This is a genomic window from [Bacillus] enclensis (assembly GCF_001456935.1).
Classification (GTDB): domain Bacteria; phylum Bacillota; class Bacilli; order Bacillales; family Bacillaceae_B; genus Rossellomorea; species Rossellomorea enclensis.
Map to the genome: position 1 here is coordinate 533,920 of NZ_KQ758482.1, position 461,373 is coordinate 995,292.

Genomic DNA, 461,373 nt, shown 5'->3' on the forward strand with positions numbered 1-461,373 from the left:
TCCCCCAGAGGAAGGAAGCCGCTGTGGGGCGTTGTTCACTGCCTCTACTTCTCCAGGGATTTCCCTCTTTTCAGGAGAAGTGCCCCTGCCTTCTTGATGCGAAGGTGTTCGTGGAGCGGTATTCTTCTTGACTTGAGAAAATTGGTCACTTTCCAAGAGAACGAAACTTGTTTCCTGCTGCTTTTGTAAGAGAACTTCTTTTTCTCTTTCAGGTTTCGCGGGTTCAACAATACGCTTCTTCTTAGTTAAGTTAGAAGCTAGCTCTCTTTTCTGCTTCGGTTCTGTTTGCTGAACCTTTCTTACGGACTTCTTTTTATCTGCTGCATTTACCGAAGACTTTGAAACGCGGACACCTTTCCTTTTATGGGTTTGAGGACCTGCAGATTTATCATTTTGAGGATTGTGCCCATTGGCCGGTGGTACGTTCTTTTCTTTTGCATCCTCATGTTTGGCCCTGCCCGGTTCTGGTTTTGGGACCTCTTTTTTCACACGCTTTCTCACCGGTTCAGGAACTTCAGGTACGGCTTTTGACCTTGGTTCGATCTTGGGATTTTTTTCATTTGCTTGCGTATGTACCTCAGTAACGCGGGCATTACCGGGCTCTGCCGCTGCCTCGTTTTTCCCTGCAAACGCATGAGCCGGAAGGAAAATAGCCGCCCCCAATACACCCATTAAAATACAATGTCTTATGTGCATGATTTCACCCCCTTTCAACTAGCAGAGTGGAAATACTTCCATAGACAACATTCGACATAATTAGTTCATTTTTGTCGCAATTCATAACATTAACAAAGAAAGGATTCTTTCCACCTATAAGAGAGAGATGGGGTGAGGTAAAAGGAAGGAAACAACGGCACCCTAAATGCTTCCTTCCTCCTAAACTATTGGTTGATAAGCTCCAACTTAAGGTTTTTTTTCATTTCTAGATGGATTGGATTGAATTTTTTCATCAAGCGGCTTAAAAAACGAAGAAAGTTTGTATTAAAAGCAGCCTGTAAATTCGGTTTGCATTTTCGAAAAGCGCAACACAAATAATGTAATATGGCTTTGATTCATATGGTTGAAAGCCTTCTAAAGAACTCCCGAGGTCTTATGGAACCCTAAGATCCCTGCCTGAATTGAATTCTGGAGATATGTGCTGATTTTGTTTAATGGAACTGAATTTTTTCTCGGATAATTAAAAATTAACAATAATTTCCATACCCTCCGCTCTTAGAGTAAGTGAGCCACGGTACCTGTCCCCATGGCTCACTCAGGAACCAAGCCACCCCAATTGAAAGACTGTAAAAATCGCCGTTACGATCATCACCATTTCGACCACCGTCAAAACGGCTTGCTTGGGATATTCACTGTGTTTCCACTCAAAATATGCCCTTACTAGATAGTCCAGTACGGCGAGCATAACTACCCCAATTAAGTATCGGAATATATAATGTTTATTGTCATAAATCATGAACCAGCTTAAACTGATGAGAGTAATTGCAGAAATTAACCTAATCCATTTGTCTATTTTGCGGTGCCGCTCATTTATAAGGTTATAGGAAAATACCTTTCTCTTCACTTTCTTAATATGAAAGACTTTTCTTATGAGGAATTTAACGCATGAATTTAAAATAAAAACGATGAACACAATCAGGCAAAATTTTATCCAAAACATAAATTCCCCTCTTCTCTTACACAATACTTAAATTTATCGGTTTCTTTCTCCGGCTCTTCCCTAAAATAGGACCGGTATGCCGGCTAGAAGTGATAGTCCGGTGATGATAATTGAAAAGAACCGTTCCAAAGAATTTTATTAGCAACCGGGTTTTATAAATAAAAATAATTGAACCTGCTAGTTAGACGGTTTGAACAGCTACTTTGTTTTAAAACAGGATGTTCCAATTGTTCATTTCTGGTAAACTATTCAAAACGGATGAATCAGGGGTGGAAAGAAATGAAAGTGGAATATTTCATAGGGATCGTCCCGCCAAAAGGATATAATGAAAGAATTGAGCAATTTCAACGTAAATGGATCAGCAAATCGGGTGTGGAACCCCATATAACACTGAAAGCACAAGGGGGTCTGACTCCCGACAAAGAATGGATAGAGAACGTGAAACGAATATGCGGAAATGTCAGCCCATTTCAAGTGTTCTTGGGTAAACCGAAGTATTTTGGCGATACTATTCTTTATTTGAGTGTGGATTCTGACGAATTACATATCCTCCATCAAAAAATAGTAAAAGGGATTTCACCATCAGATGAATTGATAAAGAGGTATTTTGAGCTCGATGACTTTGTTCCTCATTTGACCCTTGGGAAGGAGCAATATGGCGAAAATATTTCTACCCCACTGTCGAAAGATGTATTAAACGAAATGGAGAGAACAGCAATAGAGGAGTTGACACCCTATCCAGCTTTTAAAGTGGATTTTATAAGGGTGTATGAGCTGAACACGGAAAAAAGAAGGTATGAAATGTTCTTAGATATCCCTTTAAATGGATGAGTTCAAGGATGAAGAGGGAATGCCACCTGCGTGCAGCTGCTCCGGTTCAAATTAGAAACCAAGCAGCTGTGCCAACCCCCACAATGATCAGACCCGCCGTCCGCTTTTTAAAGTTCAGCATATACCCCAGCATAATCAGACAGATGGCAGCCCACTTGAAGTGAAAGAAGTCTCTGAGGCTTTCTGCAATATACCCAATCCAAGTAGAAAAAATAAGGAATAACAGTAAAACCGGAATCAGCAGATTGATGGCCGCCCAAAGATATTTCATTGTATATACCCCCATCTAGTTTGAAAATGAAACAAGCAATAATGTGATGATCAATGCCTGAGCACATGTGATTGCTAGATCATTTCTCCAAAGAGTCTTTCCGAAAGGACTTAAAAGACGGGCAATGATAAAACTGCATAACCAAATTGCTAAAAAGGTGATGATGAATCCCATTTAGCCCCTCCAATTTTTATAGGCTTTTGCCGTGTTATTCCACTTCCTCCACCTCAACCAGTTCAAGTGTCACATTGTCCCCGTCCTGTTCATCAAATGGCATAATATTCACCTGCCTGATGTAACCTTGCACGACATCGTCCAGAAATTCATTTCTGGACGGTAGGTCGATCCTCGTCATTCCTTTCAGATCTTCGATACTCTCTCCTTCTTTCACCAGCTTTTTCTGCATGGATTCTTCCGCCCTTTCCGGAGCAAAAAGGACATCAAGGCGGTATCGCTGCGGAAAATCCGGACGCTCCAGCTCGGTTGACTGGAACGAACCGTCAGCCTCCACCGACAAATAATCCTCCGAGATGATTTTCATATAAGGTTTGGTACGATAGGCTTTTATATCTTTCAAGGTGGCATCCTTAGGATATGCCAGCAGCCTGGTGTACACAATTGCTTCAGGTGGAAGATCCGTTTTCCCCTTCAAGAGGATATTTGTGGAATCAAGTGTGACGGACCCCTCGATTGAATAGGTAGGTTTCTCTTTTTTTTCAGAAGACTTATTTTCAGCCTCTTCTTTCTTTTCTTCAAGAACAGTTATTCCGTCTGTTGATTTGATCATCTCTCTGACACTGCTTTTATCTTTCGTAAAATCCAGCCGGCAGGCAGTCAGGAGAGTCGTCAACAATATACAGAAGACCATTGGAAGAAACTTTTTTTTCGGTACCATTAAGAACACCCGCTTTAATACTCATTATTCTAAAAATATTTACAACTTCGTTTAGTTATTGTAGCATTAAACATGAAAAAATTGTATTATTTTGTAATAATTTTGGAGGAGATTGCATGAAAAGGATTGTGGATACATCCTTTCATTTTTTTATTGTCATTTTAGGATTGTTCTTTCTGAGCGGAGTCGGTTCGCTGCTTGCTTATGATACTCAGCTTGTCCTTACAGTAGGCTACTATTTCGATCAGCTGTATCAGTCATTAACAGAAATCATGGACCCCGCTTCAATTTCAATCTATTTAGGGGATAACGAACGCTTATATTCACTGCCTGAAGTTTTTTTTAGTACATATGGTTATTCTTTCACGATTTTGATCAGTTCTTTTTTCCTGGCGATTATCATTTCTGTCTTGATCAGTTATTTTATGATGCTGCTGCCCCGGCGCTTATACAGGCTCTCGCAGAAATTTTTGAATGTGATGGATGCACTGCCTGAGGTATTCATCGTGGTGTCTTTTCAAATTATCATTATATGGTTATTTAAAAAATCGGGAATGCTGCTTTTCAATTTGTACGCGCTGCAAGATGAGAGAACCTATTTCCTGCCGATCATCTGTCTGACCGTTTTACCGGTTGTCTTCTTGATCAAGCAGTTTTTATTTCAGTTGAAGGAAGAAGAAAGCAAGCCCTATGTAGAGTTCTCGTATGCAAAAGGATTCAAAAAATCCTACACGGTGTGGTTCCATTTATTCCGGAATGTATGGATCCATTTCTTCCTTCACTTGAAACCGATCTTTCTTTTGATGCTTTCAAACTTATTTGTAATCGAGATCTTGTTTAAAATGAACGGTTTCATGATGGTGTTGTTCAGGGCATCAACGACTTCCGGAGCAGCGTTTTTCCTCGGGATGCTCATGATTTTTGTGCCCTTTTTCATTGTCTTTCAGACTGGCTCATATACACTGAATAAATGGTTGAAAGGTGGGGCGTCCCATGTCTAGGCAGCTTCTGAAAGAGTTATTCATACCTGTCCTGATCCCGTCGGCCTTGGTTGTCATCAGCTTCCTGATTCCTTTCTGGTATCCGGAATATGATGCCATTGTAAATTATTTAAAGAATGAACAGGGAAGGCTGATTGCCGCCCCGCCATTTACGCCTGAAGAAATGCCGCCGCTCGGAAGCGACAGGCTGGGAAGAAACTTCTTCTTGTTATTGCTGGCAGGTGCTAAATATACGATTTTTGCCGCTTTGTTCATCGCTTTATTGAGAATCATATTCGGTTTCATATTCGCCGTCTTCTATACGTTTGTCCCATCGTTCATCGGCAAGGTAGTCAGGGGTTTGGGGGAAGCTTTTCAATATATACCCCTTGCCATTGTCGTGTTCGCTATCCTGATTCCGCTGGAAGGTTCCTTTCAGCCGGGCTTTCTGCCGTCCGATGAGTACTTCTTTATCCAACTTTGCGTCATTGCTTTCATCGCTACTCCTTCTCTCGGGATCTATCTGGGAGAAGAAATGAAGCTTTTCTTAAATGAGGAATTCATCCAGGTATCAAGGACACTGGGGGCAGGCCGCTTTAATATCATGAAGAAGCATATGCTTCCTCAATTCTTGAGACATTCTATTGTCTTATTTTCAGAACAGGTCGCCCAGGCCCTTTCTCTGCTTATTCAGCTCGGGATCATGCTGATGGCTCTGGGAGGATTGAAGATTGCTGAATTCGCCTATTCTAATCTGGATCCGAGCAATCCGGTCTACTTTTCAGAAACCAACGAATGGGCGGCAACCATCGGAATGAATATTCAGCTCATTTTTTCAAACCCGCTGCTGGTCCTTGCTCCGCTTGCATTTTTCTCCCTTATCATTTTTTGCATGAATATCATCAGCTCCCAATTGAGGAGTATCTTGATTGAACATGAGGAACCCCTTAAAAAGACGAAGACAGTGAAAGTGAAGGAAAAGAATCAGGTGACTGCAGTATCTGAGGATTTGTTTACTATGAAACAGTGAGTTTATTGTAAAGCTGGAGATCTCAATGCAGATGTTCAGCTTTATTCTTTCAACCAACGTTTCTTTGGACACTCGACAACTTTCAATATAAAATAATTGCCCCCGCTCCCAACCATCATGAGAAGCATATTAATCATATGATTAAAGTCAAGCTCATTCACTCTTCCAATCTCCCCGCTGTCATCAATAAAAATATATCTCCAAGTGTTATATTCCGACGTGAAAAATGAAATGATCGACCCAAATAAAAAGCCTCCTAATATGGTCATCCACCCTTACTTCATTACATCACTCTCTTATAATAAAAAAAGAACTTATCCTGCTTCCCGATAAGCTCATCTTGTCCCCAGTCATTGATTGCCCCCATTAAACCAGCTTCCCGCCTTTACACGCTCTTCTTCTTGAATCTGTCTTTCATGTTCATTGCTCACTTCAAAAGAACTTTTCTGGTTCCTGCCTCTGATCAAAGCACTGACCACAGCAAACACGACGGATATCCCCAAAATCCACCACAGCATATAAATCACCTCCTTTATTGCATTCTATTCACAACTCTTTGCCTCTTGCAGACTTCCTTTCTGAATCGTTCAATTCAAGCGCGAGGTTTTCGGTCGAAACAGGTTTCTTTAAAACCTTCAAGATATCGAGTCTCAACTTCGAGATAATCCAATTGGCTCATCAATTCTATTTATTCTAAATAACTTTTTGAACCCCTCTCACTTCCAATTATTTCAAACACCAACCACTTACTCAAGAGAAATTTTTCAAAAAAAAGAACTTTTCCAGTGACGGATAAGCTCTTACACTAATTGTTTTTACCTCGTTACCAATCTTATTTTCCATCCAGTTTATTTATAACTTTTTGAGTGAACCGGACAATTTTGTCCACACTAAACCATATCTCTGTAAAGAAGGAGGAAAGTAATGAATATTGCAGAACTCGGCATCCGACTGATTCTTTCATTTTTGACACTGCTCTTCCTTACGCGGGTGATGGGCAGAAAAGAAATCTCCCAAATGACTTTCTTTAACTTTGTCTCGGCCATCGCATTGGGAACGCTGGGTGCATCTCTTGCTGTCGATTCCACCTTAAGCATTCGAAACGGGGTGCTTGCCTTGGCGGCTTGGACATTATTTACGTTGGTGACGGGGCTCATTGATTTAAAGTCTAAAGGAGTCCGCAAGGCAGTGGAAGGAAGCCCTAAAGTCGTGATCCGGCAAGGAAACATCATGGATCACGAGCTCAAGAAGTTAAGGCTGGATCTGGATGCATTGAATGAGCTGCTCCGTAAGAAAAATGTCTTTTCTATTAAAGATGTGGATTATGCCATCTTTGAAACGGACGGAACACTTTCAATTTTGAAAAAAGAAGCGAAACAGCCTTTAACCAAAGAAGACCGTATGAAAGCCACACCAGCAATTAAACAATATCCAATCCCGATCCCCATAATCGAAGATGGCCGCTACAATGAGAAACATCTTCAGCAATACAATATCAACAAGGAATGGGTCGACCAGCAGTTAGTCCAGAAGGGAATCCAGTCAAGTGCCAATGTCTTTTACGCAGAGCTGCAGACGGATGGAACCATCTTTATTGATAAGATGGATGGCCCGCAAGATGAAAGCCCCAGAGTTCACTGAGAACTTAGCCTTGGGGCTTTTTTCAATTTCCTTATCAGTTTCAAATAGTGTTCGATAAGATGCAATGACCACTACGATACCATATATAATCATGTATATTGTGAATTCCCCAAGAAGGCCTGTGATAACAAGGGATAGAAGAAAGACCGTCGAAATACTGATGATGATTACAACGGCAGCTATCGAATCAATCATGATATGCCATTGGATATCAGACAAGCTTTCGCCCTCCTTTCTCCCCTCAATACTTCCTGGCATAATAAACCATGTTCAAAAACACTACCGATATATACAGGGATGCCATCAAGAGCAATAAGTGATACGCAGAAAGCTGCAGGGGTCCCACATATGGATTAACAAACGCCATCAGAAGGATGATAAATCCCAGCATCCAGAAGTAACTGACGAAAACCCCGCGTTCCCTGATTTTCTGTGCTCGTTCATCTTTTGCTGCAAAGTGATCAGATAAGTAGGCCATGCAAAAGCTCATGATGGCAAGCGCCACTGTCATGATTCCTTCCGGAAACTTTCCGGAGGATATGTACGCACCGTTGACAAGGCAAGCATTCAATAGCATGATGATCCCCAGCACCAAAAATATCGGTTTATTGTTCTTCATTCGTTGTCCTCCTCATAAATAAAGATATCTTCAATGCTGCACTGGAATACACGTGCAACTTTAAAGGCAAGATTGATCGATGGGTTATACCGTTCCCTTTCCAGCGAGATAATGGTTTGCCTGGAAACATTCAGGCGGGCGGCCAACTGATCCTGTGTCATCCTTCTGTCAGCCCGAAGTTCTTTAATTTTATTTTTCATCCATTCACCTTCTTTTGTAAAGGTTACTTTACATTTATTAAATAAGTCAAGTTTACTTTACATACTTTCAAATTGCAGGTTATACCAATATGTATAAACGATGAGGTAGAAAGTGAATTTTGTCGATAAATCGGTACTTCGCTCATATATTGAAAATGTCGCTCTTAAATTTAATTTTTCGCTCTTAAAAATCTGAATTTCGCTCTTATATGAAAAATCCCACACATAAAAAACACGATACCCCTTTGCTTTGAAACTTCAGGGAGATTCCACCCCCGTATAGCATGCAGATTGCGGGAATCAACTTCTTTCATCAGGATGACAGAGTTTCATCGTAATTGAAAAAGGATCTCCACAATGGAAAATCCTTTTAGTACCGAATTTTATCGAAGATGAGTATGTGGATCATCAGATAATCCTTCTCTTGCAGTCCTTTCCTAAATTCTTTAGCTATTCAGCTTCTTAATCAGCTCAATGACTTCCTCATCGTTCCCTGGGTTAATATATACTTTTTCTGTATTGGATATGATCTTATCGGTATAATCCCTCATCGATCCTTCGATCTGCTGGGCACTCGGCCAATGCGAGGGAATATTGTATATGTTAATCGTGCCATCTCCATTTCCGTTGTATGTGACCGTTCCGTCAGCCATGATATCCCCACCCAGCATAATAACGTTTTCCGGATAGACGGCGCTGTCTTCATCATAAGGGTTTAAGGCTTCTCCAGCTGAAATATGTTGGATGTTTATTTTCGCTTCCTCTTTATTTCCAATCACCTGCAGCCAGACCCTGGCGTACTCTATTTCTTTAGCTGAGTAGTGGGACAGTGGGCTTTCTTCCTGACTTTTTGATTGGCTGTCCCCGTTCTCTGACGAAGATTCGGTATCGGATTCAGCAAGCTTAGTATCTTCCGATGAGTCGGCGCTTACAGATTCATCCCCGCTGTCTGACTGGAGAACTTCTTCCTCTGTTTCTTTACTGTCTTCGTTATCGGCATGCTGCCCGTCTGTTTTAGCTTCCTCACTGCACGCCATGAGCAGGATGGACAGGGATAATATAAAGAATGGAATTAGTAGTTTTTTCATTTTCACACCTCATTGTTTTTAAAAATTTTCTGCATTAAATATCCTATAAAGATTTACAAACAGCTTTTCGTAAATTCACCATATCATTCGGATTCCTGGCCCATTCTTTCATGAGGGCAGACTGCCTTTCCTTCAAGTCCAAAAATGGCTCCTCAATAAGTTCCACTACACTAAATCGATCATCAAACATGTACGAATCCCTTATTTTTCTGTAGCCGCCAAATCCAATATCGTCATTCATCGCCCACACGACTTTTTTGATATGCGAAAACAAGATGGCACCTGTACACATGGGGCAGGGCTCTACGGATGTATACATGGTCAATTTTCTTCGGTGAACTTTTGCCTGCAGAATCGCTTCCCCGGCATTCCGGATTGCATCTATCTCTGCATGGGCCGTCGCATCCTGCTGAGGGTGTACACGATTTCTGCCAGTCGCAATCAGATTGTTGTATTCATCGACAATCACCGCACCAATCGGATAGGTGTTCTCTTTCAGCGCCTGCTCCGCTTCGCTTAAAACCATTTCTAAAAAATATCTGTCGTTATCTTCCATGTAACTTTAAACCTCTCAATCTCTTAAACTTTGATAGCTTTGGGAATCCTAAATTCCACTTTTTACCTGATACCCATTATCCATCAAACCTGAATTTCCATCAACAGAAAATCACGCAAAAAAGGTTCCGATGGTGGGATACAATCGGAACCGTGGTCTCATAATGCTGACTTCTCATCAATTTGTGCTGAATTTTTTAATCTCATGCTGAAAAATATCAGTCTATGCTGACTCCAATCTCCTGTATGTTCTTCCGATGGCCGGCACCTCATCATTCTCCTACACACTCCATCACCGTATCCCCAAACGAACGTACATCCTCCAAATAATCATACCCCTCGGGTGAACCGAAACTATTAAACATCCTGACGGCAACGAGATCTTTCTCTGGGATGACGAGCACGGTTGCATTCGTGAAACCGAGAAGCTGATAGGAACCTTCCGGGACCAGTGGCCCTATCTCTGTCTTGTTGGCAGGCAGATCTTTAACGAACCATAGAAAGCCGTTTTGAGGGGCGTCTTTATGGAGAGTGGCAGGACTTTGAAGGGAAACGGCCATATCGATGATTTCCCGTGGGACGATTTGCTTCCCGTTTATTTTTCCTTTTTTCAAATGGAAGTATCCCCAGTACGCCAGCTCCCTGGTGGAGACGTACATGTTCATCTTGTCGCCTTCCGTGCTTTCGCTTGTCCGCCAGTCTTCGTCCCCTTCATAGCGCAGGATTACGTCAACGAGCCGCTCGTTTTTTTCAGCGTACCAATCTGATTCGCTTAATCCGAGCGGGGTGAAGACTGCTTCATGGAGGATTTCTGCAACAGAGTTGCCTGTTGTCACCTTCACAAGCCGGGTCAGGGCTTCGATTCCGATTTGTTTGTACGACCAGTCTGTGCCGGGCTCGAACTCGCGGTAAGTCTTCCCTTCTTCGGTTTTCAATCCATGCGTGTGCGTAAGCAGATGCCTGATCGTGACCGGTTTCCATGCAGGCTCATCCAGGTCAGGCAAATAGCAGATTACCTTATCATCAATATTCTTAATGTATCCATAATGCAGGGCATACGAGACGGCAAAACCGATATATGTTTTTCTAACTGAAGCGATGTGGAACTGTGTGTCCGCCTGGACCATCCTGGCATCATCGGCAGCCGACTGCCTGCCTAAGTATTGTTCAAAGACGACTTCATCCCCGTGGATGATGAAAGTGGAAGCCCCTGTACAAATCACTTTTTCAAAGGTACTTTCTACATGTGCTGCCACCGGGAGAAATGCGGTGCTGTTGTGCTGACGATGAAGTGTTATCATGGCTTCCAACTTGTGTGATACACCTTGATTTCCGGCCAAAGGGCTTTCCAATTTTTCTTGAGGATCCTTTCCTCATAAATGACAGCTCTTTGTTGTGTCTCGTTAAAATATGGAGTCGGCCTTACCTCCATATTGAGTACATCATCCAGTCCCCATGGGGCAGTCAGGATAAGATCTTGATTGCTGTCCAATTTTACACCGAGAGCAGTCGCTGTCTCAGGAAACTTTGATATCGCGTCTTCAGTGGACTCATAAGGTGAAATATCATTTACCACATGCATTCTTGCCTCATTTTTAACGGACCAGGGTACTTCAGGTAACATGTCGTGGAGTGCAGACTCCATTCTTTTTTCCGTTTCCTTTTCCAGGTTGCTTTCGTTAAAATAGATCACGTCAACATCGGGGGTCTCCGTTCTCTCTTTAAATCCGTGCAGTTCATCCCAGATCTTTGACCGGACAAATCCGGCGCATATCCACCAATCCGGCAGATGCAGGCTGCCCGCTGCATGCAGAATTCCCATCATCCTCTCATCATTTTGGATGAGGTTAATTATCTCTCTTTCTGTACTTATCAATTTCTCTTCCCCCTTCATTTACAGACGTTACATTAAAAATTCTGATTGAAGTATACTCATCCTCAGCCGATCGACGAATTCCCCATTCCTCAACCGGTCATGCCGCAGAATTCCTTCTTCTACATACCCCATTCGCAAATACGATTTTATCGCTTTCTCATTGTCCACTTCCACCCGAAGCCAGATTTTATTCAATCCCAGTTCATTGAATCCCCATTGGAGCATTTCTTTCATAGCAGCCAGACCATAGCCCTTCCCCCAATAGGCTTTATCACCAATTGCAATGCCCAATTCTGCGTGTTTGTTCAGGTGATCGATATGTTTCAAGTCGATCCAGCCTATGTGTGTGCCCTCTTCCGTGACGATGGCTTTTTGTTCATAGCCATTTGTTTTGTTTATGCACATGTTGATCCAGTTCCTGGTCTCTTCCATGCTGAATGGGGGATATTTTTCCGGCATGTTCAGGTGTTTGGTGACTTCTTTATCGAGGCACCACCGGTAGCGGTCTTCTGCGTCATCCATGGTTAACTCCCTTAGTTTCACTAACGGCAATTGGGTTGTTTTCATTCATTTCCCTCATTTATCATTGGAATTATTCAGCTGTGCGCCACTGGGACTCTCCCCATGACCCGTTTCAAATCTCCCTCTGGTACGCACGGTTTCAAATCCCAGACGTTCATATAAGCGGATGGCTCCAGGATTGTTTTGATTGACGTGCAGGGTGACCGAATTTATACCGTCTTGACGGCATTCTTCCAGGCATTTGCAGGTGAGTGAGGCAGCGATCCCTTTCCCCCGCCATTCCGGGATTACTCCGACTTGAATGATGTACGCTTTTGTGTTAGGAAATTCAGGGTCGGTATCCAGTGCAATAAATCCTGCTGCTTGGTTGTCGACAGCGGCAAGGTAGGACTGTGCTTTGAGGAAGGTAGGACTGGACGCAATCCACCCGACCCATTTATCCATTGACCACCCCGGAAATCCCGGCCGGTCCTTGAAAGACGCATCATATACTTCATAAAAGTCCGCCTTCGAAGTGGATGACCAACTTTGGAATCGTAAAGGTACAGACGTGTTGATTTGAGGAATTTCTTTTAGCTCATGCTCCATTACATATTCTTGAAAAATCAACTTGAATCCTTTTTCTTTATACTCCTGAATGATTTCTTCAGTAATATTTTCACATTTAATCGACGTCACGTTTTCCATTTTGCCCGACCTCCTAAAGGAATGCGCTAATTACCTGATTTTAAGTTATCTTATATCGCCAGTTTCCCTGCTGTTTGGGGCACGGGACCTGTCCCCGCGGCTCACTTATTAATTACGATCGAGAGCTTGTAGCTGACGAGATCACTCAGTTTTGTAAGGAATTCATCCAGTATTTCGTTGTTCTGAAATTTGCATTCGAGGAGATAGCAGCTTTCTCCGCTGACTTTATAATTGTTTATGACACATTCAGTGTTGTCCTTGACGAAAGACAGATATGGTTGATGATTTGCACTTCTCAAGAAGATTTGGAGAATGGCATGCACCGTATACCCCATCTTCTTCTGATTGATAGTGATGGTATAGCCCTCAATGATGCCGCTGTCCTCCAATTTTGCCACCCTGGCTGAGGCAGCGGGTGCGGTCAAGTGGACTTTACCGCCTAATTCTTTCATCGTGATCCGGCTGTTTTGGGACAATTCTTCAATAATTTTCAAATCCGTCTGATCAATCATCGGCCCAACTCCTTTCATTAATAAAGTAAAACGGGCAAAACACTTTCGTTCCATTATGTATTGCATTTGTGTTCTCATATAAAATATACATTGTACTAAGGATTTTATAAAGATAAGGAGCGAATGAGTGATGAAGTTACAACTAATTAGAAATGCAACCTTGATTGTTCATTATGCCGGAAGGAAATTCCTGATCGATCCATTCCTTGCTGAAAAGGGCAGCTACCCTCCTTTCCCGAATTCAGTTAGGCAGGATCAACAAAACCCATTGATCGGTCTGCCGGTTTCAAACGAGGAAATCGTAAAGGACATCGATGCTGTCATCGTGACACATCTGCATCCGGATCACTATGACGAAGCAGCCAAAGAAATCCTTCCTAAAGATATTAAAATGTTTGTTCAAAGTGAAGAAGACGCAAGCGCAGTGAAAAATGACGGTTTTCAACATGTAGAAGTACTGGGAGAGAACTCTTCATTCGATGATATTCAACTAACCAAAACAAAAGGCGAGCACGGCCGTGGTGAAATCCTGAAATTTGCCGGTCCGGTATGCGGTGTCGTCTTTAAACACACAGATGAAAAAATCCTTTATGTAGCAGGAGATACGGTCTGGTACGCCGGAGTCCGCGAAGAAATCGAGACCCACCAGCCTGATATCGTCGTGGTAAACGCCGGTGACAACCAATTCATTGAAGGCGGATCCCTCGTCATGGGGAAGCAGGATGTTCTTGAAACAGCAGAGGCTGCCCAAGACGCCACCATCATTGCGGTACACATGGAAGCAGTCAACCACTGGACACTATCAAGAAAAGAACTTAGAAAATTTGCAGAAGAAAAAGGAATTTCTTCGCATGTGATTGTGCCTGAGGATGGGGAGACTTTTACTTTCTGATTTTGAGCATTGCCAATACCGTGCTGAGGGACGGGCCTTTAAAAACAGACGGACTCAGCATGAGCCGTCTGTTTTTTGTTATTATTTTAAAAAATCATTGCTCAGATACATGGGCCTAACTGAATTTTTCGGTGTTCCTTACCTTAAGAAGCAAAATCGTCCCGCAGTCCAAACAGAAACAAGCATCGACTGGCGAGTTTTTCAGTACGGAATGCTTTCGAAACATGGCACCATAACCCTTAAATTCCCCGGCAGCATTTCTCCGGGACAGGCACTCTGGACAAGTTCTTGTCTCGTTCATATTTTTCCCCCTTTACAATTTGGATAAATGAAGCTGATAGGCTCTGTATGCCCTGGATAAGGCCGTCACAAGCGTTATGACCAAGACCGCAAAGAAGCTGATCAGCATGAAGGTACCTTGAAGGAATACACAGAGAAACATGATGATGCCCCCCCAGAACAGCGGGTATGCGAACGGTCTGAGTGTGATGTTCCAGATTTGTTGTGTTGAATTTTTTTGTGATGCGGGTTGGTCTATGGTGTTCAGTTGGAATCTAGGAAGGGTGTTGGCAGTGGTAATCAGGACCGTCCCCACGAGAACCGGAAGCAGCCTTAATAAGTCTAATTCTGTTCCGGAAGCCAGCAGAAGCAGCCCGATATGCAGGATCAATAAAATGAGAATGAGGGATACAAAGATGTAGTCCATTCCCTTCTTGAATCTTGAGAAAAAATCGCCCTGTTTTAAGAGAACCGGCATAGTGAAGAGCTGGATGGCAACCAACATCATTGTGGACGGGATCGCAAAAAGAATGACCTCTTCCGGTCCATAAGAAGAATCCATTGTTCCAATGCCATTAACGTAAAGATAGATACTTACCGCAAATGTTGAAACCGTCAAAAAACTGATAAAGAACTTACTGTTCATTCGTTCTCCCCCCTGGAATTAAATTGTACTACCCATTTCAAGACATCCTGAAAAACCGATGAATTCAACGAATAATACACAAATTGCCCCTTCTTGAACGCATACACCAATTCGGCATGTTTTAACACCGATAAATGCTGCGAGATCCCCGGTTTGCTGATGTCAAAATGCTCCGCAATCTCACCTGCTGTCAAATCCCCCTTCCGCAGAAGGTCCAGGATCTTTCTTCTATTCTCATCCGAAAGGGCCTTAAACAACTCGTTGATCGACAAGTCCGTCCCTCCTTTTTTATTATTTAAGTGTTTACTTAATTACTTAAATTATATATGTATGGAATGAAATGTCAATGATTATGTTAATGTTTTCCTAAAAAAGAGAACAGGCTTAAAAATCGGGTCAACGTACCTGTCCCCATGACCCGCTTTTTACTGTTTTTACGAAAAGCTGTGAAGTCGGCGGCAGGGACTGCTCACGGTCAAGGCTGACCAACGCGATTTCTCTGTATAATACAGGCACATCGTTTGGTTCGAGCTTTACCAATATCCCTTTTTTAATGAGTTGCGATACCATGGATTCCGTGAGCAATGCTGCTCCCATTTCTTGTCGGATGAAGTCCAATGCGGTAGCCGGCGGTAATTCAATTGAGTCGGTTCCGAAGTGTATATGCGTCTTCTGCAAATGTTTACTCTCTTCGCTCCAATCGGTCATGATGTATGGTTTGCCGCTAGCAAAAATATCTTCTATTCCGTAACCCTTCATTCCGGTTAATGGGTGACTGTGATGAGCGACGAAGACGAGGGTTTCTTTGATTGTATGCAGCTTCTTCAGGTCTTTATTAAAAAACGGAGATGTGATTAACCCCATTTTAACGAATCCATCATAAAGCATGTCGATGATTTGCTGGTTATGGCCTGTATGGATGGTCACATCGATGTCAGGAAAACGATGCTGCATCTCCATCAATATAGAGGTGAAAGGACCGGTTGTAAAAGTCGGGAGCGTCCCAATCGCGATCTCCCCCCTTGTCCCTTCTTTAATAGAAAGCGCCCTTTCTTTGCCTTTAATCAGGATTTCAAGTGCCTGTCTTGCATATGGAAGGAAACCCTTCCCTAACTCTGTCAGCACCATCCGTTTACCTGAACGGACAAAAAGATATCCGCCGACATCTTTCTCTAACTCTTTTATCCTCAGGCTGATTGTCGGCTGGGACACATCCAGATATCTCGAAGCCTTGCTGTATGACCCGAGCCTCGCTACAAGCTCGAATGCTTTTAACTGATTGATCTCCATTCCAACCACTCCATACTATAAAAATATTCAATAGTAACTATAACTTATATACGATTGTTTAATAGATATAAGAAAATTATAGTGTAAATACAGTAACTTTAGGAGGTATTTTTTTATGAATCTCAAAACAAGATTCCAGAACATCATTGATAACCAGTACGGACTGCCCACTGGACTGCTCGGACGTTTTATCGGGGAAAAGATGATTCGCCAGCATCAACCGGAAACTCTTTGGACCATACAAAATTTAAAGCTTCAGCAGAATGAACGTGTCCTGGAGGTCGGCTGCGGGGCAGGTTTTGCATTAAAACAGATCTCCTCGATGAATGGCGGTCACCATGTGATCGGGTTGGATCTGTCAGTAACCCTCATTCACTCCGCTGCGTTGCGCAACAAGAAAGCAATCAGGCAGCATCGGATAAAGTTAGTCCACGGCAGTGTCGATGAAATGCCTTTTTATGATGACCAATTTTCAGCAGTGTACAGCATCCATTCAGTTTATTTTTGGAAAGATCTATTCAGTTCTTTTGAAGAAATACACAGGGTGCTGAAGCCTGGAGGCAGAGTCATAATTACACTTTGTGACGGGAAAGACGGAGATGAATGGGCTTCGGTTAAACAAATGATTCATAGGGAACTGATCCCGGTGATGGAAAGTTTAAATTTTTCGGAGGTCGGAGTATTGGCCGGACCAGTTTCGCGGGGGTATCAGACGGTGGCTGTGATTGGGGTGAAGTGAGAATCTCCTTGAAAAGTTATGATAGTTTGACTGTTTTAATGTAAAAGAGAGAGGATTTCTATCAAAATTAATTCTTAAGTCAATTTTGCAGGGACATTATAATTAAGACTATGAATATACAAATAGTTATCGTGCAGATTGCGGGATAATTGCGCAGGAATCTGAATAATTAAGCCACTTCCCGGATAATTGCGCCGGAATTTAAATTATTGCGCCACTTTGGCTGATATTCGCGCCACTTGTCGAATAATCTTTGCGCGTGGAACTGACTTACCGGGTCCAGGCCCACGCTATATTATATGATGTAACATATCCAACTCAGAGTAGTTTGGAGTCTTCATTGCCGAGTCCTACTTTGCCGCCCACTTCTATCTTCTTCTTACTCCGCCCTCCCTATCCACTGCCGCCACAGCCTCAATTTCCACCAACTGTTGTTCATACCCCAGCACCGTAACACCCGATAAGGTGCTCGGGACATCGTGTTCGCCAAACTCTTCGCGAATCGCGCTCCAGGAAGCTACTAAATCTGAGCGGTCCGCTGAAGCAACCAGCACTCTCGTATAGACCACATCCTCCAAGGCTGCATCACTCTCTTTTAACACTTCCTTCAAATTCTCCACACACAATTTTGCCTGCTGTTCATATGTACTTGGATGTAGAACGTTCCCTTCCTTATCCAGGGGGCACGCCCCTGCCAAAAACAAAACATCTATCCCGGCAGGAATGCTGCTTGCATAGGCATAATCGACGGATGCCAAATTGCCGGAACGAATGAATGTTATTTTTTTCTCCATAGTATTTCCCCCTTGTTATCAGTCAACACGCTAAAATACCTGCCGCAATTCAATCTGACCTTCCCCTTCTCCCTGGGGATCCGGCATCCTCATCGCCCATTTGAGCGCTTCTTCCTTAGACTTCACATCAATCAGAATGAATCCGGCAATCAAGTCGTTTGATTCTTTAAAAGGTCCTTCCGTAAATACAGGCTTTTCATCAGGATCAGGATACGAAATGCGTATCCCATCTGAACTTGGGTGAAGTCCCTTAGCCATAATCCGAACCCCAGCTTCAACTAATTCTTCATTGTACTTCGTCATGGCATCCATCAGTTCCTGGCTCGGAAGGTTTCCGGCTTCAGAATTTTTCGAGGCTTTGACGATTAGCATAAACAGCATAATCTATCCTCCTTCTTTAACCTTATAAAATCCGGTATCTTTAAATCCTATCCTTTCAAATATTCTATAAAGCAGAAGGGTTTTCCTCTATATCCCTCTCGGTTAAAGGGTGATCTTCTTCCCCGCTGCAACATTTCCATCATATTTTCAAATTAAAAATGGTGCCAAGCCCCTCCCGTTCACAACGGGTACCTGACACCAATCCATCCTACTCTTCTTCAGCGTCTTTCAGATCGTATTCTTCATTCAGCACACTGAACTCATCAATCACATCGCCGTCTGATGTGCGGGTGATGAATGTGATGGTATCCTTATCCACCTTCGCACTCATATAGACTGCAATGTTTTCCATGTTGACGTATTCAAATTTCTCATCTGCCGCTGCATCGTAGTGCTTTCTACCGGTAGTGCCTGCAACGACATAGACGGTACCATTTTCATCCTCCTTGCCTTCTTTCAGTTTCTTAGTTCTGCCGTACGCATGATCGTGACCGGAGAAGACGATGTCGATTCCAAGTTCATCTGCTACCGGGGGCAGTTTTTCCTTCATGATTTCATTGCCGCCGAACGGATTAGTATAGTACGGAGGCTTATGGGTGACGAGTATTTTCCATGGTTTATCTGAACTCTTCATATCTTTTTTCAGCCATTCCAATTGTTGATCTAATACTTTATCGTCACTTGTAAATCCAAGCACGCTAATGTGCATGTTATGATAATCGACTGAATACGTACCGCCTTTGTCCGTATCCGGACCATTCGTCGGTGAGCCCAGGATGGCTTTTGCTGTACTGGCATCACTGTCTCCCATATATTCATGATTACCAAGGGCTGATACAAGATTAGTCGTACGGATATTATCGTATTGACTCATCACTCCCAATACATCATCCCATTGGGTGAATTTAGAAGATTCATCGACGAGGTCTCCGACATGGATCATAAATGCCGAATCCTGTCCGTTGATATTGGAAAGAATCTGGTCAAACAGGCTTAAGTCGGACGGTGATTGGGTGTCCCCCAATACCGAGAACTCAAATTGATTTTTTCTTTTCAGCGTAGTGAATTCCTGCATATCACTCCAGGTCTCCCCATTCCCGACCCGGTAAACGTAGGTCGTGTCCTGTTTCAGTTTCTTCAAAGTAACCTGATTCACGCGTGCGATGCCATTCTTGGTAATATCCAACTCCCCGGAGAATACTTGATTGCTCCATGATCCCTTTGCGGTGAGAAGGCCCTTATCACCTTTCTTGTCATAATCCTTTTTCCTTGCATATTGGATGACCGGTGTCTCGCCTTTTCCTAACGGGCTCGACATCCAGGTAAAGCTTTTCGATTTATATGGGTCATCGGTGGTCGGTGAAATAATATTTTTTATTTCATCCTCCTCCACTAAAGCCGGGTACGTCTGTGTTTCCATCTTGAATGAATATTTTCCGTCTTTCACTGAGAACAAGCTGATGTTTTTGATCTCATTTGTGAGCGAATCCACGAGGAGTGAACCGTCGTCATTTGTTTTCCCAAGAAGTTCATCGTTTCCTTCGATTGTCGCAAAAACTTCAGCTCCACTGACAGGTTTGCCTTCCTGATCCATTACCTGGATATGTGCAGGCTCTCCGATTAACAGTGGTTCCGCTTCGACTTTAAGCGCAGCCTCTACTTCCACACTGAGCGGTTTCATCGAATAGGTCGGGATGAATGTCTCTTCCCGAGGTTGAACATAGGTGGTTTCCCCCTCGATCAACTCCACATTCACTTTGCTGCCTTCTTTCGTGGATGCCGGCACCCTTATCGGAATAATGGCTGCTTCTTCTGTTCCGACGGTTTTCCCGCTGTTTTCGAGATGCAGGGTCAGGATACCCGTTTTATCATCATAGCTTGATGTGCTTCCAGCGAAGCCCGGTGAAAAGATGATGTCTTCCACTGTAAAATTCCGATCCACTTTCAATGACAAGGCAGATTCAGAGATTTCAGCTGGATTTGTTGCTTTCACAGCCAGTTCAAAGGTATCCCCTAAATATGCTTTCTCTTCAGCTTGATCGATTTCAATCTTTGGAGACCCAGTATTGACTGTAAAATATGCTGTTTTAACCGCCTGATTCCCAAATTTATCAGGCACCATCAGCGTGATTTGATGGGTACCATCCGCCCACCCTAATCCGCTGAGAGAGATTGAGCCATCCATATCATAGGAAAAGTGTCCCTTACGCTTGGAATACTCATTGCCGTCCACGTACAGTTTGATCTTTTCCCAATCGATACCCGTTTTGTAAGGATCGTCTTCATACTCACGGACGTCTGCTTTTATATTCACCGAGCTGGTGGTATATTCCTTGTCTTCCGCATTTATGGACTCAATGACCGGAGAATACAGGTCATCAACTTTTTCTCCGTACACCGCACGTATATTATCAATATAAAGAGACCCTTTCGTCATAGGTCCTGTGATGCCGGATTTCGTCGACATCATTCTGATAGCCTGGGTCCCGGAGATCTTGAATGGTCCTGTAAAGGATGCCGGGATCTCTGCCTCGATGTATTTCCATCCAACCCAGTCAATCCCGGGCTTCTCAGCGGTCAGATTAACGGATTGATTCTTGTTATTCCCATCCACAATCAGCATCCGGAGCCAGTACCCGTGTGCTTCCGGCGTTGCGTATACCCACATGCCGATGCTTTGCGGATCCCCTTCGATCTCGGTATTCACTCCCGGACCGGCGTAAACTCCGAGGGTCGTCCCTGTTTGGGCACCGGTGAAATCATAATCAAGCTTAAGTGACTGATCCCCAAATCGTACGGGTTCTGGATACTCCGCCAGGCTCAGGCTTCCTTTTTCTCCCCGGTTCGCTGTTGATGTCTTCCATGTACCTAAGTCCTCTTCGAAGTCAAAAAGCACCTGTGGAAGCATTCCTACAGAGATCTTCAACTCAGCTGTCAAATCTGTACCCTTCAGCCGGGCTGTGATGGTGCCGCTCACACTCTCATCCCCCGTATGGAGGACACCTTCCTCATCAATCGTGCCTAATCCTTCCGGTATGTCAAACTCAATGTCTTCCAACTTCCAATCGACTATCCGTTTTTCATATTTTGTTTGAAAACCTAACGGGATTTCACTGTTTCTGGCTGCCGTCAGTTCAGGGGAAGAGAAAGAAATTTCATCAGGAGCAGCAATCTCAATGATGCTTTTGCCTACCTCTTTTCCCTGATGGTTCAGCACTGCGTGAAATTGACCTGTTTTCCCATTGGATTGAAACACTCCATTTTCATCAATTGTCCCAAATGACGCATCAGATAATTCCCAAGTCAGATCAGCGACTGGAAGAGGGGCTGATGCCATGGACTTGTCCCTGCCTTTTGCACCGAAATCGATCGTAGATCCCGGAGTGAAGGATTGATCATAAGGGTAAACATATGCAGAGTCAAAGGTATGATCAGAAGGCTCTTCTGAGACGACAAGCCATGAGTTGGCTACACTTCTCTCCCCACGGTCGGGGGGCATATTATCAATCTCGAGATCGTCACCTCCAAGTGTACGGGTTGTAAAAGTGGATGAACCGCCGCCATCCAGGTTAAGGGCCGTCACCGCGCCCAAATCAATCATCAATTGTGCCAAATCAGGCATGGATATCCCGCTTGAATAAGGCTCCTGTCTGCCGTCGATTACGGTAAAGAACACACTTCCATCCGCTTTGATCCCAACAGCCGTGCGGGGTTCCCTATCCGCTCCCGTTTTAGGAGTCTGATAGACTTGACTGTCCTTTACGAGAATCGCATTTCCACCGAGGGCTTCTTGCAGCTGATCCTTGACCACATCATATTCTGCTGTACTTCCAATGACGGCTTCACCGGACTTTTTGATGCCAAAAAAACCCCACCCCTGTCGAAGTTGATCTTTTATCCCGACTCCATCTTTAAACAGAATCCCGTTGGGTTCGCCTGTCGCCATATTATAAAAATCGGCGTTCACGGCAGCCACCACCTTATGGTTTTCACCATCGGCGGCACTTGCCTGCTGCCTGACAGGCTGCAGACCATACTCCTCGCCGTCATCAGGGGTTCCCGCTTCAATCGATACACTCGGATTCTGAACATCAACTTCCACTACAAAACTCTCAATCTTCTTCCCGTCACTTCCTTCAAAACTGTAATGCTTCTCCTTAACACCAGGTGCGAGATCGGCCCGGTATTCATTGATCGGTGTATGTACCACGCTGGAATCTAAATCGAAATCACCCAGGGCCCCTGCAACATTGGGCAGAACCATGCTGCCGGCAACTGCAAATGACAGAACAACAGGTACTACCTTTTTCAAGCATCTTCTCATCCCTCAGCCTCCTATAGCCATTTCCATATTTTGATTGGATTCATCAATAAATGACATCTTTATCATAAAGGAAAAAAATTAATAGAATGTAATTTATTTGTAAAATTCTGAAAAAGAGGTAATAGGGCCTATCCGTAGGAATTTTAGACAATTTCTTAATGAATCTATTTATTTTGCAGGTAAAGATTCACCACTCAAAAACTGGGTATAGTTCTAACTATCTACTTTTATTAGAAAGGAATTTTTTCAATGAACCGCTGGTACTTCCCTTTCCTAATCGGCACCATCATCTTCGTAGTATTATCACTGATCGGCAAATTTGAAATGGCTTATATCGTTACGTATAGTGTTGGACTCACACTGGGTTTTTTCCTGATGTACTGGTTGAATAGGAAAAAGAGGCAAAATACAGATTAAAGAAAATCATCACAAAAAGGGACTGCCGCAGCAGGCAGTCCCCATTTCTTCTATTCCTTCACACGAAGTACCACATTATCAATCGTGATTTCGTGTGCACCTGCAAATTGCCCCATTAAGAATTTCAGCGATACTGTATCATTCGCGCCCATTACAAACTCAAAGGTGTAGTTTTCCATCTGCCCATCCAACGAAATCTGGTCGGAGAAATGACGATAGTAACCCGCATTCTCAAGAGTCACTTCCATAGTACGTACAACCGTCGAACGCGCATCAAACGACAATTCATAGGTCAGTCCCTGGCCGAGTTCCAGACCCGGCTGCTCCGCCAGAACACTCCAGGTTTCCTGCCCCGCGTTCTGAATATCGACATTTAACATTCCATTATCTCCGTTAACGGCTGCAATGGCATCATTATGGATATAATGACTCCACGATTCCAGACCTGCTGCAAAATCCCCATTCCTCACCGGCTCCAACTCTACGTCAATCGACGTCTTTACCAGCCTCACATTATCTACATACACATCGCCAATCGTACCGCCAAGCTTTAACAGCAGCTGACCAAACTCATCGCTCTCCCCCTCAGGCATCGTAAATGCGACCGTATGCGTTGACATCTCGCCGTTCAAACTGACTGGTATTGAATCCGAATAATTCACATTACCGTCTTCACTCACAAAACCGACCTCAATCGACCGGTCAGCTGAAGCACGAACATCGAACGTCAACTCATAATCCGCCCCTGCATCAAGCTGCAAGCCAGTCTGCCTCACCACGACATCACCGGCAGCCAAACCGCCGTCGGTGATCCCGACATGCAGCTCCCTTGCTTCTTCAGACACATCGGCCGTCGCCGCTGCAGGCTCATTCACCACAAGATCCCAATACTTCAATCGCGTCATATCACCTTGATCAAAAGTGCCGTTATAAATGTGGTTGCCGTCAGGAAGAGGTATTTTCGATGCCCCCTCGGGATCGACCGGCTCCACTTCCTCCAAGCGGACATTCCCTATCCATACCGGCGCATTCCCGTTCGCACCCATGTTGAACTCAAGTCTTGCCGCGATATCCGTAGCCTGGCGGTGTGTGAAGGTATACTCATACGACTGCACCTGATCCGTCAATTGGATCGTCTGCTCGCCCGAATAATTGGCGTACCCTCTTTCGGCCCCGCCCGACACTTTCGACATCATCGCACGATCCGTATTCGACTTCGCATCAAAGCTTACCTTATACGTGCCGCCTTCCGCCAGTGACACATTCTGAATCAATTGCAGCGCCCACAACGCATTTCCAGGATTCGAAACCGCTGTTTTGGCAAAAGAAACGCCGTCTGCCTCTTCCTTCGTGATTGTTCCGCTTCCCCCGAAGTCCGGAAGCGTTAAGAAATTCCAGTATGTCCCGTCCAGCGTTTCGCCGGACGCATCCACTACAGTAAATGGCTCCATATACCCTGCATCATAAATATAGTTTCCATCCTCAAGCGGGAACTTGGCCCCTTCAGGAAGCTCTTCCTTCACCTGTTCAGGCTCAACCGGATCCATATAATCCCTGCCCGTCAGCTCATACACACGGACATAATCCACTTCCATCTCACCCGGGAAAGGCGTCGTCCGGTCAGGATCTCCTCCATACCAGCCGCCAACCGCCAGATTCAGAATCACATAAAACTCCTGATCGAATGGCGCAGGGTACGCATACTTATCAGCCTGATTCGTCCCCTGGCTGAACCAGTCATTCAACGTCTGATAAAGCTGCCCGTCAACGTACCAGCGGATTTCACCAGGCTCCCATTCAATGGCATACGTATGATAGCCGGTCGTATCCTCACCCTCCGGAAAATGATACTCAGCCCCCGTATACGTGTTATTCGGGTACTCAGCTCCGTAATGAATCGTACCACCGATCTTGCTCGTTTCCCTGCCGGCCGATTCCATGATGTCGATTTCCCCGGAAGTCGGCCAATTACCATACACACTATCTTCAGGCATCATCCAAAATGCCGGCCAGAACCCCTGGCCTTCCGGAAGCTTCATCCTTGCCTCGAACTTCCCGTATTTTTTAGAAAACAAGCCCTTGGTCTTTAATTTGGCAGAAGAATAATCATATGAACCGAATTCATCTGTGATCGGTCTTCTTTCCTTCTTTGCCTTGATCACAAGATTTCCGTCGCGGATGAACGAATTTTCAGGGGAATCCGTGTAATATTCAAGCTCATTATTTCCCCACCCGGGAGAGATTCCCTTCCCGTTTTCATCCACAATCCAGTTCCCGATATCATACGTCCACTTCTCTGGATCGATTTCATTCGAAATGAATTCATCAGACCACACCAGCGTCCAGTCCGACTCAGTCGTACCGGCCTGATACACCGTGACCTGTCCAAGCTTTGACCCTTCCGAACGTACCTGATTCTGGACCTTCTCATCGATATAAACCTTCCCATCGACACGTACATTTTTCAACAAAACATTCCCCGTCTGAGCGCCGGCGGTTATGTGAAGATCACCATTGATCTTAACATCCTGGAGTGTTACATTTCCTTGATTAACAAGCGCATTCCCCTCTATGGTCTCGCTGGAATACACACCTGCCTTATGATAAAAGCCATACGCCTTATCATTGAACAGTTGAATCGCATCCAACAGCTTCAGCGGCTGACTGCCATCCTCACTAGAAAAAGGTTTGCTTCCCGGAAGCAAAAACTCGACAACCTCGAGGGCTTCTTTCTTTTTCACCGCCGAATTTGCATCCGCTCCTTCCCCAAACACTTCATCCCAGTATCCAAGCTCCTTCGCATACTTCAAGATACTCGCCTTATTTGAAGGCATTTCTTCCTTCCCATTGCCAACCAACCTATGAATAAGTGCCGCAAATTCCAGCCTGGACAACGCCTCATGAGGATCTTTCTTCAGTTTTCCTATCCCTTTGAAGATTCCTCGTTCCTCCCAGCGCTTCAACATGGCCTCATCCCCGCTGCCGACCGGCCCCTTTGCCCCCGCAGGCAGTACAACAGATAACGCCAGCCCCAACACAAGCATCACCATCACCACTTTGTTTCGCATTCCTTGTTTCCTCCCTTTGTTTGTATATGTGAAGAAGGGTTTAATTCCTTCTTAGCACCATCGCCCAATTACGAAACCGCTTTCGTTTTTTGTTATAAAAAGATTTCCCTCTGCAGCAGAACCTCAAGATGTGCATCACGGTCCAACAGCGAAACCGGTTTCGATTCAAACCAAAAGTGAAACGTCCCCTCTCACATAAAGAAAACGCTTTCTTAAATATGCCTATTCCTCTAGCTTTTTCTACACCCTTCCCTATATTTCCTTTTACAAACAACGAAACCCTACGAAATACCCACAAAAAATACGCAATAGAAGTCATGGGAGGAGCCATGGGGACAGGTACCGCGCCTAGAAAAATAAACCACCGTCGCTCACTTCTTAAGATTCATAACCAAAAACACCCCGGTAATGATAAACAGTAAATAAAAGATACCATCACTGATAACTGAACTACCGGCCATCACCCCAGCCAATACAACTAAAAACCCAGCCGTCCAGATAATCTTAGTTTTCCTGACCATCCGCTCACTGATCCCCTTGCTGAAACGCGGGTAATAAATTCCCAGAACAAGGAGCACGATAATCGTAAAAATGTTGAAAAGCTGCGTATAAGCGCCAAACAGCTGGACCCAGCTCACTGCAAAGTATAACAAAATAGTAAACAGGACAAATAAGAAGAGATTGTATCTTATCAAGCTGCTCATGATATCCCTCCTATGTGAATAACCTTCATTCCTTATTTAACTCCCGCAATTCCTTTAGGATTTCTGTATTCGACTTATGTACTTTCCTTAATAATCCTTCGATCGATAACAAAACAAGTAAAAAGATAACAATCGCATTCAGCATAAAAATTTCCATCTGCTCACCCCTGAATGACTTAGAAGTTTTATAGTATGGCGGCATATCCCCGGTCTATCCGTTATTGTCGAACTTCCACACTCCACCTTATAAGATAGGGAATACTCCCCTTTCTCGGTGCCTGTGTCCCAGTTCTCCTTAAACGTGACCACATACTTTTCGCTGCCGGTTTCTTTTACAAGGGTTTCTCTTTTACCCTTCTACCCAAACACCGATCACTACAGGGAATAATGATCGAGTTCCCTTCCCACCAGCATTTCGTTTACCAATACTTTATCATATTTCCAGAAGGTACCGGGCCGTAAAATCAAGAGCTTCTAGCAAGTTGCATTTCAATTTGCCCGCTCTAATCCCGACTTGACAGATAAGGTTTATAGGCATTATGATAATATAAACTTTACCCTGACCCTATATTTTCGAGAATTCTTTTCTTAGAGGAGGAAGGAAATGATGGCAAATCAAGCCTCACTCAATCAGAACAAAGGAATTTATCAAATGCTCAAAGACTCCATGGTGAAGGAAAAACAGGATTTAGAAACCCTTTCAACACCTCAACTGAAGGCCGTTTACAAACAGGAACGCTCCGCACAGCACCCGCACTCTGGTTATTCTTCGATTCGTTTTATGTCATAGATTAGATAAGAGCCGGTTTCTCACTCTATATGAGAAACCGGCTCTTTTCAACTATTTTAACCATCTCTTTTTTGGATTCCTACTCCTTATACACTTATACCTTGCTAGGTATTTTAGGCATTGAAAATAAGTTTTGATAATAAGTGTGGCATTTTTGATAATATAAACAAGCAGAGCACCAATAATACCCCCCTATGGTCGCCTGAACTCCCTGTTATTTTGGACTAACCTGATCAATTAATTCGATAACCCCTAAAACTTAGTGAAATTCGAGTAAAATATACAGCTCCCTTTTATCTTCAACACCAATTTAGAATGGGGCACGGTTCCTGTCCCCACGCCCCACTCACAATCCAGCCAATACAAGCCCAATTCATCAAATTACAACTTCCTAGTCAACGGAAATAACACACAATCCTTAATCGTATCGCTGTCCGTCAATACCATCAGCAAACGCTCAATGCCGAATCCCCATCCTGAGATGGGCGGCATCCCGTATTCCATGGCGGTCAGGTATTCCTCATCCATTTCCATCGCTTCTGAATCTCCATTGCTCTTAAGGATGGCTTGTTCCTCTAACCGTTTTCTTTGTTCAATTGGATCGACGAGTTCTGAATACGCATTGATGATTTCGGCCCCGTTCACGACCAGCTGGAATCGGTCGGTAAGGGCAGGGTCTTCGTCATTTGCCCTTGCAAGGGGTGAGAGATCGATTGGATGCTGGATCAGGAATGTGGGTTTGATCAGCTTTGGCCGGCATGTTTTTTTATAAAGCAAATCAATCAAATTTCCTCTTCCTAGAGAATGAATATCGTCATGTTCAAGCTCGATGTTTCTCCTGCGGGTCTCTAGAATCAATTCTTCTGAGGTTGGATAAAGGTTGATATCAATCCCTGTTTCCCGCTGAATCAACTCCCTGAAGGAAACAGCTTCCCACTGCTGGGAAAAATCAATCGCCTGGCTGTTTAAATGAATTGTGGTTGTTCCAAAAGTGTGTTCAAGTACATACAGCACCATCTCACGCATGAGTTTCATCGTGTCTTCATAGTTCCAGAAGGCTGCATATCCCTCGACCATCGTGAACTCTTGAAGATGCTGGGGACTGATTCCTTCATTCCGGAAACATTTTGCGAATTCAAATACTTTGGTAAAACCGCCTGTGATCAGCCTTTTCAAATATGTTTCCGGCGCGATCCGGAGGTTCAGATCTGTATCCAGGGCATTGTGATGAGTCCTGAATGGTTTTGCCAGCGCACCGGAGGAGGTATGCTGCAGGATTGGCGTTTCCACTTCAATGAAATCCTGATCTTCAAAAAATCGTCGAATAGCGCGGACCATCTTGCTTCTGGACAGCATGCGGCTTTGGGTTTCACTGGTCATCATCAGGTCCAGGTAACGCTGCCTGTAACGGACATCTATGTTGCTCAGCCCATGCCATTTATCCGGCAGACTCCTCAACGCTTTGCCGAGGAAAACATAATGCTCGATCCGCAGCGTTTTCTCTCCTGCCCCCGTGGTGTACATGCTTCCTTCCACACCGATAAAATCACCGATGTCCACCAAATTTTGAAAGTGTTCAAACGGACCCTCTCCCACTTCATCCTTCTTGAGTAGAAGCTGCAGACTGCCATGTATATTTGAGATTGTAATGAACACCAGTTTCTTGAAGTTCCTGATTCCCATGATTCTTCCCGCTGCTCTGACTCCTGTTATACCATCTTCAAGCCGAACTGCCTCTGCAAGTTTATGATTAATGGAAAACCTTTCCGGATATACATCTATTCCTTGCATTCTCATCGCTTGTGCCTTTTTCAGTCTGCCTTCTGTCTGCTCGATACTCATACCGTTCACTCCGTTCTTTGGTTTATTATCATATCGAATCTATTTAAAAACAAAAAAACTCCCACCCCCAAGATTCATCATCTTGAGGACGAGAGTATTATGCTCCGTGGTACCACCCCAGTTTATTGATATGTCGCCATACCAACCTCTTCGGGTACGTCAAAATATAAATAGTTGAGTATACCCTATCTCTGTAACGGGAGATCCCGTCGCAGTATCACCAGGGAAACCCTGGATCCGTGCGAAGCTCTGAGCCTTTTTTCATTAAGATCATTATTACTCCATCCCACCAACCGGAGCTCTCTGAAAATAACCGATCCCAACTACTCTTCTCTTCATAGCCGACAGTATTGAAAATTAAGAACATTTTATACTATGTAGTGATAGGAGTCAAGGTCCTCATCTCAAACGTCATTCATTTATCAATAGCAGATCGTGCATGCCTCTTTTCCGCCGCACTCAGGATAAATAGGATAGAAATAAATCCGACAATACCCTGAAAGGCGATCGTCATCCATTTATCCACCGGGATGAAAAGCAATACGATTGGACAAACAAAGATCATTGACAAGCCTATTGTAAAGGCAGCCTTTTCAGGAAGTTCTCTAATCTTATTTATCATTCGGACACCAGGCTTTCTCTCTAGCATCTAAATCACCGCATAACTTAAAAAATATACGTAATACCAAATGCCTGAAGCAATGAAAAACACCAGCAGCAAAAGCTCACCTGCCACTTTAAAATACTGCCTCACCCAGAATCCAAAGGTGAAAACAGTACAAAAAACTATCATTTTCACAATTAAATGATGAATTCCGGTTTCCTGTTGTGACGACCATTTCAGCGGTGAAACCAGTGGCTTAGAAAAGATCTCCAGTGTATTGGCCGTGCTCTTCACGCCACTTTCAAATCCATATGTATTGATCTTAAGGAGCAAATTACCCAATATAAAAAGAAATATAATACCAATCATCCAAAAAAGCAGATTCCCTGTTTGCAAGACTGATTTTTTAAGAGGACTCATGTCTGCCTTACTCGTTCTATTCAGAAGCATTGCCGTCGCCCCTTTAAAGTAAGCGGAAGGCAGCCCTGCCGCCTTCCGCTCCTCTGATATGTGTACCGCAAATCTTATTTGATGCAAGAAAAAGCAAGCACAACCGGAATCCTTTGCCTTCTCACAAATTCTTCTTCACTGCTGAAGTGTTCGAGCATTGGCGTCCCTTCACGCAAATCCTTGACGGTAAAACCGCATGACAACAGCGTCCGAAAATATTGCTCGATCGTCCGGTGATATTTGACCACCACTTGATCGATCCACGGTTCTTTTCTTTCCCCTTCAAGAAAATAATCGTCCACAATCCAGTTCCCGCGTTTGTCACCCGTTTTCTTGCTAACAAACGACGAAGTAGTGAGAGGGTGCTGCACGCTGAACACAAACCGCCCATTTTTCTTCAATGCTTTATGTATGTCTTGAAACAATGTTTCGATGGCCGGAACATAATGGATGGCAAAACGAGATGTGACGATATCGAAAGCTTCCTTCGGATAATGATATGATTCCATGGTCTCGCGGATGATGGTCCCATTTTTACCGGACATATTCAGCCTGGCTGCGGCCGCCATTTGTTCAGAACCCTCCACCCCGGTGTAGGAGGCAGCACCCTTATCCAATAATTCCTTGCCAAAAACGGCATCCCCGCATCCGAGGTCCAGGACTTCTTTATTTTGGACGTTGCTCAAAAGCTCATCGATGATCGGCCCCTCGATTGCATTATTAGGGCTGTCCTTCCGATCCCTTCGTTTCATATAGGTTGAAAAGAAATCTTCCTGATCATACGCACTTGAACCCCTGAATTCCATTTAGCGCAAATCCCCTTTCATCATCAAATAAATTCCTTTCGATAGTTTAACATATTTTTTGTAAAATAATAGAAATATTTTTCGGAAAAGAGCGTACGAAAAAGAGCCGGCCATTCGGGTGGGACAGCTCTTATGAAGCCTTGATCAATTAAACTGACTTTTATCTCTTTTCCCAGCGTTTTTTACATTAAATTCAACTTCTGCTGCTGCATTTACGGCGGCAAAGACCTTGCTGACCTCATGGAAATGAGATTGTGGACCTTGGAAATGATAAATCTTGTGATGAAGCTAGCCAACTTTGGCTCCACCCCGATACACGTGGCGACATTTGACGGCCGGGGATACTCCTTTTGCATTCCTCAGGAAGCCGCTCCACCAGAACCTCATTGCGTCCTGAATACTTCAATCACATGAAAGTACAGTACACCCACCGTTTGGAGCGGAACGGCTGTCTGCTTGGTAATAGGCGTCGTTTTTGTCCCTGTCTCCCGAACAAACTGGCAGTTATCGAGTAGCAGAATGCAAGATACACCACTGGGTATAGAGAGGATGGATATTATGTTTTTGAAAATATATTTCTTTTTTTGATAATAAATGGGTGGTTCTTGATAAGACTGCCATTTTTGATAATAAAAGACATTCAAGCCCCTATAATACCCCGGGTTACAACCCTACTTTTGTCCCTTCAAAGCAATTTTGACATTAAAATAGAATAATTGACTATAATCCAATTAAAAAGATGGTCAATTTTCGTTTGCGGACCCTTTTTTAACGTGGGTCACGGTACCTGTCCCCTCGACCCGTCCTGCTTCACTTTTAACCGCCATCTCACTGAAAGAATGAATGCACTCACGACCAGTGCAGGGAGGATCGAGAGTAGGATGAGGCGGCCAAGGTCTTCCCATTCCGAAAATCCTTGTTCCATGATGTCTTCTGAGTAAAAGAACACCACTGATAAAGGGATAAATAAGAAGGGGAACCTGGACCAAAAATATTGTTTATATTTATTGGACTTCGTTTGGCTCCATTTTCTGTTACTTTTCTCACTTTTCATTACGCCATACTTCCCCTTTGATTTAATGATCCCACTATCACACAAAATCCAATATCCTGATATCAACCATATCAAGATCGCCTATTTCTTCTTTTAAATCCCAAAGCCTTATTTCGGATGTTTCTTCATTCTCGATAAATGGCTGAATTTCTTCAATGACTGTTACATACACGGGATTGTATTTGACGTCCCCATTTTTAGTATTCTTCGATTTTAAAAGACCACTGAACTCCATGTCGGTTATCACTTGCCCCGTTTCTTCATAAAGTTCCCGCATGGCGCATTCCTTTGGGGTTTCAACCCCTTCCCTTCGTCCTGCCGGCAATTCCCACTGCTTACGCCATACGTTATAGCACATGAGAACTTTCCCCCCGTACTTCACTACTGCAAAAGAACCGGCAAGCGGTCTGTATGTACTCATTTCTTCTTCGTTGATGCGCAAAAAATCCATGAATTCGTAACCGTTGTTTTTGAGTTTATTCAATTGGTTTCCTCCATTTAAGTGAATGATCTTATATATGTATTCTTCAAAAAGGGATCATCCCCTTTATTTCACCATGCATGACTGCCGGCCAGCACTATATCCCCCTCTTCTGTAACTCGTTTGTAACTCCACTCCTTTAAGCTTCTACTATCAAGAGAAGGGAGTTGATTCATTTTTATGAAGGTTAAACGGTTGTGTTTGACGATGGTTGCTTTGATGCTAATAAGTGCATGTGTATTGTTTCCGGGTCCGGCGGCGGCAGCAGGTCAGTTTCTTGATGGTTCTTATGGCGCTAAGCCTTATAAGCTCTATGTTCCAAATGGGTATGATGCAAGCAGAAGTTATCCTTTGTATGTCATGCTTCATGGGTGCACTCAGGATGCGAATCAATTTGCCGCAGGCACGCGGATGAACACACTGGCCGATGAAAAAGGGTTTCTGGTCCTTTATCCGGAGCAAACGAGCAGCGCGAATTCAAATAAGTGCTGGAACTGGTTTGAATCCGCCCATCAGGCTCGTGGAAGCGGTGAGCCTGCTGTCATAGCGGGTATGGTGAACAAAGTTAAAAGTTCCTATTCAATCCAGGGAGATGAGGTTTATGCATCGGGGCTTTCAGCAGGTGCTGCGATGAGTGTCATCATGGGGGCCGCGTACCCTGATCTCTTTTCCGGCATTGGTGTCGGTGCCGGTCTGGAATATAAAGCTGCAACCAGTATGACAGGTGCCTTCACCGCGATGTCAAGCGGCGGGCCGAGTCCTGTGCAGCAGGGGAACCTTGCTTACCAGGCAATGAGCAGTCGGGCAAAGATTATGCCTGTCATTGTTTTTCATGGTACATCCGATTACACGGTCTATCCTGTAAACGGGAATCAGGTCATTTCGCAGTGGGCTGCCACCAATGATTTAGCAGAGAACGGAATAGCTGACGGCTGGATCGATGACCAACCCGAACGGACGGTTAACGCCGTTGTATCAGGAGGCAGAAGCTACAACGTCAGTGATTTCGAAGGCTTGGACAGACGTGTGTGGATGAGAAAAGTGACAATACAGGGTATGGGCCACGCCTGGTCCGGCGGGAGTTCACAGGGAAGCTACACCGATCCGCAAGGTCCGGATGCGAGCCGAATGATGTGGGAGTTTTTTGACTCCTTCACTGACAGAGGCGGTGGAGAAAATGACACAACTGCGCCGGTTACTTCGGCCTCTCCCGAAGGAGGCACGTATAACGCACCGGTCCAGGTCACACTTCAAACCAACGAAGAAGCTTCCACCTACTATACTACGGACGGATCAGATCCGACCATTCAATCTGCCTTATACACAGGACCGATCCAAATCACCGATGATACCATTCTCCGTTACTTCAGTCTTGACCCTTCAGGTAATTCAGAGACTATCAAACAGGAAATCTATGTGATCGATGAATCCTCCCCTCCAAGTGAAGGCGTCACGATTTCGTCCATTTCCGCAGAAGACGGTTTCGCCGGACAGTTAACAGCAGATAGCATAGGGACCGGGGACATCAAGGTCGGTGACAAGGGGATGTATAACACGGATACGTACAGAGGAATTCTGTCATTCGATACGAGCCAATTGGGACAGACCGCCATCCAATCGGCCACCATCCGCCTCTACATTAAGTCTGTTGCCGGCACGGTTTCATCTATTTCTGCCGATATAAAAAATGGAACCTTCGGGGCTGCCGGGATTGAGCAAAGCGATTACTCAGCACTTGCCAGTTTGGGTAACGCAGCTGTCTTCCAATCCCCTCCAGCATCCGGTTATATTGATCTCAAGCTGTCAGGTGCTTCTTTGACCCAAATCAATAAAAACGGAAAAACACAATTCAGATTGAAAGCGGTGACCACACCAGGATTTTCTCAAAATCAAATTGAATTTTATGGTGGAGGCAGCGGCGGTCAGTCCCCTATCTTTATCATAAATGATTAATCGGAAACGTTTCTAAACTCTTTATTAAAAAGAAAACGAACAACGGCGGGAAAGCCGGTGTTCGTTCTTCATATCTGAAGACATTTTTTGGTAAATTTTATGTTATTGTAATCATAGAGGATTCAATATAGAGCGAAGGGGATGTTTTGCAAAAACTTACTGGACATGAACCAAATCATGAAGAAAAAAGAGGTGACAAATGAACAACCCCTGGAACAAATTCATCTACAGACTCGGTTCTGGTTTATACGACCAGCTTTTCAATTCCGGGTTATTTCTTAAGGCACGCAAACAGATTTTCAGTGATGGGATATTTAAAGACGAGGGGCAGAAAATTCTTTTTGTAGGGGTTGGTACCGGCGCAGATTTGGAGTTGGTGGATATTGATAAATTTGATATCACGGCTATCGATTACTCAGAGGCGATGCTTCAGAAGGCACGGGAAAAATTCAACCATTCTACTATCGAATTTTTAAAGATGGATGCTCAAGATATGGCCTTTGCTGATGATCAATTTGATTTGGTGGTGGCAAGCCTGATCTTATCGGTTGTTCCTGATGAAAACCGGTGTTTCGGGGAAATCGTACGGGTCTTGAAACCGGATGGCAAAATTGTCATTTTTGATAAGTTCTCTCCAAAAGGGACCAAACTGCCCATCTATAAAAAGCTGCTTAGACCGGTAATTAGAGTGCTGGGCACGGACATTGGGAGGAATTTCGAAAAGCTGGTGGAACCTCACAAGGATTATGTGACAATATTGGAAGACCGCTCGATTCTTTTTAAAGACATGTACAGAAAAATAGTTTTGCTTAAATCATATTTATCAAAATAAACTCAGGGACATGCTCTCTGAGTTTTTTTCTGCTGGTCCACCATCGAGGTCATCCCCTGACATCTAAGATTTCTAATTTCCCATTATAATAGGAATACAAATTCTTATATAGAAAAAAATGTCGAATATGCCTAAAAAAATAATCTTTGTTAAAAGTAGGAGAAAAACAAAGAATCCTTCCTTCCATTTACGCAAAAGCGGAAACGGAAAATAGTAAATATTCTAAATTAACTTACTATTTCCATAATTTTCATTGTCTTATCAAGTTTATTTTACTAGAATTCAAATTAGCTGCCGGAGCTAAAAGAAATAGCTATTTCTCTATTACATTATAAAAAAGGGGAATTGTAATTATGTCGAAGAAAAAATTAGTCAGTTTAGCATTAGGAACATCCCTTGTATTCAGTGCATCCTTTACTGGAACAACATTCGCGCAATCATCTACGGATTCTATCACTTCCAATATGGACATCCATCAAAAACTTATAGATAAAAAAGGTCCGGACTTCCTATCCGGGAAGCTGTCAAAAGGTATTGTAAAGAACGAAAAAGATGTAAAGAAATTCATGAAGGCCAATAAAGAGTTGTTCAAGATCGATCCTCATTCCGAGCTTACCCTCATCGAAAAAACGACGGATGAGCTTGGATCCACCCACTATCGTTTTTCTCAAACGATCAAAGGGGTGCCAATCGACGGGGCAACCTTCATTATTCATACAAATAAAGAGAATGAAGTGACGGGTGCTACCGGGCAGCTATATGACAAAGCAGCCAAAAAGGTAACAAAGACCAAATCCTCCATTTCCAAAAATGCTGCGTCTGACCTTGCATGGAAACATATCAACCTATCAAAAAGCGATACGGTTGTGGATTATCAAAACGTGGCAGGACCTAAGAGCGACATCGAAAATACAACAGTGAAAAATGACCTGGTCATCCATGAGAAAGACGGCGAATTCAACCTTGCCTACAAAGTTCAACTTCAATTCATCAAGCCTTACGGTGCCAACTGGCAGATCTTCGTCGACGCTGAAGACGGCCGGATCCTCGAAGCAGTCAATGCAGTGAGCGATGCGGGAACAACCGGGTATGGATATGGTGTACTTGATGATTACAAATCATTGAACACTTATTATGAAAATGGCACTTATTATCTTTTTGACGTCACAAAACCAATGAACGGAGTCATTGAAACACTAACAGCGAATAACGGCTCCAGTCTTCCAGGTTACTATTCAGTAGACAGCAACAACGCCTGGACAGCCTATTCCCAATCTGCTGACGTAGATGCCCATGCCTACGCGGGTAAAGTGTATGACTATTATAAAAACACACATAACCGCAACAGCTTTGATAATAACGGGGCCACCATCCGCTCCACTGTCCACTACGGCAGCAACTACAACAATGCTTTCTGGAACGGTTCCCAAATGGTATACGGTGACGGCGACGGATCGACCTTCACTTCCCTGTCAGGAGCGTTGGACGTTGTCGCACATGAATTGACCCATGCCGTGACAGAACGTACTGCTGGTCTTCAGTATCAATATCAATCAGGGGCACTGAACGAATCGTTCTCGGATGTATTTGGATACTTCCTCGATCCTGGCGATTACTTGATGGGTGAAGATGTCTACACACCTGGCGTTTCAGGCGATGCCCTTCGCAGCCTGTCAAATCCGACTCAATATGGACAGCCGGCTCATATGAATGACTATGTCAATACATCTTCTGATAATGGCGGCGTTCATACGAACTCAGGTATCCCGAACAAAGCAGCCTACAACACGATCCAACGCATCGGTAAAGCAAAAGCCGAAAAGATCTACTACCGCGCATTGACGGTTTACTTAACGCCGACAAGCAACTTCAGCTACGCACGTGCCGCTCTTCTTCAATCAGCAGCGGACCTGTATGGAACCGGAAGCTCGACTTATAACTCTGTAAAAGCAGCATGGGATGCAGTTGGGGTATACTAATATTAAAAAGCTCCGGGGAATTCCCTGGAGCTTTCTTTGCTTGTAATTGGATAGGCCTCAGAGTCCCTTAACCATTTGTCTTATAGAACCGAGATGATAGGCGGAGTGGGCAATCGCTCCCAACAGCCCATTCGATGTCTGTTCATCCAAGGAGTCAAGTGAATCAACCTTTTTCAGCAATGTTGTGTATTCTTGTTGAAGTTCTTTTTTGAATCTTTCCCAGGTCATGTGATCAACGTCAGTGATTTTCCAGGATGCTCCCCAATCCTTCTCAGGCTCTTCCCCATTTAAATAGGAGTTCGCAACCCACAGGTAATAGCGGGTATGTTCCGTTTGGGCGGCGATTGTCGTTCCGTTAACAGAAATCGATGCTTCATCTGACGAAAGTTTCTCAAGCGTTCCGAATATACCGCTTCCAGGCTTAGATTCTGTGTACCAGCTTCCATTCTCACCAGGTCCCTCAAATGTTTCATTCAACAATGTTTCAACAGCTGCCAACATTGGATTGTTCATCTCTGTACCTCCTGAAATCGTATTTAACCACCAAAACTACTTTAGACGGTTATAGTGTAACCCGGTTGTTTCTAACTGTCAATATGTATTATGATGGTTACAGAAAAGGAGTTTTGAACATGTCAGAAACGAACCCTTATATGATGGTCGGAGAACGACTATGTATGGATTTCATCAATACCGTCAGTTGGCGGGAAAGTGCAGAAAAAAGGCGGGAATGGTTTACGGGTTATGCAGAATTGGTCGACTGGTGCATCCATGCCCGAGTCTTGAACGGACAACAAGCAAAAGCCCTTCTTTTAAAAGCGGAGGAAAAACCGGCTGAAGCCGGGGGTGTTTTGAAGCTGGCAGTTGAGATGCGGGAAGTGATGTATCGCATCTTCAAATCGATTGCGGAGGACACATCGCCGCTTGAGAAAGACCTGGACCGCTTCAATGAATTTGTGAGCAGCTTCTACCGAAAGCTTCAGGTAATCCATGAAAAGGATCAGTTCACAATGAAGTTCGATTACGCCGGGGATAACCTGGATATGATGCTCCCTCCAATCTTCCAGTCTGCCGTAGATTTACTCGTTTCGAAAGACCATCTTGAACGGGTGAAACAATGCGAGGGAGATCCATGTGGATGGTTATTCTTTGATACGAGCCGTAACCGGAGCCGCCGCTGGTGTTCCATGGCCGATTGCGGCAATCGTGCTAAAGCCAGGCGGTTTTATAAGAAGGAAAAGTGATTTGTTAGGTCGTGGGCGGCCTGGCTCCCACAGGTTGGGGCGCGTTGCTGCTGGGACTTGGGACAAATTAATTGGGGGGAAATGACCTCGATAAATAAATTCCCCCCTTTGTATTATTCACTGTGTATTCAAGTTTTTGATAATATAATACTATTTTTGATAATAAATGGTTTAGTTTTGATAATATATCCAAATTTTTGATAATAAGCTGGCCGGTTTTGATAATAGACACGGTCCATGACCAGATAATACCCCCTATAACACTACCAAACCCGTATAGTTAACAGCCAGAAAACCAACTTATGTTAAAAAACACCAAAACCTGCTAAATGGCTTCTTCTATCTCTCTAATAACCACCCATTTTCCATTCTCCAAGTTCCAATTTTCAATCGTAAATAATCGAGCCAGGACTTTTTCATCTCTTACTATCAATTGTTCATAAAATACGACTGCATTTCCTTCATCTCTCAGCCGGATCAATCGATTTTCAAACTTCTTTTCTGCACCCAAGAAATGAGTGACCGATTGTTTCATCCCGCTTATGGCTTCTTCTCTTGTAAAATAAAGTGGCTTTTCATTTCCACTCTTAAAAAATGCTACATAATAATCAGCTGCCATTCTTTCAATTGAGGTGGTGTCACCTGTACTCATGGCATTGGCCCAATCATTGATGAATTCATTATGCATTTTTGTAAAATCATCTAAGAGTTTCTCCATCATTCCCACCTCACTTTCAAATATAAAGATAATATAGAAAAATAGAGTATAAAACCAGAGCGATTTTATACCCTATTACTAATCCTATTTCACGGAATCCAGTTACCCGCAATCCATCAAGCCGATTCTTCAAACCTGACATTCAAAGGTGCATTCAACGTCCTCAATTTTGGATTCACCAGGAAGTAAATCGAGAACACAAGATACCCTGTTCCAGATATGCCCACCAGGAACATCCCTGAAGTCAGTTCACCAATCAATCCGCCCAGGAAGAAACCGAGGGGACTCAGCGAGCCCAGCAGCGATGAAATGAAGGCAAACCCGATGCCGACATGGTTTCTTGGCAAATTGACCTGAATCATCGTCTGTATATAGATGCTTAAGATGCCGATCCCCGCCCATGAGAAGGCGAAGAACAGATACGGCAGGAACCGGGCTTCCCTGACAGCGAAAGCCAGCAGCCAGAATATGCCTGCCCAGACGGCCACAAGGGGCAATATCCGGTTGAGCGGGATCTTTTCCACCTTGCTTGAAAGGACGGTCCCGGTGAGGGTGCCGACGGATATGGCGGTCAGCCAGAATCCATATTCTGCGGATGTATCCGAGATGAGCGGGAGCATGGCGAGTCCCATGGTCGCCACCAGATTCATCCCCATCACTCCGACCATGATGCTTAACAGCCTGCGCTTCGACTTGACGACCCCGAAACCCTCTATGAAATCTTCTTTGTACTGCCGGAAGAAACCTAATGTAGAGACTTCAGATTCCTTCTCAGATTTAGGTACCTTCAGATATACAAGGAATATTAGACCGGTCATCACCAGCAGAAAGCTGTTCGTAATATAAACGACACCAAGTCCGACGAATGCAATCAGAATGCCTGAAACCGCATCACAAATGATATCAAGAGTCTGATAGGAAAAAGAAAAGATGGCGTTCACCTTAGTCAGTTTTTCCTTTGGTGCAAGCCGCTCGATTAATGCACTTTCTGTGGGATATGTACTTTCTGATAAGGAAAGTGCCATGAACATCATCAGAAACAGTACTGGCAGCCAAAGGATGTTGGAGTAATAAAGGATCGAAATGACGCTTACCAGTGCCCCCTGCCCGAACATCGCTGCGTATAGAATGGTCTTTTTTGAAAAACGATCGATCACCGGTCCGTACAGGAATTGTATCGTGACCGGCAGGATCGCCACTGCACTGGTCAATCCAATCAGCAGCGGTGAAGCCGTCAATGATTTCACATACCAAATGGTCGCGATCATATAAAAACTGTCCGCAAAATTCGTTATGATTCTTCCAATCAATAAAATCGTCAACTGTCTATTCATATTTGATCCTCCCAGCATTTTACTAGACGTTATATGTACTAGTAAAAATCAAGGAGGCTTCCAAACACAGACAGCACTCTAATGATCGAATGGGTTGAGATAAATGATTTTAATCATGGTGTGTCTCCTTTCCTTGCTTTACGGGTGATTATATCATGACTATTCTGATAATTAAACCATAATCTTCCAAAATCATTCAATCCATATAAAAGAGCTCCCTGTCAAAAGACAAGGAGCCGTACTCTACTATTTTATTCCGTATCCTTCTTCCACTCATCCTCTTCAATCAACATCTTACCGGGCCATGTATACGCCATGATGCCGCCGTCCGCCTTGATGTCTTCTCCTGTCACATAGGCGCTGTCATCCGATGCCAGGAACAGTGCGACGGCGGCCATGTCGCGCGGACTGCCGAGGCGGCCCATCGGGGTGATCCATCTGTTGGCGTCCCTGAATTTCTGCCCCATCTCGTCCTGCTTGCTTCCGACGAGTTTATCAATAAGCGGGGTTTCGATCGTTCCTGGAGACAGGGAGTTGACCCGGATCCCGTGGCGTGCGTAATCGATTGCCATCGCTTTTGTGAAGTTGATGATGCCGCCTTTTGCTGCGTTATAACCAGAACGGTCAAGGTCGGCTGCATGACCGGACATCGAACCGTTGTTAATGATGCTTCCTCCGTTATCAAGCATAAGCGGGATCAGGTATTTACTGACGAGGAACGTGCCACGCAGGTCGACTGCAATGATTTTATCAAAGAGCTCGACCGGGTATTCATGGACCTTCCCGCCCTGTTCATCCACACCTGCATTGTTGAACAGCACATCGATCTTTCCGTACGTATCCTTCAAATACTCGGCAAACTTCTTCACACTCTCCTCGCTCGATACATCAAGGTGATAGGCTTCTGCCGTTCCGTCTTTAGATTTAATATCTTCAGCCGTCTTCCTCACCTGGAATTCATCCACATCCGCGCAGATGACCACAGCCCCTTCTTCAGCAAAAACATTGGCAGTGGCTTCCCCGATTCCGGTCGCAGCCCCTGTGATCACAGTGATTTTTTGATTGAGTCTTCCCATTTTAAAAGCCTCCTATATAGTTAAGTCATATAGAGGGTTTATCCTGGTTTGTGAAATACTAAACATAAAATCGTCGTTCAGACAGCAATTTATAGGAATGGAGCTGATCCTATACTGTTTTTCTTTCCACCATGAAAGTAACCACGGCAAACAATAGAAAGGCCAGCAGGAGCAAGGTCCCCCCTACTATAAAAAACACAGTGATGAGTGTTTCATTCAGTTGAAATGGATTCAGGTTGTACATCCACATTCCCAACGTCAATCCGAGAGCTCCTGCCATCCCGAAAATGCTGTGAACTGCCACCATCTTCTTATATTTCACCGTATATACCTTGTAGAAAATCCCCCATGCAAAAACGGAAAGCCAGCCGACCAGCAGTATGTGGGCATGAATCGGTTTGAGGGCGTAGTCCATCGCTCCGGCCATATGCGACCCCAAATACGTACCGATGATGCCAAATACAGCCGCAAATCGTATCAATCTCAAACTCCAAACTTGTTCCATTTTTTCTCCTCCATTATCCTTCTTTATATAGCAGGAAGGGTGATCGTGAAGATCGTTCCCGCCCCCGCTTTACTTTTTACATTGATCTTTCCTTGGTGCAGGTCAATGATCTGCTTTACTATAGAGAGACCAAGTCCGGTCCCTCCCTTCTTTCTCGCTGTATCCACACGGTAAAAGCGATCAAAGATCTGGTCCATTTCGTCTTGTGTCATTCCGATTCCGGTATCCTTAAACGTGATTACAAGTTCTTCCTCTTTCTCCTCCAAGCCGATCCAGATGCTGTCTCCTTGACCGCTGTACTTTATGGCATTGGTCATGAGGTTATCCCATACATTCGACATCAGTTCGGCATCGTATTTGAGAATACATGAACCAAGATTGTACGAGACATCGAGCTCTTTTTCCTCAATGAGCCATTGATACCTGCGGATCGCCTGCTTGATTTGTTCGTCCACCCGAACCTTTGAAATTTTCATTGGGTAGGCTTCTTGATCCAAAGACGTTATGATCAATAACTGTTTTGTTAAATGGGATAGCCGTTTTGATTCATCATCAATGATCCCGAGGTACTGATCGCTCTCTTCCTTGGTCACACCCGCCTTAATTAAATCTGCATATCCCTGTATATTCATCAGTGGTGATTGAAAATCATGGGACACATTGCTGATGAAGGATTTACGTGCTTCATCGTTATGCTGTAATTGCCGCTGCATGATGGTGAAGCTTTGTGCCAGCTGACCGATTTCATCCCTGCGGCTGATGTTCAACTCATATTTGAAATTCTCACGAGTCAATTCTTTTGTTGCTTCCGTCAACTGGGTAATGGGCTTGATCAAATGCTTCGCAAACCAAATCATGCCGATGATACTGAATATAGCAACGGCTAAAATGAACCACGCAAGGATCATGTGAATATCAGAGAATAGCAATTTGTTGTTGGGGCGCATGAACAAGGCATACTGCTCTCCATTGGAAGTAAAGGGTACACCGACCGTATTGCGTACATCATTAGAAAAGTGTCCCATCATGAAGGCCTGGCTCGAATCCTCACTCATGCCGTGATAGATTTTCCTTTCATCCATTACCTTTCGGGCTTCACCTGAAAGCTTTTTCTTTGCAAACTCCTCACCGAAAAATCGTTTGTCCCCATCCTCATTGATCACGAGCACTTGATAACCCAGTTTCCCGACTGATTCTAAATATGGAGTGAGGGCAGTCTGGTGGCCGTGCATCCCCTCTATGCTCGCAACGATCTCTTTAGCGATCCCGACGTTTTGATGATCGATCTTTTGCTTGGTGGAGTTCAGGTATATCCAATTGGTCAGAAACAAACCTATTATGACACTGATGCTAAGGATCAAGAGAGTCGCTGCGACAAATTTCCTGTACAGCGTCCTCATTCGATCACCTTTAGCTTATACCCGATCCCTCTGACCGTTTGGATCTCGACACCCGCCTCATATTTCTTTAGACGTTCACGGATCCGGTTAATATGTGTATTTAGGGTTTGTTCGCTTCCTTCATTATCGATTCCCCATATCTGTTCGATCAACAGAGCCCGGGGCGCAATCCGCTGCGCCCGCGATGCAAGAATACTCAGTAATTCAAATTCTTTCAATGGAAAGAGGATCGTCTCTTGACTGATCATCACTTCGAAGTTTTTGCGGTCAAGCACCAAATTCCCTGCCCTAATAACCGTTTCCATTGCCCGCTCCACCCTGCGCAAGACAACGGCAACACGGTATAACAGCTCTTTGACCTCAAAGGGCTTCACAATATAATCTTCCGAACCGGATAAAAAGCCCCGCTCCTTATCATCCAACTGCCCTTTAGCAGTCAAAAGGATGACGGGAATGTCATAAACATCCGATAAAATCCCGGTCAGTTCATATCCATCCATTCCGGGCATCATCACATCAACCACCGCTAAATCGACGGCCATCTTTTCAACGATTTCCAGAGCTTCCTCTGCATCATTCGCCTTCAGTGGTTGATATCCCTTCCGGCTTAAATGAATAGAGACTAGCTTTTGGATATTAACATCATCATCTACAACGAGAATTTTCATACTGACCTCCTATAAGCAAATACGCCGGTTAACCTTCGTATTTCTATTATCCCTTAGTATGAGAGGTTTGATGATCCTTTTCAAATGCCAAAATCACTGCAGGCAGCAGCACACCGCGAACCAGGAAAGTATCCATCAGGATCCCCACTGCCACCATAAAGCCGAAAACGAATAAATCAGCAATCGGCATCGTGGTCAAAGCTGCAAATGTGGCAGCCAGAATGATCCCTGCAGATGAGATGACGCCGCCAGTGTTCATCATCGCAATTTCAAGGCCTTTCCTGACACCGTGCGTTTTTCTTTCTTCCATAAAACGTGATACCAGGATGATGTTATAATCCACACCCAGGGCCACCAGGAAGATAAAGGCATAAACTGGGACGCGTGTACTGATGGCATCAAAACCGAACAACACATCAACAAGGAAAATCCCCAGTCCCAGCGCGGAGACATAAGAAAGCAAAATGGTTCCCACCATATATAAAGGTAATTTTATCGCACGGGTAAGGGCTACCAACAGACCCAGTATGAGTACCGTTTCAAGGATCACAATTGTCACGATATCCCTGTTATTCACGTTACTCTCATCCACAAGCTTGGCCGTGACGCCTGCATAATAAGCCTCTCCATCAACGGAAAGTTCACTGAGCATTTCAGGAGTTGAGCCCACAAGGTCTTCCATGAAGTCGATGGCATCTTTCGAATATGGATTCATAGATAAAGCGACACTGTATTTCACTGCCGTGTTATCCTCCGTTTGCCCTGACTTCCGGACAGATGCGATCTCATCCAGTCTCTCCCATTCGTTCTTGATTTCATCTGCTTTTTCAGGCGTTATAGCCTCATTGCTTTCAATGAGCAGCGTAGTTGGAGCAAGCTCCCCCTTATCAAACTGGAATTCTACAATTTCATACCCTGTCCGTGAAGGTAAATCCTCAGGGAATTTCTTCACGGTATCAAACTCAAACTCAATGTTCATCACATTTAGTGCAGTCACCACCAGGAAAATCCCCGTCAATCCGCCGCTGATCCAAGGTTTACTGACCACAAACCGGGCAACCGACTTCCAAAACGTGTGTTTCAACTCTTCTTCTCCGCCATATTTCGGTACCTTTGGCCAAAACGCCTTACGTCCGAATAAAGTGAATAACGCAGGAACAAGCGTAATCGATGCAAGCATAATGAAGAACATCGCCAGTCCGAAAACCGGAGCAAAGTTCTGATAATCACGGAATTCAGCAAAGAATAAAATCAGCATGGCCGCCATAACGGTTCCCCCTGCAAAAAACACAGGCTCCCCGGTGGCACGCATGGCATTCTTCATGGCAGTATATTTACTCTCCACCTGATAAAGCCCCTCGCGGTAACGCGAGAACACAAATAAGGAATAATCAATGACGGCAGCGAAGAGCAATATACTCATGATCGAAGTCGTCGAATTGTTTATTTCCAAGCCCGCAGCCCCCATCAGGGCCACACACTGATTCACCACCTGATAGACGATGATCGTTGCAAGAAGCGGGATGAATGCAAGCAGCGGTGAACGATAAATGACAATCAAAAGCACCAAAACAATCACAATCGTCGCAAGCAGTAAGACGACATCCGCCTGTTCAAATAGTTTTGTCGCATCCCCGGCGATCCCCGCTGGACCGGTGATGTAAAATTCCATGTCTGCAAAAGAATCCGCAGCCTTATTGCCGACTTCTGACGCCCTGTCATTGATTTCAGAATAGTCCTTGTTTCCAAGTCCTTTCTTAAGTTCCATTGGAACAATCACTGTTGAACCGTCTTCAGAAGTAAATCCTTCCAGCGCCTTCGGTGGAAGCTTACTGATATCAACAATGCGATCAATGCCCTTAATACCTTCATCCTCGATCGCTTCTAAAATCTTATTTACTTCACCTATCTTCACATCACCTGAATCATTGTGAAATACAAGGATCCCGGGAGTTCCCTGCTCATTCGGGAATGACTCTTCAATTTTATTGTCTGCGATAATGGACGCAGCGTCGTCAGGCAGTGATTGAAAATTACTCACTTTATAGTCACCAAGCCTCGGCCCAGCACTCAACCCGACCATCAGCACCAGCCAGGCAATGATCGTAATCCACATCCCCCGCTTCGTCGAAACCCAATCTGTTACGGGATAAAGCCATTTTTTCATTATGATGTTACCTCCTTCATATATGTCGATTCACATTATAAAACTGCAACATAAACTTAATATCAATTTTTGTTTACAGATGGCGTGGCGGCGGGCATACCGGTTCTTTCGATAGCCGGAGACAGGTAACCAGGTTCATTCAGTACCGTTGTACACCTGTCCCGGGAGTTATGTGATTATGCCGATCCTCTCTTGTCCGTCCGCAATGTGTGATTTTTTGGATTTTTTTGGTAAGTGGTGGAATTATTCACAAAATTGAAAGAATAATGTCGTTAATTCGAAGATTAATGATGGAAATTAAAAGATTATTGCCTGAATTTCGAAGATTAATAACCAAAATCGAAAGAATAACCAATTAATTTCCATTTATCAATGCATCAATCCCAATTTAAATCCATCAAAAGTCCTCTTATCAAACCGAAAACCCCAACTCGAGTGTATTCAAACTGAATTTTGCGGCAACGAGTGCCTCGTTAAGAAGATTTTCAAGGTCGGCACCGGTGAAACCAGGGAATTATCTACTCCCCAACGGCCATTAAAATCACTCTACAGGTGACTCCAAATATAACCATCTCTCTTATGCTATAGACCAACTTCCCCAAAATCTTTTGACCATAAAAAAAAGCCCAAACAAATTGGGCTTAAGATCAAGATAATGCATTTTTAATCGACCTGAATAGTTCAGCAATCGCATCCAATAATCCTTTAAAGAAATCGGATACTTTTTGACCAAAGCTTTCGTCATTCACAATATCTTTGATGGTCGTTTGAATATCCTTTGTCAGATCTTCAAGCTGCTGCTGGACGTTGTCGAAGTTGATATCCAGTGACCTGATTTTATCAAACAGATCAATCAACAGCTGACGGTCTTCAGGGCTGAGTTCGATATTCATCGTCTTCAGCTTCTCTTCCACGATTTGTTCCACTTCTTCTTTTGTTGCCGGATCCTGTTCCGCTATTTCCTTTTTTATTTCTGTCAGAAGTTCACTGACCTTTTCTTTATCAATCCCTGCATCCTTCGCTAATTCAGTTGCTACATTCAACTCCTCGTTCGCCACTTCCATGCGTACGGAATCAAGTTGTTCCCCGCTGACATCATATGCCTTATAAATACCAGTCAAAGCAGAGTGTCCGCTTACTTTTACGGGTGAAGCGACTTCGACATCTGCATTTTCAACACCAGCTGTCAATAATGCATTGGCATACATGGATTCGGTCACTTCTGTAATCTGATCCGGAGTCACAATCTCGACATTCAGACCCTGACCTTTTTCCTGCCTTGTAATTTTCGCAGAGGAGAACATACGGGCATTTCTATTTTCTCCCTCAATGTATTTCACAAGGTCATCCCCTGTTACAGTGAATTCCTCAACGTCGGTATTTTCATCGATTCCGAGTTCATCTTGCACGGTCTTTTTTTGCTGTTCCGATAGTGTCTCGCCATATACGACAATCGGCACCCCGAATTTTTCATTGATGCTCTCTTCTTGCTTATTGTTATCTGAAGCCATTGCAGGCTGTACGATTCCAATCACTAATAGAATAGCGAGTACAGAACTAATCAGCTTTTTCATCATTCATTCTCCTTTTTGATGCTTCAATGATTTTTGCTATTAATGCTCTCCATGAAACTTCACTCATTGTACAAGTACTTAACTAACTTTGCATCATCCTCTGGTCTTATTTTTCTACATTGTAATAGACGTTTAATATTGAAATAAGTTTCAGTTTTTTCTTTACGTTAAAGTTACCAATCCGTTACTACAGCAAAAAACGATGATGGATCGACCCTCATCGTTTTGTCATCTGCTATAGGATAATGGTATCTCTACTTCGACACAGGTACCATTTGTATCACTGCTGATCATTACTTTACCTGAATGATTCTCGATGATTTGTTTACTGACCATGATGCCGAGACCCGTCCCATCGCTTTTGGTCGTAAAAAAAGGTTCTCCGATTCTTCCGGCAATTTCTTCAGGAATGCCTTCCCCTTCGTCAGTGAACCTGATCACCGTGACAAGATCGGACTGCTCCACTTCAATCATTACTTTCCCGCCTGCAGGCATCGCCTCCATTGCATTTTTTATGAAATTTATGAAGACTTGTTTGATGCGGTTTTCATCACATATCACCTTGCACCGGCTGCAATTGAATACCGGATTTATTTCAATGTCTTTCATGATGGCATCTGTATTGAGCAGAGTGACAACCTGATTGACCAATTCAATCAGATTCACTTCTTTCATGTCAGAAACTTTCGGTTTGGCCAGGGCAAGTAATTCGTTCAGGATTGTTTCGATTCTGTTTATTTCAGAGGAAACCACTTCAAAATAATCTTTCTTCTCGGGTATATCGCTCTCCATCAGTTGGAGGAATCCCTTTATGGATGTAATCGGATTTCTGATTTCATGTGCAATCCCTGCAGCCAGCTGCCCGGCGACAGATAATTTCTCGGATTTCATCATCAGTTCCTGGGTTATTTTTTGTTCAGAAAGGTCCCGTACAATGATATGTATTGCTTTTTCATTATTAAAGAATGTGGGAATGGCTTTCATTTCAACCTCTGCAACCGAGCCGTCGAGACAGATCAATGTATAAGGATGAGGCAAAGCTGTTTCGCCTTGATTCAAGTTCGTCACTCGGTCTTTAAGTGATTCCCTTTCGTCCTCATGAACAAAGTCGAGTATGCTTTTATTCATGATCTCTGATTTACTCTCTGCATGCAGCAGCTTCATTCCGGTTTCATTGATATATTGACACACATCATTCTTTGTAATGATGACGGTGTCTGGGGAGAATTCAACAATCCGCCTGTATAGCTCGGCGTTATGCTCCAGGTTTCTCATATCCTGTTCTGAAGCGCTCATCCCCTGTTCTTGCAGCAGCCCTATTTTGCCCTGTGCTTCATCAGACACTGTACCCGATCCCTCCATTCATGAATTGGTTTAAATTTCCTCAGTAACTACATTGTAACGAAAAACTCATGATTTGTGTATTTTTTTAGCTCAATTCTGAAAACTTAATCAAAAAAAACACCTGTCCCTTCTGCAAGTGTAAGCATTACAGCGGGACAGGCATGCATCTTATAGAATGTCCAGCCAAATTTTAATGGCTGTACCCAGTATCAACAGGGCCAATATTGTTTGTAAAATCTTTGTATTCATCTTCTTACCTGCCATTGCCCCTAATGGAGAAGCGATCAAGCTTGCCACTACCATGATCAATGCAGGCACATAGTCTACCTGCCCTGTACTGATCTTGCCGACGGTTGAACCGATGGAAGAAATCAGCGTGATGGCAAGTGAGGATGCAATCGTCATTTTGGTAGGGATTTTAAGGACAACCAGCATGATCGGAACCAGCAGGAACGCTCCCGCAGCCCCTACAATCCCTGCACCGACCCCGACAATCAGGGACAATACGGCTGCCAGCCATTTATTGAACTTTACATCTTCAAACTTGATGTCATCGATCCCTTTTTTAGGGATGAACATCATGATGGCTGCTGCCAATGCCAGAATCCCATAGACAAGATTGATGCCATCTTCACTCATTGCCTTGGAACCGTATCCTCCGATGAAGCTCCCGATCAGGATGCTTACACCCATATAGGCGATAAGCGTCTTGTTCAAGTAGCCGCCTTTCCGGTAAGCCCATACGCCTCCGAGTGTGGCGAAGAATACCTGTACGGCACTGATGCCTGAAACTTCATGTGCTGAGAATGTCGCTACCCCCAGTAATGGCGGGATATACAGAAGCATGGGATATTTGATGATGCTTCCCCCGATTCCAACCATTCCTGAAATATAAGATCCAATAAAGCCGATTAAAAATATAGTAATGATAAATGCCAAATCCATTCGTCAGTTCCTCCTTTTCATGAGCTCTTTTGATTTATGATCATACAGCTTTGCGAAATGCATCATTTTAAATGGGAACCTTTTCAAGGTTCCCATTTAGTACTCAAGCTTTTAAGATTCGCTTAGCGGACTGCACAGCGGTTTGGACCGATTTCCATTTCACGCTGCTTCTCATCATCGGGAGTAATTTTACCCATGTTTGTTTCACGGATTTCCTGATATGCATTCGGTTGAGGAGGAAGGTTCTCGGAAACAAGCTTTCTGAACTCTTCTTCGTCTTCGATATTCAAACCGTGGTTCTTCGCAAAAAGAGTGCCCAGTTTTTCGCCGACCGTACCGTCCTCGTTCAATTCATCGATGATCATGAAGTGAGCAGGAAGTACTGTCAGTTCCATTGATAAGTTTTTATAACGTTTATAAAGACTTTCTCTCAAATCAGCAACCCAGTCCTCTGCTTTACCGGCAAGGTCCGGACGTCCAATACTGTCTACGAACAGGATATCCCCTGATAACAGATATTTCTCGTCAATGACGAAAGAAGTTGATCCGATTGTATGTCCAGGTGAATAGAGTGCATTGATATCGATTGTTGAGTTACCGATAGCCACTTTATTGCCATCTTCAAGCGCAGCATATTCAAACGTTACTTCCTCTGCATCTTTAGGAGGCAGCCAGTAAGTCGCATTCGTCGCTTCAGCGATTTTACGTCCGCCTGAGATGTGATCGGCATGCAGGTGAGTATCGAATACATTCGTGATTTCTGCATTCTTATCTTTTGCAAAATTGATGAAAATATCAGTCATGCGTGTAGCATCTACCACTGCGGCTTCACCATTAGAAACCACCATGTATGAAAGACAGCCTTTACCTAAACGGACGAATTGATACAGTTCGCCGCCATCAGTGAGATCGCCGACTTTTACAGGTTCAAGATGTTCACTCCATGCTTTCATTCCGCCTTCTAAATAAGAAACATCCAGTCCTTCGTCAGAAAGCATCTCTGCAACCATGACGGAAGACCCTTCTTTTGCACATACAACCAAAACATCTTTATCTTTCGGAAGTTTTTCTAAAATTTCTTCCACTCCATCAAGAAGATCGAAGTACGGGATGTTAAGATATTCAAAAGTATGCCCTTCGACTTTCCAATCTTCGAAAGCATCTACATTACGTACATCCAAGATAAACAATTCTTCGTTGTTCATTACTTTTTTAGCCACTTCTTTAGGACTCATTGCTTTAACTGCCATTGTTTCAACCTCCCAAAATTTTTATCATGCATTTATATCAATCAGTGTAATTGTCACTATCAATTATTCAACGTCTGATTCGACTTCCCCTGACCATTCGCTCATGCCTGGCACTACATTGATGACATTGGCAAAACCTTTGTCGGCAAGTAATTGTGCAGCCATGTCACTGCGGTTCCCTGTACGGCAAACAACATAAATGTTTTTGTCTTTCGCAAGTTCATCCGCTTTTGCTTCCAATTCACCAAGTGGAATCGATACTGCTCCTGGAATATGTTTGAACGCATATTCTGCTTTTTCACGAACATCCAGTACGAGCGTATTTTCGTCGTCGAGCTTTCCTGCTAAATCTTCATTATTCGTAACAGCTTCATGCTTGCGTTCCGCACTGTCTTCGCCGCTTGATTTACGAACGAAATGCTTTAGTACATCGCCTTCTTCAATCGTACCGAGATAGTCATGACCTGAACTCTTTGCCCATGCCTGCAGATCTGCTTTAGATCCTTTATCCGTTGCCTGGATTTCGATCACTTGGCCGGATTCAAGATCTTTCATCGCTTTCTTCGTTTTCACGATCGGCATCGGACATGCCAAACCCTTTGCATCTAGAACGAAATTTGCTTCAATAGTCATAAAAGAACCTCCAATTACCTCATAGGGTATATTTTATTTCAAAAAAAATTAGATAAAGAGATTTACGTTGCCGTTTTCAGCGTCTGCCAAATATGCAGCCACACCCGCATACTCTATTTCATCCATCAGTTCATCTTTATGAAGTCCCAATAGATCCATTGTCATCGTGCAGGCAACAAGCTTAACATCTTGCTCTTTTGCCATATCAATTAAATCTGGGAGAGGCATCGCATTATGCTTTTTCATAACACCTTTAATCATTTTCGGTCCCATTCCTGCAAAGTGCATATTGGATAATCCCAATTTATCGGCACCGCGCGGCATCATTTTGCCGAACATTTTTTCCATGAAACTTTTCTTCACTGGAACCATTTCTTCTTTTCTCAGTGCATTCAAGCCCCAGAAAGTATGGAAAATCGTTACCTCATGGTCGTATGCAGCAGCACCATTTGCGATGATGTATGCAGCCATCGCTTTATCATAATCTCCACTGAAGAGAATAATATTAGTTGATTTTGTCTCTGACATCTGTTTTCCTCCTTTAAAATACAAGAGGGGGTATGTTTCCCCTCAAAAAAATTTATCCTTTTTTAATCCAGAATGTGAATACATCATTTTCTTCTTTAGAATCTACAAGTTCATGTCCACCTGACTTAGCCCAAGCAGTCAAATCACTCTTTGCACCTTTATCAGTCGTTTGGACTTCAAGGATCTGTCCTGATTCAATTTCTTTAATTGCCTTTCTTGTTTTCACGATTGGCATCGGGCAAGCTAATCCTTTTGCGTCTAGTACTTTATCTGCGTTCATTCGTAATTCCTCCTAAATGTTTGTTTATATTTTATAACTTAAAATACCTATAAGGGTATGTTAAATGATATAAAAAAAGTTGTCAACACTTTTTATTTATCTGCTTTTCACTAACAGGTTCACTGCTTCTTTCACGAATTCATCCGTGTTTTCACCGGACTCTTGTGAATCTCTCACACATTCAACAAGGTTTAAACTTACAATCAAGCCGACGGAACGATCAAGAGCCGTTTTGGCTGCTGACAGCTGGGAAATCACATCTTTGCAATCTTCCCCCTGCTCCATCATTCGTAAAATTCCCCGGAGCTGCCCTTCAACACGTTTGATTCGATTTTTAACTTGAGAATTGTATTCCATGTAGACACCTCCCAGAAACACGCTTAGTTGTGATGTGTTCTTGCTACATTGACTATAATATACCCTATGGAGTATTTAGTCAAGTGGTTCGTGAAATTTTTTTTAGGTCTGCCTATTTGACCGGAATAACTATTATATAGAGTGTACTTCTAATGCCGCTTTTGATTTCCGTGCAGGACTTCGCTTTCAGCTTACGGCACTTACGCCTTCTGCCATTTCTCTCATTAGATCCTCCCGCGACTTGCTCCTCTATGTTGTGTTTTTCATGTATGCCTTGAATGTTTTAAAAGTATTCTCGGAGGTTTTAAGCATTTTTGAACCAGTAAACGGAATGGCATAGCTCGCCAATTAGGAATAATCAGCGTTTCGGCTCAATAAGCGCTATAATGCAGCCTGAGGAACGGGAGCGAATGAGGTAATCTTTTAATTTCGGCCGGTAATCTTTCGAAAATTGGGCTTTTTCTTTGAATTCAGGGCAATAATCTTCGAATTCTCCGGAATAATCTTTGAATTTCAGGAATTATTCCACCACTTACTAAAAATATCCAATAAAAAGAACAGAAACATAAGATAAATAGTGCATGAAGTCATAGAACGCATTCGCAGACGATTCAACTTTTACCTCACGCCCTGTTCAAAGCCCATTCACATTTCGGATGGGAGTCTGCGTCGAGCTCTACAATCAACCGCTGGGTCGAGTTAATATTCTTTTCTTCCTCTCAAATATAAAGCCGGATCTGATTCCTTAAAAGAAATCAAATCCGGCTTTACTTATATTGAATTGTTGCCCAAGTCCGGTTTGACTGACTGTTTGCATCCCCCGCTAATCATCCCCCCGGGGATACTTCTGCCCGCAGATGCCGGGCGAATGTTTTTAGGTGATCGGGGGTGCAGATGTCTTCTTCGAGTAGTGGGATTTGGTAGAGTTCTTGTTCTGTGAATTTGGTTTTCATGAGCTGCAGGTATTCCTTTTCCTGATCTTTTCTTTTTTGAAGGAATTCTCCGTCGGCTGTTTCCGGGAGGATTTTGTTGACGATGAGGCCCTGAATGTTCAGTTGAACTCTTTTCATTAATTCGATGGCTTTTTCTGTTTCAAGGATCGGAAGCCGCTCGGGGATCAGGACAAAGATGAATCCTGTCTTCGTCGGGTCAAGCAGGATGGAGCGGACCTGAGCGAATTTTTCCCTTCTTTTATGTAATGCATCAAATATAGGATCTTCCACCGGTTCGCCGTCATTCAGTAATTGGGAGTAGTTTTTATTTGTCTTCTTTCTTCTTTCAAGCATGCCGTCCATCCATACGCCCATCAACTCCGGAAGTGACAGGAGCCTGATTGTATGACCAGTGGGTGCCGTGTCAAAGATGATTTTATCAAAATGTTCCTTCTCCTCTAGGATGATCGATACCATCCTGTCGAATAAAGCTGCTTCCTCAGCACCTGGCGCCGAGGCAGCCATATCAATCTGCCGGTGGACCTCGTCAATCATCGACGACTTGATCATGCCCTTTAGGTTGCCCTTCACCCCTTTTATATAGGATCTAGTTTCCTGGTCGGGGTCAATTTCGAGTCCCCACAGATTGTCCCCCAGCTGCACTTTCTCCCCTCCGATATGTGTGTGGAAAATGTCCCCTAAATTGTGAGCGGGGTCTGTGGAAATGATCAGCGTCTTATCTCCGGATTGGGCAAACATCATTGCAAGTGCAGAAGCAGAGGTGGATTTACCGACTCCTCCTTTACCTCCTACAAACACGATAGATTGTTTTTCAATTGTATTCATTCTCTCCCCTCCTTTCGCTGTATCAGCAGCATCTTATTCCCTCAAGCGGGGAATGCTCCATTCCCATGCGTAAATGCCAGTCATGAAATTTTTCAAGCATGAATGGATAAAGTTCCAATGTGTAATAAAATACCGGATTCGGCAACCCGAGCATGTCAGAATATAAAAGTAAGAAAAACAAGTCGTCCTCATCTCTTAATTCCCTTGCGATTTCTGTCTTATGGGGGTGCCGGATGATTTCATCATATAAATGAATGAGGCGCTTGAATTTCTCAAGTATTGCGGCGTTCATCACTATGTCCCCTCCCCTCGAAATAATGGAAGGGACCTTTTTGGCACTCAAAAAGGTCCCTTTTTTCAGGCTGTGAACTGTGTTGGATCTTCCCCTTTTTTCGAAAGCGAAGAAGCGGCTGTGATCAAAATCCACAGAGTGAAAATCAAGATGATGCTTCCAAAGATGAATAGCAGCATATTCCCTTCCGTCTCACCTGCTCCCGACCATTCAAAGATCACTTGGTTGATCATGGCCCACAGTGTCATGAACATCAGGAACAGCATCGGGATCAAGGTCGCGATATAATTCCTTCCCTGTCTCTTGAGCCAGATGGTGATCAAGAGCAGGCTGATGCCTGCAAGCAATTGGTTGGATGTACCGAATAACGGCCATAGCAGATATCCGCCGGATCCGAACCCCTTAGGACCTTGTGGCAGAAGTGTTAGGGCTGCACTCGATACAACCGCAATCGTTGTCGCCACATGCGTTTTCGTCAATGGCATGACGTTATATTCCTCACCCAGTTCGGCGATGATATATCTCATCAACCGGACGGAAGAGTCCAGCGTCGTTGCAGCAAAGCTCACGATGATGACGGATACGATCGTGGCAGCTATATCAGCCGGGATTCCGAGACCTGCCGCCAATTGCCCTGCACCCTTGATAAATACGCCAAGTCCTGCTCCACTTGCAGCTGCAAACCCGCTGTATGTAGCTTTGAACTCTGCAATATTCGGGAAAAATGTTATACATGCGATGATTGCAATCAGTGCGAGTGCCCCTTCACCCACAGCTCCCAAATACCCGACAAACCTTGCTTCTGTTTCATTATTCAGCTGCTTGGATGAAGTACCTGACGATACAAGACCGTGGAATCCGGAAATCGCTCCGCACGCGATCGTGATGAATAGCAGCGGGAACCACGAAACGTCGGCAGAACTGTTCGTCATCGGTGCCGTAATCTTAGGATTTGAAAATAATAGACCCAAATACAATAACCCCAGGCCGACTACCAGTTGATGCGAATTGATATAATCCCTCGGCTGCAGCAGCTTCCAAACCGGAAGCGTCGAGGCAATATATACATATATCATCAGGATGATGATCCATGCAAAGAATGCCATACTGGTAGAGCTTAATCCAAATAAAGAAACAGCGCCTTCACCTCCGAAATACTGCACAAAATCGATCTGCAGGAATTCCACCCTGCTTGCCACGACAGCGGAAAGATACATGACTGCCAAAGCAACCAGCGACGGGAGAAGCATGCTTCCGCTCCGCTTATAAACCCTGTACCCTATCCAGACAGCCAGCGGTATTTGGATGAATACGGACAGCACACTTGCCGGGAAAGTAATGAATAAGTTCGCAATGACCCATGCAAAGACGGCATTTACCATCAATACGAGGATTAAAATAATGAATAAAAACAGAACCTTTGCCCGTTTTCCAATTAACTTGCTAGCCAGTGTCCCGACTGATTGTCCTTTGTTTCTCACAGAAAGGACGAGTGTGCCGAAATCATGAACTCCGGCAGCAAATACGGTACCGAGTATGACCCATAGAAACGCAGGCAGCCAGCCCCAATAAACCGCAATTGCCGGTCCGACAATCGGTGCAGCACCGGCTACAGATGTGAAGTGATGCCCCCACAGCACGAACTTATTTGTAGGAACGAAGTCAACCCCATCTTTATACTGATGTGCTGGTGTAACATAATCGGGATCCAATCGATAAATCCGTTCAGCAATCAGCTTAGAGTAATACTTATACCCTAATAAAAATACAATCCCCCCTATTAGTGCAAGCCAAATTCCTCCCATGATAATCCTCCTTCAACATGATATAGAGCAGGCAGTACATCCCATTCATTCAAGAAGGAAGTCTTGGTTGAAAATACAGAATTTTTAGAATGTAATGCTTACTACATTTTACATTGGCTTATCCCGGTTTTCAACGGTAAGTTACATGGTGCATAAGCTGATTGAAATGATCAGGAAATTCGTCATATGAAAAAAGAACCGGATATCCATCCGGTTCCATTCTTAACTAACGATGATACTGTCTTCATCCGTCGGGTCCACCGCCTGAGGGATATCCACGGTCGTCCTTAACAGCGTTTCGTTGGTGTCATCCGTTTTGGGATGACTGGTTTCAGTCGGGAACTGAAAAGGGATCGTTTTTTTCTCCCCCGCTTTGATTGTTCCGATATCATTCAGGATGACCGTATTCAGCTCCTTTTCATGATATGGGAAATCACTGTCCTCTTTATCTTCCTCATACTTGTGAAGGAGGACAAGCCTTACCTCATTGATCGGCTGGTCTGCATTCCCTCCTTCAAGAATGACTTCCCCGTGGATGGTGTCCCCTTGTTTGATTTCGCCTTTACTGACCACGGTATCTACTTTGACATGACCGATTCCGATACTTGATAGAAATTTATTTAACACGTTTTAACCACCTTTCTCCTGATTGTGAAGTTTTACGCACTTCTAAAATAAACAGACTTATACACATATATTGCTATCCCGATGCAGAAACTATCAATGAAACTTGATAGAAAGAAGGAATATGTATGAAAAAAATACTCATGACCCTTTTAACAGTATGTCTACTGAGCTTCGGCTTCAACGGATATGCAGCAGCTGAAGGACAGCCGGCCGCCCCGCAGAAAGTCAATCTGACAGATGACCAGAAGCAAGAATTGGACAAATTGCATCAGCAGTTATTCAACTCAAAGAAAGAACTGATCAATAAATATGTTGAATATGGTGTGTTCACGAAGGAACAAGGAGACATGATGCTCAAGAAGATGGAAGAACGCTACAAGAAACTCAAGGAAAACGGCTATATGATGAGATGGCACCATCACCAGGGAAAGAATCTTCATCCACAAAATCAGCAATAAGAAGCTGGCCGAATCCATTTCCCCTTGGTTCCGGTTCCGCGGGATTCCTCCCTGCAGGAACCGGCATCTTCATGAATGGTTACCGCGCTTTACAGAGATCTAAGAATCTCTGCGGCTTCCTCCACTTGTTCCATACTCACATCATAATGCGTCACAAACCTGACTGCATAAGGACCGAAACCGCCTATCAAAATCCCCTTGTCCCTCAGGATCTCCACAAACTCTGCCGAGGTGTTCCCTCTCTCTTTTACATCCGCTACGACAATATTCGTATCAACATCATTCATGATAGAGATTCCCTCACATGTTTCCAGAGCTTCTTTAAGGATGGCGGCTTTTTTATGGTCTTCTGACAACCGCCTCCTCATATTAGTCAAGGCAACCAAACCGGGTGCAGCAAGTATACCCGCCTGCCTTAAGCCCCCTCCAAGCCGCTTTCTCCACTTCCTTGCCCTTTGAATAAATGAAGAGTCGCCGGCAATGATCGAGCCGACCGGGGCCCCCAGTCCTTTCGACAGACAAATCTGCACCGTGTCACAATGGCGGGTGAATTCCTTCACATCTTTCCCTGCAGCAGCTGATGCATTAAATAACCTTGCCCCGTCTACGTGGAGGGGTATCGAATGCTTCCGTGCGACTGCATGAATTGCTTCCATATTTTCCGGCGAAACGATCGCACCGCCGGCCCGGTTGTGGGTATTCTCCAGACAGATCAGTCCTGTCTCGGGAAAATGCTGATCTTCATCCCGAATTGCATTTTCAACATCATCCGGGTCCATTGCCCCTTTTATGCCTGGAAGTGTTCTCGTCTGTACCCCCGCCAGAGCAGCAACTGCTCCTGATTCATAATAGAAAATATGCGAGTTCTCTTCGAGGATGATTTCATTTCCGGGACGTGTATGCGTCAGAACCGCGATTTGATTCCCCTGTGTGCCGCTCGTGACAAACAATGCTTTTTCCTTGCCGAGTACCCTTGCAGCTTCTTCTTCAAGCTTTAGGACCGTCGGATCTTCCCCATATACATCATCACCCACTTCCGCTTCGAATGCCGCAAGCCGCATTTCTTTAGTAGGTTTTGTGACTGTATCGCTCCGTAAATCAATCATGGTATGTATTCCCCCGCTTTTATTATGTATTGATGATAGTATAACAAAAAAGCGCGCGAGCCGTCAGTCCGGAATACATAACCTTACTAAAATGAAAATAATTCCATTTACCTATAAAAAATATAATTATAGGAATATTCATAACATTCGGTTCTTTATTGTGTTACTATTTTAATGGGTAGTGTAAAGACACTTCGAAGTCAACGTGTTTCTTCTATAATATAAGCACGCATTCGGCCCTAACATGATAAATAAGGAGTAAGAAGATGAATATCGGCTCTAAAATCCGCTTCCACAGACAAAAAAAGAACCTGACACAAGAAGAATTATCAAAGGGGATTATTTCGGTATCATATCTTTCAAAGCTCGAGAATAATCAAGTCTTCCCGTCTGAAGAGATCATTCAGTTGTTATGTGAACGCCTTGGCGTATCTTCCCTTCAGAACGATGAGCAGGAATTGAATAAACTGCTTGAGAAATGGAACCGCTCCCTCCTTTGGAAAGACCTAGAGGCAGCCGAATCATACCATGATGAAATAAAAAAACTGCTGAATGAAACGGATGACCTGACTCCGCAGCTTTTATATAAAATACTCTTTATTCGTTACCAATTGATCCATTCAGACCTTGAGAGTGTCCGCACGAACCTGGCCCGCATCCATAGTCATTATAAGGAATTAAACGATACACTGAGATTTTACTACCACAGATATAAAGGCAATTACTACTATGCAGTACAACAATATGACAAAGCCCTCACAGAATTGAAAGAGGCCGAAACCTACTATGTTCTGGGCAGTGTAACAAATGAAGAAGAACGGGCTGATCTCTATTATTTATTCAGCCTAGTCCTTACGAGATTGAATATGTACAGGCTTGCTATCTATTACGGGGAAAAATCATTGTCCATCTTCCAGGGGGTGTACTTTCAGCAAAGGTGTGCTGAAGTCCACTTGCTCCTGGGTATTTGTTATAGAAGGATCCGATACAGTGAAGAAGCCCTCAAACATTATGATTGGGCAAATTTCATAAGCAAATCAATCAACTACAACAGACTCACATCCATGGTGGAGCAGAATCTGGGCTACTTAAAGTCGGTCATGAATAAAAGCGAAGAAGCGATCCAGCATTATTTAAGAAGCATCGAGTTAAAGGAATCTGACGTGGAAGGAAAGCTCAATTCCATTTTGGCACTTGTAAAAGAATACTATAAACTTAACCGCTTCAATCAGGTACGCTACTGGCTTCCTAAGGGGCTCGCACTTTGCTCAAAGGACGTGTTCCCGGGTAAATATTATCAATTGTCGTATTATCAGTACGCATTGGATGATTTCCCGACAGGCTTTGAACACTTCATGAAGGAATATATCCTGCCCTACTTCAAAGAAAACGGTGAACAGCTTTTATATGCCGAGTATTCTAAATTCCTTGGTCAATATTATCAGGGAGTTAGGAGATATAAAAATGCAGCATTCCACTTAAAGGAATCCAATTCCATTTATGAAGAGATGCTGTCCTTATAGGGAGGTGAGAATGTGAAAAAAATGAAACAACTCGTTATCGCTGTAAGTCTGACCGCAATGGCGCTCGGTGGGGTGGTTGTGATCAATTCCCCAGAAGAAGATTTCCCGCCATACAGCGTGAAACAATAATCTTATAAACAGAAAGACTGGTTAGCCTATAACCAGTCTTTTCGTTTGTTTATTGCAAGTTGCGCGGCGGCTCTATTGTATGTGATTCCAATGCCACTTCCTTAAACAAGTCATTCCCTTCCTCTTTGTTCTTGCCATTAACGGGTGACTGCGGTATATACTGCTGTCCATTCAAGGAAAGGCTCCCGATCAATTGCCTAAGTGCAAAAACTTCTTGTTTCAAAAGATGTACATCATTATTAGTAGCCGGCCGGCTGCTTTCCTTAAGAATGAATCCCACTTGGCCGTTCGGTTCCAACGTTGCTTCTTGGACATCCGATAGCTTGCTGATCTGGTTCTGCCTCAGTTTCATTTCCAGCTGATCAACGGTAAGCCTGAGTTTTTTCAGGGTATCCGTTTGCAGTTCCCCGTCTTTTATCAGCACCTTCGACCTTCCTGTGATGAACTTTTCAATCCAATCTGCCTTGATTTGCATATATTCAATCACAACCAGGGAAACCACAAGGATCAACCCCACAAACAAAGTGGTCCATATACTCTCCCCTGCAATCGGCTGAACAAGCAGGGACCCGATCCCGATCATAATCACGACTTGGGCAAGGGACATCTGCGAAATAGACTTCCTGCCTGCAATCCGCAAAAGGAGTGTTCCTCCGAGAACTACTAGAATGGCCTTCCAAATTAAATGGATATCCAACATGATCACTTCCTTCATATAGATTTATCTTTTGAAATCATGCCGAAAATATCCATCAAATAAATAGAAATTTTCAGAACAAAGATATATAGTTAAAAAGGTAGATACCAAAGGGGGAATAAAACAATGAACACACGTTACAATGAAAATTTAGAGAGATACGCCGACCTCATCGTCAGAGTCGGCCTGAACATCCAGGAAGGACAGCAGGTACTTATTTCCGCGCCTGTCACTACATATGAATTCGTGCGCATGGTCACGAATAAAGCATACGAAGCCGGGGCACTCCATGTCATGACGGACTTCTACGATGAAGAATTGAAGAAAATCAGACTGGAAAAATCCAGTGAGGAAGGGTTGAAAGTATACCCTCATTGGAAGCAGAAGGGGTACATTGAGATGGCCGAGAACAATGTTGCACTCTTGAACCTCATCGCTCCTGACCCGTCCCTTCTCAAGGATGCCGATCCTGAGCGGGTAGCGTTACTCAATAAAGTGGGTGCAGAAGCATCCAAAGAGTTCTCGTCCTATATCGGCGGCGGAAAAATCAGCTGGCTGATTGCGGCCTATCCGACACGACAATGGGCTGAAAGTGTGTTCCCTGGCTTAGAAAGGGAAGATGCAGTCGAGAAGCTATGGGAAAATATCTTCTACACCACCCGGACGGACCGCGAAGAATCAGTGGACCGGTGGGAAAAGCATATTGGCGAACTGAATAAAAGAGCCCGCCTGCTGAATGAAGCTGGCTACCGCAAACTGCATTATAAAGGACCGGGGACCGATTTGACGATTGGATTCCACCAGCAGACGAAGTGGATCAGCGCCCAGTTCACGAATGACCGCGGGACTCCGTTTGTACCGAACCTGCCGACGGAAGAAGTATTCACGATCCCGGATAGAACGAGTGTGAATGGAATCGTTTCTTCAACGAAACCGCTCAATTATGCGGGTACATTAATCAAAGACTTCACGCTGACCTTCAAGGACGGGAAGGTAGTCGATTTCTCAGCGCAAGAGGGATATGAAACATTAAAAAATCTTCTGGTTGCGGACGAAGGTGCTTCATACCTCGGAGAAGTCGCGCTTGTCCCACATGACTCACCGATTTCAAACACGAACATCATCTTTAATAACACACTCTATGATGAAAATGCTTCATGCCACATCGCACTCGGACGTGCACTGTCCGTCTGCGTTGAAAATGGAAACAACCTGACTGAGGAAGAATTGAATGACGTCGGCTTCAACCAAAGCATGATCCACGTTGACTTCATGATCGGCTCCAATGAATTGAATATCGATGGAGAAAAAGCGGATGGCACCCTGGAGCCTATCTTTAGGAATGGAGATTGGGTGTAGATCATTGTTTATAGTCGCCGGATAATGTAAAAGTAAAAATGTAAACCCGAACATGATTCGAATTTTTTGTGTGAAATTCGGATTTGTTCGGGTTTTTTGTTAGTTTGAATGTTTTTATAAAGTGATTTTTGTGACGGTGAGGGGTTTTTTGGGTGGTAAATGGGTCGCGTGGTATACCCTAACAGGTGTTTGTAATCCATTTTGGGAATTTATGATCCTAGTCCGAGATTTACGATCCTATTTGAGGATTTACGATCCTAATTAGAAATATACGTTCCTAAATAAAAATTTATGATCCTAATTCCAAATATATGATCTCATGAGAATGATTCTAAATAACTCCCACTATCCCATGTAGACCTCTCTCCTTAATTAATTTCCATAAATTACATCCATTATGACAATAAAATTTCATTTATAACATTTTCAATACCCCTTCTATCGCTTACAATAATAATATAGGGATTAAAGGAGCGATACATTTGTCAACCTTCACGAATAAACATACATTGGTTTGGAGCGGGCTGATATTGGCCACTCTTTTCATCATATTCACGATATTTAAATCATCCAACGTACAATCAAGCGAAAAAGCTTTGACGGCAGTGGAGAAATATCCTACTGTGTTTGTACATGGCTACAAAGGGACCTATAATTCATTCAGAACGATGCTGGACCGCTTCGAACATCATCACGGCTGGGGAAAAAAGACACTGGAGATCTATGTGTCCGAGAACGGAAGCGTCTCCTATAAAGGTACCATTCCAAAAAACCCTTCCTCCCCTCCTCTGGTCCAGGTCATTTTCGAAGATAATCGGGCAGCACTCGACAAACAGGCAATATGGCTGGAAAATGCATTGAAGCTTATGCATCACAGCTTTCAGGTCGATAACATCAATCTAGTCGGTCATTCGATGGGCGGACTCGCTTCCACCAAATACCTGGAAAACGCCCGGGGTAAAGATTTTCTGCCTGCGACCCACAAGTTCATAACCATCGCCACCCCATTTGAAGGCGTGACGAAAGATTCTTATGATCAAATCAATACCGGGGCGGCCGTCATTGATTTAAAACCACAGTCCAGAGCGCTTAAACACCTATATCTCAATCGGCATATGATCGATCCGGGAATCAAGATCTTATCCATCGCAGGTTCCGGGGACGACGTCGTGAACGTACCAAGCGCACTTGGAAGTGAAAAACTGTTTGACCGAAATGAATTTTCATCCCAAGTTGTATACGACCCGACCATCTCACACAGCGGACTCCATGAAACCACAAAAGTCGACAGGCTCCTCGGTGATTTTTTATGGGGGAAATAGTCATTGTAAGAGACTGGGATAGAACTTTATTGACTAAATAAAACCCGAATAAATTGCTAAGAGGCGAATTCATTCGGGTTTTTAATTTTTCATGTACACTCTTAGATTTAGCTATTACCAGCGGTTGATTGGAGTGCAAGACGAAGTCTCCTAACAGAAAAGCGGAAGGGCTTTGCAAAGAGGCGTGTGGCATAAGACGAATCGGCCACGAAGGCGTTCTTTGCCTTCTTGGACGGTTTGGCTTATGACATTTGCCTCTAAGCCCTGCAGCTGGCCAATCACGCTATGCTTAAAATGGGTAGGAGGCTCCCCACCCGCCCGCGAAAAGCGAAGTGTTGCACGGAAATCATAAGCGTTATGGAGAGTCTTTACTTATATAGTTTATTTCCAGACTTTATTAATAACCCCGTCCCCCCCCTCTCACCTCTCAATCCCCGGTTGCGTAAAATCCCCAGAAGTTCTATACTACACAAGACTATAGTTAAGTAAGGATGAAGTGCATGACTGCTGAAATCATGATAAAACCCAACCCAAAATTCACAAAACAATTTCAAAAAGGATTTCCCCTTTTGAATAAGGATAATGTTCTGACGGACCTGAATGACCTTGAGGAAGGGACGATCCTTACTCTGACAGATTCCAAAAGGAACTTCATTTCAAGGGGATATTACGGTAAGCAAAATAAAGGACTCGGCTGGCTTGTCAGCTGGAAAGAGCAAGAAGCGATCGATGGGGCATTCTTCAATCGGAAGCTCCAAAATGCCGTAAATCAAAGGCTTCATTTTTTCTATGATGAAGACACGACTGCATTCCGGGTATTCAATAGTGAAGGGGACGGCTTCGGCGGTATTACCCTTGATTACTTCGAAGGATATTACCTGATCCAGTGGTACAGTAAAGGGGCCTACTCTTTTAAAGAAGATATCATCTCGGCCATTAAGAAACTTCCGAATTATAAAGGGCTTTACCAAAAAAAGCGCTTTTCAGTTGAAGGAAAGTATGTGGATGAAGATGATTTTGTTGACGGTGATCGTCCTTCCTTCCCTCTTCTTGTGAAGGAAAACGGCGTCCAGTTTGCCATCTACCTGAATGATGGTGCAATGGTTGGCGTGTTCCTCGATCAACGGGAAGTAAGAAAACGTATCCGGGATGAATACGCAGATGGTAAAAAAGTGCTTAATACTTTCTCATACACGGGGGCTTTTTCGGTATTCGCCGCCCTGGGAGGCGCTGCAGAAACTACAAGCGTCGACTTGGCAAACCGCAGCCTGAGTAAAACCATCGAACAATTCAGTATCAATGGAATAGACTACGAATCCGAGAATATCATCGTGGAAGATGTGTTTAAATATTTCAAATTCGCGGTAAAAAAAGAACTCTCCTTTGATATGGTCATCCTGGATCCGCCGAGCTTTGCCCGCTCTAAAAAACATACCTTCTCTGCTTCAAAAGATTATAAGGATCTTTTAAAAGAAGCCATTGCCATCACCAAAAAAAATGGTGTGATCGTGGCTTCAACGAATTGCAGCACGTTTGATATGAAAAAATTCAAGGGATTTATTGATAAAGCATTCAAGGAAACGGGCGGTTCTTACAAATTGCTGGAGGAATACTCCTTGCCTGAGGACTTCAAGACCATCAATCAATACAAGCAGGGCGACTATTTAAAAGTGGTATTCATCAAGAAATACTGAGTTTGAGGGAAGTTTCATTTGAAACTTCCTTTTCTTTTTCTATGTGGTTCTTTTCGTATACTTTGTTGCTATACCTGAACTTGGGTATTTTCGGGTTGTCCACCCGTCTCTTGTTGAAGCTTGAGTTCGAAAAGAGCACGTCCAAAGCTGTATTAAGGTTATAAACCTATATACAAAAAGAAATAATCTTTTAGAAAACAGCTTTAAATGAAAATTACGGGTCATGATGGGTAAACTTGTATACGACAATATGTTTTCTAAATGACACAGGAAATTTCCCGTAATTCAACAGAGGAAATAATGACAGAATAATCTGTCATTATTTCCTCGGAAACCGCAAGAAGCGACAAATGTTATGGGGCATTGTAGAAATCTATCGAATATGGGGTGTTAATGTTGAATAAAGCAATATTTCTGGATCGTGACGGGGTCATCAATGAAGTGAAAACAAAAAGAGTGAAGTTCGTGAACAAGCCGGAACAGTTTTATTTCCTCGAAGGTGTGAAAGAAGCAGTTACATTATTATCCGATGAAGGATATATGTTGTTTGTCGTGACGAATCAAGGCGGCGTCGGTCTTGGATACTTATCTCATGGGCATCTGGAGCAGATTCATGACTTTATGGTAGGAGAACTTGAAACGGCAGGCGGGAAGATTCATGAAGTTTCATGCTGCACCCATAAGCCCCATGAAGGCTGTGCATGCAGGAAACCTGAGCCGGGCATGATTTTGGATCTTGCTGAAAAATACGATCTGGACCTTGATTCCTCCTATATGATCGGCGACAGGGAACCTGACATCGAGGCCGGGCGTAAAGCCGGATGCAAGACCATTTTGATCTCCGGCTCCCCTTCCCCTCTCTATGGTGCCGATTACGTATTTCCCTCGTTAAAAGAAGCGGCTGACTTCATAATAGAGTGATGTGCTGTATCCCCTCTCTTTTCAGGGGATGCTTTTTTTTGCCACCGCAGCCTGAAATGCTTATCACACCGCACATTCCCTTCCTGTTTTATCGTTTACCTATTGGGGAATTCTATGATAGAGTACTATGGAATGATTTCTAAAAGGAGGGATACATTTGGAGCAGCATGAACTGTTGGAAATCGTTAAAAACGTATATCCATTTGATGTACTGACAGAAGATCAACTGCATTATATTATTTCAGGTTCAAAATATACAACCTTTAAAAAAGGGGAATTTCTCTTTCATGAAGATGAGACGGTAGAGGAACTGGATATTTATTTTCTTGTTTCCGGACTTGCGAAAAATGTCCTTCACCGTTCAAGCGGAAAACAATATTCATTGCGCTTCTACTACCCAGGTGATCTGATCGGGATCATGATCATGCTGACAAGCGGGGAAATGACGTTCTCTGTTCAGGCTATGGAAAATTGCAATGTCTTCCGGATTCAGAAAAGCAGGCTCCTCGATATCATGACGAGGAATAATGATTTTTCAAAAATCATCTTTGAAAGCATCGGAAACCGCATGAAGACGCTTTATGACGAAATCAAATCGAAATCCTCCGACCAGGATGATGAAAATATCACGCTTTTCCGGACCAAGGTACATAATCTGATGGACTCCCCTTCTTTCATTCATGAAGAGGACTCGATTCTAGAAGCTGCAAACGTGATGAAAGACAGGGATACATACGGGCTCGTCGTCGTGGATTCAGATAAAACCTTAAAAGGGATTCTCACGCAGAGGGAAATCCTCTCCTATATCACCGAACCCGACCGGCGGGAAAAAGTGAAAGACTGGATGAAGAGGAATCCTTTCTGGATCCGGGATGAATCCTTTGCTTATGAAGCACTCTCTTATTTTAAGCATGAAGAAGTAGATTTCGTTCCGATCATGCGGAATGATGCCGTTGTAGGTGTATTGACAAGTACCTCTTTCTTGAATATCCAGGATTCCAACTACCTGGATTTATCGTACCGCATCCAAAAAGCGGTTAAAAATGAAGACCTGGTTCAGCTTGCAACCGTTAAAAGTGAGACGTTCCAGCAATTCATCGGAGACCTCCTCCTCCAGGAAAGCCCCGGTTATGATGTATGTGAGGTAATCAGCAACTATAATGACCGCCTGCACAGGAAAATCATACAATTGACGGAGAAGGAGATGCGAGAAGAAGGATACGGACGCTCTCCGATCAATTACTGCTTCATCGTCATGGGAAGCCAGGGCCGGAGTGAGCAGGGATTCCACACCGACCAGGATAACGGAATCATCCTTGACGATTACAGCCATTTATCTGACACTAAAAGAGTGGATTCATACTTCCAGGCATTCACCGAAAAATTAAATCAAAAGCTTGATGCATGCGGATTCCCTGAATGCACAGGCGGAATCATGGCAAAGGAGCAAAAGTGGAAGCGGTCTTATACCGATTGGAAAAAAGCAATCGATGATTGGCTGCATGAAATTGACGCGCAGGAAGTGCAGAACACGACCATGTTCTATGATTTCCGTCCGATATATGGGGATTATTCAATTGCAGAGGAAATCCGCCGTTATCTTGCCGAAAAATCAAAACGTTCACTCAGCATGCAGCAGCTTTTGAGAAAAGACGCCCTACGCTTCAAGCTCCCTGTCGGACCACTTGGGAGGGTCAATCTTAAGCCGAAAAACCACTTATTCAACATTAAGAAATCCGGCCTCATGCAAATCGTCAACATGATTCGGATCCACTGCGTCAAATATGGGGTTAAAGAAGTGAATACCATCAAAAGGGTGAATGCACTGAAGAACATGCAGGCTTTCCACCCCAGGGATGCCGAAAATGTCAAATTGGCCATGCATATTCTGTTAACCCTGCGTACACGGCAGAATCTTAAAGAGTTAAAAGAAGGCAAACCGCTCAGCAATGATATTGATGTACGTGAATTATCAAAAGATGAACGGCAAAGATTGAAGGAAGCCATCCAGATTGCAAACCGATTACAGCAAGTGATGGAAATAAGCTTTAACAGAAATCGGGTGGTCTGATGAATGATATCGGAATTAATGTAGGCTTTCGGATCATAAAATATTATTTATGGCAGCAGTTCTTCTTCCGTGCCCAGTTACGGGAAGAAAAAGCACGGCCGTCTTACTACAAAATCTCCGAAACCTTAAAAGAATTTGAAAATGAAAAATTCACTTTCCAGAAGAAACACTTGAATGATTGCACGTTCACTATTTTCGACCTTGAGACGACAGGATTCTTTCCCGAAGTCGGGGATGAAATCATTTCAATCGGAGCCGTGAAGTTTTTCAATGGGTCTGTACAGGAAAAAGAAACCTTTTATAAAGTCATCGACCCGCTTCAAACGGTGTCCAGAGAAACCAAAAAATTCACGGGTCTGAGAAGGAAGGATTTCAAGCATGCTGTAAAATTCCCTGTCGGATTGAAGCAGTTCCTTGAATTCGCCAAGGGCACGATTTTGGTGGCCCATCCAGCCAGTTTTGATATCAATTTCCTCCAAAAGCGTGTGAATAAATGGGAACTCCCCTCGTTCTATCCCGAATACATCGATTCATTCGCGCTTGCAAATGCATTGATGCAGAGGAATGACTGTTATTTGGATGCTATGGTAGCGAAATTTGGAATTAGAAAAAGGACCCGCCACCATGCACTGAATGATGCCATCATGACAGCTGAATTATTTGAGGAACTGCTTAAGCTTTGCCATCAGCAAGGTGTGCATTCTGTTCAAGCATTGCATGAGTGTATTGATGGCCATGAATGAACTTTTTCAATTAACAAAAAAACTCCCCGAAGATTAATCGGGGAGTCCTGCTTTGTTATTATCGGATTTGACCTGTACCATGCATCATATATTTGATTGTTGTCAATGCAGGGAGACCCATTGGTCCTCTTGCATGCAATTTCTGTGTGGATATGCCGATTTCTGCACCGAAGCCCAATGCTCCTCCGTCAGTGAAACGGGTGGATGCATTATGATAGAGTGCTGCTGCATCGACAAGCGTCATGAACCTTTTAGCCGTTTCTTCATTTTCAGTCACGATCGCTTCTGAATGTTTTGTGCCATATTGTTCGATATGGTCAACTGCATCATCAAGATTTCCAACGACCTTCACTGCGATATCAAGGCTTAAATATTCGTTCGCCCAGTCTTCTTCACCAGCAGGCTTGGCACCGTCAATAGCAGCTGTTACTTTTTCATCTCCATGGATAGAAACATTATATCCAGCCAATTTTTCAGTTAATGCATCTTTGTGTTCATTGAACCATTCTTCATGAATGATGACTGTTTCAGCTGCATTACACACAGCGGGACGATCAGTCTTGGCGTTGATGAGGATGTTTAATGCCTTCTCCACATCAGCCTCTTTATCAATATAAATGTGGCAATTTCCTACGCCAGTCTCAAGCACTGGCACTGTCGCATTATTGACGACTGCATTGATAAGGGCACCGCCGCCGCGTGGAATCAACACATCGATATGCTCCTTCATGGTAAACAGTTCATTCGCTGCTTCACGGTCTGTCGTATTAATGAACTGGACCGCTTCTTTAGGGATGTCTGTCTGTTCCAATGCATCATGCATGACGTCTACAATCGCTTTGTTGGAAGTGATGGCATTCGAACCGCCTTTGAGTACGATTGCATTTCCTGATTTCAATGCAAGCCCTGTTGCATCCACTGTCACATTTGGACGGGCTTCATAAATCATACCGATCACACCCAGGGGTACGGTCACCTTTTGCACCTGAAGCTGGTTTTCAAGGGTCCAGTCTGAAACAACCTTGCCAGTCGGATCTTCCAGGTCAGCGACTTGTCTGAGTCCGTTAGCGAAATCTTCCACTCGTTCTTTCGTCAATGAAAGACGATCCATGAATGCTTCTTCGAATCCTTTTTCGCGTCCTCTTTGCAGATCTTTTTCGTTTTCATCCAGAATGGTCTGGTAGTTTGCATCCAGGTGATCGGCAAGTTTATGCAATGCTTTGTTTTTTTGTTCGGTTGTCAGTAAGCTTAGTGTTTTTGCAGCTTTTTTTGCCATCATTGCTTGTTTTTTTACATCAGTTTTTTCGATTGTTAAAGTCATCAAATGCCTCCTGTTATAGTTTAAAATACCATTTGTCTCTGTTTAAGCCTTCTTTAGACCGCTGTTGATTTCCGTGCAAGACTTCGCTTTCCGCGGGCGGATGGGGAGCCTCCTCGGCTTCGTTACCGGGGTCTCCCCTACTCCGCATTTCCCGCAGGAGTCTGCGACTTGCACTCCAATCAACCGCTGGTAAAGAACTGTTATAAAGTCAAAGAATCGTAAAAATCATGCTCAGGATTCACATACCTGAAAATCAATGTTTATTTAGCTTACACCCCAACCGGGATTGGTACTTCGATGTGGCAGACGAGGTGGTCGATTTCTACGGCGATTTGGTCGTCTTTGATTTCGGATGGGTTTTTGAGCTGGCCTGAACGGAAGTTGACCATTCCTAGTCCGATTTCTTCGTTGTTACTGTCAAGAATCCGAACGACTGCCCCTTTATCGAAGCGTCCTTTTACTGTATAGATATCGTTTATCGTCAGGCTTTCTTTTCTTTCAAGGATTCGGTCTTTCGCCTCTAAGTCAATGGTGATTTCACCTTCAGGACCTGAGTTGAATGCGATCCATTGCTTCTTGGAATCGAGATTCACTGCATCATCTGCAGATTCGAAATACGTACCTTTCGCTGTATGCTGCACAGCGTCATAGATGATGTTCGTATTTCCTGATTTACCAAGGAATGCAGGGATTCCGGATGCCATTGTAATTTTGAATGCATCAATTTTAGAACGCATGCCGCCGGTTCCAACCGAACTTCCCGGTTCTCCGGCCATATCTTCAATGTCCTCACTGATTTCAGTTACACTTTCCAGTAATTCAGCTTCAGGATTCTTGCGCGGATCGGAATCGTATAAACCGTCGATGTCGGACAGGATAATCAATTGATCAGCGTCAACCAATGCTGCGACTTTCGCTGAAAGCGTATCGTTGTCTCCGAACTTCAATCGATCTACTGTTACCGTATCATTTTCGTTTACAATCGGGATGATGCCTCGTTCAAGCAGCACATTGATTGTGTTGCGCGCATTATTATAGCGGTCTTCATCTGAAAAATCACTACGAGTAATCAGAATTTGAGAAGCAACGTATCCGTGTGAAATAAATAGATCAGAATATGCTTCAATCAATAAACCTTGCCCGATTGCGGCTGCAGCCTGCTTCTCAGGTAATGAGCTTGGGCGCGTAAGGCAGCCTAATTTCCTGTAACCGGCAGCCACTGCTCCTGAAGACACAAGTAATACTTCATGGCCGTCATCTTTCAGACGCACCACTTCGTCCACCAGGCGTTCGAGCTTCCTTCTGCTCATTTCTCCGTGAAGACTTGTCAAAGAACTGCTTCCAATCTTGATCACAATACGTTTCTGCTTGTTTTCTTGGGACATCCAATCACTCCTAGTAAAAAGGTCCGCCCCTCGTCCCTTCATTGTGATGAGGGACGGACTTGTATTTCTGTTAAGCTTCGTACATTTATATAAATGGTAATTTTATATTTGAGGTTTGGTTTTTGTCTTATTTTAGTTTGTCACGAGTTGACGGGACTGTAATTCAGAGCTAATTTCCTTCGATCTTTTTTCTGCTCCTTTTACAGCTTCTGAGATAGCTTTACCTCCGCCGAATTGTGCAAGTGCATCAAGGCCGGCAGCTGTTGTGCCATTAGGGGATGTTACGTTTTCTCTTAGTTGTGTTGGTGTTTCTTCTCTTTCCAGCATCATTTTGGCAGCCCCGAAAATGGTCTGTGCACCGATTTTCCGTGCCATTTGAGGATCAAGTCCGGCTTCTGCTCCTGTCTTTTCGATGTGTTCCATTAAATAATAGAAGTAAGCTGGTCCGCTTCCGGCAATCCCTGTGAAAATATCCATCTTACTTTCATCGATTACATACACTTCACCGATACTTGATAAAAGTTCTTTCGCATTCATCATATCTTCTTCTGAAGTGAATCTGCCGGCACTGATTGCTGTAGCAGACTCTTTAAGCATACTTGACGTATTCGGCATCACGCGGATGACAGATTGACCGCCGGGAAGCTGTTCTTCCATGTGTGATGTCGTGATTCCTGCCAGCACCGACATGATGACTGTATCGCTCTTGACGAGATGATTGATTGAATCCAGCGCTTTATCTATATCCTTTGGTTTCATTGCAAGGATGAGGATATCGATTTCGCTGAACGGAAGTTGATCCTTCAATAATGTGCGTACACCGTACTTTTCATTTATTTCCTGAAGTTTTTCTTTGTTGCTTCGGTTGGAGACAATGATTTGATCCTTAGCAATCTTTCCACTCTGTACCGTTCCGGAAATCATTGCTTCAGCCATATTACCTGCACCAAGAAAAGCGATTGTTTTATTTTTCAACAAAAATATCCACTCCGTTTCTTTCATTTAATAAGGTTGTTTTTCAGTTATGTTTTTATTTTTAATGTTATTTTTTGTTTTCAATGTTTGTTTTGTCCTGTGTTTTGTTCACAACGTTTATAATCGTAACACGCTGGTAAATGATATCAAGGCGATATCCGGAAGTAGTAAGGAATACGCCGAAAAAGAAAGTGGAAGCGTTGTCATTCCCATTTATGTGGTTCAAATGCCTTCTGAGAGCTTCAAATCACTAATAATCCCGTATAATCAGAATTATTGGATTTACAATTGGGGATTAAGCGGGGTTTTGAGGGGGTGAGTTGAAGGACTATAGCCGTTTGGTTGGGGAATCTTTTAATTTTGGCCTTTAATCTTCGAATTTTGACCGATAATCTTTTAATTTCGGCTGATAATCTTTCGAAACCGGCCAATAATCTTTTAATTTCAGCGATAATTCCGTCACTTGGAAAAATAAGTTAAAAACGACCTCAATATACATTAAGGAAGCGGCACACCACAATCAGGCCCGCCAATCACACCTCCACACCTCAATCAACGCCCAAGCACCCAATCATCACCCCACTCTCCTACAAAAAAATGCACATCAGACAAAATCGTCCGATGTGCATTCTTAACCATTTTTCAATTATTATTCCGTCACTTCATCGGAGCTCTTTCCATTCAGGAAATCCTTCAATGCCTGGATGTTTTGATCAAAGTCCAATTCGATGACTGAACCGACTCCCTCGTAGCTTCCAAAATCATAGGAGCCCTCGACCGGGATTGTCAGCTTGTCGATTTCATCCTTGTTACTTAACAAGACATCTTTGACCAGCGATATTTGATCGAGTTTGCTCATATTCGTCTGAATGTAAGGCTGGATGGAACCGGCAAGTTTCGGCAGCTTCGTGACACCGCCGACGCTGAGTACCTCTTCTTTAAGTGCGGTGATGACTTTTTGCTGTCTCTCAACCCGTCCAAAGTCACCTTCTGCATCATGACGGAATCTTGCGTATCCTAATAATTCTTTCCCGTGCAGCTTCTGCACCCCTGGCTGAAGCGAAACTCCGATGTTTTCAGACATCGCTTTCTCTACATCCATTTCAATCCCTTCAGGGGCAAGAATATCGACGGATTGTTCAAATCCTTTGAAGTCGACCATCATATAATACTGGATGTCGATATCAAAGTTATGCTTTATCGTTTTGCGCAGCAATTCAGGGCCTCCGAGATAGAACGCTGTGTTCAACTTATAATTCTGGTATCCCGGGATCTCCACATAAATATCACGCATAAATGAAACCAGTTTCGTTTCATTGGTTTTAGGATCGACTTGAGCGAGCATCATGGTATCTGTACGGGACTTCTCCTCGCCCCTGCTGTCAACGCCCAACAGCAATACATTTATCTTTCCGTTTTCGTCTTTAACACCATTGAATTTATAGTTCTTCATATTTTGTTCACCATCGGCCATTTGATAGCCTCTATAAAATTGAAACGCAGAATAACCCACTAAACAAAAAATGATCAATAATAGCACTAATATTATTTTTCTGCCTCTTTTTTTCTTCGTTTTCTTACGGTCGAGTCTTGATTCCATTGTTCCACCTTCTTTGTTAAATGAAATGGCAGCAAGCTATTGAAAGATTTTACTCTACATTCCCCGGTAACTCAATACTCAGGTTATGGAGCAGCATGCATGAATTACCAAAGGGACAAGAATATATAGTTCATACTACCATAACTGGCAGGATATATCTCTAAAATTTCGTGCTTCCAGCCTAGGATAAAATGGTCCCCGCCTTTTAGAAAGTCCGTTTAATTGGTCCTAAAAGGTATTACCCTTACAAAAAAAGATTAAACCACTGGCCACTAAAAAAGCCGGGCCCCTATCCTTAAATAGAGATCCAGCCCACAATTCGCACATTTTCATGATTTGCGCGATCTTTTCCTGTACGATTCAATAGCTTTCTTCGTCGTTTCGAATACGCCTTTTCCAATCAGCCGTCCAAGCGGTGTCACGCTTCCGGCAAAGGGGTAGGATGTCCCCTGGTGGGTCGATGCGATCAGGATGCTGTCCGTCGGTGTTCCCGTGGCAAGGGTTCCTGTTCGGTGGTCAACGACATTCTGCTCCTGCATCGCTTTTACTTTCGCTTCGGTGGAAATGACCAGCGCCTCGATAAAGGCTTCATCCGAAAGCCTGCCGTTAACGAAAACCCATGTATTGATCGTACCCGGCCTCAGCTCTTGGGGATACTCATGTACTGCAGTCACATCCACTGCATTTCCGACGCCTGCTGTCACGACGACAAAGATCGAATGTCCTTCCATCAAATACGAGTCATATGCCACATCTTCGAGATTCACCGCCGTCATCATTCCCACTGTAAAAGATGGATCGAGATCGTTTCCCACTAGAAAATTCATCATATCTTCTCTGTAATCGGTGCAATCATAATGTGGGGACACGTATCTGTTCACCGCATTTTTATACCATCCAAATCCGGATCCGGTCACGCCTGAAGACATACACTTCATATGGACTGGCGACCGATAGGTGATCATTTCAGGTGTAACATGCAAGAAAGCCTCCCCCGGCTGAGCTGCTTCCGCTGCCGGATTGTCTTCGGGAAGGATGACGATCTGCGGTTTGGCCACCTGTGGATGGGCTTGCTTATGTACTTCTGTAGCGTATACTTCCCTTATATGTTCTTCCTTTAATACTTCTTCCGGATGATCGACTATTTTCGTTTCACCCTTATTCAGCATGATGAGGCGGTCGCAATAAAGGCTTGCCAGGTTCAAATCATGGAAAATCGAGATTACGGTCAATCCCTGGTCTTTTGTTTGTTTTTTCAATAATTCCAGCAAATTCTTTTGATAGGAAAGATCCAAATGATTGGTCGGTTCATCGAGCAGGATGACTTTTGGTTCCTGTGCAAGCGCCTGTGCGAGATACACCCTTTGCTTCTCCCCTCCGGAAAGCTCGTCCAGCCTCCGGTCCTGAAGGGCTTCGACCCCGGTTTGCCTCAATGCCTGCTGAACGATTTCTTCATCTTGGGGGGAAACCGACTTAAATAACCCATTTTGATGAGGATAACGACCCAGCATGACCGTCTCCTTCACCCTGTAGGAAAAGGAGTGCGAGGTAATCTGGGGAAGCACGGCTACAAGTTTCGCCAGCTCCTTGGATGAATAATGATTCAACGGTTTCCCGTTCAATCGAATGGTCCCTGCAGTATAAGGAAGGATGCCCGACAAAGCCTTCAAAAGAGTCGTTTTCCCGCTGCCATTCGGCCCAAGGATACCGAAAAACTCACCTGTGCCTACATGAAAATCAATGTTTTCCACAACGGATGCATCCTCATACCCAACGGAAATCTGATGGACTTCAAGCATGTTATCCCCCCTTCTTCTTGATCAGAATATAAGCAAAAATCGGTGCCCCGATCAAAGCAGTGATCACTCCGATCGGCAATTCGGATGGACTGATGATCATTCGGGACACGAGATCGGCCACCACGAGGAATGCCCCGCCAATAATGATGGAGAGCGGCAGCACATGCGAATGATCGTATCCAATGATCCTCCTGATAAAGTGAGGGATCACCAGTCCGACAAATCCGATCGTCCCTGAAACGGCAACGGCCGCACCTGTCAATGTGCTTCCCGCAATCAGAATCAAGTATTTTCTCTTCTGAACGGAAATCCCTATATGACGGGCCTGTTCTTCACCGAAGCTCATCCCGTTCAATTCTTTTGCATTAAACATCAAAATCAACGTTCCCAGAATAAAAAATGGCAGGACAATAAAAATATAATCCCAGCCTCTCATTGATACACTGCCGAGCAGCCAGCCGATGATCTGCCTCAGCTCTTCCCCTGATAAAGCAATCATGAGGGAAATGACAGAGCCGAGAAATGAGCTGAAGATGATTCCTGTCAGTATGATCGTTTCCACCTTCATCGTTCGGTCGACCTTCCTTGCGAACGCCAATACGAGGAATACAGTGAACAATGATCCTATGATACTGAGTACAGGCAGCGTGAATAAACCGAGAAACGGAAGGCTTATATTAAAAAAGAGGGTGACGACCGCTCCCACCGATGCACCTGAAGACATTCCAAGGGTATACGGATCAGCGAGTGGATTCCGCAGCAGCCCTTGAAAGGAGGCCCCGGCAACAGCCAGCGAGCCTCCCACAAGTAAAGCTAGCAGTACACGCGGTAAACGAATGGAAAATACAATATTTGAATGCATGGGATCGACACCCCCAATAGGGACACCCGGCAGCCATTCGGCACTGATGATCTTGATGATATCTATGATCGGAACCTTTACAGTCCCTATTGATATCCCCGCTAAAAGCGCCAGGATGAGGATGGCCAGCGCAATCAGATAAACAACCCATATGTTATTCTTTGAAAATCTCCGGATAAACAGACTTGGCAATTTCCTCTACTCCTTCAACCAATCTCGGGCCGGTACGCGTAACGAGGTCCGTGTTGACATCATAAACCTGTTCGTTTTTCACTGCATTTACATCCTGCCAACCGTCTCGGCTCAATACTTGTTCATGATCACCGTAAGTCGTGATGATGACATCAGGATTTGCGGAAATGACTTCTTCCTGGTTCACTGCTATCCAGCCTTCCTGATCTTTCATGGCATTTTCCGCATTGATTAGTTCAAGCATTTCATTGATGAATGTATTATTCCCGGTAGAATAAATATCCGGTGCCGGTGCCACCTCTACATATACCTTCTTCTTCTCTTTGATTTCCCCGGCCTTTGATTTTAATTCATCAAGGTCTTTCTTCATGGAAGCAACCAGCTTATCCGCATCGCCTTTCGTTCTTGTCAATTTCCCGATGTTCTCAATGATGGTATATACTTCGTTGATTTTCTGTGTATCACGTACCACATAGACAGTGATCCCGGCGTCACGCAGTTGATCCAGTCCTTCTTTTGCGCTTACCGCCGTGGATTCATGCGCAAGCACCAGATCGGGATCCAGGCTGATGATTTTCTCCACATTGAATTCAATTCCGCCGATCTTCTCCTTCTCGGCCGCTTCCTCAGGGTAGTTATCAAAATCGGTCACCCCGACCACTTCTTCACCCAGTCCGAGTTCGAATAGTATTTCCGTATTACTCGGGATTAACGTAACAATTTTCTCCGGTCTTGATTCAAGCGTAATTTCAGCCCCTAAGGCGTCTTTTACCGAAACCGATTCTTCGGCAGCTTTCTCTTCGGTACCCTGTCCGCTGTTTTGATTACCAGGCTCGCTCCCGCAGGCAGCCGTAAATAACACAGACAGCATTAACATTAATAATAGACTGATTCTTTTCATTGTTCTCTCCTACTTTCTGTCATAATAAAAACCGCTTTCACTCTTTCCAAATAAAAAAACATCCCCGGCCGGTATGGGGATGCTGTGTAAAATGCATATAAAAAACAGGTTGAATCCAAGTATGCACGTTACACCTTCCTATCCGCGTAGTACCAGTGTCATTAAGATGTCAGGCAGGTCTCCTGGCTCATGGTCATTGCTTGCTGCACCTTCCCGTATTTTCATACAGTGGTTCCTGCAGTTTGCTCCCATTCACAGTGGCGGGACCGCGTTGGAATTGCACCAACTTCCCTTTTAAGAAGCGATGGAATATAATCTATTCCGCTTCACCCAAACATTCAACTATGTAATTTTCCGTTCAAATGAATTATACAGGAGCATCCCCGTCCGGTAAATATCTTTTTGCTTCACAGATGCATCTTTTTGATTGTCAAACCCTCATGCGAAGTGATAAAATTTGTTCAATCTTAACTTTCTTTACCACATTACAGCAGCAAAAAGCTGCGGGAGGTTCTTGGAATGACGAAAGAAATTCAACATGCCACGTTTGCCGGAGGATGTTTCTGGTGCATGGTTAAACCATTTGATGAATTACCCGGCATCATAGAAGTCGAATCGGGTTATTCAGGCGGCCATGTCGATAACCCTTCTTATGAAGACGTAAAAAAAGGGGATTCTGGACATTATGAAGTAGTCCAGATCACATTTGATCCTTCCTTATTTTCTTATCAGGAATTATTGGACCTTTATTGGCCGCAGATCGATCCGACAGACGATGGAGGACAGTTCCATGATCGCGGGAATCAGTATCGCACGGCTATCTTTTATCACAATGATAAACAAAAAGAAGAAGCCCAGGCTTCCAAACAGAAAATGGCCGAAAGCGGAAAATTCCAAAAGCCGATCGTCACAAAGATTCTTCCGGCCGCACCTTTTTATCGTGCCGAAGAATATCATCAAAAATTTTACAAGAAAAATCCTGATGAATATAAAAAGGACCGTGAAGTATCAGGCAGGGATGAATTCATCGACCGCCACTGGCAGCAATAATCCCGGATGACAAAACCCCCTTTCTCAAATACTAAGAAGGAAAGGGGGTTTTGCATGATGAAAAAAATCAATCGGACAAGGAACAGGTAGTAGGTTTTGAAGGTCCCGGCAAAGCTGTCAATTACTTCGATCCTTACCCGGATGAAGACAAAGTGAATTACAAAAATGCTGAACATGGCGAGGAAATAAAACAAAATGAATGATGATGTTTAGCCCGCGATGAATAGAATGATACCTTTTGTATAACTTAAGAATAAGGAACCGGGGAAATCCTCCACCAAGAAAAGCCATCAATCGCCAGATTTTCTCGGTTCTGCAACTATCTTTTCGTACTTGTTGTGCACTCCGTGGATATGGACGGTCTCCTTCAATGGAAATCTTCTCTGATAATATTGATTCAGTCTTTTATTGCTGTGCAGACAATCAAACCTTATCTTTTCATATCCATTTTCCTGACAGTAAGATTCAGCCCAATCTAAACAGATGTCACCCAATCCTTTCCCTCTCCACTCACGATCCACCACTAAGCGATGTAAATACATACACACGTCTTCATCTGCATCAGATCCCCACAACTCACAATCCCATTCATTCGGCGAATTTTCCAACGTCAAAGTTCCCACTGCCCTATTTTCTATAAGTAGTAAATAAGTTGAGCCCTTCTTAATCGAATCAGAGATTTCTTTAAGATTCCCCTCCATATCCGTCAAATAATAATCCCACTGCTGAAGACCTTTGGTTTTCAGCCATTTTGAGGCATCTTTAAGTAAGTATAAAACAGTATCAAGATCATCAAGTCCAGCCTTTTCTAATGTATAATCAAATGCATTTTCCATTAAATCCCTCCTCCACTCCATTCTAACATATAGATACTGGAGGAACGCATGCGTTAATTGCATATAAAAAAAGAAGGGCGGAACCAATCTCCGCTCTTCTTCAGTCTTTATTTTATTTTTTCAAGTACGTCCAGCCTTCTTCTTGATAAACCTTGTTTTCCTTCATCAGCTTTCCAATCGCCCGTTTAAAGGAAGCTTTGCTCATATTGAAGCGTTCCTTGATTTCATCCGGCTGGCTTTTGTCCCAGAACGGAATGGCGCCATTGCGCTGCTCAAGGTAAGAGAGGATCACTTCGGCATCATCTTGCATCTTTTCCTGTTTTAATGGAAGGAAAGAGGCATTCAGGTTTCCGTCATCCTTCACGTCGATGACTCTTCCCTCAACAAGCTCCCCGAGTCTCGGCTCTTGCTTCCGTTCATTTTCATGGACAAAACAGCGATATCCCTGCTCGGACAAAAAGAATGTACCCACTTTCAACAGTCGGTATACCCTCCCCTGTACTTTTGCATTCAGCATTTCCCTTGAAGCTCTTCTCGATACTTGTTCAATAATATTCTCTGTGGCAAGCTTCCCGTACAGACGGTCCTGCTTGTCGCGGTTCAATGACAAGAAAAGTTGATCGCCGGGTTCAGGCCACAGGGAAAGAAACTTTGGAAGGTCGTCTGCGGATACCAGAATATCCTTAGGCAGTCCGATATTAACGAACACTCCCAAGTCTTCCCGTTTATCCACTACTTCCGCCCATCCGTATGCTCCCACCTGTACTTTCGGGATGCGCATGGTCGACGTCAGTCTGACATCCTTGTCGTGATAAAGGAATACTTTGACAGTATCCCCTTCTTGAATTTCATCTGTGATTTCTGAATGATGGAGCAGCACGCGGTCCTCCTCATCATTGGTTAAAAAGAAGCCGTATGGGACTTCCTGGTCGACATATAGTTCTTCAACCGTTCCGGGTTTCAGCGAAGACATTATTCAGATTCCTCCCATTCATTTTGTAATAGCAACAATCCGCTCATTACACGTGTATTGAATTAATATATCTTTTTTTCTTCTATGTGTATAGTGTCTATTCTTCGCAAAAAGTAAAAAGTATATTTCGAAAATACCAACATTTACAGATCAATGATTCAACTTCCGGACCATCTCATCCGTCGGCAGCAGGAATGTCAGCATTCCGAGGAGCGGCAGGAAACTGCACAAAATCATGACGAACCTTATCGAATAAAGATCCGCTAATCCCCCGAAGAGAACAGCCCCTACTGCACCCATCCCGAATGCAAAGCCGACCGTGAGCCCTGAAACCATTCCGATCTTTTTAGGCAGCAGCTCCTGAGCATACACCACGATGACGCTGAAGCTTGAGGAAATGATGAATCCTATGCAGAAAATAACGGGAAAAACGACCTCAAGCGGCAGATACGGAAGCGCCAGTGTCAACGGTGCTGCGCCAAGCATCGAAAAGAAAATGATATTCCGTTTGCCGAATCTGTCAGCTAACGGGCCTCCAAGGAACGTACCGAGTACACCGGCAAACATGAAAGCGAAAATATAGGCCTGCGCCTTCTTGATGGATAACCCGTAATCTTCTATTAAATAAAATTGATAATAATTGGACAGACCTGCACCATACCAGGAACGGGCAAACACAAGGAATACGACCAGCACCATCGCCCATTTGATCTTGTTGTGAAGTGGCGACGGCTTGGAAGGAGTAACTTTCTTCGAGCGAATTTGAATGGATTCAGTCTCCTTTACCCGTTCAGAATACCATTTAGATACCCTTAATAAAACGAGAATCCCGAAAATCGCTGCAATCGAGAACCACAGTGCCCCTTTTTGTCCGAAAGGAACGAAGATAAAGGCTGTAATGATGGGTGCGAGTGACTGTCCCGTATTCCCGCCGACCTGATAAATCGATTGAGCAAGCCCTCTCCTCTGGCCGGCAGCCATATAGGCCACCCTCGAACCTTCAGGATGAAAGATCGCGGAACCAAAGCCGATGAACAACACAGAAAGGATGATCCACAAGAAATGCCCGGATAAAGCAAAGCCGACAAGCCCAATCAAACTGGAAAACATGCCTAATGGCAGTAAATAGGGTCTTGATTTCTTATCAGCATAATAACCAAATACAGGCTGCAGCAGTGAGGACGTCATATTCAAAGAGAACGCAATCCATCCGATTTGCGTATAGCTTAACTGAAGGGACTTCTCTATGATCGGGAACATGGCCGGTACGACCGCCTGCAAGGTATCATTGATAAAATGCCCCGAACTGATGGCAAATAAAATTCCGTATATCGTAGCATTTTGTTTATGTACTGATTTCAAGGCTGCCTGAGCCAAAGAATCTCCCCCTTTAATTATTTCGGTATGCTAAATAGTATACCGAATCGTTCAGACACTGACCACCTGAAAAATGACTAAAAAAGCCGCCGAGTCTCGACTCGACGGCTTTTTAGTCATTTTTACTGGCGGTCAGGGAATACTCTGCGGAATGTAGTGCTTAATTCTTCCCCAAGCCCTTTAATCGGTTTTCCATTTTGAAACTTATCGCCATATCCCTTCATTCGATCAACAAAATCAGGATTGGCTGATACGTAGACATTATCCAGTCCGGCATCTGCCTTTCTTACTTTTCCGGCAATCTTGTCTTCGAGGTTTTTACTGATGTTTCCTTTGTCACCATTCGTCAACGTGACTGCAACATACGCGTTGCGTGCCGTTGTGATGACATATGCTCTGTCCACATCTTTCAAGTCCGCTACATTGTTTGCAGCTTCTTTTGAAAGTGAGTAATCTTCATTTACTGTATTACCCATATTATTATCATTCACGTTCATGTAATCCCTTGGTCTGTTCTGGTCATATCCGACTCTTTCAAGAGCTCCATTGTCATAATTAGTGTTCATGCCCTGCTCGTTCATATTATCATTGTTGGTCCCGCAGCCTGCTGCCGCACCTGCGAACATGACACCCATTAACGTTAAGACGATGTATTTCTTCATGATGTTTCCTCCTTGAATTTTACTTTGAATCATCCCTCTTACTATTTCCCCAATCTCATTTCTTATACATTTTTCTCCCTTGTTTAAAGGGAAGTGATAATAGGGAATGATACAAGTAATCAATTTGGAGCAGAAAAAACTCAGCAAGGGGGAATGGATGTGGCGCAGGCGGCACTTTGGGGAGGAGTGGCAAGTTTATCGTTATTTCTGGGAGCCCTATTGGGGATCCATTTTAAAATTCCCAAGAAAATCACAGCCTTTATCATGGCTTTCGGAACTGGACTAATCATTGGATCAGCTACCTTCGATTTGCTTAGTGAAGCTGGCGGGAATGCCAATATCCTGCATATTACGATCATGTTCCTGGCAGGTGCGGCTGTTTTTACATTATTCGAATTATGGATCAATAAAAAAGGCGGCAGCCAGCGGAAACGTTCACAGAAGAATCCGCACGATCACTCAGGACTGGCCATTTACATAGGGACACTGATGGATGCCATCCCGGAATCGATTATTATCGGGATCAGCTTCCTTGGCGGCCAGTCGGTTCAATGGGTGTTCATCATCGCCATTTTTATCAGCAATTTCCCCGAAGCATTGTCCAGCAGCATCGGGTTGAAGCTCGACAGCTACAGCACGAAGAAGATATTGGTATTATGGGGGAGTGTTGTGATCGTTTCATCACTGAGCGCTCTCTTGGGATACGTGTTTTTGGAGGGTGCACCTGAGAGCACGGAATATATCATCGGTGCATTCGGTGCCGGCGGGTTACTCGCGATGGTCTCTTCTACCATGCTGCCGGAAGCATTTGAAGAAGGAGGACCGATTGTCGGGTTCGTTTCTGCTCTTGGCATCATCCTTTCTTTTATCTTCACCAATATTTCATAATAGAATGGCCGGCCCTCAAAACTCAGAGGGCCGGCCATTTAATATACAGTATATCATTTTGCGGTTCTCAATTTATACCGGAACCGCTGCCATTGGTAGCGGACGAAACATCCTATACAGAATCCTGCAAGCGCAACGGCAGCCGCGGCCAGGACCATACCTGAAAACAGATAGTATCCTGTCACCCATCCGGCACTGCTGCTGATAAGGGCCGCACCCAGACAAACCGATGCAATCCCTGCATTGAATCGCTGCTGGGCGGCATCTTCCTGGCGGTACTCAGCTGGAGCTTTCTTCAGAAACAATCTCCCTATCTTTATAACGGGGTTATATTTTAACAAGACACCTGAAAACACGGCTAAAAAAGGAATGAACAGGATCCAAGGCTCCTTTGTGATCCACGAGATTAAGACAGTTATTATAATGAAGATTTGATTGCTATCGACTAAAGGTTTGGGTATCGAATGGGGTGCATTCATTTAATTCATACCTTTCTGATTGGAATTTATGTATTTATAGTGTACTCCAATTGATCTCATTTATCAAAATAAAAAGTTGTCAATCACCGCCCATTTTAAAAAGCGAGCTTCCCGTTACTGTGGACCGGGTTGACTTCATTCCCTTAAACGCTATCTTTTTGACCCGTACGCATGTTATAATCTTTTAGATTGAGTATTGGGAGGTAGTATGAATGATTCAAGTATCAGATGTTAGCTTACGTTTCGGAGACCGCAAGTTATTCGAAGACGTGAATATAAAATTTACCCCGGGTAATTGTTATGGATTGATCGGTGCGAACGGCGCGGGTAAATCAACTTTCCTCAAAATCCTTTCCGGGGATATCGAAGCGCAGACAGGGAATGTTTCCATGTCTCCTGGTGAGCGCCTCGCTGTTTTGAAGCAGGATCACTTTGAATATGAAGAATATGAAGTATTGAAAGTCGTCATAATGGGACATACCCGTCTTTATGAAGTGATGCAGGAAAAAGACGCTATTTATATGAAAGAAGATTTCTCTGATGAAGATGGCATGAGAGCCGCTGAATTGGAAGGCGAGTTCGCTGAATTGAACGGATGGGAAGCAGAATCGGAAGCCGCCATCCTGTTAAAAGGCCTTGGTATCGGGGAAGATCTGCATGCAAAGCAGATGTCCGAGCTTACAGGTGGAGATAAAGTAAAAGTTCTTCTTGCACAGGCATTATTCGGAAAACCCGATGTCCTGCTTCTTGATGAGCCTACCAACCACTTGGATATCCAGGCAATCCAGTGGCTTGAAGAATTCTTGATCAACTTTGAAAATACGGTCATCGTTGTATCCCATGACCGTCATTTCTTGAATAAGGTATGTACGCACATTGCCGACCTTGATTTTGGAAAGCTCCAGATTTATGTCGGTAACTATGATTTCTGGTATGAGTCCAGCCAGCTCGCTCTGAAAATGGCTCAGGATCAGAATAAAAAGAAAGAAGAAAAAATCAAGGAGCTCCAGGCTTTCGTTGCGAGATTCTCAGCCAATGCTTCCAAATCGAAGCAGGCGACCTCACGTAAAAAACTCTTGGATAAAATCTCACTTGATGATATCAAGCCAAGTTCACGCCGTTACCCTTATGTTCAGTTCAAGCCCGAGCGTGAAATCGGGAACGACGTATTAAGAGTCGAAGGGTTGACGAAAACGATCGACGGAGTCAAGGTCTTGGATAACGTCAGCTTCATCATGAACAAAGAGGATAAGATCGCTCTTGTAGGCGCTGATGAAATTGCAAAGACGACCCTCTTCAAAATCCTTGCAGGCGAAATGGAGCCTGACAGCGGATCGTTTAAATGGGGTGTAACTACCTCTCAGGCTTATTTCCCTAAAGATAACACGGAGTACTTTGAGGGATCTGAGCCTACATTGGTAGACTGGCTGCGCCAGTATTCCCCAGAAGATGAAAGTGAGACGTTCCTCCGCGGATTCCTGGGACGCATGTTGTTCTCCGGTGAAGAAGTGCTGAAGAAGCCGAGCGTTCTTTCAGGTGGGGAAAAAGTCCGCTGCATGCTTTCCAAGATGATGCTGAGCGGCTCAAACGTCCTGTTATTGGATGAGCCTACCAACCACTTGGATCTTGAGTCCATCACAGCATTAAATAATGGACTGATTGCGTTTAAGGGTGCCATGATCTTTGCTTCCCATGACCATCAGTTCATTCAGACGATTGCAAACCGCATCATTGAAATCAAGGATGGCGGAATCATTGATAAGCAGACGACTTATGATGAATTCCTTGAACTGAAAGCATCTCAAAAAGCGTAAATCACTATCCTTCATATATTTTATGCTGGATTGCAAAAAACCAATCAGGGCAGCTTCCCTGATTGGTTTTTTTGATGGTTGGATCTAACAGCGAACAGCTTTTTAGAGTGAACTATAAACAACGCTAATGATTTCCGTGCAGGACTCCGCTTTCCGCGGGTAGCTTGTGAGCCTCCTATTCTTATTAACGGGGAGAGGAACTGTCCAGCTCCAGGGCTTAGAGGAACATGTCATAAGCCAAACCGGCCAAGAAGGCAAAGAACGCCTTCGTGACCGATTCGTCTTATGCCACACACCTCTGAGCAAAGCCCTTCCGCATTTCTGATAGGAGTCTGCGTCTTGCACTCCAATCAACCGCTGGTAAGAGATAATATCTAAATGTATTTTCAAACTAAAAACCCGAACTAATATCCAAATTAGTTCGGGTTTTACTTATTTAAGACACTTTCTAATGCAATCTCTTTTTAGCAAGATATCCCTTTATCTGAAAATAGGATATTTCGTCGGGCAGTTCCTCTTTTATCGGCTTCAGGGGTTTTTCCCCTGTTTTGTTAACAGCTGATTCGATCATTGACTCTTCTTCATCGGTAAAAAAGCGGCTCCAATCATCCAAAAGCCCTTCTTCGTAGGAGCGGATAATATGATTTTCGATCGTTGCCGTACTCATTCCCCGAGCTGAAGCAATTTCTTTAATATCCTTATCTTCGCTGAACATTTTGAACGTGACCAAATGGGATGGGTCGTCTGATTGTCCCTTCCCCCTTGGTGTTGGGGATTCAGCCGGTTCTTCTTCAATCTTACGGGTATAGCCTTGATTGTCATTTAAGAAGGATTCGATTTCTTTCATGAATAATTCACCGTAGCGTTCGAGTTTACTTTCTCCGACTCCGCTGACATTGAGGAACCCAGCTTCATCAGAAGGCTGCTTCAGGCACATATCATGCAGCGTTTTGTCTGAAAAGATGACAAACGGAGGAACCCCTTCCTCTTTTGCAATGGCTTTTCTCAAATCCCTCAGGACCTGGAATAATTCGTCTTCATTCGATAAGACTGGGGCAGGGGCGACCTGTTTCTTGCGTGTAACCTTCCTTTCCCCTATTAAAACTTCCCGTCCTTTACTTGAGACTTTAAGTACCGGATAGCTTCCTCCCTCTACATCGATGATGCGTTCTGAAATCAAGTAGTCAATGAAGAGGCCGACTTCCTTTTGCGACTCTCCCTTCAGCAACCCGTATGTCGACAGCTTATCGAATCTGAAATCAAGGATTTTCTTTCCCTTAGAGCCGGTCAGCACGCCGCTGATCATGGAGGTGCCGAAACGTTCGTTCATCCGGATCATGCATGAAAGCACCATCTGGGCTTTGACCGTGACATCCTCCGACTCCCTATCATCCAGACAGTTGCTGCAGTGACCGCATTCACCCTCAGACTCTTCCCCAAAATAAGAAAGGATATAATTCTGAAGGCAGGTTTCAGTATGCACAAAATCCACCATGTCCCTCAGTTTCTGCAATTCATTATGATGAAGTTCCGGACTCATCACGTTCTGATCGATGATGTACCGCTGGGTCTGGATGTCCTGCGGGGAAAAGAGCAGGATGCATTCGCTTTCCACTCCGTCCCGCCCGGCACGGCCGGCTTCCTGATAGTACGCTTCCATATTTTTCGGGATTTGATAATGAACGACGTATCTTACATTTGATTTGTTGATCCCCATCCCGAATGCATTCGTGGCGACCATTACCATGATGGAGTCATTTAAAAACGATTCCTGCTGTTCGAGCCTGAGCGAATCGGACAGTCCGCCGTGATATTTCCCTGCCGGCACTCCCTTTTTCACCAAGTAATCATGCACATTTTCAACTTCCTTGCGGGTTGCGCAATAGATGATCCCTGACTGCTGGCTGTTCCTCCCGACATATTGACCGATCCAGCGTTTCCTGTCCTCACCTTTTAACACATTAAAGAAAAGATTGTTTCGCTGAAAACCAGTCAATACCTTGTTTTCTGAGGGGATATGCAGATGGTTGAGGATATCACGTTGAACTTGAGGGGTTGCCGTGGCGGTCAAAGCCAATATGACAGGGTGTGAAGATAGTTGATTCACTGCATCATAGATTCCCATATAGCTAGGCCTGAAATCATGTCCCCATTGAGATAAGCAGTGAGCTTCATCCACAGCGACCAGCGGTATCTCCAATGAATTGAGATAGCGGATAAATTGCGGGGATTCCAGCCGTTCAGGTGCTATATACAGCAGTTTGTATTCTCCGTATGAGAGTTCTTCCATCCGCTCTTCCACTTCGGCTGCACTGAGTGTGCTGTTTATGTATGTGGCAGGTATACCTTGGAATGTCAGCGAATCGACCTGGTCTTTCATTAAAGAAATCAAAGGAGAAATGACAAGGGTGACGCCCTCAAGCAGCAATGAGGGAACTTGATAACAAATTGATTTCCCTCCGCCGGTTGGCATGATACCGGCTGTATTCTTGCCTGATAAGACGTTGGATATGATTTCGTCTTGACCTTTTCTGAATTCTGAGTACCCAAAGTATTGTTTGAGTATTTCATGAGCATTTTCCAATCACTTTCAGCCTCCTTTCATTTTGCTTTCTTTATTGTAATCTACATTTTTCATTGTGCCAACTTATACACAAAAACAAAACGATCCAGGGGAAACATCCACTCCCCGGATCGCCGTCTAACCGATTATTTTCAGTTTTTGCTGTAAAATTTTTCACCTTCAGCCCATGTCTCCACAACTTGAATATGGTGAAGCTCATTTTCAGGGACTTCCAGAGGGTGGCGGTCGATGAGCAGGAAATCCGCCCTCTCTCCGATAGTCAGCCTGCCATGATTATGCTCTTCGTTTAATTCAATGAGTGTCGGTGTCGAGGTATAACCAATAAAAGCTTCGTCGACGGTAAGCTTTTCCTGGGGCTGCCAGCCGCCTTCGGGATTACCTTCAAAGTCAGTCCGATTCACTGCTGCGAAGATCCCTTCAAAAGGATTAAGCGACCCTATGGGCAAATCGGAACTGAGCGTAATCGGAACATTGTGATTGAGCATACTCTTGAACGCATCACAATAAGGCGCCAGCTCCTCCCCTACCCACTTTTCTTTCTTATCCCACTCACTGAGGAGGAATGAAGGCTGAGTCTCAATGACAGTGTGAAGCTTCTCTAACCGGTATAAAAGATCTTGACCAAGAGTTTGGGCATGGATGATCCTGTGACGAAGGGTTTCTGTATTCGCCTCAGGCTGCTCAAACGCGGTGATTGCCTGTTCCACCGCCCTGTCCCCTATGGCGTGCACTGCTACCTGCATGCCGTTCTGGCCTGCAAGCGATACAATATCATTCAGTTCCTGCTGTGAATAAACTGCATTCCCTGCCGTATCTTTTTTATCTTTATACGGGATTCTCATGGCAGAAGTATGAAGCCTTTGTGTCCCATCAAGGAACACCTTCACCGCTCCCACTTTCACTTTATCTGTGCCTTCACCGGTACGGAATGGATGAGATTCCAGATAGTCTTCCAAATGCTTCTTCTTAAAAATATAGTGATGCAGATAAGCCCTGATCGGAAGCTTTCCATCCTTTTCCAAAGAAGTATAGGCACTCCACAGCCTGTCGAATGAACCGATGAAGTTCAAATCTTCGGTGTGGATAGTGGTGATCCCATTTTTGAGAAGATGGGGGATACCGTCATTCAGTGCATCTATTGCATCTTGAGTGCTCCTGCTTCGAAAATGATGTTTGATATAATGAACTGCCGTATCTTTGAAGCGCCCTGTCCAGTTTCCTTCATCGTCCTTTTCCTTAAAATCGTCCGGGATGTCAGAAAACTCTTCTTCCTGCTCCAGTAGATCCATTACTTTATGATTGACAACACATTCATGCCCGTCCTGATGCAGAAAGAACATATATGTATGCAGATGCAGTTCATCGAGGTCCTTTGCCTGAAGGAGAGATTCCCGGTCAGTGAATGAGCTATCATCCAATCCTCTTCCCACAACCCAGTCACCGTCTTCCATTTGAGGATAATGTGAGCGCACTTCCTCCTTCATCTGTTCCCAGCCCGTAACATGCCTCAGATCTAATTCCCTCTTCATCAAGCCGTAGCGCAGGAAATGCATATGCGAGTCATGGAATGCCGGTGTCATGACCCTTTCCTTGCCGTCTACGACATGCGAGCCCTTTTCCTTCGTTCTGCCTTTCCGGATATTTCTTATTTTTCCTTCTTCAATGACCACATGATGGATCCCGCCTTCTCGTTTGAAATCCTGTCCATCATATAGGCGTACGTTATCAATGATCAATTCCAACATTCCTCCTTCGTTCTTCTATAGTTATTTCTACCAATAAGAGAGCATTTATAAACATAGCAGAAATTGCATGAAGCAAATAAAAACTGCAGAGGCGATGATCTCCTCTGCAGTCCTAAAAAAATCAGAACCACCTGAACGTGGTTTCTTCTGTCTTCTGTTCATCAGCTTCTGGTCTTGCTTCAGCTTCAGGTCTCTCAAGCTTCCAAAAGCTGTCCCATATTGAATGTTCATCCTTCTCTGGCATCGTCGGCACTTCTTTTTCCTTTTTGTTTTTACCGGACATGGTGCTCCCTCCTTTTACGCATAGTACACTACATACTATTCAGGAACAAAAAAAGCGTTTTAAAATAAACAAAAAAAAGAACCAATCAAATGATTGATTCTTTGCTCGATCAGGACGATTTCATCGTTGGGTGGGGATTATCCACGACCTGCAGTACTTTAGTCGATTTCTCCATATCAGCGTTGCAGAGCGGGCATTTAGGTGTATCTTCGCTCTTGAAGTTATCCCTCATCCACCCTTTGCAATCAGCGGAAGAACAGGCCCAAATTTCCGTTTCCTCAGTTTTTATTTCTTCTTCTACTTGATTTCGACGACCAAAAGCCATTGAATGTCCTCCTTTAAGATAAGCAGGATTTCCATGCCGGGCACGAAAAAACTGATTTGTGGTAATGTAGCTTAAGAAAAAATGATGTGGGTATATAATGAAAAGCCGGTTATTGTGTAGGTTTCATTCTGCGATTAATTCCATTATATCATACTTGCTTACATATTAATATATACAGCTGACCTATGGACTAGAACGGTACCCGTGAAGACTGGGTCACTTTTTCTTCTTCGACCGCGAAGAATCCGCCGGGGAACCGCCGGGCAATTCCCTTTTCGTCGTTCCCTGCCCTTCTGTCTGGGATGAACCTAACATTGCTTTTGATGGGTCTTCTTTCCTTTTGCTCATTTCCATCACCTCCGTTTCTTATGCTCCCCAAATACCTTCCTTTTTATGTAAAGATCAAATGACTTCCCACTCTTCAAATCAAGGCTGTTTTCTAAAAGATTGTTGCTTTTCGTAAATTGGCTTGCAGTCTAATGTGGCTTGTGGACGTGCTCTTTTCGAACCTAAGTTTAAACAACAGACGGACTAACAAACCGAAAATACCCAAGTTCCGGTATTTTCTAGTGTGCAAAGCAACAAAGTGTGCGAAAAGAGCCTAAATGAAAAAAGAATGCAGTAATCATCTGCATTCCTTTTAGCCGCCAGCCAATAACCCTTTTATTTCTTCCATCATTTCTTCATCGATTTCCATAGGCTGTTCGTCTTCAAACAAAATGATGCCGTGATAGATCTGCGCATCATCGTCACATGCTTCACAGAATTCCAGTTCTTCGGGATTCCAGAATGCAATTGATTGATAATTCTTGGTTTTTACATTGGGGAATATATTTCTCAGCCTTGAGATTTCAGTTTTATATTTTTCAACGGCCGCCGATTCCTCTACATATTCCCATGTTTGGACGATATCCTTTTGCCAGTCTTCAAAAAACCACCATGGTTCCGCATCGCTTCTGGTAAGTATCACTTTCCTTATTGGCTCCAATGCTTCACCCTCCTTATTCTTCCCAAACTATTTTACATTACTAATAACGAAAATCAAGAAAATCGTTTCGTAACTCCTCCATATTAAATAGACAAGTTCTCTCCCTTTCATGCATAACAATAAAATAATGGCTGTTCTATATATTTAAAAAGGAGGAAGAGAAAACTTGAAGTTTTTAGTATTGAAGAAATCATCCCTTATCGTTATCTTTTTCACCCTCTTAATTATCAGTCTGGGATCCATTTGGGCTTATAAATCACAGAATTCTTATCCGACGGTTTCATTGGATTCTGCCCATGTGCAGACATTCGAATTGGTGACCGGGGAATTCAAGTCGAAGACAGCCGATGGCCGGGAAATCGAGTCGTACCGCTGGGATCCCGGTACAATCGTCGTGGAAAAGGATAAACGCATACAGCTCCGGATCCATGGGGTAAACGGCAAAGCTCACCCATTCCATATTGAAGGGACAAACATCAAAGGCACGGTTGAAAAAGGCAAAGAAACCGTTGTCGATGTCACATTCTCCAAAGAAGGCACCTACCGCATCATTTGTGAAACCCACACAACGATGGAACAAAGCGGCCCGATGATCGGGTATATCATTGTGGATTAAAAGAAGAGTATTTGAGAAATAGAAAAAAACCCGAACCAAATTGCGTTATATGAGGCAATTTGGTTCGGGTTTTATATATTATTTAATGACAGTGAAATTTGGATTATAGCATGAACTAGCGGTTGATTGGAGTGCAAGACGAAGACTCCTAACAGAAGAGCGGAAGGGCTTTGCCCAGATGCGTGTGGCATAAGACGAACCGGCCTGGAAGGCGCTCTTTGCCTTCTTGGACGGTTTGGCTTATGACATGTGCCTCTACCCCCTGCAGCTGGACAGGTCCTCCCCGCTGATCCAGCGATAGGAGGCTCAAGGTCTATCCTCGGAAAGCGTAGTCTTGTACGGAAATCATTAGCGGTATTAAGAACCAGCCAAGTCTAATATTCCCGCTCCCTTAATCTCATCATTGATATACCTGCTATCACTAGAATAATCATATAAAGAAATACTGGATAGAAAAAAGATGAATACTCCCATTCACTATGTCCGGCGGAGTGACTGTTCGATGCCAGAACCTGCTGCTTTTTATCAGAGTGGTTAACAGGCTGGAGCTTGGTGGAAGCAATCTCTTCATTGTCTTCGTTAAATATCGTCAACATTCCGTTTTTATCGACCACTTCATTCACAGATTGGTTGAACGGCTTCGTGTAATAGAAATCTGATTGCAACTTGTATGAGCCGTTTTCTGTTTGAAAGTCACTGTCCTTCGAAACATACGTCCGCGTAAACTGATTTAAACCGTAATCAAGGAGTGCCCGGGTATCCGCATATATAGCTCTTTTACTCTGCGCATCCATCGTCACGGCGACAACCGATACACCATCATTTTCAGCAGAAGTCACAAGGGTATGATTGGCTTCGGGTACAAATCCGTTCTTCCCGCCTATCACTTCGGGATAAGGCATTTCTCCCTTGACCATTTTATGGTGGTTATACAGGGTGGTATTCCATCCTTCAGAGGACCATTCAAGTGATTCGATATCAAAGAGTGCCCTGAATGCATCGTTTTTCGTTGCATAGCTTGTGATCTTGGCCATATCGTAGGCCGTCGTATAATGATCCTTATCATAAAGCCCGTGGGGATTCACGAAGTGTGTATCCTTCACCCCGACTTCATCCTTCAGGAATTGATTCAGCTTCTCTGTGAATTCTTCCACCGATCCCACCGTATGCTCCGCGATCGCGACGGCAGCATCATTCCCCGAGTTGACCATCAACCCCTGAAGCAGCTGATGCATGGATATCTTCTCTCCGGGCAGCAGATAGACAGTGGATCCTTCCGTCCCGGCTGCTATTTCACTGACTGTGACTGTTTCATCAAGGCTGCTGTTTTCAATCGCATATATAGCTGTAGCGATCTTCGTAATACTGGCAGGGTTCATTTTCTTATGGGCATCCTTGGAGTAAAGGATGCTCCCCGTTTCTGAATCTATCAATACAGCCGATTTACTAAAGAGTGCATCAGGCTTTTTTACTGTATTCACTTGTGCCGATGCCATAGTCGAAAATCCCCAGAAGAGCATGATGGTCATCAGCAATAACGTTTTTTTCATATCTTCACACACCTGTCCCGTCAATCTACTAAACCATTTTATCAAAAAAATGATACTTTAATCACAAATCCCCGATTTGTTATATAAATGAAAGAATGATGTCAATTCCTTACAAAATAAGTGACTTTATACATCCTGGGAAGTATGCCCGCAGCTCCCTCTTCTGGTACAATAATAGTAACTGCATGAAACTTTTTCAGTCACTTCCACGTATAAAAGGTAAGCATTCTATTAAGGGGTAGATGAAATGAATACTTTTTTGCACTTTCTCTTAAGAAGTGTTGTCTCCATTACAATCGGCACAACTAGTTTTGCGGTGTATTTACTTGCATTTGATATCGGATTCCCACTCACTCTGCTTGCAGGGACCGCGACCGGAATCGCATCCTTTTTTACCATAAAGGAAATTCAGCGGAGCGTTTGGCTTAACAAAAAAGGTTTGACGAGAAAGGAATATCGATACATCGGCAAGAATTTAAAAGAAGCGAAGGAAAAAGTCAAACGGCTCCAAAAACAGCAGCTTAAAGTGCGGTCGCTTGGTGCTTTCAAGCAGATCCTGGAGATCAACCGGCTGACTAGGAGAATCTTTCAATTGGTGTCAAAGGACCCCAAGCGTTATTACTCGGCTGAATCCTTTTTCTACTATAACCTGGATTCAGTTGTTGAACTGACAGAGAAATATACATTCCTTGCTTCACAACCGGGCAAAAGCCAGGAGACGTTCCTTTCCCTCCAGCAGACCCGATCCACCCTGGATGAACTGATTGACTCCCTGGAGAAGGATCTGCAGATGGTGGTGGCAGATGATATGGATCATTTGAAAATGGAATTGACTTTCGCTAATAAACATCTAACACAAAATAAAGATTTAAAATAGATGATGGAGGTTTTATGATGGAACAACGTCAAGAGCTTAACGAGCTGGATCAGCTCCTTTCCAACCCCTTCTCTGATGAACAGGAAAGAAAATCCGAAACTGCGCCTGCTTTATTGGACCGTCTGCCGAAAGAACAGCAGGCCAAGGCCAAACAACTTGCAGAGCAGATCGATTACAAGGACTACGAGGCTATACTGAAATATGGGACAGCAGCACAAAACCAGCTGTCGAGCTTCTCCCATTCCATGCTTGAGCATGTGCAGAAGAGGGATATCGGGCCGATCGGGGATGTATTGAGCGACCTTATGAAAAAATTGGAGCAGATGAATCCTGATGAACTGAATTCAAAGCAAAAAGGGATCTTCAAAAAATTGTTCCGGAAAGTATCCTCTTCGATCCAGGAGGTACTCTCTAAATATCAGAAGATCGGATCCCAGATCGACCGCATCTCTGTAAGACTGGAACATTCTCAAAAGACATTGCTCGATGACAACAGGCTGCTCGAAACACTTTATGATAAGAATAAGGATTATTTTCAGGCACTGAATATTTACATCGCCGCAGCGGAAATCAAACGGGATGAGATTCAGAACACCCTCCTTCCTTCGCTTAGGAGAAAAGCAGAGGAATCGGGTGACGAATTGATTTTCCAGGAAGTGAACGATACGATGCAGTTCCTGGACCGCCTCGACAAGAGGATCCACGACCTTAAACTGAGCAGGCAGATGACGATTCAATCCGCTCCGCAAATCCGTTTGATCCAGAATACCAATCAGGCTCTTGCGGAAAAGATCCAGGCGTCCATCCTTACTGCGATCCCGCTCTGGAAGAATCAAATTGCGATCGCCCTCACCCTTTTAAATCAGCAAAAAGCGGTGACGGCCCAGAAGCAGGTTTCCCAGACCACCAATGATCTTCTGTTGAAGAACTCGGAAATGCTGAAAACTAACAGTATCGAAACCGCTAGAGAAAATGAACGGGGCATCATCGATGTGGAAACCCTCAAGAAAACCCAGGAAAATTTAATCGCCACAATCGAAGAGACATTGACCATCCAGGCCGAAGGACGCCAGAAGCGCCTCCAGGCAGAACAGGATATGGCCGTGATGGAACAGGAGTTAAAACAAAAGCTGATGGAAATCAAAAAATAAGAGGTGCCCGCGGGCGCCTCTTATTTTTCTTCACTATTGACAATCTCATCGGTAATCGCATCATACTGCTTTTCTGCAAGGGTACTTGATATGATCTCTTCTTTTTCAAGTTTCGCAATTGCATCGTATTCGGCATAAAGGGCATGCTTTCTTAATGTTGATAGTTGTTTTTTCTTTAATTCCGGATATGTTTCATACAGTTCATTCAACTGTGCCCTTATGATATCAATTCTTTTTTTGTACATTTCCATCATTTCTTCAGAAACCGGGTCGGTGATATAGAGTTTCTGTTTCACTCTGTGAATCTCAGATATGGCCGTTTCATAACGATGAACATGGGATAACAGCTCCTGGAATTCACCATGTTCTCCCCCTTCGGCTTTTACACCCATCAACGAAATCAGCGGCTTTATGGTCAACCCCTGTACGACCAGGCTGAAAAGCACGACACTGAATGCAAGGATCAGTACGTCCTCCCTTGCCGGGAAGTCCCTAGGCAGACTGAGGACGAGAGCGACTGAGAGGGAACCCTTCAATCCGCCCCAATTCAAGATATGCTTCCAGTTGTGCGGAAAATTATTGATCAGCGACAGACTAGTATACACAGCGATACTCCTCGCAACCAGGACGATTCCAATCGCGGCAAAAATCAGCGGCCATTTATCAACAAGATCGATCCTGGTGATTTCGAGGCCGACCATCAGGAAAACAAGTGAATTCGCCAGTAATGCAGCGACGTCCCAGAAACTGCTGATGTTCAATTTTGTCGTCGGGCTCATACCGATTTTCCCGCCGTAGTTTCCGAAAATCAGGGCAGCGATCACGACGGCAATGACCCCTGATGCATGAACACTTTCTGCCATCAGGAAGGATCCGTAGAAAAGAATGATACTGAATATGATTTCTAGCGGATAATCATCGAAGTATTTTGTAAGGACGGAAAATGCATATCCTAGTGAACCCCCGATGATGACTCCCAGCGATACCACCCGTATGAATTCCCATAACCCGCTGCCTAGCCCAGCCCAGCCAGCGTCTATGTATGTGAGTAAATAGAACGCGGAAATATTAAATAATACCACGGCCAGCCCGTCATTGAATAAGCTCTCCCCTTCAATGACGACAGCGAGCCTCTTCTTTACCCCGACACTTTTAAAGATGGAAAGGACACTGACAGGATCAGTCGCACTCATCAACGCACCGAAGACGAATGCCGCCGGTACAGGAAGGTCAAAGAAATAATACGCTGAGAACCCGATGATCAAGAAGGATAGAAACGTTCCGCCGAAGGCCAATGCCATTACAGGCTCCTTATTTGAATTCAATTGAGAATAAGGCAGCTTTAAAGCTGCCTCCCCAAGTAATGCAGGAAGGAAAAGGGTGATGATGACAAAGTTGAAAACCTCCCCTTCCGTAATGAAATCTTTAAGGGGTTCCAATACTGGAATATTAAATAGCCCGATCAATGCACCTATAATGACCAGTGCAATCGGATAAGGCTGCTTCAGCTTTTTTGCGAATGCGGTGATACCTGCCGCAATCATAACCATTATCAGGCCCAATTCGAATATATGATGAAAATCGATTTCTTCCATGACGTCCCCTCCAATAAATACCATCATTCTCTTATGGTACATTAATTGCCTTTCTGGGAAAATCTAAACCTTATTTCAGCTTTGGTCACTGGCAGCCTCTTGCTGCTTCAAAGGTTTTTCAAAGGTTTATGCTTAATGGCAGAAGCCAATTCGCCATTGAGGATTTTGCCCCTGTCATGGAAAAGCTTCCACGCACCGGTTTTACGGCAACAACCTAAAGATTATTCGACAAGTGGCTTGAAAAACGTATAAAGTGGCTTGTAATTTTAAAATGCGGCTTTTAAATCTTGAAAGTGGCTCGTATATTTTAAAAGTGGCTTGTAAATCTTGAAAGTGGCTCGTATATTTCCTTATGCAGGAATTTTGACGACTGGTGACAGCTCTTTCCCTGCTTTTAACCATGAAACCATCCACATTTTGAATCTTGAGACCCTTTTTTCTTACAAAAATTGAGTAAGTCGACCTAACATTGCTAAAAAGACCCATCGTCAAAATCGCTGATGATGTAACGAGCCCTGCACCTGTACCTTTTGAATCGGACTAAGGATCACGGTCTGCCCTCAGAAAGCGAAATTCCGCACCTAAAACAAGAGCCGGTCCCGACTATAAACATAATGACTACTCCTAAACATAAAAAAACCCGAACTAATTACCCTCATGAAAAGGCAAATTAGTCCGGGCTTTCCCTTTCGCATCATCTTCATCAAGTCAGATGCTTTTATATAACAATTTCCGAAGCAGCGGGAATAACACATCCGGGAGTTCCTCGATCTCGGAAACAAGGATGCTGTAATTGCCGTATATGTTCTGGATGGTATTACGCTGTCCTTCATCAATCGGTCCATTCGATAGGAAAACGTTGATGACTTCTATTCCCTGCTTCCTTGCATCCAATACAGCTTCATGCGTATCGACGATCCCGTTTTGATCATATTCCATCGCTGCGGGTTCGCCGTCTGAAAAGACAAGCAGGAATTTCTGGTTTTCGTTCCTTCTTAATATCCGCTCAGTCATCAATCGAATGGCAAACCCGTCCCTGTTGTCTTCTTCAGGCTCGAGCTGCATGATTTCCGCTCCTGAGGCTGGCTTTAAAGAAGATGTGTAATCCAATACAGGCTTCAGATAGTTAGGCTGATGAGTCTTTGTTGCCCGATTGGTATCTTCCCAGAATCCGACCACTTCATGAGGTACGCGGACAGACTTCAGCGATTCATGAAATAAAGTGATTCCCTGCTTCGTTTGATCCATTTTATCGAACATCGAACCTGAGCAATCGACCAGGAGGGAGAAGACTGCATCAATTTCAGATGATGGGTTCTGTTTTTTATAGAACAGTCTTGGATTATCATCTGTCAAAAAGCGGAGCAGCTTCTTATTCAAGCGTCCGAAGTGCAAATCAGACCGGGGCTGGATCCGTTTATGCTCCAGCGTCTTTTCAATCATTTTTTTCAATTTTTTCTGTAAGGGAGCAATGGCAGATTTATAATTACCGTAAACACTCTGCTCTTCAGCTGTCGGTATTTCCGGGTAAAGGAAGTAAGGGAGGGCAAATCGATTATCCTTCCCGTACTTATTTTCCCCTCCGCCATTCAATTCTTCATGTTCTTTCTCTGCTGCTCTTACGTTTTGATATTGTTCTCTTTCGGTCTCTTGAGCTGACCCCTGCACCATCGCCAGGGCCTGGTCACCATCGTCGCCTTCGCGGACGCCTTCACCCATTAGGTCTGACTGCGAGCCCTGATCCAGATCGAACTGTAAAAAGGATTCACCTTTGTCTTCTGTTTCCCTGTGCCAGGTACGAAACTCTTCATCAATCACTTCTTCATCACCTGTGCTTTCTTCCTCAAGGACATCCTGATTCGCCAGTGGATCCTTTCGTTTAAGGTCCTCAAAGGTATCGACAGGAATATCATTTTGTTCATGTGCATCTTCAGGGAGATGAAAGTATTCATTGAGCATATCTTTCTTCACAATCTCCTCGACCACTTCAATGATCTGAAGGCAGATACCGACTACATCGGCGGTCGAATTCGTTTCGTAAAACCTTGTGATTGCTGACTGCATATATGGCATGGCCAAGTCGATTTCCTCATTAATTGCGGGTGCTTCCTCCAAAGGGGACTGGGCATTCAATAATAGAAATAAAGCATTGAACAATGAGTCAGTGAACACACTCTTGGTCAAATTCACTTTTAACTGTGCCTGAAAATATTGCCGGTACAGCTCTCTTCTTGTGTAGAATACCTGTTTTGTCCCAGGTCTTTTGGATTTACAGATTTCCTCCAGGCGCAAATCCTCCCCCATGACAAACAACTGTTTTGCAAATTTTGGAATGGAAGTCTTCTTGATTTTCCGGATGTAGTTCCCCACTGTTTCATTATCCGTTTCAGATAAATTTCCCACAGTTCGCAGATACACATCGCTTTTTAAGCCGTTGACTTCATCCATTCTTTTTCGATGATCCCAAAAATGGCTGACATAGACGATTTGCTGCTTATAATCAACATAAGAAAACGGACCGTATTTCAGTTCCATATCCCCGTTTCTGGCAAGTGTCTTCGCTAAATCCGCCATTTCCATAAATAAAAATGAGTCAATGGTTTCATCGTTGAATTGTATGAACCTTTCCATTATCGATCCCTCACTCAAACAAGGTTTCCGCTATATTTTTTATAGCCGCTTTCTCCCTCTCATCTTCCAGCTTATCAATGATACCGCGCTGGATGGCGCGCTTTGCCGGCAAGTAAACGGCAAGATCGCATGCATCGAGTAAGGCACGGATGGAAGCAGCCTCTTCTGAGACTTGACCGTTTTTCACCTGAACCAATAAATCAGAAGACAGCTCGACGAAAGTATGGATCAGCTTCTCATTTTTCAACTGGCTCTGACTTTTAATGACTTCCTTCAGAACGTCTCCTTCAATATACGGGACATCCACAACGACAAACCTGTTTTTCAATGCTTCATTCAAAGGAACTGTCCCTACATAACCCTCATTGATTGCTGCAATGACTCCGAATGCAGGAGACGCTTTTATTACTTCTCCCGTGAATGGATTCGTTATGCTTCTCCGGTAATCAAGTACACCGTTCAATATCGGCAGGGTTTCGGGCTTGGCCATATTGATTTCATCAATATATAATAGATGACCTTTCTTCATTGCCTGAATTACAGGTCCTTCGATAAATTCAATTGAGTTTTTCCCGTTCTTTTCAGAAATCGTCTTATATCCGAGCAATGCTTCTGCATCCAGATCCACTGAGCAGTTAATGCTGTGCATCGGCTGCGAGAAAATGGAAGAAAGGGTATCGGACAACTTGGTCTTTCCTGAACCTGTCGGACCTTTCAGGAGCAGGTTTTTCCCCATTGATAATGAGATGATGCTGTCTTCAATAATGTGGCCGTCACTCGATGAGTATCCTCCTTCACCGATCAGGAATCCATACTCTGTGCTGTTGAATTGGTCTCTTCTTTCATTTATGATTTCAATCACCGATTGCGGTAAAGTAGTTTCGTGATTCATCCATGACATCCTTTCAAATGGTCTACTAGACACATCATACATGTAAGAGCGCTTTCACTGCAAAAAAAGTATATCACGGGACTGCGGGGCATAACCGAAAAGCGGAGGCGGCTCGCCCAGAGACGACAAGCATAAGATGAACTTACCGAAAGGCGCTCTTTGCCTTTTTGGTCAGTTTATCTTATGACCTCGAGCCCCTAGCCGCCTTAGCTGGACAAAAAAAATATCCTGGTCGGATGTTTAAAAAGTTTATACTGTAAAGTCCATGCGCGTAAAACTTCGATGAACGTGCATCCCTGCTTTTTGATAAACGATTGTCGCGTCTGTAAGGGATTCACTGTCTACGGATAGAGCTGCAGTGTTCATACCCCTTTCCTTCAGGATGGTGAATGCATGATGGAGCAGGATTGTTGCGTATCCTCTGTTCCTGCAGTCTTTTCGCACACCCAAATGGGTTATTTCACCCAGCCCAGACTCATCATTGACTGTGCACATAATAAAGCCGATCGGTTCATTCTCTTTTTTCAATAAAAACCAGAGGCTTGGATCAAATAGTTCCCTTTGAAACCTTTTCTTGAAATCTTCAAGGCTCGTTGGGTGGTAATCGTAATGATCGGAGAAAACCTCTTCAAATAACTCATGCAGCATTTCGGTTTCATCCAAACTGAAAGTCGACAATACCGGCCCATCCTCTTTATCTGGCAATTTCACGTTGTAATCCGTTAAATCCATGTTCATTTGAAACCAGTGCCGGACGGGAGTGAAGCCATAATCTTCAAGAGTTTTGCTTTCCGTTTCAAGATTGGCAGATAAAACGATGACTCTTTCATCTCTCTCGTTCTCTTTTTTACTGACAGCTGAATGAACAAGTTCCTTCAGCAATTCATTCATCATAACACCCATCTCTTCTTCAGGGTAAACCATCAGAAGAGACGGAAGACGGTGGTCTTTTACGGTCAAAAGTGAGAATCCGGCCAGCTTCCCTTCTTTCCAAAGGGCTTTACGGTCGTTTTCATCAATGGTCGTCAGTATTTCCCTTACTTCCAATTCGCTTGTCTGCCTCTCTCCGTAAACCTTCTCTTCATACTCCAAAAATAACTGAAAGATTGTTGGCAGATCTTCAAGCTTCGCAGGCCTGATTGTGTATGCTTGCTCCCTCATTACGATCCCCCCAGAAAGTAAAAAGCTGATTCCCGTCCGTTTGAAGAAATCAGCTTTACGAAAATATTATTTTATTTCTTCGAAGTACTCTTTATAAAAGCCGCCCATTTTTCCGCTTTCATCGATTACAAAGTAGTAATCTTCAGATTCATTTTTCACTTCGTATTCTTTGCCGATTTCCAGCACATTCGCAACGGTGTATTTTTTGGCATCGGTATGTACACATTTCACTTTTTTCACTGCACTATTTTCTGTCCATGTATGATGTATCATCAGAATCCTCCTAAATGCGTTTGTATTCAGTATATTCTTCCCCAAAGATTTGTTCAACAGCAAACTTTCTGCAGTATCCATTCTCTTTTTAAGGATTTATCACAAATCACCTGTAATGAAGAGGCATGACATGGTATATTATAGGAGAATCCAAGTTGAAAGGCGCTATTCAATGAAAAAAGTAATGCAGCAGATTTTTTTGATTTCCCTGCTTCTTCTCGCCTGGTATATGACTACCCACAGACCGTCAGAAGAACAATTCTATGCCTGGCTTGAAGAGGAATATCAGATAGACTGTAAAGAGAAGGTATCGTGTACAAGAAAAGCAGAAGAAAATTCGGTGTACACATTGATTGAAACCGGCTCTACAATCAAAAAGGGATACTTACTGTTTAATACAGTAGGGAAAGTTTACGAGGATCAAAACGGCGATAGATTCACTATTAAGGCAATCGGGGTTTTTGGAGATTACTTCACGATCATTGATGATTCATCCACACACAGTTAAACCGATTTAACGGATATCGTTAAATCGGTTCATTTATTTTCGATATCTGATTCTTTTCCTGAGGACTGAAGGATACTTTCTCTTTAACAATTTCAGCAGGACGTAAATCAGAATACAAGAAACAAGGACTCCAGCAACGATGCCTGCTTTTAAACTGACTTCTTCCACGATCCGGCGAAAACTCTTCGGAAAATACCTTCCGATCTGAAAGTATACGAGGGCCCATACAAAGGCAGAAGGGGCGGCATATATGATGAATTTTATAAGCGTTATGCCTTTAGCTGTGCCCGCGATATAAGGCATCACAAGTCGGACCCCGGGGATGAAATAACTTATAGAAATAGCGAATGACCCATATCTCTCAATCCAGTTTTCACCCTTTTCCATAAGGGTCTGCATCTTCCCGTTTTTGAACTTCCGGATCATCAGTCTTGTTCCAAAACGGTCACCTGCAAAGTACCCGAATATACCATAGCTCAATAATCCGCTGTACATAAATAAAAACGAGGTGTAGGGATCGAAATGTCTCCACTCTGTAAGATATCCCGCGAAGGCAGCTGCTATCTCGTTCGGTACCGGTAACCCGAGGAATACAATCCAGCTGAATAGAAACATTGCGATATACCCGTATTGGTCCACCAGCTCAAGTAAGAGATCCATCTTGCACCTCGTTTCTATCCAGGATGTAGTGCATTTTACACGTTTGAAATATGGACATTAGATGCTCCTGAGAACGATGAATTTTTGTGACTCATTCAGAAGTTTCGGGGTCTTTCAGTAAATTCTTGACCTGTTCTTCGACCATCCCCAAATCTATGAGCTGCTGCTGCAACTTCGAATGATAGGCAGCACTTACATGGGGAAGGCTCCCTCTTAGAATTTCCCTGGCATAGTGTTCAGGGGGGAGTACTTCATCAAATTTCGTTTTAACAATAAATGTGAGGACATCTTGATAAACCTCTCCGCCTATCACTACATCCACGAAAGCCGCTCTGTACCAGCCGGGCGCGACTCCTTCTCTTGTAAACAGATACTCTACCGCGTCCTGGGGAATATCGTAAACGACTCCTTCCATCTTTCCGCCATCTTCAATGATATCTCCGCGTCCGCCGTCAGCCACTTTGAAAAGATACTTCATTGAGTATCCATCCAAGGAGCCCGCTCCCATGCATTTTTTAAAATGATGATCCACTTTTGCAAGTTTAAAGCGGTCGTCGTCCATACAGGATCCATAAGCAAAATACAATATCCTCTCCGGCTTTTCCTGAATGAATCGGTGAACCTTCCAATCGCCTGAGGAAATTTCGGTTTGAAATAATTTTCCTTCAAGCCCATAGTAAACAAATGCTTCAATCGGCCCGCGGTCCGTATTTACTTGCTGCAGCTGCCGGTTGTACAGGTTTTCCTCTCTGCCTTCTATATAATCCTCGATTTCATCGAGTTTGGCGAGTAGCTCTTCATTTATCTTATATATTTCGCCATAAACGGTCCCTTCCCCTTCTTTAAGGGCTGGGTATCCATTGCCGGTGTCATATAATGTGCCTTGGGTCCAAGCTTGTTCATATTGTAATGGTGCATCTTTTAAAAGTGAATGATTTTCTTCGTACCTTCTTAATGTTCCGTAAACGAAAACGTTCAAGCTGTCTCTCCCCTTTATCTATAATGAATAGATTCATTTTATCAAATTCTGTTTGATTTTTCAGTGAAATAGATTTATTGCCTTATTTGATAACTTTTCAGACTTTCAAATAGAAAAAGTGTATAAAACCCAAACAAATCAAGTGAAGACTTCTGATACCGCTAATGATTTCCGTGCAAGACTTCGCTTTCCGCGGGTGACCCGTGAGCCTCCTCGGCTTCGCCTTGCGGGTCTCACATTGGTCACTTCTCCCGCAGGAGTCTTCGTCCTGCACTCCAATCAATCGCTGGAATCGGTTTTGAATTTGGATAACTACTCAAATAAATCATTTAAATATTTGTAGAGACTTCTCTTAGTACATCTTGCCCTCAAATCAATCGCTATATCAAGCTGCAAGACATAATCATCACAAAAAAATCCAAACTAATTTGAACCCCTTAGATTCAAAATTATAGTTTGGATTTTTTTCACCTAGCATCCTATTTCCCAGTGTCTTCAAGAATGCACTTTAATATTCATTTATCCCTTGGGAGTGATTGCTTGTTGGGCTTGTTCTTTGAGTTTGAATTTTTGGATCTTTCCTGATGCGGTCATCGGGTAGGAATCTGTAAATTCAATGAATCTTGGAATCTTGTGGCGTGAAATTTTGCCGCTGCAGTAATCTCTGATTTCACCGGTGGTTGCGGATTGCCCTTCTTTTAGAATGATCCAAGCCATTACTTCTTCACCGAACGTTTCATCCGGGATTCCGATTACCTGAACATCGAGTACTTTGGGATGCGAGTACAAAAACTCCTCAATTTCACGTGGGTAGATATTTTCACCGCCTCTAATGATCATATCCTTGAGCCTGCCAGTGATCCTGCAATAGCCGTACTCATCCATCACGGCCAGGTCCCCTGTGTGCAGCCATTCATCATCGTCGATGGCCGCTTTGGTCGCTTCTTCGTTTTTGTAATAGCCTTTCATTACGTGATATCCCCTGGTACAGAGCTCCCCCTGTGTACCTGTGGGTACTTCAAGGTCGGTCCCCGGCTCCACAATTTTAACTTCCACGTTGGGAAGTGCCCTGCCGACTGTTTCCACCTTCAATTCGAGGGGATCATGGGTACGGGTCTGGGTGATGACGGGCGAGGATTCCGTCTGACCATAGGCGATGGTGATTTCCTCGGCACCCATTTTATTCATGACATCTTTCATGACTTCGATCGGACAGTTGCTTCCTGCCATGATCCCGGTTCTCAGACTGCCGAGGTCATATCGATCGAAATCAGGCAGATTCAATTCCCCGATGAACATGGTGGGAACCCCATGCAATGCCGTGCACTTTTCATCTTGTACGACCTGGAGTACTTGAGATGGATTGAATTCCTGCACGGGTATCATGGCAGCACCGACAGTCACACAAGCAAGCGTCCCCATCACGCAGCCAAAACAGTGAAAGAATGGGACTGGTATGCACAAGCGATCTTCACTGGTCAATCTCATACAGCCGGCGACATTATACGCGTTATTCACAATATTCGAGTGAGTCAGCATGACACCTTTTGGAAAACCGGTCGTCCCCGAGGTATACTGCATATTAATGACTTCCTGTGGCGCCAGGCTCCCCATCCTATTATCCAGAGATTCATCATCCACTTCTCTTCCCAGTGCCATGATTTCGTCCCACTTGAACGTGCCTGGAAATTTCTTATCTCCCATCACAATGACATTTTTTAATTTTGGCAGTTTTTCACTATGTAATTTGCCAGGTTCAGAGTCTTTTAATTCAGGACAGATCTCATAAAGCATTTTGATATACGAGGCCCCCCGGTATTCTTCCATCAAGATGATGGTCGTGCTGTCAGACTGCCTTAACAGGTATTCGAGTTCAGCTGTGCGGTAATTTGTATTGACTGTTACCAGGACCGCTCCCATCTTACCTGTTGAAAACTGACTTAAGATCCATTCAGGTGTATTTGAAGCCCAAATGGCAATATGTTCACCCTTTTCGATGCCGAGCTTCATGAAACCCCTTGCTGCCTGTCTGCATTTCTCGTTCAACTCTTTATAAGTCCATCTTAAACCCCTGTCAGCATAAACCACTGCATCTTTGTTTGGCTGTATACGTGCTTTTTCTTCAAGCAGTTCCCCAATAGTGGTTTCCAGAATGTCCGTCAATTCAAATATCCCCCTTAGAATGGTATCGCTTACATTAAAAAATATGATATGCGTGTATATTATCACAAAAATTAAAATTTTCAAACTAATATAATTTAAAAAAAGATCAAACTATTTCTTTAGACAAATAACCAAATAAATAAACGACTTTCTACAAAATATCTTAAAATGCTACTTTTGAAGGAATTTAATAAAAACTCTTTTCAAATAGGCAGTTTCTATGTAAAATATAGAGAAAATATAGAAAATTCTATATTTTAAACATTCCTAGGAGGTTGGTCATGAAAATCTTAAGTAATGAACAGTTAGTGGCAGCTTATCGCGATGCTGAGAAGCAAGGGAATGATCAAGATTGGATTCAATTATTAAGAAAAGAGATCCGCACTCGAGGGTTGAAGCCTTTTAGGAAATCATGACAACCGTAAACAAGATAAAACAAAAACAAATGATTCTCATCCCCTGAGAATAGTTGGTTGACAGACTCCTGCCAGGAGTCTGTCTTTTTCATGTTCACTTCGTGATGCCCGGTTTTTTCGAATATTTTTTCTCCAGATGCTTCATTTGGCTGTAATCGAGTAAGCCTATCTTATTCAATATATAAGCACAGTATATCAGTCTCTTTGCTCGCCGGTCCTTCATGATTCCACCCCTTTTTACCCAAGGAAAAATATTTTCCTATTTCTATATTTTATGCAGATAGTAAAAATCAGTGAGGCCTGTCACAAAAAAAAACCGGTACACACGAAGCGTACCGGCAAACACATTCATCTATATTCAGTAAGGTAAAACTTATCCTTCAAGCAGTAAATCTTCAGGGTTTTCAAGAAGGTTCTTGATTGTAGCCAGGAATCCTACCGCTTCTTTCCCGTCAATGATTCGGTGATCATAAGAAAGCGCGATATACATCATTGGGCGGTTCTCCATGTTCTCTTTATCGATCGCTACAGGTCGGAGCTGGATTGTATGCATTCCCAGGATACCTACCTGAGGTCCGTTTAAGATCGGTGTGGATAATAACGAACCGAATACTCCCCCGTTGGTGATGGTGAAGGATCCGCCTTGAAGATCGGACAGTGCAAGCTTGTTATTTCTTGCTTTTGTTGCAAGCTCCATGATTTCGCCTTCAATTTCTGCAAAGTTCTTGCGGTCGCAATTTCTTACAACCGGTACTACAAGACCATCATCCGTTGATACAGCAACACCTACATCGTAATACTTCTTAAGGACGATTTCATCGCCGTCAATTTCTGCATTAACGTAAGGATATTTTTTCAGCGCCGCTGTTACAGCTTTTGTGAAGAAGCTCATGAATCCAAGTCGAACATCATGATCTTCAAAGAATTTGTCTTTTTTGCGCTTTCTCAATTCCATGACGGCAGACATGTCAATTTCATTGAAAGTGGTCAGCATTGCAGCTGTCTGTTGTACTTCTACAAGACGCTTCGCAATGGTCTGTCTTCTGCGGGACATTTTTTCACGAACGACCGGCTTACCGTCATCTTTCTTGGCAGGAGCTTTCTTTGCTTCCTGAGCAGGCTTAGCAGGCGCGGATGCCGGCTTGTTCTCATACGCTTCGATATCTTGCTTTCTCACTCTTCCAAGCGGGTCGGTAGGTACTTGAGAAAGGTCGATTCCTTTTTCACGCGCAAGCTTACGGGCTGCAGGAGAAGCGATCGGACGATTTTTTTTATCGTCTTTTGATGCAGGAGCTTCTTCTTTAGGAGCTTTCTCCTCAGCTTTTTCCTGCTGCTGTGGTTCCTCTTTTTCTTCTTTTTTGTCTGCAGGTGCCGGAGCTTCCCCGCCTGCTCCCACAATTGCGATGACCTGACCAACCTCTACAGTGTCACCTTCATCGGCTTTTAGTTCTTGAATGGTGCCCGCTTCTTCAGAAATCACTTCTACATTTACTTTATCTGTTTCTAGTTCTACGATGTATTCGCCTTTTTCAACATAATCGCCAGGCTGCTTCAACCATTGAGCAATCGTACCTTCTGTAATTGATTCTGCCAATTCTGGAACTTTGATTTCTGCCACTGTGATGTCCTCCTCTTTCTTATCGAGTTAACGCTTCGCTAATGATACGTGCTTGTTCTTTTTTGTGTACAGTAGGTTCCCCTTCAGAAGGACTTGAACGTCTTCTGCGTCCTACATATTGAACGTCAACACCTTCTGATGCCAAGTCACGCAGTCTTGGTTCAACAAATGTCCATGCTCCCATATTCTTCGGTTCTTCCTGGATCCAGACCAATTCTTTCAGGTTAGGATATCTTCCAATGATTTCTTCCATATCATTTTTAGGGAACGGATAAATTTCTTCAAGTCTAAGTATATGAAGCCAATCCGTTTCATCCATGCCCTGCAGCTTTTCTTCAAGGTCGATTGCAATCTTACCGCTGCCGATTACAATCCGCTCTACAGCTTCACGGTTTTCTCCCAATCCTTTTTGCTCGAGTACTGAATGGAATTCTCCCTCTGCAAGCTCTTCCGCAGTTACGGATGCGAATTGATTACGAAGCAGGCTCTTAGGCGTCATGATAACAAGAGGCCTGACTTCTTCTTTTTGCAGGATAGCTGCCTGGCGTCTCAGTACGTGAAAATACTGCCCTGCAGTCGAGCAGTTGGCGACTGTCCAGTTATACTCTCCGCCCAACTGAAGGAATCTCTCAAGACGGGCACTTGAGTGTTCAGGACCCTGACCTTCATATCCGTGTGGAAGAAGCATGACAAGACCTGTTTTCTGACCCCACTTGGCGCGGCCGGCTGAAATGAACTGATCGAACATGACTTGTGCCATATTAGAGAAATCACCGAATTGAGCTTCCCAAAGAACGAGGGTCTCAGGTGCAAAAACATTATAGCCGTACTCATACCCGACAACCGCTGTTTCAGTCAAAGGGCTGTTATGGACGACAAACGATGCATTGCTTTCCGCAATATGGTGCAGCGGGATGTATTCTTCCCCTGTTTTTTCATCATGCAGGACAAGGTGGCGCTGTGCGAATGTACCGCGCTCAGAGTCCTGGCCGGTCAATCGGATCGGGGTGCCGTCTTTAAGGATGGATGCAAATGCGAGTGTCTCTGCATGTGCCCAGTCGATTTTCCCCTTGCCTTCAAAGGCCTGGCTGCGTCTTTGCAGGATCTTTCCGAGCTTCTTGAACACATTGAAACCTTCCGGCCATTGAAGCAGCTCTTCATTAATATGCTTCAGCTTATCGAATTCCACGGATGTGTTAAGTTCCGGCAGACCGTTTGCCACGTCTTCCGGCGGTGCAAGGACCGTATCTGGATCTTCATCCTTCGCCGGGACCTTATCGTAGGCCGCCTTCAGCACTTCTTCCACTTCTGAGTCCATTTTTTCGACTTCCTCCTGAGAGATGATCTCGTCGGAAATCAGTTGTTCAGCGTACAGTTTTTTGACATTCGGATGATTCTGGATGATGGAATACATCTGAGGATTCGTCACCATCGGTTCATCCATCTCGTTGTGACCGAATCTTCGGTACCCGATAAGGTCGATGACGAAATCCTTGCCGAATGTTTTACGATATTCATAGGCTAAGACGGCAGCTGCCATACAAGCTTCAGGATCATCTGCATTTACGTGCACAATTGGCACTTCAAAGCCCTTTGCTGTGTCAGAAGCATATTTAGTAGAACGGGAATCACGGCTCTCCGTGGTGAATCCGATCATATTATTCGCGATAAGGTGGATGGATCCACCTGTATTATATCCGCGCAGCCTGCTCATATTTAATGTTTCAGCAACGACTCCCTGTCCAGGGAATGCTGCATCTCCATGAATCATGACCGCATAGGATGTTTCGGATGATTGGACTGGATATCCGTTTTCTTCCCGGTTCTCCTGTGCAGCACGTGTATAGCCGGCAACGATCGGGCTCACTACTTCCAAATGGCTCGGATTATTCGCCAATGTCACGCGTGCTCTTGCAGTCGGCATGGCCTGCGGGGAGATTTCCCTGTCTGCTCCAAGATGATACTTGACATCTCCTGTCCATCCGAAAGTGATGCCGATGGAACCTTCTGATGGAATCAGGTCTTTACTTGGTGCATGCTGGAATTCAGCAAAGATCATTTCGTACGGCTTGCCGATTACATGTGCAAGGACATTCAGCCTTCCGCGGTGAGCCATACCGATATTCACCGTCTTCGCTCCTGCTTCAACGGAATAGCGGATCAACTCATCGAGTAAAGGCACCATGGTGTCCAAACCTTCGATCGAGAAGCGCTTTTGTCCAACGAATGTGCGGTGGACATATTTTTCAAATCCATCCACTTCGGCCAGGCGTTTTAATAAGGACACTTTCTGTTCTTTGGACAATGGTGAAAAATATGAACCTGACTCGATTTTTTCCCTGAGCCAGTTCTTTTCTTCCAGCTCATGAACATGTGCATATTCGAATGCAAGTTTCCTTGTGTAAACTTCTTTCAAATGATTCACTGCCTGAAGGCCGTCTTTGATATGGGACGGTGCATCAGGGCATAGGAACTCAACCGGGATGTTCTTAAGGTCTTCCTCGGTCAAGTCGAACTCTGAAAGTTCGATTCTTCTTGTATCTTTATTGCGGTCATTGAGCGGGTTGATGTCAGCAGCCAAATGACCATATGTACGGATATTATCTGCAAGCTTGACGGCTGCGACCATCTTGCTAAGCGCCGTCGGCTGGGCAGGCAGAGTAAATGAAGCGTCTGCTTTCTGCGCACTTGCCATCACTGCAGCATCTTCAGCAGTAGGAGGCCCCCATTGTTCAAATAACTCCCTCAGTTCAGGGTCTACTTCAGATGGATCCTCAAGAAATTGTTCATAGACCTCCATCACGTAGCCCAGATTTGGTCCATAAAAGGAATGCCATGGCTCGCCTTGGTTTGTCGATTGCTTTTTCATTTTGAAAAACCTCCAACTATTTGCCAGTTAGTATAATTTGGGTATCAGGTATCCTTCCACTTACAATTTCTGAAAATTGTTATGCAAGAATAATATTATTTAAGCACTAAAACGCTTACAGAGATATTTTATCACTGTGAAGTAGTAAGTTAAAGTCTTTATGACAAATTTCTTAAAATTTTGTGTTCGACTTAATCCTATACTCATTTACTTATATTCCCATAATGATTTGTGAAAAACTTCATATAAAATGGACTATTTTGAAATAACTTTTTATTAAGCGCTTTCTTCTCCACCCTCTTATAATCGTTACTCGGGTAACTTTTTTCATAAACCATCTTACTACTCTTACTAAAAAAAACCAAATACTTTTTATCAAATTCTGTCTTTTTTATTGAATGTTAGAATTCTATAGTGCAAGCTTTAATATCCCATTCCCTCAAACCGGAATGATTAATCCTTCTTCACCTGAACTCTTCGCCCATTTCTGCATACGATATATCAACCAATACTGTTTATAACGGACTGTCTAAGTAAGATCGTGTGCGCCAAAGAAAGGTGATGCTTATGTTTCCATGGAGCTTGTTCCCGTTCAATAAAGACATGAAGGAACAAATGAATAACATGAACCCTAAAGAAATTGACTCTTATGTACAGAATATGATGAAGAATATGTTTCCAGGCGGTTGGAGCAGTATGATGAACCCAAATGAAGCAATGAAAGGCCACCAGCCTTTCATTCATCCGATGGAGAGCGAACCTCCACAACGCGATCAAGGAACCCCTTCTCAGCAAAATCAAATCCCTATTAATATATTTGAAACGTTTGAGGATGTTTATATCCGGATGAAGATCCCCAATGAAGATTGGATGAAACAGATGAAGATTTATCACACATCCAACCAGGCAATCATAGAGAATATACCCGAACAGGGAGACCGGCAGGTTCTGACACTTCCTTCACTTGTTAAGAAAAAAGGAGCGATGGCGCAATATAAGGATGGGGTGCTTGAATTAAAAATCCCGAGAAGCGTCGATATGCAGTACACAGAAATAGACGTCTCAGAAAAATACTGAGACGTCTATTTCTCTTCCTCGAGTTTTGCTGCCCGTTTCAATGAAACACGTATAATTGTTCCAGCAGGTTCATTCCTCGAAGCTTCAATTGTACCGCCATAGTTATAGATCAGTTTGGAGGCAATTGCCAGCCCCAGTCCGTAACCGCCTTTTTCCCTGCTTCTCGCTTTATCCACACGGTAAAAACGGTCAAACACCTTTTGCAGGTCTTCTTCAGGTATTCCGATCCCTTCATCCTTCACTTCAAGTACAAGCAGCTTGTCCTGTTCGTACATCCGGACCTCCACCCGGGTCCGTGTTTCGGAGTATTTCACCGCATTATCCAGTAAGATGACCAGTATTTGTTCCAGATGCCTCTTTAACATAAATGCCTCTGCAGTCTCCTTGAGATCATCCCTGAGTTCGAAATCATAGTCCTGGTGAAGGAATGCAAAATCACGGATGATTTTGCGTGAAACTTCTTTAATATTTACTTTGGCATTTTCATAATCCGCCAGTTCACGGTCGGCCTTTGATAACTCAAGCAGTTCTCCCACTAGGCGTTTGACTCTGTCAAGCTCCTCGAGGGAAACCTGTAATGATTCCTCCAGGATCGAAGGGTCCTTTTTCCCCCATCTGTTCAGTAAGGAGAGATGTCCCTCCAGGACCTGGATGGGGGTCCTTAATTCATGGGAGGCATCTTCCACAAACTGCTGCTGCTGCCTGAATGACCTCTCTATTTCGATCATCATCTTATTGAAGATTTGAGAAAGCTCACTGATTTCATCATGAGCGTTCGTCGCTTCCACTCTTCGTTGAAACCCATTCCTTTCAATGGAGCGCATGGCCTCTGATAACTTATTCAACGGCCTTATGAAATTCCGAGCCATTAAGTAGCCAAGCAGCGCACTTAATAATAATGCTGCAACCCCGGTGAAGGACATCATCCAGAAGAGGTTTTTCATGATACTTTCATAACGATTCAGGGGCTGGATGATTTCTACGTATCCATTGAATTGATTTGAAAGAATAGGAGAATGGCCGATAAGGATTTTTTTATCATCGGTTTCGATCAACTTTACTTCTTTATCTCTGACCGGCTGGAAAGGAATATAAAAAGCAGGCTCATTTTCCCCTCTGATTTCCAAGGCCTGCTTCCCCTGACGGTCCAATATCCTGATTGTTTGATCTTTTTCTGCAATTTGCTTCATGAGGTCTCTGCTTTCATAAATATCCTCAAGCTTCACATTTTGCCCGCGCTGTTTGAAGAATACGGTGATTTCATCAAGGACCCTGCTGAAGTTATTCTCTTCTTCATCAAGCATCCATTTGTTAATGGCATGATATTGGAAGAAGCTGAATAGAAAGAAAGCTAGAAATATGGCGGACCCCGCTGCCAAAGCCCATTTGACCTTCAAGGACGTCGGTTTGATCCACCTCTTTAACTTTTTCATGATCTCATCACATATCCAGTGCCGCGGACCGTCTGGATGATGCTTTCCTCTTCCGGAGAGTCAAGTTTATTCCGTAAATACCTGACATAGACGTCCACGACATTGGTTTCGACTTCCGTATCGTATCCCCATACTTTATTCAGAAGGACTTCCCTTGTCAGGACAATATTCTTGTTTTCCAGGAAGGCAAGCAATAAATCGTATTCTCTCTTTGTCACTTCTATTTCGCTGCCTTCCTTGAATACCTGTCGTGATTCCTTATACACAGTCAGGTTGTTGTGAACATATGATGTTACGGGCGACTGCGGGACATCATTCTGTGTCCTCCGGAAAACGGCGCGGAGCCTTGCGAGCAGCTCTTCGATTGCAAAAGGCTTTACGATATAATCATCTGCTCCGCTGTCGAGGCCGGAGACTCTGTCCATTACACTATCGCGCGCTGTGATCATCAGGATCGGCGTCTCCTTGCTCTGCCGGATTCTTCGGCAGACCTCCAATCCATTGAGCCCGGGAAGCATGAGGTCCAGCAGAATCACATCCCACTCTTCATTCAATGCCATGTCCAGCCCGTCCCTGCCTGTAAACGCAAGACCGATTTCATATCCTTCATATTTAAGCTCAAGTTCTATAAAACGTGATAGGTTTTTTTCATCTTCGATTAATAAAACTTTTTTCATTTACTCACCTGCTATATCTCTGATCCGTTTATTTCTTTGAAAAAAAATCATAAAAGGCATGGAAAATCTCAATTCCCTGAAACGTAAACAACGTCAAAGCCGTGATGCTGAAAAACAGGATGGGTATGAAGCGTATGAACATCATCATATCATTACCTCCCTTTTTTGCTCTAAGTTCATCATGCTCCCTTAATATTAAAATCTGATGAGAAGATGATAAAATTCCGCTAAAATAAGGAGTTTACATAATAAATTTATAATCTACTTATCCTCAAGTTATGAAAATGTTTACGCTGCAACCTGTGTTTAACTGTTTTCATTAAGTGGTACATATACCCATATACTGTATTATCCCTGTTATGAAAGGAATGATGTCGGTGACTTTCTGGATCTCTTTATTTGTGTCATTATTGATACTATTTGCCATTGCTGAGGAAATCATTTATTTTATACTTCGTACAAAGGTTATTAACGATAACCACCCAGCTGAAGAAGGAAAAATAAAAATCCTTTACAAAAAGGTCAAATTAAAGCTTAGTCCTTCCTAGGATCAAGCTTTTTCTTTTTACTATACATACTTATGATAAGATAATAAACAATTATATTGCATTAATAGCTCAAGAAAGAAAGGATGCTTGTGATGAAAATCGATTTGAATTGTGATTTGGGAGAGAGCTTCGGGGCTTACACGATTGGGCAGGATGAAGAGATGATGAAGTATGTAGACTCTGTCAATATAGCATGCGGCTTTCATGCGGGTGACCCTCTGGTAATGATGAAAACGGTGGAGCAGGCGCTCTCGCATGGGCTTAAGATCGGGGCTCACCCCGGCCTGCCGGACCTGCAGGGTTTCGGCCGCAGGAGTATGGCCATCAATTCACATGAAGCGTATTCAATCATTTTATATCAAGTTGGTGCACTGCAGGCGATTGTAAAGGCGAAAGGCGGGACGCTAACGCATGTGAAACCTCATGGTGCATTATATAATATGGCTGCCAAGGACGCTGAACTGTCCCAGTCAATTGCGAGGGCTGTACGTGATATCGATGATTCCCTCATATTATTCGGCCTCTCAGGAAGTGAACTGACGAGCGCAGGTAATGAGGCCGGGCTTACGGTCGCCCATGAAGTATTCGCGGACCGCACGTATCAGTCGGACGGCAGCCTCACACCGAGGTCGCTTCCAAATTCCGTACTACATGATGCAGATAAGGTGGAAGAACAAGTGATGAGGATGGTCAAAAGACAGGAAGTGGTTACGGCAAACGGTGAAGTCATTTCAATACAGGCAGATACAATCTGTCTTCACGGAGATAACAAAGAAGGTGTCAGCCTGGCAAGGAGAATAAAGGAAACATTGAGCTGAATGCTCAAGGAAGGAGATTGAAAGATGAAAATAATGGAACTGGAAACCAGCAAGCGCGATGAAATGATAGAAGTCACTGACCGTGTTCAGGAGTTTGTAGATAAATCCGGTATATCAAACGGAGCAGTCATTATACAATCCCTTCATACCACTGCGGGCATTACAGTCAATGAGAATGCCGACCCCGATGTCAAGACTGATTTTATCAGGCGCCTGGATGAAGTCTATCCCTGGAATCATACCAAGGACCTTCATGGGGAAGGCAATACGGCTGCGCATTTGAAAACGAGCACGACAGGTCATTCACAGACAGTCCTTGTTAAGGATGGACGGTTACTGCTGGGGACCTGGCAAGGGATTTATTTCTGTGAGTTTGACGGCCCACGGCATCGGAAAATGGCCGTTCATGTCATGGGAACTTGACTATTTAAAAAAGAGTTGGGACAAAAGTGAAATAATCTAAGTAAAACCCGAACTAATGCGGCAAATTAGTTCGGGTTTTTAATTTGTTCATTGTACATTTAGGGATTAGCTCATTCAGCGGTTGATTGGAGTGCAAGACGAAGACTCCTGCGGGAAGAGTAGCTTATAAGAAAAGCGGAAGGGCTTTGAAGAGAGGCGTGTGGCATAAGGCGAATCGACCACGAAGGCGTTCTTTGCCTTCTTGGTCGGTTTGACTTATGACATGTGCCTCTAAGCCCTGCAGCTGGACAGGTGAGACCCCGCAGGCATGCCGAGGAGGCTCACGGGCTGCCCGCGGAAAGCGAAGTCTTGCACGGAAATCATTAGCGTTGTTTAGAGTTCACTCTAAAATGTTCATCTTTAGACATCGGTTTTTAAGTTTTGTCTCCATTATCATATGAACCTGTCCCGGTCTTCTTTGCTCGGGAGCATACAGGATTCCTTTCGGCCGAACCACTTGTACCGGTTTGCTGCTATCCACTTATAAACTTTATCCCTAATCGGTTTAGGAATACCGAGAAAAATGCGGAACCAATTCCACGGCCATTTTAATCGCGATGCTATCAGGAGTGCAGCCGTTGACTCAATATACACTTTATCATCCTTGATGAGCACTATGCTATCAGTGGAGGCCAAAATATTGAACAACTCCTTATACCTTTTTCCGGTTTCACTTTGCAGCGAAGCGAACTTAAACACCTTTCCTGGATCCCTTTGGATGATGAATTGAACAGAGCTGCTGCATAGATTACAGACACCATCGAATAAAATGACTGCCATTGTCTCGTCACCCCTGTCATATATGTTATTTCTTACATTCCATTAAGTGTTCTGTTACATTATAATTTTCCACATTCCAGATATTCTTTTTGAGGCTTATATTAGTCAAGCAGCCATTGAACAACTTGAATTCCTCGAGCTGACTGCCTTCCATATGAAACTTTTTGATGATTGCATGGATCACGGCCCCGTGTGACACAAGTAAGATTTTTTTGTCAGGAAACTTTGTACTGACAGACTGCAACCCTTCTTCGATCCTTCTATCAAGGTCCTCCCTGGACTCCATACCAGGAAAGATAAATTCAGGATACTTCTCATTCCTCACTTCTCGTGTCAGCCCTTCACCGTCGCCAAAATATCGTTCCTTGAACTCATCCATTTCAATCAAGGGCAGATTCAGGTCTTTATTGATGATTTCTGCGGTTTCTTTCGCTCTCTTAAGTGAAGTCGTGACGACCACATCCCACTCCATACCTTTAAGAAACTCCCTGCATTCTTCAGCCTGCTTTCTGCCGGTTTCATTAAGGGGTATATCCGTCTGCCCCTGCAGTCTTCCATGTAAATTCCAATCCGTCTGCCCATGTCGCACGATGCAAATACTAGTCATGTATTTATCTTCCTTTCTATCAAAATACCTATTTCACTGATTTTATCATAACCACTAAGGTAATGGAGGATAAAAAATCAACGGGCATGTAAACGGATATTCACCAAGAAGATGTTTCGATAACCAATATTAGGGAAAATAAATAAAAAAACAAGGAGGCAGTCAATCTATGAAACCAGAAGTTGGAATTGATAACCATAAAAAAGGCTCTGAAATCAAAGAAATCTTTACAGATGCTTTACACAGGGATCTTTCGAGCGATGAGAATCTTCTTATCAACAAATGGGTTCAGAATTTCAATCATGAAGAAAGAGCAACGATCATCAATATGTTGAAAGAACTGGTAAATAAACATAAACGTCATGATTAAGCTAAAAGAGACAAAGCTTTGACGTCAAAAAAGGAAAGTCCACTTTACGGGACTTTCCTTTTTTATAAGAATTTATTAAAATATATCTCTCTTTAAAGGTCGTCAGTTTGTTCCAACAGACGGTCAATATCGAATGTATAGATTGGTGAATGGATATCCTCTTTTGCAAGATGTGCGGTATCTTCCAGTATTTCATCGATATTCATACTTAAAATACCTCCCGGTTGTTTAAAATGATCTTTGTTATTACACTATTCGTTGAAGCAGGATCATTTTTTGGGGGTGTATTTTATTTTTTTTAAGAAAACTGAAGAATACTGTTGAATTGCATACAAGACTTTTGTAGTAAACTTCTGTTTTAGGAAATATAATATTTATCCTTATATTCCTGTACCATTTCTTCATGGCTTCTGACCATGCTTGACGGCAGGTCATCAAGCGGGAAAAATTTCAAAGAAATGGATTCTGATTTCTCTGCTTTCATATGCCCGTGAAATTCGTTTGTAAAATAGGCGGTGGCAACGACGTAGAATTCATCTCCGTTTTCAGCTTTAATATAGTGGTCTTTGCCGGAGTACACGTTTAGTAAGTGAAGTTTCCCCAATTGGAGGTTTGTTTCCTCCTTTACTTCTCTTCGAGCAGTTTCTTCAGTGGATTCTGCCAGTTCCATCAATCCTCCGGGCAATCCCCATTTACCGTTCGGGAATCGTCTTTGCTGAAGGAGTACCTGGTTATGTTTATTTAAAATGATCACCACTGCTCCGGGCAGGATTACCGGCCGGGTCCCAATCAGTTTTCTTAAATCCTCTATGTATCCCATGAAATTCTCCCTTCCCTATCCTTAAAATATTACCTTGGAAGTCTTAGCTTAACGGGTTCACTTGAGAGTTGCAAACTTCCAAAATATCACGTAGTACCATTCTGTAATTCAGTGTATGTCATTCCAACAAGATGGCTTGGACATAACTAAAAAAACACTCTTCATACAAAAATTTCAGTTTAGGGGGTCTAAATACCGCTAGAGATTTCCGTACAAGACTTCGCTTTCCGCGGGTAGCCCGTGAGCCTCCTCGTCGCGTGCGCTCCTGCGGGAAGAAAAGCGGAGGGGCTTTGCTCAGAGGCGTGTGGCATAAGACGAATCGGCCACGAAGGCGTACTTTGCCTTCTTGGCCGGTTTGGCTTATGACATGTGCCTCTAAGCCCCGCAGCTAGACAAGTCTCACATCAGCTACTTCTCCCGCAGGAGTCTACGTCTTGCACTCCAATCAACCGCTGGTGGAGCTAAACCTAAATGTACATTTCAAACAAATTAATACCTAAACTAATTTCCCTCTTAAAAACTAAAGTTTGAATGGAACACATTTAGAGAGTAAGTATTCTTCAGCTGCATTTATTCTCTTTCCGTTATGTCTGACAAACAGTTCGTAACGTCTCATTAACCATTCAAACGACCTGTCACGAATATGGGAATCATCGGCACCTTCTATTAAGGGAACCATTTTAGTAAATGAGTCAAAACTTGATAAATCTTCAAAACAATCCAAATGGGCAATTCTCTTGTTCGTGATGTTCTGATAAGCATCTAGCATAGGTTCTTTGAACTAGTCCCGAACCACGAGTATCCCAAGACAAGAGTATGTGCAATATCATAACGAGGGTCTCCTATAAAAGCTTTTTCCCAATCCAAAATATAAAGTGTGTTTCCATTAGTTATTATGGTATTCCCTAAATGATAATCTCCGTGATTTAAAACTTGGTAAACGACACAGACTTGAACATATCGTAAATATTATGGAGACACTCTATGTATACAGGGTCTTCAAACTTTGGAACTCTTTTTATTAAACTTTCTATGTAACAGTTGAAAATTTCTTGGCTCAATATTGCTGCCCCAGTTTTTGCTATCATTTGGTAAACCATACTTTTTCATAGATATTCTGCCATCAGAAGAGATACCCCTTCTTCAAGTGACCCGCCCGTTCGAAATCTAAGTGTTCTATAAGATCTTTAGTTACAACAAAAAACACACTGTGAATTTCATTATGAAATACAGTGCGTTTTGCTTTACTATTTGCTTGTTTGCACCTCTGAAGTCAACATGTTATTTTAAGCTTCATTGGATTTAATGGTAATGTTATTCACTATAAATATTCTTTGTCTTCATGCTTATGAGTCGGGTCCATTTTTTCAAGGGCCTGCAACAGCCTGCGGTCGTTTTCAGTTTTATGTTTCATGAAACTCATGGCCTTAAAGATGAACACAATCGTCAATACCGTAATAAATAGTGCGATTCCTATATACAAAATACTAAAAAGTCCAAAGAATACCCCGATTCCTTCCATTCCCATACCTTGATCCATACTATTCCACCTCCCCTAAGCAACATATTGAAAATTCATCCAGTAAATCAACTTATTAACATTTACTGTGAGACTTAATCATAACAGGTAGTTAGACGGATAGAAAGTGACATACTTCAAACCGATTGCCGTCAAGGTCAATAAAATCAAAATATGTCACACCACCATCTGTCTGAATTTCCCCGACTTTCACTTGCCGGTCGATCAGCTTCAGTCTAGTTTCCTCCAACGCATCAGAGAACAGAATGGTCCGCGTCGATGAAGAATGAATTTCTCCCTCCTGTATGGTGATCGGTGTTTCACCGGTGCCCACTTTGAAGACGATATACTGCCCGGTGTGGAAAATCTCCTCGAGCTCAAGTACAGACCTATACCATTCCCTGGCCCGTTCCAGGTCTTTGACTGAAATATGTATGGTATCTATTCGAGAAAACATATTCACTCCTCCTTGATTATGTTTAATTCTTCAATAATGTAAGGTGCCCTACAATCTCTTTTGCTTCCCACTTATCCATTGGCGGCAGCGCTATGACGGTAAGCGACCCTTTCTGAATCTCCGTCAAGCCGCTGTCTCGGATGCTGAAAAATCCACCTTTCTCAAGTTTCTCCAGTTGGGGTTGACTGCCTTTTAAGATGATTTTTTTCATTCCGGTTTGCAGCCACTCCACGAAATCCGGCTGGCGATCAGCGAATGAAGTTTTGTCAGACACCATTTCCAGGGTGCTTAAGGTTGCAGCATGAGCAACTTGTGCAGCTGTTTTACCTTTTGACATATTCACGTCTTTATTCACTACAAAGTATTGCACTAGGTCTCGATTATTGGTCATTTTTACTCCCTCCTTTGATAAAGTGATCTTTATATTTAATAGTAGCGTTTTTCTCAAAAGATGGGAAATGTAAAGCCGTATTATTTTCTTCTGATTTTCACAATGGAACCCTTACTGACTGTCACCTTTACTTTTTCCCCAATCCGGAAATCAGTGTATCTGTCACAATCTAACGGATAAATTTCGCTTCGATCGGCGTTTTTGAATTCTATGGCACATTTCTGTCCGGTTCTTTTCAACGCGTTCCCTGAGTTGATTCCGAACAGGATCCCGGGGGTGTTTCCGGGATAATATTTTTCCTCTATGATCATCCATTTCTTCCCTTCGAAATCATTGAGAACTTTAAACAGCAGAAGCAGACATACCAGCAGTATACCCAACACAACAAATTTCACTTGTACTCTTTTCATGAACTCCCGGCCTCTCTGTTAAAATCAACAGAGCCATTATATGTATATCAATCCGGAAAAATGACAGATCTTTTCTATTGCATTAATCTCATAAAAAAGTTATACTCCGAACTAACAAACGGTAGTTAGTTTATTGGAGGTTTTTGATTTGAAACAGAGCAATAAAATAAGAATCAAGAAAGCTGCGTTACGCTTATTCGGTGAAAAAGGCTACGAAGATACATCACTTCATGAAATCGCCCTTGCGGTTGGAATTAAAAAGCCCTCCATTTATAATCATTTTGATCATAAAGAGGATATTTTTTGTGCTGTATTGGATGATCTGCTGCTCTCTGAAACAACGGCATATCAACATATTCAGGAGCAAATGAAAAAAGATGAACCGAAAACGAACCTGCGAATGCTGTTCGATCTTTATTGCCAACGATTGATGACAACCGAGGAAGCGTTACTTTGGAAGAGGGTCACCTTTTTTCCGCCCCCACAGTTCAAAAAAATGATTGAAGAAAAGTTCTTTGAATTCGAGAATGTGGTCACAGAGATATTATCTGCGATTTATAAGGATGCCCAGGCGGCAGATATTCTCCGTGAAGTGGACGGGAATGAATTTGCTGCTTCTTTCTTTTGTTTGGTAGATGGTATATTCCTCGAACATCATTATTATAATGAACAAGTTTTCCGGCAGCGAATGGATTCAGTGTGGAAAGTATATAATCTTGGTATTTTCAAAGGGAAAGGAGAATGATCCATGGGTTGGATTTATGTCATCATAGGCGGCCTGCTTGAAATCGGCTGGGCCACTGGACTCTATTTATCAGAAGGTTTCACGAAACCCATGCCCAGTGTCATTACAGCGGGTCTGATCCTGGTCAGTTTTTATTTTTTCTCTAATTCGATGAGAATGCTGCCGATCGGCACAGCTTATGCTGTCTTTACCGGGATAGGAGCTGCTGGAACTGCGATCGTTGGTATGACCTTTCTCCAGGAGGAAATCAATATGATGAAAATTGTATTTATCACAACTCTCATTTTTGGTGTTATCGGACTGAAAATGAGTGATAAAAAAGAAACCGAAGAAAAGGTGGCAGAAGAATGGCTTGGATGATTTTGATTGCAGCAGGTTTATGTGAAGTGATCATGGTTACCTTTATGAAGCTGTCGGATGGTTATAAAAAATTTGTGCCGTCCATACTCAGTTTTTCTGCTGGGGCTCTTAGTTTTTATTTATTGTCCCTGTCCCTTCTTCACATTCCTGTTTCTACAGGGTATGGCATTTGGACTGGGATTGGTTCTGCAGGAGCGGTTCTGATCGGGATGCTGTTCTTTAAAGAAGAAAAAAATCCTTCCCGGTTATTTTTCATCGGGTTGATTATCTTCAGCATTATCGGGTTGAAAACCGTGTCATAAAAAAGTGTCCAGATTCTTCTGGACACTTTAATTTATGATCCCATTCCCAACGATTTCTGTTTTAATTTTTGGGATAATGGTAATTTTTCTGTAGTCTTCATCCCAATTTACTTTCTCCCATGTTTTGGGATGGAATGCAATCAGTTCCCTCCCTATACCGAAAACATCGGAATTGGCGGTTTGAATCGTTTCTATGAGTTTTTCTGCTCGCTTCTGCAGATCATGCTGTATTTTTTGGTTGATTTTTTTAACATTTTTCTTATCGGTTAGTTTATCCGCCGGAAATTCTACAATTGTAATTCCTGTTTTCATGCTAATTTCAACCTTTATATCATACGGAGAATCAGAAATGATTTTCATTTTAGACTTAGGTTTTATCAGACTATATGAAATATAGTCATCCAGCGGGGACTTATTTTCTTTATCCATTTCTGAAATAAACCTTGCCAATTTTGCTTTTTTGTTGGCAAGTGCAAGGAATAATGTAGATTGCGTAACACTCAGTTCCCCTGTCATGGAGTGCTTATGGAAAAGGGCATTCCCTTCTAACTCTATTTCATTATTCTTCAAAGCAAGCAGGGGAAGCATGAAGTCTTTTCCTTCATCAAACATCACCGTACATACAGTCTGCAGATTTTGTTTTTCCACCTCTGTTGCGTTTTCCGCACTAGTGATCTGCTCAGCAAGGTATTCAGAGATAAGTGTATTCTTCTGTCCCAATGTTGAAAGAAGATCTCCCCCATGTCCTTTCGCAATGGCTATTTTTGCTGAGATGGAACTGGAGGGATCCCTGTAAAACACATCAAGGAATTGATACATGTCTTTTTTCGCCAAGTCCTCCCCAAGTACAAAGACCCTGTTCTTTGAAGGTTCGAACCTCCCATTGATTTTACGGTCCATCTTCATCCGGGTTTCCCTCAGGGTTTTGCCAACTGCCTGGAGCTCTACATTGGTTGGGAATTCCCCCTGAAAGTCTCTTATGATGGCAGTCGTTAATATTGTGTTGTCGTCTTCCTGATCAAAAGCCGAAGAATAGACAAGCCTTGAATCCTTCAGCAATCGTTGATCCCAGCAGCCTGCCAGACATAAGTGAAGTAAAAGTAAACTCAATGCTGCCTTCAGCTTCTTATTCAAGCACTTTCACTCTCCTTTTTCTTGAAGATCAGCGATACACCCAATAGGGTAATGGGGATAATAAGCACAAAAATATACGATAAGGCAAGAACCCACTTATTCACTATGTCCATCTCCGATAATTTCCCTGGGATCAGGGCGATACAATATGCAAACCCACCCCAAAATACTGTGCAATAGCCTCTTTTTAGCTTCTTGAACTTCTTGAACAGATGACTGCAGCATTCTGTACAAAGAAATAAGTAACTTGTCAAAGATGTAATGACGTTCACGACCCAGAATGAAGCAAACAGCAAATCGACCCTCTCCACCACTTGCAGGTAGAGGGATTTAACATAATAAAGTACGGGCTGCGGCACGATTTTAAGTTCTTCAGGACTGAATGTGACTGTGCTGACGATTGTCAGGAACGTATATACAAGCGTCACGGACAGATTCGCAGCAGTCGCCGCTTTATAAATTGCAGTACTTCCATTGTGCTGGAAATAAGGATAGAGGATCAACAGAAGTTCAAATCCCAGCATGGAAAAATAGGCTTCCTTTGCCCCTTTCAGTATGGTCAACCCTCCGGATGTCCCCATCGGGAACAAATAGCGCCAATCAACCGGATAAATGAAAAGTACGATTGTTGACACGACGACCAGCAGGACAATCAGGATTGTCACAACTACATAGACGTTGCTGATTTCCATTACCTTTTCTTTGCCCAAATAAAACCCTGGGATAATGAGCATTAACATTACAGCCCATGTGGGTGTAAGAAGAAGTGACCAGGATTTCACGATGGCAGTCGCATACATCAAAATGATAATGACAACAAGCACTCCATAGATGAGGTAACCGAACGTTATTAATGTGGATGCAAATTTACCGAGAATGACTCTTGAATAATCGAAAAGTGATTTCGAAGGAAATCTGCGCCCTAATAGCCATAGGATTGTAATGATACACTGGACGAGAGCCCCTGCTACCAGGACGGACATCCATGCGTCCCCTTTGGAGACAGAGAACACATTAAAAGGAAGTCCCAGGACGCCTACACCGATCTGGGTTTGAATGATAAAGATGCTTAATTGAAAAGAAGTTAGCTTAATCTGCTTTTTCATCTTTTTTCCATCCCCTTGACCCAGATGATGCCCTCCATTTGTATCGGGCTTTCAAATCCTTCGGTCTCGTCTTTACCATCCAGATTGGTACCCGGATGAGAGTATCTTTCAACCTGCCGACATCCAGCGGGGCAACCGGGTAGAAGTAATACTCTCCAAGTGATTTTAATTTGGATATATGAATGAAGATGAGTATGAGACCAATCACGATGCCGTATATTCCAAAGAGAGCGGCCATCAGCATAAGAGGAAAACCCAGAATCCTTAGTGAAGTGCTCAATTCATTGGATGGTATGACAAAAGATGAAATCGCTGTGATCGCTACCACAATGACCATCGTGTTCGATACAAGATTCGCTTCCACTACTGCCGTCCCGATGACAAGACCTCCGACGACACCGATTGTCTGCGCGATAGGATTCGGCAGCCTGATCGACGCTTCTCGAAGCAATTCAAGGGTAAGCTGCATGATCATGGCTTCAATGAGCGGTGGAAAAGGAACATATTCCAATGAACTTTTAATCGAGAAAATAATTTCCACCGGGATGATTTCATAATTAAACGAAATGACTGCAATATAAAAAGCGGGCAGACAAAGTGCAATCACGAAACTGAATAACCGGACGATCCGGAAGAATGAGCTGATGAATGATCGGTTATTATAATCCTCTGTTGTCTGTAAAAAACTGAAGAACGTAACAGGAAAGATCAAGACTGTAGGGCTTCCCTCCATGACGAGGGCGACCCTTCCTTCCATCAGGTTAGCAGCCACCCTGTCCGGCCTCTCTGTATTAAGAAACTGCGGAAAAGGGGAGAAGGAATCATCTTCTAGATATTCTTCAAAATAGCCCGGTGATTGGATCGAGTCTGCAGCGATGTAGCTGATACGATTTTCGATTCTGTTCAACAAATCAGGATTTGTCAGTTCTGAAACATACACCAGTGCATATTTCGTATTTGTTGTCTCTCCTACGTTTGCGTATTTTACGGTCACCCTTGGATTTGATATTCTTTCCCTGATGTAGTGAATATTTTTCGTGATGCTTTCGTTAAAACCCTGGTGTGAACCCCGGATTACTTTTTCATTCATGGGTTCCTTAATATTCTGGTCCACTTTCGGCATGCTGATCAGGTGCATGTCTTTAGCGCCGTCTATTAATATCAGACAGTGGCCGTCCACCATGGCACTCAATGCTTCATCAATATCCGTTGCTTCAATGATCGAATTTGCACTGACTACATTCTCAAGCTTCCCTTCTCTTTTTTCATTGATGGGCTGAATGACATAAGTTTGCAAATTCTTATTATCAATGACGGAATCCACAAATAAAACAAACAGAGATTTCTCATTGAAAGTGAGCTCTCTGATTTTCAGATCATCAGTATTATATAATCCTGTTTTTATTTTTTCTATTCTTTCATCCACGGGGAACGTCTGTCCTTCTTCAGCAGGAATAAGCTGTTTCAATTTCCTCTTATTCTTCTTATCAAAACCACTCATTTTTTAACACCTTCATCTGGGCTTGTTTCTAAATATTGTCTCCATGAAGATATCAGTTATGCATTTCAGACATAAGGGCTAACCGTTAATCAGTCAATCCCCTCCCCTTTTCTACCCCAAATTCCTTCGAGAATATGGAGAAAAACATCATTGAATTCTTCAATGTCTCCTACCTTATCGACAAATCCCGATATATGTGTTTCTATTTCTCCGAGATCTTGTTTTATTTTTTTAACTGAATGAGAGAAATACTGACTGTCCATTTGTTCCTTGCCTTGTATTTTCAGGTGCAGGATGTGTTCAATTTCTCTTCTGAGTGATTCTCCGAGATTCAACTCTTTCATTATGGCTGCGATTTGATTTGGAGGAAAAGTACGCAGCTTTAAGAGCCATAAACTTGATAGGAATGGTCTGATGATATGAATATAGTCTTTTACTTGTGTATACGGCTCTTCCATCAGATTCAAATTCTTTTTTGCCATTCTTACATAATGTTTAAGCACCTTATAAGCCGAGAAACTATGTTTCGACAGGTCCCTGATTTTTTTTATTGAATCATGTTTCAGATAAATGTTTTCCTCTGTTAACCATTCAAGAATGGAGGGGTTCGATCTGTGAAGGAGAGAAAGAGCTTTTTTCAGATCCCATCCCGCCAGTTCTAACTGGTAATCCACCTTCTTTTCTATTACATCCCTTTTCGTTTGAAGGGAGAGATAGTGACGTACTGGATGAACGTAAATGAACCTTACATCGTAATCGCTATGTTCTGACGCGTATCCCCAGGCTCTGCTCCCTGCCTCCACTGCGTATAGGATTTTAATTCCGTACTGTTCCTCCAGTTCTAAAAGACTGCTGATTATTCGGTCCATGGACGTTATACATCCTTTCTTATCTTAGAATTTGCGAAGGGGTCATCCATTTCTTTATTATTTTTCTTATAAAAAATTAATTACCCCCTGGTTCCCAAAGGTTTCCAGGGGGCTTGGTTGTTATCTATTTATTTTTTGCCCCATTTATTTCTTTCTGGAATGAAAGCAGCATCCCATATGTCATGACCAGAAGGATTACCCCGAGAGGAAGTGCGGTGATGATAGTCGCTGCCTGAAGCCCGCTTATCCCGCCTGTCCCCATAAGAATTGCCGCGATGGCAGCCAGAATGATACCCCAACTGAACTTTACAAAAAACGGGGGATTCAGACTTCCATTTGAGGTTTGCATTCCAAGAACAAATGTTGCAGAGTCAGCAGATGTCACAAAGAATGTAATGATCAGAAACAGTGATATGACCGAAAGCAGAGCGCTTAATGGCATCTGGTCATAGACGTAAAACAGAGCGGTTTCAAGACTCTGCCCGGCTACATCCACTCCTTTGATCACGTCAAAATATAATCCTGTCCCGCCGAACACACCAAACCATAGCGAACAAACCAGGGTAGGCACGATAATGACCGCGACAATGAATTCACGGACCGTCCTCCCTTTCGATACCCGTGCGATGAATGTTCCGACAAACGGAGTCCACGAGATCCACCATGCCCAGTAAAAGATGGTCCAGTCCTTGACCCATTGATTATCTTCCTTATTAAAAGGTGAAAATCTAAGCCCCATGCTTGGAAGCTTCTGCAAGTAACTTCCGAATGTGGTTAAAAATAATTCAAGCACGAACTGTGCCGGGCCCAATAACAAGAAACTGAAGAATAAGACAACAGCCAGTAGCATATTGACATTACTTAAATATTTTATTCCTTTTGAAAGTCCTGATGCAGCAGAAGTAATGAATAATATGGTGGCAATCCCCATAATGATCAGCTGTATAGTGAAGCTTACCGGGATATTCAATAGATAATTCAAGCCGCTGTTTATTTGCTGCGCTCCGATTCCAAGCGAAATCGCCACTCCGAAAATCGTTGCAAATACTGCGATGATATCAACAATATACCCGATTGGCCCTTTGGTTCTGTCCCCGATGACTGGATATAAAGTCGCACTCATCAGTCCAGGCAGACCTTTTCTGAACTTATAGTAAGCAAGCGCCAATGCGACTACTGCATAGATGGCCCATGCATGAAACCCCCAATGAAGATACGTGTATCGCAGTCCGACTTTTGCAGATTCAATCGAGTTCCCTTTTCCGAATGGAGGAGAGGCATAATGGGAGACTGGTTCCGACACACCATAAAATAAGAGGCCGATTCCCATACCTGCACTAAATAACATGGCAAACCAGGTCGGAGTCGAATAATCAGGCTTATCATCATCCTTGCCCAATTTGATCTTTCCGTATTTACTGAATGCAAAAAATAAAGCAACCACAAAAAAGAAAGTAGCCGAGAATTGATAGAACCATCCAAATTTATCAAGGAGCACCGCCTGCAGATCTGTCATTACAGCAACCAGATTTTCAGGAAAGATCACTCCCCATAACACAAAAACGATACCAATCGAGATTGATATCCAAAACATTGATGTAAATTTCCTCAACATTATCCTCCTTCTTTCTTCCTGATTGAAACGTACGGGTATAATGATACGAGCTTAGTATTTCCCCAACTATAATACGGCTAATCAAAAGATTGAAAGGTAAGATAAAATCCGCCTGGAGTGGATGGAATGCGAAGATAGAATGAGAAAGAGAAAAAAATAATTTTATAGAATAATTCTTTTGCAAACGGACATCTTAAGATGGACGGAGGTGATAACCATGACAAACAACAATCAAAAGCCACAACAACAAAAAAATGAAGCTGAATTCGCTCAAGAGCAAAACGCAGCTCAAAAAGCTCGTAAAGCTGCTCAACAGCAACAGCAGCAGCAAAACCAAAACAATAAGTAATCAGACATAGTATTCAAGAGCTGTATACTTAATAAAAAGAGCAAGAGACCTATTTTTTCGGGTCTCTTGCTCTTTGTCTTTCATTACTTATGTTATAAAAGGGAGTTATTTGATCTCCCCAGAATATCTCACCTTTTTATTAAAGGGTTTATAAGCAGCCAAAACAGCCACCCCCGCTGAAATCACGTTAATCAGTGTGCTTATCAATGGATGACCTGTAAAGCCGCCTTCTTCATAGAAATAGGTAAGTACCAATCCTGTGATGATGCTCAATACAATGCTCGTCCCGACAAATACTCCTGCAAAGATAAAAAACTTCTTAAAATATCCCCACAAATTCCATCACCCCTCCGTTACGATTTTTGAAACAGACGTTACTATTTGTCACTTCTAGTATGTAGGCGTTTTTATATATTCATCAAAAAACAGAGTACGCTAAAACGTACTCTGTCTGCAGTTTTACTATTTAATTACTTTTGAACGTTGGCTGCTTGTGGTCCACGAGCACCTTCAACGATTTCAAATGTAACGTCTTGTCCTTCTTCAAGTGACTTGTAGCCTTCACCTTGAATAGCAGAGAAGTGAACAAATACATCGTCTTGACCTTCAACTTCGATGAAACCGAAACCTTTTTCTGCGTTGAACCATTTAACTTTACCTTGTAGCATAAAACAAGTACCTCCCAGTGCAGTTGCACATAAAAATATTAATATTCTTGTTTCGATTAAGTTTCAAGACGAATGTTCTTCTGCCCGAACAGGATTAACCGAACAAAAATAATTATATATACTATAACAGACAAACCACCAAAACTCAAGAACGGATCAATTTATTCGACCGTTTCCTTTTCTTTGCTGAAGATCTTTTTTATCATGCGTATCTGTCCGCGGTGATTGATTTCATCCTCGAACACATGAAACCATTTAAAAAAGTTGTTTCCTTTCTTCCCATACCACCAATCCGTCTCTTCATAGAGCCATTCTTCCGGCAGCTCCCTGAACTTGCTGTATGTCCTGTCCCGGGTCCCGCTTAATTGCGCGAGATACTCACCGGCTTCCTTTCCTTTGATCACTTCAGCAGCTTTACCAAGGCTCAGTGCAGGCTCGAGCGAATCAGCGTAACGGTCCACCTCTTCATCACTTACATCTTCAAAGGTAAGCTTCTGATAAATTTTTTCAACTGCATCAAAATGAGCCAGTAGCATCCCGATTGAATTTGCCTCTTCGTGAACCCTGTAATCCAGTTCTTCCACGGAAAGATTTTCAACCTCCTGAATCGTTGTTAATCTCGCATAATCCATCATTGATGCAAGCAGTGAAAAGTCCTTTTTAAAATCCTTTTTTTCCTTAATCAAAAAGATTGAATCATCCATCTCTATAACCCCTTTCGTATCCCACTACTAACTATTAGATAAAAATTGTTCAATTCCTTCCTTGATTGTAAAGAAAAAGCATGATACAGAATGGACAATATGGCTCCTTCAGTCCGCTTAATAGAAAAAAGAGCCGTAATCAGGCTCTATTTCTCTTCCACTTTATGTATCACTTTATCATCCAGCCGTCCGTTATCGTTAATCACTTCAATCGTGACCACTTTTTCGTCTTTATCCTTTATCGCTTTTATCAACTCGTCGATTTTGTCAGGCTGCTTCAATTCGATGGTCGTTTCCACCTCATACTCTTCAGATTTCTTTAAATCCGAATCGCTTTTCAATTCTTTATCTGTATAAATCAGATCCTTGCCAAGGGCGTTTCTGATCGTGCCGCCTTGAAGAAAAAAGCGAGCCTGGAAAGGTGTGTCTACATCCAGATTGCGGTCGGTTAGCATGCCTTTAAAAGTGACGGTGCTGTCTTCTTTGTTGATGATGACTTTACCATCCGTAATCATCTCAGCTGCGTTGCGATTACATCCTGATAAAATGATTAACAAGATCGTAAAGACTAGTATGTACTTTTTCAATGTTCACTTTCCTCCTGCATATTGTCTATTGCTTCATCCCATCCCCGCAGGGACGGTGGTTGCTTCTGATATATTTTAACATAAGATTGCCTGTGTAACTTCAAATATTGCGGGATCAGAAAAGGATGGTCGTTTTGGGGAATCAATGAGGAAGAGAGAATTCCATCGGGTGCAGATTCATATATGGTAAATCAGTAAAATTCTCTCCGGTTGAATTAGTCCGTAATAGAATAGGATGTCATTTCACCGCGACTTTCCGGGGCTGATTGGTCTTATTACATACCGCCTTCAAAATAAACATTTTTTCCTGAACACTGAGCATTCTCCATGATTTAGCACGAATAATCATGTAATTACCTCCAGTCATACATTTATTTGTTTACTATTTACCTCTTTTTAAACGGAAACAAACCAAACAAATGCCGACAAGAACATATGGAAAAATACTTTCTCAGACAAAACTCTTGCTGTAAGAAAGTATATATCGAATAAGTATGTCCAATTTGGTAATAAAGTGTTGAAAATTATTTATTATCTGAGATGAGCTCAATAAAATGATGAAGAATCCTTGCCGTCAGTCCCCAAATTACTTTGTCCTCATAATAATAAAAATGTTCCTTCATATTTCTTGCCTGAAAGTTATAATTTTCTCCCCCGGGAATGTTCTCATATGGAAACCCTTTTTCTGGCTCCATCTTAAATTCAATGTTATATAATTCAGGCTCTTTCATTTGAAGTTCTCTTAAAGGGGAGGTAAAGATCTCTTCAACTTCCGCCTTGTTCGGGTCCAGGTCCTTTACATCCACATTTAAGATTCCAGCAAAAGGATAGATAATTGTCCCAAAAGGAGATACCAGATAGTCCAGCGGTTGAACAGCTGAAATCATCTTTCGATCAATCCCCAATTCTTCTGAGGTTTCTCGCAGGGCTGCACCCTCCGCATCTCTGTCGACGCGATCGATCTTACCTCCTGGAAAGCAGATTTCCCCCGGCTGCCTGCGCATATTAAAAGACCTGACTTCGAACAAAATATGTGTTTCCCCATCCACTTCAATCAAAGGCACAAAAATGGCAAATTCACTATACTTTTCGCTGCCGAGGATTTTCGGGGTGCGCCCCATGATTGAATGCATGATATGCTCTGCGTCCATTCTTCTACCCCCAGTTTCACTTTTCTTACATTATAATATGAATCTGAGGGTGGACCAAATGATAAGAAACTGCGAAGGATCATTAATTTGAAACACAGACGATACTGCAGAGTGATAGGAATTCAATCAATATTGCTGCTCTTCCACTTCCTGATGCCGTCGTCTTCAAGGATGCCGAGAGTCGCATCAGAAATGTCAGGGTCCGAGGTTAACTGATCCTGTATCGCGAATTTAATATCGTCAGCCTGCGATAACTGGAGACCTCTTTCAAGCTCAAGATACGCTTCGACATGATAATATCTTCCTTCCTGGATGATTCTCATCTTGTAAATATCGACTACCTGTTCATGCTCGAGGATCATTTTACCTACTTTATCCTCTACGTCTTTAGGGGCTGCCACTCCGATTAAACCGACCATATTGTCATACCCAACCCTGAAAGCAACAAATACCATCAGGCACCCTATGATGATGGTGACGATTCCATCCAATAATAAAAAGGAGGAATAATAAGAAACAATGACCGCAATGAGGGCAAAAACAGCTCCGCTTACAGCCACAATATCTTCATAAAAGACAAGCCTTGTAGGAGGGGACGCTTTCTTTACATTCTTGACCGCTCCTGTCACGACTCCTAAACCCTTCCTGATATCCCTGGATTCTTCCCCGATCTCTTTCATGACTTTCACTAAAATCGCTCCGTCGATGATGATATTCAACAGTAAAATGGATACATTGAGCAGGATTCCTTTTACTTTTGCCGGATGACTAATCAAATGGAAACCTTCTTTTATAGTTTCGTAAGCCATGATCGATACGACTATAACCGCAATCATACAAAACAAGTTAATAACTCTTCCGAAACCTGTGGGGAATTTCCTTGTCGGTTCTTTTTCAGACAGGACACTGCCGATAAATACGAACCCCTGATTGACTGAATCAGCCAGTGAGTGCATGGATGATGCAAACATAGCACCGCTTCCGCTGACAATATAAGCCCCGCCTTTTGCGATTGCCAGTACCGTATTGCCGATCATCGCATACAAAGAGGACTTATTTCCTTTCTTAATCAGCTCCCATACTGATTGCTGTCCCATATCTTTCACCTTCTTCCTTCCTGAAAATATCTACTTCGGTGTTAATAAGTCAGTTCCCCCTAGTATCCCTTAAATACTAAAATTCATTACTGAATTGACGAACGATATATGCTTACTTATACTGAAAAAACAGAGGAATTCTTTAAAGAAAAAACATCCTCAAAGGAAATGGAGTTCAAAAATGGAGTTCAAGATTCAATATTTATCTTTTTACTTAATTCAAGTCGACGGAAAAGGCGAAGAAGCAGAGAAACATGTTAAACACTTCCAAACCCTGACAACAGAACAATACGAAGAAAGTGATCTGAAAACATTCCTGGACGGTGAGTTGACAAAGATCGTGAAAAGAAAGGTTGACCGTCACGCCAAGTCTGACTCAGCCCCTACGAAAATTGGCAGATTCATTGTTGAACCCGGACATGAATTAACCTCCAACCCAAATTACAATTTATTTCATAAAACAAGGTCCGCAGAAGACAAAGAAACATTCAGGGAAGCCTGTGACCAGCTGGCACAAATGTATATCGAAACCAGTGCGGTCAGGGGCGGGGCTCTGGTCATCGCTACAGCCAAATTAACCAAATTTTTCGATGACCCGTTTGTCTTCATCATGAAGTGCGATTTCGAACCAAAGGTTGCCCGGATCACCGATGCATCGACACTTATACATAACGTTGAAATGGCCATCACCACTAAAAATATGAAATCGGTCCAGTATCCCTTCATGCCTGAAGAAGGGATGATGGATGCCGCCGAACTAAAGATTCACCAGTCATCACATTCGCGTTACTTTGAAGATTTCCTGAAATGGGTGGAATTCGAGAAATCAATGCCTGAAATCGTTAAATCCCAGGTTTACGGTATGGTCAAAGAACATATTGAAGAGACATATAATGAAGAAAGTGACGAACGGGTCGAATTCGAGCAGGCAATGGAAGAATGGGCAATCAGTCCGAAGCGGGAACTGCAAGAACGCTTTTCCACCGATCAAGTAGTGGAAGCTGCCTCCCAGATCGTCGAACAGTCGCCCGAGGTGGAGCTGAAAGTGAAGCTTGACCATGTATCGGTGAAAGCCCTCCTCTCCGACTTCGGAGACAGCATTCATTTAGCAAAAGTCAACGGCAGGTATATTCTGATGATTGAAAGCGATTCGGTTATGTTCGAAAAAGGATTCTCCCCTCTCGAATTTTTAAAACCGGATGATCTGCATGAAGTGATTCAGCGGATTCAAATGAAAGAGTGAACCAGTTGAGATTGTTTTTAGATACACCGTACCTAATTGGGGAATACAATTTAGGTACGGTTTTTTCGTTCTAAACAAGCAGGCTTCTTGGAAATGGTTTAAACAAAGCCGGGTACCAGCTTTCAAGACCGCCATTGCCGATGAGCAGGCGGATGGCACCTTCCCGCATGTGACATGACCATGTGCTTCAATCAACCAATCAACCACTAGTTAAGAAAATGGTTGTGGCTGCTCTACCGGTTTGTGAAGCATTTTTTATAGAATTGGATATAACGGAGAGATCTCCTCTAAATACCGGTACAGGTATATAGATGTTTACGGGTGTCGAATATTGTTGGAAAATCGGTAGTTCGCACATAAACTGAAGAATATAGCACTTATAATCAAAATTTAGCACTTATATTAAAAATACCGCACTTAAGTGAGAGGGGCCCTCTCATAAAATGATTGAATACCCCTGCCAGGTAGAAATATCCCTCTGATGTCCAAGCGCTTGAAGGTGCAGTGTTAGTCAACGTACTCTGGATTCGACAGTTCGAGCATAAAAGGGGAGTTTTCGAGCACAAATAACCTGATTTCGAGCACAATACAGACAGGTTCGAGCAAAACCAACCGGTATTCGAGCACAAAATTGAAATCCAGATCAAAAGCTCAGATACATACCCTGATCCGTACGCTTAGCCGGACTACAAAACAGTAAAAGGCCACCCTTCGAACGTGTAAAGATGACTGGACGGCCTACTCTTCACTTTATTGTTCGCCATCAGGGGAAGGTTCTTTACATATTTTTCACAATCACTCCATAAAAAAATGTTGTGTAACCAAGCATTATCACATAAAATCAGTAAGAAAATTCCATCTTTTAACAGGAGGGTATTATGCTGAATCAAAAACAATTGGATGACATAAAAGCATTGCAGGATATTTGTGAAACACATGAGGGAATCAAACTTAAATTGAATTGGGATATGCTCCAACACCGCACAGCTGACCATGATGACTTCTTTCATTATTCCAATAAAAATCTGCTTGGATTTCTGGCTCTATACGGTTTCGGAGTCCAATATGAATTATGTGGAATGGTCCATCCCGGCCATAGGGGAGAAGGGATATTTAAAGAGTTGTTTAAAAAGGCCATGATTTCTTTAAAAGACCGAAATGCCGGGTCCCTGCTGATCAATGTCCCGGGCACATCTGGTTCGGGAAAAACATTTGTTGAAGCCATTGATGCTGATTATGATTTCACTGAATATGAAATGAAATGGGAGCCTGGCAGCGGAATAACACTGTCAAAGAGTGTGATGACCAGAGGAATGACTGAAGATGATATTCCTCAATGCATATCGCTGGATATCGACTGTTTCGGACAGAGCCGCACCGATGCGGAAGCCATGCTTAAACAAATGCTCACTGAGCAGGGACTGAAAAGCTTGATGATAGAGGCTGACGGGCAGACTGTCGGAAAAATCCGCGTGCAGCGCATCAAGGGGCAAAGCTTCATCTACGGGTTTGCCATCGACCCCAAATACCAACGGAGAGGAATCGGGCGGAAAGCACTTTCTTATGTCGTTTCTGAAGAATCAAAATGGACGGATGACATCTTCCTGGATGTTGCAGCTGAAAACAGCCATGCTCTGAAACTTTATGAAACAAGCGGTTTTCGGACGATTTACAGTCAGGACTATTATCGATATAAGCTGTAAGCGAAGCAGGCGGAGAGGTGATGATATTTCTCCGCCTTCTTTCATCATGAATAAAACTTGTGCTGGATCGACCAGCTTCCACCATGTTCGATTTCCATCAGCCCGTGTGAAAACACCGGCATCTTCCGCTTATCTGTGGGTGATCCGGGATTGAACAGCAGCACTCCATCATGGTAACGCAAATAAGGGATATGAGAGTGACCAAAAATGATCATATCGACTTCCTCATTATCGAAGGCTTCCCTTGCTCTCTTTTCAGTGGTTTTACCTTTGCCGTCACCATGTACGATCCCTATCTTTACACCATTAATCAAACATACCCTTCTTTTTGGCAATATGTTTCTTATCTCCCGGTCGTCTACATTTCCATAGACCCCCACCAACTCTCCGAATCGCGCTATCTCTTTGTAAGACTCTGCACTCTGAAAATCCCCTGCATGGATGATGAACTCACTTTCCTGTATATCCTTGATGAGATTGTCGGGAAGCTTTCTTCTCCCCTTCGGCAGATGAGTATCAGAAAGCACTGTTATTTTCATTGTTCTCCCTCCTTGCTTCATGTTCTAAAACTGTCCTTTAAACATGTTTCAATATGTACATATGGTGGAATGATTGTATTATCAATCTTAAAAGAGGAGATCCTATGACTTTTTCACTGCAAAAACAATTCAGACAGCCTAAAGGCATCCTGGGATGGATGGTTGGCAAGGTAATGGAAATAGATAATCGAAAAATCAATAAATGGTCCATCAACAAGATGCCGATCCGGAGGGGGGACCATATTCTTGAAATAGGGTATGGACCGGGATATTGCATCCAGAAAATTATACAGAAATACCCCGGCTGCACGGTGGATGGTGTCGATATTTCCTCCACCATGAAGGAAGCCGCGGGTCAAAAGAATAAGGATGCAATCAAAAAAGAAAAGGTTCATCTCTTCGTACACGATATTTCTGAGTTCCAGCTTGAAGACAAACAATATGATCACATCTTTTCAGTAAACAACTACCCCCTGTGGTCTGACACGGACAAAGCCCTATCCCATTTATATCATATGTTGAAGCCGGGGGGAACGCTGGTGATAACGGTTCAGCCCCGAGGGGAAGAAGAAAAGGACAGCAGGGCGCGGGGCTATGGCAGGGAGATCAGTGAACGATTGACCTCCGCAGGATTTAAGAACATCGAGACATCCTACAAGAAAATACGTCCTTCATTAACTGTTTTGGTAAAATGCGAAAAATAATTTCTGCAATCTTTATCTTATCCATTAATCCATAAGAATTTTAAAAGAGAAGGGAATAAGACCCTTCTCTTTTAAAATCACTTACTTAACGCATATGTTTTATAACCGCCGCTTAGATTGCTTGCCTTAATTCCATTGTTTGTTAAGATTTTAACTGCCAAATACCCTCTTAACCCAACTTGACAATTGACATAAATATGCATTTCATCAGGCAGTTCCTTTAACCGTTCTCTTAGTTCCCCTAATGGGATATTAATTGAGCCTGAAATAAATCCAACTTCCCTTTCTTCAGGTTCTCTTACATCTATAAGAACGCCCCCATTGTTAACAATCTCATCAATTTCATGATGATGTACGAGACTCAAATCTCCACTCACTACATTTCCGGCAATATAACCCGCGATATTAACAGGGTCCTTCGCAGAAGAGTAAGGAGGAGCATATGCCAACTCAAGGTCGGCAAGATCCCATACTTTTAATTTCCCTTTGATGGCTGTCGCTATCACATCGATGCGCTTTTCAACACCTTTATATCCAACCGCTTGTGCACCGAATATTTCACCTGTTTTAGGGTGAAATAGCATCTTTATTGAGAGCTGGCTGCCTCCTGGATAATAGGAAGCATTGGAATATGGGTGTATATGCAGAGCTTCATATTCTACACCCAGACGTTTAAGTGATTTTTCATTATTCCCTGTAGAAGCAACGGTCAGTTCGAATACTTTTGCTACAGACGTACCCAGGGTCCCTTTATATTCCGCTTTTCTGCCATTTATATGATCTGCGGCGAGGCGTCCCTGCCGGTTGGCAGGCCATGCTAGTGGAATCATTGCCGGTGTTCCTTGTATATAGTCTTTTACTTCAATCACGTCGCCAATGGCGTAAATATCCGGATCCTCTGTTTGAAGATGATTATTTACTGCAATTCCTCCACGCTCTCCTAATGTCAAACCTGCATTAATGGCAAGTTCATTTTCCGGACGCACTCCGATAGAGAGGATGGTGATATCACTTTTTAGTTCCTTTCCGCTCTGAAGTATGATTGTGCGCCCTTGATCTTTTATCGCTTTCACTCCATCATTGAGGTATAATTCGACCCCATTGATTTCAAGTTCACGGTTTACAATTGACGCCATCTCATAATCAATCGGAGCCATTACCTGACTTCCCAATTCAATCACGGAAACATTCATTCCGCGCTGTTGAAGATTTTCCGCCATCTCCAGACCAATGAATCCACCGCCTACGATCACTGCATATTCAGGCTTCTTGTCGTCGACCCAGGATTTTATTCTATCTGTATCCGGGATATTCCTTAGAGTAAACACATTTCCTGCATCAGTAAGACCTTCCAAGGAAGGAACGATTGGGCGCGCTCCCGGGGACAGGATTAATTTATCGTAGCTTTCCTCATATGTTTCACCAGTTTTAACTTTTCTCACGATTATCTTCTTTTGATCACGATCAATCTCTCTGACCTCATTGAAATTACGGATATCGAGGTTGAATTTTTTTGCCATCCCTTCTACAGATTGAATTAATAGTGCCTCCCGGCTGGAGATGACCCCACCGATATAATAAGGAAGTCCGCAATTTGCGAAGGAGATGTATTCCCCCTTCTCGATGATAATAATTTCATCTTCTTCACTTAACCGGCGCAATCTAGCTGCAGCTGTGGCCCCTCCGGCAACTCCACCCACGATGACAATTTTTTTCTTCATTATCATTCTCCTCTTTTCCCTTTCTTTTTGTTCAACATTTCACAAATTTAATTTAAATTCTGCTTACATCTTCATTATATGAAGATAGATAAGAAAAAACAATATACCCCTAGGTGTATATTTTGTGACAAATGTTTGCTTGTATTGGGATAAAAATTATCAAGTGCCTTAAAAACGAGATTGGGACAAAACTTAAAAGCCAATGTCTAAAGACGAACTTTTTAGAACGGAGTCTAAACAACGCTAATGATTTCCGTGCAAGACTTCGCTTTCCGCGGGTAGCCCGTGAGCCTCCTCGGTCGTACCTCCCTGCCGGAAGAAAAGCGGAAGGGCTTTGAAGAGAGGCGTGTGGCATAAGACGAATCAGCCACGAAGGCGTTCTTTGCCTTCTTGGTCGGTTTGGCTTATGACACGTGCCTCTAAGCCCTGTAGCTGGAAAGGTCTCACGTCCGCTACTTTCCCCGCAGGAGTGTTTTCGTCTTGCACTCCAATCAACCGCTGTAATTAGCTATATTCTAAATGCACAGTGAACAAATTAAAAAACCCGAACTAATTTGCTTAATCTCATACAAATTAGTTCGAGTTATACAAAGACTAAATCACTTTTGTCCCATCATCGCATCTTTAATGCCGCGGAAGTACTTACATTATGATTATTTTTTCAACAGAGGGTTCTCTTTCACAGCATCGATCAATTCTTTTATTTCATCAAGCTTATTCTCCTGAAGAAGGTCAATGACCCTGCTCCCCACAATGACACCGTCGCAGTTACGGGTCATCTCCCTCACATGGTCAGGTGTCGAGATGCCGAAGCCGGCGAGCACAGGCACCTTACTATGCCGTTTTAATACTTGCAGATGCTTTCCGATGTTCTGATTGACTTCGTTTCTTGCACCGGTCGTACCGTTAATCGTTACGGCATATAAAAATCCTTCCGATAGTCCGGCAAGCTCCCGGATCCTTTTTTCAGAACTCGTCAGCGTAGCGAGCTGGATGATAGCGATGCCATGTTCCTCGGCCGGGGAAGAAACCAGGTCCCTGTGCTCTGCGGGAAGGTCCGGAATGATAAGCCCGTCGACACCGGCTTCTTCACATTGAAGGAAGAAACGATCAATGCCATATTTGAAAATGGGATTGATGTAGCTCATGAACACTAGTGGTACCCCGATTTCTTCTCTTCTAGTAACGAGTTCATCCAGTACCTGTTGCAGATTCACACCATGTTCCAGGGCCCTATTACCCGCTTTCTGAATCGTAGGACCGTCAGCCACAGGGTCCGAAAAAGGAATCCCAACTTCAATTGCAGAAGCCCCGGCTTCTTCCAGGCGCTTCAACGTCTCTATGAAACTCTCGATTCCCCCGTCTCCAGCCATAATATAAGGGACGAAGAGTTTGTTCCCTTTATCCAGTTCATATTGGAATGTCTGTTCTAAAAACACCTTACCCATTCAGATGACCTCCTAACATTTCCTTCACTTGTTCTACATCCTTGTCTCCCCGGCCAGATAGGCAAATGACGACTGACTCATCCCGTTCCATCATCCCTGCCAATTTGACAGCGTAGGCAACTGCATGAGAGCTTTCAAGGGCCGGGATGATTCCTTCGGTCTGGGACAGTAATTGGAATGCTTCGAGTGCTTCCTGATCTGTGATAGATGTATACTTTACCCGCTCGATTTCTTTCAGGTAACTATGTTCAGGTCCCACACCAGGATAATCAAGCCCCGCTGAAACGGAGTGCGCTTCCTGGATCTGGCCATCCCCATCCTGAAGGAGATACATCAGACTTCCATGCAAAATACCTGGGGTCCCAAGCGTAAGGGTAGCCGCATGTTTATCTGTCTCGAGACCTGATCCTGCAGCTTCAACCCCGTAAAGATCCACACCCTGATCTTCGATGAACGGATGGAACATCCCGGCTGCATTGCTCCCTCCTCCTACGCATGCAACGATGGCGTCTGGAAGTGAATGTTCTACCTTGAAAAATTGCTCCTTTGTTTCCTTCCCAATCACACTTTGAAAATCTCTGACCATTTTCGGGAATGGGTGCGGACCGAGGACCGAACCGATGATGTAATGGGTGTCCTCCACGTTCGCCACCCAGTAGCGGAGAGCTTCATTCACTGCATCCTTCAGAGTTGCGCTTCCTGACGTGACACTGACCACCTTCGCCCCTAGCAGCTCCATGCGGAATACATTCAATTTCTGCCGCCTGATGTCCTCTTCGCCCATGAAAATCACACATTCAAGGTTCATTAACGCACAGACCGTGGCAGTCGCTACACCGTGCTGCCCTGCGCCGGTTTCCGCGACGATTTTTCTTTTACCCATCCGTTCTGCAAGCAGCGCCTGCCCAATCGTGTTATTGATTTTATGGGCACCGGTATGATTGAGGTCCTCCCTTTTCAGGTACAGTTTTGCCCCGCCTAACCGGTTTGTTAAGTTTTCTGCAAAATAGAGCGGATTTTCCCTGCCGACATAATCCTTTAAATAATATTGAAGTTTCTTTTGGAACGCTTCATCCTGGGATGCCTCCTCATATGCCGTCTCCAACTCTTTTACTGCTGTCATCAATGTTTCAGGTACATATCTCCCGCCGAATTGACCGAATGATCCTTTTTGATCCGGTTGTGCGTAAGTCATGAATATTCCCCGCTTTCTTCTTTTTGGAATGATTTTACTTCTTCAATGAATGCTTTGATCATTTTGCAGTCTTTTCTGCCGTTCCGTTCCACACCGCTCGAAACATCCACCATATATGGTTCCGTTTTCTTGATTGCTTCCGTGACATTCTCTTTCTTTAAACCGCCGGCAAGGATAATGTTATCCTTTAGGGATTCATAGTCTGATAGATATTCCCAGTCGAAAGTGGTACCATTTCCTCCCCTGAATGGTCCCTTTCCGCTGTCCACCAAAAGAAGTCCGCTGCCGTATCTCTGCAAGGCTTGCAGATCGCTTTTTTCCCTGATTGAGATGGCTTTAATAAATGGAATGGTAAGCTCCCTGCAAAATTCCGGTGTTTCATCCCCGTGCAGCTGGACATAATCGAGCTTCACCACATCCATCGCATATTGAAGTTCGCTCTCAGAAGCATTGACGAAGACCCCGATCTTCAGAATATCCTTCGGAAGTGAATCTGCTATGTCAGCAGCCTTCTCGAGCGTCACCCTCCGTTTACTTTCGGCAAATACGAATCCGACGGCATCGGCGCCTGCGTCTGCAGCCCATTTTGCTTCCTCCCGTTCCCGGATGCCGCACACTTTGACTTTTGTCATCGTCCTTCCCCCTTTTTCACCTGCAGGGAAGCCAGCACTCTGCCTGTATCATCACTTCTCATTAACGTTTCTCCTACGAGTACGCCATGTGCGCCAGCGTTAGCAGCCCGGATACAATCCTCGTCATGCCGGATCCCGCTTTCGCTGATCAGCACAACCTCCTCATTGTGAATCATTCCAGCCAGCCTTTCCGTCACATCAAGGCTGACTTCGAATGTCTTAAGATTTCGGTTGTTAATTCCTATGATTTTTGCACCGAGATCGAGTGCAGTCTTCATTTCTTCCTCATCATGAACTTCCACGAGTACTTCGAGCCCCTGACTTTCGGCGTAGTGGAAAAGCGACCGAAGAATAGGGCGTTCAAGGGCTGCCACAATCAGGAGGATGATAGTTGCACCCGCGTCCTTTGCGCGGTCAATCTGGATGGGATCAAGAATGAAATCCTTACAGAGGATCGGAATCGATACTTCCTCCCTGACCCTTGCCAGGTCTTCCATTTGCCCCTTAAAGAAAAGGGTGTCGGTCAAGACCGAAATGGCAGCCGCTCCGGCCCTTTCATATTCTTTTGCCTGCACGGGGGGATCCACCTCTGTCCTTATATCCCCCTTCGAAGGCGATGCACGCTTAATTTCCGCTATCACCCCAAGCTTTTCAGCCTTAAGCAATGCATCATATAACTTGTTAACATGAGGATTATCCGCGTTTTCATACCGTTTATATCCTGATTGTTTAAGGCTTTTGATTTCTTCCGCTTTCTTTTCTATTATTCTCTCAAGTATGTCAGCCACTTAGATCACCTGCTTCCTTTTCGATTGACTGTACTCCACGAGGGCCTGAAGGGCATTTATAGCTTTACCTGAGGCAATGCTGTCCCGTGCCGCTTTGACTCCCTCGGCAACACTTGACACACTGCCGTGGGCAAAAAGCGCAATCCCCGCATTGAATACCACGGTATCCAGATGGGCCCCTTCTTTTCCTTCCAGTACATCGCGAAGGATGGCGGCATTCTCGGAAGATCCCGCTCCCTTGATCATGCTGTTCGGATAATGAGGCATGCCAACATCTTCAGCTGTCAGCGTAAAGGACGTGATCCTGCCATTTTCAAGGAGGACAAGATGATTCTCACCTGCAAGGGAAGCTTCATCCATGTAGTCCGCTCCGTTCAGTACGACCGCCCTCCTTCTGCCAAGTTCATGGAGAACCCTTGCCATCGTCTCCAGTCGATCTCTCCTGTACACCCCGATCAATTGAGTCTCCAGCTCCACAGGGTTCGTCAACGGGCCGATCAAATTGAAGATGGTCGGTATTTTCAGTTCTTTTCTCACCTTCATGATCCTCTTAAGCCCGGAATGGATGTGAGGGGCGTAAAGAAACGCAATATTGCATTCAGATAGGAGATCATTGATCTCATCCGCCCTAAAATCCAGGGATATTCCTAAATGCTCAAGCACATCTGCACTTCCGGTTCTGCTTGAAATGCTCCTGTTTCCATGTTTGGCAACCTTAATCCCTGCCCCGGCCAGCACAAACGCGCTCGTCGTGCTGATATTGAAGCTGTGGGAACCGTCCCCTCCCGTCCCGCAGTTATCAAGGACGCCGCTCATGCTGCTTTTAACTGGCAGTGCTTTTTCTCTCAGCACTTCGACAAGCCCGGTGATTTCTTCAACCGATTCACCTTTCATTTTCAGGAGTGTCAGGAAACATGCAATCTGACTATCAGTCGTTTCCTCATTGAATAGCTGGTGTGCTGCTCTTCTCATCTCATCTTTTTCTAAAGAATGTCCGTTAGATAGCTTTTGCAGAAACTCTTTCACGGTTATTCCCCTTTCTCATCTCTTCTAAAAAGTTACTGAGTATTTTTTTCCCTGTCTCGGTGCCGATTGATTCCGGATGAAATTGAACACCGAACAGCGGATATCGTCTGTGCTTGATCGCCATGATCTGATTGTCATCCATAGAGGATGCGGTGACCTGGAACTGCTGCGGAAGGGATTCCTTTTCGACGACCAGCGAGTGGTACCTCATCACGGTGAGCGGCTGGGACAGATATTGGAACACCCCATCACCTTCATGTCTGATCAGTGATGTCTTTCCATGCATGATCCTTTCTGCAATCACCACTTTCGCGCCGAATGCAGCAGCTATTGCCTGATGACCCAGACATACCCCGAGAATCGGCGCACTAGCGTGAAGATTCTGTATAATTTCTATGCAGATGCCCGCATCTACAGGTGTTCCGGGTCCTGGAGATAAGATGATTCCCTCCGGCTTTAATTCCTGTATTCCCTCTAAGGTGATTTCATCGTTTCTTTTTATCAGGACATCCTCACCCAGCTCCAGTAAATATTGATACAGGTTATATGTGAAGGAATCGTAGTTGTCGATGAGCAGGATCATTTTCCCACCTCCAATAAAGATTTTGCTTTATTCATCGTTTCCTCGTATTCACTTTTGGGGTCTGAGTCATATACAATGCCTGCACCTGCCTGGACATAAGCTGTGTGATCCTTCAAAACGAGCGTCCTGATGGCCAGTGCGAAGTCCAGGTTTCCGTTGACTCCGAGATAGCCGATCGCTCCTGAATACACCCCTCTTTTCCTGCCTTCGAGCTCATTGATGATTTGCATTGCCCTGATTTTTGGTGCTCCGCTCACCGTCCCTGCGGGCAGACAGCTTACGAGTGCTTCCAGAGGTGTGATGCCATCTTTCAGAATCCCTTTTACTTCCGATACAAGGTGCATCACATACTTGTAACGCTCGACCAGCATATACTTCGTGAGCATGATGGATCCCCCCTCGCACACTTTTCCCAAGTCGTTCCTCCCCAGGTCGACCAGCATCCTGTGCTCCGCTAGTTCTTTTTCATCCGCAGACAATTCATGCTCCAAACGAAGGTCTTCATCGTCATTCGTCCCCCGCCTCCTTGTGCCTGCAATCGGGTTTGTCGTGATCTTCTTGCCCTGGACCTTGACCAGGCTTTCAGGCGAAGCCCCAAGGACGACATAATCCCCAAAATCGATATAAAACATATAGGGAGAAGGATTGGACTGTCGCAGGCGCCGGTAAAAAGTGAAGGAATCCCCCTTAAATGCGGCACGCATCCTCTGGGAAAGGACGACCTGGAAGATGTCTCCCTTCCTGATATGTTCCTTCGCTGATTTCACTTGCTGGATATAGTCCTCTTCTGAAATCTGGGATTCAAATGTCAGCCCGTTTAGCTCGACACTGTGGACCTCAAGAAAGACATTCGTTATTTCCTTCTCCACTTGAGTCAACTTCTCCTCAAGCTTCTCTTTGGACTCATCCTGAACCACCACAACCATTTTCTGCTCTGCATGATCAAACACGATGACCTTTTCATAAAACATCAGATGGATATCGGGCATATCCAGTTCATCCTCTGGAACGGATCCGATCTTTTCGTATTGGCGGATCACATCATATCCTAGATATCCGACCGCTCCCCCGGTGAACGGGAGGTCAATGTCCATTTGCTCAACATGCGGAATCAAATCCTGGATGATTTTAATCGGATCGCCTTCCCTCTCTTCCCTTTCTCCTGTTCGGTGTTTTAAGATCTCCACCCGGCTTCCGGCCGCTTTACATTCAAGATAGGGATCACAACCAACGAAGGAATATCTGCCTGACTGTTCATGCTTCAGGGAGCTCTCAAGCAGAAATTTCTTGGATCCCTTCAATGATTGAAAAAGCGAAATCGGTGTATACAAGTCGCCGTTCAATTCCTTCGCTGCATAATGTATTTCTCTCTGCTGGTTCACTTGCCATTCCTCCATTCAAAATAAAAGAGTAAGCTCCTTGTTCAGCCCCGACAAACGCTTCTGGACTGACCGGTGAAGTCGACCTTTGACTTCAACGGGCAGACCTAAACGTCTCGAGGGTCCAGGCGCTGAAGCTGGACAAATAAAAAAGTCCCCTATAAGCACAATAGTATTGTGCTTATAGAGGACGATGCTGACCGCGGTGCCACCTCAGGTTGGAGTAAGAAACTTACTCCCTCTTCTTTTCGAATACGGGGTCATGAAAACCCGATATTCTATCCTTATAACGGAGGAAACCCGTATGACCCTACTGCATTGTTCAAGTCATCTCTCATAAGTCCATTCATCTTAAGCTATCCTGCCAGGGTCTCACCTTTCCCGGGCTCTCTGTAAAGCTTCACTTAAGCTTACTACTCTTATTCTTCGATTTTCACGATTAAGTTTTTTGAAATAAAAAAAGGGCATCCCTATCCTTATAAAAAGGACGGGATACCCGTGGTGCCACCTTTGTTGACTGCTTCTCGCAGTCCACTCATCCGCATCGAAGCCGGCCGGCTTGAATGCGTGTCTTTTGTAACGATAAGACATTCGCCAAAGCCTACTCTCCCTAAAGGATTTCGGTTTGGAGGCTCGGAAGTCCATTCCCTGACGCATCCACACTGGTTCACACCACCCACCAGCTCTCTTCAGTGTCTGCAAAAGGTACTCCTCTTCGTCGAAGCCGTTCGCTCATTGAATTATTGTTTATTATACTAATTTGTTTTACACCGGATGTCAACAAAAAAATCTAATTTTGTTCAGCTTCTTAATTCCGCTTATGATTTCCGTGCAAGACTCCGCTTTCCGCGGGCAGCCCGTGAGCCTCCTCGTCACTGCGTTCCTGCGGGGTCTCACATTAGCTACTCTTCCCGCAGGAGTCTGCGTCTTGCACTCCAATCAACCGCTGGATATTTCCAGAATTAATTATAAAAACAAGACAAATAGAGTGCAAACTTTATTTAATATTCACCATTAATGAATCACAGACTGGAACGTATCCAATATCCATGTAAATTTTGTTGGAAGTTGGATTCTCCAGGTCTGTGTAGAGGGTACAGAATTTATACTCCTCCAGCAGTTTGCTGCTTAAGCCTGCTACGACTGCGGAGGCATATCCTTTTTTCCTGAAGGGCTTTGGTGTGTAGACAAAATTTACGGTTATACCGTTGTCCGTCCATCGTCCGCCCCTTGCCATGGAAACAGGTTTTCCGTCAGTTTCCCAAAAGTACAGATAGTTTTCATTTGCAATCATATCTTCAGCACGTTCGAGTGCCTCACTTTCGGTGAGGGGACGCACTCCGGTTTCTACAGTGAAACATTTGATCCAATCAGAAAGGAGTGTAAGATGCCTTTCATCAGGCTGTATCAATTTTCCTTCAGGGATCTCGATTTCATTGACATGATCCAGTTTATAAATGCGCTGATCCATGCCGATCTCATGCTCGCAGCCTTTCAAATTGCACCAGGCCTGCGTAAGTTTTTCTGCAGAAACTTTTTCAGAGACGAACCCGGGTACCTCGATTCCTTCTTCACTGAGCAGTGTATTCAGCTCTTGTGCAATGGTGCTGTATTCATTGTCATTTATTTGGAGTACAGACACCAGGTTGTGCGGCGGTGTCATAATGAAGGCTCCTTTTATACTGCCGTCTTCATTCTCTGCGCTCACAAGAAGCGGGTTATTGTATCTGCTCCCCGATTTTATACTGTTCAACAGTCCAAGCGGCAGATTATTTTCAGCTTCCTTTTTTATCAGAAACGGATAGACTCTTTTGTAAAACTCATTGATATCCTTATATTTTGTCAGTTTCAATGTCAATTTCCTCACCCCTCTTTTAAAATTCTCTTTTACTATCTGAAATTCCTTTTATTCTCAGGAACATCGCTTTTTTAGTTCCGTTCAAGACCTAAAAAAATGGACAGCCTTTGAAAGACTGTCCGGAAGTACTCATTGAATACGTTTTTGTTTCGTCATCAATGATACTGATACGTAGACGATGAACGATATCAGGATCGGGATGACGACTGTGTTCATGTCCAGGTAGTTGGGCAGGAAGCTGTGGAACAGGATATAGGAAATCATCCCTGAAAGCATGGAAGCAAGTGCTCCATAGGCATTTCCTGTCTTCCAGTACAGCCCGAGGACGATCGGCCAGATGAATACGGCTTCCAGCCCCCCGAATGAGAATAAATTCAGCCAGATGATCAATTCTGGCGGGCTCAATGCCATTAGGAACACGGCAATCCCGATTAGCGACGTAACCGTCAAGCTCATCCTTTTCACCTTTTTTTCATCCGCATCCTTATTGATGAAATTCATGTATACATCTTTTACGATGGCTGAAGAGACAATCAGAAGAAGCGAGTCTACGGTGGACATGATCGCAGCCATCGGAGCCGCGAGGACGATGCCGGCAAGCCACGGAGGAAGTACTTCCAGGGCAAGCAGCGGCATGACTTTGTCGGCCACTTCCACCCCGGGCATCACCGCACGTGCCAGCACCCCGATCAGGTGCATACCGAGCATGATAGTCCCGACTACGATTGTCCCGATTACGAGGGCACGGTGCATAGAGCGGGAATTCTTATAACTCATCGCCCTGACAGCCACTTGCGGAAGACCGACAACCCCGACTCCGACCAGGATCCAAAATGATGATATATATCTTGCACTCAGCTCGCCATTCGCTCCATTTGGAGTCAGCAGGTTAGGATTTTCCGCCTTCAGATCCATCATGATGTTTTCCATTCCCCCGCCTGCAATGATCGTCGCAATCAACAGGATGATCGTTCCCACTAGCATGACGACTCCCTGAATTGCATCTGTCACAGCCACAGCCCTGAAGCCGCCGACGATGACATAAATCAATACGGAAGCGGCAAAGAGGAACAAGGCACTCTTATAAGACAGACCCGTCAACGATTCGATCAATCTCGCTCCCCCGACCCATTGGGCAATCATCGCAGAGAACAGGAAAATGATGATGGCGAGAGCGGAAAGAATCGTTATGTAATGGCTTTGATAACGTCCTTGCAAATAATCCACCAGGGTCACAGCGTTATATTTGCGTGACATGATGGCAAACTTTTTTCCGAGGACAAGCAGGACGAAATATCCGGTGACCACTTGGGACATCGCAAGAAGTACCCAGGATAAACCGTATGAGTAAGCAGCCCCGGGGCCGCCTATGAAACTGCTTGCGCTTCCATACGTTGCAATCATGGTCATGGCGAGGATGAAACCGCCAAGCTGCCTGCTGCCCAGGAAATAATCCTGAACGAAGGAATCTGCCTTTCGTATGTTTCTTGAGGAATAAACTCCCACAATAAAAATAATGACTAAAAATAAGATCATTGGCAATATGGCCATGCTATTCATGATATTCCTCCTCTTCATCATCAAAAGGAATATCTGTGAGCATATATCTGACAACGAAAATCACCAGCAGCACCATAAGCAGAAAACCAGCTACACAGCTGTAAAAAAACCATGCGGGCATTCCCAAAATCCAATCATATTCAGAAACGGGGCCGCCCCCGAGTCCAAACGCAAAGCCAAACCACCATAGAAAATTTATCACTGCCAGGACAATACCGATTATTGCTTCACGATGAGCGATATGAAATCTTTTGTCTTCTTTTTCACTCACTCTCTTTTCACTCCTTTATGATTAAGGCATACGCATCCATTTACAATTTACGACAGGGCAAAGTGAATTGCAATAAAAAAAGACAATCCCGGATTCTGCACTCCGGGATTGTCTTTTTGCAATTTATTAAAGGGGGGTAATCATGAACCATTCTCCAATATAAAAGAAAGAGGGGGAAACTCTTGTGTTTTTAATTGAGAATGATTTTCAATATCATTGTAATTCTTATCAACTTCTTTGTCAACACAAAATATTCATTTATTTTTCTTGATTCCGTTCATTAACCATAAGTGATGAATCTTTTTCATTCCCCCTTATCCCCCCCAGTCTCTTGAATAATAGATAATTGACCGTAAAGACGATTACAGCGGCGATTTCCAGATTGATAATATATACGGCGTCATCCCCGAACCATAACAGCGGAGTTGTTCCTTCAGGCGGGCCTGCCAGGAAGAAATAGTTCGATCCGCTGACTTTGTTCAGGATGAATATAGGGACGGCCAGACAGTTGAGCAGTCCCAGTCCAAAAAAGATTGATGATTTCCTCACCTGATAATGATCGTGATAAAACAAAAACAGCACCATTAAAGGAATGGCCATATGATGAAGGAAGTATTTGATATATCGATAGTGCGGGAAAGAATATGGATTATCGGGAGTGATGAGTGCAAGAATGGGAGGGATAAAACCAATATAAAGAAATAGATAGAAGATTTTGCTGTCCCGTTTGAAGTAAAGGTAGATGCCGACAAACGTGCTGATACTGCAGAGATGAAGAGGCAGTGTGGACTGAATTGTCCAGTTCCCGGTGACGAGCGACCATATTTGATAACTGATTTCTGAAGCACATAATATACATAACAAGACAGTTCCGATCCATTTACTATTCCTGCTCTTTCCGTACCATCTTACCAAGCCCGCGGCTGACAGGAAAAACAGCAGCAGCGTCAATACATGTGTGAGTGAAAATAGTTGAAAGTCCATCATCTTATCCGGTGAAAACATAAGAACCACTCCCTGCTTTCCATAAAGTCATGAATTTTTAAATCACGTCGGATCACTGGAAGGAAATATTTGGTGTCAACAGAAAGGAATTGTGGTAAAATTCTAAATTGAAATAAAAATATAGATAGAGAAAGATTGAGGGGGATTTTGGTGAAAGAAAAACTAAAGTCATTCGGTGTACCTTTATTAATCATGCTTCTGCTGATTGGTGCGCTATTTATCCACCAGTTACTGGAGGTCAAGAAACAGCCTCAGCCTGATTGGAGCCGTTCGGTACCGCTTGGTTTCACTTCTGAAGAACGCCCGCAGGCATTCTTCAATGATGATACCCTTTTCCTGACTGACAACGGAAAAGTACATGGGCTGAAATTCGATGAACAACTGAATCTCCAGGAAGATTCTGCAGTGAATACAAAAATTACAAGGGGAAATCCTTTCTGGACTGATGGATCCGTCTTCATCCAAAAGAAATCAGACCGTCTGGTTGCAACTGAAAATAATAAAGATACCGTCATCACGCAAGAAGTGGACGGCATTAGCACTGGAAAGGAACGGGTATATTATTGGAGTAAGAATGAGCTTTTTTCATTGAATACAGCTGATTTATCCTATAACAAGATACACACGTTCCCAAAAGATATAATGGAGATTTATCAAGGGGATAATGGCAGCGCGATTGTACAGGTTCATCAAAATGATGCGAATGCTGTTCTACAGTATATGGATGAAAACGAACAAATAGTAGGGGATCCTTTTGCATCGGTCAAAATCTCGACTAATCAACACATTGACGGTTTGACCTATGGGGTGAAGGATGACAAGATGACCATCCTTTACAATGAACAGATGAGGGCTCAGGGTGCTTTAAGTTACAAGATATTAAAGCTGCAATCCCCACTTCAGGAAATTGGAACAAAGACACTCAAACCTGAAACCCTTTCATTTTTAAACGTTGATTCCGGAGAGAAGCTTCAAGGACCCCGATCTGCTAAATTGGTGACCATTGAAGGCAAGCCCTCTGTGTTATTCACTTCAGAAGGCCACAAAGCCAGCGATCAAAACTCGGTACGTGTATACCTGGCTCCCCTAGAAGATGAATCACAACTTGATGCAAAAACAATCGGCACCACCAAACATTATTCTTACCTGCCTTTCCAGTTAAACTCGAACAGCATTGCCTGGCTGGATTACGGCGGGGATACGTATGAATTATTCGGTGCATCTAAAGACCCGACAATGATTTCGGCAAGCGTCGAACTGAATAAAAGGAGTGTTAAGGAGGCTGTGAATAACACTGTAATGATGATTTTCAGCAGTGTCATAACGATCCTGATTTCCTTCTATTGGGTGCTGCCATCTTTGTTCCTGTTGATCGTTTTATATATGATCAAGCCCAACATCTTTGAAAAAGACGGCATTAACTGGGTCGAATATGCTTCTATCCTGATCTTTTTGATCATGCCCCTTACATTCATGGGCAAGGCATTGAATGGATATTTTTATTTTGCAGCCCCGGAATACCTCACCTTTACCGGGAGCGGATATGTAGGTGTCACGGTCATCAGTCTGTTGACCGCTCTTATTTGGAAGTTTGGACGAAATCCTGACTGGGGTACGTTCGGTGGAGTCTTTTATTTCATGGGGGTATATATCCTTCTCTATGTCTCTTCGTTCGGTCCATATGTCTTCAATTTATTTTGATTAATCGCTGCAATAAAAATTTAAGAGGCTGGGACATAACTTAATATCCCATGTCTAAAGACGAACAATATAGAGTGGACTCTAAACAACGCTAATGATTTCCGTGCAAGACTTCGCTTTCCGCGGGTAGCCCGTGAGCCTCCTCGGAGCTAAAGGTCCTGCGGGGTCTCACTTGTCTAGCTGCAGGGCTTAGAGGCACATGTCATAAGTCAAACCGACCACGAAGGCATAGAACGCCTTCGTGGCCGATTCGTCTTATGCCACACGCCTCTGAGCAAAGCCCTTCCGCTTTTCTTATAAGCTACTCTTCCCGCAGGAGTCTTCGTCTTGCACTCCAATCACCCGCTGAATGAGCTAAACCCTAAATGAGCAATGAAAAAATTAAAAACCCGAACTAATTTGCCTTATCTCAGCCAAATTAGTTCGGGTTTTACTTAGACTAAATCACTTTTGTCCTAGCCTCTTTTCATTCATCTATATACTTCCAATCACTGCGTTTGTAGAAATAGATATAGACGGACATGCAAAGTGTGAGCCAGGCTCCCCCGGCTGTAAATCCTGCGATGATGTCACTGGGATAGTGCACGCCGAGATAAACCCTGCTCAGTCCGATCGATATAATCAATAGTGATAGGAAGACTACACAGATCCATTTATACAAGCGTTTATCCAAGGCGCGGAACAGCATAAATGCCGCGGCACCGTAAAAAATGAACGATCCCATTGAATGTCCGCTCGGAAAGCTGTATCCTCCCTGCTCAATCAGTGCTTCTATATCAGGCCGGTCCCGTTTGAATATCCACTTCAGCAGCCAATTGAAAGCCGCTCCAAGGCCGACAGTCAAAGCTACAAATAAAGCCAGAGGATATTTTTTCATGAATAACAAGACAATGACAATACCGACTGTACATATGCTCAGCCATTTCACCCCGCCTAAAAACGTGATGGATGTCATCAATGTCGTCAGCTTTGGTGAAATGAAAGAATGGACGATATCGAAGACACCGTTGTCGAAACCGGCAATTTCGTTCTCCTTCCACTCTTCCAGGATCGAAACGAATCCCCAGGTAAATATACTTAAACAGATCAACGAAATGATAAAAAATACTGCTTTTTTCTTCTGCCTTTCCTCCACCTAATATCTCCTGCCCTTTTACTGATAATTATTGTGCTTTTTTCTTTGTAGTTGTTGCTTTCTTTTTTGCGGGTTTCTTTTTTTCTGTCTTCTTCTTTTCTTTCTTTTCCTGTTTATCCGGCTTCGTTGAATCGATTGATGCCTGCAGTGCTGCCATCAAATCTGTCACATTTTCTCTTGGAGCTTTCTCCTTGGCGGTTACAACCTTTTCCCCTGTCTGCTTCGATTCGATCAGCTGACTAAGCCTTTCACGGTATTCATCGTGGTAGTTTTCAGGCTGAAACTCGGCAGTCAGTTGTTCGATCAGCATGGTTGCGGTCTCCAATTCCTTTTCTGAAATGTCATCGTTCTCGGGTACATTCGGAACGTCTTTCGAGGGTCTTACTTCATCAGGATAATGAATCGTTTCCATCACAAGTGTATTATTATAAACCCTTACTACGGACAACTGCTCTTTCGATCTCATCGTAATTTTGGCAATCCCGACTTTCCCTGAAGTCACCAATGCTTTCCTGAGAAGTGAATAAGCCTTTTTCCCGCCGTCATTAGGGGAAACGAAATAACTTCTGTCATAGAAGATCGGATCGATTTCGTCAATTTTAATAAAATCCAATATCTCAACAGCCTTTTCGTCATTTGCTTCTTTTATTGCATTCAGCTCGTCCTCTTCCAATACTACAAATTTTCCTTTTGTCACCTCATACCCTTTTACAATGTCTTTATTATCGATTTCCTTATCACAGACCGGGCAGACTTTTTCATATTTGATGGGTGTGTGGCATTCTTTATGAAGAGATCGGAGTTTAACATCCCGGTCCTCGGTTGCGGAATGCAATTTGATCGGGATGTTCACCAACCCGAAACTGATGGAACCTTTCCAAACTGTATGCATTACAATACCCTCCTTTATATATAGTAAATCCTGTTAGCTTTATCTTTTAATTACTTTCAGTGCTTCATTCACTAAAACATCTGGAAATAATCTGCGGGTTTACCGGCAACACTAAACAAAAACATTCAAGGAGATGCCTAATGAGACCGATGCTGCCGACTCTCACCACTGAAGCTCCGAACAAAGGTAAATGGAACTATGAAGTAAAATATGATGGATTCAGAGGGATTTTAAAAATTGATGCTTCAGGCGTCATTTCACTCACCAGCAGGAACAACAAAGATTTACTGCCTCATTTCCCCGAAATAAAAGCATACATAACGGATTTGCTTCAAACAGCTTCCCTTTCCCTCCCACTCGTTCTGGATGGTGAGGTGGCCATTCTGCGTTCTGCGTATTGCAGTGAGTTCTTTGAATTGCAGATCAGGGGAAGGATGAAGAACAATCAAAAAGTCAAAGAGGCAGCAGCCGCAAGACCGGTCAAATTCTTAGCGTTCGACCTATTGCGAAGCGGGAATGAACGATGGCAGGATTCTCCCTATAAGGAACGGAAAGAGGCGCTAAAGAAACTTTTTACAGTTGAAGGCATCCCCATTATTCCAGATCCTGCAAACCCGGCTGCCTTGCAGATGATTCCCTCTTATAAAGAGTGGAATAAAGTATGGGGGGGAGTCGTAAAAGAAGAAGGTGAAGGGGTAGTTGCAAAACTGGTGGACAGCAATTGGGAAGAAGGAAAACGGAGTCCGGCATGGCTGAAAATAAAAAACTGGAAAAAATGCTTATGTTTTATCACTTCGGTCGATGTATCCAATGATTATTTTCACATAGGCGTATTTGAAGGAAAAGAAATTAAGAAAATCGGATTGTTTCATTTTGGTATTTCACCCGATGAGAAAAGGACGCTGAAAGAAATCATCAAAGCAAATCATTCGCTCAAAGAGGACAGTCATTATTATATCGACCCGTCTATCTGCGTTGAGGTTCTCTATCTGAATTGGCATGAAAATCAATTAAGGGAGCCGCATTTCAAACAGTTCATGTTCTCAACCCGGCCAGAAGAGTGTACGATGGAAAGATTTTTACTGGATGAAGCAAGCCTTCCCCAAAACGTAGACATCACGCACCCGGACAAGCCTCTTTGGGAAGAACCTCCTGTTACCAAGTTAGATTTTATCCGGTACCTTCGCCGGGTTTCAGCTGTCATGCTTCCTTTCCTGGATAACCGGCCATTGACGTGTATCCGCTACCCCCATGGGATGTATGGAGACTCTTTTTATCAAAAAAATGTCCCTGAATATGCTCCTGAATATGTAGAGACTTATGGACAGGATGGGATTGAATATATCATCTGCAATGGCTTGGAGACTCTTATTTGGCTTGGAAACCAGCTGGCACTGGAATTTCACGTCCCTTTTCAGAAAGCGGGGCAAGGAGATGTCAATGAGATTGTCTTTGACTTAGATCCCCCAAGCAGGGCGGAGTTTTCTCTCGCGGTGAAGGCAGCCCTTGTCATGAAAGATTTGTTTGAGGGACTGAACTTAAGGAGCTTTGTTAAAACTTCAGGAAACAAAGGCCTTCAGGTCTATATTCCGCTGCCCCGGGGTTATTCATGGAAAGACACTGGGGTTTTCACGGAATTCATTGCTCATTACCTTGTATCCAATTATCCTGATGATTTCACAATCGAGAGGTTAAAAAAGAACAGGAAAGGCCGGCTGTACGTGGATTACATTCAGCATGCTGAAGGAAAAACGATCATCGCTCCTTACTCATTGAGAGGGAACGACAAAGCCCTGGTGGCTGCACCACTCTGGTGGCATGAAGTAAATGAAGAGCTGACTCCTGAGAAGTTTACCATGAAGGAAGTGTTAAAGCGGTTAACAAAGCTCGGCTGTCCCTTCCGCGAGTTCGACCATGCCAAGGCTCAGCAGCCCTTTAATGATGTGATCACATTCCTGAATGGAAACGCCAAAAAGTAAGCCTGGACAAATGTGTCCAGGCTCACTTCTTTATGCATTTGTAAATATCTTACGATCGACGACTTTTTTGGCGTGATCTTGGAGAAGTCCATAGGCCGCTTCTTCATTAAGATCGGTTTGTGATAATATCTCGAAGTTTTCCGGCTCCGATAAGGTTAATTGGAGTTCAGCTTCGAATAGATAGGTGGCATTACCGATTAATTCCATGAAGTACTCACCGGTATCTTTACGATTCACCACCACCCGTACCTTTCCGCCGTTATTAAAAACATCGATTTCTTCGCCAGGTTCATTAAGGCCGAGCAGGCATGTGACCAGACTTGAGGCGGACATTGCTGTACCGCACGCATTTGTGAAACCTACCCCTCTTTCAAATGTACGGACATAGATGGACCCTTTTTCAATCTCGTGAACAAAACTTACATTCACCCCGTCCGGAAACAGATTGTTTGGACCGTTGACCGTTTCTGAAATCTGTTTCTGTTCATTTGATATGATACTGCCTGCCTTCACCATACTGATTAGATGCGGGTTCGGAACAGCCAGTACCGTAAATTGGAGGCGATCGGATATTTCAGGGATCTTTTGATCGATCACTTGCGAATGTTCCATATTCATCGGTACTTTATCCAGATCGAAATAAACCGGTGAAATTTCCACATTATAAGTGGGGATGTCGTCATAGATGCTGGGTGCTGATGCAACTTTCAAATCAGCCTTCATCGTTTCAATGACGATTGAATCCCTGCCTGTTAATTCACACACATACCTTCCAACGCACCTCAGTCCATTACCGCACATGGAAGCTTCGGAACCGTCTGCATTAAAGACCCTCATGACAGCATCGCACCGCTTGCTCTCAAGTACGAACAGGATCCCATCAGCACCAATCCCTTTTTGTCGGTCACATAACGACAATGCCAAGTTCTGTCTTTCCTCTTCTGTAAAAGTGCAGGGATTGGATAGTTCATCAATCAATAAAAAGTCATTCCCGGAACCATGGCATTTAAGTACATTTAGTTTCATCTCGAAGCCCCCCGTTACTTGCAATCTGCCAAACTATTCATTATCATTTGGATAAGTCCAGAATCCGAAGGGAAATCCTTTGTAATCAACAGCCGGCAGCGATTTTTAAAATAATTTATACTAAGCTTGCCACAAACGAATACATTTGGCAACGCACTGTTCAATTCTTTATCAGTTTACTAAGTTGAATGCTCAAATGTGAAACGGAAAGATTATGAGCGGGGTGTAAGTGACATGGAGGAATTACAATTCAGATTTCAAGTGAAGCAGGTAAGTGATGCCGGGGATGAGTATGACTCCCTCGACGTTCTTACCTTCTGCAGGATCTTCAACGAAAAAAAAGACCTTCTTCATGAAGGCCTTTTCAGGGTCAGATTTAATTCAATGGGCATATACCCGTTTCCTGCTGACATCGCGAAGCAAGTCAGCTCAAGAAAAATCCAGCGACTCCTGCTTATGGAGTTAAAGCGTTATATCAAACCGCAGAGGAAATTCCTGAAGCCGGGCACTTATAAATCTGTATGGTGAGTACTTAATGGGTAAGTTCATGTGTAAGCAGCTCTTCTGCCCAATGGCATGCCTGCTGATAGCTTTCTGAAATTTCCTGCTGTGTCAGATTTAACTCAGCCATTTTTCCATCAAGGTCCTTCCATTCAGCCTTCTCGACAGAAATGACCAATTCAAGCATATCCTTCAACTCATTGGAGTTTCCTATCAATGCATCGCATATTTCATCGTTCAATGGCAAATCCTCCAGGATCTTCTTCATCGGAACAGACAGGATGGCATCCATTAGGGAGAACATCCCGGTCAGAAAATAGCTTGACGCATTGACTTTTCCAGTTAACTTCTTTGCTGTGAGCTCACACATCTTTGCCCTTATCAGGCATAAGGATATCACCTCATTCTTCATCTTTTCCTTATGCGTTGCCTGTTCCCTGACTGCCAGGACATATATCCACCGTTTTATTTCCATCAAACCAAGCAGTACAATCGCCTGCCGTATAGAATGAATTTTATGCTTCGGTCTGTAAGCAGGTGAATTGATCAATTTCAACAGTTTATAAGAAAGCGAGAGATCCTGTTCGATCAGGCCGCTGATGACATCAATGCTTGGTTCTGCCATCTCCAGGCTCTGAATGATGGAATAGTAGGAATGAAAATATACCGGAACATCATGTGATGCGATGACCTTCGGTTTGCTGAAAAAGTACCCTTGGAAGTAATGATATCCCCTTTCCCTTGCCTCCCGGTACTGCTGCTCGGTTTCCAATTTTTCCGCGATCAGCTTATAACCAAGAAGCGGAGACAACACTTCAATCCTTCTTCTCATCTCCCCGGTTGTTGCAAGAAAATCGACCTTTACATAGTCAGCTGCCTTCATAAGCGCCTTGCAATAAGGATTCGATTCATTAAAGATAAAATCATCCAATGCAATCTTGTATCCCAGTCTTTTAAGTTCCAGACAGATGTCCACTACATTCCTGCTCGGTTCTACCGATTCCAGAATCTCCACCACAATCTGACTTGGATTAAAATATGTAGGTACTTTTAAATTCAATAGATTTTCAGTGAAATTGATAAAACATGGTTTACCTGAGGACAATGAATCTATCCCTATGTTCAGGAAACTGTTAATGATGACATCGGCTGTTGCTGTATCCCCATCTATATCAGGAAACAAATTCATTTGACTTTGTCTATATAGAAGCTCGTAGGCTGCCTTTTCCTCATTCACATCAAAAATAGGCTGCCTCGCCACAAACACTTCCATTTTTTCCACCCCTGCCCTTTAACCATACAGGACCAATATATGTAATAAAAATGGTCATTTTGATATATTTTTTCTTCATAGTATCAAGAAAATCGTGGAAAGTCTACATCATTTGTATATTTATGGGTTTATTGCAGTTCCTTTGTCATATTGAGTATCTTTCGGTATTATCGGGAAAAAAAGAGACGGCAGGATGCCGTCTCTTTTTTTGGTAATCTATCAATGTATAGAATGAACAAAGAAGTTCATCAGGAATAACCCGGCAATGATGTAAAGTGGGATGGATACTTCCCTTGCTTTACCGGTAGCCATTTTTAAGATCGGATACATAATGAATCCGATGGCTATTCCGTCTGCAATGCTATAAGTGAAAGGAATCATCGCAATGATGAAGATGGCCGGAAATGCTTCCGTCAGATCCCTGAGATCCATATGACGGATATTCTGGATCATCAATCCGCCGATGATAATGAGGATCGGAGCGATTGCATGGTCCGGAATCCATTTTAAATAAGGAATGAACAAAACGGATCCAAGGAATAATACCCCTGTCGTCAGAGACGTCAATCCTGTCCTTCCCCCGGCTGTCATAGCTGCTGCACTTTCAACAGTGGAAACGGTCGGACTCGTTCCGAAGAAGCCCGATGTGAATGCTGAAAAAGCATTTGCCTGGAAGGCTTTTGGATACTTTTGAGGCTGGCCGATCATGTCTACATGACCGTGGATCAGACCAATATTCTCAAATACCAAAACCATTGTCACTGAGAACACTGCAATCCAAAACGGGATTTTCATGATCGAATCAAATGAAATCTGTCCAAATACCTGCCCGTATTCACTCCAGTGAAATGTGCTGCCGGATATGGACGGCTCGATTCCAAACAGGAAACCAAGCAATGTACCAAAAGCGATACTCCATAAAAATTGTCCTTTTACGTTGCGGATGAAAAGGAAAATCGTAACCAGAAAGGTGAGCACGGTAGCTAACACCTTAAGTTCCCCAAAGTCACCGATCGTGATGAGGGCTGAGTCCCCTCTTTGGATCAGACCGCCTTTTTCAAGGCCGATAAACATTAAAAACATTCCGAGACCGACCGTGATGGCCTCTTTCAATGTTTTTGGGATGGCTTCCGATAATACTTTTGAAAGCTTTGTAAACGCAATAATCATGAAGAGTATCCCGGAAACAACAACGACAGCTAAAGCTTCCTGCCACATCAAACCAGAAGATTTCACCAGCGTAAATGTAAACATCGCATTGATGCCCATTCCCGGAACCAGAAGAATTGGCGCATTCGCCCAGAAGGCCATGACCACACACCCGACAAAGGAAGCCAGTATGGTCGCCATGACTGCCCCTTCGAATGGAATTCCAGCTTCAGAAAGAATGAGTGCATTTACTGCGATAATGTACACAATCGTAAAATAACCGATTGCACCAGCCATTATCTCCTGCTTGAACGAGGTACCATGATCCTTTAACTGAAAAATACCTTTACGTTCCTTCATATAATCTTCCTATAAAACTGCCCTCTCCCTACCCGCTCAATCCCCAAAAGGGTGAGCCACAAGATATTATTGTAGCAAAAAGGCGGGGGTTTGCCAATAAATACTTTATTCTTTGATGATATCAAGAGAATTGAGATATATAGCTGCTATAAAAAATATTTTTTACCTCCCTTCAAATTAAAACCCGAACAAATTTAAGTTCTACTTAAAGAACCAAATAATTGTTCGGGTTTCCCTGGTTAAACTGCCTTAATATTTTTCTCACGAAAGATCGCAGTGGACACCTTACTGGGTTGATAAATTTATTCCTCCTTTGTAATCCCCCCAACACCCCAATATCTTCGAGGAATTGGGTGTATGATAACCCTGACCTGATCAGGTTTTACATTAAGTGTTTGAACAGTGATTTTTGTAATCCCATTAATTAACTCCCTAACTTTCTCATCACTCCGCCCCTCAAGTATCTCTATGTGGATAATAGGCATAGGACATCACCTTTCGATAAATGCAGTGGATGTCACCGGGCAGGTGCCATCCACTGCTTTTAAAATCCTAATAATCTTGGAATAAATAATGTAGTTTGTTCCCAATAAGTAACTATTAAGAGCATGGCAATTCCCAATAAAAGCATTGGCATTACTGCTCTTATTAATCGTTCAAATTTCACTTCAGCAATGGAAGATACGATGAATAACCCCGTGCCAACTGGAGGTGTCAGCAGGCCAATTGTCAGGTTAATACAAATGATCACCCCGAAATGGATAGGGTCAATTTGAAACGCCGTAACTAACGGCATAAAAACGGGTACCAGGATAATGAGCGCAGCAATCCCATCCAGAAGAGTTCCAATTACTAAAAGAAAGATATTGACCAACAAGAGAAATACAAACGGGTTATCAGATATAGAAAGCATTGAATTTGCAATCATCTGTGGAATCTGTTCAAAGGCAATCAGCCAGCCAAACAAGTTTGCCATTGCAATCAAGAATGTAACCGTAGCAGTACCGATAACCGTATTCACTAAAATTCCGGGGAAACTTCTCCACTTCAACTCTCTATAAAAAAACTTCCCTACCCCAAACGCAATCACACTTGCTACTGCCGCAGACTCTGTAGCGGTAAACGCTCCGCTAAGGATACCGACAGTAATGACAAAAGGAACCAGAAGGGCGGGCAGCACTTTTACAAATGAAGACCAGATGACTGCAAAACTTGCTCTTTCACTCCTAGGGAAGTTATTTTTATAACCTAAATACGCAATCAATGCCACAAATCCTATCCCAAAAATTGTTCCAGGGATAATACCAGCCATAAAAAGACCGCCAATTGACGTACCAGACAAGGTTCCATAAATGATAAAAATCATACTAGGCGGAATGATCGGCGCTACAATTGAGGAAGCCAGCGTTAAAGCAGATGAGAACTCACGATTGTAACCTTCTTTTTCCATCTCGGGGACCATGACCTTGCTCATCATCGCCGCCTGGGCATTTGCCGATCCCAGAATTGAAGCCAGGAACATATTGGAGATTACCGTAACATAAGCAAGTCCTCCTCTAACATGCCCGACAAGCTTTCTTGCGAAGACAACAAGCCTGTTAGTGATACCACCGCTATTCATCAGCTCTCCTGTCAACATGAACAATGGAATTGCAAGCAGCCCAAAATTCTCCATACCTGAGTACAACCTTTGTGGTGTTGACTCGAGCAGCATTGTGTTGCCGGTAACCAGAAAATATACAATTGTCGTCATACCCAGTACCAATGATATTGGAATCCCCATCAATAAAAAGACGACAAATGCCAATATGACAAGTGCTATCATTTTTCTTCACTCTCCTTTGCTGCAGCGTGGAGGTTATTCATCATTTCACTATCAAACCGTTGATTATTTGTAATGTCTATCATATTACTGATTAGATGGATTGATGCACATAGCAGTCCAACTGGCAGAATCGCATAAGGAATCCACATGGGCATCAAGATTGCGCTCGATTTTTGAATTGCAACTGAAGGTGAAGTAATCCATGAGAAACAATAGAATAATAGAATGGACATGAATAGGAGCATAAATATATGTGCCAAAATCGCCACCCATTTATTCACCTTTTCCGGAAGATAATCCGTAATAAGCGTCATGGATGCCTGTGTCTTATATTTAAGCCCGAGGCTCCCGCCTATGAATGTTATGTAAATCAATAGAAATACAGATACTTCCCCTGCCCAGAACAGGGGCTCTTTAAATACGTATCTAAAAAGTACTGCAGCGGCAACAATGACAGCCATGGCGAACATTAGGATAATAGCCAGTTTCTTTTCGAAACTGGCTACTATATTACTAACGTATTTCACTTATTTCCCTCCACTAGGTTATTTTCGGAAAGTATCTATGAACTCCTGGATCAACGGGTCAGTTGGCCCATACTTTTCATCAAACTCCTTGATATAAGGCTCGAATAGCTTTTGGTCGATTTCATAGATTTTCATTCCTTCATCACTGAGCGTCTTCTTAAATTCTTCCTCTTGTGAGGAACGTGTTTTTACTGCATATTCTGCAGCAGCTTTAATGGACTCATCTATAATCTTTTTGTCATTATCAGACATTTTTTCATATTTTTCTTTATTCATCATAGCCACTGCCGGCCACACCATGTGATTCGTCACAGCACCATATTTAGCAACTTCATGATATTTATTGGTGATGGTCGCGTCTAGATCCATATCCATACCATCAATTACACCGGTTTGGATTGCTGCATATACCTCAGGAAGCGGCAGCGATTCAGGTGAAGCGCCAAGTGATTTGTAAAAATCCTGGAGCGGAGGGCTTGGAGTTACGCGGAAGGAAAGTCCCTTCATGTCTTCCGGCTTCTTGACTTCCTTATCCTTGAAAAGCATAACGCGGTTACCTGCAAACAAATAATCCAACCCTTTAATGCCCTGGTCATCCAATGTGGCAAGGATTTTCTTAGCAATTTCCGTATCACGTGAAGCATTCGCAGCTTCCAAATCTTTGAAAGCATATGGGGCAAACCAGGCTGTAAAAGCGGGAGCCCGTGAACTCATATATGCCGCAGTTATAAAGCCAAAGTCTACAGAGCCTGCAGAAATTTGCTGAACCATATCAGCTTCTGTTCCCAGTTGGCTTGCAGGATAAATTTCAACTTTCATTCTTCCTTCAGAACGCTTGTCCAGTTCTTCTTTGAATTTTTCTGCGGCCTTGTGCCACATATGATCTGTTGGGGTAATGTGCGCCAGCTTGAATGTATATTTCTTTTCAGATCCTGAAGCGGGCTCTGCTTCCGTGTTGTTACTGCATGCTACAGTTGTTAACAAGAGTAATAAAATTAAAATTGTCAGCCCTGATTTCCTTAAATGAATCATTTCCCGCACCCCTTTTTATCCCATTTTTTGAAAGCGTTATCATATTAATGCCTAAACCGCCTCTATCTGTGATTATAATTACTTTTACCTAGCAAAAGTGTAAAGTAGTTAACGTTGAATGTGATTATTTATCTATAAATTTAGAATATTCAGTTTTACAAGAAGGCACTTATTAGTCACATACTATGTGCTTGAATCGCATGTGAAAGATACACTGCCAAGCTCCGCGAATTGTACAATAACTGTGTCATTTGGTTCGAAACTGATTGCTTCTGACACTGCTCCACTCAATATTACTTCTCCCTTTTTAATGCCTTTTCCAGCTTCCCCAAGCTTATTGACCGCCCACGCAACAGAAGTTGCCGGATGCCCGAGTACCGCTGCACTCGACCCCGTTTGAACAACCTGGCCGTTTTTCGACATCACCATTCCAAGCTGTCCCAAGTCTAAATCCTTTGGCGACATCCACTTGCTTCCGATGAGGAATTTTGAGGAAGAGCAGTTATCTGCAATAACATCAGCCAGAGTGAATTTGAAGTTTAAATAGCGGCTGTCGATAATTTCGATTGCTGGAGCTACAAATTTTGTCACTCGCAGTACATCCTCGGCCGTTACATTTGTTCCTTCTAGATCTTTTTCGATAAAAAAAGCAACTTCTGGCTCTGCTTTTGGATGGATAAAAGCTGAAAAATCAAGGGGTTCCCACTCTAACCCGAGCATATCATCCGTCAGATGTCCATATATTGCTTCATGAACCCCCATCATTTGCTGCTTCGCTTTACTCGTTAAACCAAGCTTTAGACCAATTTTCCGAGCTCCGTCCCTCTGACGTCTTTCAATCAATTTTTCCTGGATCGAATATGCTTCCTCAAAACTCAGTTCCGGGTAACGGTCGGTTACTTTTACAACTTCACGGCGTTCTCTTTCTGCGGAATATAAGTATTCTACGATTTCAAGGTCGACACCTTTTGTAATTGCCATTTATTACACCTCCAATTTCTTGGTTTTTGCCAATTCAGCAGCAACATCAAGGATCATATCCTCCTGGCCGCCAACCACTTTCCGTTTGCCCAACTCTATTAATATATCTCTAGAATCAATACCGAATCTCTGACCGGCACGTTCAGCATGCAGCAGGAAACTGGAATACACACCCGCATATCCAAGGACCAGGCTCCCTCTATTAATTTCCTGTGGTTTTGGAATTAGTGGGCCTACTGTATTTTCAGCCAAGTCCATCATCTTATAAATATCGATACCCAGGTCTAATCCCATACGATCCAACACGGATAATAGAACTTCGGTTTGTGCGTTCCCTGCACCGGCACCCAGACAGCGAATGCTTCCATCAATCCTCGTCGCCCCCTCTTCAATAGCAGCCAGTGTATTGGAAACTGCCAATGAAAGATTATTATGAGCATGGAAACCCACTTCAATAGACAAGGAGTCTCTCAGAGCGGCAATTCTTTCTTTTACTTCATGGGGCAAGAGAGCACCTGCGGAATCAGTCACATATACTGCTTGGGCGCCATAGCTTTCCATCAGTTTCGCCTGCTCAACCAATTTTTCTGTCGGGGCCATATGTGCCATCATCAGAAATCCAAGTGCTTCCATACCAAGGTCCCGCGCCATGGTGATATGTTGAGCAGAAACATCTGCTTCAGTAACATGCGTTGCTATCCTTACCAGACTCGCTCCTGCCTGATGAGCCTTCTTGAGCTCGTGTACCGTACCGATTCCAGGTATAAGAAGCACAGCCACCTTTGAGTCTTTACATTCATCAACAGCTGCTTCAATCAGTTTCATTTCATCAACGAGAGACTTTCCATACTGCAGGGTGGATCCGCCTAAACCATCGCCATGGCTGACTTCGATATAATGCATCCCTGCTTCATCAAGCTCACGTGTGACGCGCCGAACCTGCTCTTCAGTAAATTGATGCTGCATGACATGACTGCCGTCACGCAGACAAACTTCGGTAACTTTAATAGGCTTATCACTTTTGCGATTCAAAAAATTCACCTAGCCTTTCGATTTGACACTCTGCTTTTCAAGCATTTGAATTGCAAAATCCTCTGCAACCCGGGTCGCAGCAGCAGTCATGATATCAAGATTTCCTGCATAAACCGGGAAATAGTCTCCCGCTCCCTCCACCTCAATGAATACAGTAACTTTCTTTCCATCAAACAAAGGGTCCTGCTTAAGACGATATCCCGGAACGTATTGCTTCACCTTATCTACCATCTGCTCTATCGATTTCGTTATCGCACCTTCGTCCATATTTTTCACTTCACAATAAATCGTGTCCCTCATCAAAATCGGAGGGTCTGCGGGATTCAGAATAATCAGTGCCTTCCCATTGTCAGCACCTCCCACATCTTCAATGCCCCGGCGAGTTGTAATTGTGAATTCATCAATGTTTGCACGTGTCCCAGGTCCTGCACTTTTGGACGAAATGGTTGCTACAATTTCCGCATAACTAACATCAGCTACGGAGTTGATTGCATGGACGATTGGAATTGTCGCCTGCCCTCCGCAGGTTATCATGTTGACATTTTTCTCGCTAAGGTAATCCCCTGTTTTTACTGCTGGTGAAACGAATGGCCCCCGGGCTGCCGGCGTCAGGTCAATGGCCAACTTTCCCAACTCAGCGAGAATCTTGGCATGCCTTACATGTGTTTTTGCGGAGGTCGCATCAAATACAATGTCTGCGACTTCAGGATGTTCCTTCAACGCCTGGATGCCATTATCGAAGGCAAGATATCCTCGTTCCTTCGCGCGTTTCAATCCATCTGACTCTGAGTCAATCCCAATCATCGCCTTTAACTCAATGAACTTACTTCGCTCAAGCTTATACATCAAATCTGTTCCGATATTTCCGGACCCAATGATGGCTGCTTTGATTTTCTCCAACTTTTATACCCCCTGCTCAAACGTAACTGATACAGATCCCAACGGTCCGAACTGTGCTGTTATTGTATCTCCTTCAGATACACTTACGGCAGCAGATAATGCTCCAGGCAAAATCAGTTCCCCAGCCCTAAGTGGAATCCCGAACTCATGAAGCTTATTTGCCAGCCAGGCAATCGCATGGGCCGGATGGCCAAGAGCAGCAGCTCCGGAACCTGTTGCGATCATCTCACCATTTTTGGATAAAATCATTCCAACACTGCGGAGGTCTAATCCATTAATGTCTGTCACCTGTTCTCCAACTACAACCTTTGCGGAAGACCCATTATCAGCCACAGTATCTACCAGACCAATCTTCCAATCTGCTATCCGGCTGTCAATAATTTCGAGGGTTGGTACCACATATTTCGTAGCCATAAGTACATCCAGGAAAGTGACATTCGGTCCATTTAAGTCATCGGCTAATACGAAGCCGATTTCCGCCTCGATTTTTGGACTTAAGAAATTTGACATCATGACAGCTCCGCCATTTTCCACCTTCATGTCATCAAGTAAATGACCATAATCAGGCTCTTCAACTCCAAGCATCTTTTGCATCGCCACACTCGTTAACCCGACCTTCTTGCCTATGATTGCACGCCCTTCTTTAAGCTTTGTCTTTACAATTTCGAGCTGGACGTTGTAGGCATCTGTTACACTGATATCTGTGAATTGTGAGGTTATGGGAGGGACGGCTATTTTGCTTTTTTCCGCATTTAAAAGGGTTGCAGCAATATTTCCAACTGTTGCATCCATGTAATCACCAGCCTTTTTTACAATTTAAATAGATGTATTTATAGGATTGAAACGTTTAATCGTTATAGCTTCATCGTAATTGTCTTCGCTTCAGTATAAAACTCGAAACTGTGTCTGCCTCCTTCACGTCCAATACCGCTCGCTTTCGATCCGCCGAACGGTGTACGGAGGTCTCTATAATACCAGCAGTTTATCCATAATAGACCTGTATTCACATTAGCTGCTACACGATGTGCCCTGCGAAGATCATTTGTCCAGACAACACCCGCCAGTCCATACATTGAATCATTTGCGATTCGAACCGCATCATCCTCCGTTTTAAAAGGAATTACAGTCAGCACAGGACCAAAAATCTCTTCCTGGGCCACGCGCATCTTATTGTCTACATCATATAGAACAGTAGGTTCATAAAAATTACCTTCTCCCAGGCCTCTGACACGCTTTCCACCAGTCGCAAGTTTCGCTCCTTCTTTCACCCCGATTTGAACATATTCATCAACACTATCGAGATGGGCTTTCGAAACGAGAGCCCCCATATCTGTATTTTCATCCAGAGGATTACCGACCTTAATAGAACGTGCAGATTTAACGAACTTTTCTAAAAATTTATCGTAAATGCTTTCCTGCACAAGCAAGCGCGAACCAGCCAAACAAATCTCACCTTGATTTCTGAATATCGCTTCAACCGAGCCAGTAACCGCTTCATCCAGATCAGCATCCTCAAACACAATATTCGCAGACTTCCCTCCAAGCTCCAAAGAAACCGGAATCAGCTGTGATGCAGCATTCTGCATCACCGTTCGGCCAGTCGTACTGTCGCCTACAAACGAAATTCGCCTGACGGAAGGATTTCTGGTCATCTCCGTTCCGACTGTACTTCCAGGTCCAGTGATAATGTTCAACACCCCCGGCGGCAATCCCGCCTCATTGGCAATATCGCCAAGCATCACAGCGCTCAATGGAGTATATGATGCCGGCTTAACCACCACTGTATTGCCTGCAGCCATTGCCGCCGATGCCTTCCATGTCATCTGCATGAATGGCAGGTTCCATGGTATGATCAAGCTTGTCACCCCGGCAGGAGCATATTTTGAATAAGACATGTATCTTGCCTGATCATAATGCTCATGATTTACATAGTTAGCCATCTCTGCGAAGAAGCGCAAATTCGCAGCCGCCCGCGGAATATCAAACCCTCGGCTTTCCTTGATCGGCTTACCGACATCAAGGGTTTCGACGAGCGCTAATTCATCCACTTTTTCCATGATCAGATCAGACATTCTGCACAAAATTTTAGATCTTTCGGCAACCGGCAGCTCGCTCCAAACACCGCTTTCAAACGTTTTTTGCGCTGCATCGATTGCGTGTTTTGCATCCTCAACACCAGCCATTGCAACAGTGGCCAGTTTTTTATTTGTCGACGGATCGAATGTATCAAATGTTTCACTTGTCAACGCATCACGATATTCACCATTAATAAACAGTCTGGCATCTTTTATTTTCAGTGATTGAGTCAGATTCATCCTAAATCAGCCTCCTCTTCCTCTACTTCAACTACCATTTCAACCTCTACTGCATTGTTAAGCGGCAGCTGTGCCATACCTACAGCGGAACGGCCATGCTTCCCGCGCTCGCCAAATACCTGGACGAGCAGGTCCGATGCACCATTCATCACATTCGGCTGATCGGTAAAGTCAGGGGCGCTATTCACGAACCCAAGTACTTTTACAACTCTCTTCACTTTGCTCAACTCACCAAGCTCCTGCTTCAAAACGGTCAATAAGTTCAACATGCACTGCTTGGCTGCATTGTACCCAATCTCAATCGAAACATCCTCTCCCAGCCGTCCTCGGAATTCATTCGTACCCTGTCCGGATGTAAAAATCAGATTACCCGTCCTCACACAGCTCACATAATTCCCTGCAGCATGACGTGGATCAGGCAAGTTCAGACCCAATTCCTTCAAACGTGCTTCTGGTGACACCTGTACTTGTTTCATAAGATCAACTCCCCACTTTAACAGGAATATTCAAGAAACGCAGCGCATTTTTACCGAGCATCGCTTCCGTCTGTTCCTTGGACAACCCGACCGTTTCATCAATTATCTTACCTGGAGGCACCTCTCTTAGCAGAAATGGATAATCAGAGCCCATTATGATTCGTTCATGGCCGAAATTCTGTATTAAGTAGTTCAGGTTTACAGGCTCATTCACCAGCGAATCAAAGTAAAATTGTTTCGCGTAATGACTAGGCGGTTTATCGAGAAGACGGAGGTGTGGCCAGACTTTCCAGCCTTGATCCAGACGGGGGAGTAAATAAGGCAGTGCGCCCCCGCCATGTGCCAGGCATATTTTCAGCCTGGGGAACTTATCCATAATTCCCCCAAGAATCAAGCTTGCTCCGGCCAGAGCTGTTTCACTTGGCATTCCAACGGTGTACATCAGGTTATGACGCGGCATCCGCTCCTTGCCAAGTGTTTCCCACGGGTGGATAAACAAAGGCACCTCCCATTTTTCTGCCATTTCAAAGAACTCTATAAAACAAGGGTCATCAAGATTAACCCCATTAATATTTGTACCGATCTCAATTCCGCTCAAGCCTAACTCATGCTTACAGCGGTCCATTTCTCTGATTGCGACTTCTACATTCTGCATTGGTACAGCACCCATGCCAATGAATCTAGAGGGGTACTGATTTACTATATCAGCAATGAAATCATTCTGTACGCGAGCCAAAGTTTCTGCCTCTTCAGCTGGAGCCCAATATGAGAAGGTCACAGGGATTGGAGAAAGAACTTGCATATCCACGCCTTCCCTCTCCATATCCTTAATCCGCTTTTCTGCACTCCACACCTGGTCGGTTACTTCACGAAACACATTACCTGCAATCATGATATTTGCACCGCACGCACATGTCCGTTCAAGGGTTGGCCATTTTTCCCCGCTAAAACGCTTTGTCAGTTCGCTGAAATTTTCTGGGATGATATGTGTATGAAAGTCTATTCGCATTTCCATTCACTCGCTTCCGGAGGCATCATATAACCGCAATTTTTGCACTTACGAAGTTCCTCATTGCCATTAAAGCTCGCGATCGCTTCCTTCACCTGCTGTTCAATATTTGTCAACTGAATTGTTGCCCGGTGCATTTCGTGGTCGCATTCATCACAGAACCAAACAAAGTCTTCCAATTCACCTTCAGCACGATTACGCTCTATTACAAGTCCGATTGTGTTTTCAATACGGTGTGGAGAGTGAGGCACATTAGCAGGCAGATGGAACATTTCCCCTTCTTTTACTTCCACTACTTCGCGCTTTCCTTCATAATTGATCACCTCTACATAACAGCTTCCCTGTATTTGATAGAAAACCTCTTCAGAGGGATCAACGTGAAAATCCCGTCTTTTGTTAGGTCCGCCTAATAGCATCACCATCAGTTCAGCATCTTTCCAGATGACCTTATTATTAACCGGGGGCTTAAGCTGATCTCTATTTTCCTCAATAAATTTCATAAGATTAATTGGAGTAAATTGGCTTTTCATTATATTCTCTTCTCCCTTCAATTCTAGAAAATCATTAAATAAACTTTAGTAGGGCAACCGTGCTATCACGTTTACTTTTAAAATCATTCCACAATCTTTACAGGGTTAACTTTTAACGACTTATGCATATGGACTACTTCGTCTGCGAGATATGAAATCCGGTTCAATAAACCCTCATCCACTATTTCATTTTCCATATTAAAATGATCGTAGTTTGCGTATACATAGGCAGGGGCTACAAATGCCCGGAAGTAGCTGGCAATTGGTTTCAACTGATTTTCGATTACAAGAAAATGCTGATAAGTTCCGCCATTAGCGACAAACCCCATCACTTTATTGCGGAAAGCATCAGGATGGATCAAATCAAAGAGGTTTTTCAGCACCCCTGGAATCGACCCTTGAAAAATAGGTGTCCCGATCACATAAAAATCTGCTGAAGAAACTTTCTCAATTACAGCCCTTGTATCATCAGAATATTTCTCAAGCGGGCGGCCATCACAGAACTCAACGTTATAATCCATCATATCCAGCATTTCCACTTCGATATCCGGGTGGTTTTTTCTTACCTCTTCCAGCACCTTACGAATAACGATTCCTGTCTTCGCACCTATGATCGTGCCTGAAATCCCCAGTAATTTCATACAATACCCCTCCTATTCTTGTAAAATATGATTATTGGTAAAGTCTGCATTAAATGCAGGACTGAAATCCCAGCCTAGAAGTGCATTAGAGAGGTTGACCTCCCCCTCTGATATAAGCTGACGTATCCGGGTAGAAGATATGATGCTTCCTTGTGAGCATAACACCGGCTTTGTTACGCTTACTTTGAAATATTTTTCGAGAAGTGAAATATCTCCAATTCTGTCTTTACCAAAGCGAAAATCTCCGCCAACCATAATCTCTACCGGATTAAGTTTTTCTAAACTATGGATAAATTCGGACGCGCTTTTCTTTGCATAAACTTCATCAAATTGCGTAACCACTGTATGTTGGACACCTAATTTCTTGAGCTTCCATAACTTTTCGTCCACCGTGGTCAACATTTTTGCGCCTTGAAAAAACACACGCGGGGGAGGGTCAAATGTATACACCACACTTGGGACCTTCAATTTCCTGCTTCTCTGCACTGACTGCCGGATCACGGCTTGATGCCCTCTGTGGACTCCGTCAAAAGCGCCAATGGCAACCACAGATCCAGGCAATTCCAACGATGAATAAACATGTGCTTCCATTTGACTTTCTCCTCCTGTTTATTTGAAGTCTATTTTGTAAGCGCTTCCTTATTGTCCGGCAATGCGCCCCGAAGTGCTTCATCAACCATCGTAAGTGGTGTCAGGCGTTTATAGTTGTTATAGAAAATACCTCTCTTGCGGATAGGGTCACCAGTATAATAGCGCTCATACTGGAGCAATCGCTGGCCGAAAGCTTCACCGCATAAATCCCATGCAAGTTTAAATATGCTGACTCTTTCCAGTGAAGAGACACCTTCACGGCCGACATAGTAATTGTCAATTGATTTTCTTAATTCAGCATTTTCAAAATCAGCTCCCGTAGGGGACATCAGCAAACCTCCGGCTCCAACTATCTGAATGACCTCGATCGCTCTAGGATACAGTTTAGGAAGTAAACCACGGATTGTTTCTAATGCTACATAATCCGGCATTGCCTCTCCATGCTCGGTTAATGTATGCTCATATTCAGCTACTTTTAATAACGCTCTGATCGATTCAAGAGACTGGGCAAGCTCGCCTAGCTGCTCCTGAACATTTAAATATCCATCAACCCCAATCGTATCTGCAACCTTCATTGCAACCTGAGTTGCGAATTCCAGCTTAACGAGGCCTCTGACACCTGATTGATGAGCCGGCTGCTGGCCTGCACCTGTCATTGGATAAAGTTTATTGGCTGCTTCTACATTGTTATATAAGAAAACTCTGTCCCATGGTACGACAACATCATCAAAAACAAGCAAAGCATCCATTTCTTCGAATCTGGAAGCAAGGGGATGATCAAAGAACGAACGTGTACCATCCTGCATCGGCTCCCTGCAGATAATACGCAGCCCCGGTGTATCAATCGGAATCGCAAAAGCCAGTGCATATTTTTCATCACCAGGCGCAAATCCCGGGAATGAGTAAATGATCACTTCATCTGTCACCGGTGCAAGCGTCGCAAGCATTTTTGCTCCCCTTACAACCAGCCCATCCGGAGTCTCCTTGACTGCACCTAGATGCGTGTAAGTATCTTTTTGCTCATGCGAAGTTTTACTCCGGTCATTTTGAGGATTAATGATTGCATGCGTCAGAAAAATGTCGTTGTCCCGAATGTATTTATAATAATTGCGGACATTTTCTGCCCAGTTTTTATTGTATTTTTCGAAGAACCAAGAATTGTAGTACATGGACGTAACTACAACATTCAAGAAATCTGGAGTTCTCCCCATCAATCCAAAAGTTGCCTTCGCATATGCTTCGAAAACATTTCGGCGTTTGACTAAATCTTCATAACTTTTCGGAGTAAGAAACGCATTATTCACCCTCTCGCCAGTTTCCTCACAAACATGTGTGATCTTATCTTGGAATTCTGGATCATGCTGCATGTCATACAGCTTAGCGATTTCAAGGATCGGCTGCTTAAAAACCGGCATTTCAAACAAATTTTCAACCTTTTTACCTGAAAGCCAAACCTCAGGTTTTCGTGCTTTAACTGCTTCAATATATTGAGCTCCAGTCCTGATTCCCATATACACCCTCCTGAAAATTTTATAGGAAATTTCATAATGAATTGTAATACTAATTTTTCAACATAACTGTAGCCTATTTAACGTTTTTTTCAGATTAGTTTTAGAAAAGTCTAAATTATCTAACTTTTATATAGAATTTTTGCTTAAACTCTCCTATGATTATGTTAAATATTGACTTCACTTTTTTGGGAGGTAATATAATGGCCACAGTTTATGAAGAAATTTTTCATTGGGAGGATTATTTAAAGTATGGTACACGTCAATTTTTCAGAAAAAAAGAATGTATCTACAGGCAGGGTAATCAGGGCGAAGGGTTTTATTATTTACAGAAAGGGCTGATTAGAATTGTTACCGAAACAGCATCCGGTAAAGAAAATATGCTTAACATTGTCATACCAAATCAACTATTGGGTGTTCAATCACTCGACCATCAAACTCATTTCACCACAGCAATTGCAGTAAAAAATTCTGTGGTCTATCATTTCTCCTCAGATGAATTCCGAAAACTTATGATTCTACACCCGGAGCTCTTCAAACTCTTTTCAAAAAGTGTCATTCATAAGATGAAAATCCTTTTGGATCGGATTAATTTGAATGCGCTTACATCAGAGCAAAAACTTGCCGTATTGCTTCACAATATTTGTGATGAATTTAAAAATTTCGAGATTCCTATTTCCCAGCAAGACCTCGCCTGCTGCACAGGTCTCACAAGAGTCACTGTTTATAAAGTATTAAAACAATGGAGGGAAGCGGGCATCATAGGAGTAGATAAACGAAAATACTATATAAAAAAACCAGATTCCCTTAGAAACCTGGTTCGTTGTTAATCATTATTCGCATTATTAGCAATCATACTGATTTTAGCATGGTCATTAATAATGATTTTACGCTTGTGCAGCTCTATATATCCTTTATGTTTCCATTTCTGTACGATTTTGTTCACTGTAATTCGAGAAGTACCAATGTATTTTGAAAAAGCAGTCTGGTTCAGAGAAGTATTCCCGTTTTCTTGTACGAGCTTTAGCAAATAAAAAGCCATCTGCTGTTCAACCGGGCTGTCTAAATGAGCAATGATTTCAGCAAGAGTTCTGAATTTGTATATTAATGAATCCGTATAAATTTCACCTGCAGCTGGTTGGTCCTTACAGATTGAAGCAATTGTATCATTTGAAAAAAAATAAATTATTGAGGGGCAGGTCGTTGTCCCGCTTGTCAAATATGGCTCACCATAAATTCCATGCTCGCCAAACAGCATCCCAGGGGGAACCATGTTAATAATCCGCTCATCCCCTTTGTCGGATAAAAGAGTAACTTTTATTTCCCCCTTTTTCAAATAATAGATTCCTCTCCCGGCTTGTCCCTGATGATACACCACTTTGTTTTTAGCAAACTTGAATAACTGCCCATATGATAAATATGGCTCCCATTTATAACGAAGATTGTCCACCCATTCACCTTCCTCTTTTATTCCCCACTTGCAATTTTGATTATTTAGATAATTATAACATTTATTTAGATATTCATACTAATAGTGAAAACAAGAAGTACATATACTTCACTTGGTCTATTACTGCCCTCAATGATAAAAAACGATAATTACAACAAAAAAACCGATTCCCTATGGAACCGGTTTTTTTGTTGTTTGGGATGATTTTATTGATCAATCGCACGAACCAGATTCGCCATTTCAATCGCCGACACTGCCGCTTCCCATCCTTTGTTTCCTGCCTTTGTACCAGCTCGCTCGATTGCCTGCTCGATCGTGTCAGTGGTAAGGACACCGAAGATGACCGGGATATCTTCCTGCAATGCAAGACCAGCCACTCCTTTGGCTACTTCTCCGCTTACATATTCAAAGTGGGCAGTTGCTCCGCGGATGACCGTACCAAGGGTGATGACGGCATCATATTTACCGGAACGAGCCAGTTTCTTGGCAATCATCGGGATTTCAAATGCACCCGGAACCCATGTTACCGAGATATCATTTTCTTCGATGCCATGGCGCTTCAGTGCATCTTCAGCCCCGCCAAGCAGCTTGGATGTGATGAATTCATTGAATCTGGATACCACGATTGCCACTTTCAGGCCTGTTCCGACTAAATTACCTTCGTAAATTGTTTTCATTTTTCATTCCTCCAATTAGATAATATAATATTAGAATTTTAATAAATGACCCAGTTTTACATGTTTTGTTTTTAGATACTTTTCATTTTCCAGTTTGGCCGGGATCTGGATCGGCACACGATCGACGATATCCAATCCATACCCTTTTATGCCTGCGATTTTCCGGGGGTTATTCGTTAACAGCTTGATGCGCTTTATGTTCAAATCCCTGAGAATCTGGGCACCAATGCCATATTCCCTCAGGTCTGCCCCGAAGCCGAGTTTATGGTTGGCTTCAACCGTGTCAAAACCCTCTTCCTGCAGCTTATACGCTTTCAGTTTGTTGATCAGGCCGATGCCCCGTCCTTCCTGCCGCATATACAGCAGGACCCCCTGCCCTGCTTCTTCGATCTGGGCAAGTGCCGTGGCGAGCTGCGGCCCGCAGTCGCATCGGTTCGAACCGAAGACATCACCTGTAAGGCATTCAGAATGAACCCTGACCAGGACGTCTTCATTTTCTTTCCACTCACCTTTGACAAGTGCGATATGTTCTTTTCCAGTCAGGTTCTCCGTATAGGCAACCGCTTTAAATTGACCGAACTCAGTCGGCAGTTCGATTTCGACCTCTCTTGTGACAAGTTTTTCTTTGCTGCGCCGGTAACGGATCAATTCTTCGATTGTAATGATTTTTAAATCCCATTTTTCAGCAATCTTCATTAATTCAGGGACTCTTGCCATTGTGCCGTCTTCATTCATGATTTCACAAATGACACCGGCCGGTTTGGATCCGGCAATCGTTGCGAGATCAATGGCTGCTTCCGTGTGACCTGCCCGTTTCAACACCCCGCCTTTTTTTGCAACCAGCGGGAAAACATGTCCCGGGCGCTTGAAATCATCCGGCTGTGACAACGGGTTCAGAAGCTGTTGAATGGTTTCCGACCTTTCGAAAGCACTGATCCCTGTCGTCGAAGACCGGTGATCAATACTGATTGTAAACGCCGTTCCGTGTGGATCTGTATTTTCATCCGTCATCGGAGAAAGTTTCAGACGGGTTGAGAGTTCTTCTGATATGGGAGCGCAGATAAGGCCCCTTCCTTCTTTCGCCATGAAATTTATGACTTCAGGCGCCGCTTTTTCAGCAAGGGCAATGAAGTCTCCTTCATTTTCACGATTTTCATCGTCAACTACGATGACGACCTTCCCGTTTCTCAAATCTTCTACTGCTTCTTCGATTGTATGAAACATCTGGAGTTCCTCCTCGGTTAATCAGCAAATCCGTGATTGTTCAAGAATTCATAGCTGATTTTACTTGTACTTCTTTCTTTTCGCTGTGCCTGTTCATAAAATCGGTGAAAATACTTGGCCATGACATCGCATTCCACGTTGACCTTATCTCCTGTCTTCTTTTGACCCAGGACCGTATCTCCCCTCGTTTGCGGGATGAGTGATACCGTGATGGAATCATCGCTCAGTCCAAATACAGTCAGGGATGTGCCGTCGATCGCAACGGACCCCTTCATAATGAAATAAGGTGAAAGTTCTTTTGGTACAGAAATATCTACATAGACGGCATTTTCAACTTGTTCGAGCCTCGTGATCGTTCCTATACCGTCAACGTGTCCATTGACAAAATGGCCGCCGAAACGTCCGCCTGCTGCCATTGCTCTCTCGAGATTCACACGAGACCCGGCCGTCAAATCCCTGAGTGTCGTCGCCTCGAATGTTTCCGGCATCACGTCGACTTGAAACCTGCTGTCAGTAAAAGACGTAACCGTCAAACAAACTCCGTTTATGCTTATGCTGTCCCCGATATGGACATCTTTCAGAATTTTGCGGGCAGATATGGAAAGCACCATCGATGCCGCAGCTTTATTAATTTGATCGATTTTCCCGATTTCCTCTATGATTCCGGTAAACAATTCATCAGCCTTCTTTCATATTGGAGTGTTTTTTTGGGTGAGCCGTTATTTTTATATCAGGCCCGATTGTTTTCACCGAAACGATATTCATCTCAAGACCTTCTTTAATGGCAGATACTCCACTCCCGCCAAAACTGGTATGAGCATCCCAGCCGCCGATGAGCTTCGGCGCCATATAGATGATGAGTTCCTGAAAAGCTTTCTGTTCAAGAAAAGATCCATGGACCGATGATCCGCCTTCTACATAAACGGACTGGATTGAATTCTTGCCTAATTCTTTTAACACTGATTGCAAATCGATCCGTTTATCCGGGAGAGTTATGACTTCACAACCTTCTTGCAGGTAAGGGACCTTGTCCTCTTCCGTAATTGAATCACTCGTCATGATGATCGTCTTACTTTCTTTATCTCTTACAACATTGGACTCAAGTGGAGTTCTAAGGGTATTATCTAAAATAATTCGAATGGGGTTTTTTCCACCTTGGGGCAAACGGGTGGTAAGGTGCGGGTTATCGCGGATGATTGTATTGACTCCAACTAATATCGCGTCATGCCGGTGACGATCATAGTGGACATCGAGCCTTGATTCTTCAGATGTAATCCATTTGCTGTCTCCTGAAGCAACAGCAGTCTTGCCGTCAAGGGTAACGGCGGTTTTCAGCGTCACATAGGGGGTTTGATACTTCATATAATGAAAGAAATGTTTATTGAGTTCCAGTGCTTCTTCCCTGCCTTCCCCTATATGAACCTCCACACCGGCCTGCCGGAGCTGCTCTATTCCCTTGCCGGCTACCAGCGGGTTCGGATCTGTCGTGGCAATGAACACCCTTTTGATTCCGCTCTTAATGATAAGCTGTGAACACGGCGGAGTTCTGCCATAATGAGAACAAGGTTCCAGTGTGACGTATATGTCTGCACCATCTGCCTTTTCACCTGCTGCAGTAATGGCAAGGACTTCAGCATGTCCTTCTCCAGCCTTTAAATGGGCACCCATCCCTGCAATTTCACCGTTTTTAACAACGACGGCTCCCACTGCCGGGTTCGGTGATGTCTGTCCCTTGGTGGCCGCGGCCATCGTAAGTGCAAGCTGCATATAATCCTTGTGCTCCATAAGTATACCTCCTCTCTCTATATAAAAATAAAACCCCAAGAAAAATAACTTGGGGAGATTGGCATGACAAATAAACATATTTAATGATACTATTCAGAAAAATCCAATCAATATGGTTCTCTGCTTTCCCATCAATAAATACTGCCTTTCCTTCTCCCATCCAGACTATCACTGTCGGCTTTGGAATTTCACCAAATCCACCGTCTGACCTTAGTCAGCCGGGTCACGGACTGAGAGCTCTTTGCTCATCACCGCCGGTAGGGAATTTCACCCTGCCCCGAAGGAAACCATATTCGATTAACATTATTCTATCATAGTTTTCTACCAGAGTTCACTTCTGATACTCATCTCATTAAAAATTTGAATCATTTGGACCAAAAAATCAAAAAAGGAATGTCCCTTCTTTAAGGAATCATTCCTTTCATTCAAACAAGTTTCCTGCATTCCTCGGCACAGTCGAAGCATGCTGCGGCACAGTCCTTGCAATGCCTGTGGTCGTGTGTATCACACTCTTTTCCGCATGCCTCGCAGATTTCAGCACAAAGTGTAAGAATGCCGGACACAAATTTGCTGCTTCTTTGAATCGCATTTATAGCATATGAACAAATGTCGGCGCATTCACGATCAAGTTCGATGCATTGCATCATACGTTGTTCTTCCTTTAATGACGCATGATAGCAGACATTGCATGCCTCCATGCAGTTCCTCAAGGCAGTCAGGCATTGTTTATAACTTGCATTCATCTTCTCACCTCCAGTACCTGAATAGGATTCCCCATCTCTTTCAAACAATGACTAAGAAGTAAGAAAATAATCTGAATCAACAAGCCATAGGAAAATCAGCAGCCAATCATCCGCTTCTGAATAGGCTTCAAAAAACGTTACATGGCTGTGATGACTGTCGAACAGTCTCTGAAAGCTTTGTGGGAGGAAGCCTTTTTGCAGGGATAGACGGTTTTTTCCTTTATAATTCAAAACCCACCTCTTATTCCCTTTATACAAAAGGATCGTCTCTCCATCTTCTTCATTTACCCATTCAATCGCAGTCAAGCTGTGATATTTGAGTCTATATTCTATGTTTTTTTTCTCATTGGCAATGATGACCCGTCTGCTCCACTTATAAAGTGTTAGAGGTAATTTATCTTTTCGCTGAAAAACATAATGCTTGGGACTATTGATGAGGGAGGTCCTCTGAAGTGAATAACTGGACCAGCCATTTGATTTTAAGTAATAGAAGGCTTCTTTGGTCTTGACTCCTATGAGAGAGTGGCTCGAAACCGGGATTTCTTCATAAAACAGCCGGGTTGACTTCCTGATTTCCTTCTTGATGCTGCGGCTTAAATAGAGGTTCGTCATGGCAGGTATAAACAGCAGCAGCGGAAAGTAAAAAAGTTCTTCTACCACCAGGAGCATACCGACGCCAATCAGCAAATACATAATACCATGATAAAGCAATGTGTGCTGTTCGTTCCTGTATATATGATAAAGGTTCATGAATGCTCGTCCTTTCCACGAATCATTACCATATGTATGTTTGGAGGATAAAAAAAAGACCCTTTAAAGTAATCGGTTCTGTTTAAAAGCGAAGACCCCTATTTAATAAGCAGGGTTCTAAACGCCGCTATTGATTTCCGTGGAAGACTTCGCTTTCCATCCGAAAAGCGGAAGGGCTTTGGTCAGAGGCGTGTGGCATAAGACGAATCGGCCACGAAGGCGCTCTTTGCCTTCTTGGTCGGTTTGGCTTATGACATGTGCCTCTAAGCCGTGAAGCTGGACAATTATCCCCAGTAAGGAAATGAGGAGACTTCGTCTTGCACTGCAATCAACCGCTGGAATGGCCTAAAACCCACCTGTAATTTCAAACAAACACTAGATAAAGTAACTTTAACTTATTAATCTTGAAATAGGAGAGCGAAGGTTAGCGGGGAGGTAGGAACAAACATGGCTTAAATATTGAGCGTTTTTAGCTTTTGCAAAAGCTCTATTGAATGAAAAATGAAAAATGAAAAACCAAAACAGCCTCGATTTCAATATAGAAATACTTTCAGGTTAATTTTCAGTACTTGGTTTTTTATGAAGGATGGGGGGTCTATCACATGCGCTAACATCATGTGAACTTTCGGCAAGAAAGATTGTCAAATAAAAAAGAGCGACAAAATCAACTTGATTTGGCACTCTTTTTTACATTGCTATATTTGATTCTACACTCGTCAGCCTCAAGCATGAAATCACTTTTTATGAGGGGGTTGCTTCAGCGGGAGCGATTTCGGCCCATTTCAGGATTTCGCTATGCTTGTTCTTTGCATCCTCATATCCCTGCTCATACAATTCATCCAGCTTATTGGGGTCCTTTTCAATCCTGCTTACCTTTAATGGCAGCCGCGGCTGGATGATGAGGACCTTTCCTTCTTTCTCTTTTTCCTCGAGCTCTTTTACCGTCTGGTTGTAAACCAGATAGCGATTCATGAGGGTTTTATGAAGTTCCGGGTAGTGCGGGTATTTTCTTTTGATGAAGAAAGAGAACCGGGACGGCTTCTTGTAATAGCCTTTATTCCGGGTGAGAACCACGATATTCTTCTTGAAACCATCTTCTTCCGCTTTGTGAATTGGGATCGGATCGCTGATTCCCCCGTCAAGGAGATGATGCCCGCCGTATTCCACAACTGGCGCAAAAAAAGGAAGAGAGCTTGATGCCCTTATGATCGTTAATATGTCTTCCCCGTAATCATTTCGTGAAAAGTAACGCGGTTCCCCGCTGTGACAATCCGTGGTGCCAATGACAAACTCGGTTTCACTGGATTGAAAAGCTTTATAATCATAAGGAACCAGTTTATTCGGGATTTCATCAAAAACATAATCCATACCGAATAATTCACCGGTCTTCCAATAATTTTTCCAGCTCAGGTATCTCGGATCCCGTATGAAACCTATATTCACCTTTTTATTTCTCCCTGCCTGCCTGGAAATATAAGACGCCGCATTGCAGGCTCCTGCAGAAACGCCCGTAACATAAGGAAAATGCAAATCGTTTTCCAGAAAGTACTCAAGGACCCCTGCAGTGTAAATGCCTCTCATTCCTCCGCCTTCAAGCACAAGTCCTGTTTGGTCAATCATCATGAATAATGCCTCCTGGTCACTGTTGTAACAGGTATAACTTCACTTCCTCCGGATAAAGCACCACATCTTTCAGTCGATGCAGATCAATCCAGCACGGAAGATAAGTTCCTCTACCGGACCGGTATTCTTCCCCTGTCCCACGGCCCAATTCACCTATATATTTTCCTCCAAAAAAATACTTTTGGGAACCATTTTGCTCAAATTCCAGCGCAAGGTAAAGTTCTTTCACTTCAATTCCAAGCTCTTCTTCTGCTTCACGCACGGCTGCCTCTTCGAATGATTCACCCTCATCCACCCCGCCGCCGGGAATGACAAAATATTTATCTTTTCCAATGGTCCTTTTAATCACAGCAATTTTATTCTGCTCGATTATCAGTATCCCTGCCCGGTTCCTCGTCATATAATGTCCCCTTATTCATTGAATTACGTAAGTTCTTTCCGTCTAAATAGATTTGGAGTCAATATCAATAATAACAGACATAATCCCCCTGTACCCAGCATGGCAATGGTAAGATCGCCGGCCCACCCCTGACCGCTCACTATTTCCGGAATGTAGGAAGAAAGCCGTGAAGGAGACCATTTCATCTTTTCTGGCAGCGACCCGGATAAAAAGCTGAGGATAATGGAAACCGCTACCGCAGAAAAAGCTGCTGCCCCGGATGCTTTAACCATTGAACTGAAGAATAAGAGCATCGTCAATAAGAACGTCAGCCACATGCCGTATACGGCCAGTGACTGAAAGAAGGCAGCCGGGGATATATTCTCAAACAATAAATTAATATAATACCAGGTTGAAGCGAGACCAAGGATATAAGAAGTCCATATAAGAAGGAGTGCCGCTGCCCATTTCGAGTATATATAAGCATGAAAGGACACCGGCTTAACAAGAATCATCGCTGCATTACCGCTTTTCCTCTCGCCTGAGACAATCCCCATGAAAGCAAGGATGATTACAAGCACTCCAAGTGTATTCATCTGGCCGATGGAGGACATAAGAATTTCTGCGGAAGAAGGAGGCGGAATCTCTATTACTGCCCCCTCGGGCAGATCCCCCAAGGACTGTAGAATATCGGGCAGATAATAAGCCGTCAAAGGTTCGGTGACCCCGAACAGGATGAATACGATCGGCATCCAGAGCCACTTGAAATTACGGGCAGATTCCATCATCTCTTTTTTAAATAAAACCCATGTGATCTTCATTTATCTCATCACCTTCATAAATAATTCCTCTAAACTTTGATCGCTGCTTCCAAGCCGTACCACCGGCCAGTTGCCCTCGGCAATGATGCGGAATAACCGGCTTCTTCCTTCTTCTATATCTTCCACTTCAAAAATCAGAGACTCTTTTTCTACTTTTATCTGGTTGACCCACGGTAAGTCCTGAAGAATATTCTTGTAATGTACTGCACTTCCTTTGAATTCTATCTTCATGGTTGAGGTCTGATGCTTCGCCTTAATATCGGACAATGGCCCCTGCTCGATCAATTTGCCGTCGTAAAGAAAAAGCACATCGTCACATACTTGCTCTGCATCATTCAGTATGTGGGTTGAAAACAGGATGGTCGTGTGTTTTTTTAATTCGTTCAGAAGATCAAGTACCTCCCTGCGTCCAAACGGATCAAGTGCGGAAACCGGTTCATCGAGGATCACGAGTTTAGGTTGATGAATAAGAGCCTGGGCAATCCCCAGCCTTTGCTTCATTCCCCCTGAATATTGGCTGATCTTTCTGTTTTTTCCTTCATTCAAGTTGACGAGCGTGAGTAATTCTTCACTTCTTTGACGTGAATCGACCCTTGACAGCCCGGTGATTTCACCTGAAAAAGTTAAATATTCCATTCCTGTCATCCACTCGAAGAATGAAGGATATTGAGGGAGATACCCAATGATTGACCGGATATCACCAGAATGCTCTGGCGTCGTGAAGCTTCCGCTTGTAGGCGGCGTCAGTCCTGTCAGTATATTTAAAGTGGTCGTTTTGCCTGCGCCATTCGGACCGATGAGAGCTGTACAATTCCCTTTCTCAAGTTGAAATGAAATCCCTTTGACTGCATGCTTTTCTTTATACTTCTTTTCAAGAGCTGTCACTTCAAGTACATTCATCCATTTTGTCTCCTTCCGAAAATGAAATAAATGATCGGACCGATCAGGTTTATGAACAATACGACCAGAAGCCACATCCATTTGGGTCCGTTTGTGTGCTTTATCCTGATCAGGTCGATGACTGCTGTGACCATAAGGATAAGTTGTAATATGATGAGCGGGGCAATCAGCCCCCAGTTTATCGTTTGTAATGCTTGTTGTAGTTCCTGCATGTTTGTTTCCTCCTTTTGTTTTTCTATAGATAAGACGCAGAGGAAGGTAAATCGTTCAAAAAAATTTTTCTAGACACAAAATGAAAAAGCTACCGTATAAAGACGACCACTTTATACCGCTAATGATTTCCGTGCAAGACTTCGCTTTCCGCGGGTAGCCCGTGAGCCTCCTCGGCTTTGCCTCCGGGGTCTCACCTGTCCAGCTGCAGGGCTTAGAGGCACATGTCATAAATCAAACCGTCCAAGAAGGCAAAGAACGCCTTCCAGGCCGATTCGTCTTATGCCACACGCCTCTGAGCAAAGCCCTTCCGCTTTTCTTATAAGCTACTCTTCCCGCAGGAGTCTTCGTCTTGCACTCCAATCAACCGCTGGAAAGAGCTAAATCCTAAATGCTCATTAAAAATTAATAACCCGAACCAATTTGCCTTATCTCATGGAAATTAGTTCGGGTTTATAGAGAACAAATAACTTTAGTCTCAACATTTTTCAGTATTCATATAGGTTGTTCATCTTGGTTACTTCTTCTTTTACGGTTTGGAACAGTGAATTGGGGGAAATCACTTTTGCCTGGGAGCCGAAGTTCAGGATCCAGTTGACGAGTCCGCCGCTGATCCTTGCTTTGGTTGATAGTATGAAGTGCTCATCATCATATTTACGGATGTCTGCTTCCTTGCCGAACTTATCGATGATGACATTGATCAATCCGTTATGGAATTTAACCTTGATCCATTCTTCATCGCCGGCAAACATTTGAAAGGTGGATTGAACGTATTTAGAAACATCAAATGATTCATATGGAAAGGATTCCTCCAGGATGGAGACATTCCGCAGACGATCTACCCGGTAATGACGGATTTCGCCCGCCTCATAATAGTAGGCGATTAAATAATAAAAATCATTTGCCCACGTAAGTGCGTATGGCTTTACTTTGTAAAGGCTGCCTTCGTGACTCAGGTTGAAATTCTTGTCAATGTCATACCGGCCGTATTGAAAGGTGATGACGCGGCGTTCTGAGATGGCCTGGTGAAGGTCGTGAATCGCCAATCTAATGTAGGGGCTTTCACTCTTTATGGAAGAATCGACTTGAATTTCATTTTGAAGCTTCTTTCCCTGGTGGTTGCTTGTCAATTTTCTAATTTTACCAATCAGCTGCCTTGTTTCTTGTTTTGTAATGAATTTTGCGGATACTACGGCATCGACCAGCATGCGGAGTTCATATAATTCAAACAGACGATATTGATGACTGTAGTATTTCGGAAGTCCGTCTTTTTCCTGGTTGATGGTCACATCGAACGAGTGATTGATAAGGTGATTGATATCATCTTTCAAGGAGTTTTTATTCAGCTTTACGTCAGGGCCGTAAATTTGTTGGAAACGGTGAATGATTTCATCGAGGCTGAGTTCATGGTCTTCATCTGTTTCCTGGCTGAAGATGGTCATGAGTCTGAGCAGTCTTTCTTTGTTATCGATCCGTGTCATGTTTTTCTTCCCTTCTTCCTTATGCCTTGGCGTCTATCAAATTATGTATTTGAGAAGTTATTTTTATATAAACTATCAAGTTTGGGCTGTAAATGTCAATAGAATTCCAGATAAATGGGTAAGAGCTCACGGTTTGTTTGACCATGAGCTCTTAACGTATAAAAATTATATTGCTGAACTCAGACCGTTCCTTTTCGCTTCAGGCACTTGCTTTCCGCGGGGAGGAAGTCGAGCCTCTTCGGCGTTCCGCCTGCGGGGTCTCGACTTTTCCTCTATTTCCCGTCGGAGTCAAGTGCCTTACGCTCCAATCCACTCTGAATTTTCAACCAAGTGAAAGCTACTTAACTCAATATCACCATTTTCAAACATTACATCAAGAAAAGCCAAAGTCAAAACTGAATTTACCTACTTAATAAAATGTATGACTGTCGGGATTCGGTAGGTTTCTCCTTCGTAGGCTTTGATGGCTGCCAGGATTGTGAAGACAAGGGCCAGGATTCCTACGATCGGGGCAATGACGAGTCCGATCAGTACGATCACGAGTATGGAGCTGACGATTCCGTAGATTGTATAGGAAATGAGGAAGTTAAGGTATTCTTTCCCGTGGTAATCAATGAATTCGGAGTCATCTCTTTTCCAGAGCCATAGGATGATTGGTCCAATGAAGACTGTGAAAAAGCTTATTACATAGATAAGTGCTGCCAGTAATCTTTCGTCTTTCGAGGGCATCTTATTCCCTCCTTTAAAATGATAATAAATGCCTCTTCTATATTTACGTTTTCCCTTTATAAAAGTTTCATCATATGGCGAACTTTTTCATGAAATCCGGCGCTTATGAATATACGTTAAGTGAGGTGGTTTGTCCAACGTAATTCAAATGAAAGGTTCGATGCTAAATGGATAAATTTGAAGCTTTTGTGCTCGGAATCATACAGGGATTGACCGAGTTCCTTCCGATTTCAAGCACCGGACATCTTTTTCTGGGAAGGTTCGCTTTTGGTCTTGAGGAAGCAGGGTTATTCCTTGATACGATGCTGCATATCGGGACTCTTGTGGCGGTGCTGGTCTTTTATCAGAAAGAACTTCACCACATGATCAGGCACCCTTTCAGTAAACTGACATGGATCCTGGTACTCGGAACAGTCCCAGCAGTGATCATCGGCTTGTCTTTTGAGGATTTTTTCGACTCAATATCGAAAAGCGGCTCTACGATCGGATGGGAATTCCTTGCGACGGGATTGATCATGTTCATGGCGGATGGGGTGAAGAACGGACATAAGAAGCTGGATGATATCAGCTATACGGATGCCCTTGTGATCGGAAGCTTTCAGGCCGCGGCCATTTTTCCTGCCTTATCACGGTCCGGGCTTACCATAGCAGCGGGGCTTTTCCGGAAGCTCGACAGGGAAACGGCGGCTTATTTTTCATTCCTTCTCTCAACACCGGCGATCCTGGGTGGAATTGTCTTTCAGGGCAAGGAAATGATGAGCGGCCATGTGGAGGCGATTTCGTTTTCTAGCCTTGCAGTTGGCACGGTTACAGCGGCTGTCTTCGGGTACCTCGCCATTGTTTCGATGGTTAATTTCTTAAAAAAGCATTCTTTAAAAATCTTTTCTTATTATGTGTGGGCATTGGGGATCTTGATTCTCATTCTGCAATTCTCAGGAGTCATGTAGGAGGTATAGGATGAATCACGAGTGGTTGACTGATATTCTGACAATGTTAACGGATTGGGGATATATAGGAGTCGCACTTGCCCTCATGATCGAAGTCATTCCAAGTGAGCTTGTTTTAAGTTATGCGGGCTTTATGGTCAGTTCGGGGAAATTTTCTTTTATAGGGGCATTTCTGGCAGGGGTGATCGGAGGGACTGTCGCCCAGCTCTTTCTTTACTGGCTTGGGTATTACGGCGGCAGGCCATTTTTCAAGAAATACGGGAAATACTTGTTCATATCTGAAAAACATATCGAATCAGCAGAGTCATGGTTCAGGCGTTATGGCACCATCGTTATTTTCACTGCGAGGTTCATTCCGGTAGTGCGCCATGCAATCAGCATCCCGGCAGGAATAAGCCGTATGTCCCTGCCTGCTTTCACTCTGTATACATTTGCAGCCATGCTTCCATGGACACTGTTATTCATGGTCATTGGAATGGAACTTGGAACCCACTGGGAACATATAGAAGTGATCGGGGTCAGATACATAAAGCCTCTCAGCTTCATTGCCATCGCAGCCACATGTGGGTATCTGTTCTACTCATTTATTCGAAATAAAAAGAATGCCTGACTTCTTTTTTTAGGGAAAATTGATTAAAATAGGAGTAATATACCACTCGGAAAATGAAAGGATTAGCCATGAATTCCATACTATTAATAAACGCGGTCATCTATCCGGTCACTTCCCAGCCGATAGCCAATGGTTCCATATACATTTCAGACGGGAAAATTAAGCAAATCTACAATCAAAAAATCGATGTCCCTCCTAATATTAAAGTGATTGACTGCAGGGGGAAGTATGTATTTCCAGGCTTCATCGATGCTCACACCCATCTGGGGCTATACGATGAAGGAACTGGATGGGCAGGTAACGATGCAAATGAAACAATCGAACCTATGACCCCCCATATCCGTGCTTTCGATGGCGTCTACCCGCTCGACCCAGGATTTACGGATGCACTGAAGTACGGGGTCACTGCCGTGAACGTAATGCCAGGGAGTGCCAATGTAATCGGCGGCACGACCTCCGTCATCAAGACACACGGTTCCTCCATCCGTAAGATGATGCTGAAGGAAACGTCAGGATTGAAATTGGCTTTGGGCGAAAATCCAAAACGAATTCACAGTAACGGGAATAATGATTCGATCACCAGAATGGGGATCATGGGTATGTTGAGAGAAGCTTTCTTTTCAGCTAAATATTGTGACCAGCCTGAAGAGCTGAGAGTGGCCCCCCTCGTTTCCGCATTGAAAAGAGAAATTCCTGTAAGGATTCATGCCCACCGGGCGGACGACATCCTGTCGGCCATCCGCTTTGCAGAAGAATTCAATCTCGACTTGCGGATTGAACATTGTACTGAGGGGCACCTTATCGCTGATGAATTAAAAGGGAAAAAGCTGATGGTCTCGGTCGGTCCGACTTTTACCCGCCGGTCTAAAGTCGAATTGAAAAACAAGAGCTGGATCACGTATCAAAAATTGACCGAAGCTGGTGTTGGGGTCTCCATTACCACCGACCACCCTTATACCCCTATCCAGTATCTGAATATGTGTGCAGCAATCTCTGTTCGTGAAGGTCTGGATGAGCAGAAAGCATTGGAAGGGATAACGATTTCGCCAGCCAGAAACCTCGGGGTCGACGATAGAATCGGCTCTCTTGAGACCGGTAAAGATGCAGATTTGGTCATTTGGAGCCACCATCCTTTCCACTTCATGGCAAAGCCTGTCATGACCTTGGTCAATGGTGAAATTGTTTATCAGAATTTGTAGAAATTTGTTAAAAATTTTTAACGAAATTCATCATTTTCCCTATTCCCTTTTTGAAAAAATTCATATATGATACAGAAGGATATATATTTCCGATTACATTGTTCTTTAGCGCGATCTATTTATAATAGAGCGATTGTAATGGAGGGAAGGCAAAAGGTGCGCCACCAGTTTCTTGACTGGTCTTAGTGGGTTCGATTCCCACCCCGAAATTTTTTAGTTAACTTTTAAAAATTTCGAGGGTGGATTCGTACGTATGAAGACTGCCCTCAAGGAGGGTCTACTATGATCAAGAAACGTGAATTACATGAGTGTCATACTCTTTATGACCTGATGGTGCACCCGGATGTCTTCCCTTTTGTGCGTCAAAAAGCGAATTCCTATGAAGAATTTCTATTCTTGTCAAAACAAACGATAGAAGCTGAAGAACGCGGCGAATTGATTTCGAGGACCATTTTGGATGAATGGGGCAATGCAATCGGCACGATTAATTTATTCGATATCCAGGAAAACGCAGGATTCCTTGGTACATGGATTGGCAAGCCGTATCACGGCAAGGGGTATAATCAGCCTGCAAAAGATGCATTCTTTTCCGAACTTTTCTTTGAACTGGGCATGGAAACGATTTTCATGAGGATCCGAAAGGTGAATACCCGCTCTCAAAAGGCCGCGGAAAAACTCCCTTACGTCGTAAAGGCGAATGATTCGAGGAAATCTCTTTATGATCAATTAAATGCTCAGGAAGAGGTTTATGATTTATATGAAATCCCTAAAGATCTTTACACACTTTATTTATATCAGCTTCAGCAATCTGCCGAGGAAGAGCAGGCGCTTGAAGCGTAAAATGACGAAAGGTTATCACAGAAGGTATTGCCTGATGTGATAACCTTTTTTTCATGTCTGTACTGTCTGTCAAAATGAAGCGTGGATCATAAACAGTACGGTAAACGTAATGGCAAGTTTAAGATGCCAGCTTTTATCCTTCCTTTTAAAGCGCTTAAAGCCCATTATCATAAGGAAGAAGAGTATGATGCTTGAAAGGATTCCTGTCGTGTTCGTGAAATCCCAGTGAAAATCTCTGGCTAATGCCAATCCCCCATGCAGCACAACTACTGCTGAAGCGAGCAGTGCAAGCGGGACATGCCATTTCCTCAGCAGTTTCCCAGTAAATTGGATAATGCGCTTAAATTCAATATTTCTCAACCTGATCTCTTTCAAGCCTTTCCACTTCATCAATAAGAAAACAGGAAAGATGCTGAGGACTGCAAAATATACAATTCTTGCAACGGAACCGAATTGTTCGAGCAATTCTTCGTAGGAGTCTTCATCCATCCCCATAAGGAGATCCCTATAAGCTGAAATGAGGAGGATACCTGCACCCGCCAAAAGAATGCTCCCGGTCAGATAAAGGAGTATTGACTTACGTTCCCTTGGGTTTGGAATCGTATTCGCTAAAAAAGAAGAGTGAGTGTTTTGTCTTGATTTCGTTGTCATATGCTTACCTCTGGTTTCGTTAATACAGTTACTATAATCAATTAACATGAAAATTAAATGAAAAAAGGTGAAAAAAGTTTTTCCTAATCAAAACAGGAAACATTATTATAACCAACTGACAAAGTTCCATACGCTTCGAGATAAGGGTTATTCATAAAAAAAGAACTGAACACGGCCTATCTGAAAATTCCAGACAAGCACCTTGCGTTCAGTTCTGTTCTAATATTTACTTCTCTTACTTCTTTTTGGCGATTTTCTCAAAATACAAATTCCGGACGACAAACGTTTTATAGTTTTCCAATTTTCTCTTTTCGATTGGATGATGATTGATTCCCATCTTTTTAAGCTCTTGCAGGTACCATCCTTTTGAAAATTGATAAGCCATTTGACTACTCCCCTTCAACCATTTGTATACTATATGCTTGAAGGGCTTGCAGATGACTTTTTAACGGGCCATTGATGAAAGTTCCTCATACATGTCTTGGATGGTATAAGCTTTTTCACCTTTTTCCATGCTGCTGATGATTGTATCCCTGTTTGTTTGTAATTCTTTGACCTTAGTTAAAAAGCTTTCTTCGTTTAACTCTTCTTCTTCCAATGAAAGGGCATAGCCATGTTTTACAAAGCTGTTTGCATTCAGGATTTGATCCCCCCTGCTCGCTTCCCTTGAGAGCGGGATCAGGAGCATTGGTTTTTTCAGTGCCAGAAATTCAAAAATGGAGTTGGACCCTGCACGTGAGATGACATAGTCAGTCATCGCCAGATAATGCGGCAGGTCCGCTTTTATGAATTCATACTGCCTGTAGCCTTTTTGCTTGTATTGCTCTTCGATATTCCCTTTCCCGCAGATATGGATGATCTGGAAGTTTGAAGAAAGTTCTTCGAGATTCGCTCTTACCGCTTCGTTTATTTTTCTTGCCCCTAGACTTCCCCCCATGATCATCAGCACAGGCTTTTCATCATAAAATCCTGAAAGTCTCTTTCCTTCCGATGCGTCCCCTTTGAACAGTTCCTCGCGAATGATGGCACCCGCACATAAAGACTTTTCTGCAGGGAGTGTCTTCACTGTTTCAGGAAAGGTAGTGAAAATCTTTGTAGCGAAAGGAACGGCCAATTTATTTGCCAGACCCGGCGTGACATCTGATTCGTGGATCGCGACCGGCACTTTCGCCATTTTTGCTGCCATTACCACAGGGACCGAGACAAAGCCGCCTTTAGAAAAGATGATATCCGGTTTTGTTTTCCGGATGACGGACAAAGCTTCTATTACCCCCTTCATTACCCTGAAGGGGTCGGTGAAATTCTTCCATGAGAAATAACGGCGAAGTTTACCGCTCGATATACTTTTGTACGGGACGTGGGGGAACTGATCCGTGATGATCTCCTTTTCAATCCCTTCTTCCGAGCCTATGTAGGTAATTCTCCAGCCTTCTTTTTCAAAATGAGGAATCAATGCTGTGTTCACTGTAACATGGCCGGCAGAACCTCCGCCGGTAAATAAAATATGCTTGTTCATGTATATGTACTCCAATCTCATTATTATCGGTAGCATTTTAAACTATCATTATACACTTTATCAAAAATAAGCAGCGGATAGAACAATGAATCCTTCATTTCCTCTAATACCCTCTAAGAAGTTTATTACACCGGGAACCTTGGAGTTACTTTGGCTGCAGGAATTATGGTACAGTATGATAGTGTATTTACGGATTATCAGAAAAGCACTTCAGCATTCGGAAAGATTAAATTGACCAAGGAGACAGTCCATGAAACAGACATACAATATAAAAGGAAAGCTGGGACAGCTTTCCTTCATCCTCGTCCCTATCCTTGTCACTCAACTCGGCATGTTCGCGATGAATTTTTTTGATACGATCATGTCAGGACAATACTCCCCCACTGATCTCGCCGGGGTTGCCATCGGTTCATCCCTGTGGGTACCGGTATTCACTGGCTTAAGCGGGATTCTCCTGGCAGTGACCCCGATTGTTGCCCAACTGATTGGCGGAGGCAGGAAGAAGGAAGTCCCATACACCGTCTTTCAAGGTGTGTACGCTGCCATATTCCTGTCCTTGATTGTCCTCATAATCGGTTCGGCCGTCATGGATCCGATTCTTACAGGCATGGATCTTGAAGAGAATGTGCACAGGGTTGCAAGAGAATACTTGATCGCGTTATCATTCGGGATGATTCCCTTATTTGTCTACAATGTTTTAAGATCCTTCATCGATGCACTCGGTCTGACAAGGGTGACGATGTTCATCACATTATTATCACTCCCGATAAATGTTGTATTGAATTATGTTTTGATTTTCGGAAAACTCGGGTTCCCGGAACTTGGCGGAGTCGGGGCAGGCTATGCTTCAGCCATCACCTACTGGGTCATCACAATTGTTGCATTCTGGGTGATTCATACGAAAAGTCCTTTCCGGGAGTTCTTCATCTTTAAAGCGATTCAAAAACCCAGCTTCACAAAATGGAAAGAAATCTTCAAGATCGGTGTCCCGATCGGACTTTCGATCTTTTTTGAAGTAAGTATCTTTTCGGCTGTCACGTTGTTGATGAGTGAGTATACAACCTCGGTCATAGCGGCTCATCAGGCAGCCTTGAATTTTGCATCCTTCCTTTACATGATCCCTTTAAGCATCTCCATGGCCCTGACCATTGTCGTGGGCTTTGAAGTTGGGGCGAAAAGACTTAAAGACGCAAAAATCTACAGCTGGATGGGCGTTTTGATCGCTCTTATACTGGCGGTGATGTACGGATTGATTCTCTATGCTTTCCGTACTGAAATATCGTATCTGTATACAGATGACTCCCATGTACTTGAACTCATAGGTCATTTCCTTTTATACGCTGTATTCTTTCAACTTTCCGACGCGGTCCAGGCACCGGTACAGGGGGCTCTCAGGGGATATAAGGATGTCAATATCACGTTTATCATGGCATTGGTTTCTTATTGGGTGATCGGATTGCCACTCGGTTACCTGTTGGCAAATTATACGGAATTCGGCCCTTATGGATACTGGCTTGGCCTTACTTCTGGCTTGACTGCAGGTGCATTGACCCTTTCAGGCAGATTGCTTCTTATTCAAAAAAGATTCAAAAGGGAATATATGGACGGAAAAGCTTAAAAAAAGAGATTCGCCCGTAATGGAGCGAATCTCTTTTATTTATGGAATATCTTCCCGAGTACATCTTTTCCCCCGGTGACCGGGATAATTGCACCTGTAATGAAATCAGATTCTTCCCTGCAAAGGAATTCAACGACCCTCGCAAGGTCTTCCCCTGTCCCGGGACGGCCGACGGGAGTAAAGGGATCCCTTTCTTTTTGGGCATGTTCGATTTCATCCTCTTTCCAATCACCGACAATATCACCTGGACAGACCATATTTGCAGTGATCCCATTATGGGCTTCCTCGATTGAAATTGTTTTTGTGAAAGAAGCCAGTCCCGCCTTGGCTGCCGCAAAAGCTGACCTGTATATCCATCCAGGGGAAGTTTCCACACGATCATAACCGAATGTGATGATTCTGCCCCATTTATTTTCCCTCATTTGAGGAATCAACAACCGGGTCAGGTAAAATACGCTGTTCAGATTCCCATCAACTATGTAATTCCATTCATCAGGGGAATATTCATCAAATGTCTTTCGTTCCTTTACATAAGGGCCGGCATTGTGGATCAAGACATCTATACCGCCTGATTCCTGAATGATAAACTCAGTCATGTTCTTGCACTCTTCAGGATCTGAGACGTCACCCTTGACGGGAACAACTTCATTCCCGTAAGTGCTCATTAATTGCCTTGCAAAATCATTTGCATGACCTTCATCCTGTCGATAATTTATGAATACTTTATAACCGCTCTTCGAAAATTCTATTGCGGTCCGGCTGCCTAATCCTTTGGCGCCTCCCGTTATAAGAACTGATTTATCATTGTACACCAAAATCCACTCCACAAAGTCTTTATATTACCATACTAAGAATCATTAAGATGAAATGCAACTATTAGCTGTCTTCATATTTAAGCTGAGTAGAAACGGTTCATATACCGCTATTGATTTCCGTGCAAGACTTCGCTTTCCGCGGGTAGCCCGTGAGCCTCCTCGTCGCGTCCGCTCCTGCGGGTTAGAAAAGCAGAAGGGCTTTGGTGGCCCTGTAGCTGGACAAGTCTCACATTAGCTACTCATCCCGCAGGAGTCTACGTCTTGCACTCTAAACAATAGCTAGAATAATTAAAAAACTGGAAAAGCGCTTCACAAGACCATCATGCAATCCAGACATTTTTCTTAGACTCGAACATTTCTGAGCTGGTCTCTTATTTTGTGGCTGATTTTAAATCTGTTCCTCTACATAAGAAAAAGCAGCCCCTTTGTAAGAGGCTGCTCAGGATGTTGATCCTTATTTAGAAATGAATTGCTGTGTCCAGTAATGACCGTTTTCAACGTATCCTACACCAATGTGAGTGTAGTTTGAGTTCATGATGTTTTTACGGTGGCCTTCACTGTTCATCCAAGCCTGTACTACTTCTTCAGGAGTTGGCTGACCCATTGCAATGTTCTCTCCTGCAGATGAATATTCGATGCCGAATTGCTTCATCATATCAAATGGAGAACCATAAGTCGGGCTGTTATGATCAAAGTAGTTGTTTGCCTGCATATCGCGAGACTTTTCTTTTGCTACTTTACTTAGTTCAGCATCTACTTTAAGCGCAGGAAGACCTTGTTTTGCACGTTCCTGGTTAGTCAATTCGACCACTTTTTGTTCATATTCACTCAACTGGCCAGTTTCTGCCGTTGGTTCAGCTTGCTGCTTTTGTTCAGCTTGCGGCTGTGCCTGTTGTTCTTGAGGCGCAGGGGCAGCTGCTTCTGGTGCTTCAGCTTTAGGTGCTTGCTGCTCTGGTGCAGGTGCTTCAGCTTTTGGTGCCTCTTGCGGGGCAGGAGCTTGAGCTTTTTGACCTTGCTGTGGAACCTGACCATTCACACAATCTTGAAGATTGATATTCTGACCTTGCAGATTGATATTTTGACCATCGACTCCATATTTTGATAGGATGTCTTGGATATATTTATTTAAATCTTGTTGATTACCGTTTAATTGAAGAGTCTGTACTTTCGTTTTCACTTGCTCAGGACTTGCTGCATCTGCACTTCCTGCTGCAAGCGGTGATGCTAATAATGTTAATGCTGTTGCTGCTGATAACATTTTCTTCTTATTCATAGAGATGAATTCCTCCTTAGTGAATGTGTTGTTTTCTTGCTGCACATTCATCATAACACCCTTTTTGTGTTACATTTACGGGAGGAAATGGTAATTGCGTTTGAATTGTTCAGTTTTGAAAAACAATTTATCCTTCAAACTCGAAATCTATTATAAATAAAGGAATCACTAGATTAACTTACATTTCCGGCATTTGAATATTTTGACTCACACCTCTAAAATTTACCGAAAAATCAATGTTGACACCCTAAAAAAGCAGGTCCTTTTGTAACGGATATTACAATACCGTTTCAAAAAAACAAGGTATATTATCCCATAGACAAACTTCCCTTGCATGGTTGTTTCCTTACTGCACTTATATATCCCACTACATTGAATCCTAAACGTTTTAATTGTCTCACACTCACATTGTACTCGACTGAAGAACTGCCGATCACGACAATCGGTCCTTTTGGAATCTCATGATAATAACGTTTTAAGTAGCCGCAAGGGATGGCCAGCGCCTGGTCGCAGTTCGATTTATATGAATCCTGATAATCCCGGACGTCGAGTATAATATGGCAGTCACGCAGTTCCTTATCGCTCATTTCTTTAACACGTACGGGTGCATAACGATAGTACACCATATATATAAGAACGCTGAATATAGCAAGAGTAATAAACAGAAGCATTCTGCATCATCCTTTTTTCAATAATCTATGTTGTATTATATACCTTCAAGGGTATAATGAAAAGAAAAAAGTCTCGAAACGAAATAATCTGAATTTAAAGGATCTGCAGATGATTACCCTTTAAGTTGATCGATCATTTGTATGTGTAAATCAAGCAGTTTCACCTTAGACTCCGATGATAAGCCGGATTCGAGAATGCGTTTGGATGCAGATATATATTTTTCTGATATCGGCTTTCTGACACGCGGGTGGCTGTTTTGGTCAAGGAGCTCTCGTTTGATGGCTTCTTTCAGGATTTGTTCCGGTGACTGATTTTCATCATATAAATTTCTATTTTTCCAAACAGAACTGTACTCTTTAAGTAAAACTTCATAGGCAGCAGTATTCACGTTCGTACTCCTTTACATAAATATTATCCAACTGAACATACTAGAAAAAAACAAAGAAAGGTGATTGGTTATGACTACACCGTATCGTTGTCCGAATTGCCGGACGAACCGCACAAGGTTCAATATCATCCAGCAGGTACCGCAAAGCGTGAAACTGGATCCGCAGTCAGGACAAGTTGTCCAGCAATATGAGGAAGGTCAGCTTGATCCTTTTCATCTCGCCTATAATGGACCTGAATTAAAGGTACAATGTGCCGCATGCGGACTTGTGGAAGATGAAATGACTTTCAAGAAGTTCGGGGAAAGCAATCATTAAGATGAAAGGGGCAGCCACATAGCGGCCGGCCCCTTTTATTTATTTAATAATGATCTATTGCTTGCAGTGACTGTAAAATATCTGCTTTAGATAATTCTTCACCGATTATGACAAAATTGGTTTTGTATTTCATATCAGCCTGCATAAAGAGGGGCATCCCATATGAATATTGGAACATCGCCGGATATTTTTTTCCTTTGAGCGGGATATATCCTTTCATTCTGTAGATGGTCTCGGGCTGCTTTCTAACCCATTCCTCAAACTCCTCTCCATCTACCTCCCCTTTAAATGTGTAAACCACCGCCTGCAGGGAAAGGTGCCTGCCTATTGATGCCTTTTCATAACCCTCTATTTTTATTTCAGCTGCCTCTGAAAAAATATCTTTCATTGAAACTTTCGCATAGTTAGTCAAATATACTTTAGCCCGATTATTAATTTGTTGTAATTCGTAAATGAATGTTCCCTGCTCCATCTCAGTCAGGAGATCCACTTTATTCGCAATGATATACTGTGCATGCCGGATCTGTTCCCTCATAAGGTGTAAAACTGACGGACTGAATTGAGAACGTTCCTTCCACTGCTTGCCGTCCACTACCGTTATGATCCCTTTGAACTCAAACCTGTCAGCAAATAATGGAGACAGGATGGAATCCACTACTTCGACGGGGTGTGCGGCTCCTGTTGTTTCAATGATCAGCACATCAAATTGTTCGTTGACCAGAAGATCCTGTAACTGTGCTTCCAGTTTATCTGAAATAGTACAGCAGATACATCCGTCCAGAAGTTCTCTCATGGATGTATCTGCCTCCACGGCATCACTGTCAATCGACACACTGCCCAGTTCATTCATCAAAACAGCGGGTTTTTTATTTTCTTCTTTTAACGCTTGAAGTACATGTTTCAATAATGTTGTTTTTCCACTTCCAAGAAACCCGGATAAGATATATACTTCTTTCTTCACCATTGTTCCTCCCCACTTTTACTACAATCTACATCCCTTCATTTTATATAAAACATGACCTAAATACAATGTCATTGAACTGATTGTTCTAACGGCACACTGGAAAGCTATATAATAGTAGAAAGTGAAAAGTCCGGTCTGCATTAATTTCTAATCGAAGGGTGGGGATTTCTTTGTTCTATGAAAAAATTGTACCCATAAAGCTGCGGGATTTTCTGAAGAACCCTTCCCATGAAACACTGAAAGACCTGCTGCTCCTCAACACTGGGGAAACTGATTATGTTGATTTCAAATCCGACTGGATCGAAGTCTCCAAACTTGCAAAACATGTCCTGGCCATTTCCAATTCAGGAGGCGGCTGCATTATCATCGGAGTCATGCAATATGATGATGGTTCATTAGAATTAAAAGGATTATCTGAAGAAGAGTTCCTTGACAAGGCGGATGTTGATAATAAACTTCAGCACCTTCTTCCAAAGTATCTTCGATATAGAACGGAAGATTTTATTTTCACCGGAAATATCCATCCTTTTTTAAATATGAAACGTTTTCAGGTGCTGATCATTGATTACGACCCCAGATACGTCCCTTATACTTCAATTGTAACAAGAGGAGAGCTGCGCTACGGAGCTATTTATGTGCGGCAGGGTACCAAAACAATTGAAGCCACAAATGATAAATTGGTAGATGTCATACTAAGGAAAGTACAATCGGGCGGTTCGGACAGTGAGGAACGCTCCCTCCAGGAACATTTGGAACACTTAAAAATACTTCAATATGAGTATGATCAATCGGAAGATGAAAAATATAAGGGTTATTTAAATCAATTGATCGGACGAAAAATGAAACGCATCGAGAACTTCCTGGATCTCGACTCCGCTGATAACTTCCCTCCCTGATCCACTCCGGCATCAGTAGCTAAACTCTCTCAGTGCCTGGATATTGGTGGTTTCATCCATTTCCAATACATCTCCCGCCCCAGGTTTCGTAATGCTTTGGTAGCTGCCTTCCACCGGGATCCTGATGGTTTCGACGGAGTCGATCGGATGAAACAGAAAAGATAGTCCGTGCTTCATAACCTGATCAACCGAAAATGTTGTCTCGACGTTTTTAAAACCCTCACGCACCAACTCGATCGCAGTAGGTATACCTTTTCCTGATTTCAACTTCTCCATGATATTTTTTTCAGCAAGTGCAATGATTTCCTGCTGTCTTTCCACCCTCCCGAAATCACTGGATACATCCCCGCGGTAACGAACATATTGAAGTATTTCTCCACCCTTCAGCTTCTGCGTGCCCGGTTGTTTATCCCACTTCCAGTGACTGATCATCCCCTCGGTTATGGGGACCTGAACACCTTCCGGGAAAATGATTCCCATCATATTTATAAAATCTTGAAAATTAAGATTCACGGTGTGATTAATTTCAAGATCAAAATTTTGTTTCAGTGATTTCTTTACAAGGTCATTGCCGCCCCACGCATAGGCATGATTTATTTTACTTTTACCGTACCCGGGGATATCCACATAGGTGTCCCTCATAATCGAGATGAGTTTTAGTGTTGGTTGATTGGGGACATATTGAGCGACTATCAGCACGTCTGCCCTCTCTGCTTCATTTTTTCTTTGATCAGACCCGACTACAAGCACATTGATGGGTTTCCCTGCCTCTTCTTTATTTATTGGAAAGATGGTGTTTGTTTTCTCCGTTTCATTTGTGCTTTTTACATCTGCATCCTGCTGGATTTCTGTCATTTCGGAAGGTAGAGTGGATTGGGTGGACGTATTCATCGCTGCATATATGATGAATGTTATCAGCAATACGATTGGAATAGCAGTCCATTTTTTAAACATTTCGATCACCTCATACTTTGTTATCATCATTGTTGGTCATTGGGAATTCTTCTATACAAGTAAGTTGAGGGAAATGTCTTTTCTTAATAGGAAATTAATAACTAACATATTGGCTTCATCAAATTCCAATCTTATAATAAGGATATTCCAAATTAAAAAGCACAACTTCTCTACAAATCTAAATAGAGAAATTGAGCTTTTCTGTTACTTCATTTATTTATTGAATTCATTAACTGGAAGAAGTATTGGGGTTTATGAGTCTTATTTAGGCTATACCATGAATGTAATGCATCTGGTGTAAATACATCTATTTTTTTCAGTACCTCCATTGCAAATTCCAGAGGAGCTATTCCTGATGCAGTAACCAAATTCGAATGGGATACCGCAGATCCCAACTCATAGAACTTTTCTCCTTTATAGTTCGGACATACCATTTTAGTATATTCTAAGTTATTACTTGTATGCTTTCTAGTATCTAAGTATCCCATATTCGCAAGGGCATCAGTTGCACCACAAATTGCAGCAACATTAGTGCCAAGCTTTAAAGCTTGGCCAATTCTATCCAAGATAGGTTGATGAATTTCTTCACTCCAAGTAGTTCCTCCTGGTAGGATTAAAAGATCTTTACTCTCAAGAGTACATTCATCAAGGGAAATATCTGGTTTTATGCTCACTCCTCCCATAGTAGTAATCATTTCTTTATTAGCACCTACTGTAATAACTTTTAAGGGTGCTACATCTTTTTTGAAATACCTTCCAGAGTTTAGTTCAGCAATTAAATATCCATATTCCCAGTCTGACATTGTATTAAATACATATAGAAAAACTTTTTTTGTTTGCATCCAATAACACTCCAATCACAATTGATATTGCTATTATAATAAAACTTCCCTGACAGTTAGCGTCAGGGAAGTTATCATTCTTGATAAAATTTTATTAATTCCGACAGAACTTCAATAAGTCTTTTCTTAAGACTTATTGGCTCAATAACTTTAATAGATTTATTGTATGGTAAAAGTAAATAAGGTACATATGTATGCATCATATCTTTTTCAAGAAGAAAAACTGCTTGATTTGAAGTCCGTTCTTGTAAATAATGTCCTAAAAACCAATGCTGGCAAATATCAGCCAATACATTTTTATCCCCATTAATAACCAAAGAAATAATCTCTTCCTTATTTTCTATAGCTGGAAGAAGGTTTTTAATAAAAAAGTCACGTGCTGAAAAATCTTCTGGCCGGTTAAACTTATTTTCGGTTAGCATTAGACTTTCAATTCGATCTACTCTAAAACTACGGATATCATTTCTAAGATGACAAAATCCAATCACATACCACTTATTATTCCAATAGATCATTCTGTACGGATCTACCAACCTATAATTTAATTGCTTTTCCCCACTTTTATGGTGAAGAATTTTTACTGAGTACACGTCAGCTACGGCCTGCTCCAACTCCTTCAGAAAAGGTTCCATAGTTGAACTTAATCGACTTATTACTTCAAGGCTAGTTAAACGTTGGTTTATCTTTGTTTCCTGCTCTTGATTTGAGTATTTACTTAGTTTTGAAATGGCCCTATTTAGTGCTTCACCTCCATAATATCCGGCTTCTTCAGCAAAAACAGCAGCATGAAATAGTGAAGTTTGCTCTTCACATTCAAAAAAAAGAGAAGCCTCAATAAAATTATTCAATAAAGTGTATCCACCATTATGTCCTGGTTCTGAAATGATAGGTACGCCACTTGTTGAAATGGTATCAATATAACGATACACAGTCCTTATATTCATCTCTAGCTTTTCTGAAATTTGTTTTGCAGTAATTTTTTCACCTGAACGGAGCATCCATAGAATTGCTAACATATTGTCAATTTTAGGCATATAAATCCACCTCAATATCCTTCTATTAATAATTAATAACTATCTTTCAATACCAATTATTTCAAATATCATAATATTGAGCAATCCCCTTATTCGATTAAATGGCCCGATAATTGAATAGCAGTTTTAAATTATTTATCGCATCTAAATTTAACTTGTTTCTCGATTAACCTCCTTTGTTGTTATTCAACAAAATCAAAAAAACGCACTGTTGATTTCAATGTGAAATACAGTGCGTTTTTTTTTGATATTTGATTTGCTGTACCCATGAAATAAAGCTTCAAAAGCTGTCCAAGAGGCTTAGCAAATTATTGTTTATTTAATACCTCAACTGCTTTTTTGAATTGAGGGTCGTTTTCTTTTAGTTTTTGGCGGAGCTGGTCCATCAGTTTGACGGTTGTTTCGCCTTTTAGTATGCCAGTTGATTCCAGTTTATTTTTTTCCTGGAACTGCTGTACGGCGGCTTTTGTATCTTCATCGTAATAGCCGTCAACATTTCCCGGGTTGAATTCGAGAGCATTCAACATTTGTTCTGCCGCCTTCACTGTTTCGGACATGTCACTTTCTTTCAGTTCTTTATCCGGATTGATATAAGGAAGCTGTGCGTAATCCGGCATCTTCACTTCGTAATCGGGATTGATTCCTTTTTCATGGATCCAATTCCCTTTCGGCGTGAGCCATTTAGCCGTGGTGAATTTCATGTTCGAACCGTCCTCAAATTCTTCTGCGGTCTGAACGGTCCCTTTACCGAATGTTTTTGTCCCGACCAGCGGAATATCATTTGACTCACTTACAGCGGAAGACAGTATTTCCGAAGCACTTGCACTTCCTTCATCTACAAGGACCGCGGTTGGGACTGTCACCTTCTGGCCGCCTTCTGCCACATATTTTTCGACTTTCCCATTATTGTCTTCGACTTGGAAGAGTACTTCCCCTTCAGGTACGAAAAGATTTGAAATTTTGATTGCCTGATCCAGCAGGCCGCCAGGATTTTGTCTCAGATCTAATACGAGCTTTTTCATCCCTTTATCCTGCATTTCATTCAATGCATTCACCAATTCTTTATAGGTATTTTCAGAGAAGCTTGTAATTTGAATTTCAGCGACTCCGTTATCCTTCATTTCTGCATATACCGTTTCAATCGGAATCTCGTCTCTAGTGATTGTCACTTCCATCGATTCTTCCTGACCAGGACGCTGGATTGTCAACGTTACCTTCGTGCCTTTCTCGCCGCGGATTAAAAGTACCGCGTCAGTAACAGACATACCCTGTATACTTTTCCCATCGACCTTCAGAATCTTATCATTGGGCTGCAGTCCCGCTTTTTCAGCAGGCGACCCTTTGATTGGTGAAACGATTGAAACATACCCTTCCTTCTCTTGAATTTCTGCACCGATCCCTTCAAAAGATGAAGATATGCTTTCCTGAAACTTTTTGGCTTCTTCCTCGTTCATATAATCAGAATAAGGATCTCCCACACTCTCGAGCATGCCGTTGATTGCTCCGTTGACGAGCGTTTCATCCTTTAGGTCCTTATAGTAATTTTCATTTAATTTATCATAAGCTTCATAAAGCTTTTTAAATTCGGATCTTTCTGTGACACCTACATTAACTGCCTTTTCATCCCCGAACGCCAATGCGAAGGTTGTGATTCCCGCTGTTGCGAATACTAGGAAAAAGAGAAGCATCACAAATTTGAACTTTTTTATTTTCAAATAACTTGTTTGATTTTCTTCTTGAGTGACTGATTGATCTGTTGATTTATTCTGTTCCAAGGTTTTCACCACTTTCATTGCTATGTATCCAAACCGTAAGTGCGATCATCCAGGCATGGACAATCAGATAACTTCTTTATTCTATCAGCTTTTATCACTTAGTGAAAGGAATATCCATCACTATCCTTATGATGTGTCAAAATTGTCGTAAAAAAACCTACTGTACTTATTGCGAACAGGGAATACAAAAATGATTCCAGCCCGATGATCGACCATCCGATAAGAAGGACCACACTATCGATTGCAAAAATCAGCTTTCCCACGTTAAACCCTGAACTCTTTCCGATTAATTGGGCGAGTAAGTCCGTACCGCCGGTTGCTGAATCAGCCCTGAGCATCAAACCGATCCCAATGCCGACAAACGCCCCTCCGATAAAAGCGCTTAACAACGGGGGAAGAATGTGAAAGTCTTTCCATCTGTGAAAAAAATCAATCATAAACGAGGACAGCCATAACCCATGGATACTGTTATAAAATAGCGGCCGGTCCTTAATGAATGCCAAACAATAGAGCGGGATGCTCAAAAGAATGATGGTTAGTCCGGGCTTAAAGCCGAACCAATAGTGGAATATGAGCCCGATGCCGATCATGCCCCCGTCCAGGAAGTGATGCGGCACAAAATAAAGGTTAATCCCTATACCAACGAGCACACTGCCTAACACCAGAATATAAAAACCTTTAAACATCCCTCTTCCCTCCGATCGGGTCCATTTGGACAGACCCCCTTTATTATTGTTTATGAGAGAAGAGGGTGAAAAAGTCTTTCTATTTCAGCAGGGTTCAAATTTTAGTGCTTCTTTACAAGCTAGCAGCCCCTTTTGAAAATAAAAAAACAGGAAGCGCATAGCTTCCTGCCTTTCACTTATATTTCTTTTACATTTTTAAAGTATTCTTCAAGTGACCAGTCATTTTCATATATGACTTTGGCGGCGTCTTTTCCTACGTATCTGAAATGCCAAGGTTCATACTGGTATTGTGTAATATCGACTTTATCTTCAGGGTAGCGGAGGATAAACCCGTATTTATGTGCATTGGCTGCCAGCCATTTCCCTTCTTTCGTTTGGGCGAATTCAATATTCACCTGGAAATCATTGCTCTGGCTTGAGATATCCATTGCCAGTCCGGACTGATGTTCACTTTGTCCAGGCGGTGCAACGGCCATGACGGCCTTTTCTTTGCCGAACTGCTCGATTTCACGATTCAAGAGCATTTCCTGGTAATCATAAGAACGATAACCTGAAATAGCTGTGAGATAGATTTGTTCAGATTTCGCAGCCGCAAACATTTGCTCGAGGGCCTTTGCAGCTTCCTCACGGAGATGGGCCTTTTCCAGGTCCTCGTTTCCGAAAACGAATGGAACTTTTGGACGCACCAAATCTTCCGGTTTATACTCACCCAGCGCGAATTCCTTATTTACAAGTGCAAGTATATTGGCAGGGTTCTGAATGACCTGCTTTCCATCCACTAGCTTCACTTGATTGAAGAATTGTGATTCCAATTGAAGCTCGGGCGGGACCGTCTCTTCTTCCGCAACTTCACCGCCACCCTCGTCACCTGGAGTTGCATCCGGGGATTCCTTCATCCCTGAGCTGTTGTTTTCTTCTGTGTCCTTTGTTTCTTCGGACTGTTTTTCACCGAATAAATTCTGGGTCCATTCTTGTGCTTGCTGACACCCGGACAAAATGACAAGGGAGCCGGCAATAACCAGGATGACCTTTTTCATACTTTCACCTAGTTTCTCTATATTGTTACAAACTACATATTAACATGGATTGACTGACATGTAATAGGATAATCCTACTGTATTCAGGATTATTGCATAATAAAACTGCTTACCATTTAAGTAAGCAGTTTAAGAAAGCGTTATCTTTCCGGGTTATTCCTTGATTGCTGCTTCGAGAGCCACTTCAATCATTTCATTGAAAGTCGTTTGGCGCTCTTCGGCTGACGTTTCTTCACCTGTCAGGATGTGGTCGCTGACGGTCAATACGGAAAGGGCGTTACGGCCATATTTTGCAGCCAATGTATAAAGAGCCGATGTTTCCATTTCAATTGCAAGGATTCCATATTGAGCCCATTTTTCATGTTCCGCATTATCGTTATAGAACATATCCGCCGTGAATACGTTCCCCACTTTCAGGCTAAGTCCTTTTTCGACTCCGCTTTCGTAAGCGCGTTTCAGCAAATCGAAGTCAGCAGTCGGGGCATAGTCGATCCCATTAAAAGTCAACTTGTTCATTTGCGAATCTGTTGAAGAAGTCATGGCAAGGATTACATCACGTACTTTGACATCCTTCTGGATTGCTCCGCAAGTACCTACGCGGATCAAATTCTGCACATTGTAACTTTGCATCAATTCGTTGATATAAATGGAGATGGACGGGACCCCCATTCCTGTGCCCTGTACACTGATTCTTTTTCCTTTATACGTTCCGGTGTACCCGAACATATTGCGAACTTCGTTATAACAAACAGGATTCTCCAAGAATGTCTCTGCTATATATTTAGCCCTTAACGGATCTCCCGGCAGTAAGACCGTTTCTGCAATTTCATTTTCTTTGGCATTAATATGTATGCTCATCTTACAATTCCTCCTATTATAGAACTTACTGAAGTACCATTGTAATCCTTTTCTTAAGCTTATGCAACGCCTTCAGAGTTCACGGATAGGAAGCGTCGGACTGGAAAGACTATAGATGGAAGGAGGTATGGTCATGACGAAGGAAAAAATGAGCAAGAAACTTAAGCAGGCCGTCCAGCATGCGAATGAAACAAACCCTTCCACCCGCTCGGGGACTCAGCCTAACTCTTCAAGAACCGAAAGGCTAAAATCTTAATAACACGGAGGGATCCTTTTGGGTAAAAAGCACCGTAACAGAATCAATTCGCCAAAGAAAAATAATCACATTCCTAAAGAAGCAATCGAGGCCGAACACAATGCCCATGCGAAAGAGCATTCAACGGTAAACAGAAAGAACGGGCCCGGCCACAACCTTTGATGAAGTGAAAAAAGGAAAGACTCCATTACGGGTGTCTTTCCTTTATTTTCAATCAATGCAGAAGGATCCGGTTGATCCTTTTCCAGCCGTTTGGCTGCAATCGATAATAGAAATGACCCCTTCTTCCCTCATCTATAAAAATGATATCGCGGGTTGCCATATACCTGCCTTTGTAATCTGCGGGCATGAGGTCGGGTACATTAAAGATCCTGAACGTTTCATATAGTGCCTCTTCATGATTATTCGCTTTTATTGATATCCTGTACACCTTCTGGTAGCCCTTGTCTTCCCCGTATTTTGGAGTTTGAAATACAGTGATGTCATAATTTGACCTCAGCATTCTGGGACGTTTGATTTTTTCAAGTAACAGCATGAGCACCCCTCCGGTTAAGTAGTACTATTAGTATTAAACAAAGGGGCTGTCGAATCCTTCATCAAAAAATGAGAACCTTTGTCGAAACGTCTTAAATGAATTTGTCGATGGTTTCTTTCAGCTTTGAAGACAGGTGGGGCAGATCGCTTGAACGGATCGTCATCTTTACCATTGATTCGTCCATTTCGAGTGCTTCAGCCAGAAATCCCCCAAGCCCTCTTGCTCTGCGGTCCACTTCAATCAACACATCTGCCTGCTCCTCTGACTGATTAAGAAACATCAGCTCGATTTCATCCAATGAACGCTGATACGCTCCGCTTACAGGAACGAATTCAAACTCCTGAATGAACGGATATCTTCCCCTGAATCGGCGGGGAGCCTGTTCGCATTCGACCTTCCTTATCCTGAAACCAAGATCCTGTACAGATTGGAGAATGCCATTTATTAAGTTATGGGGAACGATTTCAATATAATCTTTATCTTTTGGGTCCACCGAATTTTTTATATCAAGACCCGTTGCCACCCACACCCTTGTATTGCCGTATGTGATTGGCGTTTCAAATGGAAGAGTGAACGAAAACGGGATTTCTCTCTTTTCATTTTCCCCGATTGTGAATGGTTCTGATATTTGAACCTTTTGAATCGGAGCATAGTCAGTATATTTTTTATCATCCGACTCACGGATATACGTTGTATAAAGAGTGAGATAGATCGAATCGATCGTCTGGGAAGTACTCCCCCCTTTGATTTCCACAACACCTTTTGCCGTTTCACCGGCTTGATAGCTTGATTTTTCCAACTTCGTATCCACTGTTGCTGCACCGATTCCAAATGATGCAAACACTTTATTAAAAAACGACATGCCTATTCCTCCCTTATCTTCTGCTTAAATCATATCTTATTTTCATTAGTTCCATATAAGCTTGTTCCGCATTTTCAAAAGAACCGTCATACCTGAGCAGTTTTTGGATCAATCCCCTGGTTGCCGGGCTGATGTCCAGTTCTTCCTCCCAACTCCTTTCTTTACGTTCAACCGGCTCGTAAGATGAATACAGAAGGAACAACAGGAAATGTCCGAGTGCATATAAATCACTTTTTGCAGTCTTTTCCCTCATATATTCCTTATGTAGAAGAGGAACTTCCGAATTATCTCTTTGTATCCTGCACGCCAGGCCGAAGTCGATGATGTTTATGACTCCGTTATCCCACAAGATGTTCGGGATCCTCAGATCCCTGTGTAAATAGCCGCTCTTATGGATAACCATGATCAATTTCACCAATTGAATGCCTAAGTCTAAAGATTCTTCTTCAGAATAGGTTTTTCCTTCCTTAAAAATCAAATCTTCAAACGTCCTGCCATCCATTTTTTCCATGATGAAATAGGGAGTCTGTTTAAACACACCTTTTTCATATATTTCAGGAAACCGGGGATGGTTCAGTACTTCCAGGACAGCCGTTTCATTATCAATGTATTTCATGGAATCGGTAAACCATTTTTTATAAGGGCGTACCCTTTTCAATACAGCTCTATCCCCGGTATGGACCTGCCTTACATCATAAGCGGTGCCGTAGCTCCCTTTTCCCAAACAGGTCATGACCTGGAATTGATTGATTCTTTCCCCGCTTTTCCATACTACTTCAAATCCGTCAACCATCCTTCGAAACAGGGATCCGATCATGATGTGTCCTAGCTGCTGAAAAAGCTTGAGAAGAAACTTTTACTCTTATATTTTTTCTTGTAATGATGATGACCATAATGTTTATGCTTTTTATACTTCTTCCAATTATCACTTGAACTGTAGTAGTGCGGCTTAGAATGTGATCCTAATAAACTCTTCAGTATTTTCTTTAGCACCCGGGGTTCCCCCATTCAAATTTATTGTATCTATATATACGGTTATATGTTTCCTTTGGTTTCAAAAATAAAAAAGGTCCGCCCCCCGGCACATATGAATGCGCCAGAGGGACGGGCCTTTTCATTCGAATTTATACGTCCTCTTCCCATTCCTCGTCAATGATGCACTTGGCAATCAGATACTCGAAGGTTATGTCCGCCAGTTCCTCAAGTTCTTCTTCGGAAGGAACATAGCCTCTTTGCACAAGTTCTTTCATGAAGAAGTCGGCAATTTCTTCAGTGTCGATAAAGACTTCTATCTCCCGCATTTGATCGCCCCCTTTGATTCTCAATTTATGATGCTGACAGCTTAGTTATGCCAGCAGAAAAAAAGTTTTCATATGAGGTTCAGGACAAGCATACACTTTACCATTAAGATTAGAGGAGCGATTATATATGTTGACATTGATCAAAAAAGGCCGATCCACACTAAAAGATTTTGAAAGCGGCGAAGGGAAAATTGCAGCCTGTATGCAATGGGTTCTTCGTGCCATACTGATATCTTTCTTATTGATAAGTGTTCCGCTATTTTTATATATTATGTGGATTATTCCTTCTCTTTGACTGCGGAGTGAGAATTTGCGTGATTTTTCAATTGCTCAAGGACATGCTCCATTTTCTTTTTATACGTGGGATCGCGAAAGAAAAGATAAAGAGCTTTATAGTCATTATAATAATCGAGCAGCTGGTCCACCCAGCTTGTTTTATGTGAAGGGGACTTAAGGAGTTTGGTCTTGGCATCCTTTTTATGAGGAAACACAAAACCATACTTTTTAATGAACGCTTCCGCCTGTTCTTCATCTGCTACAAGAGTGATTTCATCTTCGTCTGCTTCCAGCCATTCCCCGTCGGTTATCCTCATCAATTCGTATATGACGTCTTCCCAGGCATCGTCTTTATAGCGCCAGATCTCTGTCCGGAATCCGACCACTTTAAATAAATCCTCTTCATACCCCTTAACGATGACCAGATCTCCAAATAAAAATTTATATTCGATATCGATTTGTTCTTGTTCGAAAATATAACCGTCATAAGATTCCAGGAGCTCCAGTGCTTTTTCTTTGAATAGGCCTTCACTATCGTTTACTTCATAAAGGAATTCCCCATCCAGTTTTTTTATATTCGTTATCTTCCCTACTGTACCGTAGATTGTCACGACTACCGTTTCTCCTACCCTGAATTTAGGCTCTTTTCGATTCTTCATTCTCCCCTCACCCTTAATCGCCTTTTTTATATAATATGCAGTTATCACTGTAACGGGATACAAGAATTCGGTTTTCCGCTTCCCTCATCGAATCTGGACGGATACCCACTATCTCTCTGGTCAATTGAGGAAAAAAAAGACTGACTTCAGTTCAAAGATTCACTTCAGTCAGTCTATTTCTTATCCTTTTTCTTCTATTAGATATAGATCCCATGCCCGGTCAAAGATGATCATGCTCTCAAGGTATGAACCATTCATTTCGAGGTATGAACTGATTTCATCGTAATCCCACGATTGTTTCGGGAAGCTGTGATCATCATATGCTTCGTTGGCAAACCTCGTTATATCATCTTTCGCTGTCGGCTGCCTGTGTTTCATTAAATAATGATAAAATGACTTTCTCATCAAACCACCTGTCCTTATAAAACTGTCTTTTTTAAAAGGATAGCGGATGATGGGGCATCCGTAAAGCATGATGCTAAAAACGGAAATAATTCTTCTTTAGGAATCTTGGAATTTTCAAAAGTTCTTCGTACGTAAGCCGGTCCGTGAGCTTTTTGGTGTCTATCAACATTAATTGATCTTCAATTTCATTGATTACATGCTCCTCCTGATATTCCATCCCGCATTTTTTGCAGTTGAGCACCGGGACTTGTTCTATTGTGATTGCCCTGGTGCCGTCCGGAAGTTCCCAGTATACATTTCCTTTTTCCTTGGCGACTTCTGCTTCACCGCACCACTCGCACCTGATGTTATTTTCCATCGGCACTGTCATCCTTTTTGACGGCTGTATTTTCCATTTTTGCAAGCATGGCTTTATGCTTCTTTTCTTTCAGCTGATCCCGTTTATCCCTGAAGTTCTTCAAGGAATGATGAGATGGGTCATCCTCGTACTGTTTCCTTCTCTCCAGCCTTTTTAATCCATTCGGGGTCAAAGAGGCATGAGTGTCATTCATCAAGCCCGCAATTCCTATGGTTGTATCTTTAATTTCTTCATCATGATAGATTTCCTTAAAATATTCATCCGCTCTTCCGGCTATATATCCCTGCGGTTCGGGATACGTTGAAATCACTCCCTCAAAGTTCCGGACAACGACTTTAGAAGCACTTTGTGAGATGAGATAGTTAGGCTGAAGGGATATTTTCCCTCCGCCTCCCGGAGCATCCAATACGAAAGTAGGCACTGCATATCCAGAAGTATGTCCCCTCAAGCCTTCCATGATTTCCAGTCCCTTGGCCACAGGTGCCCTGAAATGCCCGATGCCTTCTGAAAGATCACATTGATAAATATAATACGGCCGCACGCGTATCTTGACCAAATCATGCATCAGTTTCTTCATGATCGGGGTACTGTCATTGATCCCCGCCAGGATGACCGCCTGGTTCCCTACAGGCACCCCTGCATCGGCAAGCATTTCGCAGGCTTTTTTCGATTCTTCCGTGATTTCGATAGACGTATTGAAATGTGTGTTCAACCAAACAGGATGATATTTTTTCAATATGCTGCAAAGATTCTCTGTGATCCGCTGCGGGAATACCACCGGGGCCCTGGTACCGATCCTGATGATTTCAACATGCGGGATTTCCCGGAGGTTCTTCAGGATATATTCCAGGATTTGATCATTGATCAATAACCCATCCCCTCCCGACAGTAATACGTCCCGCACAGCCGGGGTCTCACGGATATATTCGATTGCGGCATCCAGTTGTTTTTTCGGCACACCCATGCCGATTTGTCCCGAAAAGCGCCTTCTTGTACAATAACGGCAGTACATGGAACACTGATTTGTCACGAGGAAAAGAACCCTGTCCGGATATCGATGTGTCAAACCGGGTACCGGCGAATCCTCATCCTCATGGAGGGGATCCTCCAAATCATATTTTGTCTTATTGATTTCTTTTCCTATTGGAACTGATTGCATTCTTATAGGACATCTGGGATCGTTTTCATTCATCAGCCAGGCATAGTAGGGTGTAATATTCAGGGGAATCGTCTTTGTTGAAATTCTTACCCCCTCTTCTTCCTCGGGAGTCAGATTCACGACTTTTTTTAAGTCATCAAGGGTTCTTATTGTATTTGTCAGCTGCCACAGCCAGTTATTCCATTGTTCCTCTGTTACATCCTTCCACAACTCAATATCCTTCCAGTCCCTCTTTGGTCTATATAGGTTCATCTTCAATTCATCCACCATCTTTCATAAAGTTTCACCATAAGAACCATATGATGGCCGGCCCGCTCTATCAGCCTGGTCTTTTCATCCTTTTCCAGAATGATTCAACGCCCTAGATCTTTTTCCCATATATTCATATCTTCCAGCTTATCGTAAATATAACAATTATTTGCGAGCCTTCCCCCATATTGATAGCCTAATTGATGAAAGGCAGCATTCATCCCAAAGGAAAGGGCCCTGGCAATGGTATAAACACAGAATATCCCCCGCAGCAGCAGCTCTTCCTCAAGCTTCATAATCAGACTCTTCATGTAGCCTCCCTTTCTGTACTGAGGAAGTGTTGCACAATCCGTCACTTCTGCATTATGATGCTGATCATCAATTTCTGCCGATGCAGCGCTGATGATTTGGTTGTTTTCACGTATGCATACAAAAATAGTTCCTTTTCCCATCGCATCCTTGATGTATGCGGGATCTTGCAGGGGTACCGGATAAACCTGGAAAACTTCTTTATACAGGGTGGCTAACTCAGCTGCATCCCCGCTTCCCGCCAGCAAAATGGGATGATCATCGTTCTTTACGAAGGGTTTAACCCCCAAGTTTTGAACGGAGGAAAGAATGGCATCTTCTTCACTCCAATGGTTACTTGACCGTCGTTCTTCCCTTAAAAATCTTGAGAGGAAATGAGCACGGTCCCCGTTGAAATAATGAGAGATCATCCCTTCGTGCACAAACCCCTTTTCCAACAGAGTCCTGAATTGATGTTCCCTCGCCTTAAAAATAATTTTTTCACAAGGAAAAGTGGCAGCCTTGTTTTCTACGTATGTCAGAAGAGATGTGAGATCCCCCCTTGCCAGATCGACCCGGATCCTTTTGTTCATCTCATCTAGATATAATGCAGCTGAAAGTTTTGACTGCTCGATTTCTTCATACATCTGCATAAGCAAGCACCCTTTTTTTATCAACATATGAATCGGTCTGAGAGGATATGAAACAAACATCCCCTCAAAAATGAACTGCCTGTCATCCCTAGAGAATGGATATTACTTCGAGTCTCTACATTAAAGGCAGGGCTTCGGTCATTCCTTCCCATTACACCAATCAATAATAAACAGGGATAATACTTCTGCCGCTTGAAAGACTTTTTCCAATTCAATGTATTCATTTGCATCATGTGCAAGTTCTGTTTTCCCCGGACCGAAAACGACAACGGGTATTCCTCCGCCCTGGTAAAGAATCCCTCCATCAGTGCCCCAGGGGGAAGCCTCTATTACCGGTTCTGTACTCATGACTTCATTAAACTTGGCTTTCAGCGAGGTCATGATAGGATGTTCGGGTGATAAGTCGCTTGGCTGCCACCGCCCGCCAAACCATTCAATTTCAACTGGATGATCTTTAAACCAGGGATCAACTTCACTCATTGCAGAAAGGCATTCTTCAAATTCCTTTTCAACGTCATCCATTGTCTCCCAAGGTCCAACTCCGACTCTCCCCTCGATCACAGCTAAATCCGGCACTGAAGATGGCCACTTTCCGCTTTCAATTCTCCCTATGTTAATTGGTAAGGGAATGGGGACCTTTTCATACAATGGATCATGTACCCTCTCGTTTCTTTCCCGCTCAAGATTTTTTAGTGCTGTGATGACACTGAATCCCTTTTCAATTGCATTGACCCCTTCGTACCTGGTGCCTCCGTGGGCAGCCTTCCCTTTAACGGCAAGCCTGAACCACATCGAACCCTGCTGCTTCGGGAAAATCTTCATATTTGTAGGCTCGGGTATCACCGCACCATCCGCTGTATAGCCCCGCAATAATGCTGACAGGGTACCGGTACCACCGCTTTCTTCTTCTATTACGCTTTGAAAGATGATATCTCCTTTTAGTGGAGTTTCAAGTTCTTGTATAATTTCTATCGCCAACAATAGGGAGGCCGTCCCTCCCTTCATATCAGTCGAACCCCTGCCGTATAACTTCCCCTCGATGACAGTCCCGCTGTAAGGATCGACTTTCCAATCCGATCTGTCTCCTTCAGGAACAACATCGATATGACCATTCAAGATCAGGCTCCTGCCGCCGCCGGTCCCTTTCAAAACAGCTGTCAGATTTGGATTCCCATTAAAATCAGTGCGGTCACACCGGTAAAAAGGATGCTCTTTCAGTTCTTGTTCCTGTACTTCCCAAATATCGAGGTCCAACCCCAACTCCCTGCATTTTTCGATGATGACAGCCTGAGCCCTGTATTCGCTCCCCCTCGTACTTTCCTCCTGAACCATCTTTTGAAGAAGTTCCACGGTACTTTTCTTTTTTTCATCCAATTTATTCTTTATCAGACGGTGTATATCACTCAATTCAGTCCCTCTCCTTCCCGTTTCTAATCGATATAGAGTAAGTCGGGGCTTGTAACAAAATCGGCGTCCGTGCAATCCTTGATTTCTTTTAACGTATAGGGACGGAATATTTCGACCAATATCAACCGACCTTGATTTATCGAGAAAACTCCCCTGTCTGTAATGATCATGGACACACACTGCTTAGCCGTTAAGGGGAGCGTACATTCTTTAACAAGCTTGCTGGTATTATGCTTGTCGAGATGTGTCATTAATACAATCACCCTTTTTGCCTTGGAAGCAAGCTCCGTAGCCCCTCCCATCCCGGGCACTTTTTTACCGGGAATGATCCAGTTTGCCAAATCCCCTTTTTCACTTACCTGCAGAGAACCCAATATCGTCAGATCAATTTTGCCCCGCCTGATCATCGCAAATGAAACAGCGCTGTCTGTATAGCTCCCCCCGTTCACTAAAGAGACCGGAAACCCGCCTGCGTTGCATAAATTTTCATCTTCTTTGCCCTTTGGCGGGGCAGCACCTATCCCGACGATGCCATTTTCCGATTGAAAGACGGCTCCATACCCTGAAGGCAGATGATTGGGTACGAGCGAAGGGATGCCAATTCCCAGATTGACGGTCATTCCTTCCTTTACTTCACGTGCAGCACGTTTCGCAAGTTTATTCTTTATTCCCATATCCATTTCCAGTCGACTCCTTCAGAAGGTACAATATGATCGACGAATACTCCGGAGGTCACGACCTCTTCAGGATCTAACTCTCCGTTTTCCACGATTTCCTCTGCTTCCACAATGGTTATATCTGCAGCCATTGCAACCAAAGGGTTCGTGTTTCTTGCACTTTTGTCATAAATCAGGTTCCCAAATGGATCCGCTTTTTTGGCAAAGACGATGCCGACCTTGGCGGTTAAAGCGGACTCGAACAAATAAGAGGCGCCGTCTAGTTCAATCACAGGTTTTCCTTTGTTCAAGTAGGGATCGTCGATACCGATATCAGTCAAGATCCCTTTCAGCCCCACACCGCCTGCCCTTATTCTTTCAGCCAAAATACCCTGCGGGGAAAACTCCACTTCAAGCGTCCCTTCACTCATCAACCTCCCTGCAATCGGATTCGAACCGATATGTGAGGCAATCACTTTTTTAACTCTGTTATCAGCAATCAGCTGTCCAATCCCTATATGGGGGAAACCGGTGTCATTTCCGATGATTGTAAGGTCTCTTATCCCCCACTCAAGGATGCACTTTATGAGCGTCGGGGGCGATCCCACACCTCCAAACCCGCCGAACATTAAACACATATGATGAAGAAAAAGAGGCCGGATCTCTTCGTAGCTGCGGATTTTATTCAGCTTTTCAGCCATTACGAACTTCCTCCCGAGTTTTTTTCTATCGTTTGCAAGGTTGAACGTAACCGTTTATATATTTCTTCGAGTTCCCGTTTTGAGCTGTTCAAAGGCGGAGCCAGGATAATGGCCGAACCCTTCCTGCCGTCGATTCCAGCTGCAGCCGGGTACAGCAGGATTCCGTTTTCCACTCCCGTAGACACAACCGAAGAAGTAAAAGAACCCCCGTTTGCTTCACCTATCGGCTCAAATTCGATTCCCAGCAATAGACCCTTTCCTCTTATTTCTTCTATGAAAGAAAATTCATTCTTCAATTTAGCCAGTAAATTTATTAAGTACGTACTTTTACTGTCCACACTATCAATGATTTTCTCAGAATCTATCAGCTTCAGGACAGCAAGAGCCGCCGCGGAAGACAGCGGATTCCCGCTGAACGTGTGTCCGCTCATCACAACCCTTGTCCCATTTAAAATCGGATCCATCACACGATCGGATATGAGTGTTGCCGCAATCGGGGAATAACCTGCACTCAATCCTTTTCCCACTGCTGCAATATCTGCCTCTACCCCCCATTGATCAAGGGCCATGAATGTACCGGTCCTTCCGCATCCGGTCATGACTTCATCGGAAATGAACAAAATGTCATTCCTTTCACAGATTTCTTTAATGCGTAAGTAATAATCCTTAGGGGGTGTTATGGCGCCCCCTGCAGCCCCGATGATCGGCTCTGCAATGAAAGCGGCGATATTATCCGCCCCAATTCTTGATATGATGATTTCAAGCTGCTCTGCGCAGGCAAGTCCGCATGAAGGATACGTCTTGCCGAATGGACATCTTGAACAATATGGAGGCTCAATGGCCGGCCAATCCCCTATGACCGAGTCGAAGCGCTCCCTCCGGACTGGATGACCAGAAGCAGATAAGGCCCCAAACGTGATTCCATGATAGCTCAGCCACCTTGAAAGGACTCTGCGTTTAGAAGGCATGCCTTTTTCCTGCCAATGCTGCAGTGCAATCTTAATGGCCGTTTCCACTGCTTCGGAACCGCTGTTTACAAAGAAACTCCATGGATAGCCCGTTTTTTCATAAAGGAATGCTGCAAGATCTTCTGCAGGCTGATTGCTGAACTGCGAACGATAGACAAATGCCACCTTGTTTCCCTGATCTACTATTGATTGGATGATTTCTTCCATCCCATGCCCCAGGTTAGTAGTGACTGCGCCTGAACATGCATCTACATATTCCCGCCCTGACTTGTCGTACAAGTAAATACCCTTCCCAAAATCGATCATCGGATAATGATCACCAATCAAGGGTTTGATTAAATGTGAATGAGGCATATTCTCCCTCCTGAGACTAGAGTGTAAGCTCCTTTATCATTCGGCTGTTCATTAGATGAAAGTTCCCATACTTCATTCATATGTATGGAATCCCGAATCTTTCTTTGCATTTCAAAAAATATGAAACTTGATAGACAATCTTTATCCAGAACAAAAAATATTACTAAAGTCCCTGTTTAACAGTTAAAATTCGACATAAAGTTACCTAAATAGACTAGATTAATCTGAATATTATGGGTAGAATAATGGTAAGTTCATCCTTTGATGCTACTTTTTACACGTCCAGGAGGGGGATGCAGTGTTTAATAAAAAAGGTAAAAAACCAACCAAATTGCCTAAAGCAAAGAAAAAGAAAGCGGCAGGGCAAAAGAAAAAGAAAGATCGGGGATTCCTTACTTATTTCCGCACGATCCGCGGAAAAGTGGTGCTTTCATTTGGTCTGTTGACCATCGTCTTATTGATTCTTGCTTCAACTTCTTATTACAATATGATGAAGCTGGAGAGTGAAATCAACACACTGATACAATACGACATGAAAGTGGATACGAAAGTGAAGGACTTATCGAAAGTATTGAATGACATTGAAATTGGTGAACAGGGATTTGTCATCACGGGAGCAACCGGATTTTTGGCCCCATATGATAATGGGAAGAGAGAGGTTGAAAACCATTTCAAAGATCTGACAAGCCTGCTGAAGGACGACGAGGAACAACTCGATAAGATGGAGAAAATCACTAAACAATATGAATACTGGATTCAGTTCGTTGACAGGGTCATCGACACGAGGAAAGATGACGGACTTGAAAAAGCGGCAGCGCTGGTGGAGTCTGGGACTGGAAAGAAATACCTCGATGGAATCCGTTCTTATGTAGATATGATTGTCGTCGATCAGGAAAAAGATCTTGGGAAAAGGATAGATTCATTGAATCAGCAGGTCACGATTTCTAAGATTGCGACCATCAGTTTATCCGCGTTCGCTGTACTTTTGGCTGCATTTTTTGGTTTTGTTCTTTCAAAGAATATTAAAACCAATGTTAACAAGATCAGCCGTTCCATTCTGGAAATCGCCAATGCCGGCGGAGACTTGACGAAACGGATAAAGGTCAAGTCAAAGGATGAATTGGCCGGACTCGCTTCAGACACAAACCAGCTCATTGAAGGGATATCCGTCCTGGTCAGACAAGTATCAGAGATGGCTGAAAATGTATCGGCAAGTTCACAGCAATTATTGGCTTCTGCCGAGGAAACATCAAGGACCATCACGTCCATTGCCGAAACGTCAAGTGAGATTGCTGCAGGGACCGATCAGACAACCTTGAAAATGTCAAACTCATCTGAAAAGATGAACAGCCTCGAAGAAGCAGCGCGTTTTCTGTTCAATCAGGCCGAGTTAGTGAAACAGACTGCAAATGATATGAGGAATGTAGCCGAAAAAGGAGGAAACTCTGTTCAGGCTTCTTCCACTAAAATGCAGAATATCGAAGAAACAATGGCCAACACAAGTCAAACAGTTGAAGCTCTCGGTAAGCGTTCTTCTGAGATTACCACCATCATCGGCACAATCACTGAGATTGCAGAACAAACCAATCTCCTAGCCCTGAATGCAGCGATCGAGGCTGCCCGTGCAGGTGAACACGGACGGGGATTTGCAGTTGTAGCCGACGAAGTACGAAAGCTGGCCGAACAATCACAAAAGGCAGCAAAAGGCGTGACGGAAATCGTACACAGTATTCAAGAAGAAGTAGACGAAATCATTAAACAAAACTCAGAAGGTGTGAAAGAAGTCATCGCCGGGGTGGAGATCACAAATGAAACAAATGCTTCCCTTGAGGATATCCTTAATCAGACGAGTAAAACGACTGTCGTTGTGAATGAAATGGTGGATCATATACAAGCCACACTCAATCTGAGCCAGGAAGTTGCGAATTCATTTGCACAGGTAAATGAAATTGCTGCTGCCACCGCATCCAACACCGAGTCAACCGCAGCGGCATCCGAACAGGGGTCGGCTGCCATGCAGGAAGTCACTGCAAGTGCCTCTGAATTATCACAGCAGGCTGAAAAACTAAAAGAACTTGTATCAAGCTTTAAAATTTAGTTCTCCTGAATAAATAAAAGGTGCCGGAGCAGTCTGCTTCAGCACCTTTTTTTCATCCAATTTAATTACAGTAACATACAGCTCCGATAATAATGAGCAAAATAAACAATACAACAATCAAAGCAAAGCCATTTCCGCAGCCTACTCCGCCAACTGGATATCCATAACCTGGGTAGCATTGTGTATATGCAGGTTCTACAGCACCTTTATACATATCTATCTCTCCTCATTTTTTATTTACAATGACAATGTATGTCAAGTGCCCGGCCACTGTTTGTGTATTTGCCCATTTTGCCCAAAAAAGAAAACGCTCCGCCTGGGGTAATTTTTTTGTCAAGGTTAAAAGAGCGAACATTTTAGAGTGGACTTTAAATACCGCTAATGATTTCCGTGCAAGACTTCGCTTTCCACGGGTAGCCCGTGAGCCTCCTCGCCACCTCGTTCCTGCGGGGTGTCACATGTCCAGCTGCAGGGCTTAGAGGCACATGTCATAAGCCAAATCGACCGCTGGAAAGTGCTTAATAGTAAATTTACTAATAACAAATAATATCCCGAATTCACCAAAGCGGCGTCAAGTTGGTCCGGGTTTATTCAAAACTCCTACTATTTCGTTACTTCAAATTTTATTTGGCGATCAAATATCATTAAACTACTCTTTCCTTTTAAGTAACATACAAACGCAGACACACTTAATTTAGGTGGAATACTAACCAACAGTATGGACATGGTCCTTGCATGCAGTCGCTAAATAATCTCTACACCTTTTCTATATACGATGAGATACTTACAATTCCATGTAGTATTTACTAAACTAATATTTATTTAATATTATGATGGATGCTTTTTAGAGACTATGCCTAGGCCAGGTTTTTTTTCCATAAAAAAAAGGTGTGTCCACTTCCGCCCTGGAGCGGTGTGAACACACCTTTTTACGTATCTTACTCTGCAGTTATTTCCAATACTTCTTCTTTTCCTGCCGTTACAGAAACAGCCTCTTTCTTAACCAGCTCACCCATGTTGTCTCCGTTTGTCAGGATGATAGGGGTAATCGTGCTCTTCGCTTTTTCTTTCACCAAGTCAAGATCAAATGTAATAAGGGCATCCCCTTTATTCACTTTTGATCCTTCCGACACATGTGCCTCAAAGCCCTCACCATTCATGGAAACCGTTTCTAGTCCGATATGGATCAGCAGTTCAGCTCCATTTTTTGCTTTGATTCCGACAGCATGCTTAGTAGGGAAGAGCTGCATGATTTCCCCGTCCACTGGTGAAACGACCTTGCCTTCTGAAGGATCGATTGCGATTCCATCCCCCATCATCTTCTGGGAGAATACCGGATCCGGAACTTCATCAAGCGATTTGACCGTTCCTGTCAGCGGTGCCGATGCAACGACAGTTTTAGGTGCTTCCTCTTTTTTACCAAATAGTTTTTTTAGCATAAGACTTTCACCTTCCTATATTAAGTATTTACACATATGTACAACTGCATAAACATGCAAATCTCATTTTAGCACATATGTGAAAGTACTCACAACAATACCAGCTTCTTAGAATAACCTCTTATACTTACCGTATCCCTCTTCTTCCAGCTTCTCATATGGGATGAAGCGGAGCGCCGCCGAGTTGATGCAATACCTTAGTTTCGTCGGACCCGGTCCGTCATCAAACACATGCCCCAAATGGGAATCAGCTGATTTGCTCCTGACTTCGGTTCGTACCATGAAATGGCTCCGATCCTCTTTTTCTGCAATTTCCGATTGGTCGATGGGTTTTGTGAAGCTTGGCCATCCGCAGCCTGCATCGTATTTATCCTTTGAGCTGAAAAGTGCTTCTCCTGAAACGACGTCAACATAGATTCCTTCTTTGAACTCATTCCAGTATTCATTTCTAAATGGCGGTTCTGTGCCATTATTCTGTGTCACTTCGTACTGGACTGGTGATAGCTTTTTCTTGAGTTCTTCTTTATCTTTCATGATTTCTCCCCCCAATGTTCTTCTATAAAAGCCTTTCTTCCTGAACCATGGCTGTACCGTTCATAATGCCCTGGGTTTTTCTTATAGTAATCCTGATGATATTCCTCGGCAGGATAAAATTCCTTTGCGGGCAGGATGGCTGTTGCGATGGGCTTGTCAAATTTACCTGACACCCCGAGTTCCTGCTTTGATTTCTCAGCCGCCGTCCTTTGTTCATCATTATAATAAAAAATAGCTGTCTTATAGGAATGGCCCCTGTCAAAAAATTGGCCGCCTGGATCTGTTGGATCGATCTGCTGCCAATACACGTCAAGTAATTTTTCATAAGGAAACACTTCAGGATCAAATAAGATTTGTACAGCTTCGTAATGTCCAGTCGTTTCGGAACATACCTCCTGATATGTAGGGTTCCTGGTGCTGCCCCCTGTATACCCCGAGGTGACACTCACGATACCCGGCTGTTCATCGAATGGTTTCACCATACACCAGAAACATCCTCCGGCAAACGCGGCCTTTTGTAACCTTTGCTCATTTGACATCCTCATCAACCTTTCATAGTGATAATTAGACTTTTCCCTTTTTAAGAAATTTTAACTCATATAAGTGAAAAATTAAAAAGATTGACTCTCTAGAGAATCAATCTTTTATACGTTATTTGAGCTTGCGCTGTTTCCCGATGTTTTTCCATTTTTTTCGTTCCAGGGATTCCAGCCGCTTGTTCCCTCTTCTTTCTGTATAGGCAATCTCCCTCTGAAGCTTGTGGTAATGATTCAATCGGTTATGATCAAGTTCACCTGCCAGGATTGCTTCCTTGATCCTGCAGCCCGGTTCACCGTCATGGGAGCAGTCATTGAACCTGCATGACAACCCCAGCTCTTCGATGTCACCGAATTGAGCAGACAATCCGTCCTGTCCCTGCCATAATTGTATTTCTCTCATCCCTGGTGTATCGATAAGGGAGGCCCCATTTCCCAATAGGAATAATTCCCTATGTGTCGTCGTATGCCGTCCCTTATCATCACCGCCCCTGACCTCTTTCGTTTTCTGAACATCTGCTTCAATGAGAAGATTTGTCAAAGTCGACTTTCCTACACCTGAAGAACCGACTAACGCCACTGTTTTACCCATTTCTAAATAGGGGTTCAACTGTTCGATTCCTTCTTTGGTGATCGAGCTGATGGTAAGGACCTTCACCCCAAATAATTTGTCTTCCACCGCTTTTCTCTTTTCGGCAGCATTTGTACACGCATCAGCCTTCGTCAATACAACCACTGGATTCGCCCCGCTTTCCCAGCAGAGCAATAAATAACGTTCGATTCTTCCGATATTCAAATCATCATTTAGGGAAGAAAGGATGAAAATTGTATCAATGTTGGCAGCGATGATTTGTTCCTCCGCTTCCAACCCTGCTTTCTTCCTTGAGAATTTGCTGTTTCTCGGAAATACTCTTTCTATGATATTACCTTCTTCATTAAGTGAAACCCAGTCCCCGACTGCAGGCAGGCCTTCCCTGCTGACCGCTTCAAAACGGAATTTCCCGGATATTTTACAAAGCAAGTCATCGGATTGAGTCATGACCCTGTATGCGCCTTTTTGTTCGGTCACTACCCTTCCAAGCCTGGTTAGGCTTAACTGTCCTTCCCCCAACGACTCCAGTTTGTTCTCGAATAATTGTGTTCTGATCGTTTTCATCCATAGTCCTCCCAAAATAAAAAAAATCCATTAGCGCTCTGCACGCCAACGGATTCATTCATCAGGGTATAAGAAGACCACTAATTTAAATCACCGGTTAAAGCGGTATGCTGACATGCAGAGACATATTTATGCTGATATGCTTTTTGATTGATCATTTGTCTGCTCATATCTCATCACCCGCTTTCTGTAAGTTAAGTATATTATCGCTTAAAGATTCTGAGGATTCAAGAGAAATTTTTATTTTTTCTGAAGAATATATAAAAATGGGTACTTTCACCATTTTACTTCATATGCATATTCTAAGGTGTTGAGAAAGATTAAAGGGGAGAAAGCGATGAGAAATCAACAAGATTATCTAAATAAGGCTTCTTTATACGATTTACTGGCGGGATATTATAAATACAGTAATCCTTCCATGCATATTCATTATTATCAAAAGCATATAAAATATATGAATCTTGCCCTCCAAGCCCAGCAGAGAGAAATGAATCTTTCCAGCCAGCCAGCTTATGTCAGAGTACTTCACGCCGTCCCCGATGCACCAAGTGTAGATATATATATCAATGCCAACCGTGTCTTAAGGGATGTGGCATTCAAGGATATCAGTGATTATCTTACGCTGCCTGCAGGCAAATACCACATAGATATCTATCCAGCCGGCACCGGCGTCAACACGCTGATCAGCAAAAAAGTTAAAATTGAGCCGGGCAAGGTATATACACTTGCTGCTGTCGGCACTTCCAAAAAACTGCAGCTTCTTCCGTATATAGACGATCCGTCAGTCCCGAACGGGGAAACCAAGATCAAATTCATTCATCTCTCACCTGATGCCCCTGCGGTCGATATAGGTGTAAAAGGGGGAGACACAGTATTTCCGGACATTTCTTTCAAACAGGCAACTGAATATTTAAATCTGACTCCAATGACGGTTAACCTTGAAGCAAGAATCGCTGGTACAAAAAATACAGTGCTGGATATACCTGGCGTAAGTTTAAAAGCCAATCAGCCATATACCATTGTCGCCGTAGGATTCGCAGAGGGTGAACCCGGACTCGAAACTCTATTATTAAAAGGATAAAAAAAGATGACCGTTTTGGTCATCCTTTTTTTATTGAGCCTGATCTACAGGCACTAACAATCTGAACATGATGTTGTCTTTTTCCAGGTCAAATTCCTTTGCACGCACTTTAATATCACTTTTGAGTTTCATATCCTGAAGTGACACGTAAATTAACTCATCACTCGGCTGGATCTTAACCCATTCAGGAAAATTATATGAGTCCCTGATGACCTTCAAAACATACGATACAGGCAAGTTCAGGGCTCCAACTGAAATTGATTTCTGTTTAAGGAGGATATCCCCGTTCTCCAGTGCCTTGGGTTCAAAGGTAAGCTTGAAATCCAGGTCTGACGTAAAAACAGGCACAGATCCGTGCAATTCTACATCATCTTTTAATTTCACATCGTAGTCGACCGGACCTTTCAGGCCCTCTTCTTCAATATAGTGTTCGATGATGAGATTCAGGTCGTGCTTGTTCGATCTGACATCAAACCCTACTTCTTTGTCAGTATTATTTTTGTTTAAGGGTAATTCATCGTTTTCGGCTGGAGCAAAAATCATGATTAGCAGTATGACGATTCCTGCAATCAACGCTCCCAATAAGGCAAAAAAACCTGCCTTCCATTTGTTCTTCATAACGGCTTCTCCTCTTCTGGCTATATATCGTTAATCAGTCAGTCTTGCAATTGTTTCCCCTTGTGAAAGAGTCTCAAACATCCGGTCCGCAATCAGTTTATATCCTTCATCATTTGGATGGAAGTAATCTTCATAGAGCAGTGTATCCCCGCTGTCGATAAACAAATCGTCAATTTTTATAAAGAGCGTTTTATCATAGCTGCTCAATACCTGTTCGCTTGCACTGTTCCAATTGGAAATGATTTGATTTACTTCATCTATTTCAGAGAACCAAGTATTAAATGGATTATATAGTCCGACAAGCACGACCCCTGCATCCGGGTTATAGCTTTTGATCGTCTTCATGATTTCAGAAAGCCTTTCCTGATACAAGCGTTTTTCTTCTTGAAAAACTTCCAGACTCAAATGAGAAAGATTTTCCCTGAAAATCTTCATGACATCGTTTCCTCCAATGGTGATCATGACGACATCAGATTCTTCGATCGACTTTTTCACTTTGTCTTCTTTCAACCGTTTCAGCAGCTGATCCGTGCGGTTTCCCCTTACCCCGTAATTATGGAACTGTGCATTATTTATACCTTCCATAGACTCAAGGTGATCCTCAAGATAAGGTACATACCCTCCACTTTTCGTGCTGTCGCCTACTCCCTGAGTGAGGGAATCCCCGATTGAGACGATTTTTAAATTTTTCGGTATGAAGTCTTCGTTTGGGGTCTCTTTATCCCATAACGAAACTTCCCTTGTTACATGTTCTGCTGCATCTTCCATGGAACATCCCGATAATAGAAGAACAAAAGCAAGCATGAAGAATGCTATCCTTTTCATCTGCTTCACCTCGCCTACACTTTAATATTATTATATCACGACAGTATATCAGTAAAACCTTTGTTAAGAATACATAAACGAATTGTAAACTGCTTTCTAAGATGAATGTTCATATAATTAGTATATGTTATTAAATGTATATTTGAATCACAAAGGTATTCGGGATTTTTCCCGTAACGTCAAAAACGGCGAAGGACCCTCCGCCGTTTTGCGATTTAATCTGTATAGTACATAAATCCAATAGCCCCGATTCCAGTATGGGTACTGATGACGGGAGTCGTTTCACCTATCTCAAATTCATCAAACCCGGTCTTTTCTTTGATCTTATTTTTTATATTCTGAGCCAGTTTCATTCCATCCGCATGGACCAGGCCGACACCGCGGATTGTTTTCCCCTTGACGTCATCAACGAATTGGGAAGTTAAGTATTTTACAACCTGAGAATGACTTCGGACCTTTGCCACCGGGGTATACTCCCCGCCTGCCAGTGATGCGATCGGTTTGATATTAAGCAAAGAGCCGATCATTGCCCTGCCCTTTCCGATCCTGCCGCCCTTTACAAGGTTTTCTAATGTATCGACGACAACAAACAAATCGGTTTTATTTCGGATTTCTTCGATCGAACGAAGGATTTCTTCAAGCGATTTTCCCGCTTTTGCAAGCTTGGCAGCTTCGATTACTTGAAAAGCAAGGCCCCTTGAAATGAATCGTGAATCTACTACCTTCACCTGTGAAGAAGACATTTCTGCAGCAGATTCTGCCGATCTTACAGTTCCACTCATATTGCCGGTCATATGAATCGAGAGTATGATCGATCCATCTTTTCCTAATTCGTCGTATTTTTCAAGGAAAGCTCCGGCAGGGGGCTGCGAGCTTTTAGGGAGTTCCTTTGAATTCCTCATCTTTTCCAAAAAGCTCGAAGGAGTCAATTCAACCCTATCTAAATATGTTTCCCCATCGATGGTGATGGATAGAGGAACAACATGAATGTCCAAATCATTTATTTCTTTCTCTGTTAAATCTCCTGTTGAATCTGTAACGATTTTTATTTTGTTCAACTTAGCCACATCCTTCTACCATATCCCTTGTATTATAACGTTTACGAGTCAGGAATTAAATAGATTTTATCAATTGATGAAGTTAACGTTCCAGAAAAGAAAAAGGCTGGATCCAGAGTGGAAACTCTCCTGGATGCAGCGCAGGTGGTCATGCATTATTTTTCAGTTCTGAATTGTGGTAAACTTGTTCATAATCGGACCATTTCATTGTTTTCTTCAGATATTCCCTGAAACTGAATGCCGACCTGTTCGTTTCGTCTTTGGAGATTTTCATTATGAAAGCATTTAATTTCAGATTTACTCTGAAGGAGAGCGGGCTGTCTTCCTTTAATACAGGGACTTCTAAGATTTTGACTTTCCTTCCATACTTTGATTTGAACTCAATGGTTTTTGTCAGCAAAGTATCAATCCTCTTTTATACCCGTTTGTATTCTTATTATACCTCAGGATGAAGCGCATATAATGTCTAATTTTGCAAAACTGAAAAAAATTGTGTTCAAGCAGGGGTGATACATTCTTTACTATCGTTTTTGGGCGAATTCACAATCATCGAAACCTCATAGCTCTTCATTTCTTCCCCGGGATACGACCTTAATAAGGGTGAAGCTTCTTCAAAGCGATATTTGTCTGTATCCAGCCATTTTTCAATATCATCATTATTCTTCAGTATGACCGGCATCCTGTCATGGACGGGGTTGACCACTTCATTTGCCTTTGTCGTAAGGATGGTTGATGTGACCCTTCCATCACTTGTCCTGTCCCATAGTCCGGCAAAAACAAATGGTTCCTCACTCTTAAGAAGGAAACGCACAGGGATTTTGCCACCTTCCCCTTTTTTCCATTCATAAAACCCATCCGAAAAAATGACCATTCTCCTTTTGTGCACCAATGAGCGAAAACTTGGTTTATCCAATAATGTTTCACTGCGCGCATTGATCAATGGTTTCCATTTATTCGTGTTTGCCCAGCCCGGAACAAGGCCCCACAACGTTTCACCTGCCTTTCTTACACCGTTCTTTGAAATAAGCGACAGTACTTTCTGTGACGGGGCCACATTGTATCTCGGTGAAGTTTCTTTGATGAATTTATCAATCAAAAACTGGTTTACTAATTCTTCAAGCGGCGTCGTAAGAGAAAACCTTCCACACATAGATTTGTCACCTCTGCAATATTTGTTGCTCCTTTTAGCGAATTCAACTTCTCTTTTCTTAAAAAGAGAGTAACCTAAACCGCCCGTAAAAACAATATCTCCCGCAAAATGGTTGCAGATTTTTGGAAAGAGGATTACGATAAATACACAACAATTACTGTTCGTCGGAAAGGATGTTTTCTTTTGACATATGACTTTGATTATTCAAATTGGAAAGAGGAACTTGCCAATGCCATCACCCATGGCATCGGATTTATATTGAGCATCCCGGCATTGGTCATGCTGATCATCATATCCATAGACAGAGGTACGCCATGGCACATAGTCAGCTTTTCCATATTCGGGGCATCGATGATCCTTCTTTATTTATTTTCCACTCTGCTTCACAGCTTTAAACCATCGAAGGCCAAGAACCTGTTCGCCGTTCTTGATCACTCTGCTATATATATCTTAATTGCAGGGACATATACACCGTTCATGCTTGTGAGTGTAAGGGGAGCTCTTGGCTGGACCCTTTTCGGGATTGTGTGGGGGCTTGCCGTGGCGGGAGTGGTATTCAAATGCTATTTCGTCGACCGGTATCAGGTGGTCTCCACCCTTTTCTATCTTGTTATGGGATGGCTTGTCATCATCGCCGTAAAGCCGCTTTATTTCAGTCTTTCCGGGGCTGGGTTCTCCCTACTGTTAGCCGGGGGCATCCTGTATTCGATCGGTGCCATCTTCTATGTATGGAATAAGCTTCCTTATAACCATGCAATCTGGCATTTATTTGTCCTTGCAGGAAGCGGCTGTATGTATTTCTGTATTTTGCTTTATGTTTAAATCAAAAAGTACCTGGAACAAAACTAAAATATTCTTACTTAAAGGCCAACAATTTTAGCATTAGCCTTAAATACCGCTATTGATTTCCGTGCAAGACTTCGCTTTCCGCGGGTAGCCCGTGAGCCTCCTCGGCAAGCCTGCGGGGTCTCACATAAGCTACTCTTCCCGCAGGAGTCTGCGTCTTGCACTCCAATCAACCGCTGGCAAGAGCGAAAATAATAAAAAGTACATTGAACATGACTAAAAAACCGCACGAATTTGCATCCTAAGCAAATACGTGCGGTTTTTAATTAAACTAAGACACTTTATCCCAGCCACTTTTCTTACTGGGTTCTTCTTTTATTTTCGATCATATATCATAAAGTAATAACCATATGGGTTTTTGTGATCTTTAGGGCCCTTTTCACTGGATATCAATTCCCATTCCTCTTTATCAAAAGGAGGAAAGAAAGTGTCCCCGCTGAATTCTTCTTCGATCCTGGTAACATATAGACGGTCTGCGTAAGGAAACATTTCATTAAAGATCTCGGCTCCGCCAATCACAAAGATTTCTTCATCCTGACTTTCATCAATTTCAGTTATCTTCTCCAACTCATGTATAATATTACATCCTTCGGCCACATAGTCTTTATCTCTTGTGACCACAATATTCTCTCTTCCAGGGAGAGGCCTGCCGATTGATTCAAAGGTTTTTCTCCCCATGATGATCGGTTTTCCCATTGTCGTTTTTTTAAAGAAAGCCAGATCAGCCGGCAGGTGCCAGGGAAGTTCATTGTTCTTTCCGATTGCTGATTTTGAGTCCATCGCTACGATAAATGAAATCATTATTTATCCCCTTTCAATTCCAATATTAAGATTGGAGCTGTATATGATTAAACAGCAACCGGTGCTTTTATGGATGGGTGAGGGTCGTATCCTTCCAATTCGATGTCTTCCATTTCAAAATCAAACACCGATTTGACATCGCTGTTCAGTGAAAGCTTTGGAAACGCCCTTGGTTCACGGTCAAGCTGAGTGGTGATTTGATCAATATGATTGGTATAGATATGCGCATCCCCAATCGTATGGACAAAGTCCCCGACCGAAAGGCCGCATTCATGTGCAATCAAGTGGGTCAACAGTGCATAGCTTGCAATATTGAAAGGGATTCCGAGGAAGATATCCCCGCTGCGCTGGTAAAGCTGACAGCTCAATTTACCATCCGCGACGTAAAATTGAAACAGGGTATGACAAGGCGGCAGTCCCATCATCGGGACGAACTCCGGCGACCAGCTGGATAAAATCAAACGTCTTGAGTCAGGATTGGTCTTAATCTGTTCGATCAAGTCTTTCAACTGATCAATTGCCCCGCCTGAAGTCGTTTCCCATGCCCTCCATTGCTTGCCGTAAACCGGTCCCAGGTCTCCAAATTTCTTTGCAAACTCATCATCATTAAGGATACGCTCTTTGAACTGTTCCATTTCCCTTTGGTATAGTTTATTGAATTCCTCATCTTCCTGGCTTCTTAATCCAAAATCCTTCATGTCCGGGCCTGAATACTCACTGCTCTCCACCCAGTTCTTAAAAGCCCACTCATTCCAGATATTGTTATTGTGCTGCAGCAAATAACGGATATTTGTATCCCCTTTTATGAACCACAGCAATTCACTTGCCACCAGTCGGAAAGGCACCCGTTTGGTAGTCAGAAGCGGAAATCCTTTGGATAAGTCAAACCTCATTTGATAGCCGAAGACTGATAGAGTGCCGGTCCCTGTCCGGTCCTCTTTTCTAAAGCCGTTGTCCAATACATGACGGCACATATCCAGATATGCATGTTCACCGTGTTTCATCATCATTGCCCCTTCGCTGAATAGTAATTTCGTTATGTATAGCAGAAGGATATTCCTTCTGCTTAATTGTGTACTCGATCATCATTGAGAGTCAACCCAATGACTTAAAATATTGATACGTAGATGGAGCTTTTCTTTTCAATAGATTCCTTGAATCTTTGCTTAAGTAATATAAAGCAAATGTTTCAGCAAAATACTCTTCCTGGTAATCAATGAAGTAAGATTGACCAGGAAACAAAAGAGGAGCCTCTTTTTTCCATATATGAGTAAACGCCATATCCGAGTAGGGATCGTTGATAACATATCGATCAATGCTGTGGGCAAGTTCATGTAATTCCAGGTTCACCGAATCATGTCCTTTTCCTTTTTCGCTATGTCCGATCTTCACGAGGACGAGCTTGGAACCGCCTATCCCGGGTACATCGTCCCAGGTCGTATCCTTATTTGAATACCCTCTCGGCGTCACTCCTTTTAAGTGACTGGTAGTAGAAAAATCCGTTAAATTCCTTTCGAACAAACGGACTTTTATCTCTTGATTATCGACCGCGCTGAGTAAATGGCTGGGAATATGATCAAGTCTGCGGATGATGCCCCTGGCTTCACTTTTATCAAAATCTGTTTCCGGGAGCAGGACAATATTCTCCAGCTGTTCTTCTGAATTTAAATTCATGGCAGTTTTTATGGATGAATGCTTTAATAGAATACCGCTGTAATTTGCCTGTGTCTGCTTCCAGACGATAAGGGAAGCGACGACCAGGAAGAGAATGATAGCTGCTCGTTTCATGTAAAAGAACCTCCATTGACGACAGTTCTACTTACTATTCTACCATACTATTAAATGATCTTTTACGAAAGAATCCTTCCAATTTACCAGGTATCTCTGTTTTTAGCCATTAAAGAAGGCTGGGACTAAACTAAAAAAATGACAATATCAGTATAGTTTCTTTATACCGCTAATGATTTCCGTGCAAGACTTCGCTTTCCGCGGGTAGCCCGTGAGCCTCCTCGTCACTGCGTTCCTGCGGGAGTCTTCGTCTTGCACTCCAATCAACCGCTGGAAAGAACTAACTAGCTAAAAGTATATTCTAACAAAAAGCCCGAACTAATCAGCCATTGAATAGGCAAACTAGTTCGGGTTTTACTTAGGCAAAAGTTCTTTTGTCTCAGCCTCTTTATGTACATTCGTTCTATGAAACGCTCATCCACTGAGGTGGAGTGTTTTTATCCCAATAAATGCTTCCTAAATCATGATGGGTCTGGAAATCATCATGAACCGTATGGTAGTGGAAATTGAAATAATAGCCGTCTTTGGGAGGATGATCTTTTCTTACGTGAAAACGGATGACATCTTCTCCCGATCTGTTATCGTAAATATGAAAGATTTTCTCTGTTTTTGCATAATGAGGAACTTCTGAGATGACGAGGAATGATAAATCTTCTTCATACTGTGAAGCGGTCTGCTCGATTGCGCGTTCCATCTTTGGAAGGATGACGCTCTTGAATTCATCTTCAATAGATGGCTTAATCTTAGCTCCGAATTTCAAGTATGAATTTTCCTCTGCCTTCTCCATCATCTGGTCCATAAAATCTTCTCTTGTCAGAACCGTTTCTTCTTGATGGACTTCTTCTTCCGAGCTTTCAACCGAGGATGGTTTTCCGCTGGTTTTGGCAAGTGCATGACCTTCCTCATTCAGGAATGCCTGTGAGGGTGAGACCAGTCCAAATGTAAGGATCGATATTAGAACAAAAAACGACTTTTTGAGCCAAGTTGACATAGATAACGTCCCTTCCTATGTATTGCTTCTATTATTATACTATTTTTTACGTTTAAAAAGTGAAAAAGGTTTCATTTTTTTGTAGGATATAAAAATATTTCTGTGGTAGTATATTAATGAGGATATTTCGTAAGGAGGAGCACTAGAATGGATACTGGAATTATGATTAATATTGGTTATTTATTGTTATTGGCGTATTTTGTGGTTCTTGGGTTCACTGACTGATGTAAAAAAGCAGACAGGCAATGTTGATGCCTGTCTTTTTGTTTGAAATGCTTGCCGACGCAGTTGATTTCCGTGCAAGACTTCGCTTTCCGCGGGTGACATGTGAGCCTCCTCGGCTTTGTGCGGGGTCTCACTTGTCTAGCTGCAGGGCTTAGAGGCTCATGTCATAACCCAAACCGTCCAAGAAAGCAAGGAACGCCTTCCCGGCCGGTTCATCTTATGCCACCCGCCTCTGAACGAAGCCCTTCCGCTTTTCTTATTAGCCACTTCTTCCGCAGGAGTCTTCGTCTTGCACTCCAAACAACTGCTGGAAGCACCTCATACTAAACCATCCCCTGCCCACAGCCTCTCAACCCAGCTCAATGACTCCAAAATGGAATTTGGCTGAGGGTCTTTTGATGACTTGGAATCCGTGTTGGTCGAATAGTGGTGACTGGTAGTGGTTTTTCATGACGATTCTCTTACGGGCAACACGCTTTGCCTCTTCTATCACTTCTGCCGTCAATGGCGTATAGGCGGCCCAGTTTCTGATCGGATTGATGCCTGTTGAATCTGTGAGTGCTTCCTCGAACATGGGATCAAAGTAGACCACATCCATCGATTTGTCCCCGCAGTCAATCAATTTCTCTTCGAAATTGCCATAGCAGACTTCTACCCTTTTCATCGCTTCGTTCAGATCTTCAAGGGGGGATACCCAGTTTTTCAATCCTTCAGAAATGATATAGGCGATATACTCATTTGCCTCTATCCCCTTCACCATTCCGTCAGTTCCGATTATATGACTTGCGATGATACTGTCTGAAGCAAGCCCAAGTGTACAATCGAGAAAACTCATCCCTTCCTCAAGGCGTGCCGCTTCCACAAGGGGATCCCTTTCACCCCTCATTAATCTCTTGATCCGGAATGATGCAGAGTTAGGATGAAAGAAGAAGGGTTCTCCACTCTTTTCCCTTTCATGAAGCTCCAGGCGCTCTTTACCTGCCACCAAGCAGTCCCTGCCCAGTCTGTCCATATGGTGGCTCAGTGATTTTTTTCCCCGGTCAATATACGGAATCTTCAAATCGGAAGCAATCTGAAGTGCTTTTCCGATGACTTTCTCGTTCGCTCTCCCGCATGTTGTTACAAACAATTCGGTTATCTCCTTTATGATTCATTTTCTATAAATGATAACACAGAAATGGGGAACCCTTTTTGAGTTCCCCAAGTATTCGTCAGCAATATTTGTCAAATGCAGAAGTCAAGTTTGAAATGATGTCTGCGATATCATGATCTTCAATTTCTTCTCTTGGAATGAAATGAACCACTTCTTTCCCTTTCAGCAATGCCATAGATGGGGATGAAGGTTCATATCCTTCGAAGTATTCTCTCATTTTCATTGTTGCTTCCTTATCCTGGCCGGCAAACACTGTTACAAGCTGATCGGGAGCTTTCTCATGATTCAGGACGGACTGTGTGGCAGCAGGTCTTGCAAGTCCCGCTGCACATCCGCAGACTGAATTCACGACTACCAGGGTCGTTCCTTCTGCACTCTCCATAAACTGCTCAACTGCTTCTTCATCGCCAAGCTCCTTGAATCCCGCCTGGACAAGTTCCTGTCTCATAGGTTTCACCAGTTGTCTCATGTATTCTTCATAAGCCATTGACATGTTTAAATTCCCCCCATTATGTTTTCATCCCAGACTTATATCAGTCCTGCATCCGTGCTTCGGTCATTTGTTTCCAAACAGAACCTTTGGCTTCTTCTCCGCCTTCAATGCGTTCAATCGCCATTTTCACTTGCAGCTTCACTTCGAATTCCGGGTCGTTTTCTGCTTCTTTTAAACCTGGAAGTGCTGATTCATCGCCTTCTTCATAAAGAAACATTGCAGCACGCCATCTCACCAATTTACTCTTATCTTGCAGTGCTCTCACCATCTGCGGCATAGCCTGTTTGAATCCGAGATCAGATAAACAATCACCTGCAGTACGGCGGACCGAAACAGATTTATCTTCGAGGCCCCTGTATAAATAAGGCAATACCCGCTCGTCCTCGATCATTCCTAAATACACCACAGCCAAACGCCGGATCGACACCTTCTCATCCTCAAGTGCCTTTTCAAGGACAGGCAGATCTTCAAGTGAAGGATCATCCATCGCTTCAAGCTTTTGATACCTGGTTTGCCAATCAGGCGCTCCCAGGTCATCCAGTGTGATTTTGTGTTTATTCCGTCGGACAGGCTGTACTTCAGATTTTGATTCGACTGCCTGTTCTGCGAGGCTTTCCAGTCTTGAAGCTGGATATGCAGCCGTCAATTCTTCTATAACATCGCTGCCGATATCGTCCAGTTCACCATATCTTACACCATGTTCCTTCCACTTCCGAAGCAAAACAACATTGTCCCCGTCCTGCTGGGCATCTGACAGTGCTTTCATAAACTGCTCAGGAAGAGAAAACCGTTTCTCCGTTTCTCCATCTGTTACCTTTACCTGCATGGGGATGCCTTTAAAAACCTGCACGGAGACATTCACTTCTCCAAAATGCTCTTCCATCCGGGATTCGGCCGATGCCTCATGAGTCTCTTCACCAAATGCTTTTCTCACCTTCGGAAGGAGCTCCTGCCAATCGAACTTCGCATTTCTCTCAACGGCAAGGAAATCTGCCACATGATAAACTCCCTTGATTCCGTCTATAAGAAGGATGTCTTTAATAATCGAAGGTGCACCTTCAGCCTGATCTTTTTTGTAATTATTACTTTTCCCAGCTTCGAGTTCCCTATCCAAAAGGATCTTCATCGTATTCGGGCTGGGCGTAGGTTCAATCGATACGATTTTCACGATTAACCACCTTTCTGCCATCTCTATTTTATTTCATCATAACATAGTTGATATTCTGTAAAAACCAAAGCGCTTAATCAGCAAATTCAGATAGATAGCTCCATCTTTCAATCAAGTGTTCCAGCTCGTCGTTCAATTGCTGGCTTTCATTCATCAATTCCTGTGCCCGCTCAAAATTGCTGCCTGCACGATCAAGCTCTTCCTGAACGCTTTCCAGTTTCTCCTCAAGGAAAGCAATCTTCCCTTCAATTTCATCCCATTCACGCTTTTCCATATAGGAAAGCCTTTTTTTATCCTTCTCCGGCTGCTGAGTTGTCAGCTTTGGTGCAGGCTCCAGTTTTTTCTCTTCTGCTGCCGACTTTCTCACTTCTGCTTCAGCTTCCTCTAAATACTCTGTATACTCCCCAAAGTAGGTGCCGATGTCTCCTCCCCCGTTAAAGACGAGCAATTGACTGGCCGTTTTGTCCAGGAAATACCGATCATGGGATACAGTCACTACGACACCTGAAAAGTCATTTATATAATCTTCAAGGACTGTCAGTGTTTCTGTATCCAGATCATTGGTAGGTTCATCAAGCAGGAGGACATTCGGCTTTTCCATCAGTAATTTCAGAAGGAACAGCCTCCGCTTCTCCCCGCCCGAAAGCTTGCGGATAAGGGTACCGTGAGTACTCATCGGGAAAAGGAATCGCTCAAGCATGGAGGTTACTGAGATCCTTTCCCCCTTATCCGTGGTGATGAATTCCCCGGCTTCCCGGATATATTCAATCATCCTCATGTTTTCATCCAATTCTTCATGCCCCTGGGTATAGTAAGCTATTTTAACGGTTTGCCCTGTAATCAGCTCTCCGGTATCCAGGTCGTCCGCCCCTGAGAGAATATTAAGAAAAGTGGACTTTCCGCTACCATTCTTACCAACGACCCCGATTCTGTCACCGGGCTTGATTAAGTAATTGAAGTCTTTCAAAATCACCTTGTCATCAAAGGTTTTCGCTGCCTGCTTCAATTCGAATACCTGCTTGCCGAGGCGGTTCCCGCCGATTGCAATTTCCACTTGAGAATTGTCAGGGCCTGACGGCATATTATCCTGCAGATTTTCGAAACGCTGGATTCTTGCTTTCTGCTTTGTTGTCCTTGCTTTAGCACCCCTTCTCATCCATTGCAGTTCACGGCGATACAGGTTTTGCTGCTTCTCGGAAATAAGGCGTTCGTTTTCCTGCCTTGACGCCTTCGCTTCTATGAAGGAAGCATAATTCCCGGTATAAGAATAAAGTTTGCCTCCGTCCAATTCGAACGTCCGGTTTGTGACACGATCAAGGAAATACCTGTCATGCGTCACAAGCAGTACGGAGCCTTTATATTTTGATAAGTAATCTTCCAGCCATTTAATGGACTGATAGTCAAGATGGTTTGTAGGTTCATCCAGTATGAGGAGGTCAGGGGTCTCGATAAGAACACCCGCAAGTGCAACTCTTTTCTTTTGCCCTCCCGACAGTTCACTCATTTTTTTGGAAAAATCATAAATGCCCAATTTGGTCAGGATGGCTTTTGCATTGGCATTTGCCTCCCATGCATGGAGGATATCCATCCTCTTCTGTGCTTCAAATAATCTCTCCTGCAATGTGCTGCTTTCAGGGTCCTGTTCCATTTCGAGGAGGGCGGTTTCATATTCCCGCATGGCTTTGATTATTTTTGCTTCTCCGCTAAAAACCTGGCCAATGACGCTCAAATCACTGTCTATCTCAGGTTCCTGCGGCAAATAAGCAATATGATAATCTCCGGGTGATGTAATTTCACCAGAATCATATTCTTCAATCCCGGCTATCAACTTGAGGAGACTTGATTTACCTGTGCCGTTGACACCTATCAGGCCGACTCTTTCCTTTTCAATTATAGAAAACGAGATACTGTCAAACAACGTTTTCTCTCCGTATGATTTTGACAGGTTCTCAGCTGTTAACATTCTCATTCTCGACCATTCCATTCTTTGTTGAATTGCTTCAGGAAGTGGAGCATGAAGTCATGACGATCTTCAGCAAGGACCTTCCCGGTTTCCGTGCACATCAAGTTTTTCAATTTCAATAATTTCTCGTGAAAATGATGGATGCCCGAACTTTTTCCCGTCCGGTATTCCTGAAGGGTCATCACTGACCTTTCTTCTATATCTGGGTCATATAATACCTGACCTTTCTTCCCGCCATATGCAAATGTCCTGGCAATGCCGATTGCTCCTATGGCGTCCAGCCTGTCTGCGTCCCTTACAATCATCGACTTTATGGAAGTCAGCGGTTTTTCATTTCCGCCTTTGTAGGAAATCGAGAAAATGATGTCGTATAGCTCTTCCTTCTCTTCTTCTTTTAAAGAGAGCATGGATACGTACCCATCAAGTTTTCTCTTCCCCTCTTCCTCTGTAGCATTAAGCTTATCATCAGGAACATCGTGAAGCAGGGCGGCCAATTCGATGATATATGTAGCTGTTATATTTTCCCTTTCTGCAATAAGCAGGGCATTTTTTCTCACACGTTCAAGATGATGCCAGTCATGACCTGAAGATTCATCTTTGTATTCATGCTTTAATGCTTGGATCAGTTTATCTATTTCGTCCCGGCCCACTTCATCATCCCCTTTCTTTCCTATTGTAACAAAAAACGGAGCGAAACGATTAAAGAGATGATATATAAGCTTTTACACTCATGCATCATCTCCATGTTTTCATTATCGGTTTTTTTCTTCTGACCAGCTGATACCTATTGTGTTGGCTCCTGCGTGGACATCGATGACCGCTCCCAGGGGATACGCCCCGAATTCAATTTGCGGGTGGCTGGCTTTAAGTTCTTTCATCCATTCAAGTGCCTCGTCGTGATTTAAGCCGTGCAGAATGGATACTTTCCTGATGTTCTTATGCTGAGTCGCGTCACCAAGCAGGCCGCTCATCCTATCCAGGCCTTTATTGATATTCCTGACTTTTTCTTTCACTTCCAGTTTCCCATCTGAAATCGCAAGGATGGGTTTGATCTTTAGCATACTTCCAAGGAAGAAGGATAAACCGCTCATCCTTCCACTCTTATGCAGTTGTTCAAGACTTCCCACCATGACATATACTTCCCGGGTCTTAACCTTTTCTTCAATTGATTCCTTGATATCTTCAATTGAAGCCCCTTCGTTATGAAGGGATTGTCCATATTCAAGGAGCTCTGTCAATGGGTATGTCAGCGTCTTTGAATCAATGCACGTAATGGAAGGAACAGTATCTTTCAACAATTCGGCTGCCTGATAAGCAGAAGACATCGTACCGCTGAAGTGAGAAGAAACGTGAATGGAAAAAATATGATCATATCTGCCGGAAAGCTTCTCATATAATTCCTTGAACGTCCCTATGGAAGGCTGTGATGTTTTCACCTCTGCCCCTTCTTCTTTTAATTTCTCAAAAAGGTCTTGTGGAGATAAATCGATCCCATCCTTATATTCTTTCTCACCGATAAGTATATTCATCGGCACAACATACACATCTTGTTCCTCACATTTGGATAGATCTTCAATATAAGCAGTACTATCGGTCACCCAAGCGATTTTCATCGATACAGCCCCCTTAGTTACAGATCTTTTTCTAAATGTCACTTCACTTAAGAATATCAAGCGTCTCAATCGAAAAAGAAACCATGTGGATAACATCATCCACCATTTCTTCTGTTATGACTCTATTAAAGCTGAGAACGCCCTGGACATTTGAAGGGTGGACGGAGGAGTGCATATCAATCCATTCCCACTCTTTATCCGGCCCCCATACAGCCTCCAGTTCATCCTTATGGTCATGCAATTCTTCTTTTCCGGAATAAATGAACCGGATAGCCGCTCCGGCCTTATTCTTTGACCGGATGCCATTTCTCTCAGCCAAAAAATGCCCCATATCCGCTTTAAGTTCGAGAATTATGGAACTTGATAAGTCAGGCCGGGAATACTGGATGATATAAGTTCGTTCATAATGAGCAAAATCGAATAGGTCCTTCCGGTCGAGGATGGAAATCTCTCCTGACAGATCAAAGTCGTACACTTCACCTTCAACAACCACCTTTAAGTTATCAAAAGCCGTGGGATCAAACATACCAATCGCCTCCTCCCCAGTACATTTTATCTAATCAAAAAAGCCCCGTGGCTTTTCCGTTCTCATCAACATCCATTTTCAAAGCAGCCGGTTGTTTTGGCAGCCCGGGCATTGTCATGACTTCACCCGTCAAAGCAACGATGAATCCTGCACCGATCTTTGGTTTCAACTCCCTGATCGTTATCGTGAAATCTTCCGGCCGCCCAAGCCTTCTTGGGTCGTCCGATAAGGAATATTGCGTCTTCGCCATGCATACAGGCAGGTTTCCCCAGCCGTTTTTTTCAAATTCTTCAAGCTGCTTTTTTGCTTTCACAGAGAAATCCACTTCTCCGGCTCCGTAAACTTTACCTGCTATACACTCAATCTTATTTTGAAGTGAATCGGTCAATGAATAGAGGGGAGTGAATTCCTTATCATTATGTTCAATAACAGATAATACTTTTTGAGCCAGGTCAAGTCCTCCACTGCCCCCTTCTGCCCATACATCAGTCAGGGATACCGGTACTCCCTCTTTTTCACACCATGTATTCAGTGCCTCAATCTCGCTTGCTGTATCTGAAATGAACCGATTGATCGCTACTACATAAGAAACATTGAACTCATCAAGGGTTTCCATATGTTTTTTCAAGTTGGAAAGCCCCTGGTTCAAGGCTTCCAGATTTTCAGAGTTCAACTCATCCTTACTCTGGCCGCCGTGCATTTTCAAGGCCCGGATTGTAGCCACAAGAACCACTGCATTGGGGGAGATGCCTGCTGCACGTGTCTTAATATTAAGGAATTTCTCGGCACCTAGGTCTGCACCGAACCCTGATTCTGTCACCACATAATCCGAAAGTTTCAAAGCAGTCCTGGTGGCAATGACACTGTTGCATCCATGGGCAATATTTGCAAATGGCCCGCCATGGATAAGTGCAGGAGTATGCTCGATGGTCTGCACCAAGTTAGGTTTCAAGGCATCCTTCAGTAATAATGTCAGTGCTCCCTCCACCTGCAAGTCTTTGACAGTGACTGGCATTTTGTTAACATTATAAGCTACAACCATCCTGCCCAATCTATTTTTCAGTTCATCGAGATCTTTGGAAAGACATAACACTGCCATGATTTCAGAAGCCACTGTGATATCGAATCCATCTTCTCTCGGTACACCCTGTACAGGGCCTCCGAGACCGATTACAATGTTCCTTAAAGCGCGGTCATTCATATCGAGGGCACGCTTCCACACGATTCTCCTAGGATCGATATTCAATTCATTTCCCTGATGTATATGATTATCGATTATTGCCGCAAGGGCATTATTAGCGGTTGTGATACTGTGGATGTCACCTGTAAAATGCAGGTTGATCTCATCCATCGGAAGTACCTGTGCATATCCTCCGCCTGTCGCGCCTCCTTTCATACCCATGACCGGTCCCAAAGAAGGCTCCCTCAAGGCGATCATCGCCTTTTTATCCAACTGATTAAGTGCATCCCCCAGTCCGACCGTAACAGTCGATTTTCCTTCACCGGCAGGGGTCGGGTTGATGGAAGTGACCAATATTAACTTCCCGTCCTTTAGTTTGTTCAGGTTATGTATTGCATCAAAAGAGACTTTACCTTTATACTTCCCATACATCTCCAGATCTTCGTCACCCAAACCTATTTTCCGTGCGACTTCAAGGATTGGCTGGAGAGCAGAATCCTGTGCGATTTCGATATCTGTTTTCAATTTCTTCGTTGTCAAAGTCATCGTATCCACCTTTTATCTATCATTAGTATTCTTTCCTCTTACGATAAGAAAGCCGGTATGTCCGTTACCTTAGTATGCACTAAAAAAATCACCCAATCATGATGATGAACGTTTAAACATAAACAGCGTCATGAAAGTTAGTGCCTGTCTTAATTCATTCGGAAGTGATGCCGTCAAGTTTGCATCGACCCCTTTTTTATATACCCATTCTTCATCGATTTTCTTCCAGCCTTTTTGTTCGGCCAGCCTTTCCAATTCCCAGGGCATCATCGTGTTGCATATCGCTTCTTCGCCGCGGAGGCGGGGGAAGGAATTTTCCCTTGGATGTGCGGTAGGGCCAAGGAGCCCGATGCATATATATCCTTCGTTGTCTGTGACTCTGTCAAGTTCATCTAGTGCAAGAACCGGAGATGCCGTCCATTCAATGGAATTGATGGCCATGACTGCATCAAATTCATTATCCTTGAATGGAAGTGATGTCAGGTCTCCCTGCACAAATTGCAGACCTTCACGTTCAAGCCTTCGTGCAATTTCCACCATGTTTTCAGAAAAATCCATTCCTGTCACCTTATATCCATTCTCATTAAGCAGATGGGAGCCATATCCGTCCCCGCATCCCAGGTCACCGGTTTTCTTTCCTCTATCTACTGATTTAAGGAAGAACGGTATCACACTTTTACGGCTCCCTGTCGTCCAGTTTTCCCTGCTTCGAGAGTGCCAATTACCGGCATTCTCATCCCACCGCGTTCTGGCATTTGAGTGCCATTCAGATTTGTTCATTCTAACACCTCTGTCTGATTATTCTCTTACTCTATTTCTTATTATAAACGGTAAAATCCTTCTTTTTTCCCTATTTATCTTTTCAATTCAGCGCATCTTCCTTATGAACTGGAACAGATTTGTCCATACTACTAGTGAAAACGATAGAGGAAGGGGGGCAGAAGATGGAGGAAATCACGAAGGTCCAGCGTAATTACCACGGGGATATCATAAGTTTTCAAACCTCGGGGGGAAGGATCATTTCTTATCAAAAAGCCGTACTGGAAGCTGCTGAAGGTATTCTAAAAGGTGTCGAAATTCATGAAAATGAATGGGGAGAGTACGAAATCTACTCTTCGGACACAGCAAACAAAGGATTTGACGAATATCCGACTATATTTTGATATAACATAAATATGTAAAAGGGCTGCTCCTGATTTTTATCGGGCAGCCCTTTTTTATAGTTTTGAATTTTACATTTCGTTATGAAAGTCTTCCGCTTGCCGGCACTTTCTTATTCACTTCGGCTTTGTACGTCTCGCAAGTCTTCAAGTCTTTTCTCTTCTTCTTCGAAAAACTGGACCAGGTCACCGATCCTGTCTATTGAATCCCAGCTGAGATGATGTTCGATTCCTTCTACGTCTTCGTAAATATGTTCTTCCTTAACACCAATTACCCTTAGGAATTGCTCAAGCAGTTCATGCCTGTAAACTAAGCGTTTTCCTATTTTATTACCTTTTGGAGTCAGTACGAGCCCACGATATTTTTCATAAATCAGGTAGTCATCTTTATCTAATTTCTGCACCATTTTCGTCACTGATGAAGGGTGTACGGTTAAGGCTTCTGCAATGTCCGATACTCTTGCATACCCTTTATTTTCGATTAACATATAAATTTGTTCCAAATAGTCTTCCATGCTTGGTGTAGGCATTCTGCACCCTCCAAATTCCCATAAATATCAATAAAAGTTTACTATAAGAAGAGCATGAATACAACCCGGATACTCCATTCAGCAAGCAGTGCTGGATCACCCTATGGGCAATTGGAATCAGGTAATGCAGGAGTATAGATCTATTCAATATGGTATCCCTAGTCCATCCAGTTAAGTTTTTTAAAAATTTCTGCAAAATGCATTTCCGAAATGTTGACTCTAAAATCCTCATATTGTATAGTAAAGACATCATTGAAGTGGAACGATTTTTAGTGCTTCAGCAGTGGAAATCAACATTTCATGATAAATATTTTCCATGAGCACCATAAGTGCTTGATTGATTTAGGAGGATTAGAAGAATATGCAAAATGGTAAAGTAAAATGGTTTAACAACGAAAAAGGTTTTGGCTTTATTGAAGTAGAAGGCGGAGACGATGTATTCGTACATTTCTCAGCAATCCAAGGCGAAGGTTTCAAATCTTTAGAAGAAGGTCAAGAAGTTTCTTTCGAAATTGTTGAAGGCAACCGCGGACCTCAAGCTGCTAACGTAGTCAAATTATAATCACACATATATGCTAAAAAAAGCGGACGATTTTTAAATCGTCCGCTTTTCCTTTTCTATCGGTGATTTTTTTCACTGTAACTTTTCCCCGTAATGCTTGATCTGTTCCCCTACTGTACATTCCTTGATACAAAATCGATGTGCACGTGCTTTTCCGGATTCTTTGCGAAAAAATGCTTTTAGCAGGCAGTCTCTGCAATAGGTGTCAATCAGTTCATCCACTTTATCAACTGCTTGTCTGCGGTCCATACCATCACTCCTAGACATTTACCATCTTAACGTTAGTTTTATTTATAGAATATATGTTAGTCAATGAAATTATTCTATCCTTTTATGACTGTGTACCTGCTTATCCAATAAAGCCTGATTGGCAAGTTTATCGGCCTCTTTGTTATCATTCCTGTCCAATACATCGATTGTAACCTTCAAGTTCAGCTTTTCAATCTGCCCTTCTATCCGGTCGAGCCATCTGTTTAATGCCTCGTCAAAGCATGGCCAGTCCCCTTCAAGCTGCTTCAGTACTACCTGCGAATCCCCCTTTATTGTACAGGGGGCATTTTTCACTCCTATCTCTTCAAGAAGCAGAAGGGCATTATGGAGTGCTGCATATTCGGCTTCATTATTATTTTCCAGTTCTTCAAGTTTCCCGTTCTTACGAATCCTGAAACGTTCATCACCTTTTTCATAATAAACGACCATTCCGATCCCCGACAGTGCTGCACTTTTATCAAATCCCCCATCAAAGTAGACGGTGATGTTTTGGGGTTCTTTGTCCAATTCTTGATTTAATTTGATAAACTCTTTTCTTGTCCACGAATTTTCCATTTCATCGATGATTTCCAGGTCGGTGACCCTCCCCGTCTTCATTAAATCATCAACATGGATCATTGTTTCCTTCCTGGGGAACCATGTGGATTCAAACCATATATCAGTGGCTGTTTTACTCGCATATTTGTACTTCAGCTTCATCTTCAACCTGATCACTCTCTTCTGTATTGGTCTGATATTGTTCATCGTTTCTTTTATTTGTATAATGTAGAGTATTGTTTGTAAAAAGGAGGATTTCCATGTTTAATATCTGGTTTGGTCTTTTATTTGTTATTATTACTTTTTCCCTGTTATTAATTATGTATAGAATGTTCGGGCGTACCGGGTTATTTGTCTGGATTGGCCTATCAACAATACTTGCCAATCTTCAAGTCGTTAAAACGATCGAGATATTCGGTCTCACTGCCACTTTGGGTAATGCCATGTACGGTTCAGCTTTCCTGGTGACTGACATTTTAAATGAACGCTATGGAAAAAAAGAAGCACAAAAAGCAGTTTGGCTCGGCTTCTTTACGTTGATCATTATGACTATTATTATGCAGATGGCCCTTATATTTCAACCCCACCCGGAAGATATTGCACAGGGAGCCCTGTCCACCATTTTCGGCCTGATACCGAGAATTGCAGCCGGCAGCCTTGCTGCATACCTGGTGAGCCAATTCACTGATGTATATATCTTCTCCTATTTGAAGAAAAAGTTCCCGGGAGACAGGCAATTTTGGATACGCAATAATGGAAGTACCATGATCAGTCAATTATTGGATACTCTTGTATTTACCAGTATTGCTTTCCTCGGTACGTTCCCGTTCGATATCTGGATGGAGATATTCATAACAACCTATTTATTGAAATGGCTGATTTCCATACTGGACACACCCTTTGGTTATATTGCCAAACGATTCCCGAAAGATATCAACTAATTTCTATTTGAAGGAGTGACCGCCTGATGTTTGAAGTGAATATCGATGGAGCAAGTGCTGGTAATCCAGGTCCAAGCGGCGCCGGCATCGTCATTAAACAGAATGGACAGGTTCAGCATTTTTCATTGCCTCTCGGGGATATGGATAATCACCTGGCGGAATTCACCGCCTGCAAGAAAGCACTGGAAATCTGCATTGAAAAAAATGCGGACACAGTCTGGGTCCGCAGTGATTCACAGGCATTGGTGCATGCCGTTGAAAAAGAATTTGTCAAAAGCCCATTATACAAATCGATTCTGCTGGATATTTTACGGCTGGCAGATCAGATTCCATTGTTTTTCATCAAATGGGTGCCGAGTAAAGAAAACAAAATGGCTGATGAACTTGCCAGGAAAGCCATTCACTTAAATGGATGATCATTCATCTAATCAAAAAGGAGGCCGCATGGCACTCCTTTTTGTTTTATTTTTCTTATTCAACCCTTGCCATTTTGCTCATGAAAGTCCTTGTTTAATTCTTAAGCGAGTCCCTGATGGACCATCCATTTAAGGGCTTCTTTCCTGGAAGTTATCTTTTGTGAATGCAGACGTTCCAATATAGACATATAAAAGCTTGAATCAAACTTTTTTTGTGCCTTCAGCGTGATTTCAATTGCACTGTTGACAAGCTCATCCGGTGCATCTGTATATTTTTTACCGAAATAAATAAAACCGATTGCATCTTCCTGGAATTTAAATCCCCTGTTTTCCAAATCAATGAGAAAATCTTCTGTTGTTTTTTTCACTTGTCCCCTCACCCTAATTACAGCGTTGTCTTCTTTCATCTTACAAAAAATCTTTTTCTCTGCCTATCTTTTTTTGACAGCAGAAAACCTAAAGATCCCATCACCAAACCCAGCAGGGCGCCTCCCACAACTTCCTGAGGCTGATGGCCGAGCATTTCTTTCAGGCGCTTGGGCTTCTTTTCTTCAAATTCCACTGATTCTTTTTCGTGCGCTTTTCTGACCAGTTCATCCAGACTGTTCACTTTCAGCGTCAATTCTCCGGTCTGCCGTCTAATGCCCTGGGCATCATACATGACAATCAGTCCAAAGATAAAGGAGAGTGCGAAATCAATCGTTTTCACTCCCTTTTTCAACGCAATGAAAGTGGTCAGTGAAGCGACCCCTGCACTGTGGGAGCTGGGCATACCGCCTGTTTGAAAAAACAATTCCGGTTTCCATTCTTTCCTTTTTATATAATGAAGGGGAATCTTGAAGCCCTGAGCGAGTAAGATGCTCAGTAAGGCTGTCAGTACACCTTTATTCATCGCTATACACCTCCCTTTCCCTTAGTCTGTCCAAAAATTCATGTTTGCATGGGATAATTCAAGGGACAGAACGCAAAATAATCATGTAATCATCACGATTCAGGAGGCGTAGAAATGAGCAAAAACAACAATAAGAATAAAGGAAATACTGCATCCAGTGTAAATCCTCAGGGCAATGCTTCCGATATGGAATTCGCCGGGGAACCAAAAAGCAAATTAGAAAATGCAGCAAAAAAAACTGAATAGAAAGTAACAAAGTAAATCAAAGAAAAAGTCAGGCTGCCTAAAACCTGACTTTTTGATTGTTTAGCTTGTTGCAATCAATGAATCTGCGCTCAATAAGAATCTTCTAAGCACCTTCAGCTCAAGTTCTTCAATATATGACATTGAAGTATGCGGCACGCGGCTCCACACGGCATTTTCTATTGTCAGCGGCAGCGGGACCTCACAATGTATTTCGGCAAGCTTCCTTGAGATATGGAGCATATCCAGATCACTTTCAATTTTCTTGCGCTGGGAAGGTGTCAGTTTATCGAGATTGCTTAAAATTCCTGAAATGTCATCATGCTCCTGAATGAGTTTAATGGCTGTTTTTTCTCCTATGCCTTTCACACCCGGATATCCGTCACTGGAGTCTCCCATCAGCGCTTTGACATCTATGAACTGCTCTGGTGTTATTCCGCGTTCTTCTACAAACAGCTCCTTCGTGTAGGTTTGATAATTTCCAAACCCTTTTTTCAAGAGCATGATTTCGATTCCATCATCAAGCAGTTGAAGCAGATCCTGATCACCGCTCAGTACAGTCACCATGCGTTCCTTATGGTGTGCCTTTGCAAGTGTCCCGATGCAGTCATCCGCTTCATAACCGGGAACCCCGACGTTAGCAAGGTTGAAGCCTTCCGCAACTTCCTTTGCCAGATCAAATTGTGGGATGAGCTCAACCGGAGGGGCATTTCGATTGGCTTTATAGTCTGTATATACTTCATTGCGGAATGTTTTACTTCCCATGTCCCAGCATACCAGGATGTGGCTAGGCTTAACATGGTCTGCTGCCATCAGCAGGTGCTTCATAAATCCCTGTACACCGTTGGTCGGAAGCCCTTTTGAATTCATCATAAACTGGCCTGTCACGGCTGTTGCAAAAAACGAACGGAATAAGAGCGCCATTCCATCAATCAATAATAAGTGTTCATCTCTTTTCATTACATACACTCCTGACTCTATCTATTTTGTCCGCAATCTCACGGTTTCTTAAATATACAATCCATTAAAAGTATAACATATTTCAGCCCTCACCCCACTGGGAATTAGAAAAGCGGAGGGGCTTTGCTCAGAGGCGGGTGGCATAAGACGAACCGGACAGGAAGGCGTTCTTTGCCTTTTTGGCCGATTTGGCTTATGACATGTGCCTCTAAGCCCCGCAGCTGGACAATCGAAAAGCGGAGGCGGCTCGATCAGGAGCGACAAGCATAAGATGAACTTACCGGAAAGGCGATCTTTGCCTTTTTGGTAAGTTTAGCTTATGACCTCGAGCTCCTAGCCGCCGGAGCTGGACATTCGAAAAGCGGAGGGGCTTTGCTCAGAGGCGGGTGGCATAAGACGAACCGGTCAGGAAGGCGTTCATTGCCTTTTTGGCCGATTTGGCTTATGACCTCCAGTCTCTAGCCACCACAGCTGGAGAAAAAAAACAAGCCTGCATTCACAGGCTCGTCCGATTTGTTTCCACTTTATGATGGTCGTAGGAGACCCAATCACTGTAGCTCCCGGCATACAGCTTGACATCGCTGAATCCCGCTTCCAATAACGCGAGGACGTTTGGCGTGGCAGTCACTCCCGACCCGCAATAAACAACGATTGGCGTATTTCTGTCAAGTTTTGCAAAGCGCCGGTCATTGGCTTCCTCCAGGAAGTAACCTTTCTTCACTCCCTCTGTCCAGGGTATATTGACTGCTCCCGGAATATGCCCCGGTATCCGGTCAATCGGTTCTTCTTTACCTAAGTAACGCTCCTCACTGCGGGAATCTAGTAAGATTCCTGGAATTTCCCGATTAGATATCCCTTTCACTTCCTCTAGGGAAGCAAGCATTTCTTCGTTGAATGAAGGAGTATAACTTTTCGTTTCATAGTCAGGAACAGATGTCTCTGATTCACATCCCTCTTCCTTCCATGCTTTATATCCACCATTCAATACGAAGATTTCTTCATGGCCAAGATAGCGGAACATCCACCAGCACCTGCTGGCAAAAGCCCCTTCTTCCTGATCATAGGCTACGATGACCGTATCGTTATCGATGCCGGCATTTTCTATTTTTCTCAGGAAGTTTTTCATATTTGGCAGTGGATGCCGCCCTCCATGCTCTTTCACATGACCGGATAAGTCTTTTTCAAGATCAAAATAAACCGCACCCGGAATATGCCCTTTCAAATAAGTGGTTTTACCAGCTGACGAGTCCCCTAATGAAAAGCTGCAATCAATCACTCTCACTTTTCGATCGGGCAAGTGTTCCTTCAGCCAATCCACGCTCCGGACATTCATCATCATGATATCCCCCTCTTTTTCATCAGATCCTTTACAGCTTCCTTCGGTTCCCAGCAGGAAAATCGATAGTCCGTCCTGGTCTCATAACCAAGACGGGAGCAAAAATAGGAAGTCTTCCTTGCGTTCAACTGTTTGCTGGCAGTAATATGGATACAGGTGGCACAACAATGAAATGGATTAACTTTCAAGCGGCTTCCCCCTTTTCCTTTTAAATCTTTTTAGGGCTGGACAATCAGCGACTTCCACTCTCTTCTGAGTTTTTCAATATCCTGGGTGGTACTCAACGCTTCGATATTTGAATCGATCTGTTCAAATGTCTGCGATTTTGCTTCCTCTTTTAAATTCTTGAACCTTACATTTATATCCTGCTGACTCCAGGATTTCATCTTTTCTTTTTCATTTTTCAGGTAGTCATCCGCAGGTCCATGAAGCCTCTTCACGAGCTCTTCCTGAATTTCTTTTTTCCCGCCTTTTTCGAGGAATTGTTTAGCATTCCTGAAAGTGGAGAAAGCCCCTTTGAAATGCTCGAGATCGATGTCTTTAAAAGCCTGTTGAAATTCGATGGCTTCACCATTCCTGAATACCGGAGAAGAAAGCAGGATTTCTTTTTCCGATTCAAGTATATTGGACTCTATTTGGTCCCAATGGGAATCAAGCTGCTTACCGATGAATTGTTGAATCCTCAAGGAAGTGGCTCTCAATTCCTGCGATAAATCAAAACCTACACTCGTTATGAACTCCTTTAATCCGTTCTGCAGTGCTTTTGAATCGTTCGTTTCATTCATGAACAAGCCTGAGTGAAACGCCTCCTTAAAGAAGTCGGAAATCCGGAAAAATACCCGCTGTTTTAAATAATAGATCAATTCATCCAATTCCTGGTCTGTTTCCTGCTGGATAGCTGCGGCTGTCATTTTTTCAAGAAGTTCATTTACTTCAGCTTTCGTCTGATGCAATTCCTCGATTTTTTGCTGTTTCAAAGATTGATCACTCGATGCCGTATCGATATAATGCTTGAAACGCTTGATTCCTTTTTCCCATTCACTAATTGCTGAATCCACACTCATGCTGACGAGCTCTTCCTGTATGAAGGAATTGAATGCGTCTTTGAAAAAGGTCATCCCATTGGAAGGGTTCTCTTTATCCTCCAGTGCCTGAAGGGATGAGACTCCAAAAATTCTCGGGAAGCGGATACCATACTGAATGAGCTGCTCCCCGACATAGGATATGACTTCTTCCTTTTCTTCTTCATCCTTGGCGAGGTCGATTGCGTTGACGATAAAGAACATTTTATCGAGTTCGAATGTGTCTTTTACGCGCCCCAACTGAATGAGGAATTCACGGTCTGCACGTGCGAAAGCGTGGTTATAATAGGTGACAAATAGGATGGCATCAGCGTTTTTGATGTATTCAAATGCCACCCCGGTATGACGTGCGTTAATTGAGTCCGCACCAGGGGTATCAACCAATGTGATGCCCTTCCTCGTAATCTCGCAATCATAGTACAGGTCGATCGACTCAACAAAGCAGGATTTGTTTTCATCTGCTACGTATCCTTTATAATCATCTAAATCGACTGTGATTTCCCTGCCTAAGCGGTTCTTGAATTCTTCATATCCATTATAAAACGCCGAAAGGAAAGACAGGTGGATTTTTACTTTCGCGTCTCCTCCCGTTTCATTTAGAAGTCCGGGGATGATTTTCAAGGCATCCTCTAAAGTTTCAATTCGTTTGTCAAAAAAGGATAAGGAATGTGACAGGTCCTGATAGAGTTGAGATTCCGATTTAATTTGCACTACTGCCGTCTCATGAAGATACTGATCCGTTACCGGCTTAATCCGATTGATGGATGCAGTAGTCGGGTTCGGACTGACCGGTAATACTTTTTTGCCGAGGAGCGCATTGGCAAAGGATGACTTCCCTGCACTGAAGGCTCCGAATAAAGCAATCGTAAATGTCTGATTGGCAAGTCTCTCACGCTTGCCCTCCAATATTTCTGCAATCTTACTGAACCCATGCAGGTTGCCGAACACGCGGGTCATTCGGTCCAGCCTGTCGATTGCATCCTCCACAGAAACCTGAGTATTCTTTACTTCTCGGGAGTGCACGTCATTCTGTTCATCATTGCTTAAACTTTCGCTTGCAGGCTCAAGAGGGTTTTCTTCCAGTTCGTCTGCTTCAATGAACTCTTCTTCTTTTGCTTTCCAGTCATTCACCCAGCCCAGAATCTTGCCATCTTGTTTATCGGAATCCGAAATCCCTTCCAGCTTTTCTATCTGCTGGAACTTCTCCTCTTCCAAGAGGGCCCATTTATGCACATATACTGTTTTTTGACGGATTGCCTGCAGCTTATCCTGCAGGCTTCTTTGTTTGCTTTCCGAATCTTCTTTCAGGTGTTCCAGAAAGCCTTCAAGCAAATCATTCGTTCTTTTTCTCGCATCCCTCTTTAATTCTTCTGAGAGATTATCGCAATACTGAAGGACGTAATCCCCTGTCACCTTTGCCCCCGGTTTGATCAACGCATTTAAATATTGCTCATCCACTTTGAGGGACAGCGTCTCCCAGCCATCCAAAAGGGAAGTTGAAACAACATTTTTCTTCTTCATGAACGATTTTCCGAGTGTCTTCAAATGCCACTCCAACTGGGTTTCGATCCTGCTGTTCACTTCTTCTTTAAAGATTTTGGCCCGGCGTTCCTTTTCATCTTCTGTTTTTTGTCTGCTGAACAGGAATCCGACTTTAAAGTCCGGCTGCCGGCTTTCAAGGAATTCTTTCGCAAGGTCCCTTGTTTCAAAAGGCATAAGGTATGCATTCTTAAGGACTGTGCTTCTTTCTTCTTCGAAAGACTGTCTCAATTCGCTGACGTCGTTATCTGATAGTTCGTCCAGAAGCTTTGCTTCTTCCATTAAAAGCGCGTCTTTGTCTGCCCACTCTTCATCTGTGACATGTTTTTTCCCCTCTTCTTCAACCTGGGTCTGCTGATCTTCATACCATCCGATATGTTCATGTACAAGTTGTGAGAGGGCTGACTGGGCGGATTCTTCGATCAGTGACTCTTTATCCACGACCTGTTTATTGATGAACTCCCGCAGTTCTGCTATTTGATTATGTTCATGGTCAGATTTCTTAAGACTGGTATAGAAGATGCCGTCCGGATTGACCCCCCAGCTGGCAAAGGAATCCCTGACAGCCTCTTTGAACTTCTGGAAAGGCAGTTCTTCCTCCTGATGTTTATCAATCTGATTGACCACCAGATATAAATTCACTCCATGACGCTTTAATTCTTTAGTGAATTGGAAGTTCACCTGCGATTGGACATGATTATAATCCATGACATAAAATACCGCATCCGCTAAATGGACGGCAGATTCGGTGGACAGCCTGTGGGCGTCATCCGTACTGTCCACGCCCGGGGTATCCAGGACTGAGACCCCCTCAGGGAGGGTCGTTTTCTTTCTGCCTATTTCAACCGAGTATACATCTTCCCCGTTCTTGCAGAATTCTTTGATTTTCGAGTATTCGTATGGCGCCTTAAATAAGACTGGTTTGCCTGTATGATAGTGAATCTTTGCATAGTCTTCATTAGATTGATGAACTTTCACCAGATTGGCACTGGTGGGGATGGGACTCGAAGGGAGTATTTCATCACCCATCAGATAGTTGATCATAGTTGATTTTCCGGCAGAGAAATGCCCGCAAAAAGCAAGTATGAATTCCTGCCTGTGAATTTTTTCCGCCAGTCTTTCTACCTTCTGGGAACGTTCCTCATCCCCTTTACTGCGGAATATTTCATCATATCCTGCCAGCTTGTGCAGGATTGTATGTAAATTGGTGCTTTGCTGATCAGTGCGGCTCATGTGTAAGGTCCTTTCTATTTCAAAAGATGATAACGCTTTTATTTTATCGTATTTACCCCGATTTCTCTATGGTTTGCTTTTCGTTTATTGAAGAGACCTAAGAAACTTATTAATATCCTATTCAGGGATTCTCTATTTGGAGAAAATAAAAAGCCTCCTTCGATTGAAGGAGACTTATCTTGTTGATTGTGTCGGTATAAGATTTGGTGCTGCGAAGGGTCGGGTTTTGGTTTGTTCAGATGCAGGTTTTTGAACAGGCTGACGATCCTTCATCACATTAGACAAGACAAATTTCATTATGAATCCATATGTAACCACTGTCATCATTATTAGAAACCATACCATTTCATTCGCCACCTTATTTTTAGTTTCGGGACATGCAACTGAGAATAATTTTCATCTTCATTTACATCCTATCAAAAACGATAATCATTTTCAATAAGAAATTTTATTTTTCTTTCTTTTCTGTGCCTATCCATCCAGGAGTCGATAAATGGACATGTTTGTAATTCGTTTGCCGGGTCAGTGCCTCTTCCTCCACCGGTATCCTCGTTAGGAGGATCAGCTGATTGAGGACGGCAAAAATGATCAGTGTCCAATATGCATTGAATAAAAGGGGGATGATGGCCAACTCAACCGTTACAATAAGATAATTGGGATGCCTGAAAAACTTATATGGCCCTGTCGCCACCACCTCGGTATCGGGGAGGACGATTATTTTCGTATTCCAATATCTCCCCAGCGATGAAATGACCCATATCCTCCCTGCCTGGGTGAGTATGAACCCTGCAAGCAGGTATTTCCACTGAGGGTGAATCCCTGAATGAAAGATACCCGCTTCAATTAAAAGGGATGCAAAGAAAGCTGTATGGATCATCACCATGGCCCTGTAATGATTTTGTCCGTACTCCTTCGCTCCCCTTTTTTTCATCCATTTTTCATTTTTGCGGGCAATGATCAATTCCACCACCCGCTGCACAGCCAGAACTAGAAAGAAAAGGATAAAAAATATCATCAATCCCACCTCATCAATACTAATTCCGAGCTGAAGCCCGGTCCTAATGCTGTTCCAAGGCCGATATCGCCTCTCTTGCAATCATCTTGCAAAAATTCCTTCAGGACATAATAGATCGTCACCGAGGACATATTGCCGTACTTCTTTAGTATTTTCAGCGCATGGCGGGTCATGTGATCATCGAATCCCAATGCTTCCTGATACGCCTCGATCACTTTCTTTCCCCCGGGGTGAGCCACAAAGTGTTTGATTTCTTCCATTTTGATCCCCTGTGAATGAATGAATTCTTCCACATTCGGTCTCAGCCAGTTTGTGACCAGTGTTGGGATATCTTTTGAAAACACGACATAAAGTCCCTCATTTTTAATATTCCAGCCCATGACATCGAGTGAATTCTTCAACGTGGTTGATTGTGTGGCAAATATTGAAGGCAGCGGGCGTACTATTTCATTCAGCGCAGTGCTTTCATCTCCGCAAACGAGGGTACACGCCACCCCATCTGCAAATAATGAAGTCCCGACTAAATTACTTTTGGAACGGTCACCATGCTGAAACGTTAATGAGCATAATTCAATGGAAAGCACCAACACATTCGCCTTTGGAAAAGCAAGGCAGTATTCATATGCCCGTGACAGGCCAGCCGCTCCTCCAGCGCACCCCAATCCCCAGATCGGTATGCGTTTGACATGGGATGGAAAGGGCAGGACGTTCATGATCCTTGCTTCTATACTCGGTGTGGCAAGACCGGTTGTGCATATCGTGAATATGGCATCGATTTCTTCATAGTTGACCTCATTATTAATGATGCATTTTTCAATTGCCCTGCTTCCCATCTCCACAGCAAAACGGATAAACAAATCATTCTTTTCCTGAAAGGAATGAGGTTTGGAAAACCAATCAAGGTCACCGACAAAATACCTGCTTTCTATCTCGCCATTTTCAAAGATCGGCAGCAGGCGGTCTATATCCTTAAAGCTTCCTGAAAATAAATTCCGGGCAAAATCCGCTGCTTCGGATTGAGTAATTTTATAAGGCGGGATTTCTGTTTCAACACTCACTATTTTAGGCATTACATCCATTCTCCTTATCATATTTCCATGTAAGGATAGCATTACCAAAACGTGAAAGAACATGTATAATTGTTCTTTTTCAGTCCGAAGGAGAAGTTTACGACACCTGAAAGTTTTTAAGTCTTTTATACTAGGTAATATGATATAATAATTCTGACAAATTTCCGGAGGTTTCGACATGAAGCTAACCAGCAGCATTACCGATCTATTGCATCATTTCATGACTGCCCTAAAAGGTGTGGTCCCATTAAGCGTAACCCATGATGAACCGACCTTGCTAAGAGAGCCGTATGAACACCAGCATTTCAGCGTTTCGATAGGAATGACCGGAGATGTCCAGGGAAGATTCGTCATCGACGGGAATGAAAAAAACTTTCAATCCCTTGCAGCCTCTATGTTCGGGATGCCGCTGACTGGTGAGATGCTGGAGTCGTTTGCGGGAGAATTAGGAAATATGATTGTGGGGAATCTCGCGACCTCGATTGCGCGCAGCGGTCATAATGTGGATATTACAACTCCGACCGTCATGACAGGAAAAGCAGGTATAATAGGGAATAACCCGGTCATAAAGCTGCCTTTGACTGTTAAGGATGCAGGTCGTTTCAATGTTCTTTTGGTGACGGTTCCATAAGGAAAGGGGAAAAAACGGACATGAGCAGACCGCTTTTTTAGGCCGGAGTACAGCAGAATTTGGAGCAGTTGTTACTCAATTGCACGGGGTACAGCAGGGGGCTGCAGGAATTTATACACCATCGGGTATAAAGGTGGTCGATCAAACGTTTTTGATAATATATTCCTATTTTTGATAATATAATGTGATTTTTTGATAATAAACTGTCCGTTTTTGATAATAAAATAATTCCTAGCCACGATATACCCTCAATGACAGGCTGACGGCCTCTTCACAGTATAAGAACCCCGATTTCTTTTATTGAAATATACCCGTATAGAGTGAAATCCTTGTTAAATTCAATATATTTTCCACAAAAAAGCGAATCGCAGTACCTGTCCCCGCGACCCGGCTGCCATCAACCAATCAACCTCTTAAAAACCCTGAATGGTCATTCCCCCGTCAACAAACAATGTTTGTCCGGTTATGTAATTACCTGCATCCGATGACAAGAACACCGCAGGTCCGACCAATTCCTGAAGTTCGCCTACCCTATTCAATGGCGTCACGGCTAGGATGTCGTCTACATATTCCTTATTTTTAAGGAGTTCCTCGGTCAAAGGCGTTTTAAAATACCAGGGACCGATACTGTTGACATTAATATTATGTTTGCCCCATTCAAATGCCAGAACTTTTGTCATCTGAATCATCGCAGCTTTGGTAGAAGCATACACAACCCCGGTCCGCAGGGCCACATGACCTGCCACGGAAGAGATGTTAATGATCTTCCCCGTTCCGTTTTCTTTCATATGAGACCCGATTTCCTGACTCATCATAAAGGCAGATTTCAAATTGGTATCCATGATCATTTTCCATTCATCATCCGTCACTTCAAAAGCATTGGACCTGATATTCATCCCAGCGTTATTGATTAAAATATCAATCTTCAACCCTTGATCTTCTATGTATTGCACAGCCCTCTTGATTTCTTCCCGGGATGTCACATCCACAGGGATGACATGGGCTTCGCGTCCCGCTGCCTGAACCATTGATGCTGTCTCTTCCAAATCAGTCCTCGTTCTCGATAAAAGGACCACATCCGCTCCGGCTTCCGCAAGACCGATGCTCAATGCCCTTCCTATCCCCCGGCCTGCGCCGGTGATGACTGCAGTTTTATTATTAAGCGAAAAAGATGGCAAATACATTCCCCACACTCCTGTCAATTTTTAATCTTCTCTATTTTAACACAATTTCTCAATCATCCGGACCTGCCCCCTTTTTCTTTGTTTCCCTGACAGTGCACATTAATATGAATCTTTGTTTCTGCCATCGAACCACAAACTGAACACAGTTGTTTGCAGGTATACAATTGACAGCATCTATTACAATAATACTTCTCCATTTTTTCCTTCCCCCTAAAAAATCATGATAGTTCAGTTTATGCAGAGCTTTTTTTACTGGAACAGGAGAATATTCCCTTTTTAGCTTAATGGCTGAAATGACATGTGACGAACTTCACATTTATTTCACAATTATCCCTGATTGGTGTGATATTTATCACAGATGGACGTGATGCGCAGGGATTATGATTGAGTTAATTCAGAACATCACCTCTAAAGGTGAAAGGAGTGAACATGATGCCAAATCCTGAATTGAACAGGAAAACAAAAACCAAAGTGGAAGATTCGTCAAGCCTTAAAGGGACCCTGACTTCTGTCCTGCTGCTTGGAGGGTTCCTTTTGCTTTCATGGATCGGTGTATTCTTACTATTCATTAATCGTTTTTAAAGAAGAAGGAGTGATTGAACATGCATATGCATCGATATGAAAAATGGTGGTTGACCCTCGGAACCGGCTCTCTTATTATCTTTTTAATCATTTTGGGGATCAGCGCTTTTCACCAGGGGCATCAGCCTCCGAGTGCCAAGGCCTATATCAACCCTGAACAAGTGGACGTGATTGCACCTTTCGATAAACCCGGATTAAAGAAAGTCGAAGGGAAAGAGTGGGATTACGAACTGGTCCTTGTGGCCTCCACTTTCTTATACAACCCCGTGGAAGTAGAAGTGCCCAAAGGGTCCAGATTGAAAATCATTGCAACAACCAAAGACGTCATCCATGGGTTTGAAGTTGCGGGCACAAATATTAACATGATGCTTGAACCTGGATACATCAGTGAATATACAACAACATTGGATAAGACCGGCGAATTTTTAGTCGTTTGCAACGAGTACTGCGGCGTTGGTCATCATACAATGAAATCCATGATTAAGGTGGTGGACTGAAATGTCAGATCGTTTTATAAGAATTGACCGCAGAGATGGAAAACTTGCGATGGCACATATATATGTAGGTTTCATTGCACTTGCACTCGGTGGACTGGCTGGTCTGTTACAAGTACTGGTCCGTTCCGGAACCTTCACCCTGCCTGCAGGAATCGGCTATTATCAGGTCCTTACCGTACACGGCGTATTGCTCGGCCTGGTATTGACCACGTTCTTTATCCTTGGATTTCAGCATGCGGCCATTTCAAGGACTTCCGGAACTTATTCAAACACGTCACGTCTGTTCGGCTGGCTCGGTTTCTGGGTGATGCTGATCGGGACAGTGATGTCGGCAGTGATGATCCTTTTAAACGAAGCAACTGTCCTTTATACGTTTTATGCTCCGCTAAAAGCTCATTGGATATTTTATCTCGGTTTGACATTTGTCGTGGTCGGAAGTTGGTTAGGCGGCACCGGAATGATCATGAAGTATGTACAGTGGAGAAAAGAGCATAAAGGCGAGCCGAGTCCGCTGCTTACTTTCATGGCCGTTATCAATATGGTCCTTTGGATAGTAGCTACTTTAGGTGTCGCAGGCACTGTTTTATTTCAGCTGCTGCCGTGGTCACTCGGTCTTGTGGATAGAGTCGATGTACTGATCAGCAGGACGTTATTCTGGTACTTCGGCCATCCTCTCGTGTATTTCTGGTTACTGCCCGCCTATATGGCATGGTACGTCATCATCCCGAAAATCATAGGGGGGAAAATCTTCTCCGATGCACTGGCCAGACTTTCTTTTGTGCTATTTCTATTATTCTCGATACCTGTCGGCTTTCACCACCAGCTGGTAGAACCGGGTATTGACGCATTCTGGAAATTCCTTCAGGTCGTTCTCACGTTCATGGTTGTCATCCCTTCATTGATGACTGCTTTCTCACTATTTGCAACGTTTGAGATGTATGGACGTTCAAAGGGCGGGTCAGGGCTGTTCGGCTGGTTTAAGAAGCTTCCTTGGGGAGATGCACGATTTACAGTCCCTTTCATCGGCATGGTCGCTTTCATCCCTGCAGGTGCAGGTGGATTGATCAACGCTTCCAACCAGATGAACCAGGTTGTCCATAATACAATCTGGGTAACAGGGCATTTTCATTTGACACTCGCCACTTCAGTGGTGCTGACATTCTTCGGGATTTCTTACTGGCTGGTCCCTCACTTGACTGGACGTGTATTGACTAAAGCAATGAATAAAATGGCCATTGTGCAGGCTGTCGTATGGTCGACGGGTATGAGCATCATGTCCGGTGCCATGCACGCAGTCGGTTTATTGGGGGCACCAAGACGATCTTCTTTCTCTACCTATGGAGATGCCCCGCAGGCACTTGACTGGATTCCCTATCAGGTTGCCCAGGCTGTCGGAGGAACGATTCTCTTCATCGGAATCATTCTTGTGTTATACATCTTCATTAACCTGGCTTTCTTTGCACCAAAGGGAGAAGAAGAATTCCCTATTGGGGAAGTGGCAGGTACTGCTGAAAAAACACCGATGGTCCTCGAGAATTGGAAAATCTGGCTCACGGTGCTGGCAGCTCTCATTCTGATTGCTTATACAGTACCTTTCATGGATATGTTCCAGAATGGACCGCCGCCTTCAAAAGGGTTCAAGGTTTGGTAAAAGATGGTAAAAAAACGACCGCTTCCGTATTTGGAAAGCGGTCGTTTTTGGTTTTTATTAAAGTGAATAAACTTTTGTATACTTATCTATCAGATAATCTGCCAGATAAGAAGCATTCAATCCTTCGCCAGTCACCTCTTCAAGGATCTCAAGCGGCTTTCTCATTTTCCCCCACTGATGAACATGATCGGTCAGCCACTCTTTGATAAGTGATAGATCGCCTTTTTCGAGCATTTCATCAAAGTCGGGAATGTCTTTCTCCATTGCTTTTTTAAATTGGGCCGCATACATATATCCCAATGCATATGAAGGGAAGTATCCGAAGCTGCCGCCTGCCCAGTGAACATCCTGGAGCACGCCTTCACCATTATGTGCAGGCTTGATTCCAAGGTATTCTTCGTACTTCTGGTTCCAGATTTCAGGCAGATCTTCCACTTCAATTTCGTCGTTGAACAAGCCTTTTTCAATTTCGTAGCGGATGATGATATGCAGAGCATATGTCAGTTCGTCTGCTTCGATCCTAATCAATGAAGGCTTTGATTCATTGATCGCTTGATAAAACTGGTCAAGATCCACTGAATCGAATTGTCCATCGGCATATTGTTTTAGCAAATCATAATTCTGTTTCCAGAACGAATAATTTCTCCCCACGAAATTTTCATAAAATAATGACTGTGATTCATGTATCCCCATCGACGTACCGGAGCATAATGGCGTCCCGGTCAAATCTCCAGATATATTCTGTTCGTAAAGGGCATGTCCCCCTTCGTGAATCGTCCCAAATACAGCCGTACGCCAGTCTTTTTCGTCGTATTTTGTTGTAACCCTTACGTCCCCGGGATTCAAACCGATCGCGAATGGATGAACGGTTTCATCAAGCCTTCCGGAATTGAAGTCATACCCCATTTGAGCAAGTATCTTCAAACTGAAATCCTTTTGCTTTTCCTTTGGGAAGTGCTCAAATAAGAAATCCGTTTTCGGTTTATTTTCTGATTCTGATATTCTATGTACCAGTGGAACGATTTTGTCCCTCAATTCCCCGAACACCCTGTCAAGGATTTCCACAGTGACACCGGGTTCATACATATCAAGGAGGGTATCATATTTATTATTCTCATACCCCCAATAGGTGATGAACCTCTTCGTGTAAGATACGAGTTTCTCTAAATATGGCTGGAACATGTCGAAGTCCGCTTTGGATTTTGCGTCTTCCCAAATATTTTCTGCTTTTGACTGAAGAACAACATATTCTTTGTATTCAGACGCCGGGATTTTTTTATTCCGGTCATATTCTTTCTGGCACTCCTCTAGCAGTTTTTGTGTCATTTCATCAAGCTCATCCTTGTTTGGAGACAGCTTGGCGAGATAAGCAGCCATATCATTCGAAGTGGACATGGCAAATAATTCAGATGACAGCATCCCGATGACTTCTGAACGCTGCTCCACTCCATTTTTGGGAGCACCTGTCCTTAAATCCCAGAACAAAAGGCCGAGTGCTTCGTTATACGCAGTCATTTTTTTGACATAGTCGAGAAAGCTGTCTTTCATTTCTACTAGTTCTTCTCTCATCTTAAATCCCCCTTAATAAACATCCTCTCTATTTTATCATATTTTTCTGACAAATACTTCTAAAAGAAATCAAATAAGATGCTGTGAAAAATCAAAAAACACTTTCTTAATATGAACAAATAGTTCACACTCTTTTACTATTGACAATATACCTATAGGGGTATAAAATGAGCTTATACTTACTGGAAGAGGTGTCTTTATGGAGTTTATTGGTTTGTTAATAATGGCAGCATTGATCCTTTTATATGTAATGCAGATGAAATCAGGGAAAAACACCAGGCAGCTCACTACTTCTGAGCTGAAAAAACAACTGGGGGATCCTTCAAAGCAATTTATAGATGTGAGGACTCCTGCTGAATTTAAGGGAAGACATATAAAAGGCTTTAAAAATATTCCTCTTAATACCCTGCAAAGGAATTTGAACAAGCTCCCGAAGGATAAGGAAATAATCGTCATCTGTCAAAGCGGGATGAGAAGCACGAAAGCATGCAAGATCTTATCTTCAGCAGGGTTTCATTCGGTAACAAACGTCAGAGGCGGAATGAGTGCATGGTCCGAATAAAATTGTGCAGAAAGGAAAATGACAATGAAAAGTATCTCAACGGATGAATTGCAAAAGAAAATCGAAAATAGTGAAACAGCACATATTATTGATGTAAGAGAGGCAGCCGAGCTCAGGGCAGGGAAAATACCCGATGTTATGAATATCCCCCTTGGACTTTTGGAATTCAGGATGAATGAATTGGATAAGAAAAAACAATACTTTATCATCTGCCAATCGGGCGGGAGGAGCAGCCAAGCATATCGCTTTCTTGAATATCAGGGTTTTGATGTAGTGAACGTTGAAGGCGGAATGCATGCCTGGAATGGTAAGGTACAATAGAAATCCGGACCGGAATTTAGTCCTTTTTGTTTTCTCCATGATGAAAGAAGGGAATGATAAGAGGAAACTTTAGTTAGCAGAAACGAGATGATGCAGGTTGAAAGAAACGAATGAGTCAAAATACATTCAGCAGCATTTAGCGAATGAGCGTACGTATCTGGCATGGATCCGAACATCTATAGCCATTCTGGGGATTGGCTTTTTAACAACAAGCCTTCACAGCTCTTCAAGCGGTGAAAATGACTTCCAAGAGCTCATAACCGTTCTTATCAGCGGTATAAGCATTATAGTGGGCTTGTTCCTGATTGTCGGATCAACCATTAATTATTATCGGGTGAGAAAACATATTAATACACAAACATTCACCTCTGCTCATGTTGTGATCATCTTTATGTCCATCGTTGCTTTGATCATATTAGTCTTCGTATGTATGTATCTCTATTCATTAAACAGATAAAATAAAGATACCGGGACAAAAAACCCGAACTGATTTGCCTTTCTGCCTGCAAATCAGTTCGGGTTTTATTTTTAATAAAATACTTTGATCCAACGATCCAACGTTCATATACGTTAGACTTTCATTTTTTCTGCTTCCACAGGAAGAATCGTTTGAAGGACTTGTTTGAAGGCTGTATCTTCCTCATTTAATAAAATATGAACCTTTCCCCTGTCTTCAGTTGTACGGATGAGGCGGCCGATTCCTTGTCTCGTGCGAAGGAGCATATACGGGATGTCAACTTCCCCGGCAGGGTCCCCGGCATGATTTCGTTTGGCATCAAATACAGGGTCTTTCGGCGGGAAAGGCAGTGAAACGATCACTACCTGTGACAGTGCATCCCCCGGTACATCAAGGCCCTCCCAAAGATGATACGAACAAAGGACAGAAGAGTGGTCATGCTGGAATTCCTCTACAGTATGGCTTATCTCTTTATCTCCTTCAAAAATGACCTTCCATTCCTGATCGGATTCTTTGTTTAAATAAGACCTGAAAGAATCCATTTCTTCTTTTGAAGAGAATAACAGAAGCGACTTCCCTTCGTTTTCTGCAATCTGATCAACCGCATATTGAAATTTCGCTTCATCCCCTGGAAGATGATCAGCTATGAACATTTTCATCATCTCCCCGTAATCATAAGGGGAATCAACTGAGAATTTTTCAAATTCCCTGATGCCCAGCGACTTAGCAACATATGAAAAATCACTATTATACGATAATGTGGCTGATGAGAAGATGAACGGGATATTTTGAGAGAACACTTTCGTACTGAGTATTTCTTCCACGAGTCGCGGCATTACGACAAATGTATGCTCTTCCTCCGTCGCCTCCAGCCAATAAATTCCTTTTTCGTCTTCCAGGAATAACTTTAATGAGTATTGAATCTGTTCCAGGTATTCCTCTACAACCTTCAATAAGTACTCATCCATCACATACATTTCAGATTCGAATACCAATTCATTCAGAAGGCTTTCGAGACTTTCTGTTAATTGCCTTCCCTGCTTTAAAATATCAGCCGATCGAGTGATATATTGTCTTGCGGTACCACTCTCAGCCCATGCTTCCTGCTCTAATAATGTAAACCATCTTTCATTCGCCATCATGATATCTTCTATCTGGTAAAGGGTAGACTCCCTCATGTCGGACGCAGATAATTTTTCCAGCAGGCTTTCCAAAGTCTCCATCCTCATCCTGTAGGTCATCGCCTTCTGAGAAGCAAATTCCAACAGGTGCCCTTCGTCAAAGACAACCGAGCTTGCCTCAGGGAGCAGCGGCAGCTGCCCTTCCCTTTTACGGGAATCCTTTGTCCAGATATGTTCCATATAGAAGTCATGGGAACATACGATCAGGTCGGCCGATTTGCGATAATGCTCTCTGTGAAGGGTCTGTCCGCAGCGGTGACGGTATACGCATGACATGCAATCCTGAAGAGAATCCCATCCGATTTCATTCCATTCCTCATCAGGCAGGTGGGCATACTCTTTACGGTCTCCATAATGAGTGAATTTGTTCATTGAGTTATTCTCATGCACAAATTCAGGGAGACCTTCCCAGATGTCATGGAAACCTTCATTAAAGGAGAGCTTTTCCTCCAGTTTTTTTATACAGAGATATTGCTCCCTTGATTTTGCCAGTCTGACATCTATATTCAATTCAAGCGCCTTTTCCAGCTTTTCAATGTCACCGTCTTTTTTTACAAGCTGTTCAATCAGGGTTTCATCCGCACACGCAATGATGGCAGGCTTGCCTGTATATCTCGCATAGGACAAAGCGTACAGCAAATATACCAATGTCTTGCCTGTTCCGACGCCTGCCTCCGCAAACATGACTTGTTTTTCTTTATATGCCTTATTTAGTTGAAATGCCATAAACACTTGTTCATCTCGGAGATCGAATCCTTTATCAGGCAGGATGTCGTAGAATACATCACCGATCCAATCTGAGAGTGCTTCGTAAAAGGATTGTTCTTTTGATAATTCGAAAGGTAGTTTTCTTTTCATTATGTCCTCCTGCATCCCGCTTTACTGCTAATCTATTATTTTGATTTATCTTGTTTGTTGATTTACCGTGCAATGGAATTGAAGTGTATGACATGATCCCATTTCCCTGACCACCCAAAAAAAAGGACGTTCCATACAAAGGGGAAATTGCCATTTGTATGGAGCGTCCCTGTTTTAATCGTATATTCTGTTTTGTCTAAGCAGTTCGTATTGAAAAGCTCTGTTTAAATTCATCTTTGCGTTCATCAGGGTCTCTTGTAAACTTTCTGTCCCCTCTTGTTCATAAACAATGGATGACAAAGAACCCTCCAGTGCCTGATAAATCTTGTGATAATCCGTCAGAGAATGTTCCATCCTCTTTTCACTCCCCTAAAAATGATAGCACTAGTATACGCAGGAAGAGCCGGATTTATTCATATTCATTTATTCAGGATTTTCTTTTCTTGGCGGACGCGGTCCCCAATACTGATAGTAATCGGTCCGGATGAATCCATTGAAGAGTTTGCGTTTCTTAGTGGCAGGCTTGCCGTAGAACCGTTCGAAATCTTCATGGGAAGTGAGCATATAGACAGACCAGGTATCAAGTTTTTCGAATGCCTCTCCCATTTCTTTGTACATCTTTTCAACCTCAGGTCTTTCGCCAAGTCTTTCACCATATGGAGGGTTTCCGACTGCCACACCATACTCAAGATCGGTTGTGAAATCCCTGACTTGCATCTGTTTGAACTTCACCAAATCCCCGAGTCCGGCCTCCATGGCATTTTCTTTGGAAACATTGACCATCCTGTGGTCGATATCCGTTCCGATTATTTCAAGCGGCTGGTCATAATTGGCGAGATCCTCCGCTTCCATACGGACCTTATCCCATATGTCAGCCGGTATGAAAGACCATTTCTCTGATAAAAACTCCCTATTGAACCCGGGCGCGATATTCTGTCCGATAAGGGCCGCTTCGATGGGAATTGTACCGGATCCGCAAAACGGATCAAGGAAAGGACGGTCAGGGTTCCATGTTGTCAATTTAATCAGGGCAGCGGCAAGGGTTTCCTTAAGGGGAGCCTCCCCCTGTCCGATTCTGTACCCTCTTTTGTGTAGGCCTTGGCCGCTTGTATCCAGCGTAATGCTGGCTTTGTCTTTATGGATCGCCACTTCGATCTTATACAGCGGTCCTGTTTCATCCAGCCAGGATGTGCGTTTATATGCTTTTCTTAGTCTTTCGACGATGGCTTTCTTCACAATCGCCTGACAATCCGGAACACTGTAAAGCTTGGATTTGACAGACTTCCCCTGCACAGGGAATTCCGCGTCTTCCGGCAAGTATTTCTCCCAGGAAAGGCTTTTGGTATTCTCGAAAAGTTCATCGAATGAATAAGCCTTGAACTCCCCCACCAGGATCTTGATCCGGTCTGCAGTTCGAAGCCACATATTGGCTCTCGCTATCGCTGTTTCGTCCCCTTTGAAAAGGACCTTTCCATTCTCTACTTGGCAATCATATCCCAAGTCCTTCACTTCTCTTGCCACAATTGCTTCCAGTCCCATGGCCGCAGTGGCAATCAATGTATATGTACCCATTCAATACACCTCGTCCGTCTCAATTCAATTACTTAGTATGTTCCAATTATTCTATTTATAGTCTGCTATTCAGCCATTTAAATACAGGCTAAAAAACAAAAAGGACTGATGCCAAAGGTATTGTATACCTGAATGGATCAGTCACTTGGGTTTGTAGTAGTCAAAAAATTGTCTTCTCCTGAAACAGCGCTCTGTAAGCCATGTTTTGTTCCTTTGTACTGCAAGCGACTTGTCATCTCGTACTAAGGTGGTAATCATCTATCTACAAAGGACTTGCCTTTGTCCCTTTCTTCGTTCGTTTCCTCCAAAAGGGTTCCCCTACCAAATTTGGGTTTCTCGCTCGTGGGGTTTACCTCGTTCCACTCCTGCCATTTCTAACAGGACTTCGTCACTGTGGCACTTTCAAGGTAGTCATACCATATCCGAAAAGGACGTAGGTATTTTCCCTGCCGTCAACTCAGAAACCTGAGCTGCCCTAGCTTATGAATTGGCTAGGCACGAACACTACGGGCATCTCAGCACCGTGCGAGCATGGACTTTCCTCTACAGCAGTAAGCTGCAGCGATTACCCAAACGCTATTAAGGATCAGTACTAACTAATTATAAAGTATTATCTTGACTATTTCAACAGTCAATAAATGTCATTCGATCAATCGTAAAGCTTATTCCCGAACACATGCTTCTCAAGATTGGATAACCGCTTGAGAATATCGAAGTTAGTAGTGCCGGATGCTTGAGGCTGAGCCGCAGGACGCTTATTTGCACCTTCTACTTGCTTCTTCAGACGCAGATTTTCCTGTTGAAGTTCTTCTATTTCCTGATGAAAGGTTTCATAGTCTTTTATAATCAAATCAAGGAACTTATCCACGTCCTCGGGCTTATACCCCCGCATACCGCTTTTAAATTCTTTTTCCAGAATATCTTTAGCCGTTAACTTTACTTTATCTGAGATCATCATATTCACCTCTATATTAATCTTTTTCATTTTTTCAAATTACCTTCATTTTGTCAATCATTTTAAGAAAGCAGGGATCCTGCTGTGGCTATCAATAGTCACTTTATCGGTTTTCCACTGCTCTTCTTCCACTACCCATTGTAAATCCTGAAATGAGATGGTCCTGATTTCGAATGCAGGATTACTTTCCTTATGCCGCAGGGCTTCTTCATAAAAATATTTAGGTGAGCCCTCTTTTTCTTCGTCGAATAGTATAATCAAAGCCTGGGTCTTATTCAAGAACAAAAGATTGCGGTTTCTGAATTGCTGCGGACTTTTATATGGTTCTTTGGATACTGAATCAACGAAATCCGCCTGACTGAGTATCAGTTCATAATATTCCTTATTGTTTTCATTCCAGTTTTCTTCCTGATTCAAGAATGGTGTCAGTACGGCCAGTTTCAAGTCAGGGTATTCATCCTGAAGGTCGAAAACGACTTCGGCACCCCATAATTCCACACCCAGCTGACCGCTGATCGTCACCCATTCAAGTCCCTCGTCAAGAAGGGAAAGTAATTCTTTTTTTAGTGCCTGTTTTATGTAGTGAACTGCTTTATCGTCTTGCTTGAATATTCCCAGCTCAAAGGATTTATAACCTGTCAGGCATGCGACTTTGCTCAAGAAGCAAAACTCCTTTTAGCAGGCACACTATCGGGATCTATAATAGTCTGCCCCAATCTTTACAGTCTATTGTATCATATTATCTGAATGTAATCCTTTTTTATCTCATCTGAAAATAAGAACGGCGACTTCAACACATTCCCATATCAAACAAGAATCGTTGAAGTCACCTGGATCAATTGCATTGCTTATTGAATTACCATTTCATTAGTATGGTCCGAACGGCGGACGCGGGCGCGGTCCAAATCCTGGTCCTCCAGGTCCACCTGGGCCAAATCCTGGTCCTCCTTGCCCTCCTCCGCAATTGAATTGCTGATTGGTCACACTGTCCACTGCGGATTGGGTTTGAGGGAAGTAATGTTTGTGCTGATATTGGATATTGTTTACTGTAGTTGTATGCTGCGGATGGATATGCGGCACCTCATAAGTGGTGAACGTTTGGTTTACGCAGTTTTTTGTTGGGTGCACAACTGCAGGAAGCACGTTGCAGGGTCTAGGTCTTGGTCTACAAAACATAGTCATGTTCTCCTTTCATCATGTATTCGATACATTAATAGCCTATGAAAGGGGTGGAGAACATGTACTAATGAAAATACCTATTTTTAAATATTTGGGAATACGCTCATTTAGCAAAGAATGTGATCCTTTGTTTCCCGTTACATGAAGCTGTATAGAGTCTCGGAGTAGTTCGAAAAGAAAAATGCAGTTAAACCTATGACGACAAAGAATAAAACTAATATTGCACGGTACATTTTCATCATCCTATCTAAACATAAATAATTTCCACACAATTATTCATTTTACATCTACTTGTGAAAATTCTCAATATATAAATAAGGAGAATGAACCATATTTTTTCGATATTTTACTAGTTTAAAGAAAGTGTTACAAATCAGGTTAAATTCTTCCTCTCAGCCTTTAAAGTAATGCGGTTTATCCTGGTATAAAGCTTTTGCAGCCTTTTTTCCTTAACCCCTTCGTCCTTGTAAATTTCATTTAAAACCATTTCAAGTTCCCGGCACTTCTTTAGGGCCGTCACATAGTCCCTGTGTTTATGCTCATAGATTTTTGCCAATTCTTCAAGCACGACTGCTTTCATCCGTAGCGGACACTTCCTTAATATACTTTCCCATAATGATGCCGCCTTATCGAAATCTTTTTCTTTTTTATAGTGGAACGCAAGATGATGAATGGAATCATGGTGCGTTTCTCCTCTGTCGTTCACGATATGTTCGAACCGCTCTTTCGCCATATCCGCATTTCCTGTATATTCAAGCCATCTTCCCGCCTCGAAGGTTTCCTGCTCCGTGGAATCCTCTGATACTTCGAGCAGTTGAAAAGTCAAATGGGTGTATAAGCTGATCAACGAGAGAATGTCGAGTTCATTATGTTCCATGACTCTCAGGATACCTTGTGGATCTTTTCTTTCAATGAAGTCAAAATAAATCATCGGTGCAAGGTATCCGGGGACATCATCCACTCTTTCAAACCCCAGCACCTTTCTTTCCACATTAATCAGTTTCACCGACTCCATTTTATGCTTAAAAAGCCTTCTGGAGCCGTGATATAAATCGAAGTGTCCGAATGACGGGAGTTTCGGCACATGCTCTTTGATCAGCGTGTGCCTGGTCCTGACCTGCGGCCAATCAAAGGCCTTGCCGTTATAGGTGACAAGAGCATTATAATCCACTGTCTTCAAGAAGCTGTGATAAAGTGGGATTTCGCTGCCTGGACGTGGAAGGAAGTGCTGGGTGACAACCACTTCATCCCCTTCTACCCTGCCATGTCCGAGAAGGAAAATCGTATTGCCGACTCCCCCTCCCAAACCGGTCGTTTCTGTATCAAAGAAAAACAGGTCCCCGGGTGAAAGTCCTTTGCATGATAATGGATGAGTGCCGCTGAAATTCTGCCATGCGTCAACTGCCTTTAAAAGATCTTGGAACTTATATTTTCCGTGCTGATATTGAAGAGGGTATCTTTTTTCCCTGACTAGGCAAAAGTCATCGTCCACAAAGTACATTGTGGTACCATGTTCTTTCCAAATTTCTTTAAAGGGCAGATCTGTACTGGTGATATCACTTTTAAATGCGGTGTCCTTCCCTTTTTCCGGTTCTTCCCTGACAATATGTTTTTTCATTCTGTTAAGTTTATTTTTAAGAGACACTTAATCCCTCTCCCTGTTTTCGCCATGGAATAAAGCAAGAAGCTTCAATGTATCTGCTTTTGCCGTTTTCATGGAATGTTCCGTCCCTATGCAGGACGGGCAGCCCGTTTGACACGGACAGTTTTCGATCAGTCTTTTTGCTTCTGAAAGAATCTGCTCAATTTGTTCGTATACTTTTTCACTTAAGCCGATTCCCCCTGGATAGCGATCATAGATGAAGACCGTCGGTTTGTCATTATGCGCGGCTTTTACCTGCGGCACCACAAAAATATCGCTCGGATCACACATGACGTAAAGCGGAATGATGGACTTTAAACTCTGAGCTGCACCGATCAATCCTTCCTCAAGACGTTCCTGTGTAAAGGAAGAACTGTCATTCAGCGATATCCAGCTCGAATTGGTGTGTAGTTCTTCCTCAGGCAGATGGATTGGCCCGGAACCTATATTTTCGTGAGTATCGAACTTGATCTTCTTGAAAATGGTCGCCATGGCCTGGACTGTCACATCACCATATGCCGTTTCGCAAGCCCCCGTGTTCCTTTCCTTATCTGTTTCCAATACCCTGAGCTGCACGGCTAAGTTGGCATCGGTAAAGTAGTCGACGTCCACTTCCCGTACAAATGCCTTCTTTTCCTCCCAATCCAGTTTTTCTACCTGATATTGGATTCCCTGGTGCAGATAGATGGCCTCATCATGAAGAAGCGTCATGGCAGAAAACCGGTCCATTTCCCCGATGACTTTGACCGCTGCAATATCGGTTTGATCAATGATGATGACATTTTCCTGAGAAGCAGATCGAAGGCTGATATTATGGGCTGGGAAAACATCGTTCATCCAATACCATTTATCCCCATTCTTATGCAGCAGCTTCTCTTCTGCCAGAAATTCAAGAATATCCTCCACATCATGCGGGCCGAATTGTTCCCCTTCTTTAAAGGGAAGTTCATAGGCTGCACATTTAAGATGATCGATCAGGATGATCAGATTATCAGGGTTGATTCTGGCTGTTTCGGGTGTTTGCTTAAAGAAGTAGTCCGGATGATCAATGATGAACTGATCGAGCGGGCTCGAGCTTGCGACCATGATCACGAGTGATTCGCCGTGTCTCCTGCCGGCTCTCCCCGCCTGCTGCCACGCACTGGCAATCGTGCCGGGATAACCCGTCATGATACACACTTGAAGCTGGCCGATGTCAACACCCAACTCAAGAGCATTGGTACTGACAACTCCATAAATATCCCCCGACCTAAGGCCTTTTTCTATTTCCCTCCTCTGGGTGGGAAGATAACCCCCTCTGTATCCGCGAATCGATTTTGCACCTAACTGGCTCTTCACCAACTCCTGCAAATAGGTAAGGATGATTTCCACCCGTACCCGGCTGCGGGCGAAAACAATGGTCTGAATCTTATTCCTTAACAGTTCACCTGCAATCCTCCTCACCTCAAGAGTGGCACTTCGTCTGATATTCAACGGCTTATTTACAATCGGCGGGTTATAAAAGACAAAATGCTTTTTTGCACTTGGTGCACCATTATTATCAATCAGCTCCATTTCAGATCCCGTCAGATGCTCGGACAATTCTTTAGGATTTGCAATCGTTGCAGAAGTGCAGATGAATATAGGGGAAGCGCCATAAAACCGGCAGATTCTCTTCAGCCTTCTGATTACATTGCTCACGTGAGATCCGAATACCCCCCTGTAGATATGGAGTTCATCAATTATTACATATTTAAGGTTTTCAAATAGTGAGACCCATTTTGTATGATGAGGAAGGATTGCGGAATGCAGCATGTCCGGGTTCGTAATGACGATATGACCGGCTTTTCTTACTTTTTGCCTGATATTTGCCGCTGTGTCCCCGTCGTATGTATAACTATTGATGGAGGCACCGGATTCAGAGATGATTTCATTCAGCTCGCTTTTCTGATCCTGAGCAAGGGCTTTCGTCGGAAAAATATAGAGCGCCCTGGCATTCGGGTCGTCCATGATCGTTTGCAGGACGGGCAGGTTATAGCAAAGGGTTTTACCTGAAGCGGTCGGCGTTACGGCTGTAAAGCTTTTCCCTTCCATCGCCAGCCGGAATGCATCACGCTGATGGCTGTACAGCTTTTCGATCCCTCTCCCTTTCAGGGCTGTCTTTATCCTTTCATCGATCATACCAGGGATTTCTGTGTACTTTGCAGGTTTTTCATCTATTGTATGCCAATGTATGATTTGTTTGTTGAATTGGTCGTCTTTCTTGAATTTCTCGATTAGTTCCTGAAGGTTGTTTTTCTTAAACATCTTCTTCACCTCTAAAGACCATTTTAGCGAATCTATGTTCGAATGTAAAAATAAAAAATGACGAATCTCTTCGCCGTTACATTTTCACCCTATATAACGCCGCAGTTGATTTCCGTGCAAGACTACGCTTTCCGCGGGTGACCCGTGAGCCTCCTCGGCTTCGCCTCCGAGAAGAAAAGCGGAGGGGCTTTGAAGAGAGGCGGTTGGGATAAGGCGAATCGGCCACGAAGGCGCTCTTTGCCTTCTTGGCCGATTTGACTTATGACCTCGAGCCTCTAGCCGCTGTAGCTAGACAAGTCTCACATAAGCTACTCTCCCGCAGGAGTCTTCGTCTTGCACTCCAATCAACTGCTGGAACAAATTGGTCTTTATTGGGAATTAACAATAAATTCTTTTAAGATATACGTAAGTTTTTCCGGTTCTTCGAAGAGGCCCATGTGGCCAGAGTCGGGAAGCACTTCAGTATGAATTTGCGGTGCTTCCTGGATGAATACTTTTTCTTTCGGTATGACCCCGTCATGTTCTCCAGCTATAAGAAGGATAGGGAGATCGCTGTTTTTCACGATGTCCGAACGATCTGTTCGGTTCCTCATTGCTTTAAGGGTTTGAATGGCACCGATCGGGCTGGTTTCATATCCTATCTCTTTAGCAGTCTGTATTTTTTCTTTTAATTCCTCTTGTCTTTCAGGGTTGAAAAGATTCGGGACGAGATCATCCACAAATGAATGCATCCCTTCTTTTTTGATCTTTTCGATGGAGGACAGCCTATTTTTCTTTGCTGCCTCACTGTCGGCAAGAGCGGTGGAATGGATGAGCCCGTATCCTTTTAATTTTTCCTTATATAACTCTGCAAAGGCGAGCGTGATATAACCGCCAAGCGAATGACCGAATAAATAGACATTTTCCAATTGCTTTTGATCCATGAAATAATGGATGTCTTTCGCCATATCTTCAATAGTGAATGCTGAGTCGCTTATACCTGATTGGCCGTGTCCTCTGAGATCGACTGTTATTACCCGGCAGGAGTCAAGTAAAGGAACCACTTCCTCCCAATATGAAGAACTTCCGCAGAATCCATGAAGCAGGATCACTGTCTCCTTCCCTTCACCCCGGTCTTGATAAGCCAGGTCGAACCCTCCAATGTGCTGCTTTTGCATACCATTTCCCCCTTTGTGGAATTTCTTATTACTTTTCCTCGGGTGACAGGTTTTTAAACAAAACTGAGATAGGCACAAATGCACAATCAGTTCATACATTAATATGAAAAGATCTGACCGAAAGGAGATACCTTCCATGCACAGCCATTTTTCAAACGACCCTTCCAAGAAAAAAGGGTTTGGAGATCTGATGCAGTCAATGAATGAATTCTTTCATGAAAAACCCATGAGGGGCATGCTGCAGAGTATTGATGACTTCTTCACCTCTGCCTCGAACCCTTTTAATTCCTTTCCTGTTGATTTTAAAGAAAATGATGACTATTACCTGATTACGGCAGAATTGCCTGGAGTTAAAAAAGAACAAATAAACCTGGAGGTATTCCCTAACTTTGTGACCATCACTGTAATGAATATGGAGCTATATTCTGAGGAGAATACAAAAAGCCAAGTAATTAAAAGAAAACAAACGATGAACAGAAGCAGCCGCACCATCCCGTTTCCATCAGTCGTAAATGAAAAAAATGTTAAAGCTTCTTACAAGGACGGATTACTGCAAATAAAAGTGGAGAAGCAATCCGGGAAAAGAATCAGCATTGATTAAATTAAATGACTGAAGAAATAAAGAGCAGCCTGGTTCAGCTGCTCTTTTTGTTATATTTTTATATCTTGAATATACCGCCAAGTCCTTTCACAAGTGAAGAGACCTGGTTTACTGCGCCCATCATCTGTCCTGCAGTATTCATCGCTTTGTTAAAATCGAATGAGCCATCCTGGGACTTGAAAGAGTTCATGATGCTGCCCACTCCGGATTTGGAAGGTTTCGCCATAAAGGAAGCCTTTGGATATGGATTAGCGTATCCCTGCTGCTGCATCGCTTTCATCTGATAGGGATTATATTCTTCATGCTGAAGAGGATTTTCAAAATATGGATTCGTATAACCTGTCTGGTACATTTGAGCGTTCGGACGCACAGATTCCGGTGAATATTGAACTGGCGAAGTATAGTACTGACCTTCTCCCTGGATTGGCAAGTTTGGTAAAGGCACCATATATTGATTGGCCGCCTGATGTGGATTTGGATAAGGAAAATACGGTGTCTGATAACGAGGTTGATATCGATATGAATTCATACTTAGCCCCCTCCCATTTTTTCGGTTACTACACAATATGAAAGTCTGGGTCATACGGTGAAAAAACAAGTCATTTTCTTTCGACAAGGCTGTTTTCTAAAAGTTTGTTGCTTTTCGGAAATTGGCTAGTAGCCTGAATGTTGCTTGTGGACGTGCTCTTTTCGAATTCAAGTTTATACGACAGGTGTACAGACATCAGAAAATACCCAAGTTCCGGTATTCTCTTGTGTGTAAAGCAACAAAGTATGCGAAAAGAGCTTTCGACAAAGACCACAAAAAATGTCGGAAGTTACATTATTCTAATAACTTAAAGAAAACGTTTTCTATGTTAGGATAATGAATGAAGAGTGATAATAACTTGAAAGTATCGGGAGGAATTCATATGAACTTTAGTGAATTGTTAAAACAGTTTGAGAGTCAAAAACAGCAGCAGTCAGCCGATGGCCTGGAGCTCCTCATGTTAACAAAAAAACTATACATTTCAAACGAAATTTCTCTGCAAAACTATAAAGAACTCGTAAGGGAAATCAATCTGAGCTATGGTCACGCCATTCCATCATTATAAGTTATTATTGATTGGTCCTGAGACTGAGGTAAATGTATTCCTATCTAATTAAAAGCCAAACGTATTCTTCCTCGATCTGATGAATACGTTTGGCTTTTTTTATTTGCATTTGTATTTTCTTTTTTTAATTTTTCCAGCGATTGATTGGAATGCAAGACGAAGACTCCTGCGGGAAGAGTAGCTGATGTGAGACTAGTCTAGCTGCGGGGCTTTTCTTCCCGCAGGCTTGCCGAGGAGGCTCACGGGCTACCCGCGGAAAGCGAAGTCTTGCACGGAAATCATTAGCGGTGTAGAAAATCCAACCTTTTATTCATCAACCAGATTATCCAGAATGGTTTGAAGTACATAACGAACGGATTGATGATGGCTGACAAATCTGTTATAACTCGACTCAGGAAAGAAACAATGCACAGACAGCATTTCAATATTGTCATAAGTATTGGAGACCTGAGGCGGGTGTAGATACTTCGGCCGCTCCGTTTCGATCCAGCTGAGAGAAAGTTCCTTCCACCTGTCATTCCTGTCTTTGACTTCATCTGCAAAAGGCTTGACTTCCTTATAGAAGTCACCCTTCTCCCCTGTTTCCCGGCGACTTTTGTATTCATCCATCATCTTTTCGACTAAAGCAATCAAATCTTCAGTCACAGAAATTAACTCTTTCATAGTAAACCTCCAGGCAGGTAAGACAAAAATAAAAGTAGCAATTAAATGCTACTTATAATAGTAAGTTTATGATGTCTTATACGATAATTCAAGCTTTCTGGTCATAAACGAATGTTCTCTCCTATTAAGGAAGGTTTCCGCCCTGCTCTCCGCGGCTGCCATCCGGCCCTCGAGCTCTTCAATTTTTTCAGCCAGCTTCGATTTTTCAGCCTGCTCTTCCATTGATACCCGGTCATACACGCTCTGTTCGAGCTGATTCAGGCTTTCCTCAATTTCAGCTAACTTTAACATAATATCTTCTTTTGGAAGCATATTTCTTCCCCCCGGCATTTTGGATTTAGGTAAAGTATTCTCCTTTTTTAAATCATTCCCTTCACCCCTGACAAAACTAGAAGCGTTTCGTCAAAGAAAGTGCATTTAGGACAACCGCATGATTATTTTTCGACAGCCTCTGAATAAAACTGATGAGAGCTCAAATAATAAAAGCGGAGGTGTTCATAATGAAAACTCAAAACAACAAAAACACAAAACAGCCGACTGAATCCAATCAGCATCAAACCAAAGCATCAAAAGGAAACCCAAAACTAGAAGGCGAAAACAGGCCTTCTACTTAACAAAAGCGGAGGCGGCTCGCTCAGCCCCGACAAGCATAAGATGAATGGGCTGTGAAGGCGTTCTTTGCCTTCATGGTCCATTTAGCTTATGACCTCGAGGGGCTAGCCGCCGGAGCTGGATGATAATAAAAGCGCAGGGGCTTTACTCAGAGGCGTGTGGCATAAGGCGAACCCGTCCAAGAAGGCGTTCTTTGCCTTCTTGGACGGGTTCGCCTTATGACCTGTGCCTCTAAGCCCTGGAGCTGGATGATACAAAAGCGCAGGCGGAACGTACAGCCTCTCATAAGAAAAAAACTGCCGGATCAATCATTGCCGGCAGTTTTTTTCTTTTTCTTAAACAATGATTTCAGACGCGCTACCCTCTTCATTTGTCCTTGTTTCCGGAAAAACCATTTAGTCAACAGGGGTTCCTCAGGCATTTCAGGCTCACTATACCAAGACTTCCTCAACTTAGCGGCGCTCGACCAGTCTTCCTGGATGCCCCAATGGTGGGTGACTTTATCATACACCTCCGGGAGCGAGGGGGTATTTGTCCTCGCCAGGTAAGGTGCGCAAAAAACTTCATAATCCCTTCTCGATCCCGTTGGCGTTACATTGATGGCAAAATCATAAAATGCTGGATGATATTTTTCATGAAACAATATTCGATAAAGGATGTTCCCCAGCTTGATCCGGTCATCCACATTCCTGAAATCATGCACACTTGCCCCGAAGAGATCGCCGTTTCTGTTCGGGAACACGACAGAGCAAAAATGGAGATGGTCCTCAATAAAGAAAAGACCTGAGCGGAAGACCTTCTCTTTATAAACTGGATGATCGATCACCGGCTTCTGTATAAGGTTCTGTTCATTAATAATTTGAGACTGGACAAGCTTCGTACCATCCCTGCCCTCCCAAAAATGTTCCCATTCTCCCTGGATAAATTCAGACACATGAAATTCCTTTAAAAGATGAAACATTTTCTCTTCATTTAACGTCGAATAATGATAGATAAGAAGTTGGGGGAATGCATCCTGAAAAATGGTCCAATTCGCTCGTTCATATGTCATAAAGAGACTCTTCCTGGTTTCGGGATTCAGCAGGGCCTTAAATGTTCTTCCTTCTAAATCGGTCATATTCCACCCTGCGTTTCTTGAGACCATCGATGCGAGAAAAGCCCATTTGATTTCGGGATGGAGGAGGAAAAAGTTTTGATAAGCGATGGTTCTTGTAATATTATCTTGATTGTAATAATCGACTAACCCTTGTAAAAAATCAATCCAGTCCCGATCACGTTTAAATTCTGAAATATAGGGTAAAAAGCGATAGGTATTAGTGAATTCATCCATTTTCTTTATTCTCCTTTAGTCATATCTTAAGGAATTTGTAATCAATTATTCACACAAAATGGAGTGGTTTCTGTTATGATATAGTTTAGTCTGCGAGGTGTATTCCCATGAAATTCCATTATCCCAATGGAAAAAAATATACTGATTCGAAATCATCTGCTAAAAAACCGAAAATCAAACAGGTTTCCTACAGTAACCGCGGGATGACACTGGAAGAAGATATCAATGAAACCAACGAATATTATCTCGTCCACAAATCAGCTGTCATCCATAAAAAACCCACTCCGGTCCAAATAGTGGATGTCCACTATCCGGCAAGGAGTGCAGCCGTCATCAAGGAAGCTTATTTCAAACAGCCGTCAACCACTGATTACAACGGGGTCTATAAAGGCAGATATATTGATTTTGAAGCGAAGGAAACGAAAAATAAAACTTCCTTCCCCCTTCAAAATTTTCATGAACACCAAATCACCCACATGGACAGTGTTCATGAGCAGGACGGCATCACCTTCGTATTGCTGAGGTTTTCACTGTCGGAAGAAGTATTTTTCCTCCCTTTCCAACCATTGAAGGTTTATTGGGACCGGATGAAAGACGGTGGCAGGAAATCAATCAGGAAAGAAGAAATCGAAGAAAGCGGGTTCAGGATCCCATTGGGACTGCATCCCCGGGTTGATTATTTAAAAATAGTCCATCAGTTATATTTTTAGATAGACCATTTATGAGATAATCTATAGTTTATCTCATAATGGGTAGTAGAAATAAAAACTTAGACAATACTAAAAAGACAGAAGATTGAAAGCGAGGAAACAAAATGGCTGGTCAATACAAGTCAAGAGAAGAGAAGCGTCTAGCCCAGCAGAAGTCTAAACCGAATAAAACCAAAAAAGGCTCTATGGTGAAACGTGTAATCATTTCATTATTTATTATAGGCATCATCGGTATGTTGGCTGGTGCAGGATTATTTGCATATTACGCATCCAGTGCCCCAAAGCTGGATGAAAAATTGCTTAAAGACCCGGTTGCATCAGAAATCTATGATATGAACGGCGAGTTAATCACGACTGTCGGGAAGGAAAACAGGGAATATGCCAACTTTGATGAAATTCCGCAGGTTATGCAGGATGCAGTCCTTGCAACAGAGGATAACCGCTTCTATAAGCATAACGGGATAGATCTGATCCGGCTTGGAGGTGCCGTCATCGCCAATGTCACCGGCGGATTCGGTTCGGAAGGTGCCTCTACGATAACCCAGCAGGTGATCAAAGGTTCATTCCTGAGCCCTGATAAGACACTGAAAAGAAAAGCCCAGGAAGCATGGCTCGCCCTCAAACTCGAGCAGGAATACACCAAGGAAGAAATTTTCGAGATGTATTTCAACAAGGTCTACATGTCCGGAGGGATCCACGGCATGGCGACTGCAGCAGACTATTACTATGGCAAGGAAATTAAGGACATCAAGCTCCATGAAGCAGCCCTGATTGCCGGACTGCCTCAGAGTCCCAACAATTACAACCCATTCAAACATCCTGAAAAAGCTGAAAAAAGAAGGAATATTGTGCTGTCCCTCATGGCCCAGCATGGAAAGATCAGTGAAAAAGAAAAAGAGGAAGCCCAAAAAATCCCGATTACAGAAGGATTGGTTTCCGAAGAGGAATTGGCAGCTGAAAACGGAAATAAATACCCTGCTTACGTCGATGCAGTCATTGATGAGGTCGAAAAAATGGGAGACTTCAACCTATTCTCTGATGGATTGAAGATCTATACTACCCTGGATACCAATGCACAAAAGCGTGTCGAGCAGATCCTTGCGGGTGAAGCAATCGACTTTGCCTACCCTGACAAAGAGGACGCCCTCATGCAGGCAGGGATTACACTGATGGATACCCAATCCGGTGAGATCCGCGCAATCGGCGGCGGCCGGAACACTGAAGAATCCGTCCAGAGGGGCTTCAATTATGCCATCGATACAAAACGACAGCCCGGCTCGACGATCAAGCCTCTGCTTGATTACGGCCCTGCAGTCGAAAACCTGAAATGGTCGACATATCACATCTTGAAGGATGAACCTTATAAATACTCAAATGGGGCTGAAATCAACAACTACGACATGCAGCATAAAGGTCCCATCACGATAAGAGAAGCGTTATGGGATTCACGAAACGTAACGGCCCTCAAAGCATTCCAGGAAGTCGGTGAAGAAAAAGCCGAGGAATTCGTAAACGGACTTGGACTTGATTTCGACCATTACTATGAATCCGCATCAATCGGTGCCGTTTCACCAGGTATGAATTCTGTACAGATGGCCGGTGCATATGCAGCATTCGGAAATGAGGGGGTGTATAACAAGCCTCATGCAGTTAAAAAAGTTGTCCTCCGTGACGGTGAAACAGAAATTAAGCATGATGATAAACCGAAACCTGCAATGAAGGAATATACAGCCTATATGATTTCAGATATGCTGAAGAGCGTCATCGATCATCCAAGGGGAACAGGTGCGTATGCAAAAGTCCCTGGACTTCCGATGGCAGGAAAATCCGGTACAACCAACTATGATCAAAAGACGCGTGAAGCTAACAATATTCCGAAATCACACGCTCCGGATTCATGGTTTGTCGGTTATACAACCAATTATACGGCAGCAGTGTGGACTGGATTTGATCAGCAGAATAAAAATTCATTAAGTCCGGCAGACCGCCACATTGCACAATTTATCGTCAAAGATTTGATGGGGTATGTTCATGAAGGTGTAGACACAGCCGACTTCAAGAAACCTGACAGTGTTGTGGAAGTTCAGGTCGAAGAAGGAAGCAATCCGGCAAGACTGCCTAGTGACTACACGCCTGATGATAAGATCATCACGGAGCTATTCGTAAAAGGAACCGAACCGACAAAGGTTTCAAAAGAATACGATAAACTTGATGCTCCGAAAGGCCTGAAAGGCAAATACAATAAAAAAGACAAGACGATCACCCTTGCATGGGATTATGATAAGAAGAAAAAAGACGGCGTTACATTTGAAGTTTCCGTATTGATTAATGGAGCTGACAAACAAACGCTTACGACCACAGATAAAAACGGCCTGAACGTGGAAAACATCACATCCTCCGGTACATTTACTTTCGAAGTGGTTGCCATTAAAGGCGACGAGCGAAGTGACCCTGCAACCGTGGATGTAAATGTAAAAGGCGAAAAAGAAGATAAAAAAGAAGATAAAAAAGAGAATGAAAACGGCCAGGGAAATGAAGATGGCCAAGAAAACGAAAATGGTCCGGGCAATGGTCAAGATGACAACGGTACTGGAAATGACCAAGGCGGTGACGGCGGAACCGGTGATGAAGGTGACGGTACTGGTGGAGATGGTACCGGCGGCGGTGACGGCGGTACCGGTGAAGGAGACGGAACAGGTGGTACCGGCGGCGGTGACGGCGGTACTGGTGAAGGAGACGGAACAGGTGGTACCGGCGGCGGTGACGGCGGTACTGGTGAAGGAGACGGAACCGGCGGTACTGGAAATGACGGCGGTACTTCTACCGAATCGTCCCCTGGTTTATTCAATCAATAGAAATAAAGGAAAGGCAGCCGGGAGATTCCCGGCTGCCTTATTTTTTGTTTTTATTCAAATGGCGCATCGCCCTGTCCTTCGCAAACTGTTTATGTTGTTCCTGAAATAAACTTGCCAGCTGCACATAGGAATGATAAAGGTGAGGGTTTTCCTTGATGAATGACAGTCTCTCTTCAATATTTACCGGTTTAAGAGAGAGATCCTTTATTTGCAACTTCCATCCATTTAATACTACAGGATGGGAGTTACCCCAAAACAGAATCATATAAAATAAAGCAATGCCTTTTTTCATGAGAACCTGTGCAGTGGCATCACGTGATTTGAAGCGTTCCTTCAGCATCCCCTGCACTTCATTCCAGGCGGCCAAAACTTCACTTACTGAATGTTCCTCATGATCCCAGGGAAAATCATTCCGCTCTTCCCCACTGTAAAATAGTATTTCCTGAGCAAAAAAATTCCCTTCTTCCAAATATCGGTCAGGATTTAATACCACTTCATTTTTCTCAAAGAAAAAGTGATCAGACAATTTCACAGGGAGAATCATGCGTACGGCTGTCATATCTTCTCCTTTTTCTTCATGCGCTTCTGTCCCTCACGGCATAAGTCTAGGAGTGGACATACATCACACTGAGGCGATTGTGCCTTGCAATGGTATCTTCCGAAGAAAATTAAGCGATGGTGGGTTTCAGACCATTCATCTCTGGGGATCTTTCCCATCAACGTCTTCTCTACTTCAAGTACACTGTCCTTCCATCTGCAGATACCCAGCCTCTTACTAACCCTCTCTACATGAGTATCGACTGCAAGCGCAGGTTCCCCGAAGGCTACAGACACGACAACATTGGCTGTCTTCCTCCCTACCCCCGGCAGTTTGACCAGTTCTGAATGTTCTTTTGGTACTTCCCCGCCATATTCCTTTAAAAGAATTTCACACAATTTCTGTATGTTCTTCGCTTTATTTCGGTAAAGTCCGATGGAGCGAATGTCCTGCTGCAGTTCTTCAAGCGTGACTTCAAGGTAATCATGTGGTGTCTTGTATTTTTCAAAAAGCCCTTTCGTTACTTTATTCACTAACGCATCTGTACATTGAGCGGAAAGCAGTACGGCAATCACTAACTCGAAGGGGTTTTCATGGCGCAGTTCGCAATGCGCGTCGGGAAACATTTTTCTCATTTCATCCAGGCAAATATGTATCTGTTTTTTATTCAGCACTTTTATCTTCTCCTCACTCTCATACTATGCACTATCATTCAGTATACACGATTAAAGGGACTGTCCCCAGTTTGGGTGCAGTCCCTTTGTACGTATACATTATTGTTCCAGCCAATTATAAAAAGGTACTGACTTCCTCTTAGGCGCCGCAGCGTCATTTTGAGTCTGTGGTTTCTGATGCGGCCTGAACTTTTGACTTTGACTACGTGCATCTTCTATCGTTTTGACACCGTTCTTTTTCCACTCAAATAGAATCCTGTCGATGTATCTGAAATTCAGCTTTCCGGAAATGACCGCTTCCCGGAGTGCAGCCTTGATGATCGTGGAATTATGTTCATCCTGGTCAAGCCACATACTGAGTGTCTCACATTCAAGCGGTGAAAGCGGACGGCCGAATTCCTGTTCGAAAATAGAATAGATGTCAGCTTCTTCTTCCATTGATTTTTGCATCTGTTTCATCTTCGAAGTTTGGATGACAAAGTCAGCAAGCTTCTCCCATAAAGGGGCAAGCGAGTATTTTTCGAAAAGGATCCCGTCAGGAGAAGATCCTTCATCAATCGTCAGGAATTGCTGCTGTATCAGTTTTCTTAAGATGGAGGAACAGTATTCTGCAGAAATGCTCATATGTTCCGAAAGATCCTCCGGTGTCGGAAAGCTGTTCCCTTTTTCAATTTGTCCGTAGATATGAAGAAGCAGGACAAATTCGGATTCATTTAATCCGAGGGTATGATAATTTGTCAGTAATAATTGCGGGATATTCAGTGTCCCTTCTTCGATCCAGGACACCATTAGTTGTTTATAATCCATATACGGCACACCTCACCTTTAAGTATATCATGCTTATTATCTATGTCGATATGGATGTGTTCAGAAGAATTATTTAACACTTTTTAATCATAGTACATTGAATACCGCAGTTGATTTCCGTGGATGACTTCGCTTTCCGCGGGCGGCCGGTGAGCCTCCTCGGCTACGCCTGCGGGGTCTCACCTGTCTCGCTTTTCCCGCAGGAGTCTACGTCTTCCACTCCAATCAACTGCTAGATTCACTAAAAATGAAAGTACAGTATAAAATCGTCAAAAAAGATAAATACAGATAATAAAAAGCTGACTTTGTGTTGCATTCTGCAACAATAAAGTCAGCCTAATATTAACTCCTTATGGGTACAGACGGTTTAGGAGGCGTGGGAATGGGATTGTTTCTCTTACGTGTTCCACTCCGCTGATCCATGCTACTGTGCGTTCAAGTCCAAGACCGAATCCTGAGTGAGGGACAGAACCGTATTCCCTCAGCTCCAGATACCACTTATATGCATCTGACGCCAATTCATGTTCTTCGATGCGCTTTTTCATTAGTTCTGCATCGTGGATCCGTTCAGAACCTCCGATGATTTCCCCGTAGCCTTCAGGAGCGATAAGGTCTGCACAAAGCACTACATCATCACGATCAGGGTCGGGCTGCATGTAAAACGGCTTCAAGGATGTCGGGTAATGAGTGATGAATACAGGTTTATCATAGGTTTCAGCAATCGCTGTCTCATGCGGTGCCCCGAAATCATCTCCCCATTCGATATCGTCGAATCCTTTTTCGTGCAGTAACTTGACCGCGTCATCATAAGTGATTCTGGGGAATGGTGCTTTGATTTGTTCCAATTTGGACGTATCTCTTCCCAAACGGTCCAACTCAAGCTTACAGTTTTCAAGGACAGATTGGACGATATAAGAAACATATTGTTCCTGAACTTCCAGATTGTCTTTAAAATCGTAGAAAGCCATTTCAGGTTCGATCATCCAGAACTCGATAAGATGACGGCGCGTTTTGGATTTTTCAGCCCTGAATGTCGGCCCGAAAGAAAATACTTTTCCAAGAGCCATGGCAGCTGCTTCCATATATAGTTGTCCACTTTGAGAAAGATAGGCATCTTCGTCAAAGTACTTGGTTGCAAACAATTCCGTCGTTCCTTCAGGAGCACTGCCTGTAAGGATTGGCGGGTCGACTTTGACAAACCCTTCTTGATTGAAGAATTCATACGTAGCCCTGATGATTTCATTACGGATTTTCATCACTGCATGCTGCTTGCGGGAACGAAGCCATAAATGACGGTGGTCCATAAGGAATTCAGTACCATGCTCTTTTGGTGTGATTGGATAATCCACCGCTTCATGGATGACCTCCACTGATTTCACCTGTAATTCATAACCAAAAGGTGAACGGGAATCTTCAGATACAACTCCTGTCACATATAAAGACGTTTCTTGAGTCAGAGATTTTGCTTTTTGAAAAATTTCTTCTTCGACTTCGCTTTTAACTACAACTCCCTGAATGAATCCAGTTCCATCACGGAGCTGAAGGAATGCAATTTTACCACTTGAACGTTTGTTGGCAAGCCAGGCACCGATCGTAACCTCTTCACCAACAAACTTACTTACTTGAGAAATTGTTGTTTTCACGATTTTTTCCCTCCAAAAAAAACTAACACGCTATATGTATCGTACTATATTATACAGTTCGAGATACATTGTCGCAATAGATAGGCTGAATCAGGCTTATACCAATGCAAAGGGCAGAACGTGAAATACGACCTGCCCCAGTTGTGTTATTGACTTTTCTTTACAACGAATTCATGTATTCTTTCAATTGCCTGCTCCATGGATTCAAGGCTGGTTGCATAGGATAAGCGGATATTATCCTCAGAACCAAAGCCCGAACCCGGGATGACGGCAACTTTTGCATCTTCTAACAGCGCTTGAACAAAAAGATCAACACTATCATAACCAGTGATGCGTGCTGCTTCCTTTACGTTCGGAAACAGATAAAAAGCACCTTGAGGCTTGATGCAGTCAAACCCAGGTATATTGTTCAGCTTTTCGAAGACGATATTCAATCGCTCCTCAAATGATTTTCTCATGTCCTCCACGGGTTGTTGATCTCCCATGTACGCTGCTACGGCACCATATTGGGAAGTGGTCGTCGGGTTCGATGTTGAATGGCTTGCCAGATTCGTCATTGCCTTGATGACTGTTTCATTCCCCGCAGCATAACCGATTCTCCAGCCTGTCATCGAATGTGATTTTGAAACACCGTTTATGACGATTGTCTGCTCCTTGAGTTCTTCGGAAATCTCCGCAATGGAAGTATGAGTATTTCCGTCATAAACGAGCTTTTCATAAATTTCATCAGAAACAATGAGTATATTTTTTTCTAAACAGATTTGACCGATCGCCTTCAACTCTTCAGCAGAGTAAATCATGCCGGTTGGATTGCTTGGGGAATTGATGATGACCGCTTTTGTTCTTTCCGTAATCGACTCTGACAATTGCTCAGGTGTGATTTTATAAGAGTTTTCCTGTTTTCCTTCCACAATGACAGGGTTTCCTCCCGCAAGCTTAACTTGTTCAGGGTAACTTACCCAATAAGGAGTTGGAATGATTACTTCATCCCCATCGTCCAGCAATACTTGAAATAAAGTATAAAGTGCATGCTTCGCACCGCTTGTCACGATGATTTCTGCAGGTTTGTAAGCCAGGTTCTGATCTTGCTTGAATTTGCTGATTACAGCTTCTTTCAGCTGGGCAGTACCACCTGAAGGCGTATATTTTGTATGTCCTTCAATCAGTGAATCATATGCAGCCTGGATGATATGCTTCGGTGTATTAAAGTCAGGTTCACCTGCTCCCAAACCGATTACATCGATACCCTGGGCTTTCATTTCCTTCGCTTTCGCTGTGATCGCCAAGGTAGTAGAAGGTGTTAGTGCACTCACTCTTTTCGCTAAAGATACTTTCATCGATGGGTTCCTCCTAATAACTTATAGGTTTTCTATCTTTTTCCACCATTCCCCGTTAGAGAATAGAAGATAAAAATAGTTTAAATTCTTCTGTTTATCCAAGTATGTGATCTCCCATACAGGGCCTACGGATTCATGACCTAATCGTACGGATAATATTTCTTCAGGCTGCTTTTCATCTTTTAGTTTATTAACTGCCTGTTCTTTCGTAATACCATCAGCCCATTTTCTTACGATTATTTCCCCTTTTTTCTTAGGAACGAATGCAACCGTTTTTTCATCATTTTTATCTTCTCCTGTGACCACGGTGTAAGATTTTGCTCCGTGATAAATCGTTGTTTTCTCAATTTTTTCCATTGCTGTCTCATTCAGCACCCGTGTGGACGCTTCATCAAATTCTTTCTTTACCGGCCCTCGGGCACTGTGATAGAGAAGAATGGACGAAATACCAATAAGAATGACCGCTGCAGTGATAATAATTGTAATCCACTTTTTCATTTACAACCCTCTTTATGTACGATAAATGGTCAGTACAGCCTGACTTTGATCTTCGGGATCCAGGGCCAGACCAAACATGTAATCATCTTTTTTCAATGTCCTGTTCAAGGCATCCACTACTTTATATAAATCGTCTGTGTACGAAATCTTAACTGTGGAAAGAATTTCAATTTTGCTCTCCAATGCATTACCCTCCTTCTACACATCAGCCGCTTCCCAAGATGTTGGGCATAGCCGTCATGATCTCTTCTCCTTACTAAACACTACAGACATTATAACAACATTCCCGCCGGATATGGTAGACAGAAACACAAAAAACTTTATCCCTATAGTTTTTCATCGAAAGCTGACCCTGGGATCAGCTTTCATTGGGTTGTTCTTTGAATGCACCGTCATCTTGTTCAAAGGTAAGTACTTCATAATTACTTTTGTTGAATTTTATCGTGATCAAGCCGTGCTGGCCGGTAAGGTAGAGGTCGATCCACGCTTCATTGATTGCCTCAAGGAGGTCACCATTCAGCAATTTCTCTTTCGAACGATACAGAAGTGCAGTCTGGGGATCGATATGCTTGATGAGCGGGTCTGAAATGCATTCTGTCTTTGAGTGGAGCGGTATTTTGACAATGTTCACATTTTTTAAAGGCTTGGTCATGAATACCCCTTCTGCATGCTTGGACTGTGAACTCAGCCAAAGGAAGCGGTGATTGAAGAAAGTAAGCGAGAAATCAAGTCCTTCCTGTTTTTCATTGCCGTCATGGATCACTTCTAGATCCAGTTCCGGAGACAACCGATAACGATCCCCTTCTTTCAAACTTTTCAATTCGGCCATTTCAGCTTCCATAAGCGGTTCAGAAAAGGAGGCTCCTGCCATGATTTCAGCAATTGAATATTTCTTCCTGAGTTTCAGAAGTGTATCCTCATAGATTTCAACTTGCTCCGTGATGATGACCGCTTTTATTTCATTAATGTTGATTTGATCCAGATAGTAGTAAAGTTCTCTCACTTGGCTACGGGGACCGGTGTTAATCAAATAATTGTCACCTGCAGCTAAATGAAGGACGGCCACCTCTCCGCTTTTTAAAGGAAGAAAGCTGATCGCGTATTCATTTTCTGCCAGGTTAAGGTCCAATTCCGGTACTTTTATTCCGTGAACGGGCGGTGAAAATAAAAGAAACAGCAGTAGTGCGGATATTACCCCTTTCATAATTCATGCCTCCAGTTTTCATCTATCCTCTATTTTGCGTTAAAGGATGGAATTTAACCAGAACGGAGGGAACGGAAGAATAAAAGCATTATACAATAAGACGAACCCGCTCCTGAAACAGGGGCAGGTTCGTCTCCAATTTTTTTACAACCAATCTTCTATCAGCTCAATCAAATCGTATAGATCTCCTTCTTTTACATTCATGGAAGGAATTGATTCGATGAAAGCATTGCCGTAGCGGGTCGTCTTAATTCGGCGGTCATACACGATGATGACACCTCTGTCGCTGCTTCTTCTTATCAATCTTCCCACACCCTGCTTGAAGCGGATAATTGCTTCAGGCAGTGAATGAGCTGAAAAAGGATTTTTCCCCTGTGCTTTCAGAAGTTCAGATTTAGCCTGGATCACAGGTTCGTCCGGCGGTGAAAATGGAAGTCTCACCAGTGCAAGGCATGAAAGATCTTCCCCGGGGATATCCACCCCTTCCCAGAAAGAACTGGTGCCGAACAGGATCGCTTTATCGAACCGCTGGAAATTTTTCGTCAGCCTTGTCCTGCTCCCCGACGTGATTCCCTGGGCCATAAGGATATAATCTTCAAGCAAGCCGCTTTCCTTCATTAGTTCGTACGTTTTTCTCAGCATATCATAAGAAGTGAAAAGAATGAGCATCCTGCCTTTAGTGGCCTCGGCCACTCCAATTAAATGAGAACTGATGGATTCGATATACTCTTCATTTGAAACTTGCTGAATCTCAGGCACATCATTTGGTATGAATAAAGTGGCTGACCCGGCATAATCAAAGGGGGAAGATAGCTTAAGCTGTTTAATTTCCTCCGTGTTCAGCCCTACTTCATTCAGGAAGTAATGGAACGATTCACTGACAGTCAATGTCGCAGAGGTCAATACAATACTCTTCTTTTTTGTAAAAAGCTCTTCCTTTAAGTTCCGCGCCACTGCGACCGGCTGGGCCTGAATGATCAGACTGTTCGGGAGCGAGCGGGTATCACCGTCGAGCCACAGTACATAATCCGTCATTTCTTTAAGGAACACCGTGCGGAAATGTTGATGAAGATCATCCCATTCGACTAAAAAGCTGTAGAACTCTTCAACCAGCGCTTTTTCACTGTCTTTTAGTTTTATCTTTTTCTTTTTTATTGAATCGAGGATATCCTGAAATTCCCTTTCTATCGTCTTCATCCCTGAAATGACCCGTTCCATCGCCATATGGACAGGCTGCCAGTTCCTGCTTTTTTTCATCTCATCTGAAATTCTAAGCTGTATTTTCTGGGCACCAGTTCTTTTCTTAGCATGCTTGACGAATACATTCGCAAGGACAGACATAGCTTCTTCAAGGTCCTGATAAAATTGATGCACTAAAGCATCAATTTCAAATAAATGACGATTGCTTTCTATTTCGTATGCATTCATAAGACTGGATAGTCTTTCGAATAATTGATTCTGTTCAAGAGTCCCGAGCTGTGAAGTCGTGAATTTAATAGAGAGATAATCCAACACGATTCCCAAATGCTGTCTGGCCGATTTTTCCAAATGATGTGCTTCATCGATGACTAAATAATCAAAGGCGGGTATCAGATTCCCGTGATTGATGATATCCGAAAGCAGCATCGAATGGTTTGTGATGATGATATCTGCCGTCTGGGCACGTTTTCTCGCATTCAGATAAAAGTCTTTCGTGACCCAGGGATCTTTACTGTGAGGAAGATGCCACCCGTCATGCCGCAGCCTGTTCCAAAATAACTGCCCGCCTGAGGTAAGGTTCAGTTCATCGACATCACCGGTTTCAGTCCCCGTCAGCCATACCAGGATCTGCATCTTCGTCAATATGACGTCATATTGGGGATCCTCTTCCCTGAGTGATTGTTCAAATTTGAATAAGTTTATGTAGTGATTCTTCCCTTTCAACAATACTGTCTGAAACGTGAATGGACTGATTGTTTCGAGAAGCTTAATTTCCTTTTGCAGCAATTGTTCCTGCAGCTGGGTGGTAAAAGTGCTGATCACCACTCTTTCACCAGACTGTTTGGCAAAATGCAGTGATGGCCATAAATATCCCAGTGACTTCCCGACACCCGTACCTGCTTCGATCACGAGGTGCTTACCTTCAGCGAATGATTCCTTAACTTCATTCATCATCTGAATTTGTACATTTCTTTTCTCATATGAAGAAACATGCTTTTCCATGCTTTTCGTAATATCAAATTCAATTTCATGAAAGCTATCGGAACATGATCCAGGATCACTTTTTGTTCGAAGGGCAATACCCCTGTATACCTCAAGTCCAAACTCGAGATCCTCGACATGCCTTTGCTTTTGAGAAACGATTTCATCAAAGAGTAAAGACAAGTCACTTTTGAGGTGCACTGAAAGCGTCCTAAGCTTCTCCAGGGTAACAAGCGGGAGACCATGGAGTTCTTGAATGAAATGAAGCAGAATCTCAGCCGTAACATAGGCATCGCTGTCAGCCTGATGCGGTCTGACATGGCTCAATGAGAGTGTATTTGAAAGCTCTGTAAGCTTGAAGCTGTCAGCTGAAGGCATAGCAATTTTGGCCAGTTCAACTGTATCAAAAGCAGGGCCTGCAAAAGGGTTATAGCCCGCCTCTTCAAGTTCTGCCTGTAAAAAAGAAAGGTCGAATGTTACATTGTGAGCGACAAACACACCGTTATCTAATATTTCCAGGATTTTGGGTGCAATCTCATCAAACATAGGTGCACCGCTGACCATTTCGTCATTAATTCCCGTAAGCTCCTCTATGAATGGAGGAATGGACTTGCCGGGGGAAACGAATGAGGTGAATTGATCGGTGATCTTCCCATTTTCGATGATCACTGCCGATATCTGTATGATTTTCTCTCCTTTGCGGGGAGAGTTCCCTGTAGTTTCAAGATCCACTACAACTAATTTGAATGGGTACATGTTATTTCACTGCCTTTATATTTCCATCTTCGATAATAATCTATGATTTCTAGATAAGTGTACCACAATTTATTTCAGAAGGCTCATGATCTCATGATGGGTTAATCATTTAACAAATGAGTCCTGGATATAATAAATAAATCTGCTCCCTCAAGAGGTTGATTCCAAGAGATATTGGTTAAATTTTATGACAACCCTACATAGAGAAGCGATTTTGACTTATCAACTTACTTGATTTCCTTATCACCGCTATTGATTTCCGTGCAAACGCTGCAAACGGTTTTATATAAGGATAAGTTTATTCAATTTCATTCTAAAAAAATGGGTTGTAACTTAATTTATTCGGTCTTGAGCCTCTCTTTTCTTAATAGGAACAGAAGATTAGAATTCGACAAGAAGTTAATAATCTTTACTGTGAATTGGCACGCTGATATTGGTGATTTTTTTCTTTTATCTATCTGCCTCTGAGTAAAAATCTCAGGTCTTTTACTTCAACCTACACCTAAAACCAAAAGAGAAGCAACGCTATTCTTCTAGACTAAGTTTTCGTCCTTAACCGCTGGAATCGGCGCCTTACTGAATGTAAATTGGATCAGAAAAAAACGAACTAACTTGAAGTCTTAAATTCAAGTTAGTTCGTTTTTATTGAAGCTCAAACACTTTTGTCGGGACACTTCCAAGTTATGAATATACCGTTGCTTCGGGTTCGGTGCCGATCATTTCAACGATTTGGTTGTTTTCGTTCATGATCGCCACTTTAGGGACATGGCTTTTCACCTGTTCTTCTGCTATCAGTTTGTAGGAAATGATGATGACGACATCCCCTTTTTGGACAAGCCTGGCCGCTGCTCCGTTCAGGCATATGACGCCGCTTCCCCTTTCCCCCGGTATGATATAAGTCTCAAGTCTTGCACCATTGTTGTTGTTGACGATCTGGACTTTTTCATTTGCCATCATATCCACTTTATCAAGGATATCTTGATCGATTGTGATGCTGCCTACATAATCCAGGTTTGCTTCTGTCACACGTGCTCTGTGAATTTTACCATTCATCATTGTTCTAAACATGCTGATTTCCCCTCTTCATTCAATAAAATGATGATGTTATCAATTAACCTTGCTTTCTCGAATTGTACTGCAACTGCTATGATCACCTCGCCTGTCAAATCGTCTACAGGGGAGAGCTGTGGAAAAGAATAAGCTTCCACATATTCGACTTTTCCTGAGGTCTCATTTTGAAGGATGTCCCTCACCTTTATAACGACAGCGTCCACACTCATTTTCCCGGACTCGATCATCTGCGCCGCTTCTTTGAGACTCTTATAAAGGACCGGTGCTTCCTTTCGTTCACTTTCAGACAGATAGACATTACGTGAGCTCTTTGCAAGACCGTCCTCTTCCCTCACCGTAGGGACCCTCACGATTTCCACAGGGAAGAAGTAATCTTCAACCATACCTTCCACTACAGCAATCTGCTGTGCATCCTTCAGGCCGAAATAGGCTCTTGACGGTTGTACTAAATGAAACAGCTTCGCCAAAATGGTGACGACTCCGTCAAAGTGACCCTCCCGTTTCTTTCCGCAAAGCACATCAATGCGCTTATGCACGGTCATGGTGACGGATAATTCATCAGGATACATTTCTTTAGCGTCCGGAATGAATAAGATGTCTACGCCTGCATTTTCTGCGAGTTCCCGGTCACGGTCAATATCCCTCGGATACCGATCGAAATCTTCGTCCGGACCGAACTGCAATGGATTCACAAAAATGCTCATGACCACAACCTCATTTTGTTTTCTTGCCTCATCTGCGAGGGTGAGGTGGCCTTCGTGGAGGAATCCCATCGTTGGTACAAAACCGATGGAGCCGACTGAATCTTTATGCTTTTGAATTTCTTGGCGCAGTATATTCATGCTTGTAATGATCTTCACTTTTTACTACCCCCGTAAAGCATTTGCAATTCCTCTTCCTTCATTGTGAAAGAATGCTGTTCTTCAGGGAAGGATCCTTCCTTTACATCTTCTATATAGTTAACGATGCTGGCATTGATCGTTTCAGCGAGGTTGCTGTATTGTTTGACGAACTTCGGAACCCTGCCGACACCATACGTGATGAGATCATGAAAGACCAGGACCTGGCCGTCCGTGCCGCTGCCTGCACCGATCCCGATGACAGGGATGCCGACTGCATCTGTTACCTCTTTTGCCAGCTGTCTGGGTACGCATTCAAGGACAATGGAGAATGCCCCGGCTTCTTCGCACTTTTTCGCATCTTCAAGCAGCATCTGAGCTGTATGGGCAGTCTTGCCCTGTACTTTGTATCCTCCCAGGACACCTACAGATTGAGGAGTCAATCCTAAGTGTGCCATCACAGGAATTCCGGCCTCCGTCATCGCTTTGATCCGATCGATCACGCCCCCGGCACCTTCTACCTTGACGGCATTCGCACCGCTATCTTGGAGGATTCGCGCCGCAGTACGCAATGTTTCCTCCCTGGAAAGGTGATAAGTCATAAAAGGCATATCCGTGACGATGAACGTGCTGGGCGCCCCTCTTCTCACAGCTTTCGTATGATGGATCATATCCTCCACGGTGACAGGAATTGTTGAATCATAACCTAAAACCACCATCCCGAGGGAGTCACCGACCAAAAGCAAATCAATGCCTGCTTCTTCAGCCAGCTTCGCACTTGGATAATCATAAGCCGTCAGCATCGTGAGTTTCTCGTTTTCCCGTTTCATTTTTGAAAAATCAGTTGTCTGTTTCATTTTCTTCCTCCTTCTTTGCAGTCAGAGGTGACGAAACAAATATGAAAGCACTTTCATAAACACAAAGGCCTGTTTCAGCCTAATAAAAAAACCTTCTGAAAATGACAGAAGGATCCCAAGTGTCTATATTTGTTGTTTCGACCCTCTGTCCCAGTCCAATTTGGATCAAGGCAGATATTATTCAGTATTATGTTTCTTGCTTTTGTAAGGGTGCAGTTCTTTCGATACTGCCCATTCAAAATTATAACATAGAAAAACGGGATGGTATGAAGATATTTCTTCACTCATCCCGTATGATGACCTTTAAATATTCACTTCGATATCCGCTGAATAGATTCTATGAATAGTCCCTTCGCCATCTTCTATTTTCAGTACGCCTTCTTCAGTGATTCCTAAAGCAGTTCCCTCAATTGTACCATTGATCGTGCGCGCCCTGATTCTCTTTCCAATCGAGACGGCGTAGCTTTCCCACAGAAGTTTGATCGGTATGAAACCTTCCTTCATATAGAGTGAATACAATGATTCCATTTTTTCGAGTACGGTCTGCACCAGTTTAGCCCTGGACAGCCGCGCCCCTTTTTCAATTGCGAGCGATGTGGCAATCTGGCGGATTTCATCAGGAAAATGATCAATCGAATGATTCACATTCATCCCGATCCCGATGATGATGGAGTTTATTTTATCTGACTCTGCCTGCAGCTCAGTCAGTATCCCGGTAACTTTCTTCCCATCTATCAGGATATCATTCGGCCACTTGATTTGAGGATGCATGCCCGTTACTTCTTCAATCGCCTGCACTACTGCCACAGCGGTAATCAATGTGAATTGCGGCGCTTTTTGCGGCGGGAGATGAGGTTTCATGATCAGACTCATCCAGATGCCGTTTCCGGATGAAGAATGCCATTCACGCATGAGCCTCCCCCTTCCGGCAGTTTGTTCATCAGCGATGACAAGCGTACCTTCCACCGCCCCGCTGCCTGCTAAATCGTGTGCAATCTTTTGGGTGCTGGGCACCGATTCCTCGTAATGGATGGCTTGTCCCAAAGTCTTGGTGTTAAGGCCCAGGCGGATCTTGTTTTCAGTGACACTGTCCGGGGTATCAATGATCCGATAACCTTTTTTCCTGACAGCCTCCAATTTAAATCCTTCTTTTCTCAACTCTTCGATGTGTTTCCATATTGCGGTTCGGGAACATCCTGCAATTTCAGCCAGAGCCTGTCCTGATAGAAATTCACCATTGGATTCTGAAAATGCCTGAATCAGTTTTTTTCTGATGGATTGCATGTTTCCAGCCACCTCCTTATCGTATCATGATCATTTGGTATTTCTTCATTCAGTATTGCCTTTTCGATACCCTCGAGAGTTTCCTTGACCCAGGGACCACCGGCTTTTTCGGACCAATTCATAAGATCATTTCCTGTGACTTTCAGTTCCTTGCGATCCTTTATAGGAAGTGCTTTATATTTTTCCTGTAATGATTCAGTGGATGAATTCAAAGAATGGATGCAGTTGTACACTTTTTCAACATTGACCGCTCTCTCCAAACCTGAACGGAAGAGCAGCTCCCTCGTCCAGCCTTCTTTTATTCTTCTGGATAAAATATCCTTCTCCTTATTGCGTTCCTTGATCACCTTGGAAGGAAGCCTCCACATTTTCAAGAAGACAGAAGGATCAATATCCATACCAGCTGTTAAAAGCAGCCACATTTGATCGGTACTCAATTTTTTCACCAATGGAAGACCGGCTATTTTACGGATGGCTTCAGATTCTTCAGAAAGACCCGGCAGTTGTTTATATAGAGCAGACTCGATAAGAATCTCCAGCGCTTTATCCCTGTAATCCCCGCTGAGGGTCTTTTCAAATTCTATCGTTTTCCGCTCGATGGCGATATGGGACAGCAGATTCGAGTATGCCGTCAATGCCTTCCGGGTGCCGGTTTCAAGCTCAAAACCGAGTTGGCTCACAAAACGCACACCCCTCAGCATCCGTAAGGCATCTTCGGAGAACCTTTCTGCAGGCTCTCCCACTGTCCTGATTAATTTCTGTTTGATATCGTCCCGGCCATCAAATGGGTCATAAATGACACCATCCGCATCCATAGCCATGCTGTTCATGGTAAAATCCCTCCGCATGAGATCAGCTTCAAGCGACCGGATGAATTTGACTCGATCAGGGCGCCTGAAATCGCCATACCCTGATTCAGTCCTGAATGTGGTGATTTCGTATTCATTTTTCTTCTCGATGACCAAAATTGTCCCGTGCTCGATACCGATATCTGCTGTTCGCGGGAAGATTGATTTTATTTCATCGGGAAATGCCGATGTTGCAATGTCCACATCATTGATCGGCCTGCCAAGAAGGTAATCCCTTACGGACCCTCCTACGAAAAAGGCCTGATAGCCCGCCTGTTCAATTTTCTTTAAAAGGGGGATTGCATCCTGAAATATCTTCGGCAGCATGTTAACACCTTCTTCTCTCTAAAAACGTGATTGAAATATCTATACTAATTCCCTGTATATCTGCTCATATTGCCCCAGGATTTTCTTGGAATGGAATTTTGTCCTTGCTGTCTCAAGCGCATTATCAGAAAGAGTACGATGCAGTTCTTCATTACTCAGCAGGCCGATCGCTTTCGATGAAATTTCTTCTACATCACCCACTTTGCAGATATAACCGTTGAATCCTTCTTCAATCACTTCCGGGATGCCCCCGGTTTCCGTACCGATCGCAGGAACACCGCACGCCATGGCTTCAAGGGCGACGAGACCGAAACTCTCTTTCTCGGAAAGCAGCAGCTTCAGGTGGCTTATCGAGTAAAGTTCTTCGAGATTATCCTGTTTCCCCAGGAACAACACCCGGTCATTCAGACCTAATTCTTTCACTTGCCTGCATACGACGGTCATTTCCGGGCCGTCGCCTACCAGGAGCAATTTTGCCGGAATTTCTTTCTGGATAAGGTTGAATGAGGCTACAACATCTCCTACCCTTTTGACTCCCCTGAAGTTAGAGACGTGGATGATGACCTTCTCACCTTGGGCTATACCGTATTCTTTACGCAATTCACTTGAATCAACTGGCCTGTACACCCGTTCATCGATGAAATTATAAACTGTTTTAATCTCCTTATCAGGATGGATCAAATCATGGGTCTGGTCGACGAGTGCGTTCGAGACAGCCGTAACGACATCCGATTTCTCAATACCGAACCGAATGGCCCCTGTCAGTGACGGATCATAGCCGAGTACGGTTATGTCCGTCCCGTGGAGTGTCGTGACAATTTTCACGTCCCTGTCAGCCATCTGTTTCCCCAATATGGCACACACTGCATGAGGAATCGCATAATGTACATGCAGGATATCAAGATTTTCACGCTTAATGATTTCAGCCATCTTATTGGCAAGCGCTATATCATATGGAGGGTATTGAAAGACTGAATACTGATTGACCTCAACCTGGTGAAAATATATATTATGGTACATTTTGTTGATTCTAAAAGGGATGCTGGAAGTGATGAAATGAATTTCATGGCCTTTTTCCGCGAGCAGCTTTCCAAGTTCCGTAGCCACTACTCCAGATCCCCCAACCGTAGGGTAACATGTGATTCCAATTCTTAATTTCATACTTAATCTCCTATCAAGTCTTGATGCAGCAGAAGGGTATTATAGGAGAAGAATCCTTCAGCATAACGGACTCCGGCGTCTTTTCCCATCATTCTCTCCCTTGCTTCCACCGCTTCTATGTAATCATCTGTCAGGGGGGTGGCAACACCGTCTTTCCCCTTTGTGAATTGACTCTCATAAGCTCGGAGGCTTTGCAGCTTCGCTTCTATATGTTTCTCGATATCAATGACAAAATGAGGTTTATGAAAACCATTGATCATATAAAAGTAAAGCTTGGCAGGTTTATGAACCGGAGAAGATGGATTGTATTTTCGTATACCCGAAGAAAAATAAGCCTCCCTTACAAGCCTGGAAGCATTTCCATGATCGGGATGCCGGTCTTCCTCAAAAGGAGCAAATACCGCTTTCGGTTTATATTTCCTTATGACCTCAACGACTTTTGATATATGTATATCGGTAAGCAGGATGCCCCTGTCCGGTATATCCAGTGTCACTCTCTCCATTACACCAAGATGGCCGGCCGCAGCCAGTGCTTCCTTTTTCCTTATTGAAACTGAACCGTTTGAAGAAAGCTCCGCTTCAGTCAAATCACATATGACGATTCTTTTACCGGCTTCTGCATATTTAGCCAGTGTTCCGCCCATCCCTATTTCCACGTCATCGGCATGGGCGCCAAAGGCAAGGATATCTACTCGTTCGTCTGCCACTCTAATCCTCCCTTTCCTTTTTGACGCCTCTCCATTCAATATCCCCTCTTTCAAGCCCTTTAACCAATACTTCAGCTGTTCCCATATTCGTCGCCAATGGAACAGAATATACGTCGCATAGTCTTATAAGAGCTGAAACATCAGGTTCATGAGGCTGCGCTGTCAATGGATCCCGGAAAAACAGGATGAGATCCATTTTGTCATTCGCTATATAAGCTCCTATCTCCTGATCTCCACCCAGAGGACCTGAGCGGAAACGATGGACGGATAATCCGGTTTCTTCTGATATTCTCTTTCCTGTCGTACCTGTAGCAAACAATGAGTGTTTCTCTATAATCGGCTTGTATGCTAAAACGAAGCGGATCAAGTCATCCTTTTTTTTATCATGAGCAATCAAAGCGATATTCATTTGCTTCACCCTTTACTCCAGAATATTTTCCAACCCATACACGAGTGTATCCAGCTTCATGACAGTTTCGACAGATACCTTCACCCCCGACATGAAGCTTGCTCTGTTATATGAATCATGCCGTATGGTGAGGGTCTGCCCCTCCGCTCCAAACATGACCTGCTGATGGGCAATCAAGCCGGGAAGTCTGACACTATGGATATGCATTCCGTCAATATCCGCTCCCCTAGCACCTTTTAGGGTTTCCGTTTCGTCGGGATGGCCCTGCACTTTCGCTTCACGTACTTCTTTGATCATCTCCGCAGTCTTCACGGCTGTACCTGACGGCGCGTCAAGTTTTTGATCATGATGAAGTTCGATGATTTCAATATCCTCAAAGTACTTAGCTGCCATCTGGGAAAACTTCATCATCAAGACGGCCCCGATGGCAAAATTCGGAGCGATGATGCATCCGAGTCCCTTTGATTCCGCTAACTGCCTCAACTCGATTAATTCTTCCTGGGTGAAGCCTGTGGTTCCTACAACCGGTCTGACCCCATATTCAAGTGCGGTCTTCGTATGATGATAGCCGACTTCAGGTGTCGTTAAGTCAATTAAGACATGGGGGATGGATGACTCAAAACATTCCTTTATGTCTTTAAAGACAGGAACGTCAACATTTGCTTCCCCTTTATGATCTATAACGCTCATCAATGCAAATTGAGGTGTATCTTGAACCAATTCAACTGCCTCTTTTCCCATTCTGCCCCTTGGACCGGCAATAACCACATTAATTTGTTCCATTTTCGCCACCGCCTTCCTTTCTTGTCCAGCGATCTTTATCGCGGGTGTTAAACTTATTCATGACCCGATCATGAGCTTCCTCCAAGGAGATATCCAAAGAATTAGCCAGACAGATGAGGACAAATAATACATCACCGAGCTCTTCTTCAACCGTTTTTTCTTTTTCTGTATGTTTCTTGGGCTTTTCACCATAATAATGGTTAATTTCGCGCGAAAGTTCGCCCATCTCTTCTGTTAATCTGGCCATCATAGCCAGGGGGCTGAAATAACCTTCTTTGAACTGACTTATGTATTGATCAACTTCTTTTTGAAGCTGTATCATTGATTTTTCATTTGCCATATTAAAAGACACACTCCTTCATCATCTTTTATCATGTTAGCTAAATCTTATCACATTTACAAATTATTCGTTTAAAGGATTGCCACAATAATCCCCATCCTATATAATGTCTCTGTTATGAGACACTTCCCATCGAAGGAGGGACAACAAGGATGCTTGGTTTACGCTTTAAAAATGTATTTTTCATACTTTTAGGTGCAGCGATCTTCGCGTTCGGACTGGTTCATTTCAATATGCAGAATGAACTTGCTGAAGGCGGATTCACCGGGATTACTTTGATTCTTTATTTCTTATTTCATATCGATCCTTCTTATTCTAACCTTGCACTTAATATTCCCCTGTTCTTTTTAGGCTGGAAGCTGCTTGGAAGAAAGGCCTTTTATTATACGGTTATAGGAACGGTAAGCTTATCTGTATTCTTATGGATTTTTCAGCGGTATCAGATGGAAATTCATCTTGAGGATGACTTATTTCTTGTCGCTCTGTTTGCCGGTGTCTTCATTGGCATAGGCTTGGGGATCATTTTCAGATATGGCGGCACAACGGGCGGGGTTGATATAATCGCCAGAGTGGTTCATAAATATGTTGGATGGAGCATGGGGAAAACGATGTTCATGTTTGATGCAGTGGTCATCATTGCTTCCCTCATCACGTATTTGGATTACAGGCAGGCAATGTATACCCTTGTTGCAGTATTTGTCGCTGCGAAGGTGATTGATTTTATGCAGGAAGGTGCATACTCAGCACGCGGGGCGATGATCATCTCCGACCACCATGAAGCAATCGCTGCTGTGATCAATGAAAAGATGGACCGCGGCGTCACTGTATTAAGGGGACACGGCTCATTCACAAAACAAGACAGAGAGGTCCTTTATTGTGTCGTGGGGAAAAATGAAATCGTCCGGTTGAAGAATATCATTACGTCCGTGGATCCTCATGCTTTTGTATCCGTTACGGTTGTTCATGACGTACTCGGTGAAGGATTTACGCTGGATGCTGACAAAAATCCTCTCCATGATTGATAAGAAGCATCAAAAAAGCCAGGCATCCAGCCTGGCTTTCTTTATGGGAGTGATTAATCCTCACCTTGCATCCCAGTGAAAATCAATACGAGCCTTAACAATTCAATTACCGCTACAGCAGCTGCCGCTACATATGTCATTGCCGCTGCATTCAATACTTTCTTGGCATGACGTTCCTCTTCATTGCGGATCAGTCCCAAAGAAACAATTTGATTCATCGCACGGGAAGATGCATTGAATTCAACTGGCAGGGTAATTAATTGAAAGACCACACCTGCTGCCATCAGGATGATACCCAGAAGGAACATCCCGGTCATTTGAGTGAACATACCGATCAGCAGGAAAATCCATGACATGTTAGATCCGATATTGGCAACCGGCACCAAAGCATGACGGAAACGAAGGAACGCATAACTTTCAGCGTCCTGGATGGCGTGGCCCACTTCGTGAGCTGCAACAGCTGCACCTGCAACTGAATGCCCATGGTAATTATCGGGTGATAGTGCGACCGTTTTAGTCACAGGATTATAGTGATCGCTGAGGAAGCCCCTGCCTTCCACTACTTTCACATCAAACAGACCATTTTCATCAAGTATCTTCCTCGCCATTTCCCTTCCTGTCATACCCGATGTCGTAGCAACTCTCGAGTATTTTTTAAATGTACTTTTCACACGCATTTGCGCCCAGATCGGAATGAGGGCAATGAGTAAGAAGTATACAAGAAAACCCATTACGAAAACCTCCAGATGTTCAGATAACTAGATTTTATATTGCGATATTAGCTATGTCAATTTTTTTGACGTTCTGATTCACGTGATTCCCTTTGACCTTTATATTTTCTCCAACCTACATAAGATAATGTAGAGACGATGATACTTCCTGTTGAAATAATCACCCACCACAGAGAAGGATCGGCTTCATCTTCTTTTTTGTTTTCAAACAGGTGTTCAAGGTCCGTCTGAAGGTTCGTCAATTCTGCAGTCGCTTCCGTGCTTTCAAGGATTTTCTGCCGGTATTGGTCGATGTACGTAATTCTCGCATCCAGTGCCTGTGCCTGCTCGACAGGTATATCAAGCTTAATGCTTGGCTGGATGATATTATATTTGGCGAGGAACATATTCAGTTCTGAATGATATTGCTCGCTGTTACCATTTTCTGCAGCTGTCTTTACGCCTTTGAAGGCTTCCATGATCGGATCCTCCATTTCCACCCATAATGGCTGATAATGGCTGGATAACGCATCCATGACCAGTCTGAACTTCGTTACCGCGTTTACTTTTTGTTCGATCCCAGCATCTGCCTGGTTGATGGCCTCTAATGCAAGGTTATGTGAAATCGTCAAGATCCTTAATTCATCCATTGAAAACGATTGATGCATGCTCGCGGCAGCAAATTCTTCTGAGAAATAGTTCAGAAGATGCTTTGCTTCCTCATATTTCCCTGCCTTCGTCAATTGAAGTGCCTGGTCGGCAATATCATCAAGTTCATTCACCGGAGACGGAGCGTGATCTGCTAGAGATGGCTGTGGTATTGAGAAGAATAAAAATATGATAAATATTGCTTTCATGTATTTCATACTTGTCCCCCCTAAAACTACTAATAAAGTCTATGAACGGGTGGACAAGAGTAGACCAAAAAACGATTAAATATCAGAGAGTGATGCTGGAACGCGGCGTCTTTTGGGTAAAATACCAGGCAAGCAGGATTGAACATATACTCAACCAGAAAGTGAAGTATCCGATGTCTTGGATATAAAGGAACAATTTGGAGTAAACAGGGAATTGCATGTATACATAATCAATAATATCATTATGTAAAGTCCATAAAGCCCCGAGCGCTATATGCCAAGCTTTCACGCGGTAAAATGATGAATACAGGATTCCCTGTACCGCCATGGCTCCATGTGAAGCCATCAGCATGTATCCTTCCCAGGGAAGCTCACCGCTTACCCAAAGTGTAAGCAGATTCATCACAACCGCCCAGACTCCATACTTAAATAATGTGATTATGGCAAGAACTTCGAAGATCGGCCAGTTTTTCTTCATTAAAAATGCTGCAAGTACAAAGCAAAAAAAGAGGCTTGCCGTAGGGCTGTCAGGTACAAAGATCATAAACTGCCCGGGTGTGTTCTTTAACTGCGGGATGTACCATATGTACCCGTATATGGTACCAAGCAGATTGACGATGAAAAGCATCCATAAAAATGTTTTGTCCCGCAATATGGGATAAAGCCAGGAAATCATATTGCTGCTCCTTTCTCGGTACATTTCTCCGTAGAAAAAAAGAGCCAACGACTGCTGGCTCTTTTTTAATACTATTCTGCTTTCAGACCGGAAATGAATTCAGCCAGTTTATCCAGCTCTTCATCCGTTCCTTTGAATAAACCTGCCGGCATGCCGGGCGGTTTACCGTTTTTGGCGATGTCTTTGATTTCATCCGGTGATAACCCGGTGCCAACCAAAGAAGGTGCCGCTGCCCCTCCTGTCATGTTCTCTCCATGACAAGTGATACAGCTGTTTTTCTCATCTGAGAAGATTTTGTAACCTTCGGATTCTTTATCGATCTCAGCTTCTGCCACAATCTTACCTTGTTCTTTTGCTGCTTCCCAGTCATGGGTAGCGACAGATTCCCAAGTCAGGAAATACGTAGCGGCAAGAGCCAATAGCATAAATCCGGTAGCAAATGGACGCTTCACAGGACGGCGTTCAGGTCCTCTGTCAATGAATGGTGCAAGAAGAAGCGCACCAAAAGCAATACCAGGAATTACGAACGCTCCGATTACGTTATAAGGTCCGGATGCATACGTATATTTAAGTAATTGGTATAAGAATAAGAAATACCAGTCAGGTAATGGAATATACCCAGTATCAGTCGGATCCGCAATACGTTCCAGCGGTGACGGATGCGCGATCGTCAAGCATAGGTAACCGATCAGGAAAACTGCCCCTACAAGCCATTCTTTAAGTAAGAAGTTCGGCCAGAAAGCTTCTGTTTTCCCAGGGAACTCCGAATAATCTTTAGGAATATTCGGTTTCTTGTTTACAGGTACACGAGAATCACCTACAAACTTCATCCCTTTTCCTCGATGCATAGTGTCCCCCTCCTTTAAATAGGTTTTTCAGGTTTTTTATTCAATCGAATCTTATAGCGGTCCAGAAATACCTTGCTTACGGATCATCAGGAAGTGGGCTCCCATCAATCCAAGTAGAGCAGCAGGCAGGAAGAAAACGTGAATGGCGAAGAAACGAGTCAATGTCTGTGCACCGACAATATGAGCATCTCCAGCCAGGAGCATTTTCACCTGATCTCCGATAAACGGTGTTGCACCGGCTATCTCAAGACCTACCTTTGTCGCAAATAGCGCTTTCATATCCCACGGTAATAAATAACCCGTGAAACCAAGGCCCAGCATGACAAAGAAGATAAGTACTCCAACAACCCAGTTTAATTCACGAGGTTTCTTGTATGCACCTTGGAAGAATACTCGCAGTGTATGTAAGAACATCATTACGATTACCAAGCTTGCTCCCCAGTGGTGCATCCCGCGGACAATTTGTCCGAAGGCTACTTCATTTTGCAGATAATATACAGATTCCCAAGCGTTTTTGATATCAGGTACATAGTACATTGTCAGGAACATACCTGAAAGGATTTGAATCACGGTTACGAAGAATGTCAGACCGCCAAAACAGTAAACAAACGCAGAAAAATGGTGCGCAGGGTTTACGTGTTCGGGAACTTCGTGATCCGCGATATCCCGCCACAAAGGCGTAATGTCCAAACGCTCGTCAACCCAGTCATAGATTTTGTTCAGCACAGATTACGCCCCCTTACTTAACATATTTATTTGGTTCAGGTTGTCCAAGGTATAAAATACCGTCTTTTTCTTTTGTCGGATATGTATCCAACGGTGCTGTCGGCGGTGTACCGGGAATATTCTTACCATTCTTTTCATACATCCCGCCATGGCAAGGGCAATAGAACTTTTCTGGATTATTCTTGTCTCCACCCCAGTTGACCGTACATCCAAGATGCTTACATACCGGTGAAAGAGCAACAATTTTCCCTTCCTTGTTCTTATAGACCCAAGCAGTCTGAGTTACTTCTGATGTGTACCACGCATCTTTCTGTTCATAAGAATAATCGACACGAACAGGCTCATTTGTTAATTCTGAAACTTTTTGTTTCGTCGCTATGAAGTCTCCGGCTGCTTCTGTCTTCAATACTGGATCGACAGCGAATCGAACCATCGGCATTAGCATTCCGGCAGCCATGAAACCGCCTACACCCGTAAGTGTATAGTTAAGGAATTGACGTCTAGATACACGTTGCTTGCTCATCCTTTTCCCCCCTCTATCGCGTAAGGTAAGTCCATCGGACATATTTCGCACAAATATAAAACTAGGACATAACTATGATATATTAAACTTATTACAAGGTCAATAACTCAATAAACTAAAAGATGGATACAATGTGAAGTTTTTATGAATTTTTTTGCCATTTTTGTACAATTATGTTCAGGAGTTGTTTCACCTGATCTTCCATGATCGAGTGCTTATACTGTTCGTCCAGATGTTCGAGCGGAATGGACGGAACCCATATCAATTGGTCATTTAACTGCTGCTCTGATTTTTTCCAATTGCTGTCGGAAGTGAGGAAGAAAACATGTTTCACCCCGCTGTCTTTCAGGCGGCTCCCCCATTCCTGCAGCTCACCTGCCTTTTCTTCGGTCCTGCCCATCAGATAAGTGAATGCCGGAGTCATGATCATGCGCCCTTTGAACTGCCTTTCCAAGTGAAACGTCAAAAGCGAAATAAATTCAGTCTGTGCAGCCGACGTTTTTATTTCCGGTGAAAAATCAATCGGGACAACAGGAATCACAGCGGTATCTATGTATTCTTTCTCAGTTTCAAAGACTTCAATATCTTTTACATTCCAATTCATCAAATTCCCTCACTTTTTCTTTTCTTTCATACCTCCCATCATATCATTTTGTGTGCCTTCAATAAAAGGAAAATTCTCTTATTCTGTAGTATGTACAATATTATGGCAGGTATGACCCCAAAGAAAAAAAGAATGAGGGAAACCCTCATTCTTTTTTCACGAGATTATTCAATTCTGCCGTTAATGCAGTGAACCTTTCTTTATCTCCGCTGTCCAATGCGGAATCGATCGCTTGAAGCAGCCTGTTTTTCTGAAATGAATGGAGACTATCTTCCAGGAATTGTTCTGCCAGCAGCCGGTCTTTTTCATTGATAAGCAGATACTTAGGCATAAAAGGATTTTCTTCCAATACAGCTGCAAACTGATAACTGGAATTCGCTTTACTGAAATTCAATTGAATATAAATATCTTCATCTTTATTCAATCGGATATCATGAAATGATTTTTCAGCATCTGTCGTCATGATGTTTTCCTTATAGAACCGGAAAGGTACATCCTCCACACAATGTGTCGACATGACCAGGCCTCTGGGACAATATTGCGACTCTTCTACAAAGTGAACCTTTTTCATTAATTGATCGTGGCTCATCAAATAATTCAATATCCAGACGCATTCTCTTCTTTTCAATTGATAACGATTTAAAAACCAGCGGATAAATTCTTTCTTCTCGTTGACAGAAACAGGGGTGGTCATTGGTTTCCCTCCTCTGCGAAATCCAGATTAAAATTAAGGTCCGTGTACCATATTAATTTCTTTTAAAGTCTGAATGAATGCACTTTCCGACAGCTTAACCGTGTGTCCCACATGCTGATTATCATTCTTGCAGTCTTTCGATGAGATCCTGCCATTCGTCATTGGAAGGATCCATATCCAGCAGCCTGTTATAAATTTCGAGTGCTTCCTTCCTGAGACCTTCCTCCATCAGGAATTGTCCGTATTCGATCAGGAAGTCTTCGTGATTCTTAAAATAAGTATATGCAGCCCGGTATTGTTTTAATGCATCATTATATTGTTCAAGCCCTTCATATGCCTTCGCAAGATCCCAAGCCAGCTGTGGTTCTTCCTCACCCTCGGCGGCCAGCATCGCGGCAATTTCCAGCACATCATCGAAGCGGTCCTGGGTGAAGAATAACTTATTAATAAGCAGCGCCGCCTCCAGATATCCCGGGTCGAGCGCCAGTGAGTTCCTGAGGTATGCTTCTGCTTGTTCATCCAACCCAAGCTTAAGGGATATTTTTCCCCCGAACAAACTCAATTCTTTATTAAACTCGTCCTGCTTGATTCCTTCCCTTATCGTCTCCAGGCTTTTATCGAGCTCTTCCTCATGCTCATAAGCCTTTGCAAGGAGTAAATATACCGAGTGATAATCAGGATCCAGCTCCTTGACGGAGACAAGCTTTTCGATGGCTGTTTCATAGTATCCGGCCTGGTATGCAGTAAAAGCGAAACCGAAAAGCGTATTGATTTCCAAATGCTCTTCTATGGCTTTTTCATAATGGCCCAGGGCTTCTTCAAAGGAGCCCCCCACACTGTAAGCTTCAGCGAGCCGCTGGTGAATATAAGTTCCGCCAATTTCGGTGATGCCTTTATCAACAAGCTGGGTGTAGTATCTGATCGCTTCCAAGAACCTGCCTGTTTCCGCATATAATTCACCTAACCCAAATAGAATGACAGGTTCATCGGGCAGCAGGCCTTTGGCTTGAAGGAGCTTCTGTTCACTTACTTCGAATAAACCCTGCATCTGATACAAATCAGCCATCAGTAGCAATGCACGGGGATACGAACTGTCATCTTCTTCTATATGTGAAAGAAGCTCTATCGCCTCTTCCTCCTTGTCCATTTCGACCAGGACTTCCGCAAGTTCTATGATCAGTTCGCCCTCACCCGGATAATATAAGAGTAAATTTTCATAAAGCTCCTTTGCTTCATTCAGAAACCCCAAGTGATGGAGCTCTTCAGCCAAGCTGAACTTTTCTTCGTGACTTCCAAACTTCAGTGTTTCGTTAAAGTGTTTTTTTGCTTCATCTAAATTACCTTCTTCCAAAGAAGTCAACATTTTTTCACTATGAGACATATTTATTTCCTTTCTATCGAGCTATGATAGTACATTCAGGTCGTTACCTGGTCCTGTCAGGTGAAGAAACCCGGTGTCTGGATCTTGAGCTCTTTACCTGCACCAGGATGAAAGTAGGTTCGGCCGTTTAAAAAATGGTACTTCCCTCTATTCATTGTACATTTCAAAACGTGACTTTCATAATGAAACAAACTATCGTCAGGTGACTGGTCCATTTCTTTTTTCATATAGAGGTTATAACTTATTTCTCCACCAGGGAGAAAATTTCCTCTATGTGGATACATGCCAATTTTTTTCAATTGTGATATAGACATCGGGACTTTCTGCTTCATTTCATCAGAAAAATGAGGGATATTCTCGGAACTCATCGTTTTTTGCCACATTCTAAGATGCTTCATCTTTTGCTTTTTGTCCAGTTTTGTCGTAAAAAAGGGGACAAAAGTAATACGATAATCATAGAGCAATCCTTTAACCCATCCCCATTTGATTGATCGGAATGCTTCCATGTCATCCACTTCCACCCATATGACAGGTACCCGGTTACGTTTACATAAACGGATTACTTCAGGTGTGATCAAATGTGCGGGAGCAGAAAGTCCGATGGTATAATCAAGCGGGCTGCTTAAAAGGGACGTTTTGCGCTCCTCCAGTTTCCCCAAAAATTCAAATTCGTAGGAAATGGTAAAGGATGTAAGGATCGTTGCACAGCCTTTTGAGATAAAGTGGTCCAAAAAATATGTTTTGAATGAGGAAAAATCAAGGTCAACAGGGAGGTTTGTGTCACATATCACATGAGACGGTGTCATTATGAAAGGTGAGATATTCAATCGTATGTGACTGTAATAAGAAAATTTTTCACGAATCGCGGCTATCTTGTCATCTTCCACCAGGAAAGATACTCTGCGGTTCGATTCATCAGTGGCATACAGGGCATCTTCAATGATATACTTACTCATCTTTCCACCTTCCTTTATAGACAAGCTATGTATAAAGGAGAAGGGAAATGACTCATTGACATAATTTTAAGGAAGAAGAACAAGTCTTCTTCCTTAAACAAGATTAATCAGTTAACTTCCCGAGGTGATCAAAGAAGTCCGGATAAGATATGTTGATTGCTTCCGAATTTCCCAGAAATACAGGGGATTCAGTAATTAATGAGGCTACCGCCAGCGTCATCCCAATCCGGTGGTCCCCCCATGAATCAACTTCTGCACCTTGGAGGGATTTCTTCCCTTTGATGATCATCCCATCCTCCGTAGCTTCTATATCCGCACCAAGCTTCTTCAGCTCATTCACGACGGCGTCGATTCTGTTTGTTTCTTTCACCTTGAGTTCTTCTGCGTCTTTGATGATAGTTGTACCCTGTGCCTGGGTTGCCAAGAGGGCAATGACCGGGATTTCATCTATCAGGGCGGGTATCAGTTCACCGCCGATTTCTGTACCCTGTAGTTCCGAGAATTCGACCAGGATATCCCCGATTCTTTCACCCGCTCCAGTTTTTTCAGTTATTTCCATTTTCGCGCCCATTCTTTGCATCACCTCGATGATGCCGGTTCTGGTCTCATTCAGGCCTGTATTCTTTAACATTACCCGGCTGCCGGGTACAATCGCAGCGGCTGTCATAAAGAACGCAGCACTGGAAATGTCACCAGGCACGTATACACTTGTCCCTTTCAACTGCTGTCCGCCCCGCAATTTGATGGTATCGCCTTCCCTGTCTATTTCACCACCGAATTCGATGATCATTTTCTCAGTGTGATCCCTTGTTCTCTCGGGTTCGATGACCTCTGTCACACCCTCTGCCTGAAGCCCTGCAAGCAGGATGGCGGACTTCACCTGCGCACTTGCCACGGGCAGAGTGTATCGCATTGCTTTCAAGTTGCCTCCCCGGATTGATAATGGGGTGAAATTCCCTTCCTCACGCCCATCGATCTTTGTCCCAAAAAGCTTCAGCGGGTCCGTAACCCTTTTCATGGGCCGTTTCGCAATTGATTCATCGCCGAGCATGACAGAATGAAACGGCCTGCCTGCGAGCAGACCCATCATCAGCCTGGTCGTGGTCCCTGAATTACCCGTGTCAAGTACTTCAGATGGCTCGGTTAATGAGTCCCAGCCCTTCCCTTCCACGAGTACTTCGTCACCCTGTATATCAATTTTCACGCCCAGCCTCTTGAAGCATGCGATTGTGCTTAAGCAATCTTCCCCCATTAAAAAATTATGGATCCTCGTTTCACCTTCTGCAACAGAACCGAACATGACAGCCCGGTGGGAAATGGATTTATCCCCAGGTACTTGCAGTTCGCCATTTAGACCGTGTGATGGTTTTGTTAATTTACGTGTGTCCATGGTTTTCCTCCTTAATCGATGGCTGTTTTCTAAAAGATTGTTGCTTTTCGTAAATAGGCTTATAACCTTATTGCAGCTTGTGGACGTACTCTTTTCGAACTCAATCTTCAACAAGAGACGGACGGACAACTCGAAAATACCAAAGTTCCGGTATTTTCTTGGTTGTGAAGCAACAAAGTATACGAAAAGAGCCTAATCGATAAACAATTCGTATGCTGTTTTTTCTTTAAGACAAAACACTGCTCTTTCCCTGTCTTCTATGGTTTGGAAGCTGATAACCAAAACTCCGTATACATCCTCCCTGGTTTCCAGGATACGGATATTTGTCAAACTGATTTTTTCCTCTGCTAAATAGGCCGTCACTTCAGAAATGACCCCCGGGTAATCCGGGATGTCTATATACAAATCATAAAAGGCCGGTATGGCTCCTTTGGCCAGGACCGGAAGCTCGTCCCTGAAAACCTTCGCCTCATAAAAATATCGATATAATTCTTCCGCATCCTTTTCTTTGACCATATGGATGACTTCTTCCATTTCTATTTTCCACTTTTCCAGGATGTCCATCAAGACCTGACTATTCTGCATGGTGATGTCTTTCCACATCACCGGGCTGGAAGAAGCGATTCTGGTAATATCCCTGAAACCGCCTGCAGCAAGCCTTCTTAAATATGGGTGTTCCTGTGAAGAATCCTTCGCCTGGTGCACAAGTGAAGCGGCGATGATATGTGGAAAGTGGCTGATCATCCCTGTAAGTTCATCGTGCTCTTTCGGAGGGACGATAAGGAATTTTGCACGTGTGCCGCCCAGCCACTTCTCAAGCGATTGAATCTCATGGTCTTCTATATTCTCAGAAGGGGTAAACATATAGAAGGCATTCTCAAACAGAATTTTCTTAGCTGCACTCACGCCGCTCTTATGGGATCCCGCCATCGGGTGACCTCCAATGAAGGGAATCCCCTTTTCACTCAGCGGGCGTGCTGCTTTCATGATTTGTCCCTTTGTACTTCCCGTATCGGTAATGATGACACCCTGTTTCAGATTCGTATTATGTAAGATTTTCATTATCTTTTCCGTTTGGGTCACCGGTGTCGAGATGATGATAAGATCCGCTTTCTCAGCAGCATGCTCAAAGGTCTGCGCCATTTCATCAATGACACCGAGTGTTTTTGCAAGTCGCAATTCTTTTTGATTCACATCGTATCCAATGATCGTTGCATGGGGATGCTCTTCCTTTATGCACAGGGCAAGCGAGCCGCCGATAAGTCCCATCCCTACAATTAATACATTGCCTTCCATTCCCATTCTCTCCCTTTATCCTGACTAAAAACGTTGGAAAAAAAGCCGGACAGGTCAATCGTGCTGACCCTCCGGCTGGAGTCCATTCAATTATCAGGATTGTTTTATAACCGCAAGAAACTCTTTCATCAATGAGATTAATTCTTCGTTTTGTTCACGGGAACCGACTGTAATCCGCACTGATTGAGGATAGCCCAATGCCCCGCCGGACCGGACAATGTAACCTTTGCTCATCAAGTATTGAAATACTTCATCGCCGCTCAGTCCGAAATCAATCAGGATAAAATTCGCCTGGGATTTCATATATTTTAGTCCGGTGCTTTCACAAAACTCATAAAATTGCTGGAGTCCTTCACGGTTCTTTTCTCTGCATTGCTCGATGAAAGCCTGGTCTTCCATGGCCTCCGCCGCCGCCCCCTGACCAAGGGAGTTGTTATTGAATGGCTCCCTGACCGGTTCCAATTTCCCTATGACGTCTCTGCTTCCAACTCCATAGCCGACCCTGAATCCTGCCAGCCCGTATGCTTTTGAAAAGGTCCGGGTTACAACCAATTGAGGATAAGATTCAATGAGGCTGATTGAATCATAATAATCCCCAGCAGTGACATATTCATAGTATGCTTCATCCAAAACGACCAGGACGTCTGAGGGAACCTGGTCAAGGAAATGCAGAAGTTCTTCTTTACGGATATACTCACCGGTAGGATTATTCGGCGAACACAACCAGACGACAGCAGTAGTCCCGTCAATGCTGTCCAGCATCTTGGAGAGCTGATGCCTGCCTTCTTCGTCCAGAGGGACTTCCCTTACCTCTGCTCCTTCGACAATGGCATTATGTTTATACTGCGGAAATGTAGGTGCAGCCATCACGGTGCTTTTCGAAGGGTCCAAGAGAGCCCTGGATATGATTTGAATCACTTCATCGGAACCATTCCCGAAGATGAGCTGCCCGGGCTCCACCGATAAATGGCCGGCGACTTTCATGCGTAACCGCTTTGCGTAACCATCAGGATAGATGGCGTGTGAAGATGCATAATCATAGATGAAATTCTGTATTTGAGGAGAACAGCCGTAAGGATTCTCATTCGATGCGAGCTTTACCACTTTCTCAAGACTGAATTGCTCTTTGACGTCTTCCATCGTTTTCCCGGGCTGATATGCTTTGAGATTGTGTAACTGTGATTTCCATTGCATATACAAAACTTCCTTTCAATCCGTGAGTCAATTGACTATTAATTAATATTCCATTCTTTATTCACTCAAGTCCGGCCTTAACGAAACGGCCTTCTTCAAATATATGTGCTTAATATCTTTTTGGGGACATCCTGTATTATAGTGGATCATCAGCCGGATACAGCGTTCCAGCCCTCCCGGCACATCCAACTCCTGCATACACATCACGGGTACATATTTCCAGTCGTCAAATTCCCTTAACGCTTTGGCAGGAAATGCTCTTGTAATATCTGCAGTGGCCGAAATGAAAACGGATGCCACCTTGTCGGGATCAATCCTGTTACTTGCGATCATTTCACCCAGCAGCTCGTGAGTTGAAAGGAGAATTTCCTTTTCGCTATTCTCTTCAACGGTTGTTGCTCCCCGGATTCCCCTCATCATCATTCTCACTCTCCCTTTTATCCTTTTCTACTTTTCTCCTGCCCATTTATATATGCCGCGGATAAAAGTATCTGCAGCGATCAGGCCTTCTTCAGGAACAGTCACAAGAACCGGCTCACCAATTTCCTTTAACAGTACAAAAACCGGCATGCCGTCTTTTGATTTTTTATCGTTCTTCATCTTATCCAAAAGTTGTGTGAATGTAATATGATCAGGGACCGTCAAATCATATCCGACCGATATGATCCAATTGACGAATTCCTTCAGATCGAAGGACAAGCTGCAATATTTTTCACTCAGGTACAAAGCATAAATCATCCCGATCATGACCGATTCCCCATGAGTCCGATTTCCATATCCGCTGGCGCTTTCCACAGCGTGTCCATACGTATGTCCGAAATTCAGGAATGCCCTGATCCCATGTTCTCTTTCGTCTTGAGTAACAATTTCCGCCTTTACTTTGATTCCTCTGAGAAGACATTGCAGTATATACTCTTCCCGCAGCTCGCTCACCGATGTGAAATTTGAATATAGTTCCCTCAGGAAATCTGCATCTGACAAGAAAGCGTGTTTGATCACTTCCGCATAACCCGACCGCACCTCTTCGGCAGGCAGGCTCTTGAGATAATCCAAGTCAAAGAATACACCATCAGGCTGATAAAACTGACCGACCATATTTTTTCCCAATGGATGATTGATTGCCACTTTCCCGCCAACCGCACTATCATGAGCCAGTATCGTTGTAGGTACAGAGATAAACGGGATGCCCCTCATGAAAGTGGAGGCTGTGAATCCTGCAAAATCACCAATCGCACCGCCTCCAAACGCAATGACGAGAGCATTCCTGTCCACATGATTCCGGAGACCGTGTGAAATGGCTTCTTCGTATACTTTAAAGCTTTTAGCCTGTTCGCCGGATGGTGCCTCAAAGACAGTCACCGGAAATACCCGCTCCAGCTCATTGGCAAATTGTTTTCCATAAAGAGAATGGACTTCAATGTCCGCAATGATCCAAATGGTTGAAACACTAGGGTAGTTGGAGGAAATAAAATCGATGATATTCTGTGTCATCGTATTTCCAAGAAAAACATCATATGACTTGGAAGGAGTTTTCACTGTGATTCTTTCCATTTTAAAATTCCTTCGATTCGTTTCTAAGATTCTCAACATCCCTTTGAAGCTTTTCAAATTGATCACTGTTGAACTGGTCTGCAATGGCTTCTGCAAGTTCCCATGCCACTACCGCTTCTGCTACGACACTCGCTGCAGGGACGGCACAGCTGTCAGATCGCTCGATACTTGCTTTGAACGGCTCTTTCGTATCGATATCCACGCTTTGCAGCGGTTTGTAGAGGGTTGGGATGGGTTTCATCACACCTTTGATATGAATCGGCATCCCGGTTGTCATCCCGCCTTCAAAACCGCCAAGGCGGTTCGTCCTCCTGTAGTAGCCTTTTTCCTCGCTCCAAAGGATCTCATCATGAACTTCGCTTCCCGGTTTTCTCGCCATTTCAAATCCGAGCCCGAATTCAACTCCTTTGAATGCATTGATGCTCATGATGGCACGTGCCAGTTTTGCATCCAGCTTTCGATCGTAATGAACATAACTTCCGACACCTTGCGGCATGCCCTCTACGATCACTTCAACAACTCCCCCGATGGAATCCCCATTTTGCTTTGCTTCATCTATCAGATTCATCATTTTGTCAGCCGCTTCATTATCCAGGCAGCGGACAGGAGATTCTTCAGATCTTTCTTTTAAATCATTTATGGAATCGTATTTAACGTTTTCTGCTTTTATACCGCCTATTTCCAGAACATGTCCCACAACTTCGATACCTAGGAGATTCAATAACTTTTTCGCAACGGATCCGGCAGCTACCCGCACGGTCGTTTCCCTGGCTGAAGATCTTTCCAGAACGTTCCTGAGATCACGGTGTCCATATTTCATCCCTCCGACCAGGTCGGCATGGCCGGGTCTTGGACGTGAAATTTTTCTTTTTACTTCGTCTTCTTCACCCGGGGACAGCGGTTCAATTCCCATCACCTTCGTCCAATGAGTCCAGTCCTTATTCTCGACTACCAGTCCCAAAGGGGATCCAAGTGTATACCCGTGTCTTACACCACCGACGATTGAAACGCGGTCTTTCTCTATCTGCATTCTCCGTCCGCGCCCATATCCTTTCTGCCTTCTTGCCAGATCTTCGTTGATGTCCTCCGCTTCCAGCGGCATCCCGGCAGGCAGGCCTTCGATGATTGTTGTCAATTGCGGTCCATGAGATTCTCCTGATGTTAAATATCTCATAACACTTTCCCCCTTCAACTCGTTAAAGAATTATGTACCAATATAACATAAGTTCAATATTCATTCCTAGTACTATGTTTAAAAAATTTGAACATTTCACCCCTTGCCAGCACTTTGAAATTTCCTCTCGCTTTCCAATCAGCAAGTTTAGAGTCATGCAAAAAAGAACGATGAAATACGAAGCTGTCTGCATTGCTGCTGCAGCCTCTGTTTCACCGTTCATTAAATCAGACTTTTTTATAAAAAAATGTATCTTCGGATTGAAATCCGTATTGGCCGGGATTGAAAATCTGTTCGGTGCTCCCAACGAAAAATACCCCTTCTTTAATCAGTGAAGCGTTGAACTTTTTATACAAACTGTCTTTCGCTTCTTCAGTGAAATAAATCATTACATTCCTGCACACAATCAAATCGAATTCTGCATCAAAAGGATCAGCCAGGAGGTTTTGCTTTTTAAAGGTGACGACCTGCTTAATCCGGTCATCCACCTTGTAAAGAGAGCCTTCGGCAGTAAAATATTTTTGTTTGATCTCAGGAGGCACTTCAGCAAGCGAGCGTTCGGGATAGATGGCGTGCCTGGCCCGCTGCAGGGCATTCCCGTCCAGATCTGTCGCCAGGATGTCAAGGCTTGTCAGCGGCAGGTACTTAGAGAGAAGCATTGCCAGTGTATAGGGTTCTTCCCCCGTGGAACAAGCAGCACTCCATACTTTCAATGTCCTCTTGCCTTTAATGAGCCGGGGAAGGATATTGGTTTCGAGAACTTCCCATCTTTTATAATTCCGATAAAATTCCGATACGTTGATCGTCATCCTGTCGAGGAATTCCGCCATCTGCTTTTCATCCGAGCTGATTACTTTGTAGTAATCGTGAAAGCTCGAGTATCCCTTTTTTTCATAGAGAGCAGTCAGTCTCCTTTTCATTTGGGCTTCTTTATAAAGAGACAGATCTATTGCGGTCTTTCTTTTTATTGCCTGAACAAAATCCCCATAATCGTTTACCATATTCCCATTCACTCTTTCTGCAGCTAAACTCATGTATATTAGATATATCGAACGAAGACGCAGAATTTTAATATGTTTCCAAAATAAAAAGACAAGCCATCACTGACCTGTCTTTTCGAGTAGCTATGGAACCGGGATCAGTAGATCCATTCGTTCATTAGTTTGCTGTATTCTACAAGCTCTTCTTCTTTGAAGAATAAGCCGATTTCTCTGACTGCGCTTTCAGGAGAGTCAGAACCATGGATGATGTTCTTTCCTACTGTAAGGCCAAAGTCTCCGCGGATCGTTCCTGTAGCTGCATCTTTAGGGTTTGTGGCCCCCATCATACCGCGTGCTGTGGAGATGACATTTTCCCCTTGCCATACCATTGCAAATACAGGTCCGGAAGTGATAAAGTCGACTAATTCTCCAAAGAAAGGTCTTTCTTTATGTTCACCATAGTGTTCTTCAGCAAGCTCAGTAGAGATGCTCATAAGCTTAGCTCCGACTAATTGGAAGCCCTTTTTCTCGAAACGTGATACGATATCACCGATTAACCCTCTTTGTACGCCGTCAGGCTTTACCATTAAAAACGTTTTTTCCATCTTCCCCACTCCTAATTATGTATGTATAGTCTGTCCGAGGACGTCCCACGAAAAATATTAACACTGTTCAGGGGTTTTGGCAACGTTTCCATTTTAAATTTTCTCAATATTTTCTTTTCCCGATAAAGTTCGCGACATTCTTAAGTGTCTTCTTGACCCGGTTCTGAGGCAGATACTCCAAATCTTCCAGCGCCTTATCAAGGTACATCCTGCTGACACGGTGGGACCGTTCAATTGCATCCGAAGCAAGGATTGAAGCAATCACTTTTTTCATTGTTTCAGCAGAAGTGTTTTCAGAGACACGTTCTATTTCTGATCTAAGTGCAGGATCTTCCATGGCATAAAGAACAGGAAGTGTGATATTCCCCTGCCATAAGTCACTGCCTGCAGGTTTCCCGAGTTCCTCTTCGCTTGCGGTTAAATCCAGTATGTCATCTGTAATTTGATAGCTCATCCCGACATGATATCCAAAGCGGAACAATCTTCTATGTACTTCTTCAGGAGCACCGGATGCAATGGCACCCAATTGACAACTGACCGCTATCAATAAGGCCGTCTTCCGTTTTATCCTCAGTAAATAATCCCTTAAATTTTGATCGCAGCGGTATTTATCCTTTATCTGAGCTATTTCGCCTTTACATAGTTCCACAATGGTATGAGAAAGGATTTGATGTGCTTCAGGATTCTTTATATTCGTCATATATTCCAGGCCGCGGGCAAAAATATAATCTCCAGTATACATGGCTATCCTGTTATCCCACTGGGACTTTATCGTCGGCTTGCCCCTCCTCAGCTCTGCATCGTCGATTACATCATCATGAACAAGTGAAGCCATGTGAATAAGCTCCAGGGCTACGGCAGCATTTTTCACTGAGTTGATGTCATACTCCCCGAATTTCGCGGAAAGCAGTACAAAAACGGGCCGGATCCGTTTGCCGCCCGCCTGCAAAAGATGAAGGGATGCCTGATTCAAAAGTCGGGAATCCGATTCGATTGCTGTTTCAAGTTCCTTTTCAATCTGGTCTATGTCTGTTTTAAGAAAGGAATATATCCTGTTTAGCTTCATAGTTAATCCACCCAGTTTACTAATTTGCGTTTATCTATCACTTATATCCAACGTGCATGGCAGCCACTCCGCCGCTGTAAGGCTTGAAATATATATCTTTAAAGCCGGCTTCTTCAAACAATTCTGCCAGTTCTTTCATTCCCGGGAAATCCCTTGCAGATTCCTGGAGCCAGGAATATTCAGAAAAGCTCTTTGCGAATATCCTTCCAAAGACAGGCATGATGAATCTGAAATACATATAGTAGAGCTGTCGGAACCCAAACATGGTCGGCTGTGAAGTTTCAAGGCAGACAGCCATTCCACCAGGCTTCAACACACGGTTCATTTCTTTTAACACTTGCAGGTAATCCGGAACATTTCTTAACCCGAATCCGATCGTCACGTAATCGAAAGTATTATCTTCAAATGGCAATTCCATGGCATTTCCATGGATAAGCTCAATATTATTCAGCGGAGATGACTTTACTTTTTCCTCTCCGATGGACAGCATATTCTGGCTGAAATCCAATCCGAATACTTTTCCTTTCATGCCCGCCTGCTCACCGAGTGCAAGCGTCCAATCTGCCGTCCCGCAGCATACATCCAAAGCAGATGCTCCTTCTTTAACCTTCATATGCTTCATCGTCTCTTTGCGCCATTTTTTATGCTGTTGGAAACTGATTACCGAGTTCATCTTGTCATAGTTTGAGTAGATTTTCTCAAAGACACCATGAACCTTCTGTTCTTTTGATTGTTGCATAACATTTACCCTTCTTCCGCATATAATTTCGTAGTAGCAATAGACTCATTGAAAGGAAGAAATTCCATAAACAACTCTCTGGCAGCAGGAGTACCCGGCTTCTTTTCGTGTAATTGAACTTCTATGTCTTTTTGAACCTTGTCCATTGCATGGTCGACGGCTGACAATAAGAGACTCCGGTCCACCGGTTCTTCGGATTCTCTTAGTATTGAAGCAAGAGCACCCGTAAAGATGGTTTCTTTTGAATTGATCAATGCCAGGCGTTCTTGAATGAGACGGTTATATAAAAATGTGTCAGAAAGAAGGGGAATCCAGTCCTTCTGATTGAAAAACTCATAGAAATGAGCAGGTATCGAAGTTTCAATAATTCTTATATATTCCGTCAACTCATCTACGGAAGAACACTCTTCATTGTACATCGATATTTTACATTCATTTATTTTCTTGATCGCATTCGATAATGCCTCGATCAACCCCAGATCCCCTGTTTCAGCAAGTGTCCTGTAATAAAGGCTGCTGAAGTATACTCCGGCAAGTACAGTCAATTGTCTCTCTTTAAGAGAATCCCGTTCAGAAATTGTTACTTTCTCATGTGTCTCAAGGGCAATATGCAAAAACATAGCAGTAGAAATCCACTTCATTTCCTGTTGAGTGACCATCCTTTGTTCATTCAAAAATGGAAGGAGCAAATAATTGATGCGTTTACGATCAATATGCGGCTGATCAATATACTCCTTTAGATATGAATGGTGAAGCTGGTCTTCTATGTATTGATGAATGATATTCGCTTGATGATTGTAATCAGTGAATTTCATACCCTATTTCCCCATTTCTACTATGTTTCACATGATAATTTTCAGCAATAAATATTATACCATAAAACGTTCACAAATAGTGAATCGCCGAAGATCCCATAAGTGTTCTATGTATTTCCTGCATCAACAAATCTGATTACATTCAAATTTCTTCTTCCCTTACTCTCATATAACAAAGGGGACGACTAAGAATAATGGTTCTTTGTTCGTCCCTCATATCAGATGCTATTTTTTATTTTCACTTTCAACTTCCCCATAACTGGTAAGGATCGTTGCTTTCCCTCTTACCTTGATGGCAGATGTATGATCAGTGAATTGAGCAATCATCACTTCGCCTTTATCAAGCTTTTCTGAATGGTGGAAGCGTGTGTCCGTGCCCCTGGTAAGACCGATTACATTTACGCCGTCTTCACTAGCCTTAATGACAACATAATCATTAGAATTCATTAATCCCACTCCTGTACTTTTACTTCTTGATAAATGAAAGCACTTCGTTCCGCGCTTGTGAATCCTCTTTAAAAGTTCCCCGCACCGCGGTCGTCACTGTACTGGAGCCTGGTTTCTTGACCCCTCTCATTGTCATGCACATATGTTCCGCTTCCACGACAACCATGACACCGTATGGTTCAAGGGTTTCCATGATGGAATCGGCAACCGTTGAAGTGATCCTTTCTTGCAGCTGAGGTCTCCTTGCGACAGATTCCACTGCCCTGGCAAGCTTGCTCAGACCCGTGACTCTTCCATTCCGTGGAATATAGGAAACATGTGCACGTCCGTAGAAAGGCACTAAATGATGTTCACACATTGAATAAAACGGTATATCTTTGACAAGGACTAATTCTTCGTGGTCCTCACTGAAAATAGTTTCAAAATATTCCTTGGGATCGTGATCTATTCCTGAAAAAACCTCTGCATACATTTTTGCGACGCGCTTAGGTGTATCCAAAAGTCCTTCTCTATTAGGATTTTCTCCTATTGCTTCAAGTATTAAACGCACTGCTTCTTCTATCTGGCTATGGTTGACTTCTGCCATTATGCTGTCCTCCTACTATCACCTAAAGAAATAAACTAACATTGTTAATATTAGCATAAGCCAATAATCTCATCAAAGCTTAGTGCTTTAGAAGTTTAGGTTTTTCAAAGAAAAAAGGGCCGCATCTTATGCGGCCCTTTCGTAACGCTCAAAGTATGTAATTATTTTACAGCTTCTTTAAGCGCTTTACCTGGTTTGAAAGCAGGTACTTTGCTAGCTGAGATTTCGATTTCTTCACCTGTTTGTGGGTTGCGACCTTTACGGGCTGCACGCTCACGTACTTCGAAGTTACCGAATCCGATTAATTGTACTTTATCACCGTTTGCAAGTGATTCTTGAATTGTATCGAAAACAGCGTCAACCGCTTTAGTAGCGTCCTTCTTAGATAGCTCAGCAGCTTCTGCAACAGCATTGATTAATTCTGTCTTGTTCATGCCATTCACCTCCTCCCAAGGAAATGTCTCAGTCATGATTCATTTACTTTAATATCATTAGTAAACAACTTTAGCGGATTCTATACATAAAGTACAGAAAAAACGCTTGAAAACGTTGCTGAATCAATATTCAACAACAATTCTGTTAAAAGATTATCACAATAGATTGTGCTTAGCAAGAATAATTCAAGAATTAATGGGAATCTTTTCTTATTTGATACATAAATGTAATAGAATCCCCTCATTTTGCCTTTATATTGCTATTTCTTGAAGATTCTTAAGCGCTTCCTCTATCCATTGCTCTTAAACAGTTCCCATTCTTTTGAGCGGTTAAACATTGTCTTTTAAAATCGTATTAAAAATATATGAATAATGGAGTCTGCAACATTGACCGTTCCTTTCCGCTGCAGGCATTTGCTTTCCGCGGGGAGGAAGTCGAGCCTCCTCGGCGTTCCGCCTGCGGGGTCTCGACTTTTCCTCTATTTCCCGTCGGAGTCAAATGCCTTCCGCTACAATCCACTCCTTCTTGTCAATTTTGTATCCACTTATCAATAGCTTTAAAAATCATTATTTGTCTTAACATATAAAATCCATTAAAAAAATTCCTAAAAAAAGCTGGGACAATACCCCGCTAACACCGTCAAACGACGAACATTATATAGTAGCCTTTAAACACCGCTATGATTTCCGTTCAAAACTCCGATTTCCGCGGGCAGTTGGTGAGCCTCTTCTTATTTTCCATTGGGGGACTGTCCAGCTGCAGGGCTTAGAGGCACATGACATAAGTCAAACCGACCAAGAAGGCAAAGAACGCCTTCGTGGGCGATTCGCCTTATGCCACACGCCTCTCTTCAAAGCCCTTCCGCATTTCTGTTAGGAGTCTACGTTTTGCACTCCAATCAATCGCTGGAATCGGTTTTGAATATGGGTAAGTTTACACACTACCATCCTGAAAAAATGGATTGTAACAACTAATATTCGTTTGTCTTTATCCTCTTTTTTGGTGGAACAGAAGGTAAGAACATGGCACGACGGCAAAAATGTTTACTGCGGTTAGCACTCTGATATTCGTGGATTTTCACATTTCATCTTTCCGTATATTAGGCCTGATCCACTAACTAATTCGGGACGTGGAAGACTAATAATTACGTGCTTCTATCTTTGAAACAAATTGCTGCACAAGCAACTTAATAACCCGCCTTTCATAGAAACATTCATCCATCACTGTTGCATTTTTAATTTCATCTCAGATAGTCTCAATAAAAAAAAGACTCCCAAAAGAGAGTCTAAAAGAGATTATAGGATGATGGCTATGAGGCCGCCGGAGCCTTCGTTGATGATTCTTTCCAGTGTGTCTTTCAGTTTGTAACGGGCATTTTCAGGCATTAGCGACAGTTTGGCTGAGATGCCTTCTCTTACGATGGAGCTCAGGCTTCTTCCGAATATATCGGAGTTCCAAATCGAAAGTGGATCGTCTTCAAAATCCTGCATCAGGTACCGGACGAGTTCTTCACTTTGTTTTTCGGTGCCGATGATCGGCTCGAATTTTGATTGAACATCCACTTTGATCATGTGGATGGAAGGTGCAACGGCCTTGAGGCTTACACCGAATCTTGATCCCTGACGTATGATTTCCGGTTCATCCAGACTCATGTCGTTCAGAGAAGGCGCAGCGATTCCGTAACCTGTCTGTTTAACCATTCTCAGCGCATCTGAAATCTGGTCATATTCTGCTTTGGCATGTGCGAAATCCTGCATCAATTCAAGCAGGTGATCCTTGCCTCGGATTTCAACGCCTACAATTTCTTTCAGCACTTCATCATACAGTTCATCCGGTGCATATAAATCGATCTCGGCTACACCCTGACCCATATCGATTCCTGCAAGTCCGGCACGTTCAATATGCTCATATTCGCTGAAATAATGGACGACCCGGTCCACGTCACGAAGACGTTTAATATCCTTGACCGTTTCTTTAACAGCTTCCTGATAGGTCTGTCGCAGCCAATGTTCTTCTTTCAGCACCATCACCCAGCTCGGTAAATTCACATTCACTTCTAATACCGGGAATTCAAACAAAGCTTCACGAAGAACATTCAGTACATCTGAATCCCTCATACTTTCCACACTCATCGCAAGGACTGGTATGTCATATTTTTCCTGAAGCTTCACTCTCAGCTCTTCTGTCTCTGTCGCATGCGGCCTAGCGGAGTTGATCACCATAATGAAGGGTTTACCGACTTCCTTCAGTTCCTCGATGACTCTTTCCTCAGCTTCGATATAGTCGCTTCTTCCGATTTCCCCGATCGAACCATCAGTGGTGACCACCACGCCGATCGTTGAATGCTCCTGTATTACTTTTCTGGTACCGATTTCGGCTGCTTCATGAAACGGGATAGGCTCTTCGTACCAAGGTGTATTGATCATTCTGGGACCATTTTCATCCTCGTATCCTTTCGCCCCCGGCACCGTGTAACCTACACAATCTACCAATCTCACATTCACTTCAAGCCCCTCGTCCACATGCACCGATACTGCCTGGTTAGGGACGAATTTCGGTTCTGTCGTCATGATCGTCTTTCCTGCAGCACTTTGCGGCAGTTCGTCCTGCGCTCTTGCACGTTCTGTTTCACTTGCAATATTAGGAAGGACAACAAGCTCCATAAACTTCTTGATGAAGGTTGATTTACCTGTTCTTACTGCTCCCACCACACCTAAATAAATATCTCCGCCTGTTCTTTCTGCAATGTCTTTGAATAGATCGACTCTTTCCAAGAGATTCCCTCCCATCTTATATTCCAGGGATGTTTCATCCGTGTATTCTGCCTCACATTCTATATTTATGATGTTGTCCTAATGACTTATGACTATTAATATGTTTTTTTTACCTCCTTATGACTAAGAATTAAATTTATTATGTCGCAGCAATTATGTTCAGTTGAAGTTGATGAAAACTCCCTACAAAGGATGACATAAAATAATAACCCTTCTCCTACAATATATTTTGCAGGAAAAGGGTTATGCCTATTTTGTCATAAAGACAGGTTCATTCTTTTCATCAATGGTATAAGGAAGGGAATAGGCTGGAACAAACAAGGAGTCCTCTGTCAGCAGAGTACGGATATCGGTTCCTTCTTGAATTGTTTTGTTCGTGGATTGAAGCTTTTCATATAAATCCATCGAATAATCCACGAAAATCTCCCCGCTCCCATTTATCACAAGCGGAAGCTTCTTATTTGAATAGGGGCTGTCGACATATACTTCTTTATCCATTCCTATTTCTTCATAATTCAATTTATAAACGTTGTGGGCCACCTGTTCTTTAAAAGGGGGATAGCCCTGGGCGTTGATTCTGATTTTGATTTCCCTTATTTTTTCCGCCATTCGTAGATCGAATATCTTCACGGTTGGATTTTCTTCTACATCCAGCAGGACATATTGAAAGATCCCCCCGTTCTCAAATGCATTTCCAGGAATCTCTGATAAGTATTGTGGGGATAACTTCCTGAAATCAATCGGATATTTTTGATAGATCGGGGTATCCTTATCCCTTGTCTTGATCGGGAGCAGCCCGCTATTGGCGTCCTGGTATTGCTCCACTGCTTCTTGAACAGCTTTCACCTGTGCATCATAAGGGATCTGATTCTGATTGAGCTCTTTTTCAGGGTAAAGACAGCCGGAAAGGACGGTCATAGTGAGCACAAGGATCATTCCGGTTAAAACTATACGTTTCAATCTGCAAAACTTCCTTTCTTAAGCTAGTAGGTTGGTCCGCTGAATACAATATAAATCATCATGAGTCCGCCTGCTATCATCAGTATGTAAGCCACAAAAGCAGTAATAAAGCGAATGAATTTCGGTTTAATTTTATACCGGCTGAAATAAATCATTATGATTGCAAGGAACATAGATCCCATTGAAGCAAATGAAATCCACATTTTCATCATAGAAGTCATGGTACATCCCTCCTGTTATCGAATGTATTATATCACAAGTCAAATCCGAAACGGCATTTGTTCAATAAAATGTACGAAAGATGAACGCACATAAAAGAAGAGCGACCCATGATCTCCGGACCCGGGCCAAAGGCCGAGCCAAAGTCATGAGCTGCTCTTAAGACTGAAAGAGACCTACCCATCCATAGGCAAAGCTGTATATATTCATCACAGTGTATGCACGGTAAGAACCTTTCGCATCCTCTAATGCCTATTCTTGCAAGATTTTTATCGGTCTATGAGCGTTCGCCCAGAATATTCACCAAATCTTCCATTTCATTTGTCTTTCCTCGTGACATTAAATGATCGACCGCTTCTTTCGCTTCTACATTATTGAACAATACGTCGTACAGTGCATTCGTGATCGGCATTTTCACTTCGAATTTTTGGGCAAGCTGATGTCCTGCTTTCGTTGTACGGACGCCTTCCACCACCATGCCCATATTATCAAGCACTTCCTGGAGTTTATGCCCCTTACCGAGCATATTACCTGCCCTCCAGTTTCTCGAATGAACACTTGTGCATGTAACAATTAAATCACCAATACCTGTCAAACCGGAGAAGGTGAGCGGGTTGGCACCCATTTTTGTGCCTAAGCGGGCGATTTCAGCGAGCCCCCTGGTGATGAGGGCTGCCTTCGCATTATCTCCATACCCCAAGCCATCGGTGATGCCGGCAGCAAGAGCAATAATATTCTTCAATGCGCCTCCAATTTCAACACCCAGCATATCGGGATTTGTGTACACTCTAAAATTCTGGTTCATGAAAAGATCCTGGACTTCTTCTGCGTATTTCATATCCTTTGCTGATACCGTCACGGTCGTCGGGTGCCTTAGACTCACTTCTTCCGCATGACTCGGTCCGGAAAGGACGACCACAGAGCGCAGGTTATCCGGATTCATTTCATCCTCGATGATTTCTGATATGCGCAGAAGGCTGTCGGGCTCGATCCCCTTACTCACATGCACAACCGTCAAAGGATTCGCCTGCACTTCCTGGATCTGGCCCAGCACTTGTCTGATCGCTTTGGTGGGAACCGCTAAAATAACCGTCTGGATACCATCAAGAGATTCCTTCATATCTGCATAGCCGATGATACTCTCAGGAAGTTTCACATCCTTTAGGTACTTATGATTTGTATGATGTTCGTTGATTTCCTGGATTTGATCTGCTTTATGTCCCCATAGCCTTACTTCAAGCCCGTTGTCTGCCAATACCATGGCAAGGGCCGTCCCCCAGCTTCCTGCACCAATGACCGTCACTTTTTCAGAGTTTTTCATTTGATACACCTACCTTATTATTTTCTGGCACGAGCGATAATACGAATAGGAGTTCCTTCAAATCCAAATGCATCACGGATTCTGTTTTCCAAGAATCGTTCATATGAAAAATGCATTAATTCCGGGTCATTCACAAACACAACAAATGTCGGCGGCTTCACTGCCACCTGAGTTGCATAGTAGATACGGAGTCTTTTGCCATTATCAGTCGGTGTTGGATTCATTGCCACCGCATCCATTACTACTTCATTCAGGACACTGGATTGTACACGCAATGCATGGTTTTCACTCGCCACATTGATGACAGGAAGAAGCGTATGGATTCTCTTCTTTGTTTTTGCAGATAAGAAGATGATCGGTGCATAGTCAAGGAACTGGAAGTGGTCACGGATGTTCTGTTCCCATTTGTTCATCGTTTTTTCATCTTTTTCAACTGCATCCCACTTATTGACGACGATTACCACTGCACGTCCTGCATCATGTGCATATCCTGCAATTTTTTTATCCTGCTCGATGATTCCTTCTTCACCGTCTATCACGACCAATACAACGTCGGAACGTTCAATCGCTCTCAAAGCCCTCAGCACACTGTATTTTTCAGTCGTTTCATATACTTTTCCTTTTTTCCGCATTCCGGCAGTATCGATGATGACATACTCTTGTCCATCAAACGTGTAAGATGAATCAATCGCATCCCTTGTCGTACCAGCCACATTGCTGACGATGACCCGCTCTTCACCGAGTAGTGCATTTACGAGGGAAGACTTACCGACATTGGGACGGCCGATCAAGGAGAATTTAATGACTTCTTCTCCGTATTCCTCCCCGTCATCTTTTTTGAAATGCTTTGCGGCTTCGTCCAGCAGATCCCCCAGCCCGAGTCCGTGTGAACCTGAAATCGGGAAAGGTTCTCCGAATCCAAGGGAATAGAAATCATACACCATTTCACGCATTTCCGGGTTATCGATCTTATTGACACCAAGCACTACAGGCTTGTTTGAACGATATAGTATCTTCGCTACGATTTCATCGGCTGCGGTTACTCCTTCACGGCCATTCGTAAGGAATATGATGACATCCGCTTCATCGATCGCAATCTCTGCCTGCTGCCTGATTTGATCAAGAAACGGCTCATTGCCTAATTCGATTCCGCCGGTATCTATAATATTAAATTCATGAGTCAGCCACTCAGCAGAACTGTATATACGATCCCTTGTAACACCGGGCACATCTTCCACTATCGATATTCTCTCGCCGACAATCCTATTAAAAATCGTGGACTTACCAACATTCGGACGCCCTACGATTGCAACAACTGGTTTGGACACTTTATTCACCCTTTCTTGAATAGACTTATGGTTCATTCATTATCCTTTAAGCCTTTTCATTTCCACTGTTTCAAATGGTTCAATTATTAATAATAAAGACTGGCCCATAAGCTGTATTCCCCCTTATGGGTCAGTCCCCTAACTTTAACATTTTATCAGTAAAAGAATGAACTGGCAATCAATGTTTCACAATGATAAACAGGCCGGTATCCAATTCATGTGCAATCCCGTCTAATATGGCTTCGAGGTTAGCGCAGATCTTCTGCAGTTCCTCGTCCGTTTTGCAATGAAATACTGCTGTTCCGCTGGGAATTCTATCAGGAGAGGTTGTCACAGCGGCTAAGATGAATTTTTGAATGGTGGTACTCAATCTGCTTCTCTCCCCTTTCGAATGGCTTTAGACTCAGATGGCATCCTGATCGCATTTTCCAGTGTCGGAACCTGCCCCAGGATCGCGATGGCTTTCTCCACATCTTTATGTTGAGGAAGGACAAACACCGCCACCCTTCCATCATCGAGGTCTCTTTTAGCCAGAGGAGTGAGTGCAGGGGTCCCCGAATCTTTAAAGATACCCAATGAAGTGGACACATCATGAAGGATGGCCTGCCTTTGCCCCAGGTTTGCAATCGTGGATCTTGCATCGAATGATTTAGGATTCAGTACGAACCCCATTCCATAGCGCATGATTTCTTCCTGCCTGACTTTAAGACCTATATTCATGATATAAATATTATCCACGTATAGTCCCGCACCATCAAAATGCGGTTGGACGAATTCAATATGGACGATATCTTTCAGCTTGCCCCCGGCCATTAATTTATGCGAGATTAACATACAGACCACACTGACTGCCAAGGCAGCATAAAAGTTAAATACGATATAGGCCAAAGTAGCGATTAAGGAAGTGAATATCACCAGATAGTTCCTGCTTTCAAATGCTACCGCAATCCCTTCGATATAGGTAGCCCCCCTTGGTACAAGCTCATAGGCATCCAGCTCAGTCAATGTATTCCTTTCCATATTCCTGACGTCACGAAATTGTGATGCAGCCACTGTCAAAAATGTGATAGCCGTGAAATTCTCTTCCAGTAATGCAGGAACCGCAATTGTTCCAAGCCCTGCGGCGATGAAGCCGAGTGCAATATGTATGATCTTCCCGTGCAAATACGTCGGGTATTGCCTATAGTCGGTCCGGAGCATATAGATTCTGGTTAACGTGCCGATGACTACCCCGAAAATGACGGGGTTTACGTAATCATTCATATATTTTTGATTTCCCCTTTATTGGATGATAGTTTACTGCTCATCAGGGCATTCAATGAATGAACGGCCTTCCAGGTGATGGTCATCAATGCCATATAAGCCGCTGTATCCATATAAAGATAATCACCGATCATTTTGCTGAACCCTATATTATGCAGCGTGACCGATAAGAATATTTCCCCTGTCAACGTTCCCGAAATCACAGAAAGGAACAGATTTCTCATCTTATTTATGGAACTGTAAAAAATAAACCCAAGACTCATGGATAATAATGCAGCAATGACATAAGGGTCGATGATCATAAGGACGGGATCATAAATGGCAACAAGCCCTACCCCTGCATATGACATGGCTATGGTCAAAATACAAATCAGCATATAAAGTTTCTGCCTCAGACCCAGGCGGCGCATATAGATGAACGCCAGTAATGCCAAAAATAGATAGTCTGCATGTACTTCATACGATAATATGGAAAATCTATACGGAAACAAGCAAATCAAGCACAACAAATAAAAGGAAAATAGAAATCGGCCTTTTTCATTCTTTTCCATAATGAAAGTCGTGTAGATCCATAATCCCCATGCAACCCAAAGAAATATTATTCCCTCCATGTCCCATTCCCTCCTATTATCTACATTATGGAAAATCTTTATGTAAATCATTCATGTATGTTTCAATTTAATCTTGAAAAAATAAGAAAAGGAGGTGTTTGATATGGGAAAAGATCGTCAGGAAAAGAAATTAAAGCAAAGTGGACGGGTTGAATCCGACCGGGATCAGGAGCTTCAGAATAAAGGAGCAACAGGGATGGAAAGCCCTGCCGAATCAAGGAAGAGGCAGAGGTAAAATATACGAACATTTAGAGGGCTTTAAACAACGCTAATGATTTCCGTGCAAGACTTCGCTTTCCGCGGGTAGCCCGTGTGAGCCTCTCAGAAAGCCTGCGGGGTCTCACTTGTCCAGCTGCAGGGGTCTGCTCCCGTTTGAAAATTAACCTTAGGCTTTTGAGGCAAATTGCGCCTCTAAAGCCTGAGAACATTTTTCAAAGGGAGCAAAACGCCCACTTCCGCTTTTCTAATTGTCCAGCTGCAGGGCTTAGAGGCACAGGTCATAAGCCACACCGCCCAAGAAGGCAAAGAACGCCTTCGGCCAATTCGTCTTATGCCCCCCCCTCTGAGCGAAGCCCTTCCGCTTTTCTAATAAGCTGCTCTTCCCGCAGGAGTCTTCGTCTTGCACTCCAATCAACCGCTGAGATGAGCAAACCCCTGAAACGTCCAAAAAACATATAAAAAAACCCGGAATAATTTGCCTCATCTCACTGCAAATTAATCCGGGTTTATTTAGACTATGTGACTTTTGTCTAGCCAATTTCATCAAGCATTAAATTGTCGATTACTATACTTTTCGGGATCCAATCCCCTTACGGCCAGCCAATGATACAACTCTCCTGTTAAAATAAGAGGCACCTTTTGCAAGTCTTCAGTCCTCATGCAGCCTAATGCACACATAAGGTATTGTATATCAGTGTGAAGATCATTTACTTCTTCTATCGTGGCCTCAAGACCCTTATCCACGATGCACTTCAAAATGGCTCCGGCCATTCCGACAGAGCAGGCACCCAGACTCAAGGCTTTTACAATTTCCAGGCTGTTCCGAATACCTCCCGAAGCAAGAATCGGGAGACCAGAAACCGAATGGGCTTCAGCAATGGATGCAGCCGTGGGGATACCCCAGTCATCAAAATAACTCAGCATCCTTTGCCGGCGTTGATTTTCAATTTTAGAAAAGTTCGTTCCGCCGTAACCCCCGACATCTATAGCCGAAATGGAAGTACCTGAAAGAGTCATTGCAGCTTCCTTACTGATCCCAAATCCAGTTTCTTTCACGATGACCGGGACACTTAACCGATCGGCAATCGTGTGAATTCGTTCAAGCGCCCCCTTAAAATCACGGTCTCCTTCGGGCATAGTCAATTCCTGAATGACGTTCAGATGAACTTGAAGGGCATCTGCTTCAATCATCTCCACTGCATCGATTGCCTGCTGTACTGACGCTTCACTGCCAAGGTTGGCAAATATGATGCCGTCAGGATTGTTCTTTCTTACTATTTCATACGTTTTTCGTTCAGACGGGTCCTTCAAAGCAGACATTTGTGAACCTACAGCCAGTCCAATCCCGGTTTCCCTGGACAACAGAGATAACTCAGCATTGATTTTTGATGTATATTCCCCGCCTCCGCCTGTCATGGCATTCACAAAAATTGGCGAACTTAAAGAAAGTTCGCCAATTCGGGACTGGAGACGGGTATCATCAAGGGCTGCATCCGGAAGGCTTTGATGAACAAACTTTACGTCTTCAAAGCCCGTCTTATTCTGTTGCCCTGTTGTAAGGGCATAATTAATATGATCCCGTTTTCGTTGAGCTCTAGTCAAAGTCCATCACCATTTTTATTTAAGATCCTTTAATTTATCTCCAATCATTTCACCTAATTGGAAGCCTGTATTTTCTTCAGGCATTTCATAATCTGTCACTTCTTCTTCCTTCTCTTCCAAAGCTTTTATGCTAAGAGAAAGTCGTTGTTCAGATTCGTTGACATCCAATACTTTTACTTTAACCGATTGGTCCTCTTTTAATACTTCATGAGGCGTACCGATATGTTTATGGGAAATTTGCGAAATATGCACCAATCCTTCAACACCCGGAAATACCTCTACAAATGCACCGTAGGATACCAATCGTTTGACTACTCCGTCCAGTACGCTTCCTTTAGGGGCTTTTTCAGAAATATCACTCCAAGGCCCAGGAAGTGTTTCTTTAATCGATAATGAAATTCTTTCATTATCACGATCGACACTCAGTACTTTCACCTGGACTTTTTGTCCTTCAGTCACCACGTCCGACGGCTTCTCTACGTGTTCGTGGGACAGCTGGGAAATATGCACCAGGCCGTCAACTCCGCCGATATCAACGAATGCGCCGAAATCAGTGATTCGCTGAACAGTACCCTCAAGGACCGCACCGGATTCGATGTCGGTAAGAAGCTGTTTCTTCTGTTCTTGTTTTTCAGCTTCAACCACTGCGCGATGAGACAGGATCAGACGGTTCTTATCCTGATCCAATTCCACAATCTTGAATGTAAGGACCTTATCCTTGTAGTCTGAGAAATCTTCCACATAGTGATCTTCCACCAATGATGCCGGGACAAATCCCCTGACTCCAAGATCGACGACCAGACCGCCTTTAACGACGTCTTTTACTTCGGCTTCAAATACTTCTCCGGCTTCAAAGCGGCCTTTCATTTCTTCCCATGCTTTTTCAGCATCGACTTTACGCTTGGAAAGGACAAGCAGTTCCTCTTCCACTTTTGTCACGATTAACTCCAGTACATCCCCTTCACTCACTACATCAGATGCTTTTTCAATGTGAAGGCTTGAGAGTTCACTAATTGGAATGATGCCATCCACCTTACTATCTTTAACATCAACAAGGACTTGTTTCTCTTCGACCTTGGTAACGGTTCCTTTGACTTTTTCACCAATCTCGAGATTTTTCACTTCAATTCCATTCATGTCTTCCATTATGTACTCCTCCTTAATCCATGACTGCAAAGATTTTATTTTTGTGAATTTTTACACAATTTAAATAAATTATTCTTTCTATTAACTTCTAATAAATAGAACTATTTGTCAAGCAAGAAAGTCCGGTCGATCATTTCATAAGGCTGGCAATATGCTCCATGATGATGTCCGTTGTTTTCTCAGCATTGAGTTTCTGTTCCTTGATTTCCTCCATCGGGACGGGCGGTCCGTATACCACTTTGAGTTTTCTGAACGGCTTGTAAGGACCGATGATTGCACAGGGTACCACTTTTGCGTCGGATCGCAATGCAAAAAATCCGGCGCCGGCAAGACCTTTACCGATCTCCCCTGTTTTACTTCTAGTACCCTCCGGGAACAATCCTAAAACATTTCCCTCTTTCAATACTTTCAATCCTTTTCGCAGGGCTTCACGGTCACTCATGCCCCTCTTTACAGGAAAAGCATGAACCCCGGGGAGGATTTTCCCGAGGACCGGAACCCTGAAGAGCTCCTCCTTTGCCATGAATGAGACAGGCCTTGGCGCGGTGATCCCGACGACGGGGGGATCCAGATTGTCAATATGGTTTGCACAGAGCAGCACTCCGCCTTCTTTCGGGAAATGCTCCAGGCCGACGACTTCAATGCGGTAAAGCGGCGAAAGAATGGATTTTACTAAACCTTTGGCAAATGAATAAAGATTCACGTCTACCCTTTCCTTTCCACAAGAGACATGATGCGGTCGACGACTTCATTGATCGATAAGGAGGTCGTGTCTATTTCAATGGCGTCCTCTGCTTTTTTCAATGGGGCAACTTCCCGCTCTGAATCAATTTTATCCCTCAATGCGATTTCTTCTTTCAATTTCTCTAAATCTGACGCATACCCTTTCGAGACATTTTCCTCGTGACGTCTTTGGGCTCTTTCCTCAACGCTCGCGAGCAGGAATATTTTCACTTCTGCGTCTGGGATGACATGAGTGCCGATATCCCTTCCATCCATTACCACGCCGCCCTCACTGGCAAGTTCCTGCTGTCTTTTAACCATTTCTTCTCTGACTTGCTGATGAACTGCTATATGCGAAACTGAATTTGTGACTTCTGATTGACGGATTTCTTCCGTTACATTTTCCCCGTCAAGAAATACAAGCTGACCTTTTTCAGAAGGTTCCAATTCAATTTTAGTCATTTTGAGCAGTTTAGTCAGTTCAGTCTGATCATGCACATCCACATTCGACTTTATTGCTTTATACGTCAGGGAACGGTACATGGCTCCCGTATCTATATAAAGATAAGACAGCTTTCCTGCTACAATTTTAGCGACGGTACTCTTCCCCGCAGCCGCAGGGCCGTCTATGGCAATCCGTAATTTCATAAAACATCCACCTACTTAAATTCCATATAATTTCTTCCCTATTCTATCATAAAATTGTGCAAACATAATAAGAACTTTCTCTTTTAAATGGTTACAATTCTCTTAATAACAAAAAACAGCAGGCACTTTTCACCTGCTTCTGCTGTTTGATATGGTTTCCACTATTTCACTATATTCCATTTTCTCCACCCCTTCATAAAATACGATCTTATGAAGTTCCGGCAGTATATTAAGTTCGTGAAAAACAAATTGGATGGCCAGAAGTAAAATAAAATGTATGATAGCCAGCTTTATCAATATTCTTTCTATTGCCCTCATCAATTACACCCTTTTCTTAATCTGCACGTCATTCAAGATATTGAATCCTTTATGAGAAAGTATGTGTAAATGATGGAATTTTATTCAAGGAGACCTTTTTTTCTGAGTTCCAGCTGCTTTTCAAAACAAAATCTCATGATGACCTGCCTCTGGGTTTCTGACAAGTTCAAGAACTGTATACTTGCAATTTTTTTATTGTTCCGCTCCCATACACGGATAAGGCTTCCCATTATTTCGAGGTAGTGGCATTCCCCGGTTTGCATCGTCAAAACGATGATCATCGAGATGCGTGCACCCTGTTCAATTTCTATTCCGTTCATCCTGACCGCACAACCGCCTGCACTGATATCCTCTGTGACAGCAGGATGGTACTCATCACCGTAATAAAGGGAGATATCCGCATTGGTTTCGACGCGTACATATTGTCTCCTTTGTACTTTCACCAGTTTGTCCTCACCAGGATAGTGAATATGTACCATGGGGATTTTTGAAATTTTCCTGCCCAGGACTTCCGACTCGAACATTAGAACGGTCTGTTCATTGTAGACGAAACTTGCTTTAAGCTGGGTGCCATTCATCATGAATATGGTCTTTCCGGTTTTAGTATGTATAGGGTAATCAATGAAGATCCCGTCTTCTTCCGACTCGACCACCCTGCATCGGTACTTCTCGGGTGTATCGTTATGAATAGGTTCAAGCTGCAGTATTGTTCCGGCTTTGATCATTGCGCATTACTCTCACTTTCCCGCTACTGATATGATGTACCTATATTATGTCACGTAAAATACTTCCTTTCCATACTTTTTTTGTAATTTAGGCAATCGTGAATCCGCATGGGTTGATTGCCATTAATAAGACGGTACCCTATTTAAGGATACCGCCCATTCATTTTATACAACTTCTTCATAAATCGGTTCTGCATTTTTGAGCTTTTCCACTTTCTCTTCTTCGCCAGTGTCGGCATTGATGAAGATTCTGTAAGTGTCATTTCCGAGCATTCCAAGAAATTCATAGCACAGTACTTCTTCGTTCAAGTCGTTGATGATGACAGCCTGTCTTTCTTCCATGACTTTCAAGTTCGGGTTTGTCTTTGTTTTTGCTTCTTCCAGGGTGATACCGGGTTCTGGAATTTCACGGCTGTGATTGTTCCTCAGATATTCCTCAGCGGCAAACCCTACGATTTGTCCGTTATCTAGTGCTACTTTCACTTTGATTGCATCAGGGTAAATCCTCACACCATCAAGGAGAGTCACATAGGTGAATACGCCCAGTTTGTCGTATTGGACACTTTCGAACAGCTCCAACTTTTCGAACTTGTTTTCTTTAAGGAATTTAGTTGCCTGTTCAGAAGCTTTATTCAAACTGATCTTCGCCTCTTTTACTTCACGGTTATTGATATACCAGATGGGATACCCCCCTTTTTGTGTTATATCCATACTCGCGTCTGTCTTTCCATTCCCAATGGAGACACTATAAAATTTGAACTCCGATCCCTTGCCGCTGCTTGCAACTTTAGCTTCCTTTGATTTATCGATTCCGGAATACTTCCTTAAAATTGCCTCCGCTTCTTTCTTAGAAATTTCTTCGCCTTTTAGCTTTCTGAAATTCTCATCTCTTTTTTGACTGTTTACAAATGTAGTGGATCCAAAGCTTGCTTCATCATATCCCGATACATTCTTCTCCACCGTCTTAAAGCCGTCAATGATCGTGTTATCGGCTTTTTCCTTGCCAGAAGCAAGTGCCATCTCTACATCCATCCATCGTAGATTATTCTTGATGACAAGATGCTGCACCCTTCTTAATTCCTTCTGGATGTCGGCACTTTGTTTGTAAAGGTTCTCTAATGAAGCGTATTCCTTATCTGTCAACGGTTTATCATCCAGGTCCCTCACCGCCACACGGTAACTGAAATCTCCTATTTTGCTCAAAAATTCTTCGGTTTTATTAAATGGCAGTAAGGTTAATGGTAATTGACCCACATCACTATGCGCCTGGGATGTAAGTCGCCAGACATCTGCAAGGGCAGGTGACAGCGATTTTCTGGAATTCATGGCAAGAGTTGTTCCTATCTTATCGTGCAGCAGGTCAACCTGATAAGTCAGTTCATGAAATGCACGCTGATAGTTGTTTTCTGAGTTGATCAGGATCGCATTTTTTTCCTGATGCTCCTGGTACCCCCAAAAGGCGGTTCCAGCGACGCCGATGACGAGTATAGCTATTAAAATAGTGCGTATCAATATCCTTCACCTCGTTATTTACAGAATATATGTTTCCCTATCTGCTTGATTTGCGGTCTCGACCAGATCCAATCACTCGTTGCGGTAACAGGGTTAAAATAATACAGTGCATTTGAAGATGGATCCCATCCGTTAATGGCATCCAGAACTGCTTCCTTCGCTTTTTCATTAGGAGTCAGGTAGATCTGTCCGTCAGCAACGGCAGTGAAAGCACCTGGCTCAAAGATCACACCTGCTGCTGTATTCGGAAATGATGGACTGTCGATGCGATTTAAAATGACCGCTGCTACAGCCACCTGTCCTTCATATGGCTCCCCGCGGGCTTCGCCATAGACGGCATTCGCCAAGATCTGGATATCATTTTGAGAATATCCATTCGGTGTGTTTGCAGCCGTCGGTTTGGATGGAGTCTGCTTCTGGGGCTGTGAAGTCTTTCCGCCACCTCCTGCACCTTTCTGCTTGCTCATATCCGTGCCGCCGTAGTGACTGAATTTATTCCCTTTGTTTATCTGCTGTTTTACGAATTGCTCGTTATACTTTGATGCTTTCACTAATTTTGCTTTCGTTTCAGCACCGGCTAACCCATCGATTGGAAGGCCGAATTCATATTGGAAATTCCTTAATGCCCAATAAGTGCCCCAGCCAAAAACTCCATCGATTTTACCATTGTAGTAGCCAATATACTGAAGCCTGGATTGAAGCTCAATTACATCATCACCCGTAGCTCCATGCTGAATGACTTGATTTGTAAAAGCGTCCGCTTTCTCCCCTTCAGATGAAATCATTAAAAGAGAACAGACAAGCACCATGACGACAGTTGTACATAACCATTTGATGCGGCTATTCATCATTCATTAACCTCCATATCTTCAATTAACATTAACCCTAGTTTTTGTAGAGCCATCCATTTTATACAAGATGAAAATAAAAAATCCCCTTTCTTGAAAAGACAATGTAATGTTCCGGCAAAAGGGATGTAAACAGCCTGAGTTATAATAAATGGAAGGACCATTCGAGTCTTTTATAAAGGGGGAGGCAATTATGGAAGATTATTTAGCCAAATCACTGGATGAATGGAAAGAAGACATTTCAGAAGTACTGGACCAAATCAATACGGACTACGATGAGGTGAAAAAAGAATTAAAGGTCTATTCCTATAAATACGGAATCACCAAACAGGTCATCCAGTCCACTGTGAATGAAGAAATCATCGAGAATATCCGGGAAATGTATCACAAGCCATTCGAAGAAAAATACAGTGAACTCAAGGAATACATAAGAGAGCTTGATGAAAAAAGAAAAGTGTTTCAGATGTTCGTCAACAAAATTGATGAAGTGAAACGCAAAGAAGCACCAAAGACAGACCTTGCAGCGACTTACAAATAGATTCCGCCCAAAAAGAGGTTGTGACAGAACTGAAAAGCTACCATATAAAGACGTACATTATCAGTAGAAGTTCTTTTTACCGTTAATGATTTTCGTGCAAGACTTCGCTTTCCACATGAGTCTTCGCCCTGCACTCCAATCATTCACTTGAAAGGGCTAAACTCAAAATGCACTTTAAACAATAAAAACCCGAACTAATTTGCCCTATCTATCGCAAATTAGTTCGGGTTTTACTTAGACTAAAACACTATTAAAGAATTTCTTTCTTCAACTCTGAATGAGAGTATTTTTTGGCAGTCAGGCGGTGTGCATGTTTGACTTTCTTCAGTCCAAGCCACCAAAGGAACAACATGAATGGAATCATATAATAAATCCAGTTCTTCTCAGACAAAAAGATATAATTATATGTCCCGTGCAATGCAAGCGGGACCATCACCGAGATCACCAGCCATTTCTGCCGGTTGTCCCTTATTGAAAACTTGGCCTTGCCGAGATAATAACCCATCAATACACCGAAGAGAGCATGGCTGGAGACTGGCATGAGCGCTCTCCCGAATGCGTATTCAACCCCGTTTGCCAACAGGAATAATATGTTTTCAACTGTTGCAAACCCAAGTGAAACACTTGCTCCATATATGATCCCGTCATACGGGTCATTAAAATGAACATGTTGAAAAATGGCGACCATGAGGATGAACCATTTAAAAAATTCTTCCAGCAGTCCAGAAGAAATATAGGCATTCAGCCAGTTTGAATCGACAAACCCTTCCACTTTTAATACATACTGTAGAAACATGATTGGAAAAGTAATCAAGACACCGTATATGAATGTTTTAAAGACTAGCACAACCGGTTCAGCTTCATACTCATCGCGTAAATAAAAATAACTCAGAAGAGCAAGGCCCGGTGCTATTCCCGCTGATAAAACCACCAGCATAGTAAAAGTCCTCTTTTCTTTCAGTTTTCTTAATCGTATCATGTTAAAGTAGGAAAGAAAATAACAAAATCCAAGGAGGAAAGATGCATGAAAAGAAATGTGCTTGTCATACATACGGGTGGAACCATCTCCATGATGGAAGATAAAGATACGGGGTCCGTTATCCCGGGCAGGGAAAATCCATTGTCTGTCCAAACATCAATGGTGGCAAATTTAGCTGACGTCCGCGTAATCGAAGCCTTCCATCTTCCTTCTCCGCATATCACAACGGAACATATGCATGAAATAAAACGTTTGATAGAAGCAGAATATGAAAATCAGGAATTCGACGGTGTCGTGATTACACACGGGACGGACACTCTTGAGGAAACGGCTTATTTTCTTGATTTGACCATTTCCCTTCCCGTGTCGATCGTGGTGACCGGAGCCATGAGATCAAGTAATGAAATCGGTGCAGATGGTCTTTATAATCTTATTTCATCCGTCCGGGTGGCAGCCGATCCCCTATCAAAAAATAAAGGTGTCCTGGTTGTATTGAATGATGAAATCCATTCGGCGAAGAATGTGACGAAAACACACACAAGCAACGTCTCGACCTTTCAAAGCCCTCAATATGGTCCGATCGGGATCGTAACTAAGAGAGGCATATTATTTCACCATCAGCCGACCTCTTCCGAAAGCTATAAAGTATGTGACATCACAAAAAAAGTTACCCTAATCAAAGCTTACGCAGGTATGGATTCAAGTCTTCTTGGTGCAATAAAGAACCTCAAGTTCGACGGTGTGGTCATCGAGGCTCTCGGACAGGGTAATCTCCCACCGGAAGCTGTCCCAGGTATCATTGAGCTTTTGAACAGCCGTATCCCTGTAGTCCTTGTTTCAAGGTGCTTCAACGGCATCGCCCAGGATGTATATGGTTATGAGGGTGGGGGAAAGCAATTAAAAGAAAAGGGAGTCATATTCTCTAACGGCCTGAACGGTCAAAAAGCACGGATAAAGCTGATGGTTGCTTTGTCTCAAACAGATGACTTTCAAGAAATGGAGCGTATTTTCAAGAACTAATAAACAAAAGAGGCGGACAAAATCCTGCTAACACCGTCTAAAGACGAACATTTTATAGCATGCTTAAACACCGCTAATGATTTCCGTGCAAGACTTCGCTTTCCGCAGGAGTCTTCGTCTTACACTCCAATCAACCGCTGGAAAGCACTATTACTTAACTCAACATGTAAACTAAAAACCCGATTGAATTTGCCAGTTAGAAAGCAAATTCATTCGGGTTTTCCTTAGGCTATATCACTTATGTCCCAGCCTCTTATTATTTCTGTTTCTCTATTATGGACCTTGCAATCAGACCGCCGTGGTGCCGGCCGTTTTCTATAAATATTTCGTTCGCATTATTACCTGCCGCAATCACTCCGGCTATATATACACCTTCTACATTTGTTTCCATTGTATCAGGATCGAATGCCGGACGGCCGCTCTCCCGGTCGATCGATATACCCATCTTGGTAAGAAAGCTGTGATCCGGGTGATATCCGGTCATGGCAAAGACGAAATCATTCTTGATCTCTTTCTTTTCCCCTTTCACCGTATAGAGGACTGCATCATCCGTGATTTCTTCCAGATGTGCATTGAATTCCATTTTGACTTCCCCGTTCCTCACAAGTGCATCGAAGTTTGGAAGGATCCATGGTTTAACACTTTTTGAGTATTCGCTTCCCCGGTAAAGCACCGTCACTCTTGACCCTGCTTTGTTCAACTCCAAGGCTGCATCCACCGCTGAATTTTTTCCGCCTATCACGACAGTGTCGGTGTCAAAAAAAGGATGAGCTTCTTTGAAATAATGAAAGACTTTTTCCTTATCTTCACCCGGGATCCCCATATAATTCGGGTTGTCATAATAACCTGTGGCGATGATGACGTATTTTGCCCGGTACGTTTCTTTGGAGGTGCTGATGATGAAGCCGCCGTCTTTCTTCTCGACTTTGTTGACTAATTCAAAACGATTGATTCTTACATCTTTCCTTTTTGACACTTCGCGATAATAAACAAGTGCTTGATTACGCCGGGGTTTATGCTCTTCGATGACGAAAGGCACATCGCCGATCTCAAGCTTTTCACTAGAAGAAAAGAAAGTCTGATGCGTAGGGTAGTTATATATTGCGTTTACGATGTTTCCTTTTTCAATGATAAGGGGGTCGATTCCTTGTTGTTTAAGGTGTATCGCCGTTGATAAACCGCATGGTCCTCCGCCGACGATGATACATTCTTCGTTTCTCAACTTCAGGCACTCCTTGCTAAATATCTTTGTCTGTTCATTACCGCTGTTGATTTCCGTGGAAGACTACGATTTCCGCGGGCAGCCCGTGAGCCTCCCGCATTGAAGAGATATAACTTATAACTGCTTAGCTGCAGGGCTTAGAGGCCCATGTCATAAGCCAAACCGACCAAGAAGGAAAAGAACGCCTTCGTCGCCGATTCGTCTTATGCCACCCGCCCCTGACCAAAATCCCTTCCGCTTTTCTCATAGGAGTCTGCGTCTTCTACTCCAATCAACAGCTGGGACTGTCAAACATAATCATTCATTTATAAAATATAGTATTTGTTCTCAAATATAAAAAACATTCTCCATGAACATTATGGATTAATTTCAGTAATTGGTCAAAGCAACTGATTGATTATCACAAAATAGAAATTTAAGATCAAAAAAAGAATGGGAAGCCCCATCCTTTTTTGTAAGGTTATTAAAATCAAATCCATCCCCTGAAGCGGCAGGCTTCGGCCATTTTTCTTACGCCGACCATGTAGGCGGCCAGTCTCATGTCGACCCGTCTTGTCTGTGAGGTTTCGTAGACATTGTTGAATGAATGGACCAGTATCTTCTCCAGTTTTTCTTCCACTTCTTCTTCAGTCCAGTAATATCCCTGGTTGTTTTGAACCCACTCGAAGTAGGATACTGTCACACCTCCTGATGAAGCAAGAACATCAGGTACAAGCAATATCCCTCTTTCAGTCAGGATTTTTGTTGCATCCAAAGTCGTCGGTCCGTTTGCTGCCTCGACGACGATGCTTGCACGGATTTTATGTGCATTATGTTCAGTAATTTGATTTTCAATCGCGGCTGGGACAAGGATGTCACAATCAAGTTCAAGTAATTCCTGATTTGTGATTGTGTTATTGAACAATTTGGTGACTGTACCAAAACTGTCCCTCCTATCCAACAGATAATCAATATCCAATCCTTCCTCATCATGCAGACCGCCGTATGCATCGGAGATTCCGATTATTTTGGCGCCTGCATCATGCATGAACTTTGCGAGGAAGCTGCCTGCATTACCGAATCCCTGGACCACGACCCGGGCCCCTTCCAGTTTGATCCCTTTTTTCTTGGCTGCTTCCCGGATACAGATCGTCACGCCTTTTGCAGTAGCCGTTTCCCTGCCATGCGATCCTCCAAGTACGAGGGGTTTTCCTGTAATGAACCCGGGTGAATTGTATTCATCGATCCTGCTGTATTCATCCATCATCCATGCCATGATCTGCGAATTTGTAAACACATCAGGTGCAGGAATGTCCTTGGACGGTCCTACAATCTGGCTGATTGCCCTGACGTAACCCCTGCTCAGCCGTTCAAGCTCCCTGAAGGACATGTCACGGGGATCACAAATGATTCCGCCTTTCCCGCCGCCATAGGGCAGGTCGACAATCCCGCATTTCAGGCTCATCCAAATCGAAAGAGCTTTTACCTCCTTCTCAGTGACATTCGGATGGAAACGGATGCCGCCTTTGGTCGGACCTACTGCATCGTTGTGCTGTGCCCTGAAGCCGGTAAACACCTTAACCTTGCCATCGTCCATTCTTACAGGTATTTTAACTGTCAGCATTCGTACAGGTTCTTTTAGTAATTCATATACTTCCTCTGGATATCCTAATTTATCTAATGCGAGATGAATAACCGTTTGTGTGGATTTCAAAACATCGTTCTTTTCGGATGCTTGGTTATTTTCTTTCTCCTTCTCGGCTACCATGTATGTAAACCTCCCAGTTATATTCACTGTAGAGCAGACCCCAGTCCGCTTTCATGACATAGTATACACGTTTGATTTCTACTTGCAAAGATAGAAAAACAAAAATAAACTACTTTTTTGAAAACGCTGTCATTTTTTTGAGGGACGAATTATTTTCTACTATCCATTCCCTGTATTTCACATTCAAAACAAATAAAAAACACTTTCAGGATCAAAACCTAAAAGTGATGAAAAAACGGTTATGTGAGGAAATATTTTGTCATTTTTTCCATCGCGTGTTTAAGGATGATTGGATGACCATATTCCTTTATCATATAAGCGGTTAGATTTGACAAAGCTCCATATTCAAGGACAATCGTCTTTATCAGTAGATGCTGGCTCCGGGGGATATTCTCAAAAAGCAGATAATATTTACTTTCATAGTAAAAAAAGCTGATCTCCAGAGGGTGTTCCTGGAACTTGGATGTATGTCTCATCCTGTTCAGCACATCAATGGTTCCTTCAAGATCATTGAAATGAAACAATAAATCATTTTCGATGATGGGCTTCACCAATTCCATGCTCCCTTCAAAATCTGAATAATCTTCATCATCCAGTTCTAAAGTGAGAATCATGCAAATTTCCTCTTCATCGAAAGATTCTATTTCCACAGTGATTTCCATCTGGGCCTCTATGCCGAACTTACCCTGCACCTCATCCAGCATGTCTTCAAACAGATCATGCCACATTACTGAATCTTTCCATTGCTCCTGCTCAAACAAGCCTTTTTGCTCAAGCTCCTCTACACTTATGGAAAATTTAATTTTGTTATCGGAAATTCGCTCCAGTCTCATTTGCGTGCCCCCCAAGAGTGTGACGACTTACACCATACTATGTAGGGGGCACAAATCAGTGCATAAACACCGCTTTATAATTTACTTTTTAACCAGTCTTCCCATTCAGATTTGGACTGGCCCACTATATGGGATTTATATTTTTCCTTTAAATCCTTCGGCAGGTGATCAATTGCAAATCCGCCCATTCCAATCTCCAACCCTTCATGATCTTCATTCAGAGAAGAAACAAGTGATAATAAGCTGCTTACATTATCCAGCATGGTACATGAAAAGAACAGGAACTTTGGCTCCACTTCCTTCAAGACCACTTCGATATCATCTTCTTTGATGCTGGAACCAAGGTAAATGACTTCAAATCCTTTTCTTCTTACATAGAGAGTGAAAATCAGCAGTCCCAACTCATGCCATTCGCCTGGACCGCAAACCGCCACGACCTTGGGAAGAATCCCATTGTGCGGAAATGAATGCATGATGCTGCCAATACGCGAACGCAGAATCGAGCTCGCGAAATGTTCGTGGGCAGTTGTTATCTCGTCCCTCTCCCACAGGTCGCCGATTTGAACAAGCAAACTTCCGAGAATATCAATCACTACTTTGTCGATCGTATAAATGGAGAAAGATTTATTTATGAGTTCATGTGCCTTTGATTCATCAAATCTGAGCAGGGCTTTAAGCAGTTCATCGGATATATTCTGACTTCTATCCTTATTCACATTCTCGACTACTTCGTTTTCTTCGAGTTCCTGCTTATCCAATAAAGCGACTGCCTGGCTGATCGTAAACCCTTGTTTCACTTTTGAGACAAGCCATTTCAGGATATTCAGATGCTGCTCGGTATACAGTCTGTGGCCTGATTCATTTCTTACAGGGGCTATGATATTATACCTTCTTTCCCATGCCCTCAATGTACCCGGCTGAATTCCAAGTATTGTGGATACTGCTTTAATATTGTATTTACCGGTCGTATTTTGATCGTTCATAGAAATCCCCCACGGTCTTCTTTTACATATGTTCTTTTAGATTATAGTAGAGATTCCCTTCAGTGTAAAATTTGTATAGGCAATGAATAGGTTTTGTTCATTGTACTTTTCGTTTAATTGTGATCAGATGCGTTTCTGCAGGTGCCCCTAATCTAAGCGGAAGTGCTGTAGTGCCGTAGCCGTTGCTGACTAATAATGTGGTTTGGGGAAGTTCTTCTGTCCTGCCTTTTTTATATAAACCCCAGCCGAGGAGCCGGATTTGGCCGCCATGGGTATGCCCGCTTAACATAAGGTTGATTCCATCTTCTTTTCTTACCTGTTTAACCAGACGGGGATCATGACTCAATAAGATATTGAACCCTGAGGGATCCGTTTTGGAAAGCGCATCGGGCAATAGCGCCCTCTGCGTACTTGCATCATCCACACCGACCAGATTGACGAAACCCCCTTCAGTTTGGAGTGTCTCTGAATCGTTCACGATTTCGTGAACCCCTTTCTTCTTGAACAGCTTTCGGAGTTCGTCACTATTCACTTCATAATCATTATTGCCCCAGATAAAATAAACAGACCCGATCTCCGCTAATTTATCCAAGTTTTCCTCCACTCTTGATAAAGGAACCGCCTTTTCCGTCAAGTCCCCTCCTATAACTGCAAAATCCGCTTTATTACGGACTTTATCAATCAGGTCCGAATCCAGTTTACGTTTATGTATGTCCGAGATAAAGAATAGGGTCATTTCCTTATCACCGGGAAAATCACAAAATGTAAAAGAATGAGTCTTTACTTCATTCCGGTGGGCTTCGTAATACATAAAAAGGAGAAGTATTGCTCCTCCCATTAATAAAATACTTATTATTTCAAGCATGATGGCCTCCTTGCCTGCGCAAATCTAAAGAAATAATACCATAAAAAACCGCTAAGAAGGAAAAAATCAGAGTTTCCCAAATACCAAACAGCGAGAGACCATAGATCATGCATGCATGGACAGGTACAATCAACAGTTCCTTATGTAAATTCCCCTTGGACATCCGGATTAAAAATAGGCATTCAGCCTTTACCAGGGTCCCCTGTACAATAAAGCCAAGAATGCACATGATGGATGATGCAAAAAATTCAACCGGATGCAGGACAAGTTCAATGATCATTCCCGAAGCCTCATTTGATTCAATTTCCGGAAACCATTTAATGAATAAATATCCTAATATAAATGAACCTATCAGCCTGTAAATATAATGCATAATAAAATCCCTCCCATAAATCTTATGAGAAGGATTTTGATTCATACAGTGAATGATTGAATTTTATTATGCCTTATTCTTCTTCCTTAATGTGAAGGATTCTGAAACCTGATTTCTCCAGTTTATTGATGAATTTATCGATGTTATCTTTCTTTTCGATCTTCAGGACGATGCGCCTAAGCAGTTTATCTGTCGCATCGAATGTGACAAGGGAAATGACCGATTCTGAATATTGCTGGATAATATCCCCGAGTCGTGCGATCCTTCCTTCTGTCTCAACGGATGTGAAAGCAATCCTCACTCCCTTCCTTTCCATCCCGAATGCACTTTTGAATTGATCAAGTACATCATAGCGGGTTATGAGGCCCAGGAAGTTCCTGTTTTCGTCAATGACAGATAAGATGGGAAAGTCCTGCAATTCGACTAATGTATCTTCAAACACATTGCTTTCAACCAGGAATTTATCCTGATGGATGGCGATATCGGCCGTCCTTGTTTCTTTCAGGAACTTCTCCCTTTCCATACCTGACAAAAAGAAATTCTGATAAATATTGTAACGGGTCACAACACCAGCATACTGTTCTCCCGATAATACTGGAAGTCCGTCTATCTTGTGATGCTCCATTACTTCAAGCGTTTTTCCGATTGAGTCATTTTCATTGACGACATAGCATTTATGCTTTGGAATCATGGCACTTTTTACGAACAATTGAACCACCTCTTTATTTATTTCCTACGCTTAAATTATTCAACATTTTTTACTGAAATCCCTTCTTTCAGGAGGCTATTAATTTTTCTAACATGTTCTTTAAGACTCATTCATATGTTGTTACGAAGGAATTTCTAAACAGGAGGGATACTTGTGCATGATTTTTATAGAAGCTGGCACCCTTATGTCAGCCCTTTTGACCCATGTAAACCGATTACGACCAAGGTTTACTCGACCCCCCCGAACCTTTTCCTGGGGTTTCAGCCTCCTAATCTGGAACAATATGCACCAAAGGAGGCACTGAGGAAAGGGACGTTATGGAAAGTGTTTTATGACCCTTACTACAGCCCCTATGAAAAAATGAAGGGAGATTAAAGCCATGAAACAGCTTCCTGCACATTATTATGAAATCATGGAGGAGTTACAAGCGGTTGACTTCGTAATAGTTGATTTGACACTTTACCTTGATACCCACCCAGATGATCATGATGCGATTTCTCAATACAATATGTACGTAAAAACAAGAAAACAAATTAAAAAGAAGTTTGAAAAAGAGTTCGGCCCGCTGACCAGTTTTGGATACAGTTATTCAAATTACCCATGGGACTGGAAAGAGGCACCGTGGCCATGGCAGGTTTAATCTTAAGCAAGGGAGGAATCCATTCATATGTGGACATATGAAAAGAAGCTGCAATACCCCGTCAGGGTAAGTACATGCAATCCGACACTAGCAAAATATCTTGTGGAACAATATGGGGGTGCAGATGGAGAGCTGGCAGCTGCACTGCGGTATCTGAATCAGCGGTATACGATTCCAGATAAAGTAATCGGATTGCTCACAGATATTGGAACGGAAGAATTTGCACATCTGGAAATGATTGCAACCATGATTTATAAATTGACCAAGGATGCTACACCTGAAATGATGAAGGCAGCCGGACTTGATGCCCATTATGCCAGTCATGACAGTGCACTTTTTTATCATAATGCATCAGGGGTCCCTTGGACGGCATCTTATATCCAGGCCAAAGGAGATCCGATCGCAGATATTTATGAAGATATTGCAGCGGAGGAAAAAGCCAGGGCAACCTATCAGTGGATCATCAATTTAAGTGACGACCCTGATTTGAATGACGGGCTCAGGTATCTTCGCGAACGAGAGATCATTCACTCGCAGCGATTCAGGGAAGCTGCTGAAATACTTAAAGATGAACAAGGTAAAAAGAGATTCTTCTGATGTGCATGAACCTCTTAGCGTTTGGCAGGCCAGCCTGTCGAACGCTTTTATTCATACAGCTCCTGCAGCCTGCCCCGCTATTATTACTTACTCCCATGATAGAGATTGATATCGAATTGGCTTTTCATCTTATCGAAGACCTCGTGCCTCTTTTTCCAGGCATCTTCTTTCCAGAGGTCCTTGCTCCTGTCTATGATTTCCTTGCGCAAATCCTGATACTCCTTTTCTTTTTTCTCTTTCAGCTGATGAAGGACTTTGACCGCTCCGAATAGCCCCCCTATAAATACCGTCAGATATAAATGGACCGATTGTGATACATAGACTGAAAACATTGCGCCAAAAGAGTATGAGTAAGGACCAAGCACAGACTTGGCTAAATAATACAGAAAGCAAAATGCTGTAAAAACGGAAAGCCACAAGATAGATACATGCATTTTTTTCGCGCGGTCAAACTTTTGTTTTCTTTCGATCAGATTCTGCAGCATCTGTTTCGTAGCTTGATCCGTCCAATCTTCAAAACCCCTGATTGAGTCATGCATATCACATCCCTCCCTTCTATCATTCTATGAACTTGTCCACTTGTATAGAATCGTACTTTATTAAAATCCCTATTTTCAGGCAATAAAAAAACCCGCTTTTTAGCGGGGCAGTATTCACCGGGAAAGAGGTATTTTCAAGACCTGTCCCGATTGAATTTCATTTGTCGGGAGATTATTAGCGCTTTTAATAATCTCTATTCCATCCTGGGAATGATAGTATTTCATCGCGATGCGAAAAATTGTTTCACTTGGCTGTACAGTGTGATAGATGACCTTTGTATTTGTTTCCTGTACCGGTGGTTCCGGGTTGGACTCTGGTGCAGATTCTGAAGTTTCGGCTTTTGCAGGCTCCTCCACTTCTGCGGCTTTTGCAGCAGGAAGTTTTTTCCCGCTTTTCGATTCTTCTTCTCCTGCGTTATCATTCTGCTTCTTTTTGGCTGATGCAGCCGTCTCTTCTTGTTCAGACTGTTCACTGTCGGGGTTTTCTTCAGCAGCGGCCGCCTTCTCCCCATCGTCACCGCCGCCTTCGTATTGGACTTCCTGTACTTCGTTCTTTTCTTCGGAAAAGACCGTCAAAGGCTCATTCCGGTTATCAAAATATGAATATATGCTGAAAACTGTTAAAGGCATTAATATAAAAAATAAAAGCAATAGGCTGATTAATGGATACTTCAGTTTTACTTTATTCTTTTTTTTCTTTTCTCGATGTAATTCACTTCTCGGTGGCAGGGGTTCCCTTTTTTTAGGAGCAGGTTCCTCTTGAACCCTTTCAATTTTCTGTTTTGATTTATCTGCTAGGTCACGAAATGGGTCTTTGCTCATGAGACATCCCTTCTTTTCTTGCTTTACTTGACTTAAAACGCATGTAAATCCCTAATAAAAAGTCAATGATAAAGTGCATCATAATGGTGACCAATAAATTCCCGGTCACTTCATAAATCATGCCGATCCAAAAACTTAAAACAACAATATTCATGATAAGGAACCAATGAGCCCAATAGCGAAAGTGAATGACAGCGAAAATGATACTGGAAAGTATAAGCCCCAGGTGAAATTGTATGATACCCCGGAAGAGGATTTCCTCACTGACCGCAATGACGAATGCCAGGAGGGCAATTTCACCTATATTCCGTTCTGAGAATATCCTTTCATTCACCCCTCCATCATCATAAAACTCAGGAGGAAGGTACTTCATCAATACGAGATCCAACATGACGACAATCAATCCGAAAGATAATCCTACAGTCCAGATGGATGATGTCAAACGGAACTGACTTCCAAAAGTGGACCAATCTTCAAATAACAATATACCTAAAAAGAGGGCAATCGTTAATAGTACAATTTGAGTAAAAAACAAATGAAACGTTAATTGTTTTTTTGTGAGCTCCTTGATGATATCGCCTTGTTTCTTCATCTACATCACTTATCCTATTAAAATTTTTTCCAGTCTCTGCTCCCAATCCATCTCCTGGATTTCCTCCACTTCTTCTCCTGTGTCATATGTATGGAGGTCTTTCACGTCAAAACCACAGTTATCACAGCAATCTTCAGGTTTATTCTTCATTTTCTCATCAAAATACCGCAGGATGCCGTCCCTCCTGCAGGAATCATTATGAAGCCATTTTACCATTGAGATCAGTTTTTCTTTCTTATATATCAGCCGTTCATCCCGCAGCTGCTTAATATTGTGGATCTGCCGGTTCATCTCAGATACTGAATGATCATGAACATAATGGTCCAAAAATCTGAATTGACTTTCAGAGAGCTGTAAGGACGAAGCTAATTCATCGGACGATTTTGATTGATACAGGGTGACAAACCCTTCAATTTGATGATCAAAAGGAAGCTCCCCCTCCATCAAATGCAATGGAAGCGAAAGATCTTGTTCTGTGAAAAGTACGATTGCTGCACTCTCTTTCCCGTCCCTTCCTGCTCTTCCGATTTCCTGCAAGTAAGCTTCAAGGCTGGAAGAAAAGTGAAAATGAATGACAAAACGAATATTTTCCTTATTTACACCCATACCAAAAGCTGAGGTTGCACATATTATACGCAGTTTATTTGTTAAAAACTGCTGCTGAATTAATATGCGCTCTTCCTGCTCCATGCCCCCATGGTAATGGGTGACATTTTCAAATCCCTTTTCCCTTAGGAGAACAGCCATTTCCTCTGCAAGCCTCCTGCTCGAAAAATAGATGACACCGGGACCTGTTAAGGAAGCTGCATAATCAATAAGCCTGCTTACCTTTTCTTGATGGGTATCGACCTTCTCAACCGTCAAAGCAATATTTTGACGGTCTACGGAATAAACGATTTCTGCAGGTTCCTTGAATATCAGGACGTTTTTAATATCCTCTCTTACTTCTTTCGTAGCAGTCGCGGTCAAGGCTAGGGCAGGCGGGTTTCCCAATCCCCTCCTTATTTCTCCAAGCTGTAAATAATGCGGCCGGAAATCCGGTCCCCATTGTGATATGCAGTGGGCCTCATCAATGACAAATAAAGACACGGTCAAGGTCTCTACAGCTTCCCTGATATCAGGGTTACTGAGCATTTCAGGGGATATGAAAATAAATTTATATGTGTGCAGCCTTTCGATAGCCCGCTTCTTTTCAGGAAAAGATAAGAAGGAATTGAGGGCAATGACATTTTTTTCCCCTTTAACTTGCATTTGCTCCACCTGATCCTGCATCAAAGAAAGGAGAGGGGAAACGATGATGACCTGTCCTTCAAGCAGATATCCAGGCAGCTGGAAGCAAAGGGATTTACCCGTTCCGGTGGGAAGCATCGCCAATGTATCCGAACCGTTGAGAACAGATTCGATCACTTCTTTCTGTCCACGCCTAAAATCATGATAACCAAATCTCTCCTTAAGCTCTTGCAGGAGATCCATTTTTACCACCCGCCTTTGCAATAGCGATCCTTATTTGAAAATAGGTCAAATGAGGCAGCCTGTCCTTTATCGGCTTCAGTCTCCTCGTACCCAGTTCCTTCATGACCGAAGCTGCCTTCTTTAATTCAGCAGCTGGGATAAAGCAGTCTGTATCTAAATGATTATGTGTTAAGATAATCTCGATTAAATGATCTTCTACTGTATTCACTTTCAGCTTTCTGATTCGTGAAATGTCTTCAATCGAATACCCTTGACTATACAAATCGTAAGTCTTTGCAGTCGAAAGCGTCAAGTTCCTCTGCTTACTGCTTACGGTACTGAGATAAGATAAAATGATGTACTTGTCTTTGTGCTGATCTATTTTTGAAAGTAATCCATGAAGCAGATTAAGAAATCTGAACCGGTATTCTTCCCCGGTCAGGTTCATTTTTTCCGCCGTCTGCACCTCCGTCAAACCATAATCCTGGAAGCCGGTCAATCTGTAAACCAGGATGGAAGGATCTTCTTCTTGGTCTAGATCATTTAATATATCATGGAGTTCCTTGAATAACCCAGCCGCAAGTCTTTCCCTGTCAGCAACCCCCTTGAGGAACCTCTTGATCCAGTCCTGGACATTCCTGCTCCGCTGAACTGGATAATATGACAACTCTTTATGGTTCATATTTGAGAGGACCTGAACCAATAAATTCAACCTTCTCCAAAATACAATACTCCTGTCCCCATAGACGAGCCCATTCATATTGGAGGGAAAGAAAGCTGCCGGCTGATTTAATGCCGCTTCCCCTTTTTCAGTCAGAACGGCTTTTGATTCTTCACTAAGTAGAATGAATTGGTGCTCTTCCAACCCCGTCACTTTTTCATCAAAATAATCCCTGGACAGATTGGGAAGCGACAGAAAAAATGGCTGTAATTGAAATAAATGTGAATCCTGTATGGACTGGGACGACTTTTTACCTTTTAAAATATGAAATGCCGAGTATATAGATCGTTCACCATTTAACTGCCTGAAGCAATATAATAATATTAATTGAAAATAAGTCATGGGATTTCTCCTCTGGAATTGCAGGTTATTGTCAAATATTGTACCATGAATTTCATGTCTTCTGATGTTTTGTTTTATGCAGTTAGGATAAATATAATAAATAACGGACCTAACTATTGAAATGTTCTACTTTCCTCTATAAAATATAAATTAGGTTATTTTTCTAACTCATTTTATGTATAATGAATGATTGAATATATAGAATTTTTTTCAGGAGGTTTTATCGTTGCCAAAATATACAATCGTTGACAAAGATACATGTATTGCATGTGGAGCTTGTGGAGCCGCTGCTCCGGATATTTATGACTATGATGATGAAGGGATTGCATTCGTGACCCTTGATGATAACCAGGGTACAGTGGAAGTGCCGGACGTACTTGAAGATGACATGATCGATGCATTCGAAGGCTGCCCGACAGACTCGATTAAAGTTGCAGACGAACCATTTGACGGTGACGCACTTAAATTCGAATAGTTCATCATAACAAAAGCGATCTTTTAAGATCGCTTTTGTGTTTTCTGTGTGTTGGTTGTGCTTCTATGCAGCAAAGCCCCGTCAGCATTTGCTGGCGGGGCTTTTTATGTTATCAAGCGGCTCTGTTCAATGGTGTTTGTTTCGAGAGCCAGCCTTGAAGTCGAATGAATAATAATAAGAATACTGCCGTAACCAAAGCACCCTTGAGGATGTTAAAAGGTACGATTCCCGTAATGATGATTCCTGCCGGCAGTTCAAAATTCATGAAATATTTATATGCAGGTAGCAGGACGAAATAATTCAGTATTCCCAACGCAATGCTCATTACTACGGTACCGGTTACCAATCCTGCCAACAGCCCTTTTTTGGATTGGAAACGGGAATATACGAAGTGAGTCGGCAAGATCAGGAATACTCCTGCTGCAAAATTTGCAAAGTGTCCGATTGGCACTCCCGTGTCGCTCCCCGTCATGACATAGTCGATGATGTTCTTGAATAATTCGACAAGTATGCCGGCAAGCGGACCTAATGTAATGGTGGCGATCAAAGCGGGTACATCGCTGAAATCTACCATCAAGAATTTAGGAAACGGTGGAATTGGGAAGTTAAAAAGCATTAATACATACGAAATGGCACTTAACATGCCGATTGTTACAAACGTACGCGTAGTCATTTTTTTCATTGCACTTCTCTCCCTTTGGAGATTCATCTCACATAGAAGATCGTTCAGCCATTGAAGCACTAAAAAACTCCCAGATTAACTAACATCCCGGAGTTTCAAAAGGCGTGCCCAAATAAACGTTCAGCTTCCCATTTTCTAAACGTTTTGGCTAAAACCTTCATCTTCTCCCATCCAGACTGTACTGTCGGCTTTGGAATTTCACCAAATCCTGCCACAAAAGGCTCGCGGGCTTAGAAACATCGAGTGTTTCATCACCGCCGGTAGGGAATTTCACCCTGCCCCGAAGACGAATCTTATTTTTTTATACATGTTCATTATACATAAAAGTCATTAAATTGGGAAGGAGAATGTTTCGAATTCGAAGCAATCAACTTCCAACCTTGATTCTAAGCTCCTGTTCAGGAAAGATGACATTACTTTTTGCATCCATTCCATTCCACACTTTTACTTGATCAACAGATAATCCGTAAATTTGTGATATTCCCCATAAAGTTTCGTTTTCTTTAACAATATGTATGATTTCACGTTCGATTACGTTCCTCTTTTCTGCTGCTTTTTGATCAGCAGGATGGACGTTTACCGATGCTTCAAATGTTTGATACGGACCCTGACCTTTGGCAAAGACGAGCTGTCCGATTTCCCCCTCTCCAAAAATGTCAAAAGGGTTTATTGCATTCTTTTTGTCCAATGTCCATTCACCTTGGTGAACTTCAAAATGCAAGTGGGCTCCCGTGGACCTGCCTGTATTTCCCAAACGGCCGATTTGTTCACCTGATGTCACCACATCATTTTCAGCAACACTTCTGTCATTTAAATGAGCATATACCGTTTCATATCCATTCTCATGAGTGATAAACACAACGTGTCCATAGCTTTCTGAATAATACGACTTGCTCACGATCCCTCCAAGGGAGGCATATACAGGGGAGCCGGCCGCCCCTCCTATATCCATCCCTTTATGAGTGCCTGCCCGGGTTCCATATAAATCAGTGATTACACCGTCCACTGGAAAAATCCACTTATCTTCAGTGTTTTGATCCATGGCTTTTGCTTCCTTACCGGTTAGGAACATGATACTTACACATAAAGCCAAAAGTAAAACGATTAATAATCTTCTTGCATAATCTAAAAGCATGCTTGTCCTCCTCAAGGTACTCTGGAACTTTCCACGAGCCGGGAAATCCGATACTTATTACTATATGTATATCATTCCGAAAATATGATATGAGAAATTTTCCCTTTTGCTAGTTTGTCTTGAAAAAGATTTTTTATGCAAAGGAAAAAGAGGTTGAGACAAAACATAAAGCTTAGAGGCCTCTGAATGAGCTTAACCATAAATGTACAATGAACAAAGTAAAACCCGAACTAATTTGCCTCACCTCATGCAAATTAGTTCGGGTTTTACTTATACTAAATCACTTTTTTGTTCCAGTCTCTTTTGATTCACTCTATTCATTCAGGTTTTTTTTGTTAGGTGCCAAAGGAGTTTCCAGAGGCTCTGTAAAGTTAAATCCATTCCAGGTTTCCTGACGGATGTTTTGGAATAGAACTTTTTGATAACCGGAACTCTTGGCGGTAAGGAGTATTCCCTCTATCAGTTCCTGTGCGGATTGCTCCTTCATTGAATGTAAGTCCAGTTCTTCACTGAACGTCACAATCACCCCATCATCAGATTCTGTAACATTGACCGAGAGTTGTTCAGGTATCACACTCTGATATAGATCAGATGGCGTTTCTTTCATGGCAGCGATCGATTGCTTTATATTTCCCCCGCTTAAACTGCCAGGAACCAAATATCTTCCCTTTCCATCAGGAGAATAACTATAAAATGGGCGATGCATAGCCCGGTTAAGCGGAATCGACGGCAATTTGCCGTAGTGGCTGAATTCAGGGGCGCTTCCATCTTCCGTCAGCAGGGTGATTCCCTTCACCCCCCGGTCCTCAAATGAATATAACAGCGATTGATAAAAGTTGGACTCCACTGCACTGCTTCCGCTATAAGGGTGATTATCTTCCAATGTCAGTAAAACATTTTCTTTGTTTTCACTAAGCGAAAGATCTCCCTTGATCGGGAAATAGTCTTGAAATCCCCACTCTTTCTCCGGGAGCTTTCTGGAGATGTCTTCATATTGCTCAACCCAGTCCGTCTGTTTCTCCTCCATTTCGGCAGAAGCGAGAACTGAAACTGGTACAGCTATCGCGTCTGATGACACAAGTCCATAGGAATAGTAATACTTGCCGTCAATATCCTCTTCGAACAAAGAAAGCCTTTCATGTTTTCCTTCTTCCTTCAAAGTTGTGAACTCTTTATTATCCTTATCACTTTTTTCGGCCATTTGCATTTGGTTTTCCTCTGTGGATCCGTCATCACGGGTTATTTCAGCCTTGGATTCAGCAGAAGGAGGATCTTCAGCAACTTTGGAATCCCCTGCGGAAGAATCAGTGGAATAAGCCCCCTCCATCGCGCTGTCTTCACCTGACATTTGTGTAATAAGAGACGGAGCAAGCAGGACAACGATGAACAAGGCTGCAAGCGCCGCAATGACCGGTACATATCTTTTAAATCTGCCCGGCGCCCTTCTTTCTTTCTCTACTTTTGAATAAATCAAAGAGCGGGTTCGATCATCATTGAGCTTCGGAAGTTTTTTAAGCAAGTCTTCCACTTCACGGTCGTTCCAGTCTGATTTCTTCAATGTTTTCATCCCCCTTCCTCAACCGCTGTGTCATTTCTTGTTTAAGCCATTTCAATGCTCTATGCTGAGTCGTCTTCACTTTACTTTCAGACCACTCCAATACTTCTGAAGTTTCTTTGATCGATAAGTCCTGCAGATAACGCATGATAATTACAAGGCGATAGTCAGTCGAACACTCCTTCAAGCAGTGGTACATCTCTTGAATTTCTTCGTTTGCTAAAACGATTTCTTCCGGAAGTGTTTCACCGGAAGCCAGATCACTCCGACCCCAGTCAAATTTTTCAAGAATGCGGTTTTTCCAATTTTTTTGTTTTCTGAAATGATCAACGGCCACATTTTTCGCTATGGAAAACAACCAGGTTTTTTCAGAGCTCTTCCCTTCGAAATTCTGGTAAGACTTCAATACCCGTATATAGACTTCCTGTACGAGATCTTCTGCATGCTGCCGGTTATGCACCATATAGATCAAAAAATTAAATACATCCTGATGATACTTTGTATATAATTCGTCAAAAACGGAGTTCATATTAACCCTCCCCGTCAACTGATTAGTCGATTATTTTGAAAAAACGTTACAGAATCCAACAGATTTTCAATGAAAATTCTACAGTTACCCAAAAAAGTCAACAGTATTACCTGCTTATCAAGGTGTCTACTGTTGACTTCTCTTTAGGGAAAATTGTTTCCCATGTAACAAGATTTATCGTCACATTTCTTTCAATTTCAAGCTATGTTGCGTTTATTCATCGATTTCTGGCTGAAAAGGTAGAAAGAACGTGAATGTTGTCCCATGTTTCAGTTTACTGTGGACTTGTATATGCCCTTTGTGGGCTTCTACGATATTCTTTGCGATGGCAAGCCCCAGTCCTGTCCCGGATTTACCCCTGGTCCTTGCCTTATCAGCCTTATAAAATCGCTCAAAGACGAAAGGTATGTCCTCTTCAGGTATTCCTGACCCTGTGTCCTTGACGTGAAATAGAAAACCGCCTTTTTCTTCTGTCAATGAAACGGTGACCGTTCCATCTTCCGGCGTGTGCCTTACCGCGTTATCAATAAGGTTGGTCAATACCTGCTCGATACGATCGGGATCCATGATCATTTCCCTGTCCTTGTCAACGTTACTCATGAAGTAAATCGACACAGAGTTATCCCTTGCAGGCCCGAGGAATTTATTTGTCACTCTTTCCATGAACCGCTTGATCGGCACAGAATCCTTATTCAACCGGATATGTCCGGCTTCCATACGTGCAAGATCGAGAAGGTCATTCACGAGCCTGCCCATCCTGAGGGATTCATCATAAATGATGCGTGCGATTTCCTTTTTTTCTTCTTCAGATTCCGCGATATCATCGACTATTGCTTCACTGTATCCCTGAAGCATGGAAATCGGGGTCCTGAGTTCATGTGAGACATTCGCAATGAAATCCTTGCGCAGTTTATCCAGCCTTCTCTCTTCAGTCATGTCACGTACAACCACTACAGCGCCCCTGATGGTATTATTATTGTAAAGAGGACTGACAATCACGACATAGGATCTCCCCTGAAGGGAAATTTCACCGGTTTGTTCAGTTTCCGTCACCACAACATTTTGGAGCAGCTGCCTTACTGAGGTCGGAATCGGTTCATCCCCCATGTCGCTCTGTTCGTAATACCACTGCTGCAGGAAGCGGTCTGCAGGAGGATTGGTAATCAGGATCGTTCCGTCGCGGTTAAACGTGATGACACCGTCTGCCATACTGCTCAGTATACTCGAAAGCTGTTCTTTTTCCTGACTGAGCGCATTAATATGAAATTTAAGCTGCCTTCCCATTTGGTTAAAACCGGTTGCCAATTCACCGATTTCATCTTTCGTCAGGATCGGTACCTTCGTATCAAATTTACCTTTTGCCACTTCAAAGGCCGCTTCCCGCATTTTCCTTAACGGGGCTGTGATACGGGTGGAAAGGAAAAAGGCAAAGATGGTCGTCAAGATGATCGCGATCCCTGCAGCAAGGAGGATCAGCCTGGTCGTTTGCCTTGTAGTGTCCTTTATGACGCCCAGCGACTGATATAAATAGACCGATCCGTCCCGATCGTCCAGGTGCAGAGGTGTTCCGACCACTATGATATTTTCATATCTATTATCAGAGGAATCGGGGGATAGCTCAAATTCTTTTTTGATCGTTTTTTTATCAGATACCCGCTGTAACTCTTTGTCTTTCATGATCAGGTTTTGAATCTCACGGTGAATCCCCTTGGAATCGTCGGAGTAAACAGTCTTATCATTATCAAGGACGATGAGGATATTGACCGGTTCATCTATGATTTCTTTTCCAAGTTCCATACCCAGGTCTAAATCTTTATGGTTCTCAACCACCCTGGCGACTTTTTCCGCTGTATTCGTCAGTTCTTTCTTTACTTCATCAACATGGTAATTTTGGAAGAATTCCAGTAGCAGTATCGTTAAGATAAAAAGGACGAATGACACGAGAAGCAGAATGGTGACCCAAAGTTTCCCTACAACACTGCGCCAAAGCCTCATTCATTTGTAACCTCGAATTTATATCCCACTCCCCAGACGGTGACGATCATCTTGGCTGCACTTTCGGATACCTTATTCAGTTTTTCCCTCAGTCTTTTTACGTGGGTATCCACTGTCCTTAAGTCCCCGAAAAACTCATAATGCCACACTTCTTTAAGAAGGTGTTCACGATCGAAAACCTTATCCGGTGATTTTGACAAGAAGTATAGAAGTTCATATTCTTTTGGAGTGAGATTAACATCCATCCCGTCTGCAGTGACCCGGTGGGCATCATTATCAATCGTCAGATGAGGGTACACAACCAGATCTTTCGCCTTGGTTTCGGTTTGTATGTAGTTGGTTTTAGAAGAGCGCCTTAATAACGCTTTCACTCTGAGCACTACTTCCCTTGGGGAAAATGGCTTCACGATATAATCATCCGTCCCCACTTCAAACCCCTGCACCCTGTTCACTTCTTCACCCTTCGCTGTAAGCATGATCACAGGTGTCGATTTTGTTTCACGAAGATGCTTGCAGACTTCGACTCCGTCCATGCCTGGCATCATGATATCAAGCAATATGCAGTCATAGTCATTTTCAAGGGCTTTATGTAACGCTTCTTCCCCATTTTCCGCCTCATCAATGAGATAATTTTCACGTTCTAAGTACATCTTAAGTAATCGCCTGATGCGATCTTCATCGTCCACTATCAATATCCGAATGCTTTCTTCCACAGGTATATCCCCCTTTTTAATTTGCTTCACTATTATCCTTATTGTAATTCAAAAAAGAAGCTGACTCAAAGAGAATTTAATTCCCGTTTCGTCAGCCTCCCGTTTACACTCTCTTATTATGCGTATGAATGCAGTCCGGCGATGATTAGGTTTACAGCGACCAGGTTAAACATGATGATCGCGAAACCAACAACAGCGAGCCACGCGGACTTTTCTCCATGCCAACCCTTAGAAAGGCGGAGATGCATGAACGCGGCATAGAACAAGAATGTGATAAGCGCCCAAACCTCTTTCGGGTCCCAGCCCCAGAACCTTGTCCAGGCAATTTGAGCCCATATCATCGCAAAGATCAACCCGCCCAGTGTAAATACCGGAAACCCGATCAGGACGGAGCGATAACCGATTTCGTCCATAAGGTCCAGATTAATATTCCTGACAGCCGGCTGAAGCTTGGCTGCGATTTTCTTCCTGAATATCAGGCGCAATATCAGATAAATGATGGTTCCTGTGAGGAATGACCAGATCACCGTGTTCAGTTTCTTGGCATTGATCACCCCCGGCATTTCCGCCAATGGTTCCATCGCCCCTTTAGTGACCAGTTCACCTTCATGCGGACCTACGATTGCAGGCAGTGTATACTTTGAGACCGCTTCCTGATCCTGCTGGTTCACATAATTGAAAGTGGCTTCATAATTCGATAAGGTGAATCCTGTCGAGGCCACGATGAATCCAAAGACTACTATGATTCCGTACATGACTGCCTCAAGCCAGAATGACTGCCTGTTCTTTTTTGTATGGTCTACTGATTTGAGCAAGTAAAGCAATCCTGCGACGAAACTGATTGAGAGAATCGCTTCCCCTGCGGCAACAGTGGTGACATGGATCTTCAGCCAGTCACTTTGAAGTGCAGGAATCAACGGACTGATATCTTTAGGGAACATGCTGGCATATGCGATGATCAACAATGCAATCGGCAAGGCAACTACCCCGAGAATCGTCTTCTTATAAATGAAATAAATGATGATGAACGCCCCTACCAGGGTCATTCCGAAAAAGGTCGTATATTCAAACAGGTTACTTACCGGGGCGTGCCCGGCTACAGCCCATCTCAGGAAGAAAAAGCCGAGCTGGGAAGCAAAACCGATAATGGTGATGACGATTCCGATGAGCCCCCATTTACTCTGGTTTGTTTCTTCCGTATTTTTCTGACGGATGCTGCCGCCAAGAAATAAAGTCGCTACTAAATACATAATAAAGGCGATATAGAGCAGATTACTGCTCCACTCAGCCATTGAGGTCGCTGTCATCCTTGTTCCTCCTTACTCTTCCTTGTCCTTTTCTTTCTTTTCTTGCTGGTCTTCAGGCATATCTATATCGGTTCCTTCAAGGATTGTTTTCAATTCATTTTTCAAACCGAACCAGCCTTTATTTGTATGGCCGGCAACTATTAAACTACCATCCCCTGTTCTCCTGAACCAGAATCTGCGGTGATGCCAGTAAGCGCCTTGAATGACTCCTATCATAAATATAGCTCCACCCAGCGCAAGAATCCATAATGTCAGATCTTTATGGACGGTCAGTGCCGAAACATCACGGGTTTCCACACCTGCAAACGAGACTTTAAATGCATTTTCGCCGAGAGGTTCAAGGTTTTTTCTGATTCCAACGAAGCTGATTTCTCCTTCTGGTTTATCAGGAGAGAACATTTTAAATAAGAATGCAGGATTGTCAGGAACAGGTTTGTCGGAAACAGGTTCCCCATTTTCATTAAACCCTGTGAAATTAGGGTAGTAGCCCATCAGCTCAATACTGTATCCGTCCCCGAATTCATATTTGTCCTTCGGGTCAAAGAGATCGACGGTGAATTCACCGAAAGTCTTTCCGCTTTCTTTGTTATCAAAAGTAAATGACATAGACTTGAATTCATCCAGTTTATAGCTGGTCTGATAAACTGCAAAATTCTCGAATTTCAATGGGTGGTTTACTTTGATCGAGTCTTCTTTTTCTTTTTTCAACTCTGCCTCTTCACCAGGAAGGGCGTCTTCGGATTCTTTGTACAGGACAACATCGGATTGATAATTTTTCGCAATCGTTCCGGTATTTTGAATCGTTTGCTGAAAGACTTCCTTATCCTTGTCGTCATAGTTTTCAAGAGTGAATTCTTTATTTTCGAGATAGTACTCATCATGAGTACCCGGGACCGCTTTCTTTTCACCTTCACGTATCCATACTGTTTCGTCTATATACATCCCCGGGACAAACCGGAGCATCCCGCCGATGAGGAAGATGATCAGACCAATATGATTGACATAGGGACCCCATCTTGAAAAACGATTCTTCTCTGCCAGGATGTTTCCATCCTCTTCGCGGATTTTGAATTTCTTTTCGGCGAGTTTTTTCTTTATTTTCTCAAGGTTACCATCCAGATTTGCCGGTTTTGTCAATCCATATACACGCTGGCGCTTCAAAAAGCTTTCATGGCGTGAAACACGCTGGGTCTTTAGCGCCCTGTGAAGGGGTATGACCCGGTCAAGACTGCAGATGACCAATGATACTCCTATTGAAGCAATCAGCAGGAGATACCACCAGGATCCGTAGAGATCGTGGAAACCAAGGGTGTAATAAAGTTCCCCTGCAAATCCATATACTTCTTCATAAAATTGATCCGGCGGAAGAACCGATGGAATGTACTGCTCCTGCGGGAAAATCGTTCCGACGGCTGAAGCAATCAAGGTGATGATAATCAGCCAGACCCCGACCTTCACGGAAGAAAAGAAGTTCCACACTTTGTCGACAATCGATTTATTATACGTCTGGGACCTTCTTGCACTGCCTTCATAACGCATGTCATGAAGCTTCTCTTTTTTGGCTTCTGATGTAAGCGCACGTCCGCAGGATTCACAGAGAATAGTGCCTATAGGATTGACGTGTCCGCATTCACATTTTATTTCTTTCATAAAATAAAACTCCTTACGTTAAGTTCGAACTCTGTTGACACTATGGTTGGATGCTTTCCATATACTTTTTGACGTCTTCTTCTGTCATGGTGCCTGTTAGGACTCTCTCCACTTTCCCATCGGGGTTGATGAGGAATGTTGTAGGGAGCGGATCCACTCCATACGCATTCAGTACATCACCATTCTTGTCGATGACTACAGGAAATTCTAGTCCGTGTTTCGAGATGAAGCGGTTGACCAGAAATTTAGATTCGCTTACATTCACTGCGAGAACCTGTACGCCTTTGTCTTTGAATTCTTTGTATTGATTATTCATATACGGCATTTCTTTTTCGCAGGGTTTACACCATGTTCCCCAGAAATTCAGGAATACGCCCTGTCCTTTATAATCGGACAGCTTATGCTTTTCGCCATCCATATCTGTGAGTACAAAATCAGGCGCTTGATCCCCTGCCTGGATCTGCCCTCTTTCGTCCTTCGTAAAATTAGCGTACAGCGTATAGGCGACTGCAGCGGCGAGCACTATGAGGATGATAGTGCGTATGAGCAGTCTGCGTTTTTTTTTATTCACTTTGTAATCCCTCCACCAATGTAATCGTTCTCACATTTGGATATGATACTCTTAACAACAGGAAAGGGCCTGATTATTAGATCAGTCCCTACAAATTGCTCCGTTATCGTTATGTAGGGAATTCACCTTGGACATCAAGGAAAATTCCCTTCTCATTATAACATTTATCATTATTTCAGAAGCTTCAATATATGAATGATATGTGACACTTTCACGTCCTTACCGGATGCTTCCGGTTTCTGCCAGCGTTCTCAGCTGTTTGACTTCATGAGGCGTCAATTCTCTTCCTTCCCCTGCATTCAAACCATGAAGGCTAAGAAAAGCAAATCTTTCCCTTTTCAGCTTTTGGACAGGGAAACCGATCGCTTCGAACATTCTGCGGACTTGGCGGTTCCTTCCTTCATGTATGGTGATTTCGGCTATTGACTTGTCCTGTTTTTTATCGATGCTGAGCACTTTCACCTTTGCTGGTGCAGTCATGCCGTCTTCTAGTTTGATGCCTTTTTCCAGCTCCCTGATTTTGAACTTGGGAGGGACGCCTTTCAAGCGGGCTACGTAGGTCTTTTCTATCTGATTGCTGGGGTGCATGAGCAGATTGGCAAACTCTCCATCATTTGTGAGGAGCAGCAGACCTGATGTATCGTAATCAAGACGGCCGACGGGATAGATTCTTTCCTCTATTTCCGGGAAGAAATCCGTCACCACTTGACGGCCTTTGTCATCCGCCACTGCAGAAATGACTCCTCGCGGCTTATACAGCATGTAATATACCTTGTTTTCTCTTTCGATCTGGACGCCGGACACTTCGACTTTATCGGAGGCGGACACTTTTGTTCCGAGCTCCTTGACGACTGCGCCATTCACTTTCACTTTGCCTTCTATGATTAATTGTTCAGCTTTGCGTCGTGATGCAACGCCGCTGTGTGCAATCACTTTTTGTAAACGTTCCACGGTATTTCACCTCATCATGTTTTTCAAATACGGTTGTCTTCATGAATTATTACATAATCGAGACAAAATAGAAAGGCTAAATGAGCTTCGCGAAAATTTAAAACTACTTTCAAAAGCCGAAAAACCTAGTGCGGGCTCTAAACACCGCTAATGATTTCCGTGCAAGACTTCGCTTTCCGCGGGTAGCCCGTGAGCCTCCTCGTCACTGTGTTCCTGCGGGTGAGAAAAGCGGAGGGGCTTTGCTCAGAGGCGGGTGGCATAAGGCGAATCGGCCACGAAGGCGTTCTTTGCCTTCTTGGCCGATTTGACTTATGACATGTGCCTCTAAGCCCCGCAGCTGGACCAGTCTCACATAAGCTACTCTTCCCGCAGGAATCTTCGTCTTGCACTCCAATCAACCGCTGGAAAGAGCTAATCTCAATGATCACTATACAAATTAAAATCCCGAACTAATTTGCCTTATTGCACGCAAATTAGTTCGGGATTAAATCACTTGTCCCAGCCTGTTTGTCTTGTCAATTATAAATAAAGCTCAAATACCGCTTTTGATTGTATCATAATCATAAGAGTTAGCTAACAAGCTGCAGCAATCCTCCAATAAGTCATGCGAACATGATGGTGACGATGAAGATGGCTGCTGCTATGCCGACGAGGTCTGCGAGGAGTCCCACTTTGAGGGCATCGCCCATTTTTCTGATGCCGACAGCCCCGAAGTATACGGTCAGGACATAGAGTGTCGTGTCGGTGCTTCCCTGCAGTGTGGATGCAAGCCTACCGATGAAGGAATCCGGTCCGTAGGCTGCAACGATATCACTCATCATCCCCAGTGCCGCGGTTCCGGAGATCGGCCTGATGATGGCAAGAGGGACAATTTCAGGCGGGATCCCTAAAGTAAGCAGCGCAGGCCGGATGAGCCCTACAAAGAACTCCAGTGCTCCCGATTCCCTGAATACCGTGATGGCAACAAGCATTCCAATTAAAAAAGGAATGATGGAGATGGCGATTTTAACCCCTTCTTTGCCGCCCTCTACAAAGACTTCGTAGGTGGCGACCTTCTTCAGAGTTCCATAGATTAATATAAATCCAATCATGACTGGTATGAGCCACAGCGAAATTGTCGATATCCATTGCATCTATTTCACCTCTCGACGAGTGCGTCTGTAATGAAAATATCGGTCTATCAATATTGCCCCAATCGTCGATATCATGGTGGCGATCAATGTCGGTCCGACGATTTCGGTGGGTGAAGCGGAATCATATTTCATCCGGATTGCGATGACGGTCGTCGGGATGATCGTCAAACTGGAAGTATTGATCGCCAGGAATGTGATCATCGACCTGCTTGCAGAATCGCTTCCGCCGTTCAGCTTTTTCAGCTGCTCCATGGCCTTTATACCAAGCGGGGTGGCAGCGTTGCCGAGACCGAACATATTCGCAATCATATTCGACAGGATATATCCCATTGCAGGATGATTATCAGGAACCTCGGGGAAAAGTCGTTTTACAAAGGGTCTGAACAGTCTTGCCAGTTTATCAAGCAGCCCGGCTTCCTGCGCGATCCTCATGATCCCCAGCCAGAATACCAGTACGCTGATTAATCCGATACAAAGGGTCACCGCTTCATTGGCAGAATTGAAAATTGCTTCATTAATCTCTTCCATTCTTCCATTGATGATCGCAAACACCAGTCCGATTATGGTCATCCCAACCCAGATCAGATTAACCATTTTGATTTACTCCCAGGAAGGTTTCTATCGAATATGACCAAAAGTTCCACCAGCTCTTCTCTTTCACCGGTTCCTTTTCCTTTTTGAAGTATACCGGCAGGGCTTCCGCTTCTTCATTCCCCAAATAAATGACCGCTTTGCCCACTACTTCCGGAACATTTCTGTATTCCTTCCACTCCTTTTTTGGTTTCAGCATTTTATATTCGATCCTGACCGAATCTTCCTCTCCGCTTTGCAGTGAAAGGATCGCATCACGTTTTACAAACACCTTTCCCTTATAAAAGTCATCATCAAATTTTGCGATGTCCCCTTTTTCAAGGACAATTTTGTAGTCGAACTGTTCAAATCCGTATTCAAACATTCCGATATGATCGTTCCAGTCATCAGGAGCATTGAGCGTAACGGCGATTAAATTTTCACCATCTTTGGAGGCGGTCGAGACAAGGGTCCTTTTTGCCAGTTTTGTATATCCCGTCTTCCCCCCGGTACTGTATTTATAAAGTTCTGTCACCAGCCGATTTTTATTTTTCCATTTCCGATCCCATTTTTCTTCAGGATTTGGTGCGGTATGAACTTTCGTCCCGGCAATTTTTTTATATAAATCATTTTCCATTGCATACTTTGTCAACAGAGCCATGTCGTAAGCAGTCGAGTAGTGATCTTCATGATCATCAAGTCCATGCGGATTTGAAAAATGCGAATCCTTCATCCCGATTTCAGCCGCCTTTTGATTCATTAAATGCACAAACCCCTCGAGACTCCCCCCAACGAACTCAGCGATGGCGACTGCAGAGTCATTGCCGGACCTGAGCATCAATCCGTATACCAGATCTTCAAGTTTTATCTTTTCCCCCGCTTTCAAATAAAGCGATGAGCCTTCCGTCCCTGAAGCGTTCTCAGACACCGTTACTTCTTCATCCATCCGGCCGGACTCGACCGCCAGTACCGCCGTCATGATTTTGGTGATGCTGGCAATCCTGCTCCTGCTGTGGGCATCTTTTTCATACAATATCCTTCCCGTTTCACCGTCCATCAGGATTGCCCTGTGAGCACTTACGGAAGGAGCAGCCTGGACTTCCTTCGAAACCATGACAAACAATAAAGTAAATACAAGCATATAATATATGTAAAATTTCGTTTTCTTCATGCCCACAATCATCTACCCCTTTAACTTACTTGAAGTGTTTGTACAAGTTTATGCAGGACAAGGTGCATTATGAATGAAACCTGAACTTTCAAGACTTTGAGAGCAATAAAAAAACACGGCGAATGGCTATCACCGTGTTAAACTTCTTTCTATATCATTCATTTGATATTGTTTCCTGGAACTTTTCGAAAAACAGATCTGCCTCATCCTCTGCAAAGTCCTCTTCTATGTTTTCCGGAAGAGGAGGGAGTTCATCGAGATTATTCAAACCGAAATAATCAAGGAATTCCTTGGTGGTGCCAAACAAATATGCACGCCCTGTCCCTTCCGCTCTCCCCACTTCCTTTACGAGACCTTTAGAAGTAAGGGTATGGATCGGCCGTTCTGTTTTGACTCCTCTGATCTGTTCAATTTCAACTCTTGTAATCGGCTGCTTATAAGCAATGATGGCCAGAGTCTCAAGAGCAGCCTGTGATAGTGAACTGACGTTCGGGGATTCCACCAGTCTTTTGAGATAATCGGCATTGCACTTCTTTGTCACAAGCTGGAATGTCCCTGCGAGCTCTGTCATATAAATTCCCCGGTCTTCATTCTCTTCATAGTCTTTCTTTAGTTCCTGAAGCGTTTCATACACTTCCTCTTCGTTCAGTTCAAGGACCGAACAGACTTGCTTCAAAGATAGCCCTTCATCGCCCGCTGCAAAAAGGAGACTCTCCAGAATTCCTTTCCATTTATTGTTGTCCAACAAGTCCAGCCTCCTCACATGGCTCTACAAATATTTCCTTAAAATTCGTTTCCTGATCAACGACGATCTGCTTTCTCTTCATCAATTCCAATACAGCAAGGAATGTCACGACCAGATGCTCTTTGTCATCGTAAGGAAAAAGTGAAGTGAACGTTGTCCTCTTTTTCACTTTCTTTAAACTGCTCATGATTTCATCCATACGCTTCTCAATTGAGATTTCCTGTCTTGTTATTCTTGTCTGAGTGGGCCTTTGGATTTTCTTCCGTCTCAGCAATTTATGAAAAGCACCAAGCATGTCATATAATGAAACTTGAATTTCAGTATCCTTTGATTCAGATTCCTCTGCATATTCCGTCAGGTCGCTCGGAGGTTTGGTAAATACCTGGCCCCTTTCTTCTTCGCGGCTCTTAAGTTCAATGGCAGCTTCCTTGAACTTCCTGTATTCAATTAATCTTTCCACTAATTCATCACGCGGGTCTTCCTCTTCGAACTCTATATCTTCGTCTTCAAGTCCATCCTCATGCTTTGGCAGCAGCATCTTGCTCTTGATGGCAAGAAGGGTCGCGGCCATGACCAGATATTCACTCGCCACATCAAGCTGAAGGTTTTTCATCGTATGTACATATAATAAATACTGCTCCGTGATCTGAGCCATCGGTATATCATATATATCGACTTCTAAAGAATTGATAAGATGCAAAAGAAGATCGAGTGGGCCTTCGAACGCATCGATCTTGACATTGTATTCCACTTTATCACCAGTTTCTATTCATTCCTGTTTAGCTACTTCTATAAGTATAGTAGATTAGGCTCTATTCTCCAATAGTAATTTTTTGAATCGTCCTTAGCGCCTCTGTACATTGAATTCAGCCTTTAAACCGCAGTTGATTTCCGTGCAAGACTTCGCTTTCCGCGGGTGACCCGTGAGCCTCCGGGGTCTCACATCGGCCACTTTTCCCGCAGGAGTCTTCGTCTTGCACTCCAATCAACTGCTAGAACAGGTAAAAGATTGTTAATATGCAATATCAGGGATTTTTAAAAGAGTATAGAATATATGATAAACTAGTCGAAAAGGAGGGATATGATGACTTATCCTCAAGCATATCTTCAATATCTTGTTTATTTCCATGGAAACCGGGATTATTTTGAGTGTCATGAGGTATTGGAGGAGTATTGGAAAGAGGTTGACCCTGCAAACCGTTCTTCTCATTGGGTGGGACTGATCCAGCTCGCTGTCGGGCTCTATCATTACAGAAGGAACAATGTTCAGGGTGCCGGAAGAATGCTTTCAAAAGCTTTGAGAAATTTGAGCGCTAAAAAGGAAGAGCTCGAAAAGCTTGGATTGGAGTCTACCGCGTTACTGCTTATCCTTGAAGAAACAATGCATAACATAAACGGAAGCGTGCCATATAAGAGCATCGACCTTCCAATTAAAGATACGGATCTTTTGAAAGAAGCCGAAGAGCTTTGCAGGAAGGAAGGATTTTCATGGTGCATGCCGAGTGACCTGTCGAATAAGGAACTGATCCACCGGCATTCCATGAGGGACCGTACCCCTGTCATCACTGATAGACTGAACGCACTCAAGAAAAAGAGACTAACTTAGAAGCAGGCTCCCGGTTAGTCTCTTTGCTATTATTAAACGATATTCTCTTCGTCACATCTTTCGAAAAAAGAGGCCGTCTCTGAACTTGGTTTTACAATCGACTCCGCATACATTTCCTTCAACTGCTTTACCATTGCTTTTCCGATCCCCTCATGACGGTGTGAAGGGTTGACAGATATATGCTGGACTTCCAGCGTGCTGTCTGTTTTATACACTCCGATTAATCCGACAATATCTTCTTCTTTCCATAAGAAAAGCTGCCAATTGTCTTCTGTTTCATATTGTTTCATGGTTTGTTGAAGCTTCTTCAAATCTTTTTCGTTTGGCATGAAAGATAATAGACCCATTGCAATCTTTTCGAATGCCTTTTTATACCGAATTAACATAATTACCCCTCGTTACGTTTTGTCTCTATAATGGCTTTTCTATTCATTATAGACAAAAACAATAATTTTTAAATCAATGAAAATTGATTTCCGTTCAAGAATAGAATCACGTCAATAAGATGAATGTATATATCTTACTAAAATTAAATCGGTAATTCAACCTGCTTTTATCTCATTTCAATTCAATACGAACCAGTAGAGCAGCCCGCCTGAGAGTCCGAGAAACAATAATATCAGGAACAACATTCCGTTTTTCAGCTTCATGGTATTCTTCACCTTCACTATAATATGTTCAGTTTGGTCTTTGTTCATTGTACATATATTAAACCATATTTAAAGGATAAAAGCAGTTTGAAAGTCCCCAAGAACTTTCAAACTGCTTTTTCTTTTAAGTCAGGGATTCATCCAGTTTAATGAGATCCCGATAGGTTTCCCGGCGGATGACCAGTTTTGATTTTCCGTTTTCAACGAATACGACAGGGGGACGCGGAAGGCGGTTATAGTTGTTTGCCATCGAGTAGCCATACGCTCCTGTGCAGAAGACGGCCAACAGATCCCCTGCTTCTGCATCGGGGAGGGGAAGATCCCAAATGAGCATATCACCCGATTCACAGCATTTCCCTGCTATCGAAACGGTATCCTCCGGTTCGGCATCCGCCTTATTGGCTATGAGCGCCTCGTATTTGGCCCTGTACAAAGCCGGACGGATGTTATCACTCATCCCTCCGTCGATGGCGAGGTACTTACGTACGCCCGGCACCTCTTTGCTCGATCCGATTGTATATAAGCTTGTACCTGCATCACCGACCAGCGACCGTCCTGGTTCAATCCAGATTTCGGGCATGCTCATCCCGGTCCTGGAAACTTCCTCTTTAACTGCAAGGATCATTTCTTTAACATATTGCGATGGTGCAATGGGATCATCTTCCTGAGTGTATCGGATGCCGAAGCCCCCTCCCAGGTTAATGACTTCAGGGACGAAGCCGTAAAGGGAGTTCCATTCAGCAGCTTTTTCGATCATTTTCCTTGCCGCAAGAATGAAACCCGTGGTCTCAAAGATCTGTGATCCGATGTGGCAATGAAGCCCCAGCAGCTCTATGTATTCTGATTCAAGCGATAGCTTCATGGCTTTTTCCGCCTGTCCGTTCTGCAGATCGAAGCCGAATTTCGAATCTTCCTGACCAGTCAGGATATAGTCGTGCGTATGTGCTTCGATACCCGGGGTCACCCTTAGCAGCACCTTTGTCTTACTCTTCATTTCACCCGTGATTTCTGAAAGGAGCTGAAGTTCGTAAAAATTATCCACCACAATGCAGCCGATCTTTTCTTTAACAGCCAGCACAAGTTCACTCCGTGATTTATTGTTTCCGTTAAAATGGATCCGTTCTGGAGGGAAATCTGCTTTTAGAGCCGTATAAAGTTCTCCGCCCGATACCACATCCAGGGATAGTCCTTCTTCATTCATCAACTGGAAAATTGCCATGCATGAAAAAGCTTTACTTGCGTATGCCACTTCCGCTTTAACACCAAGTTCCTTGAATGTCTTTCTAAATCCTCTCGCTCTTTCTTTTATTAAGGCTGTATCATAGACATACAGGGGGGTACCGTACTGTTTCGCAAGATCGATCGTACTTACCCCGCCTATCTTTAAATGTCCATTATGACTGATTTCTGCTGATCCATGAAGATGCATGAAACGACTCATTCCCCTCTTTGATCCTTTATTGATTAAAAGTAATTTAACACAGATCAAGAGGTGTTGCAATATTCTTACGATTTTGCCGGCTGTTTGTATTTATTGCGCGGCTGGACGATGCTTGGACGGATTTTCGCACCCGGCACTGACCTCCTGATAAGGATCTGCATGAACGCTTTAGGATGGAAAGGAAGCAGCGGCCACAAATAAGGAGTGTTGAGCGATTTAATATTTGCGACAAACAGAACGTAAAGGGTGCAGCCGATGACAAGGCCCGGAATATGGAAGAATGCCACTGCCACCAGGAGGAATAATCTTGCAATTTTATTGGCAACACTCAGTTCATAACTTGGTGTAGCAAAAGTCCCGATTGAAGCCACTGCTACATAAAGGATGACTTCAGGCTGAAACAAGCCGACATCTATGGCAATCTGCCCGATGAGCACCGCCGCGATCAAACCCATTGCGGTAGATAACGGAGTCGGAGTGTGTATGGCTGCTATCCTGAACATTTCCACCCCAAGATCTGCGATGAATAATTGAGCGATGATCGGGATATTCGTCTGTTCATTGGGACCGACATATTCAAGCCCATTCGGCAGCAGGGTCGGGTCAAGCACAAACAAATACCATAGAGGCAGAAGGAACAATGAAGCCAGCAGGCCCAAGAACCGCGTCCATCTGACAAATGTACCAACAGCAGGGGATTGCCTGTATTCCTCCGCGTGTTGAAGATGATGGAAATACGTCGTCGGAGTGATGATGACACTTGGGGAAGTATCGACAAATATCAGGACATGCCCTTCCAATAGATGAGTGGCCGCTACGTCCGCCCTTTCCGTGTAGCGTACAAGCGGATAAGGATTATACCCCTGTTTCACGAGGAATTCTTCTATCGTTTTATCAGCCATCGTCAGACCATCGATCTTGATGTTTTTTAATTCCGTTTTGATTACTTCGATCAAACTGGGATTGGCCACGTCATCTATATAAGCTATCGATATATCCGTTTTCGACCTTTCCCCGATCCTGAAGATTTCAAATCTTAATCTCGGATCCCTTATTCTCCTCCTGGTCAACGCAGTGTTGATGATGATATTTTCCACATATCCGTCACGGGAACCGCGTACAACCTTTTCAGTATCCGGTTCCATCGGCTGTCTGCCCGGATAACTCCTCACATCGACAATCAATGCTTCCGAGTATCCTTCCACCACTACCGCGATTAGTCCCGATAAGACTTCATCGACTGCTTCCTCGATCGTTTTCACCGGTTCCACCGACTGATGGACAAGCCGGTTATGTACAATCTCAAATAACCGGGTTGTTTGACGCTCATGATCATTGATACCGACGAGTTCTTCTACTATTTCAATGATATAGCCTGCGTCGGTCAATCCGTTGATATAGTATATCTGAACATCCTTCTTCAGTATCTTTAACTTTCTGACGCCAAGGTCGAAGCTTTTATTCAATCCGACATGCTTCTGCATGTATTCTTCCAAAACAGCAACGTCCTTTGGAATTGGCGTTTTTCTTATTTCACCCATGATAACCGCTCCTTTCAAAGATGATTTCCACTGCTTTTTTCGTTATGGGAGCTCCTTGTGAATAATCGTCTCTCTTCGCCATTTTCCCTATATCGCCGATTCCGACAATGACGGGTACGTCTAATTCATCCAGGCAGTAAACGGTGTCGCCGTTCATCCTTCCCATTTCAAGTTCAGGGACCCCGAATTTATCGACTCCATATGGGGTCAGTTCACCAAATTTATCAATGCACACGTCCACCCTGGTCCATTCAGCCTGTCGCGTTTTGCTCGCAACGGCTATAATTCCCAGCACTTCTATATCAGAGTGATTGGCCACGTACTTCAACGCTGTCTCACCGGCTCCTTCACCGATGAAGCCGCTGTCATCGAACATGACAAAGACAGGGTCATTCTTCGCTTTTTTTATGAGCTTCACAATTTCAGGGCCGGGCAGGACGGTAGGATTCCCCTTCGAGCTGGAAATGCAGCGGCCGCCATAGTCCTTTGCCACCCTTTCAATTGCTCTTTTTGCATATTCATCCCCATCTGTTATAAGAATCACGTATCTTTTTTCACTCATAAAAAAACCCCTGTCTGCACTCTCGTTTATTCTGATTGATTGGTCACTGATAAACCAAATAGAGCCAATGGAAAAGGGAACCGAATATCTTTCCAAAGACAATCGCCATGATCAATACTACAATCTGCCCTTCTATCCCGATCCTCTTGGCAAGGATGGGAAATACATTCAGGACTTCTGTCAAGGCAGCTGCCAGAAGACCGATAAATACCCCGCTTGCAAGTCCGATCGGGATCAGAATCAAGGGATTCAGATGCATCGTGTAATTATTAAGGCTGATGAACCCTCCTGCCAGGGCCCCTGTTATGACTGCAATCTCGTAATAGTGGATCATCTTCATCGTTTTTGTCAGTTGCGTCAGTCTCGGAATGATCCCAAGCACCGTCAAGAAGGCTACAAAGCCGGAACCCACTGCCAAACCACCAGCAAAACCAATAAACAGGGTCAGGATCACACTAATCGTCATCTAATCTCTTCATACTTTCTTTGTTTTCATTCATGATTACGTATTGATCGAGATCCTGCTGGTAATTGAACATTTCTATTTCCAGCGGGCTCGGTTCTTCATTCAGCCTCTTACGGAAAATATGATTAAAGAATAGAATCATACCGAGACCCAGTCCAAATGAATATGGAATCTGGAACATGAGCGGATGCGGGTCCACTTCACCTGTAATGAAATGGTACAGTGTCTGATGGACTTCCCTCATACTCACATCTTCATGAAAATTCATGATGGCCATTGCTGCACCTATGAACAACAGAAGCCATACGCCTGCGAATAACGGAAGGGAGACCTTCTTCTTTTCATAAATGACTTCTATTATGCTCTGTGCAGGCCCGATCGTCTGGAATTCCAACCCGGGATGATGCATAGAGACCCTGCTGATCACAGTCATGATATCGATGACAATGATATTCCGGTCAGAAGGAGCCACCTGGTGGATATTTATACGTTTCAGGTCCTCAAGCAGCCCATCAGGAGCGATGATCTGCGCCAATTGACCGAGATTGACTAGACTTTCTGACTTTACTTGAACACGATGCCTCAGCCGAATGTACACAATTCCTTCCATGCTGTTCACTTCCTGAAAACATGATTTTCCCCTCGTACCAATAGTATGGTTAAACGGAAATAATTTATGTAAGGGCGAAGAACCCCGATATGTATGGATAAAGCAACAAAGAAGCTGGAACAAAATCTAAAATCCCATGTCTAAAGACGAACATTATAGAGTGTACTCTAAACAACGCTCATGATTTCCGTGCAAGACTTCGCTTTCCGCGGGTAGCCTCCTCAAACTTCGAGAGGAAACTGTCCAGCTACAGGGCTTAGAGGCACATGTCATAAGCCAAACCGACCAAGAAGGCAAAGAACGCCTTCGTGGCCGATTCGTCTTATGCCACACGCCTCTGAACAAAGCCCTTCCGCTTTTCTTGTAGGAGTCTTCGTCTTGCACTCCAATCAACCGCTGAATGAGCTAAACCCTAAATAAGCAATGAAGAAATTAAAAACCCGAACTAATTTGCCTTATCTCATGCAAATTAGTTCGGGTTTTACTTAGACTAAATCACTTTTGTCCTAGCCTCATTTCATTCTGTATACATATGTTCCTTCATGGTCTGCAGGATTTTCTTTTCAAGCCTGGATACCTGCACCTGCGATATTCCAAGCCGCTCGGCAACCTCAGACTGGGTCTGGTCTTTGTAGTACCTCAAATATACGATCAACCTCTCCCTGTCATCCAATTCCCTTATCGCTTCCTTAAGTGCGATCTTATCAAACCACTTATGATCCGCATTGTCTGCAATCTGGTCGAGCAGGGTGATGGGATCCCCGTCATTTTCATAAACCGTTTCATGAATCGATGAAGGGGCCCTGCTTGCTTCCTGGGCCATGATCACTTCCTCGACCGAATATTCCAGATGCTCTGCGAGTTCACCCACAGTCGGCACCCTCCCGAACTTTTTGGAGAGTTCATCCTTTGCCTTACGGATTTTATTTCCCATTTCCTTCAAGGAACGGCTTACTTTCACGGTACCGTCATCCCTGATGAAGCGCTGGATCTCGCCGATGATCATCGGAACGGCATACGTCGAAAATTTCACATCATAGCTTAAGTCAAACTTATCCACTGATTTCAGCAGCCCGATACAGCCGATTTGGAACAGATCATCCGGTTCATATCCCCGGTTCAGGAAACGCTGCACCACTGACCATACGAGTCTCATGTTTTTCTGCACAATGGTATCCCGTGCAGTCTGATCACCCGCCTGGCTCTGCTTGATGAGTTCCTTCACTTCATGATCCTTCAAAAAAGGCTGGGATTTTTCATTTTTCACTTCGACATCCATAGGCACGACTCCTTAATTGCATAGCGCTTTACTATTGGTCAAGTGCTTTTTCAATCTAACAGTGGTGCCTGTACCCGGTTGTGATGACACTTCTACCTCGTCCATGAAATTTTCCATAATGGTAAAGCCCATTCCCGAGCGTTCGAGTTCAGGTTTGGACGTATATAAAGGCTGTCTTGCCTCTTCCACATCTCCAATGCCGACTCCCTCATCCCGGATCGTCATATCAATGAATCCATCTTCTTCCATAATGACCGAGATATAGACGGTCCCGCTTGGATTGTTTTCATACCCGTGGATGATGGCATTCGTGACTGCTTCAGAGACCACTGTCTTGATTTCAGTCAATTCATCCATAGTCGGATCCAGCTGCGCGATAAAAGATGCGACAGTCACCCGGGCAAACGATTCATTTTGACTCAGGGAACTGAATTGAATGTTCATTTCGTTTCTCATATTCAGGCGACCCCCAATCTTTGTAATGCATTTTCTTCGGAAGGTTCAAGACGGATGATCTTAAACAATCCGGACATTTCAAATAATCGGTTGACTGCAGGGGAAATTGCGCAAACCACCATTTCTCCATGCTTTTGTTTTATTTGTTTGTATCGCCCTAATATGACACCCAGCCCCGAGCTGTCCATGAAGCCGAGTTCTTCCAAATTCAAAATGATATGTTTGATATTTTCACTTTCGATAATCCTTGAAGATTGTTCCCTTAATTCTTCTGCCGTATGATGATCCAGTTCTCCACTAAGACGTATACACAACACATCTTTTTTCACTTCCAGGTTAATAGCAAGACTCACTATCAGAAAGCCTCCTTCTCTGTCGTATAGTGAGTCATTTCGCTATTATGCTGCAGATATCCTTCTCTGTGACAAAACTAGAAGAAATTCGCCAGGATAAGTGCTTTTTTTCGCGTCAGTTACCAACTTTCGTAAACATCCCGAAGGAACGCTTGAATAACTGCCACCAGCTTGCTTCATTTACATCCTGTTTGGCCACAAGCTCGCTTTCGAGGACTTTCTTCCCTTTATTCTTAATCACAAGTGTCCCCACCTTATCCCCTTTTTTAACAGGGGCTTTTAAGTCTTTGGACAGTGTCACTTTTTGTTCGACCTTATCAAGTTTTTCGCCTTTTTTGGCAAGGATGGAGATCGGTTCGTCGGTCACCGCCTGCACCTTGCTCTCCTGCCCTTTGGATACTTTCACCTGTGAAAGCTGTTCGCCTTTCTTGAACATCGGTTTGGTCTGATATTGATTGAAAGCATAGTCAAGCATCTTTGTCACTTCACTGTTTCTCTCTTTGGGAGTGGAGGCACCGAATACGACTGCAATGACCCTCATATTCCCTTTTTTCGCCGTCGCAGTCAGGCAGTATTTCGCTTCATTTGTGAAACCTGTTTTCAACCCGTCCACTCCGTCATAAAAACGGACCAGTTTATTCGTATTGACGAGCCAGAATTTATTTTCAGTGTTTTCCCTGAGGTAGGACTCGTAAGTGCCGGTAAACTTTGTGATCTCATTATATTTGAGCAATTCTTTAGCCATCATGCTCATATCATGTGCAGAACTATAATGATCCTTTGCAGGAAGACCGGTCGGATTCTGGAATTGTGTATCCTTCAACCCGATCTCTTTTGCCTTTTTATTCATCTTCTCCACGAATGCCTCTTCGCTTCCCGCAATATGCTCGGCCATCGCTACAGACGCATCGTTTGCCGACCCGATCGCAATACCGGTCAGCATCTCTTTGACCGTCATCGATTCCCCGGGCTCGAGGAAGATCTGAGACCCGCCCATAGAAGCGGCGTATTCACTCGTACGGACTTTGTCATCCCATTTGATCTGCCCATTTTCCAGTGCTTCCATGATCAAAAGCATCGTCATGATCTTCGTCATCGAAGCAGGCGCCAGCCTTTCATGACTGTTTTTGTCATATAGAACAGCCCCTGTGTCCCGTTCAATCAAAACAGCAGACTTCGCAGCCTGAGCGAGTTCCGATTTATTTTCCTGTGCAAAACCAAGTGAAGGGAATAGTGACGCTATTAGAATGAATGCTGCCATTATACAACTAACACGTTTCATTTAACTGTCCTCCAATCTAAATCTCTCAATTTAATCAATACTTATAGAACCATTTTTTCCATCGGAACCATTTTTATACAAATAAAATAGAAATTATAAAAGACGGAGTATTAACTCTTTTGCTATTTACAAAAAAGCTCCGTCAGCTTTTCTTTGAAGCAGAGGGTTTAAGTCGAATCGAAATGATCTGTTGATTTCTTCATTTTTAATGGATTTTGATTGAAATCCGCACGTCAGGCATGATCAAAGCATACTGGATGCTGGATTTATCGTTGTTTGAGGTTTCGAGCGCTGATTTAGGGAGGCCTTTTTAAGGTGGATTGAAGGAATCTTTCGATTTGGCAGGTTAATCTTCGAATTCAGGGCGATAATCTTTTAATTTTACCCATTAATCTTTCAATTTTCCGCGTTAATCTTTTAATTCTGCAAATAATTCCGTCGTTTGTAAAAATAAGGGAATTCCCACCCTCATCCCACTTGATCACTGAACAACAAAAAAAGCCCCTGCAAAAGGAATGATCCTTTCACAAAGGCTTTAATTTTAATGATTAATCTGTGATCTCCGTGTGAATTAATGTCGGAGCTTCCACTTTTTCAGAAGAGACCTTGATGCTTTCATACAGTTTATTTTTTACATCTTCAATATCTTCCTGGTTGCTGTAAATGGTAACGAGGGATTCACCGGCTTTTACTTCATCGCCGATTTTCTTGCGCAGCTCAAGTCCCACTGCCAGATCGATCACTGAATCCTTGGTCGCCCTTCCGGCTCCGAGCCACATCGCTGCCGTACCCACTGAATCTGCGATGATTTCTGATACAAAGCCGTCTTCCTTCGCTTGAAGTTCAACCTTGAATTGAGCTTGAGGCAGCCTGGATGGATCGTCGACAACAGAAGCATCCCCTCCCTGTGATTCAAGGAAAACCTTAAAGCTTTCAAGGGCTGAGCCGTCCTCGATTGCTTTTTTCAATAATTCCCTTGCTTCTTTTAATGATGAAGCTTTTTCGGCTAGGAAAACCATGTGACTTCCGAGCGTCAAACATAATTCGGTCAAGTCATCCGGACCTTCACCTTTGAGGGTGTCGATCGCTTCTTTAACTTCCAATGCGTTCCCGATTGCAAATCCAAGCGGCTGGCTCATATCAGAGATGACTGCCATTGTTTTTCTTCCGACGTTATTCCCGATGTTCACCATCGCTTTTGCAAGGTTTTCAGAGTCCTGAAGTGTTTTCATGAACGCTCCTGCACCTGTTTTGACATCAAGCACAATCGCATCTGCACCCGCTGCGATTTTCTTGCTCATGATGGAGCTTGCGATCAGCGGGATGGAGTTGACCGTTGCAGTCACATCTCGCAATGAATAAAGTTTTTTATCCGCAGGCGTTAGATTTCCGCTTTGTCCGATGACGGCTAATTTATTTTTATTCACCAAACGGATGAATTCGTCGTTTTCAATCTCTACGTGAAAGCCTTCTACTGCTTCAAGTTTGTCAATCGTCCCGCCGGTATGACCAAGTCCGCGGCCGCTCATTTTCGCTACAGGCACTCCGACAGATGCTACCAGTGGTCCAAGTACAAGAGTCGTCGTATCACCGACGCCGCCTGTTGAATGCTTGTCTACTTTTATTCCTTCAATTGCCGACAGATCAATCTGATCTCCAGACTCGACCATCGCCATCGTTAAATCAGCACGTTCCCTTTCACTCATATCCTTGAAAAAGATTGCCATCGTCAGGGCACTCACCTGATAATCAGGGATGGTCCCGTCTGTATACCCATTTATAATGAATTGGATTTCTTCCGTTGTCAGTTCTTTGCCTTCGCGCTTCTTTTCAATAAGATCTACCATTCTCATTTTTCGTTCCCCCACTTCTATTGATTTTAGTTTTCCCTATTACAGGGAGAATCGATACGTTAGATGGACTTAACTATTTCCTTCACATATGACAGGAAGTTAGCGCGCACCATTTCGGTAGTTTCGATTACTTCATCATGTGAAAGCGGCTGATCCAATATTCCTGCAGCCATATTTGAAATGCAGGAGATTCCAAGGACCCTGATCCCGGCATGGCGGGCAACGATCACTTCAGGTACTGTTGACATTCCCACAGCGTCTCCACCCAACGTACGCACAAGCTTGACTTCGGCAGGCGTCTCATACACAGGACCGGTATTCCCTACATATACACCTTCTTGAATCTTCAAGGAAAGTCCGTCCGCGATTTCACGGGCCTTTTGACGAAGTTCTTTATCATACGCCTGGGACATATCCGGGAACCTGTCGCCAAGGCGTGAATCGTTCGGTCCAATCAGAGGGTTTCCTCCCATATTATTGATATGATCGGAAATCAACATTAAATCTCCGGCTTCGAAATTTTCGTTGACCCCGCCTGCAGCGTTGGTCACGATGAGGATTTCCACACCAAGTTCTTTCATGACGCGTACAGGGAATGTCACTTTGTCAAATCCGTATCCTTCGTAGTAATGAAAACGCCCCTGCATCGCAACGACTTCCTGTCCGGACAGCTGTCCGAACACCAATTGTCCTGCATGACCGGCCACTGTTGAAACCGGAAAATCCGGTATCTCTTTATAAGGGATTTTAACGGAATTCTGGATTTCATCCGCGAGGACCCCTAGTCCTGACCCCAGGATAAGTCCAATCCTGGGTGATCCCGTATATTGATTTTTCAAATGGTTGGCAGCATTTTGTATCGTTTCAAAATTCATCTTTACCGACTCCTTTTTCTGGGCTGAACATAAAAGGAGATGAGATGGAGGAATCCCGTCCTCCATTCATCTCTATCCCTGTTCTGCCTTGTTTGATTCATTTATTTTAATTGAGTTAAAAAGCTTTTACCGAATTTCGGCATGTTCACATTGAAGTTATCCGCTACAGTTGCCCCGATGTCAGCGAAGGTTTCCCTCAGAGGGAGTTCATCACCTTTTGAGAAGCGTTTCGAGTAAGCAAGAAGCGGAACATATTCCCTTGTATGATCGGTTCCAGGTGCCGTCGGATCATTTCCATGATCTGCAGTGATGAGGAGAAGATCATCTTCCGTCATTTTCTCGAATACTTCCGGAAGACGTGCGTCGAATTCTTCCAGTGCCTTTCCATACCCTTCAGGATCCCTGCGGTGGCCATATAATGCATCGAAATCGACCAGATTCAGGAAGCTGAGACCGGTAAATGATTCATCGAAGGTTTTGATGAAAACATCCATCCCGTCCATATTGTGTTTCGTACGGACTGCCTTCGTTACCCCCTCACCATTATAAATGTCTGAGATCTTACCGAGCGCAATGACATCGAACCCTGAATCCTTCAGCTCATTCATGACAGTACGGTTAAATGGCTTTAACGCATAGTCATGGCGATTGGATGTCCGCTTGAAGCTTCCCGGCTCTCCGACAAATGGACGGGCAATGACACGACCGACCAGGAATTCTTCGTCCATAGTAATTTCACGCGCAATTTCACATATTTTATACTGTTCTTCGATAGGGATAATGTCTTCATGAGCGGCGATTTGCAGAACAGGATCTGCAGATGTGTAAACGATCAGCGCCCCTGTTTCCATATGTTCTTTCCCCAGCTCTTCGATGATCGCAGTACCGCTGGCAGGTTTGTTGCCGATCACGGTCCTTCCTGTCTCCGCCTCAAGTTTTTGGATCAGCTTTTCAGGAAAGCCGTCTGGATATGTCTTGAATGGCGTATCGATATGAAGCCCCATGATCTCCCAGTGGCCTGTCATGGTGTCCTTCCCAACGGACGCCTCCTGCATCTTCGTATAATAAGCAAGCGGAGAATCTGCTTTCTCCACCCCTTTGACCTCTTTTATATTCGAAAGACCAAGTTTTTCCATATTGGGCATATTCAGCCCATTCATATGTTCAGCGATATGACCCAGCGTGTCCGTTCCCTGATCATTGAACAGTTCGGCATCAGGTGCTTCCCCGATTCCCACTGAATCCATCACGATCAAGTGAACCCTTTTATATGTATAGCTGCTCATTTTTAATCCTCCTATTTATAGCTGCTTATCTGCGCATCTTTTTATAACACAACAAAAAAGCGGTTACATTTTGCATCCTTGTGCGTATCATTCCCTTTACGCTGACGCATCAATCATACGAAAATCACGTCAGAAGTCTGACATCTATATTCTACTTTTACGTTATAAAAAAAACAAGAGAGAACCCCTTAAAGTTTGATAAATCTTTAAGAAGTCTCTCTTTCCTAGGCCCTTGGATGAAATTTTGAATAAACATCCTTTAAGCGGGTTTTGGTCACATGTGTATAAATCTGCGTCGTTGAAATGTCAGCATGCCCGAGCATTTCCTGGACGGCCCTTAAATCAGCGCCGTTTTCCAATAAATGAGTGGCAAAAGAGTGCCTCAGCGTGTGAGGTGTCAAATCTTTTTCAATGTTCGCTTTTTTGGCAAGCGCCTTCAGGTTTTTCCAGAATCCCTGCCTTGTCAATCCTTTTCCATGATGATTGAGAAAAAGATGTTCATCTTTATGCTTTTCCGACCTTAATTTCAGCCGAGCATTTTCAAGGTATTTCTCAAGGACAGTCATGGCCGTCTTTCCGATCGGGATGATCCTTTCCTTATTTCCCTTTCCGATGCATCTGACAAATCCCATTGTGAGATGGACATCTTCCATTTTAAGAGAAATGAGTTCACTCACGCGGATGCCGGTTGCGTAGAGAAGTTCAAGCATCGCTTTGTCGCGCATTCCAAGCGGAGTCGATTCCTCCGGGGCTTCAAGCAGCGCTTCCACTTCTTCTATACTCAGTATCCTTGGGAGATTCCTCTCGGTCTTCGGGGTTTCAATGTGCACAGTGGGATCTTGATCGGTGCTTTTTTCCCTCAGGAGGAACTGGTGGAAGGATCGAATCGAAGCCACATGCCTCGCTACGGTTTTGGAGGATTTCCCCTGATCCTTCAGATGCCCCAGGAACTGGACGATATTGACCCTCGTTACCTCATTGAAAGTTGAAATCTCTTCTACATTGGCCAGGTACAATGAATAGTTCTTCAAGTCGCGCTGATACGATTCAATTGTATTCTTAGCGAGCCCTTTCTCAACGATCAAAAAGTGCATATAGTCTTTAATTTGATCTTCCAAATTGCATTACTCCCCGTTCATATAAAAAAATAATAATCGATCATACCAGTGGCTTTCTTCATCCGCGACGGAAGAGAACACTTTCACCGCGGCTCCCTCCGGCTCATCGTATTTGTGGTATCCTTCGTACTCTTCACTTATCCACATGATCCCATAATAAAACAGGATTGTGGACCCGGTAAATAAAATAAATACTTTAATGGTCTGCCAGACCACTCCAAGAACCTTTTTCATAAGTCTGTCCTCCATTTGATATGATTTCTACAGTCCATCCGTCTCTATAATACAAGCTATGACGATTTTGGGCTGTTTTATACCAAGGGGGACATAATTTATCTACTTTTATATCGTTCCTGCATTGAGCGGTTCCCGCCTTCAGGCATTATGACCGAATCAATTTCATGAAGATTAAAAAAAGCCCTTAAGATATGTATAGAATCGTTTCAGATGAAACAATAACCGGCTTCTTCAGGGCTTTTCCATTTACTATTCAGACTCTTCCTCTTTATCCTGGCATCTTGAGCAGATTCCGTGAAAGGTCAATCGATGGTCTTTAATTTTGAATTTCCAATCTCTCTCAACAATCTTTTCGACATCTTCAAGCAGATCTTCCTGTATTTCATCCACGGCACCGCATTCGATGCAAACTAAATGATGGTGGAAATGGGCGGCTCCTTCTTGACGAAGGTCGTACCGTGAAACGCCATCACCAAAATTGATCTTATCCACGATTTTCAGTTCAGACAGCAGCTCGAGTGTGCGATACACCGTTGCAAGTCCAATTTCCGGAGATTTTTCCTTAACGAGGAGGTATACATCTTCGGCACTCAGGTGATCTTCTTCATGCTCCAACAGCACGCGTACAGTTGCTTCACGCTGCGGTGTCAATTTATAGCTGGCGGAATGAAGCAGCTTTTTGATTCGTTCAATGCGACTTTCCATAGTCCTTCCCTCCCTCGTCAACGTCTATATTATTATATCAAAAAGGGAGGAATAAGCAAAATAAAATTATTATAATCAAGAAACCAAAATGATTCTCATTTAAGAATGATTATTTCAATTTCGAAATGACAGCTTCCATTAAATTAGGAGAAAGATATGCTTCTATACTTGCGGCAGCGGTCACAATACCTACGGCAATCACAAAGAAAATGACATACCTTGATAAAAAGGGAACGATTTGAAATTGCAGCGACGAACTGTGTCTTACAAAGATCTTCCGGATCAGCGTGAGTGAAAAGCTCGCACTGACAACTCCTATAAAGATGAACGCAGGGATGATGATGATGTTTTGGGGCAGTATGCTCACAAAAGAAAGCAGAAATCCGCTCCAGCTCATTTGATTCACCAGGAAGCCGACTGAAAAACCGACCACGACCCCCTTCATGAAAATCAACACAAAGATCAGGGGCAGACCGATGATCGAGATCCCCAATATCCAGATCAGACCAAGATATTTCACATTATGAAGGAAGCTCTGCCTGAACAGTTCTTCAGCCGAGGTGAATCTCCCGCCCTCAATTTCACTGAAGAACTTACTTAAATAAAAATATAAATCTTCTTTTTGAGCAAAAGACAGCGAGTTCACCACGATTGCCCCGAAGATGATTCCCATTAAAAACAATGTAATGACAAATAAGTAGATTGAGGAATGTGCTTGTACATGTTGGACGAGTGGATTTGAATTTGATATTTTTTTGCGCATCACGACGCTCCTCCCAGATACCGATTAGTAGAATATATGCAGGAAGGGACAGGTTTATGCCGCAGCTATTTTTCAGATCCAATAGACAGACGCCCCTCTTTGGTCAGTTAAAAGGGGCGTCTTTTCTATGTTTATTTAAGGGCTGTTTTCTAAAAGGTTCTTGCTATCGTCAACCTGTCGAATTTAAACGTCATGAGTACACGTATTCTATATAAAGCTTGATTTAAATCTCTGAAAATACCCAAGTACCGGTATTTTCACATGGGCGAAAAGAGTCTATTTATAAAACTGCTGAAGTTGGAGATATTGTACGGCATAAGCTGTTTTGGCATCATAGATTTTTTTCTCTTTTATGAGATTCAGCGCCTCCTCAACCGTCACCTCTATCAGGTCCACAAACTCGTCTTCATCAGGTCCCCTTGCATCCTCTATCCGTGCAATATTTTCAGCGATATAAAGATGCACAAGTTCATCCGCGAATCCCGGAGAAGTATAGAAAGAAATTAGGTGACGGAGGTTTTCACATCCGTATCCTGTTTCTTCTTCCAGCTCCCTTGCAGCAGTTTTGACAGGTTCTTCGCCAGGTTCCAGCTTACCTGCCGGAATCTCGACGATCGACTTTTCCAGGGCCTTCCGGTATTGCTCCACCATCACAATCCTGCCCTCGGGTGTCAAAGCGATGACTGCCACTGCCCCTGGATGTTTAATCAGTTCCCTTTTTGAGGTCTTTCCGTTTGGAAGCTCGACTTCATCGATTTGAAGATCAATGATCTTACCTTGATAAATGGTTTCACTCGTAAGCGTCTTTTCTTCGAATTTTTTCATAAAACAACTCTCCTTGTTCTCACTATCACGTTATCTTCATACATTTTACCATATTTCAAAGAAAGGATGAGGTGACCGCTCATGCAGGTAATCGTAGAGAAAGACCGGATCATTCTTGCCGGTAAAGCTTGGGAAGTCAGGGCAAAGCTGAAGGAATACAGCAGGAAATATGAAACAGTTAAAGAGTGGACGGCTGCACTTGTCAAAGAATAAGAGCTTCCTGCCGAGTAAAAAAGTCATATCCTTTGTTTAACCATCCCTTCTTTCGTTAAAATAATAGATAGCGAAAGTATGGATGGAAAGGACGGATATGATGGAAAAAAGACAAATTGGCACATCTGATTTATCTGTTTCAAAAATAGGACTCGGCTGCATGTCGCTCGGCACCGACGAGACGCATGCCAAAGAAATCGTTCAGACGGCACTTGAGAACGGCATCAACTATTTTGATACCGCTGATTTATATGACTTCGGCAGGAATGAGGAAATCGTCGGCAGCGCCCTCAAAGATGTGAGGGATGATGTGATCATCGCCTCCAAAGTCGGAAACCGATGGAATGATGTCGAGGACGGGTGGAGATGGGATCCGTCCAAGGAGTATATCAAGTCGGCAGTAAAAGACAGCCTTTCAAGATTGAAGGTGGATTATATCGATTTATACCAGCTTCACGGCGGGACGATCGAGGACAATTTTGAGGAGAGTATAGAGGCATTTGAAGAACTGAAAGAAGAAGGCTATATTCGTGAATACGGTATTTCTTCGATTCGTCCGAATGTCATCAAACGTTTCTTAAGCCATTCTTCTGCTCAGAGCGTGATGATGCAGTACAGCCTGCTCGACCGCCGTCCTGAGGAATGGATGGACCTGCTTGAGGAACATCAAGTAAGCATCATTGCACGGGGTCCCCTTGCAAAAGGGCTTCTTTCCGACAAGATGCTGTCAAAAGCTTCAGATAAAATAAGAAAGGACGGATACCTGGATTATTCCTATGCCGAGCTTGAAGAAGCCTTGGGCGCCATCCGTTCAAAAGCATCGGACACAAGAAGCATGAATGAACTTGCCCTGCAGTATGACCTTGCCCGCCGCGGAGTCGCATCGGTCATCCCGGGAGCCAGTTCGACCCGCCAGCTGAAAGAAAACATTGATGCCGTCAACCGGCCGCCGCTTTCTCCGGATGAATTGAAGCTGTTGGAGCAATTGACAAAAATTTCACGATATGAACAGCACCGGGATTAGAATGGTGCAAAATAACCCCGCCGGATCTGCCGGCGGGGTTGTTTTATGGAATGAAATAGAGTGATAAGAATCAAGGAGGGGCGTAATTGAGTGGGCCGGAAACGGTAGCGGTTTTTGTCGAAAAACCGGCAGGTCGACCTTATTTCAAGGATTCCGCCCTTATATTGGTGATTTCGCCCTTAAATCAAGAATTTCGCCCTTAAATTGAATTTCCCGCCCATAAACTGTAAATGATAGCTGTTTGTTAATTAAGGTATTTCATAGAAAAAGCTGCAGGTTCCCCTTGCAGCTTTTTCTCCCTATAAAAATACTTTTACTTCTTATAATTCTTCCAGTTCATATCGCTTTCGTTCAATAGTTCCTCGAAGGATTTGTTTTTCTCCCGTTGTTTTCTTTCTTCCGATTTACGCTTCTGTTCTTCTTCTTTTTTTACTTCTTCCACTTTTTCCAGCTCTTTCTTTTTATTTTTGAGCTGTTCAAACAGGTCGGCATTGATTGAGTTTTTTAATGTCATTTCGGCTTCTTGTTTCTTTTTTTTGGACATTTGGAGATCCCCCTGACTGTAAATAGTTATGTAATTCTAATTACCGCTTTTGATTTCCGTGCAGGACTTCGCTTTCCGCGGGTGGCCCGTGAGCCTCCTCGTCAGAGAAGGGAACTGTCCAGCTGCAGGGCTTAGAGGCACATGTCATAAGCCAAACCGCCTCTGAACAAAGCCCTTCCGCATTTCGGTTAGGAGTCTTCGTCCTGCACTCCAATCAACAGCTGGAGTGATTTAACATCCACGATATAAATCCCAAAAAAGTTAATATAAAAAAGCAACTGCACTACTAGAAATATAGCATGTTGAAATAAAAAAAACATCCGGGAGGTACTGCTTTCCCGGATGGTTGGTTCATTCATCAGTATGCTTCGAGTTTGACGTCTTCCGCTACTTTTAGTTCGGCCGCTGTAGTCGATTGGATGTCTTCGACGGTGAATCCGTTCGCAACTTCACGCAGAAGCAGACCGTCTTCTGTTACATCCATGACGGCACGGTCGGTGATGATGCGGTCGACTACTCCCTGCCCTGTAAGAGGGAGTGTGCACTCTTTAAGGATCTTGCTTTCACCGCTTTTGTTCACATGTTCCATGATAACGATGATCCGCTGGGCGCCATGTACGAGGTCCATCGCTCCGCCCATCCCCTTGATCATCTTTCCGGGGATCATCCAGTTGGCAAGGTCGCCGTTTTCCGCAACCTCCATTCCTCCAAGGATGGCGATATTGATATGTCCCCCCCTGATCATTCCAAAGGATTCCGCACTGTTAAAGTAAGCGGAACCGGGGATGGCAGTGACCGTTTCTTTCCCGGCATTGATCAGATCGGCATCAAGCTCTTCTTCCGTCGGGTATGGTCCTATTCCGAGCAGCCCATTCTCCGACTGAAGCACAACCTGCTTGTTTTCTGTTATATAGTTGGCGACCAGGGTCGGCATTCCGATTCCCAGATTTACATAAAAACCATCTTGAATTTCTTTTTCCGCTCTCCTGGCGATCTTTTCACGCATTTTCGCACGATCCATCCTATTCCACTCTCCCTTCTAGGCTTTGACTGTTCTTCTTTCAATACGCTTTTCCTGCTCTGCCTGAACCAATCGTTGAACATAGATGCTTGGAGTGTGTACTTCATTCGGATTGATGTCTCCAATTTCTACAATTTCTTCCGCTTCAGCAATGGTTACTTTTCCTGCAGCAGCAATCATCGGATTGAAGTTCTGCGCTGTCTTGTTGTAAACAAGATTGCCCATTTTATCTGCTTTCCAGGCCCTGACGAGTGAGAAATCAGCCGTATATGCTTCTTCCAGCAGATATTCTTTACCATTGAAGGTGCGTGTTTCTTTTCCTTCGGCAACTGGTGTCCCCACTCCTGCAGGCGTGTAAAATGCAGGGATGCCCGCGCCGCCTGCACGGATCTTTTCGGCCAGTGTTCCCTGAGGGACCAACTCCACTTCGAGTTCACCTGACAATACCTGTCTTTCAAACTCTTTATTCTCACCTACATAAGAACCGATCATTTTATCGATCTGCTTATTTTTCAGCAGCAAACCGAGACCCCAGTCATCCACTCCGCAGTTGTTGGAGATGACAGTCAGGTTTTTGACTCCTTTTTCCACCAGGGCAAGGATCAGTTTCTCCGGGATTCCACAAAGTCCGAATCCTCCTACCATCAGTGTGGCTCCGTCCTGGATATCCGCCACCGCTTCATTGTATGAAGTATAAACCTGTTTCATTGTTTTCCCTCCTTAGTTGTCATTCAGCCTGCTTTTTATTGATGCAGTTCAACGACTGTCGCTACACCCTGGCCGCCGCCGATGCATAAAGTAGCCAAGCCGTGCTGTACCTGTCTTTTCTTCATTTCATGAATCAGCGTTACAAGGATCCTTGTCCCGCTCGCTCCGATAGGGTGTCCCAAAGCAATCGCTCCGCCGTTTACATTGAGGGCATCGCGCTTGAATCCAAGTTCTTTATCCACCGCCAATGATTGTGCGGCAAACGCCTCATTGGCCTCGATCAGCTGCATGTCTTCCATGCTCATCTTTGTTTTTTCCAGCACCTTCTTCACTGCCGCAACCGGTCCGATCCCCATCACGCTTGGATCCACACCTGCATTTGCATTCCCCTTAATCGTGACAAGGGGCGTGATGCCGAGTTCTTCTGCTTTTTTCTTCGACATGACCACGACAGCTGCCGCCCCATCGTTGATTCCTGACGCATTGCCCGCCGTGACACTTCCATCCTTCTTGAATGCGGCACGGAGCCCTGATAATTTCTCTGCAGTGGAGCCCTTGCGCGGAAATTCATCCTGGCTGAACTCAACCGGATCCCCTTTGCGCTGCGGAATATGTACCGTGACAATTTCATCCTTGAACCTGCCTGACTCGATGGCAGCACTTGCTTTCTCCTGGCTCCATGCTGCAAATTCATCCTGTTCTTCACGGGATAAGGAATAGCGGTCACACAGATTTTCAGCGGTGACTCCCATATGATAATCATTGAACGCACACCACAAGCCGTCGGAAATCATACTGTCCACGACTTTTTGATCTCCCATTTTGTATCCATTCCTTGCCCCTTTTAATAAATACGGGGCCTGACTCATGTTCTCCATCCCGCCGGCCACAATGATATCCGCATCCCCGGCAAGGATTGCCTGAGTGGCCAGATGGACGGTTTTCAAACCGGATCCGCATACTTTATTTATCGTCATGGCAGGTACACTCTCGGGTAAACCTGCTTTAATGGAAGCCTGCCTTGCTGGATTTTGACCTAATCCTGCCTGCAGGACATTCCCCATGATCACTTCATCGACATCTTCTTTTTTCACGCCTGCCTTTTCAAGGGCATCTTTGATTACGATCGCTCCAAGCTCAGGAGCCGAAATATCCTTCAATGAGCCGTTAAAGCTCCCGATGGCTGTACGGACAGCGCTTACGATTACAACTTCGTTCGACATTTCTCTTCCTCCCATTCTGACTGATTCTCATGAATTCCATCCACTAGAGAATAGGCAAACATATCTCCACTTAAACCTTTTCTATGTAAACGCTTCAATTTCCTTTTTCTTTCTTAAAAAATTTAGTTGATTTTGTTGTCGAAATTTTCCTACAATAAAAACAAGGGGGATGGATATGTTGAAATTACCTGAAAATATTACAATTATCGAAGTGGGCCCGCGGGACGGCCTGCAGAATGAAAAGAACTTTGTTCCGACTGAAACGAAGAAAGAATTTATATTACGGTTGAAGGATTCCGGCATCAGGGAAATGGAGCTGACGTCTTTCGTCTCTCCCAAGTGGGTTCCCCAGATGCAGGATGCAGGCGATATAGTGGAATCGTGCCTTACCAGTGGCTCGCGTGATTTCGTCCTTGCACCGAATGAAAGGGGCCTTCAGCGTGTTTATGAAACGGGCTGCAGGGCAGTGGCTGTATTTGTAGGGGTAAGCAATACGTTCAATCAAAAAAATATTAATAAGACAACTGAAGATGCGCTCAATGACCTTGAACCTCTCATCAACGAGTTAAAAGAACGCGGATATTTTGTGAGGGCCTGCATTTCGACCGCCTTCTACTGTCCATACGAAGGAAAGATCGCACCTGAGGATACGCTTGCCTTATGTAAAAGATTCGCGGATATGGGCGTGGATGAATTGAGTGTAGCGGATACCGTGGGCCGGGCGAATCCGCTTGAAGCCCATGCACTGTTCACTTTACTGAAAAGTGAACTGCCCGGTCTTCTCCTGACCGCTCATTTCCATGATACGAGGAAAATGGCCCTTGCCAACATCCTTGCTTCCATGCAGGCCGGGGTGGATCGCTTTGACAGTTCCGCCGGCGGGCTCGGGGGATGCCCTTTTGCTCCGGGAGCCACTGGGAATGTGGCAACCGAAGATGTCGTATTCATGGCGGAAGAGATGGGTGTGAAAACCGGCATCGATCTCGAAAAGCTCTCGCAGGCGATCGATGTCGTGAAGCCGTTTATCTCCCGCCCTGTTGAAAGCGGATATTACCGCCTTTACGAGCTGAATAAATAAGAGTTTGAATACACCTCCTGCTCCACGAGCATTCTAAGATTGACTGAATGCGAAGGAGATGAAAACATGAGTCAAAAGCGCGAAAAGGGAAACAGCCAGAAAGGAAAGCCGAACAGCGATACAGTGGCGAACACCCTGTCCGTAGAAGAACTCGATAAAGCGATTCACCCGACCAAAGGGCAAAATGCAAAATCTTGATTCTTCTTTAGAAGCGCTCCCAAACTTTTGGGTGCGCTTCTTTTTTATTCCCTCCCCTGTGAATTCCACTTCTTTCCTCCTGATGTTAAAATGTAAGAAGAGCTGAAAGTCTATGAGGTGAAATCATGAAGAAAAAATCTTATTTGATAGGCGGCCTCCTATCCGCCCTCGGGATCGGCGGGCTGGGCTATTTCATTACGAATACCTTCCTGTACCTTCCCAAAAAAGATGAAAAATCGGTTCGTTCAAGGGAAATCGATGCACTCCGGCTCATCCAGGAAGAGTATGATGCGCTTCCTAAAAAAGAAGTGTACATCCCCTCTCCTTACGGATATGATCTCAATGCTGTTTTCGTCACTCCCCACCCGCATAAGAGGTACATGATCTTTGCGCATGGTGTTACTGAAAACAAGCTTAATTCCATTAAATATATGAATCTGTTCATTAAAAAAGGATTCAATGCCATCATCTATGACCACCGGCGGCACGGGAAATCCGGCGGGAAGTCGACCAGCTATGGATATTACGAAAAATTCGACTTAAAAGCAGTCGTCGACGAATTGATCCTCCGGGAAGGTGAGAATGTCTATTTCGGCATACACGGCGAGTCCATGGGGGCCGCCACCATCCTTCTCTACGGGGGGAGTGTCGAGGACCGGGCAGACTTTTATATTGCAGATTGCCCGTATTCCGATTTCGGGGAACAGCTTGCCTACAGGATGAGCGTGGAACTGAAAATTCCTGCGGGATTCCTGCTGCCCCTCGTAAACCGGACATTAAAATTCCGCGAGGGCTATTCGTTAAAGGATCTCTCCCCTGTCTCCGTCATCGGGAACATCCGTAAGCCTGTCCTGTTCATCCACAGCATGGAAGATGATTATATCCTGCCGAAAATGACGGAAGATTTATTCCACATGAAGCAGGGGCCGAAAATGATGCATCTTGATTTCCGCGGCACCCATGCACAATCCTACAATGAAGACCCCGAAAAGTATGAGGGCGTGGTGCAGCAATTCCTTGATGAAGTCGTAGACCATGGAAAGGAGGCAGAGTAAATGATCCCCGAATACTTTCAAGCAAAAATGGAAGCGATGTATGGAGACAAGGGTTCGGCCTGGGTCGAACAGGCAGAGCAAACCATTCTTTCCCTTCAGGAAAAACGCAGTCTGTCATTCGGCGAACCTTTTTCCCTGAGCTATAACTTTGTGGTTCCCGCCGTTCTCCCGGACGGTACTTCTGCGGTGCTGAAAATGGGTTATCCCAATAAAGAGTTTTCCAACGAGTTCCATGCACTCCGCGAGTTCGCCGGTGATGCCATGGTGAAAGTCATTGATTCCGATCAGGAAGCAGGCTGGATCATCCTGACCCATATACAGCCCGGCCGGGCCCTTCATTCCCTGAGGGATGAAATGAAGCAGTTAAAGATTTTCGCTGCTATTGCGGAAAAATTGTGGCACAAGCCTTCTACTACCCATCCGTTTCCCGATGTCGAAGCCTGGTCGGAAGGGATCAGACGTTATAAATCCCGCTTTAAGGACGGGAACGGTCCCCTGCCGGAGAAGATGATTTCAAAGGCAGAGTCCCTTTTCAGCAGGCTCCTCGGTTCTTCAGAGGAACGATACCTGCTTCACGGCGACCTGCACCATGAGAACATCCTCTATTCTGAATCGGCGGGCTGGACGGCCATCGATCCAAAGGGGCTGATCGGTGAGCGGGAATACGACTGCATCCAGTACACCCTGAATCACTGGAAGGACCATGAAGACCCTTATGAACTTTTGAAATTCAGGACGGCAGCCTTCTCTTCCCTGCTTTCCCTTTCTTATGAAAGACTGATCTCCTACGGATTCTGCCACTCGGTGCTGTCTGCCTGCTGGTGTACCGAAGATGGGAGCGACTGCTGGAAAAACGGGGCAGCCATTGCGGAAATGTATGAAAGGCTCTTGAACGAAAATAAAGCCGGTTCCCTTTGAGGACCGGCTTTTTCTCTATTCTCCAGGGTACAGGATGAAGTTCATCCTACCGTTGAGGATCTGTCCCGGACTTTTCAGTTGAAACGTATTACTGGCTGTGGAAAAATCGATTTTCAGCTCTTCATCAAGGAAAACCGTTTTCGACTTTTCCACCAAAATTGGAAAATGATTGGTCTCGACTGCCACATCATCGATTTCATCCGGTTCTGATACATACCATAAGGTCGGGACGCCTGACACTACACATCCGCACCCGTCTATATCATATTTCAATTTCAAATGGCCTCTCCGGCCTGCTGTTTTCTCATTTATCTTTTCTGCTGCCGCTTCTGTAAGTTGAATTTTCATGTGACTTCCTCCTCCCCTCCATCCTATCATATTTTTTCTCGTCCCTTTATTATATTGCATTTTTTCATCTTTCACTTTACTATCAGTATGGGGAAACTTTTGTATTTTATAGAAAGGGTGGTTTTTCATGGCAAAAGCTCAAATCAAAGTAAATGATAACGGTTCTCTTCGTGTAAGCGGGGATGTGGAGCTGATCGATGCTGACGGAAATGTATTTCCTACGAAGCAGGTCTTCTCTCTGTGCCGCTGCGGCCTGTCTGCTAAAATGCCGTTCTGCGACGCATCCCACAAGGGGAAATTCGAATCCTGTGTACGTGCTGAGAAAGTGCTGGACGAGGAATGATCCTTTAAACCGGAGAGGCTTTCAGCCTCTCTTTTTTCTTCAGCCTTCTTCAAAAAGTCGGATGTCCGAGATGCCTGTCAAGGGGATATACCGGACTTTCCCGTCGCTGTCCACAACGTGCAGCTTCCCTTCCAATGAATCGGCGTGATGGATGAGGCCGACGAGCAGTTCATGACGATGATTCACATAGTGGGTGATCGCTACGGCTTTCCCAAACTCCATTGCTTCCGCCACCGTTTCGTTCAATACTTCCAATTCTTGTTCATCGAGCTCTTTTTTCTTTTCGTACGTATCCTCCTTCGCCCAGTCCCGTAATAATTTCACATGCTCCGGGAGCATCATGGACGTCCATTTGATTCTTCCGCGGTCCCGTATCACTTGCTCACCTCCTGGATTTCATCACGATTTATGACCCCCGACCAGACGCGCACGATGTCTTGCCGTCCCCGCCTCCGTATAGGATACTGCCCTGAGCAGGGAAGCCGATCCATATTTGCGGCGGATCCTGTCCACCACATATCCCAATTCCCGCTTCTCCCACCGTTTCGGCTCGAATAAGGAAATCTGCATCGTTTCATCTTCCACAATATTCGAAAGGGCAATGGAAATTTTCCGGACAGTCTTCCCATTATAATTCTCTTCGAAAAGCTCGAGGCAGACCCTGTACAGATCCATCGTGATATTGGTCGGCTCATCGACTGTCCGCGACCGGTGAAACCCGCCCCCGAATTCCTCCCGGCTGTATCCGATCCCGAAACTGACGGTCCGTCCGGCCTTCCGGTGCGTCCTCGCCCTCCTGGCCACCTCCTCGCACATTTCAAGGATGACAGACTTGATTTCCTTCCTTTCCTTGTAGTCCCTCAAAAGGATCTGGCTCTTGCCGAAGCTGATCTGCCCTTCCATGATCGGCGCCCCAATCTCGGACAAGTCCACACCCCAGGCATGATAATACAGCTGGTTGCCCATCACCCCGAATTTCGCCTCCAGTTTCCCGAGGTCATACTGCGCGAGCTGCCCGACCGAGAAGATCCCCATCCGGTTGAGCGTCTTTTCGAGACGGCGGCCGATTCCCCACATCTCGCTGAGAGGGGCCAGGGGCCAAAGCTTTTCCGGCACGTCTTCATATTTCCACTCTGCAATTCCCTCCTTCTTTGCTTCAAGGTCGAGGCAGAGTTTGGATAGAAGCAGATTCGGGCCGATGCCAATCGCACACGGCAGCTGAAACTCCCTTTCCATATCATCTTTGATTTTACGGGCGATGGTCATGGCGTCCCCCCACAGATGGGTGGCCCCGTCGATTTTGATGAAGCTTTCATCGACGCTGTACGTATGGATAGCGTCTTTCGGGACATAGCGATGAAACAAGCGGGTGATTTCAGTGGATATGCGCACGTAGGTGGCCATTTTCGGCTCCACGAGCCTGATGCGGGGATCCTTTGGGATTTCGAACATCCTGGATCCGGTCTTGATGCCAAAGTCCTTCTTTAACTTGGGAGATGCAGCCAGCACAATGCTTCCCTGCCTGTCCGGGTCCCCGACAACCGCCAAGTGGCATTCGAGCGGATCGAGGCCGAGCATGACAGCCGAACAGCTGGCGTAAAAGCTCTTCATATCGATGCATAAAATCTTGTGATGCGGCAGCCCGCTGTAGTCGACAGTCATCCTTCTCACTCCTTCCTTATTACTACGAACGTTCGTTCTCTTTTATTATATGTATGATTTTATACGAATACACGTTCGCTTTCAACTTAAATTATTGGGAATGGAGTAAAAATATCGGGAGACCGAAAAGCGGAAGGGCTTTGATTAGAGGCGGGGGGCATAAGGCAGAACGGCCACGAAGGCGGATCTTTGCCTTCGTGGACAATTTGGCTTATTACATGTGCCTCTAAGCCCTGGAGCTGGACACTAGAAAAGCGGAGGCGGCTCGCTCAGAGGCGGCAAGCATAAGGCGAATCGGTCACGAAGGCGTTCTTTGCCTTCTTGGCCGATTTGACTTATGACATGTGCTTCTAAGCCGACATCACGAAAGGCGGAAGATCTTCAAATAGTGGTGATAGGAAAGAGGTTTTCACCCTTTTTTGAAGGGATTTCAACAGTATTGGATATTCAGTGATAACTCAGGGCCGCAGCGGGCGGCCCATATTCTCCCGGGCCCCTTGTAATGAGTCAAATTGCGCAGCTTATCTGAAGGATTGCGCCGGATTCTCATTTATTGCGTCACTTTAAGGATAATTGCGCACCTTTTCAATTAATTGCGCCTCTTTCCCGATAATTGCGCTTCTTAGAATGATTCTTATTGAGTCGCCTTCCGCGGCTCACATGAAATCGGGATATCCTTGGCAGCGGGCCTGCCTGCAAATAAAAAAGAGTCTGCTCGATCAAGAGCAGACTCCATCCCATTACCCTTTCCCGGCCTGGAATCCCGGGTACTTCGTCATACCGCCGTCCGCGATCAATGTCGTCCCTGTCACATAGCCTGCCTGTTCCGATGCAAGAAATGCGGCACAGGAGGCAATTTGTCCGGGTTCGCCGATGTAGCCGAGCGGTATTAATTTTTCAACACCTTTTTTCTTTTCCGGGTCGGAGAACTTTTCGGCGTTGATGGGGGTATCGATGGCGCCGGGGGCTATATTGTTGACGCGGATGCCGTCAGGGGCAAATTCCAATGCCAGGCTTTCCATCAAGAGCTTCACTCCCCCTTTGCTGGCAGCATAGTGAACGAAATGCGGCCACGGAATGATTTCATGCACGGAAGAGATATTGATGATTGATCCCTTGATGTCATTCTTCAGCATATACTCCGCCGCTTCCCGGCAGCCAAGGAATGTTCCGGTCAGATTGGTATTCAGCACCTTGTTCCAATCTTCAAGGGACAGTCTTTCCGTCGGCACTTCATTTTCAATGCCTGCATTATTTACATAGATATCGAGGCTGCCATATGTATCATGGGCGAATTTGACAAAGGCTTCGACATCCGCTTCTTTGGTGACGTCCCCCTGGATGATGGATGCAGTGCCCCCGCCCTGTTCGATTTCCTTCAGCAGTTCTTCCGGATTCTCTTCTTCACTGAAATAATTAATGACCACCTTGCACTTTTCCTCTGCAAACCGTTTGGCGATCGCCTTTCCAATCCCTGTGGCAGCTCCTGTAATAATGACCACTTTCCCTTGTAAATCAGCATACATATGAATTTCCTCCTTTATTAATTATGAAATGCCGGCAGACCTGTTTTTCCCGGACTATTCCTTCGTAAAGCCAAGCAATACGCCGCCGATGATGATCAGGATACATCCTGCAATCACAAGCAGAATTTGTTTCTTCGATTTCTTTTCACCCAAGAAGAACAAACCTCCGATTGTAGAGATCACGATTCCGGTCTGAGACAGTGAAAAGCTCGTCGCCACACCGATTCTCGGCAGTGCGAGCAAGAGCCCCAGATTTCCGGCTGCCCACATGAGCCCGGTCAAGATGTTCCTGGCAGTATATTTATTGAATGGCTTATGCCTGATGGTGATGGCGACCGCCCCGATGAACATTCCAATGGCCTGCGGTAAAACGGCTTCCCAGCCGTCGATTTCGAACCAGCGGACGATGACGACATATGCAATATATCCAAGGCTTGAAATAAACAGGGTCAGAAGCCCTTTTTTCAACTGCTGATTGTCTTTGTCTTCGGACTTTTGCGTGTAGGAAGTCAGGATGACACCGATGATAAGCGCAATGACAGCCCCGCTTCCAAGCATGATGGTTTCAGTGGTCGTCCATTCTTTGAAGACCAATACCCCAAAAAGAGTCGTTCCGATCAATTGCATCCCTGTAGAAATGGGGACGGTCTTTGCAACCCCGATAAATTTGACACTCGCCAGCTGATTTACCTGGCCAACCGCCCAAAACACACCCGATATAAAGCCGACACTCCAGACAAGCATCGATAATTCAGGTGACTTAAAAAGGAAAATACCGGCGGCGAACAGCAGGGATCCGATCGTGATCCCGACCGTCTGACTGTAGGCATTCCCCCCGAGCTTGACACTTACAAACACAAGACTCCCCCATGCGACCGCGGGGATGAGGGCTAACAATATTCCCGTCATACATTCACATCCTTCTTTCACTTAGATGACCCTAGTTTCCCACGGAAAAGAAAAAATAGGCATCAAATTTACTTGACAAGGAAAATTTCCCTGTCCAATGGTGCATACCCTCATTTTCTTTTTAATAATCCAGCGGGGGATAACAGGTGGAGATTCGTAGAGACTTGCGGGAAGATGGAAAGGCTTTGCTTGCCGCTGCAGCCGATTGAAGGATCATTGCACGAAAAAAAGAGCGGTTTGACGACCGCTCTTTCATTCCTTGGCAGATGTATTGATGGGCACGATCACGCGTTTGTCTTCAATGCTGATAAGCACGTGGACATCGCGGTTGAGGGCTAAGTCTTTAAAGCGCAGGGAATACATCCCTGTCGGATTTTTCTCCATCGACTGCACGACAACCTGGGAAAAACGGGGGTCATTCACCACAAGCTCGACGGCGTCCCCTTCTTTTTCGCTTTGTTCATCGGTCAGCAGGATGAATTGCCGCGCTGCTGCACTGGCGGGGAAAGATTCTCCCTTCACCCCGTCATACTTCACCTTTACCTTCTGACCGATTTTTAAATCCTCTCTATGTAACGATTTCTTTTTATCTGAATGAAACGTTGTCTGTTTATCGAATGAAAACCATATGTCATTGATTAGTACTTTATTATTCGAAATGTCTATATCAGTCGCAAAGCCTATGAAATCTTCATCTTGCTGAGGCTTGCCAACACCGGAAGCATTGCATCCGGATAAAAGAAAAAAGACACACAGCATGAATAGAACAGGTTGTTTTTTCATAGACTCCCTCCTTGTAAGATTAGACGTACTAAAGTACTATTTGGTTTCACTATTTTTTGAAAAAAAGTTTATTTCCGACTTTTTCGACAAATGATGGAATCAATTGATAGACGACACTCCCTGCATTCATCCAGCGGGGCAGATTGATTTCCCGGCGGTTTGTGAAGAGGGCGTCTACCACTTTTTCTGCTACAAAATCAGGCTTCAGCATCCACTTCTCGACATTTTTCACGTAGGTCCCGGATTCATCGGCAATGGAAAAGAAGTCTGTGGCAATCGGCCCGGGATTGACGGCTGTGACCTTCACACCGTATCTGGCCGCTTCCATCCGAAGGCTGTTGGTATAACCGAGAACCGCATGTTTCGATGCCGAATAGGCACTAGATTTAGGAGTGGCGAACTTTCCGGCCTGCGAAGCAATATTGATGATATGGCCGTTTCCCTGTTCACGCATATGGGACAGGACTTCTCCCGTGCATGCCATCAGACCCAGGACGTTCACTTCGAACATGCCCTTCACTTCCGCAAAAGGAACCTCATGCGCTTCTTTGAAGATGCCGAATCCTGCATTGTTGATGAGACCGTGGACTTTTCCGAAATCATTCAGGATCTTTTGAAAAACGCCGGGAATTTCTTCGTAGTCAGAAACATCAAGCGGGTAGATTTCCACTTTTGATTGGAAGCGGTCCTCGATCGTTTGCTTCAGCTCCTCCAGACGCGGAAGACGGCGTGCGATCAAGGCCAGGTTCCCTCCGTTCTCAGCCACCTTCAAGGCCATTCTTTCTCCGATTCCTCCTGATGCACCTGTGATGATGATATTCTTTCCTTTGATTCTGTCATTCATTTCCCTCACCTCGATTATGCATGGTAATAAAGAGTATCCCCTTGTTTTTCTTTTCTGATCGACCCGAGGGATTCCAGATAATCCAATTGGCCGATTGTTTCTGACAAGGTAAGGCCGAGCTCCTTTTTATAAACCGTAGGAAACAGGAGCCTGCAAATATCGAAAACAGTCTGCTGCTTCCCGCGGATCATCCCCAGGACCCCCTCTGCCCTTTCCGCCTGTTTCGTAAGTCTTTTCGGGATCAGGGCATGTACATGGTCGACTTCCTCCCCGTGTCCTGTATAAGCGTATGAAATGGGGATATCCATTAACTTCCTTAAAGATTCGTTGTACTGCAGGAGAGGCTTTGTCCGCTTGTCCCCTCCCTCGAAGGGCGGTTCGATGATCGGGTTGGGAGAGATATGGGCGAGGATGTGATCGCCGGCGATCATCACCCCGTCACTTTCCCGGTAAAAAGAAAGATGGCTCTGGGCATGACCGAGTGTTTCGATGATCCTCCACCCAGGCAGACCAGGTAAGGCGTCCCCTTCTTTTATCACTATGTCCAGCGCCCTGTTTCCCATATACTTCAGCGGGCTTTTGAATTTCGGGACTGCAGCAAGGTAAACATCCGGAAGCCCCGATTCCTTCCCCAATTGATGAAAAAAACGGTCATAGAATCTGTGGAAATATTCATCTCTGTCGATCCAGTACCGGTTGTAAGAATGGCCGATTATTTTCACGGAATCCGGGAATCTTTCGAGCAAACCTGCATGATCGGGATGATGATGGGTAAGGATGATCTGTTCGATATCATCAATTGAATAGCCCAATGAACCAAGCGCGGATTTCAGCTGTTCCCATGCGGTATCCGTCAGCGGACCGGCATCCACCAGGGAAAGCACGTCCCCTTTTATCAAATAGACATTGACGTCCCCGACCGCATACGGAGTTGACAATGTAATCTTGGCAATATTATTCACAAAAGCTGTTGTCATGGTTTCACCACATTCCAGTATATTCGATCATGAAAAATGAATGATCCTTCATTTCATAGTGTACATTTTATTCCTTTCTTTGTCATTTTTCTTATCTTGTGAATATACTGAAATAAGCACTTGACAGACAAGCTGCTTTTTTAAGATAATCACCTATAACATATTGGTAAAGCGATGATAAAGAATAGTAACGGACAAATGACGCAAGAGAACGGTGCCCGTCAGGCTGGAAGGCACTGTCGTCCACTTTGTCTGTGAACCTGCCTTTAGAGCGTCTTTAAAATAGAACGTCTCCAGCGTTACATGGAAATCAAGTGTATCCCCCGGCTTTCCCGGTGGATAAAACAAGGTGGTACCACGGAAGCATGACCCTTTCGTCCTTTATGGATGAAGGGGTCTTTTGTTTTTTCAAGCAGGATTAGCTGCAGCATTTTTCATAAGGAGGGAATAGTAAAATGAAGACATTATTTGTCGGTGCCGGGTCAATGGCACATGCCTTGTTAAATGGGGCCCTTGAGGCAAGGGTTTTGGAGAAAGAAAACGTGTATGTCACGAATCGGTCCAACCGTCAGCGGCTGACAGAAGTAACAAACCATTTCGGTGTAAACGGGGTGCATGCCCCCCTCCCTTCACATGAACCATTCGACGTGGTCATCCTGGCCATGAAGCCAAAGGATTTCCACTCTGCAGCTCCTGCCGTCAAGCATTTTTTGACCGGTGGTACGCTTGTCATATCTGTTCTTGCGGGCATTGGCATCGAGCAGATCCGGGAAGCCCTGTCATTCAACGGGGCGATTGCAAGGGCGATGCCGAATACGAGTGCTTCAGTGGGACGATCCGCGACGGCCGTCACCTGTAATGGATCTCTCTCAGAAAAGCAGAGAGAATGGACAATGAAGTTTTTCTCTTCGGTCGGTTTGGCGGTGGAAGTCCCGGAAGAACAAATGGATTTGATCACAGCCGTATCAGGAAGCGGACCGGCTTATATTTATTATGTCGCAGAGATGCTTGAAAAAGCGGCAGTGGACCTGGGGCTGCACAGTGAACTGGCAAAAGCCCTGATTAGGGAAACCATTTCAGGTGCATCCGTGATGCTTGAGAAATCCGGCCTCGAAGCTGAAATCCTTCGAAAGAATGTAACCAGCCCGGGCGGAACGACGGAAGCAGGCATCAGTGTCCTTGACAAATATGGAGTAAGCGAAGCCTTTACCCATTGTGTCGATGCAGCAAAGAACCGCTCCAAGGAGATGGGAAGTGAATTGCTTTTGAACCGGGTAAAATAAAAAGCAGATTTCTTTCTTCACCAAAAAGCTGCTGATATAATGAAAACGCATTATTATTTAGGTACTCGAAATATAGGCGAAAGGGGATTTTTTTGCATTGAAATCAAAACTGTTCGAACCTTATACATTGAAGAATATTGAGCTGAAAAACCGTATCGTGATGGCACCGATGTGCATGTACTCTTCCCATAATGAAGATGGGAAAGTGGAAAACTGGCACCGGACCCATTACGTGAGCAGGGCTGTCGGCGGTACAGGCTTGATCATACAGGAAGCGACCGCGGTCACACCGCAGGGCAGGATCTCCCCGCAGGACCTCGGCATCTGGAGCGACGACCACATTGAAGGGTTGAGCGAACTAGTGAGCCTTATCAAGGAGCAAGGGGCGAAGACAGGAATCCAGCTGGCCCACGCCGGCAGAAAAGCCGTGTTGGAAGGTGACATCATCGCTCCTTCTTCAATCCCTTTCAATGAAGATATGAAAACCCCATTGGAAATGACAGCAGATGATATCAAAGAAACCATCACCGCATTCGTGAAAGGCGCGGAAAGGGCCAAAAAAGCTGGTTTCGATGTTATCGAGATCCATGGTGCCCACGGTTACCTCATCAACGAGTTCCTGTCACCACTCTCGAATAAACGCAGCGATGAATATGGCGGGTCTGCAGAAAACCGCTACCGCTTCCTCCGTCAAGTGATTGACGGCATAAAAGCAGTATGGGACGGACCCCTCCTCGTGCGTGTATCGGCAAAAGATTACCACGAAGACGGACTGGACGCTGAAGATTATGTGGTATTTTCACAATGGATGAAGGAGCAGGGTGTCGACCTGATCGACGTAAGCTCCGGAGCCGTCGTTCCGGCCCGGATACCGGTATACCCTGGATATCAGGTGAAGCTTGCCGAAACCATCAAAGAAGGGGCCGGCATCCCTGCAGGAGCCGTCGGCCTCATCACCTCCGGCCTTCAAGCTGAAGAAATCCTGCAAAATGACCGTGCAGACTTGATCTTCCTCGGAAGGGAACTCCTCCGGAACCCATACTGGCCGCGCACCGCAGCGGGCGAACTGAACGAAGAGATCCAAGCACCGAAGCAGTATGAACGGGGCTGGTGAGACGAAAAGCGGAGGCGGCCCGTTCAGCCCCGACAAGCGTTGGAAGTCCGGCAAGTGAAGTCGTTCTTTGACTTCAGTGGACGGATTGAAACGTCTCGAGGGGCTGGCCGCCGGAGCTGGACATTAGAAAAGCAGAAGGGCTTTGGTCAGAGGCGGGGGGCATAAGACGAAGCGGCCGGGAAGGCGCTCTTTGCCTTCTTGGACGATTTGGCTTATGACCTGTGCCTCTAAGCCCTGGAGCTGGACATTAGAAAAGCGGAGGCGGCTCGTTCTGGGACGACAAGCCAAGAATGCCTTCTCCGTGAGAAAACCGAGCAGGTTCTGCTCGGTTTTCTTTTATGATGTCCCCTCCGATTCAGCTTAAGTTATTTATAATTATTATTAAAGGAGCATAAATCTGGAAATTGGATCATATATTTTTGGAATGGATCATAAATTCTAGAAATGGATCATATATTTGCAGAATGGATCATAAATCCCGGAAATGGATCATAAAACATCTGACCGGGACAGATTCCCTCCTCGGCCCCAACCGAAAACCTCAAAATGTAATAGGTTCACCCCAAAATAGTCAAAAAATCTTTTGTTCTTACTGCAAATCAACCCTGTAGGACATAAAAAGGATGCTTGAATGAGCAGTTTCACTTCCGCTCTGAACCAAGCATCCTTTTAAAGTCTCTAAAATCGGCTCACTGAGAAAGTCGGCCCGTCTAAAATCAAAACTCCCAAACCCGCCGGACCAGCCTTTCACCCGCTTTCACAAGATACACATCCGGGTTGCTCAATGCGAACAGTTCATCATATCCATACTTCTCGTCGAAGTAACGAAGGAGCAAAGTCGATAGGTTTCCATGGCTCACGACGACAATGTGATCTTCTTTTCTTTCCAGGACATCGTCAATAAAAGAAGAAGCGCGTGCCATTGCCTGTTCATTTGATTCTCCCCCGGGAAAGGCTAGTGAAAAATCCTCAAAACTTTCCCTCAGTCTGTCCTTCCAATCCGGAAGATCTTTTTCACTGAGGATCCGTTCGCCCAGGCGCTCATCTTCCTGAACGGAGATCCCGCTGCAATCTGAGAACGGCTGGATGGTTTGCAGCGTTCGCGTGAAAGGGCTGGAATAAATCGCTTCAATCGGATACTTTCCAAGGAAGGAAGAGAGGCGGTGCGCCTGCTCCCTCCCTTCTGCTGTCAAAGATTCATGAAACGCCTGGCCACCAGCTTTGGCATGACGGACGATATAGATGGTTTTCATGACAGGGTCTCCTCTCTACTATTTTTTCACTGGTATCGTATATTCCAAAAAGTCTTTTGCTATGTAGCTTTCAGGAAAGGTTTCCCTTGCCTCCTTTTGCAGCTCCGGCCAGGATTCTTTCGCGAACCGTGAAGAGATGTGGGTCAGGAACAGGACATTGACCCCGGATTCTGAGGCTGTCTGTGCGGCCTGTTCGGTTGTAGAATGAAAATATTCATAAGCCATTTCTTCCTGATCTTTATTGAATGTCGCTTCATGGACAAGAACATCAGCAGACTTCGCAAGCTCATATGCAGGCCTGCAGGTTCGTGTATCCCCGAGTATGGTAACCACGCGGCCCGGGATGGAATGGCCTAAATACTCTTTTCCGTCGACGATGCTCCCATCATCAAGAACCACTGCTTCGCCCGCTTTAAGCCTCTTATAGATTGGCCCGGGCTTCACTCCCCTCTCCTTCAAACGGTCTACCTGGAGTTCACCTGGCTTATCCTTTTCCTCCACTCGGTAGCCAAATGTCTGAAGACCGTGCTGGAGTTCCTTCGCTTCTACTCTGAAACTCTCATCTTCAAAGACAATCCCTTCTTCCACTTCCACGATTTCAAGGGGGTATTTCAGATGGGTCTGGCTGATGGATAATGAGACTTCTATAAACTCTCTGATCCCTTTTGGTCCATAGACGACCAGCTCCGATTCCCCTCCCTGAAATGATCTGCTCCCAAGAAGGCCGGGCAGTCCATATATGTGATCACCATGAAGATGGGTGATAAAGATTTTTTCTATTCTTCTCGGCTTTAGACTTGTATGTAAAATCTGGTGCTGGGTGGCTTCACCGCAATCAAACAGCCACACCGCTCCTCTTTCTTCCAATAATTTCAAAGCAATGCTTGTCACATTGCGGAGCTTTGCCGGGACCCCGGCTCCCGTTCCTAAAAATAACAATTCCACATTTTTCACTCCTGCCTGCTTACGATTGTATCCTTATCATAGCATATTTTCCCGTTTGAATTCCTTTGCTAAAGGAGCATTCAATCGGTTCATCCCACTTCCGCAGACAGACGGGAATTACGGGAATTTGTTATAAGTTTTAAAAATAAAGCCAACATAAAGAAGATGAAGATTTTGAAATGGGATCGACTGCCCTCTGGAAGCGGCAGATAAATCCCAAATATTTCCCAATAACAAGCTTATCAGCAAATGATTTGCTAAATCCTCGTTTAATCTTTAAAATTAAGTAATTGTAATAGATATTAAATAGGAAGAAACCATTCAATTAAAACAGATAAGCAACTAGATAAAGTGAGGTCATGACTGTGAAAAACACTGATACACCCTCTTCTCTGATTACTATTTTTGGAGCTACAGGGGACTTAGCCAAAAGAAAACTATATCCATCCCTTTATCATTTATTCCGAAAAGGTAAAATCTCGGAACAGTTTGCCGTCATCGGTGTCGGACGCCGTGACTGGTCGAATGAAGAATTTCAAGAGCATGTAAGAACGTCCGTACATAATGCACTGGGGAGCCAGGAAAACATCGAGGGATTCGTTTCTCATTTTTACTATCAGCAAAACGATCTCTCAAACAGTGACTCTTATCAGGCTCAGAAGCAATTATCGGAAGAATTGGATGAACATTATCAGCTGGAAGGAAATCGTATCTTCTACCTGGCAATGGCACCGGAATTCTTCGGTACGATCACGGAAGATTTGAAAACACAAGGGTTGACCGATACGAAAGGGTTCCAGCGCCTGGTCATTGAAAAACCTTTCGGACATGACCTGCCGTCTGCTGAACAGCTGAACAGTCATATCCGCGAATCCTTTTCTGAAGATCAAATTTATCGTATCGATCACTATCTCGGTAAAGAAATGGTGCAGAATATCGAAGTCATCCGATTTGCGAATGCCATGTTCGAGCCGTTATGGAATAATCGGTATATCTCAAACATCCAGGTAACTTCTTCTGAAGAATTGGGTGTAGAGGAACGCGGAAGATATTATGAAAAAAGCGGTGCTCTCAGGGATATGGTGCAGAACCATATGCTTCAAATGGTCGCACTCCTCGCAATGGAGCCGCCGATCAAACTGACGACTGAAGAAATCAGAAGTGAAAAGGTTCGTGTGTTAAGGGCCCTCCGACCATTCAAACAGGATGAAGTGAAGGACTACTTTGTTCGTGGACAGTATGGTCCGGGCACTTCAAAAGGACAGACTGTGGTAGGGTATCGAGAAGCTGAAAATGTGGACGACTATTCCAATACTGAGACGTTTGTAGCAGGAAAATTAATGATTGATAATTTCCGCTGGGCAGGCGTGCCGTTCTATATCCGCACCGGGAAACGGATGGCCGCGAAGTCCACGAAGATCGTGATCCAATTCAAGGATATTCCGATGAATCTTTACTATAATACCGATAAGCCACTGGCTCCGAACCTGCTCGTCATCCACATTCAGCCGGAAGAAGGGATCACCCTGCATCTGAATGTGAAGAAATCAGGACAGAACATTGAAACGACTCCTGTTAAATTAAACTTCGCCAATAACAGCGTCGACGGAATGAACACACCGGAAGCATATGAAAAACTCCTGCATGACTGCATGCGCGGGGACGCGACGAATTTCACCCACTGGGATGAAGTGAAACTTTCCTGGGCATTCGTCGACAAAATTTCCGAAGTATGGGAAAAGACGCGTGATGAACAGTTCCCTAACTATGAGTCCGGTTCAATGGGACCAAAAGCTGCCGATAATCTACTCGCAAAAGACGGTTACTACTGGTGGCCGATCGCAAATTTGGATGTAGATCAATGTTAATATAAAGAAACACCAAAAAAGCCCCGCTGTGATTTCAGCGGGGCTTTTACTATTATTCTTATTTCATCCACTCAGTATGGAAAGTGCCTTCTTTATCAACTCGCTGATAGGTGTGTGCACCAAAGTAGTCACGCTGTGCCTGGATCAGATTCGCAGGAAGCGTCTCTGTGCGGTAGCTGTCATAATAAGCAAGCGCAGCAGAGAATCCAGGTACCGGAACACCGTTTTGAACGGCAACCGAGATGACCTCGCGCAGTGCATATTGATAACTTTCCACAATCTCTTTGAAGTAAGGATCAAGCAGCAGATTGGCAAGGCCTGACTCACGGTCATACGCTTCCTTGATCTTTTGCAGGAATTGGGCACGGATGATGCAGCCCCCTCGGAAGATCATGGCGATATCACCGTATTGAAGGTTCCAATCATATTCATCGCTCGCCGAACGCATCTGGGCGAATCCTTGTGCATATGAAACGATCTTACTCATATAAAGTGCCTTGCGAATGGATTCGATGAGCGCTTCCTTGTCACCTTTGAATTCGGAAGTGTCGGGACCGTTCAGGATCTTGCTCGCTTTTACACGTTCGTCTTTGATTGCTGAAATGAAGCGTGCAAAGACGGATTCAGTGATGATCGGCAAGGACACACCAAGGTCAAGGGCACTTTGGCTGGTCCATTTCCCGGTACCCTTTTGACCGGCTTTATCCAGGATCACATCGACCATCGGCTTTCCTGTTTCCTCATCTTTTTTCGTGAAGATATCGGCCGTGATTTCGATCAGGTAGCTGTCGAGTTCGCCTTTATTCCAGTCGGCAAACACTTCGTGGAGTTCTTCGGCATTTAAACCGAGAACGTTTTTCATAAGGAAGTAAGATTCTGCGATCAGCTGCATATCCCCGTATTCAATGCCGTTATGAACCATCTTCACATAGTGGCCGGCACCGTCCGGACCGATGTAGGTCGTACATGCTTCACCGTTCACTTTGGCAGCGATGTCTTCAAGGATGGGAGCAACAAGGTCATACGCTTCCTTTTGACCGCCAGGCATGATCGAAGGGCCTGTCAATGCCCCTTCTTCCCCTCCTGATACACCCGTACCGATGAAGTGGATGCCGGATTCGCTCAGTTCTTGGTTTCGTCTTCTAGTATCTTCAAAGAAGGTATTTCCGCCGTCGATCAGGATATCCCCTTTCTCGAGGAAAGGCTTCAATTGATCGATTGTAGCATCCGTTGCTTTACCCGCTTTTACCATAAGGAGGATTTTCCTTGGTTTTTTGAGTGAGTTCACGAACTCTTCAATTGTGTATGTAGGAACAACTTTCTTTCCTGTTGATTCATTCACCATTTCATCCGTCTTTTCACGGGAACGATTATAAACAGACACAGAATATCCTCTGCTTTCAATATTCCATGCAAGGTTTTTACCCATTACTGCCAATCCAATAACGCCGATTTCTTGCTTAGACATTTCGGTCAACGTCCTTTCTGTGTGAGTTTTACTGGTTATAGAAATCTTTTCTTAAACACGCAGTCAATCCCCTTCAATCTAACAAGAATACGGACCTGATGCAAATCATCCGTTCCCTGCACCCGCATCAATCATTTAGAATGCCCATTAATCGCGTAAAAAGTCCTTGTTAAAACTTGTGTCCTGTTTTGTATCATATGAAGGTTTCTTGTCTTTTCCCCTGACCCCTTTTGAAATGGCGTCTTTCCCGAACTTTTCCTGCAATTGAGAAAGTACATTGTACAGTGGTTCTTCCTTGGCTGCACTTTCATATGAGAAAAGATCAAGCTGCTCTGTCGCCTCGTTTTTCTCCATTAGATCCTGTGCCGTCACTCCAAGCAGCCGGACCGGATCCCCGTTCCAATGCTTTAAAAACAGCTGCCTGGCGTGTTGAAAGAGATCTTCTTTTGTACTGACAGGGTTTTCGGTCTTTCTGCTTCTCGTAATGGTTTTCCGGTATTTATCCCGGATCATGATCTGGACAGTCGTTCCCACAACGTCCTTCTGATGCAGCCGCTGGGAGACTTTTGCGCAGAGCTTTTCAATGGTGGATAAAAGTTCACTCTGGTTCGCAGTATCCCTAGGGAGTGTGGTGGAATTTCCGACGCTCTTATAATCATAAATCGAATCGGGATCCACGACTCTCCGGTCTATCCCGTTTGCCCGTTCTTTCAAGCGCAGCCCGTTGATTCCCAGTACAGATTTGAGCTGTATTTCGTTGGCCGTTGCAAGGTCTTTGCATGTAACGACTCCGATCGTTTCCAGCTTTTCGGCGGTTTTAGAACCGACACCGTGCATTTCGATTACAGGGAGCGGCCATAACTTCCCCGGGATATCCCGTTTCCTCAATACAGTTATACCCATCGGTTTTTTCATATCAGAAGCGGTTTTTGCAAGGAATTTATTTGGCGCAATCCCGATCGAGCAGGGCAGGTCCAGCTGACTCTTGATTTGGTGTTGAATGGAAGAGGCTATTTCAAGCGGGCTTCCTTTTTCATATGAATCGGTAATATCGATGTACCCTTCATCGATGGAAACCGGTTCCACCAGTTCGGAGTATTGCCTTAGAATATCGAACATGCCCCTTGAAGCAGCACGGTAGCGATCGAAGTTCGGTGTTTTTATTATCAGATCCGGGCATAATTTCCTTGCTTCCCAAAGAGGCATCGTTGTTTTTACCCCGAAGCTTCTGGCTTCGTAGCTGCATGTAACAATGATGCCCTTTCTCTCTTTCGGGTTTCCCGCGATTGCCAGCGGCTTTCCTTTAAGACTTGGATCAAATGCCATTTCAACCGATGCATAGAAGCTGTTCATATCGACATGAAGAATGACCCTGCCATTCTTGGGATAAAGTGAATTCATACTATCGCATCTTTCGTTTTATTAGTTTTGGGAGATTTTTTGCTCGTAAACATAGTCCCTGATTTCTTTCATACCTTCAAGGCTCTCGATTAAAACCTCCGGATCGATCTTCGTGATCATACGATCCTCGAGATTGATGACACCATCGAAATACCTGGTCCTGGAGTATGCAAGGAGGCCGGCATCTGTCACTGCCCCTTCGGGAACTTCCAGGATCTCTTTCGCTTCTTTTACCACGAGGCCTGCCTGGAGTGTTTCAGTATGGATGACCAGGAGAAACAGCCCTTCTTCATTATCTGATCTTTGGTCATATAATATGGAAGATAGATCCAGTACCGGTATGAGTTCATTTCTCACTTTCACCAAACCGAGAACGTATGATGGCAGATGCGGAATCGGGTTGATGCCCTCCAGTTTTTCAATTGATACGACCTGTTCGATCGGGAGTGCATATTCTTCCCTGCCTGAATGGAATACAACTACTTTTGTCATGATTAGTGATGTCCCCTCTCAACTCTGTTTATGTTACTTCTAATGTACCATAATTAAATATATTTGAAGAGCTTGGAAGGATGTATTTAGAAATAATGAAAAAATGTCCATTAACAAATCGCTATTGTTAATGGACATTGGGCAGCTCCGGCGGATTGGGATTCGAGGTCATAAGTCAAGCCAGCCAAAAAGGCAAATAACGCGTTTCCTGCTGACTCGTCTTATGCTTGTCGTCCCAAATGACCCGCCTTCGCTTTTTTCTTATTCTGCTACTTCCTGAATGACCGCTACGACCATTTCTGCAAGTTTGTTCAGTTCTTCCACTGGCATTCTTTCATTTTTCGTATGGATTTCTTCATATCCCACCGCCAGGTTCACTGTCGGTACGCCGAAGCCTGCGATGACGTTGGCATCACTTCCCCCTCCGCTTGTCAGCAGTTCACTCGGGCGTCCGATTTTCTTGGCAGCACGTTTGGCAACTTCAACGACTTCGTCTCCGTCACTGAACTTGAAGCCTGGATACATGACATGGACTTCCACTTCAGCCTTTCCGCCCATTTCTTCCGCTGTCGTTTCAAATGCATGCTTCATTTTTTCTACTTGTGCTTCCATTTTTTCAGGAACCAGTGAACGTGCCTCTGCTAAAATGTCTACTTGCTCGCATACGATATTTGTAGCTTTACCGCCTTCGAAACGTCCGATATTCGCCGTTGTTTCTTCATCGATGCGGCCAAGCGGCATTTTAGCAATCGCTTTGGCTGCAATCGTGATGGCTGATACACCTTTTTCAGGAGCCACACCTGCATGCGCTGTTTTCCCAAAGATCGTTGCCAGGATTTTCGCCTGTGTAGGAGCCGCCACGATAATATTGCCGACTTTACCGTCAGAATCCAGTGCAAAACCGTACTTCGCTTTGACAAGAGAGGAATCAAGAGCTTTGGCCCCCACAAGACCCGACTCTTCCCCTACGGTAATGATGAATTGAATGTCACCGTGAGAGATATTCTGTTCTTTCAGTACAGTAATCGCTTCAAGCATCGTCGCAAGGCCGGCTTTATCATCAGCCCCAAGGATCGTCGTTCCGTCGGAGTAAACATAACCGTCTTCCTTCAAGGTCGGTTTAACACCTTTGGCAGGAACCACCGTATCCATATGGGAAGTGAAGTAAATCGTATCCACTCCATCTTTGTTACCCTTCAGGTTACAGATCAGGTTGCCGGCACCGTGTCCGGTCACATCCATGGTATCGTCCTCGTACACATCGACACCCAGGTCCGTGAACTTCTTCGTCAATACTTTTGCGATTTCAGCTTCATCTTTCGTTTCAGAATCGATTTGCACCAATTCAAGGAATTCATTTAATAAACGTTCTTGATTTATCATTTAATAGACCTCCACAATATGTATTCACTGTTCCAGTATATCGTGAATGCTGTGACCGGACAAATAAACTCCCTTACAGAGGGATGTTGCCGTGTTTCTTCGCCGGTCTCTCTTCTTTTTTATTTCTCATCATTTCAAGTCCCTGGATCAGCTTGATGCGGGTTTCACGCGGATCGATGACATCATCCACCATCCCCCGGGATGCTGCCACGTATGGATTGGCGAATTTCTCACGGTATTCTTCGATTTTCCGGGCGCGCAGTTCTTCAGGGTTATCGCTTGCAGCGATTTCCCTTGCGAAGATAATATTTGCCGCACCCTGCGGCCCCATCACGGCGATTTCGGCGTTCGGCCATGCGAAAACAAGATCCGCACCAATCGACTTGCTGTTAAGTGCTACGTAAGCCCCTCCGTATGCTTTGCGCAGGATAACAGTCATCTTGGGCACCGTAGCTTCCGAGTAGGCATATAAAATTTTTGCTCCATGACGGATGATCCCCCCATGCTCCTGTTTGATCCCCGGGAAGAAGCCGGTGACATCTTCAAATGTAATAAGGGGGATATTGAACGAATCGCAGAAACGGATGAACCTCGATGCCTTATCGGATGAATCGATATCTAGTCCCCCCGCCATGAACTTCGGTTGATTGCACACGAGCCCGACCACTTCGCCTTTGATTCGTGCAAGGCCGACAACGATATTTTTGGCAAATTCCTTTTGGACCTCCATGAAGCTGTCCGCGTCCACGATTTCATTGATGACTGTTCGCACGTCATAAGGCCGGAGCGCATCAAACGGGATGAGGTCGGTCAAGTCGGCACGGTAATCATCTTCTTCGGACGCGTCAAGGCGCGGCGGCTTTTCCTCGTTGTTCTGCGGCAGGTAGCTTAATAATCTGCGCACCTCGAGAAGGACCTCTTCCTCGGTCTTCCCCCTGAAATGGGCATTTCCGCTGATCGAATTGTGGACTTTCGCACCGCCGAGGTCTTCTGAACTGATTTTTTCCCCCGTCACTGTCTCTATTACCTTTGGACCGGTGATGAACATCTGGCTTGTTTCATCCACCATGAAAACAAAGTCCGTTATCGCAGGGGAATAGACTGCTCCTCCCGCACATGGGCCCATGATGACGGAAATCTGCGGGATCACTCCCGAGTAGATGGAATTACGATAGAAGATATGCCCGTAACCGTCGAGGGACACAACGCCCTCCTGGATCCGCGCACCGCCCGAGTCGTTCAAACCGATGAAAGGGGCTCCGTTCTTGACGGCCAAATCCATGACATGGGCAATTTTTTTTGCATGCATTTCCCCGAGTGCCCCGCCGAACACAGTGAAGTCCTGTGAAAAGAGATAAATCGGCTTACCGTCCACTTTTCCGTATCCGGTGACGACTCCGTCCCCTGGTCCTTCCACTCCGTTCAAGCCGAAATCCGAACATCTGTGTTCAACGAATGGGTTCAATTCAACGAAACTTCCCGGATCGACCAGGATATCGATCCTTTCCCTTGCCGTCAGTTTCCCTTTTTCATGCTGTTTATCAATTTTTGCGTCACCGCCGCCAAGCTCCACTTCGCGCCTGCGGTCATACAGTTCATTAATTTTTTCATAGATATCCATTATGCAAGATCCTCCTTGGTGTTTGATTTATCACAAAGCTCGTACAGGACGCCGTGCGATGATTTTGGATGCATGAAGGCGACCATTGCTCCGCCTGCCCCCTGTTTCGGGGATTCATTGATCATTTTCACGCCTTTTTCCTTCAATTCGGCAAGACGGTCTTTGATGTCTTGTACACCGAAAGCGACATGATGTATCCCTTCTCCCCTTTTCTCGATGAACTTTGCAACAGGACTTTCTTTATGTAGTGGTTCGAGTAATTCCAGTTTAATATTTCCTCCATCAATAAAAGCCACTTTCACTCCCTGGGATGCCACTTCTTCCATTTTCAGCAGCTTCAATCCAAGCGTTTGTTCATAAAATGGAAGAACATGTTCAATTGATGATACGGCTATCCCGATGTGATCCACTCTGTTCATTCTACCCATCCCCTTACTAATTTCTGCTTGCCTTCTTTTTATTCATTCGATTCCGGGTGTCGAAAATCCTCCTATTTTCACGAATAATTAAAGCGTTTTCTTTAAGGTGACAGGTTGTATTCTCAATCTATACGCGATAAAATATGCTTATAAAATTATTTAGGGTTTTACTGAATGAATGGAGAGATTCGATTGGGTAATAAAAAGATGAGAAAGATAGTCGTTTATTTAATGTTATTTGCAATGATTGCCTCCACGATTATGGCTGGCTTGACATTTTTATTATAGGTTCGGTATAAAAAAAGATTTGCCCTCCGTTTTATCGGGGAGCAAATCCTTTTTTATTTCAATGCACCATATTCCTTCCCCAACTGCTGGAAGGTTTTTGGTGATTTGACGACGAGGATCTTTGTGCCGACGGGGACCCTGTCATAGATGAATTCTACGTTTTTATTGAGCATCCGTATGCAGCCGTTTGAAATATATTTTCCGATGCTTGACGGCCGATTGGTGCCGTGGACGCCGTAGATCCTTCCATCAGTCCCTTTTGCATCGAACCCGATCCACCTGGATCCCAGCGGGTTCCTCGGGTCACCGCCTGGAATATTCTTTTTGCGATAGTATGGATCTTTTGCTTTTACCGTTACGGTGAAGAGGCCTTCGGGTGTTAATTCGGTGGTTTTTCCTGTAGCCACACCGTATGTGCCGGCAATCTTTCCTTCGTTGATGAAGGCAAGCTGATTATTTTCTTTGTTGACGATGATAAACGGATCTCCCGGCAGCGGGTTCTTGCCCAGCGGCCAGATCGGAGACGCCATCAGCAAAATGGCAAGAAGTATACGCATTGCTTCTGTCACCCTTTACATTCGATCTTAGGTGTAGTGTACTTCTCTTTTGCCTTTCTCATTCTTTTGAATCCCCTTGAAGGAACTTTTGATCAATAGATACTGTTCCATCTCACGGACAAACTGATAAAGCGCCGCACGCACTTCAAATTCCTCGCGTGTTTGCGGGAGTTCCATCTGTTCGAATTCGACTTTCATATCGTACAATTTTTTCAGATAGAAAAGAGCTGTGTTGCCCGGATGGATATGCTGACTCAGTTCTTCCAGGAAATGGGCTATTTTCTTACCCGGTTCCACTTTTATGGAAATGGAAGCAGCGATCGGCAGTATCCGCTGCAAAATCTCAAACTGCTTCTCCCTCATCTTGAAGTAAAGATAATATAAGTCCTCATGGCGGAGGAAGTGGTTTTCCACTTCTTTGAAGGCAAGGGTCTTTGCCTCTTTCAGCAATTCTTCTGTTTCCGTTATTTCCCTTCCGTCCCAGTCACTCTGATTGGTTTTGAGATGGTTGATCAGTTCACAGAAAATCTTATAAAAATTTGCTTCGATCTGCTCCTGGTATTCGGCTAGTTTATTTTCCACACTCGGCATGTACAGATTCATGATGAGGGCAATCCCGATGCCGATCACGATGATCCCCAGTTCATTTTCAAAAAGTCCAAGCGTTACATTTCCCGCGGAATAGACGTGAAGGATGATGACCGAACTGGTGACGATCCCTTCTTTAATCCGCAATGACACCGTGACAGGGATGAAAACAAGAAGCAAGAGACCAATGACGGCCGGGTGGTACGCAATGAATTCAAAGAACGCCGCCGAGAAAAGCATGGCAATGACACATGCCGCAAATCTGCTTGAGGACGCCTGAACCGATTTTTTCTTTGTGTTTTGGATGCAGAGGATGGTCAGGATCCCCGCCGATACGAAATTATCAAGCTGGAAAAATTGGGCCAGACTGATCGCCAGGGCAGTCCCGATCCCGGTCTTAAGTGTACGATATCCTATTCGGAACATGCTTTTTCTCCTAACAGTTAAAATGATTCTTTAAGAATACCATACAAATGGATGAACGAAAAAGAAGGATTGATTCATTGCCAACCCTTCTTTTCTTCTGTTAGTTCTATATCGATGCTTGCAGCACCTTTACCGGTAAAAAATAAAGCTTATAGTACTTTTTCAAGAAATTCTTTTGCCCTCGGAGTTTTCGGCTGAAGGAAGAAGTCATCCGGATCCCCTTCCTCGACGATTTTGCCGTCATCCATGAATATGACCCTGTCGGCCACTTCTTTGGCAAACCCCATTTCGTGGGTGACAATAATCATGGTCATCCCGGATTTCGCCAGGTCTTTCATGACGGACAATACTTCCTTTACCATTTCGGGATCAAGGGCGGATGTCGGTTCATCGAATAACATGACTTTCGGTTCCATCGCCAGAGCCCGGGCGATTGCCACACGCTGCTTCTGCCCCCCTGAAAGCCGATTCGGAAATTCACCGCTCTTCTCCTTCAACCCCACCTTTTTCAATAATTCGATGCCCATTAGCTCTGCTTTTTCACGCTTTACTTTCTTCACCTTGATCGGCGAATAGGTTACATTTTCAAGCACAGTCATATGAGGGAAGAGGTGAAAATGCTGAAAGACCATCCCGACTTCCTGTCTGATCTGACCGATATTCTTATTATCAACAGACAACCCCTCGAATTGAATGGTGCCGCCGCTTGGCTGCTCCAGATAATTCAGGCATCTCAGCAAGGTGGACTTCCCGGATCCCGAAGGACCGACCACCGCGAGCACTTCACCTTTTTGAACCGTGATGTCAATACCTTTCAATACATCAAGTTTTCCGAATGATTTTGTAATCGCTGTTCCTTTAATCATTTCCTTTCAGTCTCCTTTCAAGCAGCTTGCCGAGCAGTGTCAATACCATGACCATAATATAATAGATGAATCCTGCAAGCAGGAGCGGTTCAAAGAACGAATAAAGATCGCTTCCGACCATATACGATCTTCTCATTACATCCATTGCCCCGATCACCGTGACAATGGCTGATTCCTTTGTCAGCGTGATAAATTCATTCATTAAAGCAGGCAGGATGTTCTTTATCGCCTGGGGCAGAATGATATCCTTCATTGTTTGACTGTAGGGGATACCGAGGGCCATCGCAGCTTCCTTCTGTCCCTTATCTACAGCATTGATGCCAGCCCGGATGATTTCCGAGATATACGCAGCCGAGTTTAATGAGAAGGATAGGATTGCCGCAGTATAAGGCTCGATCTGTGTCCCGAACAGCTGGGGCGATCCGTAGAAAATAATCATCAGCTGCAGCACGAGCGGTGTCCCCCTGAAGACAGATGTATAAGCGTCAGCAAACCACACCAGCGGTTTGACTGGACTGATTTTGAATAATGATAAAATGATGCCGAATAAAAATCCGAGAATGCCTGCTGCCCCGACGATCATCAGAGTGACCTTCAATCCTTCCAGGATAAAAGGGATCGATGGAAGCAGTTGTGCAAAGTCAAGTTTCATATTTCATCCTCCGTCACTGTGTAAATTGAAGAAAGGCCAACCTTTGTGGATGGTCAGCCTTTCGTTTTCGTTTGCCGCTACCTTTAACCGTTGAACCATTTTTCCGCTAGTTTATCGAGTTCCCCGTTTTCCTCTAATTTCTTTAAGACAGCATTGAATTCTTCTGTAAGTTCGCTGTCCTTAGGAAAAGCAATGGCAGAACCTGCCTCTTCTTCGTTGACCTCCATCGTTGAACCTTGAAGGTCATTGTTCTTATCCAGGTAGCCTGCGGCCACTGTATTTTCAATGATGATGGCATCGAATCGGCCATTTTGAAGATCCTGGATCAGCTCAGGAATACGGTCCCTCGTTTCCACCTTCAAATCGATGGAGGACTGCATGCCCTCTGCTTCATCCTGCTGAATCGAACCTAACTGAACCCCGACCGTCTTGCCGTCCAGATCTTTTTCCGAGGAAATCCCGCTGTCTGTCTTTGTGATGATCATGTTCTTCGCCGTGTAATAGACTTCACTGAATTCCACATTCTTTTTTCGCTCCGGGGTCGGTGTCATCGCCGAAAGGACGAAGTCCACTTGACCAGTCTTCAACGCGGTGATAAGGCCGCTGAACTCCATATCCTTTATTTCAACCTCATATCCCAGCTCATCCGCCAGCTTATTGGCAAGGTCGATATCGTACCCTATGAATTGGTCGCTGTTTGCAGTATCCACGTACTCAAAAGGTTTATAGTCTGCGGATGTACCCATGATCAATTTTTTTGAATCACCGGATGCAGTGCTGCTTTCCTTCGAGCCGCATGCAGCAAGACCGGCTGACAATAATAGTGCTAAGGATAAAATTAGAAGCTTTTTCATTTGATTGTTGCCCTCCTGTTATGAATAAATATAAAAATTAATGTATATTAATTAGTATATTTGTAGTTTATCAGGTTTTTATTTTTATGCAATACTTTTTATATTTATAAATTAATGTTTGTATTTTCAGAAAACAGGTACCTAGATATTCATGGGGGTTGGATGCCGCTGTTTATTTCCGGGCAAGCCTTCGCTTTTGGAAGGGTGGTTGGTGAGCTTCGTTATTTTTGGCAGGAACTGTTCCAATCTGGAAAAAAAGGTTTAGGGAATCGATATATATTTACTTATTTTCCCAAGTGATGGAATTATCCTTAAAATTAAAAGATTAATTGTCAAAATTAGAAGAATAATGTTCAATATTCAAAGATTAAAGGACCGAATTCAAAGATTATCAGCCAAAACTCGAAGATTTGTAAAATTATGTAACTTTCATTAGTAAAAACTCACTCTCAAATACAGCTGCACGGCCTCTAGTGGGTCATTTGCACCATATAGTCCAGTCTTCCCCGGTGGTTTTCGGCTGTTTCAACTGATTTCAGGATAAAGCATTGAGCAACCGGCTATATTCCGTGGTCGATCCCAAAATCCCGGCGCTTTTCTGATAGGATTCTTCGTTCTGATCTCCGCTGGTGATGAGTAAAAGGCCAATTTAAATTGAAAATAGTTATAAAAACCTGCCGTGTACTGCCCGGCAGTCCAAAAAACGTTACGTTGAATTACACAATACTGTAAAAATTCCTGATGAGGCTGTCTAAATACATGAAAGAGCGGGCTTTTTGTCTATATGCGGGGTGGAATCTTTCGAATTGACAAGGTAATCTTCGAATATGGCCCAATAATCTTTTAATTTTGACCCTTAATCCTTCGATTTCCACCATTCATCTTTCGATTCCGGCGATAATTCCGTCACTTGTAAAAATAAGGAAACATAAACCCGTCCCTGGCCCCAAACAAATCAAAACAAAAACCCGGACCAATTTAAAAATGGTCCGGGTTTAACTCAAGGCTCAAACAACACTGTACAAGAGCCGATTCCTGAAGACGCTTAAACTTCTTCGCAATATTCATCAAAATAGGATTGAAGCTTGTTTACAACCGACATCGGATCGTGTCCTTCGATTTCATGTCTTTCTACCATTGTCAAGAGTTCTCCATCTTTTAAAAGGGCGAAAGATGGTGAGGAAGGCGGATAGCCGGTGAAGTAACTGCGTGCTTTAGCGGTTGCTTCTTTATCCTGGCCGGCGAATACCGTTACAAGCTGATCCGGTCTTTTATCATAATGGATTGCATGTGCTGCTGCCGGGCGGGCGATTCCGCCTGCACAACCACATACTGAGTTAATCATGACAAGTGTAGTGCCCGGCTTGGTGAAAGCCTGTTCCACTTCTTCTTCTGATGTTAATTGTGAATATCCTGATGCCTCCATTTCCTGACGGGCCTGGCGGACGATATCGTTCATAAATAAATTGAAATCCATATCCATTTTATGACGCTCCTTTTCAATGCTCTATGTCTTTATCATTCTTCACGGTAGACGAAGTTTGATGTACCCCCATCATACCAAGTTTGTCCCTTTATTTTCAATTAAAATTGACTAAAAAGGTGTGAATTAAGACTTCTTATACAGTTGAAGCAGTTCTTCGATGGCTTTGGATGTGGTCAGGTCACCGCTTTTGATTTTTTCTTCCATTCGCGGGACTGCCGGTTTGATTTTTTCGTCCAGGAAGAAATCTGACAGGATCCGGTCTTTTAACATGGTGTAAAACCATTCTTTCTTTTGGCGCATCCTTCTTTCCTGAAAACTGCCGGTTTCTTTGGTTGTCTTATCGAATTCATTTATGACATCCCATAACTCTTTCAAACCGCTTTTTTCAAGGGCTGAGCATGTATACGCCCTTGAGTTCCATCCTTTTGTAGCCGGCACTAGAAAGTGAAGGATCTGGTTCAGTTCACGTCTCGTCTTTTCAGCGAGCTGCTTATTTTTCCCGTCCGCTTTATTGACGACCATGGCATCTGCGAGTTCCATGATGCCTTTTTTCATCCCCTGAAGCTCATCTCCCGCGCCGGTGATGGCGAGTAAGAGGAAGAAGTCGACCATCTGTCTGACCATCACTTCACTCTGCCCGACTCCGACGGTCTCGATGATCATGATGTCATATCCTGCAGCTTCACACAAAAGCAATGTTTCATTCGTTTTCCGGTGAACCCCGCCGAGCGTGCCCGCTGTCGGGGACGGCCTGACGAACGCCTTTGGATTTTTGGAAAGCTGCTCCATCCTTGTTTTATCCCCGAGGATGCTTCCCCCTGATAAGGAGGAGCTTGGATCGATTGCAAGAACCGCAACAGAGTGCCCCTGATTGCACAGCATTTCTCCAAACGCTTCGATGAAGGTGCTTTTCCCTGCCCCGGGGACTCCCGTAATCCCGATCCTGAGGCTGTTCCCGGTATGGGGCATCAATTCCCCCAGAAGTTCCTGGCCCCATTCATAGTGATGGGGGGCGTTGCTCTCTATGAGTGTGATGGCTTTTGCCAAGGAACTGCGATTTCCATTCAGGACCCCTTCTTTCAATGCTGGAATTGAAATGGAATCTTGTTTTCTCTTAACAAATTTCCTTTTTTTCTCCGGCTTCCGGGAATCCATTATTCGGTCACTTCCTCATAACCGAGGACTTCATAGATTTCCTTTATCACCTTCTGTGCTGCCACCGGTATGATTGTACCAGGTCCGAACACGGCAGATGCCCCGTTATTCAGCAGGAACTCATAATCCTTGGCAGGAATGACGCCGCCTACGACAATCAATATGTCTTCCCTGCCGAGTTTCCGAAGCTCTGCTGCAAGCTGCGGCAGGAGGGTTTTATGCCCGGCAGCAAGGGAACTGAACCCAATGACATGCACATCGTTCTCGACTGCCTGCAGTGCCGTTTCCTCCGGCGTTTGAAACAGCGGTCCGATATCGACGTCAAATCCAAGATCGGCGAATGCCGTACTGATCACCTTCGCACCCCTGTCGTGCCCGTCCTGGCCCATCTTCGCAATCAAGATACGTGGTCTCCTTCCTTCGTTCTCAAGGAATTCCTCGGTCATTTCCTGCACCACTGCAATTTCATTTTCATTCGAGAAATTTGAACTGTACACGCCGCTTATGCTCCTTATCGTCGCTTTATGCCTGCCTGATACTTTTTCGACTGCACCGGATATTTCACCGAGGGTTGCTCTGGCCCGTGCTGCGTCAACTGCCTTTTCTAGAAGATTCCCTCCCCCTGTCTGCGCTGCGTTCGTCAAGGCGTCCAGTGCTTTCAGGACTTCATCTTCATTTCTCTCATCTTTTAATTTTTGGATTCTCTCGATCTGCTTTTGTCTGACGGCAGTATTGTCAATATCGAGTGTTTCAATTTCATCTTCTTTATCCAGACGGTACTTATTGACGCCGATGATCGATTCTTTACCTGAGTCGATCATTGCCTGCCTTCTTGCAGCCGCTTCTTCGATCCTCATCTTTGGCAGACCTGTTTCGATCGCTTTCGTCATCCCGCCGAGCTCTTCTATTTCTTCAATATGCTCCCATGCCTTCTCCATGAGCTGCTGGGTAAGGGATTCGACATAGTGGGAACCGGCCCACGGGTCGATGACTTTTGTGATCAAGGTTTCTTCCTGCAGATAAAGCTGGGTGTTACGTGCGATCCGTGCTGAAAAGTCAGTCGGCAGGGCGATGGCCTCATCTAGTGCGTTCGTGTGAAGCGACTGGGTATGGCCCATCGCTGCTGCATGCGCCTCAATCAGGGTCCGGGTCACATTGTTGAAAGGATCCTGTTCCGTCAGGCTCCACCCTGATGTTTGGGAGTGGGTCCTGAGCGCCATTGATTTTACATTCTCAGGGTCAAATGATTTCATCATCTTGGCCCAGATCCTTCTCGCGGCACGCATTTTTGCCACTTCCATGAAATAATTCATCCCGATTGCCCAAAAGAATGACAGCCTCGGTGCGAAAGAATCGATGTCGATCCCCGCCTTTAAACCGGTCCTGACGTATTCAAGCCCGTCTGCAAGGGTATAGGCAAGTTCGATATCGGCAGGTGCCCCCGCTTCCTGCATATGATATCCCGAGATGCTGATGCTGTTGAATTTAGGCATGTTCCTGGAGGTATACTCAAAGATATCCGCTATGATTTTCATGGAAGTCTCCGGCGGGTATATATACGTATTCCTCACCATGTATTCTTTTAAGATATCATTTTGAATGGTTCCTGAGAGCTTCTCCTGCGGCACACCCTGTTCTTCTGCCGTGACGATATAAAAAGCAAGGATCGGCAGCACGGCGCCGTTCATCGTCATGGATACCGACATTTGGTCAAGCGGGATCCCATCGAAAAGTATTTTCATATCGAGGATGGAATCGATTGCCACCCCTGCTTTTCCGACATCCCCCACCACCCTTGGGTGATCTGAATCATAGCCCCGGTGTGTCGCAAGGTCGAAGGCCACCGAAAGGCCCTTTTGCCCCATGCTTAAGTTTCTCCGGTAAAACGCATTACTTTCTTCTGCAGTTGAAAAACCTGCATATTGACGCACGGTCCACGGCCTGTTCACATACATCGTCGGATACGGCCCGCGGGTGAACGGGGCAATACCAGGCAGATCTTCACGATGGGACATAGTCTTGGTATCTTCCTCTGTATAGAGCGACTTGATCGTTATATTTTCATTTGTTTCATAGGTGCTGCCTGGAGCAGGAAAATCTCCCGCAGCAGCCCTTGGGGAATACGGGTCCATTCCCTGCCAGTCGGGTTTAATCATTTCTTTTCCTCCTCCCAGATGGTCAGTAGATCATTCAATTTCTCCAGCATATTCTGGTTCCGGTGGATACAGCCGTTCAACCCAAGCTGAGTCCAGGCCGCCATCTTCTCTTCGTTCAATTTACCTGCAGCATCGACTTTTATTTGTGAATGGTAATTGCCGGCTGTCTCCACGATCAATGGGAGCCATGAATCATATTCTTCATCCCTGCCGCAAACAACATAATATGGATAATTGGTTTCTTCCATGAAGGCGAGGACATCCTCTTTCGTAAAACAAGGACGGCTCAGGTGGGAATGGATGCCCCCTGTGGACAAGAAACCACTGACAAAATCTGCGCGCGGCTTGTGACTCTTCAGTTCACCCAGTCCAATGATTCCGGCGACCGGTTTTTCCCCTGCCCTTCCGATTTCTTCCGCCCTTCTCCTGAGCTTTTCAAACGGCAGGGAAAGCCTGTAGTCATCTGACGGTTCCACGCCGGTAAGCAAATCTTCGGGATTTGCATAAATGTTGGTGCCAATCATGGATTGTGAACGCGTGGATAAATCAGCAAGCCTCTTTTCCAGCACCTTGTTCACGCTCTCCTGGATATCACCTTTCTTCAGTAAATCGGCCATTCCGCCTTCCAAATCGATCCGCAGGAATTCCGACCAGGCTTTTCTTCCGACCTCTTCGGTCAGCCATTCCACATAATAGGACCCCCCGGCTGGATCGATCACTTTATTTAAATGAGCTTCTTCCCCAAGGATCAGCTGTATGTTGCGTGCAGCCCTTTCAGAAAGCGGGGTTGTCTCACCCGATAAGCTGTCAAAAGGATGTACAACCAGAAAATCGACGCCGGAAAGAACGGCAGAAAATGCCTCTCCGCCCGTCCGGAGCAGGTTCACATGGCGATCAAGGGCTGATTTATTGAACTGTGATGTCTCAACGCTGATACTGATGAAGCGTTCACACAATTCTTTATCAATGCCATAAGAAGTAAGAATGTCCTTCCATACCTTTTTAAACGCTCTTATCTTGGAAAGTTCCATGAAGAAGTGACTTCCTGCCGAGAAATGAACATGTATCTTTCCAGCAATCTCTTCAGGGGACCATCCCTTTTCTTGAAATATATTAAAATATAAGACTCCCGTACTAAATGCATAAGCAAGCTCCTGTACGGCATTCGCTCCCTGATTGTGATAGGGTGTCGTATTGATGACGATTGTTTTGATGTGCGGGAGGCTGGATGACACAGCGACAGTCTTTTCTGTCCATTCATCAAGCGGGCAATCTCCCTGCCTGAATCCAATTTCAGAAATTGGATCATATCCGATCACTCCGTGGGAACCTTTCAGCGATTCATCGCTATCCGCCAAGGAAGACAGTCTGTCAGCCAGATCGGCATTATTCTTCTCAATGTTGAATAAAGGCAGATTTTCTCCAGCAGTCCCGAGGATAAAGTTGTCAAACCCTTCATCCATTTGCATATCTTCCACTGAAAAAGACAAGCAGTTTTGTCCTCTTGAAATTGCCGCTTGCAGGGCATGAGATAATTCACCCCACGTTCCCCTTTTTATCACTTGTGCGATTTTCCACTCTTGAATGGAGGAAATCTTTTTATTCACCCCCGGTATATATGACTCCACCCGGTCGTTTGCGGGAAGATCTTCCTGGGTAAACAACGGCTTAAGTTCAATCCCTTCATACGTTTCGGTATGTAATGATTCTACGCTCCTCCCTTTCAAGGCTTTTTCAGCCGCTTCCTGCCATGCTTGAAGATTGGGAGGATCGAATGATTGATTCTTCATCTCACTAAGCTTCATATGTACCCCTCTTTCATTTCGTTTTTGAAATCGTTTTCAAAATTATACTCAGCTGCCCCTTTGATTCTTTTTGCTGCCGGATTTGATAAAATTCAAAATTTTTATTCAATACTATTTCAGTATATAAAAAAAATCCCTTTTCTTCAATTCTTCATTGATATCAGAAAAAAGAAGAGCCGGCATGCCGGCTCTTCCCCCTTCTTGATTTTTTATTTTTTGGCGTTGATGTAAAGCTTTCCTTCAGCACGTTTAGTGGTTACATTTCCATAGTCGTCAGAGATCTTGACTTCAACCACGGCCCCAGGTGCTTTCACATTGGACGTTGCCGTGTAGTAGCCTACATAATGTCCTTCAGAAGTTTCCATCATCGGAAGTTCAGTTGCGTTCGTCAACTGTCCTCCTGCATTCGTCAGCGGCATGTGGATGGCGAAAGTTGCATCCAATCCAGGTTCGCTGTCAAATTCGATTTTTACCGATTCTCCATTTTTCAATTCTTTATCTTCAGCCGGAAGAAGATTATCGATTTCAATGTCTCCGAACTTGGCAAAGACCGTTACCGATTTCTTCTTTTTGTTGCCTGCTTTATCTTTTGCCACAACTTGAATGATATTTTCTCCTTGATCCAGTAGAAGCCTGTGGCTGAATTCGCCGTCTTTCACAGTAGCTTTTTCACCATTTACTTTCACCCATGCAAGGTGATCTTCGTTAATGGTTCCTTTTACCGTGATGGCCTCGCGATTTGTTTTCAGTCCTTCTTCAGGAGAAGTGATGGCGAGTTCCGGCTTCACCTGATCGAGCGTGATCGTAACAGGTTCGGAAGCCCCCGTCATACCCTGCTCTGTTGCAGCTTTTGCCGTAATGACATTCTCCCCGTCATCCAAGGTAACATTTGCAGAGAATGTACCGTCTTCAGCCGTTTCAGCTTGAGCCACTTCATCGTCCCCATTGTATAGATGGACGGTAGTGGTAGGTGCTGAAGTACCTTCAACGGTGACCGATTCGTCTTTCGTATATGAACCGTCTTTAGGTGAAGTGATGACTGGTGCAGTCACTTCGTAATTCACTGTTGCACGGATCATATAGTTTCCTTCATCTTCTGGAGAAGGCGACCATGCTCCGCCGACCAGCTGCCAGCTGCGCGCAGCGTATTCACCGTCTTCATCTGTACCTAATCCAGGTGCGTTAGGGTTAGGGGCAGATTGGATGTAGACCATATAGAAATCTCCATCGACCATGATTCCGTGTTCACTAAGATCGACGTGCGTCCATTCGCCATTTCTTAAAGCAGTTGCATCAAATGGACCTGCGAGCTTCTTACCAGGTGCCCCGTCAGTTCCGGAAGCGTCGTAGATTGCCACTTGGAAATCAGTTCCGCCCGGTACCGGCCATTCTGTATCCCAGAATCGGAATAGACCTCCGGTTACCATTGCTGAATCGTTTCCTTCTTCTAGTGACATCTTAACGGCCCACCCATTACCTGCATCATAGAAGGCACGTGCATTTTCAGCTGTTCCATCATCGTAACCGATTTCACCAGGGTAGCCGATGAATGGCTCAAGGGAAACGTCCGCTTCAGCAGCTTCTCCGCCTTCAATGGTCACACTCACCTCTTGGCTGTAGTAGTAAGGTGCAACGATTTTGAGCGTATATTCACCTTCATAAGCTTCGAGTTCGTATTCACCGTCTGCATTTGTTTCAACCGGAGTTACCACGGCATCTTCCATCAAGAAGACTGTCGCACCTTCGACAGGTTCGCCTGTCGTTTGGTTGGTCACAACACCCGAAACAGTTCCGCGCGGGATTTCTTCCAGCGTAAAGTTCGCTGTTGAAGTTTCATCGGCTTCCACTGTGACACTTTGTGTCTGTGATCTGTACCCGTAAGTTGAAGCCTGTAGTGTAAATTCTCCTGCAGCATGGGTCATTTGATAAGATCCATCTGCCGGATTCGTATAAGCAGAACGTCCAGTTTCAAGCACAGTAACCTCTGCTTGCAGCGGTAATAATACCGGAGCAGGAGAGTTGCCTTCCACAGGGGCTTCTTTCTTGGCAGGCTCAGCCATTTCAATCTTATTAGGATTCACACTAGGTTTCTTTGAAACCGAAGCCGAGCTGTCACTCTTAGACTTTAAACCTAACTTTGCTTTGCCTGCAGGCATAATGGATTCTGCACTCAATTTCACATCATCCAGATACCATCCTTGTTTCACGACGCTTCCATCCGTCGTCACATTGAATGCCACATAAACACGCTGGCCGGCATATTCACTTAAGTCAACCTCGCCGTCGACCCAGCCGTCCGTCACATTATTTACACGCAGAGCCTGAGTCCAGTTCTCTCCGTCTGTTGAGACAAATACGTGACCGTAATCGTAGTTTCTTTCAAGTTCATGCCACTGCTTGAACTGAAGGAAGCTGTTCCCTTCCGGCAGGTCGATCGGAGGCATCTGCAGGGACATATTCGCGCGATTATCATAATTTCCATCAAGATTCGTTGCATATACTTTTTCACCGGATACTGCGCTGCCAGGTCCTGTAGTCGGAACGCCCCACTCCCAGCTGTTTGCTTCTCCATATGAAGTCCAGCCGGCAGGAGTTGTTTCAAAGTCCTGCTCATATCCAACTGTGATACCCGGTAATAAAGCTACTGTATACGTATCACTGTCGGCTTCATTTCCGCCGTAGTCAGCAGCAGTCCACTTATAATTCACTTCATCACCGGTCAGATCCGCACCCGGAATGACTGCTTCGTAAGTTCCGGAAGTATAATCGCCGGATGTTCTTGAAGCATCAACTGTAACCCACTCACCATCAGCTTTCTGATAGCTAAGGGATACATTTGTGACACTGATATTATCATTTACATCCGCTTGCAGAGGCAGATCCATACCTTTGAATGCCTCCGCCGGAGCATCGTGGGAGATTTCAGGAGCTTCCGAGTCATCTCCTTCTTTCGATACATTCCCTTCAATCTTACCTATTCCGCTCATGACTGATGAGACTGCATCAAATGCATTCACAAGCCCATGGCCATAACCGTTATTCGGGGATTCAGGGAATGTGCCGTCAGTCAACGGTACTGCTGTAGACGTCAGGATCTCTTCGATATCATCGACTGTCAAATCAGAATTAACCTGCTTTAACAGTGCGGCTACAGCCGATACGTGCGGCCCAGCCATTGATGTACCGTTCCAGCCGCCTTCATAACCGCTGCCAGGGACAGATGAACGGATGTTCACGCCCGGTGCTGAAATTTCGGGCTTCACTTCGTCATATGGAGAAGGTCCCTGTAAAGAGAAGCTCGCAAGGCGATTGCTGCTGTCAGTCGCACCAGTAGCAAACGACTCAGGATAGTTTGCCGGTGTCGCTACCGAACCTGGTCCACCCGGGTTGAATAAAGTCGTGTTTCCTGCTGAGAATTCAGGGAAGATTTCCGCTGCTCTCCATGCAGCAACCATTTCGCGGTACCATTCATCTAAGCCAGGTCCGCCTCCCCAAGAGTTATTGACTACATCCGGAGCCATTTCAGGATGCGGATTCCCTTCTGCATCAGTAGGGGCGAGAATCCATTCACCTGCCTCCAATAAGTCAACATCTGTTCCTCCATTGGCAGTGAATGCCTTAACCGCAATCCACTTCGCTCCAGGAGCAACACCGATCTGATTATTTCCATCTGGTTCAGAACCCACCATGGTACCAGTTACATGTGTACCATGTCCTTGATCATCATAAGGTGTGCCCTGGCCTGCTGTTGCATCGAACCAGTTGAACTCATTATCCGGGGTATCAGGATTTTGAGGATCAAACCCTCTGTATTTTTCCTTCAATGCCGGGTGATTCCATTGAACACCGGTATCGATGGATGCGACTACCGTACCGGCACCGTCGATTCCCATATCCCATACGGCCGGTGCACCGATCTGCTCGAGGTTCCACTCGATTGACGCCGGCTTATTGTCCGCTTTTTCAGCCTTTTTCACATCCAGGGTGGCTGCAGAGCCATCTGCTTTTACCGGCTGGATGAGCTGGCGGGTTTCATTCGGAAGAATTTTCGCTACCTCAGGATATTGAGCGATTTTTTCCATGACTTCTTTTGTACTTGTGACTGCCATACCGTTGACTACGTAGAAATCCTTCACGTTTTTGACGGCACCGCTCTTTTTCTCTTTGTTTAAGTATTTTTTTACTTCTGCTTGAGTTTCAAGGGCAGTGGAACGCAGCTCTGAAACAACCATATTACGCTTCAGCAGCTTTTTATTATTAGCTGTAAGCTTTTGTTTCTCGGCTTTTTCAGCCGCTTTTTTTGCTACGCCCTTAGTGTCTACCTGCTCCTTGAACTTCACTAAGTATGTGACGTGCTTATCTTTCTTGAATTGATCTTGGAGCTTTGATGTGATTTTCGATTGCGGATTTACTTTTGCAGTATCATTCACCGACGTAGAAGCCTTTCCTTTTGCTACAGTCGGCATCGAAGTACTTGCTGCGTTAGAGTTGAATGGAAACATTAGTGGAATGAACATTACTAGGGTCAATACGATTGAGAACCACTTTCTCTTACTTCTTCCCCTCATTTAATTCCCTCCCGGATTATATTGATGTTTCCTTCAAAAATCCACCTCCTCATATAGAATCACCTGGTAAAATGTAGGTGTTACACCAAAGATAACCAAGGTTAATTGTAAAATGTTGTAACTTTTTGTCATTATTAATCTGAATTTTCGGAAAATGAACGAATGGTCTGATTCCTCTTTTTTCCTGAAAGGATGAAAGACTCATATATTCCATAACTTCAGGCATATTCTTTTATTTCAGGTAGAAAAACAGGGGTCATTGGGAGGGGTTTGGGTAAAATGAAAATTTCGATTTTTAAAAATAAGGAATAGGGGTCATAGCGGTTTTATGCTCGGCTTCCCTACCCTGATAAAGCACTACGAAAAAATGTAATTCTTCAGAAGGATTATTCTTCCAGGAATATTAAGGGAGATTGTCCCGTGTTTTCATTTTATCAAGTACCATAAATAGGAAAATAAGCTGATTTAAGGTAATAGAAAAAAGGACTAACCGCTCAGGTCAGTCCTTTTTCCATGCCGGTCTGCCTTGTAAAAAAGCAGTATCCCGAATATTAATATACAGACGTGTTTTCCTTAGAAGTATTCTCCAGAATCTCTTTGATCCGCTGGAGGAATCTTCCGCAAACAAGGCCGTCAAGTACCCGGTGATCGAGTGACATACAAAGATTCACCATATCACGGACTGCAATCATGCCATTATTCATGACGACAGGACGTTTGACAATCGATTCGACCTGCAGGATGGCGGCCTGAGGATAGTTGATAATACCCATTGATTGGACAGAGCCGAAAGACCCGGTATTATTCACAGTAAAGGTGCCGCCCTGCATATCTTCGGACTTCAGCTTGCCGCTCCGAACTTTTCCGGCAAGGTCCGTGATTTCACGTGCAATGCCTTTGATCGTTTTTTCATCTGCATTTTTGATGACCGGAACAAATAGCGCATCGTCCGTTGCTACAGCGATCGAGATATTGACATCTTTCTTCTGGATGATTTTATCCCCTGCCCACATTGAATTGATTTGCGGGAACTCTTTAAGTGCCTGGGACACAGCTTTTACGAAGAAAGCGAAGAATGTTAAGTTAAAGCCTTCGCGCTGTTTGAATTCAGTTTTGAGTGAGTTCCTGTATTCCACTAGGTTTGTCACGTCCACTTCCATCATCGTCCAGGCGTGTGGAGCTTCATGCTTGCTTCTTACCATATTGGAAGCGATGGCTTTACGGACACCTGTAACAGGTATTTCAATATCTCCCGGCATGACCGGTACATTCGGTGCAGGTGCTGCCTGCTTCGCAGCCGCTGCAGGCTGAGCTTGTTCTTTTACAGGAGCTTGCTGTGGTGCCTGTGCTTCCGCTTGTTGTGTTTCAGATGCTTCGCCGGCTTTAGGGATATTTCCGGATTCAATGATTTTCTTGAGATCTTTTCTGGTGATGCGGCCGCCGCTTCCGGTGCCCTCCACCTGATTCAAGTCGATATCGTGTTCCTGGGAAAGCTTCAATACGGCCGGAGAATATCTCGCCTTATTTCCGGCTTCTTTCTTCGGCGTTTTGTTTTGGGCAGATGCCGGAGATGATTTCTCACCTGCAGTCTCCTTCTTTTCCTCTTTCGGAGCGTCTTCCGAAGGCGCAGAGCCGGCTCCTTCCACTTCGATCGAGCAGATGATCTCCCCGACTTCCAATGTATCTCCTTCATCAGCAATCAATTCTTTTATCGTACCTGTAAAGGATGATGGCACTTCGGCATTTACTTTATCCGTCTGCACTTCTGCAATCGGGTCATATTTATTGACAGTATCGCCGGGAGATACGAGCCATTTACTGATTGTACCTTCTGTAACACTTTCCCCCAGCTGCGGCATCTTCATTTTTTCTATACCCATGAGGAACCCTCCTAACGTTTTGCTTTCAGTATGTTTGTTGGATTAAAATTCTGCGAGCTCTCGCATTGCTTTTTCTACTTTGTCCGGGTTGATCATAAAGTATTTTTCCATTGTAGGAGCATATGGCATTGCAGGTATATCAGGTCCGGCAAGCCGCTTGATCGGTGCGTCAAGTTCGAACAGGCAGTTTTCTGCAATAATGGCTGATACTTCACCCATGATGCTTCCTTCTTTGTTATCTTCGGTTACAAGCAGTACTTTACCGGTTTTAGAAGCAGCTTCGATGATGGCTTCCTTATCCAGTGGATAGATCGTTCTTAAATCCAGGATATGAGCTTCGATTCCATCCTGGGCAAGCTTTTCTGCAGCCTGGAGTGCGAAGTGGACGGATAGTCCGTATGTGATGACAGTGAGGTCTTCACCTTCCCGTTTCACATCCGCTTTCCCGATTGGAAGCGTATAGTCATCTTCAGGAACCTCGCCTTTGATTAAGCGGTAGGCACGTTTATGCTCAAAGAAAAGAACTGGATCCTCATCACGGATCGCCGCTTTCAACAATCCTTTTACATCATAAGGAGTCGAAGGCATCACGATTTTAAGTCCAGGCTGATTGGCAAATACTGCTTCAACGGATTGCGAGTGGTATAAAGCTCCATGTACTCCGCCCCCGTAAGGTGCACGGATGACCATCGGACAGCTCCAGTCATTATTCGAGCGGTAACGGATTCGGGCCGCTTCGGAGATGATCTGGTTTACGGCCGGCATGATGAAATCCGCAAACTGCATTTCGGCAATCGGTCTCATACCGTACATCGCAGCACCGATCCCGACACCTGCAATGGCTGACTCTGCAAGTGGAGTATCAATTACGCGCTCTTCGCCGAATTGGTCATACAGCCCGTGAGTCGCTTTGAATACACCGCCTTTTTTCCCAACATCCTCACCTAGTACGAATACTTTTTCATCCCGTTCCATTTCTTCTCTAATCGCCATAGTTACGGCATCAATGTATGAAATTACTGGCATAGTCTATTCCCCCTTACTTCTCTTCTGCGTATACAAACTTCATTGCCGATTCAGGGTCGGCATATGGAGCGTTTTCTGCATAATCTGTTGCTTCGTTCACTTGCTTCATCACGCGGTCATTGATTTCTTTTTCAAGAGCATCATCCATTACGCCGGTCTCTTTCAGATAAGCACCGAATGTAATGATCGGGTCGTTCGTTTTTGCTTTTGCCACTTCATCCGGAGAACGATAGCTTCGATCATCATCGTCTGAAGAGTGAGGAGTCAAACGGTAAGAAACCGTTTCGATCAGAGTAGGGCCTTCTCCGCGGCGGCCTCGGTCTGCTGCTTCTTTAACTGCCTTGTATACTTCCAGAGGATCATTTCCATCAACCGTGTATCCTGGCATTCCATACCCGATAGCACGATCTGATACATTTTCACATGCCAATTGCTTTTCAATTGGAACAGAGATTGCGTATTTATTGTTTTCACACATAAAGATAACCGGAAGCTTATGTACCCCTGCGAAGTTAGCACCTTCATGGAAGTCACCCTGGTTTGAAGAACCTTCACCGAACGTTACGAAAGTGACAAGGTCTTTCTTTTCCATTTTCCCTGCAAGTGCAATTCCTACTGCGTGCGGGACCTGAGTCGTAACAGGTGAAGACCCGGTTACGATATTATTTTTCTTTTGACCGAAGTGACCAGGCATCTGGCGTCCGCCTGAGTTTGGATCTTCAGCTTTGGCAAATCCAGAAAGCATCAATTCCTGAGCCGTCATGCCGAATGTCAGCACAACACCCATATCACGGTAGTATGGAAGGACATAATCCTTTTCTTTATCCAATGCGAAGGCTGCCCCGATTTGCGCAGCTTCCTGCCCCTGACATGAGATGACGAATGGGATTTTCCCGGAACGGTTCAATAACCACATACGCTCATCAATTTTTCTAGCAAGTAGCATCGTTTCATACATTTCTAATACTTTTTCATTAGAGAGACCTAATTCTTCATGACGATTCTCTGCCATATCATTTTACCTCCTGCGGGTTAAAGTCTTTATGAGAGGGAAATGAAATCCCCCTCTTTGTTTTAGGCTCTTTTCGCATACTTTTCTGCTTTACACATAAGAAAATACCTGAACTTGGGTATTTTCGGGTTTTCTGCCCGTCTCTTATATAAGCTTGATTTCGAAAGAGCACGTCCACAATCTATAAACAGGCTGGCAGCCTATTTACGAAAAGCAACAACATTTTTGGAAACATCCTTATTTTAAGAATGGATCGCTTTTCCGTCCACTGCCAATGCGGCTTCCCCTATCGCTTCTGATAGAGAAGGATGCGGGTGGATGGTATGTCCGATTTCCCATGGGGTTGCGTCAAGAACTCTTGCAAGTCCAGCTTCGGAAATCATGTCTGTCACATGAGGACCGATCATATGGACACCAAGGATATCATCTGTATCCTTATCGGCAATGATCTTCACAAAACCATCAGATTCACCATAAACAAGAGCCTTCCCGATTGCCCTGAAGCTGAATTTCCCAACCTTCAGCTCGAAGCCTTTTTCCTTGGCCTCTTGTTCAGTCATGCCGACGCTCGCAATTTCCGGATTGCTGTAAATGCATTTTGAAATCAATGAGTAGTCAATCGGCTGCGGTTTCTCATTGGCCAGGTGCTCAACAGCTGTGATGCCCTCGTGAGAAGCAACATGAGCCAGCTGCAGACCGCCGATGACGTCACCGATTGCGTAGATGTGTGATTCTTTCGTTTGGAAGAAATCATTTACTTCAACAAAGCCTTTTTCTATTTTGATGTCGGTGTTTTCCAGGCCTATTCCCTCTACATTTGCCTGCCTGCCGACAGAGACAAGGATTTTTTCAGCAGTGAATGACTTCTCTTCGCCCTTATGTTCAGCATTGATCGTTACATTTCCGTCACCTTTTTGCAGGGATTCCGGGAGTACTTTTGCACCTGTTACGATTTTCACGCCTTTTTTCTTCATTAATCGCTGCATTTCCTTTGAAATTTCATGATCTTCAGTCGGTACGATTTTGTTAGCGTACTCGACTACCGTCACTTGAACGTCAAAGTCGGATAACATGGAAGCCCACTCGATACCGATCACACCGCCGCCGACGATGATGATTGATTTCGGCAGCTGTTCAAGTGACAGCGCTTCATCTGAAGATAATACATATTCACCGTCGATCTCCAGCCCCGGCAGGGAACGAGGACGCGAACCTGTTGCTACGATTACATTTTTCGGGATCAGCATCTCATTCTCTTCGCCATTGTTCATCTCAACCGAAATCGTACCTGGCATAGGAGAAAAAATAGATGGGCCAAGAATGCGTCCGATTCCCTCGAACACATCGATTTTTCCTTGTTTCATCAGGTGCTGAACACCTTTATGAAGCTGTTCGACGATGCCATCCTTACGGGATTGGACTTTCTCGAAATCAAGTTCCACACCGTTGATTTTCACACCGAAGCTGTCACTGTGTTTCGCAGTGGCATAAACTTCCGCACTGCGTAAAAGTGCTTTACTCGGAATGCATCCTCTATGGAGACAAGTCCCCCCAAGTTTACCTTTTTCAACGATAGCTGTCTTCAATCCTAATTGTGATGCGCGGATAGCGGCGACATAACCGCCCGTACCCCCGCCCAGAATGACTAAATCATATTCTTGTGCCAAAGCTGCATCCTCCTCAAACTTATACTGTTGCTTCTTCTTTTACTGTTCCGGGATATTTTTTATGGTCTTCTTCATTTTTAAGGACTCTGAGAGCACCTTCAGCCAGCGCCTGAAGCTCATTCTCACCTGGATGGATGATGACATCAGCTATCCAATTTATGCGTTCACTGATTGCCTTGACGAAATCCTTGCCATACGCAAGTCCCCCCGTTAAGACGATCGCATCGACCTTTCCGTTCAGAACGGCACTTGCAGAACCGATTTCCTTTGCGATTTGATAGGCCATTGCATCATATACTTCCTGGGCCTTACCATCGCCCTTTTCAATCATCTTCTCTACTTTGACGGCATCATTTGTTCCGAGATATCCTACAAGTCCGCCTTGGCCGACCAGCTTTTTCATGATTTCATCCCGATAATAATCTCCCGAGAAGCAGAGATCGACCAAATCGCCGGCAGGCACTGTACCCGCCCTTTCAGGACTGAATGGACCATCCCCATGCAGTCCGTTATTCACATCAATCACTTTTCCGCTTTTATGGGCACCGACCGTGATACCGCCTCCCATATGCGTGATGATCAGATTAAGTTCTTCGTACTTTTTCCCTAATTGCTTTGCCACTCTTCTGGCCACTGCTTTTTGATTCAAAGCGTGGAATATGCTTTTTCTTTCAATCAAGGAAAAACCGGAGACCCTTGCCAATGGTTGAAGCTCGTCCACAACGACTGGATCGACAATATAGGAAGGGATATTCAGTCCCGATGCAATTTCAAAAGCCAATATTCCGCCAAGATTAGAAGCATGCTGACCTGAAAATCCTTCTCTCAAATCTTTCAGCATTTCATCATTGACTAAATATGTCCCGCCTTCAATCGGTCTTAATAAACCGCCGCGTCCGCAGACTGCACTTAATTTACTGATGTTGATGCCTTCTTCATCAAGCGTCTGGAGAATCGTGTTTTTACGGAATTCATATTGATCGATGATATTTGGGAATTCATTTATTTTCTCCGTTTCATGACGGATCGTTTTTTCAAAAATGGACCGGTCATCATCGAAAACACCAATCTTTGTTGATGTCGATCCGGGATTTATGACTAAAATTCGATGTTTTGTTTCCTGCACTGCTGTTACCTCCATTTGGGTAGCTGTTTTATTTTCCTGTATTGAAATATCCCCCTATGACAGATAACCCCTTGTTCCCATCAATCCCTTATATCAGGTAAGAAACGCTTCACTTCTGGAGAAGTCAAGCGTCCATGTTTGTTTATCAGCGTCTGCTCAGAATATGCTGCCCGTTTTGTAAGAATTGACTTCTTGAACGGCGCATTTTTTCAATTCGTTCTTCCGCCATGCGGTCAGCGGCTACATATGTCGGAACGTTGTCACGCTTTGCAATCTCGATGACACGCTCAACATTGTTATAGACCTGCTCCACTTTTTTCATCGCTCTTTCGCTGTTATAACCGTAAAGTTCATCTGCCACATTGATTACACCGCCGGCATTGATGACATAATCAGGTGCATATACGATGCCCATCTCATGGATGGCATCACCATGACGGGTTTCTTTCAGTTGGTTATTCGCCGCTCCGGCAATGACCTTGGCCTTGATCTGGGAAATGGTTTCATCATTGATGATGGCGCCAAGTGCACATGGAGCAAAGATATCACAGTCAACACTATAGATTTCTGAAGGATCTACTGCTTTTGCTCCAAAGTCGTTTACAGCGCGATCAACGGATTCTTTATGGATATCCGTAACAATCAGGTTCGCTCCTTCTTCGTGCAGGTGTTTACACATGTTGTAAGCAACATTCCCTACACCCTGCACAGCGATCGTTTTTCCTTCAAGCGAGTCCGTGCCGAATGCTTCTTTTGCTGCTGCCTTCATGCCGCGGTACACACCGTACGCCGTTACAGGTGAAGGATTGCCCGAAGAACCGAATGCAGGTGAAATACCCGTTACATAATCTGTTTCTTCATGGATCAGATCCATATCTGCCACAGTGGTCCCTACATCCTCGGCTGTGATATAGCGGCCATTTAGTCCCTGGATATAACGTCCGAACGCACGGAACATTTCTTCATTTTTGTCTTTGCGAGGATCTCCGATGATAACCGTTTTCCCACCGCCGAGGTTCAGTCCGGCTGCGGCATTCTTGTAAGTCATGCCTTTTGCAAGGCGAAGGGCATCTTCAATTGCCGCTTCTTCCGAATCATACGTCCACATACGGGTTCCGCCGAGAGCAGGCCCGAGTGTTGTATCATGAATGGCGATGATTGCTTTCAATCCTGATACTTCGTCTTGACAGAATACTAATTGCTCATAATCATACTTTTCCATATAGCTGAATATTTTCATTTGAAATTCCTCCCCAGGATCATTACTAGTTAGTGTTTGATAAATGGTTTATTTAGAAGCAGAGCAGATTGCGAGTGCAAGTGAGTATAATTTACTTTCCGCACTGTCTGCTCTGGATGTCAGCACAATAGGTGCTTTAGCACCGGCGATCACGGCACCCACTTTCGCTTTTGCAAAGTAAATCAGTGATTTATACAGTGCATTGCCAGTTTCAATATTCGGGACGAGCAGGATATCTGCTTGTCCGGCTACTTCACTTTGAATTCCTTTGTGTTCAGCAGCCTTGTGCGAGATGGCATTATCAAGAGCCAGCGGCCCATCTATGATGCACCCTCTGATCTGCCCCCTGTTATTCATTGCGGTGAGCGCTGCTGCATCAAGGGTGGCCTGCATGGCGGGATTCACCGTTTCAACTGCAGCGAGCGGAGCGACTTTAGGCGTGGTGACACCGATCGCAGCGGCTGTTCTGACGGCATTTTCTACGATTTGCGCCTTCTGGTTCAAATCAGGAGTGATATTCATTGCCGCATCTGTAACGAACACAAGCTGCTTAAAGTCAGGTATTTCGAACGCAGCGACATGCGATAATACATTTCCTGTTCGAAGGCCCCACTCTTTATTCAGCACAGCTTTCAAAATGACTGCGGTAGGGACATTCCCTTTCATCAGGGCATCTGCTTCGTTTTCCCTGACCGCTTTCACAGCAAGCTCGGCTGCCTTTTGCGGTGAAGCTGCATGCTTGATTTTTACCGCGTCATGCGATTTTATCCCAGGCACGCTTTCTTCTATAATGGCTTCTATCTTTTCTTTGTCTCCAAACAAAATGAATTCGGCCATATTTTTGTCGGCTGCCATACCGACAGCTTCAAGTACTTCTTTATCTTCTGCAGCTGCCACTGCTACTACAGAATGTTCTGTTTGGGTTGCTTTTTCCACTAAAGACTGAAGATTCATGAAGGTAAATTTCAACCCTTTCAATAAAAAATTTGTTCCCACTCTACTTACTTGCAAGAAGCGTGCCAACTTTCAAATGTTGAAAACGCTTTATTTTCAGCAACTGTAACCATGCAAAAAAATTCACACTATGCAATTTATTTCATGCTATTTATTTCAATGTTATATTTTTCAAGCTTGTAATACAAGTTTCGCACTGAAACATTCAATATTTTTGCAGCAGCTGTTTTGTTACCATTATTCTGCTCTAAAACCTCTTGAATTATCTTTTTTTCATATTCCTCAAGCTGGGAATTTAAATCTCTCCCAGACGGCACTCCACCTTCTTTTTTCTTTCCGGCTTCTTTCACGCTGCTGTCCAGCGGGGGAAGGTGGTTCAAGTCGATGATCGTTTCATTATATTTCATGAAGATCATCGCACGGCCGAGTACATTTTCAAGCTCCCTTACATTGCCTGGCCAGTGATATTCCATCAGTTTCTTTATCGCATTTTCTGTTATTCCTTCTACATTTCTTCCGTAATCCTGATTCAGCTTTGTAATCAGGCCTTCTGAAATGAGAGGGATGTCGCTTTTTCTGTTTCTGAGCGGCGGTATCTGGATGGGCATCCGGTTCAGACGATAATATAAATCTTCCCTGAAGGATCCATCTGCGATGCCTTTCTCTAAGTTGACATTGGTTGCAGCAATCACCCTTACATTGATGCTGATGCTTTTCGTCCCTCCTACCCTGACGATTTCGTTCTCCTGAAGGACCCTTAGTAGCTTCGCCTGAGTATTGGCACTGAGCTCACCGATTTCATCCAGAAAGATGCTGCCTTTGTCGGCTTCTTCAAATAAACCCCTCTTCCCTCCCCGTTTCGCACCGGAAAAGGCACCCTCTTCATAACCGAATAATTCACTTTCAAGGAGACTCTCAGACAATGCGGCACAGTTCACACGAAGGAACTTATTGAATTTACGGTCGCTTGCATTATGTATCGCATGGGCAAACAATTCCTTCCCGGTACCCGATTCCCCTCTCAGCAGCACGGTCGCAGGTGTTTTCGCACCGAGTTTCGCCTGCTCAATGGCGATTTGCATCTCATCAGACTTGCCGATGATATCTTCAAACATATATTTAGCTTCGAGAGTACGGATGATTTTCCTCGCCCTGTCCAGTTCCTGAGTAAGGGATTGAATCTCCGACATGTCATGTATGACGCCGACGCTACCTTTCAATTTCCCGTTCACGATGATGGGAGCGACATTCACGATGACTTCTTTCCGCTTCGGCCCCACTCTCATTTTCGTTCCACGGATCGCCCTCCTTGTCTGAAGTACCTTCAGATGGATACTTTCCCCTTCCGAAATATCAGCGGTGGCAGGCTTGCCGATCACTTCATCCCGGCTGAGCCCGGTAATCCTTGTATATGCAGGGTTGATCATGATCCCCTTACCTTCTTCGTCGACCACAGATATAGCATCATCGCTTGAATGAATAATGGCTTCAAGCATCGTCTGGATTTCTTTTAAGTTTGTGATTTCTTCAGCCAGATTTACTACTTCCGTAATATCTTTAAAGACCGTGAACGCCCCAATGACTTCCTCGTTTTCCGTAATCATGGGGATGCGGTTAGATATTATCTTCAGGCCGTTTTTGAGGACAACTTCCTTATTGATCTCAGTTCTCCGCGTTTCCAGTGTCGTCGTGAGCCTACTTTCAGGAATCACTTCATTGATATGTTTCCCTATCACCGAATCACTGCTGCGGCCTATCATCCGTTCGGCACTTTTATTGAACAACATGACGGTACCTCTGGAATCGATGCCAACCATCCCGTCATCAGTCGAATTAAAAATTAAATCCCGTTTAAAAGACTCGCTCGTCAACTGACCGATCAGGTCTTCTTTTTCTTCAAGGAGTTTGGATATGAGAAACGCTACGCTTCCGGGAATGAGCACAGTGTTTCTGCCCCGTTCTTCCCTGACATCCTCGAACACTTGCCGGTCCCCCGTCACTTCAATCACAATATCTATCGAATCATCCAGGAATGCCTTCCAGTCCTTCCCCGTGGGGATGCCCCAGTCTTCAGCCAGCCTAAGGCCAGCAGCACTTTCATTCAGATCGGTTATTCCGATCACTTTCATTAAAGAAACTTCATGGAGGATCTTCAGGATCGCTGTGCCGCCTTTCCCTCCGCCGATAATTAAAACCTTTTGCAATTTTTTTCACCCCAAAAGTGGATATATGCAATTCATTTCATGTTTGATTTATATTTATTTTACATGACTCAGAACTGCTTGACAATTTTCCAGATGAAGTTAGAATTTCTAGTAGTGAGATAAAAAGGAGTTATGTCCATAATGGTACGGATCATTGCACTGATTATCATGCTGGTACCTGGTGCTTTGGCAGCACTTGGCATCAAATTGATGAGAGATATGCTTTTCGGCATCCTGCAGCCCCCAATCCCGTTTTTGTGGCTGCAATTTATTATAGGATTGGTACTCTTCCTGGCAGGCCTTGGGTTCATTGCAGGGTTTGTGCTGCATCGCGACAAGAAGAGAAACAAAGTCCAGGATCGATTCAATAAAAAAAGCTAGCGTGACATCCACGCTGGCTTTTTATCATTCTGCCCGTCAGTATTTTGATCTCATTTCTTTTGCCTTTTCAGGGTAATCCGTGACAATGGCCGAGCAGCCGATTGAGAACAGCCTTTTCAGCTGGTGGGCTTTATTTACTGTATATGGTCTTACCGAGACCCCGTTTTTCATCGATTCTGTTATGATTTCATCACTTGCCACCTTTTGGTTGGGGTGGATGGCGTCAGCACCCAGGGACCGCGCATATACCCAGGGCATATATAAACCCGTGGAATATAAGGGGGCAATCTCTATCGATGCATCATGCCGTTTGCAGGCCACAATCGAGTAATGGTTGAAAGAAGAAATGATGACACGATCGGAATATCCATATTTATTGATCATTTGTATGACCTTTTCTTCCATGCCTTCATAATCCATAATGCTGTTCTTTAATTCGATATTGCATATAAGATCATTATGCTGCATCCAATCAAAAACCTCATTAAGAGTCGGGATTTTTTGTTTATGGAAAAATTTCTTTTTAAATGTGTAATGTGCATGCAATTTTCTCAGATCTTTTAAAGAGTAGTCTTTAATGAACCCTTTTCCGTTTGTCGTCCTGTCGACCGTCTCATCATGGATGACCACAATTTCACCATCCCTGGTCAATTGGACATCAAGTTCAATCCCGTCCGCTCCGACTCTTTCCGCTTCCAAAAAAGCATCCATTGTATTTTCGGGATGAGTCCCTGCCGATCCCCTGTGTGCAAATATCAATGTCACTCTGCGTCACTTCCCATGTAAGTTTAGATTGGATAGTTTGATTTACCCTTTACGGTTATATTATATGTATTAATCTCTCCTCAAAGAAATAAAAAACCCAATAAATCCTGGATTCATCGGGTTCATGTACTATTTTAATGTAAAATGATTACTTACCTTTTCAAGAAGCCTTATGCTCTAGTCTCAGCTTATCTGCAACCATGGCAATGAATTCACTGTTGGTCGGCTTCGCTTTGGACATGCTTACTGTGTATCCGAACAAGGAAGAGATGGAATCGATATTCCCGCGGCTCCAGGCAACTTCAATGGCATGACGGATGGCACGTTCCACACGAGAAGCTGTAGTATTGTATTTCTTGGCAATATCAGGGTAAAGGACCTTTGTTATGGAGCCAAGCAGCTCGATATCATTATATACCATGGAAATGGCTTCTCTGAGGTAAAGGTAGCCTTTGATATGCGCAGGTACGCCGATTTCGTGAATGATGCTTGTGATGCTCGCATCCAAGTTTCTAGGTTTAGACTCTGCAGCCATTCTGGATGAGGAATGTTTTTTGATGATTGGGTTTGACTTTCCGCTGACCTGCCTGATATGACTGACCAGATTTTCCATATCGAAAGGCTTGAGGATGAAATAGGATGCTCCTAAATCGACAGCCTTCTTCGTTACATCTTCCTGACCGAATGCCGTCAGCATAATGACATTTGGTATCGTTTTCTTTTCACGCAGCCGCTCCAGTACCGCCAGACCATCAAGGTGCGGCATGATGATATCAAGAACCAATACATCCGGATCAACTTCTTCCATCAAGTCCAGGCATTCCTGCCCATTATGGGCAATACCCACCACTTCCATATCATCCTGTGATGCAATGTAGTCTTCAAGCAAAGAAGTTAACTCCCGGTTATCATCCACGACACATACTTTAATTGATTTCACTACAGGTTTCCTCCTCGAATCCATTTTAATTCGTGTGTATATTTTTCATGTCTATAATTTTATTCTAAATTACTTTTTCGACAATGCAACCAAAAATCCTTTTATTTTTTAAAAAATACCAATAAATATATTATTTTCTCTCATTTACTTTGTTTTCCTTTATTTTTCGACCTCTTTCGCTATTCGAATGAGTATTTGTCGAATAATCTTTATTTTATCAATATAAACGTGTTCTTACAAATGTATATCACTTCTAATAACGCTGTAGTTTTCGTGGTGGACTTCGCTTTCCGCGGGTGACCCGTGAGTCTCGTCTGCTTCACCTTCTGAAAGAAAAGCGGAAGGATTTTGCTCAAATTCGGGTGGCATAAGGTGGGCCGCGGAGGCGTTCTTTTCCTTTTTGGACGAGTTGACGTGCCTCTTGTCCCCGGAGCTGGACATGTCTCACACTGGCCGCTTCTCCTGCAGGATTTTCTTCGTCTTAACTCCAATCAGCCGCCGAAAAGGATGTAATTAATTATCCGACCCGTTATAAAAAAATTTAATGATAATAAAAAGAACCCATCTGAAGCGCCGTTGGTTCCGGCACTGTAGAAGGGTTTGATAAGTCAGCTTGCTCTTTCATGGTTTTGTTTGTAAATATCGATGCCCGCTTCGCTCAGCATCCATTCGATATGGACACCGTATCCGCTAGTCGGGTCATTCACGAATACGTGGGTGACAGCTCCGATCAGCTTTCCGTCCTGTATGATCGGACTTCCGCTCATCCCCTGCACGATTCCGCCTGTCTTTTCTAATAACTCAGGATCTGTTACATGTATGACCATTCCTTTTGTAGCCGGGAATTTCTGTGGAATCGTACTGACGATTTCAACATCGTATTTTTCCACTTTACTGCCATCCACGACCGTAAGGATTTCCGCCGGCCCTTCTTTTACCTGATGTGAAAGGGCGATCCTCATCGGTTTATCAAGGATGTTATTTTCCACCGATTGATTAAGCTCCCCAAATATCCCAAAAGGACTGTTGCGGGTAATATTTCCGATAACATTTCTGTCTGCAGAGAAGCGCGCAAGTTTTTCTCCCGGTTTTCCTCCGCTGCCTTTTTCAATTGACGTGACTTCTGAATTGACGATTTCTCCATCTTCTACCACAATCGGCTTTTTCGTATCCATATCGGAAATCACATGGCCGAGAGCTCCGTATTTTTGGGATTTCGGATCGTAAAATGTCATGGTACCGATACCGGCTGCAGAGTCACGGATATATAAACCGAGTTTATACCCGTCCTCACCTTTTTCCTTAAGAGGCATCAATGATGTTTTTACGATCTCTTCCTCACGCTTGATGACGACTTCCATGCTTTTTGATTCTTCTCCCGCTTTTTGAACAAAAGGGGCCACATCTGCAAGTTGTTCAATTTTCTTCCCATTGATTTCAGTGATCATATCGCCAACCTGGATCCCCGCCTTTTCCCCAGGTGATACTTTCCCTTTATCTGTGTCAACCAGATGGTGCCCAACCACCAGAACGCCGACTGTATTTAATTTTACCCCGATTGATTGACCGCCGGGTATGACTTTAAAATCTTTCAGTACCTCGACATTGACCTTCTTGACTGGCAGACCGGCTAATTCAAGCACGACCTCATCTTTACCGACCGCTTTTCCCTGAATGGACAAAAGGCCTTTTTCTTGATGCAATGCCACATTCTTATCGTTTAACGAACTCATTGCCGTAACGGATCCTGCCTTGGGGAGAGCAACTTGATCCCCTTCCATCACTTTGACAGTGTTCGGTATATTCACTAATTGTTGAACAGGTTCATAAAATCCAAAAAAACAAAGCGAAACAAGGAGAATTCCACCTATATATTTCCTTAAACAGTCTAAACTCACTATTTTCACTCTCCTCGCTTCAAATGCACAATCACTTACTTGGCTACAGTTTTAATTTTGCCTTTAAAAGCTGTATTTATAACTGGTAATAAAGAAAAAAAGCTACCCTGGATGGATAGCTTTTCATGTTTCTTTTATTGTATTTGCAAGTTGGAGAAGCTCTTTTGCGTGCTCCTGTGTCAAATCAGTTATTTCCACACCTGAGATCATACGGGAGATTTCCCTTACCTTTTCGTTCTCCTCCAGGCGTTTGACCGATGTACTTGTCCTGCCCTTGAGCAGCCTTTTCGAAATGAATAAATGACTGTCAGCCATTGCAGCAACCTGCGGGAGATGAGAAATGCACATGACCTGCGAGTGGGTGGCAACCTGATATATTTTTTCTGCTATTGCCTGGGCCACTCTTCCGCTTACACCTGTATCTACTTCATCAAAGATAATCGATGTGATGCCTTGATGTTTTGAAAAAATTGTCTTAAGCGCAAGCATGATCCTTGAAAGTTCGCCGCCTGAAGCCACTTTTGACAATGGTTTCAAAGGTTCCCCGGGATTGGTGGATATGTAGAATTCAACCTGATCCCATCCATCCTTTTTAAATTGTGAAAATGAAAAAGATTCATCCCGGACCGTGCTGAAGCGCACCTCAAATTTTGTCTTATCCATGTAAAGCTGTTTTAGCTGTTCATGAATGCTTCCAGTCAATTTCTTGGCCCATTTCTTTCTCGTATGAGTCAAATTTTTCGCTTCCACGATCAGATCTTTCTCAAGCGAAAGGAGTTTTTTCTGAAGCTCGTCTATATGTGAATCCTTATTCAGGATCGTCTCGATTTCTTCTTCGATCTTTGATCCATATGCAAGGATTTCATCGACCGACGAACCATATTTTCTCTTCAAGCTGTTTATTTCATTCAATCTTGTTTCGATCAGATCAAGACGGTCAGGCTCAAATTCAAGCTGATCCAATTCTCCCCTGATTTGATGGACGGCATCTTCAAGGACGTAAAAGGCATTCGATACTGACTCAAGCGTTTTTTGATACTGGTTGTCAAGATCCGCCGCCGTTTCAAGGTGACTCATTGCAAGACCGGTCCAATCCAGCCCCTTCCCTTCACCTTGAATGCTGTTATATGAGGTCTGGAGCGATTCATATAACTTCTCGAAATTCATCAGTTTCCTTTTTTCTTCCAAAAGCTCTTCATCTTCATTCAGTTTCAAATCCGCTTCCTGAATTTCCTTCAGCTGAAATGTAATAAGGTCCAACCGGTGGGCCATCTCCTGCTCGTTGTCATTCAATCTGCTCAGCTGCTTGTGTATAGTACTGTATTCTTTATAGATTTCCCGGTAAGAAGCTAAATTAGCCTGGATTTCTTTTCCCCCGAATTGATCAAGAAGGGATAAGTGAAGATGTTCATTCATCAATTCCTGATGTTCATGCTGCCCGTGAATATCAATCAAAGCACCACCAATTTCCCTCATGATGGCGATTGTCACCAGCTTGCCATTCACCCTGCATACACTTTTTCCGCTGCTGGCTATCTCTCTTCGGAGAACAATCATTCCCTCTTCGATTTCAATCCCGAATTCTGAAACTTTTTCATAACAAGGATGCGCTTCATCGTCAAGAATGAACAGACCTTCTATTTCTGCTTTTTTCTCTCCATGACGAACGTACTCTGCAGATCCCCGTCCTCCGACCAATAGGTGGATCGCATCGATGATGATTGATTTACCAGCACCAGTTTCCCCTGATAATACAGTGAGCCCTTCTTCAAAAGATAAAGCCAGCGTGTCGATGATAGCAAAATTTTTAATGGATAATTCTTGTAACAAGAAACATTCACCTCAGTTGATAAGGTACTTATTTTGTATTGTCCGTGTATGAGTATATTTCCTACTATTTACTATAAGAAACGCGAAAAGTTGAAAAGCGGGTGAAACATTCTCCACCCGCCGCCTGTATAAACAAAAGCATCTTATAACATGTCGAGAAAACGTTCGGTTATGACCTTCGTTTCATCCTCTGTTCTGCAAATGATCAGGCATGTGTCATCCCCGCAGATCGTCCCGAGGATCTCTTCCCAATCCAGATTGTCAATAAGGGCACCGATCGCGTTGGCGTTGCCAGGGAGCGTCTTCATGACCAGCATATGACCGGCCGTATCAATCTTAACGAAAGCATCGGTCAGCGTCCTTTTCAATTTTTGAAGAGGGTTGAATCTCTGATCTGCCGGAAGGCTGTATTTATATCTTCCGTCCATCAGGGGGACTTTAACCAAGTGGAGCTCTTTAATATCCCGGGAAACAGTGGCCTGAGTGACGTTGAAGCCTGCATTTTTAAGGCTGTCCACCAACTCATCCTGTGTTTCCACATCTCTATTTGTAATGATTTCTCTTATTTTGATATGACGTTGTCCTTTGTTCATCATCGAACTAAACACCTCTAACCTAGCCTGTATATTTATACCTCTACGCTTATAGTAGCCTATTTTATGGATAAGTACAACAGAAAAGCGGAGGCGGCTCGTTCAGAGGCGACAAGCATAAGGCGAGCAAGACGGAAAGGCGATTTTTGCCTTTTTGGCTTGCTTGACTTATGACCTCGAGCCTCTAGCCGCCGGAGCTGGACAATGAAAAGCGGAGGGGCTTTGCTCAGAGGCGGGTGGCATAAGACGAAGCGGCCATGAAGGCGCTTTTTGCCTTCTTGGACACTTTGGCTTATGACATGTGCCTCTAAGCCCCGGAGCTGGACAAGAAAAGCGGAGGCGGCTCGTTCAGAGGCGACAAGAATAAGGCGAGCAAGACGGAAAGGCGATTTTTGCCTTTTTGGCTTGCTTGACTTATGACCTCGAGCCTCTAGCCGCCGGAGCTGGACAATGAAAAGCGGAGGGGCTTTGCTCAGAGGCGGGTGGCATAAGACGAAGCGGCCATGATGCGCTTTTTGCCTTCTTGGACACTTTGGCTTATGACATGCGCCTCTAAGCCCCGGAGCTGGACAAGAAAAGCGGAGGCGGCTCGTTCAGAGGCGGCAAGCATAAGGCGGGCAAGACGGAAAGGCGATTTTTGCCTTTTTGGCTTGCTTGACTTATGACCTCGAGCCTCTAGCCGCTGGTTAATCCCACAGGAGCCTTCGTCTTGCCCTCTAATCAACCGTTAGAAATCCGCTAGAAAGAGGTTAAATCTAAATGTACTTTTAACAAATTAAAATCCCGAACTAATTTTGCTCCATCTTTTGCAAAATAGTTCGGGATATACTTAGACTAAAACACTTTTGTCCCAGTCTCATTTAAGTATTAGTTATTCGCTTTGAACTCGCTGTGCGCCTCGTTGATGACTTGCTGGGGAGTGATATCCAGGTGTGACTTCCCTTCGCTGTCAGAGCCCGTGAAGCGGATATGGATAAGAAATTCGATATTCCCGTCTCCTCCAGTGATCGGCGAAAATGATAAGCCATGGATGTCGTACCCTTCGTTAAGTGCCAGGTTCATTATTTTCTCGATGACTGAAAGGTGGACTTTAGGGTCTCGGACGATCCCTTTTTTGCCGACCTGTTCCTTTCCCGCTTCGAATTGAGGTTTAATCAGGGCGATGCAGTCGCCCCCAGGGACTAAAAGCGTCCGCAATACCGGCAGGATGAGCGAAAGTGAAATGAAAGAGACATCAATCGATGCAAAAGAAGGCATCTCACCTGGCAGATCAGCCGGTGTGACGTAACGGAAATTCGTCCTTTCCATCACGATGACCCTCTCATCCTGTCTTAACTTCCATGCAAGCTGGTTGTATCCGACATCGACAGCATAAGACATCTTTGCCCCATTTTGGAGAGCGCAATCCGTGAATCCTCCGGTTGAGGATCCAATATCGATCATGACCTTATCCTTTACATCAATATCGAATACCTTTAATGCCTTTTCAAGTTTGAGTCCGCCCCTGCTTACATACGGCATCATCTTTCCTTTGATCGTGAGATGGACATCCTCACTTACTTTTTCACCAGGCTTATCCAGTCTCTCTTCATTGCCGTATACCAGTCCAGCCATGATGGCCCTCTTTGCTTTTTCTCTTGTTTCTATAAGCCCTTTATCAACTAAGAGCACATCTAATCGTTGTTTTTTTGCTTTCATATATTAAGCCCTTTTTTGTTTTTTTGGAGTGATTGTCAGAATCCTATCCATTACATTCTCTTTTGTCATACCGATTTCATTCAATAATTCTTTTACGCTTCCATGCTCGATGAAATAATCCGGTATGCCGATCCGGTCAACGACCGCATTCCTGTAGCCGTTTCCCTGTACGTATTCAAGTACAGCGCTCCCGAACCCGCCTTGCAGCACAGCTTCTTCAATGGTAAGGACCGGTATATCTTCTTCGAAGATGGATTTCAGCATTTTTTCATCCATCGGTTTGATGAACCTTGCATTTACGACACGTACAGAAATTCCCTGCTCTTCAAGTTCTTTTGCTGCTTCGAGTGCCATCGGAATCGTGGTGCCAAACGTAAGGACTGCGACATCAGTTCCTTTTTTCAATACTTCCCATTCACCGATCGGGATGGCGTTCAATTCGGAATCCATCGGAACACCATACCCGTTGCCTCTAGGATACCTCAGTGCAATCGGTCCTGCATCATAGTCCAGTGCCGTTTTGACCAGATGCTGACCTTCATTTTCATCTTTCGGCATCATGATGACCATGTTCGGGAGATGTCTCAAAAATGCAATATCAAATACACCTTGATGCGTTTCTCCATCTGCCCCCACAAGTCCGGCCCGGTCGATTCCGATGAAGACATTCAGGTTTTGCCTGCAAATATCATGCACCACCTGATCGTACGCCCTTTGAAGGAAGGTGGAATAAATGGCAAGGAACGGTTTCATATTTTGGGTTGCCAGCCCTGCAGCCACCGTTGTTGCGTGCTGTTCTGCGATTCCCACATCAAACATCCGGTCCGGAAACTCTTCGGCAAATCCCAATAATTTCGAACCGACCGGCATCGCAGGCGTGATCGCCACGATTCGTTCGTCTTCCCTCGCAATCTTCCTCACCGTCTCACTCACAAGACCGCTCCAGGAAGGGGGCGCATTAACCGGCTTGATGATATCGCCTGTATCGATTTTATAAGGGCCAGTCCCATGCCAGTCCCCTTTTTTGTCAGACTCTGCAGGACTGAATCCCTTCCCTTTCTTCGTAATGACGTGAAGGAGAACCGGTCCTTTTGTCTTCTTCGCATACTGGATATTTTCTTCAAGTTCATTAAAGTCATGGCCGTCGATCGGACCAAGATACGTGAAGCCCAGTTCCTCAAAGAACATACCGGAAACAAAGAGGTATTTAAGGCTGTCCTTCACTCTTTCTGCCGTACTGGCAAGCCTTCCGCCGACAGCAGGGATTCGTTTGAGGATGTATTCAAGTTCATCTTTCACCCAGTTGTATTTACCTGCGGTGCGCAATCTCCCGAGTACACTGTGCAGGGCGCCGACATTGGGAGCGATGGACATTTCATTATCATTCAACACAACGATCATGTCTTTCTTTTCATGACCGATATGATTCAATGCTTCCAGGGCCATTCCACCCGTCAGCGCGCCGTCTCCGATGACAGGGATGATGAATGATTTTTCTTTTTTCACATCGCGGGCAATGGCCATTCCCATGGCTGCAGAAAGGGATGTTGAGCTGTGGCCGGTCTCCCATACATCATGCTCGCTTTCATTCCTTTTGGGGAATCCGCACAGTCCTTTGTACTGTCTCAGTGTATCGAACTGACAGGCTCGCCCTGTCAGGATCTTATGTACATATGATTGATGCCCGACGTCCCAGAGAATTTTATCAACGGGGCTGTTAAAATGCTTATGAAGGGAAACAGTCAGTTCCACGACACCCAAGTTTGGACCAATATGACCCCCAGTTTTGGAAAGATTCCCGATTAAAAACTGGCGTATCTCTTGACTGAGCTCTTCTAATTGCTCATTACTCATCGACTTAAGAAAAGAAGGCTCCTTTATTGATAGTAAATCCATTGGGTCCACTCACTTTCATGACTATATAGTTTATTTCTCTGATTTTCGTTTTTTCTTCTTTTGGTCTTTTTTATCTTTTATGAGCACAATATGGAATCGATCCTCAATGAATTGAAGAACAGTCCCGACTCTAAATATTATATCCTTAGAATACGTAATGGCAAACGTTTTCCCCAGCGCTTTCCCGCCTACGGTCAAGGAGGCGATGATGCTTGTCAGCGTTACACTGACGATATATTCCTTGATGGAACCGCCTTCAAGCTGGAAGGAGACTGCTAATTGTATGATGACGATGGCTGAGGCTGTACCGCTTATGATCCCTGAAATATCACCGATGACATCATTACAGAAACTTGCAAAGCGGTCGGCATTCCTTACGATCCGGATTGAATACTTTGCACCGTACACTTTCTTTGCCGCCATTGCATGGAATGGTGTTTCATCCGCAGCTGTGGAGGCAATGCCCAGCATATCGAAAAAGATTCCTATACACACGATGATAAGAACCACGAATAATCCCGTACCCCACGGCACACCGTTAAGAACCATGTTGGATGTAACTGAAAAAATAGCCGCTAACACGAATGTGATAACGGCAATACTAATACTCCATTTTATTGAGTTTTTTAATGTATCATTCATTATCGTCTGCACACACCGTTTCTACTGTGTCTATTACGCATAAGTCCTATGTAGTTGGATGGTCATATATGAAGTAAAAATTGCAGCTTAGGTCCAGTAGGTTTTCCCAATCAGGTACCGGATGTTGCCATACCGGCGGTTTCCCTTTAAACCCGACTTAGCCGCGTCACCACAGGCTAGACTGGATTACCACTTAGTCCGCACTATAATCCTTCATATATGTCAAAGCGAACAGTCTAGGAGTTTTCCTCAACAACCCTTGACACAATCCTTAGCCTCTTTTGCAAAAAGGATTTCATATGGACGAAAAAGCACATATCAATGGCCAACTGATGTGTACTTTGTAACCATAATCCCCTCTCTCTTCACTCAAGGCAGGCTACGCTGCTAGTGATGGATCCCATCACAGTCGCAGGTTCATACTCTGTTCTCATTGCACATGCATTATGCCAGCGTAAGAAACAGAGCCTCCGCGGCTTGCGGGTCAACGCCCACATGCCATTGTGGATCGCCCTCAAGCCTTACTCCCAGATATGACCCAAAGCTGGGCGCCTCAAGCCAAGTCCAGGAACTTCATCGATGTGCCCTTTAGTGGATTTTTAGGCCCACCTTCAGGATTGGTAGGTTGACTAGAATACTGCACCACCCAAATGTTTATATCTGTATTATATCATATTTCAGGATTTCCTCAAACAATAACATCAATGATTGCGGTTTACAATCAAACGGGCAATTTGCTTAAGGAGTTTCGTATCCATGCTCAGCCCGTCAAGGGAATTCAGCGCTTCATCAAGATGAAATTGAAGTTTTTTCTTGGAGCCGTCTATGGTCAATAACCCTGGATAGGTACTTTTTTGTTTGGACTCATCACTTCCGGTCCGCTTACCGATCAACTCTTCTTCCCCTTCGATGTCCAGAATGTCATCCTGGATCTGAAATGCGAGCCCGATATGATGAGCAAAGCGTTCCAACCGTGCCTGTTCTTCCACTGAAGCCCCCGCGATAACAGCTCCCGCAAGCACACTGAATATCAATAATTTACCTGTTTTATGAACATGGATCGTTTCCAATTCCTCGACAGACAGCTTTTTATTTTCACCTTCAATATCAGCTACCTGCCCGCCCACCATGCCTTCAGGACCGGCACTTTGTGCCAGGAGACCAATCAATTTGACCTTTTGATCACTCGTAATAAGCGGATCTTCGGCAATGAGCCCGAAACTGTGTGTCAGAAGTCCGTCACCCGCAAGAATGGCCATCGCTTCCCCAAAAACTTTGTGGTTCGTCGGCTTCCCCCTTCTCAGATCATCGTCGTCCATTGAAGGGAGATCGTCGTGGATCAAAGAATATGTATGAATCATTTCGAGTGCAGCCGCTGTCTTCAATCCAAGCTCCGGGTCTTTTTTAAAACCCTCTATGACAGCCAGTAAAAGGACCGGCCTTATTCTTTTCCCGCCGGCTTCAAGAGAATAGACCATGGCTTCTTTTATCGTCGAAGGCATATTTTTGGTCTGTACATAGCCAACCATCGTTTCTTCTAGCTTTTGTTTATACTTTTGCTGGAATATGTCCAAATCAACATGAAGGCTCACCCACTAGTCCTCCTCTTTGATATCGAAGGATTTTTCACCTTCATCCGTGATCATTTTGGTCAACTGTTTTTCTGCGCTGTTGAGAGTATCATGGCAGTATTTAGAAAGTGCCATGCCTTTTTGATAAAACTGGAGTGCTTTTTCTAAAGGAACCTCTCCTTCCTCCAATTGCTCAACAATGCCTTCCAATTGCTCCATTGCCTCTTCAAATGACAAATCTTCTTTCGTCTTAGCCATTATTTTCCCGCTCCTTTACCGAGTCTACTTCGCACTGAATCGTTCCGTCTTGTACATCTATTTCGAGTTTATCACCTTTCGCCACCTGCCGGGAAGATTTAATCAGTTCCTTTCCCTCTCCATATACGAGACTGTACCCTCTATCCATTATTTTAAGTGGGCTGAGCGCATGTAAAGTTGTAATGACTGAGCCCAGGCGATGCCCTTTTTCTTTAAGGACAGCTTTAAACTGTTTTCCTACTTGTTCTTCCAGGAATTTTATCCGTTCCTCGTGAACCTTCAAGATCTGCGAAGGATGAACCCTCTGCAGCCGGGAATGCAGCCCTTCAACAGAATCCTTATGGTGCCTGACTTGGAGAGTGACCGTTTTTTGAAGCTGGTCTGTCAATCTGTCCACATGTTCCACCTTTTGCTGGTAGATGGTATGGGGATTCCTTAAGGCGTACGATTTTGAAAGACTGTTCAGCCGGCTGCGTTCACCCTCTATCTTCGTTTTGAACGATTTAATCATTCTCAATTTACGATTCATGATCCGTTCCAGCAGGTCATCAATGTGGGGAACGGCAAGCTCCCCTGCACCAGTCGGAGTCGGGGCACGCAAGTCTGCAACAAAATCGGCGATTGTAAAGTCCGTTTCATGACCCACAGCCGATATGACCGGTATTCTTGAATTCACGATCGCTTCGGCCACCACTTCTTCATTGAACGCCCACAGCTCTTCAATCGATCCCCCGCCGCGTCCGGCGATCAGCACATCGATCCCTCCATATTCATTGGCTTTTTCAATGGCTTCGGAAATCGAGGCGGCGGCCCGGTCACCCTGGACAAGCGCCGGGAAAATAAGGATTTCTCCTATCGGATACCTTCTTTTGATTGTTGTGATGATATCTCTTATTGCAGCACCTGTAGGAGAAGTGATGACCCCTATTTTCCCGGGAAACTTCGGAATCATCCTTTTTCTGCTGGGATCGAAATAACCCGCTTTATCAAGCTTTTCCTTTAATTGTTCGTAGGCCAGATAAAGTTCGCCGATCCCGTCAGGCTGCATTTCCTTTACATAAATTTGATATTGTCCGCCTGCCTCATAAACGGAAATGTCCCCGCGGATCAATACATTCATTCCGCTTTCAGGACGAAATTTAAGGGCTTGGTTATTGCTTGAAAACATGACCGAAAGGATTCTTGCCCTGTCATCTTTTAAAGTGAAATACATATGGCCGCTCGAATGCTGCTTGAAGTTCGAGATTTCCCCCCTTACAAAGAGATTGGATAAGTGAGGATCACGATCGAATTTCCTTTTTATGTATTTTGTAAGAGCCTGTACCGTCAAATAACGTGATTGTTCCTGTTCCATGTTAACCCGCCTTTTATAAGCCTATAAGTATATTCTGACACGTTTAATCCTGCAGGAATACATAAAGGGACAAGCTGATATGCCGTCCCTCATGAGTTGTTGTATATAGTGTACTATTTTTCATCTCTTTTGGCGATCTTCCAGCTGCCATCTTGCAGATTTCACTGTATTGTACAGAAGCATCGTGATGGTCATCGGACCGACTCCCCCGGGAACAGGTGTTATTTTACCTGCTGCTTCCCTGGCACTTTCGAAATCAACGTCGCCGCATAGGCGGCCTTCTTCATCCCGATTCATCCCTACATCGATGACCACAGCCCCTTTTTTAATATCTCCAGCACCGATAAACTTTGCTTTTCCGACAGCCGACACAAGAATATCCGCTTTTTTGGTGTAGTCGGTGAGATTGACTGTTTTGGAGTGGCAATACGTCACGGTTGCATCACGATTTAGAAACAATTGGCCTGCAGGCTTACCGACGATGTTGCTCCTGCCTAATATAACCACATGTTTTCCACTGATATCAATCTTTTCATACTCAAGCATCTTGATGATGCCAAGAGGGGTACACGAATAGAATGTATCCTGATTTGTAACCATCTTACCGATCGAGACCGGATGAAATCCATCCACATCCTTGGAAGGGGAAATGGTTTCAATGATGGTGATCGGATTTATGTGATGAGGCAGGGGAAGCTGGACCAGGATGCCGTGTATATGATCCATCCCATTCAATTCCTCTATTTTATCCACCAGTTCTTCCTGTGTCAGCGATTCTTCAAACTGGTAAAGTTCGGAGTGAATCCCCAACTTGCTGCAAGCTTTCCTCTTCATTCTCACATAGGTGTGAGAGGCATGATTGTCCCCGACCAGAATGACGGCAAGTCCCGGAGTCACATCATGTGATTTTAATTCAGAGATTGTTTCTTGCAGCTGCTCACGATAATAATTTGCGATGAGCCTGCCATCGATAAGTTCAGCTGACATATCATCAGCCTCCTCTCATTGTTAAGATTGGCTTATCTTGGAAAGTACACCATTTACGAATTTACTGGATTGATCGTCGCCGAATGTTTTGGCAATTTCAACGGCTTCGTTTATAACGACTTTGTTCGGGACGTCTTCAACAAATAATAATTCATACGTACCGATTCTTAATATATTTCGATCTACCTTGGCAAGGCGGTCAAAAGACCATTTTTCTAAATTAGTCCTGATTTTTCCGTCAATCGTTTCCTGGTTTTTCACAAAACCGAATACAATATCCTTCAGGAATGCGTCCACTTCTTCCCCGTCGACCACATTCATCAGGGCTTCTTCGGGTTCCACATCACTCATATCTATTTGAAACAAAGCTTGTAGAGCTTTCTCACGGGCAACTCTTCTTTTCATATTTTCTAATTACTCCTTTAATCGTTTGTCAATTTTCATACCTTTGATAATAGCATAAACCGATACCTGTACGCACGTTTTTCTCACAACAAAAAAGAACGGCCCATAAAAAGGCCGTTCTCCCCTGCTGAATACATTTACATTTCTTCTTCGATTTCAGCTTCAATTGTCTGGTTCTCAAACTGTACTCCCACGATATGAACATTCACTTCATCTGCATCCAGCGCAGTCATGTTCAACAGGGCTTGGCGAATATTATCCTGGATCTTTTGAGCAACAGTCGGGATGGAAACGCCGAACTTCATGATGCAATATACATCAATGATGATCCCTTCTTCAGCAAGTTCCACCTTGACACCTTTGCCGTGGTTCTTCTTTCCAAGACGTTCGACTACACCTGTCGCGAAGCTTCCACGCATTTGAGATACGCCCTCCACCTCGGAAGCCGCGATTCCGGCAATGACTTCGATTACTTCAGGTGCGATTTCTATCTTCCCAAGTCCGTCTTTGCCTTGAGACATTTGTAAAAGGTTTTGATTTTCCGCCATATCAGGCACCTCCTAAAATTCACACTAGGATTTCATTACTTCATATTTTTCCAAGAACTTTGTATTGAACTCTCCACCTACAAACGTTTCATGTTCTAATAATTTCAAATGGAACGGGATGGTCGTATGCACCCCTTCTACAACAAATTCACTCAGAGCCCGTTTCATACGTGAGATCGTCTCTTCACGGGTCGCTCCATAAGTGATGACCTTCGCAATCATACTATCATAGTATGGAGGGATCATATAACCAGGATATGCAGCAGAATCCACTCTTACGCCAAGTCCGCCTGGAGGAAGATACATTTCTATCCTTCCCGCTGACGGCATGAAATTCTTTTCAGGATTCTCCGCGTTGATCCGGCACTCCATCGCCCATCCGGTGAACGTAACTTCTTCCTGGGATAGGGAAAGTTTCTCATTCGATGCAACTTTGATCTGTTCCTTGATCAAATCCACCCCTGTAACCTGTTCAGTCACAGGATGCTCCACCTGGATACGTGTATTCATCTCCATAAAATAAAATGACTGATTGTTGTAGTCATATATAAATTCTACCGTGCCTGCCCCGGTGTAATCAACCGCTTTGGCGGCTTTTACTGCGGCCTCACCCATTTGGGCACGGATTTCTTCATTCAGTGCGGGTGAAGGTGTTTCTTCGATCAATTTTTGAAGACGGCGCTGAATGGTACAATCACGTTCCCCAAGGTGGATCACGTTCCCGAAGTTGTCGGCAAGTACCTGTATTTCAACGTGTCTGAAGTCTTCGATGAATTTTTCAATATAAACACCCGGATTTCCAAATGCCGTCATGGCTTCCTGCTGGGTGATATTCACACCCTTCACAAGATCTTCCTCTGTCTTCGCAACGCGGATCCCCTTACCGCCGCCGCCTGCAGTGGCTTTGATGATAACGGGATATCCCATTGAATCCGCCAGTTTCACCGCTTCATCAGCGTCTTTTACGATTCCTTTTGAACCCGGTACGATCGGCACTCCCGCTTCACGCATCGTTTCGCGCGCAACATCCTTTGTCCCCATTTTTGAAATGGCTTCAGGTGAAGGTCCGATGAATGTAATATTGCATTCGCGGCACAGTTCTGCAAAGTCTGAGTTCTCTGCCAGGAAGCCGTATCCCGGATGGATCCCGTCACAGTCCGTCAGTTTTGCCACGGAAATGATATTCGTGAAATTCAGGTAACTGTCCTTTGAAGCCGTCGGCCCTATGCAGTATGCTTCATCGGCAAGCTGGACGTGCAAGGCTTCTTTATCGGCTTCTGAATAGACAGCCACACTTTCTATATTCAATTCGCGGCAGGCACGGATGATCCTGACCGCTATTTCTCCTCTATTGGCAACCAATACCTTGTTTATCATAACGTTTATCGCTCCTTATTCAGGTTTGACTAAGAATAACGGCTGTCCATATTCAACAAGTTGACCGTCTTTCACCAAGATCTCAACAATTTCGCCTTTTACTTCGGCTTCGATTTCGTTGAACAGCTTCATCGCTTCAACGATGCAGACAACACTGCTGTCATCCACTTTTGATCCGACTTTCACATATGCATCGGAATCAGGTGATGAAGATGCATAGAACGTCCCTACCATCGGAGACGTGATTTTATGTAGGTTTGCATCATCCGCACTTGCAGCTTCGGATTTCTTCTCTTCTGCAGGTGCAGGAGCCGCCGCTTCTGTTTGAACAGGGGCAGGTGCTTGCTGTACCGCCTGCTGAGCAGGCTGGCTCACTTCTGCCTGGACAATCCCCGCTCCTTGTGCAGAACCGGTGTTTTTCTTCAGTTCGATTTTTGAACCTTCATGCTCATATGAAAACTCGTCCACGCTTGAGTTATCGACAAGCTTTATTATTTCACGGATTTCTTGAATTTTTAACACTTTGGACACCCCTCTTATAGTTTAAAAGATTATGACTAGCTACTAATATCATACGATAATACCTCGTATAAATTCAATATGTGTTTCGAGCTATTCTCTAAAGCGCATACATGCTCCTTTATTATCTTATCTCTTTTTTTCAAAAAAATAAAATAATAGGGGCAGAATTTTGTCAAAATGCGCCTGACTGCAAAAAAAAGAACGATCCATTCATCAGGATCGTCCTTTTCGATTATTAATTTGTAGGCTGGAATTCCACTGCCACCGGTTTTACGTTCCCTACTTCGCTCATGACGAGTCGGATGATTTCGTTGGCATTTGCCTTTGTATGTTCTTTATCTGTTTTGACGGTGATGCGGATGCTGTCTCCATTGGCCCTGACAAGCGCATCGTCGTAACCGATCGTTTTGATCGTTGTTTCCAGTACCGATTCAGTCATGGCCAATTCTCGGAG

General features: G+C 43.7%; 480 protein-coding genes, 1 other RNA gene, 2 pseudogenes, 3 riboswitches and 4 other annotated features (2 of these 490 cut by a window edge). Of the genes and pseudogenes, 94 read left to right on the top strand and 389 right to left on the bottom strand.

Annotated elements, in window-relative coordinates; genetic code table 11:
- Window positions 1–696, bottom strand: the 5' portion of a protein-coding gene (locus AS034_RS02635; RefSeq protein WP_141687652.1) for a hypothetical protein. Its footprint begins 180 nt before the window's first position; the window shows 696 of its 876 coding nt (coding positions 1–696); it begins with the start codon at window positions 694–696; its stop codon lies beyond the left edge, outside the window.
- Window positions 697–1,252: 556 nt separating this feature from the next.
- Entirely contained in the window at window positions 1,253–1,657 is a 405-nt protein-coding gene (locus tag AS034_RS02640; RefSeq protein WP_058297424.1) for a DUF4181 domain-containing protein, read from the bottom strand.
- Window positions 1,658–1,936: 279 nt separating this feature from the next.
- On the opposite strand from AS034_RS02640, the gene AS034_RS02645 reads away from it, so the two are divergent.
- Window positions 1,937–2,488 carry a 2'-5' RNA ligase family protein gene (locus tag AS034_RS02645; protein WP_058297425.1) on the top strand — a complete coding sequence of 184 codons (552 nt, stop codon included), beginning with the start codon at window positions 1,937–1,939 and terminating at the stop codon, window positions 2,486–2,488.
- Window positions 2,489–2,534: 46 nt separating this feature from the next.
- Here the strand turns inward: AS034_RS02645 and AS034_RS02650 are convergent, their stop codons facing one another.
- Window positions 2,535–2,759: a hypothetical protein gene (locus AS034_RS02650; RefSeq protein WP_058297426.1), complete on the bottom strand. Its 225-nt coding sequence runs from the start codon at window positions 2,757–2,759 to the stop codon at window positions 2,535–2,537.
- A gap of 208 nt (window positions 2,760–2,967) precedes the next feature.
- Window positions 2,968–3,654, bottom strand: a complete 687-nt coding sequence (locus AS034_RS02655; protein WP_058297427.1) for a hypothetical protein — start codon at window positions 3,652–3,654, stop codon at window positions 2,968–2,970.
- A 116-nt stretch (window positions 3,655–3,770) separates the two neighbouring features.
- Here AS034_RS02655 and AS034_RS02660 point away from each other — a divergent pair, with 116 nt between their 5' ends.
- The gene (locus AS034_RS02660; protein ID WP_058297428.1) at window positions 3,771–4,655 is read left to right on the top strand and encodes an ABC transporter permease subunit; all 885 of its coding nucleotides are present in this window, start codon (window positions 3,771–3,773) and stop codon (window positions 4,653–4,655) included.
- Window positions 4,648–5,664 (top strand): hypothetical protein, encoded by a 1,017-nt coding sequence (locus AS034_RS02665; protein ID WP_058297429.1) that lies wholly within the window; start codon window positions 4,648–4,650, stop codon window positions 5,662–5,664. Before AS034_RS02660 ends, AS034_RS02665 begins: the two co-directional genes overlap by 8 nt.
- 41 nt (window positions 5,665–5,705) lie before the next feature.
- Here the strand turns inward: AS034_RS02665 and AS034_RS02670 are convergent, their stop codons facing one another.
- On the bottom strand, window positions 5,706–5,933 hold the full coding sequence (locus AS034_RS02670) for a hypothetical protein (protein ID WP_058297430.1): 228 nt from the start codon (window positions 5,931–5,933) through the stop codon (window positions 5,706–5,708).
- 81 nt (window positions 5,934–6,014) lie between these two features.
- Window positions 6,015–6,182 (bottom strand): hypothetical protein, encoded by a 168-nt coding sequence (locus AS034_RS22625; RefSeq protein WP_156416132.1) that lies wholly within the window; start codon window positions 6,180–6,182, stop codon window positions 6,015–6,017.
- Window positions 6,183–6,588: 406 nt separating this feature from the next.
- Here AS034_RS22625 and AS034_RS02675 point away from each other — a divergent pair, with 406 nt between their 5' ends.
- Window positions 6,589–7,305, top strand: a complete 717-nt coding sequence (locus AS034_RS02675; protein WP_058297431.1) for a YetF domain-containing protein — start codon at window positions 6,589–6,591, stop codon at window positions 7,303–7,305.
- Between the two features lie 241 nt (window positions 7,306–7,546).
- Here AS034_RS02675 and AS034_RS02680 read toward each other — a convergent pair whose 3' ends face one another.
- The 9 genes from AS034_RS02680 to AS034_RS02720 form a co-directional block, all read right to left on the bottom strand.
- Window positions 7,547–7,924, bottom strand: coding sequence for a hypothetical protein (locus AS034_RS02680; protein WP_058297432.1), 378 nt, complete (start codon window positions 7,922–7,924; stop codon window positions 7,547–7,549).
- On the bottom strand, window positions 7,921–8,124 hold the full coding sequence (locus AS034_RS02685) for a helix-turn-helix transcriptional regulator (protein ID WP_058297433.1): 204 nt from the start codon (window positions 8,122–8,124) through the stop codon (window positions 7,921–7,923). The genes AS034_RS02680 and AS034_RS02685 overlap by 4 nt, the downstream gene beginning before the upstream one ends.
- A 446-nt stretch (window positions 8,125–8,570) precedes the next feature.
- Window positions 8,571–9,212 carry a hypothetical protein gene (locus tag AS034_RS02690; RefSeq protein ID WP_058297434.1) on the bottom strand — a complete coding sequence of 214 codons (642 nt, stop codon included), beginning with the start codon at window positions 9,210–9,212 and terminating at the stop codon, window positions 8,571–8,573.
- A 43-nt stretch (window positions 9,213–9,255) separates the two neighbouring features.
- A complete protein-coding gene (locus AS034_RS02695) occupies window positions 9,256–9,768 on the bottom strand; it encodes a nucleoside deaminase (protein WP_074439943.1) in 513 nt (170 codons plus the stop codon).
- 271 nt (window positions 9,769–10,039) lie between these two features.
- On the bottom strand, window positions 10,040–11,068 hold the full coding sequence (locus AS034_RS02700; protein ID WP_074439970.1) for a serine hydrolase domain-containing protein: 1,029 nt from the start codon (window positions 11,066–11,068) through the stop codon (window positions 10,040–10,042).
- On the bottom strand, window positions 11,065–11,592 hold the full coding sequence (locus tag AS034_RS02705) for a nucleotidyltransferase family protein (RefSeq protein ID WP_244888133.1): 528 nt from the start codon (window positions 11,590–11,592) through the stop codon (window positions 11,065–11,067). Before AS034_RS02705 ends, AS034_RS02700 begins: the two co-directional genes overlap by 4 nt.
- 78 nt (window positions 11,593–11,670) lie before the next feature.
- Window positions 11,671–12,210: a GNAT family N-acetyltransferase gene (locus AS034_RS02710; protein ID WP_058297436.1), complete on the bottom strand. Its 540-nt coding sequence runs from the start codon at window positions 12,208–12,210 to the stop codon at window positions 11,671–11,673.
- A 9-nt stretch (window positions 12,211–12,219) separates the two neighbouring features.
- Window positions 12,220–12,852 carry a GNAT family N-acetyltransferase gene (locus AS034_RS02715; protein ID WP_058297437.1) on the bottom strand — a complete coding sequence of 211 codons (633 nt, stop codon included), beginning with the start codon at window positions 12,850–12,852 and terminating at the stop codon, window positions 12,220–12,222.
- A 101-nt stretch (window positions 12,853–12,953) separates the two neighbouring features.
- Entirely contained in the window at window positions 12,954–13,364 is a 411-nt protein-coding gene (locus AS034_RS02720; RefSeq protein WP_058297438.1) for an Lrp/AsnC family transcriptional regulator, read from the bottom strand.
- A 130-nt stretch (window positions 13,365–13,494) separates the two neighbouring features.
- Between AS034_RS02720 and AS034_RS02725 the strand changes: the two genes are divergently transcribed.
- Window positions 13,495–14,256, top strand: a complete 762-nt coding sequence (locus tag AS034_RS02725; RefSeq protein ID WP_058297439.1) for an MBL fold metallo-hydrolase — start codon at window positions 13,495–13,497, stop codon at window positions 14,254–14,256.
- A gap of 313 nt (window positions 14,257–14,569) precedes the next feature.
- Here the strand turns inward: AS034_RS02725 and AS034_RS02735 are convergent, their stop codons facing one another.
- The 3 genes from AS034_RS02735 to AS034_RS02745 all read right to left on the bottom strand — a co-directional run bounded on the left by AS034_RS02735 (window position 14,570) and on the right by AS034_RS02745 (window position 16,471).
- Complete coding sequence (locus AS034_RS02735) at window positions 14,570–15,181, bottom strand: hypothetical protein (protein WP_058297441.1); 612 nt, start codon at window positions 15,179–15,181, stop codon at window positions 14,570–14,572.
- Window positions 15,178–15,447 (bottom strand): autorepressor SdpR family transcription factor, encoded by a 270-nt coding sequence (locus AS034_RS02740; RefSeq protein WP_074439971.1) that lies wholly within the window; start codon window positions 15,445–15,447, stop codon window positions 15,178–15,180. Before AS034_RS02740 ends, AS034_RS02735 begins: the two co-directional genes overlap by 4 nt.
- 130 nt (window positions 15,448–15,577) lie before the next feature.
- A complete protein-coding gene (locus AS034_RS02745; RefSeq protein WP_058297443.1) occupies window positions 15,578–16,471 on the bottom strand; it encodes a LysR family transcriptional regulator in 894 nt (297 codons plus the stop codon).
- A 115-nt stretch (window positions 16,472–16,586) separates the two neighbouring features.
- On the opposite strand from AS034_RS02745, the gene AS034_RS02750 reads away from it, so the two are divergent.
- Window positions 16,587–17,210 (top strand): class I SAM-dependent methyltransferase, encoded by a 624-nt coding sequence (locus tag AS034_RS02750; protein ID WP_058297444.1) that lies wholly within the window; start codon window positions 16,587–16,589, stop codon window positions 17,208–17,210.
- 368 nt (window positions 17,211–17,578) lie between these two features.
- On the opposite strand, the gene AS034_RS02755 is transcribed toward AS034_RS02750, so the two are convergent.
- The 3 genes from AS034_RS02755 to AS034_RS02765 all read right to left on the bottom strand — a co-directional run bounded on the left by AS034_RS02755 (window position 17,579) and on the right by AS034_RS02765 (window position 22,709).
- Window positions 17,579–18,004 carry a RidA family protein gene (locus tag AS034_RS02755; RefSeq protein WP_058297445.1) on the bottom strand — a complete coding sequence of 142 codons (426 nt, stop codon included), beginning with the start codon at window positions 18,002–18,004 and terminating at the stop codon, window positions 17,579–17,581.
- Between the two features lie 30 nt (window positions 18,005–18,034).
- Entirely contained in the window at window positions 18,035–18,385 is a 351-nt protein-coding gene (locus tag AS034_RS02760) for a YciI family protein (protein ID WP_032088161.1), read from the bottom strand.
- 208 nt (window positions 18,386–18,593) lie between these two features.
- On the bottom strand, window positions 18,594–22,709 hold the full coding sequence (locus AS034_RS02765; protein ID WP_058297446.1) for a phosphodiester glycosidase family protein: 4,116 nt from the start codon (window positions 22,707–22,709) through the stop codon (window positions 18,594–18,596).
- A gap of 249 nt (window positions 22,710–22,958) precedes the next feature.
- Between AS034_RS02765 and AS034_RS22630 the strand changes: the two genes are divergently transcribed.
- On the top strand, window positions 22,959–23,126 hold the full coding sequence (locus tag AS034_RS22630) for a hypothetical protein (RefSeq protein WP_156416133.1): 168 nt from the start codon (window positions 22,959–22,961) through the stop codon (window positions 23,124–23,126).
- Between the two features lie 50 nt (window positions 23,127–23,176).
- On the opposite strand, the gene AS034_RS02770 is transcribed toward AS034_RS22630, so the two are convergent.
- From AS034_RS02770 to AS034_RS23285, 3 genes are all read right to left on the bottom strand, one after another.
- Entirely contained in the window at window positions 23,177–26,194 is a 3,018-nt protein-coding gene (locus AS034_RS02770; RefSeq protein ID WP_058297447.1) for a carbohydrate binding domain-containing protein, read from the bottom strand.
- A gap of 371 nt (window positions 26,195–26,565) precedes the next feature.
- Window positions 26,566–26,898, bottom strand: coding sequence for a hypothetical protein (locus AS034_RS02775; protein WP_058297448.1), 333 nt, complete (start codon window positions 26,896–26,898; stop codon window positions 26,566–26,568).
- A 25-nt stretch (window positions 26,899–26,923) separates the two neighbouring features.
- Window positions 26,924–27,055 carry a hypothetical protein gene (locus AS034_RS23285; protein ID WP_269751485.1) on the bottom strand — a complete coding sequence of 44 codons (132 nt, stop codon included), beginning with the start codon at window positions 27,053–27,055 and terminating at the stop codon, window positions 26,924–26,926.
- Between the two features lie 447 nt (window positions 27,056–27,502).
- On the opposite strand from AS034_RS23285, the gene AS034_RS02780 reads away from it, so the two are divergent.
- Window positions 27,503–27,688, top strand: a complete 186-nt coding sequence (locus AS034_RS02780; protein WP_058297449.1) for a hypothetical protein — start codon at window positions 27,503–27,505, stop codon at window positions 27,686–27,688.
- Window positions 27,689–28,069: 381 nt separating this feature from the next.
- On the opposite strand, the gene lysS is transcribed toward AS034_RS02780, so the two are convergent.
- The 6 genes from lysS to AS034_RS02810 all read right to left on the bottom strand — a co-directional run bounded on the left by lysS (window position 28,070) and on the right by AS034_RS02810 (window position 32,928).
- On the bottom strand, window positions 28,070–29,530 hold the full coding sequence (lysS, locus tag AS034_RS02785) for a lysine--tRNA ligase (protein WP_058297450.1): 1,461 nt from the start codon (window positions 29,528–29,530) through the stop codon (window positions 28,070–28,072).
- Between the two features lie 81 nt (window positions 29,531–29,611).
- Window positions 29,612–29,878, bottom strand: a binding site (T-box leader).
- A 67-nt stretch (window positions 29,879–29,945) separates the two neighbouring features.
- A complete protein-coding gene (locus AS034_RS02790) occupies window positions 29,946–30,152 on the bottom strand; it encodes a hypothetical protein (protein ID WP_032088156.1) in 207 nt (68 codons plus the stop codon).
- Between the two features lie 27 nt (window positions 30,153–30,179).
- Complete coding sequence (locus tag AS034_RS02795) at window positions 30,180–30,584, bottom strand: hypothetical protein (protein WP_141687653.1); 405 nt, start codon at window positions 30,582–30,584, stop codon at window positions 30,180–30,182.
- A 74-nt stretch (window positions 30,585–30,658) separates the two neighbouring features.
- Window positions 30,659–31,390 (bottom strand): class I SAM-dependent methyltransferase, encoded by a 732-nt coding sequence (locus tag AS034_RS02800; RefSeq protein WP_058297453.1) that lies wholly within the window; start codon window positions 31,388–31,390, stop codon window positions 30,659–30,661.
- 778 nt (window positions 31,391–32,168) lie between these two features.
- Window positions 32,169–32,444 (bottom strand): hypothetical protein, encoded by a 276-nt coding sequence (locus AS034_RS02805; protein ID WP_058297454.1) that lies wholly within the window; start codon window positions 32,442–32,444, stop codon window positions 32,169–32,171.
- Between the two features lie 37 nt (window positions 32,445–32,481).
- Complete coding sequence (locus AS034_RS02810; protein WP_082641610.1) at window positions 32,482–32,928, bottom strand: NUDIX domain-containing protein; 447 nt, start codon at window positions 32,926–32,928, stop codon at window positions 32,482–32,484.
- A gap of 177 nt (window positions 32,929–33,105) precedes the next feature.
- Here AS034_RS02810 and AS034_RS02815 point away from each other — a divergent pair, with 177 nt between their 5' ends.
- The 3 genes from AS034_RS02815 (at window position 33,106) to AS034_RS02825 (ending at window position 37,689) form a co-directional block, all read left to right on the top strand.
- Window positions 33,106–34,878 carry an extracellular catalytic domain type 1 short-chain-length polyhydroxyalkanoate depolymerase gene (locus AS034_RS02815; protein WP_058297455.1) on the top strand — a complete coding sequence of 591 codons (1,773 nt, stop codon included), beginning with the start codon at window positions 33,106–33,108 and terminating at the stop codon, window positions 34,876–34,878.
- A 199-nt stretch (window positions 34,879–35,077) separates the two neighbouring features.
- Complete coding sequence (locus tag AS034_RS02820; RefSeq protein WP_058297456.1) at window positions 35,078–35,710, top strand: class I SAM-dependent methyltransferase; 633 nt, start codon at window positions 35,078–35,080, stop codon at window positions 35,708–35,710.
- Between the two features lie 353 nt (window positions 35,711–36,063).
- Window positions 36,064–37,689, top strand: a complete 1,626-nt coding sequence (locus AS034_RS02825) for a M4 family metallopeptidase (RefSeq protein WP_058297457.1) — start codon at window positions 36,064–36,066, stop codon at window positions 37,687–37,689.
- Window positions 37,690–37,746: 57 nt separating this feature from the next.
- On the opposite strand, the gene AS034_RS02830 is transcribed toward AS034_RS02825, so the two are convergent.
- On the bottom strand, window positions 37,747–38,202 hold the full coding sequence (locus AS034_RS02830; protein WP_058297458.1) for a hypothetical protein: 456 nt from the start codon (window positions 38,200–38,202) through the stop codon (window positions 37,747–37,749).
- 119 nt (window positions 38,203–38,321) lie between these two features.
- Here AS034_RS02830 and AS034_RS02835 point away from each other — a divergent pair, with 119 nt between their 5' ends.
- Window positions 38,322–38,933, top strand: a complete 612-nt coding sequence (locus AS034_RS02835) for a CGNR zinc finger domain-containing protein (RefSeq protein ID WP_058297459.1) — start codon at window positions 38,322–38,324, stop codon at window positions 38,931–38,933.
- 325 nt (window positions 38,934–39,258) lie between these two features.
- Here AS034_RS02835 and AS034_RS02840 read toward each other — a convergent pair whose 3' ends face one another.
- The 19 genes from AS034_RS02840 to AS034_RS02930 form a co-directional block, all read right to left on the bottom strand.
- Window positions 39,259–39,651 carry a hypothetical protein gene (locus AS034_RS02840; RefSeq protein WP_244888123.1) on the bottom strand — a complete coding sequence of 131 codons (393 nt, stop codon included), beginning with the start codon at window positions 39,649–39,651 and terminating at the stop codon, window positions 39,259–39,261.
- 116 nt (window positions 39,652–39,767) lie between these two features.
- Window positions 39,768–40,985 carry an MFS transporter gene (locus AS034_RS02845; protein ID WP_058297461.1) on the bottom strand — a complete coding sequence of 406 codons (1,218 nt, stop codon included), beginning with the start codon at window positions 40,983–40,985 and terminating at the stop codon, window positions 39,768–39,770.
- 251 nt (window positions 40,986–41,236) lie between these two features.
- Window positions 41,237–42,061: an SDR family oxidoreductase gene (locus AS034_RS02850; protein ID WP_032088146.1), complete on the bottom strand. Its 825-nt coding sequence runs from the start codon at window positions 42,059–42,061 to the stop codon at window positions 41,237–41,239.
- A gap of 109 nt (window positions 42,062–42,170) precedes the next feature.
- Entirely contained in the window at window positions 42,171–42,566 is a 396-nt protein-coding gene (locus AS034_RS02855) for a hypothetical protein (RefSeq protein ID WP_058297462.1), read from the bottom strand.
- Window positions 42,567–42,589: 23 nt separating this feature from the next.
- Window positions 42,590–43,966, bottom strand: coding sequence for a sensor histidine kinase (locus tag AS034_RS02860; RefSeq protein WP_058297463.1), 1,377 nt, complete (start codon window positions 43,964–43,966; stop codon window positions 42,590–42,592).
- The gene (locus AS034_RS02865) at window positions 43,963–44,634 is read right to left on the bottom strand and encodes a response regulator transcription factor (protein WP_058297464.1); all 672 of its coding nucleotides are present in this window, start codon (window positions 44,632–44,634) and stop codon (window positions 43,963–43,965) included. The genes AS034_RS02860 and AS034_RS02865 overlap by 4 nt, the downstream gene beginning before the upstream one ends.
- Window positions 44,635–44,680: 46 nt before the next feature.
- Window positions 44,681–46,801: an MMPL family transporter gene (locus tag AS034_RS02870; RefSeq protein WP_058297465.1), complete on the bottom strand. Its 2,121-nt coding sequence runs from the start codon at window positions 46,799–46,801 to the stop codon at window positions 44,681–44,683.
- 647 nt (window positions 46,802–47,448) lie between these two features.
- Window positions 47,449–48,378, bottom strand: a complete 930-nt coding sequence (locus tag AS034_RS02875; RefSeq protein WP_082641612.1) for a DUF1002 domain-containing protein — start codon at window positions 48,376–48,378, stop codon at window positions 47,449–47,451.
- 225 nt (window positions 48,379–48,603) lie between these two features.
- Window positions 48,604–49,719 (bottom strand): ATP-binding protein, encoded by a 1,116-nt coding sequence (locus AS034_RS02880; protein WP_058297467.1) that lies wholly within the window; start codon window positions 49,717–49,719, stop codon window positions 48,604–48,606.
- A gap of 168 nt (window positions 49,720–49,887) precedes the next feature.
- Complete coding sequence (locus AS034_RS02885; protein WP_058297468.1) at window positions 49,888–50,664, bottom strand: sulfite exporter TauE/SafE family protein; 777 nt, start codon at window positions 50,662–50,664, stop codon at window positions 49,888–49,890.
- A gap of 122 nt (window positions 50,665–50,786) precedes the next feature.
- Entirely contained in the window at window positions 50,787–51,914 is a 1,128-nt protein-coding gene (locus tag AS034_RS02890; RefSeq protein ID WP_058297469.1) for an MBL fold metallo-hydrolase, read from the bottom strand.
- 63 nt (window positions 51,915–51,977) lie between these two features.
- Window positions 51,978–52,547: a sulfurtransferase TusA family protein gene (locus tag AS034_RS02895; RefSeq protein WP_058297470.1), complete on the bottom strand. Its 570-nt coding sequence runs from the start codon at window positions 52,545–52,547 to the stop codon at window positions 51,978–51,980.
- Window positions 52,548–52,595: 48 nt separating this feature from the next.
- The gene (locus AS034_RS02900; protein ID WP_058297471.1) at window positions 52,596–53,075 is read right to left on the bottom strand and encodes a DsrE/DsrF/DrsH-like family protein; all 480 of its coding nucleotides are present in this window, start codon (window positions 53,073–53,075) and stop codon (window positions 52,596–52,598) included.
- A gap of 52 nt (window positions 53,076–53,127) precedes the next feature.
- On the bottom strand, window positions 53,128–53,355 hold the full coding sequence (locus tag AS034_RS02905; RefSeq protein ID WP_058297472.1) for a sulfurtransferase TusA family protein: 228 nt from the start codon (window positions 53,353–53,355) through the stop codon (window positions 53,128–53,130).
- A 96-nt stretch (window positions 53,356–53,451) separates the two neighbouring features.
- Complete coding sequence (locus AS034_RS02910) at window positions 53,452–53,712, bottom strand: metal-sensitive transcriptional regulator (RefSeq protein ID WP_058297473.1); 261 nt, start codon at window positions 53,710–53,712, stop codon at window positions 53,452–53,454.
- Window positions 53,713–54,539: 827 nt separating this feature from the next.
- On the bottom strand, window positions 54,540–55,490 hold the full coding sequence (locus tag AS034_RS02915; RefSeq protein WP_058297474.1) for an ArsA family ATPase: 951 nt from the start codon (window positions 55,488–55,490) through the stop codon (window positions 54,540–54,542).
- Window positions 55,491–55,512: 22 nt separating this feature from the next.
- Entirely contained in the window at window positions 55,513–55,782 is a 270-nt protein-coding gene (locus tag AS034_RS02920; RefSeq protein ID WP_176716075.1) for a cory-CC-star protein, read from the bottom strand.
- A 65-nt stretch (window positions 55,783–55,847) separates the two neighbouring features.
- Complete coding sequence (locus tag AS034_RS02925; RefSeq protein ID WP_032088131.1) at window positions 55,848–57,587, bottom strand: carbon starvation CstA family protein; 1,740 nt, start codon at window positions 57,585–57,587, stop codon at window positions 55,848–55,850.
- A 222-nt stretch (window positions 57,588–57,809) separates the two neighbouring features.
- The gene (locus AS034_RS02930; RefSeq protein WP_058297475.1) at window positions 57,810–58,214 is read right to left on the bottom strand and encodes a sporulation protein; all 405 of its coding nucleotides are present in this window, start codon (window positions 58,212–58,214) and stop codon (window positions 57,810–57,812) included.
- Between the two features lie 125 nt (window positions 58,215–58,339).
- On the opposite strand from AS034_RS02930, the gene AS034_RS02935 reads away from it, so the two are divergent.
- Window positions 58,340–58,672 carry a YckD family protein gene (locus tag AS034_RS02935; protein WP_058297476.1) on the top strand — a complete coding sequence of 111 codons (333 nt, stop codon included), beginning with the start codon at window positions 58,340–58,342 and terminating at the stop codon, window positions 58,670–58,672.
- Between the two features lie 89 nt (window positions 58,673–58,761).
- Here the strand turns inward: AS034_RS02935 and ltaE are convergent, their stop codons facing one another.
- On the bottom strand, window positions 58,762–59,778 hold the full coding sequence (gene ltaE, locus AS034_RS02940) for a low-specificity L-threonine aldolase (RefSeq protein WP_058297477.1): 1,017 nt from the start codon (window positions 59,776–59,778) through the stop codon (window positions 58,762–58,764).
- 266 nt (window positions 59,779–60,044) lie between these two features.
- On the opposite strand from ltaE, the gene AS034_RS02945 reads away from it, so the two are divergent.
- Complete coding sequence (locus AS034_RS02945; RefSeq protein WP_058297478.1) at window positions 60,045–61,301, top strand: helix-turn-helix transcriptional regulator; 1,257 nt, start codon at window positions 60,045–60,047, stop codon at window positions 61,299–61,301.
- A 178-nt stretch (window positions 61,302–61,479) separates the two neighbouring features.
- Here AS034_RS02945 and AS034_RS02950 read toward each other — a convergent pair whose 3' ends face one another.
- Window positions 61,480–62,145: a DUF421 domain-containing protein gene (locus tag AS034_RS02950; RefSeq protein WP_411160243.1), complete on the bottom strand. Its 666-nt coding sequence runs from the start codon at window positions 62,143–62,145 to the stop codon at window positions 61,480–61,482.
- Window positions 62,146–62,253: 108 nt separating this feature from the next.
- Between AS034_RS02950 and AS034_RS02955 the strand changes: the two genes are divergently transcribed.
- The 6 genes from AS034_RS02955 to AS034_RS02980 all read left to right on the top strand — a co-directional run bounded on the left by AS034_RS02955 (window position 62,254) and on the right by AS034_RS02980 (window position 70,237).
- On the top strand, window positions 62,254–63,486 hold the full coding sequence (locus AS034_RS02955) for an aminopeptidase (protein ID WP_058297479.1): 1,233 nt from the start codon (window positions 62,254–62,256) through the stop codon (window positions 63,484–63,486).
- A 482-nt stretch (window positions 63,487–63,968) separates the two neighbouring features.
- On the top strand, window positions 63,969–64,808 hold the full coding sequence (locus tag AS034_RS02960; protein ID WP_058297480.1) for an alpha/beta hydrolase: 840 nt from the start codon (window positions 63,969–63,971) through the stop codon (window positions 64,806–64,808).
- A gap of 500 nt (window positions 64,809–65,308) precedes the next feature.
- A complete protein-coding gene (locus AS034_RS02965; RefSeq protein ID WP_058297481.1) occupies window positions 65,309–66,502 on the top strand; it encodes a class I SAM-dependent rRNA methyltransferase in 1,194 nt (397 codons plus the stop codon).
- Window positions 66,503–66,898: 396 nt separating this feature from the next.
- On the top strand, window positions 66,899–67,423 hold the full coding sequence (locus AS034_RS02970) for a D-glycero-alpha-D-manno-heptose-1,7-bisphosphate 7-phosphatase (RefSeq protein WP_058298075.1): 525 nt from the start codon (window positions 66,899–66,901) through the stop codon (window positions 67,421–67,423).
- Window positions 67,424–67,580: 157 nt separating this feature from the next.
- Window positions 67,581–69,494, top strand: a complete 1,914-nt coding sequence (locus tag AS034_RS02975) for a DUF294 nucleotidyltransferase-like domain-containing protein (RefSeq protein WP_058297482.1) — start codon at window positions 67,581–67,583, stop codon at window positions 69,492–69,494.
- Entirely contained in the window at window positions 69,494–70,237 is a 744-nt protein-coding gene (locus tag AS034_RS02980) for a 3'-5' exonuclease (protein ID WP_058297483.1), read from the top strand. The genes AS034_RS02975 and AS034_RS02980 overlap by 1 nt, the downstream gene beginning before the upstream one ends.
- 58 nt (window positions 70,238–70,295) lie before the next feature.
- On the opposite strand, the gene AS034_RS02985 is transcribed toward AS034_RS02980, so the two are convergent.
- The 7 genes from AS034_RS02985 to AS034_RS03020 form a co-directional block, all read right to left on the bottom strand.
- Window positions 70,296–71,558, bottom strand: a complete 1,263-nt coding sequence (locus AS034_RS02985) for a glutamate-5-semialdehyde dehydrogenase (protein WP_058297484.1) — start codon at window positions 71,556–71,558, stop codon at window positions 70,296–70,298.
- Window positions 71,559–71,827: 269 nt separating this feature from the next.
- Complete coding sequence (gene proB, locus AS034_RS02990) at window positions 71,828–72,943, bottom strand: glutamate 5-kinase (protein ID WP_032088124.1); 1,116 nt, start codon at window positions 72,941–72,943, stop codon at window positions 71,828–71,830.
- 132 nt (window positions 72,944–73,075) lie between these two features.
- Complete coding sequence (proC, locus tag AS034_RS02995; RefSeq protein ID WP_058297485.1) at window positions 73,076–73,921, bottom strand: pyrroline-5-carboxylate reductase; 846 nt, start codon at window positions 73,919–73,921, stop codon at window positions 73,076–73,078.
- Window positions 73,922–74,567: 646 nt separating this feature from the next.
- Window positions 74,568–75,518: an LCP family protein gene (locus tag AS034_RS03005; RefSeq protein ID WP_058297487.1), complete on the bottom strand. Its 951-nt coding sequence runs from the start codon at window positions 75,516–75,518 to the stop codon at window positions 74,568–74,570.
- A gap of 329 nt (window positions 75,519–75,847) precedes the next feature.
- Complete coding sequence (locus AS034_RS03010; protein WP_058297488.1) at window positions 75,848–77,317, bottom strand: heme ABC transporter ATP-binding protein; 1,470 nt, start codon at window positions 77,315–77,317, stop codon at window positions 75,848–75,850.
- 1 nt (window position 77,318) lies between these two features.
- On the bottom strand, window positions 77,319–78,371 hold the full coding sequence (locus tag AS034_RS03015; protein ID WP_058297489.1) for a FecCD family ABC transporter permease: 1,053 nt from the start codon (window positions 78,369–78,371) through the stop codon (window positions 77,319–77,321).
- Entirely contained in the window at window positions 78,334–79,272 is a 939-nt protein-coding gene (locus AS034_RS03020; RefSeq protein WP_058297490.1) for an ABC transporter substrate-binding protein, read from the bottom strand. The genes AS034_RS03015 and AS034_RS03020 overlap by 38 nt, the downstream gene beginning before the upstream one ends.
- Window positions 79,273–79,427: 155 nt before the next feature.
- Window positions 79,428–79,621: riboswitch (cobalamin riboswitch) on the bottom strand.
- Window positions 79,622–79,791: 170 nt separating this feature from the next.
- On the opposite strand from AS034_RS03020, the gene msrA (AS034_RS03025) reads away from it, so the two are divergent.
- Together msrA (AS034_RS03025) and AS034_RS22635 are read left to right on the top strand one after the other, a co-directional pair.
- On the top strand, window positions 79,792–80,322 hold the full coding sequence (gene msrA / locus AS034_RS03025) for a peptide-methionine (S)-S-oxide reductase MsrA (protein WP_032088118.1): 531 nt from the start codon (window positions 79,792–79,794) through the stop codon (window positions 80,320–80,322).
- A gap of 50 nt (window positions 80,323–80,372) precedes the next feature.
- Window positions 80,373–80,525, top strand: coding sequence for a hypothetical protein (locus AS034_RS22635; RefSeq protein ID WP_156416134.1), 153 nt, complete (start codon window positions 80,373–80,375; stop codon window positions 80,523–80,525).
- A gap of 87 nt (window positions 80,526–80,612) precedes the next feature.
- On the opposite strand, the gene AS034_RS03030 is transcribed toward AS034_RS22635, so the two are convergent.
- The 4 genes from AS034_RS03030 to AS034_RS03045 form a co-directional block, all read right to left on the bottom strand.
- On the bottom strand, window positions 80,613–81,158 hold the full coding sequence (locus AS034_RS03030; protein WP_058297491.1) for a GNAT family N-acetyltransferase: 546 nt from the start codon (window positions 81,156–81,158) through the stop codon (window positions 80,613–80,615).
- A 112-nt stretch (window positions 81,159–81,270) separates the two neighbouring features.
- On the bottom strand, window positions 81,271–82,131 hold the full coding sequence (locus tag AS034_RS03035) for a CvfB family protein (protein ID WP_032088116.1): 861 nt from the start codon (window positions 82,129–82,131) through the stop codon (window positions 81,271–81,273).
- 150 nt (window positions 82,132–82,281) lie between these two features.
- Window positions 82,282–83,493: an MFS transporter gene (locus AS034_RS03040; RefSeq protein WP_032088405.1), complete on the bottom strand. Its 1,212-nt coding sequence runs from the start codon at window positions 83,491–83,493 to the stop codon at window positions 82,282–82,284.
- Between the two features lie 137 nt (window positions 83,494–83,630).
- The gene (locus tag AS034_RS03045) at window positions 83,631–84,170 is read right to left on the bottom strand and encodes a YhcN/YlaJ family sporulation lipoprotein (RefSeq protein ID WP_058297492.1); all 540 of its coding nucleotides are present in this window, start codon (window positions 84,168–84,170) and stop codon (window positions 83,631–83,633) included.
- A 153-nt stretch (window positions 84,171–84,323) separates the two neighbouring features.
- On the opposite strand from AS034_RS03045, the gene AS034_RS03050 reads away from it, so the two are divergent.
- Window positions 84,324–85,058, top strand: coding sequence for a ZIP family metal transporter (locus AS034_RS03050; RefSeq protein WP_231938001.1), 735 nt, complete (start codon window positions 84,324–84,326; stop codon window positions 85,056–85,058).
- Window positions 85,059–85,111: 53 nt separating this feature from the next.
- On the opposite strand, the gene AS034_RS03055 is transcribed toward AS034_RS03050, so the two are convergent.
- On the bottom strand, window positions 85,112–85,537 hold the full coding sequence (locus tag AS034_RS03055; RefSeq protein WP_058297493.1) for a DUF4395 domain-containing protein: 426 nt from the start codon (window positions 85,535–85,537) through the stop codon (window positions 85,112–85,114).
- Window positions 85,538–85,749: 212 nt separating this feature from the next.
- On the opposite strand from AS034_RS03055, the gene AS034_RS03060 reads away from it, so the two are divergent.
- Window positions 85,750–87,351 (top strand): ABC-F family ATP-binding cassette domain-containing protein, encoded by a 1,602-nt coding sequence (locus AS034_RS03060; RefSeq protein ID WP_058297494.1) that lies wholly within the window; start codon window positions 85,750–85,752, stop codon window positions 87,349–87,351.
- Between the two features lie 448 nt (window positions 87,352–87,799).
- On the opposite strand, the gene recQ is transcribed toward AS034_RS03060, so the two are convergent.
- The 6 genes from recQ to AS034_RS03080 form a co-directional block, all read right to left on the bottom strand.
- Window positions 87,800–89,935 (bottom strand): DNA helicase RecQ, encoded by a 2,136-nt coding sequence (recQ, locus tag AS034_RS03065; RefSeq protein ID WP_058297495.1) that lies wholly within the window; start codon window positions 89,933–89,935, stop codon window positions 87,800–87,802.
- Window positions 89,936–90,066: 131 nt separating this feature from the next.
- Window positions 90,067–91,680: an amidohydrolase gene (locus AS034_RS03070; RefSeq protein WP_141687654.1), complete on the bottom strand. Its 1,614-nt coding sequence runs from the start codon at window positions 91,678–91,680 to the stop codon at window positions 90,067–90,069.
- A 121-nt stretch (window positions 91,681–91,801) separates the two neighbouring features.
- The gene (locus tag AS034_RS22640) at window positions 91,802–91,963 is read right to left on the bottom strand and encodes a hypothetical protein (RefSeq protein ID WP_156416135.1); all 162 of its coding nucleotides are present in this window, start codon (window positions 91,961–91,963) and stop codon (window positions 91,802–91,804) included.
- 109 nt (window positions 91,964–92,072) lie between these two features.
- Window positions 92,073–92,288 (bottom strand): cold-inducible protein YdjO-related protein, encoded by a 216-nt coding sequence (locus tag AS034_RS03075; RefSeq protein ID WP_032088111.1) that lies wholly within the window; start codon window positions 92,286–92,288, stop codon window positions 92,073–92,075.
- Between the two features lie 216 nt (window positions 92,289–92,504).
- Entirely contained in the window at window positions 92,505–92,636 is a 132-nt protein-coding gene (locus AS034_RS22645; RefSeq protein ID WP_141687655.1) for a YuzL family protein, read from the bottom strand.
- A gap of 292 nt (window positions 92,637–92,928) precedes the next feature.
- Window positions 92,929–93,276 (bottom strand): DUF1033 family protein, encoded by a 348-nt coding sequence (locus tag AS034_RS03080; protein WP_058297496.1) that lies wholly within the window; start codon window positions 93,274–93,276, stop codon window positions 92,929–92,931.
- A 166-nt stretch (window positions 93,277–93,442) separates the two neighbouring features.
- Here AS034_RS03080 and AS034_RS03085 point away from each other — a divergent pair, with 166 nt between their 5' ends.
- Window positions 93,443–93,892, top strand: coding sequence for a cupredoxin domain-containing protein (locus AS034_RS03085; RefSeq protein ID WP_058297497.1), 450 nt, complete (start codon window positions 93,443–93,445; stop codon window positions 93,890–93,892).
- 374 nt (window positions 93,893–94,266) lie between these two features.
- Here AS034_RS03085 and AS034_RS03090 read toward each other — a convergent pair whose 3' ends face one another.
- Window positions 94,267–95,442, bottom strand: a complete 1,176-nt coding sequence (locus tag AS034_RS03090; protein WP_058297498.1) for a D-alanyl-D-alanine carboxypeptidase family protein — start codon at window positions 95,440–95,442, stop codon at window positions 94,267–94,269.
- A gap of 247 nt (window positions 95,443–95,689) precedes the next feature.
- On the opposite strand from AS034_RS03090, the gene AS034_RS03095 reads away from it, so the two are divergent.
- Together AS034_RS03095 and AS034_RS03100 are read left to right on the top strand one after the other, a co-directional pair.
- Window positions 95,690–96,319, top strand: coding sequence for a 5-bromo-4-chloroindolyl phosphate hydrolysis family protein (locus AS034_RS03095; protein ID WP_058297499.1), 630 nt, complete (start codon window positions 95,690–95,692; stop codon window positions 96,317–96,319).
- 14 nt (window positions 96,320–96,333) lie between these two features.
- Complete coding sequence (locus tag AS034_RS03100; RefSeq protein ID WP_058297500.1) at window positions 96,334–97,470, top strand: toxic anion resistance protein; 1,137 nt, start codon at window positions 96,334–96,336, stop codon at window positions 97,468–97,470.
- 20 nt (window positions 97,471–97,490) lie between these two features.
- Here the strand turns inward: AS034_RS03100 and AS034_RS03105 are convergent, their stop codons facing one another.
- The 5 genes from AS034_RS03105 to AS034_RS03125 form a co-directional block, all read right to left on the bottom strand.
- The gene (locus AS034_RS03105; RefSeq protein ID WP_058297501.1) at window positions 97,491–99,065 is read right to left on the bottom strand and encodes a cation:proton antiporter; all 1,575 of its coding nucleotides are present in this window, start codon (window positions 99,063–99,065) and stop codon (window positions 97,491–97,493) included.
- Window positions 99,066–99,773: 708 nt separating this feature from the next.
- The gene (locus tag AS034_RS03110; RefSeq protein ID WP_058297502.1) at window positions 99,774–101,696 is read right to left on the bottom strand and encodes a nitric oxide reductase activation protein NorD; all 1,923 of its coding nucleotides are present in this window, start codon (window positions 101,694–101,696) and stop codon (window positions 99,774–99,776) included.
- Between the two features lie 10 nt (window positions 101,697–101,706).
- A complete protein-coding gene (locus AS034_RS03115) occupies window positions 101,707–102,597 on the bottom strand; it encodes an ATP-binding protein (RefSeq protein ID WP_074439945.1) in 891 nt (296 codons plus the stop codon).
- A gap of 240 nt (window positions 102,598–102,837) precedes the next feature.
- A complete protein-coding gene (locus AS034_RS03120) occupies window positions 102,838–103,749 on the bottom strand; it encodes a GNAT family N-acetyltransferase (protein ID WP_058297504.1) in 912 nt (303 codons plus the stop codon).
- Window positions 103,750–103,815: 66 nt separating this feature from the next.
- Entirely contained in the window at window positions 103,816–104,022 is a 207-nt protein-coding gene (locus AS034_RS03125; protein WP_032088101.1) for a DUF6501 family protein, read from the bottom strand.
- A gap of 172 nt (window positions 104,023–104,194) precedes the next feature.
- On the opposite strand from AS034_RS03125, the gene AS034_RS03130 reads away from it, so the two are divergent.
- Window positions 104,195–104,530 (top strand): hypothetical protein, encoded by a 336-nt coding sequence (locus tag AS034_RS03130; RefSeq protein WP_141687656.1) that lies wholly within the window; start codon window positions 104,195–104,197, stop codon window positions 104,528–104,530.
- 33 nt (window positions 104,531–104,563) lie between these two features.
- Here the strand turns inward: AS034_RS03130 and AS034_RS03135 are convergent, their stop codons facing one another.
- The 3 genes from AS034_RS03135 to AS034_RS03145 all read right to left on the bottom strand — a co-directional run bounded on the left by AS034_RS03135 (window position 104,564) and on the right by AS034_RS03145 (window position 108,323).
- Window positions 104,564–105,190, bottom strand: a complete 627-nt coding sequence (locus AS034_RS03135; RefSeq protein ID WP_052011553.1) for a DedA family protein — start codon at window positions 105,188–105,190, stop codon at window positions 104,564–104,566.
- Between the two features lie 91 nt (window positions 105,191–105,281).
- Complete coding sequence (locus AS034_RS03140) at window positions 105,282–106,169, bottom strand: gamma-glutamylcyclotransferase family protein (RefSeq protein ID WP_052011552.1); 888 nt, start codon at window positions 106,167–106,169, stop codon at window positions 105,282–105,284.
- Window positions 106,170–106,688: 519 nt separating this feature from the next.
- Window positions 106,689–108,323, bottom strand: coding sequence for an AMP-binding protein (locus tag AS034_RS03145; RefSeq protein WP_058298077.1), 1,635 nt, complete (start codon window positions 108,321–108,323; stop codon window positions 106,689–106,691).
- 290 nt (window positions 108,324–108,613) lie between these two features.
- On the opposite strand from AS034_RS03145, the gene sda reads away from it, so the two are divergent.
- Entirely contained in the window at window positions 108,614–108,748 is a 135-nt protein-coding gene (gene sda, locus AS034_RS03150; RefSeq protein WP_032088099.1) for a sporulation histidine kinase inhibitor Sda, read from the top strand.
- 94 nt (window positions 108,749–108,842) lie between these two features.
- On the opposite strand, the gene AS034_RS23290 is transcribed toward sda, so the two are convergent.
- The 3 genes from AS034_RS23290 to AS034_RS03160 form a co-directional block, all read right to left on the bottom strand.
- Window positions 108,843–108,971 carry a hypothetical protein gene (locus AS034_RS23290; protein ID WP_272867394.1) on the bottom strand — a complete coding sequence of 43 codons (129 nt, stop codon included), beginning with the start codon at window positions 108,969–108,971 and terminating at the stop codon, window positions 108,843–108,845.
- Window positions 108,972–109,121: 150 nt separating this feature from the next.
- Window positions 109,122–110,366, bottom strand: a complete 1,245-nt coding sequence (gene odhB / locus AS034_RS03155) for a 2-oxoglutarate dehydrogenase complex dihydrolipoyllysine-residue succinyltransferase (RefSeq protein ID WP_058297505.1) — start codon at window positions 110,364–110,366, stop codon at window positions 109,122–109,124.
- Window positions 110,367–110,385: 19 nt separating this feature from the next.
- Window positions 110,386–113,235: a 2-oxoglutarate dehydrogenase E1 component gene (locus tag AS034_RS03160; protein ID WP_058297506.1), complete on the bottom strand. Its 2,850-nt coding sequence runs from the start codon at window positions 113,233–113,235 to the stop codon at window positions 110,386–110,388.
- Window positions 113,236–113,802: 567 nt separating this feature from the next.
- Between AS034_RS03160 and AS034_RS03165 the strand changes: the two genes are divergently transcribed.
- The gene (locus tag AS034_RS03165; RefSeq protein WP_032088096.1) at window positions 113,803–114,312 is read left to right on the top strand and encodes an Hsp20/alpha crystallin family protein; all 510 of its coding nucleotides are present in this window, start codon (window positions 113,803–113,805) and stop codon (window positions 114,310–114,312) included.
- A 5-nt stretch (window positions 114,313–114,317) separates the two neighbouring features.
- Here AS034_RS03165 and AS034_RS03170 read toward each other — a convergent pair whose 3' ends face one another.
- Together AS034_RS03170 and AS034_RS03175 are read right to left on the bottom strand one after the other, a co-directional pair.
- Window positions 114,318–115,745 carry a HAMP domain-containing sensor histidine kinase gene (locus tag AS034_RS03170; RefSeq protein ID WP_058297507.1) on the bottom strand — a complete coding sequence of 476 codons (1,428 nt, stop codon included), beginning with the start codon at window positions 115,743–115,745 and terminating at the stop codon, window positions 114,318–114,320.
- The gene (locus AS034_RS03175) at window positions 115,742–116,422 is read right to left on the bottom strand and encodes a response regulator transcription factor (RefSeq protein ID WP_032088094.1); all 681 of its coding nucleotides are present in this window, start codon (window positions 116,420–116,422) and stop codon (window positions 115,742–115,744) included. The genes AS034_RS03170 and AS034_RS03175 overlap by 4 nt, the downstream gene beginning before the upstream one ends.
- Before the next feature lie 637 nt (window positions 116,423–117,059).
- On the opposite strand from AS034_RS03175, the gene AS034_RS03185 reads away from it, so the two are divergent.
- From AS034_RS03185 to AS034_RS23110, 3 genes are all read left to right on the top strand, one after another.
- Entirely contained in the window at window positions 117,060–117,788 is a 729-nt protein-coding gene (locus AS034_RS03185) for a LamB/YcsF family protein (protein ID WP_058298078.1), read from the top strand.
- Window positions 117,789–117,812: 24 nt separating this feature from the next.
- Window positions 117,813–118,211: a secondary thiamine-phosphate synthase enzyme YjbQ gene (locus tag AS034_RS03190; RefSeq protein WP_058297509.1), complete on the top strand. Its 399-nt coding sequence runs from the start codon at window positions 117,813–117,815 to the stop codon at window positions 118,209–118,211.
- A 257-nt stretch (window positions 118,212–118,468) separates the two neighbouring features.
- Window positions 118,469–118,651 carry a hypothetical protein gene (locus AS034_RS23110; RefSeq protein WP_141687657.1) on the top strand — a complete coding sequence of 61 codons (183 nt, stop codon included), beginning with the start codon at window positions 118,469–118,471 and terminating at the stop codon, window positions 118,649–118,651.
- Here the strand turns inward: AS034_RS23110 and AS034_RS03195 are convergent.
- Entirely contained in the window at window positions 118,644–119,030 is a 387-nt protein-coding gene (locus tag AS034_RS03195) for a thiol-disulfide oxidoreductase DCC family protein (protein WP_058297510.1), read from the bottom strand. The genes AS034_RS23110 and AS034_RS03195 overlap by 8 nt on opposite strands.
- Before the next feature lie 25 nt (window positions 119,031–119,055).
- Window positions 119,056–119,637: a histidine phosphatase family protein gene (locus tag AS034_RS03200; RefSeq protein ID WP_058297511.1), complete on the bottom strand. Its 582-nt coding sequence runs from the start codon at window positions 119,635–119,637 to the stop codon at window positions 119,056–119,058.
- A gap of 169 nt (window positions 119,638–119,806) precedes the next feature.
- Here AS034_RS03200 and AS034_RS03205 point away from each other — a divergent pair, with 169 nt between their 5' ends.
- A complete protein-coding gene (locus tag AS034_RS03205; RefSeq protein WP_058297512.1) occupies window positions 119,807–120,007 on the top strand; it encodes a hypothetical protein in 201 nt (66 codons plus the stop codon).
- Between the two features lie 358 nt (window positions 120,008–120,365).
- On the opposite strand, the gene AS034_RS03210 is transcribed toward AS034_RS03205, so the two are convergent.
- The 6 genes and pseudogenes from AS034_RS03210 to AS034_RS03230 all read right to left on the bottom strand — a co-directional run bounded on the left by AS034_RS03210 (window position 120,366) and on the right by AS034_RS03230 (window position 123,604).
- Window positions 120,366–120,827 carry an NUDIX hydrolase gene (locus tag AS034_RS03210; protein ID WP_058297513.1) on the bottom strand — a complete coding sequence of 154 codons (462 nt, stop codon included), beginning with the start codon at window positions 120,825–120,827 and terminating at the stop codon, window positions 120,366–120,368.
- A 762-nt stretch (window positions 120,828–121,589) separates the two neighbouring features.
- Window positions 121,590–121,751, bottom strand: a pseudogene (locus AS034_RS23465) (phosphotransferase family protein); the annotation flags it as partial.
- A 397-nt stretch (window positions 121,752–122,148) separates the two neighbouring features.
- Window positions 122,149–122,367, bottom strand: coding sequence for a hypothetical protein (locus tag AS034_RS03215; protein ID WP_058297514.1), 219 nt, complete (start codon window positions 122,365–122,367; stop codon window positions 122,149–122,151).
- Window positions 122,368–122,458: 91 nt separating this feature from the next.
- Complete coding sequence (locus AS034_RS03220; protein ID WP_058297515.1) at window positions 122,459–122,803, bottom strand: VOC family protein; 345 nt, start codon at window positions 122,801–122,803, stop codon at window positions 122,459–122,461.
- 22 nt (window positions 122,804–122,825) lie between these two features.
- On the bottom strand, window positions 122,826–123,194 hold the full coding sequence (locus tag AS034_RS03225) for an aminoacyl-tRNA hydrolase (protein ID WP_058297516.1): 369 nt from the start codon (window positions 123,192–123,194) through the stop codon (window positions 122,826–122,828).
- A gap of 80 nt (window positions 123,195–123,274) precedes the next feature.
- Window positions 123,275–123,604 carry a hypothetical protein gene (locus tag AS034_RS03230; protein WP_058297517.1) on the bottom strand — a complete coding sequence of 110 codons (330 nt, stop codon included), beginning with the start codon at window positions 123,602–123,604 and terminating at the stop codon, window positions 123,275–123,277.
- Window positions 123,605–123,752: 148 nt separating this feature from the next.
- Here AS034_RS03230 and AS034_RS03235 point away from each other — a divergent pair, with 148 nt between their 5' ends.
- From AS034_RS03235 to AS034_RS03245, 3 genes are read left to right on the top strand one after another with little or no spacing between them, the layout of a single operon-like run.
- Window positions 123,753–124,349, top strand: a complete 597-nt coding sequence (locus AS034_RS03235; protein WP_032088083.1) for a TetR/AcrR family transcriptional regulator — start codon at window positions 123,753–123,755, stop codon at window positions 124,347–124,349.
- 3 nt (window positions 124,350–124,352) lie between these two features.
- Window positions 124,353–124,709, top strand: a complete 357-nt coding sequence (locus AS034_RS03240; protein WP_058297518.1) for a DMT family transporter — start codon at window positions 124,353–124,355, stop codon at window positions 124,707–124,709.
- A complete protein-coding gene (locus tag AS034_RS03245; RefSeq protein ID WP_058297519.1) occupies window positions 124,697–125,011 on the top strand; it encodes a DMT family transporter in 315 nt (104 codons plus the stop codon). Before AS034_RS03240 ends, AS034_RS03245 begins: the two co-directional genes overlap by 13 nt.
- 27 nt (window positions 125,012–125,038) lie before the next feature.
- Here AS034_RS03245 and AS034_RS03250 read toward each other — a convergent pair whose 3' ends face one another.
- The 5 genes from AS034_RS03250 to AS034_RS03270 all read right to left on the bottom strand — a co-directional run bounded on the left by AS034_RS03250 (window position 125,039) and on the right by AS034_RS03270 (window position 131,233).
- Window positions 125,039–126,145: a Ger(x)C family spore germination protein gene (locus AS034_RS03250; protein ID WP_058297520.1), complete on the bottom strand. Its 1,107-nt coding sequence runs from the start codon at window positions 126,143–126,145 to the stop codon at window positions 125,039–125,041.
- Window positions 126,142–127,251 carry a GerAB/ArcD/ProY family transporter gene (locus tag AS034_RS03255; RefSeq protein ID WP_058297521.1) on the bottom strand — a complete coding sequence of 370 codons (1,110 nt, stop codon included), beginning with the start codon at window positions 127,249–127,251 and terminating at the stop codon, window positions 126,142–126,144. Before AS034_RS03255 ends, AS034_RS03250 begins: the two co-directional genes overlap by 4 nt.
- A complete protein-coding gene (locus tag AS034_RS03260; protein ID WP_058297522.1) occupies window positions 127,235–128,752 on the bottom strand; it encodes a spore germination protein in 1,518 nt (505 codons plus the stop codon). The genes AS034_RS03255 and AS034_RS03260 overlap by 17 nt, the downstream gene beginning before the upstream one ends.
- 89 nt (window positions 128,753–128,841) lie before the next feature.
- Window positions 128,842–129,621 carry a nucleotidyltransferase domain-containing protein gene (locus tag AS034_RS03265; RefSeq protein ID WP_058297523.1) on the bottom strand — a complete coding sequence of 260 codons (780 nt, stop codon included), beginning with the start codon at window positions 129,619–129,621 and terminating at the stop codon, window positions 128,842–128,844.
- A gap of 124 nt (window positions 129,622–129,745) precedes the next feature.
- Complete coding sequence (locus AS034_RS03270) at window positions 129,746–131,233, bottom strand: glycine betaine uptake BCCT transporter (protein WP_058297524.1); 1,488 nt, start codon at window positions 131,231–131,233, stop codon at window positions 129,746–129,748.
- 220 nt (window positions 131,234–131,453) lie between these two features.
- Here AS034_RS03270 and AS034_RS23295 point away from each other — a divergent pair, with 220 nt between their 5' ends.
- On the top strand, window positions 131,454–131,585 hold the full coding sequence (locus AS034_RS23295) for a hypothetical protein (protein ID WP_272867395.1): 132 nt from the start codon (window positions 131,454–131,456) through the stop codon (window positions 131,583–131,585).
- 105 nt (window positions 131,586–131,690) lie between these two features.
- On the opposite strand, the gene AS034_RS03275 is transcribed toward AS034_RS23295, so the two are convergent.
- From AS034_RS03275 to AS034_RS03300, 6 genes are all read right to left on the bottom strand, one after another.
- Complete coding sequence (locus tag AS034_RS03275; RefSeq protein ID WP_058297525.1) at window positions 131,691–131,921, bottom strand: hypothetical protein; 231 nt, start codon at window positions 131,919–131,921, stop codon at window positions 131,691–131,693.
- 134 nt (window positions 131,922–132,055) lie between these two features.
- On the bottom strand, window positions 132,056–132,253 hold the full coding sequence (cspD, locus tag AS034_RS03280; RefSeq protein WP_032088076.1) for a cold-shock protein CspD: 198 nt from the start codon (window positions 132,251–132,253) through the stop codon (window positions 132,056–132,058).
- A 161-nt stretch (window positions 132,254–132,414) separates the two neighbouring features.
- Window positions 132,415–132,957: a DinB family protein gene (locus AS034_RS03285; protein ID WP_058297526.1), complete on the bottom strand. Its 543-nt coding sequence runs from the start codon at window positions 132,955–132,957 to the stop codon at window positions 132,415–132,417.
- A gap of 146 nt (window positions 132,958–133,103) precedes the next feature.
- Window positions 133,104–133,544, bottom strand: a complete 441-nt coding sequence (locus AS034_RS03290) for a membrane lipoprotein lipid attachment site-containing protein (protein WP_032088074.1) — start codon at window positions 133,542–133,544, stop codon at window positions 133,104–133,106.
- A gap of 524 nt (window positions 133,545–134,068) precedes the next feature.
- Window positions 134,069–134,695, bottom strand: a complete 627-nt coding sequence (locus AS034_RS03295; RefSeq protein ID WP_058297527.1) for an NUDIX hydrolase — start codon at window positions 134,693–134,695, stop codon at window positions 134,069–134,071.
- A gap of 122 nt (window positions 134,696–134,817) precedes the next feature.
- Complete coding sequence (locus AS034_RS03300; RefSeq protein WP_032088393.1) at window positions 134,818–135,792, bottom strand: cation diffusion facilitator family transporter; 975 nt, start codon at window positions 135,790–135,792, stop codon at window positions 134,818–134,820.
- A 181-nt stretch (window positions 135,793–135,973) separates the two neighbouring features.
- Between AS034_RS03300 and AS034_RS03305 the strand changes: the two genes are divergently transcribed.
- Together AS034_RS03305 and AS034_RS03310 are read left to right on the top strand one after the other, a co-directional pair.
- Window positions 135,974–137,035 (top strand): DUF3900 domain-containing protein, encoded by a 1,062-nt coding sequence (locus AS034_RS03305; protein ID WP_058297528.1) that lies wholly within the window; start codon window positions 135,974–135,976, stop codon window positions 137,033–137,035.
- Between the two features lie 878 nt (window positions 137,036–137,913).
- Window positions 137,914–138,738, top strand: a complete 825-nt coding sequence (locus tag AS034_RS03310) for a GNAT family N-acetyltransferase (protein ID WP_058297529.1) — start codon at window positions 137,914–137,916, stop codon at window positions 138,736–138,738.
- Window positions 138,739–138,782: 44 nt separating this feature from the next.
- Here the strand turns inward: AS034_RS03310 and AS034_RS03315 are convergent, their stop codons facing one another.
- Window positions 138,783–139,277, bottom strand: coding sequence for a metallophosphoesterase family protein (locus tag AS034_RS03315; RefSeq protein ID WP_058297530.1), 495 nt, complete (start codon window positions 139,275–139,277; stop codon window positions 138,783–138,785).
- Between the two features lie 104 nt (window positions 139,278–139,381).
- Between AS034_RS03315 and AS034_RS03320 the strand changes: the two genes are divergently transcribed.
- Complete coding sequence (locus AS034_RS03320; RefSeq protein ID WP_058297531.1) at window positions 139,382–139,981, top strand: class I SAM-dependent methyltransferase; 600 nt, start codon at window positions 139,382–139,384, stop codon at window positions 139,979–139,981.
- A 77-nt stretch (window positions 139,982–140,058) separates the two neighbouring features.
- Here AS034_RS03320 and AS034_RS03325 read toward each other — a convergent pair whose 3' ends face one another.
- The 12 genes from AS034_RS03325 to AS034_RS03385 all read right to left on the bottom strand — a co-directional run bounded on the left by AS034_RS03325 (window position 140,059) and on the right by AS034_RS03385 (window position 153,447).
- Entirely contained in the window at window positions 140,059–141,702 is a 1,644-nt protein-coding gene (locus AS034_RS03325; RefSeq protein WP_082641618.1) for an FAD-dependent oxidoreductase, read from the bottom strand.
- Window positions 141,703–142,355: 653 nt separating this feature from the next.
- Complete coding sequence (gene trpA, locus AS034_RS03330; protein WP_058297532.1) at window positions 142,356–143,150, bottom strand: tryptophan synthase subunit alpha; 795 nt, start codon at window positions 143,148–143,150, stop codon at window positions 142,356–142,358.
- On the bottom strand, window positions 143,143–144,345 hold the full coding sequence (trpB, locus tag AS034_RS03335) for a tryptophan synthase subunit beta (RefSeq protein WP_032088065.1): 1,203 nt from the start codon (window positions 144,343–144,345) through the stop codon (window positions 143,143–143,145). Before trpB ends, trpA begins: the two co-directional genes overlap by 8 nt.
- Window positions 144,342–144,977, bottom strand: a complete 636-nt coding sequence (locus AS034_RS22920) for a phosphoribosylanthranilate isomerase (RefSeq protein WP_058297533.1) — start codon at window positions 144,975–144,977, stop codon at window positions 144,342–144,344. The genes trpB and AS034_RS22920 overlap by 4 nt, the downstream gene beginning before the upstream one ends.
- Window positions 144,974–145,765, bottom strand: coding sequence for an indole-3-glycerol phosphate synthase TrpC (gene trpC, locus AS034_RS22925; RefSeq protein ID WP_058297534.1), 792 nt, complete (start codon window positions 145,763–145,765; stop codon window positions 144,974–144,976). Before trpC ends, AS034_RS22920 begins: the two co-directional genes overlap by 4 nt.
- A complete protein-coding gene (trpD, locus tag AS034_RS03350) occupies window positions 145,766–146,791 on the bottom strand; it encodes an anthranilate phosphoribosyltransferase (protein WP_058297535.1) in 1,026 nt (341 codons plus the stop codon).
- Window positions 146,763–147,374, bottom strand: coding sequence for an anthranilate synthase component II (locus AS034_RS03355; RefSeq protein WP_058297536.1), 612 nt, complete (start codon window positions 147,372–147,374; stop codon window positions 146,763–146,765). Before AS034_RS03355 ends, trpD begins: the two co-directional genes overlap by 29 nt.
- Entirely contained in the window at window positions 147,371–148,756 is a 1,386-nt protein-coding gene (trpE, locus tag AS034_RS03360) for an anthranilate synthase component I (RefSeq protein WP_244888124.1), read from the bottom strand. Before trpE ends, AS034_RS03355 begins: the two co-directional genes overlap by 4 nt.
- A gap of 180 nt (window positions 148,757–148,936) precedes the next feature.
- Window positions 148,937–149,189 (bottom strand) — a binding site (T-box leader).
- A gap of 44 nt (window positions 149,190–149,233) precedes the next feature.
- Window positions 149,234–149,484: a binding site (T-box leader), on the bottom strand.
- A 266-nt stretch (window positions 149,485–149,750) separates the two neighbouring features.
- On the bottom strand, window positions 149,751–150,611 hold the full coding sequence (locus tag AS034_RS03370; protein WP_058297539.1) for a GNAT family N-acetyltransferase: 861 nt from the start codon (window positions 150,609–150,611) through the stop codon (window positions 149,751–149,753).
- 129 nt (window positions 150,612–150,740) lie between these two features.
- Window positions 150,741–152,171, bottom strand: coding sequence for a sodium/pantothenate symporter (gene panF / locus AS034_RS03375; protein WP_058297540.1), 1,431 nt, complete (start codon window positions 152,169–152,171; stop codon window positions 150,741–150,743).
- Window positions 152,164–152,442 carry a YhdT family protein gene (locus AS034_RS03380; RefSeq protein ID WP_058297541.1) on the bottom strand — a complete coding sequence of 93 codons (279 nt, stop codon included), beginning with the start codon at window positions 152,440–152,442 and terminating at the stop codon, window positions 152,164–152,166. Before AS034_RS03380 ends, panF begins: the two co-directional genes overlap by 8 nt.
- 258 nt (window positions 152,443–152,700) lie before the next feature.
- Window positions 152,701–153,447: a YwaF family protein gene (locus AS034_RS03385; protein WP_058297542.1), complete on the bottom strand. Its 747-nt coding sequence runs from the start codon at window positions 153,445–153,447 to the stop codon at window positions 152,701–152,703.
- 150 nt (window positions 153,448–153,597) lie between these two features.
- On the opposite strand from AS034_RS03385, the gene AS034_RS03390 reads away from it, so the two are divergent.
- On the top strand, window positions 153,598–155,148 hold the full coding sequence (locus AS034_RS03390; protein ID WP_058297543.1) for a hypothetical protein: 1,551 nt from the start codon (window positions 153,598–153,600) through the stop codon (window positions 155,146–155,148).
- A 466-nt stretch (window positions 155,149–155,614) separates the two neighbouring features.
- On the opposite strand, the gene AS034_RS03395 is transcribed toward AS034_RS03390, so the two are convergent.
- Together AS034_RS03395 and ku are read right to left on the bottom strand one after the other, a co-directional pair.
- Entirely contained in the window at window positions 155,615–156,283 is a 669-nt protein-coding gene (locus AS034_RS03395) for a phosphatase PAP2 family protein (protein ID WP_058297544.1), read from the bottom strand.
- A gap of 28 nt (window positions 156,284–156,311) precedes the next feature.
- On the bottom strand, window positions 156,312–157,175 hold the full coding sequence (gene ku / locus AS034_RS03400) for a non-homologous end joining protein Ku (RefSeq protein WP_058297545.1): 864 nt from the start codon (window positions 157,173–157,175) through the stop codon (window positions 156,312–156,314).
- Between the two features lie 140 nt (window positions 157,176–157,315).
- Here ku and AS034_RS03405 point away from each other — a divergent pair, with 140 nt between their 5' ends.
- Window positions 157,316–159,154 carry a DNA ligase D gene (locus tag AS034_RS03405; protein WP_058297546.1) on the top strand — a complete coding sequence of 613 codons (1,839 nt, stop codon included), beginning with the start codon at window positions 157,316–157,318 and terminating at the stop codon, window positions 159,152–159,154.
- Between the two features lie 30 nt (window positions 159,155–159,184).
- Here the strand turns inward: AS034_RS03405 and dapF are convergent, their stop codons facing one another.
- A complete protein-coding gene (gene dapF / locus AS034_RS03410) occupies window positions 159,185–160,180 on the bottom strand; it encodes a diaminopimelate epimerase (RefSeq protein ID WP_058297547.1) in 996 nt (331 codons plus the stop codon).
- Between the two features lie 234 nt (window positions 160,181–160,414).
- Here dapF and AS034_RS03415 point away from each other — a divergent pair, with 234 nt between their 5' ends.
- Window positions 160,415–160,708 carry a hypothetical protein gene (locus tag AS034_RS03415; protein ID WP_032088051.1) on the top strand — a complete coding sequence of 98 codons (294 nt, stop codon included), beginning with the start codon at window positions 160,415–160,417 and terminating at the stop codon, window positions 160,706–160,708.
- Between the two features lie 4 nt (window positions 160,709–160,712).
- Here the strand turns inward: AS034_RS03415 and AS034_RS03420 are convergent, their stop codons facing one another.
- From AS034_RS03420 to AS034_RS03500, 17 genes are all read right to left on the bottom strand, one after another.
- Window positions 160,713–161,954: an EAL and HDOD domain-containing protein gene (locus AS034_RS03420; protein ID WP_058297548.1), complete on the bottom strand. Its 1,242-nt coding sequence runs from the start codon at window positions 161,952–161,954 to the stop codon at window positions 160,713–160,715.
- 219 nt (window positions 161,955–162,173) lie between these two features.
- On the bottom strand, window positions 162,174–163,463 hold the full coding sequence (locus AS034_RS03425; RefSeq protein WP_058297549.1) for an NCS2 family permease: 1,290 nt from the start codon (window positions 163,461–163,463) through the stop codon (window positions 162,174–162,176).
- A 302-nt stretch (window positions 163,464–163,765) separates the two neighbouring features.
- Entirely contained in the window at window positions 163,766–163,948 is a 183-nt protein-coding gene (locus AS034_RS03430; protein ID WP_058297550.1) for a tautomerase family protein, read from the bottom strand.
- 59 nt (window positions 163,949–164,007) lie between these two features.
- On the bottom strand, window positions 164,008–165,288 hold the full coding sequence (locus AS034_RS03435) for a TRAP transporter large permease (RefSeq protein WP_058297551.1): 1,281 nt from the start codon (window positions 165,286–165,288) through the stop codon (window positions 164,008–164,010).
- Window positions 165,285–165,815 carry a TRAP transporter small permease gene (locus tag AS034_RS03440; protein ID WP_082641619.1) on the bottom strand — a complete coding sequence of 177 codons (531 nt, stop codon included), beginning with the start codon at window positions 165,813–165,815 and terminating at the stop codon, window positions 165,285–165,287. Before AS034_RS03440 ends, AS034_RS03435 begins: the two co-directional genes overlap by 4 nt.
- Before the next feature lie 18 nt (window positions 165,816–165,833).
- Window positions 165,834–166,847 carry a TRAP transporter substrate-binding protein gene (locus tag AS034_RS03445; protein ID WP_058297552.1) on the bottom strand — a complete coding sequence of 338 codons (1,014 nt, stop codon included), beginning with the start codon at window positions 166,845–166,847 and terminating at the stop codon, window positions 165,834–165,836.
- A gap of 183 nt (window positions 166,848–167,030) precedes the next feature.
- Window positions 167,031–167,828, bottom strand: coding sequence for a 2-keto-4-pentenoate hydratase (locus tag AS034_RS03450; RefSeq protein WP_058297553.1), 798 nt, complete (start codon window positions 167,826–167,828; stop codon window positions 167,031–167,033).
- Between the two features lie 3 nt (window positions 167,829–167,831).
- Window positions 167,832–168,860, bottom strand: a complete 1,029-nt coding sequence (dmpG, locus tag AS034_RS03455) for a 4-hydroxy-2-oxovalerate aldolase (RefSeq protein ID WP_058297554.1) — start codon at window positions 168,858–168,860, stop codon at window positions 167,832–167,834.
- Between the two features lie 9 nt (window positions 168,861–168,869).
- The gene (locus AS034_RS03460) at window positions 168,870–169,760 is read right to left on the bottom strand and encodes an acetaldehyde dehydrogenase (acetylating) (RefSeq protein ID WP_058297555.1); all 891 of its coding nucleotides are present in this window, start codon (window positions 169,758–169,760) and stop codon (window positions 168,870–168,872) included.
- 3 nt (window positions 169,761–169,763) lie between these two features.
- Window positions 169,764–170,552 carry a 2-keto-4-pentenoate hydratase gene (locus AS034_RS03465; protein ID WP_058297556.1) on the bottom strand — a complete coding sequence of 263 codons (789 nt, stop codon included), beginning with the start codon at window positions 170,550–170,552 and terminating at the stop codon, window positions 169,764–169,766.
- A 62-nt stretch (window positions 170,553–170,614) separates the two neighbouring features.
- Window positions 170,615–172,075, bottom strand: a complete 1,461-nt coding sequence (locus tag AS034_RS03470) for an aldehyde dehydrogenase (protein ID WP_058297557.1) — start codon at window positions 172,073–172,075, stop codon at window positions 170,615–170,617.
- Window positions 172,072–172,551 carry a RidA family protein gene (locus AS034_RS03475; protein ID WP_058297558.1) on the bottom strand — a complete coding sequence of 160 codons (480 nt, stop codon included), beginning with the start codon at window positions 172,549–172,551 and terminating at the stop codon, window positions 172,072–172,074. The genes AS034_RS03470 and AS034_RS03475 overlap by 4 nt, the downstream gene beginning before the upstream one ends.
- A 4-nt stretch (window positions 172,552–172,555) precedes the next feature.
- Window positions 172,556–173,566 (bottom strand): amidohydrolase family protein, encoded by a 1,011-nt coding sequence (locus tag AS034_RS03480; protein WP_176716077.1) that lies wholly within the window; start codon window positions 173,564–173,566, stop codon window positions 172,556–172,558.
- Window positions 173,551–174,090: a 3-hydroxyanthranilate 3,4-dioxygenase gene (locus AS034_RS03485; protein WP_058297559.1), complete on the bottom strand. Its 540-nt coding sequence runs from the start codon at window positions 174,088–174,090 to the stop codon at window positions 173,551–173,553. The genes AS034_RS03480 and AS034_RS03485 overlap by 16 nt, the downstream gene beginning before the upstream one ends.
- Before the next feature lie 83 nt (window positions 174,091–174,173).
- Window positions 174,174–174,731, bottom strand: coding sequence for an NADPH-dependent FMN reductase (locus AS034_RS03490; protein ID WP_058297560.1), 558 nt, complete (start codon window positions 174,729–174,731; stop codon window positions 174,174–174,176).
- A gap of 12 nt (window positions 174,732–174,743) precedes the next feature.
- A complete protein-coding gene (locus tag AS034_RS03495; protein ID WP_058297561.1) occupies window positions 174,744–175,322 on the bottom strand; it encodes an FAD synthetase in 579 nt (192 codons plus the stop codon).
- Between the two features lie 29 nt (window positions 175,323–175,351).
- The gene (locus AS034_RS03500; RefSeq protein ID WP_058297562.1) at window positions 175,352–176,833 is read right to left on the bottom strand and encodes a 4-hydroxyphenylacetate 3-hydroxylase family protein; all 1,482 of its coding nucleotides are present in this window, start codon (window positions 176,831–176,833) and stop codon (window positions 175,352–175,354) included.
- A gap of 200 nt (window positions 176,834–177,033) precedes the next feature.
- Between AS034_RS03500 and AS034_RS03505 the strand changes: the two genes are divergently transcribed.
- Window positions 177,034–177,660 carry a Crp/Fnr family transcriptional regulator gene (locus tag AS034_RS03505; RefSeq protein WP_058297563.1) on the top strand — a complete coding sequence of 209 codons (627 nt, stop codon included), beginning with the start codon at window positions 177,034–177,036 and terminating at the stop codon, window positions 177,658–177,660.
- Here the strand turns inward: AS034_RS03505 and AS034_RS03510 are convergent.
- The 14 genes from AS034_RS03510 to AS034_RS03575 form a co-directional block, all read right to left on the bottom strand.
- Window positions 177,657–178,280, bottom strand: coding sequence for a Crp/Fnr family transcriptional regulator (locus AS034_RS03510; RefSeq protein ID WP_058297564.1), 624 nt, complete (start codon window positions 178,278–178,280; stop codon window positions 177,657–177,659). The two genes, AS034_RS03505 and AS034_RS03510, sit on opposite strands and share 4 nt — an antisense overlap.
- A gap of 206 nt (window positions 178,281–178,486) precedes the next feature.
- Window positions 178,487–178,957, bottom strand: coding sequence for a 6,7-dimethyl-8-ribityllumazine synthase (gene ribH, locus AS034_RS03515; protein WP_058297565.1), 471 nt, complete (start codon window positions 178,955–178,957; stop codon window positions 178,487–178,489).
- Between the two features lie 30 nt (window positions 178,958–178,987).
- Window positions 178,988–180,181, bottom strand: coding sequence for a bifunctional 3,4-dihydroxy-2-butanone-4-phosphate synthase/GTP cyclohydrolase II (locus tag AS034_RS03520; protein ID WP_032088046.1), 1,194 nt, complete (start codon window positions 180,179–180,181; stop codon window positions 178,988–178,990).
- 17 nt (window positions 180,182–180,198) lie between these two features.
- Window positions 180,199–180,855, bottom strand: coding sequence for a riboflavin synthase (gene ribE, locus AS034_RS03525; RefSeq protein ID WP_032088045.1), 657 nt, complete (start codon window positions 180,853–180,855; stop codon window positions 180,199–180,201).
- Window positions 180,856–180,859: 4 nt separating this feature from the next.
- Window positions 180,860–181,966: a bifunctional diaminohydroxyphosphoribosylaminopyrimidine deaminase/5-amino-6-(5-phosphoribosylamino)uracil reductase RibD gene (ribD, locus tag AS034_RS03530; RefSeq protein WP_058297566.1), complete on the bottom strand. Its 1,107-nt coding sequence runs from the start codon at window positions 181,964–181,966 to the stop codon at window positions 180,860–180,862.
- Between the two features lie 144 nt (window positions 181,967–182,110).
- Window positions 182,111–182,255, bottom strand: a riboswitch (FMN riboswitch).
- Between the two features lie 136 nt (window positions 182,256–182,391).
- On the bottom strand, window positions 182,392–182,709 hold the full coding sequence (locus tag AS034_RS03535; RefSeq protein ID WP_032088043.1) for a four-helix bundle copper-binding protein: 318 nt from the start codon (window positions 182,707–182,709) through the stop codon (window positions 182,392–182,394).
- Window positions 182,710–182,760: 51 nt separating this feature from the next.
- The gene (locus tag AS034_RS03540) at window positions 182,761–183,459 is read right to left on the bottom strand and encodes a hypothetical protein (protein WP_032088042.1); all 699 of its coding nucleotides are present in this window, start codon (window positions 183,457–183,459) and stop codon (window positions 182,761–182,763) included.
- A gap of 741 nt (window positions 183,460–184,200) precedes the next feature.
- Window positions 184,201–185,079 carry a patatin-like phospholipase family protein gene (locus tag AS034_RS03545; RefSeq protein ID WP_058298081.1) on the bottom strand — a complete coding sequence of 293 codons (879 nt, stop codon included), beginning with the start codon at window positions 185,077–185,079 and terminating at the stop codon, window positions 184,201–184,203.
- A 19-nt stretch (window positions 185,080–185,098) separates the two neighbouring features.
- Complete coding sequence (locus AS034_RS03550; protein ID WP_058297567.1) at window positions 185,099–185,482, bottom strand: NUDIX domain-containing protein; 384 nt, start codon at window positions 185,480–185,482, stop codon at window positions 185,099–185,101.
- A gap of 23 nt (window positions 185,483–185,505) precedes the next feature.
- Window positions 185,506–186,282: an ABC transporter permease gene (locus tag AS034_RS03555; RefSeq protein ID WP_058297568.1), complete on the bottom strand. Its 777-nt coding sequence runs from the start codon at window positions 186,280–186,282 to the stop codon at window positions 185,506–185,508.
- Window positions 186,283–187,182, bottom strand: coding sequence for an ABC transporter ATP-binding protein (locus AS034_RS03560; RefSeq protein ID WP_032088039.1), 900 nt, complete (start codon window positions 187,180–187,182; stop codon window positions 186,283–186,285).
- The gene (locus tag AS034_RS03565) at window positions 187,179–187,394 is read right to left on the bottom strand and encodes a PLD nuclease N-terminal domain-containing protein (RefSeq protein ID WP_032088038.1); all 216 of its coding nucleotides are present in this window, start codon (window positions 187,392–187,394) and stop codon (window positions 187,179–187,181) included. The genes AS034_RS03560 and AS034_RS03565 overlap by 4 nt, the downstream gene beginning before the upstream one ends.
- Window positions 187,395–187,880: 486 nt before the next feature.
- Complete coding sequence (locus AS034_RS03570; RefSeq protein ID WP_058297569.1) at window positions 187,881–188,873, bottom strand: helix-turn-helix transcriptional regulator; 993 nt, start codon at window positions 188,871–188,873, stop codon at window positions 187,881–187,883.
- Window positions 188,874–189,278: 405 nt separating this feature from the next.
- Complete coding sequence (locus tag AS034_RS03575; RefSeq protein WP_032088036.1) at window positions 189,279–189,602, bottom strand: DUF4870 domain-containing protein; 324 nt, start codon at window positions 189,600–189,602, stop codon at window positions 189,279–189,281.
- Between the two features lie 167 nt (window positions 189,603–189,769).
- Between AS034_RS03575 and AS034_RS03580 the strand changes: the two genes are divergently transcribed.
- From AS034_RS03580 to AS034_RS03595, 4 genes are all read left to right on the top strand, one after another.
- Entirely contained in the window at window positions 189,770–190,549 is a 780-nt protein-coding gene (locus AS034_RS03580) for an undecaprenyl-diphosphate phosphatase (protein WP_032088035.1), read from the top strand.
- A 10-nt stretch (window positions 190,550–190,559) separates the two neighbouring features.
- Complete coding sequence (gene uptA / locus AS034_RS03585) at window positions 190,560–191,159, top strand: undecaprenyl phosphate transporter UptA (RefSeq protein ID WP_032088034.1); 600 nt, start codon at window positions 190,560–190,562, stop codon at window positions 191,157–191,159.
- Window positions 191,160–191,227: 68 nt separating this feature from the next.
- Complete coding sequence (locus tag AS034_RS03590) at window positions 191,228–192,358, top strand: amidohydrolase (protein ID WP_058298082.1); 1,131 nt, start codon at window positions 191,228–191,230, stop codon at window positions 192,356–192,358.
- 282 nt (window positions 192,359–192,640) lie between these two features.
- On the top strand, window positions 192,641–193,198 hold the full coding sequence (locus AS034_RS03595) for a GNAT family N-acetyltransferase (protein WP_032088033.1): 558 nt from the start codon (window positions 192,641–192,643) through the stop codon (window positions 193,196–193,198).
- A 69-nt stretch (window positions 193,199–193,267) separates the two neighbouring features.
- On the opposite strand, the gene AS034_RS03600 is transcribed toward AS034_RS03595, so the two are convergent.
- The 3 genes from AS034_RS03600 to AS034_RS03605 form a co-directional block, all read right to left on the bottom strand.
- Window positions 193,268–193,849, bottom strand: a complete 582-nt coding sequence (locus AS034_RS03600; RefSeq protein WP_032088032.1) for a hypothetical protein — start codon at window positions 193,847–193,849, stop codon at window positions 193,268–193,270.
- Between the two features lie 235 nt (window positions 193,850–194,084).
- Window positions 194,085–194,234: a DUF2639 domain-containing protein gene (locus AS034_RS22195; RefSeq protein ID WP_071618739.1), complete on the bottom strand. Its 150-nt coding sequence runs from the start codon at window positions 194,232–194,234 to the stop codon at window positions 194,085–194,087.
- A 60-nt stretch (window positions 194,235–194,294) separates the two neighbouring features.
- Window positions 194,295–195,365: an undecaprenyldiphospho-muramoylpentapeptide beta-N-acetylglucosaminyltransferase gene (locus AS034_RS03605; RefSeq protein WP_058297570.1), complete on the bottom strand. Its 1,071-nt coding sequence runs from the start codon at window positions 195,363–195,365 to the stop codon at window positions 194,295–194,297.
- 250 nt (window positions 195,366–195,615) lie between these two features.
- Here AS034_RS03605 and AS034_RS03610 point away from each other — a divergent pair, with 250 nt between their 5' ends.
- Window positions 195,616–196,983, top strand: coding sequence for an MATE family efflux transporter (locus AS034_RS03610; protein ID WP_058297571.1), 1,368 nt, complete (start codon window positions 195,616–195,618; stop codon window positions 196,981–196,983).
- 35 nt (window positions 196,984–197,018) lie between these two features.
- Here the strand turns inward: AS034_RS03610 and AS034_RS03615 are convergent, their stop codons facing one another.
- The 4 genes from AS034_RS03615 to AS034_RS03630 form a co-directional block, all read right to left on the bottom strand.
- Complete coding sequence (locus tag AS034_RS03615; protein ID WP_058297572.1) at window positions 197,019–197,795, bottom strand: SDR family oxidoreductase; 777 nt, start codon at window positions 197,793–197,795, stop codon at window positions 197,019–197,021.
- Between the two features lie 457 nt (window positions 197,796–198,252).
- Window positions 198,253–199,071, bottom strand: coding sequence for a CAP domain-containing protein (locus AS034_RS03620; RefSeq protein ID WP_058298083.1), 819 nt, complete (start codon window positions 199,069–199,071; stop codon window positions 198,253–198,255).
- Between the two features lie 308 nt (window positions 199,072–199,379).
- A complete protein-coding gene (locus AS034_RS03625) occupies window positions 199,380–199,742 on the bottom strand; it encodes a rhodanese-like domain-containing protein (RefSeq protein ID WP_052011545.1) in 363 nt (120 codons plus the stop codon).
- Window positions 199,743–199,855: 113 nt separating this feature from the next.
- Window positions 199,856–200,131: a hypothetical protein gene (locus tag AS034_RS03630; protein ID WP_032088028.1), complete on the bottom strand. Its 276-nt coding sequence runs from the start codon at window positions 200,129–200,131 to the stop codon at window positions 199,856–199,858.
- Between the two features lie 70 nt (window positions 200,132–200,201).
- Here AS034_RS03630 and AS034_RS03635 point away from each other — a divergent pair, with 70 nt between their 5' ends.
- Window positions 200,202–200,447 carry a hypothetical protein gene (locus AS034_RS03635; RefSeq protein WP_032088027.1) on the top strand — a complete coding sequence of 82 codons (246 nt, stop codon included), beginning with the start codon at window positions 200,202–200,204 and terminating at the stop codon, window positions 200,445–200,447.
- Between the two features lie 43 nt (window positions 200,448–200,490).
- Here AS034_RS03635 and AS034_RS03640 read toward each other — a convergent pair whose 3' ends face one another.
- Window positions 200,491–201,411: a CobW family GTP-binding protein gene (locus tag AS034_RS03640; RefSeq protein WP_058297573.1), complete on the bottom strand. Its 921-nt coding sequence runs from the start codon at window positions 201,409–201,411 to the stop codon at window positions 200,491–200,493.
- Between the two features lie 170 nt (window positions 201,412–201,581).
- Here AS034_RS03640 and AS034_RS03645 point away from each other — a divergent pair, with 170 nt between their 5' ends.
- The gene (locus tag AS034_RS03645) at window positions 201,582–202,307 is read left to right on the top strand and encodes an AlbA family DNA-binding domain-containing protein (RefSeq protein WP_058297574.1); all 726 of its coding nucleotides are present in this window, start codon (window positions 201,582–201,584) and stop codon (window positions 202,305–202,307) included.
- Window positions 202,308–202,319: 12 nt separating this feature from the next.
- On the opposite strand, the gene AS034_RS03650 is transcribed toward AS034_RS03645, so the two are convergent.
- From AS034_RS03650 to deoD, 7 genes are all read right to left on the bottom strand, one after another.
- The gene (locus AS034_RS03650) at window positions 202,320–203,261 is read right to left on the bottom strand and encodes an LCP family protein (protein WP_058297575.1); all 942 of its coding nucleotides are present in this window, start codon (window positions 203,259–203,261) and stop codon (window positions 202,320–202,322) included.
- Window positions 203,262–203,470: 209 nt separating this feature from the next.
- On the bottom strand, window positions 203,471–204,103 hold the full coding sequence (locus tag AS034_RS03655) for a type 1 glutamine amidotransferase family protein (protein WP_058297576.1): 633 nt from the start codon (window positions 204,101–204,103) through the stop codon (window positions 203,471–203,473).
- 74 nt (window positions 204,104–204,177) lie between these two features.
- The gene (locus AS034_RS03660; protein WP_058297577.1) at window positions 204,178–205,137 is read right to left on the bottom strand and encodes a helix-turn-helix transcriptional regulator; all 960 of its coding nucleotides are present in this window, start codon (window positions 205,135–205,137) and stop codon (window positions 204,178–204,180) included.
- A gap of 308 nt (window positions 205,138–205,445) precedes the next feature.
- Window positions 205,446–206,930: a lmo1851 family serine protease gene (locus AS034_RS03665; RefSeq protein ID WP_058297578.1), complete on the bottom strand. Its 1,485-nt coding sequence runs from the start codon at window positions 206,928–206,930 to the stop codon at window positions 205,446–205,448.
- Window positions 206,931–207,010: 80 nt separating this feature from the next.
- A complete protein-coding gene (locus AS034_RS03670; protein ID WP_032088023.1) occupies window positions 207,011–207,598 on the bottom strand; it encodes a YitT family protein in 588 nt (195 codons plus the stop codon).
- Between the two features lie 176 nt (window positions 207,599–207,774).
- Window positions 207,775–208,635 carry a M15 family metallopeptidase gene (locus tag AS034_RS03675; protein WP_032088022.1) on the bottom strand — a complete coding sequence of 287 codons (861 nt, stop codon included), beginning with the start codon at window positions 208,633–208,635 and terminating at the stop codon, window positions 207,775–207,777.
- A 153-nt stretch (window positions 208,636–208,788) separates the two neighbouring features.
- Entirely contained in the window at window positions 208,789–209,493 is a 705-nt protein-coding gene (gene deoD / locus AS034_RS03680; protein ID WP_058297579.1) for a purine-nucleoside phosphorylase, read from the bottom strand.
- Window positions 209,494–209,626: 133 nt separating this feature from the next.
- On the opposite strand from deoD, the gene AS034_RS23300 reads away from it, so the two are divergent.
- Entirely contained in the window at window positions 209,627–209,749 is a 123-nt protein-coding gene (locus AS034_RS23300) for a hypothetical protein (RefSeq protein ID WP_268876310.1), read from the top strand.
- Between the two features lie 18 nt (window positions 209,750–209,767).
- Window positions 209,768–209,911, top strand: a complete 144-nt coding sequence (locus tag AS034_RS22930; protein ID WP_169792800.1) for a hypothetical protein — start codon at window positions 209,768–209,770, stop codon at window positions 209,909–209,911.
- 52 nt (window positions 209,912–209,963) lie between these two features.
- On the opposite strand, the gene AS034_RS03685 is transcribed toward AS034_RS22930, so the two are convergent.
- The 13 genes from AS034_RS03685 to AS034_RS03740 form a co-directional block, all read right to left on the bottom strand.
- The gene (locus tag AS034_RS03685) at window positions 209,964–210,284 is read right to left on the bottom strand and encodes a YodL domain-containing protein (RefSeq protein ID WP_058297580.1); all 321 of its coding nucleotides are present in this window, start codon (window positions 210,282–210,284) and stop codon (window positions 209,964–209,966) included.
- Window positions 210,285–210,375: 91 nt separating this feature from the next.
- Entirely contained in the window at window positions 210,376–211,146 is a 771-nt protein-coding gene (locus AS034_RS03690) for a sporulation protein (RefSeq protein ID WP_058297581.1), read from the bottom strand.
- Window positions 211,147–211,159: 13 nt separating this feature from the next.
- Entirely contained in the window at window positions 211,160–211,939 is a 780-nt protein-coding gene (locus AS034_RS03695) for a serine/threonine protein kinase (RefSeq protein WP_162266019.1), read from the bottom strand.
- Between the two features lie 331 nt (window positions 211,940–212,270).
- Window positions 212,271–212,447: a YozD family protein gene (locus AS034_RS22200; protein ID WP_064563934.1), complete on the bottom strand. Its 177-nt coding sequence runs from the start codon at window positions 212,445–212,447 to the stop codon at window positions 212,271–212,273.
- 278 nt (window positions 212,448–212,725) lie between these two features.
- A complete protein-coding gene (locus tag AS034_RS03700; RefSeq protein WP_058297583.1) occupies window positions 212,726–213,382 on the bottom strand; it encodes a hypothetical protein in 657 nt (218 codons plus the stop codon).
- A gap of 180 nt (window positions 213,383–213,562) precedes the next feature.
- Complete coding sequence (locus AS034_RS03705; RefSeq protein ID WP_032088016.1) at window positions 213,563–213,787, bottom strand: YozE family protein; 225 nt, start codon at window positions 213,785–213,787, stop codon at window positions 213,563–213,565.
- 73 nt (window positions 213,788–213,860) lie between these two features.
- Window positions 213,861–214,133 carry a YokU family protein gene (locus AS034_RS03710; protein WP_052011589.1) on the bottom strand — a complete coding sequence of 91 codons (273 nt, stop codon included), beginning with the start codon at window positions 214,131–214,133 and terminating at the stop codon, window positions 213,861–213,863.
- 1 nt (window position 214,134) lies between these two features.
- Window positions 214,135–215,556 (bottom strand): lysine 2,3-aminomutase, encoded by a 1,422-nt coding sequence (kamA, locus tag AS034_RS03715; protein ID WP_411159500.1) that lies wholly within the window; start codon window positions 215,554–215,556, stop codon window positions 214,135–214,137.
- Window positions 215,557–215,657: 101 nt separating this feature from the next.
- Window positions 215,658–216,494: a putative beta-lysine N-acetyltransferase gene (gene ablB / locus AS034_RS03720; RefSeq protein WP_058297585.1), complete on the bottom strand. Its 837-nt coding sequence runs from the start codon at window positions 216,492–216,494 to the stop codon at window positions 215,658–215,660.
- Between the two features lie 138 nt (window positions 216,495–216,632).
- Window positions 216,633–217,901 (bottom strand): peptidase, encoded by a 1,269-nt coding sequence (locus tag AS034_RS03725; protein WP_058297586.1) that lies wholly within the window; start codon window positions 217,899–217,901, stop codon window positions 216,633–216,635.
- Between the two features lie 23 nt (window positions 217,902–217,924).
- Window positions 217,925–218,587, bottom strand: a complete 663-nt coding sequence (locus AS034_RS03730; protein WP_058297587.1) for a 3-oxoacid CoA-transferase subunit B — start codon at window positions 218,585–218,587, stop codon at window positions 217,925–217,927.
- Entirely contained in the window at window positions 218,566–219,258 is a 693-nt protein-coding gene (locus tag AS034_RS03735; RefSeq protein ID WP_032088010.1) for a 3-oxoacid CoA-transferase subunit A, read from the bottom strand. Before AS034_RS03735 ends, AS034_RS03730 begins: the two co-directional genes overlap by 22 nt.
- Complete coding sequence (locus AS034_RS03740; protein WP_032088009.1) at window positions 219,258–220,580, bottom strand: aspartate aminotransferase family protein; 1,323 nt, start codon at window positions 220,578–220,580, stop codon at window positions 219,258–219,260. Before AS034_RS03740 ends, AS034_RS03735 begins: the two co-directional genes overlap by 1 nt.
- A gap of 298 nt (window positions 220,581–220,878) precedes the next feature.
- Between AS034_RS03740 and AS034_RS03745 the strand changes: the two genes are divergently transcribed.
- Window positions 220,879–222,678 (top strand): methyl-accepting chemotaxis protein, encoded by a 1,800-nt coding sequence (locus AS034_RS03745; protein WP_231938004.1) that lies wholly within the window; start codon window positions 220,879–220,881, stop codon window positions 222,676–222,678.
- 61 nt (window positions 222,679–222,739) lie between these two features.
- On the opposite strand, the gene AS034_RS22205 is transcribed toward AS034_RS03745, so the two are convergent.
- The 6 genes and pseudogenes from AS034_RS22205 to rsgA all read right to left on the bottom strand — a co-directional run bounded on the left by AS034_RS22205 (window position 222,740) and on the right by rsgA (window position 226,343).
- Window positions 222,740–222,892 (bottom strand): YjcZ family sporulation protein, encoded by a 153-nt coding sequence (locus AS034_RS22205; RefSeq protein ID WP_064563943.1) that lies wholly within the window; start codon window positions 222,890–222,892, stop codon window positions 222,740–222,742.
- 416 nt (window positions 222,893–223,308) lie between these two features.
- A pseudogene (locus AS034_RS22210) lies at window positions 223,309–223,500 on the bottom strand (transposase); the annotation flags it as partial.
- A gap of 116 nt (window positions 223,501–223,616) precedes the next feature.
- Window positions 223,617–224,117: a PTS sugar transporter subunit IIA gene (locus AS034_RS03750; protein WP_032088008.1), complete on the bottom strand. Its 501-nt coding sequence runs from the start codon at window positions 224,115–224,117 to the stop codon at window positions 223,617–223,619.
- Between the two features lie 108 nt (window positions 224,118–224,225).
- Entirely contained in the window at window positions 224,226–224,651 is a 426-nt protein-coding gene (msrB, locus tag AS034_RS03755) for a peptide-methionine (R)-S-oxide reductase MsrB (protein ID WP_176716078.1), read from the bottom strand.
- Entirely contained in the window at window positions 224,648–225,133 is a 486-nt protein-coding gene (gene msrA, locus AS034_RS03760) for a peptide-methionine (S)-S-oxide reductase MsrA (RefSeq protein WP_231938005.1), read from the bottom strand. The genes msrB and msrA (AS034_RS03760) overlap by 4 nt, the downstream gene beginning before the upstream one ends.
- 169 nt (window positions 225,134–225,302) lie before the next feature.
- Window positions 225,303–226,343 carry a ribosome small subunit-dependent GTPase A gene (gene rsgA / locus AS034_RS03765; RefSeq protein WP_058297589.1) on the bottom strand — a complete coding sequence of 347 codons (1,041 nt, stop codon included), beginning with the start codon at window positions 226,341–226,343 and terminating at the stop codon, window positions 225,303–225,305.
- A gap of 337 nt (window positions 226,344–226,680) precedes the next feature.
- On the opposite strand from rsgA, the gene AS034_RS03770 reads away from it, so the two are divergent.
- The gene (locus AS034_RS03770) at window positions 226,681–227,424 is read left to right on the top strand and encodes a DUF4397 domain-containing protein (protein WP_032088005.1); all 744 of its coding nucleotides are present in this window, start codon (window positions 226,681–226,683) and stop codon (window positions 227,422–227,424) included.
- A gap of 30 nt (window positions 227,425–227,454) precedes the next feature.
- Here AS034_RS03770 and AS034_RS03775 read toward each other — a convergent pair whose 3' ends face one another.
- From AS034_RS03775 to AS034_RS03795, 5 genes are all read right to left on the bottom strand, one after another.
- Complete coding sequence (locus AS034_RS03775) at window positions 227,455–228,042, bottom strand: YpmS family protein (RefSeq protein WP_032088004.1); 588 nt, start codon at window positions 228,040–228,042, stop codon at window positions 227,455–227,457.
- A gap of 30 nt (window positions 228,043–228,072) precedes the next feature.
- Window positions 228,073–228,867 (bottom strand): SGNH/GDSL hydrolase family protein, encoded by a 795-nt coding sequence (locus tag AS034_RS03780; protein ID WP_032088003.1) that lies wholly within the window; start codon window positions 228,865–228,867, stop codon window positions 228,073–228,075.
- Between the two features lie 215 nt (window positions 228,868–229,082).
- A complete protein-coding gene (locus AS034_RS03785) occupies window positions 229,083–229,925 on the bottom strand; it encodes a DegV family protein (protein ID WP_032088002.1) in 843 nt (280 codons plus the stop codon).
- A gap of 148 nt (window positions 229,926–230,073) precedes the next feature.
- Complete coding sequence (locus AS034_RS03790; RefSeq protein WP_058297590.1) at window positions 230,074–230,325, bottom strand: DUF2535 family protein; 252 nt, start codon at window positions 230,323–230,325, stop codon at window positions 230,074–230,076.
- A gap of 96 nt (window positions 230,326–230,421) precedes the next feature.
- A complete protein-coding gene (locus tag AS034_RS03795; protein ID WP_058297591.1) occupies window positions 230,422–231,075 on the bottom strand; it encodes an SOS response-associated peptidase in 654 nt (217 codons plus the stop codon).
- 183 nt (window positions 231,076–231,258) lie between these two features.
- Between AS034_RS03795 and trhA the strand changes: the two genes are divergently transcribed.
- A complete protein-coding gene (trhA, locus tag AS034_RS03800) occupies window positions 231,259–231,897 on the top strand; it encodes a PAQR family membrane homeostasis protein TrhA (protein WP_032087999.1) in 639 nt (212 codons plus the stop codon).
- 339 nt (window positions 231,898–232,236) lie between these two features.
- On the opposite strand, the gene AS034_RS03805 is transcribed toward trhA, so the two are convergent.
- From AS034_RS03805 to AS034_RS03865, 13 genes are all read right to left on the bottom strand, one after another.
- A complete protein-coding gene (locus AS034_RS03805; protein ID WP_058297592.1) occupies window positions 232,237–232,722 on the bottom strand; it encodes a dihydrofolate reductase in 486 nt (161 codons plus the stop codon).
- A 47-nt stretch (window positions 232,723–232,769) separates the two neighbouring features.
- The gene (locus AS034_RS03810) at window positions 232,770–233,726 is read right to left on the bottom strand and encodes a thymidylate synthase (RefSeq protein WP_058297593.1); all 957 of its coding nucleotides are present in this window, start codon (window positions 233,724–233,726) and stop codon (window positions 232,770–232,772) included.
- Between the two features lie 91 nt (window positions 233,727–233,817).
- On the bottom strand, window positions 233,818–234,510 hold the full coding sequence (locus AS034_RS03815; protein WP_058297594.1) for an anthrax toxin lethal factor-related metalloendopeptidase: 693 nt from the start codon (window positions 234,508–234,510) through the stop codon (window positions 233,818–233,820).
- Between the two features lie 403 nt (window positions 234,511–234,913).
- The gene (locus tag AS034_RS03820; protein WP_032087995.1) at window positions 234,914–235,501 is read right to left on the bottom strand and encodes a YpjP family protein; all 588 of its coding nucleotides are present in this window, start codon (window positions 235,499–235,501) and stop codon (window positions 234,914–234,916) included.
- Between the two features lie 574 nt (window positions 235,502–236,075).
- On the bottom strand, window positions 236,076–236,855 hold the full coding sequence (locus tag AS034_RS03825) for a class I SAM-dependent methyltransferase (RefSeq protein WP_032087994.1): 780 nt from the start codon (window positions 236,853–236,855) through the stop codon (window positions 236,076–236,078).
- A gap of 82 nt (window positions 236,856–236,937) precedes the next feature.
- Complete coding sequence (locus AS034_RS03830; protein WP_032087993.1) at window positions 236,938–237,372, bottom strand: BrxA/BrxB family bacilliredoxin; 435 nt, start codon at window positions 237,370–237,372, stop codon at window positions 236,938–236,940.
- Between the two features lie 40 nt (window positions 237,373–237,412).
- A complete protein-coding gene (locus tag AS034_RS03835) occupies window positions 237,413–238,540 on the bottom strand; it encodes a conserved virulence factor C family protein (RefSeq protein ID WP_058297595.1) in 1,128 nt (375 codons plus the stop codon).
- A 73-nt stretch (window positions 238,541–238,613) separates the two neighbouring features.
- Window positions 238,614–240,509, bottom strand: a complete 1,896-nt coding sequence (locus AS034_RS03840; RefSeq protein WP_032087991.1) for an ABC-F family ATP-binding cassette domain-containing protein — start codon at window positions 240,507–240,509, stop codon at window positions 238,614–238,616.
- Entirely contained in the window at window positions 240,506–241,153 is a 648-nt protein-coding gene (locus AS034_RS03845; protein WP_058297596.1) for an HD domain-containing protein, read from the bottom strand. Before AS034_RS03845 ends, AS034_RS03840 begins: the two co-directional genes overlap by 4 nt.
- 102 nt (window positions 241,154–241,255) lie before the next feature.
- Window positions 241,256–242,116 (bottom strand): DegV family protein, encoded by an 861-nt coding sequence (locus tag AS034_RS03850; RefSeq protein WP_032087989.1) that lies wholly within the window; start codon window positions 242,114–242,116, stop codon window positions 241,256–241,258.
- 43 nt (window positions 242,117–242,159) lie between these two features.
- Window positions 242,160–242,642: a hypothetical protein gene (locus AS034_RS03855; protein WP_052011542.1), complete on the bottom strand. Its 483-nt coding sequence runs from the start codon at window positions 242,640–242,642 to the stop codon at window positions 242,160–242,162.
- 34 nt (window positions 242,643–242,676) lie between these two features.
- The gene (locus tag AS034_RS03860; protein WP_058297597.1) at window positions 242,677–244,368 is read right to left on the bottom strand and encodes a formate--tetrahydrofolate ligase; all 1,692 of its coding nucleotides are present in this window, start codon (window positions 244,366–244,368) and stop codon (window positions 242,677–242,679) included.
- Window positions 244,369–244,464: 96 nt separating this feature from the next.
- A complete protein-coding gene (locus tag AS034_RS03865; RefSeq protein ID WP_058297598.1) occupies window positions 244,465–245,148 on the bottom strand; it encodes a class I SAM-dependent methyltransferase in 684 nt (227 codons plus the stop codon).
- Between the two features lie 164 nt (window positions 245,149–245,312).
- Between AS034_RS03865 and AS034_RS03870 the strand changes: the two genes are divergently transcribed.
- A complete protein-coding gene (locus AS034_RS03870) occupies window positions 245,313–245,531 on the top strand; it encodes a DUF3892 domain-containing protein (protein WP_032087986.1) in 219 nt (72 codons plus the stop codon).
- Window positions 245,532–245,641: 110 nt separating this feature from the next.
- Here the strand turns inward: AS034_RS03870 and mntR are convergent, their stop codons facing one another.
- Window positions 245,642–246,058 carry a transcriptional regulator MntR gene (gene mntR, locus AS034_RS03875; protein WP_032087985.1) on the bottom strand — a complete coding sequence of 139 codons (417 nt, stop codon included), beginning with the start codon at window positions 246,056–246,058 and terminating at the stop codon, window positions 245,642–245,644.
- A 361-nt stretch (window positions 246,059–246,419) separates the two neighbouring features.
- On the opposite strand from mntR, the gene cspD (AS034_RS03880) reads away from it, so the two are divergent.
- A complete protein-coding gene (gene cspD, locus AS034_RS03880; protein ID WP_007084796.1) occupies window positions 246,420–246,620 on the top strand; it encodes a cold-shock protein CspD in 201 nt (66 codons plus the stop codon).
- 72 nt (window positions 246,621–246,692) lie between these two features.
- Here cspD (AS034_RS03880) and AS034_RS22220 read toward each other — a convergent pair whose 3' ends face one another.
- Both AS034_RS22220 and AS034_RS03885 read right to left on the bottom strand, forming a co-directional pair.
- Window positions 246,693–246,869 carry a zinc-finger domain-containing protein gene (locus AS034_RS22220; protein WP_064563964.1) on the bottom strand — a complete coding sequence of 59 codons (177 nt, stop codon included), beginning with the start codon at window positions 246,867–246,869 and terminating at the stop codon, window positions 246,693–246,695.
- 69 nt (window positions 246,870–246,938) lie between these two features.
- Complete coding sequence (locus AS034_RS03885; RefSeq protein ID WP_231938014.1) at window positions 246,939–247,589, bottom strand: reverse transcriptase-like protein; 651 nt, start codon at window positions 247,587–247,589, stop codon at window positions 246,939–246,941.
- A gap of 98 nt (window positions 247,590–247,687) precedes the next feature.
- On the opposite strand from AS034_RS03885, the gene AS034_RS03890 reads away from it, so the two are divergent.
- Both AS034_RS03890 and AS034_RS03895 read left to right on the top strand, forming a co-directional pair.
- Entirely contained in the window at window positions 247,688–248,368 is a 681-nt protein-coding gene (locus tag AS034_RS03890; protein ID WP_032087983.1) for a queuosine precursor transporter, read from the top strand.
- Between the two features lie 26 nt (window positions 248,369–248,394).
- Window positions 248,395–248,784: a reverse transcriptase-like protein gene (locus AS034_RS03895; RefSeq protein ID WP_058297599.1), complete on the top strand. Its 390-nt coding sequence runs from the start codon at window positions 248,395–248,397 to the stop codon at window positions 248,782–248,784.
- Window positions 248,785–248,885: 101 nt separating this feature from the next.
- Here AS034_RS03895 and AS034_RS03900 read toward each other — a convergent pair whose 3' ends face one another.
- Window positions 248,886–249,152 carry a DUF6123 family protein gene (locus tag AS034_RS03900; RefSeq protein ID WP_032088382.1) on the bottom strand — a complete coding sequence of 89 codons (267 nt, stop codon included), beginning with the start codon at window positions 249,150–249,152 and terminating at the stop codon, window positions 248,886–248,888.
- A gap of 35 nt (window positions 249,153–249,187) precedes the next feature.
- On the bottom strand, window positions 249,188–249,676 hold the full coding sequence (locus AS034_RS03905) for a divergent PAP2 family protein (protein ID WP_032087981.1): 489 nt from the start codon (window positions 249,674–249,676) through the stop codon (window positions 249,188–249,190).
- A gap of 114 nt (window positions 249,677–249,790) precedes the next feature.
- Between AS034_RS03905 and AS034_RS03910 the strand changes: the two genes are divergently transcribed.
- Window positions 249,791–249,922: a hypothetical protein gene (locus tag AS034_RS03910; RefSeq protein ID WP_058297600.1), complete on the top strand. Its 132-nt coding sequence runs from the start codon at window positions 249,791–249,793 to the stop codon at window positions 249,920–249,922.
- A gap of 60 nt (window positions 249,923–249,982) precedes the next feature.
- Here the strand turns inward: AS034_RS03910 and AS034_RS03915 are convergent, their stop codons facing one another.
- From AS034_RS03915 to AS034_RS03940, 6 genes are all read right to left on the bottom strand, one after another.
- Entirely contained in the window at window positions 249,983–250,879 is an 897-nt protein-coding gene (locus tag AS034_RS03915) for a 5'-3' exonuclease (protein WP_058297601.1), read from the bottom strand.
- Between the two features lie 496 nt (window positions 250,880–251,375).
- Window positions 251,376–252,218 (bottom strand): sulfurtransferase, encoded by an 843-nt coding sequence (locus tag AS034_RS03920; RefSeq protein ID WP_336433361.1) that lies wholly within the window; start codon window positions 252,216–252,218, stop codon window positions 251,376–251,378.
- Complete coding sequence (locus AS034_RS03925) at window positions 252,215–252,403, bottom strand: hypothetical protein (protein ID WP_032087977.1); 189 nt, start codon at window positions 252,401–252,403, stop codon at window positions 252,215–252,217. The genes AS034_RS03920 and AS034_RS03925 overlap by 4 nt, the downstream gene beginning before the upstream one ends.
- 30 nt (window positions 252,404–252,433) lie before the next feature.
- Window positions 252,434–256,069: a dynamin family protein gene (locus AS034_RS03930; RefSeq protein ID WP_058297603.1), complete on the bottom strand. Its 3,636-nt coding sequence runs from the start codon at window positions 256,067–256,069 to the stop codon at window positions 252,434–252,436.
- Window positions 256,070–256,517: 448 nt separating this feature from the next.
- Window positions 256,518–257,084, bottom strand: coding sequence for an isoprenylcysteine carboxyl methyltransferase family protein (locus tag AS034_RS03935; protein ID WP_336433362.1), 567 nt, complete (start codon window positions 257,082–257,084; stop codon window positions 256,518–256,520).
- Window positions 257,084–258,154, bottom strand: coding sequence for a type III polyketide synthase (locus AS034_RS03940; RefSeq protein ID WP_058297604.1), 1,071 nt, complete (start codon window positions 258,152–258,154; stop codon window positions 257,084–257,086). The genes AS034_RS03935 and AS034_RS03940 overlap by 1 nt, the downstream gene beginning before the upstream one ends.
- A 178-nt stretch (window positions 258,155–258,332) precedes the next feature.
- On the opposite strand from AS034_RS03940, the gene AS034_RS03945 reads away from it, so the two are divergent.
- Complete coding sequence (locus tag AS034_RS03945; RefSeq protein ID WP_058297605.1) at window positions 258,333–258,785, top strand: chemotaxis protein CheX; 453 nt, start codon at window positions 258,333–258,335, stop codon at window positions 258,783–258,785.
- A gap of 413 nt (window positions 258,786–259,198) precedes the next feature.
- Here AS034_RS03945 and AS034_RS03950 read toward each other — a convergent pair whose 3' ends face one another.
- On the bottom strand, window positions 259,199–259,969 hold the full coding sequence (locus AS034_RS03950; protein ID WP_058297606.1) for an SDR family NAD(P)-dependent oxidoreductase: 771 nt from the start codon (window positions 259,967–259,969) through the stop codon (window positions 259,199–259,201).
- A gap of 432 nt (window positions 259,970–260,401) precedes the next feature.
- Between AS034_RS03950 and AS034_RS03955 the strand changes: the two genes are divergently transcribed.
- From AS034_RS03955 to AS034_RS03965, 3 genes are read left to right on the top strand one after another with little or no spacing between them, the layout of a single operon-like run.
- Window positions 260,402–260,551: a hypothetical protein gene (locus AS034_RS03955; RefSeq protein WP_032087972.1), complete on the top strand. Its 150-nt coding sequence runs from the start codon at window positions 260,402–260,404 to the stop codon at window positions 260,549–260,551.
- 20 nt (window positions 260,552–260,571) lie between these two features.
- A complete protein-coding gene (locus tag AS034_RS03960; RefSeq protein WP_058297607.1) occupies window positions 260,572–261,048 on the top strand; it encodes a cytochrome c oxidase subunit II in 477 nt (158 codons plus the stop codon).
- 1 nt (window position 261,049) lies between these two features.
- A complete protein-coding gene (locus AS034_RS03965) occupies window positions 261,050–262,699 on the top strand; it encodes a b(o/a)3-type cytochrome-c oxidase subunit 1 (protein ID WP_058297608.1) in 1,650 nt (549 codons plus the stop codon).
- 57 nt (window positions 262,700–262,756) lie between these two features.
- On the opposite strand, the gene AS034_RS03970 is transcribed toward AS034_RS03965, so the two are convergent.
- Complete coding sequence (locus AS034_RS03970; protein ID WP_058297609.1) at window positions 262,757–264,268, bottom strand: carboxypeptidase M32; 1,512 nt, start codon at window positions 264,266–264,268, stop codon at window positions 262,757–262,759.
- A gap of 199 nt (window positions 264,269–264,467) precedes the next feature.
- Between AS034_RS03970 and AS034_RS03975 the strand changes: the two genes are divergently transcribed.
- The 3 genes from AS034_RS03975 to AS034_RS03985 all read left to right on the top strand — a co-directional run bounded on the left by AS034_RS03975 (window position 264,468) and on the right by AS034_RS03985 (window position 265,608).
- Window positions 264,468–264,830 (top strand): rhodanese-like domain-containing protein, encoded by a 363-nt coding sequence (locus tag AS034_RS03975; protein WP_058297610.1) that lies wholly within the window; start codon window positions 264,468–264,470, stop codon window positions 264,828–264,830.
- Between the two features lie 24 nt (window positions 264,831–264,854).
- Window positions 264,855–265,151 carry a rhodanese-like domain-containing protein gene (locus AS034_RS03980; protein ID WP_032087967.1) on the top strand — a complete coding sequence of 99 codons (297 nt, stop codon included), beginning with the start codon at window positions 264,855–264,857 and terminating at the stop codon, window positions 265,149–265,151.
- A gap of 97 nt (window positions 265,152–265,248) precedes the next feature.
- Window positions 265,249–265,608, top strand: a complete 360-nt coding sequence (locus AS034_RS03985; protein ID WP_032087966.1) for a YidH family protein — start codon at window positions 265,249–265,251, stop codon at window positions 265,606–265,608.
- A gap of 113 nt (window positions 265,609–265,721) precedes the next feature.
- On the opposite strand, the gene AS034_RS03990 is transcribed toward AS034_RS03985, so the two are convergent.
- The 10 genes from AS034_RS03990 to AS034_RS04025 form a co-directional block, all read right to left on the bottom strand.
- Window positions 265,722–267,647 (bottom strand): ATP-dependent DNA helicase, encoded by a 1,926-nt coding sequence (locus AS034_RS03990; RefSeq protein WP_058297611.1) that lies wholly within the window; start codon window positions 267,645–267,647, stop codon window positions 265,722–265,724.
- Between the two features lie 174 nt (window positions 267,648–267,821).
- Window positions 267,822–268,001 carry a hypothetical protein gene (locus tag AS034_RS03995; RefSeq protein ID WP_032087964.1) on the bottom strand — a complete coding sequence of 60 codons (180 nt, stop codon included), beginning with the start codon at window positions 267,999–268,001 and terminating at the stop codon, window positions 267,822–267,824.
- Window positions 268,002–268,070: 69 nt separating this feature from the next.
- Window positions 268,071–269,219 carry a THUMP domain-containing class I SAM-dependent RNA methyltransferase gene (locus tag AS034_RS04000; RefSeq protein WP_058297612.1) on the bottom strand — a complete coding sequence of 383 codons (1,149 nt, stop codon included), beginning with the start codon at window positions 269,217–269,219 and terminating at the stop codon, window positions 268,071–268,073.
- 189 nt (window positions 269,220–269,408) lie between these two features.
- Window positions 269,409–269,796, bottom strand: an RNA gene (rnpB, locus tag AS034_RS22225) — RNase P RNA component class B.
- A gap of 72 nt (window positions 269,797–269,868) precedes the next feature.
- Window positions 269,869–270,174, bottom strand: coding sequence for a cell division regulator GpsB (gene gpsB / locus AS034_RS04005; protein WP_032088380.1), 306 nt, complete (start codon window positions 270,172–270,174; stop codon window positions 269,869–269,871).
- A gap of 57 nt (window positions 270,175–270,231) precedes the next feature.
- Window positions 270,232–270,834, bottom strand: a complete 603-nt coding sequence (locus AS034_RS04010; protein WP_058297613.1) for an SLOG family protein — start codon at window positions 270,832–270,834, stop codon at window positions 270,232–270,234.
- A 207-nt stretch (window positions 270,835–271,041) separates the two neighbouring features.
- On the bottom strand, window positions 271,042–271,356 hold the full coding sequence (locus AS034_RS22230; protein ID WP_318293550.1) for a CotD family spore coat protein: 315 nt from the start codon (window positions 271,354–271,356) through the stop codon (window positions 271,042–271,044).
- A gap of 370 nt (window positions 271,357–271,726) precedes the next feature.
- Entirely contained in the window at window positions 271,727–272,998 is a 1,272-nt protein-coding gene (locus AS034_RS04015; protein ID WP_058297614.1) for a ribonuclease H-like domain-containing protein, read from the bottom strand.
- Window positions 272,999–275,281 carry a DEAD/DEAH box helicase gene (locus AS034_RS04020; protein ID WP_058297615.1) on the bottom strand — a complete coding sequence of 761 codons (2,283 nt, stop codon included), beginning with the start codon at window positions 275,279–275,281 and terminating at the stop codon, window positions 272,999–273,001.
- A 368-nt stretch (window positions 275,282–275,649) separates the two neighbouring features.
- Window positions 275,650–276,438, bottom strand: a complete 789-nt coding sequence (locus AS034_RS04025; protein ID WP_058297616.1) for an alpha/beta fold hydrolase — start codon at window positions 276,436–276,438, stop codon at window positions 275,650–275,652.
- Between the two features lie 136 nt (window positions 276,439–276,574).
- On the opposite strand from AS034_RS04025, the gene AS034_RS04030 reads away from it, so the two are divergent.
- The gene (locus tag AS034_RS04030) at window positions 276,575–277,039 is read left to right on the top strand and encodes an Hsp20/alpha crystallin family protein (RefSeq protein ID WP_032087958.1); all 465 of its coding nucleotides are present in this window, start codon (window positions 276,575–276,577) and stop codon (window positions 277,037–277,039) included.
- Between the two features lie 58 nt (window positions 277,040–277,097).
- Here the strand turns inward: AS034_RS04030 and AS034_RS04035 are convergent, their stop codons facing one another.
- Window positions 277,098–277,568, bottom strand: coding sequence for a YppG family protein (locus AS034_RS04035; RefSeq protein WP_052011540.1), 471 nt, complete (start codon window positions 277,566–277,568; stop codon window positions 277,098–277,100).
- Window positions 277,569–277,950: 382 nt separating this feature from the next.
- Between AS034_RS04035 and yppF the strand changes: the two genes are divergently transcribed.
- Complete coding sequence (gene yppF / locus AS034_RS04040) at window positions 277,951–278,133, top strand: YppF family protein (RefSeq protein WP_058297617.1); 183 nt, start codon at window positions 277,951–277,953, stop codon at window positions 278,131–278,133.
- 306 nt (window positions 278,134–278,439) lie between these two features.
- Here the strand turns inward: yppF and AS034_RS04045 are convergent, their stop codons facing one another.
- From AS034_RS04045 to AS034_RS04055, 3 genes are all read right to left on the bottom strand, one after another.
- Complete coding sequence (locus AS034_RS04045; RefSeq protein ID WP_032087956.1) at window positions 278,440–278,796, bottom strand: YppE family protein; 357 nt, start codon at window positions 278,794–278,796, stop codon at window positions 278,440–278,442.
- Between the two features lie 66 nt (window positions 278,797–278,862).
- Entirely contained in the window at window positions 278,863–279,108 is a 246-nt protein-coding gene (locus tag AS034_RS04050) for a hypothetical protein (protein ID WP_032087955.1), read from the bottom strand.
- Between the two features lie 604 nt (window positions 279,109–279,712).
- Window positions 279,713–280,738, bottom strand: a complete 1,026-nt coding sequence (locus AS034_RS04055) for a DUF2515 family protein (RefSeq protein ID WP_058297618.1) — start codon at window positions 280,736–280,738, stop codon at window positions 279,713–279,715.
- Between the two features lie 107 nt (window positions 280,739–280,845).
- On the opposite strand from AS034_RS04055, the gene recU reads away from it, so the two are divergent.
- Window positions 280,846–281,448, top strand: a complete 603-nt coding sequence (gene recU / locus AS034_RS04060) for a Holliday junction resolvase RecU (RefSeq protein ID WP_058297619.1) — start codon at window positions 280,846–280,848, stop codon at window positions 281,446–281,448.
- Window positions 281,449–281,552: 104 nt separating this feature from the next.
- Window positions 281,553–284,303: a transglycosylase domain-containing protein gene (locus AS034_RS04065; protein ID WP_058297620.1), complete on the top strand. Its 2,751-nt coding sequence runs from the start codon at window positions 281,553–281,555 to the stop codon at window positions 284,301–284,303.
- A gap of 37 nt (window positions 284,304–284,340) precedes the next feature.
- Here the strand turns inward: AS034_RS04065 and AS034_RS04070 are convergent, their stop codons facing one another.
- The 19 genes from AS034_RS04070 to AS034_RS04155 all read right to left on the bottom strand — a co-directional run bounded on the left by AS034_RS04070 (window position 284,341) and on the right by AS034_RS04155 (window position 302,567).
- Window positions 284,341–284,862 (bottom strand): YpoC family protein, encoded by a 522-nt coding sequence (locus tag AS034_RS04070; RefSeq protein ID WP_058297621.1) that lies wholly within the window; start codon window positions 284,860–284,862, stop codon window positions 284,341–284,343.
- Window positions 284,859–285,515, bottom strand: coding sequence for an endonuclease III (nth, locus tag AS034_RS04075; protein WP_032087918.1), 657 nt, complete (start codon window positions 285,513–285,515; stop codon window positions 284,859–284,861). The genes AS034_RS04070 and nth overlap by 4 nt, the downstream gene beginning before the upstream one ends.
- 99 nt (window positions 285,516–285,614) lie before the next feature.
- Window positions 285,615–286,322, bottom strand: a complete 708-nt coding sequence (locus tag AS034_RS04080) for a DnaD domain-containing protein (protein ID WP_032087917.1) — start codon at window positions 286,320–286,322, stop codon at window positions 285,615–285,617.
- Window positions 286,323–286,672: 350 nt separating this feature from the next.
- The gene (gene asnS, locus AS034_RS04085) at window positions 286,673–287,965 is read right to left on the bottom strand and encodes an asparagine--tRNA ligase (protein ID WP_098151203.1); all 1,293 of its coding nucleotides are present in this window, start codon (window positions 287,963–287,965) and stop codon (window positions 286,673–286,675) included.
- 146 nt (window positions 287,966–288,111) lie between these two features.
- On the bottom strand, window positions 288,112–289,302 hold the full coding sequence (locus tag AS034_RS04090) for a pyridoxal phosphate-dependent aminotransferase (protein ID WP_058297622.1): 1,191 nt from the start codon (window positions 289,300–289,302) through the stop codon (window positions 288,112–288,114).
- Window positions 289,303–289,323: 21 nt separating this feature from the next.
- The gene (locus AS034_RS04095; RefSeq protein ID WP_058297623.1) at window positions 289,324–289,800 is read right to left on the bottom strand and encodes a cell wall elongation regulator TseB-like domain-containing protein; all 477 of its coding nucleotides are present in this window, start codon (window positions 289,798–289,800) and stop codon (window positions 289,324–289,326) included.
- Window positions 289,801–289,812: 12 nt separating this feature from the next.
- Window positions 289,813–289,983: a YpmA family protein gene (locus tag AS034_RS22235; protein WP_071618651.1), complete on the bottom strand. Its 171-nt coding sequence runs from the start codon at window positions 289,981–289,983 to the stop codon at window positions 289,813–289,815.
- Window positions 289,984–290,158: 175 nt separating this feature from the next.
- Complete coding sequence (locus tag AS034_RS04100) at window positions 290,159–291,004, bottom strand: ComEC/Rec2 family competence protein (protein WP_058297624.1); 846 nt, start codon at window positions 291,002–291,004, stop codon at window positions 290,159–290,161.
- Window positions 291,005–291,148: 144 nt separating this feature from the next.
- Window positions 291,149–293,941, bottom strand: a complete 2,793-nt coding sequence (gene dinG, locus AS034_RS04105) for an ATP-dependent DNA helicase DinG (protein ID WP_058297625.1) — start codon at window positions 293,939–293,941, stop codon at window positions 291,149–291,151.
- Window positions 293,942–294,622: 681 nt separating this feature from the next.
- A complete protein-coding gene (gene panD, locus AS034_RS04110) occupies window positions 294,623–295,009 on the bottom strand; it encodes an aspartate 1-decarboxylase (RefSeq protein WP_032087910.1) in 387 nt (128 codons plus the stop codon).
- Window positions 294,994–295,872, bottom strand: a complete 879-nt coding sequence (gene panC, locus AS034_RS04115; protein WP_058297626.1) for a pantoate--beta-alanine ligase — start codon at window positions 295,870–295,872, stop codon at window positions 294,994–294,996. Before panC ends, panD begins: the two co-directional genes overlap by 16 nt.
- On the bottom strand, window positions 295,869–296,708 hold the full coding sequence (panB, locus tag AS034_RS04120; protein ID WP_058297627.1) for a 3-methyl-2-oxobutanoate hydroxymethyltransferase: 840 nt from the start codon (window positions 296,706–296,708) through the stop codon (window positions 295,869–295,871). Before panB ends, panC begins: the two co-directional genes overlap by 4 nt.
- A gap of 303 nt (window positions 296,709–297,011) precedes the next feature.
- On the bottom strand, window positions 297,012–297,992 hold the full coding sequence (locus AS034_RS04125; protein WP_082641623.1) for a biotin--[acetyl-CoA-carboxylase] ligase: 981 nt from the start codon (window positions 297,990–297,992) through the stop codon (window positions 297,012–297,014).
- A complete protein-coding gene (locus AS034_RS04130; RefSeq protein WP_058297629.1) occupies window positions 297,968–299,167 on the bottom strand; it encodes a CCA tRNA nucleotidyltransferase in 1,200 nt (399 codons plus the stop codon). Before AS034_RS04130 ends, AS034_RS04125 begins: the two co-directional genes overlap by 25 nt.
- A 39-nt stretch (window positions 299,168–299,206) precedes the next feature.
- Window positions 299,207–300,328 (bottom strand): N-acetyl-alpha-D-glucosaminyl L-malate synthase BshA, encoded by a 1,122-nt coding sequence (bshA, locus tag AS034_RS04135; protein WP_058297630.1) that lies wholly within the window; start codon window positions 300,326–300,328, stop codon window positions 299,207–299,209.
- A gap of 2 nt (window positions 300,329–300,330) precedes the next feature.
- Complete coding sequence (gene bshB1, locus AS034_RS04140) at window positions 300,331–301,035, bottom strand: bacillithiol biosynthesis deacetylase BshB1 (protein WP_032087904.1); 705 nt, start codon at window positions 301,033–301,035, stop codon at window positions 300,331–300,333.
- Between the two features lies 1 nt (window position 301,036).
- Window positions 301,037–301,444 (bottom strand): methylglyoxal synthase, encoded by a 408-nt coding sequence (gene mgsA, locus AS034_RS04145; protein ID WP_032087903.1) that lies wholly within the window; start codon window positions 301,442–301,444, stop codon window positions 301,037–301,039.
- A gap of 12 nt (window positions 301,445–301,456) precedes the next feature.
- The gene (gene dapB / locus AS034_RS04150) at window positions 301,457–302,227 is read right to left on the bottom strand and encodes a 4-hydroxy-tetrahydrodipicolinate reductase (protein WP_058297631.1); all 771 of its coding nucleotides are present in this window, start codon (window positions 302,225–302,227) and stop codon (window positions 301,457–301,459) included.
- A complete protein-coding gene (locus AS034_RS04155) occupies window positions 302,214–302,567 on the bottom strand; it encodes a nucleotide pyrophosphohydrolase (protein ID WP_058297632.1) in 354 nt (117 codons plus the stop codon). The genes dapB and AS034_RS04155 overlap by 14 nt, the downstream gene beginning before the upstream one ends.
- Before the next feature lie 152 nt (window positions 302,568–302,719).
- Here AS034_RS04155 and AS034_RS04160 point away from each other — a divergent pair, with 152 nt between their 5' ends.
- Window positions 302,720–303,589: a YitT family protein gene (locus tag AS034_RS04160; RefSeq protein WP_032087900.1), complete on the top strand. Its 870-nt coding sequence runs from the start codon at window positions 302,720–302,722 to the stop codon at window positions 303,587–303,589.
- Between the two features lie 53 nt (window positions 303,590–303,642).
- Here AS034_RS04160 and AS034_RS04165 read toward each other — a convergent pair whose 3' ends face one another.
- The 32 genes from AS034_RS04165 to AS034_RS04325 form a co-directional block, all read right to left on the bottom strand.
- Entirely contained in the window at window positions 303,643–304,320 is a 678-nt protein-coding gene (locus AS034_RS04165) for a zinc metallopeptidase (protein ID WP_032087899.1), read from the bottom strand.
- Between the two features lie 56 nt (window positions 304,321–304,376).
- On the bottom strand, window positions 304,377–305,165 hold the full coding sequence (ypjB, locus tag AS034_RS04170; protein ID WP_098151202.1) for a sporulation protein YpjB: 789 nt from the start codon (window positions 305,163–305,165) through the stop codon (window positions 304,377–304,379).
- 73 nt (window positions 305,166–305,238) lie between these two features.
- Entirely contained in the window at window positions 305,239–305,829 is a 591-nt protein-coding gene (gene lhaT / locus AS034_RS04175; RefSeq protein ID WP_473243011.1) for a lipoprotein heptaprenylglyceryl N-acetyltransferase LhaT, read from the bottom strand.
- Between the two features lie 74 nt (window positions 305,830–305,903).
- Window positions 305,904–306,680: a menaquinol-cytochrome c reductase cytochrome b/c subunit gene (locus AS034_RS04180; protein ID WP_032087897.1), complete on the bottom strand. Its 777-nt coding sequence runs from the start codon at window positions 306,678–306,680 to the stop codon at window positions 305,904–305,906.
- A 51-nt stretch (window positions 306,681–306,731) separates the two neighbouring features.
- The gene (gene qcrB, locus AS034_RS04185) at window positions 306,732–307,406 is read right to left on the bottom strand and encodes a menaquinol-cytochrome c reductase cytochrome b subunit (RefSeq protein ID WP_032087896.1); all 675 of its coding nucleotides are present in this window, start codon (window positions 307,404–307,406) and stop codon (window positions 306,732–306,734) included.
- Between the two features lie 13 nt (window positions 307,407–307,419).
- On the bottom strand, window positions 307,420–307,929 hold the full coding sequence (locus tag AS034_RS04190; protein WP_032087895.1) for a QcrA and Rieske domain-containing protein: 510 nt from the start codon (window positions 307,927–307,929) through the stop codon (window positions 307,420–307,422).
- A 142-nt stretch (window positions 307,930–308,071) separates the two neighbouring features.
- Window positions 308,072–308,533: a YpiF family protein gene (locus AS034_RS04195; RefSeq protein WP_032087894.1), complete on the bottom strand. Its 462-nt coding sequence runs from the start codon at window positions 308,531–308,533 to the stop codon at window positions 308,072–308,074.
- A gap of 145 nt (window positions 308,534–308,678) precedes the next feature.
- Window positions 308,679–309,227 carry a ReoY family proteolytic degradation factor gene (locus tag AS034_RS04200; RefSeq protein WP_032087893.1) on the bottom strand — a complete coding sequence of 183 codons (549 nt, stop codon included), beginning with the start codon at window positions 309,225–309,227 and terminating at the stop codon, window positions 308,679–308,681.
- A 121-nt stretch (window positions 309,228–309,348) separates the two neighbouring features.
- Window positions 309,349–310,608: a tetratricopeptide repeat protein gene (locus AS034_RS04205; RefSeq protein WP_058297633.1), complete on the bottom strand. Its 1,260-nt coding sequence runs from the start codon at window positions 310,606–310,608 to the stop codon at window positions 309,349–309,351.
- A gap of 56 nt (window positions 310,609–310,664) precedes the next feature.
- Window positions 310,665–311,564: a hypothetical protein gene (locus AS034_RS04210; RefSeq protein WP_058297634.1), complete on the bottom strand. Its 900-nt coding sequence runs from the start codon at window positions 311,562–311,564 to the stop codon at window positions 310,665–310,667.
- 103 nt (window positions 311,565–311,667) lie between these two features.
- Window positions 311,668–312,954: a 3-phosphoshikimate 1-carboxyvinyltransferase gene (aroA, locus tag AS034_RS04215; RefSeq protein ID WP_058297635.1), complete on the bottom strand. Its 1,287-nt coding sequence runs from the start codon at window positions 312,952–312,954 to the stop codon at window positions 311,668–311,670.
- 192 nt (window positions 312,955–313,146) lie between these two features.
- Window positions 313,147–314,250 (bottom strand): prephenate dehydrogenase, encoded by a 1,104-nt coding sequence (locus AS034_RS04220; protein ID WP_058297636.1) that lies wholly within the window; start codon window positions 314,248–314,250, stop codon window positions 313,147–313,149.
- Window positions 314,251–314,343: 93 nt separating this feature from the next.
- Entirely contained in the window at window positions 314,344–315,444 is a 1,101-nt protein-coding gene (gene hisC, locus AS034_RS04225; protein WP_058297637.1) for a histidinol-phosphate transaminase, read from the bottom strand.
- 57 nt (window positions 315,445–315,501) lie between these two features.
- Complete coding sequence (gene aroH, locus AS034_RS04230; protein ID WP_032087887.1) at window positions 315,502–315,867, bottom strand: chorismate mutase; 366 nt, start codon at window positions 315,865–315,867, stop codon at window positions 315,502–315,504.
- 24 nt (window positions 315,868–315,891) lie between these two features.
- Window positions 315,892–316,995 carry a 3-dehydroquinate synthase gene (aroB, locus tag AS034_RS04235; RefSeq protein ID WP_058297638.1) on the bottom strand — a complete coding sequence of 368 codons (1,104 nt, stop codon included), beginning with the start codon at window positions 316,993–316,995 and terminating at the stop codon, window positions 315,892–315,894.
- Window position 316,996: 1 nt separating this feature from the next.
- Window positions 316,997–318,169, bottom strand: coding sequence for a chorismate synthase (aroC, locus tag AS034_RS04240; RefSeq protein WP_032087885.1), 1,173 nt, complete (start codon window positions 318,167–318,169; stop codon window positions 316,997–316,999).
- Window positions 318,170–318,396: 227 nt separating this feature from the next.
- Window positions 318,397–319,170: a CheR family methyltransferase gene (locus tag AS034_RS04250; protein ID WP_058297640.1), complete on the bottom strand. Its 774-nt coding sequence runs from the start codon at window positions 319,168–319,170 to the stop codon at window positions 318,397–318,399.
- A 137-nt stretch (window positions 319,171–319,307) separates the two neighbouring features.
- On the bottom strand, window positions 319,308–319,754 hold the full coding sequence (gene ndk / locus AS034_RS04255; RefSeq protein WP_032087883.1) for a nucleoside-diphosphate kinase: 447 nt from the start codon (window positions 319,752–319,754) through the stop codon (window positions 319,308–319,310).
- 103 nt (window positions 319,755–319,857) lie between these two features.
- Window positions 319,858–320,820: a heptaprenyl diphosphate synthase component II gene (hepT, locus tag AS034_RS04260; protein WP_058297641.1), complete on the bottom strand. Its 963-nt coding sequence runs from the start codon at window positions 320,818–320,820 to the stop codon at window positions 319,858–319,860.
- A gap of 37 nt (window positions 320,821–320,857) precedes the next feature.
- Complete coding sequence (locus AS034_RS04265; protein WP_032087881.1) at window positions 320,858–321,559, bottom strand: demethylmenaquinone methyltransferase; 702 nt, start codon at window positions 321,557–321,559, stop codon at window positions 320,858–320,860.
- A gap of 5 nt (window positions 321,560–321,564) precedes the next feature.
- Window positions 321,565–322,374 carry a heptaprenyl diphosphate synthase component 1 gene (locus tag AS034_RS04270; protein ID WP_058297642.1) on the bottom strand — a complete coding sequence of 270 codons (810 nt, stop codon included), beginning with the start codon at window positions 322,372–322,374 and terminating at the stop codon, window positions 321,565–321,567.
- A gap of 225 nt (window positions 322,375–322,599) precedes the next feature.
- A complete protein-coding gene (gene mtrB / locus AS034_RS04275) occupies window positions 322,600–322,821 on the bottom strand; it encodes a trp RNA-binding attenuation protein MtrB (protein ID WP_032087880.1) in 222 nt (73 codons plus the stop codon).
- A 19-nt stretch (window positions 322,822–322,840) separates the two neighbouring features.
- Window positions 322,841–323,407, bottom strand: coding sequence for a GTP cyclohydrolase I FolE (gene folE, locus AS034_RS04280; RefSeq protein ID WP_058297643.1), 567 nt, complete (start codon window positions 323,405–323,407; stop codon window positions 322,841–322,843).
- A 161-nt stretch (window positions 323,408–323,568) separates the two neighbouring features.
- A complete protein-coding gene (locus AS034_RS04285) occupies window positions 323,569–323,841 on the bottom strand; it encodes an HU family DNA-binding protein (RefSeq protein ID WP_032087878.1) in 273 nt (90 codons plus the stop codon).
- A 1,296-nt stretch (window positions 323,842–325,137) separates the two neighbouring features.
- Window positions 325,138–326,616, bottom strand: coding sequence for a stage IV sporulation protein A (gene spoIVA / locus AS034_RS04290; RefSeq protein WP_032087877.1), 1,479 nt, complete (start codon window positions 326,614–326,616; stop codon window positions 325,138–325,140).
- Between the two features lie 249 nt (window positions 326,617–326,865).
- A complete protein-coding gene (locus AS034_RS04295; RefSeq protein ID WP_074439973.1) occupies window positions 326,866–327,552 on the bottom strand; it encodes a hypothetical protein in 687 nt (228 codons plus the stop codon).
- A 47-nt stretch (window positions 327,553–327,599) separates the two neighbouring features.
- Entirely contained in the window at window positions 327,600–327,797 is a 198-nt protein-coding gene (locus AS034_RS04300) for a DUF2768 domain-containing protein (RefSeq protein ID WP_032087876.1), read from the bottom strand.
- A 275-nt stretch (window positions 327,798–328,072) separates the two neighbouring features.
- Entirely contained in the window at window positions 328,073–329,116 is a 1,044-nt protein-coding gene (locus AS034_RS04305) for an NAD(P)H-dependent glycerol-3-phosphate dehydrogenase (RefSeq protein WP_058297645.1), read from the bottom strand.
- A gap of 17 nt (window positions 329,117–329,133) precedes the next feature.
- Complete coding sequence (gene der, locus AS034_RS04310; protein WP_058298086.1) at window positions 329,134–330,444, bottom strand: ribosome biogenesis GTPase Der; 1,311 nt, start codon at window positions 330,442–330,444, stop codon at window positions 329,134–329,136.
- 178 nt (window positions 330,445–330,622) lie between these two features.
- The gene (locus AS034_RS04315) at window positions 330,623–330,814 is read right to left on the bottom strand and encodes a capping complex subunit for YIEGIA (protein ID WP_052011530.1); all 192 of its coding nucleotides are present in this window, start codon (window positions 330,812–330,814) and stop codon (window positions 330,623–330,625) included.
- Window positions 330,811–331,707, bottom strand: coding sequence for a YIEGIA family protein (locus AS034_RS04320; protein ID WP_032087874.1), 897 nt, complete (start codon window positions 331,705–331,707; stop codon window positions 330,811–330,813). The genes AS034_RS04315 and AS034_RS04320 overlap by 4 nt, the downstream gene beginning before the upstream one ends.
- Window positions 331,704–332,318: a YphA family membrane protein gene (locus tag AS034_RS04325; RefSeq protein ID WP_032087873.1), complete on the bottom strand. Its 615-nt coding sequence runs from the start codon at window positions 332,316–332,318 to the stop codon at window positions 331,704–331,706. Before AS034_RS04325 ends, AS034_RS04320 begins: the two co-directional genes overlap by 4 nt.
- A gap of 103 nt (window positions 332,319–332,421) precedes the next feature.
- On the opposite strand from AS034_RS04325, the gene AS034_RS22240 reads away from it, so the two are divergent.
- The gene (locus AS034_RS22240) at window positions 332,422–332,553 is read left to right on the top strand and encodes a YpzI family protein (RefSeq protein WP_064564042.1); all 132 of its coding nucleotides are present in this window, start codon (window positions 332,422–332,424) and stop codon (window positions 332,551–332,553) included.
- A 527-nt stretch (window positions 332,554–333,080) separates the two neighbouring features.
- On the opposite strand, the gene fni is transcribed toward AS034_RS22240, so the two are convergent.
- The 8 genes from fni to sleB all read right to left on the bottom strand — a co-directional run bounded on the left by fni (window position 333,081) and on the right by sleB (window position 340,020).
- On the bottom strand, window positions 333,081–334,139 hold the full coding sequence (gene fni / locus AS034_RS04330; protein WP_058297646.1) for a type 2 isopentenyl-diphosphate Delta-isomerase: 1,059 nt from the start codon (window positions 334,137–334,139) through the stop codon (window positions 333,081–333,083).
- 15 nt (window positions 334,140–334,154) lie between these two features.
- On the bottom strand, window positions 334,155–335,288 hold the full coding sequence (rpsA, locus tag AS034_RS04335; protein WP_032087945.1) for a 30S ribosomal protein S1: 1,134 nt from the start codon (window positions 335,286–335,288) through the stop codon (window positions 334,155–334,157).
- Window positions 335,289–335,415: 127 nt separating this feature from the next.
- Complete coding sequence (locus AS034_RS04340) at window positions 335,416–335,988, bottom strand: lysophospholipid acyltransferase family protein (protein ID WP_058297647.1); 573 nt, start codon at window positions 335,986–335,988, stop codon at window positions 335,416–335,418.
- A 2-nt stretch (window positions 335,989–335,990) separates the two neighbouring features.
- The gene (cmk, locus tag AS034_RS04345) at window positions 335,991–336,656 is read right to left on the bottom strand and encodes a (d)CMP kinase (protein WP_032087870.1); all 666 of its coding nucleotides are present in this window, start codon (window positions 336,654–336,656) and stop codon (window positions 335,991–335,993) included.
- 129 nt (window positions 336,657–336,785) lie between these two features.
- Window positions 336,786–336,974 carry a YpfB family protein gene (locus AS034_RS04350; RefSeq protein WP_032087869.1) on the bottom strand — a complete coding sequence of 63 codons (189 nt, stop codon included), beginning with the start codon at window positions 336,972–336,974 and terminating at the stop codon, window positions 336,786–336,788.
- 80 nt (window positions 336,975–337,054) lie between these two features.
- A complete protein-coding gene (locus AS034_RS04355) occupies window positions 337,055–337,699 on the bottom strand; it encodes a flagellar brake protein (protein ID WP_058297648.1) in 645 nt (214 codons plus the stop codon).
- A 165-nt stretch (window positions 337,700–337,864) separates the two neighbouring features.
- A complete protein-coding gene (ypeB, locus tag AS034_RS04360) occupies window positions 337,865–339,211 on the bottom strand; it encodes a germination protein YpeB (RefSeq protein ID WP_058297649.1) in 1,347 nt (448 codons plus the stop codon).
- Window positions 339,212–339,225: 14 nt separating this feature from the next.
- Complete coding sequence (gene sleB, locus AS034_RS04365; protein ID WP_231938015.1) at window positions 339,226–340,020, bottom strand: spore cortex-lytic enzyme; 795 nt, start codon at window positions 340,018–340,020, stop codon at window positions 339,226–339,228.
- 232 nt (window positions 340,021–340,252) lie between these two features.
- Here sleB and AS034_RS04370 point away from each other — a divergent pair, with 232 nt between their 5' ends.
- Window positions 340,253–340,597, top strand: coding sequence for a hypothetical protein (locus tag AS034_RS04370; protein WP_032087866.1), 345 nt, complete (start codon window positions 340,253–340,255; stop codon window positions 340,595–340,597).
- Window positions 340,598–340,847: 250 nt separating this feature from the next.
- Here the strand turns inward: AS034_RS04370 and prsW are convergent, their stop codons facing one another.
- Window positions 340,848–341,534: a glutamic-type intramembrane protease PrsW gene (gene prsW, locus AS034_RS04375; protein ID WP_058297650.1), complete on the bottom strand. Its 687-nt coding sequence runs from the start codon at window positions 341,532–341,534 to the stop codon at window positions 340,848–340,850.
- An 87-nt stretch (window positions 341,535–341,621) separates the two neighbouring features.
- Here prsW and AS034_RS04380 point away from each other — a divergent pair, with 87 nt between their 5' ends.
- Complete coding sequence (locus AS034_RS04380; RefSeq protein ID WP_058297651.1) at window positions 341,622–342,596, top strand: asparaginase; 975 nt, start codon at window positions 341,622–341,624, stop codon at window positions 342,594–342,596.
- A gap of 256 nt (window positions 342,597–342,852) precedes the next feature.
- Here the strand turns inward: AS034_RS04380 and AS034_RS04385 are convergent, their stop codons facing one another.
- The 7 genes from AS034_RS04385 to AS034_RS04415 all read right to left on the bottom strand — a co-directional run bounded on the left by AS034_RS04385 (window position 342,853) and on the right by AS034_RS04415 (window position 349,328).
- Window positions 342,853–343,818: a YpdA family putative bacillithiol disulfide reductase gene (locus AS034_RS04385; RefSeq protein WP_058297652.1), complete on the bottom strand. Its 966-nt coding sequence runs from the start codon at window positions 343,816–343,818 to the stop codon at window positions 342,853–342,855.
- Between the two features lie 469 nt (window positions 343,819–344,287).
- Window positions 344,288–345,565, bottom strand: a complete 1,278-nt coding sequence (locus AS034_RS04390; RefSeq protein WP_032087862.1) for a Glu/Leu/Phe/Val family dehydrogenase — start codon at window positions 345,563–345,565, stop codon at window positions 344,288–344,290.
- Between the two features lie 239 nt (window positions 345,566–345,804).
- Window positions 345,805–346,398, bottom strand: coding sequence for an adaptor protein MecA (locus AS034_RS04395; RefSeq protein WP_058297653.1), 594 nt, complete (start codon window positions 346,396–346,398; stop codon window positions 345,805–345,807).
- A 74-nt stretch (window positions 346,399–346,472) separates the two neighbouring features.
- Entirely contained in the window at window positions 346,473–347,381 is a 909-nt protein-coding gene (locus AS034_RS04400) for a MerR family transcriptional regulator (protein ID WP_032087860.1), read from the bottom strand.
- A gap of 97 nt (window positions 347,382–347,478) precedes the next feature.
- On the bottom strand, window positions 347,479–348,246 hold the full coding sequence (locus tag AS034_RS04405; protein ID WP_058297654.1) for a metallophosphoesterase: 768 nt from the start codon (window positions 348,244–348,246) through the stop codon (window positions 347,479–347,481).
- Window positions 348,239–348,619, bottom strand: a complete 381-nt coding sequence (locus AS034_RS04410; protein WP_058297655.1) for a hypothetical protein — start codon at window positions 348,617–348,619, stop codon at window positions 348,239–348,241. Before AS034_RS04410 ends, AS034_RS04405 begins: the two co-directional genes overlap by 8 nt.
- 73 nt (window positions 348,620–348,692) lie before the next feature.
- The gene (locus AS034_RS04415) at window positions 348,693–349,328 is read right to left on the bottom strand and encodes a CBS domain-containing protein (RefSeq protein ID WP_032087857.1); all 636 of its coding nucleotides are present in this window, start codon (window positions 349,326–349,328) and stop codon (window positions 348,693–348,695) included.
- A gap of 153 nt (window positions 349,329–349,481) precedes the next feature.
- Between AS034_RS04415 and AS034_RS04420 the strand changes: the two genes are divergently transcribed.
- From AS034_RS04420 to AS034_RS04430, 3 genes are read left to right on the top strand one after another with little or no spacing between them, the layout of a single operon-like run.
- Window positions 349,482–349,703 carry a spore coat associated protein CotJA gene (locus AS034_RS04420; RefSeq protein WP_032087856.1) on the top strand — a complete coding sequence of 74 codons (222 nt, stop codon included), beginning with the start codon at window positions 349,482–349,484 and terminating at the stop codon, window positions 349,701–349,703.
- A gap of 4 nt (window positions 349,704–349,707) precedes the next feature.
- Complete coding sequence (locus AS034_RS04425) at window positions 349,708–349,968, top strand: spore coat protein CotJB (RefSeq protein ID WP_058297656.1); 261 nt, start codon at window positions 349,708–349,710, stop codon at window positions 349,966–349,968.
- Window positions 349,969–349,995: 27 nt separating this feature from the next.
- Window positions 349,996–350,565 carry a manganese catalase family protein gene (locus tag AS034_RS04430; protein WP_032087854.1) on the top strand — a complete coding sequence of 190 codons (570 nt, stop codon included), beginning with the start codon at window positions 349,996–349,998 and terminating at the stop codon, window positions 350,563–350,565.
- Between the two features lie 83 nt (window positions 350,566–350,648).
- On the opposite strand, the gene AS034_RS04435 is transcribed toward AS034_RS04430, so the two are convergent.
- The 5 genes from AS034_RS04435 to AS034_RS04455 form a co-directional block, all read right to left on the bottom strand.
- Window positions 350,649–351,104: a YpbF family protein gene (locus tag AS034_RS04435; RefSeq protein ID WP_058297657.1), complete on the bottom strand. Its 456-nt coding sequence runs from the start codon at window positions 351,102–351,104 to the stop codon at window positions 350,649–350,651.
- Window positions 351,105–351,218: 114 nt separating this feature from the next.
- Window positions 351,219–351,926, bottom strand: coding sequence for a LysM peptidoglycan-binding domain-containing protein (locus AS034_RS04440; protein WP_058297658.1), 708 nt, complete (start codon window positions 351,924–351,926; stop codon window positions 351,219–351,221).
- Window positions 351,904–352,518, bottom strand: a complete 615-nt coding sequence (locus AS034_RS04445; protein ID WP_032087851.1) for a CPBP family intramembrane glutamic endopeptidase — start codon at window positions 352,516–352,518, stop codon at window positions 351,904–351,906. Before AS034_RS04445 ends, AS034_RS04440 begins: the two co-directional genes overlap by 23 nt.
- 9 nt (window positions 352,519–352,527) lie before the next feature.
- On the bottom strand, window positions 352,528–353,991 hold the full coding sequence (locus AS034_RS04450; RefSeq protein WP_058297659.1) for a RecQ family ATP-dependent DNA helicase: 1,464 nt from the start codon (window positions 353,989–353,991) through the stop codon (window positions 352,528–352,530).
- Entirely contained in the window at window positions 353,969–355,033 is a 1,065-nt protein-coding gene (locus tag AS034_RS04455; protein WP_032087849.1) for a YpbB family protein, read from the bottom strand. The genes AS034_RS04450 and AS034_RS04455 overlap by 23 nt, the downstream gene beginning before the upstream one ends.
- Before the next feature lie 226 nt (window positions 355,034–355,259).
- On the opposite strand from AS034_RS04455, the gene AS034_RS04460 reads away from it, so the two are divergent.
- Window positions 355,260–355,508 (top strand): ferredoxin, encoded by a 249-nt coding sequence (locus AS034_RS04460; protein WP_032087848.1) that lies wholly within the window; start codon window positions 355,260–355,262, stop codon window positions 355,506–355,508.
- A 112-nt stretch (window positions 355,509–355,620) separates the two neighbouring features.
- Here the strand turns inward: AS034_RS04460 and AS034_RS04465 are convergent, their stop codons facing one another.
- The 15 genes from AS034_RS04465 to AS034_RS04535 form a co-directional block, all read right to left on the bottom strand.
- Entirely contained in the window at window positions 355,621–356,190 is a 570-nt protein-coding gene (locus AS034_RS04465; protein WP_058297660.1) for an ECF transporter S component, read from the bottom strand.
- A gap of 155 nt (window positions 356,191–356,345) precedes the next feature.
- Window positions 356,346–356,482: riboswitch (FMN riboswitch) on the bottom strand.
- A 75-nt stretch (window positions 356,483–356,557) separates the two neighbouring features.
- On the bottom strand, window positions 356,558–357,325 hold the full coding sequence (locus AS034_RS04470) for a peptidoglycan DD-metalloendopeptidase family protein (protein ID WP_074439949.1): 768 nt from the start codon (window positions 357,323–357,325) through the stop codon (window positions 356,558–356,560).
- Window positions 357,326–357,638: 313 nt separating this feature from the next.
- The gene (locus tag AS034_RS04475; RefSeq protein WP_058297661.1) at window positions 357,639–358,883 is read right to left on the bottom strand and encodes a GerMN domain-containing protein; all 1,245 of its coding nucleotides are present in this window, start codon (window positions 358,881–358,883) and stop codon (window positions 357,639–357,641) included.
- A complete protein-coding gene (sigX, locus tag AS034_RS04480) occupies window positions 358,855–359,409 on the bottom strand; it encodes an RNA polymerase sigma factor SigX (RefSeq protein ID WP_032087844.1) in 555 nt (184 codons plus the stop codon). Before sigX ends, AS034_RS04475 begins: the two co-directional genes overlap by 29 nt.
- 213 nt (window positions 359,410–359,622) lie before the next feature.
- On the bottom strand, window positions 359,623–361,404 hold the full coding sequence (locus AS034_RS04485; RefSeq protein WP_058297662.1) for an ATP-binding protein: 1,782 nt from the start codon (window positions 361,402–361,404) through the stop codon (window positions 359,623–359,625).
- Window positions 361,401–362,117: a response regulator transcription factor gene (locus AS034_RS04490; RefSeq protein ID WP_032087842.1), complete on the bottom strand. Its 717-nt coding sequence runs from the start codon at window positions 362,115–362,117 to the stop codon at window positions 361,401–361,403. Before AS034_RS04490 ends, AS034_RS04485 begins: the two co-directional genes overlap by 4 nt.
- A 116-nt stretch (window positions 362,118–362,233) precedes the next feature.
- Window positions 362,234–363,409 (bottom strand): c-type cytochrome biogenesis protein CcsB, encoded by a 1,176-nt coding sequence (gene ccsB, locus AS034_RS04495; protein ID WP_032087943.1) that lies wholly within the window; start codon window positions 363,407–363,409, stop codon window positions 362,234–362,236.
- 27 nt (window positions 363,410–363,436) lie between these two features.
- On the bottom strand, window positions 363,437–365,074 hold the full coding sequence (gene resB / locus AS034_RS04500) for a cytochrome c biogenesis protein ResB (protein ID WP_032087841.1): 1,638 nt from the start codon (window positions 365,072–365,074) through the stop codon (window positions 363,437–363,439).
- Between the two features lie 40 nt (window positions 365,075–365,114).
- Window positions 365,115–365,645, bottom strand: a complete 531-nt coding sequence (resA, locus tag AS034_RS04505) for a thiol-disulfide oxidoreductase ResA (protein ID WP_032087840.1) — start codon at window positions 365,643–365,645, stop codon at window positions 365,115–365,117.
- Between the two features lie 219 nt (window positions 365,646–365,864).
- Window positions 365,865–366,596 (bottom strand): pseudouridine synthase, encoded by a 732-nt coding sequence (locus tag AS034_RS04510; RefSeq protein ID WP_032087839.1) that lies wholly within the window; start codon window positions 366,594–366,596, stop codon window positions 365,865–365,867.
- A gap of 602 nt (window positions 366,597–367,198) precedes the next feature.
- Window positions 367,199–367,729 carry a spore maturation protein gene (locus AS034_RS04515; RefSeq protein ID WP_058297663.1) on the bottom strand — a complete coding sequence of 177 codons (531 nt, stop codon included), beginning with the start codon at window positions 367,727–367,729 and terminating at the stop codon, window positions 367,199–367,201.
- A complete protein-coding gene (locus AS034_RS04520; protein WP_032087837.1) occupies window positions 367,730–368,323 on the bottom strand; it encodes a nucleoside recognition domain-containing protein in 594 nt (197 codons plus the stop codon).
- Window positions 368,316–369,470 carry a D-alanyl-D-alanine carboxypeptidase family protein gene (locus tag AS034_RS04525; protein ID WP_141687684.1) on the bottom strand — a complete coding sequence of 385 codons (1,155 nt, stop codon included), beginning with the start codon at window positions 369,468–369,470 and terminating at the stop codon, window positions 368,316–368,318. The genes AS034_RS04520 and AS034_RS04525 overlap by 8 nt, the downstream gene beginning before the upstream one ends.
- A gap of 154 nt (window positions 369,471–369,624) precedes the next feature.
- Window positions 369,625–370,215: an SMC-Scp complex subunit ScpB gene (scpB, locus tag AS034_RS04530; protein WP_032087836.1), complete on the bottom strand. Its 591-nt coding sequence runs from the start codon at window positions 370,213–370,215 to the stop codon at window positions 369,625–369,627.
- A complete protein-coding gene (locus AS034_RS04535) occupies window positions 370,202–370,966 on the bottom strand; it encodes a segregation/condensation protein A (protein WP_058297664.1) in 765 nt (254 codons plus the stop codon). The genes scpB and AS034_RS04535 overlap by 14 nt, the downstream gene beginning before the upstream one ends.
- Before the next feature lie 333 nt (window positions 370,967–371,299).
- Here AS034_RS04535 and AS034_RS04540 point away from each other — a divergent pair, with 333 nt between their 5' ends.
- A complete protein-coding gene (locus tag AS034_RS04540; protein ID WP_058297665.1) occupies window positions 371,300–371,821 on the top strand; it encodes a DUF309 domain-containing protein in 522 nt (173 codons plus the stop codon).
- 32 nt (window positions 371,822–371,853) lie between these two features.
- On the opposite strand, the gene AS034_RS04545 is transcribed toward AS034_RS04540, so the two are convergent.
- The 18 genes from AS034_RS04545 to AS034_RS04630 all read right to left on the bottom strand — a co-directional run bounded on the left by AS034_RS04545 (window position 371,854) and on the right by AS034_RS04630 (window position 388,123).
- A complete protein-coding gene (locus tag AS034_RS04545) occupies window positions 371,854–372,207 on the bottom strand; it encodes a GNAT family N-acetyltransferase (protein ID WP_032087833.1) in 354 nt (117 codons plus the stop codon).
- Between the two features lie 388 nt (window positions 372,208–372,595).
- On the bottom strand, window positions 372,596–373,900 hold the full coding sequence (lysA, locus tag AS034_RS04550) for a diaminopimelate decarboxylase (RefSeq protein WP_058297666.1): 1,305 nt from the start codon (window positions 373,898–373,900) through the stop codon (window positions 372,596–372,598).
- A gap of 77 nt (window positions 373,901–373,977) precedes the next feature.
- Window positions 373,978–375,453 carry a spore germination protein gene (locus AS034_RS04555; protein ID WP_032087831.1) on the bottom strand — a complete coding sequence of 492 codons (1,476 nt, stop codon included), beginning with the start codon at window positions 375,451–375,453 and terminating at the stop codon, window positions 373,978–373,980.
- A complete protein-coding gene (spoVAEA, locus tag AS034_RS04560) occupies window positions 375,446–376,015 on the bottom strand; it encodes a stage V sporulation protein SpoVABEA (protein WP_032087830.1) in 570 nt (189 codons plus the stop codon). Before spoVAEA ends, AS034_RS04555 begins: the two co-directional genes overlap by 8 nt.
- Window positions 376,016–376,058: 43 nt before the next feature.
- The gene (locus AS034_RS04565; protein WP_032087829.1) at window positions 376,059–376,481 is read right to left on the bottom strand and encodes a stage V sporulation protein AB; all 423 of its coding nucleotides are present in this window, start codon (window positions 376,479–376,481) and stop codon (window positions 376,059–376,061) included.
- Window positions 376,471–377,091, bottom strand: coding sequence for a stage V sporulation protein AA (locus AS034_RS04570; RefSeq protein WP_032087828.1), 621 nt, complete (start codon window positions 377,089–377,091; stop codon window positions 376,471–376,473). Before AS034_RS04570 ends, AS034_RS04565 begins: the two co-directional genes overlap by 11 nt.
- A 517-nt stretch (window positions 377,092–377,608) precedes the next feature.
- On the bottom strand, window positions 377,609–378,370 hold the full coding sequence (gene sigF / locus AS034_RS04575) for an RNA polymerase sporulation sigma factor SigF (RefSeq protein ID WP_058297667.1): 762 nt from the start codon (window positions 378,368–378,370) through the stop codon (window positions 377,609–377,611).
- 12 nt (window positions 378,371–378,382) lie between these two features.
- Window positions 378,383–378,826, bottom strand: coding sequence for an anti-sigma F factor (gene spoIIAB / locus AS034_RS04580; protein ID WP_058297668.1), 444 nt, complete (start codon window positions 378,824–378,826; stop codon window positions 378,383–378,385).
- A gap of 2 nt (window positions 378,827–378,828) precedes the next feature.
- On the bottom strand, window positions 378,829–379,179 hold the full coding sequence (gene spoIIAA, locus AS034_RS04585; protein ID WP_032087825.1) for an anti-sigma F factor antagonist: 351 nt from the start codon (window positions 379,177–379,179) through the stop codon (window positions 378,829–378,831).
- Between the two features lie 115 nt (window positions 379,180–379,294).
- Complete coding sequence (locus AS034_RS04590; RefSeq protein WP_058297669.1) at window positions 379,295–380,461, bottom strand: D-alanyl-D-alanine carboxypeptidase family protein; 1,167 nt, start codon at window positions 380,459–380,461, stop codon at window positions 379,295–379,297.
- 548 nt (window positions 380,462–381,009) lie between these two features.
- Window positions 381,010–382,314, bottom strand: a complete 1,305-nt coding sequence (locus tag AS034_RS04595; protein ID WP_032087823.1) for a pyrimidine-nucleoside phosphorylase — start codon at window positions 382,312–382,314, stop codon at window positions 381,010–381,012.
- A gap of 59 nt (window positions 382,315–382,373) precedes the next feature.
- Window positions 382,374–383,189 carry a purine-nucleoside phosphorylase gene (locus AS034_RS04600; protein WP_032087822.1) on the bottom strand — a complete coding sequence of 272 codons (816 nt, stop codon included), beginning with the start codon at window positions 383,187–383,189 and terminating at the stop codon, window positions 382,374–382,376.
- Between the two features lie 101 nt (window positions 383,190–383,290).
- The gene (gene deoB / locus AS034_RS04605) at window positions 383,291–384,475 is read right to left on the bottom strand and encodes a phosphopentomutase (protein ID WP_058297670.1); all 1,185 of its coding nucleotides are present in this window, start codon (window positions 384,473–384,475) and stop codon (window positions 383,291–383,293) included.
- A gap of 224 nt (window positions 384,476–384,699) precedes the next feature.
- Entirely contained in the window at window positions 384,700–385,593 is an 894-nt protein-coding gene (gene xerD / locus AS034_RS04610) for a site-specific tyrosine recombinase XerD (RefSeq protein WP_032087820.1), read from the bottom strand.
- 6 nt (window positions 385,594–385,599) lie between these two features.
- Window positions 385,600–385,827 (bottom strand): YqzK family protein, encoded by a 228-nt coding sequence (locus tag AS034_RS04615; RefSeq protein WP_058297671.1) that lies wholly within the window; start codon window positions 385,825–385,827, stop codon window positions 385,600–385,602.
- A 252-nt stretch (window positions 385,828–386,079) separates the two neighbouring features.
- Window positions 386,080–386,535 (bottom strand): ferric iron uptake transcriptional regulator, encoded by a 456-nt coding sequence (gene fur / locus AS034_RS04620; RefSeq protein ID WP_032087818.1) that lies wholly within the window; start codon window positions 386,533–386,535, stop codon window positions 386,080–386,082.
- Window positions 386,536–386,644: 109 nt separating this feature from the next.
- Window positions 386,645–387,298: a stage II sporulation protein M gene (gene spoIIM / locus AS034_RS04625; RefSeq protein ID WP_058297672.1), complete on the bottom strand. Its 654-nt coding sequence runs from the start codon at window positions 387,296–387,298 to the stop codon at window positions 386,645–386,647.
- A gap of 276 nt (window positions 387,299–387,574) precedes the next feature.
- Window positions 387,575–388,123, bottom strand: coding sequence for an NUDIX hydrolase (locus AS034_RS04630; RefSeq protein ID WP_058297673.1), 549 nt, complete (start codon window positions 388,121–388,123; stop codon window positions 387,575–387,577).
- Window positions 388,124–388,204: 81 nt separating this feature from the next.
- Between AS034_RS04630 and mciZ the strand changes: the two genes are divergently transcribed.
- Window positions 388,205–388,336, top strand: a complete 132-nt coding sequence (gene mciZ / locus AS034_RS04635; RefSeq protein ID WP_032087815.1) for a Z-ring formation inhibitor MciZ — start codon at window positions 388,205–388,207, stop codon at window positions 388,334–388,336.
- A gap of 100 nt (window positions 388,337–388,436) precedes the next feature.
- The gene (locus tag AS034_RS04640) at window positions 388,437–389,360 is read left to right on the top strand and encodes an aldo/keto reductase (RefSeq protein WP_058298089.1); all 924 of its coding nucleotides are present in this window, start codon (window positions 388,437–388,439) and stop codon (window positions 389,358–389,360) included.
- Window positions 389,361–389,673: 313 nt separating this feature from the next.
- Here the strand turns inward: AS034_RS04640 and AS034_RS04645 are convergent, their stop codons facing one another.
- The 4 genes from AS034_RS04645 to AS034_RS04660 all read right to left on the bottom strand — a co-directional run bounded on the left by AS034_RS04645 (window position 389,674) and on the right by AS034_RS04660 (window position 392,856).
- A complete protein-coding gene (locus AS034_RS04645) occupies window positions 389,674–389,904 on the bottom strand; it encodes a YqkE family protein (protein ID WP_058297674.1) in 231 nt (76 codons plus the stop codon).
- A 358-nt stretch (window positions 389,905–390,262) separates the two neighbouring features.
- Complete coding sequence (locus AS034_RS04650) at window positions 390,263–390,925, bottom strand: CoA transferase subunit B (RefSeq protein ID WP_058297675.1); 663 nt, start codon at window positions 390,923–390,925, stop codon at window positions 390,263–390,265.
- 18 nt (window positions 390,926–390,943) lie between these two features.
- Complete coding sequence (locus tag AS034_RS04655; RefSeq protein ID WP_058297676.1) at window positions 390,944–391,633, bottom strand: CoA transferase subunit A; 690 nt, start codon at window positions 391,631–391,633, stop codon at window positions 390,944–390,946.
- A 35-nt stretch (window positions 391,634–391,668) separates the two neighbouring features.
- Entirely contained in the window at window positions 391,669–392,856 is a 1,188-nt protein-coding gene (locus AS034_RS04660; RefSeq protein WP_141687661.1) for an acetyl-CoA C-acetyltransferase, read from the bottom strand.
- A 175-nt stretch (window positions 392,857–393,031) separates the two neighbouring features.
- Between AS034_RS04660 and AS034_RS04665 the strand changes: the two genes are divergently transcribed.
- The 4 genes from AS034_RS04665 to AS034_RS04675 all read left to right on the top strand — a co-directional run bounded on the left by AS034_RS04665 (window position 393,032) and on the right by AS034_RS04675 (window position 396,105).
- Window positions 393,032–393,934, top strand: a complete 903-nt coding sequence (locus AS034_RS04665) for a hydroxymethylglutaryl-CoA lyase (protein WP_058297678.1) — start codon at window positions 393,032–393,034, stop codon at window positions 393,932–393,934.
- 66 nt (window positions 393,935–394,000) lie between these two features.
- Entirely contained in the window at window positions 394,001–394,132 is a 132-nt protein-coding gene (locus AS034_RS23305; protein ID WP_269751560.1) for a hypothetical protein, read from the top strand.
- 125 nt (window positions 394,133–394,257) lie between these two features.
- Complete coding sequence (locus tag AS034_RS04670; protein ID WP_058297679.1) at window positions 394,258–395,187, top strand: alpha/beta hydrolase; 930 nt, start codon at window positions 394,258–394,260, stop codon at window positions 395,185–395,187.
- Window positions 395,188–396,105 carry an aminoglycoside phosphotransferase family protein gene (locus AS034_RS04675; RefSeq protein ID WP_058297680.1) on the top strand — a complete coding sequence of 306 codons (918 nt, stop codon included), beginning with the start codon at window positions 395,188–395,190 and terminating at the stop codon, window positions 396,103–396,105.
- Between the two features lie 15 nt (window positions 396,106–396,120).
- Here the strand turns inward: AS034_RS04675 and AS034_RS04680 are convergent, their stop codons facing one another.
- Window positions 396,121–396,453 (bottom strand): iron-sulfur cluster biosynthesis family protein, encoded by a 333-nt coding sequence (locus tag AS034_RS04680; protein WP_032087941.1) that lies wholly within the window; start codon window positions 396,451–396,453, stop codon window positions 396,121–396,123.
- Between the two features lie 127 nt (window positions 396,454–396,580).
- Here AS034_RS04680 and AS034_RS04685 point away from each other — a divergent pair, with 127 nt between their 5' ends.
- The gene (locus AS034_RS04685) at window positions 396,581–396,796 is read left to right on the top strand and encodes a CDGSH iron-sulfur domain-containing protein (RefSeq protein WP_032087805.1); all 216 of its coding nucleotides are present in this window, start codon (window positions 396,581–396,583) and stop codon (window positions 396,794–396,796) included.
- 39 nt (window positions 396,797–396,835) lie between these two features.
- Here the strand turns inward: AS034_RS04685 and AS034_RS04690 are convergent, their stop codons facing one another.
- From AS034_RS04690 to AS034_RS04720, 7 genes are all read right to left on the bottom strand, one after another.
- Window positions 396,836–397,174, bottom strand: a complete 339-nt coding sequence (locus AS034_RS04690; protein WP_058297681.1) for a YolD-like family protein — start codon at window positions 397,172–397,174, stop codon at window positions 396,836–396,838.
- A gap of 21 nt (window positions 397,175–397,195) precedes the next feature.
- Complete coding sequence (locus AS034_RS04695; RefSeq protein ID WP_058297682.1) at window positions 397,196–398,458, bottom strand: Y-family DNA polymerase; 1,263 nt, start codon at window positions 398,456–398,458, stop codon at window positions 397,196–397,198.
- Window positions 398,459–399,198: 740 nt separating this feature from the next.
- Window positions 399,199–399,984: a glucose-1-dehydrogenase gene (locus AS034_RS04700; protein WP_058297683.1), complete on the bottom strand. Its 786-nt coding sequence runs from the start codon at window positions 399,982–399,984 to the stop codon at window positions 399,199–399,201.
- Window positions 399,985–400,038: 54 nt separating this feature from the next.
- Window positions 400,039–400,893, bottom strand: a complete 855-nt coding sequence (locus AS034_RS04705; RefSeq protein WP_058297684.1) for a GRP family sugar transporter — start codon at window positions 400,891–400,893, stop codon at window positions 400,039–400,041.
- 252 nt (window positions 400,894–401,145) lie between these two features.
- The gene (locus AS034_RS04710; RefSeq protein ID WP_058297685.1) at window positions 401,146–401,676 is read right to left on the bottom strand and encodes a DUF3221 domain-containing protein; all 531 of its coding nucleotides are present in this window, start codon (window positions 401,674–401,676) and stop codon (window positions 401,146–401,148) included.
- A gap of 49 nt (window positions 401,677–401,725) precedes the next feature.
- The gene (locus AS034_RS04715; protein ID WP_058297686.1) at window positions 401,726–402,520 is read right to left on the bottom strand and encodes an SDR family NAD(P)-dependent oxidoreductase; all 795 of its coding nucleotides are present in this window, start codon (window positions 402,518–402,520) and stop codon (window positions 401,726–401,728) included.
- Between the two features lie 14 nt (window positions 402,521–402,534).
- Window positions 402,535–403,497, bottom strand: a complete 963-nt coding sequence (locus tag AS034_RS04720) for an MBL fold metallo-hydrolase (RefSeq protein ID WP_058297687.1) — start codon at window positions 403,495–403,497, stop codon at window positions 402,535–402,537.
- Window positions 403,498–403,662: 165 nt separating this feature from the next.
- Window positions 403,663–403,882: a binding site (T-box leader), on the top strand.
- Window positions 403,883–403,952: 70 nt separating this feature from the next.
- Here AS034_RS04720 and proC (AS034_RS04725) point away from each other — a divergent pair.
- Both proC (AS034_RS04725) and namA read left to right on the top strand, forming a co-directional pair.
- Entirely contained in the window at window positions 403,953–404,780 is an 828-nt protein-coding gene (proC, locus tag AS034_RS04725) for a pyrroline-5-carboxylate reductase (RefSeq protein ID WP_058297688.1), read from the top strand.
- Between the two features lie 97 nt (window positions 404,781–404,877).
- Window positions 404,878–405,894 (top strand): NADPH dehydrogenase NamA, encoded by a 1,017-nt coding sequence (namA, locus tag AS034_RS04730; protein WP_058297689.1) that lies wholly within the window; start codon window positions 404,878–404,880, stop codon window positions 405,892–405,894.
- Between the two features lie 716 nt (window positions 405,895–406,610).
- On the opposite strand, the gene AS034_RS04735 is transcribed toward namA, so the two are convergent.
- Both AS034_RS04735 and rnz read right to left on the bottom strand, forming a co-directional pair.
- Window positions 406,611–407,147: a histidine phosphatase family protein gene (locus AS034_RS04735; protein WP_058297690.1), complete on the bottom strand. Its 537-nt coding sequence runs from the start codon at window positions 407,145–407,147 to the stop codon at window positions 406,611–406,613.
- A gap of 18 nt (window positions 407,148–407,165) precedes the next feature.
- Window positions 407,166–408,092 (bottom strand): ribonuclease Z, encoded by a 927-nt coding sequence (gene rnz, locus AS034_RS04740; protein ID WP_032087794.1) that lies wholly within the window; start codon window positions 408,090–408,092, stop codon window positions 407,166–407,168.
- Window positions 408,093–408,457: 365 nt separating this feature from the next.
- Between rnz and zwf the strand changes: the two genes are divergently transcribed.
- Window positions 408,458–409,960 carry a glucose-6-phosphate dehydrogenase gene (gene zwf, locus AS034_RS04745; RefSeq protein ID WP_032087793.1) on the top strand — a complete coding sequence of 501 codons (1,503 nt, stop codon included), beginning with the start codon at window positions 408,458–408,460 and terminating at the stop codon, window positions 409,958–409,960.
- Between the two features lie 58 nt (window positions 409,961–410,018).
- On the opposite strand, the gene gndA is transcribed toward zwf, so the two are convergent.
- The 6 genes from gndA to mce form a co-directional block, all read right to left on the bottom strand.
- Window positions 410,019–411,428, bottom strand: a complete 1,410-nt coding sequence (gene gndA / locus AS034_RS04750; RefSeq protein WP_058297691.1) for an NADP-dependent phosphogluconate dehydrogenase — start codon at window positions 411,426–411,428, stop codon at window positions 410,019–410,021.
- A 147-nt stretch (window positions 411,429–411,575) separates the two neighbouring features.
- Entirely contained in the window at window positions 411,576–412,829 is a 1,254-nt protein-coding gene (locus tag AS034_RS04755; protein WP_058297692.1) for a DNA polymerase IV, read from the bottom strand.
- 21 nt (window positions 412,830–412,850) lie between these two features.
- Window positions 412,851–413,321, bottom strand: coding sequence for a chemotaxis protein CheW (locus tag AS034_RS04760; RefSeq protein WP_058297693.1), 471 nt, complete (start codon window positions 413,319–413,321; stop codon window positions 412,851–412,853).
- A 261-nt stretch (window positions 413,322–413,582) separates the two neighbouring features.
- Window positions 413,583–414,704, bottom strand: a complete 1,122-nt coding sequence (locus AS034_RS04765; protein WP_032087789.1) for a M20/M25/M40 family metallo-hydrolase — start codon at window positions 414,702–414,704, stop codon at window positions 413,583–413,585.
- Window positions 414,705–414,777: 73 nt separating this feature from the next.
- Window positions 414,778–416,325 (bottom strand): acyl-CoA carboxylase subunit beta, encoded by a 1,548-nt coding sequence (locus tag AS034_RS04770; RefSeq protein ID WP_058297694.1) that lies wholly within the window; start codon window positions 416,323–416,325, stop codon window positions 414,778–414,780.
- Entirely contained in the window at window positions 416,325–416,744 is a 420-nt protein-coding gene (gene mce, locus AS034_RS04775) for a methylmalonyl-CoA epimerase (protein WP_058297695.1), read from the bottom strand. The genes AS034_RS04770 and mce overlap by 1 nt, the downstream gene beginning before the upstream one ends.
- A gap of 207 nt (window positions 416,745–416,951) precedes the next feature.
- On the opposite strand from mce, the gene prli42 reads away from it, so the two are divergent.
- Window positions 416,952–417,032 carry a stressosome-associated protein Prli42 gene (gene prli42 / locus AS034_RS22660; protein WP_318293715.1) on the top strand — a complete coding sequence of 27 codons (81 nt, stop codon included), beginning with the start codon at window positions 416,952–416,954 and terminating at the stop codon, window positions 417,030–417,032.
- Window positions 417,033–417,085: 53 nt separating this feature from the next.
- On the opposite strand, the gene AS034_RS04780 is transcribed toward prli42, so the two are convergent.
- From AS034_RS04780 to AS034_RS04870, 18 genes are all read right to left on the bottom strand, one after another.
- Complete coding sequence (locus tag AS034_RS04780; RefSeq protein WP_058297696.1) at window positions 417,086–417,589, bottom strand: L,D-transpeptidase; 504 nt, start codon at window positions 417,587–417,589, stop codon at window positions 417,086–417,088.
- 27 nt (window positions 417,590–417,616) lie between these two features.
- Complete coding sequence (locus tag AS034_RS04785) at window positions 417,617–418,603, bottom strand: aromatic acid exporter family protein (protein ID WP_058297697.1); 987 nt, start codon at window positions 418,601–418,603, stop codon at window positions 417,617–417,619.
- 149 nt (window positions 418,604–418,752) lie between these two features.
- Window positions 418,753–419,469 carry an amino acid ABC transporter ATP-binding protein gene (locus tag AS034_RS04790; protein ID WP_058297698.1) on the bottom strand — a complete coding sequence of 239 codons (717 nt, stop codon included), beginning with the start codon at window positions 419,467–419,469 and terminating at the stop codon, window positions 418,753–418,755.
- Complete coding sequence (locus AS034_RS04795; RefSeq protein ID WP_032087783.1) at window positions 419,462–420,121, bottom strand: amino acid ABC transporter permease; 660 nt, start codon at window positions 420,119–420,121, stop codon at window positions 419,462–419,464. Before AS034_RS04795 ends, AS034_RS04790 begins: the two co-directional genes overlap by 8 nt.
- 83 nt (window positions 420,122–420,204) lie before the next feature.
- Window positions 420,205–420,975, bottom strand: coding sequence for a transporter substrate-binding domain-containing protein (locus AS034_RS04800; RefSeq protein ID WP_058297699.1), 771 nt, complete (start codon window positions 420,973–420,975; stop codon window positions 420,205–420,207).
- Window positions 420,976–422,020: 1,045 nt separating this feature from the next.
- Window positions 422,021–422,458, bottom strand: coding sequence for a BrxA/BrxB family bacilliredoxin (locus AS034_RS04805; RefSeq protein ID WP_032087781.1), 438 nt, complete (start codon window positions 422,456–422,458; stop codon window positions 422,021–422,023).
- A gap of 126 nt (window positions 422,459–422,584) precedes the next feature.
- Window positions 422,585–423,616 carry a methylmalonyl Co-A mutase-associated GTPase MeaB gene (gene meaB, locus AS034_RS04810; RefSeq protein ID WP_082641624.1) on the bottom strand — a complete coding sequence of 344 codons (1,032 nt, stop codon included), beginning with the start codon at window positions 423,614–423,616 and terminating at the stop codon, window positions 422,585–422,587.
- Window positions 423,616–425,748, bottom strand: a complete 2,133-nt coding sequence (gene scpA, locus AS034_RS04815) for a methylmalonyl-CoA mutase (protein ID WP_058298090.1) — start codon at window positions 425,746–425,748, stop codon at window positions 423,616–423,618. The genes meaB and scpA overlap by 1 nt, the downstream gene beginning before the upstream one ends.
- 20 nt (window positions 425,749–425,768) lie before the next feature.
- Entirely contained in the window at window positions 425,769–427,577 is a 1,809-nt protein-coding gene (locus tag AS034_RS04820) for a methylmalonyl-CoA mutase family protein (RefSeq protein ID WP_058297701.1), read from the bottom strand.
- 209 nt (window positions 427,578–427,786) lie between these two features.
- A complete protein-coding gene (locus tag AS034_RS04830) occupies window positions 427,787–432,145 on the bottom strand; it encodes a S8 family peptidase (protein WP_058297703.1) in 4,359 nt (1,452 codons plus the stop codon).
- Between the two features lie 551 nt (window positions 432,146–432,696).
- On the bottom strand, window positions 432,697–434,025 hold the full coding sequence (locus AS034_RS04835) for a dihydrolipoamide acetyltransferase family protein (protein ID WP_058297704.1): 1,329 nt from the start codon (window positions 434,023–434,025) through the stop codon (window positions 432,697–432,699).
- 42 nt (window positions 434,026–434,067) lie between these two features.
- Window positions 434,068–435,051, bottom strand: coding sequence for an alpha-ketoacid dehydrogenase subunit beta (locus tag AS034_RS04840; RefSeq protein ID WP_032087775.1), 984 nt, complete (start codon window positions 435,049–435,051; stop codon window positions 434,068–434,070).
- A 13-nt stretch (window positions 435,052–435,064) separates the two neighbouring features.
- A complete protein-coding gene (locus tag AS034_RS04845) occupies window positions 435,065–436,063 on the bottom strand; it encodes a thiamine pyrophosphate-dependent dehydrogenase E1 component subunit alpha (protein WP_058297705.1) in 999 nt (332 codons plus the stop codon).
- Between the two features lie 242 nt (window positions 436,064–436,305).
- Entirely contained in the window at window positions 436,306–437,730 is a 1,425-nt protein-coding gene (gene lpdA / locus AS034_RS04850; RefSeq protein WP_058297706.1) for a dihydrolipoyl dehydrogenase, read from the bottom strand.
- A 19-nt stretch (window positions 437,731–437,749) separates the two neighbouring features.
- Entirely contained in the window at window positions 437,750–438,856 is a 1,107-nt protein-coding gene (buk, locus tag AS034_RS04855; protein WP_058297707.1) for a butyrate kinase, read from the bottom strand.
- Between the two features lie 145 nt (window positions 438,857–439,001).
- Window positions 439,002–440,096, bottom strand: coding sequence for a branched-chain amino acid dehydrogenase (gene bcd, locus AS034_RS04860; protein WP_032087771.1), 1,095 nt, complete (start codon window positions 440,094–440,096; stop codon window positions 439,002–439,004).
- A 48-nt stretch (window positions 440,097–440,144) separates the two neighbouring features.
- Window positions 440,145–441,050: a phosphate butyryltransferase gene (gene yqiS, locus AS034_RS04865; protein WP_058298091.1), complete on the bottom strand. Its 906-nt coding sequence runs from the start codon at window positions 441,048–441,050 to the stop codon at window positions 440,145–440,147.
- Window positions 441,051–441,187: 137 nt separating this feature from the next.
- Window positions 441,188–443,254: a sigma 54-interacting transcriptional regulator gene (locus tag AS034_RS04870; RefSeq protein ID WP_058297708.1), complete on the bottom strand. Its 2,067-nt coding sequence runs from the start codon at window positions 443,252–443,254 to the stop codon at window positions 441,188–441,190.
- Window positions 443,255–443,395: 141 nt separating this feature from the next.
- Here AS034_RS04870 and AS034_RS04875 point away from each other — a divergent pair, with 141 nt between their 5' ends.
- On the top strand, window positions 443,396–443,635 hold the full coding sequence (locus AS034_RS04875; RefSeq protein WP_032087769.1) for a DUF2627 domain-containing protein: 240 nt from the start codon (window positions 443,396–443,398) through the stop codon (window positions 443,633–443,635).
- A 36-nt stretch (window positions 443,636–443,671) separates the two neighbouring features.
- Here the strand turns inward: AS034_RS04875 and AS034_RS04880 are convergent, their stop codons facing one another.
- The 17 genes from AS034_RS04880 to AS034_RS04965 form a co-directional block, all read right to left on the bottom strand.
- On the bottom strand, window positions 443,672–444,400 hold the full coding sequence (locus AS034_RS04880) for a glycerophosphodiester phosphodiesterase (protein ID WP_058297709.1): 729 nt from the start codon (window positions 444,398–444,400) through the stop codon (window positions 443,672–443,674).
- Window positions 444,401–444,560: 160 nt separating this feature from the next.
- Window positions 444,561–445,340: a sporulation transcription factor Spo0A gene (gene spo0A, locus AS034_RS04885; RefSeq protein ID WP_032087767.1), complete on the bottom strand. Its 780-nt coding sequence runs from the start codon at window positions 445,338–445,340 to the stop codon at window positions 444,561–444,563.
- 608 nt (window positions 445,341–445,948) lie between these two features.
- On the bottom strand, window positions 445,949–447,238 hold the full coding sequence (gene spoIVB / locus AS034_RS04895; protein ID WP_058297711.1) for a SpoIVB peptidase: 1,290 nt from the start codon (window positions 447,236–447,238) through the stop codon (window positions 445,949–445,951).
- Between the two features lie 123 nt (window positions 447,239–447,361).
- A complete protein-coding gene (recN, locus tag AS034_RS04900; RefSeq protein ID WP_058297712.1) occupies window positions 447,362–449,068 on the bottom strand; it encodes a DNA repair protein RecN in 1,707 nt (568 codons plus the stop codon).
- Between the two features lie 143 nt (window positions 449,069–449,211).
- Window positions 449,212–449,661: a transcriptional regulator AhrC/ArgR gene (gene ahrC, locus AS034_RS04905; protein ID WP_032087939.1), complete on the bottom strand. Its 450-nt coding sequence runs from the start codon at window positions 449,659–449,661 to the stop codon at window positions 449,212–449,214.
- Between the two features lie 867 nt (window positions 449,662–450,528).
- A complete protein-coding gene (locus tag AS034_RS04910; RefSeq protein ID WP_058297713.1) occupies window positions 450,529–451,359 on the bottom strand; it encodes a TlyA family RNA methyltransferase in 831 nt (276 codons plus the stop codon).
- A gap of 3 nt (window positions 451,360–451,362) precedes the next feature.
- Window positions 451,363–453,255 carry a 1-deoxy-D-xylulose-5-phosphate synthase gene (dxs, locus tag AS034_RS04915; protein ID WP_058297714.1) on the bottom strand — a complete coding sequence of 631 codons (1,893 nt, stop codon included), beginning with the start codon at window positions 453,253–453,255 and terminating at the stop codon, window positions 451,363–451,365.
- A gap of 30 nt (window positions 453,256–453,285) precedes the next feature.
- Window positions 453,286–453,897, bottom strand: a complete 612-nt coding sequence (locus tag AS034_RS04920) for a hypothetical protein (RefSeq protein WP_032087761.1) — start codon at window positions 453,895–453,897, stop codon at window positions 453,286–453,288.
- 701 nt (window positions 453,898–454,598) lie between these two features.
- Window positions 454,599–455,471, bottom strand: coding sequence for a polyprenyl synthetase family protein (locus AS034_RS04925; protein WP_058298092.1), 873 nt, complete (start codon window positions 455,469–455,471; stop codon window positions 454,599–454,601).
- A gap of 21 nt (window positions 455,472–455,492) precedes the next feature.
- Window positions 455,493–455,726 (bottom strand): exodeoxyribonuclease VII small subunit, encoded by a 234-nt coding sequence (gene xseB, locus AS034_RS04930; RefSeq protein ID WP_032087760.1) that lies wholly within the window; start codon window positions 455,724–455,726, stop codon window positions 455,493–455,495.
- Window positions 455,719–457,080, bottom strand: a complete 1,362-nt coding sequence (xseA, locus tag AS034_RS04935) for an exodeoxyribonuclease VII large subunit (RefSeq protein WP_058297715.1) — start codon at window positions 457,078–457,080, stop codon at window positions 455,719–455,721. Before xseA ends, xseB begins: the two co-directional genes overlap by 8 nt.
- Before the next feature lie 120 nt (window positions 457,081–457,200).
- Window positions 457,201–458,067: a bifunctional 5,10-methylenetetrahydrofolate dehydrogenase/5,10-methenyltetrahydrofolate cyclohydrolase gene (locus AS034_RS04940; protein WP_058297716.1), complete on the bottom strand. Its 867-nt coding sequence runs from the start codon at window positions 458,065–458,067 to the stop codon at window positions 457,201–457,203.
- Window positions 458,068–458,088: 21 nt separating this feature from the next.
- On the bottom strand, window positions 458,089–458,472 hold the full coding sequence (gene nusB, locus AS034_RS04945; RefSeq protein ID WP_032087757.1) for a transcription antitermination factor NusB: 384 nt from the start codon (window positions 458,470–458,472) through the stop codon (window positions 458,089–458,091).
- 137 nt (window positions 458,473–458,609) lie between these two features.
- Entirely contained in the window at window positions 458,610–459,020 is a 411-nt protein-coding gene (locus AS034_RS04950) for an Asp23/Gls24 family envelope stress response protein (RefSeq protein ID WP_032087756.1), read from the bottom strand.
- A gap of 24 nt (window positions 459,021–459,044) precedes the next feature.
- The gene (gene accC, locus AS034_RS04955) at window positions 459,045–460,397 is read right to left on the bottom strand and encodes an acetyl-CoA carboxylase biotin carboxylase subunit (RefSeq protein WP_032087755.1); all 1,353 of its coding nucleotides are present in this window, start codon (window positions 460,395–460,397) and stop codon (window positions 459,045–459,047) included.
- A 15-nt stretch (window positions 460,398–460,412) separates the two neighbouring features.
- Window positions 460,413–460,919 carry an acetyl-CoA carboxylase biotin carboxyl carrier protein gene (gene accB / locus AS034_RS04960; protein ID WP_058297717.1) on the bottom strand — a complete coding sequence of 169 codons (507 nt, stop codon included), beginning with the start codon at window positions 460,917–460,919 and terminating at the stop codon, window positions 460,413–460,415.
- A 235-nt stretch (window positions 460,920–461,154) separates the two neighbouring features.
- Window positions 461,155–461,373: the 3' portion of a SpoIIIAH-like family protein gene (locus AS034_RS04965; RefSeq protein WP_058297718.1), read on the bottom strand. The gene runs 333 nt beyond the window's last position; 219 of the gene's 552 nt are visible here — the last part of the coding sequence; the start codon falls outside the window, past its right edge; it ends in the stop codon at window positions 461,155–461,157.

What these genes read in the sequence shown, in the direction of transcription:
- AS034_RS03695 (WP_162266019.1), bottom strand. Translation starts at nt 211,939, where the DNA reads ATGGTTGACGGATTTGAAGTAGTATGGAAAAGCGGGGAAAGAATCAAT.
- AS034_RS03550 (WP_058297567.1), bottom strand. Translation starts at nt 185,482, where the DNA reads ATGACGAGGAACCGGGCAGGGATACTGATAATCGAGCAGAATAAAATT.
- AS034_RS02980 (WP_058297483.1), top strand. Translation starts at nt 69,494, where the DNA reads ATGAATGATATCGGAATTAATGTAGGCTTTCGGATCATAAAATATTAT.
- AS034_RS03495 (WP_058297561.1), bottom strand. Translation starts at nt 175,322, where the DNA reads ATGGAAGCACATGTTTATTCATCGTTGGAATTGCCTGGATCTGTGGTT.
- AS034_RS03840 (WP_032087991.1), bottom strand. Translation starts at nt 240,509, where the DNA reads ATGAGAATGTTAACAGCTGAGAACCTGTCAAAATCATACGGAGAGAAA.
- AS034_RS04485 (WP_058297662.1), bottom strand. Translation starts at nt 361,404, where the DNA reads ATGAGGCTTTGGCGCAGTGTTGTAGGGAAACTTTGGGTCACCATTCTG.
- AS034_RS04055 (WP_058297618.1), bottom strand. Translation starts at nt 280,738, where the DNA reads ATGGATGAATTCACTAATACCTATCGCTTTTTACCCTATATTTCAGAA.
- AS034_RS04655 (WP_058297676.1), bottom strand. Translation starts at nt 391,633, where the DNA reads ATGAAACAGGTTTATACTTCATACAATGAAGCGGTGGCGGATATCCAG.
- AS034_RS03190 (WP_058297509.1), top strand. Translation starts at nt 117,813, where the DNA reads ATGAAAATAATGGAACTGGAAACCAGCAAGCGCGATGAAATGATAGAA.
- AS034_RS04565 (WP_032087829.1), bottom strand. Translation starts at nt 376,481, where the DNA reads ATGACGATTAGTGTGATCCTGACCCTGTTTATTGGTTTTGCTGGTGGT.
- AS034_RS03115 (WP_074439945.1), bottom strand. Translation starts at nt 102,597, where the DNA reads ATGTCATGGATGAATCACGAAACTACTTTACCGCAATCGGTGATTGAA.
- AS034_RS04455 (WP_032087849.1), bottom strand. Translation starts at nt 355,033, where the DNA reads ATGACTTATTTTCAATTAATATTATTATATTGCTTCAGGCAGTTAAAT.
- AS034_RS03240 (WP_058297518.1), top strand. Translation starts at nt 124,353, where the DNA reads ATGGGTTGGATTTATGTCATCATAGGCGGCCTGCTTGAAATCGGCTGG.
- AS034_RS03865 (WP_058297598.1), bottom strand. Translation starts at nt 245,148, where the DNA reads ATGAACAAATCTGAATGGCACTCAAATGCCAGAACGCGGTGGGATGAG.
- AS034_RS02870 (WP_058297465.1), bottom strand. Translation starts at nt 46,801, where the DNA reads ATGAAAAAATGGCTTTATCCCGTAACAGATTGGGTTTCGACGAAGCGG.
- dapB (WP_058297631.1), bottom strand. Translation starts at nt 302,227, where the DNA reads ATGGAACAAATTAATGTGGTTATTGCCGGTCCAAGGGGCAGAATGGGA.
- AS034_RS03640 (WP_058297573.1), bottom strand. Translation starts at nt 201,411, where the DNA reads ATGGTGAAGAAAGAAGTATATATCTTATCCGGGTTTCTTGGAAGTGGA.
- AS034_RS22230 (WP_318293550.1), bottom strand. Translation starts at nt 271,356, where the DNA reads ATGACTATGTTTTGTAGACCAAGACCTAGACCCTGCAACGTGCTTCCT.
- AS034_RS03490 (WP_058297560.1), bottom strand. Translation starts at nt 174,731, where the DNA reads ATGAAATTACTGGGGATTTCAGGCACGATCATAGGTGCGAAGACAGGA.
- AS034_RS03315 (WP_058297530.1), bottom strand. Translation starts at nt 139,277, where the DNA reads ATGAAAATAACAGTGCTTTCTGATACTCATCTGCCGAAGGGGAGAAGA.
- AS034_RS04675 (WP_058297680.1), top strand. Translation starts at nt 395,188, where the DNA reads ATGATCCCCGAATACTTTCAAGCAAAAATGGAAGCGATGTATGGAGAC.
- kamA (WP_411159500.1), bottom strand. Translation starts at nt 215,556, where the DNA reads ATGAACCTATATAGACCAAAGAGGGACTGGAAGGATATTGAGTTGTGG.
- AS034_RS04515 (WP_058297663.1), bottom strand. Translation starts at nt 367,729, where the DNA reads ATGCAATGGATATCGACAATTTCGCTGTGGCTCATACCAGTCATGATT.
- AS034_RS03320 (WP_058297531.1), top strand. Translation starts at nt 139,382, where the DNA reads ATGACTTTTTCACTGCAAAAACAATTCAGACAGCCTAAAGGCATCCTG.
- AS034_RS04715 (WP_058297686.1), bottom strand. Translation starts at nt 402,520, where the DNA reads ATGAATGACAGAATCAAAGGAAAGAATATCATCATCACAGGTGCATCA.
- AS034_RS02800 (WP_058297453.1), bottom strand. Translation starts at nt 31,390, where the DNA reads ATGGAATTCAGGGGTTCAAGTGCGTATGATCAGGAAGATTTCTTTTCA.
- AS034_RS04540 (WP_058297665.1), top strand. Translation starts at nt 371,300, where the DNA reads ATGACTTATCCTCAAGCATATCTTCAATATCTTGTTTATTTCCATGGA.
- AS034_RS04600 (WP_032087822.1), bottom strand. Translation starts at nt 383,189, where the DNA reads ATGAATTTTGAAACGATACAAAATGCTGCCAACCATTTGAAAAATCAA.
- fur (WP_032087818.1), bottom strand. Translation starts at nt 386,535, where the DNA reads ATGGAAAGTCGCATTGAACGAATCAAAAAGCTGCTTCATTCCGCCAGC.
- AS034_RS03930 (WP_058297603.1), bottom strand. Translation starts at nt 256,069, where the DNA reads ATGAGCCGCACTGATCAGCAAAGCACCAATTTACATACAATCCTGCAC.
- msrB (WP_176716078.1), bottom strand. Translation starts at nt 224,651, where the DNA reads ATGAAAGATAAAGAAGAACTCAAGAAAAAGCTATCACCAGTCCAGTAC.
- AS034_RS04325 (WP_032087873.1), bottom strand. Translation starts at nt 332,318, where the DNA reads ATGGAGGGAATAATATTTCTTTGGGTTGCATGGGGATTATGGATCTAC.
- AS034_RS03580 (WP_032088035.1), top strand. Translation starts at nt 189,770, where the DNA reads ATGGATAAATTTGAAGCTTTTGTGCTCGGAATCATACAGGGATTGACC.
- AS034_RS04595 (WP_032087823.1), bottom strand. Translation starts at nt 382,314, where the DNA reads ATGAGAATGGTAGATCTTATTGAAAAGAAGCGCGAAGGCAAAGAACTG.
- AS034_RS03325 (WP_082641618.1), bottom strand. Translation starts at nt 141,702, where the DNA reads ATGAAGAAAAAAATTGTCATCGTGGGTGGAGTTGCCGGAGGGGCCACA.
- sleB (WP_231938015.1), bottom strand. Translation starts at nt 340,020, where the DNA reads ATGGTGCTTGTCTGTTCTCTTTTAATGATTTCATCTGAAGGGGAGAAA.
- AS034_RS04380 (WP_058297651.1), top strand. Translation starts at nt 341,622, where the DNA reads ATGAAAAGAAATGTGCTTGTCATACATACGGGTGGAACCATCTCCATG.
- ltaE (WP_058297477.1), bottom strand. Translation starts at nt 59,778, where the DNA reads ATGATTGATTTACGGAGCGATACAGTCACAAAACCTACTAAAGAAATG.
- AS034_RS04285 (WP_032087878.1), bottom strand. Translation starts at nt 323,841, where the DNA reads ATGAACAAGACAGAATTAATCAATGCTGTTGCAGAAGCTGCTGAGCTA.
- AS034_RS04130 (WP_058297629.1), bottom strand. Translation starts at nt 299,167, where the DNA reads ATGCTGCCGAAGATATTTCAGGATGCAATCCCCCTTTTAAAGAAAATT.
- AS034_RS02965 (WP_058297481.1), top strand. Translation starts at nt 65,309, where the DNA reads ATGACTGCTGAAATCATGATAAAACCCAACCCAAAATTCACAAAACAA.
- AS034_RS04250 (WP_058297640.1), bottom strand. Translation starts at nt 319,170, where the DNA reads ATGGTAAACGATTATGGGGATTTTGTTCAGGCAATAAAAAGAAAGACC.
- AS034_RS03225 (WP_058297516.1), bottom strand. Translation starts at nt 123,194, where the DNA reads ATGACCAATAATCGAGACCTAGTGCAATACTTTGTAGTGAATAAAGAC.
- AS034_RS02985 (WP_058297484.1), bottom strand. Translation starts at nt 71,558, where the DNA reads ATGACTTTAACAATCGAAAAAACTGATGTAAAAAAACAAGCAATGATG.
- AS034_RS04180 (WP_032087897.1), bottom strand. Translation starts at nt 306,680, where the DNA reads ATGCATCGAGGAAAAGGGATGAAGTTTGTAGGTGATTCTCGTGTACCT.
- AS034_RS03305 (WP_058297528.1), top strand. Translation starts at nt 135,974, where the DNA reads ATGGAGTTCAAGATTCAATATTTATCTTTTTACTTAATTCAAGTCGAC.
- AS034_RS04630 (WP_058297673.1), bottom strand. Translation starts at nt 388,123, where the DNA reads ATGAAAAAATTCGAAGAAAAGACGCTTACGAGTGAAACCATTTATCAA.
- AS034_RS02925 (WP_032088131.1), bottom strand. Translation starts at nt 57,587, where the DNA reads ATGGGAGGAATTTGGCTTGCACTAATAGGGGGGATTGTATTTTTATTA.
- AS034_RS03910 (WP_058297600.1), top strand. Translation starts at nt 249,791, where the DNA reads ATGAGCAAAAACAACAATAAGAATAAAGGAAATACTGCATCCAGTGTA.
- lysA (WP_058297666.1), bottom strand. Translation starts at nt 373,900, where the DNA reads ATGCATCTTCATGGATCAGCAGAAATCAGTCATAATGGACATTTAAAG.
- AS034_RS03020 (WP_058297490.1), bottom strand. Translation starts at nt 79,272, where the DNA reads ATGAAAAGAATCAGTCTATTATTAATGTTAATGCTGTCTGTGTTATTT.
- AS034_RS03445 (WP_058297552.1), bottom strand. Translation starts at nt 166,847, where the DNA reads ATGATTCATTTAAGGAAATCAGGGCTGACAATTTTAATTTTATTACTC.
- AS034_RS23110 (WP_141687657.1), top strand. Translation starts at nt 118,469, where the DNA reads ATGACATGTGCCTCTAAGCCCTGCAGCTGGACAGGTGAGACCCCGCAG.
- folE (WP_058297643.1), bottom strand. Translation starts at nt 323,407, where the DNA reads ATGGCAGAAGTCAACCATAGCCAGATAGAAGAAGCAGTGCGTTTAATA.
- AS034_RS03045 (WP_058297492.1), bottom strand. Translation starts at nt 84,170, where the DNA reads ATGAAGAAATACATCGTCTTAACGTTAATGGGTGTCATGTTCGCAGGT.
- AS034_RS04080 (WP_032087917.1), bottom strand. Translation starts at nt 286,322, where the DNA reads ATGGATTATAAACAACTAATGGTGTCCTGGATCGAAGAAGGGACACTG.
- meaB (WP_082641624.1), bottom strand. Translation starts at nt 423,616, where the DNA reads ATGGATTCCCGGAAGCCGGAGAAAAAAAGGAAATTTGTTAAGAGAAAA.
- AS034_RS04405 (WP_058297654.1), bottom strand. Translation starts at nt 348,246, where the DNA reads ATGCTTGAAATAATAAGTATTTTATTAATGGGAGGAGCAATACTTCTC.
- AS034_RS02885 (WP_058297468.1), bottom strand. Translation starts at nt 50,664, where the DNA reads ATGGATTTGGCATTTATCATTACTATATTTTTAATCGGCTTTATTGGA.
- AS034_RS03890 (WP_032087983.1), top strand. Translation starts at nt 247,688, where the DNA reads ATGTTTAATATCTGGTTTGGTCTTTTATTTGTTATTATTACTTTTTCC.
- AS034_RS03135 (WP_052011553.1), bottom strand. Translation starts at nt 105,190, where the DNA reads ATGGATCTCTTACTTGAGCTGGTGGACCAATACGGGTATATCGCAATG.
- AS034_RS03920 (WP_336433361.1), bottom strand. Translation starts at nt 252,218, where the DNA reads ATGATGATGAATGTCCGGAGCGTGGATTGGCTGAAGGAACACTTGCCC.
- AS034_RS04820 (WP_058297701.1), bottom strand. Translation starts at nt 427,577, where the DNA reads ATGAAGCTTAGTGAGATGAAGAATCAATCATTCGATCCTCCCAATCTT.
- AS034_RS04785 (WP_058297697.1), bottom strand. Translation starts at nt 418,603, where the DNA reads ATGTTCCGAATAGGATATCGTACACTTAAGACCGGGATCGGGACTGCC.
- AS034_RS02865 (WP_058297464.1), bottom strand. Translation starts at nt 44,634, where the DNA reads ATGAAAATTCTCGTTGTAGATGATGATGTTAATATCCAAAAGCTAGTC.
- AS034_RS03175 (WP_032088094.1), bottom strand. Translation starts at nt 116,422, where the DNA reads ATGAAAAAAGTTTTATTAATCGAAGATGAAAAAAACCTATCACGTTTT.
- AS034_RS04305 (WP_058297645.1), bottom strand. Translation starts at nt 329,116, where the DNA reads ATGAAAAACTCTGAAAAAGTGACGGTCATTGGTGCAGGAAGCTGGGGG.
- AS034_RS03575 (WP_032088036.1), bottom strand. Translation starts at nt 189,602, where the DNA reads ATGCCCTCGAAAGACGAAAGATTACTGGCAGCACTTATCTATGTAATA.
- AS034_RS03815 (WP_058297594.1), bottom strand. Translation starts at nt 234,510, where the DNA reads ATGAAACGAGCAGCTATCATTCTCTTCCTGGTCGTCGCTTCCCTTATC.
- AS034_RS03100 (WP_058297500.1), top strand. Translation starts at nt 96,334, where the DNA reads ATGATGGAACAACGTCAAGAGCTTAACGAGCTGGATCAGCTCCTTTCC.
- AS034_RS04680 (WP_032087941.1), bottom strand. Translation starts at nt 396,453, where the DNA reads ATGAAAATTCAACTTACAGAAGCGGCAGCAGAAAAGATAAATGAGAAA.
- AS034_RS04065 (WP_058297620.1), top strand. Translation starts at nt 281,553, where the DNA reads ATGGCTGGTCAATACAAGTCAAGAGAAGAGAAGCGTCTAGCCCAGCAG.
- AS034_RS03245 (WP_058297519.1), top strand. Translation starts at nt 124,697, where the DNA reads ATGGCTTGGATGATTTTGATTGCAGCAGGTTTATGTGAAGTGATCATG.
- AS034_RS02910 (WP_058297473.1), bottom strand. Translation starts at nt 53,712, where the DNA reads ATGGAATACAATTCTCAAGTTAAAAATCGAATCAAACGTGTTGAAGGG.
- AS034_RS04050 (WP_032087955.1), bottom strand. Translation starts at nt 279,108, where the DNA reads ATGCTTCCAAAAGAAGATATTATGTTAAAGTTAGCTGAAATTGAGGAA.
- AS034_RS03035 (WP_032088116.1), bottom strand. Translation starts at nt 82,131, where the DNA reads ATGTCTTCGCTGAAACCCGGAACGGTTGAAGAACTATATGTCGACCAG.
- AS034_RS04700 (WP_058297683.1), bottom strand. Translation starts at nt 399,984, where the DNA reads ATGTATGCTGATTTACAAGGGAAAGTGGTCATTATTACAGGAGCTGCC.
- AS034_RS04125 (WP_082641623.1), bottom strand. Translation starts at nt 297,992, where the DNA reads ATGCAATCCATCAGAAAAAAACTGATTCAGGCATTTTCAGAATCCAAT.
- AS034_RS02860 (WP_058297463.1), bottom strand. Translation starts at nt 43,966, where the DNA reads ATGAGGACGCTGTACAGGAAATTTGTCGCAGCGACTCTCTTGATCCTT.
- AS034_RS03555 (WP_058297568.1), bottom strand. Translation starts at nt 186,282, where the DNA reads ATGAAGATCACATGGGTTTTATTTAAAAAAGAGATGATGGAATCTGCC.
- AS034_RS03940 (WP_058297604.1), bottom strand. Translation starts at nt 258,154, where the DNA reads ATGCCTAAAATAGTGAGTGTTGAAACAGAAATCCCGCCTTATAAAATT.
- mntR (WP_032087985.1), bottom strand. Translation starts at nt 246,058, where the DNA reads ATGCCTACACCAAGCATGGAAGACTATTTGGAACAAATTTATATGTTA.
- AS034_RS03210 (WP_058297513.1), bottom strand. Translation starts at nt 120,827, where the DNA reads ATGGGATACATAGAGGATTTAAGAAAACTGATTGGGACCCGGCCGGTA.
- ahrC (WP_032087939.1), bottom strand. Translation starts at nt 449,661, where the DNA reads ATGAACAAAGGACAACGTCATATCAAAATAAGAGAAATCATTACAAAT.
- AS034_RS04465 (WP_058297660.1), bottom strand. Translation starts at nt 356,190, where the DNA reads ATGAAAAAAATGACTACGCGTACGTTTGTAACAATCGGCATGTTAAGT.
- AS034_RS03775 (WP_032088004.1), bottom strand. Translation starts at nt 228,042, where the DNA reads ATGAAGAACAAATGGAAGGCAGGTTTTTTTGCCTTATTGGGAGCGTTG.
- cspD (WP_007084796.1), top strand. Translation starts at nt 246,420, where the DNA reads ATGCAAAATGGTAAAGTAAAATGGTTTAACAACGAAAAAGGTTTTGGC.
- AS034_RS04295 (WP_074439973.1), bottom strand. Translation starts at nt 327,552, where the DNA reads ATGATCCTTGTGCTCACTATGACCGTCCTTTCCGGCTGTCTTTACCCT.
- AS034_RS04685 (WP_032087805.1), top strand. Translation starts at nt 396,581, where the DNA reads ATGGCAAAAGCTCAAATCAAAGTAAATGATAACGGTTCTCTTCGTGTA.
- AS034_RS02805 (WP_058297454.1), bottom strand. Translation starts at nt 32,444, where the DNA reads ATGAAAAGTGAGAAAAGTAACAGAAAATGGAGCCAAACGAAGTCCAAT.
- AS034_RS03260 (WP_058297522.1), bottom strand. Translation starts at nt 128,752, where the DNA reads ATGAGTGGTTTTGATAAGAAGAATAAGAGGAAATTGAAACAGCTTATT.
- AS034_RS04765 (WP_032087789.1), bottom strand. Translation starts at nt 414,704, where the DNA reads ATGATAAATCAAGAACGTTTATTAAATGAATTCCTTGAATTGGTGCAA.
- AS034_RS22625 (WP_156416132.1), bottom strand. Translation starts at nt 6,182, where the DNA reads ATGCTGTGGTGGATTTTGGGGATATCCGTCGTGTTTGCTGTGGTCAGT.
- AS034_RS23300 (WP_268876310.1), top strand. Translation starts at nt 209,627, where the DNA reads ATGACGAAGGAAAAAATGAGCAAGAAACTTAAGCAGGCCGTCCAGCAT.
- AS034_RS03050 (WP_231938001.1), top strand. Translation starts at nt 84,324, where the DNA reads ATGGATGTGGCGCAGGCGGCACTTTGGGGAGGAGTGGCAAGTTTATCG.
- AS034_RS03960 (WP_058297607.1), top strand. Translation starts at nt 260,572, where the DNA reads ATGCATATGCATCGATATGAAAAATGGTGGTTGACCCTCGGAACCGGC.
- AS034_RS02890 (WP_058297469.1), bottom strand. Translation starts at nt 51,914, where the DNA reads ATGGCAGTTAAAGCAATGAGTCCTAAAGAAGTGGCTAAAAAAGTAATG.
- AS034_RS03195 (WP_058297510.1), bottom strand. Translation starts at nt 119,030, where the DNA reads ATGGCAGTCATTTTATTCGATGGTGTCTGTAATCTATGCAGCAGCTCT.
- aroB (WP_058297638.1), bottom strand. Translation starts at nt 316,995, where the DNA reads ATGGAAAGAATCACAGTGAAAACTCCTTCCAAGTCATATGATGTTTTT.
- mciZ (WP_032087815.1), top strand. Translation starts at nt 388,205, where the DNA reads ATGCAGGTAATCGTAGAGAAAGACCGGATCATTCTTGCCGGTAAAGCT.
- AS034_RS03810 (WP_058297593.1), bottom strand. Translation starts at nt 233,726, where the DNA reads ATGAAACACGGTGAACATGCATATCTGGATATGTGCCGTCATGTATTG.
- AS034_RS04210 (WP_058297634.1), bottom strand. Translation starts at nt 311,564, where the DNA reads ATGAGTAAGTATATCATTGAAGATGCCCTGTATGCCACTGATGAATCG.
- AS034_RS04410 (WP_058297655.1), bottom strand. Translation starts at nt 348,619, where the DNA reads ATGCATTATATTTACAGGCTGATAGGTTCATTTATATTAGGATATTTA.
- AS034_RS03610 (WP_058297571.1), top strand. Translation starts at nt 195,616, where the DNA reads ATGAAACAGACATACAATATAAAAGGAAAGCTGGGACAGCTTTCCTTC.
- yqiS (WP_058298091.1), bottom strand. Translation starts at nt 441,050, where the DNA reads ATGAATCTTCAGTCTTTAGTGGAAAAAGCAACCCAAACAGAACATTCT.
- AS034_RS03010 (WP_058297488.1), bottom strand. Translation starts at nt 77,317, where the DNA reads ATGCTTGAAGTCCATCAGATTTCCGTTGGGTATGAGGATGCATCCGTT.
- AS034_RS03690 (WP_058297581.1), bottom strand. Translation starts at nt 211,146, where the DNA reads ATGTCGTTTTTTAATAAAGTGTTTGCATCATTTGGAATCGGTGCAGCA.
- AS034_RS03075 (WP_032088111.1), bottom strand. Translation starts at nt 92,288, where the DNA reads ATGGCTTTTGGTCGTCGAAATCAAGTAGAAGAAGAAATAAAAACTGAG.
- AS034_RS02795 (WP_141687653.1), bottom strand. Translation starts at nt 30,584, where the DNA reads ATGCTTCTGAATAGAACGAGTAAGGCAGACATGAGTCCTCTTAAAAAA.
- AS034_RS02690 (WP_058297434.1), bottom strand. Translation starts at nt 9,212, where the DNA reads ATGAAAAAACTACTAATTCCATTCTTTATATTATCCCTGTCCATCCTG.
- sigX (WP_032087844.1), bottom strand. Translation starts at nt 359,409, where the DNA reads ATGAACTCCGTTTTTGACGAATTATATACAAAGTATCATCAGGATGTA.
- AS034_RS02770 (WP_058297447.1), bottom strand. Translation starts at nt 26,194, where the DNA reads ATGCGAAACAAAGTGGTGATGGTGATGCTTGTGTTGGGGCTGGCGTTA.
- AS034_RS04710 (WP_058297685.1), bottom strand. Translation starts at nt 401,676, where the DNA reads ATGAAAAAACAACCTGTTCTATTCATGCTGTGTGTCTTTTTTCTTTTA.
- AS034_RS04840 (WP_032087775.1), bottom strand. Translation starts at nt 435,051, where the DNA reads ATGCCAGTAATTTCATACATTGATGCCGTAACTATGGCGATTAGAGAA.
- bcd (WP_032087771.1), bottom strand. Translation starts at nt 440,096, where the DNA reads ATGAAAATATTCAGCTATATGGAAAAGTATGATTATGAGCAATTAGTA.
- AS034_RS04940 (WP_058297716.1), bottom strand. Translation starts at nt 458,067, where the DNA reads ATGTCAGCTGAACTTATCGATGGCAGGCTCATCGCAAATTATTATCGT.
- AS034_RS03230 (WP_058297517.1), bottom strand. Translation starts at nt 123,604, where the DNA reads ATGAAAAGAGTACAAGTGAAATTTGTTGTGTTGGGTATACTGCTGGTA.
- AS034_RS04835 (WP_058297704.1), bottom strand. Translation starts at nt 434,025, where the DNA reads ATGGGTATAGAAAAAATGAAGATGCCGCAGCTGGGGGAAAGTGTTACA.
- AS034_RS03160 (WP_058297506.1), bottom strand. Translation starts at nt 113,235, where the DNA reads ATGAAAAAGCAATCGACAAACCAAGGCGAGCCATGGCATTCCTTTTAT.
- AS034_RS04590 (WP_058297669.1), bottom strand. Translation starts at nt 380,461, where the DNA reads ATGAAACGTGTTAGTTGTATAATGGCAGCATTCATTCTAATAGCGTCA.
- AS034_RS03935 (WP_336433362.1), bottom strand. Translation starts at nt 257,084, where the DNA reads ATGATATTTTTTATCCTTTTCTTTCTAGTTCTGGCTGTGCAGCGGGTG.
- AS034_RS03540 (WP_032088042.1), bottom strand. Translation starts at nt 183,459, where the DNA reads ATGAACCTTTATCATATATACAGGAACGAACAGCACACATTGCTTTAT.
- rsgA (WP_058297589.1), bottom strand. Translation starts at nt 226,343, where the DNA reads ATGAAAACGATCAGAACACAATTATTCGAGAACAAACTGGAGTCGTTG.
- cmk (WP_032087870.1), bottom strand. Translation starts at nt 336,656, where the DNA reads ATGAAATTACGGATTGCCATAGACGGCCCTGCGGCTGCGGGGAAGAGT.
- AS034_RS02665 (WP_058297429.1), top strand. Translation starts at nt 4,648, where the DNA reads ATGTCTAGGCAGCTTCTGAAAGAGTTATTCATACCTGTCCTGATCCCG.
- AS034_RS03285 (WP_058297526.1), bottom strand. Translation starts at nt 132,957, where the DNA reads ATGGATGATTCAATCTTTTTGATTAAGGAAAAAAAGGATTTTAAAAAG.
- AS034_RS23305 (WP_269751560.1), top strand. Translation starts at nt 394,001, where the DNA reads ATGAGTCAAAAGCGCGAAAAGGGAAACAGCCAGAAAGGAAAGCCGAAC.
- AS034_RS03750 (WP_032088008.1), bottom strand. Translation starts at nt 224,117, where the DNA reads ATGCTAAAAAAACTATTTGGTAAAAAAGAGGAAGCACCTAAAACTGTC.
- AS034_RS03605 (WP_058297570.1), bottom strand. Translation starts at nt 195,365, where the DNA reads ATGAACAAGCATATTTTATTTACCGGCGGAGGTTCTGCCGGCCATGTT.
- AS034_RS02845 (WP_058297461.1), bottom strand. Translation starts at nt 40,985, where the DNA reads ATGAATAGACAGTTGACGATTTTATTGATTGGAAGAATCATAACGAAT.
- AS034_RS03955 (WP_032087972.1), top strand. Translation starts at nt 260,402, where the DNA reads ATGCCAAATCCTGAATTGAACAGGAAAACAAAAACCAAAGTGGAAGAT.
- ndk (WP_032087883.1), bottom strand. Translation starts at nt 319,754, where the DNA reads ATGGAAAAAACGTTTTTAATGGTAAAGCCTGACGGCGTACAAAGAGGG.
- AS034_RS04350 (WP_032087869.1), bottom strand. Translation starts at nt 336,974, where the DNA reads ATGAGGGCAATAGAAAGAATATTGATAAAGCTGGCTATCATACATTTT.
- AS034_RS22630 (WP_156416133.1), top strand. Translation starts at nt 22,959, where the DNA reads ATGAACCGCTGGTACTTCCCTTTCCTAATCGGCACCATCATCTTCGTA.
- AS034_RS03590 (WP_058298082.1), top strand. Translation starts at nt 191,228, where the DNA reads ATGAATTCCATACTATTAATAAACGCGGTCATCTATCCGGTCACTTCC.
- AS034_RS22220 (WP_064563964.1), bottom strand. Translation starts at nt 246,869, where the DNA reads ATGGACCGCAGACAAGCAGTTGATAAAGTGGATGAACTGATTGACACC.
- AS034_RS03560 (WP_032088039.1), bottom strand. Translation starts at nt 187,182, where the DNA reads ATGAATGTACTTGAAGTGACAGCTCTTGAAAAGAAGTATAAAGAAAAG.
- AS034_RS03980 (WP_032087967.1), top strand. Translation starts at nt 264,855, where the DNA reads ATGAAAAGTATCTCAACGGATGAATTGCAAAAGAAAATCGAAAATAGT.
- AS034_RS04435 (WP_058297657.1), bottom strand. Translation starts at nt 351,104, where the DNA reads ATGCATGACTCAATCAGGGGTTTTGAAGATTGGACGGATCAAGCTACG.
- AS034_RS02840 (WP_244888123.1), bottom strand. Translation starts at nt 39,651, where the DNA reads ATGGAGAAACTCTTAGATGATTTTACAAAAATGCATAATGAATTCATC.
- AS034_RS03265 (WP_058297523.1), bottom strand. Translation starts at nt 129,621, where the DNA reads ATGGACCGAATAATCAGCAGTCTTTTAGAACTGGAGGAACAGTACGGA.
- AS034_RS04020 (WP_058297615.1), bottom strand. Translation starts at nt 275,281, where the DNA reads ATGTTTAAGAAAAACAACCTTCAGGAACTAATCGAGAAATTCAAGAAA.
- AS034_RS04670 (WP_058297679.1), top strand. Translation starts at nt 394,258, where the DNA reads ATGAAGAAAAAATCTTATTTGATAGGCGGCCTCCTATCCGCCCTCGGG.
- AS034_RS22640 (WP_156416135.1), bottom strand. Translation starts at nt 91,963, where the DNA reads ATGTCCGGTAAAAACAAAAAGGAAAAAGAAGTGCCGACGATGCCAGAG.
- AS034_RS02735 (WP_058297441.1), bottom strand. Translation starts at nt 15,181, where the DNA reads ATGAACAGTAAGTTCTTTATCAGTTTTTTGACGGTTTCAACATTTGCG.
- AS034_RS03655 (WP_058297576.1), bottom strand. Translation starts at nt 204,103, where the DNA reads ATGCAAACAAAAAAAGTTTTTCTATATGTATTTAATACAATGTCAGAC.
- AS034_RS03295 (WP_058297527.1), bottom strand. Translation starts at nt 134,695, where the DNA reads ATGGACGCAGAGCATATCATGCATTCAATCATGGGGCGCACCCCGAAA.
- AS034_RS04735 (WP_058297690.1), bottom strand. Translation starts at nt 407,147, where the DNA reads ATGAAAACCATCTATATCGTCCGTCATGCCAAAGCTGGTGGCCAGGCG.
- AS034_RS03855 (WP_052011542.1), bottom strand. Translation starts at nt 242,642, where the DNA reads ATGTTTGATCCCACGGCTTTTGATAACTTAAAGGTGGTTGTTGAAGGT.
- AS034_RS04070 (WP_058297621.1), bottom strand. Translation starts at nt 284,862, where the DNA reads ATGACAGCCGTACGCATGATTCTCCCTGTGAAATTGTCTGATCACTTT.
- AS034_RS03740 (WP_032088009.1), bottom strand. Translation starts at nt 220,580, where the DNA reads ATGCCTCATTCACATTTAATCAAACCCTTGATTGGTGATCATTATCCG.
- AS034_RS03310 (WP_058297529.1), top strand. Translation starts at nt 137,914, where the DNA reads ATGCTGAATCAAAAACAATTGGATGACATAAAAGCATTGCAGGATATT.
- AS034_RS22920 (WP_058297533.1), bottom strand. Translation starts at nt 144,977, where the DNA reads ATGACAAAAGTCAAAGTGTGCGGCATCCGGGAACGGGAGGAAGCAAAA.
- AS034_RS04920 (WP_032087761.1), bottom strand. Translation starts at nt 453,897, where the DNA reads ATGAATGATACATTAAAAAACTCAATAAAATGGAGTATTAGTATTGCC.
- AS034_RS03665 (WP_058297578.1), bottom strand. Translation starts at nt 206,930, where the DNA reads ATGAAAGTGGTGAAAACCTTGGAACAGAATAAATCAACAGATCAATCA.
- AS034_RS04270 (WP_058297642.1), bottom strand. Translation starts at nt 322,374, where the DNA reads ATGAAATTCACTGATTACAATCATCAAGCGAATATCATTCATCAATAC.
- AS034_RS02680 (WP_058297432.1), bottom strand. Translation starts at nt 7,924, where the DNA reads ATGAAGAACAATAAACCGATATTTTTGGTGCTGGGGATCATCATGCTA.
- AS034_RS03415 (WP_032088051.1), top strand. Translation starts at nt 160,415, where the DNA reads ATGGAGGAATTACAATTCAGATTTCAAGTGAAGCAGGTAAGTGATGCC.
- AS034_RS04400 (WP_032087860.1), bottom strand. Translation starts at nt 347,381, where the DNA reads ATGAACGATCAAAATACGACCGGTAAATACAATATTAAAGCAGTATCC.
- AS034_RS03435 (WP_058297551.1), bottom strand. Translation starts at nt 165,288, where the DNA reads ATGATAGCACTTGTCATATTGGCATTTGTCGTCTTTTTATTGATGGGG.
- recU (WP_058297619.1), top strand. Translation starts at nt 280,846, where the DNA reads ATGAAATTCCATTATCCCAATGGAAAAAAATATACTGATTCGAAATCA.
- AS034_RS02755 (WP_058297445.1), bottom strand. Translation starts at nt 18,004, where the DNA reads ATGGAGAAAAAAATAACATTCATTCGTTCCGGCAATTTGGCATCCGTC.
- AS034_RS03110 (WP_058297502.1), bottom strand. Translation starts at nt 101,696, where the DNA reads ATGGAAAGGTTCATACAATTCAACGATGAAACCATTGACTCATTTTTA.
- AS034_RS04095 (WP_058297623.1), bottom strand. Translation starts at nt 289,800, where the DNA reads ATGAAAAAGTGGATTACAATTATTATCACTGCAGCGGTCATTCTTATT.
- AS034_RS02775 (WP_058297448.1), bottom strand. Translation starts at nt 26,898, where the DNA reads ATGAGCAGCTTGATAAGATACAATCTCTTCTTATTTGTCCTGTTTACT.
- AS034_RS04440 (WP_058297658.1), bottom strand. Translation starts at nt 351,926, where the DNA reads ATGAGCAAAGACCCATTTCGTGACCTAGCAGATAAATCAAAACAGAAA.
- AS034_RS02820 (WP_058297456.1), top strand. Translation starts at nt 35,078, where the DNA reads ATGAACAACCCCTGGAACAAATTCATCTACAGACTCGGTTCTGGTTTA.
- AS034_RS02830 (WP_058297458.1), bottom strand. Translation starts at nt 38,202, where the DNA reads ATGAACAATCCAATGTTGGCAGCTGTTGAAACATTGTTGAATGAAACA.
- AS034_RS04000 (WP_058297612.1), bottom strand. Translation starts at nt 269,219, where the DNA reads ATGGGTACATATACATTGATTGCCACTGCGGCCATGGGACTGGAAGCA.
- AS034_RS03130 (WP_141687656.1), top strand. Translation starts at nt 104,195, where the DNA reads ATGAAAAAAGTAATGCAGCAGATTTTTTTGATTTCCCTGCTTCTTCTC.
- AS034_RS03485 (WP_058297559.1), bottom strand. Translation starts at nt 174,090, where the DNA reads ATGAAAAGCCAATTTACTCCAATTAATCTTATGAAATTTATTGAGGAA.
- AS034_RS04780 (WP_058297696.1), bottom strand. Translation starts at nt 417,589, where the DNA reads ATGCGTATACTTCTTGCCATTTTGCTGATGGCGTCTCCGATCTGGCCG.
- AS034_RS04030 (WP_032087958.1), top strand. Translation starts at nt 276,575, where the DNA reads ATGCACAGCCATTTTTCAAACGACCCTTCCAAGAAAAAAGGGTTTGGA.
- AS034_RS03055 (WP_058297493.1), bottom strand. Translation starts at nt 85,537, where the DNA reads ATGAATGCACCCCATTCGATACCCAAACCTTTAGTCGATAGCAATCAA.
- AS034_RS03125 (WP_032088101.1), bottom strand. Translation starts at nt 104,022, where the DNA reads ATGATACATCATACATGGACAGAAAATAGTGCAGTGAAAAAAGTGAAA.
- AS034_RS02850 (WP_032088146.1), bottom strand. Translation starts at nt 42,061, where the DNA reads ATGGGAAGACTCAATCAAAAAATCACTGTGATCACAGGGGCTGCGACC.
- AS034_RS03205 (WP_058297512.1), top strand. Translation starts at nt 119,807, where the DNA reads ATGAAACCAGAAGTTGGAATTGATAACCATAAAAAAGGCTCTGAAATC.
- AS034_RS02705 (WP_244888133.1), bottom strand. Translation starts at nt 11,592, where the DNA reads ATGATGGGAATTCTGCATGCAGCGGGCAGCCTGCATCTGCCGGATTGG.
- AS034_RS03870 (WP_032087986.1), top strand. Translation starts at nt 245,313, where the DNA reads ATGGAGGAAATCACGAAGGTCCAGCGTAATTACCACGGGGATATCATA.
- AS034_RS02815 (WP_058297455.1), top strand. Translation starts at nt 33,106, where the DNA reads ATGAAGGTTAAACGGTTGTGTTTGACGATGGTTGCTTTGATGCTAATA.
- AS034_RS04805 (WP_032087781.1), bottom strand. Translation starts at nt 422,458, where the DNA reads ATGGATATGGATTTCAATTTATTTATGAACGATATCGTCCGCCAGGCC.
- dinG (WP_058297625.1), bottom strand. Translation starts at nt 293,941, where the DNA reads ATGTACCCATTCAAATTAGTTGTAGTGGATCTTGAAACTACAGGGAAC.
- AS034_RS04445 (WP_032087851.1), bottom strand. Translation starts at nt 352,518, where the DNA reads ATGAAGAAACAAGGCGATATCATCAAGGAGCTCACAAAAAAACAATTA.
- AS034_RS22240 (WP_064564042.1), top strand. Translation starts at nt 332,422, where the DNA reads ATGGGAAAAGATCGTCAGGAAAAGAAATTAAAGCAAAGTGGACGGGTT.
- AS034_RS04355 (WP_058297648.1), bottom strand. Translation starts at nt 337,699, where the DNA reads ATGATCAAAGCCGGAACAATACTGCAGCTTGAACCTATTCATAACGAT.
- deoB (WP_058297670.1), bottom strand. Translation starts at nt 384,475, where the DNA reads ATGAGCAGCTATACATATAAAAGGGTTCACTTGATCGTGATGGATTCA.
- AS034_RS03995 (WP_032087964.1), bottom strand. Translation starts at nt 268,001, where the DNA reads ATGGAACATTCTCTGACGGATTATCACAAGATTTATCAGGCACTGGAG.
- AS034_RS04160 (WP_032087900.1), top strand. Translation starts at nt 302,720, where the DNA reads ATGCTTGGTTTACGCTTTAAAAATGTATTTTTCATACTTTTAGGTGCA.
- AS034_RS04470 (WP_074439949.1), bottom strand. Translation starts at nt 357,325, where the DNA reads ATGCTTTTAGATTATGCAAGAAGATTATTAATCGTTTTACTTTTGGCT.
- AS034_RS02715 (WP_058297437.1), bottom strand. Translation starts at nt 12,852, where the DNA reads ATGGAAAACGTGACGTCGATTAAATGTGAAAATATTACTGAAGAAATC.
- AS034_RS04165 (WP_032087899.1), bottom strand. Translation starts at nt 304,320, where the DNA reads ATGGGTTTTCTTGTATACTTCTTACTCATTGCCCTCATTCCGATCTGG.
- AS034_RS03425 (WP_058297549.1), bottom strand. Translation starts at nt 163,463, where the DNA reads ATGAAGGAACGTAAAGGTATTTTTCAGTTAAAGGATCATGGTACCTCG.
- AS034_RS03685 (WP_058297580.1), bottom strand. Translation starts at nt 210,284, where the DNA reads ATGCTGTTACTTGAAAAAATCAAACGTCCCAGAATGCTGAGGTCAAAT.
- AS034_RS03905 (WP_032087981.1), bottom strand. Translation starts at nt 249,676, where the DNA reads ATGAATAAAGGTGTACTGACAGCCTTACTGAGCATCTTACTCGCTCAG.
- AS034_RS02745 (WP_058297443.1), bottom strand. Translation starts at nt 16,471, where the DNA reads ATGGAGATCAATCAGTTAAAAGCATTCGAGCTTGTAGCGAGGCTCGGG.
- AS034_RS03430 (WP_058297550.1), bottom strand. Translation starts at nt 163,948, where the DNA reads ATGCCTATTATCCACATAGAGATACTTGAGGGGCGGAGTGATGAGAAA.
- AS034_RS04205 (WP_058297633.1), bottom strand. Translation starts at nt 310,608, where the DNA reads ATGTCTCATAGTGAAAAAATGTTGACTTCTTTGGAAGAAGGTAATTTA.
- ablB (WP_058297585.1), bottom strand. Translation starts at nt 216,494, where the DNA reads ATGCAGATGTATGAAGAAATCGAGCAGTCAAAACTTTCAGCTGCATTA.
- AS034_RS02650 (WP_058297426.1), bottom strand. Translation starts at nt 2,759, where the DNA reads ATGAAATATCTTTGGGCGGCCATCAATCTGCTGATTCCGGTTTTACTG.
- AS034_RS03975 (WP_058297610.1), top strand. Translation starts at nt 264,468, where the DNA reads ATGGAGTTTATTGGTTTGTTAATAATGGCAGCATTGATCCTTTTATAT.
- hisC (WP_058297637.1), bottom strand. Translation starts at nt 315,444, where the DNA reads ATGCAATGGAAATCACAGTTACACAATCTCAAAGCATATCAGCCCGGG.
- msrA (WP_032088118.1), top strand. Translation starts at nt 79,792, where the DNA reads ATGACGAAAGAAATTCAACATGCCACGTTTGCCGGAGGATGTTTCTGG.
- mtrB (WP_032087880.1), bottom strand. Translation starts at nt 322,821, where the DNA reads ATGAATTCTAATGATTATGTTGTCATTAAGGCTAGTGAAGACGGCGTA.
- AS034_RS04195 (WP_032087894.1), bottom strand. Translation starts at nt 308,533, where the DNA reads ATGAATTGGAATGTAAAAGATATTGAAGTCTTTGAAACTGAGAAAGAA.
- proC (WP_058297688.1), top strand. Translation starts at nt 403,953, where the DNA reads ATGAAGACATTATTTGTCGGTGCCGGGTCAATGGCACATGCCTTGTTA.
- AS034_RS04520 (WP_032087837.1), bottom strand. Translation starts at nt 368,323, where the DNA reads ATGGTTAATCTGATCTGGGTTGGGATGACCATAATCGGACTGGTGTTT.
- AS034_RS03735 (WP_032088010.1), bottom strand. Translation starts at nt 219,258, where the DNA reads ATGGCTGAAAAGCTGAATAAAATCCGCAGCTACGAAGAGATCCGGCCT.
- sigF (WP_058297667.1), bottom strand. Translation starts at nt 378,370, where the DNA reads ATGGATGTCGAAGTGAAAAATGAAAAATCCCAGCCTTTTTTGAAGGAT.
- aroH (WP_032087887.1), bottom strand. Translation starts at nt 315,867, where the DNA reads ATGATGATGAGGGGAATCCGGGGAGCAACAACCGTTGAAGAGAATAGC.
- AS034_RS03005 (WP_058297487.1), bottom strand. Translation starts at nt 75,518, where the DNA reads ATGGAATCAAGACTCGACCGTAAGAAAACGAAGAAAAAAAGAGGCAGA.
- AS034_RS04830 (WP_058297703.1), bottom strand. Translation starts at nt 432,145, where the DNA reads ATGAGGGGAAGAAGTAAGAGAAAGTGGTTCTCAATCGTATTGACCCTA.
- AS034_RS22200 (WP_064563934.1), bottom strand. Translation starts at nt 212,447, where the DNA reads ATGCGGGAGATAGAAGTCTTTATCGACACTGAAGAAATTGCCGACTTC.
- AS034_RS02765 (WP_058297446.1), bottom strand. Translation starts at nt 22,709, where the DNA reads ATGAGAAGATGCTTGAAAAAGGTAGTACCTGTTGTTCTGTCATTTGCA.
- gndA (WP_058297691.1), bottom strand. Translation starts at nt 411,428, where the DNA reads ATGTCTAAGCAAGAAATCGGCGTTATTGGATTGGCAGTAATGGGTAAA.
- AS034_RS04425 (WP_058297656.1), top strand. Translation starts at nt 349,708, where the DNA reads ATGAAACAGCTTCCTGCACATTATTATGAAATCATGGAGGAGTTACAA.
- AS034_RS03105 (WP_058297501.1), bottom strand. Translation starts at nt 99,065, where the DNA reads ATGGAAGAAATCGATTTTCATCATATATTCGAATTGGGCCTGATAATG.
- AS034_RS02900 (WP_058297471.1), bottom strand. Translation starts at nt 53,075, where the DNA reads ATGTCAGAGACAAAATCAACTAATATTATTCTCTTCAGTGGAGATTAT.
- AS034_RS03805 (WP_058297592.1), bottom strand. Translation starts at nt 232,722, where the DNA reads ATGATTTCATTTATCGTAGCGATGGACTCAAAATCAGCAATCGGAAAG.
- yppF (WP_058297617.1), top strand. Translation starts at nt 277,951, where the DNA reads ATGAACTTTAGTGAATTGTTAAAACAGTTTGAGAGTCAAAAACAGCAG.
- AS034_RS03660 (WP_058297577.1), bottom strand. Translation starts at nt 205,137, where the DNA reads ATGCCTAAAATTGACAATATGTTAGCAATTCTATGGATGCTCCGTTCA.
- AS034_RS04720 (WP_058297687.1), bottom strand. Translation starts at nt 403,497, where the DNA reads ATGACAACAGCTTTTGTGAATAATATTGCCAAGATTACATTGTCAACT.
- proB (WP_032088124.1), bottom strand. Translation starts at nt 72,943, where the DNA reads ATGTCCCAAGAAAACAAGCAGAAACGTATTGTGATCAAGATTGGAAGC.
- AS034_RS03565 (WP_032088038.1), bottom strand. Translation starts at nt 187,394, where the DNA reads ATGCAGGAACTACAACAAGCATTACAAACGATAAACTGGGGGCTGATT.
- AS034_RS03635 (WP_032088027.1), top strand. Translation starts at nt 200,202, where the DNA reads ATGACTACACCGTATCGTTGTCCGAATTGCCGGACGAACCGCACAAGG.
- AS034_RS03355 (WP_058297536.1), bottom strand. Translation starts at nt 147,374, where the DNA reads ATGATCCTGCTCATCGACAACTACGATTCCTTCACATATAACCTGTAT.
- AS034_RS04450 (WP_058297659.1), bottom strand. Translation starts at nt 353,991, where the DNA reads ATGGATCTCCTGCAAGAGCTTAAGGAGAGATTTGGTTATCATGATTTT.
- AS034_RS03255 (WP_058297521.1), bottom strand. Translation starts at nt 127,251, where the DNA reads ATGAAAAAGCAGATTAAGCTAACTTCTTTTCAATTAAGCATCTTTATC.
- prsW (WP_058297650.1), bottom strand. Translation starts at nt 341,534, where the DNA reads ATGCTGGTGGTTTTATCAGCGGGAATAGCACCGGGCCTTGCTCTTCTG.
- AS034_RS02780 (WP_058297449.1), top strand. Translation starts at nt 27,503, where the DNA reads ATGATGGCAAATCAAGCCTCACTCAATCAGAACAAAGGAATTTATCAA.
- AS034_RS04615 (WP_058297671.1), bottom strand. Translation starts at nt 385,827, where the DNA reads ATGAAAAAGGTTCTTGGAGTGGTCTGGCAGACCATTAAAGTATTTATT.
- AS034_RS04045 (WP_032087956.1), bottom strand. Translation starts at nt 278,796, where the DNA reads ATGAAAGAGTTAATTTCTGTGACTGAAGATTTGATTGCTTTAGTCGAA.
- AS034_RS02895 (WP_058297470.1), bottom strand. Translation starts at nt 52,547, where the DNA reads ATGACTATTGAAGCAAATTTCGTTCTAGATGCAAAGGGTTTGGCATGT.
- AS034_RS03675 (WP_032088022.1), bottom strand. Translation starts at nt 208,635, where the DNA reads ATGAAAAAGGTCATCCTGGTTATTGCCGGCTCCCTTGTCATTTTGTCC.
- AS034_RS02955 (WP_058297479.1), top strand. Translation starts at nt 62,254, where the DNA reads ATGAACACACGTTACAATGAAAATTTAGAGAGATACGCCGACCTCATC.
- AS034_RS04845 (WP_058297705.1), bottom strand. Translation starts at nt 436,063, where the DNA reads ATGGCAGAGAATCGTCATGAAGAATTAGGTCTCTCTAATGAAAAAGTA.
- AS034_RS03915 (WP_058297601.1), bottom strand. Translation starts at nt 250,879, where the DNA reads ATGAAAAGAGATGAACACTTATTATTGATTGATGGAATGGCGCTCTTA.
- AS034_RS22195 (WP_071618739.1), bottom strand. Translation starts at nt 194,234, where the DNA reads ATGGCTTATCAATTTTCAAAAGGATGGTACCTGCAAGAGCTTAAAAAG.
- AS034_RS03620 (WP_058298083.1), bottom strand. Translation starts at nt 199,071, where the DNA reads ATGAATAAGAAGAAAATGTTATCAGCAGCAACAGCATTAACATTATTA.
- msrA (WP_231938005.1), bottom strand. Translation starts at nt 225,133, where the DNA reads ATGGTGAAACCATTCGATGAACAGCCGGGTATCGTGAGTGTCACCTCG.
- AS034_RS02655 (WP_058297427.1), bottom strand. Translation starts at nt 3,654, where the DNA reads ATGGTACCGAAAAAAAAGTTTCTTCCAATGGTCTTCTGTATATTGTTG.
- AS034_RS04705 (WP_058297684.1), bottom strand. Translation starts at nt 400,893, where the DNA reads ATGACGGGAATATTGTTAGCCCTCATCCCCGCGGTCGCATGGGGGAGT.
- gpsB (WP_032088380.1), bottom strand. Translation starts at nt 270,174, where the DNA reads ATGATCTCAGATAAAGTAAAGTTAACGGCTAAAGATATTCTGGAAAAA.
- AS034_RS04650 (WP_058297675.1), bottom strand. Translation starts at nt 390,925, where the DNA reads ATGGATCGTGCGAAAATGCGTGAAAAGATCGCCAGGAGAGCGGAAAAA.
- AS034_RS04645 (WP_058297674.1), bottom strand. Translation starts at nt 389,904, where the DNA reads ATGTCCAAAAAAAAGAAACAAGAAGCCGAAATGACATTAAAAAACTCA.
- sda (WP_032088099.1), top strand. Translation starts at nt 108,614, where the DNA reads ATGAAAATCTTAAGTAATGAACAGTTAGTGGCAGCTTATCGCGATGCT.
- AS034_RS02640 (WP_058297424.1), bottom strand. Translation starts at nt 1,657, where the DNA reads ATGTTTTGGATAAAATTTTGCCTGATTGTGTTCATCGTTTTTATTTTA.
- AS034_RS03480 (WP_176716077.1), bottom strand. Translation starts at nt 173,566, where the DNA reads ATGGAAATGCGAATAGACTTTCATACACATATCATCCCAGAAAATTTC.
- AS034_RS03405 (WP_058297546.1), top strand. Translation starts at nt 157,316, where the DNA reads ATGAGACCGATGCTGCCGACTCTCACCACTGAAGCTCCGAACAAAGGT.
- AS034_RS02750 (WP_058297444.1), top strand. Translation starts at nt 16,587, where the DNA reads ATGAATCTCAAAACAAGATTCCAGAACATCATTGATAACCAGTACGGA.
- AS034_RS04035 (WP_052011540.1), bottom strand. Translation starts at nt 277,568, where the DNA reads ATGAATTCATATCGATATCAACCTCGTTATCAGACACCGTATTTTCCT.
- AS034_RS03095 (WP_058297499.1), top strand. Translation starts at nt 95,690, where the DNA reads ATGAATACTTTTTTGCACTTTCTCTTAAGAAGTGTTGTCTCCATTACA.
- AS034_RS02710 (WP_058297436.1), bottom strand. Translation starts at nt 12,210, where the DNA reads ATGAAAACAACCCAATTGCCGTTAGTGAAACTAAGGGAGTTAACCATG.
- AS034_RS02835 (WP_058297459.1), top strand. Translation starts at nt 38,322, where the DNA reads ATGTCAGAAACGAACCCTTATATGATGGTCGGAGAACGACTATGTATG.
- AS034_RS04640 (WP_058298089.1), top strand. Translation starts at nt 388,437, where the DNA reads ATGGAAAAAAGACAAATTGGCACATCTGATTTATCTGTTTCAAAAATA.
- AS034_RS03770 (WP_032088005.1), top strand. Translation starts at nt 226,681, where the DNA reads ATGAGAAATCAACAAGATTATCTAAATAAGGCTTCTTTATACGATTTA.
- AS034_RS23290 (WP_272867394.1), bottom strand. Translation starts at nt 108,971, where the DNA reads ATGAAGGACCGGCGAGCAAAGAGACTGATATACTGTGCTTATATATTG.
- AS034_RS02670 (WP_058297430.1), bottom strand. Translation starts at nt 5,933, where the DNA reads ATGACCATATTAGGAGGCTTTTTATTTGGGTCGATCATTTCATTTTTC.
- lysS (WP_058297450.1), bottom strand. Translation starts at nt 29,530, where the DNA reads ATGAGTATCGAGCAGACAGAAGGCAGACTGAAAAAGGCACAAGCGATG.
- AS034_RS03820 (WP_032087995.1), bottom strand. Translation starts at nt 235,501, where the DNA reads ATGTCAACTTGGCTCAAAAAGTCGTTTTTTGTTCTAATATCGATCCTT.
- AS034_RS04525 (WP_141687684.1), bottom strand. Translation starts at nt 369,470, where the DNA reads ATGAAGAAAACGAAATTTTACATATATTATATGCTTGTATTTACTTTA.
- spoIIAB (WP_058297668.1), bottom strand. Translation starts at nt 378,826, where the DNA reads ATGAGAAACGAAATGAACATTCAATTCAGTTCCCTGAGTCAAAATGAA.
- AS034_RS02825 (WP_058297457.1), top strand. Translation starts at nt 36,064, where the DNA reads ATGTCGAAGAAAAAATTAGTCAGTTTAGCATTAGGAACATCCCTTGTA.
- panB (WP_058297627.1), bottom strand. Translation starts at nt 296,708, where the DNA reads ATGAAACAGACAACTGATTTTTCAAAAATGAAACGGGAAAACGAGAAA.
- AS034_RS02645 (WP_058297425.1), top strand. Translation starts at nt 1,937, where the DNA reads ATGAAAGTGGAATATTTCATAGGGATCGTCCCGCCAAAAGGATATAAT.
- AS034_RS03030 (WP_058297491.1), bottom strand. Translation starts at nt 81,158, where the DNA reads ATGGAAAATGCATTTGATTATACATTAGAAAAGGCTGGACTTGATGAT.
- mgsA (WP_032087903.1), bottom strand. Translation starts at nt 301,444, where the DNA reads ATGAATATCGCTTTGATTGCTCATGATAAAAAAAAGGATGACTTGATC.
- spoVAEA (WP_032087830.1), bottom strand. Translation starts at nt 376,015, where the DNA reads ATGAGTGAAAAAAGATACGTGATTCTTATAACAGATGGGGATGAATAT.
- panF (WP_058297540.1), bottom strand. Translation starts at nt 152,171, where the DNA reads ATGAATAGCATGGCCATATTGCCAATGATCTTATTTTTAGTCATTATT.
- AS034_RS03165 (WP_032088096.1), top strand. Translation starts at nt 113,803, where the DNA reads ATGTTTCCATGGAGCTTGTTCCCGTTCAATAAAGACATGAAGGAACAA.
- AS034_RS03220 (WP_058297515.1), bottom strand. Translation starts at nt 122,803, where the DNA reads ATGTTTTCTCGAATAGATACCATACATATTTCAGTCAAAGACCTGGAA.
- AS034_RS02875 (WP_082641612.1), bottom strand. Translation starts at nt 48,378, where the DNA reads ATGATGAAAAAGCTGATTAGTTCTGTACTCGCTATTCTATTAGTGATT.
- AS034_RS03475 (WP_058297558.1), bottom strand. Translation starts at nt 172,551, where the DNA reads ATGAAACAAGTACAGGTGTCACCAGAAGCACGTTTGAAGGAATTGGGT.
- AS034_RS23285 (WP_269751485.1), bottom strand. Translation starts at nt 27,055, where the DNA reads ATGGAAATTTTTATGCTGAATGCGATTGTTATCTTTTTACTTGTTTTG.
- aroC (WP_032087885.1), bottom strand. Translation starts at nt 318,169, where the DNA reads ATGAGATATTTAACATCAGGAGAATCTCATGGACCGCAATTGACAACA.
- AS034_RS02660 (WP_058297428.1), top strand. Translation starts at nt 3,771, where the DNA reads ATGAAAAGGATTGTGGATACATCCTTTCATTTTTTTATTGTCATTTTA.
- AS034_RS04200 (WP_032087893.1), bottom strand. Translation starts at nt 309,227, where the DNA reads ATGACCACCCCTGTTTCTGTCAACGAGAAGAAAGAATTTATCCGCTGG.
- AS034_RS23295 (WP_272867395.1), top strand. Translation starts at nt 131,454, where the DNA reads ATGACAAACAACAATCAAAAGCCACAACAACAAAAAAATGAAGCTGAA.
- AS034_RS04755 (WP_058297692.1), bottom strand. Translation starts at nt 412,829, where the DNA reads ATGAATTCACTTTATCCCAAGAATGGCAGGGTCATTCTTCATGTCGAT.
- AS034_RS04665 (WP_058297678.1), top strand. Translation starts at nt 393,032, where the DNA reads ATGTTGAAATTACCTGAAAATATTACAATTATCGAAGTGGGCCCGCGG.
- AS034_RS03700 (WP_058297583.1), bottom strand. Translation starts at nt 213,382, where the DNA reads ATGAAGAATCGAAAAGAGCCTAAATTCAGGGTAGGAGAAACGGTAGTC.
- AS034_RS03950 (WP_058297606.1), bottom strand. Translation starts at nt 259,969, where the DNA reads ATGTATTTGCCATCTTTTTCGCTTAATAATAAAACTGCAGTCATCACC.
- AS034_RS04265 (WP_032087881.1), bottom strand. Translation starts at nt 321,559, where the DNA reads ATGCAACAATCAAAAGAACAGAAGGTTCATGGTGTCTTTGAGAAAATC.
- AS034_RS03120 (WP_058297504.1), bottom strand. Translation starts at nt 103,749, where the DNA reads ATGAGGGAGCAAGCATACACAATCAGGCCTGCGAAGCTTGAAGATCTG.
- ku (WP_058297545.1), bottom strand. Translation starts at nt 157,175, where the DNA reads ATGCATACAGTTTGGAAAGGTTCCATCAGTTTCGGGTTGGTGAACATC.
- AS034_RS03670 (WP_032088023.1), bottom strand. Translation starts at nt 207,598, where the DNA reads ATGTTTAAAGGTTTTTATATTCTGGTGTTAGGCAGTGTGCTCGTTGGT.
- AS034_RS04570 (WP_032087828.1), bottom strand. Translation starts at nt 377,091, where the DNA reads ATGGAAGGAATTGTGTACATTCGGCTGAGGCATCGTGTTCAAGTAAAG.
- AS034_RS03990 (WP_058297611.1), bottom strand. Translation starts at nt 267,647, where the DNA reads ATGAAAAGAAAACTACCTTTCGAATTATCAAAAGAACAATCCTTTTAC.
- AS034_RS03505 (WP_058297563.1), top strand. Translation starts at nt 177,034, where the DNA reads ATGGCCACAGTTTATGAAGAAATTTTTCATTGGGAGGATTATTTAAAG.
- AS034_RS04910 (WP_058297713.1), bottom strand. Translation starts at nt 451,359, where the DNA reads ATGAAAGCAAAAAAACAACGATTAGATGTGCTCTTAGTTGATAAAGGG.
- AS034_RS03945 (WP_058297605.1), top strand. Translation starts at nt 258,333, where the DNA reads ATGAAGCTAACCAGCAGCATTACCGATCTATTGCATCATTTCATGACT.
- AS034_RS04555 (WP_032087831.1), bottom strand. Translation starts at nt 375,453, where the DNA reads ATGGGTGAAATAAGAAAAACGCCAATTCCAAAGGACGTTGCTGTTTTG.
- AS034_RS04300 (WP_032087876.1), bottom strand. Translation starts at nt 327,797, where the DNA reads ATGACTTCTATGATGAAAATGTGGATTTCATTTGCTTCAATGGGATCT.
- trpA (WP_058297532.1), bottom strand. Translation starts at nt 143,150, where the DNA reads ATGGGTAAGGTGTTTTTAGAACAGACATTCCAATATGAACTGGATAAA.
- AS034_RS04800 (WP_058297699.1), bottom strand. Translation starts at nt 420,975, where the DNA reads ATGAAAAAGCTTCTAATTTTATCCTTAGCACTATTATTGTCAGCCGGT.
- AS034_RS03780 (WP_032088003.1), bottom strand. Translation starts at nt 228,867, where the DNA reads ATGAAAAGGATAGCATTCTTCATGCTTGCTTTTGTTCTTCTATTATCG.
- AS034_RS04790 (WP_058297698.1), bottom strand. Translation starts at nt 419,469, where the DNA reads ATGATTAAAGGAACAGCGATTACAAAATCATTCGGAAAACTTGATGTA.
- deoD (WP_058297579.1), bottom strand. Translation starts at nt 209,493, where the DNA reads ATGAGCATACATATTAATGCCAAAGAAAATGAAATTGCAGAAACGGTC.
- AS034_RS03850 (WP_032087989.1), bottom strand. Translation starts at nt 242,116, where the DNA reads ATGAAAATCGCTTGGGTGACCGATAGTACTGCTTATATTGAAGATCTA.
- AS034_RS03215 (WP_058297514.1), bottom strand. Translation starts at nt 122,367, where the DNA reads ATGGATCAAGGTATGGGAATGGAAGGAATCGGGGTATTCTTTGGACTT.
- hepT (WP_058297641.1), bottom strand. Translation starts at nt 320,820, where the DNA reads ATGAAGCTAAACAGGATATATTCCTTTCTTAAAACAGACATAGACCAG.
- uptA (WP_032088034.1), top strand. Translation starts at nt 190,560, where the DNA reads ATGAATCACGAGTGGTTGACTGATATTCTGACAATGTTAACGGATTGG.
- AS034_RS22645 (WP_141687655.1), bottom strand. Translation starts at nt 92,636, where the DNA reads ATGAGCAAAAGGAAAGAAGACCCATCAAAAGCAATGTTAGGTTCATCC.
- AS034_RS02790 (WP_032088156.1), bottom strand. Translation starts at nt 30,152, where the DNA reads ATGATAAATAAGATTAGAGAACTTCCTGAAAAGGCTGCCTTTACAATA.
- aroA (WP_058297635.1), bottom strand. Translation starts at nt 312,954, where the DNA reads ATGGACACACGTAAATTAACAAAACCATCACACGGTCTAAATGGCGAA.
- AS034_RS03860 (WP_058297597.1), bottom strand. Translation starts at nt 244,368, where the DNA reads ATGACTTTGACAACGAAGAAATTGAAAACAGATATCGAAATCGCACAG.
- AS034_RS04100 (WP_058297624.1), bottom strand. Translation starts at nt 291,004, where the DNA reads ATGAAAGGGGTAATATCCGCACTACTGCTGTTTCTTTTATTTTCACCG.
- AS034_RS03300 (WP_032088393.1), bottom strand. Translation starts at nt 135,792, where the DNA reads ATGGGACAGCAATCAGTATGGGAGCTGATTAAGAAAGGAAATAAGTCC.
- AS034_RS02950 (WP_411160243.1), bottom strand. Translation starts at nt 62,145, where the DNA reads ATGAAGGAAGTGATCATGTTGGATATCCATTTAATTTGGAAGGCCATT.
- panD (WP_032087910.1), bottom strand. Translation starts at nt 295,009, where the DNA reads ATGTTTAGAACAATGATGAATGGTAAAATTCACAGAGCACGTGTGACA.
- AS034_RS03060 (WP_058297494.1), top strand. Translation starts at nt 85,750, where the DNA reads ATGATTCAAGTATCAGATGTTAGCTTACGTTTCGGAGACCGCAAGTTA.
- AS034_RS04430 (WP_032087854.1), top strand. Translation starts at nt 349,996, where the DNA reads ATGTGGACATATGAAAAGAAGCTGCAATACCCCGTCAGGGTAAGTACA.
- AS034_RS04760 (WP_058297693.1), bottom strand. Translation starts at nt 413,321, where the DNA reads ATGACAAAAGTAGTTGTATTCCATTCAGGCAGGGAAGAATATGCACTC.
- AS034_RS03535 (WP_032088043.1), bottom strand. Translation starts at nt 182,709, where the DNA reads ATGAATGCAAGTTATAAACAATGCCTGACTGCCTTGAGGAACTGCATG.
- AS034_RS02720 (WP_058297438.1), bottom strand. Translation starts at nt 13,364, where the DNA reads ATGATTGATCAGACGGATTTGAAAATTATTGAAGAATTGTCCCAAAAC.
- AS034_RS04660 (WP_141687661.1), bottom strand. Translation starts at nt 392,856, where the DNA reads ATGTCGAACGAAGTTGTAATCGTAAGCGCTGTCCGTACAGCCATCGGG.
- prli42 (WP_318293715.1), top strand. Translation starts at nt 416,952, where the DNA reads ATGAGAAAGATAGTCGTTTATTTAATGTTATTTGCAATGATTGCCTCC.
- scpA (WP_058298090.1), bottom strand. Translation starts at nt 425,748, where the DNA reads ATGGACCCGTATTCCCCAAGGGCTGCTGCGGGAGATTTTCCTGCTCCA.
- accC (WP_032087755.1), bottom strand. Translation starts at nt 460,397, where the DNA reads ATGATAAACAAGGTATTGGTTGCCAATAGAGGAGAAATAGCGGTCAGG.
- AS034_RS03705 (WP_032088016.1), bottom strand. Translation starts at nt 213,787, where the DNA reads ATGAGAAAGTCATTTTATCATTATTTAATGAAACACAGGCAGCCGACA.
- AS034_RS04770 (WP_058297694.1), bottom strand. Translation starts at nt 416,325, where the DNA reads ATGGATATCTATGAAAAAATTAATGAACTGTATGACCGCAGGCGCGAA.
- AS034_RS03420 (WP_058297548.1), bottom strand. Translation starts at nt 161,954, where the DNA reads ATGGAAGTGTTTGTGGCGAGGCAGCCTATTTTTGATGTGAATGAGGAA.
- AS034_RS04155 (WP_058297632.1), bottom strand. Translation starts at nt 302,567, where the DNA reads ATGGCAAATGAAAAATCAATGATACAGCTTCAAAAAGAAGTTGATCAA.
- AS034_RS03545 (WP_058298081.1), bottom strand. Translation starts at nt 185,079, where the DNA reads ATGATTGACCAAACAGGACTTGTGCTTGAAGGCGGAGGAATGAGAGGC.
- AS034_RS02725 (WP_058297439.1), top strand. Translation starts at nt 13,495, where the DNA reads ATGAAGTTACAACTAATTAGAAATGCAACCTTGATTGTTCATTATGCC.
- AS034_RS02675 (WP_058297431.1), top strand. Translation starts at nt 6,589, where the DNA reads ATGAATATTGCAGAACTCGGCATCCGACTGATTCTTTCATTTTTGACA.
- bshA (WP_058297630.1), bottom strand. Translation starts at nt 300,328, where the DNA reads ATGAAATTAAGAATTGGAATCACATGTTACCCTACGGTTGGGGGATCT.
- AS034_RS04950 (WP_032087756.1), bottom strand. Translation starts at nt 459,020, where the DNA reads ATGGCGGAAAATCAAAACCTTTTACAAATGTCTCAAGGCAAAGACGGA.
- dxs (WP_058297714.1), bottom strand. Translation starts at nt 453,255, where the DNA reads ATGGATTTACTATCAATAAAGGAGCCTTCTTTTCTTAAGTCGATGAGT.
- AS034_RS04025 (WP_058297616.1), bottom strand. Translation starts at nt 276,438, where the DNA reads ATGCAAAAGCAGCACATTGGAGGGTTCGACCTGGCTTATCAAGACCGG.
- AS034_RS02685 (WP_058297433.1), bottom strand. Translation starts at nt 8,124, where the DNA reads ATGAAAAATAAAATTAAAGAACTTCGGGCTGACAGAAGGATGACACAG.
- AS034_RS02905 (WP_058297472.1), bottom strand. Translation starts at nt 53,355, where the DNA reads ATGAACGCAGATAAAGTACTAGACGCAAAAGGATTAGCTTGCCCGATG.
- ypjB (WP_098151202.1), bottom strand. Translation starts at nt 305,165, where the DNA reads ATGAAATACATGAAAGCAATATTTATCATATTTTTATTCTTCTCAATA.
- AS034_RS03600 (WP_032088032.1), bottom strand. Translation starts at nt 193,849, where the DNA reads ATGACAACGAAATCAAGACAAAACACTCACTCTTCTTTTTTAGCGAAT.
- mce (WP_058297695.1), bottom strand. Translation starts at nt 416,744, where the DNA reads ATGAACAGAGTGGATCACATCGGGATAGCCGTATCATCAATTGAACAT.
- AS034_RS22205 (WP_064563943.1), bottom strand. Translation starts at nt 222,892, where the DNA reads ATGTATAAAGGTGCTGTAGAACCTGCATATACACAATGCTACCCAGGT.
- AS034_RS02935 (WP_058297476.1), top strand. Translation starts at nt 58,340, where the DNA reads ATGAAAAAAATACTCATGACCCTTTTAACAGTATGTCTACTGAGCTTC.
- nusB (WP_032087757.1), bottom strand. Translation starts at nt 458,472, where the DNA reads ATGAAAAGAAGAGTTGCCCGTGAGAAAGCTCTACAAGCTTTGTTTCAA.
- AS034_RS03970 (WP_058297609.1), bottom strand. Translation starts at nt 264,268, where the DNA reads ATGAGAGAAGAACTAGTAGAAATGAAAGACAGCTTTCTCGACTATGTC.
- AS034_RS02920 (WP_176716075.1), bottom strand. Translation starts at nt 55,782, where the DNA reads ATGAACGCCGCAATACTTGAGAAATTCAAGCGCCTCATTCATTTATAT.
- xseA (WP_058297715.1), bottom strand. Translation starts at nt 457,080, where the DNA reads ATGGAACAGGAACAATCACGTTATTTGACGGTACAGGCTCTTACAAAA.
- AS034_RS03170 (WP_058297507.1), bottom strand. Translation starts at nt 115,745, where the DNA reads ATGAAAAAGTTAAAGAGGTGGATCAAACCGACGTCCTTGAAGGTCAAA.
- AS034_RS03385 (WP_058297542.1), bottom strand. Translation starts at nt 153,447, where the DNA reads ATGTTTTCACCGGATAAGATGATGGACTTTCAACTATTTTCACTCACA.
- AS034_RS03500 (WP_058297562.1), bottom strand. Translation starts at nt 176,833, where the DNA reads ATGGGAATCAGGACTGGAGCTCAATATATTGAAGCAGTTAAAGCACGA.
- AS034_RS03595 (WP_032088033.1), top strand. Translation starts at nt 192,641, where the DNA reads ATGATCAAGAAACGTGAATTACATGAGTGTCATACTCTTTATGACCTG.
- AS034_RS03650 (WP_058297575.1), bottom strand. Translation starts at nt 203,261, where the DNA reads ATGTTTAAAAAATGGACTGCTATTCCAATCGTATTGCTGATAACATTC.
- ccsB (WP_032087943.1), bottom strand. Translation starts at nt 363,409, where the DNA reads ATGGCTGAGTGGAGCAGTAATCTGCTCTATATCGCCTTTATTATGTAT.
- AS034_RS02855 (WP_058297462.1), bottom strand. Translation starts at nt 42,566, where the DNA reads ATGGAACAAGTTTGGAGTTTGAGATTGATACGATTTGCGGCTGTATTT.
- AS034_RS04695 (WP_058297682.1), bottom strand. Translation starts at nt 398,458, where the DNA reads ATGACTGTCGACTACAGCGGGCTGCCGCATCACAAGATTTTATGCATC.
- resB (WP_032087841.1), bottom strand. Translation starts at nt 365,074, where the DNA reads ATGAAAGAAATAAAATGTGAATGCGGACACGTCAATCCTATAGGCACT.
- AS034_RS03795 (WP_058297591.1), bottom strand. Translation starts at nt 231,075, where the DNA reads ATGTGTGGAAGGTTTTCTCTTACGACGCCGCTTGAAGAATTAGTAAAC.
- AS034_RS03830 (WP_032087993.1), bottom strand. Translation starts at nt 237,372, where the DNA reads ATGTCAATGGCTTATGAAGAATACATGAGACAACTGGTGAAACCTATG.
- AS034_RS03885 (WP_231938014.1), bottom strand. Translation starts at nt 247,589, where the DNA reads ATGAAGCTGAAGTACAAATATGCGAGTAAAACAGCCACTGATATATGG.
- AS034_RS03470 (WP_058297557.1), bottom strand. Translation starts at nt 172,075, where the DNA reads ATGAATCTGACTCAATCACTGAAAATAAAAGATGCCAGACTGTTTATT.
- AS034_RS04395 (WP_058297653.1), bottom strand. Translation starts at nt 346,398, where the DNA reads ATGAGACTGGAGCGAATTTCCGATAACAAAATTAAATTTTCCATAAGT.
- AS034_RS03520 (WP_032088046.1), bottom strand. Translation starts at nt 180,181, where the DNA reads ATGTTTCATACAATCGAAGAAGCAGTAGAAGATTTGAGAAACGGGAAG.
- AS034_RS02695 (WP_074439943.1), bottom strand. Translation starts at nt 9,768, where the DNA reads ATGGAAGATAACGACAGATATTTTTTAGAAATGGTTTTAAGCGAAGCG.
- AS034_RS04220 (WP_058297636.1), bottom strand. Translation starts at nt 314,250, where the DNA reads ATGGAAGGCAATGTATTAATTGTAGGGATGGGACTTATCGGCGGCTCG.
- ribH (WP_058297565.1), bottom strand. Translation starts at nt 178,957, where the DNA reads ATGAAAACAATTTACGAAGGTAATTTAGTCGGAACAGGCCTGAAAGTG.
- AS034_RS04390 (WP_032087862.1), bottom strand. Translation starts at nt 345,565, where the DNA reads ATGGTAGCCGAGAAGGAGAAAGAAAATAACCAAGCATCCGAAAAGAAC.
- AS034_RS03070 (WP_141687654.1), bottom strand. Translation starts at nt 91,680, where the DNA reads ATGTTGGAATTGATCATTGATAACGTACGCCTATATGATGGACAGGAT.
- xseB (WP_032087760.1), bottom strand. Translation starts at nt 455,726, where the DNA reads ATGGCTAAGACGAAAGAAGATTTGTCATTTGAAGAGGCAATGGAGCAA.
- AS034_RS03465 (WP_058297556.1), bottom strand. Translation starts at nt 170,552, where the DNA reads ATGGATGCAACAGTTGGAAATATTGCTGCAACCCTTTTAAATGCGGAA.
- cspD (WP_032088076.1), bottom strand. Translation starts at nt 132,253, where the DNA reads ATGCTACAAGGTAAAGTTAAATGGTTCAACGCAGAAAAAGGTTTCGGT.
- dapF (WP_058297547.1), bottom strand. Translation starts at nt 160,180, where the DNA reads ATGAAACTAAATGTACTTAAATGCCATGGTTCCGGGAATGACTTTTTA.
- spoIIM (WP_058297672.1), bottom strand. Translation starts at nt 387,298, where the DNA reads ATGCGCAAAAAAATATCAAATTCAAATCCACTCGTCCAACATGTACAA.
- AS034_RS04320 (WP_032087874.1), bottom strand. Translation starts at nt 331,707, where the DNA reads ATGAATGATTACGTAAACCCCGTCATTTTCGGGGTAGTCATCGGCACG.
- AS034_RS03965 (WP_058297608.1), top strand. Translation starts at nt 261,050, where the DNA reads ATGTCAGATCGTTTTATAAGAATTGACCGCAGAGATGGAAAACTTGCG.
- AS034_RS04190 (WP_032087895.1), bottom strand. Translation starts at nt 307,929, where the DNA reads ATGAGCAAGCAACGTGTATCTAGACGTCAATTCCTTAACTATACACTT.
- AS034_RS02945 (WP_058297478.1), top strand. Translation starts at nt 60,045, where the DNA reads ATGAATATCGGCTCTAAAATCCGCTTCCACAGACAAAAAAAGAACCTG.
- trpB (WP_032088065.1), bottom strand. Translation starts at nt 144,345, where the DNA reads ATGACTTACGCACAACCGGATCAAAAAGGATCATTCGGTCAATTCGGC.
- AS034_RS03450 (WP_058297553.1), bottom strand. Translation starts at nt 167,828, where the DNA reads ATGGCAATTACAAAAGGTGTCGACCTTGAAATCGTAGAATACTTATAT.
- AS034_RS04795 (WP_032087783.1), bottom strand. Translation starts at nt 420,121, where the DNA reads ATGAAACTTGACTTTGCACAACTGCTTCCATCGATCCCTTTTATCCTG.
- ribD (WP_058297566.1), bottom strand. Translation starts at nt 181,966, where the DNA reads ATGGAGCACAAGGATTATATGCAGCTTGCACTTACGATGGCCGCGGCC.
- AS034_RS02915 (WP_058297474.1), bottom strand. Translation starts at nt 55,490, where the DNA reads ATGAATACAATTGAAAAACAATCTATCGTGTTTGTAGGAGGTAAAGGA.
- AS034_RS03570 (WP_058297569.1), bottom strand. Translation starts at nt 188,873, where the DNA reads ATGACACGGATCGATAACAAAGAAAGACTGCTCAGACTCATGACCATC.
- AS034_RS03625 (WP_052011545.1), bottom strand. Translation starts at nt 199,742, where the DNA reads ATGCTTCTGTTTATTACTCTTGCTATATTCAGCGTTCTTATATATATG.
- AS034_RS04875 (WP_032087769.1), top strand. Translation starts at nt 443,396, where the DNA reads ATGGTACGGATCATTGCACTGATTATCATGCTGGTACCTGGTGCTTTG.
- AS034_RS02760 (WP_032088161.1), bottom strand. Translation starts at nt 18,385, where the DNA reads ATGCTGTTTATGCTAATCGTCAAAGCCTCGAAAAATTCTGAAGCCGGA.
- AS034_RS03895 (WP_058297599.1), top strand. Translation starts at nt 248,395, where the DNA reads ATGTTTGAAGTGAATATCGATGGAGCAAGTGCTGGTAATCCAGGTCCA.
- AS034_RS04370 (WP_032087866.1), top strand. Translation starts at nt 340,253, where the DNA reads ATGGAAGATTATTTAGCCAAATCACTGGATGAATGGAAAGAAGACATT.
- AS034_RS04090 (WP_058297622.1), bottom strand. Translation starts at nt 289,302, where the DNA reads ATGAAAGTATCTTTAGCGAAAAGAGTGAGTGCACTAACACCTTCTACT.
- AS034_RS04545 (WP_032087833.1), bottom strand. Translation starts at nt 372,207, where the DNA reads ATGTTAATTCGGTATAAAAAGGCATTCGAAAAGATTGCAATGGGTCTA.
- AS034_RS03200 (WP_058297511.1), bottom strand. Translation starts at nt 119,637, where the DNA reads ATGACTAGTATTTGCATCGTGCGACATGGGCAGACGGATTGGAATTTA.
- AS034_RS03090 (WP_058297498.1), bottom strand. Translation starts at nt 95,442, where the DNA reads ATGAAAAAAACGTTATTGCTGATGACCATCATGCTCTTCTGGGGATTT.
- AS034_RS02700 (WP_074439970.1), bottom strand. Translation starts at nt 11,068, where the DNA reads ATGATAACACTTCATCGTCAGCACAACAGCACCGCATTTCTCCCGGTG.